This window comes from Prauserella isguenensis (assembly GCF_014191605.1).
Lineage (GTDB): Bacteria > Actinomycetota > Actinomycetes > Mycobacteriales > Pseudonocardiaceae > Prauserella > Prauserella isguenensis.
In genome coordinates, this window is the sequence record NZ_JACHWU010000002.1 from 229,440 (window position 1) to 685,224 (window position 455,785).

Annotated in this window: 431 protein-coding genes, 1 tRNA gene and 3 pseudogenes (2 of these 435 only partly in view); 175 read left to right on the forward strand and 260 right to left on the reverse strand. The window is 71.1% G+C overall.

Going from position 1 to position 455,785, the window contains the following annotated elements:
* Positions 1-75 carry the final stretch of an FAD-dependent oxidoreductase gene (locus FHS23_RS09510; RefSeq protein ID WP_183653704.1) on the forward strand. Its footprint begins 1,512 nt before the window's first position, so 75 of the gene's 1,587 nt are visible here — the last part of the coding sequence; its start codon lies beyond the left edge, outside the window; the stop codon is at positions 73-75.
* 69 nt (positions 76-144) lie between these two features.
* Here FHS23_RS09510 and FHS23_RS09515 read toward each other — a convergent pair whose 3' ends face one another.
* The 3 genes from FHS23_RS09515 to cysC form a co-directional block, all read right to left on the reverse strand.
* Positions 145-1,293: a glutamate--cysteine ligase gene (locus tag FHS23_RS09515; protein ID WP_183651866.1), complete on the reverse strand. Its 1,149-nt coding sequence runs from the start codon at positions 1,291-1,293 to the stop codon at positions 145-147.
* Between the two features lie 20 nt (positions 1,294-1,313).
* A complete protein-coding gene (locus FHS23_RS09520; RefSeq protein WP_183651869.1) occupies positions 1,314-2,102 on the reverse strand; it encodes a crotonase/enoyl-CoA hydratase family protein in 789 nt (262 codons plus the stop codon).
* A 154-nt stretch (positions 2,103-2,256) separates the two neighbouring features.
* Positions 2,257-2,868 carry an adenylyl-sulfate kinase gene (gene cysC, locus FHS23_RS09525; protein WP_183651873.1) on the reverse strand — a complete coding sequence of 204 codons (612 nt, stop codon included), beginning with the start codon at positions 2,866-2,868 and terminating at the stop codon, positions 2,257-2,259.
* 128 nt (positions 2,869-2,996) lie between these two features.
* On the opposite strand from cysC, the gene FHS23_RS09530 reads away from it, so the two are divergent.
* Complete coding sequence (locus FHS23_RS09530) at positions 2,997-4,181, forward strand: hypothetical protein (RefSeq protein WP_183651876.1); 1,185 nt, start codon at positions 2,997-2,999, stop codon at positions 4,179-4,181.
* A gap of 59 nt (positions 4,182-4,240) precedes the next feature.
* Positions 4,241-4,993, forward strand: a complete 753-nt coding sequence (locus FHS23_RS09535; RefSeq protein WP_183651880.1) for an enoyl-CoA hydratase — start codon at positions 4,241-4,243, stop codon at positions 4,991-4,993.
* Positions 4,994-5,059: 66 nt separating this feature from the next.
* Here the strand turns inward: FHS23_RS09535 and FHS23_RS09540 are convergent, their stop codons facing one another.
* From FHS23_RS09540 to FHS23_RS09550, 3 genes are all read right to left on the reverse strand, one after another.
* The gene (locus FHS23_RS09540; RefSeq protein ID WP_183651882.1) at positions 5,060-5,287 is read right to left on the reverse strand and encodes a DUF5703 family protein; all 228 of its coding nucleotides are present in this window, start codon (positions 5,285-5,287) and stop codon (positions 5,060-5,062) included.
* Positions 5,284-6,243 carry an NHL repeat-containing protein gene (locus tag FHS23_RS09545; protein ID WP_343053789.1) on the reverse strand — a complete coding sequence of 320 codons (960 nt, stop codon included), beginning with the start codon at positions 6,241-6,243 and terminating at the stop codon, positions 5,284-5,286. Before FHS23_RS09545 ends, FHS23_RS09540 begins: the two co-directional genes overlap by 4 nt.
* Positions 6,244-6,353: 110 nt before the next feature.
* Positions 6,354-7,349 carry an aldo/keto reductase gene (locus tag FHS23_RS09550; RefSeq protein ID WP_183651886.1) on the reverse strand — a complete coding sequence of 332 codons (996 nt, stop codon included), beginning with the start codon at positions 7,347-7,349 and terminating at the stop codon, positions 6,354-6,356.
* An 86-nt stretch (positions 7,350-7,435) separates the two neighbouring features.
* Here FHS23_RS09550 and FHS23_RS09555 point away from each other — a divergent pair, with 86 nt between their 5' ends.
* Genes FHS23_RS09555 through FHS23_RS09570 form a run of 4 tightly spaced genes read left to right on the forward strand, consistent with a single transcriptional unit; the run spans position 7,436 to position 12,122 of the window.
* Entirely contained in the window at positions 7,436-8,482 is a 1,047-nt protein-coding gene (locus FHS23_RS09555; RefSeq protein ID WP_183651889.1) for an LLM class F420-dependent oxidoreductase, read from the forward strand.
* Positions 8,482-9,321, forward strand: coding sequence for an undecaprenyl-diphosphate phosphatase (locus FHS23_RS09560; RefSeq protein ID WP_183651892.1), 840 nt, complete (start codon positions 8,482-8,484; stop codon positions 9,319-9,321). The genes FHS23_RS09555 and FHS23_RS09560 overlap by 1 nt, the downstream gene beginning before the upstream one ends.
* 33 nt (positions 9,322-9,354) lie before the next feature.
* Complete coding sequence (locus FHS23_RS09565; RefSeq protein WP_183651895.1) at positions 9,355-10,080, forward strand: MSMEG_4193 family putative phosphomutase; 726 nt, start codon at positions 9,355-9,357, stop codon at positions 10,078-10,080.
* Complete coding sequence (locus FHS23_RS09570; protein ID WP_183651897.1) at positions 10,077-12,122, forward strand: M3 family metallopeptidase; 2,046 nt, start codon at positions 10,077-10,079, stop codon at positions 12,120-12,122. Before FHS23_RS09565 ends, FHS23_RS09570 begins: the two co-directional genes overlap by 4 nt.
* 72 nt (positions 12,123-12,194) lie before the next feature.
* Here the strand turns inward: FHS23_RS09570 and FHS23_RS09575 are convergent, their stop codons facing one another.
* From FHS23_RS09575 to FHS23_RS09585, 3 genes are all read right to left on the reverse strand, one after another.
* Positions 12,195-12,863, reverse strand: coding sequence for a hypothetical protein (locus FHS23_RS09575; protein ID WP_183651900.1), 669 nt, complete (start codon positions 12,861-12,863; stop codon positions 12,195-12,197).
* Positions 12,864-13,128: 265 nt separating this feature from the next.
* Positions 13,129-14,118, reverse strand: a complete 990-nt coding sequence (locus FHS23_RS09580; RefSeq protein WP_183651903.1) for a malate dehydrogenase — start codon at positions 14,116-14,118, stop codon at positions 13,129-13,131.
* Positions 14,119-14,164: 46 nt separating this feature from the next.
* Positions 14,165-16,282 (reverse strand): FUSC family protein, encoded by a 2,118-nt coding sequence (locus tag FHS23_RS09585; protein ID WP_183651906.1) that lies wholly within the window; start codon positions 16,280-16,282, stop codon positions 14,165-14,167.
* Between the two features lie 216 nt (positions 16,283-16,498).
* Here FHS23_RS09585 and FHS23_RS09590 point away from each other — a divergent pair, with 216 nt between their 5' ends.
* A complete protein-coding gene (locus FHS23_RS09590; RefSeq protein ID WP_183651909.1) occupies positions 16,499-16,993 on the forward strand; it encodes a DUF6069 family protein in 495 nt (164 codons plus the stop codon).
* Between the two features lie 98 nt (positions 16,994-17,091).
* Here the strand turns inward: FHS23_RS09590 and FHS23_RS09595 are convergent, their stop codons facing one another.
* The gene (locus FHS23_RS09595; RefSeq protein WP_183651912.1) at positions 17,092-17,967 is read right to left on the reverse strand and encodes a M55 family metallopeptidase; all 876 of its coding nucleotides are present in this window, start codon (positions 17,965-17,967) and stop codon (positions 17,092-17,094) included.
* A gap of 49 nt (positions 17,968-18,016) precedes the next feature.
* Between FHS23_RS09595 and FHS23_RS09600 the strand changes: the two genes are divergently transcribed.
* The 6 genes from FHS23_RS09600 to mptB all read left to right on the forward strand — a co-directional run bounded on the left by FHS23_RS09600 (position 18,017) and on the right by mptB (position 25,798).
* A complete protein-coding gene (locus FHS23_RS09600; protein WP_183651915.1) occupies positions 18,017-18,436 on the forward strand; it encodes a hypothetical protein in 420 nt (139 codons plus the stop codon).
* 285 nt (positions 18,437-18,721) lie between these two features.
* A complete protein-coding gene (locus FHS23_RS09605; RefSeq protein WP_343053791.1) occupies positions 18,722-20,539 on the forward strand; it encodes an ABC transporter substrate-binding protein in 1,818 nt (605 codons plus the stop codon).
* Between the two features lie 10 nt (positions 20,540-20,549).
* Positions 20,550-21,569, forward strand: coding sequence for an ABC transporter permease subunit (locus FHS23_RS09610; protein WP_183651918.1), 1,020 nt, complete (start codon positions 20,550-20,552; stop codon positions 21,567-21,569).
* On the forward strand, positions 21,566-22,447 hold the full coding sequence (locus FHS23_RS09615; protein WP_183651921.1) for an ABC transporter permease subunit: 882 nt from the start codon (positions 21,566-21,568) through the stop codon (positions 22,445-22,447). The genes FHS23_RS09610 and FHS23_RS09615 overlap by 4 nt, the downstream gene beginning before the upstream one ends.
* Positions 22,444-24,081, forward strand: a complete 1,638-nt coding sequence (locus FHS23_RS09620; RefSeq protein ID WP_183651924.1) for a dipeptide ABC transporter ATP-binding protein — start codon at positions 22,444-22,446, stop codon at positions 24,079-24,081. The genes FHS23_RS09615 and FHS23_RS09620 overlap by 4 nt, the downstream gene beginning before the upstream one ends.
* Positions 24,082-24,190: 109 nt before the next feature.
* Entirely contained in the window at positions 24,191-25,798 is a 1,608-nt protein-coding gene (gene mptB / locus FHS23_RS09625) for a polyprenol phosphomannose-dependent alpha 1,6 mannosyltransferase MptB (RefSeq protein WP_183651927.1), read from the forward strand.
* On the opposite strand, the gene FHS23_RS09630 is transcribed toward mptB, so the two are convergent.
* Genes FHS23_RS09630 through FHS23_RS09640 form a run of 3 tightly spaced genes read right to left on the reverse strand, consistent with a single transcriptional unit; the run spans position 25,767 to position 29,065 of the window.
* On the reverse strand, positions 25,767-26,183 hold the full coding sequence (locus FHS23_RS09630) for a TIGR03668 family PPOX class F420-dependent oxidoreductase (protein WP_183651930.1): 417 nt from the start codon (positions 26,181-26,183) through the stop codon (positions 25,767-25,769). The two genes, mptB and FHS23_RS09630, sit on opposite strands and share 32 nt — an antisense overlap.
* A 24-nt stretch (positions 26,184-26,207) precedes the next feature.
* Positions 26,208-27,101 (reverse strand): LD-carboxypeptidase, encoded by an 894-nt coding sequence (locus tag FHS23_RS09635; protein WP_183651933.1) that lies wholly within the window; start codon positions 27,099-27,101, stop codon positions 26,208-26,210.
* Complete coding sequence (locus tag FHS23_RS09640; RefSeq protein WP_183651936.1) at positions 27,098-29,065, reverse strand: S9 family peptidase; 1,968 nt, start codon at positions 29,063-29,065, stop codon at positions 27,098-27,100. Before FHS23_RS09640 ends, FHS23_RS09635 begins: the two co-directional genes overlap by 4 nt.
* A 106-nt stretch (positions 29,066-29,171) precedes the next feature.
* On the opposite strand from FHS23_RS09640, the gene FHS23_RS09645 reads away from it, so the two are divergent.
* The 6 genes from FHS23_RS09645 to FHS23_RS09670 all read left to right on the forward strand — a co-directional run bounded on the left by FHS23_RS09645 (position 29,172) and on the right by FHS23_RS09670 (position 34,336).
* On the forward strand, positions 29,172-29,750 hold the full coding sequence (locus tag FHS23_RS09645) for a DUF3090 domain-containing protein (protein WP_183651939.1): 579 nt from the start codon (positions 29,172-29,174) through the stop codon (positions 29,748-29,750).
* A gap of 6 nt (positions 29,751-29,756) precedes the next feature.
* The gene (locus tag FHS23_RS09650) at positions 29,757-30,581 is read left to right on the forward strand and encodes an SCO1664 family protein (RefSeq protein WP_183651942.1); all 825 of its coding nucleotides are present in this window, start codon (positions 29,757-29,759) and stop codon (positions 30,579-30,581) included.
* Between the two features lie 162 nt (positions 30,582-30,743).
* Complete coding sequence (locus tag FHS23_RS09655; RefSeq protein WP_183651946.1) at positions 30,744-31,556, forward strand: DUF3097 family protein; 813 nt, start codon at positions 30,744-30,746, stop codon at positions 31,554-31,556.
* Positions 31,557-31,707: 151 nt separating this feature from the next.
* A complete protein-coding gene (locus tag FHS23_RS09660; protein ID WP_183651949.1) occupies positions 31,708-32,139 on the forward strand; it encodes an NfeD family protein in 432 nt (143 codons plus the stop codon).
* Positions 32,140-32,192: 53 nt separating this feature from the next.
* A complete protein-coding gene (locus FHS23_RS09665) occupies positions 32,193-32,795 on the forward strand; it encodes an SPFH domain-containing protein (RefSeq protein ID WP_183651952.1) in 603 nt (200 codons plus the stop codon).
* A gap of 140 nt (positions 32,796-32,935) precedes the next feature.
* Positions 32,936-34,336, forward strand: coding sequence for an SPFH domain-containing protein (locus FHS23_RS09670; protein ID WP_246382025.1), 1,401 nt, complete (start codon positions 32,936-32,938; stop codon positions 34,334-34,336).
* A gap of 186 nt (positions 34,337-34,522) precedes the next feature.
* Here FHS23_RS09670 and FHS23_RS09675 read toward each other — a convergent pair whose 3' ends face one another.
* A complete protein-coding gene (locus tag FHS23_RS09675; RefSeq protein ID WP_183651958.1) occupies positions 34,523-34,981 on the reverse strand; it encodes a nuclear transport factor 2 family protein in 459 nt (152 codons plus the stop codon).
* A gap of 88 nt (positions 34,982-35,069) precedes the next feature.
* On the opposite strand from FHS23_RS09675, the gene FHS23_RS09680 reads away from it, so the two are divergent.
* Positions 35,070-35,672 carry a TetR family transcriptional regulator gene (locus FHS23_RS09680; protein WP_183651961.1) on the forward strand — a complete coding sequence of 201 codons (603 nt, stop codon included), beginning with the start codon at positions 35,070-35,072 and terminating at the stop codon, positions 35,670-35,672.
* Positions 35,673-35,826: 154 nt separating this feature from the next.
* Here FHS23_RS09680 and FHS23_RS09685 read toward each other — a convergent pair whose 3' ends face one another.
* Complete coding sequence (locus FHS23_RS09685) at positions 35,827-36,672, reverse strand: MBL fold metallo-hydrolase (protein ID WP_183651964.1); 846 nt, start codon at positions 36,670-36,672, stop codon at positions 35,827-35,829.
* Positions 36,673-36,838: 166 nt separating this feature from the next.
* On the opposite strand from FHS23_RS09685, the gene FHS23_RS09690 reads away from it, so the two are divergent.
* Complete coding sequence (locus FHS23_RS09690; RefSeq protein WP_183651967.1) at positions 36,839-38,179, forward strand: tyrosine-type recombinase/integrase; 1,341 nt, start codon at positions 36,839-36,841, stop codon at positions 38,177-38,179.
* Between the two features lie 168 nt (positions 38,180-38,347).
* Here FHS23_RS09690 and FHS23_RS09695 read toward each other — a convergent pair whose 3' ends face one another.
* The gene (locus FHS23_RS09695) at positions 38,348-39,058 is read right to left on the reverse strand and encodes a helix-turn-helix transcriptional regulator (RefSeq protein ID WP_343053792.1); all 711 of its coding nucleotides are present in this window, start codon (positions 39,056-39,058) and stop codon (positions 38,348-38,350) included.
* A 127-nt stretch (positions 39,059-39,185) separates the two neighbouring features.
* Here FHS23_RS09695 and FHS23_RS09700 point away from each other — a divergent pair, with 127 nt between their 5' ends.
* The 3 genes from FHS23_RS09700 to folE are packed head-to-tail and all read left to right on the forward strand — an operon-like array spanning position 39,186 to position 40,836.
* Positions 39,186-39,719, forward strand: coding sequence for a DUF2231 domain-containing protein (locus FHS23_RS09700; protein ID WP_183651970.1), 534 nt, complete (start codon positions 39,186-39,188; stop codon positions 39,717-39,719).
* A 47-nt stretch (positions 39,720-39,766) separates the two neighbouring features.
* Complete coding sequence (locus FHS23_RS09705) at positions 39,767-40,177, forward strand: hypothetical protein (protein ID WP_183651973.1); 411 nt, start codon at positions 39,767-39,769, stop codon at positions 40,175-40,177.
* Positions 40,178-40,233: 56 nt separating this feature from the next.
* Positions 40,234-40,836: a GTP cyclohydrolase I FolE gene (gene folE, locus FHS23_RS09710; protein WP_183653713.1), complete on the forward strand. Its 603-nt coding sequence runs from the start codon at positions 40,234-40,236 to the stop codon at positions 40,834-40,836.
* Positions 40,837-40,896: 60 nt separating this feature from the next.
* On the opposite strand, the gene FHS23_RS09715 is transcribed toward folE, so the two are convergent.
* The 4 genes from FHS23_RS09715 to FHS23_RS09730 form a co-directional block, all read right to left on the reverse strand.
* Positions 40,897-42,183 (reverse strand): MFS transporter, encoded by a 1,287-nt coding sequence (locus FHS23_RS09715; protein ID WP_183651976.1) that lies wholly within the window; start codon positions 42,181-42,183, stop codon positions 40,897-40,899.
* A 74-nt stretch (positions 42,184-42,257) separates the two neighbouring features.
* Complete coding sequence (locus FHS23_RS09720; protein WP_183651978.1) at positions 42,258-43,403, reverse strand: coiled-coil domain-containing protein; 1,146 nt, start codon at positions 43,401-43,403, stop codon at positions 42,258-42,260.
* A gap of 486 nt (positions 43,404-43,889) precedes the next feature.
* Complete coding sequence (locus FHS23_RS09725) at positions 43,890-44,261, reverse strand: STAS domain-containing protein (RefSeq protein WP_183651981.1); 372 nt, start codon at positions 44,259-44,261, stop codon at positions 43,890-43,892.
* Positions 44,262-44,601: 340 nt separating this feature from the next.
* On the reverse strand, positions 44,602-44,805 hold the full coding sequence (locus FHS23_RS09730; protein ID WP_183651984.1) for a cold-shock protein: 204 nt from the start codon (positions 44,803-44,805) through the stop codon (positions 44,602-44,604).
* Positions 44,806-45,275: 470 nt separating this feature from the next.
* Here FHS23_RS09730 and FHS23_RS09735 point away from each other — a divergent pair, with 470 nt between their 5' ends.
* Positions 45,276-45,509, forward strand: a complete 234-nt coding sequence (locus FHS23_RS09735; RefSeq protein ID WP_183651987.1) for a hypothetical protein — start codon at positions 45,276-45,278, stop codon at positions 45,507-45,509.
* Positions 45,510-45,682: 173 nt separating this feature from the next.
* Here FHS23_RS09735 and FHS23_RS09740 read toward each other — a convergent pair whose 3' ends face one another.
* Positions 45,683-46,444, reverse strand: a complete 762-nt coding sequence (locus FHS23_RS09740; RefSeq protein WP_183651990.1) for an SGNH/GDSL hydrolase family protein — start codon at positions 46,442-46,444, stop codon at positions 45,683-45,685.
* A gap of 241 nt (positions 46,445-46,685) precedes the next feature.
* Here FHS23_RS09740 and FHS23_RS09745 point away from each other — a divergent pair, with 241 nt between their 5' ends.
* Complete coding sequence (locus tag FHS23_RS09745) at positions 46,686-47,237, forward strand: endonuclease/exonuclease/phosphatase family protein (protein ID WP_183651994.1); 552 nt, start codon at positions 46,686-46,688, stop codon at positions 47,235-47,237.
* Positions 47,238-47,284: 47 nt separating this feature from the next.
* Here the strand turns inward: FHS23_RS09745 and FHS23_RS09750 are convergent, their stop codons facing one another.
* Both FHS23_RS09750 and FHS23_RS09755 read right to left on the reverse strand, forming a co-directional pair.
* Complete coding sequence (locus FHS23_RS09750; protein WP_183651997.1) at positions 47,285-47,731, reverse strand: cupin domain-containing protein; 447 nt, start codon at positions 47,729-47,731, stop codon at positions 47,285-47,287.
* A gap of 81 nt (positions 47,732-47,812) precedes the next feature.
* Complete coding sequence (locus tag FHS23_RS09755) at positions 47,813-50,365, reverse strand: MFS transporter (protein ID WP_183651999.1); 2,553 nt, start codon at positions 50,363-50,365, stop codon at positions 47,813-47,815.
* A gap of 300 nt (positions 50,366-50,665) precedes the next feature.
* Here FHS23_RS09755 and FHS23_RS09760 point away from each other — a divergent pair, with 300 nt between their 5' ends.
* Entirely contained in the window at positions 50,666-51,556 is an 891-nt protein-coding gene (locus FHS23_RS09760) for an arylamine N-acetyltransferase family protein (protein WP_183652002.1), read from the forward strand.
* A gap of 15 nt (positions 51,557-51,571) precedes the next feature.
* On the opposite strand, the gene FHS23_RS09765 is transcribed toward FHS23_RS09760, so the two are convergent.
* The 8 genes from FHS23_RS09765 to FHS23_RS09800 all read right to left on the reverse strand — a co-directional run bounded on the left by FHS23_RS09765 (position 51,572) and on the right by FHS23_RS09800 (position 60,643).
* On the reverse strand, positions 51,572-53,032 hold the full coding sequence (locus FHS23_RS09765) for a VWA domain-containing protein (protein WP_183652005.1): 1,461 nt from the start codon (positions 53,030-53,032) through the stop codon (positions 51,572-51,574).
* The gene (locus FHS23_RS09770; protein ID WP_221219397.1) at positions 53,029-53,931 is read right to left on the reverse strand and encodes an AAA family ATPase; all 903 of its coding nucleotides are present in this window, start codon (positions 53,929-53,931) and stop codon (positions 53,029-53,031) included. Before FHS23_RS09770 ends, FHS23_RS09765 begins: the two co-directional genes overlap by 4 nt.
* Positions 53,932-54,352: 421 nt before the next feature.
* On the reverse strand, positions 54,353-55,138 hold the full coding sequence (locus FHS23_RS09775) for a putative protein N(5)-glutamine methyltransferase (protein ID WP_183652011.1): 786 nt from the start codon (positions 55,136-55,138) through the stop codon (positions 54,353-54,355).
* A 9-nt stretch (positions 55,139-55,147) separates the two neighbouring features.
* Positions 55,148-56,110 (reverse strand): adenosine deaminase, encoded by a 963-nt coding sequence (add, locus tag FHS23_RS09780; RefSeq protein ID WP_183652015.1) that lies wholly within the window; start codon positions 56,108-56,110, stop codon positions 55,148-55,150.
* A 219-nt stretch (positions 56,111-56,329) separates the two neighbouring features.
* Positions 56,330-57,766, reverse strand: a complete 1,437-nt coding sequence (locus FHS23_RS09785; protein WP_183652018.1) for an FGGY family carbohydrate kinase — start codon at positions 57,764-57,766, stop codon at positions 56,330-56,332.
* Positions 57,763-59,127: an MFS transporter gene (locus FHS23_RS09790; protein WP_183652021.1), complete on the reverse strand. Its 1,365-nt coding sequence runs from the start codon at positions 59,125-59,127 to the stop codon at positions 57,763-57,765. Before FHS23_RS09790 ends, FHS23_RS09785 begins: the two co-directional genes overlap by 4 nt.
* A 102-nt stretch (positions 59,128-59,229) precedes the next feature.
* Positions 59,230-60,030, reverse strand: coding sequence for a DeoR/GlpR family DNA-binding transcription regulator (locus FHS23_RS09795; RefSeq protein ID WP_183652024.1), 801 nt, complete (start codon positions 60,028-60,030; stop codon positions 59,230-59,232).
* 1 nt (position 60,031) lies between these two features.
* On the reverse strand, positions 60,032-60,643 hold the full coding sequence (locus FHS23_RS09800) for a histidine phosphatase family protein (RefSeq protein WP_183652027.1): 612 nt from the start codon (positions 60,641-60,643) through the stop codon (positions 60,032-60,034).
* A 69-nt stretch (positions 60,644-60,712) separates the two neighbouring features.
* Between FHS23_RS09800 and FHS23_RS09805 the strand changes: the two genes are divergently transcribed.
* The 6 genes from FHS23_RS09805 (at position 60,713) to FHS23_RS09830 (ending at position 66,916) form a co-directional block, all read left to right on the forward strand.
* On the forward strand, positions 60,713-61,390 hold the full coding sequence (locus tag FHS23_RS09805) for an HAD family hydrolase (protein ID WP_183652030.1): 678 nt from the start codon (positions 60,713-60,715) through the stop codon (positions 61,388-61,390).
* Positions 61,387-63,057, forward strand: coding sequence for a dihydroxyacetone kinase family protein (locus tag FHS23_RS09810; RefSeq protein WP_183652033.1), 1,671 nt, complete (start codon positions 61,387-61,389; stop codon positions 63,055-63,057). Before FHS23_RS09805 ends, FHS23_RS09810 begins: the two co-directional genes overlap by 4 nt.
* Entirely contained in the window at positions 63,057-63,521 is a 465-nt protein-coding gene (locus FHS23_RS09815; RefSeq protein WP_183652036.1) for a ribose-5-phosphate isomerase, read from the forward strand. Before FHS23_RS09810 ends, FHS23_RS09815 begins: the two co-directional genes overlap by 1 nt.
* Before the next feature lie 44 nt (positions 63,522-63,565).
* On the forward strand, positions 63,566-64,594 hold the full coding sequence (locus FHS23_RS09820; protein WP_183653716.1) for a 2-hydroxyacid dehydrogenase: 1,029 nt from the start codon (positions 63,566-63,568) through the stop codon (positions 64,592-64,594).
* Positions 64,591-66,045 carry an FGGY-family carbohydrate kinase gene (locus FHS23_RS09825; protein ID WP_183652039.1) on the forward strand — a complete coding sequence of 485 codons (1,455 nt, stop codon included), beginning with the start codon at positions 64,591-64,593 and terminating at the stop codon, positions 66,043-66,045. Before FHS23_RS09820 ends, FHS23_RS09825 begins: the two co-directional genes overlap by 4 nt.
* Positions 66,046-66,172: 127 nt before the next feature.
* Positions 66,173-66,916 carry a 1-acyl-sn-glycerol-3-phosphate acyltransferase gene (locus FHS23_RS09830; protein WP_183652042.1) on the forward strand — a complete coding sequence of 248 codons (744 nt, stop codon included), beginning with the start codon at positions 66,173-66,175 and terminating at the stop codon, positions 66,914-66,916.
* Positions 66,917-66,985: 69 nt separating this feature from the next.
* Here the strand turns inward: FHS23_RS09830 and FHS23_RS09835 are convergent, their stop codons facing one another.
* The gene (locus FHS23_RS09835; RefSeq protein ID WP_183652045.1) at positions 66,986-68,005 is read right to left on the reverse strand and encodes an aldo/keto reductase; all 1,020 of its coding nucleotides are present in this window, start codon (positions 68,003-68,005) and stop codon (positions 66,986-66,988) included.
* A gap of 131 nt (positions 68,006-68,136) precedes the next feature.
* Here FHS23_RS09835 and FHS23_RS09840 point away from each other — a divergent pair, with 131 nt between their 5' ends.
* Positions 68,137-68,742: a TetR family transcriptional regulator gene (locus FHS23_RS09840; RefSeq protein WP_183653718.1), complete on the forward strand. Its 606-nt coding sequence runs from the start codon at positions 68,137-68,139 to the stop codon at positions 68,740-68,742.
* Positions 68,743-68,808: 66 nt separating this feature from the next.
* Here FHS23_RS09840 and FHS23_RS09845 read toward each other — a convergent pair whose 3' ends face one another.
* Complete coding sequence (locus tag FHS23_RS09845; RefSeq protein ID WP_343053793.1) at positions 68,809-69,750, reverse strand: hypothetical protein; 942 nt, start codon at positions 69,748-69,750, stop codon at positions 68,809-68,811.
* 219 nt (positions 69,751-69,969) lie between these two features.
* Between FHS23_RS09845 and FHS23_RS09850 the strand changes: the two genes are divergently transcribed.
* A complete protein-coding gene (locus FHS23_RS09850; protein ID WP_183652048.1) occupies positions 69,970-70,980 on the forward strand; it encodes a zinc-binding alcohol dehydrogenase family protein in 1,011 nt (336 codons plus the stop codon).
* 146 nt (positions 70,981-71,126) lie between these two features.
* On the opposite strand, the gene FHS23_RS09855 is transcribed toward FHS23_RS09850, so the two are convergent.
* The gene (locus FHS23_RS09855; protein ID WP_343053794.1) at positions 71,127-71,492 is read right to left on the reverse strand and encodes a hypothetical protein; all 366 of its coding nucleotides are present in this window, start codon (positions 71,490-71,492) and stop codon (positions 71,127-71,129) included.
* A 76-nt stretch (positions 71,493-71,568) separates the two neighbouring features.
* Here FHS23_RS09855 and FHS23_RS09860 point away from each other — a divergent pair, with 76 nt between their 5' ends.
* Positions 71,569-72,408, forward strand: a complete 840-nt coding sequence (locus FHS23_RS09860) for a glycerophosphodiester phosphodiesterase family protein (RefSeq protein WP_183653724.1) — start codon at positions 71,569-71,571, stop codon at positions 72,406-72,408.
* A 26-nt stretch (positions 72,409-72,434) separates the two neighbouring features.
* Here FHS23_RS09860 and FHS23_RS09865 read toward each other — a convergent pair whose 3' ends face one another.
* Complete coding sequence (locus FHS23_RS09865) at positions 72,435-73,124, reverse strand: transglycosylase family protein (RefSeq protein WP_183652054.1); 690 nt, start codon at positions 73,122-73,124, stop codon at positions 72,435-72,437.
* Between the two features lie 239 nt (positions 73,125-73,363).
* Here FHS23_RS09865 and FHS23_RS09870 point away from each other — a divergent pair, with 239 nt between their 5' ends.
* The 3 genes from FHS23_RS09870 (at position 73,364) to FHS23_RS09880 (ending at position 76,295) form a co-directional block, all read left to right on the forward strand.
* Positions 73,364-74,788, forward strand: coding sequence for an MFS transporter (locus FHS23_RS09870; RefSeq protein WP_183653727.1), 1,425 nt, complete (start codon positions 73,364-73,366; stop codon positions 74,786-74,788).
* 27 nt (positions 74,789-74,815) lie between these two features.
* A complete protein-coding gene (locus FHS23_RS09875; RefSeq protein ID WP_183652057.1) occupies positions 74,816-75,691 on the forward strand; it encodes a thymidine kinase in 876 nt (291 codons plus the stop codon).
* Positions 75,692-75,953: 262 nt separating this feature from the next.
* Positions 75,954-76,295, forward strand: a complete 342-nt coding sequence (locus FHS23_RS09880; protein WP_183652060.1) for an RNA polymerase-binding protein RbpA — start codon at positions 75,954-75,956, stop codon at positions 76,293-76,295.
* Positions 76,296-76,400: 105 nt separating this feature from the next.
* Here the strand turns inward: FHS23_RS09880 and FHS23_RS09885 are convergent, their stop codons facing one another.
* The 5 genes from FHS23_RS09885 to FHS23_RS09905 all read right to left on the reverse strand — a co-directional run bounded on the left by FHS23_RS09885 (position 76,401) and on the right by FHS23_RS09905 (position 81,725).
* Positions 76,401-76,577: a hypothetical protein gene (locus FHS23_RS09885; protein ID WP_343053871.1), complete on the reverse strand. Its 177-nt coding sequence runs from the start codon at positions 76,575-76,577 to the stop codon at positions 76,401-76,403.
* Between the two features lie 41 nt (positions 76,578-76,618).
* A complete protein-coding gene (locus FHS23_RS09890; RefSeq protein ID WP_183652066.1) occupies positions 76,619-77,584 on the reverse strand; it encodes a threonine/serine dehydratase in 966 nt (321 codons plus the stop codon).
* A 2-nt stretch (positions 77,585-77,586) separates the two neighbouring features.
* A complete protein-coding gene (locus tag FHS23_RS09895) occupies positions 77,587-78,351 on the reverse strand; it encodes a polyprenol monophosphomannose synthase (protein ID WP_183652069.1) in 765 nt (254 codons plus the stop codon).
* 139 nt (positions 78,352-78,490) lie between these two features.
* Positions 78,491-80,017 carry an apolipoprotein N-acyltransferase gene (lnt, locus tag FHS23_RS09900; protein WP_183653730.1) on the reverse strand — a complete coding sequence of 509 codons (1,527 nt, stop codon included), beginning with the start codon at positions 80,015-80,017 and terminating at the stop codon, positions 78,491-78,493.
* Positions 80,018-80,144: 127 nt separating this feature from the next.
* On the reverse strand, positions 80,145-81,725 hold the full coding sequence (locus FHS23_RS09905; protein ID WP_246382036.1) for an amidohydrolase: 1,581 nt from the start codon (positions 81,723-81,725) through the stop codon (positions 80,145-80,147).
* Between the two features lie 170 nt (positions 81,726-81,895).
* On the opposite strand from FHS23_RS09905, the gene FHS23_RS09910 reads away from it, so the two are divergent.
* Positions 81,896-83,335 (forward strand): KamA family radical SAM protein, encoded by a 1,440-nt coding sequence (locus tag FHS23_RS09910; protein ID WP_343053796.1) that lies wholly within the window; start codon positions 81,896-81,898, stop codon positions 83,333-83,335.
* A gap of 60 nt (positions 83,336-83,395) precedes the next feature.
* Here FHS23_RS09910 and FHS23_RS09915 read toward each other — a convergent pair whose 3' ends face one another.
* Together FHS23_RS09915 and FHS23_RS09920 are read right to left on the reverse strand one after the other, a co-directional pair.
* Positions 83,396-84,280 carry a tagatose-bisphosphate aldolase gene (locus FHS23_RS09915; RefSeq protein ID WP_183652072.1) on the reverse strand — a complete coding sequence of 295 codons (885 nt, stop codon included), beginning with the start codon at positions 84,278-84,280 and terminating at the stop codon, positions 83,396-83,398.
* A 58-nt stretch (positions 84,281-84,338) separates the two neighbouring features.
* Positions 84,339-85,682 carry an FGGY-family carbohydrate kinase gene (locus tag FHS23_RS09920; protein ID WP_183652075.1) on the reverse strand — a complete coding sequence of 448 codons (1,344 nt, stop codon included), beginning with the start codon at positions 85,680-85,682 and terminating at the stop codon, positions 84,339-84,341.
* A 148-nt stretch (positions 85,683-85,830) separates the two neighbouring features.
* Here FHS23_RS09920 and FHS23_RS09925 point away from each other — a divergent pair, with 148 nt between their 5' ends.
* Positions 85,831-87,057, forward strand: coding sequence for an HAD-IA family hydrolase (locus FHS23_RS09925; RefSeq protein ID WP_221219314.1), 1,227 nt, complete (start codon positions 85,831-85,833; stop codon positions 87,055-87,057).
* 24 nt (positions 87,058-87,081) lie between these two features.
* Here FHS23_RS09925 and FHS23_RS09930 read toward each other — a convergent pair whose 3' ends face one another.
* Entirely contained in the window at positions 87,082-88,065 is a 984-nt protein-coding gene (locus tag FHS23_RS09930) for a LacI family DNA-binding transcriptional regulator (RefSeq protein WP_183652080.1), read from the reverse strand.
* A gap of 343 nt (positions 88,066-88,408) precedes the next feature.
* Between FHS23_RS09930 and FHS23_RS09935 the strand changes: the two genes are divergently transcribed.
* From FHS23_RS09935 to FHS23_RS09955, 5 genes are all read left to right on the forward strand, one after another.
* Positions 88,409-89,800: a sugar porter family MFS transporter gene (locus tag FHS23_RS09935; RefSeq protein WP_183652083.1), complete on the forward strand. Its 1,392-nt coding sequence runs from the start codon at positions 88,409-88,411 to the stop codon at positions 89,798-89,800.
* A 234-nt stretch (positions 89,801-90,034) separates the two neighbouring features.
* Positions 90,035-92,632 carry an ABC transporter permease gene (locus FHS23_RS09940; RefSeq protein ID WP_221219315.1) on the forward strand — a complete coding sequence of 866 codons (2,598 nt, stop codon included), beginning with the start codon at positions 90,035-90,037 and terminating at the stop codon, positions 92,630-92,632.
* On the forward strand, positions 92,625-93,359 hold the full coding sequence (locus tag FHS23_RS09945; protein WP_183652086.1) for an ATP-binding cassette domain-containing protein: 735 nt from the start codon (positions 92,625-92,627) through the stop codon (positions 93,357-93,359). Before FHS23_RS09940 ends, FHS23_RS09945 begins: the two co-directional genes overlap by 8 nt.
* A complete protein-coding gene (locus FHS23_RS09950) occupies positions 93,356-94,063 on the forward strand; it encodes an ABC transporter ATP-binding protein (protein ID WP_183652089.1) in 708 nt (235 codons plus the stop codon). The genes FHS23_RS09945 and FHS23_RS09950 overlap by 4 nt, the downstream gene beginning before the upstream one ends.
* Before the next feature lie 73 nt (positions 94,064-94,136).
* Positions 94,137-95,216 (forward strand): GDSL-type esterase/lipase family protein, encoded by a 1,080-nt coding sequence (locus FHS23_RS09955; RefSeq protein ID WP_183652092.1) that lies wholly within the window; start codon positions 94,137-94,139, stop codon positions 95,214-95,216.
* Between the two features lie 13 nt (positions 95,217-95,229).
* Here FHS23_RS09955 and FHS23_RS09960 read toward each other — a convergent pair whose 3' ends face one another.
* Both FHS23_RS09960 and FHS23_RS09965 read right to left on the reverse strand, forming a co-directional pair.
* Positions 95,230-95,706 (reverse strand): Lrp/AsnC family transcriptional regulator, encoded by a 477-nt coding sequence (locus FHS23_RS09960; RefSeq protein WP_183652095.1) that lies wholly within the window; start codon positions 95,704-95,706, stop codon positions 95,230-95,232.
* A complete protein-coding gene (locus FHS23_RS09965) occupies positions 95,703-96,848 on the reverse strand; it encodes a M24 family metallopeptidase (RefSeq protein WP_183652098.1) in 1,146 nt (381 codons plus the stop codon). Before FHS23_RS09965 ends, FHS23_RS09960 begins: the two co-directional genes overlap by 4 nt.
* Before the next feature lie 134 nt (positions 96,849-96,982).
* Here FHS23_RS09965 and FHS23_RS09970 point away from each other — a divergent pair, with 134 nt between their 5' ends.
* The gene (locus tag FHS23_RS09970; protein ID WP_183652101.1) at positions 96,983-97,939 is read left to right on the forward strand and encodes a 5'-3' exonuclease H3TH domain-containing protein; all 957 of its coding nucleotides are present in this window, start codon (positions 96,983-96,985) and stop codon (positions 97,937-97,939) included.
* 113 nt (positions 97,940-98,052) lie between these two features.
* Here FHS23_RS09970 and FHS23_RS23540 read toward each other — a convergent pair whose 3' ends face one another.
* From FHS23_RS23540 to FHS23_RS09990, 4 genes are all read right to left on the reverse strand, one after another.
* Complete coding sequence (locus tag FHS23_RS23540) at positions 98,053-98,454, reverse strand: DUF4333 domain-containing protein (RefSeq protein WP_183652104.1); 402 nt, start codon at positions 98,452-98,454, stop codon at positions 98,053-98,055.
* 33 nt (positions 98,455-98,487) lie between these two features.
* Complete coding sequence (locus FHS23_RS09980) at positions 98,488-99,690, reverse strand: GNAT family N-acetyltransferase (protein ID WP_183652107.1); 1,203 nt, start codon at positions 99,688-99,690, stop codon at positions 98,488-98,490.
* A gap of 182 nt (positions 99,691-99,872) precedes the next feature.
* Positions 99,873-100,679, reverse strand: a complete 807-nt coding sequence (locus tag FHS23_RS09985; RefSeq protein ID WP_183652110.1) for a DUF4333 domain-containing protein — start codon at positions 100,677-100,679, stop codon at positions 99,873-99,875.
* A gap of 157 nt (positions 100,680-100,836) precedes the next feature.
* A complete protein-coding gene (locus FHS23_RS09990) occupies positions 100,837-103,638 on the reverse strand; it encodes a DEAD/DEAH box helicase (protein WP_183652113.1) in 2,802 nt (933 codons plus the stop codon).
* A 129-nt stretch (positions 103,639-103,767) separates the two neighbouring features.
* On the opposite strand from FHS23_RS09990, the gene FHS23_RS09995 reads away from it, so the two are divergent.
* The gene (locus FHS23_RS09995; protein ID WP_183652116.1) at positions 103,768-104,181 is read left to right on the forward strand and encodes an MmcQ/YjbR family DNA-binding protein; all 414 of its coding nucleotides are present in this window, start codon (positions 103,768-103,770) and stop codon (positions 104,179-104,181) included.
* On the opposite strand, the gene FHS23_RS10000 is transcribed toward FHS23_RS09995, so the two are convergent.
* The 6 genes from FHS23_RS10000 to pafA form a co-directional block, all read right to left on the reverse strand.
* A complete protein-coding gene (locus FHS23_RS10000) occupies positions 104,144-105,052 on the reverse strand; it encodes a diacylglycerol kinase family protein (protein WP_183652119.1) in 909 nt (302 codons plus the stop codon). The two genes, FHS23_RS09995 and FHS23_RS10000, sit on opposite strands and share 38 nt — an antisense overlap.
* Positions 105,049-105,993: a twin-arginine translocase subunit TatC gene (tatC, locus tag FHS23_RS10005; protein ID WP_343053799.1), complete on the reverse strand. Its 945-nt coding sequence runs from the start codon at positions 105,991-105,993 to the stop codon at positions 105,049-105,051. The genes FHS23_RS10000 and tatC overlap by 4 nt, the downstream gene beginning before the upstream one ends.
* A 34-nt stretch (positions 105,994-106,027) precedes the next feature.
* Positions 106,028-106,402 carry a Sec-independent protein translocase subunit TatA gene (gene tatA, locus FHS23_RS10010; RefSeq protein ID WP_183652122.1) on the reverse strand — a complete coding sequence of 125 codons (375 nt, stop codon included), beginning with the start codon at positions 106,400-106,402 and terminating at the stop codon, positions 106,028-106,030.
* Positions 106,403-106,684: 282 nt separating this feature from the next.
* A complete protein-coding gene (locus tag FHS23_RS10015; RefSeq protein WP_183652125.1) occupies positions 106,685-107,665 on the reverse strand; it encodes a helix-turn-helix transcriptional regulator in 981 nt (326 codons plus the stop codon).
* The gene (locus FHS23_RS10020; RefSeq protein WP_183652128.1) at positions 107,662-108,645 is read right to left on the reverse strand and encodes a WYL domain-containing protein; all 984 of its coding nucleotides are present in this window, start codon (positions 108,643-108,645) and stop codon (positions 107,662-107,664) included. Before FHS23_RS10020 ends, FHS23_RS10015 begins: the two co-directional genes overlap by 4 nt.
* 167 nt (positions 108,646-108,812) lie before the next feature.
* Positions 108,813-110,171 (reverse strand): Pup--protein ligase, encoded by a 1,359-nt coding sequence (gene pafA, locus FHS23_RS10025; protein ID WP_183652131.1) that lies wholly within the window; start codon positions 110,169-110,171, stop codon positions 108,813-108,815.
* A gap of 100 nt (positions 110,172-110,271) precedes the next feature.
* On the opposite strand from pafA, the gene FHS23_RS10030 reads away from it, so the two are divergent.
* The gene (locus FHS23_RS10030) at positions 110,272-111,774 is read left to right on the forward strand and encodes a bifunctional phosphatase PAP2/diacylglycerol kinase family protein (protein ID WP_183652134.1); all 1,503 of its coding nucleotides are present in this window, start codon (positions 110,272-110,274) and stop codon (positions 111,772-111,774) included.
* 76 nt (positions 111,775-111,850) lie between these two features.
* Here the strand turns inward: FHS23_RS10030 and prcA are convergent, their stop codons facing one another.
* The 4 genes from prcA to dop form a co-directional block, all read right to left on the reverse strand.
* Positions 111,851-112,636: a proteasome subunit alpha gene (gene prcA / locus FHS23_RS10035; RefSeq protein WP_183652138.1), complete on the reverse strand. Its 786-nt coding sequence runs from the start codon at positions 112,634-112,636 to the stop codon at positions 111,851-111,853.
* A gap of 105 nt (positions 112,637-112,741) precedes the next feature.
* Positions 112,742-113,602 (reverse strand): proteasome subunit beta, encoded by an 861-nt coding sequence (gene prcB, locus FHS23_RS10040; RefSeq protein WP_183652141.1) that lies wholly within the window; start codon positions 113,600-113,602, stop codon positions 112,742-112,744.
* A gap of 79 nt (positions 113,603-113,681) precedes the next feature.
* Positions 113,682-113,876, reverse strand: a complete 195-nt coding sequence (locus FHS23_RS10045; RefSeq protein ID WP_030532690.1) for a ubiquitin-like protein Pup — start codon at positions 113,874-113,876, stop codon at positions 113,682-113,684.
* Positions 113,877-113,971: 95 nt separating this feature from the next.
* On the reverse strand, positions 113,972-115,474 hold the full coding sequence (gene dop / locus FHS23_RS10050) for a depupylase/deamidase Dop (protein WP_183652144.1): 1,503 nt from the start codon (positions 115,472-115,474) through the stop codon (positions 113,972-113,974).
* A 38-nt stretch (positions 115,475-115,512) separates the two neighbouring features.
* Here dop and FHS23_RS10055 point away from each other — a divergent pair, with 38 nt between their 5' ends.
* Complete coding sequence (locus FHS23_RS10055) at positions 115,513-116,022, forward strand: NUDIX domain-containing protein (RefSeq protein ID WP_183652147.1); 510 nt, start codon at positions 115,513-115,515, stop codon at positions 116,020-116,022.
* Positions 116,023-116,056: 34 nt separating this feature from the next.
* Here FHS23_RS10055 and FHS23_RS10060 read toward each other — a convergent pair whose 3' ends face one another.
* The 4 genes from FHS23_RS10060 to arc all read right to left on the reverse strand — a co-directional run bounded on the left by FHS23_RS10060 (position 116,057) and on the right by arc (position 120,152).
* A complete protein-coding gene (locus FHS23_RS10060; protein ID WP_183652150.1) occupies positions 116,057-116,728 on the reverse strand; it encodes a hypothetical protein in 672 nt (223 codons plus the stop codon).
* 48 nt (positions 116,729-116,776) lie between these two features.
* Positions 116,777-117,715 (reverse strand): aldo/keto reductase, encoded by a 939-nt coding sequence (locus FHS23_RS10065; RefSeq protein WP_183652154.1) that lies wholly within the window; start codon positions 117,713-117,715, stop codon positions 116,777-116,779.
* A gap of 60 nt (positions 117,716-117,775) precedes the next feature.
* Positions 117,776-118,153 (reverse strand): hypothetical protein, encoded by a 378-nt coding sequence (locus FHS23_RS10070; protein ID WP_183653745.1) that lies wholly within the window; start codon positions 118,151-118,153, stop codon positions 117,776-117,778.
* 184 nt (positions 118,154-118,337) lie between these two features.
* The gene (gene arc, locus FHS23_RS10075) at positions 118,338-120,152 is read right to left on the reverse strand and encodes a proteasome ATPase (RefSeq protein ID WP_183652157.1); all 1,815 of its coding nucleotides are present in this window, start codon (positions 120,150-120,152) and stop codon (positions 118,338-118,340) included.
* A 591-nt stretch (positions 120,153-120,743) separates the two neighbouring features.
* Here arc and FHS23_RS10080 point away from each other — a divergent pair.
* Positions 120,744-121,526, forward strand: coding sequence for a hypothetical protein (locus FHS23_RS10080; protein ID WP_183652160.1), 783 nt, complete (start codon positions 120,744-120,746; stop codon positions 121,524-121,526).
* 142 nt (positions 121,527-121,668) lie between these two features.
* On the opposite strand, the gene FHS23_RS10085 is transcribed toward FHS23_RS10080, so the two are convergent.
* Both FHS23_RS10085 and FHS23_RS10090 read right to left on the reverse strand, forming a co-directional pair.
* Positions 121,669-122,490 carry a tRNA (adenine-N1)-methyltransferase gene (locus FHS23_RS10085; protein ID WP_183652163.1) on the reverse strand — a complete coding sequence of 274 codons (822 nt, stop codon included), beginning with the start codon at positions 122,488-122,490 and terminating at the stop codon, positions 121,669-121,671.
* 75 nt (positions 122,491-122,565) lie between these two features.
* Positions 122,566-123,708 (reverse strand): site-2 protease family protein, encoded by a 1,143-nt coding sequence (locus tag FHS23_RS10090; protein WP_343053800.1) that lies wholly within the window; start codon positions 123,706-123,708, stop codon positions 122,566-122,568.
* A gap of 139 nt (positions 123,709-123,847) precedes the next feature.
* Between FHS23_RS10090 and FHS23_RS10095 the strand changes: the two genes are divergently transcribed.
* Together FHS23_RS10095 and FHS23_RS10100 are read left to right on the forward strand one after the other, a co-directional pair.
* Complete coding sequence (locus FHS23_RS10095; RefSeq protein ID WP_183652166.1) at positions 123,848-124,792, forward strand: RecB family exonuclease; 945 nt, start codon at positions 123,848-123,850, stop codon at positions 124,790-124,792.
* Between the two features lie 113 nt (positions 124,793-124,905).
* Positions 124,906-125,835, forward strand: coding sequence for an AAA family ATPase (locus FHS23_RS10100; protein WP_183652169.1), 930 nt, complete (start codon positions 124,906-124,908; stop codon positions 125,833-125,835).
* Positions 125,836-125,889: 54 nt separating this feature from the next.
* Here FHS23_RS10100 and FHS23_RS10105 read toward each other — a convergent pair whose 3' ends face one another.
* Entirely contained in the window at positions 125,890-126,879 is a 990-nt protein-coding gene (locus tag FHS23_RS10105) for an Lrp/AsnC family transcriptional regulator (protein ID WP_343053801.1), read from the reverse strand.
* A gap of 111 nt (positions 126,880-126,990) precedes the next feature.
* Here FHS23_RS10105 and FHS23_RS10110 point away from each other — a divergent pair, with 111 nt between their 5' ends.
* Genes FHS23_RS10110 through FHS23_RS10125 form a run of 4 tightly spaced genes read left to right on the forward strand, consistent with a single transcriptional unit; the run spans position 126,991 to position 131,183 of the window.
* Positions 126,991-128,406, forward strand: coding sequence for an amidase (locus FHS23_RS10110; RefSeq protein ID WP_183652172.1), 1,416 nt, complete (start codon positions 126,991-126,993; stop codon positions 128,404-128,406).
* Between the two features lie 59 nt (positions 128,407-128,465).
* On the forward strand, positions 128,466-129,164 hold the full coding sequence (locus FHS23_RS10115; protein WP_183652175.1) for a DUF5058 family protein: 699 nt from the start codon (positions 128,466-128,468) through the stop codon (positions 129,162-129,164).
* A gap of 22 nt (positions 129,165-129,186) precedes the next feature.
* Positions 129,187-129,924, forward strand: a complete 738-nt coding sequence (locus tag FHS23_RS10120; protein ID WP_183652178.1) for a hypothetical protein — start codon at positions 129,187-129,189, stop codon at positions 129,922-129,924.
* Complete coding sequence (locus FHS23_RS10125; RefSeq protein ID WP_183652182.1) at positions 129,921-131,183, forward strand: amidohydrolase; 1,263 nt, start codon at positions 129,921-129,923, stop codon at positions 131,181-131,183. Before FHS23_RS10120 ends, FHS23_RS10125 begins: the two co-directional genes overlap by 4 nt.
* Before the next feature lie 98 nt (positions 131,184-131,281).
* On the opposite strand, the gene hisG is transcribed toward FHS23_RS10125, so the two are convergent.
* The 3 genes from hisG to FHS23_RS10140 form a co-directional block, all read right to left on the reverse strand.
* The gene (hisG, locus tag FHS23_RS10130) at positions 131,282-132,127 is read right to left on the reverse strand and encodes an ATP phosphoribosyltransferase (RefSeq protein ID WP_183652186.1); all 846 of its coding nucleotides are present in this window, start codon (positions 132,125-132,127) and stop codon (positions 131,282-131,284) included.
* Positions 132,128-132,144: 17 nt separating this feature from the next.
* Positions 132,145-132,408 carry a phosphoribosyl-ATP diphosphatase gene (locus tag FHS23_RS10135; RefSeq protein ID WP_183652189.1) on the reverse strand — a complete coding sequence of 88 codons (264 nt, stop codon included), beginning with the start codon at positions 132,406-132,408 and terminating at the stop codon, positions 132,145-132,147.
* A gap of 63 nt (positions 132,409-132,471) precedes the next feature.
* A complete protein-coding gene (locus FHS23_RS10140) occupies positions 132,472-133,167 on the reverse strand; it encodes an HAD family hydrolase (RefSeq protein WP_343053802.1) in 696 nt (231 codons plus the stop codon).
* A 172-nt stretch (positions 133,168-133,339) separates the two neighbouring features.
* Between FHS23_RS10140 and FHS23_RS10145 the strand changes: the two genes are divergently transcribed.
* Positions 133,340-134,167 carry a PAC2 family protein gene (locus FHS23_RS10145; RefSeq protein WP_183653757.1) on the forward strand — a complete coding sequence of 276 codons (828 nt, stop codon included), beginning with the start codon at positions 133,340-133,342 and terminating at the stop codon, positions 134,165-134,167.
* Positions 134,164-135,306, forward strand: a complete 1,143-nt coding sequence (locus FHS23_RS10150) for an MFS transporter (protein ID WP_343053803.1) — start codon at positions 134,164-134,166, stop codon at positions 135,304-135,306. Before FHS23_RS10145 ends, FHS23_RS10150 begins: the two co-directional genes overlap by 4 nt.
* A gap of 27 nt (positions 135,307-135,333) precedes the next feature.
* On the opposite strand, the gene FHS23_RS10155 is transcribed toward FHS23_RS10150, so the two are convergent.
* The 3 genes from FHS23_RS10155 to FHS23_RS10165 are packed head-to-tail and all read right to left on the reverse strand — an operon-like array spanning position 135,334 to position 138,095.
* Positions 135,334-136,167, reverse strand: coding sequence for a metallophosphoesterase (locus FHS23_RS10155; protein WP_343053804.1), 834 nt, complete (start codon positions 136,165-136,167; stop codon positions 135,334-135,336).
* Positions 136,168-136,211: 44 nt separating this feature from the next.
* Entirely contained in the window at positions 136,212-137,474 is a 1,263-nt protein-coding gene (gene mshC, locus FHS23_RS10160) for a cysteine--1-D-myo-inosityl 2-amino-2-deoxy-alpha-D-glucopyranoside ligase (protein WP_183652195.1), read from the reverse strand.
* A 9-nt stretch (positions 137,475-137,483) separates the two neighbouring features.
* Complete coding sequence (locus tag FHS23_RS10165) at positions 137,484-138,095, reverse strand: TetR family transcriptional regulator C-terminal domain-containing protein (protein WP_183652198.1); 612 nt, start codon at positions 138,093-138,095, stop codon at positions 137,484-137,486.
* Positions 138,096-138,283: 188 nt separating this feature from the next.
* Here FHS23_RS10165 and FHS23_RS10170 point away from each other — a divergent pair, with 188 nt between their 5' ends.
* Entirely contained in the window at positions 138,284-139,636 is a 1,353-nt protein-coding gene (locus FHS23_RS10170; RefSeq protein WP_183652201.1) for a cytochrome P450, read from the forward strand.
* Between the two features lie 89 nt (positions 139,637-139,725).
* Here FHS23_RS10170 and FHS23_RS10175 read toward each other — a convergent pair whose 3' ends face one another.
* Positions 139,726-141,678 (reverse strand): vWA domain-containing protein, encoded by a 1,953-nt coding sequence (locus FHS23_RS10175; RefSeq protein ID WP_183652205.1) that lies wholly within the window; start codon positions 141,676-141,678, stop codon positions 139,726-139,728.
* The gene (locus FHS23_RS10180; protein ID WP_183652208.1) at positions 141,675-143,102 is read right to left on the reverse strand and encodes an ATP-binding protein; all 1,428 of its coding nucleotides are present in this window, start codon (positions 143,100-143,102) and stop codon (positions 141,675-141,677) included. Before FHS23_RS10180 ends, FHS23_RS10175 begins: the two co-directional genes overlap by 4 nt.
* Before the next feature lie 91 nt (positions 143,103-143,193).
* Between FHS23_RS10180 and FHS23_RS10185 the strand changes: the two genes are divergently transcribed.
* Positions 143,194-144,009: a hypothetical protein gene (locus FHS23_RS10185; RefSeq protein ID WP_183652211.1), complete on the forward strand. Its 816-nt coding sequence runs from the start codon at positions 143,194-143,196 to the stop codon at positions 144,007-144,009.
* A 152-nt stretch (positions 144,010-144,161) separates the two neighbouring features.
* Here FHS23_RS10185 and FHS23_RS10190 read toward each other — a convergent pair whose 3' ends face one another.
* From FHS23_RS10190 to fabG, 3 genes are all read right to left on the reverse strand, one after another.
* Positions 144,162-145,205, reverse strand: a complete 1,044-nt coding sequence (locus tag FHS23_RS10190; RefSeq protein ID WP_183652214.1) for a ferrochelatase — start codon at positions 145,203-145,205, stop codon at positions 144,162-144,164.
* A gap of 137 nt (positions 145,206-145,342) precedes the next feature.
* Positions 145,343-146,110 carry an enoyl-ACP reductase FabI gene (gene fabI, locus FHS23_RS10195; protein WP_183652217.1) on the reverse strand — a complete coding sequence of 256 codons (768 nt, stop codon included), beginning with the start codon at positions 146,108-146,110 and terminating at the stop codon, positions 145,343-145,345.
* Between the two features lie 236 nt (positions 146,111-146,346).
* On the reverse strand, positions 146,347-147,051 hold the full coding sequence (gene fabG, locus FHS23_RS10200; RefSeq protein ID WP_343053805.1) for a 3-oxoacyl-ACP reductase FabG: 705 nt from the start codon (positions 147,049-147,051) through the stop codon (positions 146,347-146,349).
* Between the two features lie 320 nt (positions 147,052-147,371).
* Between fabG and FHS23_RS23170 the strand changes: the two genes are divergently transcribed.
* Complete coding sequence (locus FHS23_RS23170) at positions 147,372-147,848, forward strand: TrmH family RNA methyltransferase (protein WP_183652223.1); 477 nt, start codon at positions 147,372-147,374, stop codon at positions 147,846-147,848.
* Between the two features lie 15 nt (positions 147,849-147,863).
* On the opposite strand, the gene FHS23_RS10210 is transcribed toward FHS23_RS23170, so the two are convergent.
* The 5 genes from FHS23_RS10210 to FHS23_RS10230 all read right to left on the reverse strand — a co-directional run bounded on the left by FHS23_RS10210 (position 147,864) and on the right by FHS23_RS10230 (position 153,057).
* Positions 147,864-148,847, reverse strand: a complete 984-nt coding sequence (locus FHS23_RS10210; RefSeq protein WP_183652226.1) for a VWA domain-containing protein — start codon at positions 148,845-148,847, stop codon at positions 147,864-147,866.
* Positions 148,844-149,833, reverse strand: coding sequence for a DUF58 domain-containing protein (locus FHS23_RS10215; RefSeq protein WP_183652229.1), 990 nt, complete (start codon positions 149,831-149,833; stop codon positions 148,844-148,846). The genes FHS23_RS10210 and FHS23_RS10215 overlap by 4 nt, the downstream gene beginning before the upstream one ends.
* Positions 149,834-149,842: 9 nt before the next feature.
* Entirely contained in the window at positions 149,843-150,916 is a 1,074-nt protein-coding gene (locus FHS23_RS10220) for an AAA family ATPase (RefSeq protein WP_183652232.1), read from the reverse strand.
* A gap of 129 nt (positions 150,917-151,045) precedes the next feature.
* Positions 151,046-151,540 (reverse strand): molybdenum cofactor guanylyltransferase, encoded by a 495-nt coding sequence (gene mobA / locus FHS23_RS10225; protein WP_246382059.1) that lies wholly within the window; start codon positions 151,538-151,540, stop codon positions 151,046-151,048.
* Between the two features lie 125 nt (positions 151,541-151,665).
* The gene (locus FHS23_RS10230) at positions 151,666-153,057 is read right to left on the reverse strand and encodes an NlpC/P60 family protein (protein ID WP_183652237.1); all 1,392 of its coding nucleotides are present in this window, start codon (positions 153,055-153,057) and stop codon (positions 151,666-151,668) included.
* A gap of 155 nt (positions 153,058-153,212) precedes the next feature.
* On the opposite strand from FHS23_RS10230, the gene FHS23_RS10235 reads away from it, so the two are divergent.
* Together FHS23_RS10235 and FHS23_RS10240 are read left to right on the forward strand one after the other, a co-directional pair.
* Positions 153,213-153,725 (forward strand): hypothetical protein, encoded by a 513-nt coding sequence (locus FHS23_RS10235; protein ID WP_183652239.1) that lies wholly within the window; start codon positions 153,213-153,215, stop codon positions 153,723-153,725.
* Between the two features lie 74 nt (positions 153,726-153,799).
* Entirely contained in the window at positions 153,800-155,296 is a 1,497-nt protein-coding gene (locus FHS23_RS10240; protein ID WP_183652242.1) for a flagellar basal body protein FliL, read from the forward strand.
* 68 nt (positions 155,297-155,364) lie between these two features.
* Here the strand turns inward: FHS23_RS10240 and FHS23_RS10245 are convergent, their stop codons facing one another.
* Complete coding sequence (locus FHS23_RS10245) at positions 155,365-156,063, reverse strand: nitroreductase family protein (protein WP_183652244.1); 699 nt, start codon at positions 156,061-156,063, stop codon at positions 155,365-155,367.
* A gap of 377 nt (positions 156,064-156,440) precedes the next feature.
* On the opposite strand from FHS23_RS10245, the gene FHS23_RS10250 reads away from it, so the two are divergent.
* Both FHS23_RS10250 and FHS23_RS10255 read left to right on the forward strand, forming a co-directional pair.
* Positions 156,441-159,221, forward strand: coding sequence for an aconitate hydratase (locus FHS23_RS10250; RefSeq protein WP_221219421.1), 2,781 nt, complete (start codon positions 156,441-156,443; stop codon positions 159,219-159,221).
* A gap of 160 nt (positions 159,222-159,381) precedes the next feature.
* Entirely contained in the window at positions 159,382-159,942 is a 561-nt protein-coding gene (locus tag FHS23_RS10255) for a GNAT family N-acetyltransferase (protein ID WP_183652250.1), read from the forward strand.
* On the opposite strand, the gene FHS23_RS10260 is transcribed toward FHS23_RS10255, so the two are convergent.
* The 5 genes from FHS23_RS10260 to FHS23_RS10280 all read right to left on the reverse strand — a co-directional run bounded on the left by FHS23_RS10260 (position 159,914) and on the right by FHS23_RS10280 (position 165,131).
* Positions 159,914-160,471 carry a nitroreductase/quinone reductase family protein gene (locus FHS23_RS10260; protein WP_183652263.1) on the reverse strand — a complete coding sequence of 186 codons (558 nt, stop codon included), beginning with the start codon at positions 160,469-160,471 and terminating at the stop codon, positions 159,914-159,916. The two genes, FHS23_RS10255 and FHS23_RS10260, sit on opposite strands and share 29 nt — an antisense overlap.
* Before the next feature lie 147 nt (positions 160,472-160,618).
* On the reverse strand, positions 160,619-161,590 hold the full coding sequence (gene egtD / locus FHS23_RS10265; RefSeq protein ID WP_183652266.1) for an L-histidine N(alpha)-methyltransferase: 972 nt from the start codon (positions 161,588-161,590) through the stop codon (positions 160,619-160,621).
* Positions 161,587-162,360 carry an ergothioneine biosynthesis protein EgtC gene (gene egtC / locus FHS23_RS10270; RefSeq protein ID WP_183652269.1) on the reverse strand — a complete coding sequence of 258 codons (774 nt, stop codon included), beginning with the start codon at positions 162,358-162,360 and terminating at the stop codon, positions 161,587-161,589. The genes egtD and egtC overlap by 4 nt, the downstream gene beginning before the upstream one ends.
* 3 nt (positions 162,361-162,363) lie before the next feature.
* Complete coding sequence (egtB, locus tag FHS23_RS10275) at positions 162,364-163,764, reverse strand: ergothioneine biosynthesis protein EgtB (RefSeq protein ID WP_183652272.1); 1,401 nt, start codon at positions 163,762-163,764, stop codon at positions 162,364-162,366.
* 119 nt (positions 163,765-163,883) lie between these two features.
* The gene (locus FHS23_RS10280) at positions 163,884-165,131 is read right to left on the reverse strand and encodes a glutamate-cysteine ligase family protein (protein WP_343053806.1); all 1,248 of its coding nucleotides are present in this window, start codon (positions 165,129-165,131) and stop codon (positions 163,884-163,886) included.
* A gap of 437 nt (positions 165,132-165,568) precedes the next feature.
* On the opposite strand from FHS23_RS10280, the gene FHS23_RS10285 reads away from it, so the two are divergent.
* The 5 genes from FHS23_RS10285 (at position 165,569) to FHS23_RS10305 (ending at position 171,010) form a co-directional block, all read left to right on the forward strand.
* A complete protein-coding gene (locus tag FHS23_RS10285; protein ID WP_183652276.1) occupies positions 165,569-166,147 on the forward strand; it encodes a TetR/AcrR family transcriptional regulator in 579 nt (192 codons plus the stop codon).
* Positions 166,148-166,391: 244 nt separating this feature from the next.
* The gene (locus FHS23_RS10290) at positions 166,392-167,708 is read left to right on the forward strand and encodes a hemolysin family protein (protein WP_183652279.1); all 1,317 of its coding nucleotides are present in this window, start codon (positions 166,392-166,394) and stop codon (positions 167,706-167,708) included.
* On the forward strand, positions 167,705-168,751 hold the full coding sequence (locus FHS23_RS10295) for a CNNM domain-containing protein (protein WP_183652282.1): 1,047 nt from the start codon (positions 167,705-167,707) through the stop codon (positions 168,749-168,751). Before FHS23_RS10290 ends, FHS23_RS10295 begins: the two co-directional genes overlap by 4 nt.
* Complete coding sequence (locus FHS23_RS10300; protein WP_183652285.1) at positions 168,741-169,637, forward strand: 3-methyladenine DNA glycosylase; 897 nt, start codon at positions 168,741-168,743, stop codon at positions 169,635-169,637. The genes FHS23_RS10295 and FHS23_RS10300 overlap by 11 nt, the downstream gene beginning before the upstream one ends.
* An 86-nt stretch (positions 169,638-169,723) precedes the next feature.
* Positions 169,724-171,010 carry a hypothetical protein gene (locus FHS23_RS10305; protein WP_183652288.1) on the forward strand — a complete coding sequence of 429 codons (1,287 nt, stop codon included), beginning with the start codon at positions 169,724-169,726 and terminating at the stop codon, positions 171,008-171,010.
* A gap of 192 nt (positions 171,011-171,202) precedes the next feature.
* On the opposite strand, the gene FHS23_RS10310 is transcribed toward FHS23_RS10305, so the two are convergent.
* Positions 171,203-171,775, reverse strand: coding sequence for a MerR family transcriptional regulator (locus tag FHS23_RS10310; protein ID WP_183652291.1), 573 nt, complete (start codon positions 171,773-171,775; stop codon positions 171,203-171,205).
* 234 nt (positions 171,776-172,009) lie between these two features.
* Here FHS23_RS10310 and FHS23_RS10315 point away from each other — a divergent pair, with 234 nt between their 5' ends.
* Positions 172,010-172,678, forward strand: a complete 669-nt coding sequence (locus tag FHS23_RS10315; RefSeq protein WP_183652294.1) for a TetR/AcrR family transcriptional regulator — start codon at positions 172,010-172,012, stop codon at positions 172,676-172,678.
* Positions 172,679-172,782: 104 nt separating this feature from the next.
* Here the strand turns inward: FHS23_RS10315 and FHS23_RS10320 are convergent, their stop codons facing one another.
* The 19 genes from FHS23_RS10320 to rpmB form a co-directional block, all read right to left on the reverse strand.
* Positions 172,783-173,256, reverse strand: a complete 474-nt coding sequence (locus tag FHS23_RS10320) for a bifunctional nuclease family protein (protein WP_183652297.1) — start codon at positions 173,254-173,256, stop codon at positions 172,783-172,785.
* A gap of 293 nt (positions 173,257-173,549) precedes the next feature.
* The gene (ftsR, locus tag FHS23_RS10325) at positions 173,550-174,326 is read right to left on the reverse strand and encodes a transcriptional regulator FtsR (protein ID WP_183652300.1); all 777 of its coding nucleotides are present in this window, start codon (positions 174,324-174,326) and stop codon (positions 173,550-173,552) included.
* On the reverse strand, positions 174,323-174,775 hold the full coding sequence (gene garA, locus FHS23_RS10330; RefSeq protein WP_183652303.1) for a glycogen accumulation regulator GarA: 453 nt from the start codon (positions 174,773-174,775) through the stop codon (positions 174,323-174,325). The genes ftsR and garA overlap by 4 nt, the downstream gene beginning before the upstream one ends.
* 138 nt (positions 174,776-174,913) lie before the next feature.
* On the reverse strand, positions 174,914-175,306 hold the full coding sequence (gcvH, locus tag FHS23_RS10335) for a glycine cleavage system protein GcvH (RefSeq protein ID WP_246381917.1): 393 nt from the start codon (positions 175,304-175,306) through the stop codon (positions 174,914-174,916).
* A 204-nt stretch (positions 175,307-175,510) separates the two neighbouring features.
* The gene (gene clsA, locus FHS23_RS10340; protein ID WP_183653767.1) at positions 175,511-176,077 is read right to left on the reverse strand and encodes a cardiolipin synthase ClsA; all 567 of its coding nucleotides are present in this window, start codon (positions 176,075-176,077) and stop codon (positions 175,511-175,513) included.
* Between the two features lie 441 nt (positions 176,078-176,518).
* On the reverse strand, positions 176,519-176,719 hold the full coding sequence (locus FHS23_RS23720; protein ID WP_183653769.1) for a hypothetical protein: 201 nt from the start codon (positions 176,717-176,719) through the stop codon (positions 176,519-176,521).
* A 290-nt stretch (positions 176,720-177,009) separates the two neighbouring features.
* Complete coding sequence (locus tag FHS23_RS10350) at positions 177,010-178,734, reverse strand: AMP-binding protein (RefSeq protein ID WP_183652306.1); 1,725 nt, start codon at positions 178,732-178,734, stop codon at positions 177,010-177,012.
* A 43-nt stretch (positions 178,735-178,777) separates the two neighbouring features.
* Entirely contained in the window at positions 178,778-179,626 is an 849-nt protein-coding gene (locus FHS23_RS10355; RefSeq protein ID WP_425501109.1) for a crotonase/enoyl-CoA hydratase family protein, read from the reverse strand.
* Positions 179,627-179,750: 124 nt separating this feature from the next.
* Positions 179,751-180,020, reverse strand: coding sequence for an HPr family phosphocarrier protein (locus FHS23_RS10360; protein WP_183652312.1), 270 nt, complete (start codon positions 180,018-180,020; stop codon positions 179,751-179,753).
* Between the two features lie 21 nt (positions 180,021-180,041).
* Positions 180,042-181,613 (reverse strand): PTS fructose transporter subunit IIC, encoded by a 1,572-nt coding sequence (locus FHS23_RS10365; RefSeq protein ID WP_183652315.1) that lies wholly within the window; start codon positions 181,611-181,613, stop codon positions 180,042-180,044.
* Complete coding sequence (locus FHS23_RS10370) at positions 181,610-182,062, reverse strand: PTS sugar transporter subunit IIA (protein ID WP_183652318.1); 453 nt, start codon at positions 182,060-182,062, stop codon at positions 181,610-181,612. Before FHS23_RS10370 ends, FHS23_RS10365 begins: the two co-directional genes overlap by 4 nt.
* A 1-nt stretch (position 182,063) precedes the next feature.
* Positions 182,064-183,008: a hexose kinase gene (locus FHS23_RS10375; protein WP_183652321.1), complete on the reverse strand. Its 945-nt coding sequence runs from the start codon at positions 183,006-183,008 to the stop codon at positions 182,064-182,066.
* Positions 183,005-183,766, reverse strand: a complete 762-nt coding sequence (locus FHS23_RS10380) for a DeoR/GlpR family DNA-binding transcription regulator (protein ID WP_183652324.1) — start codon at positions 183,764-183,766, stop codon at positions 183,005-183,007. The genes FHS23_RS10375 and FHS23_RS10380 overlap by 4 nt, the downstream gene beginning before the upstream one ends.
* Before the next feature lie 517 nt (positions 183,767-184,283).
* On the reverse strand, positions 184,284-185,531 hold the full coding sequence (gene cobA / locus FHS23_RS10385; protein WP_183653772.1) for a uroporphyrinogen-III C-methyltransferase: 1,248 nt from the start codon (positions 185,529-185,531) through the stop codon (positions 184,284-184,286).
* A 38-nt stretch (positions 185,532-185,569) separates the two neighbouring features.
* Positions 185,570-186,022 (reverse strand): ankyrin repeat domain-containing protein, encoded by a 453-nt coding sequence (locus tag FHS23_RS10390; RefSeq protein ID WP_183652327.1) that lies wholly within the window; start codon positions 186,020-186,022, stop codon positions 185,570-185,572.
* 104 nt (positions 186,023-186,126) lie between these two features.
* A complete protein-coding gene (gene rpsR / locus FHS23_RS10395) occupies positions 186,127-186,357 on the reverse strand; it encodes a 30S ribosomal protein S18 (protein WP_183652330.1) in 231 nt (76 codons plus the stop codon).
* Positions 186,358-186,367: 10 nt separating this feature from the next.
* On the reverse strand, positions 186,368-186,673 hold the full coding sequence (gene rpsN, locus FHS23_RS10400) for a 30S ribosomal protein S14 (protein WP_183652345.1): 306 nt from the start codon (positions 186,671-186,673) through the stop codon (positions 186,368-186,370).
* A 76-nt stretch (positions 186,674-186,749) separates the two neighbouring features.
* Positions 186,750-186,917, reverse strand: a complete 168-nt coding sequence (gene rpmG / locus FHS23_RS10405) for a 50S ribosomal protein L33 (protein ID WP_183652349.1) — start codon at positions 186,915-186,917, stop codon at positions 186,750-186,752.
* Positions 186,917-187,153, reverse strand: a complete 237-nt coding sequence (gene rpmB, locus FHS23_RS10410) for a 50S ribosomal protein L28 (protein ID WP_183652352.1) — start codon at positions 187,151-187,153, stop codon at positions 186,917-186,919. Before rpmB ends, rpmG begins: the two co-directional genes overlap by 1 nt.
* A gap of 103 nt (positions 187,154-187,256) precedes the next feature.
* Between rpmB and FHS23_RS10415 the strand changes: the two genes are divergently transcribed.
* A complete protein-coding gene (locus tag FHS23_RS10415; protein ID WP_183652355.1) occupies positions 187,257-187,520 on the forward strand; it encodes a type B 50S ribosomal protein L31 in 264 nt (87 codons plus the stop codon).
* Here the strand turns inward: FHS23_RS10415 and FHS23_RS10420 are convergent.
* The 4 genes from FHS23_RS10420 to FHS23_RS10435 form a co-directional block, all read right to left on the reverse strand.
* The gene (locus FHS23_RS10420) at positions 187,487-188,995 is read right to left on the reverse strand and encodes a pyridoxal phosphate-dependent decarboxylase family protein (protein WP_183652358.1); all 1,509 of its coding nucleotides are present in this window, start codon (positions 188,993-188,995) and stop codon (positions 187,487-187,489) included. The genes FHS23_RS10415 and FHS23_RS10420 overlap by 34 nt on opposite strands.
* Positions 188,992-190,344, reverse strand: a complete 1,353-nt coding sequence (locus FHS23_RS10425) for an MFS transporter (protein ID WP_183652361.1) — start codon at positions 190,342-190,344, stop codon at positions 188,992-188,994. Before FHS23_RS10425 ends, FHS23_RS10420 begins: the two co-directional genes overlap by 4 nt.
* A gap of 91 nt (positions 190,345-190,435) precedes the next feature.
* The gene (locus tag FHS23_RS10430; protein WP_183652364.1) at positions 190,436-191,455 is read right to left on the reverse strand and encodes an LLM class F420-dependent oxidoreductase; all 1,020 of its coding nucleotides are present in this window, start codon (positions 191,453-191,455) and stop codon (positions 190,436-190,438) included.
* Positions 191,456-191,581: 126 nt separating this feature from the next.
* On the reverse strand, positions 191,582-192,643 hold the full coding sequence (locus FHS23_RS10435) for an oxygenase MpaB family protein (protein ID WP_183652367.1): 1,062 nt from the start codon (positions 192,641-192,643) through the stop codon (positions 191,582-191,584).
* Positions 192,644-192,731: 88 nt separating this feature from the next.
* Here FHS23_RS10435 and FHS23_RS10440 point away from each other — a divergent pair, with 88 nt between their 5' ends.
* Entirely contained in the window at positions 192,732-193,343 is a 612-nt protein-coding gene (locus FHS23_RS10440; RefSeq protein WP_183652369.1) for a TetR/AcrR family transcriptional regulator, read from the forward strand.
* A 54-nt stretch (positions 193,344-193,397) separates the two neighbouring features.
* Here the strand turns inward: FHS23_RS10440 and dmpG are convergent, their stop codons facing one another.
* Positions 193,398-194,426: a 4-hydroxy-2-oxovalerate aldolase gene (dmpG, locus tag FHS23_RS10445; RefSeq protein ID WP_183652372.1), complete on the reverse strand. Its 1,029-nt coding sequence runs from the start codon at positions 194,424-194,426 to the stop codon at positions 193,398-193,400.
* Complete coding sequence (locus FHS23_RS10450; protein WP_183652375.1) at positions 194,423-195,358, reverse strand: acetaldehyde dehydrogenase (acetylating); 936 nt, start codon at positions 195,356-195,358, stop codon at positions 194,423-194,425. Before FHS23_RS10450 ends, dmpG begins: the two co-directional genes overlap by 4 nt.
* Positions 195,359-195,473: 115 nt before the next feature.
* On the opposite strand from FHS23_RS10450, the gene FHS23_RS10455 reads away from it, so the two are divergent.
* Entirely contained in the window at positions 195,474-196,247 is a 774-nt protein-coding gene (locus FHS23_RS10455; protein ID WP_183652378.1) for an IclR family transcriptional regulator, read from the forward strand.
* An 81-nt stretch (positions 196,248-196,328) separates the two neighbouring features.
* Positions 196,329-196,736, forward strand: a complete 408-nt coding sequence (locus FHS23_RS10460) for a TIGR03618 family F420-dependent PPOX class oxidoreductase (protein WP_183652381.1) — start codon at positions 196,329-196,331, stop codon at positions 196,734-196,736.
* Positions 196,737-196,770: 34 nt separating this feature from the next.
* Here the strand turns inward: FHS23_RS10460 and FHS23_RS10465 are convergent, their stop codons facing one another.
* On the reverse strand, positions 196,771-197,478 hold the full coding sequence (locus FHS23_RS10465; RefSeq protein ID WP_183652384.1) for an MBL fold metallo-hydrolase: 708 nt from the start codon (positions 197,476-197,478) through the stop codon (positions 196,771-196,773).
* Between the two features lie 181 nt (positions 197,479-197,659).
* On the opposite strand from FHS23_RS10465, the gene FHS23_RS10470 reads away from it, so the two are divergent.
* The 3 genes from FHS23_RS10470 to FHS23_RS10480 all read left to right on the forward strand — a co-directional run bounded on the left by FHS23_RS10470 (position 197,660) and on the right by FHS23_RS10480 (position 200,026).
* A complete protein-coding gene (locus tag FHS23_RS10470; protein ID WP_183652387.1) occupies positions 197,660-198,163 on the forward strand; it encodes a hypothetical protein in 504 nt (167 codons plus the stop codon).
* Between the two features lie 30 nt (positions 198,164-198,193).
* The gene (gene dprE2, locus FHS23_RS10475; RefSeq protein WP_183652390.1) at positions 198,194-198,937 is read left to right on the forward strand and encodes a decaprenylphospho-beta-D-erythro-pentofuranosid-2-ulose 2-reductase; all 744 of its coding nucleotides are present in this window, start codon (positions 198,194-198,196) and stop codon (positions 198,935-198,937) included.
* Between the two features lie 177 nt (positions 198,938-199,114).
* Positions 199,115-200,026 carry a universal stress protein gene (locus tag FHS23_RS10480; RefSeq protein WP_183652394.1) on the forward strand — a complete coding sequence of 304 codons (912 nt, stop codon included), beginning with the start codon at positions 199,115-199,117 and terminating at the stop codon, positions 200,024-200,026.
* Positions 200,027-200,066: 40 nt separating this feature from the next.
* Here the strand turns inward: FHS23_RS10480 and FHS23_RS10485 are convergent, their stop codons facing one another.
* The 7 genes from FHS23_RS10485 to FHS23_RS10515 form a co-directional block, all read right to left on the reverse strand.
* Positions 200,067-201,032, reverse strand: coding sequence for a DUF3048 domain-containing protein (locus FHS23_RS10485; protein ID WP_183652396.1), 966 nt, complete (start codon positions 201,030-201,032; stop codon positions 200,067-200,069).
* Between the two features lie 135 nt (positions 201,033-201,167).
* On the reverse strand, positions 201,168-201,767 hold the full coding sequence (locus FHS23_RS10490; RefSeq protein WP_183652398.1) for an Rv1733c family protein: 600 nt from the start codon (positions 201,765-201,767) through the stop codon (positions 201,168-201,170).
* A gap of 280 nt (positions 201,768-202,047) precedes the next feature.
* Complete coding sequence (locus tag FHS23_RS10495) at positions 202,048-203,277, reverse strand: styrene monooxygenase/indole monooxygenase family protein (RefSeq protein ID WP_183652401.1); 1,230 nt, start codon at positions 203,275-203,277, stop codon at positions 202,048-202,050.
* Entirely contained in the window at positions 203,270-203,914 is a 645-nt protein-coding gene (locus FHS23_RS10500; RefSeq protein ID WP_183652402.1) for a GTP-binding protein, read from the reverse strand. The genes FHS23_RS10495 and FHS23_RS10500 overlap by 8 nt, the downstream gene beginning before the upstream one ends.
* Positions 203,889-204,230 (reverse strand): DUF742 domain-containing protein, encoded by a 342-nt coding sequence (locus tag FHS23_RS10505; protein WP_183653775.1) that lies wholly within the window; start codon positions 204,228-204,230, stop codon positions 203,889-203,891. The genes FHS23_RS10500 and FHS23_RS10505 overlap by 26 nt, the downstream gene beginning before the upstream one ends.
* Positions 204,231-204,294: 64 nt before the next feature.
* The gene (locus FHS23_RS10510; protein WP_183652404.1) at positions 204,295-204,732 is read right to left on the reverse strand and encodes a roadblock/LC7 domain-containing protein; all 438 of its coding nucleotides are present in this window, start codon (positions 204,730-204,732) and stop codon (positions 204,295-204,297) included.
* Positions 204,729-206,114 carry a sensor histidine kinase gene (locus FHS23_RS10515; protein WP_343053809.1) on the reverse strand — a complete coding sequence of 462 codons (1,386 nt, stop codon included), beginning with the start codon at positions 206,112-206,114 and terminating at the stop codon, positions 204,729-204,731. The genes FHS23_RS10510 and FHS23_RS10515 overlap by 4 nt, the downstream gene beginning before the upstream one ends.
* 490 nt (positions 206,115-206,604) lie before the next feature.
* On the opposite strand from FHS23_RS10515, the gene FHS23_RS10520 reads away from it, so the two are divergent.
* From FHS23_RS10520 to FHS23_RS10530, 3 genes are all read left to right on the forward strand, one after another.
* A complete protein-coding gene (locus FHS23_RS10520) occupies positions 206,605-207,120 on the forward strand; it encodes an ATP-binding protein (protein WP_183652408.1) in 516 nt (171 codons plus the stop codon).
* A 131-nt stretch (positions 207,121-207,251) separates the two neighbouring features.
* The gene (gene bluB / locus FHS23_RS10525; RefSeq protein ID WP_183653790.1) at positions 207,252-207,872 is read left to right on the forward strand and encodes a 5,6-dimethylbenzimidazole synthase; all 621 of its coding nucleotides are present in this window, start codon (positions 207,252-207,254) and stop codon (positions 207,870-207,872) included.
* 127 nt (positions 207,873-207,999) lie between these two features.
* The gene (locus FHS23_RS10530; RefSeq protein ID WP_183652411.1) at positions 208,000-208,635 is read left to right on the forward strand and encodes a phosphoribosyltransferase; all 636 of its coding nucleotides are present in this window, start codon (positions 208,000-208,002) and stop codon (positions 208,633-208,635) included.
* A gap of 58 nt (positions 208,636-208,693) precedes the next feature.
* Here the strand turns inward: FHS23_RS10530 and FHS23_RS10535 are convergent, their stop codons facing one another.
* From FHS23_RS10535 to FHS23_RS10550, 4 genes are all read right to left on the reverse strand, one after another.
* Positions 208,694-209,248, reverse strand: a complete 555-nt coding sequence (locus FHS23_RS10535) for a DinB family protein (protein WP_183652412.1) — start codon at positions 209,246-209,248, stop codon at positions 208,694-208,696.
* Positions 209,249-209,436: 188 nt separating this feature from the next.
* Positions 209,437-211,176 (reverse strand): pyruvate dehydrogenase, encoded by a 1,740-nt coding sequence (locus FHS23_RS10540; RefSeq protein ID WP_183652413.1) that lies wholly within the window; start codon positions 211,174-211,176, stop codon positions 209,437-209,439.
* A gap of 140 nt (positions 211,177-211,316) precedes the next feature.
* Complete coding sequence (locus FHS23_RS10545) at positions 211,317-212,528, reverse strand: TetR/AcrR family transcriptional regulator (protein ID WP_221219317.1); 1,212 nt, start codon at positions 212,526-212,528, stop codon at positions 211,317-211,319.
* A 339-nt stretch (positions 212,529-212,867) separates the two neighbouring features.
* Positions 212,868-214,076, reverse strand: a complete 1,209-nt coding sequence (locus tag FHS23_RS10550; RefSeq protein ID WP_183652414.1) for an ROK family protein — start codon at positions 214,074-214,076, stop codon at positions 212,868-212,870.
* A 418-nt stretch (positions 214,077-214,494) separates the two neighbouring features.
* Here FHS23_RS10550 and FHS23_RS10555 point away from each other — a divergent pair, with 418 nt between their 5' ends.
* Complete coding sequence (locus FHS23_RS10555; RefSeq protein WP_183652415.1) at positions 214,495-215,499, forward strand: sulfite exporter TauE/SafE family protein; 1,005 nt, start codon at positions 214,495-214,497, stop codon at positions 215,497-215,499.
* A 78-nt stretch (positions 215,500-215,577) separates the two neighbouring features.
* Here FHS23_RS10555 and FHS23_RS10560 read toward each other — a convergent pair whose 3' ends face one another.
* From FHS23_RS10560 to FHS23_RS10575, 4 genes are all read right to left on the reverse strand, one after another.
* Positions 215,578-221,094 carry an ATP-binding protein gene (locus tag FHS23_RS10560; RefSeq protein ID WP_183653795.1) on the reverse strand — a complete coding sequence of 1,839 codons (5,517 nt, stop codon included), beginning with the start codon at positions 221,092-221,094 and terminating at the stop codon, positions 215,578-215,580.
* A 356-nt stretch (positions 221,095-221,450) separates the two neighbouring features.
* Positions 221,451-222,164 (reverse strand): GntR family transcriptional regulator, encoded by a 714-nt coding sequence (locus tag FHS23_RS10565; protein ID WP_343053812.1) that lies wholly within the window; start codon positions 222,162-222,164, stop codon positions 221,451-221,453.
* A gap of 25 nt (positions 222,165-222,189) precedes the next feature.
* Positions 222,190-222,711, reverse strand: coding sequence for an FmdB family zinc ribbon protein (locus FHS23_RS10570; protein WP_183652416.1), 522 nt, complete (start codon positions 222,709-222,711; stop codon positions 222,190-222,192).
* Between the two features lie 36 nt (positions 222,712-222,747).
* Entirely contained in the window at positions 222,748-223,569 is an 822-nt protein-coding gene (locus FHS23_RS10575) for an N-acyl homoserine lactonase family protein (RefSeq protein WP_183652417.1), read from the reverse strand.
* A 419-nt stretch (positions 223,570-223,988) separates the two neighbouring features.
* Here FHS23_RS10575 and FHS23_RS10580 point away from each other — a divergent pair, with 419 nt between their 5' ends.
* Both FHS23_RS10580 and FHS23_RS10585 read left to right on the forward strand, forming a co-directional pair.
* Positions 223,989-224,840 carry an HTD2 family dehydratase gene (locus FHS23_RS10580; RefSeq protein WP_343053813.1) on the forward strand — a complete coding sequence of 284 codons (852 nt, stop codon included), beginning with the start codon at positions 223,989-223,991 and terminating at the stop codon, positions 224,838-224,840.
* Positions 224,841-224,895: 55 nt separating this feature from the next.
* Complete coding sequence (locus FHS23_RS10585) at positions 224,896-226,074, forward strand: acyl-CoA dehydrogenase family protein (protein WP_425501110.1); 1,179 nt, start codon at positions 224,896-224,898, stop codon at positions 226,072-226,074.
* Positions 226,075-226,206: 132 nt separating this feature from the next.
* Here FHS23_RS10585 and FHS23_RS10590 read toward each other — a convergent pair whose 3' ends face one another.
* Positions 226,207-226,968: a 3-hydroxyacyl-CoA dehydrogenase gene (locus FHS23_RS10590; RefSeq protein ID WP_183652423.1), complete on the reverse strand. Its 762-nt coding sequence runs from the start codon at positions 226,966-226,968 to the stop codon at positions 226,207-226,209.
* A gap of 72 nt (positions 226,969-227,040) precedes the next feature.
* Complete coding sequence (locus FHS23_RS10595; protein ID WP_183652425.1) at positions 227,041-228,015, reverse strand: NAD(P)H-dependent flavin oxidoreductase; 975 nt, start codon at positions 228,013-228,015, stop codon at positions 227,041-227,043.
* Positions 228,016-228,341: 326 nt separating this feature from the next.
* On the opposite strand from FHS23_RS10595, the gene FHS23_RS10600 reads away from it, so the two are divergent.
* Together FHS23_RS10600 and FHS23_RS10605 are read left to right on the forward strand one after the other, a co-directional pair.
* Positions 228,342-229,436 carry a CoA transferase gene (locus tag FHS23_RS10600; protein ID WP_183652427.1) on the forward strand — a complete coding sequence of 365 codons (1,095 nt, stop codon included), beginning with the start codon at positions 228,342-228,344 and terminating at the stop codon, positions 229,434-229,436.
* Positions 229,437-229,516: 80 nt separating this feature from the next.
* A complete protein-coding gene (locus tag FHS23_RS10605) occupies positions 229,517-229,720 on the forward strand; it encodes a hypothetical protein (RefSeq protein WP_183652429.1) in 204 nt (67 codons plus the stop codon).
* Positions 229,721-229,775: 55 nt separating this feature from the next.
* Here FHS23_RS10605 and FHS23_RS10610 read toward each other — a convergent pair whose 3' ends face one another.
* The 6 genes from FHS23_RS10610 to FHS23_RS10635 form a co-directional block, all read right to left on the reverse strand.
* The gene (locus FHS23_RS10610) at positions 229,776-231,800 is read right to left on the reverse strand and encodes an SGNH hydrolase domain-containing protein (protein WP_183652431.1); all 2,025 of its coding nucleotides are present in this window, start codon (positions 231,798-231,800) and stop codon (positions 229,776-229,778) included.
* Between the two features lie 259 nt (positions 231,801-232,059).
* Positions 232,060-233,238 (reverse strand): fumarylacetoacetase, encoded by a 1,179-nt coding sequence (gene fahA / locus FHS23_RS10615; protein WP_183652435.1) that lies wholly within the window; start codon positions 233,236-233,238, stop codon positions 232,060-232,062.
* Positions 233,239-233,242: 4 nt separating this feature from the next.
* Entirely contained in the window at positions 233,243-234,100 is an 858-nt protein-coding gene (locus FHS23_RS10620) for a hypothetical protein (protein WP_183652437.1), read from the reverse strand.
* On the reverse strand, positions 234,097-235,296 hold the full coding sequence (locus FHS23_RS10625; protein WP_183652440.1) for a homogentisate 1,2-dioxygenase: 1,200 nt from the start codon (positions 235,294-235,296) through the stop codon (positions 234,097-234,099). Before FHS23_RS10625 ends, FHS23_RS10620 begins: the two co-directional genes overlap by 4 nt.
* A gap of 168 nt (positions 235,297-235,464) precedes the next feature.
* Entirely contained in the window at positions 235,465-235,998 is a 534-nt protein-coding gene (locus tag FHS23_RS10630; protein ID WP_183652443.1) for a MarR family winged helix-turn-helix transcriptional regulator, read from the reverse strand.
* A 205-nt stretch (positions 235,999-236,203) separates the two neighbouring features.
* Positions 236,204-237,001 carry an oxygenase MpaB family protein gene (locus FHS23_RS10635; protein WP_221219437.1) on the reverse strand — a complete coding sequence of 266 codons (798 nt, stop codon included), beginning with the start codon at positions 236,999-237,001 and terminating at the stop codon, positions 236,204-236,206.
* Between the two features lie 263 nt (positions 237,002-237,264).
* Here FHS23_RS10635 and FHS23_RS10640 point away from each other — a divergent pair, with 263 nt between their 5' ends.
* Entirely contained in the window at positions 237,265-237,885 is a 621-nt protein-coding gene (locus tag FHS23_RS10640) for a TetR/AcrR family transcriptional regulator (RefSeq protein ID WP_183652449.1), read from the forward strand.
* Positions 237,886-237,939: 54 nt separating this feature from the next.
* Here the strand turns inward: FHS23_RS10640 and FHS23_RS10645 are convergent, their stop codons facing one another.
* Complete coding sequence (locus tag FHS23_RS10645; protein ID WP_183652451.1) at positions 237,940-238,443, reverse strand: DnaJ family domain-containing protein; 504 nt, start codon at positions 238,441-238,443, stop codon at positions 237,940-237,942.
* A gap of 51 nt (positions 238,444-238,494) precedes the next feature.
* On the reverse strand, positions 238,495-239,460 hold the full coding sequence (locus FHS23_RS10650) for a LysR substrate-binding domain-containing protein (protein WP_183652454.1): 966 nt from the start codon (positions 239,458-239,460) through the stop codon (positions 238,495-238,497).
* Positions 239,461-239,569: 109 nt separating this feature from the next.
* Between FHS23_RS10650 and FHS23_RS10655 the strand changes: the two genes are divergently transcribed.
* Complete coding sequence (locus tag FHS23_RS10655; RefSeq protein ID WP_183652457.1) at positions 239,570-239,770, forward strand: PspC domain-containing protein; 201 nt, start codon at positions 239,570-239,572, stop codon at positions 239,768-239,770.
* Between the two features lie 10 nt (positions 239,771-239,780).
* On the opposite strand, the gene FHS23_RS10660 is transcribed toward FHS23_RS10655, so the two are convergent.
* Entirely contained in the window at positions 239,781-240,704 is a 924-nt protein-coding gene (locus FHS23_RS10660; RefSeq protein ID WP_183652460.1) for a LysR family transcriptional regulator, read from the reverse strand.
* A 326-nt stretch (positions 240,705-241,030) separates the two neighbouring features.
* Between FHS23_RS10660 and FHS23_RS10665 the strand changes: the two genes are divergently transcribed.
* Positions 241,031-242,275 (forward strand): Glu/Leu/Phe/Val dehydrogenase dimerization domain-containing protein, encoded by a 1,245-nt coding sequence (locus FHS23_RS10665; protein ID WP_425501112.1) that lies wholly within the window; start codon positions 241,031-241,033, stop codon positions 242,273-242,275.
* Between the two features lie 154 nt (positions 242,276-242,429).
* On the opposite strand, the gene FHS23_RS10670 is transcribed toward FHS23_RS10665, so the two are convergent.
* Positions 242,430-243,287, reverse strand: coding sequence for an acyl-CoA thioesterase (locus FHS23_RS10670; protein WP_183652463.1), 858 nt, complete (start codon positions 243,285-243,287; stop codon positions 242,430-242,432).
* A 241-nt stretch (positions 243,288-243,528) separates the two neighbouring features.
* Here FHS23_RS10670 and FHS23_RS10675 point away from each other — a divergent pair, with 241 nt between their 5' ends.
* Entirely contained in the window at positions 243,529-244,116 is a 588-nt protein-coding gene (locus FHS23_RS10675; protein ID WP_183652466.1) for a YdcF family protein, read from the forward strand.
* A 282-nt stretch (positions 244,117-244,398) separates the two neighbouring features.
* Here the strand turns inward: FHS23_RS10675 and FHS23_RS10680 are convergent, their stop codons facing one another.
* Positions 244,399-244,863, reverse strand: coding sequence for a hypothetical protein (locus FHS23_RS10680; RefSeq protein WP_183652469.1), 465 nt, complete (start codon positions 244,861-244,863; stop codon positions 244,399-244,401).
* A 340-nt stretch (positions 244,864-245,203) separates the two neighbouring features.
* Here FHS23_RS10680 and FHS23_RS10685 point away from each other — a divergent pair.
* A tRNA-Pro gene (locus tag FHS23_RS10685) sits at positions 245,204-245,277 on the forward strand.
* 106 nt (positions 245,278-245,383) lie between these two features.
* Here FHS23_RS10685 and FHS23_RS10690 read toward each other — a convergent pair.
* From FHS23_RS10690 to FHS23_RS10745, 12 genes are all read right to left on the reverse strand, one after another.
* The gene (locus FHS23_RS10690; protein ID WP_183652472.1) at positions 245,384-246,592 is read right to left on the reverse strand and encodes a tyrosine-type recombinase/integrase; all 1,209 of its coding nucleotides are present in this window, start codon (positions 246,590-246,592) and stop codon (positions 245,384-245,386) included.
* A complete protein-coding gene (locus tag FHS23_RS10695) occupies positions 246,592-246,768 on the reverse strand; it encodes a helix-turn-helix domain-containing protein (protein ID WP_183652475.1) in 177 nt (58 codons plus the stop codon). The genes FHS23_RS10690 and FHS23_RS10695 overlap by 1 nt, the downstream gene beginning before the upstream one ends.
* On the reverse strand, positions 246,740-248,101 hold the full coding sequence (locus FHS23_RS10700; RefSeq protein ID WP_183652478.1) for a replication initiator: 1,362 nt from the start codon (positions 248,099-248,101) through the stop codon (positions 246,740-246,742). Before FHS23_RS10700 ends, FHS23_RS10695 begins: the two co-directional genes overlap by 29 nt.
* A 98-nt stretch (positions 248,102-248,199) precedes the next feature.
* Positions 248,200-248,928, reverse strand: a complete 729-nt coding sequence (locus FHS23_RS10705) for a DUF2637 domain-containing protein (RefSeq protein ID WP_183652481.1) — start codon at positions 248,926-248,928, stop codon at positions 248,200-248,202.
* The gene (locus FHS23_RS10710; RefSeq protein ID WP_183652484.1) at positions 248,925-249,182 is read right to left on the reverse strand and encodes a hypothetical protein; all 258 of its coding nucleotides are present in this window, start codon (positions 249,180-249,182) and stop codon (positions 248,925-248,927) included. Before FHS23_RS10710 ends, FHS23_RS10705 begins: the two co-directional genes overlap by 4 nt.
* On the reverse strand, positions 249,179-249,610 hold the full coding sequence (locus FHS23_RS10715) for a hypothetical protein (protein ID WP_183652487.1): 432 nt from the start codon (positions 249,608-249,610) through the stop codon (positions 249,179-249,181). The genes FHS23_RS10710 and FHS23_RS10715 overlap by 4 nt, the downstream gene beginning before the upstream one ends.
* Positions 249,607-249,828 carry a hypothetical protein gene (locus FHS23_RS10720; protein ID WP_183652490.1) on the reverse strand — a complete coding sequence of 74 codons (222 nt, stop codon included), beginning with the start codon at positions 249,826-249,828 and terminating at the stop codon, positions 249,607-249,609. Before FHS23_RS10720 ends, FHS23_RS10715 begins: the two co-directional genes overlap by 4 nt.
* Before the next feature lie 34 nt (positions 249,829-249,862).
* A complete protein-coding gene (locus FHS23_RS10725) occupies positions 249,863-251,230 on the reverse strand; it encodes an FtsK/SpoIIIE domain-containing protein (protein ID WP_183652494.1) in 1,368 nt (455 codons plus the stop codon).
* Positions 251,231-251,362: 132 nt separating this feature from the next.
* Complete coding sequence (locus FHS23_RS10730; RefSeq protein ID WP_183652497.1) at positions 251,363-251,545, reverse strand: hypothetical protein; 183 nt, start codon at positions 251,543-251,545, stop codon at positions 251,363-251,365.
* Between the two features lie 7 nt (positions 251,546-251,552).
* Positions 251,553-251,801 (reverse strand): hypothetical protein, encoded by a 249-nt coding sequence (locus tag FHS23_RS10735; protein WP_343053815.1) that lies wholly within the window; start codon positions 251,799-251,801, stop codon positions 251,553-251,555.
* A gap of 16 nt (positions 251,802-251,817) precedes the next feature.
* Complete coding sequence (locus FHS23_RS10740; protein WP_183652503.1) at positions 251,818-251,985, reverse strand: hypothetical protein; 168 nt, start codon at positions 251,983-251,985, stop codon at positions 251,818-251,820.
* Between the two features lie 461 nt (positions 251,986-252,446).
* Entirely contained in the window at positions 252,447-252,830 is a 384-nt protein-coding gene (locus FHS23_RS10745; RefSeq protein WP_183652506.1) for a hypothetical protein, read from the reverse strand.
* 156 nt (positions 252,831-252,986) lie between these two features.
* On the opposite strand from FHS23_RS10745, the gene FHS23_RS10750 reads away from it, so the two are divergent.
* The 3 genes from FHS23_RS10750 to FHS23_RS10760 all read left to right on the forward strand — a co-directional run bounded on the left by FHS23_RS10750 (position 252,987) and on the right by FHS23_RS10760 (position 255,476).
* A complete protein-coding gene (locus FHS23_RS10750; protein WP_183652509.1) occupies positions 252,987-253,814 on the forward strand; it encodes a helix-turn-helix domain-containing protein in 828 nt (275 codons plus the stop codon).
* 2 nt (positions 253,815-253,816) lie between these two features.
* A complete protein-coding gene (locus FHS23_RS10755) occupies positions 253,817-254,014 on the forward strand; it encodes a DUF397 domain-containing protein (RefSeq protein ID WP_183652512.1) in 198 nt (65 codons plus the stop codon).
* A 592-nt stretch (positions 254,015-254,606) separates the two neighbouring features.
* A complete protein-coding gene (locus FHS23_RS10760; protein ID WP_183652515.1) occupies positions 254,607-255,476 on the forward strand; it encodes an AbiV family abortive infection protein in 870 nt (289 codons plus the stop codon).
* Between the two features lie 500 nt (positions 255,477-255,976).
* On the opposite strand, the pseudogene FHS23_RS23945 reads toward FHS23_RS10760, so the two are convergent.
* A pseudogene (locus tag FHS23_RS23945) lies at positions 255,977-256,176 on the reverse strand (tyrosine-type recombinase/integrase); the annotation flags it as partial.
* Between the two features lie 490 nt (positions 256,177-256,666).
* Here FHS23_RS23945 and FHS23_RS10765 point away from each other — a divergent pair.
* Positions 256,667-257,560, forward strand: a complete 894-nt coding sequence (locus tag FHS23_RS10765; RefSeq protein ID WP_281372444.1) for an alpha/beta fold hydrolase — start codon at positions 256,667-256,669, stop codon at positions 257,558-257,560.
* Positions 257,561-258,166: 606 nt separating this feature from the next.
* Positions 258,167-258,478: a LapA family protein gene (locus FHS23_RS10770; RefSeq protein ID WP_183652518.1), complete on the forward strand. Its 312-nt coding sequence runs from the start codon at positions 258,167-258,169 to the stop codon at positions 258,476-258,478.
* Between the two features lie 77 nt (positions 258,479-258,555).
* Here the strand turns inward: FHS23_RS10770 and mgtE are convergent, their stop codons facing one another.
* The gene (mgtE, locus tag FHS23_RS10775) at positions 258,556-259,893 is read right to left on the reverse strand and encodes a magnesium transporter (protein WP_183652521.1); all 1,338 of its coding nucleotides are present in this window, start codon (positions 259,891-259,893) and stop codon (positions 258,556-258,558) included.
* A 166-nt stretch (positions 259,894-260,059) separates the two neighbouring features.
* On the opposite strand from mgtE, the gene FHS23_RS23725 reads away from it, so the two are divergent.
* Entirely contained in the window at positions 260,060-261,013 is a 954-nt protein-coding gene (locus tag FHS23_RS23725) for an ElyC/SanA/YdcF family protein (protein ID WP_183652525.1), read from the forward strand.
* A gap of 14 nt (positions 261,014-261,027) precedes the next feature.
* The gene (locus tag FHS23_RS10785) at positions 261,028-262,287 is read left to right on the forward strand and encodes a hypothetical protein (protein WP_183652528.1); all 1,260 of its coding nucleotides are present in this window, start codon (positions 261,028-261,030) and stop codon (positions 262,285-262,287) included.
* A 6-nt stretch (positions 262,288-262,293) separates the two neighbouring features.
* Here the strand turns inward: FHS23_RS10785 and FHS23_RS10790 are convergent, their stop codons facing one another.
* Positions 262,294-263,520, reverse strand: a complete 1,227-nt coding sequence (locus FHS23_RS10790) for a sigma-70 family RNA polymerase sigma factor (RefSeq protein ID WP_183652531.1) — start codon at positions 263,518-263,520, stop codon at positions 262,294-262,296.
* Complete coding sequence (locus FHS23_RS10795; RefSeq protein WP_183652534.1) at positions 263,517-263,885, reverse strand: YciI family protein; 369 nt, start codon at positions 263,883-263,885, stop codon at positions 263,517-263,519. The genes FHS23_RS10790 and FHS23_RS10795 overlap by 4 nt, the downstream gene beginning before the upstream one ends.
* Positions 263,886-264,101: 216 nt before the next feature.
* On the opposite strand from FHS23_RS10795, the gene FHS23_RS10800 reads away from it, so the two are divergent.
* The 3 genes from FHS23_RS10800 to crcB all read left to right on the forward strand — a co-directional run bounded on the left by FHS23_RS10800 (position 264,102) and on the right by crcB (position 265,648).
* Positions 264,102-264,761 carry a dihydrofolate reductase family protein gene (locus tag FHS23_RS10800; protein WP_183652537.1) on the forward strand — a complete coding sequence of 220 codons (660 nt, stop codon included), beginning with the start codon at positions 264,102-264,104 and terminating at the stop codon, positions 264,759-264,761.
* A 108-nt stretch (positions 264,762-264,869) separates the two neighbouring features.
* Positions 264,870-265,274 carry a fluoride efflux transporter FluC gene (locus FHS23_RS10805; RefSeq protein ID WP_183652541.1) on the forward strand — a complete coding sequence of 135 codons (405 nt, stop codon included), beginning with the start codon at positions 264,870-264,872 and terminating at the stop codon, positions 265,272-265,274.
* Positions 265,271-265,648 carry a fluoride efflux transporter CrcB gene (crcB, locus tag FHS23_RS10810; RefSeq protein WP_183652544.1) on the forward strand — a complete coding sequence of 126 codons (378 nt, stop codon included), beginning with the start codon at positions 265,271-265,273 and terminating at the stop codon, positions 265,646-265,648. Before FHS23_RS10805 ends, crcB begins: the two co-directional genes overlap by 4 nt.
* A 28-nt stretch (positions 265,649-265,676) precedes the next feature.
* Here crcB and FHS23_RS10815 read toward each other — a convergent pair whose 3' ends face one another.
* A complete protein-coding gene (locus tag FHS23_RS10815) occupies positions 265,677-266,630 on the reverse strand; it encodes an LLM class F420-dependent oxidoreductase (RefSeq protein WP_183652547.1) in 954 nt (317 codons plus the stop codon).
* Positions 266,627-268,723 (reverse strand): prolyl oligopeptidase family serine peptidase, encoded by a 2,097-nt coding sequence (locus tag FHS23_RS10820; protein ID WP_183652550.1) that lies wholly within the window; start codon positions 268,721-268,723, stop codon positions 266,627-266,629. The genes FHS23_RS10815 and FHS23_RS10820 overlap by 4 nt, the downstream gene beginning before the upstream one ends.
* Before the next feature lie 249 nt (positions 268,724-268,972).
* On the opposite strand from FHS23_RS10820, the gene rocD reads away from it, so the two are divergent.
* Positions 268,973-270,229, forward strand: coding sequence for an ornithine--oxo-acid transaminase (gene rocD, locus FHS23_RS10825; RefSeq protein WP_183652553.1), 1,257 nt, complete (start codon positions 268,973-268,975; stop codon positions 270,227-270,229).
* Between the two features lie 97 nt (positions 270,230-270,326).
* A complete protein-coding gene (locus tag FHS23_RS10830) occupies positions 270,327-271,694 on the forward strand; it encodes a DUF2252 domain-containing protein (protein WP_183652556.1) in 1,368 nt (455 codons plus the stop codon).
* A gap of 58 nt (positions 271,695-271,752) precedes the next feature.
* On the opposite strand, the gene FHS23_RS10835 is transcribed toward FHS23_RS10830, so the two are convergent.
* The 6 genes from FHS23_RS10835 to FHS23_RS10860 all read right to left on the reverse strand — a co-directional run bounded on the left by FHS23_RS10835 (position 271,753) and on the right by FHS23_RS10860 (position 279,201).
* Positions 271,753-273,189: an NAD-dependent succinate-semialdehyde dehydrogenase gene (locus FHS23_RS10835; protein ID WP_183652559.1), complete on the reverse strand. Its 1,437-nt coding sequence runs from the start codon at positions 273,187-273,189 to the stop codon at positions 271,753-271,755.
* Positions 273,190-273,381: 192 nt separating this feature from the next.
* The gene (locus FHS23_RS10840) at positions 273,382-274,797 is read right to left on the reverse strand and encodes an Nramp family divalent metal transporter (RefSeq protein WP_183652562.1); all 1,416 of its coding nucleotides are present in this window, start codon (positions 274,795-274,797) and stop codon (positions 273,382-273,384) included.
* 61 nt (positions 274,798-274,858) lie between these two features.
* Positions 274,859-275,476, reverse strand: a complete 618-nt coding sequence (locus FHS23_RS10845; protein WP_183652567.1) for a bifunctional 4-hydroxy-2-oxoglutarate aldolase/2-dehydro-3-deoxy-phosphogluconate aldolase — start codon at positions 275,474-275,476, stop codon at positions 274,859-274,861.
* Between the two features lie 41 nt (positions 275,477-275,517).
* Complete coding sequence (locus tag FHS23_RS10850; protein WP_221219319.1) at positions 275,518-277,290, reverse strand: IlvD/Edd family dehydratase; 1,773 nt, start codon at positions 277,288-277,290, stop codon at positions 275,518-275,520.
* Positions 277,291-277,399: 109 nt separating this feature from the next.
* Positions 277,400-278,536 (reverse strand): mandelate racemase/muconate lactonizing enzyme family protein, encoded by a 1,137-nt coding sequence (locus FHS23_RS10855; RefSeq protein ID WP_183652570.1) that lies wholly within the window; start codon positions 278,534-278,536, stop codon positions 277,400-277,402.
* On the reverse strand, positions 278,533-279,201 hold the full coding sequence (locus FHS23_RS10860) for a GntR family transcriptional regulator (RefSeq protein WP_183652574.1): 669 nt from the start codon (positions 279,199-279,201) through the stop codon (positions 278,533-278,535). Before FHS23_RS10860 ends, FHS23_RS10855 begins: the two co-directional genes overlap by 4 nt.
* Before the next feature lie 144 nt (positions 279,202-279,345).
* On the opposite strand from FHS23_RS10860, the gene FHS23_RS10865 reads away from it, so the two are divergent.
* A complete protein-coding gene (locus FHS23_RS10865; protein WP_183652578.1) occupies positions 279,346-279,945 on the forward strand; it encodes a phosphatase PAP2 family protein in 600 nt (199 codons plus the stop codon).
* On the opposite strand, the gene zapE is transcribed toward FHS23_RS10865, so the two are convergent.
* Complete coding sequence (zapE, locus tag FHS23_RS10870) at positions 279,893-280,945, reverse strand: cell division protein ZapE (protein ID WP_183652586.1); 1,053 nt, start codon at positions 280,943-280,945, stop codon at positions 279,893-279,895. The genes FHS23_RS10865 and zapE overlap by 53 nt on opposite strands.
* 108 nt (positions 280,946-281,053) lie before the next feature.
* Here zapE and FHS23_RS10875 point away from each other — a divergent pair, with 108 nt between their 5' ends.
* From FHS23_RS10875 to msrB, 7 genes are all read left to right on the forward strand, one after another.
* Positions 281,054-281,827, forward strand: coding sequence for a pyrimidine reductase family protein (locus tag FHS23_RS10875; protein WP_183652588.1), 774 nt, complete (start codon positions 281,054-281,056; stop codon positions 281,825-281,827).
* 223 nt (positions 281,828-282,050) lie between these two features.
* Positions 282,051-283,592, forward strand: a complete 1,542-nt coding sequence (locus FHS23_RS10880) for an alpha/beta hydrolase (RefSeq protein WP_183652590.1) — start codon at positions 282,051-282,053, stop codon at positions 283,590-283,592.
* A gap of 149 nt (positions 283,593-283,741) precedes the next feature.
* Positions 283,742-284,998, forward strand: a complete 1,257-nt coding sequence (locus tag FHS23_RS10885) for an AMP-binding protein (protein WP_183652593.1) — start codon at positions 283,742-283,744, stop codon at positions 284,996-284,998.
* Between the two features lie 29 nt (positions 284,999-285,027).
* On the forward strand, positions 285,028-285,711 hold the full coding sequence (locus tag FHS23_RS10890) for a VTT domain-containing protein (RefSeq protein ID WP_183652596.1): 684 nt from the start codon (positions 285,028-285,030) through the stop codon (positions 285,709-285,711).
* A gap of 171 nt (positions 285,712-285,882) precedes the next feature.
* Complete coding sequence (locus FHS23_RS10895; RefSeq protein WP_183652599.1) at positions 285,883-287,394, forward strand: serine/threonine-protein kinase; 1,512 nt, start codon at positions 285,883-285,885, stop codon at positions 287,392-287,394.
* Between the two features lie 59 nt (positions 287,395-287,453).
* Positions 287,454-287,753, forward strand: a complete 300-nt coding sequence (locus FHS23_RS10900) for a hypothetical protein (protein ID WP_183652602.1) — start codon at positions 287,454-287,456, stop codon at positions 287,751-287,753.
* A gap of 10 nt (positions 287,754-287,763) precedes the next feature.
* Positions 287,764-288,201 (forward strand): peptide-methionine (R)-S-oxide reductase MsrB, encoded by a 438-nt coding sequence (msrB, locus tag FHS23_RS10905; RefSeq protein ID WP_183652605.1) that lies wholly within the window; start codon positions 287,764-287,766, stop codon positions 288,199-288,201.
* A 138-nt stretch (positions 288,202-288,339) separates the two neighbouring features.
* Here msrB and hemQ read toward each other — a convergent pair whose 3' ends face one another.
* Genes hemQ through hemE form a run of 3 tightly spaced genes read right to left on the reverse strand, consistent with a single transcriptional unit; the run spans position 288,340 to position 291,590 of the window.
* A complete protein-coding gene (gene hemQ / locus FHS23_RS10910) occupies positions 288,340-289,035 on the reverse strand; it encodes a hydrogen peroxide-dependent heme synthase (RefSeq protein ID WP_183652608.1) in 696 nt (231 codons plus the stop codon).
* A 4-nt stretch (positions 289,036-289,039) separates the two neighbouring features.
* On the reverse strand, positions 289,040-290,464 hold the full coding sequence (hemG, locus tag FHS23_RS10915; RefSeq protein WP_183652611.1) for a protoporphyrinogen oxidase: 1,425 nt from the start codon (positions 290,462-290,464) through the stop codon (positions 289,040-289,042).
* Between the two features lie 10 nt (positions 290,465-290,474).
* A complete protein-coding gene (hemE, locus tag FHS23_RS10920; protein ID WP_183652614.1) occupies positions 290,475-291,590 on the reverse strand; it encodes a uroporphyrinogen decarboxylase in 1,116 nt (371 codons plus the stop codon).
* An 89-nt stretch (positions 291,591-291,679) separates the two neighbouring features.
* Between hemE and FHS23_RS10925 the strand changes: the two genes are divergently transcribed.
* The 5 genes from FHS23_RS10925 to FHS23_RS10945 all read left to right on the forward strand — a co-directional run bounded on the left by FHS23_RS10925 (position 291,680) and on the right by FHS23_RS10945 (position 298,339).
* On the forward strand, positions 291,680-292,243 hold the full coding sequence (locus FHS23_RS10925) for a DUF3000 family protein (RefSeq protein WP_183652616.1): 564 nt from the start codon (positions 291,680-291,682) through the stop codon (positions 292,241-292,243).
* Between the two features lie 480 nt (positions 292,244-292,723).
* Positions 292,724-293,440: a response regulator gene (locus FHS23_RS10930; RefSeq protein WP_183652619.1), complete on the forward strand. Its 717-nt coding sequence runs from the start codon at positions 292,724-292,726 to the stop codon at positions 293,438-293,440.
* Between the two features lie 145 nt (positions 293,441-293,585).
* Positions 293,586-294,776 (forward strand): ribonuclease D, encoded by a 1,191-nt coding sequence (locus FHS23_RS10935; protein ID WP_246382069.1) that lies wholly within the window; start codon positions 293,586-293,588, stop codon positions 294,774-294,776.
* Positions 294,777-295,031: 255 nt separating this feature from the next.
* Entirely contained in the window at positions 295,032-296,234 is a 1,203-nt protein-coding gene (locus FHS23_RS10940) for a thiolase family protein (protein ID WP_343053819.1), read from the forward strand.
* The gene (locus FHS23_RS10945; RefSeq protein WP_183652621.1) at positions 296,231-298,339 is read left to right on the forward strand and encodes a 3-hydroxyacyl-CoA dehydrogenase NAD-binding domain-containing protein; all 2,109 of its coding nucleotides are present in this window, start codon (positions 296,231-296,233) and stop codon (positions 298,337-298,339) included. The genes FHS23_RS10940 and FHS23_RS10945 overlap by 4 nt, the downstream gene beginning before the upstream one ends.
* A gap of 70 nt (positions 298,340-298,409) precedes the next feature.
* On the opposite strand, the gene FHS23_RS10950 is transcribed toward FHS23_RS10945, so the two are convergent.
* The 5 genes from FHS23_RS10950 to FHS23_RS10970 all read right to left on the reverse strand — a co-directional run bounded on the left by FHS23_RS10950 (position 298,410) and on the right by FHS23_RS10970 (position 305,081).
* Entirely contained in the window at positions 298,410-300,290 is a 1,881-nt protein-coding gene (locus FHS23_RS10950) for a C69 family dipeptidase (protein WP_221219322.1), read from the reverse strand.
* Between the two features lie 119 nt (positions 300,291-300,409).
* Positions 300,410-301,546: a sensor histidine kinase gene (locus FHS23_RS10955; RefSeq protein ID WP_425501113.1), complete on the reverse strand. Its 1,137-nt coding sequence runs from the start codon at positions 301,544-301,546 to the stop codon at positions 300,410-300,412.
* Positions 301,547-302,287 carry a response regulator gene (locus FHS23_RS10960; protein ID WP_183652624.1) on the reverse strand — a complete coding sequence of 247 codons (741 nt, stop codon included), beginning with the start codon at positions 302,285-302,287 and terminating at the stop codon, positions 301,547-301,549.
* Between the two features lie 114 nt (positions 302,288-302,401).
* Positions 302,402-304,318 carry a 1-deoxy-D-xylulose-5-phosphate synthase gene (gene dxs / locus FHS23_RS10965; protein WP_183652627.1) on the reverse strand — a complete coding sequence of 639 codons (1,917 nt, stop codon included), beginning with the start codon at positions 304,316-304,318 and terminating at the stop codon, positions 302,402-302,404.
* A 40-nt stretch (positions 304,319-304,358) separates the two neighbouring features.
* Complete coding sequence (locus tag FHS23_RS10970) at positions 304,359-305,081, reverse strand: FadR/GntR family transcriptional regulator (RefSeq protein ID WP_343053820.1); 723 nt, start codon at positions 305,079-305,081, stop codon at positions 304,359-304,361.
* Positions 305,082-305,291: 210 nt separating this feature from the next.
* Here FHS23_RS10970 and FHS23_RS10975 point away from each other — a divergent pair, with 210 nt between their 5' ends.
* Together FHS23_RS10975 and FHS23_RS10980 are read left to right on the forward strand one after the other, a co-directional pair.
* Positions 305,292-305,843 carry a gluconokinase gene (locus FHS23_RS10975; protein WP_183652630.1) on the forward strand — a complete coding sequence of 184 codons (552 nt, stop codon included), beginning with the start codon at positions 305,292-305,294 and terminating at the stop codon, positions 305,841-305,843.
* Positions 305,844-305,877: 34 nt separating this feature from the next.
* On the forward strand, positions 305,878-307,266 hold the full coding sequence (locus FHS23_RS10980; RefSeq protein WP_183652633.1) for a GntP family permease: 1,389 nt from the start codon (positions 305,878-305,880) through the stop codon (positions 307,264-307,266).
* A gap of 170 nt (positions 307,267-307,436) precedes the next feature.
* Here the strand turns inward: FHS23_RS10980 and FHS23_RS10985 are convergent, their stop codons facing one another.
* Positions 307,437-308,222, reverse strand: coding sequence for a FadR/GntR family transcriptional regulator (locus tag FHS23_RS10985; RefSeq protein WP_246381929.1), 786 nt, complete (start codon positions 308,220-308,222; stop codon positions 307,437-307,439).
* A 109-nt stretch (positions 308,223-308,331) separates the two neighbouring features.
* Here FHS23_RS10985 and FHS23_RS10990 point away from each other — a divergent pair, with 109 nt between their 5' ends.
* Together FHS23_RS10990 and FHS23_RS10995 are read left to right on the forward strand one after the other, a co-directional pair.
* Complete coding sequence (locus FHS23_RS10990; RefSeq protein WP_183652637.1) at positions 308,332-310,020, forward strand: lactate permease LctP family transporter; 1,689 nt, start codon at positions 308,332-308,334, stop codon at positions 310,018-310,020.
* 87 nt (positions 310,021-310,107) lie between these two features.
* Entirely contained in the window at positions 310,108-311,322 is a 1,215-nt protein-coding gene (locus FHS23_RS10995; protein WP_183652640.1) for an alpha-hydroxy acid oxidase, read from the forward strand.
* A gap of 183 nt (positions 311,323-311,505) precedes the next feature.
* On the opposite strand, the gene FHS23_RS11000 is transcribed toward FHS23_RS10995, so the two are convergent.
* The 3 genes from FHS23_RS11000 to FHS23_RS11010 form a co-directional block, all read right to left on the reverse strand.
* Positions 311,506-312,525 carry a hypothetical protein gene (locus FHS23_RS11000; protein ID WP_183652643.1) on the reverse strand — a complete coding sequence of 340 codons (1,020 nt, stop codon included), beginning with the start codon at positions 312,523-312,525 and terminating at the stop codon, positions 311,506-311,508.
* Between the two features lie 86 nt (positions 312,526-312,611).
* The gene (locus FHS23_RS11005; protein ID WP_183652647.1) at positions 312,612-313,841 is read right to left on the reverse strand and encodes a class I SAM-dependent RNA methyltransferase; all 1,230 of its coding nucleotides are present in this window, start codon (positions 313,839-313,841) and stop codon (positions 312,612-312,614) included.
* Positions 313,838-315,898: an amino acid permease gene (locus tag FHS23_RS11010; protein ID WP_183652650.1), complete on the reverse strand. Its 2,061-nt coding sequence runs from the start codon at positions 315,896-315,898 to the stop codon at positions 313,838-313,840. Before FHS23_RS11010 ends, FHS23_RS11005 begins: the two co-directional genes overlap by 4 nt.
* A gap of 96 nt (positions 315,899-315,994) precedes the next feature.
* On the opposite strand from FHS23_RS11010, the gene FHS23_RS11015 reads away from it, so the two are divergent.
* Positions 315,995-316,660, forward strand: a complete 666-nt coding sequence (locus tag FHS23_RS11015) for an NAD-binding protein (RefSeq protein ID WP_183652653.1) — start codon at positions 315,995-315,997, stop codon at positions 316,658-316,660.
* Positions 316,661-317,317 carry a potassium channel family protein gene (locus FHS23_RS11020; protein WP_183652656.1) on the forward strand — a complete coding sequence of 219 codons (657 nt, stop codon included), beginning with the start codon at positions 316,661-316,663 and terminating at the stop codon, positions 317,315-317,317.
* A gap of 81 nt (positions 317,318-317,398) precedes the next feature.
* On the opposite strand, the gene FHS23_RS11025 is transcribed toward FHS23_RS11020, so the two are convergent.
* Together FHS23_RS11025 and FHS23_RS11030 are read right to left on the reverse strand one after the other, a co-directional pair.
* Positions 317,399-318,289 (reverse strand): DUF3159 domain-containing protein, encoded by an 891-nt coding sequence (locus tag FHS23_RS11025; protein ID WP_343053822.1) that lies wholly within the window; start codon positions 318,287-318,289, stop codon positions 317,399-317,401.
* A 41-nt stretch (positions 318,290-318,330) separates the two neighbouring features.
* The gene (locus FHS23_RS11030) at positions 318,331-318,708 is read right to left on the reverse strand and encodes an OB-fold nucleic acid binding domain-containing protein (protein ID WP_183652659.1); all 378 of its coding nucleotides are present in this window, start codon (positions 318,706-318,708) and stop codon (positions 318,331-318,333) included.
* Between the two features lie 190 nt (positions 318,709-318,898).
* Here FHS23_RS11030 and FHS23_RS11035 point away from each other — a divergent pair, with 190 nt between their 5' ends.
* Entirely contained in the window at positions 318,899-319,633 is a 735-nt protein-coding gene (locus FHS23_RS11035; protein ID WP_183652662.1) for an alpha/beta fold hydrolase family protein, read from the forward strand.
* A 51-nt stretch (positions 319,634-319,684) separates the two neighbouring features.
* Here FHS23_RS11035 and FHS23_RS11040 read toward each other — a convergent pair whose 3' ends face one another.
* Positions 319,685-320,380, reverse strand: coding sequence for a DUF3710 domain-containing protein (locus FHS23_RS11040; protein ID WP_183652665.1), 696 nt, complete (start codon positions 320,378-320,380; stop codon positions 319,685-319,687).
* Complete coding sequence (gene dut, locus FHS23_RS11045; RefSeq protein ID WP_183652668.1) at positions 320,380-320,844, reverse strand: dUTP diphosphatase; 465 nt, start codon at positions 320,842-320,844, stop codon at positions 320,380-320,382. The genes FHS23_RS11040 and dut overlap by 1 nt, the downstream gene beginning before the upstream one ends.
* A gap of 24 nt (positions 320,845-320,868) precedes the next feature.
* Here dut and FHS23_RS11050 point away from each other — a divergent pair, with 24 nt between their 5' ends.
* Positions 320,869-321,483, forward strand: a complete 615-nt coding sequence (locus FHS23_RS11050) for a DUF3093 domain-containing protein (RefSeq protein ID WP_343053823.1) — start codon at positions 320,869-320,871, stop codon at positions 321,481-321,483.
* A 187-nt stretch (positions 321,484-321,670) separates the two neighbouring features.
* Here the strand turns inward: FHS23_RS11050 and FHS23_RS11055 are convergent, their stop codons facing one another.
* The gene (locus FHS23_RS11055) at positions 321,671-321,979 is read right to left on the reverse strand and encodes a DUF4193 domain-containing protein (protein WP_183652672.1); all 309 of its coding nucleotides are present in this window, start codon (positions 321,977-321,979) and stop codon (positions 321,671-321,673) included.
* 490 nt (positions 321,980-322,469) lie between these two features.
* Between FHS23_RS11055 and cei the strand changes: the two genes are divergently transcribed.
* Complete coding sequence (gene cei / locus FHS23_RS11060; protein WP_343053824.1) at positions 322,470-323,156, forward strand: envelope integrity protein Cei; 687 nt, start codon at positions 322,470-322,472, stop codon at positions 323,154-323,156.
* Positions 323,157-323,248: 92 nt separating this feature from the next.
* Here cei and FHS23_RS11065 read toward each other — a convergent pair whose 3' ends face one another.
* On the reverse strand, positions 323,249-324,040 hold the full coding sequence (locus FHS23_RS11065; RefSeq protein ID WP_183653827.1) for an inositol monophosphatase family protein: 792 nt from the start codon (positions 324,038-324,040) through the stop codon (positions 323,249-323,251).
* Between the two features lie 180 nt (positions 324,041-324,220).
* Between FHS23_RS11065 and ppgK the strand changes: the two genes are divergently transcribed.
* A complete protein-coding gene (gene ppgK, locus FHS23_RS11070; protein WP_183652679.1) occupies positions 324,221-324,982 on the forward strand; it encodes a polyphosphate--glucose phosphotransferase in 762 nt (253 codons plus the stop codon).
* Positions 324,983-325,187: 205 nt separating this feature from the next.
* Positions 325,188-326,597 carry an RNA polymerase sigma factor gene (locus FHS23_RS11075; RefSeq protein ID WP_183653829.1) on the forward strand — a complete coding sequence of 470 codons (1,410 nt, stop codon included), beginning with the start codon at positions 325,188-325,190 and terminating at the stop codon, positions 326,595-326,597.
* Between the two features lie 303 nt (positions 326,598-326,900).
* On the opposite strand, the gene FHS23_RS11080 is transcribed toward FHS23_RS11075, so the two are convergent.
* Positions 326,901-327,773: an EamA family transporter gene (locus FHS23_RS11080; RefSeq protein WP_183652682.1), complete on the reverse strand. Its 873-nt coding sequence runs from the start codon at positions 327,771-327,773 to the stop codon at positions 326,901-326,903.
* 263 nt (positions 327,774-328,036) lie between these two features.
* Here FHS23_RS11080 and FHS23_RS11085 point away from each other — a divergent pair, with 263 nt between their 5' ends.
* Positions 328,037-328,216: a DUF7455 domain-containing protein gene (locus FHS23_RS11085; RefSeq protein WP_183652685.1), complete on the forward strand. Its 180-nt coding sequence runs from the start codon at positions 328,037-328,039 to the stop codon at positions 328,214-328,216.
* A gap of 196 nt (positions 328,217-328,412) precedes the next feature.
* On the opposite strand, the gene FHS23_RS11090 is transcribed toward FHS23_RS11085, so the two are convergent.
* Positions 328,413-330,140 (reverse strand): DEAD/DEAH box helicase family protein, encoded by a 1,728-nt coding sequence (locus FHS23_RS11090; RefSeq protein WP_183652689.1) that lies wholly within the window; start codon positions 330,138-330,140, stop codon positions 328,413-328,415.
* 352 nt (positions 330,141-330,492) lie between these two features.
* On the opposite strand from FHS23_RS11090, the gene FHS23_RS11095 reads away from it, so the two are divergent.
* On the forward strand, positions 330,493-331,731 hold the full coding sequence (locus FHS23_RS11095; RefSeq protein ID WP_183652692.1) for a YihY/virulence factor BrkB family protein: 1,239 nt from the start codon (positions 330,493-330,495) through the stop codon (positions 331,729-331,731).
* A gap of 104 nt (positions 331,732-331,835) precedes the next feature.
* Here the strand turns inward: FHS23_RS11095 and FHS23_RS11100 are convergent, their stop codons facing one another.
* Positions 331,836-332,087 (reverse strand): DUF3039 domain-containing protein, encoded by a 252-nt coding sequence (locus tag FHS23_RS11100; RefSeq protein ID WP_183652695.1) that lies wholly within the window; start codon positions 332,085-332,087, stop codon positions 331,836-331,838.
* A gap of 61 nt (positions 332,088-332,148) precedes the next feature.
* Here FHS23_RS11100 and FHS23_RS11105 point away from each other — a divergent pair, with 61 nt between their 5' ends.
* On the forward strand, positions 332,149-333,129 hold the full coding sequence (locus tag FHS23_RS11105) for a pseudouridine-5'-phosphate glycosidase (protein ID WP_343053825.1): 981 nt from the start codon (positions 332,149-332,151) through the stop codon (positions 333,127-333,129).
* Entirely contained in the window at positions 333,126-334,022 is an 897-nt protein-coding gene (locus FHS23_RS11110) for a carbohydrate kinase family protein (protein WP_183652701.1), read from the forward strand. Before FHS23_RS11105 ends, FHS23_RS11110 begins: the two co-directional genes overlap by 4 nt.
* A gap of 221 nt (positions 334,023-334,243) precedes the next feature.
* Here the strand turns inward: FHS23_RS11110 and FHS23_RS23180 are convergent.
* A pseudogene (locus FHS23_RS23180) lies at positions 334,244-334,552 on the reverse strand (DUF3099 domain-containing protein); the annotation flags it as partial.
* Positions 334,553-334,695: 143 nt separating this feature from the next.
* Here FHS23_RS23180 and FHS23_RS11120 point away from each other — a divergent pair.
* The 4 genes from FHS23_RS11120 to FHS23_RS11135 all read left to right on the forward strand — a co-directional run bounded on the left by FHS23_RS11120 (position 334,696) and on the right by FHS23_RS11135 (position 340,194).
* Positions 334,696-336,288 carry a DUF7782 domain-containing protein gene (locus FHS23_RS11120; protein WP_183652707.1) on the forward strand — a complete coding sequence of 531 codons (1,593 nt, stop codon included), beginning with the start codon at positions 334,696-334,698 and terminating at the stop codon, positions 336,286-336,288.
* Positions 336,285-336,710 (forward strand): D-aminoacyl-tRNA deacylase, encoded by a 426-nt coding sequence (dtd, locus tag FHS23_RS11125; RefSeq protein WP_183652710.1) that lies wholly within the window; start codon positions 336,285-336,287, stop codon positions 336,708-336,710. The genes FHS23_RS11120 and dtd overlap by 4 nt, the downstream gene beginning before the upstream one ends.
* A 250-nt stretch (positions 336,711-336,960) precedes the next feature.
* On the forward strand, positions 336,961-338,109 hold the full coding sequence (locus FHS23_RS11130) for a sigma-70 family RNA polymerase sigma factor (protein WP_246381932.1): 1,149 nt from the start codon (positions 336,961-336,963) through the stop codon (positions 338,107-338,109).
* Between the two features lie 405 nt (positions 338,110-338,514).
* Positions 338,515-340,194 carry a FumA C-terminus/TtdB family hydratase beta subunit gene (locus tag FHS23_RS11135; RefSeq protein WP_183652713.1) on the forward strand — a complete coding sequence of 560 codons (1,680 nt, stop codon included), beginning with the start codon at positions 338,515-338,517 and terminating at the stop codon, positions 340,192-340,194.
* A 108-nt stretch (positions 340,195-340,302) separates the two neighbouring features.
* On the opposite strand, the gene FHS23_RS11140 is transcribed toward FHS23_RS11135, so the two are convergent.
* Together FHS23_RS11140 and FHS23_RS11145 are read right to left on the reverse strand one after the other, a co-directional pair.
* Positions 340,303-340,740 carry an SRPBCC family protein gene (locus FHS23_RS11140; protein ID WP_183652716.1) on the reverse strand — a complete coding sequence of 146 codons (438 nt, stop codon included), beginning with the start codon at positions 340,738-340,740 and terminating at the stop codon, positions 340,303-340,305.
* 37 nt (positions 340,741-340,777) lie between these two features.
* A complete protein-coding gene (locus FHS23_RS11145) occupies positions 340,778-341,230 on the reverse strand; it encodes a hypothetical protein (RefSeq protein ID WP_183652719.1) in 453 nt (150 codons plus the stop codon).
* Between the two features lie 41 nt (positions 341,231-341,271).
* On the opposite strand from FHS23_RS11145, the gene FHS23_RS11150 reads away from it, so the two are divergent.
* From FHS23_RS11150 to FHS23_RS11165, 4 genes are all read left to right on the forward strand, one after another.
* On the forward strand, positions 341,272-342,504 hold the full coding sequence (locus FHS23_RS11150; protein WP_183652722.1) for an APC family permease: 1,233 nt from the start codon (positions 341,272-341,274) through the stop codon (positions 342,502-342,504).
* Positions 342,505-342,638: 134 nt separating this feature from the next.
* Positions 342,639-343,370 (forward strand): NUDIX hydrolase, encoded by a 732-nt coding sequence (locus FHS23_RS11155; RefSeq protein ID WP_183652724.1) that lies wholly within the window; start codon positions 342,639-342,641, stop codon positions 343,368-343,370.
* Positions 343,367-344,509: a 5'-methylthioadenosine/S-adenosylhomocysteine nucleosidase family protein gene (locus FHS23_RS11160; protein ID WP_183652726.1), complete on the forward strand. Its 1,143-nt coding sequence runs from the start codon at positions 343,367-343,369 to the stop codon at positions 344,507-344,509. Before FHS23_RS11155 ends, FHS23_RS11160 begins: the two co-directional genes overlap by 4 nt.
* Positions 344,506-346,479 carry a hypothetical protein gene (locus tag FHS23_RS11165; protein WP_183652728.1) on the forward strand — a complete coding sequence of 658 codons (1,974 nt, stop codon included), beginning with the start codon at positions 344,506-344,508 and terminating at the stop codon, positions 346,477-346,479. The genes FHS23_RS11160 and FHS23_RS11165 overlap by 4 nt, the downstream gene beginning before the upstream one ends.
* Before the next feature lie 15 nt (positions 346,480-346,494).
* On the opposite strand, the gene FHS23_RS11170 is transcribed toward FHS23_RS11165, so the two are convergent.
* Positions 346,495-347,604 carry an NAD(P)H-dependent flavin oxidoreductase gene (locus tag FHS23_RS11170; protein WP_183652730.1) on the reverse strand — a complete coding sequence of 370 codons (1,110 nt, stop codon included), beginning with the start codon at positions 347,602-347,604 and terminating at the stop codon, positions 346,495-346,497.
* 55 nt (positions 347,605-347,659) lie between these two features.
* Positions 347,660-349,276 (reverse strand): AMP-binding protein, encoded by a 1,617-nt coding sequence (locus FHS23_RS11175; protein WP_183652732.1) that lies wholly within the window; start codon positions 349,274-349,276, stop codon positions 347,660-347,662.
* Positions 349,277-349,430: 154 nt separating this feature from the next.
* Between FHS23_RS11175 and FHS23_RS11180 the strand changes: the two genes are divergently transcribed.
* The 3 genes and pseudogenes from FHS23_RS11180 to FHS23_RS11190 all read left to right on the forward strand — a co-directional run bounded on the left by FHS23_RS11180 (position 349,431) and on the right by FHS23_RS11190 (position 350,907).
* Complete coding sequence (locus tag FHS23_RS11180) at positions 349,431-350,219, forward strand: crotonase/enoyl-CoA hydratase family protein (RefSeq protein ID WP_183652735.1); 789 nt, start codon at positions 349,431-349,433, stop codon at positions 350,217-350,219.
* An 83-nt stretch (positions 350,220-350,302) separates the two neighbouring features.
* A pseudogene (locus tag FHS23_RS23185) lies at positions 350,303-350,383 on the forward strand (transcriptional regulator); the annotation flags it as partial.
* Between the two features lie 23 nt (positions 350,384-350,406).
* On the forward strand, positions 350,407-350,907 hold the full coding sequence (locus tag FHS23_RS11190; RefSeq protein ID WP_183652741.1) for an SRPBCC domain-containing protein: 501 nt from the start codon (positions 350,407-350,409) through the stop codon (positions 350,905-350,907).
* A gap of 88 nt (positions 350,908-350,995) precedes the next feature.
* On the opposite strand, the gene FHS23_RS11195 is transcribed toward FHS23_RS11190, so the two are convergent.
* Complete coding sequence (locus FHS23_RS11195) at positions 350,996-352,588, reverse strand: acyl-CoA synthetase (RefSeq protein WP_183652744.1); 1,593 nt, start codon at positions 352,586-352,588, stop codon at positions 350,996-350,998.
* 130 nt (positions 352,589-352,718) lie between these two features.
* Here FHS23_RS11195 and FHS23_RS11200 point away from each other — a divergent pair, with 130 nt between their 5' ends.
* The 3 genes from FHS23_RS11200 to FHS23_RS11210 are packed head-to-tail and all read left to right on the forward strand — an operon-like array spanning position 352,719 to position 355,951.
* Entirely contained in the window at positions 352,719-353,723 is a 1,005-nt protein-coding gene (locus FHS23_RS11200) for a Zn-ribbon domain-containing OB-fold protein (RefSeq protein ID WP_183653842.1), read from the forward strand.
* A gap of 11 nt (positions 353,724-353,734) precedes the next feature.
* Positions 353,735-354,787, forward strand: coding sequence for a thiolase domain-containing protein (locus FHS23_RS11205; protein ID WP_183652747.1), 1,053 nt, complete (start codon positions 353,735-353,737; stop codon positions 354,785-354,787).
* Positions 354,788-354,790: 3 nt separating this feature from the next.
* Entirely contained in the window at positions 354,791-355,951 is a 1,161-nt protein-coding gene (locus FHS23_RS11210; protein WP_183652751.1) for a thiolase domain-containing protein, read from the forward strand.
* A 233-nt stretch (positions 355,952-356,184) separates the two neighbouring features.
* Here FHS23_RS11210 and FHS23_RS11215 read toward each other — a convergent pair whose 3' ends face one another.
* Positions 356,185-357,411, reverse strand: coding sequence for a cytochrome P450 (locus tag FHS23_RS11215; RefSeq protein WP_183653845.1), 1,227 nt, complete (start codon positions 357,409-357,411; stop codon positions 356,185-356,187).
* A gap of 231 nt (positions 357,412-357,642) precedes the next feature.
* Between FHS23_RS11215 and FHS23_RS11220 the strand changes: the two genes are divergently transcribed.
* Positions 357,643-358,803, forward strand: coding sequence for a steroid 3-ketoacyl-CoA thiolase (locus FHS23_RS11220; protein WP_183652764.1), 1,161 nt, complete (start codon positions 357,643-357,645; stop codon positions 358,801-358,803).
* Positions 358,804-358,925: 122 nt separating this feature from the next.
* On the opposite strand, the gene FHS23_RS11225 is transcribed toward FHS23_RS11220, so the two are convergent.
* The 5 genes from FHS23_RS11225 to hsaA form a co-directional block, all read right to left on the reverse strand.
* The gene (locus FHS23_RS11225) at positions 358,926-359,666 is read right to left on the reverse strand and encodes an SDR family oxidoreductase (RefSeq protein ID WP_183652768.1); all 741 of its coding nucleotides are present in this window, start codon (positions 359,664-359,666) and stop codon (positions 358,926-358,928) included.
* A gap of 75 nt (positions 359,667-359,741) precedes the next feature.
* A complete protein-coding gene (gene hsaB / locus FHS23_RS11230) occupies positions 359,742-360,311 on the reverse strand; it encodes a 3-hydroxy-9,10-secoandrosta-1,3,5(10)-triene-9,17-dione monooxygenase reductase subunit (protein WP_183652771.1) in 570 nt (189 codons plus the stop codon).
* Positions 360,308-361,207: an iron-dependent extradiol dioxygenase HsaC gene (gene hsaC, locus FHS23_RS11235; protein ID WP_183652774.1), complete on the reverse strand. Its 900-nt coding sequence runs from the start codon at positions 361,205-361,207 to the stop codon at positions 360,308-360,310. The genes hsaB and hsaC overlap by 4 nt, the downstream gene beginning before the upstream one ends.
* On the reverse strand, positions 361,207-362,052 hold the full coding sequence (gene hsaD / locus FHS23_RS11240) for a 4,5:9,10-diseco-3-hydroxy-5,9,17-trioxoandrosta-1(10),2-diene-4-oate hydrolase (RefSeq protein WP_183652777.1): 846 nt from the start codon (positions 362,050-362,052) through the stop codon (positions 361,207-361,209). Before hsaD ends, hsaC begins: the two co-directional genes overlap by 1 nt.
* Before the next feature lie 33 nt (positions 362,053-362,085).
* Positions 362,086-363,288, reverse strand: a complete 1,203-nt coding sequence (gene hsaA / locus FHS23_RS11245; RefSeq protein ID WP_183652780.1) for a 3-hydroxy-9,10-secoandrosta-1,3,5(10)-triene-9,17-dione monooxygenase oxygenase subunit — start codon at positions 363,286-363,288, stop codon at positions 362,086-362,088.
* Between the two features lie 350 nt (positions 363,289-363,638).
* On the opposite strand from hsaA, the gene FHS23_RS11250 reads away from it, so the two are divergent.
* Genes FHS23_RS11250 through FHS23_RS11265 form a run of 4 tightly spaced genes read left to right on the forward strand, consistent with a single transcriptional unit; the run spans position 363,639 to position 367,070 of the window.
* Positions 363,639-364,793, forward strand: coding sequence for a 3-ketosteroid-9-alpha-monooxygenase, oxygenase component (locus FHS23_RS11250; RefSeq protein ID WP_183652784.1), 1,155 nt, complete (start codon positions 363,639-363,641; stop codon positions 364,791-364,793).
* Entirely contained in the window at positions 364,794-365,126 is a 333-nt protein-coding gene (locus tag FHS23_RS11255; RefSeq protein WP_343053829.1) for a hypothetical protein, read from the forward strand.
* Entirely contained in the window at positions 365,116-366,201 is a 1,086-nt protein-coding gene (locus FHS23_RS11260; RefSeq protein WP_183652787.1) for a ferredoxin--NADP reductase, read from the forward strand. Before FHS23_RS11255 ends, FHS23_RS11260 begins: the two co-directional genes overlap by 11 nt.
* Before the next feature lie 8 nt (positions 366,202-366,209).
* Complete coding sequence (locus FHS23_RS11265; RefSeq protein ID WP_183652790.1) at positions 366,210-367,070, forward strand: MaoC/PaaZ C-terminal domain-containing protein; 861 nt, start codon at positions 366,210-366,212, stop codon at positions 367,068-367,070.
* Positions 367,071-367,167: 97 nt separating this feature from the next.
* Here FHS23_RS11265 and FHS23_RS11270 read toward each other — a convergent pair whose 3' ends face one another.
* From FHS23_RS11270 to FHS23_RS11290, 5 genes are read right to left on the reverse strand one after another with little or no spacing between them, the layout of a single operon-like run.
* On the reverse strand, positions 367,168-368,364 hold the full coding sequence (locus FHS23_RS11270; RefSeq protein ID WP_183652793.1) for a lipid-transfer protein: 1,197 nt from the start codon (positions 368,362-368,364) through the stop codon (positions 367,168-367,170).
* Positions 368,361-368,750: a MaoC family dehydratase gene (locus tag FHS23_RS11275; RefSeq protein WP_183652796.1), complete on the reverse strand. Its 390-nt coding sequence runs from the start codon at positions 368,748-368,750 to the stop codon at positions 368,361-368,363. Before FHS23_RS11275 ends, FHS23_RS11270 begins: the two co-directional genes overlap by 4 nt.
* Entirely contained in the window at positions 368,747-369,799 is a 1,053-nt protein-coding gene (locus FHS23_RS11280) for a bifunctional MaoC family dehydratase N-terminal/OB-fold nucleic acid binding domain-containing protein (protein WP_183652809.1), read from the reverse strand. Before FHS23_RS11280 ends, FHS23_RS11275 begins: the two co-directional genes overlap by 4 nt.
* Positions 369,796-370,959: an acyl-CoA dehydrogenase family protein gene (locus tag FHS23_RS11285; RefSeq protein WP_183652813.1), complete on the reverse strand. Its 1,164-nt coding sequence runs from the start codon at positions 370,957-370,959 to the stop codon at positions 369,796-369,798. The genes FHS23_RS11280 and FHS23_RS11285 overlap by 4 nt, the downstream gene beginning before the upstream one ends.
* Complete coding sequence (locus FHS23_RS11290) at positions 370,959-372,128, reverse strand: acyl-CoA dehydrogenase family protein (RefSeq protein ID WP_183652816.1); 1,170 nt, start codon at positions 372,126-372,128, stop codon at positions 370,959-370,961. Before FHS23_RS11290 ends, FHS23_RS11285 begins: the two co-directional genes overlap by 1 nt.
* 215 nt (positions 372,129-372,343) lie before the next feature.
* Here FHS23_RS11290 and FHS23_RS11295 point away from each other — a divergent pair, with 215 nt between their 5' ends.
* On the forward strand, positions 372,344-373,618 hold the full coding sequence (locus FHS23_RS11295; RefSeq protein ID WP_183652820.1) for an alpha/beta hydrolase: 1,275 nt from the start codon (positions 372,344-372,346) through the stop codon (positions 373,616-373,618).
* Here FHS23_RS11295 and FHS23_RS11300 read toward each other — a convergent pair.
* Entirely contained in the window at positions 373,575-375,737 is a 2,163-nt protein-coding gene (locus tag FHS23_RS11300; RefSeq protein ID WP_183652823.1) for an acyl-CoA dehydrogenase family protein, read from the reverse strand. The genes FHS23_RS11295 and FHS23_RS11300 overlap by 44 nt on opposite strands.
* A 119-nt stretch (positions 375,738-375,856) precedes the next feature.
* Here FHS23_RS11300 and kstR point away from each other — a divergent pair, with 119 nt between their 5' ends.
* Complete coding sequence (gene kstR, locus FHS23_RS11305; protein ID WP_183652840.1) at positions 375,857-376,501, forward strand: cholesterol catabolism transcriptional regulator KstR; 645 nt, start codon at positions 375,857-375,859, stop codon at positions 376,499-376,501.
* Positions 376,502-376,584: 83 nt separating this feature from the next.
* Here the strand turns inward: kstR and FHS23_RS11310 are convergent, their stop codons facing one another.
* The 6 genes from FHS23_RS11310 to FHS23_RS11335 all read right to left on the reverse strand — a co-directional run bounded on the left by FHS23_RS11310 (position 376,585) and on the right by FHS23_RS11335 (position 386,684).
* A complete protein-coding gene (locus tag FHS23_RS11310) occupies positions 376,585-377,418 on the reverse strand; it encodes an LLM class F420-dependent oxidoreductase (protein ID WP_183652843.1) in 834 nt (277 codons plus the stop codon).
* A gap of 136 nt (positions 377,419-377,554) precedes the next feature.
* The gene (icmF, locus tag FHS23_RS11315) at positions 377,555-380,791 is read right to left on the reverse strand and encodes a fused isobutyryl-CoA mutase/GTPase IcmF (protein ID WP_183652845.1); all 3,237 of its coding nucleotides are present in this window, start codon (positions 380,789-380,791) and stop codon (positions 377,555-377,557) included.
* A gap of 107 nt (positions 380,792-380,898) precedes the next feature.
* A complete protein-coding gene (locus FHS23_RS11320) occupies positions 380,899-381,522 on the reverse strand; it encodes an ATP/GTP-binding protein (protein ID WP_183652849.1) in 624 nt (207 codons plus the stop codon).
* A complete protein-coding gene (locus FHS23_RS11325) occupies positions 381,503-382,168 on the reverse strand; it encodes a DUF742 domain-containing protein (protein WP_246381936.1) in 666 nt (221 codons plus the stop codon). Before FHS23_RS11325 ends, FHS23_RS11320 begins: the two co-directional genes overlap by 20 nt.
* Complete coding sequence (locus tag FHS23_RS11330; protein ID WP_030533451.1) at positions 382,165-382,617, reverse strand: roadblock/LC7 domain-containing protein; 453 nt, start codon at positions 382,615-382,617, stop codon at positions 382,165-382,167. Before FHS23_RS11330 ends, FHS23_RS11325 begins: the two co-directional genes overlap by 4 nt.
* Positions 382,614-386,684, reverse strand: coding sequence for a nitrate- and nitrite sensing domain-containing protein (locus tag FHS23_RS11335; protein ID WP_343053832.1), 4,071 nt, complete (start codon positions 386,682-386,684; stop codon positions 382,614-382,616). The genes FHS23_RS11330 and FHS23_RS11335 overlap by 4 nt, the downstream gene beginning before the upstream one ends.
* 1,162 nt (positions 386,685-387,846) lie before the next feature.
* On the opposite strand from FHS23_RS11335, the gene FHS23_RS11340 reads away from it, so the two are divergent.
* Genes FHS23_RS11340 through FHS23_RS11350 form a run of 3 tightly spaced genes read left to right on the forward strand, consistent with a single transcriptional unit; the run spans position 387,847 to position 390,328 of the window.
* Positions 387,847-389,034, forward strand: coding sequence for a type III PLP-dependent enzyme (locus tag FHS23_RS11340; protein ID WP_343053833.1), 1,188 nt, complete (start codon positions 387,847-387,849; stop codon positions 389,032-389,034).
* The gene (speD, locus tag FHS23_RS11345; protein WP_183652852.1) at positions 389,024-389,422 is read left to right on the forward strand and encodes an adenosylmethionine decarboxylase; all 399 of its coding nucleotides are present in this window, start codon (positions 389,024-389,026) and stop codon (positions 389,420-389,422) included. Before FHS23_RS11340 ends, speD begins: the two co-directional genes overlap by 11 nt.
* Positions 389,423-389,482: 60 nt before the next feature.
* Positions 389,483-390,328, forward strand: a complete 846-nt coding sequence (locus FHS23_RS11350) for a spermidine synthase (protein ID WP_183653858.1) — start codon at positions 389,483-389,485, stop codon at positions 390,326-390,328.
* Here the strand turns inward: FHS23_RS11350 and FHS23_RS11355 are convergent.
* The 7 genes from FHS23_RS11355 to FHS23_RS11385 all read right to left on the reverse strand — a co-directional run bounded on the left by FHS23_RS11355 (position 390,306) and on the right by FHS23_RS11385 (position 396,058).
* The gene (locus FHS23_RS11355; protein ID WP_183652855.1) at positions 390,306-390,686 is read right to left on the reverse strand and encodes a DUF3817 domain-containing protein; all 381 of its coding nucleotides are present in this window, start codon (positions 390,684-390,686) and stop codon (positions 390,306-390,308) included. The genes FHS23_RS11350 and FHS23_RS11355 overlap by 23 nt on opposite strands.
* A 4-nt stretch (positions 390,687-390,690) precedes the next feature.
* Positions 390,691-391,155, reverse strand: coding sequence for a transcriptional regulator (locus FHS23_RS11360; RefSeq protein ID WP_183652858.1), 465 nt, complete (start codon positions 391,153-391,155; stop codon positions 390,691-390,693).
* Between the two features lie 85 nt (positions 391,156-391,240).
* On the reverse strand, positions 391,241-392,161 hold the full coding sequence (locus tag FHS23_RS11365) for a lytic transglycosylase domain-containing protein (protein WP_183652861.1): 921 nt from the start codon (positions 392,159-392,161) through the stop codon (positions 391,241-391,243).
* A gap of 157 nt (positions 392,162-392,318) precedes the next feature.
* On the reverse strand, positions 392,319-392,822 hold the full coding sequence (locus tag FHS23_RS11370; protein ID WP_183652864.1) for a helix-turn-helix transcriptional regulator: 504 nt from the start codon (positions 392,820-392,822) through the stop codon (positions 392,319-392,321).
* 366 nt (positions 392,823-393,188) lie between these two features.
* Positions 393,189-393,494 carry a hypothetical protein gene (locus tag FHS23_RS11375; RefSeq protein ID WP_183653967.1) on the reverse strand — a complete coding sequence of 102 codons (306 nt, stop codon included), beginning with the start codon at positions 393,492-393,494 and terminating at the stop codon, positions 393,189-393,191.
* 236 nt (positions 393,495-393,730) lie between these two features.
* The gene (locus FHS23_RS11380) at positions 393,731-394,873 is read right to left on the reverse strand and encodes a CaiB/BaiF CoA transferase family protein (protein ID WP_183652867.1); all 1,143 of its coding nucleotides are present in this window, start codon (positions 394,871-394,873) and stop codon (positions 393,731-393,733) included.
* Positions 394,874-394,900: 27 nt separating this feature from the next.
* A complete protein-coding gene (locus tag FHS23_RS11385) occupies positions 394,901-396,058 on the reverse strand; it encodes an acyl-CoA dehydrogenase family protein (RefSeq protein ID WP_183652870.1) in 1,158 nt (385 codons plus the stop codon).
* Between the two features lie 119 nt (positions 396,059-396,177).
* Between FHS23_RS11385 and FHS23_RS11390 the strand changes: the two genes are divergently transcribed.
* Both FHS23_RS11390 and FHS23_RS11395 read left to right on the forward strand, forming a co-directional pair.
* Positions 396,178-396,831: a TetR/AcrR family transcriptional regulator gene (locus tag FHS23_RS11390; RefSeq protein ID WP_183652873.1), complete on the forward strand. Its 654-nt coding sequence runs from the start codon at positions 396,178-396,180 to the stop codon at positions 396,829-396,831.
* Positions 396,832-397,014: 183 nt separating this feature from the next.
* Entirely contained in the window at positions 397,015-398,637 is a 1,623-nt protein-coding gene (locus FHS23_RS11395) for a succinic semialdehyde dehydrogenase (RefSeq protein WP_183652876.1), read from the forward strand.
* A 178-nt stretch (positions 398,638-398,815) separates the two neighbouring features.
* Here the strand turns inward: FHS23_RS11395 and FHS23_RS11400 are convergent, their stop codons facing one another.
* The 6 genes from FHS23_RS11400 to FHS23_RS11425 all read right to left on the reverse strand — a co-directional run bounded on the left by FHS23_RS11400 (position 398,816) and on the right by FHS23_RS11425 (position 404,422).
* Positions 398,816-399,061, reverse strand: a complete 246-nt coding sequence (locus tag FHS23_RS11400; protein ID WP_183652879.1) for a DUF397 domain-containing protein — start codon at positions 399,059-399,061, stop codon at positions 398,816-398,818.
* A 22-nt stretch (positions 399,062-399,083) separates the two neighbouring features.
* A complete protein-coding gene (locus FHS23_RS11405; RefSeq protein ID WP_183652881.1) occupies positions 399,084-399,944 on the reverse strand; it encodes a helix-turn-helix domain-containing protein in 861 nt (286 codons plus the stop codon).
* 296 nt (positions 399,945-400,240) lie between these two features.
* Positions 400,241-401,143, reverse strand: a complete 903-nt coding sequence (gene tesB, locus FHS23_RS11410; RefSeq protein ID WP_183652884.1) for an acyl-CoA thioesterase II — start codon at positions 401,141-401,143, stop codon at positions 400,241-400,243.
* A gap of 46 nt (positions 401,144-401,189) precedes the next feature.
* Entirely contained in the window at positions 401,190-402,614 is a 1,425-nt protein-coding gene (gene pyk, locus FHS23_RS11415) for a pyruvate kinase (RefSeq protein ID WP_183652888.1), read from the reverse strand.
* 91 nt (positions 402,615-402,705) lie between these two features.
* A complete protein-coding gene (locus FHS23_RS11420) occupies positions 402,706-403,368 on the reverse strand; it encodes a TIGR02453 family protein (protein ID WP_183652891.1) in 663 nt (220 codons plus the stop codon).
* A gap of 28 nt (positions 403,369-403,396) precedes the next feature.
* A complete protein-coding gene (locus FHS23_RS11425) occupies positions 403,397-404,422 on the reverse strand; it encodes a 6-phosphofructokinase (protein ID WP_183652894.1) in 1,026 nt (341 codons plus the stop codon).
* A 303-nt stretch (positions 404,423-404,725) separates the two neighbouring features.
* Here FHS23_RS11425 and FHS23_RS11430 point away from each other — a divergent pair, with 303 nt between their 5' ends.
* A complete protein-coding gene (locus FHS23_RS11430; protein ID WP_183652897.1) occupies positions 404,726-405,853 on the forward strand; it encodes a 3-deoxy-7-phosphoheptulonate synthase in 1,128 nt (375 codons plus the stop codon).
* A 141-nt stretch (positions 405,854-405,994) separates the two neighbouring features.
* Here the strand turns inward: FHS23_RS11430 and FHS23_RS11435 are convergent, their stop codons facing one another.
* Both FHS23_RS11435 and FHS23_RS11440 read right to left on the reverse strand, forming a co-directional pair.
* Positions 405,995-406,495, reverse strand: coding sequence for a polyadenylate-specific 3'-exoribonuclease AS (locus tag FHS23_RS11435; protein ID WP_183652911.1), 501 nt, complete (start codon positions 406,493-406,495; stop codon positions 405,995-405,997).
* Between the two features lie 114 nt (positions 406,496-406,609).
* Entirely contained in the window at positions 406,610-407,377 is a 768-nt protein-coding gene (locus FHS23_RS11440; protein WP_183652915.1) for a 1-acyl-sn-glycerol-3-phosphate acyltransferase, read from the reverse strand.
* Between the two features lie 188 nt (positions 407,378-407,565).
* Here FHS23_RS11440 and FHS23_RS11445 point away from each other — a divergent pair, with 188 nt between their 5' ends.
* Together FHS23_RS11445 and FHS23_RS11450 are read left to right on the forward strand one after the other, a co-directional pair.
* Positions 407,566-407,994 carry an alpha/beta hydrolase gene (locus FHS23_RS11445; protein ID WP_425501114.1) on the forward strand — a complete coding sequence of 143 codons (429 nt, stop codon included), beginning with the start codon at positions 407,566-407,568 and terminating at the stop codon, positions 407,992-407,994.
* Positions 407,991-408,599: a hypothetical protein gene (locus tag FHS23_RS11450; protein ID WP_183652918.1), complete on the forward strand. Its 609-nt coding sequence runs from the start codon at positions 407,991-407,993 to the stop codon at positions 408,597-408,599. The genes FHS23_RS11445 and FHS23_RS11450 overlap by 4 nt, the downstream gene beginning before the upstream one ends.
* Positions 408,600-408,617: 18 nt before the next feature.
* On the opposite strand, the gene FHS23_RS11455 is transcribed toward FHS23_RS11450, so the two are convergent.
* The 7 genes from FHS23_RS11455 to FHS23_RS11485 are packed head-to-tail and all read right to left on the reverse strand — an operon-like array spanning position 408,618 to position 414,252.
* Positions 408,618-409,568, reverse strand: a complete 951-nt coding sequence (locus FHS23_RS11455) for an NUDIX hydrolase (protein WP_183652921.1) — start codon at positions 409,566-409,568, stop codon at positions 408,618-408,620.
* A gap of 50 nt (positions 409,569-409,618) precedes the next feature.
* On the reverse strand, positions 409,619-410,557 hold the full coding sequence (locus tag FHS23_RS11460; RefSeq protein WP_183653863.1) for an ROK family protein: 939 nt from the start codon (positions 410,555-410,557) through the stop codon (positions 409,619-409,621).
* A gap of 18 nt (positions 410,558-410,575) precedes the next feature.
* Positions 410,576-411,313 carry a hypothetical protein gene (locus FHS23_RS23915; RefSeq protein ID WP_425501115.1) on the reverse strand — a complete coding sequence of 246 codons (738 nt, stop codon included), beginning with the start codon at positions 411,311-411,313 and terminating at the stop codon, positions 410,576-410,578.
* On the reverse strand, positions 411,310-412,566 hold the full coding sequence (locus FHS23_RS11470; RefSeq protein WP_183652925.1) for a TRC40/GET3/ArsA family transport-energizing ATPase: 1,257 nt from the start codon (positions 412,564-412,566) through the stop codon (positions 411,310-411,312). The genes FHS23_RS23915 and FHS23_RS11470 overlap by 4 nt, the downstream gene beginning before the upstream one ends.
* Positions 412,567-412,571: 5 nt before the next feature.
* Positions 412,572-413,015 (reverse strand): SRPBCC family protein, encoded by a 444-nt coding sequence (locus FHS23_RS11475; protein WP_183652928.1) that lies wholly within the window; start codon positions 413,013-413,015, stop codon positions 412,572-412,574.
* A gap of 27 nt (positions 413,016-413,042) precedes the next feature.
* On the reverse strand, positions 413,043-413,831 hold the full coding sequence (locus tag FHS23_RS11480; RefSeq protein ID WP_183652931.1) for a metallophosphoesterase: 789 nt from the start codon (positions 413,829-413,831) through the stop codon (positions 413,043-413,045).
* 4 nt (positions 413,832-413,835) lie between these two features.
* Positions 413,836-414,252: a polyketide cyclase / dehydrase and lipid transport gene (locus FHS23_RS11485; protein WP_183652935.1), complete on the reverse strand. Its 417-nt coding sequence runs from the start codon at positions 414,250-414,252 to the stop codon at positions 413,836-413,838.
* Positions 414,253-414,373: 121 nt separating this feature from the next.
* On the opposite strand from FHS23_RS11485, the gene FHS23_RS11490 reads away from it, so the two are divergent.
* Positions 414,374-416,167 (forward strand): AMP-binding protein, encoded by a 1,794-nt coding sequence (locus FHS23_RS11490; RefSeq protein ID WP_183652938.1) that lies wholly within the window; start codon positions 414,374-414,376, stop codon positions 416,165-416,167.
* Between the two features lie 92 nt (positions 416,168-416,259).
* Here FHS23_RS11490 and FHS23_RS11495 read toward each other — a convergent pair whose 3' ends face one another.
* The 8 genes from FHS23_RS11495 to FHS23_RS11530 all read right to left on the reverse strand — a co-directional run bounded on the left by FHS23_RS11495 (position 416,260) and on the right by FHS23_RS11530 (position 423,695).
* Complete coding sequence (locus FHS23_RS11495; protein WP_183652941.1) at positions 416,260-418,197, reverse strand: peptidoglycan D,D-transpeptidase FtsI family protein; 1,938 nt, start codon at positions 418,195-418,197, stop codon at positions 416,260-416,262.
* Between the two features lie 61 nt (positions 418,198-418,258).
* The gene (gene ftsL / locus FHS23_RS23920) at positions 418,259-419,107 is read right to left on the reverse strand and encodes a cell division protein FtsL (RefSeq protein ID WP_183652944.1); all 849 of its coding nucleotides are present in this window, start codon (positions 419,105-419,107) and stop codon (positions 418,259-418,261) included.
* Positions 419,104-420,063: a 16S rRNA (cytosine(1402)-N(4))-methyltransferase RsmH gene (rsmH, locus tag FHS23_RS11505; RefSeq protein ID WP_183652947.1), complete on the reverse strand. Its 960-nt coding sequence runs from the start codon at positions 420,061-420,063 to the stop codon at positions 419,104-419,106. Before rsmH ends, ftsL begins: the two co-directional genes overlap by 4 nt.
* 198 nt (positions 420,064-420,261) lie before the next feature.
* Positions 420,262-420,693: a division/cell wall cluster transcriptional repressor MraZ gene (gene mraZ, locus FHS23_RS11510; RefSeq protein ID WP_183652950.1), complete on the reverse strand. Its 432-nt coding sequence runs from the start codon at positions 420,691-420,693 to the stop codon at positions 420,262-420,264.
* Positions 420,694-421,169: 476 nt separating this feature from the next.
* Positions 421,170-421,952, reverse strand: coding sequence for an ESX secretion-associated protein EspG (locus FHS23_RS11515; protein WP_183652953.1), 783 nt, complete (start codon positions 421,950-421,952; stop codon positions 421,170-421,172).
* A complete protein-coding gene (locus FHS23_RS11520; RefSeq protein ID WP_246381938.1) occupies positions 421,949-422,590 on the reverse strand; it encodes a PE-PGRS family protein in 642 nt (213 codons plus the stop codon). The genes FHS23_RS11515 and FHS23_RS11520 overlap by 4 nt, the downstream gene beginning before the upstream one ends.
* Positions 422,587-423,144, reverse strand: a complete 558-nt coding sequence (locus FHS23_RS11525) for a DUF3558 family protein (RefSeq protein ID WP_343053837.1) — start codon at positions 423,142-423,144, stop codon at positions 422,587-422,589. Before FHS23_RS11525 ends, FHS23_RS11520 begins: the two co-directional genes overlap by 4 nt.
* A 155-nt stretch (positions 423,145-423,299) precedes the next feature.
* Positions 423,300-423,695 carry a hypothetical protein gene (locus FHS23_RS11530; protein WP_183652957.1) on the reverse strand — a complete coding sequence of 132 codons (396 nt, stop codon included), beginning with the start codon at positions 423,693-423,695 and terminating at the stop codon, positions 423,300-423,302.
* A gap of 212 nt (positions 423,696-423,907) precedes the next feature.
* On the opposite strand from FHS23_RS11530, the gene FHS23_RS11535 reads away from it, so the two are divergent.
* The 3 genes from FHS23_RS11535 to FHS23_RS11545 are packed head-to-tail and all read left to right on the forward strand — an operon-like array spanning position 423,908 to position 429,001.
* Positions 423,908-425,101 (forward strand): AAA family ATPase, encoded by a 1,194-nt coding sequence (locus tag FHS23_RS11535; protein WP_183652960.1) that lies wholly within the window; start codon positions 423,908-423,910, stop codon positions 425,099-425,101.
* Between the two features lie 13 nt (positions 425,102-425,114).
* On the forward strand, positions 425,115-426,476 hold the full coding sequence (locus FHS23_RS11540; RefSeq protein ID WP_183652963.1) for a DUF58 domain-containing protein: 1,362 nt from the start codon (positions 425,115-425,117) through the stop codon (positions 426,474-426,476).
* A complete protein-coding gene (locus tag FHS23_RS11545) occupies positions 426,473-429,001 on the forward strand; it encodes a transglutaminase TgpA family protein (RefSeq protein WP_343053838.1) in 2,529 nt (842 codons plus the stop codon). The genes FHS23_RS11540 and FHS23_RS11545 overlap by 4 nt, the downstream gene beginning before the upstream one ends.
* A 276-nt stretch (positions 429,002-429,277) precedes the next feature.
* Here FHS23_RS11545 and FHS23_RS11550 read toward each other — a convergent pair whose 3' ends face one another.
* The 3 genes from FHS23_RS11550 to FHS23_RS11560 form a co-directional block, all read right to left on the reverse strand.
* Positions 429,278-429,697, reverse strand: a complete 420-nt coding sequence (locus tag FHS23_RS11550) for a DUF3040 domain-containing protein (protein WP_183652966.1) — start codon at positions 429,695-429,697, stop codon at positions 429,278-429,280.
* A gap of 206 nt (positions 429,698-429,903) precedes the next feature.
* Positions 429,904-431,157: a DNA polymerase IV gene (locus FHS23_RS11555; protein ID WP_183652969.1), complete on the reverse strand. Its 1,254-nt coding sequence runs from the start codon at positions 431,155-431,157 to the stop codon at positions 429,904-429,906.
* A 59-nt stretch (positions 431,158-431,216) separates the two neighbouring features.
* Entirely contained in the window at positions 431,217-431,978 is a 762-nt protein-coding gene (locus FHS23_RS11560; protein ID WP_183652972.1) for a class I SAM-dependent methyltransferase, read from the reverse strand.
* A 157-nt stretch (positions 431,979-432,135) separates the two neighbouring features.
* Here FHS23_RS11560 and FHS23_RS11565 point away from each other — a divergent pair, with 157 nt between their 5' ends.
* From FHS23_RS11565 to FHS23_RS11575, 3 genes are all read left to right on the forward strand, one after another.
* Entirely contained in the window at positions 432,136-432,996 is an 861-nt protein-coding gene (locus tag FHS23_RS11565) for an AAA family ATPase (protein WP_183652975.1), read from the forward strand.
* A gap of 3 nt (positions 432,997-432,999) precedes the next feature.
* Positions 433,000-433,851 carry a DNA-formamidopyrimidine glycosylase family protein gene (locus FHS23_RS11570; RefSeq protein WP_183652978.1) on the forward strand — a complete coding sequence of 284 codons (852 nt, stop codon included), beginning with the start codon at positions 433,000-433,002 and terminating at the stop codon, positions 433,849-433,851.
* Between the two features lie 447 nt (positions 433,852-434,298).
* Positions 434,299-435,348 carry a quinone-dependent dihydroorotate dehydrogenase gene (locus tag FHS23_RS11575; protein ID WP_183652981.1) on the forward strand — a complete coding sequence of 350 codons (1,050 nt, stop codon included), beginning with the start codon at positions 434,299-434,301 and terminating at the stop codon, positions 435,346-435,348.
* 74 nt (positions 435,349-435,422) lie between these two features.
* Here the strand turns inward: FHS23_RS11575 and pspM are convergent, their stop codons facing one another.
* From pspM to rimO, 6 genes are all read right to left on the reverse strand, one after another.
* Positions 435,423-436,400 (reverse strand): phage shock envelope stress response protein PspM, encoded by a 978-nt coding sequence (gene pspM, locus FHS23_RS11580; protein ID WP_183652984.1) that lies wholly within the window; start codon positions 436,398-436,400, stop codon positions 435,423-435,425.
* 43 nt (positions 436,401-436,443) lie between these two features.
* Positions 436,444-437,307, reverse strand: a complete 864-nt coding sequence (locus FHS23_RS11585) for a PspA/IM30 family protein (protein ID WP_183652988.1) — start codon at positions 437,305-437,307, stop codon at positions 436,444-436,446.
* 201 nt (positions 437,308-437,508) lie between these two features.
* Complete coding sequence (locus FHS23_RS11590) at positions 437,509-437,991, reverse strand: helix-turn-helix domain-containing protein (RefSeq protein WP_183652991.1); 483 nt, start codon at positions 437,989-437,991, stop codon at positions 437,509-437,511.
* Positions 437,992-438,169: 178 nt separating this feature from the next.
* Positions 438,170-438,646 (reverse strand): CinA family protein, encoded by a 477-nt coding sequence (locus tag FHS23_RS11595; protein ID WP_343053839.1) that lies wholly within the window; start codon positions 438,644-438,646, stop codon positions 438,170-438,172.
* Between the two features lie 16 nt (positions 438,647-438,662).
* Positions 438,663-439,331 (reverse strand): CDP-diacylglycerol--glycerol-3-phosphate 3-phosphatidyltransferase, encoded by a 669-nt coding sequence (gene pgsA, locus FHS23_RS11600; protein ID WP_183652995.1) that lies wholly within the window; start codon positions 439,329-439,331, stop codon positions 438,663-438,665.
* A complete protein-coding gene (rimO, locus tag FHS23_RS11605) occupies positions 439,328-440,821 on the reverse strand; it encodes a 30S ribosomal protein S12 methylthiotransferase RimO (protein ID WP_183652998.1) in 1,494 nt (497 codons plus the stop codon). Before rimO ends, pgsA begins: the two co-directional genes overlap by 4 nt.
* Before the next feature lie 64 nt (positions 440,822-440,885).
* Here rimO and FHS23_RS11610 point away from each other — a divergent pair, with 64 nt between their 5' ends.
* Positions 440,886-441,383, forward strand: coding sequence for an amino-acid N-acetyltransferase (locus FHS23_RS11610; protein WP_183653000.1), 498 nt, complete (start codon positions 440,886-440,888; stop codon positions 441,381-441,383).
* 69 nt (positions 441,384-441,452) lie between these two features.
* Here the strand turns inward: FHS23_RS11610 and FHS23_RS11615 are convergent, their stop codons facing one another.
* Complete coding sequence (locus tag FHS23_RS11615; protein ID WP_183653015.1) at positions 441,453-444,182, reverse strand: FtsK/SpoIIIE family DNA translocase; 2,730 nt, start codon at positions 444,180-444,182, stop codon at positions 441,453-441,455.
* 222 nt (positions 444,183-444,404) lie between these two features.
* On the opposite strand from FHS23_RS11615, the gene FHS23_RS11620 reads away from it, so the two are divergent.
* Positions 444,405-445,148 (forward strand): lysophospholipid acyltransferase family protein, encoded by a 744-nt coding sequence (locus FHS23_RS11620; RefSeq protein ID WP_183653878.1) that lies wholly within the window; start codon positions 444,405-444,407, stop codon positions 445,146-445,148.
* On the opposite strand, the gene FHS23_RS11625 is transcribed toward FHS23_RS11620, so the two are convergent.
* Positions 445,129-445,638, reverse strand: coding sequence for an Lrp/AsnC family transcriptional regulator (locus FHS23_RS11625; RefSeq protein ID WP_343053840.1), 510 nt, complete (start codon positions 445,636-445,638; stop codon positions 445,129-445,131). The genes FHS23_RS11620 and FHS23_RS11625 overlap by 20 nt on opposite strands.
* A gap of 107 nt (positions 445,639-445,745) precedes the next feature.
* Between FHS23_RS11625 and FHS23_RS11630 the strand changes: the two genes are divergently transcribed.
* Positions 445,746-446,750, forward strand: coding sequence for an EamA family transporter (locus FHS23_RS11630; protein WP_183653018.1), 1,005 nt, complete (start codon positions 445,746-445,748; stop codon positions 446,748-446,750).
* Positions 446,751-446,911: 161 nt separating this feature from the next.
* On the opposite strand, the gene FHS23_RS11635 is transcribed toward FHS23_RS11630, so the two are convergent.
* The 5 genes from FHS23_RS11635 to thyX all read right to left on the reverse strand — a co-directional run bounded on the left by FHS23_RS11635 (position 446,912) and on the right by thyX (position 452,583).
* Positions 446,912-448,609: an RNase J family beta-CASP ribonuclease gene (locus FHS23_RS11635; protein ID WP_183653021.1), complete on the reverse strand. Its 1,698-nt coding sequence runs from the start codon at positions 448,607-448,609 to the stop codon at positions 446,912-446,914.
* Positions 448,606-449,631: a 4-hydroxy-tetrahydrodipicolinate synthase gene (gene dapA, locus FHS23_RS11640; RefSeq protein WP_183653024.1), complete on the reverse strand. Its 1,026-nt coding sequence runs from the start codon at positions 449,629-449,631 to the stop codon at positions 448,606-448,608. Before dapA ends, FHS23_RS11635 begins: the two co-directional genes overlap by 4 nt.
* A 207-nt stretch (positions 449,632-449,838) precedes the next feature.
* Entirely contained in the window at positions 449,839-451,365 is a 1,527-nt protein-coding gene (locus tag FHS23_RS11645) for a protein kinase domain-containing protein (RefSeq protein ID WP_183653027.1), read from the reverse strand.
* A 55-nt stretch (positions 451,366-451,420) separates the two neighbouring features.
* Positions 451,421-451,822: an ACT domain-containing protein gene (locus FHS23_RS11650; protein WP_183653030.1), complete on the reverse strand. Its 402-nt coding sequence runs from the start codon at positions 451,820-451,822 to the stop codon at positions 451,421-451,423.
* A gap of 8 nt (positions 451,823-451,830) precedes the next feature.
* Entirely contained in the window at positions 451,831-452,583 is a 753-nt protein-coding gene (thyX, locus tag FHS23_RS11655) for an FAD-dependent thymidylate synthase (protein ID WP_183653034.1), read from the reverse strand.
* Between the two features lie 191 nt (positions 452,584-452,774).
* On the opposite strand from thyX, the gene FHS23_RS11660 reads away from it, so the two are divergent.
* Together FHS23_RS11660 and FHS23_RS11665 are read left to right on the forward strand one after the other, a co-directional pair.
* Complete coding sequence (locus tag FHS23_RS11660) at positions 452,775-453,485, forward strand: toxin-antitoxin system HicB family antitoxin (protein WP_183653037.1); 711 nt, start codon at positions 452,775-452,777, stop codon at positions 453,483-453,485.
* A 2-nt stretch (positions 453,486-453,487) separates the two neighbouring features.
* Positions 453,488-454,387, forward strand: a complete 900-nt coding sequence (locus tag FHS23_RS11665) for a DUF4097 family beta strand repeat-containing protein (RefSeq protein ID WP_183653040.1) — start codon at positions 453,488-453,490, stop codon at positions 454,385-454,387.
* Positions 454,388-454,423: 36 nt separating this feature from the next.
* Here FHS23_RS11665 and FHS23_RS11670 read toward each other — a convergent pair whose 3' ends face one another.
* Positions 454,424-455,635: a winged helix-turn-helix domain-containing protein gene (locus tag FHS23_RS11670; RefSeq protein WP_246381943.1), complete on the reverse strand. Its 1,212-nt coding sequence runs from the start codon at positions 455,633-455,635 to the stop codon at positions 454,424-454,426.
* 70 nt (positions 455,636-455,705) lie between these two features.
* Here FHS23_RS11670 and FHS23_RS11675 point away from each other — a divergent pair, with 70 nt between their 5' ends.
* Positions 455,706-455,785 carry the 5' portion of a GNAT family N-acetyltransferase gene (locus FHS23_RS11675; RefSeq protein WP_183653046.1) on the forward strand. 481 nt of this gene lie beyond the right edge of the window, so the window shows 80 of its 561 coding nt (coding positions 1-80); the start codon lies at positions 455,706-455,708; the stop codon falls past the right edge of the window.

Below are 455,785 nucleotides of genomic sequence, written 5' to 3' on the forward strand. Positions count from 1 at the left end.
CTCGCGCGCGCCGGTGTGGGCGGAGTTGCCTACGCCGCCGCGATCGGCGGTCTGCACCGGCTGTTGTACTCCTGAGGCCTCGCTGAGCCTGTACTCCCTGGGGCAGTACTCCTGGGGCCGCGCTGCGGCAGTACTTCTGAGGCCTCACTCGGGCAGGTCGCGGATCGTCTCCTCGGCGACCGTGCGCACGGCGTGGCGGATGCCGTGGGCGGCGGCGCGGCGCTGCCGTTGGGCTCCCGAACCGTCGGCGACCACGTGCCGGGCCAGCGAGTCGACGAGGTCGGCGTCGCCGGAACGCTCCAGCGCGGGCCGCACGTGGTCGAGCAGTTCGTCGACGAGCTCCGCGGCGGGACGCGCGTGCCCTGTCCACGGGTCGACGCCGCGACCGCCGAGGCCGTACCGGGCCGCCGACCACACGGCCGCGGGAAGCACGTCGTCGAGCGGCTCCGCTACGGGTGCCGCGTCCTCGTCCGCGGGGCCGGCGAGCGCCGTGTCGACGAGGGCCCTGCACAACAGTGCCTGCAGCAGCGCCTCGTCGGGAGTGGTTGCCGTGTCGGCGACGCGCACCTCGACGGTCGGCAGCACGGGGGAGGGGCGGGCGAGCCAGAACGTCGTGTACTGGGCTCCCAGTGCCCCCGCTGTGACGAGCCGGTCGACGAGCGCGTCGTGCTCGGCGACATCGGCGAAGCGGGGCGGGATGCCCGCGGTGGGGAACCGGGAGTGCTGGATCGTCCGCCAGCTGGCGTAGCCGGTGTCGTGCCCGCGCTCGTACGGCGAGTTGGCCGACAACGCCAGCAGCGTCGGCAGCCACGGGCGCAGGCCGTTGACGGCGACGACCGCCGCCTCGCGGTCGGGCACGCCGACGTGTACGTGACACCCGCAGCCCTCGTAGTCGCCGATCAGACCGCGGTAGAGGCCGTCGAGTTCGGTGTACTGCGGGTCGGCACCGAGCGGGACGGCCGGGCTCGGAACCGCAGGCGTACCGGACGCGACGAGGGCGAGGCCCTCGGATCGCGCCGCCTCGGCGAGTCCGCGCCTGCCGGTGATCAGTTGCCGGTGCAGCGCGGCGGCCGTGGTGCAGACCCCGGTCGCCGCCTCGACCTGGCTGGCGCGGAGCTCGCCGTGCCACGCCGGGTCGCGGACCTGGTCGTCGGTCAGCCCCGGGCCGTCGGCGTTGCTCGGCGACTCCGGGAGGTGCGTGAGGACGTCGTCGGCAGCGGCGACGGTGTGCCAGGTCTCGGGGTCGACGAGCAGGAATTCCTCTTCGACCCCGACGGTGCGTGCGGCGGACACTCGATGGGGCCTTTCTCCGATCAGCGGCCGGTGAACCGGGCCGGGCGGCGCTCGACGAAGCTTTGCAGGCCTTCGGCGGCATCCTCGCTGGCGAGGACGCCGGGCAGCAGTTCGCGCAGGTGGTCGGCGGCGGCGCGTTCGTTCTCGAGCCGTTGTGCGACGCGGGCGTTGGCCAACGTGCCCTGCACCCCGAGCGGGGCCTGCTCACCGATGAGCCGCGCGATCTCCGTGGCCCGTTCCACCTGGGCACCGGGCGTGACGACCTCCTGAACGAGGCCGATCCGGTGGGCCTCCTCGGCGCCGAACTCCTCCCCGGTGAGCAGGAACCGCATCGCGTTGCCCCAGCCGAGCTGGGTGGTCGCGCGCACCGTAGCGCCGCCGAACGGGATGATGCCCCGGCCGATCTCGAGCTGGCGGAAGCGCACGTCGTCAGCGCCGACGACGATGTCGCAGGCGAGCGCCAGCTCGATCGACAAGGTGAACGAGATGCCCTGGACGGCGAGGACGACCGGCTTGGGGACGGGTGGCTTCCACAGGGCGAACGGGTCGTAGGCTCCGCCGCCGGACAGCGCGCCCGGGCCCTCGTCCTGCACGGACGGCCAGACGTCGGCGAGGTCGAGCCCCGCGCTGAAGTGGTCACCGTGGCCGTACAGCACGCCGACGCGCGCCTCGGGGTCCTCGGCGAGCCGGTCGTAGGCGAGGCCGACCTCCTCGATGGTGCGGCGGTCCCACGCGTTGCGCTTCTCGGGACGATTCACGCCGATGAGCAGTACGTGGCCGTCGCGGTCGACGGTGACGCGGGCAGACATGGAAGTGCTGGTCCTCCTCGGCTCGGGGAAGGCGCTCGATGAGCACCGAGCAGCGTGCCACACCCCTACAGGGTGTATAACGACCTATACGGCGAGGCTTTCGGTGACGGCGGTCGCCGCCGTCACCCCCATCGGCCAAGCCCACCGAAAACGCTCAGGACACGACGGGGTTCTCCGAGTTCGCGGTGTCGTCGACGTACTCGACGACACCCGCCTCGTGCAACATCTCGAGGATCCGGTCGGCGGCGGTTTCCGGCGAGCCGGCGGTCGTGTCGATCCGAAGGTCGGGCGTCTCCGGGTCCTCGTAGACGTCGTCGACGCCGGTGAGTCCCTTGACCTCACCCGCGGCCGCCCGGGCGTACAGCCCCTTGGGATCCCGGCGGGCGCATTCCTGCAGCGGAGTGCTGACGTAGACCTCGAAGAACGCCGAACCGCGTTCGGCGTGGTGCGCGCGCACGGCCGCCCGCGTCTCGGAGTAGGGGGCGATGACCGGCACGAGAGTGAGTACGCGGTGACGCGACAGCAGCTCGGCGATGAATCCCACGCGCTGGCCCTGCTTGTCCCGGTCCTCGCGGCTGAAGCCGAGGTCGCTCGAGATCGTGCGGCGGATCTCGTCGCCGTCGAGCACCTCCACCTCCGCGCCGGTGCTCTCGCCCGCGACGAGCGTGGCGACGGCGCCGGCCACCGTCGACTTGCCCGCGCCGGACAACCCGGTCAACCAGACGGTCGCGCCGCGGGTGAGGCGAAGGGACCGGTCCGCAGTCATATAAAGCTCCTCCAGGAAACCGTTACCGACCTGTGGCGTGCACGAGACATCATCATCCGTGCGGAAGGAAAACTCACCGTGAAGGCCACAGCAAACCATTCGATGTGAGCGAGTACGCTTCCGGGGCCATGACCTCCGCAACACAGCGTGTGTACCTGCACATCGGGTTACCCAAGACCGGAACGACGTCGCTGCAGGAGTTGCTGTGGCACAACCAGGACGCCCTCACCTCGGACGGCGTGTCGTTCCCCGGTTACGACCTCGGCGCGCATCACCGCGCCGTCGCCGACGTGCATCCCGGCCGGTACGGCGGCTGGAAGGAGAAGCGCACGCCCGGGTCGTGGAACTGGCTGGTCGAGCAGGCCAGGGCGTTCGACGGTGCGACGCTGATCTCCTCGGAGCTGCTGGCGCCCGCGAGTCCTGAGGAGGCCGAGCAGGTCGTCTCCTCGCTGTCGTTCGCCGAGGTGCACGTCGTGTGCACCGTGCGCGACCTGGCGCGGCAGATCCCGTCGGTGTGGCAGGAGAACGTGAAGACCCGGCAGAGCACGTCGTACCCCGACCTGCTCGCCTCGCTGCGCAACGGCGAGCTCGACGACACCGCGAGGCTGTTCTGGGACTACCAGGATCTGCCGCGGGTGCTCGAGACGTGGGGCGCCGGGATTCCCGCCGACCGCGTGCACGTGGTGACCGTGCCGCCCCGTGGTGGCCGTCCCGACGTGCTGTGGGAGCGGTTCGCCGGGCTGCTCGGGCTGGACCCCGCGAAGTACGAGACGGACATTCCGCACTACGGCAACTTCTCCCTCGGTTACCCGGAGACGGAGTTCCTCAGGCGGATCAACGCGTCGCTGCCGGATCGGTTCCCGTGGCTCCAGTACGCCCGCAGGGTCAAGGACGACTTCGCTGCGCACACGCTGAGTGCGCGCAGCGGCCGCAGCAGCATCCCGCTGCCGAAGCAGGACCAGGACTGGGTTCGGGAAACCGCGGAACGCTACATCGAGCGGGTCCGCGACACCGGATACCACGTCGTCGGTGAACTGGAGGATCTGCGGCCGGCCGCGCCCCGCGGTGACGAGCCCGCCACGGCCGACGACCTGACGCCCAGCGAGGCGGAGATCGGCGAGATCGCGATGGAATCGGTCACGGACCTGCTCCGCCATCCCGCCGGGTCGCGTCGCATGATGAAGCGCAAGCCGCCGCAGCAGGCCAAGGCGTTGCGGTTGCGGCAGTTCGTGATGCGCATGTCGGATCAGTACCCCCAGGTCATGGCGGCACGTCGGGCGTACTGGCGGGCGCGCGCCAAGCTCGGTCGCTGACCGGGTTCGAATACCCCGACGGTCCGCGGCAGGTGCCGGCGGGCGGGATGGAGCACGTGATGAGCCGAGTGGAACTCACCGGGGCCGACGGCCGGTGGACCCTCACCCTGACCGATCCGGACCGGCGCAACTGTCTGGACGACGTGACGTGCCGCGAACTCGGCGAGGCGATCGACACGGTCGCGGCGGCCGACGACGTGCGCACGCTCGTCGTTGCGGGGGAGGGAAAGGCCTTCTGTGCGGGTGCGGATCTGCCCGCGCTGTTCGGGGACGCCTCCGAACGGGCGGTCGGCGAACTGCGCAGGCATCTGCATTCGGTGTACGACAGCTTCCTGCGGCTGCGGCGGTTGGAGATCCCGACGGTCGCGGCCGTGCAGGGCGCCGCCGTGGGCGCCGGTCTGAACCTGGCGATGGCGTGCGACATCCGCGTCGCGGGCCCGCACGCGTCGTTCGCGGCGACGTTCTCACGGATCGGGCTCCACCCGGGCGGCGGATGCACGTGGTTCCTGGTCGACGCCCTCGGGCCGCAGCGGGCGATGGCGTTGCTGCTGGACGGCGGGTCCTTGGACGGCCGCGCGGCCGTCGAGCAGGGCCTGGCGTTGGAGCTGGCCGAGGATCCGCTCGGAAGGGCCCACGAACTGGCGGACCGTTGGGCCGGGCACGATCAGTCGCTGACGCGGGACATCAAAACGGCGGTGGGCCTCGCCGCGAGCGGCGACTTCGACGCCACGCTGGAGTTCGAGGCGTGGGCCCAGGCCTCGAGTGCGACGGGGCCGAAGATCCGCGAGGTCGTGGAGCGCTTCCGGAAGTGACGCGCCCGGCCTGCGTCGGAATGGTGGCCGGGCGGTGATCCGGTCCGTGGTGGCCCTGTGCCGCGATCAGGCCACGACGCCCTGCGCGGTAAGCAGGTCCCGGGCGCGGCGGCGACGGCGCAGCCACACCTTGCGGGTGCCGTCGGAATAGAGCCGTACGTTGGACAGTTCCCAGCCGGTGAACTCGGCCTGGATGGCCAGCTGCACGGACGCGGTCACGCGGGAGACACCGGGCGGGAGCTGGACCCGGTGATACTCCCAATCGTCGTCGACCACCGCTTCCGCACTCGTCATGGCGTGATCACCTGGATACCTTCCTCGGCTGCCGAACCGATGATGACCTGCGACGTCCGCTCATCGACGGTAACGGAATCGGGCTGGCGAACGGTGGGTAGCCGGAACTTTTCCTCCGGTTGTCCGCCGCGTACGTCGTATCCGACGACCTCGTTGCGTTCGGTGAGCGTGACCCAGGCGACGTGTCGCTTCGCGTCGTAGGCGACGCCGTAGGCCCCGCCGGGCACGGGCTGCCGCTGGCGCAGCAGCAGCGGGTCGGTGTCGAAGGCGAGCAGGGCACCGTTGCGGGCGTCGGTGACGAGCACGCGGCCGTACTCGTCCGTCGTGGCGTCGGCCGCACCCTGGCCGGCGCGCAGCCCCTCGCCGATCGTGTCGTCGGCGAGGTCCAGCGAGAAGACGGCGGTCCGAAGTCGGTCGAGCACGACGGCGCCGCCCCCGGCGACGAGGACGTCGTCAGCGCTGTACAGGTCGTCGCGGACGGTGCCGACGGGGGAGTCGTGAGCGTCGAGGACCTGGACGGCCTTGGCGTCGCGGAGCGCCACGAGGGTCCGTTCGCCGTCGGCGGCCACGCCGGTGGGAGCCCCGTCGACGTCGACGACCTCGGCCTTGCCGGTGGCGACGTCGATCCGAGCGAAGGCCCCCGCGTCCGGCATGGTGGCCACGATCGTGCCGTCGATCGTGCGCAGGCTGTCGGCTTCGCCTGGCAACGGCACCGTGCGGGGGTCGGCTTCGGGCTCGTCGAGGTCGTGGAGTTGCACGGCGTCCTCGCCCGCCAGCGCGGCCGCGAGTGTGCCGTCCGCGGCGGCCAGGTCGGTGACGTCGCTGTCGGCCGGGACGACCCGGCCTGCGGGCTCCTCGGCCGTCGCCGGTGACGGCGCGGCGCTCGCCCGTTCGGGATCCTCGACGACCTGCAGTTGGTCGCCGCCTGCGCCCGTGTCCGAGCACCCGGTCAGCACCAGGGCGGATGTGATCGCGAGGGCGGCCAGTCTGCGGGTCCGCGCCGGTCCGGGGCGCCGGGACGCGCGGGGCGACGACGGGGGGACAGCGGACGGCGCTGACGGCGCGGTCACGGGGATGCCTCGTTCCGGTCGGTGGCGTCGGTCGCTCGTGTCGGAGCGGCGTCGCCGTCGGGCTTGCTGACGTCGTCGAGCGCGGCGCGGATGGCGTCCGGCAGGGTCAGTTCCTCGGCGGCGAGAGAACCGGCGAGCTGGGTGGCGTCGCGGGCGCCGACGACGGGGGCGACGACGCCGGGCCGGTCGCGGACCCAGGCGAGCGCGACCGCCAGCGGCGAGGTGCCGAGGCCTTCGGCCGCCGTGGCGACGGCCTCGACGATGCGGCCCGCCCGGTCGGTGCGGTGGTGGTCGACGTACCCGCCGTAGGCCGGGTCGGCGCCGCGGGAATCGGCGGGGGTGCCCGAGCGGTACTTGCCGGTCAGCACGCCACGTCCGAGCGGTGCCCACGGCAGCAGGCCGACGCCGTGATGGCGGGCGGCGGGCACGATCTCCCGTTCCGGGGTGCGCTCGAGCAGCGAGTACTCGCTCTGGGTGGAGACGATGCGCGTGGTGCGCATCCCGCAGGCCGCCGTGGCCAGGTGCCATCCGGCGTAGTTGGAGACGCCGACGTAGCGAACCTTGCCGCTGGTGACGGCGTGGTCGAGGGCGGAGAGCGTCTCCTCGATCGGCACGGCCGGGTCCCAGGCGTGCACCTGCCACAGGTCGAGGTGGTCGACTCCGAGGCGCCGCAGCGACCCGTCGAGCGCGGCCAGCAGCGAGCCACGGGACGCGCCTCCGCCGAAGGGACCGGACTCACGGCGGGCCGCGGCCTTCGTGGCGAGCACGATGTCTTCCCGGGGCACGAGTTCGGCCAGCAGCGATCCGAGGATCCGTTCGCTCTCGCCGTCGCCGTAGACGTCGGCCGTGTCGACGAGGGTGCCTCCCGCGTCGACGAAGGCCACGAGCTGGTTGGCGGCTTCTTCGGCGTCGGTGCCGGTGCCCCACGACAACGTGCCGAGGCCCATGCGGGACACCTGCGCGCCCGAAGCGCCGAGCGGGCGACATTCCATGACTGCCCAGCGTAGTCATCACCCGTCCGGGAGATTGACCAAGGCACTATCGGCGGCATGTCCCGCCACCGATAGTGTCGCTGCCCGTGCGACTGGGATTGAACCTCGGCTACTGGGGCGCCGGGAACGACGCGAGCAATTTGACCTTGGCCAAACATGCCGACGAGCTCGGCTTCTCCGTCGTGTGGGCGGCGGAGGCGTACGGCTCGGACGCGCCGACCGTGCTGTCGTGGATCGCCGCGCAGACGTCGAACATCGACGTCGGCAGTGCGGTGCTGCAGATCCCCGCGCGGACGCCCGCGACGACGGCGATGACGGCGGCGACGCTCGATTCCCTGTCCGGCGGCCGGTTCCGGCTGGGCCTCGGGGTGTCGGGCCCGCAGGTGTCGGAGGGCTGGCACGGCGTCCGGTTCACGTCGCCGCTGGGCCGCACGCGCGAGTACATGGACATCGTCAGGGCCGCGCTGCGCCGCGAGAAGGTCTCGTACGAGGGTGAGCACTTCCGGCTGCCGCTACCGGACGGTCCCGGTAAGGCGCTGCGGTTGACCGTGCACCCGGTGCGCGAGCACATCCCGATGTATCTCGCCGCGATCGGCCCGAGGAACGTCGAGCTGACCGGTGAGCTCGCCGACGGCTGGCTTCCGGTGTTCTTCTCGCCCGAACACGCCGGTGACCAGCTGGCGCAGCTGCGCACCGGTGCGGCCAAGTCCGGTCGTGACCTGGCGTCGTTCGACGTCGCGCCGACCGTGCCGCTCGTGCCGGGTGACGACTGGCGGGTGTGTGCCGACTCGGTGCGCGCGTACGCGGCGCTGTACCTGGGCGGCATGGGCAGCAAGGACAAGAACTTCTACAACCGGCTCGCGGTGCGAATGGGCTTCGAGGCCGAAGCCGCCGAGGTGCAGGAGAAGTTCCTCGCGAAGGATCACGCGGGGGCGATGGCCGCGGTGCCGGCCGAGTTCCTCGACGCGACGTCGCTGCTGGGACCGAAGGAGCGGATCGCCGAGCGGATGGCCGCGTTCGCCGAGGCCGGTGCGACGACGCTGAGCCTGTCGCCGTTCGTGGCGCCGGAGCAGGGCTTCGACGCGCTGCGCACGGCCGTCGACGCGCTCGAGCTGGCGGGGGTGGCCGGCTGATGGGGTGGTTCGAGGCCCTCGTCCTGGGCATCGTCCAGGGGCTGACGGAGTTCCTGCCGATCTCCTCGAGTGCGCACCTGCGGGTGACGGCGGCGTTCGCGGGCTGGGGCGACCCGGGGGCGGCGTTCACGGCCGTCACGCAGATCGGCACCGAGCTGGCGGTCCTGCTGTTCTTCGGGAAGAAGATCATCAGCATCCTGAGCAACTGGTTCTTCTCGATCTACAAGCCCGAGTACCGGCGTGATCCGGACGCCCGGATGGGTTGGCTGATCATCGTCGGTTCGATCCCGATCGGTGTGCTGGGGTTGCTGTTCGAGGAACAGATCAACCACGTGTTCCGCGACCTGCGGCTCATCGCCACGACGCTGATCGTGTTCGGCATCTTCCTGCTGCTGGCCGACCGGATGGGCAGGCAGGACCGCGATCTGGACCAGCTGACCGTCAAGCACGGTCTGACGTACGGCTTCTTCCAGGCCCTCGCGCTCGTGCCCGGCGTGTCCCGGTCGGGCGGCACGATCACCGGTGGCCGGCTGATGGGGTACAACCGGTCGGCGGCCGCGGAGTACTCGTTCCTGCTCGCGGTGCCCGCGGTGCTCGCGTCCGGTTTCTACAAGCTCACCGACATCGGGGCCGGCGAGGGACCGGCGTGGGGTCCGACGATCCTGGCGACGGTCGTGGCGTTCGCGGTCGGTTACGCGGTCGTCGCGTGGCTGATGTCGTACATCAAGCGGCACTCGTTCCTGCCGTTCGTGATCTACCGGGTTGCGCTGGGCCTGCTGCTGTACGTGCTGGTGTTCACCGGTGTCCTCGACCCGAACGCCGGACCGGTGGAGAGCTGATCGACACACGGGTGTCGGCGTAGGGTGACGGGCGTGGGAACCGTCATTCTGCTGCGGCACGGCCGGTCGACGGCGAACGGCTCGGGCGTGCTCGCCGGACGCATGCCGAAGGTCGGGCTGGACGACACGGGTCGTGGTCAGGCGCAACAACTGGTGGATCGCCTCGCCGACGTGCCGGTGGCGGCACTCGTGTCGTCGCCGTTGCTGCGGTGCAAGCAGACGCTCGAACCGCTCGCCAAGGCACGCGGGCTCACGCGGGTGACCGAGTCGCGGTTATCCGAAGTGGACTACGGCGACTGGACCGGCCGGGAACTGAAGACCCTCGCGAAGGAGCCGCTGTGGCGGGTCGTGCAGGCCCACCCGTCGGCGGCGGTGTTCCCCGGCGGCGAGGGACTCGCGGGGGTGCAGGCGCGCGCCGTGGCGGCCGTGCGGGAGCACGACGCGCGGCTCACCGCCGAGCACGGTGAGCACGTCGTGTGGGCGCTGTGCAGCCACGGCGACGTGATCAAGGCGGTCCTCGCCGACGCGCTCGGCCAGCACCTCGACGGTTTCCAGCGCATCGTCGTCGACCCGGGTTCGCTGTCGGTCGTGCGCTACAGCGAGACGCGGCCGTTCGTGCTGCGCATCAACGACAACGCGGGGGACCTGTCCGGGATCGTGCCCCCGAAACCCGCCAAGCGCGGTCGCAGGCGCCGGAAGGGCGCCGACTCGTCCGACGCCGTGCCCGGCGGGAGCACTGGACGAAAGGACAACGCGTGACCGACAACCCGCTGCTGGCGCCGAGTGACCTGCCGTACGGGCTGCCGCCGTTCGACCGCATCGCCGACGAGCATTTCCTGCCCGCGTTCGAGACGGCGTTCGCCGAGCATCGGGCGGAGATCGCGGCGATCGTGGCCGATCCGGAACCGCCGACGTTCGAGAACACGATCGTCGCACTCGAGTGTTCGGGGCAGCTGCTGCACCGGGTGTCGCAGGTCCTGTTCACCCTGACCGCGGCGGATGCCACCGACGAGCGCAGGACGGTGCAGACCGAGGTCGCTCCGCGGCTGGCGGCGCACTCGGATGCGGTCCATCTCGACGGCGCGCTGTTCGCCCGTGTCGACGCGGTGCACGCGCAGCGGGACGAGCTCGACCTCACGCCCGAACAGGACTGGCTGCTGCACCGCACCCACGTCGCTTTCACGCGCGCCGGTGCGGACCTTCCGGAGGACAAGCAGGTCCGGCTGCGTGAACTCAACGAGGAGCTGTCGCGGCTGGAGACCCGGTTCCAGGACAACCTGCTGGCCGACACCAACGAGCTGGCCGTGCTGGTGTCCACACGCGACGAGCTGGCGGGGCTGTCCGACGACGCGATCACCGCGGCCGCCGACGCGGCCACCGCGCGCGGTGAGGACGGCAAGTATCTGCTCACGCTCGGGCTGCCGTCCGCCCAGCCGGTGCTGGCGTCGTTGGAGAACCGCGAACTGCGCAAACGGGTCTTCACCGCGTCGGTCTCGCGGGCGGCACGCGGCAACGACCACGACAACAAGGCGGTCCTGGCCACGGTCGCCCGGCTGCGGGCCGAGCGTGCCGCGGTGCTCGGATATCCGAACCACGCGGCGTACGCCATCGAGGACCAGACCGCCGGGTCGGCCGAGGCCGCGGTGTCCATGTTGGAGCGGCTGGTTCCGGCCGCCGTCGCCAACGCGAACGCCGAGGCCGCCGAACTGCAGGAGGAGCTGGCCGCCGACGGCGTCGAGGGCGAGCTGCAGCCCTGGGACTGGGCCTACTACGCCGAGCGGGTCCGCAAGCGCAGGTTCGACATCGACGACGCCGCGTTGCGGCCCTACTTCGAGCTGGAGCGGGTGCTCGTCGACGGCGTGTTCCACGCGGCGGGCAAGTTGTACGGGCTCACCTTCACCGAACGGCGGGACCTGGCCGGTTACCACCCGGATGTGCGGGTGTGGGAGGTGTTCGACGCCGACGGCGGGCCGCTGGGGCTGTATCTGGGTGACTTCTTCACGCGCGACTCCAAGCGGGGCGGGGCGTGGATGAACAACCTCGTCGAGCAGTCTCGGCTGCTGGGGCAGCGTCCGGTCGTGGTGAACAACCTGAACATCACCAAGCCCGCCGACGGCGAGTCCGCGCTACTCACCTACGACGAGGTGACGACGCTCTTCCACGAGTTCGGTCACGCCCTGCACGGGTTGGTGTCCGATGTGGAGTATCAGTCGCTGGAGGGCACGAACGTGCCGCGCGACTTCGTCGAGTTCCCGTCGCAGGTCAACGAGATGTGGGCGCTGTGGCCGGAGGTGCTGGCGGGCTACGCCCGGCACCATCGCACCGGTGAGCCGTTGCCGCAGGAGACGGCGGCGAAACTGGAGGAGGCGAGCCGCTACGGCGAGGGTTTCCGCACCACGGAGTACCTTGCGGCGTCGTTGCTGGATCTCGCGTGGCACACCATCGGGCCGGAGGCCGAGGTGGACGACGTCGACCGGTTCGAGGCCGAGGCGCTGCAGCAGGCGGGCGTCGCGCTCGCGACGATCCCGCCGCGGTACCGCAGCACCTACTTCGCGCACGTCTTCAGCAACGCGTACTCGGCCGGGTACTACTCGTACATCTGGTCCGAGGTCCTCGACGCCGAGTCGGTGGAGTGGTTTCGTGAGAACGGTGGACTGGCGCGGGAGAACGGCGACCGGTTCCGCAGGGAGCTGCTCGCCAAGGGCGGCAGCGTCGACGTGATGGAGGCGTTCCGCGCCTTCCGCGGCCGTGATCCGCAGCTGCAGCCGTTGCTCGAACGCCGAGGCCTCACCGCCGCGTGACGCGGCGCGCGAACGACCGACCGGCCCGGACGGGTGCGTGTCCGGGCCGGGGCCGCGTCACCCGATCCGGACTCACTCGGTCCAGACGACCGGGCTCTCCTCGTAGTCGGGCGACTCGGTGAAGTGGACCTCGGTCACGTCGCCGCGTGCCGAACCCTGGATGGTGCAACTCTCGTACGACGCGCCCTGCTCGTTGAACTCCGACGGTGCCGACTCGCTCTCGCACTGGTCCACACCGCCGATCACGGTGAGCACGGCGCCGGTCGACTCGCCGCCCGGAAGCCGGCCGTCGAGGTCGACACGCGAGTACTCGAGTTCCTCACCGCCGACGTTCTCGACGGTGAAGGTGATGTAGTACGGCGTGATCCGCGAGTCGACCGACGATCCGTCGCTCTTCTTCGGCAGGTCGGAGGCCGAGCCCTTCTCGATGCTGGTCACCGTGATGGCGACGGTGCCCTTCTTCTCGTCGGTGTACTCGAACGGCACGACGGCACGGTCGCCGATCTTCAGTTCGGTCCCGGGGGCTGTGACCTCGTCGTCGACCGGCAGGGCGCTCACCTCGCCGCCGTCGCTGTCCGCGGGCTCGGCGGCTGCGGAGGCGTCCGGCTCTGCGCTGCTGGCCGGCGCGGAGGTCTGCTCCTGGGTCTCGGGGGCAGCCTCCTCCTCGCCGCCGCAGGCCGACAGGGCCAGACCTATGGTCGCGACAACTGCCGCCGATGCGGCGATACGTCCGTTGCGCACGGTTACCTCACTCTGCGTCGTCAGTGCTGCCGCCGTGGCAGCCGTTGAAGCAACGACGCACCCGGCATCTCCGGCGTTCCCGACATACCGAAACGTGATGGCCGGCACGTTGCGTGGTCACCGGGCTGTGGCCGGGCCGCGTGAGCGACCGGCCGCGACCGGCCGCGCCGGGACACGGCCCGGTGGCGGGTCGCCCGACAACGACGAGGGGCCGCCGGAACCCGTCACGTCGACGGCTCCGGCGGCCCCTGGGTTACGCGAAGAATCAGATCAGGCCGAGCTGCTTGACCGTGTCGCGCTCGTCGGTGAGCTCCTGGACCGACGCGTCGATCTTGCCGCGGGAGAACTCGTTGATCTCCAGGCCCTCGACGATCTCGTACTTACCGTTCTTCGTGGTGACCGGGAACGACGAGATGATGCCCTCCGGCACGCCGTAGGAGCCGTCGGACGGGATGCCCATCGAGACCCAGTCGCCCTCGGCGGTGCCGTTGACCCAGTCGTAGACGTGGTCGATCGCGGCGTTGGCCGCCGACGCCGCGGAGGAGGCACCGCGCGCCTCGATGATCTCCGCGCCGCGCTTGGCCACACGCGGGATGAACTCGTCCTCGAGCCACTTCTGGTCGCCCACGGCCTCGGCTGCGTTCTTGCCGCCGACCTCGGCGTGGAAGATGTCCGGGTACTGGGTGGCGGAGTGGTTGCCCCAGATCGTCAGCTTCCTGATGTCGGCGACGCCGACGCCGAGCTTCGCGGCCAGCTGCGCCGCCGCACGGTTGTGGTCGAGTCGCGTCATCGCGGTGAACCGCTCCTTCGGTACGTCCGGAGCGTGTGCCTGGGCGATCAGCGCGTTGGTGTTGGCCGGGTTGCCCACCACGAGGACCTTCACGTCGTCGGCCGCACCGGCGTTGATGGCCTCACCCTGCGGCTTGAAGATGCCGCCGTTGGCCTCGAGCAGGTCACCGCGCTCCATGCCCTTGGAGCGGGGACGGGCACCGACGAGCAGGCCGACGTTGACGCCGTCGAAGGCCTTCTTCGCGTCGTCGAAGATGTCGATGCCGGACAGCAGCGGGAACGCGCAGTCCTCGAGCTCCAGCGCGGTGCCCTCGGCCGCCTTCACCGCCTGCGGAATCTCCAGCAGCCGCAGCCTGACCGGCGTGTCCTGGCCGAGCAGCTGACCGGACGCGATGCGGAAGAGCAGCGCGTAACCGATCTGGCCGGCCGCGCCGGTGACGGTGACGTTGACAGGGGCCTGGGTCATAACGTTCTCCTGCTGATGGGTTCATTCAGTGCTTGTACTCGGGATGCTATCCGCCGGTTTCGGCTCTCGGTGGGTGCGTCGCCTCACCTGTACCGATTGAGCCGGGCCCGGGTGCGACGCCGAACGCTTTGCCGAGTGCGCCGACGGCCTCGTCGAGCTTCGCGAAGCTCGCCAGCACGACCCGCGTCGCCGGTTCGTCGTCCGGCCGGACGCCGTCGTCGCCGGGCGGCGGTTCGAGGTGGCCGGCCGAGCCGGGGGAGCGGACCGCCGCCAGCACGGTGTCGATGTTTGCGCCGATCCTGGTCGTGACGGCGTCGAGCCGGTCGTCCAGCGCGAGCAGTCCCGGCTGGGCGCGGGCGGCGATGTGCCGTGCCCGGAACGCGACCGCGTCGAGAGTGTCGACGACGTACCAGCCGTAGTCGCGGCGCGCCGCCCGCAGGCTGATCGGGTGCGTGAGCGGTTCCACGACGGTGCGGACCTGTTCGACGTCCCGGTCGAGCGTGCGCGAGAGCTCGATGACGTTCACGTTGTCCACACCGGCCAGCAGGCCGTGAGTCTGTGTCACGTACTCCCGCAGATCCTCCAGTGCGGTGCCGACGTCGTCGAGCATGACGGCCCTGGTCCGGACCGGCAGGATCACGACCGCCGCCAGCACACCGGCGGCCGCGCCGACGGCCGTCTCCGCGAGGCGGACGCCGAGCACGTCGATGCTGAAGGTCCCGAGCAGGCTGTAGAGCAGGCCGAGCATCGTCGTGATGAAGAACGTCATCGCGATCTGCGAGGTCCTGGCGAAGAACACCATGCCGAACACGCACAGGAGGATCAGCACGATCGTGGCGGGCACGTTCTCGGCCACGACGAGGGCGCACAGCGCTCCGGCGAAGATGCCGACGACCGTGCCGACGACGCGGCGGGCGCTCTTGACCAGCGTCGCGCCCGCGCTCGATGCGCCCAGGAAGACGACGAACACGGTCAGCACGGCCCAGTACCACCGCTCGTGCGAAACCAGGTCGCCACCGACGACGGCCAGGCCGCCGCCGAGTACCGCCTGGATCGCGCTGCGGGTGCGATTGTCGTAGGCCAGCACCGGTGTGCGTTCGGGCTCCTCGTCCTCCGGCGGTTCGGGTTCGGCCGAGAAGTCGCGCTCGGCGATGCGCTGGGCGTTCAGGTCGGCGAGCGCGAGTTCGGCGATGGCGCGGCGCACCTCGTCGCCCGGTTCGGCCCGATCGCCGAGCCTGCTGCCACTGACGAGCAGCTCGCTGAACTCGGCGGTGTCGCTGATGACGGGCAGATCACGCGGATCGCGTTCGATGAGGGAGCGGAAGCGGTGCAGCCGCGCGACCAGGTCACCGCGCACCGCGTCGTCGAGCTGGTCCGCGCACGCCTTGCGGGTGGTGATGGCGAGCCACTGCGCCGCCAGTTCGACTTCCAGCGCCCGCCGCCGCAGCAGTGCCGCGGCCTTCGGATCGTCGAAGACGTCGCCGATCGTGTCCTCGATCAGCAGGACGGCCTCGTGCAACCGGTCGCCCGCGCGGCGGAGAGGTTTGTCGGTGCGCTGCGTGCCGCCCGCGGCGAGGTGGTTGGCGGCGGCCGCCACGCTGGCGCTCAACCGGGTGCGGAACGACCGCCGCACCGCCAGCAGCTCGCGGCCCGCCCTCCGGGGCAGCAGAACGAAGCGCACGACCGCGTTCGCGGCCAGTCCGACGGCGAGCGCCAGCAGCAACATCGGCACCTGTTCGATGTGGGTCTGCAGGAACATCGCGAAGAAGAACAGGAAGAACGGTGCCGACCCGAGCGCGATACCGCGGGGGCCGAATCGCTGCGCGTAGACCGCGACGAAGATCAGCAACACGAACACGACACCGTCGAGCGGCGGCACGGCCTGCCCGAGGCTCGCGGATGTCACTGCGAGCGAACCGACGACGAACACGAGTCCGAGCGACACCGCCTGCCCGGCGGGCTCGGGATCGCTGATCGTGAACGCGGCCATGAGCGCACCGACCGCACCGATGAGCACGACGGGCAACGGCGGTCCGAGTGCGGCGAGGACGGGCACCGCGATGCCGATGCCGAGCACCGCCGACAGTGCGCGGCGGCTACGGCTCCATCCGGGGTCCGAGGCGCGGAGCCGGTCGACGGCGGTCTCCAGGGCGCGGCCGATCATCGCGGCGGTCCCGGTTCCGACCCCGCACCGGGTCCACATCGCCGGCGCGCGCCGCTGCCTCGCGTCCGGCGGGAACGGGTGTGGGCCACGTTCCATACCGTAGTCCGCGGGTCGATCACCTCCCCGCGGACATCGCCGTCACCGGACGGGAACGTCCCCTGATGGAGTACGTCGCCGAGTCGCGGGAACGCCGGGCCGGCCTTACCGTCAGGCATGGTGAGCAGCTACTACGGATCCGACGGGTACGAGTCCCACGGCGGGTACGGCGACCACCGCCACGCCGCGTCGGCGAAACCGCACGTGAACGCCGGCACGCTGTGGGCGGGCGGCGCGGCGACCGCGCTCGTTGCCGCACTGGTCGGAGTGGTCGCGACACTGGTCGTCACCGGCGTGTTCGACATCCCCGTGATCGCCCCGGCGAACGCCGAGGGTGCGGTCGACTACATCGGTGCCGTCTGGCTGGCGGGTTTCGGTGTCGTCGGCTCGGTGCTGGCGACCGCGCTGGCCCACCTGCTGTTGCTGGTCGCGCCGCGGCCGATGGCGTTCCTCGGCTGGATCGTCGGCCTGGTGACGGTCGTGTTCGCCGTCTGGCCGTTCACGATCGCCGTGGAGATCGAGGTGCAGGTCGCCAGCGCGCTGGTGTACGTCGTGATGGGCATCGCCATCGGTTCGCTCGTCACCGGCATGGCGACCAAGGCCCTCGACGACTGACGCCCGCGCGGCGAGGACCGCAATCGGATTCCCGGGATCGGGGCCTCGGCTCCGGCCGTCAGGCCCCGATCCGGCAGTGACTCGGTTGGCGTGGCCGGTCAGCCGTACCTGCCCTGCACCGCGCTGTCGGCGATCGAGGTGACGACCTTGAACGCCTTCATCGCCTCGGTCATCGTCGCCGCCTCGAACGCGATCCGGCGCAGCCCGGTCTCCGCCACGGTCGGCACGACCGCGGCGGCCTGCGCGAGGTGGCTGGCGTCGAACTCGATCTCGATCCGGTGCGGAGCGACCACCGGGTCGACCCTCCCGGCGCGGGCCATCGACCGTTCGGCGGCGTCGGCGATCCGCGCGGCGGTGACCGACGGCGGATCACACACCGCCGCGTACCGGCTCACGCATTCCTTGACCACGACGTGCTCGGCGTCGGGGGCGTACTCGGCCGCGTCGGCGCACGCCTGATCGTCGCCGGTGACCACCAGGACGGGCACGCCGTGCTCGGCCGCCAGCGTGGCGTTGAGCCTGCCTTCGCTCGCGGACGCCTCGTCGAGCCACACGCCCGTGATGTGCGCAGGCAGGTACGTGTGCGACAGCACGCCCTCACACCCGGAGCCGGCGTGATAGCCGAGCAGTACCGCTCCGTCCACTCCGGAGTCGATTCCCTCCATCATGGACAGCGGCTTGTGTCTGCCGGTCAACAGTCGCGCACGGCTGTCGAGATCCTCCAGCAGGAGGTTGCGCTGGGACAGGTGCGCCTCGTTGACGAGGACGCCCGCGGCTGCGCCCGAGCACAGGCCCGCGACGGCCGCGTTCACGTCACCGGTGAAGAGCCTGCGGAACCGCTGCCACTGTTCGGTTCCGGGCACGACGTCGTCGGTCCAGGTGACGCCGGTGACGCCCTCCATGTCGGCGGAGATCAGGATTCTCGGCCCCGAGTCGGGCCGACCGGCTTCGCCGTCTGGCGCAGGGTGTGTCATGGGCCCAGGCTACGACGCCGGGACGCGCGAAAGGATCATGCCGCCGGCGGTGTCGGATTCGACCGGATTCGTCGTACGATGGGATATGGCCGCAGGCGCGCTGGTGCATGCCGCGATCTTCGTGGCTCCGACGATCGCGGTGCTGCTCATCGTGCTGACACCGGATGCCGCACGCCGCGCCGCACTGCGCCGTCGAGCAGCCGAAGGGCCCGTCCCGCGCCACCGCGCCGTCGAAGTGGTGGCCGCCGAGCTGCGCCGCGCGCACCGCGCACTGGAGAACCTGCCCGGTGACGCCTCCAGATTCCACCGGGACGAAGCCTGCGCCCGTTACGACGCGCTACTGGCCGAGGCCTGCGCGATCGCGGACATCCCGTGCGACCGGCTCCACGACGCGATCGGTCTCGACCGTGACATCGCCCGTCTCGAGCTGGAGGAAGCGCTGATCCGGCGCGGTCTCGCGCCGCATTAGACGCCCGGCTCCCCGGTTCGACGCCGCGTCGGCCCCTCCCTCGGCCTCCCGTCGTACGGCTTCCACACCTCCCGACCCGTTCCTACTTCCGTCTGTTTCCGGTGGGCAACCCGTGTGGAAATCGTTGACAGCGCGTTCGCGCGGGTGGTTACTTTTTGCGCTTCGGGTCATCCGTTCACTCGGGAACGCCCGCGACACAGAGCCCGACACCGAGCCCGACGACGACACCGAGACGACGACGCCGAACCCCCGACGAGACCGGCCCCACGACATCGAGGTGCAACCGTGCGAATCGTTCGACCCCGGCGCGGCCGAGCCGTACTCGCCACTGTCCTGACGCCACTGCTGGCTGCGGGGCCACTGGCGCCCGCGGCCGCCGCGCAGGAGTCCGACGACGGCGACAAGTCGGTGCTGCGCGTCGCGTTGGTACAGGAGATCGACCACCTCAACCCGTTCACCGCGAGCTTCTCGTCCAGCGCGATGATCGGTCGGATGACGTGGGAGTTCATGACTCCGCCGTCGGCCGACGACGCCACGCCGACGCAGGGCGTGGCATCCGAGTGGGAGTCGTCCGAGGACGGCCTGACGTGGACCTACACGATCAACCCCGACATGACGTGGTCGGACGGTGAGGACGTCACCTCCGAGGACGTGAAGTTCACTTTCGAGAAGATCATGAACGACCCGGTCGCCGCGGAGGCCAACGGCAGCTACGTCGAGAACTTCGAGAAGGTCACCGCGCCGGACGAGGACACCGTCAAGGTCCGGACCTCCGAGCCGCAGGCCAGCATGACGGCCCTCGACATCCCGATCGTGCCCGAGCACGTCTGGTCCGACGTGGAGGACTTCTCCGACCCGAAGACCGACACGCTCGACTACGTCGGCGTGGGCAGTGGCCCGTTCGTCATCACCGGCCACCAGCCGAACCGGTTCGTCAAGCTCGAGGCGAACGAGCAGTTCTGGCGTGGCGACGTCGCGGTCGACGAACTCCAGTTCATCCGGTTCGAGAACGCCGACGCCGCGGTCTCGGCGTTGCAGAGCGGGGAGGTCGACTTCGTCAACCGGCTCACGCCCGCACAGTTCGAGACGCTGAAAGGCTCCGACGGCATCACCACGAACTCCGCCAACGGACGCCGGTTCAGCGAACTGATGATCAACCCGGGCGCGAGGACCCAGGACGGTGAGCGCATCGGCACCGGCCATCCGGCGTTGCGCGACGACCAGGTCCGCCGTGCCATCGCCTACGCCATCGACCCGAAGACGCTCGTCGACCGCGTGCTCGGCGGGTACGGCCAGCTGCCGGGCGGGCTCGTCCCGCCCATCTACGACACGTTCCACTACGAGCCGTCCGGAAAGGACAAGTACACCCACGACCCCGACCGCGCGAACCGGATGCTCGACGAGGCGGGCTACGAGAAGGGCCCGGACGGCGTCCGCCGCGACGAGAACGGCGACCCTCTCGAACTTCGGCTGACCGGACGGTCGAGCGAGGACTTCGACGTCCGCGCCGCCGACTTCATCGCGGGCTGGCTCGGCGACGTCGGCATCCGCGTCACCAGGAACCTGGTCTCCGACAACCAGGTGGACGAGCAGACCACCGCGGCCGACTACGACCTGGCGCTGTCCGGCTGGGGCACGAACCCCGATCCGGACTACATCCTCGCCAAGCAGACGTGCGACGCCCTGCCCACCTCCGACGGCAACAGCACCAGCAGCGCGTTCTTCTGCGACCCGGCCTACGACAAGCTGTACCGGCAGCAGCTCGCCGAGATGGACATCGATAAGCGGGCGGAGTTCGTCAAGCAGGCCCAGGAGTTGTACTACAAAGCCGCGCCGAGTGTGGTCATCGGCTACGAGCAGGCCCTCGAGGCCTACCGCTCGGACCGGTGGGACGGCTTCCCCCGCCAGCCGAAGGGCGAGGGGGTCATCATGGAGCAGACCGGTTACTGGGGCTTCGCAGGCGCCGAACCGGTCGAGGGCGGCGCAGGCGACGGCATGCCGACCGGCGCGTGGGTGGCCATCGGCGCCGTCGCACTGGTCGTCGTCGCAGGCGGCGGGACGATGCTGGCGCGCCGCAAGGGCTCCGCGGAAGACCGGGAATAGGTAGCGCCCGGTGACCACCAGTCCCACCGATCAGCACGCCACCGACCCCGACGAGCGGCGCGACGGCACCTCCACGGTGCGGTACGTCGCGGGAAAGGTCGGTGGCGCGCTGGTCAGCCTCGTATTCGTCGTCGCGCTGGGGTTCTTCCTGTTCCGGATGATCCCCGGCGATCCGCTCGTCACGATGACGCGGGAGCGCCCCACCGACCCCGAGCAGCTAGCCCACCTGCGCGAGCGGCTGGGACTGGACCGGCCCGTCTGGCAGCAGTTCCTCGACTACACGAACGGCCTGTTGCAAGGCGATTTCGGCACGTCCTACATGTACCGGCGCCCGGTGGGCGACATGATCGCCGAACGAGTCTGGCCCACGCTGCTGCTGGTCGGCACCGCGACGGTGCTGGCGGTGCTGTTGGGCCTGTGGCTCGGGGTTCGCGCGGCCTGGCGCCGCGGCGGGACGTTCGACCGCACCCAGACCGGCATCGCGCTGGCGTTGTGGTCGATGCCCCAGTTCTGGCTGGGTCTACTGTTGCTCATCGCCACGCAGGGAGTGTTCCCCAGCCGGGGCATGACCTCGGTAGACCCGCCCGACGGGTTCGTGCCGCAGGCTCTCGACGTGGCCTGGCACCTGACGCTGCCGTGCCTGACGCTGCTGTTGGTGATCTACGCCCAATACATGCTGGTCATGCGGTCGTCGCTGCTCGAGGAGATGGGTGCCGACTACCTGCGCACGGCGCGCGCCAAGGGCCTGCGGGACGACCTGGTGCGCAGGCGGCACGCCGTTCCCAACGCGCTGCTGCCGACGATGACGCTGATCTTCCTGCAGTTCGGCATGGTCGTGTCCGGCACGGTGACCGTCGAGGCGGTGTTCTCGTGGCCGGGTCTCGGCCTGCTCACCTACGAGTCGTTGCGCGGGCCCGACCTGCCCGTGCTGCAAGGAGTGTTCGTGATCCTGGCCGGTTCGGTGATCGTGATGAACCTGCTCGCCGATCTGCTGTACCGCGTGGTCGACCCGCGGGTGCGTGCCTCGTGAGCGCGCCGGTCTGGCAGCGCAGGCGCGCGGCCGCGGCCGACGTGTGGCGACAGTTCCGTACCAACCGCGGCGCGCTGTTCGGGGCCGCGTTCATCGCGCTGCTCGTACTGTTCTCGCTGATCGCCCCGTTGCTGATCGACCGGGACGGCCTCGAGGTCGTCACCGCCGCGGGCGGGTCGCTGGAGCCGCCGAGCGGGGAGTACTGGCTCGGCACGGACGAGTCCGGCCGCTCGGTGATGCTGCTGACGCTGTGGGGCGCGCGGGTGTCACTGCTGGTCGGGTTCGCCGCGACCCTGCTGTCGGTCGTCGTGGGCACCCTCGTCGGCGTGGTCTCGGCCCACTTCGGGGGGTGGATCTCGGCGGTGCTGATGCGCATCACCGACTTCTTCCTGGTGTTGCCCGCGCTGGTGCTGGCGGCGGTCCTGATGGCCGTGCTGCCCAAGTCGATGTGGACCGTGATCATGGCCATCGGCGTCACGTCGTGGCCGACCACCGCCAGGCTCGTGCGCGCACAGACGTTGTCGGTCGAGAGCAGGCCGTACATCGAACGGTCGAAGGCGCTCGGCGGCGGGCACACGCACGTCATCGGCAAACACGTGCTGCCGTCGGTGCTGCCGCTGGTGTTCGCGAACACCACGCTCGTCGTCGGCGGTTCGATCATCGCCGAGTCGACCCTGGCGTTCCTCGGCATGTCCGGGCCCGAGATCTCGTGGGGGTCCATGCTGGACCGCGCGAACCAGTCGGGCGCGGTCACCGCGGGTGCGTGGTGGTACCTGCTGCCTCCCGGCATCGCGATCGTCCTCGTCGTGCTGTCGTTCACGCTCGTCGGGCGCGGTCTGGAGACCGTGCTCAACCCGCGCCTGAAGGGGGAACGGTGACACCGCTACTCGAACTGCAGGACCTCGGTGTCACCTACCGGACCGCCGACGGCGACCTCGAGGCGGTGCGCGGCGTCGACCTCACCCTGCAACCGGGCGAGACGCTCGGTGTCGCGGGGGAGTCCGGTTCCGGCAAGTCCACCGTTGCGGCGAGCGTGTTGCGACTGCTGCCGAAGTCGGCGAAGGTCACCGGCAACGTACTGCTCGACGGCCAGGACGTCGGAGCGATGCGGTGGGGCACGCTTCGCGCCGCACGCTGGTCCGAGGCGTCGGTCGTGTTCCAGGGCGCGATGCACGCTCTCAACCCGGTGCAGCGCGTAGGGAAGCAGATCGCCGAACCGATCCGGCTGCACACCGCCGCGAGCGAGGCCGAGATCGACTCCCGGGTCCGCGAACTCCTCGACCAGGTCGACCTGCCCGCGGCGAAGGCGCGGGCCTACCCGCACGAGCTGTCCGGCGGGCAGAAGCAGCGCGTCATGATCGCGATGGCGCTGGCCTGCGACCCGCGGCTGGTCATCGCCGACGAGCCGACCACCGCGCTGGACGTCATCGTGCAGGCACAGGTGCTCGACCTCCTGGGCAGGCTGGTCGAGCAGCGCGGCATCGGCCTGGTGTTCATCACCCACGACCTGTCGGTGCTCGCCTCGACCTGCAGCCGCATCGCGGTGATGTACCGGGGACGGATCGTCGAGAGCGGCGACGCGAAGGAGGTCATCACCGCGCCCCGGCACGAGCACACCGCCGCGCTGGCCGCCGCCTTCCCCGAGGTCGGCGACGCGGGGTCGCGCTACGCCCCGGCCACGGCCCGGCCGCTGCCCGACGAAGGGGAGCGGGACCCACAGCAACCCGTCCTGCTGTCGGCGCGCGATCTGCGGGTGCACTTCCGCGACCGCACCGGATCCACCGTCGCCGCGGTGAACGGGGTCGAGCTCGACGTGCGGCGCGACGAGATCGTCGCACTCGTGGGCCAGTCCGGATCGGGCAAGACCACCCTCGCCAGGACCCTGCTGGGCCTGCAGCGGCCGACGTCGGGCGCCGTGTACTACGACGGCGAACCCCTGCCGGTCTCCACCTCCGGACTGCGTGACTACCGGCGCCGCGTCCAGCTCGTGCTGCAGGACCCGAGCAGCGCGCTCAACCCGCGGCACACGGTGTACGAATCGGTGGCGGAAGGCCCGCGCATCCACCGGCTCGACGGCGACGAACGCGACCTCGTCGTGAGCGCGCTCGAGGCCGCCGAACTCAGGCCGGCCGAGCAGTATCTGACACGGTTGCCGCACGAACTCTCCGGCGGCCAACGACAACGTGTCGTGATCGCGGGCGCCCTGGCGCTGAACCCGAGCGTGCTGGTGGCCGACGAGCCGGTCGCGTCACTGGACGCCTCGGTGCGCGGCGAGATCCTCGGCCTGCTGCTGCGGCTGCGCAGGCAGCTCGGCGTGGCCGGACTGGTGATCACCCACGACCTCGGCCTCGCGTGGAACATCGCCGACCGGGTCGCCGTGATGTACCGGGGAGAACTCGTCGAGGTCGGGGCGGTGGAACAGGTATTGCTCGAACCGCGGCACGACTACACCAAGGCCTTGCTCGCGGCGCTGCCGTCGGCCGGCCGGGACGATGCCCGGTACGCGGGTTGAGCAGGCTCGCGGCCTCGTACGATCGAAATCCGCCGATACGCCTAGTGACGTCGGATACGTCGGGTGATATCAGGGCGGCCGACCGTGGTGTGTAACCTCAAAACCTAGTATGGCGACCACCACAGACCCCGTGCCCGGCGCCGGAACCCGGACCGCTGAGGGCCTCGCGGACACGTTCATCCCGGCCGACGCAGAGCGCGGCGCGGGAAGATTTCCGCTGCGCACCACGCTGATGGGCGTGGTCGGCAGCGTGCTCGTGCTCATCGCGTCGTTCGGTGCGGCCGGGGTGCTCGTGCACGACCCGGTGCTCAGCCAGGGACCGTTGTCGTGGATCCGGTACGGGCACGGCAAGGTCCTCATGACCGGGTTGTTGTACGCCGGGTTCGGGCTCGTGGTGTGGGCCTGGATCCGCCTCGGCCGGTATGTGCTGGCAGGCCTGATCGGTGCCCGCCCGGTCGTGATCGCCGCCCTGTCCTGGATGGCGCCGCTGCTCGTCGCACCACCGCTGTTCACGCGGGACGTCTACTCGTACCTCGGCCAGGGCGCACAGCTCCTGCACGGGCTCGACCCGTACGCCTACGGCCCGGCCGCGCTCGACACGCTGCCCGCGGTCGTGGAGAACGTGCACCCGCTGTGGCAGACGACGCCCGCACCGTACGGCCCGCTGTTCCTGTGGATCTCGCAGCACATCGTCGGCGCCACGGGCGAGAACATGATCGCCGGCGTGATCGCCACGCGCCTGGTCCTGCTGGCCGGCCTGGCGGCGGTGCTGTGGGCACTGCCGAAGTTGGTCCGCAAGCTCGGCGGCAACCTCGCCGTGACGATGTGGCTCGCGGTGGCCAGCCCGATGATGGTCATCCACCTCGTCGGCGGCCCTCACAACGACCTGCTGATGCTCGGCTTCCTCGCCATCGGTGTGCTACTGGCGCTGGAACGGAAACACGCGCTCGCCATCGGGCTGGTCACGGTCGGCATGCTGATCAAGCCGACGGCCGCGGTCGCGCTGCCGTTCCTGGTGTGGATCTGGGCGAACCACCTGCCGCACGAGCACAGTCTGTTCCGCCGCTTCGTCACCGCCGTCACGCCGTCGCTGGGTATCTTCGGCGCCGTGTTCGTCGCCGGTACCTGGGCTTCCCTCGGCTCGTTCAACCTCGGCTGGTTCGCGGGCCTTTCCGCACCACAGATCATCGTCAACTGGCTCAACTTCCCGAGCGGCGTCGGCGAAGCGGTGCACACTCTGGTCAAGACGATCGTCGACGTTCCGCCGGGCCCGTTCATCGACGCCGCCCGCGGTCTCGGCTGGCTGGCGCTCGCCGCCATCGCGGTGCGGCAGTGGTGGCTCGCCCGGAACGGCGACGCCAACACGACGATCTTCCGCATGGGCGTCGCCCTGCTGACGGTGGCCATCTTCGCGCCGCCGACGCTGCCGTGGTACCTCACCTGGGGCTTCCTCGTCCTGGCGCTGTTCCGCTGGCAGCGCACCCACCTGGCCGCCGTCGTCGGGATCAGCGTCTTCCTGGTGCTCGTCTACTACCCGACGGGCGAGCAGAGCCTGTACCACTGGTGGTTCGTCGTGGGTGTCGTCGCGGCGAGCCTGTACGCTGCCGCGTCGCTGCTCAAGCCCGACCCGCTCGGGTTGGTGGCCGCCTGGCGGCGGCCCGATGTGCGTCACCCCGAACTGCCGCTCAACTCGCCGACCAGCCGCTCCACGCGCTGACGGCGATCACCACGACCGGTCCGCGTGGCGGCATCTCCTCGTACTGCGGGTAGCGCGCCGTGAGCGAGCGGATCGCCGGCATCCTGTCGGTCCCGTCGTCGTGCACGGTGGCCGTGCCGTCCGCGCGCGCCCACCACAGCCTGCGCCAGTCGTCCTCGTAGTGATCGACCAGCAGCGACACCTGTGGGTTGGCCGCGATGTTGCGCAGGCGCCGCAGGTTGGACGTCGACTTGGGCTTGTCGTCGATCGCGAACACCACGGTGTCGCCCTCGACCGCGAACGTCAGCGGCACGAGGTGGGGCATGCCGTCGGCGTCGGCCGTGGCGAGGGTCGCCACTCGGGCGTCGACGAACCGGGAACGGGCTTCGGCCGGATCGAGCTTCATGCCCCGAGCGTAGGGCGTCGCCGCTCAGGGATTGATCACGAGATGGGCGGCGTCGGCGTCCAGCGTCGCCGGCGTCCCGAGCGGAAGAGTCAGGGCACCCTTGTGGTGGCCGAACCCCAGTTCCCACACCATCGGCACGTCGAGCGGGCCCAGCCGTTCCTTCAGTAGCGCCTCGAGCTCTGCCTGGTCGCCGCAGTCGCTCCACGATCCGAGCGCGATGCCCACGACGTCGTCGAACCAGCCGGACCGCAACAACTGCGTCAGCATCCGGTCGATTCGGTAGAGGTCCTCGCCGACGTCCTCGAGCAGGGCGATCGCACCGGCGGCGTGTTGCTGCTCCGAGGTGCCCGCACTCGCCGCCAGCAGGCTGAGGTTGCCGCCCACCGTGGGACCGGTGGCTGTGCCGCCGACGAGCGGGCGCGCCCGGGGGCCGCGGATCGTGCGCGTGGCCTCGGGGTGGAACAGCGCCTCCCGCAGGCTCTCTGCCGCGACGGCGTCGAAGTGGGTCGAGGCCGGCATCGTGGCGAACACCGTCGGGGCGCCCAGGTGACGGGCGAGTGCGGCGTGCAGGGCCGTGATGTCGCTCGACCCCGCGAACGGCTTCGGTCCCGCCACCCGGACGGCGGCCCAGTCGACCAAGTCGATCATGCGCTGAGCGCCGTACCCGCCGCGCGCCGCCACGACCGCGGCGATGTCCTCACACGTCCACGCGCGGGTGAAGTCGGCCGCACGCTGCTCGTCGGTTCCGGCCAGGTACGGATACCGCGGGTGCCGCGCGCGGACGCTGTCGAACACCTCGACCCGCAGTCCCCACGCGGTGAGCGCGCCGATCGCCTGGTCCACCAGGTCGCCGGAGACGGGCCCGGACGGGGCGACCAGCGCCACCGCGTCGCCCGGTCGCAGAGCGCGCGGGCTCACCGGCGCAGCTCCAGCGCGGGCACCCCCGGGGTGTCGAAGCCGAACACCTGCCCGTAGAAGGCCAGCTCCGCCTCGAGTGCGGTGACGATCGTCGCGGCCTTGCGGAAGCCGTGCTGTTCGCCCTCGAACGGCAGGTAGGCGTGTGGGATGCCGCTGCCCTCCAGCGCCTCGATGAACCGCTCGGCCTGGTCGGGCGGGCAGATCTCGTCGTCGAGTCCCTGCAGCAGCAACACCGGACCGCTGAGGCCGTCGAGGTTGTGCATGGGGGAGCGGGCCCGGAACCGCTCGGCCTTCTCCGGCAGCGGCCCGACGAGCCCGTAGACGTACTGCGACTCGAAATCGTGCACCTCGCCGCCGTCTCCCGTCCACTGCGCCAGGTCGAGGATCGGGAACTTGATCGTCGCGGCCCGGTAGGTGTCGGTCGCCGTCATCGACGCCGCCGCTGTGAACCCGCCCGCGCTGCCGCCCCGGATCGCGATCCGCTCGGGGTCTGCCGTGCCCTCCTCGGCCAGGATGCGGGCGACGGCGGCACAGTCGTCGACGTCGACCACGCCCCACTGCTCGCGCAGCCGTTCCCGGTACCGCCGGCCGTAGCCCACGGACCCGCCGTAGTCGACGGCCACCACGCCGATGCCCCGGCTGGTGAAGTAGGAGAAGTCCAGGTCCAGCGTCGCGTGGTTGCGGCCGGTCGGACCGCCGTGCGCGTGCACCAGGTACGGCGGTCGCTCGCCGTCCGGGCCCACGTGATCCGGGTGCTGGGGCGGGTGGACGTAGGCGGGTATCTCCTGGCCGTCGGCGGTGCGGAACGTGCGCTCCTGGGGCACCGAGAGGTACCCGGCGGGCGGGAGGGCGGGTTGCGGGGTGAGGTGGGTGACCGTCCCGTCTCCGGCCCGGACGCGGACGACCGCGTTCTCCGTACGCGGTCCCGCCGCGATGCCCACGACGTCGTCGCCGTCGACCGCGAGCGTCGGCGACCAGGCCGTCAGCTCCGGGGCGAGCGGGGTGAGCGTTCCCGTCGCCGCATCGAGGACTGCCAGCCTGCCCGCGGCCAGCACCGCGCACCGGCCGCCCCCGAGCGGAGCCAGCCATCGCGCACCGGTCTTCCACGCCGGTCCGCCCAGTTCGGCCGCGACCGGGGCGAGGGGAATCGTGCCTGTGTCGGTTCCGTCGAGCGGCACCCGGTGCACGTTCCACCAGCCCGAAGGGTCGGCCAGCGCGAGCAGGCCGCCGTCGGTGTCCCAGGCGAGCTGGCACACCGACACCCCGTCGCCGCCCGCCACGACGCGAGGCGGCCCCAGCGCGCCGTCGTCGTCGACGTCGGCCACGCACACGGCCGTCTCGTCCCACGGCATCGACGGGTGGTCCCAGCCCAGCCATGCGGCATGAGCGCCGTCGGGCGACAGCTGCGGGCCGGTGAGGAAGTGATGAGTGGCGGCCAGGGACCGGACCTCACCGGCCGGGCCCACGGCGACCAGGTCACGCGCGATGTCGGTGCGGCGGGCGCCGGTGACGGTCTCGCGCACCGCCCACACGGCGCCGCCGGGACCGGGGCGCAGGTCGCCGTACCGGACGCCGTGGGGGACGGCGGGCTCCGGCGTCAGTGGTCGCACGGCGCCGGGCCCGCCGTCGGCACCGCCCGACAGCGGCCGGGCATGGAGTCGCTGGTCGGCCCAGTGGGTGAACACGAGCGTGCCGTCGACGACCGTCCACGGCCGGCCGCCGTACTCGTGGAGCCGGTTGCGGACGTTCCACGGCGACGGCAGGACGTCCTCGACGCGGCCGTCGCCGACGGCGCGCACCAGCGCGACCCGGCCGCCCTCGGCGGGCCGCGCCTCGGCCCACCACACGCCGGGTGCGTGCTCGTCGTGGACCACGTCCAGCCACTGCGGGGTCACACCCGCGGCGGCGACTTCGGACGCGGAGATCGGGGACGGCCAGGTACCGAACGGAGCGATCGCAGGCATGCGCGCCACCTTAGGGGAGTAGGCGGGGCCGGTGGGGTGAAGATCATGCGACGAGTCGCACCCGGACGCGACCCCGCGCGGAAGTTGGCTTAGGGTCGGAGGTGCCATGGCTCGTGTCATCCACGTCTTCCGCCAGCCCGACCGGTTCGTCGCGGGAACCGTCGGGGAACCCGGCGATCGCACCTTCTACCTGCAGGCCGCCGAGGACACGCGCACGATCAGCGTGACCATCGAAAAGCAGCAGGTGTCCGTGCTCGCCGAACGTCTGAGCTCGCTGCTCGAGGAGATCGCCAGCAGATTCGACGCCGAGGTGCCCGACGAGGCCCCGGACGAGCTGGTCGACAACGAGCCGCTGAGCGTGCCCGTCGAGGAGGAGTTCCGCGTCGGCACCATGGGCCTGGGCTGGGACGCCGAGAGTCAGGCCGTGGTCGTCGAGCTGCTCGCCGTGACCGAGGGCGAGGTGGACGAGACCGTCGTCCTCGACGACACCGAGGAGGGGCCCGACGCCGTGCGGGTGTTCCTGACCCCGCCCGCCGCCCGGGCCTTCGCCGCGCGCGCCGACCGCGTCGTCAGCGCGGGACGGAAACCGTGTCCGCTGTGCGGTGAGCCGCTCGACCCCGCAGGCCACATCTGTCCACGGCAGAACGGGTACCGGCGCGACTCGGAACTCACCGACGAGAGCTGAGCCGCGGTGGCAGAGGCGCACAACGAGCCCGGCCGGCCCGTCGACCCGGCGGACCCGGCCGTCGCCGAGCTGATCACCCGCGGCCGGCTCGAGGTGCAGGGCCGGGTCGTCGACGCGTCCAATCTGACGCTGTTCGGCACCGTGGAGCTCGACGGGATCGCCGCCGACGTCGTGTACAAGCCCGTGACCGGCGAGCGGCCGCTCTGGGACTTTCCCGACGGCACCCTGGCGGGCCGCGAGGTCGCCACCGCGCTGATCGCCGAAGCCGCCGAGATCGGCAGGGTGCCGCCGACCGTGCTGCGCGACGGCCCGTTCGGCGAAGGCATGGTGCAGCTCTGGATCGACGTGACCGAACGCGAGCTGGTCGACGTCCTCGCACCCGAGGAGCTGCCCGAGGGATGGCGCGTCGTCCTGCGCGCCGAGGACGAGGAGGGGCAGCCGCTCGTGGTCGCCCACGCCGACGACGAGGAGCTGCGTGAGCTGGCGATCCTCGACGTCGTCGTCAACAACACCGACCGCAAGGGCGGGCACATCCTGCCGGGGCCGGGCGACCGGAGCTACGGCATCGACCACGGCATCTGCCTGCACGCCGATCCGAAGCTGCGCACGGTGCTGTGGGGCTGGGCGGGCGAACCGCTGGGCGACGACGTGCTCGACAAGCTGCGCAAACTCCGCTGGGCGCTGGACCGTGAACTCGGCACCACGCTCGCGCAGCACCTGACCCGCGACGAGGTGGCCGCGCTCGGCACACGGGTGGACAGGCTGGTCGAGGCCGGTTCCTTCCCGGTGCCGAGCGGCCAGTGGCGCGCGATTCCCTGGCCGCTGTTCTGACAACGGCCGCTGCTGCGACCACCTGTGCGCCCGCCGCGGACGCCGCGCCTTCGGCGGCGGGCGTCTCCGGAGACGCGGCGTGTCCGGTGGCACTCGGGTCGTGAGGTGCCGGGGCGTGGCGCTCCCCGGATACCGGAGCCGGGGCCGCTAGGTTTCCGCTTCGTGCGTTCCCATTCCTACGGCGACATCATGTCCGGCGCTCGCAAGCGCAAGATCCCCGAAGTGCCCGCCGAACCGGGACTGGTCGTGGAAGACCCGGCCAGCGGATTCTGCGGTGCGCTCGTCCGGCTCGAACACGGCAACGCGGTCCTCGAGGACCGCAGCGGCAAGCACCGCGTGTTCCCCCTCGGCCCCGCGGCGTTCCTGCTCGAGGGCAAGCCCGTGACGCTCGTGCCCGCGCGCGCCCCGCAGCCCGCCACGCCGCAGCCCGCGCAGTCGGCGTCGGGTTCGGTACACGTCGACGGGCTGCGTGCCCGCGTGGCACGGGACTCGCGGATCTGGGTCGAAGGCAAGCACGACGCCGAGCTCGTCGAACGCATCTGGGGCCACGACCTCCGCGTCGAAGGCGTGGTCGTCGAACCGCTCGACGGCGTCGACGTGCTCTCCGACGCGATCGCCGAGTTCGGCACGGGTCCCGGGCGGCGACTCGGGGTACTCGTCGACCACCTGGTTGCCGGCAGCAAGGAGTCGAGGATCGTCGAGGGCATCACCGACCCGAACGTGATGATCACCGGCCATCCGTACGTCGACATCTGGGAGGCAGTGAAACCCGACGTGCTCGGGATCGAGGCGTGGCCGCGGATCCCGAAGGGCGTCGAGTGGAAGCGTGGCGTGTGCGACGCCCTCGGCTGGGGCGAGACCTACGAGGGATGGCAGCGGGTGCTCGCCGCGGTCGGCAGCTTCCGCGACGTCGAAACGCCCCTCATCGGCGCGGTCGAACGGCTCATCGACTTCGTCACCGAGCCGGCCGACTGAGGCGTGGCGACGCGGGCGCACTACTCGCGAACCGACCGCGATAGACCGAACGGGTGAGCGCTCGGCCGTCGCGAACCTGAGCGAGGTCACACCTCGGTCACGTACTGTGATCCGGTTCATCTCGCCCGAACGGATCTGGGAGCATGTGCGCATGACAGCGGCACTCATCTGGCTCATCATCGGCGTCGTCCTGATCGTGGCCGAAGTGCTGTCGGGCGACTTCGTGCTGCTTATGCTCGGTGCCGGAGCGCTCGCCGCGGCAGGCGCGGAAGCGATCACCGGCAACATCTACATCGACGTCGCGGTGTTCGCGATCGTCTCGACCGGCATGCTGGGCCTCGTCCGGCCCGCCCTGAAACGCCGTTTCCTGGCCGGTCCCGGCATCAAGACCAATGCCGAGGCGCTGGTGGGAAGTCAGGCCGTTGCGATGTCCGACGTGGACTCGCACGGCGGTCAGGTGAAGCTGGCAGGAGAACCCTGGTCCGCGCGCACCCTGACCGAAGGAGACGTCATCGAGGCGGGAGCACACGTGACGGTCGTCGAGATCAAAGGGGCGACCGCCATCGTGTCCGCCGCGATCTGACCAGCGGCCACAGGCCGGCAACGGGCGGGTGAGCCGAGAGCGAGGGACAGCCAGTGAGCGCGAGTGTGGTGACGATCGTCGTGGTGGCGGTCGCGGCACTGTTCGCGGTCCTGGCCGTGCTCCCGGTACGTCCCATGCAGGCGGCCGTCATCGAACGCGGTGGCCGCTTCCACGCCGTGGCCGGGCCCGGGCTCACCCTCCGCGTTCCTTTCCTCGACAAGGTCCGGACCACCGTCGACCTGCGCGAGCAGGTGCTGCACATCCCCGCACAGCCGGTGGTCACCTCGGACAGGACGTCGGTGTCGATCGGCATCACGGCCTACTTCGCGGTGGTCGATGTCCGGGCGTCGGTCTACGACCGGCCCGGCGACCTGTACCGCGAGTCGGAGTCCGGGCGCGAGCGCAGCGTCGGTGAGAGCGTGGAGCGCGTCGTCACGCTCGCCCTGCGCGAGTTCGCGGGCACGGACGGGTCCAACGGGCCTGCACCCGACATCGTCGGAAACCGAGTGCGGGACGAGGCCGACCGGACCGCCATGCGCTGGGGTGTGCGCGTCCGCCGGGTGGAGGTGAGGCCGATGGAACCGTCGCCGTCCTCGCACGGTCCACACCACGGGCAACACCACACGAACATCCACAGAGGATCGAACAAGCCCTGACCGGGAATCCACGCGAGAACACGTGGCCACGCACGGCCCGGTCGCACAGTGAAGGGGAGAGAAATCAGGTGGAGACAACAGGACTGATTGTTGTCGCCGTCATCGCGCTGCTCGTGATCGTCGTGGTCGCGAAGGCGCTGATGGTGGTGCCGCAATCGCAATCGGCCGTGATCGAGCGGCTCGGACGGTTCCGGATGGTGGCCGGTCCCGGCCTGAACTTCCTCGTGCCGTTCCTGGACAAGGTGCGCGCGAAGGTCGACCTGCGTGAACAGGTCGTCTCGTTCCCGCCGCAGCCGGTGATCACGCAGGACAACCTGACGGTCTCGATCGACACGGTCGTGTACTTCCAGGTCACCGATTCCCGCGCCGCCGTGTACGAGATCTCCAACTACATCGTCGGTGTCGAGCAGCTGACCACGACGACGCTGCGCAACCTCGTCGGCGGCATGAGCCTTGAGGACGCGCTGACCTCGCGTGACCAGATCAACCAGCAGCTGCGCGGCGTCCTCGACGAGGCGACCGGCCGCTGGGGCATCCGCGTCGCGCGGGTCGAGTTGAAGGCCATCGACCCGCCACCGTCGATTCAGGACTCGATGGAGAAGCAGATGCGCGCCGACCGCGAGAAGCGCGCCATGGTGCTGACCGCCGAGGGTGAACGCGAATCGGCCATCAAGACGGCCGAGGGGCAGAAGCAGAGCCAGATCCTCGCCGCCGAGGGCTCCAAGCAGGCCTCGATCCTGTCCGCGGAAGCCGAGCGGCAGTCCCGGATCCTGCGGGCCCAGGGTGAACGTGCCGCCCGGTACCTCCAGGCACAGGGGCAGGCCAAGGCCATCGAGAAGGTCTTCGCGGCCATCAAGGCCGGCAAGCCGACTCCGGAGGTGCTGGCCTACCAGTACCTGCAGACCCTGCCGCAGATGGCGCAGGGTGACGCGAACAAGGTCTGGATGATTCCGAGCGAGTACGGCCAGGCCCTCGAAGGCTTCGCCCGCAAGCTCGGCGCTCCGGGCGAGGACGGCGTGTTCCGGTACGAACCGCCGAAGGACGACGACACGGAGATGCCGCCGCTGGAGGACGAGGAGGTCGCGTCCTGGTTCGACACCAAGTCGGACCCGAGCGTGGCCGAAGCGGTGCGGGAGGCCGAGAAGGTCGCGCGCCAGGAGGTCGGCCCGCTGCACGGTACGCCGCAGGCCCCGACGCCGCCGCCCGCGGCGCTGCAGGCGCTCGGCGGAGGTGCTCCCGGGCCGACGCAGCCGGAGACCGCTGCGGAGGAGGAAGAGCAGGGCGAGGCCCCGGAGCTTCCTCCGGGCCCGCCTGCGCAGCCGACGCCTCCGCCCACCCCGCCGCAGCAGGCTCCGCAGCAGCAGCAACCGCCCGCGGGACCGTACGGGGGCAACCAGGGGCAGCAGCCCCCTCAGGGCGGTCCGACCCCGCCGCCGCAGCCCCCTCAGGGCGGTCCGACCCCGCCGCCGCAGCCGCCGCAGGGTGGGCAGTACCCGCCGCAGCAGGGTCCGCCGTTCGGCGGCCCGCCGCGTCAGCAGTAGGCGCAGGCGAGAACGACGAAGGCCGGTTTCCACGTCACCTGTGGGAACCGGCCTTCGTCGTGTTCCGGCCCGGCACCGACGCTCCACGGCACCTGCCACGTGCCGTGTCCGACATCGCCCTCGAGGACGCGCACACGGCCTCGCCGAGGACCATCGCGGACGGCAACGCCCGCCTGTCTCTACTCCTCAGTGCAACGGAAGCAGTGCACCCCGCTCATGTGCTGGCCGGGAACCGAAGATGCGTCGGTCGCCCTCGTTGATGGGCACATCGTTGATGCTGGATTCCCGCCGGTTCATCAGGCCGTCGTCGGTGAACTCCCACAACTCGTTGCCGTAGCTTCGCCACCACTGGCCATGGGTGTCACGGCACTCGTACTGATACCGCACCGCGATGCGGTTGCCGCGGAATCCCCACAGTTCCTTGCGCAGTGCGTAGTCGAGCTCGCGGTCCCACTTGCGCCGCAACAGGTCGATGATCTCGGCGCGGCCGGTGACGAACTCGTCGCGATTGCGCCACACCGAGTCCTCGGTGTAAGCGAGTGCCACGCGTTCGGGATCCCGGGTGTTCCACGCGTCCTCGGCCGCCTGCACCTTCTCCACGGCGGTCTGCTCCGTGAACGGCGGGAACGGGGGTCGTGCCGTCATGGCTCCTCACTCAGGTCGAGAATGATCGTTCTCCGGATGGCTGCTAGCCTAGAGAACGTTCATTCTCCTGTCGAGGGCGAGGTGTCGCGTGGATCGGCAGGAGGCTCACGACCGGATCCTGGACGCGGCCGAGCAGCTGTTCTACGGGCGGGGCATCCAGGCGGTGGGTATGGCCGAGATCCGGCAGGCTTCGGGCGTCTCACTCAAGCGGCTCTACCAGTGCTTCGCGTCCAAAGAGGACCTGGTGGACGCGTATCTGCGCAGGCGGGACCAGCGTTGGCATCAGGCACTGGCCGAGCACATCGATCGCCACCGCAGTCCGGAGCGTCGCCTGCTTGCGGTGTTCGACTTCCTCGCGGCATGGTTCGATACATCGGATTTCCGCGGGTGTGCGTTCATCAACGCCTTCGGTGAACTCGGGGCCGTGTCAACACCTGTGGCCGGCTTGGCCCGGGCGCACAAGTGCGCCTTGCGTGCGCAGCTTCGCGCGCTTGCTGTCGAGGCCGACGCCGAGGACGCCGAGGCGCTGGCCGACCAGCTCCTGCTCCTGGTCGAGGGCGCAATCGTCGCTGCCGCCATGCGGCAAACCCACCACTGTCCCGCCGAACAGGGCAAAGCCGCCGCACGCGGGCTGCTCAACGCGCATCTCAGCACGACGACGCCGGACCTGTCCGCGCCGCCCGGCGAATAGGTCGGGCAGACACGACAGCGCTCGGCCACGGCCGGGACGCGCCACCGCTGCTCGCCCGGCCATGGACATCCCTTCGACCGCCCGGGCTCGCCTCCCTGAGGATCACCGAGGGATCACTGAGGAATCTTTTGACGGAACCGCTGCCCCGGACGGTCTACCCGCCGTCACTGGGGTGGAAGTGATAGGTCTCGCCGTGGTCGAGGTAGTGGAACTCCGCTGCGGTCGACGATGAGGCCGCGGCCTGCTTGATGTCGTCCAGTCCGGATTGAAAGACCGAGTAGTCGTTGTAGTGGATGGGCACCGCAGTGCGCGGATCGACGATTTCCACAGCCCGTACGGCCTGTTCGCCGGTCATGGTGACCACGGTGCCGAGCAGGGTGGTGCCACCGGCGTGCACCAACGCCAGATCGATGTCGGGGTAGCGCTGCGGGATGTCGTACAGCCGGTCGTGCAACAGTGTGTCGCCGCTGATGTAGAGCCGGAAGGACCGGTTCTCGCCGCGGCTGAAGTCCAGAACACTGCCCATGGTCGGCGGCAGCATGCCCGCCACCGGATCGGGGTCGTGCTTGGCCGGCATCGCGGTGACCCGCACTTCGTCCTCGCCCTTGGCCACGGTGTGGGACTGCCAGGTGTCCAGCGCGTGCCCCTGGGTGAAGCCCTGCTCGGACAGCAGCCCCACGGCGTGTTCGGTGGTGATGATGGGTACGTCCTTGTTCAGCTGCTCGGCGGCGACATCGTCGAAATGGTCGCCGTGGTGGTGCGAGAGCACGATGAAGTCCAGCGGTGGCAGGTCGTCAATCTGGCAGGCGGGCTCGACTTCGCGCCGCGCGTACATGCCGTGGCCGAGGTGCACGTGGTCGCCGGCGTGCAGGAACGTGGGGTCAGTCAGGATCGTGAATCCGCCGTAGCGAATGAGCGTTGTGGCATTGCCGATGAAGTAGACACTGCCTGCGGTGAAGTCGCCGGGCTCGGTTGCCGACAATGTCAACGGTGCGCTCATGTCATAACCCCTGTGTGCGGCGCTCGGTCCATGAATGCGGGAACTACCCGGTTCATGTCGCCCGTCAAACACCTCGCCGTGGGCCTGCTGTCCACGGGTGGGCAGCGCGTGACCACGGCTGATGCCGGTCCGGTAACGGGCCCGCGATGCGCTACGGTCGGTCGCGATGAGCGAGCATCCGGTTCCCCTCACGCGGTCGGTGTGGGCCGGGACGGATCCGTGGCCCGGGGCGTCCGACCCGGCCGCGTTGCTGTCGGGGATCGCGGACTGGCTCACCGGGTACGGCAACGTCCAGACCCGCCGGACCTACGCCGAGGGGTTGGGACTGCCCGGCACGAGCGCCGACGTCGAGGAATGGGTCCGGACCATCACCGCCTCCGCGGCCTCACACGTGTCCACACCGGACGGCGAGCCGCAGACCGGGTTCGTCCACGGCGGCCGGTTGCCCGGCACGGACTGGCGCGACGCGGTCGCGGCCTACGCGTCGGCGCTCCAGCTGAGCCCACCGGGCGCGAGTGCCGACGGAGCGGCTCGACGTCCGCCACCGGCACCGCGTGGCCGGTTACGGGCGGTCCACTGGTTCCGCTGGTGCGCCGCACGGGGACTCGACCCGCTGCGGGTCACCAGCCGCGACGTGAAGGCGTGGCTCGAGGCCGTGGCCACCGCAGGTGCCGCACCGTCCACACGCGATCGCCTCCTCGCGACAGTCAAGACCCTGTACGCCTACCTCGCCGAGGAGGGCCTCGTCACGGGGAATCCGGCGGCGCTGAGCAGACGGCGACTCGGCCTCACGACGGCGACGACGAGCACCTCGGCCACGATCACGCTGACCGGGCGGCAGGTACGTGCGCTCCACACCGCGGCCGCGGCGCCGCGCAGGGGAGCGGGTCCGGTGGATACCGCCCGTGCCGCCGCGGTCGTCGCGCTGTTCACCCTCGGCCTGCGCGTGAGCGAGCTGTGCGGGCTCGATGAGTCCGACCTCCACGTCACGCGGGGGCGACGGGCACTGCGGGTGCACGGCAAGGGCGGCAAGGCGCGCATCGTGTACCTCAGCGAGCCCGCCGAGGCCGCGCTGACCGAGTACCGGCTCCGTGTCCGGGATGCCGCGACCTCGCAGAACACGGCCTCGAAAGACCGGACGTCGAAGGGGGCGGCGCTGCAACGCGACCGCACCGGAACCGTCGACGAACGGCCGTTGCTGCGTACCCGCACGGGACGGCGTTTCCAGCGGCAGGCGATCTGGCAACTGCTGCGCCGCGTCGCCGCGTCGGCCGGGCCGGAACTCGCCGAGGTGGCCGACGCGATGCACCCGCACGCGCTGCGGCACTTCTACGTCACCACCGCCGTCGAGGCGGGCGCGGACCTCGCCCACGTGCAAGGCGACGTCGGGCACAGCAGTATCGACACCACCCGCAAGGTCTACGACCACGCCGCGCCGGATCCCGAGCGCAGCGCAGTCGATCTCGTGGCGGGGACGTGGTACGCCGCCGACGAGGAGCCCGAGTAGTGCGCGTCAAGGCCACCGCAGGCACCTCGTAGCCACGCTTGACACTCCCGCGTTCCCGCCTGAGTTGCTCTGCGCGGTGTGAACTGCGGCCACGTCGTGGTCAAACGCGGTGGGACCACCTCGAGGCGGTGAGCCGCCGGTTTCCCGCCGGTGCGGCTGCGGGCAGAGCTACTGGGTGGCGTGGTGCAGCTGTACGCAGCATTCGCCGGTGCGGGGGGCGAGGGTCGCCTCGACGGCGGAGGCGTGCAGCCCGGTGAGGAACCCCTCGAGGAAGGCATGGTTGATGCCGCAAACCAGGTCCGGGGATTGCGCGACCAGTGGGTGGAAGGGGCAGTTGAGCAGCCGCACGCACTCCGGTGACTGACGGGAGGGTTCGAATCCGTACCGGGCCAGCACGGTCTCGGCGTGGGTGAGTGCACGTTCGACGCCGAGTTTGCCGGGACGAAGCCGCTCCCGTTCGGTGGTGCCGAGTCGGTGGCCGCGTTCGCGGGCCGTGCGCAGGGCGGCGTGGTGGGCGGTTTCTCCTTCACCCTCGGTGAGCACAGCCTGAAGCAGGATGTCGGCGAGCAGGTCGTGCTGGCGGGGCGGGATGGTGACGCGGATGTCGACGTCGGCCGGTTCGTAGACCTTCGGGGTCCTCCCGACCTTGCGGATGCCGCCGACCGCTTCGAACCGGGCGGTCAGCAGGCCGGCGTCGACCAGCTTGTCGAGGTGGAAGGCGGCGAGCTTGCGAGAGATTCCGACCGCGGCCGCCGCGTCGTCGCGGGTGACCGGCCGCTGGGCATGGCGGATGAACTCGTACATCCCGCGCCGGAGCTCGTCGTCCAGGGCGGCCACGGTCGCGATGGGAAGTCCGGGGTTGTCGCAGCGTGCGTCCACCCCGCCACCGTAGCGCGGGTTCCGCTAATGCGAGTGCACCGAAACGACTTCGACCGTGCTGTCACCACCGCGTGCTTGCTTCTCGGCTCGAATAAAACTAACGTCCATTGGTGAAAAGGGAGGCGCTGTGGACGGTCCGCGACAACAGGCCAAGCACCCGGTGAGCGCGGCGCTGGCCGGCCCGTACGGGCATCCGTTTCATCCGATCCTGGTCACCGTGCCGATCGGAGCGTGGGTGGCCAGCCTGGTGTTCGACGTGGCCTCGTGGCTCGTGGTCGACCCCGGCTTCCTGGCACAGGGATCGGTCTGGCTGATCGGACTCGGCGTGCTCGGTGCCGTCGCCGCGGCCCTGGTCGGGGTGCTCGATCTGTTCGCCATCCCCACCGGCACCCCGGCGTTTCGACTCGGGTTGCTGCACATGGCGCTGAACCTCACGGTCACCGCCGCCTACGCCGTCAACTTCGTGTGGCGCCAGGCCGACTACGGCCGGCCCGGCCCGGTCCCGGCCGCGATGCTCACGCTCTCGGTGGCGGGCGTGATCGTGCTGGCGGTGGCGGGCTACCTCGGCGGCAAGCTGGCCTACCGCTACGGCGTCCGGGTCGCCGACGAGAAGACCCAGGCCACCGGATACACCACCCGCGACGATCCGTCCGGCCGCTGACCCCGGTGCGACCACCATCGTCACCATCACGACAGGAGACACCTCCCATGGCACTCGCAGCCTTGATCACGTGGTTGATCACCGCCATCGGCGGATTCGTCATGCTCGGCACCTGGGTGGCCAAAGGCGGCCCGAAGAAGAACAGCCACCTGCCCCCTGCGGTGATCGTCGGGCACTTCGCGCTGGCCGCGATCGGCCTGATCGTGTGGATCATCTACGTGTTCACCGACAACCACGCGATCGCCTGGACCGGTTTCGTCCTGCTGCTACCGGTGGCGCTGCTGGGATTCCTGATGCTGTTCCGGTGGATCCCCGTCTACCGCGCCAGGGCGGCCGCCGGCGCCACGGGCGGGCAGGACGTGGCCGAGAAACACTTCCCGGTCGGTGTGGTCGCCGGCCACGGGATCTTCGCCGTGGCGACGGTCGTACTGGCGTTGTTGGCCGCCCTCGGGTTCTGATGCCCACCACCAAGCCACCCACCCCTGCCGCACTGTCGATGGACGAGGACCTGCCCATGACCCCTGGCGCCGCACTGCGCGTCGTGCACGAGCCCGACACCGGCATCGACCTCGAGGCGGCCGAGCGCGCCGCAGGCGAATTGTTACGAGCCTTGGGGATATCCACCGACTCCGAGAGCCTGTCCGGAACCCCCGGCAGGATGGCCCGCGCCTACGCCGAGCTGTTCACCCCACGCCCGTTCGACCTGACGACCTTCCCCAACGAGGAGGGCTACGACGAGCTCGTGTTGGCCAGGGCAATTCCGGTGCGCTCGGTCTGCGAACACCACCTGCTGCCGTTCACGGGAGTGGCCCACGTCGGCTACCTGCCCGGTCAGCGCATCCTGGGGCTTTCCAAACTGGCCCGGATCGTCGAGCACTTCGCCTGCCGGCCCCAGGTTCAGGAACGCCTGACCAAGCAGGTCGCCGACTGGCTGGGAGAACACCTGCAGCCCAAGGGCGTCGGAGTGGTCATCGAAGCCGAACACACCTGCATGACCCTGCGCGGAGTCCAGGCCACCGGTGCCCACACCGTGACCTCCACGCTGCTCGGCACGCTGCGCGCCGACGCCCGTGCGCGCCACGAGTTCTTCGCGCTGACCGGCGTCAACGGCGCCTGAGTGCACGCCGCGTCAGCAACCTCCGTCCCGGGCCAGTGGGGTAGCGGCGGCGCGTGCCGGTCAGTGCTCGGGAGGCGCCGACGTGGTCGGATCCGCGGCTCGCGGGGCGCTGCGGACGCGCGAGGTCAGCATGATCATCGGAAGGAGCATCACGGCGAGCACACCCCCGGCCAGGGACAGCAGGGTGTAGCTGCCGGTGGCCACGATCATTCCGGAGGCCAGTCCGCCGCCGGCTCCTGAGACGGCGATGGCGACGTCGACCAGCCCCTGTGTTCTGGCGCGGGTGGCAGGCGGCGTGTTGTCGATGATGATCGCGGTGCCGCTGACGAGTCCGAAGCTCCATCCCAACCCCAACAGGCCGAGTGCAACGGCCAGTAGTGCGACCGACTGCGGCGGCGCGAAGGCGGCCAGTGTCCCCGCCGCCAGCAGGGTCAGCCCTGATGCGCCCGCGACCGGAATCCGGCCGTAGCGGTCGACGAGGAAACCGCTCAACGGCGACGGCAGATACATCGCGGCGACGTGGACGGCGATGACGACGCCGGCCGCGCCGACCGAGTGACCGTGGTGCTGCATGTGGATCGGGGTCATGGTCATGATCGCGACCATGACGAGTTGAGCCAGGACCATCACCGCGGCGCCGAGCAGAACGCGGCGCCGGTCACCGCGGTGGTCGGTGGCCGCGACGTCCGGTCCCGGGAGGCCGTCGGGGACGGAGTCCGCCAGAGCACGCGCCGTGAGTAGTGGGTCTGGACGCAGCAACGACCACAGCACCGCGCCGGCGGCGCCGTAGGCGATCGCAGCCAGTAGAAAGGGCCCGGCCAACGGTGGGATGTTCCAGGTCTGCGCCAGTGTGCCCAGGGGCGTGACCAGGTTGGGACCGACGACGGCCCCGAGTGTCGTGGCCACCAGCACGGTGCTGAGGGCGCGAGCACGGTGCGCAGGTGTCGCCAGGTCGGCGCCGGAGTAGCGGGCTTGCAGATTGGCGGCGGTGCCCGATCCGTAGAGGAGTAGTGCGACGAAGAGCAGGGCGACACTGTCGACGGTGGCGGCGACCACGACGCCGACGGCTCCGAGTGCCCCGACTACGTAGCCTGCGGCAAGGCCCGTGCGGCGTCCCCGACGTTGGGAAGTCCGTCCGATCAGGGCTGCAGCCAGCGCCGACCCCGCGGTGAACAGGGCAATGGGTAGTCCGGACAGGCCGGTGGTGTCGAGCATGTCTTCGGCCAGCAGCGCCCCGACCGTGATGCCCGCAGCCAGCCCCGCACCGCTGAGGATCTGCGCAGCTACGAGTACGGCGAGGATGCGCCGTTGGGCAGGGTGCAGCGCAGCCGCGGTCGCAGGGGTCATCCCGCTCCCTTCGGAAGAAGTGGTGGATCAGGCGGCGGTGAAGCATGCCGTCCGACCTTGCTGTCCGGCGCGGGTCAGGATTCGGCTCCGTCCGGTGGTGCGTCGTCAGGATGCGTGTTGCGGGAGAGAAGCTCCAGCAACACGCGTTCGCGGAGGCCGGCCGGGTCGTCGGGGGATTCCAGCACCGCGGTGTGCACGCGTCGGAGCACGCCGTCGAGGGCCACGCGGTGCCGGTCGGCTTCGGTCGCCCGGTTCTGCTGGCGTTCCGCGTCGCCGCGGACGTCCCCCAACTCCGCCTGCACGCCGGCCAGTTCGGCTCGCACGGCGGCGAGGCTCTGCTCGGCCTGCTGCCGTGCGGCTACGGCGTCGTCGAATCGCTGCGCGAGGTCCTGTTCTCGCTGCGTGGTCTCACGCAGCGAGGCGCGGGTGTCGTCGAGCTGGGCGGTGGCGGTCGTCAGCCGTTCGGTGAGGCTCTGTTCCAGGTCACGGCTCCGTGCGCGGTGTTCGTCGAGCGTGGCCTGCGCGGTGTCGCGTTCCCCGGTGCGTTCGGCCAGCTGCCGTCGCAACTCATCGAGGCGTTCGGTGAGTTCGTCGACCCGAGCACGGGCGACCTTGTTCTGGTCCTCGGCCGTGCGGGCCCGCTCGGCGGTCGCTTCCGCCGTGGCCTCGGCGCGCGCCTGCGCGAGCGCGGCGGCTTCGGCGGTCGCCGTGGCCTGCTGTGCGGTGTCCTGGGCCGCGTCCGCGTCGGCCGTTGCCCGGTCGGCCTCGGCGATGGCCGCCTCCCGGAGTCGGTCGGATTCGGCCGCCCGTTCCTCCGCGTCGACCTGTGCGCTTCGGGCCCGCTCGGCGGCGGCCTCCGCCTCGTCGGCCCGGGCCGCTGCGGCTGTCAGTTCGTCCTGCATGCGTGCCGTGACGTCGTCGAGTGCGCCGCCGAGTGCTTGCAGTGGTTCGAGGATCCGTCCGGCGGCTTCGGCGAACATGTCGGTCGCGTCGCGCAAGGCCGTCGGGGGATCGGTGTCGCCGAGCGCGGTGCGGAGCGCGTGTTCGGCGGCCGCGAGTTGCTTGCACGTCTTGTCGCCCGGCCACCGGCGGTCCGGGCAGAACTCGTAAGGCCGCCCCCCACGCGGGCCCGGCGGCGGGAGGGGCCGTCTGCAATGCCGGAAGCCGCACTGCGCCGCCTGTGGGTCCGTCACGTGCACCGTCACACTTTCCGCGCTCATGCAGCCACCCTAGTTCAGAGTTATCTATGCCTTAACACGGGTTCTGGTTGCACTAACTATAATCATGGACCGCTACAGAAGATATATTTTGTAGCCGAGGTATCGGAGGGTTCGCGGCGGCTCGATGGAGGGCCTTGCAGGCGGTGATGAGTCGCGTTTATCCCCACGCAGGAGGGCTTCCCGCGGGGCGGGAGAGCGACATCCGCGGACCGAGGCCGTCTGAAGCCGTGCGACACGGGGGCACAGAGCCCGAGTCCTACGGGCGGTCGCCGGAGGTGTCCCGAACGGAGGTGGAGCGGTCCTTCGGCCTCGACATCGCGGGACGCGTGCGGCGTGGTGCCCCGATGTCGGTGGCCGCGCACACGGAGCGCCCGCGGGTCTGGCCGGTGCCCGCGGAGCGTCAGCCGGCGCCGATGAGGTGCGCGCCGGTATCGGGCCGCCACGTGCTCGTGATGTGGCGACCGGACCTGTGGCGACCGGACCGCATCAGGCCATCGCCATCGCAGTGTCCGACTGCGGTGGCGGGCTCGTGGTGAGGGCGAACTCGGAGCGGGAGTGGGCCGCCGGGAGTGCGCTGACGCCGGTCGCTTGCAGCATGGCGTGCAGGTGGGGCGCCGCGTTGACGACGTCGAAGGGAATGTGCCGGTGGGTCGCGTACGTGTGTACGGCGATCAGGAGATCGAGCCCGGCGGTATCGATGGTCGTGGCCGGGGCCAGGTCCACCACGGTTTCCGGTGGCCCGCTCAACACATGCGGCCAGAGCCGCTCGGCCAGCAGGGCGGTGCTCGAACCGGCGAGGTCCCCCTCCACTGTGAACACAGCGGAGGGGGTCGTGATCAGGTTGTAGTCGGCCCGCATCGGGGCTCCTATACGCGTCGAAGGATCCCGTGGCCCGGCGCAACGTCGAGAGTTGCGGCTGCAGGCCACAGGAAAGGAAGTGGCGAGGTTCCGGGAGCCGGCCCGTGGGGGATGCGCTCGGCTCAACCGGAAGAAGGACTGGACGACAGCAGGCTACGGGCGGCCGCTTCTGCGCGCCCGGTGGTGGGCAGCGTGGTCACGGCGGCCGGGGTGCTGTGGGATCGGATCGGTTGGGCCCGTCTCAACCGCACCGCATGGTGGCGAGCGCGGGAGGTGGGCCGGGTGACCGCGGTTCCCGGCCCGCACACGAGGTGCGGGCCGGGAGAAACTCAGCGGAGTCTCAGGCCACGCGCACGACGTCGGCCTGCGGACCCTTAGGGCCCTGGCTGACGTCGTAGGTCACCTGCTGGTTCTCCTCGAGGGTCCGGAACCCGGCCGCGTCGATGGCCGAGTAGTGCACGAACACGTCCGGCCCGCCCTCGTCCGGGGCGATGAAGCCGAAGCCCTTTTCCGAGTTGAACCACTTCACGGTTCCGTTGATCATGACTGTCTCCTTCGGGAGCTGGGATATACGGACGCACCACACCGTGTGGAGGCCCGGGCCGGCGATCTCAGACGGCGGCTTACTCCAGCTACAACCAAAGAAAGAAGCTCGCCCGCATCAACATCCTGCGAGCATGCACAAAACACGAACCCAGAAAACTACGACCACCGCCCACACTACACGCTTCGGATGCCGCCGGCACCCGATGTGCCCCGGCGAACACCCTCGGCCAACGCCGCGGCGTCCGAACCGTCGAGTTGCTCGCGCCGATGCGGCTGGTCAGGCGGCTGCGAACCTGTCGGTGGCGTTGAGCAGAACGTCGAGCATGCCCGGCTCGTCGAAGGCGTGGCCTGCGTCGTGCAACAGCGCGGGGCGCCGGCGCCGAACCGAGCCTGGCGTCAACCTACGTTGACCCGAGGGCAGGGTCAACCTGGGTTGACCCTGCCCTCGGGTCAACGTAGGTTGACTCCATGGATGAGACGTTGACCGCACTCGCCGCAGGCGCCGATGGCCCCGATCCGTTGGCCGCGCTGCGAGCAGCGGCCGAGCTGCGCCGCGAGCTCGATCGGAGGGAAGCGGTGGCTGTTCGGCGAGCCCGCGTTCAGGGCGTGCTCTGGACGGATATCGCAGGGGCCCTCGGGGTGTCCAAACAGGCCGTCCACAAGAAATACGGTGGCAACCGGCTACTGCCCGGGAACCGCTGACACCGAGGTCGTGCTACCGGCGGTATTCGTCGGCTGGTCCTACGGCGGACGACTCGTCCTGCAACACATTGCGGACACGGTCGCAAGCCCGGAGTACGAATAAGAACGAAAGCCTGGGAAGCGTCTACGCGCGGGCGCGCTGACACACCGTCGCCCCACGAACGGACCGGACCTCAGCGGGGCGTCACGCGCTCCGGGATCGGGCGTTTCGGGGTGACGCCGTCGCCGGACGAGGTTCCGGTCAGGCGCCGGTGAATCCAAGGCACGACGTGGGTGCGCAGCCATCGGAGGTTCTCGCTGCGCCGCTGTGCCGGAGCGTCGGCAGGGATGGGCAGGTCGACCGGCCGCAGGGTGTGGCCGGCTCCGAGGGTGTCGAGCACGGCCGTGGCGACCGTCCGATGGCCGTCGGGGCCGAGGTGGATGCGGTCGTCGGACCACATGCGACGGTCCCGCAGGACGCGCATCGCCCACATGTCCACGACGAGAGCACGGTGGCGTGCCGCGATGAGCCGGACGTGCTCGTTGTAGACCGCCGTGCGGCCCCGCATCTTCCGGAACACCGGATCGGCCACGCCGTCGACGCCGGTGAACAGCACGACCGTCGCACCGGTGGCGGCGAGCTTGCCGATCGCCTCGTCGTAGATCTCGGCCAGACCGTCGATGTCGGGCCGGGGCCGCATCAGGTCGTTGCCTCCAGCGTAGAGCGTCACCAGGTCCGGGTGCAGCGCCAGTGCGGGATCGAGCTGTTCGGCGACGACCTGGTGGAGCAACCGGCCGCGCACCGCCAGGTTCGCGTAACCGAGGGCCGGGTTCGCCGCGGCGAGCGACTCGGCGACGAGATCGGCCCACCCGCGGACGCCGTTCGGATAATCGGGGTCGTCGTCACCGACCCCTTCGGTGAACGAATCTCCCAGTGCGACGAACCGCTCGAACATGATCCCGACTCTAGTCAGCGGGCACCTGTGACCGGGCACGCACCGGACGAGAAGCGGCCTACCGCCGCAGGTTCCCGGTGCCCGATGCAACCGTAGTGTCCGCCTCCGCGTCGTAGCCGCGGACGGGTGGGGCCGTCTCGCGCGACGCCCCCACCGCCACAACCGAACAGTGACACGAAGGCCGCGAGACAACCGACGGTCACCTCGTGGCCGAGTAGGAAACCTGGGGGGTTTCGTCATCATGAGACGACGAGTGAAACTCGGCGTCGTGGCGCTGAGTGCGATCTTCGGAGCGACTCTCGCTCCGCCGGCTGCGGCCGCGGTGCCCATCTCGTGGCGCAGCCACCGGTTCACGAAGCTCGCCTCGGGCTACACGCGGACGCACCCGGGCGAAGCGGGTGTCACACCCGCCCGGTTCGTGACGTGGGTCAAGCTGAAACTGCGCGGCACGAACAAGAAGGTCATCGTGGTGACCACGCACCTGATCTCCGGTGCGTGGTCCACACACCCGGAGCGGTGGGAGCGCTGGTACACGCACATGCGCACGCTGCGCGGCAAGGTGCGGGCGCTGCACTCGAACCACCCGAACGCTCGGCTCTTCGTGGTGGGTGATTTCAACCGGCGGAGGGCGCTGCCGATGCCCTCGCCGCTGAAGTACACGCCGATCAAGGGCGTGCCGGGCGTGCGGCTCGACCATATGTACGCGCCGACGAACGTGCAGCACTCCAAGGCGTTGCAGCGCCCGAGGTGGGGTTCGGACCACCACGCCTACACGATGCGGGCCCGGCTGTAACCGCGGTCGAAACACCGCTGTCGCACCGGTGACGCGGCGCAGGGGCCTCAGTGGGGCAGCAGTTCGAAGTCCTCGAAGTCGAAGCCGGGGGAGACGATGCACGACACGAGCACCTCGGTGTCGTCGGCGGGCCGCGCGGTCTGCCACACGCCCGCGGGCACGAGTACCTGGAGGTGCTGGCCGTCCTCGACCGCGGGGCCGAGCGTGGAGGTCTGCGGCGCGGTGTCGGGCTCGCCACCGGAGCCGCCGAGTTGCAGGGTCAGCGGACCGCCGCGGTGCCAGAGCCACAGCTCGTCACTGCGGACGCGGTGCCACGCCGATTCCTCCCCCGGAGCGAGCAGGTAGTGGATGCCGGTCGCCGCGGAGCGGTCGCCGGGATAGCCCTCCGGCCGGAACGTGTGGCCGGCGACCCAGGTCTGCCGGAACCACCCGCCTTCGGGATGTGGTTCGAGGTCGAGGGCCGCGGCGAGCGGCGGCCGTTGCGGGGTCGACATGGCCGCGGAGTCTAGCCCGCACACACGTCGGGGCGGGACGGCCGCGAAAGCCTCCCGCCCCGACGTTCCCCGTCCCGGGCCTCAGCCCTGCGGGGTGTCCGAGTCCTCGGCGGCGCCGTCACCGCGGACCACGGCGCGCCGCGGCCGGAAGCCGCTCGGCGCGGGCGACGGGCCGCCGCTCTCGGTGGAGTAGCCGAGGTCGAAATCCTGCCTGCCCTCTTCGACGCCCACCTGAACGGTCGCCGTGGCGGGTCCGTAGCCGCTGGCGATGACCGTGTAATGACCGTGCTCGACGTCGTCGAACCGGTAGGTGCCGTCGGAGGCGGTCATGGTCACCCCGGCGACGCCGCCGACCTCGTCGAGCAGCACCACGCGGGCCTCGGCGACGGCCGTGCCGCTGAGTTCCGAACGCACGGTGCCTTCGAGGTGCCCGGCCGCGCTGAGCTCGACGTCCTGCGTGACCCGCTCGCCGGTGGCCAGCCGGACAGGCGTGGCCTGCGGCCGGTAGCCCTGCGCCGTGACGGCCAGCGTGTAGGTGCCGCCCGCCACGTCGGGGAACCGGTACCAGCCGTCACCGCCGGTCATACTCGCGTCGAGCACGTCGCCGCCGGTGTCGGTCAGTACGACCGTCGCCCCGCCCACGGGCCGCGACTGCGGTGTCCGGACGCGCCCGCTGATCTGGCCGGAGCCGGTCAGCGCGATGTCGCGGTGCAGCGGACTCGTCCCGAGCTCGACCGACTGTGCCGAGGGCTGCAGGTGTTCGGCGGCGGCGATGAGGATGTACCGGCCCGGTTCCCGCGCGCCGACGCGGAACGTGCCGTCCTCGGCGCTGCGCGTCAGATCGACCTGCGCACCCGACGCGTCGGTCAGTGTGAGCGTGACGCCGGACGCGGGTTCGCCCGCGGCCGTGACGACGCCGTACACCGTGGCGGACCGATCGGCGGTGGCACCGTTGCGTGCAGCGAACGCGGCGGCCGCGAGTCGTGAGGAGGGCACCTCGTACGCCGACCGCGCGGCGGGGACAGGTGCCGTGTCCGCACCGGCCGGACCCGCCGTCGCGGCGGCCGGCAGTTCGGCGTCGGCGGGGGTTTCCGCCTCACCGGCCCCGGCCGTGTCCTCGGCCTCCTCGTCCGCCAGGTCGAGCGTGCTGCGGAGCGGCGTCTCCTTGATGAACACCACCGCGAGGAACGTGACCACGGCGACGGCGGCGCCGATGAGGAACACGTCGCCGATGGCGTCGCCGTAGGCCGACCGCACGATCGCCTGCACGGGTGCGGGCATCGCCTCGACGTCGAGGGTGCTGCCGCCGGACGCGCCGGTGGCGCCGCCACTCATCGGCATGCCCCGTGCGGCGGCCGCTTCGGCGATGTACTCGGAGACGTTGTGCGCGAGCACCGCACCCAGCGCGGACACGCCCGCGGAGCCGCCGAGCGTGCGGAAGAACGTGACCACGGCGGTGCTGGACCCGACGTCCCGCATGCCGACCGTGTTCTGTGCGACCAGCACCAGGTTCTGCATGAGGCAGCCGGTGCCGATGCCCATCAGCGCCAGGTAGACGCCCATCTGGACCAGGTTGATCTCGCTGTCGATCGTGCCGAGCAGGCTCAGGGCGACGACGAGGATGAACGCGCCCGCCACCAGGAACGGCTTCGTCCTGCCGATGCGGGACACGACCTGGCCCGCGATGGTCGAGGACAGGAAGAGGCCGAGCACCATCGGCATGGTCATCAGGCCGGCTTCGGTGGGCGAGTAGCCGCGCGCGATCTGGTAGTACTGCGCCAGGAAGACCGCGCCGCCGAACATGGCCGTGCCGACCGCGAGCGTCCCGATCACGGTGAGCGAGAAGGAGCGGTTGCGGAACAACTTGAGTGGCACGACCGGTTCGGAGACCTTCGACTCGACGAACACGGCCAGCGCCAGTGCGACGGCTGCTCCGCCGAGGAACGCGGCCGTCGTGGGCGACCACCAGTCGAATTCCTTGCCCGCGAGCGACACCCAGATCAGCACCAGGGCCACGCCGCCGACGATGAGTGTCGCGCCCAGCCAGTCGATTTTCACGTGTCGCTTGATCACGGGCAGCTTGAGCGTCTTGCCGAGCACGATCAGCGCGAGCACCGCGACGGGCACGGTGACCCAGAAGCACCAGCGCCACCCGAGCGGGGAGTCGACGATGATGCCACCCAGCAACGGGCCGGACACCGTGGCGACGGCGAAGGTCGCGCCGATGTAGCCCGAGTAGCGGCCGCGGTCACGCGGGGAGATCATCGCGGCGATGACGGCCTGGACCAGTGCCTGCAGGCCGCCCATGCCGATGCCCTGGATGGCGCGGTAGGTGATCAGTTCCGGCATCGACTCGGCGAAGCCGCCGAGGACCGAGCCGACGGTGAAGATCACGATGGCGAGCTGGTACAGCAGCTTCTTGCTGAACAGGTCGGCGAGCTTCCCCCAGATCGGCGTGGTGGCCGTCGAGGTGAGCAGCATCGCGGTGATCACCCAGGTGTACTGGCTCTGGGTGCCGTCGAGGTCGGCGATGATGCGGGGCAGGGCGTTGGAAACGATCGTCGACGAGAGGATCGCGACGAGCAGCGCGAGCAGCAGGCCGATGAAGGCCTGCATGATCTCGCGCTTGGACATCGTGGCGTCGGGATCCTCGACGGTCTGGGCGTGCGCGGACGTGGTGAACCCCCTGAGTAAGGACAGAGTCGTGACGACGACAGTCGTGAGTCGGTTGACTCAACATAACAAATAACTTGATTGCTGCAACTACATATTCCGGCCGAGGTCGCCGCCTAGTCCGATCGAGTGGCCCGGTTTGCGAGGTTCGTGCGCGATTTCCCGGCGCGACGTGGGGCAACTCACCCCTCCGCACCCGGCGACATCGCCACCGGCGCGCCGTGTTGACCTCCACTGTGGTCGAGGTGTGAGGCTGCAGCCATGACAGCGCAACCCACGTCCGCTTCCACCGCGACCGCTTCCACCTCGTCGCCGCCCGCCCAGGCCGCGCCCGCGTCGCCGCCCGCCGATGACTGGGGGATCGGGGCCCTCGACCTCGACGCCTACCTCGCGCGCATCGGCCGCCGCCCGGTATCGCCGTCGCCCGAAGCGCTCACCGCGCTGCACGAGGCACACGTACGGACCATCCCGTTCGAGAACGTCGACCCGTTCTCCGGCAGACCGCCATCGCTCGACCTCGCCGACATCCAGGCGAAACTCGTCGACCGTCACCGCGGCGGCTACTGCTACGAACACGGCCTGCTGTTCGCCGCCGCGCTGGAACGCCTCGGCTACGACGTCACGCGCCTCACGGCCCGGGTGCAACCGCACCGCAACGGCCCGAAGTCCCACATGAACCTCGTCGTCAGCCTCAACGGAGCCCGGTATCTCGCCGATGTCGGTTTCGGAGCGAGCGTGCTACGTCCCATGCCGCTCGAGGACGGAGTCGTCGTGGACCAGGCGGGGTGGCCCACCCGGATCGTGCGCGGCGACGACGGGTGGACGCTCGAGAAGTCGACGGCCGGGGAGTGGGAACCGCAGTACGCCTTCGACGAACGGCCGCAGCGGCCGATCGACTACGAGGTCTTCAACCACTACGTCGCCACGCACCCGAAGTCCCCGTTCACGCGGGGCCTGATCGCGATGCGCCTCGAACCCGGGGCGGTCACCGAGATCCTCGGCGGCAAGCTGGTCGTCGAACGCCCTGACGGCAGTAAAGACGCGACGGACCTGCACCACGACGACGTGCCGGCCCGGTTGCGCGGCCTCGGCATCGAGCTCACGGACGGCGAGACGGCCACCTTGCTGGAGACGATGAAGGCGGCAGGCTGACCGGCCACGCCGGGGTCATTCGGGCAGCAACCGGGTCACGAGCCGGGACAACTGCCGGATCGTGCGGCATTCGAACATCGGCACCTCCCGGGCGTACCGGTGCGCCTCGGAGTCACCGGTGCCCCACGACGACTCGCGTTCCGGGTTGAGCCAGTAGACGTGCCGGGCGCGCCCTGCGATCCCGCGCAGCGCGGCGAGGTTCGGGGGAGCGCCGTTGGTGCGGCCGTCGCCGAGGACGAGCACGCTGGTGCGGGGACCGAGCACATCGCCCCAGCCGTCGGTGAACGTCTGCAGCGCCCCGTCGTAGTCGCTGCTCATGCCGATCGTCGTCAGGTTCGCCTCGGCGACGATGCGCTCGGCCAGGTTCTCGGGCTCGTCCCGGCCCGCCCGCACCAGGTCGGTGATCTCGTCGGTCCGCGAGACGAACGCGAAGCTGCGGACCTTCGAGAACTGATCACTCAGCGCCTGCGTCAGCAGGAGCGTGAACTGGGCGAACCCGGCGACCGAGCCGGACATGTCGCACAGCAGCACCAGCTCGGGTCTACCGGGACGTCTGCGGCGCATGACCGGTCGCATCGGTACACCGCCGGTCGCCAGCGACCGGCGCACGGTACGGCGCAGATCGATCCGTCCCCGTGCCGCGCGCCTGCGTCGGGCCGCCAGCCGCGTGGCCAGTTTGCGGGACAGCGGCTGCACCGCGCGGCGCATCTCGGCGAACTGCTCCGCGGTCGCGCTCGTGAACGACACGAGCTCGGTCTGCGGAGCCACGGCGTGCCGTGCGATGCGGTCGCGCCCGCGGAGCTCGGCCGTGCGCCTGCGCGCCTCGGCCCGCACGTGCTCGGTGAACGACGCGATCCCCGCGGCGGCCTCCCTGTCCGCGAGTGCCTCCGCGGCCTCGCCGTCGAGCCCGTCGGTTCTGGCGTCGCGAATCGCGGTCCGCAACCGCGCCCGTAACGCCTGGGGGCGCACCTCGGACAACGCCTGATACGCCGACCAGCCGCTCAGCCGCGCCGCCGGACTCCCGTTCCCACCGGCCTGTCCCGTACCGCCCTGCGCACCCTCACCACCGTGACCTCCCTGGCCTTGCCCACCGCCCGCGACGGCGCCGTAGCCGCCGAACAGGTCGATCCCCGTGGCGGCCAGCGCACGCACCCGGGCGTCGTCGCCCGCCACGAGCGCGTCGAGGAGCCGATCGCGCAGCTGCGCGGGTGTCTCCGGATCGTCGGAAGCGGTCTCCGAGGTGCCGTGCGCGGCGGGAAAGTAGAGGTCGAAGACGCCGTCGAACACCGGCCGCTGCGCCGAACCCCGCAGCACGCTCGCGGCGAGGGCCTCCCGGAGCCGCTCCCGATCGGCGAACCCGACGGCCTCGGCGGCCGCGGCGGCGTCGACCGTCTCCCCGGTGCCGACCGCGACGCCGTGCTCGCGCAGCGCGTGCGCGAATTCCACGAGCCTGCTGGCCACCGCGTGCGGCGTCATGACACGGAGCTGCCGGACGGTGCCGGGTTCGCGGATCGTGCCGCGGCGGAGCTGCCGGCGGTGTCCGTGGAGGAGAGCATGTGATCGAGTCGCAGCTCGGACAGTGCCTTCCGCTGGTCGGTCTCGTACTTGAGGATCACCCCGAGGGTCGCGCGCACGGTCTCCTCGTCGAGAGTCTCCGCGCCGAGAGCGAGCAGCGTGCGTGCCCAGTCCACCGATTCGGCGATCGACGGCGACTTGCGCAGTTCCAGCTCCCGCAGCGCGCCGACGACCCGCACCAGCGAGGCGGCCAGCTCGTCGTCCAGTTGCGGCACGCGCAGCGTGACGATGTCGCGTTCCAGGTCGGCGGGCGGGAAATCCAGGTGCAGGAACAGGCAGCGGCGTTTCAGCGCCTCCGACAACTCCCGCGTGGCGTTCGAGGTCAGCACGACCAGGGGCCGCCGCGTCGCCGTGATCGTGCCCAGCTCGGGGACCGTGACCTGGAAGTCGCCCAGTACCTCCAACAGCAGGCCTTCGACCTCGACGTCCGCCTTGTCGACCTCGTCGATCAGCAGCACCGTCGGGTCCTCGTTGCGGATCGCCGTCAGCAGCGGGCGCGAGAGCAGGAACTCCTCGCTGAACACGTGCTCGCGGGTGGCATCCCAGCTCTCGTCCTTGGCCGCGGTGATCCGCAGCAGCTGGCTGGCGTGGTTCCACTCGTAGAGCGCGCGGGACTCGTCGATGCCCTCGTAGCACTGCAGCCGGATCAGTTCACTGTCGGTTCCGGCCGCCATGGCCCGGGCGAGTTCGGTCTTTCCGACACCGGCCGGACCTTCGACCAGCAGTGGCTTGCCGAGCCGGTCGGCGAGGAACACCGTGGTCGCCACGGCGTTCGACGCGAGGTAGCCGGCTCCTGCCAGCCGTTCGACGACCTCGTCGACCGATGCGAACTGCGGCGCCTGCTCGGCCGACCCCGACGGGGACGCCTGCGCCGCCTGCGACGTCGATGGCTCTGTCACAACGGACTCCTTGCGGTAAGCGTCCGCTCATTCTCGCGCCCGAACGAGCACTGACGCGAGGCCGGTGGCTCACCTCACGCGAATTGTCAGGGGTAGGTCGGACAACGGTTCCACAGCCGCGGTCGTGTGGGTCGCTTCCCGGAGTTCCCGCGCGAGGTCGAGCTGGGCAGCCGAACAGGACTCGACGGCCAGTCCGTGTACCTCGAACCAGCGGCAGATACCCCCGAGCACTGGACAACGTCACGCTCTACTCGCGGCGGTCCTGGCGACGACGAGGCGGTGAAGGCCGGCCGAGCGCGCGGCCGGATGAGCTGACCGACCGCTACGAGCGCCCGGCGTCCTGCCGGTCGTGCGCGGCCCGGCCGACGACCACGGTGGCGCCGAGCTCCTCGCACCGCTCCACGCGCGGTGCGAGGCCCGCGTCGGCCAGCGCTGCGGATGCGGCCTCGGCCTGCTGCTTACTCGTCTCGCTGAGCAGGTGGCCGCCCGCGGCGAGCCACGACGGCGCCTCACGGGCCAACGTGCGGAGCGTGTCCAGCCCGTCGACGCCGCCGTCCAAGGCGATCGCCGGTTCGTGGTCCCTCGCCTCGGGCGGCATCGACGCGATGGCCCCCGACGGTACGTACGGCACGTTGGCGACGACGACGTCCACGCCGCCGCGCAGCTCCGGCGGCAGTGCGGCGAACAGGTCGCCCTCGTACACCCGCCCTGTCAGGTTGCGACAGGCGCACCGCACCGCGACGGGATCGAGGTCGGCGGCGTGGACCGTCGCATCGGGACGTTCCGCCCCGATCGCCGCACCGAGCGCGCCCGACCCGCAGCACAGGTCGACGACCACGCCACCGTCGGGCAGCACCGCGAGCGCCTGCTGCACGAGGAACCCGGTCCGTTGCCGGGGCACGAACACACCCGGCTCGACCACCACGCGCAGACCACGGAACTCGGCCCAGCCCAGCACGTACTCAAGAGGCTCACCGCCTACCCGGCGTGCGACGAGCCGGTCCAGGTCGGCCCCGTCCGCGGCCGTCTCGATCAGCAGTGCGGCCTCGTCCTCGGCGAACACGCACCCGGCGTTACGGAGGGACGACACGATCGGCGACGGCGGCACCACCCCAGGCTAGCCCCGGGCCGACCGGCCGAAGCGGGCGGTGAACCCGTGACGGCGGATGCGCTCGACGGCCTCGGCACCGACCAGCTCCCGTGCGATGTCGAACTCGCGGCTCAGGCGGGTGTTGCTGACCGACGGGTTGTCCGTGCACAGCGCGACCGGCACGTCCGCGGCGACGAGAGAGGCCAGCTGGTGACGCCTGCGGTCCTGCGCGGCACCGGTCTGGACGTTGCTCGTGACGGCGACCTCGAGGGTGATGCCCCGGGCGACGAGGTGGTCGAGCAGGCGCGGATCCTCGGCAGCCCGCACCCCGTGACCGATCCGTGCCGGGCCCAGGTGCCGGACGGCGTTCCACACGCTGTCCGGACCGGCCGCTTCGCCCGCGTGGACCGTGACGGGCAGGCCTGCGTCGTGAGCCGGCCGGAACGCCGGGGCGAACTGCGCCACGGGGAATCCTGCCTCGTCACCGGCCAGGTCGACGCCCACGAGCCGGTCGGCGCGACGCAGGATCCTGCGCATCTGGCGTTCGGCCGATTCCGGACCCTCGTCGCGCACGACGATGCCGATGAGCCCCACGTCGATGGGCAGGCCGTGGCCTGCGGCCGCGCCGGTCACGGTGTCGATCACGGCGCCGGCGTCGAGACCGGTCCGGGCCGCGATGAACTGGGGACTGAAGCGCAACTCGACGGCGGTGAGCCCGTCGTCGCAGGCGTCGGCGAGGGCTTCGCGGGTGATCCACCACCAGTCGTCGAGGGTGGTGGCCAGCGTCGCGGCATTGTCGATCTTCGCCAGGTAAGGGAGCAGGTCGCCTTCGCACCCGGCCACGAACTCGCTACGCGACGGCCGGGCACCCGCGCGTGCGGCGAGGCGGTACGCCGTGGACGGACGGATCGAGCCCTCGAGGTGCCGGTGCAGGTCGACCATCGGACCGGCGGACAGGGAACGGGAGGAGGACAGGGGAGCGGCGGGCATGTCGAACCTTTCGCGGCGACGGCCACCGGCCGAGCCGGTGGGGAGCTGACAGCTGACGTGCGGGGGTTGCGCGCCGGGCAGCGGGCACACTGCGGACGCGGCACGTGCGTCAGCCGCGAAGGTCCATGCGATAGCTGTGGTCGCCGAAGATCGCGAACACGCGATCGGCGTCGGCGATCCGGTCAACACGCATGATCGGCATGCTAGGTCGACGGACGATCACTGTTCAACGGCCGTCCCGCCGGAGGCGCCTCCTCCGGGAAGCCAGCCGCGGCGGCGGAGTTCGCCGGTGAACCGCCGGTAGGACTCCTCCAGCCGGTCGTGCTGTGCGGGGTCGGGGTCGACCACGGTGCCGCGCACGCCGACCCGGGCGCACACCTCGGACAGCCCTCCCGGCGCCGTCGCCGCGGCGGCCAGCAGTGCCGCACCGTATGCCGTCTCGGCATGCTCGGTCACCTGCACGCTCCTGCCCGTGACGGTCGCGCGGATCGTGGTCCACAGCCTGCTCGCGCTTCCCCCTCCCGCGGCGAGCAGCGGCCCGCGGACGTCCATCCCGAGATCGTGCACGCGTTCGAGCGCGAGACGTTCGAGGAACGCGACGCCTTCGAGGCGTGCCCGGTGGAGCTCGACGTCGTCGGCGGGGTCGCCGACGAGGAACCCCCTGGCCTCCGGTGCTGGGAACGGGAAGCGTTCGCCCGCCCGGGCCAACGGGTAGGCCAACGCGCGGGCCGGGCCCCGTGCCTCGGCCTCGTCGTCCAGGCACGCAAGGTCGCCGGTCACTCCCTCGCCACCTGTGTTGGACGCGCCGCCCACGAGCCACCAGCCGTCCGGATGCCGGTGGCCGTACAGCGCACCCCAGGGGTCGGCGACGAGCCGTTCGGAGACGCCTTTGAGCACGTACGTCGTGCCGAGAATGCCGACGAAGCGCCCCGGTTCCACCGCGCCCGTGGCCAGTTGTGCCGCGCATCCGTCCGTCATGCCGGCCACGACAGGGCAGTGGGCGGGCAGCCCGGCGATGGGCTGCCGGGTCTCGCCGAGTACACACGTCGGCGCCACCACACCGGGAAGCCATGAATCCGGCACGCCGAGTGCCTCGAACACCTCCGAGGCCCATTCGCGCCGCACCGGGTCGTAGCCGCTCTTCAGAGCGTGCGACCAGTCCGTGGGCACCGGGTGTCCCGTCAGTGCCGCGGCGATGATCTCCGGAGTGTGGACGACGCCCGCCGCATCGGGGTACGCCGCGCGCAGCCAGGCGATACGACCGAGCGCCGCGGTCGGCGCGACCGTCGTCCCGAGCGCACCCCAGCGTGGTGCGCCGGCCTCGGCGGCCGTTGCGTTCTCGCCTGCGCCACGTCGGTCGTCGTACATGAGGGCCGGCGACACGGGCTCGCCGCGGTGGTCGACCGCGACGACCGTGCCAGACGTGGCCGACACCGCGACCGCGTCGGCCGGACCGACCTCGGGACGTGCGCACACCTGCCGCAGGACCGACTCCACGGCGGGCCACCAGGTGCGGGCGTCCTGTTCGCTACTCCCGTCGGCCGAGCGCACCGGGCGGGGCAGCGGCGCTGCGGCGCTGGCGAGCACGACGCCGTCGGGCGCGACCGCGAAGGCCCGGACCCCCGCGGTCGCCACGTCGATGCCGACGACCGTCACCGATGCACCACGGGTCCCTGCGTCGCGTCCTGCGTCACTTCTTCGGTGACCTCTTGCAGGTTGGCGTCCTTCGCGAGCGCTTCCTCGGTGGCCTCGGGCAGCTCCAGGAAGCGCACGATCACCGCGGCGACCACGTACAGCGCCGAGAAGATGATCACCACGCCCGCGGCGCCGGTCGGCCCGAGGAACAGGCTCACGATCGCCGGCCCGACGAAGGTCGCGGCGCCCGCGCCGAGGTTCAACAGCGCCATCGCCCCACCCTTGTTCTCGGGGGCCAGTGACGGCAGCAGCGCCGAGATCGGTACGAACCCGGCCAGCGTGGCGCCGTACAACGCACCCACGAGCAGCGCCACCCAGTAGTAGTCGGCGCCGAGTGCGAGCGGAACGAAGTACAACAGCAGGATCGAGACGGCACAGCCGACGGCGCCGAACCAGAAGATCGTGGTGCGCCAGCCGATCCTGTCGGAGACCACGCCGAAGATCAGGTTGAACACGATGTTGGTGCCGTAGATGACGGACACGAGCAGCAGCCAGCGTCCCTCGCCGAATCCGATCTGGTGGGCGAAGATCGTCGGGAAGAACACGAGCATGCCGAACTCGGGTGCGGTGTTGATGACCCGTGCGATCATGCCGAGCCCGACCTGCGGCTTCTGCCAGGCGATCGACACACTCGACACGAGACTCTGGACGGGTTTCACATCGGGCGGTGCGAGCCGCTGGTAGCCCGTGCGTTCCCGCACCCCGAGCAGGCAGACCAGGCCGCCGAGTCCGAGGATGCCGATCGAGAGCCACAGGGTCCCGTAGTGGCCGAAGATCGGGTTGGTCACGCTCGCCACGAGCGAACCCAGGGTCGGCAGTCCTCCGGTGAAGGCGAAGTAGAACCACCCCACGGCGGCTCCGAGGCGTGCTATCGGCGCAACGGCCGTGATCCAGACCAGGAACCCGAACGCGAACATCGGATAGCCGAAGCCACGGATGCCGTAGAACACCATCATGAGTGTGTAGTTCTCATCCGAAACTGCGATCGCGAGGAAAAGTACGTCGAACACCAGCCAGATGGCGAGACCGAGCATCATGACCCGGCGCGGCCCCCACAGTTCCGACAGTGCGCCGGACAACCACGACGCGAGCATGACGGCGACGCCGTACACGGTGATCACGTAGGAGGCGCGGATGTCGGTTCCGGCACCGTGATCGGCCATGAATGGCGCGATGAAGCCGGACTCGACGCCGTCGCCGATCATGAACAGGAGCAGGCCGACGTAGCCCAACACCAACGGCGCGGGCAGGCCCCATTTCTCGAGCAACCCGCGGAAACCTCCGCCGGCTCCGGACAACGTCGGTGTTGTCTGCGCAGTCATCTTCCCTCCATGGGTGCGGCTCGAAGCATCATCACCCATGTGAAGTTCACAGACAAGATGTTATTTAAGGTTCTCCTGGTCGCCGGGGCGGCGCCACCTCCGTCACAGCGGTGCGACGTCCACCTGCGTGCGGTTGCGCAGCTCCTCGACGGTCGCCTCAGGCGTCCCCGAATCCACGATCACCCTGTGGTAGTCGGTGACCGGCGCCAAGCGGTGCAGGGCGGTCCGCGGCATCTTGCTGGAGTCCATCAGCAGCACGCGATTCTGTGCGCTCTGCAGCATGGCCCGCTTGACCATGACGACCTCGGGCTCCTGGTGAAAGGTCAGTTCCGCGGTCATCGCCGACGTGGAGACGAACGTCGTGTCCACGGTGAGCCGTTCGACCGCCTCGAGGCACGGCATGCCGAGGAAAGCGTCGTGCGTGGGGGAGTAGTCGCCGCCGATCGCGATGAGACGCACGTCGTCGATGTCCTTGAGTACGTCGATCGCGCGCAGGTAGTTGGTCGCGACGGTCAGCGGGGTGACCTCGCCGAGCAGCGTGGCCAGTGCCAGCGCGCTCGTGGAGTCGTCGAGCAGGATCGACATCCCCGGTTCCACATGGGCCAGCGCCTGCCGGGCGATGGCGGCCTTGGCTTCGACGTGGGCATTGAGCCGGTACTCGGAGTTGCTCTCGAACACGGTCGAGGGCTGCGCGGACACGCCGCCGCGGAACTTGCGCAGCAGGCCCCGGCGAGCCAGCTCGTCGAGATCCCGGTGGACCGTCATCACGCTGACACCGGTCAGCTCCGCCAGCTCCGCCGCCGAGGCCGAACCGTTGTTCACCACGTAGTCCGTGATGCGCTGTTGCCTGCTCGCGCGCTGCCCTGCACTCTTGTCGGTCTTCTCCGTCACGCGGCACAGCATCTCATTCCACGGGTGCGTTCAACCGGTACAGGCTGGCGTGTCCTGCGTCGATGCCGATCTCGGTGATCGCGACGTTCTCGAGTCTCGGCAGTGCGCGCCGGTAGGCCGGTAGCGGGATGTCGAGCAGGTGACACAGTGCGAGCCGCAGCAGCGTGTTATGCGCGACCACCAGTGCCGGCCCGCCCGCATGTTCGGCGTGTTCGGCGATCCTTCCGATGGCCGCCACGGCGCGCTCGGCGACGGCCACGGGCTTCTCCGCGTCGGGGAACGCACCCGTCACCGGGTCGGCACGGAAGCGTGCGACCACGTCCTCGGGCAGTTCACAGAGTGTCCGCCCTTCGGCGACGCCGAAGTGGGCCTCCCGAAACTCCGGCTCGACGTCGACGGCCAGGCCGAGGGCGGTGGCGACGGGTTCGGCTGTCGCCACCGCCCTGCTGAGCGGGGAGGAGTGGACCGCCACGGGAGGTTCCGCAGCCAGTGTCACGTGCCGTGCGAGTGCCGCGGCCTGGGCGGTGCCGCGGTCGGTGAGCGCGACGTCGCTGCTGCCGGCGTACCGATTCTCGGCGTGCCACGTCGTCTCCCCGTGCCGCACCAGTAGAACTCGACCGCCCATGCACAACCTCCGATGACAAATCTCGACTACGGTGTTAATTTAACACCTGGGACGTGAAAGGGGCTGTGAATGACGTTCGCCGCGGTCGTGTTCGACCTCGACGGAGTACTGGTCGAGAGTGAACACCTCTGGGAAGAGAACTGGATCGCCTACGCCGGCCGACACGGCGTGGAATGGACGGCCGAGGACACCGCCACGGTGCAGGGGATGAGTGCTCCCGAATGGGCTGCCTACCTCGCCGACCGGAGCGGCACGAACGAGACCGTGCAGCAGGTCGAGGACGCGGTCGTCGACGGCATGATCGCCTCGATCGAAAGCGGCGAGGCACCACTGCTGGCCGGCGCGGACGCCATGGTGCGCGGTGTGGGTGCGCAGGCTCCCATCGCGCTCGCCTCCTCGGCGGCGCGCCGCGTGATCGACGCCGTGCTGACGACCCACGGCCTGACCGACGAGTTCAGCGTCACCGTGTCGAGCGCCGAGGTGCCCAGGGGCAAACCGAGCCCCGACGTCTACACCGAGGCCGCCGCACGACTCGGTGTCCCGGGGAGCCGTTGCCTCGGCGTGGAGGACTCGAGCAACGGAATCCGCGCCGCCGTGGCCGCGGGCCTCACCGTCGTCGCGCTACCCAACCCGACCTACCCACCGAAGCCCGACGCACTCGAACTGGCCGCCGACGTCGCGGCCGACAACGACGACGTCCGCCGAACCCTGCTCGCCTACCTCACCGGAGAGTTGGTGCGATCATGACCGTGCTGGGAACCGCCGAGACCTTCAAACGCGACTGGGTCGACGGCTTCGTCACCGCCTACGGGCGCGAGGTCCGCAAAGTCCCGGACGCCTACGGCGTGGTCGGCGCCGAGGTTCCGAGACCCGGCAAGGTCGCCGTGGTGATCGGCGGCGGCTGCGGGCACTACCCGGCGTTCGCGGGCCTGGTCGGTCATGGACTCGCCGACGGCGCCGTCGTCGGCGACGTGTTCACCAGCCCCAGTGCCGAGCAGGTCTACCGCACGGCGCGGGAAGCCTCCGGCGGTGCCGGCGTCCTGTTCGGCTACGGCAACTACCAGGGCGACGTGCTCCACTTCGGACTCGCGGCACGCAGGCTGGCCGCCGAGGGCATCGACAGCCGCACGATCCTCGTCACCGACGACGTGGCCAGCGGCCCCTCCGACGATCCCGCGAGCAGGCGCGGCGTGGCGGGTGACTTCTTCGTCTTCAAGGTTGCGGGCGCCGCGGCCGAGCGCGGCGACGACCTCGACGGCGTGTACGCCGCGGCTGTGAAGGCCAACGACCACACCCGCACATTCGGAGCCGCCTTCGGTGGATGCACGCTCCCCGGGGCCGCCGAGCCGCTGTTCACGGTCGCCGACACCGACATGGAACTCGGCCTCGGCATCCACGGCGAACCGGGCGTACGCACCGTCGGCAGGCTGGCCGCCACCGAGCTGGCCGACGAGCTCGTCGACGGCCTCCTGCCCGAACTGCCGAGCAGTGACGGACGCGTCGCCGTGCTGCTCAACGGGCTCGGCCGCACCAAGTACGAAGAGATGTTCGTGACGTACAAACGTGTCCACGAACGCCTCGTCGACGCAGGTCTGGACCCCGTGCACATCGAGGTCGGCGAGTTCGTCACCTCGCTCGACATGGCGGGCGTGTCCCTGTCGGCGATGGTCCTCGACGACGAGCTGGCCGAGCTGTACGCGGCACCGTGTTCGTCCCCGGGGTACCGCAGCGACGGCCGTCCCGTCGCGCCGGTGCGACCCTCGGTCACGGTCGACGACGCCCTCGCCACCGCCGGTGGCGAGGGGGAGAGCACCGTGGACAGGGCACTCACCGCGGCACTTCGGCGGATCGAGGAGAACGAGGACGAACTCGGCAGGCTCGACGCCGTCGCCGCCGACGGCGACCACGGGCTCGGAATGACTCGCGGCATGCGCGCGGCGGTCGCAGCGGCACGCGACCGCGACGGCCCAGCCGAGCAGCTGCTCGCCGCGGGCACGGCGTTCGCCGACGCGGCAGGTGGTGCCTCCGGCGCGCTGTACGGCGTGCTGCTGGCCGAAACGGGCGCGGGTCTGCGCGGCGAGATCACGGCCGCGACCCTGGCCGATGCCGTCGACGGCGCAGTCCGGGCGTTCACGGCGCTGGGCAAGGCCGAGCCGGGCGACAAGACCATGCTCGACGCGATCGAACCGTTCCGCGCCACACTGCGCACCCACACCGGCTCCGACATCGCCGACGCCTGGCGCAAAGCCGCCCAAGCCGCCACCGTGGCAGCGCAGGAGACCGCGGACCTGGTTCCCGGCAAAGGACGTGCGGCGCGGCTGGCGGAACGCAGCAAAGGCCACGCCGACCCGGGGGCGACGTCGTTCGCGCTCCTCGTCACCGCGGTCGGCGACGTACTGGGAGGGCAGAACTGATGCGACTCGTCGTCGCCGCGGATGACGCGGGCGTGGGACTGAAGAACGAGGTGCGGGACCTGCTGGCCACCGACGAGCGGGTCACCGACGTGATCGACGTCGGCGTGGCCGGGCCGGACGACACCCGCGCCTATCCCGTCCTCGGACTGGCCGCGGCCGAGAAGATCGCCGCGGGCGAGGCCGACCGCGGGGTGCTCGTCTGCGGCACCGGCATCGGCGTGGCCATCGCGGCGAACAAGGTCCCCGGTGTCCGTGCCACCGTGGCCCACGATTCCTACTCCGCCGAACGATCGGTCAAGTCGAACGACTGCCAAGTGATCACGTTCGGAGCACGGGTGATCGGTCCCGAGCTCGCCAAGCGGATCGTCACCGAATGGCTCGGCTACACCTTCGACCCGGCCTCGGCCAGCGCCGCCAAGGTCGCCCACATCACCGACTACGAACAAGCAGGCGCCGGGACCTGACCTCGCCGGCACCCGGAACCGGAGCATCGAGAGGAACAATGACGTTGCGGATACTCGCTGCAGGAGATGAGTTCGTCAGGACCGAGCTGCTCACCGACGCGGTGCGCGCCCGGGTGCCCGACGCCGAGCTGTCGCCGTTGTCGCTGCCTTGGCCGGTCGAACCGTTCGGCCCCGTGGGCGGGGTACAGGAGGCCAGCGGCACCGAGGAGCAGGTGATCGAGGCACTCGGCGACGCCGAGGTGGCGGTCACGCAGATGGCCCCGTTCACCAAGCAGGTGTTCGCCGCCGCCCCGAGCCTGAAACTGGTGTCGGTCTCCCGCGGAGGACCGGTGAACGTCGACCTGGAGGCGGCCACCGAAGCCGGGGTCGCGGTCACGTTCGCGCCCGGCCGCAACGCGGCCGCCGCGGCCGAGTTCGCACTCGGGCTCATCCTCGCCGCCATGCGCCGGATCCCGACGGCGTCCGCGGAGCTGCTCGGTGGACAGTGGCGCGGCGACTACTACGCCTATCCCAACGCGGGCCTCGAACTGGACGGCACGACGGTGGGCCTGGTCGGTTACGGCGCGATCGGCTCGCGAGTCGCGAAGGTCCTCGTGGCGTTCGGCTCCCGCGTGCTCGTCGCGGATCCCTTCGCCCAACCCGCGCAGGTCACGGCCGACGGCGCGGAACTCGTCGACCTCGACGACCTGCTCCGCCGGAGCCCGGTAGTGAGCCTGCACGCACGGCTCACCGACGAGACCACCCACCTGATCGACGCCGAGAAGCTCGCACTCCTGCCCGACGGTGCGGTACTGGTCAACTCCGCGCGCGGCGGCCTACTGGACTACGCACCCCTGTCCGGCCTGTTGCGCAGCGGCAAGCTCGGCGCGCTCGCACTCGACGTGTACGACGAGGAACCACCACCCGCGGACTGGGAGCTGCGGAACCTGCCGAACGTGATCGCCACGCCGCACCTGGCCGGATGCAGCAAGCAGACCGCCGAACGGGCCGCCGAGATCGTCGCGGCGGAGGTGGGCCGTTACGTGCGCGGCGAGGACCTGCTCAACGTCGCCAACCCGGCAGTGCTGCGATGACCCGCATCATCGGCGTCGACATCGGAACGTCGCTCACCAAGGCCGTCGTGTTCGACGACGACGGGTCGGCCGTCGCCGAGGCGTGCACCGCATCCGAACTGCACCAACTGCCCGGTGGCCGCGTCGAACAGGACCTCGACCAGGTCGTCGACACCGTGGCGACGGTGGTCCGCAAGGTCATGGCCGCCCTCGAGGGCCCCGTCGACGCCGTCGCGCTCACCGGGCAGGGCGACGGCGTCTGGCTCCGCGACGAGGACGGCCGGGCGGTGCGACCCGCCGTGTCCTGGTTGGACGGCCGGGCGAACACGTTGCTGGCGGAGTGGCAGGCCGGTGGTGTGTCCACGGAGGTGTTCCGCCGCACCGCCTCCGGCCTGTTCCCCGGCTGCGCAGCACCCGTCCTGTCGTACCTGGACGCTCACGAGCCCGAGACACTCGACCGCGCGGCCGTCGCCGGGTACTGCGTGGACGCGGTGCTGCAGCGGCTCACGGGCGAGATCACCGTCGACGTCTCCGACGCGTCGTTGCCGTTCCTCGACCCCGTGACCCGGCGTTACGACGACAGAGCCGTCGCCGCGTGCGGACTCGCGCACCGGCGGGACCTGCTGGCCGAACCCGCGAAGCCGAGGACCGTCTTCGCGCTCGACGCCCGCGGCGCCGAGTTGCTCGGCCTGCCGACGGGACTGCCGGTGACGGCCGGGCCGTTCGACCTGCCCGCCAGCGCCATCGGCGCGGGTGTGCGCGACCCGGGCGACGGCATCCTCACCGCAGGAACGACACTCGCGTGCCAGGTCCTCACCGGCGACGCCTATTTCGATCCGGACGGCGAACCGGCGGGCATGTTCCTGTCCACGCCGAACGAGGGGGAGTACCTGCGGGCGATGCCGGCAATGGTCGGCACCGCGAGCATCGACTGGGCGTGCCGGATGTTCGGGATCGAGGTCGATCACGTCGGCCGGCTGCTCACGGAGAGCGGCCCCGGAGCGCGAGGAGTCCGCGCGCTGCCGTTCCTGTCGGCGTCGGGGGAGCGGGCCCCGTTCGTCGACGCGGCCGCACGCGCGCAGTTCTCCGGGCTGAGCCTCGAACACGGGCCGGCGGACGTCATGCGTGCGCTGTGCGAGTCGATCGCCTACGCCGCGCGGCACTGCTTCGACGCGGCAGGGCTGTCCGGCACGCTCTACGCCTGCGGAGGCGGCGTCCGCTCCGAGGAGTGGACGCAGCTCTTCGCCGACGTGCTGGGCAGGCCGATCGTCATTCCGAGCGACCCCGGCGTGGGCGCGCGCGGAGCGGTGCTGGTGGCGGCCGAGGCCTTGGGGGAGCCGTACGACGCGGAACGCTGGGCCGCCAGTTCGCGCACGGTGGCGTTCGAGCCCTCTGCGGCCGAGTTCTATCGGGACGGCTACGCCGACTACCAGGCGTCGCTGGCCTCGGCGCGGCAGCTGTGGCGGCTGTGAACGTGCCGACCGTTTGCGCTCCGACCAGGCGCTTTGCGCCAGCCGATCGTCATCGGGTGGCCGCGGCGTTGTGTGACAGCCGACCTACGGGCGAGCACCGGAACCTACGGGTGCGTAGCCTGGAGGCGTGGCAGAGATCGTGTACCCGCCCGTCGTACTGGCGGCCAAGACCATGTTCCGCGTGCTCGACAACCGGCTGCGGGTGACGGGCACCGAACACGTCCCGCGCACCGGCGGGGCGGTGATCGCCTGCAATCACATCGGCTACCTGGACTTCATCTTCTGCGGCCTCGGGGCGCAGCCCGCGAAGCGGCTGGTGCGGTTCATGGCCAAGAAGGAGATCTTCGACAACCGGATCGCGGGCCCGCTGATGCGCGGCATGCACCACATCTCGGTCGACCGCGCAGCGGGCAAGGCCTCCTACGACGAGGCCGTGGACCGGCTGCGTTCGGGCGAGGTCGTCGGGGTGTTCCCGGAGGCGACGATCAGCCGGTCGTTCACGATCAAGCCGATCAAGTCCGGGGCGATCCGCATGGCCGCCGACGCGGGTGTGCCGGTCGTCCCGATGGCGCTGTGGGGCACGCAGCGCCTCTGGACCAAGGGACGTCCGAAGGAACTCACCAAGCGGCACGTCCCGATCCACATTCACGCGGGGGAACCGCTGCGCCCGACGCCGGACGACGACCCGGACGCGCTCAGCGGCGATCTGCGTGCGCGACTGCAGTCGACCCTGGACAAGCTGCAGGCCGACTACCCGGACCACCCTGCCGGCGAGGACGACCGCTGGTGGTTGCCCGCGCACCTCGGCGGAACCGCGCCGACTCCCGAGGAAGCCGCCGAACTCGACGCGAAAGGTTCGAACCGGGACTGACGAATCCGGCGAGTCCGGTCGTGGTGTCGTCAGCGCGAAGTTCGGCCCGCCTGACACTCGCCGGCGCGTTCATCGGCGGCGCAGGGACGCGTCGAGCAGGGCGGGCGGGGTGTCGTTCTTCTCGTGTGCGGCCAGGTCCACGCCCGGGACGGCGATCTCGTCGATCGCGTCCAGCACGTCGGCAGGCAGCACGGTCTCGGCGGCCGCCAACTGCGACGCGAGATGTTCCGGAGTCCGGGGCCCGATCAGAGCGGTGGTCACGCCGGGGTGCGCGGTGACGAACCCCAGTGCGAGCTGGATGAGCGTCAGGCCCGACTCGTCAGCCAGAGCCGCGAGTTTCTCGACAGTGGCCATACGCACCTGGTTGACCGGGTCGGACAGGTCGAAGCGTTGCGGCATGAAGCCGGCACGGTGGGTCGACACCTCGCGGTCGCGCCGGACCGCACCGGACAGCCACCCCGAGGCGAGCGGGCTCCACACCATCACCCCGAGCCCGTACTCCTGCGCGACCGGCAACACGTCGCGCTCGATGCCGCGCTGCAGGATCGAGTAGCTGGGCTGTTCGGTCACGAACCGGCCGGCGCCGGTACGCGCCGCAGCCCACTGGGCCTGCACCATCCGGTAGGCGGGGTAGGTCGAGGTGCCGAAATGGTGGATCTTGCCCGCGCGCTGCAGGTCCGTCAGCGCGGTGAGTGTCTCCTCGTCGCCGGTGGCCGGGTCCCACCGGTGGATCTGGAACAGGTCCACGTGGTCGACTCCGAGCCGGCGCAGGCTGTCGTCCAGAGCCGTGGTCAGCCAACGTCGCGACGCGCCTCTCTTGCCGATGTCCTCTCCCATCGGCAGGCCGGCCTTGGTGGCCAGCACGACCTCGTCCCGACGTCCCGTCAGCGCCTTGCCGACCAGTTCCTCGGACTGGCCCGCGCTGTACGCGTCAGCGGTGTCGACCAGGTTGACCCCGGCATCGAGCGCCGCGCCGACCAACGCGTCGACCTCGGGCTGGCCGGTGTCGCCGATCTTGCCGAAGTTCATGGTGCCCAATGCCAGCGAGCTGACCTGGATCCCTGTGGTTCCGAGCGTGCGGTACTGCATGAGCGTTCTCCCTGTACCTGCGATGCGGCGTGTGTCTGTGGGCTGCGGCGATCGGCCTGCCATGATTGAATCGGAACGTCGTTCCGGAACCGACAATACGGAACGTGGTTCCGCTTCGCAAGGAGGAGCCCGTGCCCGCAGGCGATACCCCGTCGCGCGACACGCAGTCGCGCACCCGCCGCGTCGACGCGCGTCGCAACGAGAAGACGCTGCTGGACGCGGCCGCGCGGGTGTTCGCGAACCAAGGGGTCGACGCGCCCGTGCGGCAGATCGCCGCCGAGGCCGGGGTAGGGGTGGGGACCGTGTACCGCCACTTCCCGCAGCGTTCCGACCTCGTCATCGCGGTCTACCGACACCAGGTCGACGCCTGTGTCGACCTCGGCGAACGCCTCCTCGGCCGTGGATCCTCGCCCTTGGCCGCACTGGAGGAGTGGGTCGACGCGTTCGTCGATTTCCTGGTCACCAAGCACGGCTTGGCCTCCGTGAACGGAGGCCAAGCCGACGAGGGCGGACTTCACGCCTACTTCCTCGACCACCTCGTGCCCGTGTGTGAACGACTCCTCGAAGCGGCACGCGAGGCCGGCGAGACCTCCACCGATATCGGCGCCTACGAGCTCATGCGCGGCATCGGCAACCTCTGCCTGTTCGGCGGCGACGACACGCGCTACGACGCGCGCAAGCTCTCCCACGTCCTGCTCGCGGGCGTGGCATTGCGCCGTGAACCCCGTGCGGACTAGCGCAGGGGATCGGCGAAGGATCTCGGTGCAGAGGAGCGAGAGGTGTGGATGTTCCGGAAGCAGCGCTCAGGCGTGGCCACGTCGGAGGCGTTCGGGTGCCTGCTCCCGCAGTGCAGTCACGGCCGCGGCCGTGGGAGATCCGTGCAATGCTTCCCAGCGCAGATCGTTTGTCGCGACCCAGAGGCCGGCCGCCCATGCGACCTGCTGCTCCTCGGCGGTGAAATCTCGGCCGCGCGCGGCTTGGTAGCCGTTCAGGAATGCCTCGGTGCTACCGACCGGAGGCAGCGTGGCCGCTCCCGTCTTCGGGAAGACCACACTCGCGGCACCGGCCAGAGCCGCTTTCGGCTGCCACGCCAGGCTGTCCCAGTCGTGCACCGTCCACACGCGCCGGCCGTGCCATCGGACGTTCTGCGCCTCGAAGTCCGCATGCCCCAGCACGCAGGGGAGTTCGGCTGCCAGTAGCCGTCGGCGAGCCCTGGCGGCGATGGTGGTAACCCGGGGCGGGACGAGGTTCTGATCCTTCCCGTCGAGAGCGTCGATCGGGGGCCACAGCTGCGCACCCTCGTGGTCCCAACGCACCCAGCGTGGATTCGGCAGCGGCGGTGGAACAGGGACCGAGGCCAACCCGGCCATCAGTTGCGCGAACACGTGGGCGCAACGGGCGGCGACGTCCGCCGAAGCGCAGTGCAGGACGTCGCCGCCCGGCCGGAATTTCTCCGCATGCACAGCGAGTGCGCCAACAGCGCCGACCTCGATGAGCGGCCGGGGACAGGGGAGCGCCATCTCGACCAACCGGTCCTGCGCCGCTACACGCGACACTGCGCGGCCGTCCTGGGCGCGGGCTTCGACGACGAGTTCCGTGCCGTCGGCCAGACGGAGGCCGATGACGTCCGAGAGCGACCGATGACGGAACAGGACAGCGTCAGGTTGGCTGCCGAAGTGCTCGAGACACCACGTCGGCAGCCAACCCGGCAGAGCGTCCGACGACACGGGTAGATCGGACGTCACAGGGAAACTGTGGCACGAGTGAGCGATGGCAGCGTCAGAAGTCGTGTGCCATGAGGGGTCCGCCGAGAGTGCCGGGGAACCGGTTCCACCGGCCCCTCCGGAACACTACTTAACATAATGTGCATTATCGGCACTTGATTTGTCTCCGGTAGGAGTGCTGCGCGACCCGCCGCGACCCCTCCCACAGCGTCTCCACGCGCCGTGAGGAATCGTGGAAGTATGAGCACCACGCACACCGCTGTCGGTTACACCGCCAACCTTCCCGCGACCGACCCTGAATCCCTGGTCACCAGGGACATCGAGACACCACAGCCCGGTCCGCACGATCTGCTCGTGGACGTTCAGGCCGTCTCGGTCAACCCGGTCGACAGGAAGCTCCGTGCCGGCGCTCCCGCCGACGGCTTCCGCGTGTTGGGATTCGACGCCGCCGGCATCGTCCGTGCCGTCGGCGACGAAGTGAGCCTTTTCGCGCCCGGTGACGACGTGTTCTACGCCGGCACCATCGACCGCCCCGGGACGAATCAACGTTTCCACCTGGTCGACGAGCGGATCGTGGGCCCCAAGCCGGCGTCGACGTCGTACGCCGACGCCGCGTCGTTGCCGCTGACGGCGATCACCGCGTGGGAAACGCTGTTCGACCGGTTCCGCCTCACCGAGGCCAGCACGGGGACGTTGCTGGTCGTCGGCGCGACCGGAGGCGTCGGGTCGATTCTGCTCCAGCTCGCCGAGACACTTCTTCCCGGTGTCCGCGTGATCGCCACCGCGTCCGACGCCGAACGGCAGGCCTGGGTCCGCGACCTCGGCGCCGAGGACACGGTCGACCACCACGGCGACCTGTCCGCCGAGGTACTCGAACTGGCCCCCGGTGGCGTCGATTGGCTCTTCACCGCCCATTCCTACGGACAGGTCGAGACCTACGCGAACATCGTGCGACCCTTCGGCGAGATCGTGGCCATCGACGACGGCCCTCGGGACGTCGAACCGCTGAAGCCCCGGAGCATCACGTGGCACTGGGAGCTCATGTTCACCCGCCCCGTGCAGCAGACGGCCGACATGGCCGAGCAGCACCGACTGCTCGCCGAGGTCAGCAGGCTCACGGATGCCGGTAAGCTGCGGCCGACCACGAACGAGACCTTGAGTCCGATCAGTCGCGAAACCTTGCGTCAGGCTCACGAGCGGATCGAGAACAATCGCACCGTCGGCAAGATCGTTCTCCACGACTGGGCATAGCCGCACCCTCCTCGCGGAGGCCTACCGGACGAAGCCGTACCACGGCCTGACATCGGCCTCTCCCCTTGCGATCCGACGTCCCCACACCCCTCCGAGTTTCGTCACGGTGACGAAACTCGGAGGGGTGTGGGCCTGACTCGTGCCGATCAGCGGAGCGCTTCGATGTCGCTGGCGATCCTGCTGACCTCACCCGCGAGTTTCTGGAGTTCGTCACTGCCGGCTCCGTCCACGGCAGCCGTTGCCACGTCCTCGGCGGCGCAGCGCAGTTGGAACAGCCGATCCTGCAACGCCGCGACCTCGTCGCCGGACAGTACGACGGCGTCGTCGGGCAATCCGGTGCGCTGCACGGCCGTGCGGCGTTCGTAGGCACGTTGCCGGCACGAGCGGCCACAGTAGCGACGCCGGCGTCCCGCCGCGGCCGGCTGTTCGACGGCGCGACCGCACCAGCCGCAATGCTGCGGCACGGGCGTACGTAGAGCCTGCAGTTCCTCACGGGACGGCGTCGCACTCACCACACCGACCTTAGACGGCTACGCGTTGTCCATGCCGCGGCCACGCCGGTCCGGCAGACTGGACGGCGTGACGCACATGTGGCATCGCCATTCACACCCCTATCTCGACGGCACCGCCCCCCGTGCGTTCGCACACCGGGGCTGGCACGTCGGCGAGCTCGACGGGCTCGAGAACTCGCTGCCCGCGTTCCGGCGCGCCGCCGAGGAGGGCTACCGGTACGTCGAGACGGACGTGCATGCGACGTCGGACGGCGTCGTCGTGGTGCACCACGACGCGTTGCTCGACCGCACCACCGACGGCCACGGCCCCATCGCCGAACAGTCGTGGGACACGGTGCGACGGGCGAAGGTCGACGGACGCGCGGCGGTGTCACGGCTGGAAGACGTCCTGGAGGAACTCCCGGACGTGCGCTTCAACGTCGACGTCAAGGCCGACGGCGCTGTCGATCCGTTCGTGCGGGTGCTCGAACGGACGGAGGGGTTCGACCGCGTCGCAGCGGCGGCGTTCTCCGACTCCCGGCTGGCACGCCTCCGCGCACTCGGCGGCGATCGTCTGCTCACCGCATGTGGCCCGCGCTCCGCGGCTGTGCTGTGGGCCAACGGCTGGGTGCCGTTCCTGCGGCTGGGCGGGTTGTCGCGCGGCTCCATGGCACAGGTTCCGCGGCGGCAGGGCCGGATGACGATCGTGGACCGCGCGTTCGTGCGGGCGGCGCGCAACGCGGGCGTGGAAGTGCACGTCTGGACCATCGACGACGCCGACGAGATGCGTGCACTTCTGGACCTGGGTGTACACGGGATCGTCACCGATCGCCCCGACATCCTCCGCGGGGTGCTGACCGAGCGCGGCACGTGGCACGCCGAACAGCCGGACGCCGCCCCGGACTCGGCCGGGGCGGGCGACCTCGCCGACGGGTGAGGTCTCACCGCCGACACGGCCGATCGTCAGCGCGGGGCGGTTCCCTCCCACGCGGCCGTCCACGTCTTCGGGCCGAGGCGTCCCGAGTCGCGGATGTCGTTGGCCCGCTGCAGGTCCAGTACGGCTTCCTTCGTCTCGTCGTAGTAGCAGCCGGTGCCCTGGAAGTCGTAGCCGAAATCGTTCATGCGCAGCTGGAACGTGCGCAGCTCTTGCGCGCAATCGCCGTAGGCGTAGACCACGCCCGGCCAATCGGGCATCGCCGGTCGCTGCGGCGCGGGCGCCGGTGCGGGTGCCGCTGGCTGCCTACCCCCGATGTAGGCCGCTTCGGCGCGGCTCGGTACGACCTTGCTGCGGGCGTCGGCGTCGTCGACCAGTCCGACCATCGCCGCACATTCCCACGGCTGCCAGCCGCGCATGCGGTACAGGCGCAGCGCCCGGTAGTCCTGTTCGGCAGGCGTGGCGAGGTCCGGTCGTCCGGCGCCGCCGACACTGCGCCAGGTCGGAAGATCGAATTGGTAGGCACCGTAGTATCCGGTGCCCGTGTTCACGTGGTAGCGCTCGGTCGATTCGCACATCCGCAGCTTGGCCCAGTCGGCGCGACCGGGATCCGCCGCTGTGGATGCAGCGAGCGCGAACTGCACGCCGAGCGCGGCGAGGACGACGAGGAGCAGCTTCGTGAATCCCCGTGTCAAGCCACGGAGCCGGCGTCTGTTCATAACGGCACGGTAAGTAAACCGGACAACCGCCACAACAGTCACACTGGAAACTGCAGCATCTCATACCACATGCGGGGGATACTGCTACGACACCCGGTATCACCCACGACGTCCGTCGCCACCGGATGCGCACGCGGTGGCACCGGAACCGCGCCCCGAACGTCACACGGGCGCGACAGGTGCGGCCGATCATGGGCAGTACCGACGACCACGACAGCACCGAAGGACACCGACGCCGCATGACGAGCACGTTGCCCGGGCCGCAGCCACCCGCCGATCCCGCACAGCGAAAGCGGGAACAACGGGGCTGGTACTTCTACGACTGGGCGAACTCGGCGTTCTACACGTCGGTGATCACCGTCTTCGGTGCGCTGTACATGAGTGCCGTGGCCGCCGACGCCGCGCGCGACGACGTGGCGCGCAACGGTCCCGGGGCGTGCACCGGCCCCGACGGCGGCGAGAACCGGCTCGTCGACTGCGACATCTCCGTGTTCGGGCTCGCCTTCCCCGCCGGGTCGCTGTGGGGCTACCTGCTGGCAGTGGCCACGATCGTGCAGGTCCTGGTCCTGCCGATCGCGGGCGCGATCGCCGACCGGAGTCAGCGCAAGAAGGCGATCCTCGCGGGCTTCGCATTCCTCGGGGCTGCGGCGTCGGCGTTGCTGTTCTTCGTCGACGACGGCCGATGGGAACTGGGCGCGGTCCTCTACATCGTGGCCAACATCGGCTACGGCGCCTCGATCGTCACCTACTACGCGTTCCTGCCCGGCATCGCGACACCCGACGAGCGCGACGACGTCTCGGCGAAGGGATGGGCGTTCGGGTACCTGGGCGGCGGTGTCGCGCTGGCGTTGCAGCTGGCGTTCTATCTCGGTCACGAGACGGTGGGCGTGAGCGAGTCGATGGCCGTGCGGATCTGCTATCTGAGCTCCGGGCTGTGGTGGGCGCTGTTCACGTTGATCCCGCTGCGCAGGCTGCGCGAACACCAGAGCCCGCACGGCGGCGAGAAAGGCCTGCGGGTGCTCACTGCCGGGTTCGTCGAGTTGAAGGACACGGTCAAGGCTGCGAAGGCGCTGCCGCTGACGCTCGGGTTCCTCGGTGCTTATCTGATCTACACCGACGGCATCAACACGGTGGTCAGCGTGTCGGCGCAGTACGGCACGGAGGAGCTCGGGTTCAGCGACCAGGTGCTGATCGCGACGGTGCTGGTGATCCAGTTCGTGGCTTACATCGGCGGCATGGTGCACGGCCTGGCGGCGCGCAGGTTCGGCGCCAAGAAGGTGATCCTGGTGAGCCTGGCCGTCTGGGTGCTGGTGCTGGTGTACGCCTACTTCGTCGAAGAGCGCCAGGCGATGCAGTTCTACGTCCTGGCGGTCGGGATCGGCCTGGTACTCGGCGGCACCAATGCGTTGTCGCGGTCGCTGTACAGCCAGCTGATCCCGGCGGGCAAGGAGGCGCAATTCTACTCGCTGTACGAGGTCGGCGAGCGGGGCACGTCGTGGCTGGGTCCGCTCGTGTTCGCGGCCGTGGGGCAGGCGACGGGCTCGTTCCGGTACGCCATCATCGCGCTGGTGGTCTTCTTCGTCGTCGGTTTCGTGCTCGTGGCGCTGGTGCCTGTGAGAAGGGCCATCGCGGCGGCGGGCAACGAGGAGCCTGCGGTGCTGTAGCGGCGGCGACCGTTAGGGTTCTCCGGCGTGACAGCGCTGGAGAACCCCGGAGTCGACCCGACCGACGCTCTATCCCCGGTCCCCGCCTGGGGTTCGCGGCGCGAGGTGCCGAACGTCGGGAAGATCAAGTTTTCCTACGGTCCGATGGACTGCGGGAAGTCGACGCTGGCGCTGCAGATCGATCACAACCTGGCGCGCCAGGGCAGGCAGGGTCTGCTGTTGGTGAGCAACGACCGTTCCGGTCCCGGGCAGATCACGAGCCGCATCGGGATCACGCGGGAGGCGTTGGAGCTCGATCTCGACACGGACCTGCGCGGCGTGGTGCGGCGGGCGTGGGAACAGGGCACGCACGTCGATTACCTGATCGTGGACGAGGCGCAGTTCCTCTCCCCTGTCCAGGTCGAGCAGCTCGGCGAACTCGCCGACGAGGCGACGATCGACGTGTACTGCTTCGGCATCGCGACCGACTTCCGCAGCATGCTGTTCCCCGGCGCGCGGCGGCTGTTCGAGCTGGCCGACGAGCTGCAGCCGGTGCAGGTCGAAGTGCTGTGCTGGTGCGGACTGCCGGGTCGGTTCAACGCCCGCGTGTGCGGCGACGAGGTGCAGCGCACCGGCGACACCGTGGTCGTGGCGGACACGGCTGACGGCGGGGACGGCGGGGACGGATCCGCGGGTGCCGGCGACGGTGAGTACGCGCCGGATGCTCCCCCGGCCGTGTTACCCGCTGCGGCCCACACCTCGGCCGACGACGGCGACGTGTCCGTCGCGGAGGTGAATCGCGCGACACCACCGACGCAGACGGACAGCACTACGGTGCGTTACCAAGTACTGTGTCGGCGGCATTACCGCCTCGGAGATCTCGGGCCTGCCGGTTCCGGTCACGGTCAGCTGCGGTTGACCTGACGACCTCACCGGAGACGCCGCGCCGCCGACTCCCCTTCATGGGGGATGCGGCCGAGAAACGCACCCCTCGGAGCGTCATACGAGCGCGGCTGCCGTCTCCCATCCGGGAGAAGACCGTTGTCCCGGCGCGATTCGTCGCGGCGGGTGTACCGGGTGCCGTGGGTAACGATCCGGCGTACGGGGAATGAACCCGGCGACGGCGTTCGTTGCACTCGGTGAGCACGACCCGGGCTCCACCGGGAGCCGACTGAAAGGACTCATCATGGCCGACCGTGTTCTCCGTGGCAGCAGGTTGGGAGCGGTTAGCTACGAGACCGACCGCAATCACGACCTCGCTCCGCGGCGTAGCGTGCGCTACGCCTGCCCCAAGGGCCACGAGTTCGAGGTTCCGTTCTCCGACGACGCCGAGATCCCCGCGACGTGGGAATGCCGACTGCACGGCAGTGAGTCGGACATCATCGAGGGTGGCCAGACGGAGCAGAAGGAGGTCAAGCCTCCGCGTACGCACTGGGACATGCTCCTGGAGCGTCGGTCGGTACCGGAACTCGAGGAACTGCTCAACGAGCGCCTCGAAGAGCTGAAGGCCCGCCGCGGCCGCGCGTGACGTCTCGGCGTCGCGCGACAGCGCGGCATCGCCGACGGAACGCCCGTGTCCACGCGGGTCGTCGGCCGGAGGTTTCGCTCCCACCACATGGACGGCGCCCGCACCTCACTCCGAGGTGCGGGCGCCGTCGTCTGTCTGTTCCACCTCGCCCGCCTCGTGCAGCTGCCGCAAGGCTCGATGGATGCTGCCGTAGCTCGCCGCATAGATGTGGGCGAGCCCTGCTTCGAACCGGCCGTGCAGGTCGTGGTGCGACAGAGCCTGTCGCAGCATCAAGCCCAGCATCAGGAACGTCACATGGCTGCGACCCGCCAAACCCGGGCGAGTCAGGCCAGGTCCGACGGGTCGGTGTTGGCACCGCACAGTACGACGGCGACGCGTTCGCCGTCGGCGGGCCGGTAGGCGCGCGAGAGCAAGGCCGCCGGTGCCGCCGCGGTGCCGTGTTCGACGACGAGGCGGAACTTGCGCCACAGCAGCGCCCGGGCGGCGACGATGTCGGCGTCGTCGACCAGCACCGAGGACACGCCGGTGCGCGTGGCGACGCTGTGCGCGATCTCGCCGATGCGAGTGGCACCGAGCGAGTCGGCCGCGACGCCCGAGACATCGACGTCCACGGGGGCGCCCGCCGCGAGCGCCGTGTGCAGTGTCGGGATCGTCGCGGGTTCGACCCCGACGACGCGGGCGTGTCCTTCGGTCGCCGCCGCGATGCCGGCCAGCAACCCGCCGCCGCCCACGGCGACGAGGATCGTGTCGACGCCACCGGTCTGGTCCAGCAACTCCGCGCCGAGCGTGCCCTGTCCGGCGCAGATCTCGGGCTGGTCGTAGGCGTGGCACAGCAGCGCGCCGGTCTCGGCGACGTCGGCCGCCGCGGCGTCGTAGGCGTCGGTGTACTTCGTCCCGGTGGCCACGACGGTGGCGCCGAGTTCGGCGAGCTTGGCCTGTTTCACCGCCGGTGCCGTCTCCGGCACGTACACCCGCGCGGACGCGCCCTGCCGGGCGGCGGCGTGCGCCACGGCCAGGCCCGCGTTACCGCCCGACGCGGCGACGACACCGGCCTCGGTGAGCTGCCCGGCGGCGGCCGCGGTGAGGATGCGGTTGAACGCGCCCCGAGCCTTGAACGAACCGGTGTGTTGCAGCTGCTCGAGTTTGAACCAGACGGACGAGGCGGCGTCGGCGCCGCCCTCCGCCGAATCCCCGGTCAACGAAGCGGGATCGGCCTGGACCAGCGGCGTCGTGCGGATGTGGTCGCGGATACGCTCCCGCGCGGCCGCCACGTCTGCTGCGGTGAGCATGCTCAGCGCCGCGTGACGAGCCGGCGCAGCTGTCCGAACCGGCGTTGCAGGCCCCACTGCGCGACCCGCAGCATCGCCTCGCCGACGATCGAGCCGTTCATCTTCGACGTCCCGATCTCGCGCTCGGTGAACGTGATCGGAACCTCGACGATGTCGAACCCGCCCTCGGCCGTACGCAACGTCAGGTCGATCTGGAAGCAGTAGCCCGCGGAGACGACCTCGCCCAGCGGCATCGCCGCCAGCACGTGGGCGCGGTAGGCGCGGAACCCGGCGGTCATGTCGTTGACCGGCACGCCGAGCGCGATCCGCGAGTAGATGTTGGCGCCGCGGGACAGGGCCTCGCGGTGTTTCGGCCAGTTCACCAACGCGCCGCCCGCGACGTAGCGCGAGCCGATGACGAGGTCCGACTCCTCGAGCGCGGCGAGCAGCCGGGGCAGGTCCTCCGGCGCGTGGGAGCCGTCGGCGTCCATCTCGACGAGCGTGGCGTAGTCGCGTGCGAGTCCCCAGTGGAAGCCCGCGATGTAGGCGGCGCCGAGGCCGGCCTTCTCCGTGCGGTGCAGCACGTGGACGCGGTCGTCGGACGCGGCGATCTTGTCGGCGAGTTCGCCGGTGCCGTCCGGGCTGCCGTCGTCGACGACGAGTGCGTGCACGTCGGGCAGTGCGTCGTGGAGGCGTTGCAGGAGCGGCGTGAGGTTCTCCCGCTCGTTGTAGGTCGGGACGATCACCAGCACGGGTTCGATCGAGCCGGTGTGCGAGCCCTCCGCCATGTCGCTCCCCTGTCTCCCCTGTCGATTGCGGCGTCGCCGGCCTGCGGCGCGCCGTGGTTCACCGGCCACCGCGTCGTGGCCGTTCCGGGCTGCGCCCGGTGCTGCCTCCGTGACGTGTGTACGGTCCGGCCTGCCGCCGTCAGGCGTCGTCGCCGGTGGTTCCGGCCGGACGGCGCCGCAGGGCGACTCCGGCGATCACCGCGCAGACCGCCGCGCCGAGCATGACGCGTTCGGTCCACGGGCCGAACCGGTCCGCCAGCGTAGTCGTCTCCCGCAGCGGCACGTCGGCGACCAGCGAGCCGGCCGTGTACATCTCCGTCTGCCGCGTGACGGTACCGTCCGGCTCGACGACGGCACTCACGCCACTGGTAGCCGCGACGACGACGGCACGGCCGTGCTCGACCGCGCGCAGGCGCGCCATCGCCAGCTGCTGGTAGGTCATCTCCCCGTCGCCGAACCATGCGTTGTTCGTCGGCAGCACGATCATGCGGGCGCCGGCGTCGACCGCATCGCGGGACGGGTAGTCGTAGGCGGCCTCGTAACAGATCGCGGTGCCCACGCGCGTGCCCGCGATGTCGAACACGCCGGGTTCGTCGCCCCAGCGCATGTCCCGCGTGTTGCCGACGAACGGGGTGAACCACGCGGCGATCGCCCGCATCGGCACGTATTCGGAGAACGGCACCAGCTCCTGTTTCGTGTACCGCTCGCCCGGGCCGTCGCCGGGACGCCACGCGACGACGGCGTTGTCGGTCCTGCCGGAGTCGGTCCGGTACAGCGAGCCGACGAGCGTGGGCACTCCCAGGCGGTCGACCGCGGCGCTCACCTCGGCGTCCCTGCCGCCGACGACGTCCACCGTGGTCTCCGGCCATACGACCAGGTCGGGCCTGGGCACGTCGCCGCGGTCGATGCGCGCGGCGAGCCGCTCGCTCTCGGCGAGGGCGCCGTCGCGGATGGTCGCGCGTTGTCCGAGCAGGCCGATGCCCGCGTTGGGCGCGTTGCCCTGGACAACGGCCACGGTGCGGCGGCCCGTCTCGGCGCCGGTGCCGACGGTGGGCCAGAGCGCCAGCCCCGCCAGCAGCGGGACGAGTGCGTACGCCGCGGTGCGGGTGAGGCCCGCCCCATCCCGACGACCGTTGCGCACGTGCACGACGAGCCAGGCGAGGCCGAAGCCCGACGTGAGGACCGCGAAGCCGACCAGCGGTGCACCGCCGATCGACGCGAGCGGGGTGAAGGCACCGTCGGGCTGGCTGAACCCGATGCGGCCCCACGGGAAGCCGTTGGCGGGCCAGCGGGACCGGGCGTACTCCTGCAGCAGGAACACGAGCGCGAGCCACACCGGCGCTCCCGGGATGCACCCCACGAACGACATCAGCCCGGCGGCGACGGCGACGTACAGCGCCATCACCCCGGACAGCGCCAGCCACGGGCCGGGGCCGAACTCCACGCCGAGGAAGTCCTGGATCCACACCAGGTGCAGCAGGTTGAACGCCAGGCCGAACACGAGCCCGTAGCCGGCGGAGGCCCACAACCGCCTGCCGTGCAGCGTGAGGCCGAACCCGGCGAACGCCACGGGCGCCAGCCACCACAGCTCTCGCGGGGCGAAGGCCAGGAACAACATCACGCCGGACACGGCGGCGAGGGCGAGCCTTCCCAGTACCGGCCGCATCCGCTCCCACCGGGTGCGGCCCGCGTCCGACGCGCCGTCGGTGCCGGTTCCGGTGTCGGGACGCGGTGTCTCCTCGGCCACCGGCTCGGCGGCCGCCGCGGTCGCGGGCGCGGCCCGTTGGCTCGACTCAGTCACGGGAGTGGATGACCTCACCGGCGCGGACGGTGCGCAGGCACGTCGGCAGCGGCGCCTCGGGGTCGAGCGGCGGCAGTCCGGGGACCTGGGCTCGTGGATCGGTGGACCACCGCTGCACCCGGCTGTCCGGTGCCGCGACGACGAGCTCCACCGGTTCCCAGATCGCGTAGTGGGCGGGCGCGCCGGGTACGAGCGACCCGGTGACCCCGTCCTGGATGCCCGCGGCGCGGTGGCCGCCCCGCGTGTGGGCGTTGAACGCGGCGCGCGGGGAGATCCCGGATCCCGGGGTGCGGTGGTGCACGGCGGCACGCACGCTCTCCCACGGCGCCAGCGGCGTGACCGGTGCGTCCGAGCCGAACGCGAGCGCCACCCCGGCGGCCGCCAGTGTGGCGAACGGGTTCAGCCCGGCGGCACGGTCGGCGCCGAGCCGGGTCGCGTACATGCCGTCGGTTCCGCCCCAGTTGCCGTCGAACAGTGGCTGCATCGACGCGGCGACGTTGACACCGGCGAGGACGTCGGCCTGCTGCGCGTCGATCATCTCGACGTGTTCGAGCCGGTGCTTGGCTCCGGCGAGGGCCCGCCGGCCGACCTGCTTCTCCGCGAGGCGGAAGCCTTCCACGACCTCGCCGACGCCCGCCTCTCCGATGACGTGGAAGCCGGCCTGGAGTCCCGCATCGGTGCACAGGGCGATGTGGTCGGCGATCTCGTCGGCGTCGAGGTAACGGTTGCCGGTGGTGTCGGCGTCGGCGTAGGGCGTGTGCAGGGCCGCGGTGCGGGACCCCAGCGAGCCGTCGACGAGCAGATCGCCCGCCAGGCCGCGGGCGCCGAGCCTGCGAGCCGTGTCGACGGCGTCCTGTCCGCGTGCGCCCCAGTAGCCGACGACCTCGGGCAGCCCGGGCGTCGACGCCAGGTCCAGCAGCCCGCGCAGATCCTCCTCGCTCGAGATGCCGGGGGCGGCGTTCTCGTGGACGGAGACGATGCCGTGGGCTGCGGCGGCGCGCAGGAAGGTCTCCTGCACGCGACGGCGGTGCTCCGGTCCGAGGGCCGTGCGGGAGGCGGTGATCGCGGCGCTGTGCGCCTCGCGGGTCACCGGGCCGTCGTCGGACCAGCCGGGCAGCTGCCGGATCCCCGGGGCGCGGTCGACCAGCGCACTGGACACGAGCGCCGAGTGGACGTCCACCCTGCTCAGGTACACGGGCGCGCCGCCTGCCGCCTCGTCCAGCTCTGCCCGACTCGGCAGTCGCGGGTCCGCCCAGGCCGTCTCGTCCCAGCCGTGCGCGATCAGCACCTCGCCGGGCGTGGCGGCGCGGCGGACGGCGGCGAGGAGTTCACCCGCGTCGCGGACGCGGGCCAGGTCGACGCCCGCCAGGTGCAGTCCCGCGTTGGTGGCGTGCACGTGGGCGTCGACGAAGCCCGGGGTGACGAACGCGCCGTCGAGTTCGACCACCTCGGCGTCCGGGTGGAGTGCGCGCCCCGGGCCGTCCTGCCCCACCCACACGACCGTGCCGTCGGTGACCGCCATCGCCGTGGCGTCGCTGGATGCCGGCGTGTGGATGTGCCCGCCGAGCAGCAGGGTCGTGCGAGGGCCTGCCGTCGTGCGGCCTGCGGCGGGGGGACCTGCGGATTCAGCGGAAGAACTCGTCACGTCCGGCAGTGTGCCACGACCAACGCGGCGAGAATCTTTGCATCCATTCCGCGATATGACAGGATAATTTCAACGTAACCGCGAGTTGAGGAGCAGATGTGACTGCGACCCAGGAGCCTGCTGCCGGCACACACCCGTCCGCGCACGCCACCGACCAGGCAGGGCAGCGCAGCGTCGAACAGGGACACGGCGTCGAACAGCCCTACGAGTACCGGCGCGCCGAACTGACCGAACCGGACTGGCGCCGCTTCCCCGGCTGGCGCGACGTGACCGAGGCCGAATGGCGCGACGCCCAGTGGCAGCGGGTCCACTGCGTCCGCAACCTCAAACAGCTCCGCACCGTGCTGGGTGACCTGGTCGAGGACCGGTTCTTCGAGGACCTGGCCGCCGACCAGCGCGACATGGCCACCATGTCGATGCTGCTCCCGCCGCAGATGCTCAACACGATGGCGCCGCTCGCGGGCACCGACCCGGAGAAGGTCACCGAGGAGTTCTACGCCGACCCGATCCGGCGCTACATGCTGCCGGTGCGCAGCGACCGCGATCCGCGGTGGCCGAGCCACCCGCACTCGGAACGGGACTCGCTGCACGAGGCCGAGATGTGGGTCGTCGAGGGGCTGACCCACCGCTACCCCACCAAGGTGCTCGCCGAACTGCTCTCGACCTGCCCGCAGTACTGCGGCCACTGCACCCGCATGGACCTCGTCGGCAACTCGACCGAGCAGATCGACAAGCACAAGCTCGAACTCAAACCGGTCGACCGGCAGGACCAGATCGTCGACTACCTCAAGCGCACCCCCGGCGTGCGGGACGTCGTGGTCTCCGGCGGCGACGTGGCGAACGTGCCCTGGCACCAGCTCGAGGCGTTCCTCATGCGGCTGCTGGACATCGAGACGGTGCGGGACATCCGCCTCGCCACCAAAGCCCTCGCCGGCCTTCCCCAGCACTGGTTGCAGCCCAAGGTCGTCGAAGGACTCGAGCGGGTCGCAGGCACGGCACGGCGCCAGGGGGTCAACCTCGCGATCCACACGCACGTCAACCACGCCCAGTCGGTGACCCCGCTCGTCGCCGAGGCGGCACGGACGGCGCTCGAGGTCGGCGTGCGCGACGTGCGCAACCAGGGCGTGCTCATGCGCGGGGTGAACGACACACCGGCGTCGCTGCTCGACCTGTGCTTCGCGCTGCAGGGCGAGGCGAACATCCTGCCGTACTACTTCTACATGTGCGACATGATCCCCAACGCCGAACACTGGCGGCTCTCGGTCGCCGAGGCGCAGCACCTGCAGCACGCGATCATGGGCTACCTGCCGGGTTACGCCACGCCGCGGATCGTGTGCGACGTGCCCTACGTCGGCAAACGGTGGGTGCACCAGCTCGCCGAGTACGACCGTGAACGCGGCATCTCGTACTGGACGAAGAACTACCGCACCGGCATCGAACTGGACGACCCGGAGGCCCTCGAACGGCGCTATCCGTACTACGACCCCATCTCGACCCTGCCCGAGGCGGGCCGGGCCTGGTGGACCGAGCGCGGCTGAGGCGCCCGAGAGGGGCGGGCGGCCCCGCGCTCCGCGCCACCGCCCGCCCCTCGACTCACCTCACGCGTCGACGACGGCTTCCAACTCACGCAGCCGTGGCAGGGCGCGGCCGGTCAGCCGCTCCCGGCGAACGTCACCGGAGATCGACAGGCTGTCCTTCCACAGCGAACGGCCCGCCATGGCGCCGCTCGCACCGCCGTCGACCGCGACCTTCACCTGCCCGATGAACGTCTCGTGGTCCACGCCGGCCGACAACACGGCCCACGGCACGCCCGCAGCCGCGGAGGTCACCTCGGCGCATGCCTCGGCCGAACCGGGATACTGCAGCTTGAGCACCTTCGCGCCGCATGCGACGGCGAGTCGGGCGCCGTCGGCCACCAGCCCCGGGAACTTCGCGGCGTAGTCCTCTTCGGACTCGTTCTCGAGGCGGTAGGTCAGCAACTCGACGATCAGCAGCACGCCCTCGTCGGCACACGCCTGCACCAGCTCGCGGATCTGACCCGCCACGGCCGAGTCCGGCCCCTGCCGGTCCGGCCGGGTGTAGAACAGCATCTTCGCCACGTCCCCACCGAGGTCGCGCACCCGACGTGCCGTCACCCCCGGCACGTACTGCGTGTACCGCAACCCGTCGACCGTCTCGTAGCCCGACGCGTCCATCCCCACGACCAGACCGGTGTCCCTCGCGAGTGTCCCGTCGTCGACCACCCCCGGCAGTGCGACCTCGGCGTCCAACAGGATCGCGGGCGCCTGGTTCGCCAGATGCCGCACGAGATCGCTCTTGGCCGCGGCCAGTTCGCCGGTGTCGATCCCGGACGGCCCGTCGGGGGCGTCGTCCATGGCCTTCTTCATGCCGTTGCGCTGGTCGGCGGCGACGATGAGCATTCGCCCGGCCGGCGTGGAGATCGCGGCGAGACCGCGGCGTTCGGACGTCGTCAGGGTGTTCATTCTTTCCTCCTGTGTTCTGGTGCGGTCTCGGGGTGGAGTTCGGTCTCCGAGGCAGACCTCAGGGCACCGGGGCGGGCAGCAGGCCCGCGGCGACACGCGCGGCGCCGAACGCGGTCTCCTGCGCTCGGTCGGACACCGTCAGCTGCGGCAGCACTTCCGCGCGGGCACGTTGCACGCTGCGCATGCCCGCCCAGCCGCCGGTGAGCGTCGCCGACGTGGCGGGCGGCACTTCCCGGTCGAGCGCTGCGATGAGCGCGCGGATCTCGTCGTTGCTGTGGCGCAGCACGGCGCCGAACACCTCGGCGGGGCCGGCACCGTCGGTCCGCACCGTGACGGCGAGGTCGCCGTCGTCGTTGCGGGCACCGGAGACCTCGAGTCCACCCGCGGGCAGTTCGCCCTCGTAGGGAAGCGCCATCACAGCGTCGTCGAGCCGGTCGCGGCCGTCGCGGTCGGTGATGCCGAACGTCTGCATCGCCCGCCGGAGCAGCAGACCGGTCTTCACCCCGGCGACGAGCACGTGTTTGCCACCCGCGACGTGCCGCACCTCGTTGATCAGGTGCCCGGCGAGCCGGGTGCGCGCCGCGTACCCGAGCGGCTCGTCGATCACCCGCAGCAACACCTCGGCCGTGCCCATCGACACGTGGTAGTGCCCCGGCCCGATCGCGCCGTCCGCCTCGGCGGCGACGAGGTGGTCGTGGCCCGCGACCGCGATCCGCGCACCCGCCACCGACGCAGGGAACTCTCCCGACACGGCACCCAGGTCGGTGCCCGCGGGCTCGATCGGCGCGAGCAGCCCGTCGTCCGCGCCCAGCTCGGCGAGCATGGCGTCCCACGGCTCGCCGGTGTCCTGATCGAGCAGTCCCGTGCGCGAGGTCAGTGACGCCTCCAGCGAGGGGCGACCACCCAGCACGATCGCGGCGAACTCGGGAAGGTTGACCCAGCGGAGCCCGGCCAGGCGCACGCCGCCGTCGCGCAGGTACGCCAGCTTCGCCGCCGACGTCTGCGAGCCCAGCGGCAACCCGGTGCGCCCGGCGAACTCGGTGCGAATCTCGTCGGGGAAAGCCCGAATCTGGTCGGCACCGCGCGGGTCGAACCACGCGAACGCCGGAGCCACGGCCCGCCCCGACGGGTCGAGCAGCACCCCGCTCTCCCCCATGCCCGACACCGCGACGGCGTCGATCCTCCGGTCGGTGCGGGCGGCCAGCCGCTCGGCCGCCCCGTCGACGAGCCGGTGCAGCGCCGCCTCGAGACTGTCGACGGGCAGGTCGGTCGTGCCGCCGGACCCGTGCCGCCACGGCGTCGGGATCTGCTCGAGCGCCAGCTCCGTTCCGTCGTCGTCGACGACCAACATCTTGATGCCGGTGCTCCCGAGGTCGATCCCCGCCACAAGGCCGCCGCTCATCGACCCGCCCCTTCCCGCATTCGCCGTTGACTCCGATGACGTCCGTGCACCCGACGACGCCTCGCTCGGGTGCCGCGCCACCGGTTTATGACTCCGGTGACATAGCGAGTCATGACACCGGTGACGTACCGCGGCTATCATCGGGAGCATGGCGTCGCATTGTCAAACCACCCGGCCGCTCGTGATCGGCGTCTCGGGCCCCGCCGGCAGCGGGAAGACGACCCTCGCTCGCAACCTGGCCACCGAACTCCGGGTTCCCCTACTGGACCTGGACGCGCTCACGACACCGCTGCTGGACCGGCTGCACGGACCCGTGTTCACCGAGCACTGGCTGTGCCCGCCACACGGCGACGCCGTCCGAGCGGCCCGGTACGCGGCCCTGCGCAGCACCGCCGCCGACGTGGTCGCGTCGGCGGGCGCGGCCGTGCTCGTCGCACCGTTCACCGCCGAACTCACGGGCGGACCCGCGTGGCAGGAGCTCACCGCGGCACTCGCCCCCGCCGAACTGCGCATGGTGCATCTGCGCGGAGACCCCGAACTGTTCGCACGCAGGCGCGCCGGCCGCGGCGCGTCCCGCGACACACACCGGGCCGCCGACCCCGCACCCGTGCGGCCCGCCGTCCCCCATATCGGCATCGACGCGGAGTTGACGCCGCCGCAGCAGCACTTCCGGGTGCGGCGCGCCCTCGGGCATCGCACCGCCCTCGACCCCGGCGCACCGGTGTTCGACGGGCCTTTCGACGCGGTCCTGTTCGATGTGGACGGTGTGCTGGCGGACTCGACCGGATCGGTCCTGCGGTGCTGGGAACGGCTGGCCCGAGACTTCGGCATCCCTCCGGCCACGGTGGCGCGGAACCACGGCCGCCCGGCGCGCGCCCTCATCGAGCAGGTGCTGCCCGGGGACCAGGCGGCCGCCGGGATGCGCCACATCGAACGCCTCGAAGTGGACGACGCCCCCGCGGTGAGCGAGATTCCGGGCGCCCGCACGCTCCTCGACTCGCTGCCCGCGGCACGGCACGCCCTGGTGACCTCAGGCACGCCCGCGATCGCCCGCGCCCGGCTCGACGCCGTCGGCATCACACCACCGCCGGTCTTCGTCACGGCCGACGACGTGCACACCGGCAAACCGGATCCGGAGCCCTACCTCCTCGCGGCACGCCGGTTGGGTGTGCCGCCCGAACGGTGTCTGGTCGTGGAGGACGCACCCGCCGGGGTCGCCGCAGCGCGCGCGGCGGGCTGTGCGGTGATCGGTGTACTCGGCACGGTCGCCCCGGGGGAGCTTGCCGCGGCGGACCTGCTCGTGGACGGTCTCGACCGGCTCACCGCCTCCGTCGATGACGCCGGTGTCCACCTGGCGGCGCCGGAGGCCGGCTGACGGCGTGTCACCGAGCCGGCGCGGTCACCTCGCCGCGGCGCACGACTCACGTTCGATCAGGCGCACCCCGAGCACCGTGCGCCTGCGAAATCGGCGCTTGGGGTGCTCCAGGCGTTCGAACACCCGCCTGGCGGCGTGGTCGCCGAGCAACGCGGGGTCCTGGTCGATCACCGTCATCGCGGGCGTGACCATGTCCGCCATCGGGAAATCGCCGAAACCGACGACCGCGAACGCGTGGTCTCGCAGCTCCGGTACGAGAGCCATGCTGCTGCGGGCGTTGGACGAGAAGATCGCCGTCGGCGGCTCCGGCAGAGCGGTCAACCTCGCGACGGCGTCGGCCGCGCTCGCCCTGTCGACGACACCAAAGATCTCGTAGGCCTCGTCGTGGTCGAGGCCGTGGTCGGCCAGCGCCGCGCGGTAGCCGCGGAGTCTGCTCCTGCCGGTGGGGACGTCGGAGATGTCGGCGACGAACGCGATCCGTTCGTGCCCGTGCTCGAGCAGGTGCGCCACGCCCATACGGGCGCCGCCCTCGTCGTCCTCGAGGAACGCGTCGGCGGACACGCCGCCGGGGGCGCGGTCGACGAACACGATGGGAAGCCGGTCGGACCACCGTGAGAGGTACGAGTTGTCCGTCGCGACGGGCGCGATCACCAGGCCGCTCAGCGACTGCGACAGCAGCCGCCCGACGAGCTTGCCCTCCTGCTCGCCGTCCTCGCCGATCGTGGTGACCATGGTGGACATGCCGTGCTCCACGGCGACCAGGTTCACCGCTTCGGCCACGGCCGCGAAGAACGGGTCGAGCAGGTCGGGCACGACGACACCGACGACCGGAGCCCGGCCGTTGCGGAACGTCGTGGCCACCGCGTTGGGGACGTAGCTCAGCTCCCGCATCGCCAGCTCGACACGCGCCCTGGTCTCGGGCAACACGTGCTCGTCGTTGTTGAACACACGCGACACGGTCTTCGCGCTCACTCCGGCGAGCGCAGCGACATCTCGCATCGTGGTCATGAGTTTCGGGCCGGACCTTTCGACGAGGGGACGCGCTGGGCACATCGGCTTCCGGCGCAGTGTATCGATTCCGGGCGCCGGTGTTCGGACCTCCGATCCCCGGGACACGTCCCGCCCGGACCTGGCGACCGCTGCGACGCGGTGACCGCCGCGACGGAACCCGTGTCGTCACCGGCTATGTCACCGGTGACGTTCTGAATCTTGACATCGGTGACATGACGCCGTCTACTGTGCCGGTGCGGCCACCGCGTGGCAGCCGCACCCATCCGGGCGGGTGTATGCGCCCGGCCTCCAGACGTCGCGGATCATCGCGATGCGGGAACGAGACAACGGGAGTCGACAGATGAACGACAGCGCTGTCGTCGGCAGCGCCCGCCCGCGCAGAAGCGCGGGTACGGGCGCCACGGTGATCGCGGCATTCGGTGGCCTACTGTTCGGTTACGACACCGGCATCATCTCCGCGGCCCTGCTCTACATCGGGCCGGAGTTCGGGCTCAGCGACCAGGCGAAGGAGTTCGTCGTCGCGTCCCTGCTGGTCGGCGCGATCATCGGTGTCGCAGCGGGCGGTGCGATCATGGACCGGCTCGGCAGGCGCCGGACGTTGTTCGCGGTCGCCGTGCTGTTCCTCGTCGGTGCGATCGCCTCCGGGCTGGCGGCGTCGACGACGATCCTGCTGGCGGCGCGGATAGTGCTCGGCCTCGCGATCGGCGCGGCCTCGGTCGCGGTTCCCGCCTACATCGCCGAGATCGCACCCGCCCACCTGCGCGGCCGGCTGGTGTCGGTGAACCAGCTGATGATCTCGTCGGGCATCCTCATCTCGTACGTCACCGGCTACGTCCTGTCCGATTCGCAGGCCTGGCGCTGGATGCTCGCGGTCGCGGCCGTACCCGCCGTGATCATGCTGGTGGCGCTGCCGATGCTGCCCGAGAGTCCGCGATGGCTGCTCTCCCAGGGCCGCGAGCAGGAGGCACGCAGGCTGCTGCGGCGAACCCGATCCGCGGACGCCGTCGACGACGAGGTCGCCGAGATCACCGCCGCCATGCAGGCCGAGAGCCGCCACACCTTCCGGGACCTGCTCTCGTCCCGCTTCCGCCCCGGCATCATCCTCGGCGTCGGTGTCGCCGCGACGAACCAGCTGGTCGGTGTCAACGCGGTGACGTACTACACCCCGACACTGCTCACCGGCTCCGGGTTCGGCGACTCCGCCGCGATCCTGTCGTCGGTCGGCCTCGGTGTCGCGAACGTCGGCTTCACGCTCGTCGGCTTGCTGCTCGTCGACCGGATCGGGAGGCGCCCCCTGGTGCTCGGCGGCACGGCCCTCGTGGTGCTGTCGCTCGTGGTGATCGGCGCCGTCTACGCCTTCACCGACCTCGGCGGCGTCTGGGCGGGCGTGCTGCTGACGTTCCTGATGATCTACCAGGCCTCGTTCTCGGCGAGCCTCGGATTGGCGATGTGGTTGGTCAACAGTGAGGTCTTCCCGACCGAGGTGCGCGGCAAGGCCGGCAGTGCGGGCCTGGCGACGCACTGGATCCTGAACCTGCTGATCTCGGTCACGGTGCTGACGACGATCAACGCGCTGTCACCGAGCGGGCTGTTCTGGCTGTACGCGGTCCTGGGTGGACTCGGCCTGCTGTTCCTCCACCGGCGACTGCCCGAAACTCGCGGCCGCACGCTCGAAGAGGTCGACGCCCAGCTCAACGGAACGCCCGCGGAGCGCACCACCGTCGCGAGCTGACACGGGCGGGAACGCCGGCGCGTGTGGGGTACTCACCTCGCGCGCCGGCGTTCCCGCCCGCGAGGTCTGTTCCACGGTGCCGCGCCGAGCGGCATAGCCGTCGAGCGAGACGACGAGGTCGACCATCAGATCGGGCACCGGGTCTCGCTCCGCCTCCGCGTCTCGCTCCGCCTCCGGTAACAATCCGGGCGATTGTCCCGTCTCCCGGGCTGCGACGCACTACAGTTCCCCGCCATGCGGCAGAGACGACGGCCGAGGCGCTCGCGGGTGCCTCTCGCGTGGCGGACGGCCCCGCGGGCCGCGCTGTCGAGTCCGCTGGTCGTGCTCATCACGGCGGCGACCGCACTGCTCACCTGCTTTCTCGCCACGGCCACGTCACTGCATACCTCGGCCGCCGCGGGCGCGGCGATCGCCGACCGTGCCGGCAGCGTCTGCGAGGACCAGTACGGCCCGTTCTTCAACGCCCGTTCGCTGACCCCGTCGGAGGCTGCCCTCGTGGCCGACACGGTGCGCACCCGTGCGCCCGAGCACGGGTTCGGACGTCCCGTCGTCGGGCTGTACACACCGGTGGGAGCCGCCGAGTTCGGCGACGAGACGTACCGGTTCCGGCTCGCCTACCGCGACGGCGGCGTCGACGACCTGGAGTTGCTGCGCGGCACGCGCGACTCCGGGCTCTGGGTCGGCTCCGAACTCGCCGACGCCGAGAACATGCCGCTCGGTACTCGCGCGCACGGCGGCGCATTGCCGCCCACCACCGGTGTCTACCGGGATCTGCGCCTGCCCGCACCCGGCCCGTGGTGTTCGGCCCGCGACATGACGATCACCAACCGGCTCGTGGACCACATCGAGACCGGCGCGATCGTCTTCGCCACCGACCGGGACGCCTTCGACCGGGCCGTCACGCACTTCGACCGCCTCGAGCGCACCGTCGTCAGCTTCCGGGCGCCCCCGCCGTCGACCCTCGACGAGGCGGAGGACCGCGCCGCACGAGCCCGCGCCCTGATCGCCGACGTCGACGCCGACCTGCGGGCGCGCGGGCACGCCGACCTGGTGCACGGCTCGGTCCCCTTCCAACGATCGATCGACCTCGCGGGCCGGGCCGAGTCGAACGTGGGCCTGTCGATCCTTCCGCTGGCGATCCTGGCGGTGCTCGTCGGCTGCGCCGGTGCGGGGATGCTGGGCGTGCAGTGGTACCAGCGCCGCTACGCCGTGATCAGGCTGCTCGCCGCCCGCGGCCACGGCCCCGGTGCGGTCGGACTGTTGGCGCTCGCCGAACTGGGGCTGCCCGTGACACTCGGCGGCGCGGCGGGCATCCTGCTCGCCCGCGTGCTGCTGCCCGCCTACGGGCCACCCGGCACGATCGAGTCGGCGGAAACCTGGGCGGCGGCAGCCGGTGGCGGCGCTGCGCTCGCGCTGTCGCTGCTGCTCCTGGTCTCGATCGTGGCGCTCCGCGCGCACCGCGAGTTCCAGCGCGGCCGCGCCGCGAGCCGCCGGCTCCGCAGCCGACTGCCCGCCTACGTGCCGTGGGAACTCGGCACCGCCGCCGTGGCCTGGGCGGGCTGGCTGCGGCTCGCCGAGTACGGCGGCACGTCACGGCTCGGGGACCCGCTGCCCCAGGTCGATCCGCTGGCCCTGACCTATCCCGTGGCGGTGGTGCTCACGGTCGGGATCGTCACGGCCCGGGTGGCGTTCGTGCTGTTGCGGCTGTCGCATCGGGCACGGCTGTGGTCGCGGCCCCCGCTGCAGCTGGCGATCCGCCGCCTCGCCGGCGCCCGCGCCGCCGTGGTCGGCGTCCTGGTGGTCACGATGCTCGCCGTCGGCACCCTGGCTGTGGGCACCGGCGTGTCGGAAGGACAGCGCGGGGCCCTCGAGAACAAGACGGGCATGTACGTCGGGGCCGAGTCGTCGGTGGACGTCGGACGAAGTGTCGGGACCGGTGAGACGCCACTGCCTGCGGGCGCCCGTACGGGCACCTCGCTCGTCGGCCGGTTCAACTACACCGCGGGCGAGCCCACCGTCGCCGTGGTCGACCCCGAAACCTTCACCGGCGTCGCCTGGACGCGCACGTTCGACGACGCCCGGCTCCGCGCGCTCCTGGAACGCATTTCCGCGCCGGACGGCCGACAGCTCCCCGCGCTCCGCGTCGGGGCGCACCCGGCGGCCCCGCCCGAGGTGGCAGGTCTGCCGCCCCTGGACGTCGCGGCAGACCTCGACACGTTCCCGCTGCTGAGCGGAGAACCCGGCTACGTCGTCTCCCGCGACGCGCTCACCGACGCGCAACTCGCAGAGGTTCCGCAGTGGACGGTGCTCTCGTCCGGACCGCTCCGGGACCTCACCCGCGCCTTCAGCGACGCCGGCATGGTGCACCCGAACGCCGAGAGCCGCGCCGACGTCCTCGACGCCCTGCCCTTCCACGTCGTCGACTGGACGTTCTCGTTCGTCACGCTGCTCGGTCTGGTACTGGCCGTGGTCGCGATCCTGGCTCTGGTGGTGGCCGTCGAAACCCGCCGCAGACAGAACGCCCTCGCGGCCACCCTGCTGGTGCGGATGGGGATGCGCCCGGCCACGCTGTTGCGCAGTCACCTGGCCGAGCTCGGCGCGATCGGCGGACTCGCCACGGTCGCGGGCGTGGCGACCGGCGTGACGGTGGCGGCGATCTCGGTGCGCCGGTTCGACCCCGTCCGCTGGCTCGCGCCCGTACCCGAGTTGCCGGACCTCGCAGGACTGATCGTGAGCGTGGTCGCCGTCAGCACCGTCGTAGTGCTGCTGACGGCCCTGCTCGCGGTGCGTTCCGCCCGCACCACCACCCCCGCGGAGCTGCTCCGTGCCTGAATCCCCGACCGCCACTCCCGCCTACCGCCTCCGGTCGGTGTGCGTCGACTACCCGACCCCCGCCGGGCCCGTGTCCGGCGCGCGGGACATCACCCTCGACATCCCCTCCACCGGCATGACCGTCCTCGCCGGCCCGTCCGGCTCCGGGAAGTCGACGTTGCTGCGGGTTCTCGGGTTGTTCGAACGTCCCGACCGCGGCACCGTGGAGCTCGACGGCACCGACCTCGCCCGGCTCTCCCACCGGCGCCGCCGCGCCCTGCGCCGTGGCCGGATCAGCCTCGTGTTCCAGAACCCGGTCGACAACCTGTTGCCCCAGCTGTCGGTGGCGGGCAATCTCCGCGCCGCCGCCGAGTCGGCGGGCCGGCATCGTTACCCCGACGACGAGCTCGGCGACGTCCTCGAGGACCTGGGGCTCGACGGCACCGGCGAATGGAGCGTCACCGCGCTCTCGGGCGGACAGCAGCAACGACTCGCGTTCGGCTGTGCGCTGGCTCGCCGCACCCCGGTGATCCTCGCCGACGAACCGACCTCGCAGTTGGACGACACGTCCGCCACCCGGGTGCTCGACGTGCTCCGGCGGCTCGCCGACCGCGACCTGACCGTCGTGGTCACCTCCCACGACGGCCGGCTCATCGACCTCGCCACCCGCGTCGTCCGGCTCCGCGACGGTGCGCTCCACGCCGTCGCGGACGAGGCGGAAGCGGAGAAAGGACACGACACGGTATGACGGCCACCGACCTCGCCACCGGCAGCACCGGGACCGCGGGCGAGCACGCGCTCGAGGCCGCGGGCCTCCGGCGCCGGTTCCCGCACCCCGGCGGTGACGTCGACGTGCTCCGCGGCGTCGACCTCACGGTCGCCGCGGGCGAGCTGGTGACGGTCGCGGGCCGTTCCGGCTCCGGCAAGAGCACCCTGCTGGCCGTGCTGTCGGGGTTCGACACGGGCGACGCCGGTTCCGTGCGGATCGTGGGCGAACCCGTCACGGCGGACGTGCCGTGGCAGCGGTGCGCACTCCTGCCCCAGGCGCTCGGTCTCGTGCAGGAACTCACCGCGGGCGAGAACGTGGCCCTGCCGTTGCGGTTGACGGACGTACCCGCCGCGGCCGTCCAGGCGAGGACGACGGAACTGCTGGAGGCGTTGTTCGTCGACGGGCTGGCCGACCGGTACCCGCCCGAGCTGTCGTTCGGCCAGCAGCAGCGCGTCGCACTGGCCAGGGCGCTCGCACCACGTCCGGCGGTTCTCATCGCCGACGAGCCGACCGCCCATCTCGACGCGGGCACCGCCCCGGCCGTGCTGTCCCAGCTGCGGGCCCACGCCGACCAGGGCGGCGCGGTGCTCGTCGCCACCCACGACGACGCCGTGCACGCGCTCGCCGACCGCCGACTCGACCTCGCCCACGGTGTCGTCGCCCGAGCTTCCCTTCCGCGGTGACGGCCGACCGCCCCACCTGATTCGACATACCGCCGTATCCGGATGAAACGGCACCGACCGTAGAATCACGGCGATGGCCAGATCACGTTGGTGGCTCGGTGCATTCGCGCTGGCCGGGGTTGCCCTGCTCGTCGCGGTGTTCGTGCTGATGACCGCCGACCAAGCACCCGACGGCCGCACCGGCCCGCCCGGACGCGGTCCGCTCACCGTCGTGTCCATCGGCGACAGCACGGTCTCGGGCGAAGGCGCGGGCGAATACACCGCCGCCACCGACGGCAAGGACGGCAACTGGTGCCACCGGTCGCCGAACGCGATGGTCAACCACATCGAACTGCGCGGCGTCACCGAACACGTCAACCTGGCCTGTTCGGGCGCGGCGTCGAAACACATCCGACTCGGCGACAAAAAGCAGTGGACCGAGCCCTCCCAGGCACTCCAGCTGAAAGAGCTCGTCAAGGATCACCGCGTCGCCGCCGTCGTCGTCGGGATCGGCGCGAACGACGAACCGAAGTTCTCCCGCCTGATCTCGCAGTGCTTCACCGCGTGGTTCTCCGACGAGGCCGCGCCGTGTAACGAGAACATCCGGTCGGATTGGGACCAGCGCGTCGACACGATGGTGCCGAAGGTCGCGGACGCGCTCAACGACGTGCGCACAGTGCTGCGCGAGGCCGGTTACCGCAAGGAGGACTACCAGCTCGTGCTGCAGTCCTACGCCTCCCCCATCGGGCCGGACATGCCGGAGAGTCTCCGGAACCTCGACGGCTGTCCGTTCCGCAGGGCCGACCTCCGTTGGGTCCGCGACACCGGCGCGATCGACCTGGCTGCGGGCCTGCAGCGCGCCGCGGAGAAGGCCGACGCCCGGTTCCTCGACCTGTCCCGCGCAGCCCTGGGGCACGAGGCGTGCAGTGGCGGCGAGGACAAGAACTCGGAATGGTTCACCCGGTTCACCGTCCGCTGGTCCGACCTGGAACACGCGGACCGCGCCAATCACGCCATCCAGGAGTCGTTCCACCCCAACGCCCGCGGCCACCGGCAGTTCGCCCGCTGCATGAGCGAATTCCTGCCGTCCACAGAGGACTCTGCCGCGTGCCTGGTGGGTGACGACGGCAACCTCCACCCCGCCGCCTCGGTGACGGCCGAACACGGCCGATGACCCGGGCGGCGCGTCACAACGTCGGCGAACGCCCTTCGAACGGCGTGGACAGCACGACCGTCGTCCGGGTCGACACCTTCGCGACCTCGCGAATCCGCCGCAGCAGGTCTTCGAGCCCCAACGGCGAGGGCACCCGGACCAGCAGGATGTACGACTCGTCGCCCGCGACCGAATAGCATGACTCGATCTCGGGGATGTGCTCGAGCCGCTGCGGATAGTCGTCGGGCGCCGCCGGGTCGTTGGGTGTGAGCGAGATCAGCGCCGTCAGTGGGAGGCCGATCTGCTCCCCGTCGAGCTTGGCCGTGTAGCCACGGATGACGCCGCGCTGCTCGAGCCTGCGCACCCGCTGGTGGACCGCCGACACCGACAGGCCCACCCGTTCGGCGAGGTCGGTGAAGCTGCGCCGCCCGTCGGCGGACAGCTCCGCGACGATCGCCTTGTCCAACGGCTCCAGTCCGGTGCCCGGTGTACTCGCCCCGGATGCCGTCATGAGTCGAGCACGACCAGCTCGTGGGGACGGGTGTTCAGCGGTTCGGCACCGTCGGCCGTCACGACGACGATGTCCTCGATTCGCGCGCCCCAGTGCCCGGCCGTGTAGATGCCGGGTTCGATACTGAAGGCCATGCCCTCCTCGAGCGGCAGGTCGTTGCCCGCGACGATGTAGGGCTCCTCGTGGACGTCGAGGCCGATGCCGTGGCCGGTGCGGTGGATGAAGCGGTCGCCGAATCCGGCGCCGGCGATGATGTCGCGGGCGGCCGCGTCCACCGACTCGGCACCCACGCCCGGCCGCACCGCGTCGACGGCGGCGTGCTGGGCGCGCTGCAGCACGGCGTAGGTGTCGGCGACGTCCCGGTCCCGCGGTTCACCGACGGCGTAGGTGCGGGTGCAGTCGGAGTTGTAGCCCTCGGGGATCGGCCCGCCGATGTCGACGACCACGACGTCGCCCTGTTCGATGACCCGGTCCGACACGTCGTGGTGCGGGCTCGCCCCGTTCGGCCCGGAGCCGACGATGACGAACTCGGCCGCCGTGTGGCCCTCCTCGACGATGGCCGCGGTGATATCGGCGCCGACCTCGGCCTCCGTGCGACCCGGGCGCAGCCACTCGCCCATCCGGGCGTGCACGCGGTCGATCGCGGCGCCCGCAGCCCGCAGCGAGGCGATCTCGGCGGCGTCCTTGCGCATCCGCAGTTCGCGCAGCACCTGCCCGGCCAGCACCTGTTCGGCATCCGGCACCGCCCTGCGCACGCCCAGCACGTGCAACGCCGCCATCATGTCGCTCACGGCGACCCGGCCCGCGGCGCCGACCCGGTCGGCCACGAGCCGGTACGGATCGTCACCGTCGACCCAGGTGACGACGTCGATGCCGAGTTCGTCGGTCGGCACGTCGGAGTAGCCGGGCAGTTCGAGCTTCGGGACGACCAGTGCGGGCGGAGCGTCGTCCGCGGGGACGACGAGAGTGGTCAGCCGTTCGAACGAACCGCCGGCCTGACCCACGAGGTAACGCAGGTCCGAACCGGGCGCGATGAGCAGCGCGTCGGTGCCGGCGTCGGCGGCGGCCTTGCCGGCACGGTCGATACGGGACCGCAGCGTGGCGGCGTCGGGCGCGGGAGTGTGCAGCGATCGGCGGGACATGGGCCCGACAATACCGAGCGGGCCCGCGCCGGGTCGTGGTCGGGCGAGCGGGCGCCGGACGGGCTTGCCCGTTTCGGGCGACACCCCTAGGTGTGGCCCGCAGCCCCCGGGCCCGGCCGTGGGAAGCTGTTCGGGTGAGCATCGGTTCCGTGGCGCTGCTGGACGCGGCGAGCCTGTATTTCCGTTCGTACTTCGCCCTGCCCGAGTCGATGACCGCTCCGGACGGCACGCCCGTGAACGCGGTCCGGGGCTTCGCCGACACCGTGGCACGCATCCTCACCGACCGCAGGCCGACCCGGCTCGTGGCATGTCTCGACGCGGACTGGCGGCCGCAGTTCCGCGTCGACGCGCTGCCGAGCTACAAGGCCCACCGCGTCGCCGAGGAGGTCGAAGCGGGCTCGGACGTGGAAGAGGTGCCCGACACGCTGAGCCCGCAGGTGCCGATCATTCTCGACCTGCTCGACGCCGCGGGGCTGGCCGTGGCCGAGGCTCCCGGGTTCGAGGCCGACGACGTCATCGGCACGCTGACCGCCCGCGAGAAGACCGACGCCGTCGAGGTCATCACCGGCGACAGGGACCTGTTCCAGCTCGTGCGGATCGCGCCGACCCCCACCTCGGTGATCTACGTCGGCAAGGGCTGGGCCAAGGCCGACGTGCTCGATCCCGCGGGAGTCGCCGCGCGATACGGCGTTCCCACCGAAAGGGCGGGCGCCGCCTACGCGGACATGGCCATGCTCCGCGGTGACCCGTCCGACGGCCTGCCCGGCGTGGCGGGCATCGGGGAGAAGACCGCCGCCAAGCTCATCACCCAGTTCGGCACGTTCGAAGCCCTGGTCGAGGCGGCCCGCGCGGAAAGCCCGGACCTGCCGGTGAAGACGCGCACCCGCCTCAACGAGGCCGCCGACTACCTCGCGGCCGCACCGACCGTGGTGCGAGTGGCCGAGGACGCGCCGGTCACGCTCTCCGGCGGCGGCGACGTCGTCCCGGCCGGGGCCGCGGACGAACCGCGGGTCCGGGAGCTGGCGGAACGCTGGAATCTGGGCGGCTCGGCGACCCGACTGCTCGACGCGCTCGCGACCTACCGCACCTGACACCGGCCCGGCCGGTACGCCGCACGAGCCGGCTCCGCCGCCGTCAGTCCGGCACGGTCACTCCGGCACGGTCACCCGAGCGCGGTGACGTGGGTGCGGTGACGTGGGTGCGGTCACTCGGGTGCGCCGACGCGGTACCGGCCCTGATCGGTCTCCACGGTGATGGTCACCTTGCGCTCGCCCGCGTCCAGCTGGATGTAGCAGACGAACGACGCCCCGACCTGGACCGGTTCGTTGCGCGGACAGGACACCTCACGCACAGGCTGCAGGCCGTAGCCCTCGGTCACCACGTTCCGCACGTCGGCGTTCATCTTCTCGACGTCGAAGAAACGCACGGTCTCGGTCGGGGTGGGCACCGGTGACGTAACCGCGGTGTCCTTCTCAGCACTCTCCGTGGTGGTGACCGCCGACGTCGGCTCGGCCGCCGACTCCTCGTCGCCCGCAGGCTGTTCGCACGCCGTCAACAGGCCGAGGCACGCGATTCCCGCGAGTGCCGCGAGCGGACGTCTCCTCACGAGCCCCTCATCTCGATGTTGATCTGTTGCGGGCTAGAAGAACGTACCGCACCACGGCGGCGCGGGGGTCGTGAACAGCCGGTCCGCCCGCTCGGCCACGCCGGCTGTGGTCGCACGAACACGCCCCGTGTCGACCAGCTGCGACGGCCGCCACGCGCCCAGGTGGAGCATCGCCAGGGCGTCCACGGACAGCTGCAGGCGAGCCGGTTCGTCGGTGCGTGCCACGCCGTCGGGTCCGACGCGGTAGCGGCCACTGTTACCGGGCAGCACCGGATCGGTCACCTCGAGCACGACGTCCTCGCCGGTGTAGGTGCGGGCGGCCAATGCCGCGGGCACGTCGACCAGTCGTAGCCACAGGTCGTCGAACTGCGCGGTGGTCGAGACCGCGCGCGCGTCGGTGAGCAGCAGCTCCACCGGCTCGTCCACGGGACGTCCGTTCGCGGTGACCTCGTGGATCAAATCGACCGACAGCAGGTAGCGCCACAGTCCTGCGAACGCCTCGGGTCCCCCGGCCTGCAGTTCGAGCAGGTTCAACGTCGCCGAGTCGGGACGGGGCCGGTCCACGGAGTACACCGCGAAACCGTCGACGCCGCCCGTGCCCCGATGGGTGACGGCGGTGACCGGGCCGTCCTGCTTCTCGGCGGTGCGGCGCAGCTGTGACCACCACTCGGCCGGGCGGGCCAGCATGCCCGGCCGAGTCGTCATCGCAGGGTAGGCCGCTGCCCACTGGTCGAAAGCCCGGTCGAAGTCCTCGATGTCCACCCGGCCGCCCACCGGCGCGTCCTGCCGCATCCGTGCCCGGCGCACGTCGACGGTGTAGGCACGCGCCCAGGTGGCCACGCCGTAGCCGAACCGGCCGTAGATCGCCGACTCCGAGGCGTGCAGGCCCGCGGCGACGACTCCGCGGTCGGCGAACTCGCGCAGCTGGGCGTGCATCAGTTCGGTCAGCACACCCCGACGGGTGCGGTCGGCCCGCACCCCCACGCTGGTGACCGCACCGAGCGGCACCTCGCCGCCACCGGGCAGCGTGAGCGCGGAGTCGAACGACCGTGCCGTGCCGATCAGCGCACCGGAGTCGACCTCGTGGACGCCGAGGCTGCGCGCCGACTGCAGCCCCGCGCGCACCTGCGGCCACTCGTCGTCGGTGATCGGTTTGGCGTGCAGCGTGGCGCGAAACAGCTCCTGCGACGCGCGCAGTTCGTCGTCGGCCAGGGTCCGGACGTCGTGATCGGTCATGCCACCGATCATTTCCGACGCCACGACCGGATCGCCACCGGATTCCCGGGCGGGACGGCACGCTGTGACGAAGCCCCTCCGACGAGGGGGACGAAGGGGCTCCGACGAAGGGGCTCCGACGAAGGCGCTGTGGAGAAGCGTCGTGCCGACGCTTCTGCGGTGCCGGGCGGCCCCGGGCGGTGTTACTGCAACCGGCCGACCTGGTACCGGGCGTCCTCGCTCTTCACCGTGATCGTGACCTGCCGGGTCTCACCCTGGACGTTGACGTCGCAGGTGAACGTCTCGTCGACGGTCACCGGCTGGTCCTCGGGGCACGTGACGCTCTGCACGCCTTCGACCCCGTAGTTCTCGGTGAGTACGCGCTGCACGTCCTGATTCATGGCCTCGGCGTCGAAGACCTTCGTCGCGAGGAGCCCGACGGGCCACAGCAGGACCGCGACCGCGGCGATCGCCAGGAGGAGCACGGCGCCCAGTCCGATCCACATGCCCGTGCCTGAGCCGCTCTTCGACTTCTGCGGCGCCGGACCCGCGGCGCCCATGCCGGGCGGCGGGCCGTACGGCTGTCCCGGCGGGGCCTGTCCGGGCTGACCGAACTGGCCCTGTTGCCCGGGCTGGGCGCCCGGCTGCGTGTACGAGGCGGTGCCGTGTGCCCCGGGTTGCGGCGGCTGGCCGGGCTGTGTGAACTGCCCCGGCGGGCCGGGCTGTTGCTGCGGCGGCATGGGCTGCCCGGGCGGCGGAGTGGGCGCAGGCTGTCCCGGCTGCGGGCCCTGCCCCGGCGGGTAGCCCTGCGGCTGGCCGTAGCCCTGCGGCTGGCCGTAGCCCGGCTGCTGCGGCGGTTGGCCGGGCGGTTGCGGGTACCCCGGCTGCGGGGGCTGCTGACCCGGGTACTGCCCGTAGGCCGGTTGCCCGGGGAAACCGCCGGACGGCGGGCCCGGAGGCTGCTGTTGGCCCCACTGCTGCGGGTCATTGCCTCCGTACGGCGTGCTCATCGTGCTGCCTCCGCCAATCGCCACCCGGCCGTCACGCCACCTGCGCGGCCGCCTCGGGCATTCTCGTCCATGCGTCGCGTGTGATCCAACCACAACGGCGCACGGCGGGTGCGTGAAGGTGGCCGGGCATCACTCGGTGCCCGCGTCGCGCGGAGCCTCACACCTCGCCCGCGGCGACAACACCGCGGCGCAGCGCCTTGACGGCCTTGGCCGCCGCACCGCCCACGGGGTGCTCCTTGCCGAGCACGACCCGCAGCTGGTCCAGCAGGTCGATCACCTGCCGCGACCAGCGCACGAAGTCGCCGGCCGTGAGCTCCTGACCGTTGGCCTCCGACGTGGTCAGCACCCGTTCCAGCGACTCGCCCCGCGCCCACCGGTACACCGGCCAGGCGAACCCGGCGTCCGGTTCCCGGGTGCGGTCGAGCCGGTGCCTGCGCTCGTCCTCGGTCAACTCGCTCCAGACCGTCACCGTCTCCTGCCACGCCGTCGACACGGCGCCCTGCGGCAGTTTCGGTTCGGCCATCGCGTCCCGCCTCGCCTCGTAGACCAGCGAGGAGACGACCGCGGCCAGTTCCGGAGCCGACAGGCCGTGCCAGACGTGCCTCCGCACGCACTCGGCTGCGAGCAGGTCGGACTCGCTGTAGATCCGGGCCAGCATCATGCCGTCCTCGGTCACCCGGTCCGCGTCCGTTTCGGCGTCGCCGTCGTCGGTGGCGGCGGATCCGTCCCGCTCGAGGTAGGCCCGTTCGGTCAGCAGCGCGCAGATCCGATCGAACGAGCGGGCAAGCGAATGTGTGGTCGCGGCGACCTTGCGTTCGAGTTGCTGCGTCTCGCCCTGCAGCCGCTGATAACGCTCGACCCACCGCAGGCTGGCCTCCCGGTCGGCCATGCCGTGCACGGGGTGGCTGCGCATCCGCTGCCGCAGCTCCGCCAGTTCCGCGTCGTCGTTCGCTCCGGATCGCTTGCGCTGTCCGGACGGCTTCTCGATGCCGGTGTTGCGCAGCGACGAGGCGATGTCACGCCGCACCTTCGGAGACCGCAGTTCGACGTGCCTGGGCAGCTTCACCCGGCCCAGCGCCTCCACGGCGGACGGGAAATCTGCGGCCGAGAGCGTGCCCGACCACCGGTCCTCGGTGACGACCACGGGTCGGGGCTCGTGCAGCGGGTCCACGCCCGGGTCGATCACGACGGCCAGTCCCGATCTGCGGCCGGACGGCACGAGGATGACGTCGCCCTTGCGCAGCTTCTCCAGCGAGCGTGCGGTCTCGGCCCTCCGGTGCTGGCTGTTCTGCTTGGCCAGGTACTTCTCGCGGTCGGAGACCTTCTTGCGCAGCGCGACGTACTCGAGCAGTTCGTCGAAATCACCGGACACGGCCTCCGCGTAGCCGGCGAGGGCATCCTTGTTGCGCTCGATCCGCTTGGCCGTCCCGACGACGGCGCGGTCCGCCTGGAACTGCGCGAACGACTGTTCCAGCAGTTCGCGGGCGGCCTCGGCGCCGAACTGGCCCACGAGGTTGATGGCCATGTTGTAACCGGGGCGGAACGACGATTTGAGCGGGTAGGTCCGGGTGGAGGCGAGGCCGCCCACGTGGCGCGGATCGACACCGGGCTGCCACAGCACCACGGCATGGCCTTCGACATCGATCCCACGGCGTCCGGCGCGGCCGGTGAGCTGGGTGTACTCGCCGGGCGTGAGGTCGACGTGCGCCTCGCCGTTGTACTTGACCAGCCGTTCCAGCACGACCGTCCGCGCCGGCATGTTGATGCCCAGCGCCAGCGTCTCGGTGGCGAACACGACCTTCACCAGGCCGCGGACGAACAGCTCCTCGACGGTCTCCTTGAACGCGGGCAACAGCCCGGCGTGGTGCGCCGCGACGCCGTGTTCGAGCCCGTCACGCCACTCCCAGTAGCCCAGTACCGCCAGGTCCGACTCGGGCAGGTCGGCGGTGCGCTCGTCGACGATCCTGCGGACCTCGGCGATCTCCTCCGGATTGTTGAGCCGCACCCCGGCGTGGACGCACTGGCCGACGGCTGCGTCGCACCCGGCGCGGGAGAAGATGAACGTGATCGCGGGCAGCAGCGCGGCACGGTCGAGCCGGTCGATGACGTCGACACGCGACGGCGGCCGGAACCGCGGCATGCGCGGTTTGCCCCGGTCACGGCCACGCTTGCCCCGTCCGCCGCCGAATGCGGCCGGCGCGTGCATCCGGGCGAGCTCCTCGACCCGGCGCAGCAGCTGCCGGTTGATCTTCGGTTCGTCGCCGTGCTCCTCGCCGACGAACAGGTCCATGAGCCGGTTGCCCACCATCATGTGCTGCCACAGCGGCACCGGCCGGTGCTCGTCCACCACGACCGCCGTGTCACCGCGGACGGCGACGAGCCACTCGCCGAACTCCTCGGCGTTGCTGACGGTCGCCGACAGCCCGACCACGCGCACGTACTCGGGCAGGTGCAGGATGACCTCTTCCCACACCGCGCCGCGGAACCGGTCGGCGAGGTAGTGCACCTCGTCCATGACGACGTAGCCCAGCTCGTCGAGCGCGGCCGAGCCCGCGTACAGCATGTTGCGCAGGACCTCGGTGGTCATGACGACGACCTGCGCGTTGCCGTTGATCGCCGTGTCGCCGGTCAACAGGCCGACCGCGTCCGCGCCGTGCCGTTCGACCAGGTCGGCGTACTTCTGGTTCGACAACGCCTTGATGGGCGTCGTGTAGAAGCACTTCCGGCCCTCGGAGAGTGCGAGGTGCACCGCGAATTCGCCGACCACGGTCTTGCCGGCACCGGTCGGGGCGCACACCAGCACGCCGTGCCCGTCCTCGAGCGCCTCGCACCCCCGCACCTGGAAGTCGTCGAAGTCGAAGGCCAGCTCGGCCGCGAATCGGGCCAGTTGAGGGTGGTCGCTGCGCCGGCGGGCTGCGGCGTACGCCTCGGCCGGGCTGGGAGAGGCGGATGAGTCCACGGGGCCAGGGTTTCACATCGGCGGTCACGCCCGCATGAGGCACTCCGTGATCGATGCGGTTGTCGACGACTCGCGCTCGCCACAGGCGGCCGCCGCGCCGGTGTCGGTGGGCGGCGCTACCGTCCGATCATGACCCCGGAGCGGCTCAGAACGGCGTGCCTGGCGTTCACCGGCGCAGGTGAGGAGTTCCCGTTCGACGAACACCTGAGCGTGTTCAAGGTCGGCGGGAAGATGTTCGCGTTGTCGGCGCTCGGGCGCAGGCCACTGAGCGTGAACCTCAAGTGCGACCCGGAGCTGGCCTTGCAACTGCGGGCCTCGTATCCCGCGGTCACGCCCGGCTGGCACATGAACAAGCGGCACTGGAACACGGTCGTGCTCGACGACGGCTCGCTTCCCGAACAGTTGATCCTCGACCTCGTCGAGGACTCGTACGACCTGGTCGTCGCCAAGCTGCCGCGGGAGACTCGGGAACGGCTCGGGTGGAAGGCGCTGGCCGAGGAGAACGTCAGGCGAGGACCGTCAGGGCCTGGGGGACGCAGCTGATCGACGTCGGCAGCCCGCCGAACGGGTCGCCGTCGGCGAACACCGGCCAGGCGGCGCCGGCCGTCGTGCCGACGTCGGCGATCTCGACGGCGCGGGCCCGCAGCGTGGTGACCGCCGGGTGCTCCACGTGACGGCCGGTGCGCAGCTGCGGCAGCACGCGCACCAGTTCGCGGTAGCCGACCTTGCCGACGACGGTCACGTCGAGCAGTCCGTCGACCGGATCGGCACCGGGGCAGACCGGGATGCCCGCCCCGTACCAGGGTGTGTTGCCGACGGCGACGAGCATTGCGGGCATGGTCAGCTCTCCGGCGTCCTCGGTGGTGACCCGGATGTCGCGCGCCCGGAAGGAGGCCATCTCGGCGGCGATCGCCACGTCGTACCGGCGCGGGCCGCGGGGCCACGGGAGCCGGTTCGCCCTGTCGTTGACCGCGGCGTCGAAACCCGTGCACAGGACGGTGCCGAACCAGGTCTCGCCGGCCCTGCCCAGGTCGAGCCGACGTCGATCACCACTGCGGAGGGCACCGGTGAGCAGGTCCACCGCCGCGGCCGGGTCCACGGGAACGTCGAGGGCGCGGGCGAGGTCGTTGCCGGTGCCGGAGGGGACGATGCCGAGCGCCACGGACGTACCGGCGCAGAACTGCACCGCCTGGTGGACCGAGCCGTCACCACCGACGACGATCAGCGCGTCGAGTCCGCGCTCCCGCGCCGCGTCGAGTCGCCGCCGCGCCCCGTCGACCGTGTCGGCGTCGATCACGTCGAGCCGAGCGATGTGCGGCCGCAGTCGCGTGGCCACGGCCCCGGCCAAACGCGCCGCCGCTCCCCTGCCGGATCCGGGGTGGAACGCCAGGGCTATACGAGGACCGCCGCTCACGTGACGTCGTCGGTGTCGCGCCGGCCGTCGGTGTCGTTCACCGTGCTCGGCGTGTACTCGAACGGGGCGGGCTCGTCGTCGTCGAGCTCGTCCCAGCCCTCGCTGCCACGCCGGCGGTCGAGCTTGCGGTCGTGGAAGCGCGTGATCTGCAAGGAGATCTCGAACAGGATGCACAACGCACCGGCCAGCCCGATCATCGAGAACGGGTCCGCGGGCGTCACGAACGCCGCGAACACGAACATGATCATGATGATGCCGCGGCGCCACTTCTTGAGCATCTGGTACCGGACGACGCCCACGCGGTTGAGCATGATGATCAGCAGCGGCAGCTCGAAGCTCACGCCGAAGATCAGCAACAGCGACAGCACGAACGAGATGTACTTGTCACCGGTGAACCACGTGGCGAACTCGCCCGCACCGAACGTCGTGAGGATCTCCAGCGCGTGCGGGGCCATGAAGTAGGCCAGCAGCGCACCGCCCGCGAACAGCAGCGACGCGATGCCGACGAACGTCATCGCGTGCTTGCGTTCCTTGGAGTACAGCCCGGGAGCGATGAACGCCCACAGCTGGTAGAGCCAGAGCGGCGAGAACAGGACGGCACCGGCACTGAGGCCGACCTTCATCTGGATCATGAACGCTTCGAAGGGCACCGTCTGCAGCAGCTGGCATTCCCCACCCTTGGGGTAGCGCTGCTCCTGCGGGATGGCGCAGTAGGGCTCGGTGACCAGGTCACCGAGCGTCGGGATCGGCCCGATGCTGTTGCCGAACCAGATGAACCCGATGATCCCGCCCGCGATCAGGGCGAGCAGCGCGTAGCCGAGCCTGCGGCGGAACTCGTAGATGTGCTCGACGAGCGACATCGTGCCGTCGGGGTTGTGCCGACGGCTCCGAGCTTTCCGTTTACCGCCCCGACCTTCGCGCTGTGCGGAGGTGTCTCCCACGAAAGCGTTCCGTTCTCGATCCGTGCGGGTGCGATCAGCCGTTCTTCTGCGCCTGCTCGGCGGACTGCTGCTGCTTCAGCTCGTCCAGCTGGCGCTGCAGCTGCTCCACCTGAACGTCGGCGGACTGGACCGACGTCGCGTCGGTGACCTCGGCGTCGGCCTTGACCGTCGGGGTCGAGATCTGCTTGGCGTCGGGCGTCGTCGTGGAAGTCGTCGTGGTGGAGGTCGTCGCGTCGGACTCACCCGAGTCCTGGTCCGACTGCTCCCCCCGCAGGTCCTTCGTCTCGGCCTTGAAGACCTTCATGGACTTGCCGATCGAACGTGCGGCGTCCGGCAGGCGCTTGGCGCCGAACAGCACCACGACGACCAGCACGAGGATGATCAAGTGCCACGGCTGAAGGGCGTTCATATTGGGTGGCCTCCCTATTCGTTCAGGGCCGATCCTACTGGTTCGGGTGCTGATCCCGAACCAGTTCGGACACGTCGGGTACGAAGGTCGCGAACGGCGACGCCGATCGCGGCCGCGCGGGCGCGGAGCAAGCCCAGGCGGGATTCCACGTCCGACCGCATGTCCCCGGCGGCACGGCCGAATCCTTTCGCCGCACCTGCCATTCGGACCAGCGCGAGGACGAGCACGATCAACCCGACCCCTGCCACGGCGGCACTCAGCACGTAGAACACGTCCTCCAGCCTACTGCCGGCCGGTGATCGACAGGTGACGTGCTCGTGCCAACCCGGCGGCGGCGCGGCGTCGCACGGCCACCGCGAGTTCATCCGGCCGTTCCACCGTTGCCCGGCCGCCGAGCCCCAGGACCAGCCTCACCATCCACGATTCGTCGCCGTAACGCATCCGCACGCGCAGCCTGCCGCCCTCGAGCTCGGCCAGCTCCTGGCACGGGTAGTACTCGGCGACCCACCGTGCGTCCGGCTCGAGCACCAGGTCGGCCTCCGGGTAGCTCTCGTGGGCCGAGAACACGCCGTCGGAGACGTCGGCGTGCCGGGCGTGCGGTGGTGGCGACGACGGCTCGTCGAGCACGGTCAGATCGTCGACGCGGTCGAGCCGGAACAGCCGCACGTCCTCGGCGCGGCGGCACCAGCCCTCCAGGTAGCTGTGGGCCTGCACGATGAGCAACCGCATCGGGTCGACGGTGCGCTGCGTGATCCGGTCCCTGGATGCCGCGTAGTAGCGCATCCGCAGCGCACGCCCACGCTGCAGTGCGTCCCTGACCGTCTCCCTGGTCCGCGCGGTCGTCTCGTGCTCGCGGACGCCGTTGCCGACGACGACGCCCGCGGGTTCGGCGGCGCCCGCCGCGGTCTCGATCTTCGCGATCGCGCGGCCGACGGCGTCGGTGTCCACCACGCCCGGGGTTTCGGCGAGCGCCTTCAGCGCGATGACCAGGGCACTCGCCTCGCCACCGGTGAGGCGCAGCGGCCTGCGCATCCCCGCGTCGAACGTCACCGACACGGTGTCGCCGTCGAAGGACAGGTCGATCAGGTCGCCGGGCCCGTAGCCCGGCAGGCCGCACAGCCACAGCAGCTCGAGGTCCCTGCGCAGTTGTTTCGGCGTGACGTCGAAGTCCTGGGCCGCCTGGTCGATCCGGATGCCCGGCCGGGCCAGCAGGTACGGCACGAGAGCCAACAGCCTCGGCATTCGCTCGGTGGCCGCGCTCATCGCCTCTCCTCCGCCCCCGCGGCGACCCGTTCGAGCCGGTCCATCACGGCCTTGGCCAGCACGTCGGGGGTCAGCACGACCGCGTCCGGACCGTGACCCGCGATCCAATCGGCCGCGCCCTCGGGATGCTGGAGCTCGATCTCGACGACGTCGCCGTCCTCCCCGTCGAGGGAACACCGCTCGACGACACGGGCGTGCCTGCGGATGCCCGCGGCCCTGCCCTCGGCGAGCCACAGCCGGGCCGTCGTGGCGGGCGACCCGTCGTCGCTCACCGTCGTGCCCGCCACGAAGTCGAGGAGGTCGACGTCCTCGGGACGTCGCACGGCGGCCCGCTCCCCCGTCTCCGCGACGTCGCCACTGATGCGCGAGAGGCGGAAGCAGCGGGGCGCGTCACGGTCCCGGTCGTGGCCGACGACGTACCAGCGTCCGCGCCACGACACCACGCCCCAGGGTTCGAGGGTGCGGGTGCGCCGTTCCGGCGAATCGGAGCGGCGGTAGTCGAACCGCACCGTCGCTCCGCGCTGCACCGCCGCCAGCAGCGGAGCGAACGCCGGCTCGGTGTGCACCCGCGGTTCGACCATCGCCTGCGCCTGGTCGTCGACCTCGACACCCGCGGCGCGCAGCTTCACCAGCGCCCCGTGCGCCTGCCCGGTCAGCTCCGGCGAGTCCCACAGCCGCGCCGCGAGCGCCACGGCCGTCGCCTCGTCGGGTGCCAGGTCGACGTCGCCGAGCTCGTAATCACGGCGCGCGATCCGGTACCCCTCGGGGTCGAAAGCGGAATTGCTGCCCGTTTCCAGCGGGATGCCCAGCTCACGCAGCTCGGCCTTGTCGCGTTCGAACATGCGGAAGAACGCTTCGGTGCTCGCCGCGTCGGCATAGCCGGGTACGATCCCGCGGATGCGCTCGGCCGGCAGGTACTGCCGAGTGGACAGCAGCGCCAGCACCAGGTTGACCAGGCGTTCTGCACGTGCGGTGGACACCTCTCCCACCCTAGCCTGCCCCGATCCGGCGTTCCGGGAGGTCCCCAGCGCGCGCCTTCGCCGTTGCCGTCGGTGTTCGGCCGGCCGGACGGCGCCGTGCAGGTCCGGGCCCGCGCTGGTGCCCGCGATGGCCGCGGGCGAGCACACCCGGCTCCGGACCTACCGGCCTACAACGAGTTGATCAGCCGGTCCACCCGCTCGTCGACGGCGCGGAACGGATCCTTGCACAGCACCGTCCGTTGCGCCTGGTCGTTGAGCTTCAGGTGCACCCAGTCGACGGTGAAGTCACGACCGGCCTGCTGCGCCGCCGCGATGAAGTCGCCACGCAACTTCGCCCGCGTCGACTGGGGCGGTGTGTCCTTCGCGGCCTCGATCTCGCCGTCGTCGGTCACCCGCTGCACCAGCCCCTTGCGCTGCAGCAGGTCGAACACACCCCGCCCCCGCCGGATGTCGTGGTACGCCAGATCCAGCTGCGCCACCCGCGGGTCCGACAGGTCGAGGTTGTGCTTCGCCCGGTACCGCTCCACGAACCGGTGCTTGATCGCCCAGTCGATCTCCGTGTCGATCAGCGAGTAGTCCTGCTGCTCGACCGCGTCCAGCGCACGGCCCCACAGGTCCACGACCCGCCGCATCAGCGGGCTCGCGTCGGTCGCCTCCACGTGCTGCACCGCCCGCGCGTAGTACTCCCGCTGGATCTCCAACGCCGAGGCCTCCCGGCCGCCCGCGAGCCGCACCTGCCTCCGGCCCGTCATGTCGTGACTGATCTCCCGGATCGCCCGGATCGGGTTGTCCAGGCTGAAGTCCCGGAACTGCACCCCCTGCTCGATCATCTCCAGCACCAGGTGCGCCGTGCCGACCTTCAGCAGCGTCGTCGGCTCGGACATGTTCGAATCGCCCACGATCACGTGCAGCCTGCGGTACCGCTCGGCGTCGGCGTGCGGCTCGTCGCGCGTGTTGATGATCGGGCGCGACCGCGTCGTCGCGCTCGACACGCCCTCCCAGATGTGCTCGGCCCGCTGCGACAAGCAGTACACCGCACCCCGCGGCGTCTGCAGCACCTTGCCCGCGCCGCAGATCAGCTGCCGCGTGACCAGGAACGGCAGCAGCACATCGGCGATCCGCGAGAACTCGCCCGCCCGCGTGACCAGGTAGTTCTCGTGACAGCCGTACGAGTTGCCCGCCGAGTCGGTGTTGTTCTTGAACAGGAAGATGTCGCCGCCGATGCCCTCGTCGGCGAGCCTGCGCTCGGCGTCGACCAGCAGATCCTCGAGGATCCGCTCGCCCGCCTTGTCGTGCGTGACGAGCTGAGTCAGGTCGTCACACTCGGCCGTCGCGTACTCCGGATGGGAACCCACGTCGAGGTAGAGCCGCGACCCGTTGGACAGGAAGACGTTGGACGACCGGCCCCACGACACGACACGCCGAAACAGATACCGCGCCACCTCGTCGGGCGAGAGCCTGCGCTGCCCGTGGAACGTGCAGGTGACTCCGAACTCGGTTTCGATCCCAAAGATCCGCCGCTGCATTCCTCAAGGGTAGGCGGTGAAAGCCCGGAACTGGGGAACGAAATCGCGCGCGGTCGGACGCCGACACCACCTTCGCACGCCGTACGGCAGCATGTCGGCCATGACCGCGCCCCTGCTTCGACGTGTCGCCGCACTTCAGCGCGTCGGCCGTCCCGACCGCCGGCTGATGGCCCGCAGCGCAGCCCTGCCCCGCACCCGCGCCGACGACGCACTGACCGTGATCACCCGGTCGGCGGACAAGGCGCGCCTGTGGTGGGTCGTGGCAGGCGCGCTCGCCACCCGCCGCGGCGCCCCACGCCGGGCCGCCCTCCGCGGCATCGGCAGCATCGCGTTCGCGAGCCTCAGCGCCAGCTTCGTCGCCAAAGAACTGCTGCCCCGGCGCCGTCCCGCGGCGTCGGCGGTCCCCGTGCACCGCAGGCTCGCCCGCCGCCCCGATTCCTCCTCGTTCCCGTCCGGCCACGCAGCCTCCGCCGCCGCGTTCGTCGCCGGAGCCTTCCAGGAATCGCCCGCGGTGGGACTGGCCCTTACGCCGCTCGCCGCCGCCGTCGCCTACTCACGCGTCCACACCGGCGTGCACTGGCCCAGCGACGTCGGCGCGGGCGCCGCGCTCGGCATTGCCGCCTCGTTCGCCACCCGCCACTGGTGGCCCGTGCACGACGACCGCCCCGGCCGCACCGCCCACCGCGCCGACGCTCCCCTCATGGTCGACGGCGAGAACATGCTCGCCGTGGTCAACCCCGCGTCGGGGGACCCCGCCGACGACCCGACCCCTGAGGTCCGCTTCGCCTGGCCCAAGGCAGACCTGCTGCTGCCCGACCCGGAGGGTGATCTGCGCGGCCAGATCACTGCCGAGATCCGGCGTCGGGCGGGCGGCGACGGAGTCGTCCGCGCACTCGGCGTCGCGGGTGGAGACGGCACCGTAGCCGCCGTGGCCTCCGTCGCCGCCGACACCGGCCTGCCACTCGCCCTCATCCCCGCGGGCACCCTCAACCACTTCGCCCGCGACGTCGGGGTCCGCTCCATGCCCGACGCCGACGTCGCGACCGAACGTGGCGCAGCGGTCGGCATCGACCTCGGCGAGGTGACGGTGGACGGGCTGGGCGGTGCCCACCGGCGGTGGTTCGTCAACACCGCCAGCCTGGGCGGCTACCCGGAAATGGTGCGGCTGCGCGAGAAGATCGAGCAGCGGCATCCGAAATGGCCGTCGGCCGTGCTCGCGATGGTGCGCGTGCTCCGCAGGGCGAAACCGTTCCCGGTGCGACTCAACGGAAAGCGCGCGCTGGTGTGGCTCGTGTTCGTCGGCAACGGCACCTACGCGCCCAAGGGATTCTGGCCCAACCGCAGGCCTGCCCTCGACACCGGCCTGCTCGACGTGCGCTATCTGCGTGCCGACGTGCCCTACTCCCGGGCACGATTCGTGCTCTCGGCCGTCACCAAGACCCTCCACGCCAGCCACGTGTACCGGCAACGGGACCTGCCCGCCCTCGACGTCGAACTGCTCGACGGACACCGCCGACTCGCAAGCGACGGCGAGGTCGGCCCGCTCGGCCGCCAGTTCCGGTTCCGATCCCGCCCCAGCGCGCTGACGATCTACCGCCGATGACCGGTGGGCGTGACCCGACATCTCATCGGGTCACGCCCACCGGACACACGATCGCGCCCGCCGTCGGCCGGACGGATCAGTCGGACTTCTCGTCGCCCTCGGAACCCGAGTCGCTGCTGTCGGCCGCCTCCGTACGGGCGGGAAGCAGCGCATCCAGAGCGGCACCGGTGATGCGGCGGAATTTGCGCCCCGGACGCTCCCGTTCCAGCACCGCGACCTCGAGCTTGCTCGGCTCACCCTCCTGCGCCGAACCCGACGAACTGTTCCCGTTGCCGCCGCTGCCGCTGCCCGACGCCGACGGGCGGAACGCCTCCGCAGCGACCCGCACCGCGTCGGCGAGCTCCATGCCGTCGGCGAAGGTCTCCTTCAACTTCGTGTTGATCGCGTCCGTCTGGCCGCCCATCACCACGAACTGCGGCTCGTCGACGATCGAGCCGTCGTAGGTCAGCCGGTACAGCTCGTCCTCGTCGGCGTTCGCGCCCACCTGGGCCACACAGATCTCGACCTCGAACGGCTTGAGCTGCTCGGTGAAGATCGTGCTCAGCGTCTGGGCGTACACGTTCGCCAACGCACGCGCACTCACGTCACGCCGGTCGTACTGGTAACCCTGCAGGTCCACATGCCGGATACCGCCCCGGCGCAGGCTCTCGAACTCGCTGTAGCGGCCGACCGCGGCGAACCCGATGCGGTCGTAGATCTCCGACACCTTGTGCAGCGTCGGCGACGGATTCTCCGCCACGAACAGGACTCCGCCCCGGTATTTGAGCACCACGACGCTCCGACCGCGGGCAATGCCCTTCCGCGCGAGTTCGGAACGCTCCCGCATCAACTGCTCGGGCGAGGCGTACAGCGGCATCGACACTTGCGTTGGCTCCGCTCTGTTCGGGGATGTGAAGCTGACGACTGTGGGGGAACCGGGCTCGAACCGGCCCGGGTCGCGCGGCCCGCACGCGACCCGGCGACCGGATCAGCCGCGCCAGTCCTGCTGGGCCGCGCGGTCGGCGACCACGGCCTCGGCGATGGTCGACGTCTCCTCCGTGGGCAACTGCACGGCACCGTGCTCGGCCGTGATCGTGACGACGCTCGGGTAGATCTTCCGCGCCACGTCCGGTCCGCCGGTCGCCGTGTCGTCGTCCGCGGCGTCGTAGAGCGACTCGATAGCCGCCCGCACCGCGGCGTCCTGGTCGGCATCGGGGTCGTAGAGTTTCTTCATCGCCGACTTGGCGAACACCGAACCGGAACCGATCGCGTGGAAACCCGCGTTCTCCTCGTACCGGCCACCCGTCACGTCGAAGGACACGATGCGCCCCGCCCGTTTGGGATCGGAGGCCTCGATGTCGTACCCGACGAACAACGGGACGACCGCGAGTCCCGCCATCGCCGCGTCCAGGTTTCCTCGCACCATCGTCGCGAGCTTGTTCGACTTACCGTCGAGCGACAGCGACACACCCTCGATCTTCTCGTAGTGCGCCAGCTCCACGGTGTACAGCCGGACGAGTTCGAGAGCGATGCCCGCCGTGCCCGCGATGCCCACGGCCGAGTAGGCGTCGGTCACGTAGACCTTGTCCATGTCACGGGTCGCGATCAGGTTGCCGCTCGTCGCACGCCGGTCGCCCGCGATCAGTACCCCGCCGTTGAACGTCGCGGCCACGATCGTCGTGCCGTGCGGCGCGTCGAGATCACCACCCGACGTGCCCATGCCCGCGGACCGCTTGCTGGGAAGCAGATCCGGCGCCTCGGTACGCAGGAAATCGGCGAAGGACGACGTCGTCGACGACAAGTAGGCGGAGGGCAGCGCGAAGCCCGAGTTGCGCGGAATCTGTTCCATGCGTGCTCGTAGTTCCCATCGACGAAAGGGACAGTACCGAAATGTTGATCAGCGAGCCTAGGTCACGCCGGAGCCTGCGTCACTCCCCGCCCTTCTGCACGTAGGCCCGCACGAAGTCCTCGGCGTTCTCCTCGAGGACGTCGTCGATCTCGTCGAGGATCGTGTCGACGTCCTCGCCCATCTGCTCACGGCGTTCCTGACCGGCCGGGGCTGCACCTTCGGCCTCGTCCTCGGAGTCGCCGCCGCCGTGCTTCTCGATCTTCTCCTGAGCCATTGCCGCCTCCCGGTGTGACCGATGAGCTTCTGCCGCCCAGCCTACCCAGAGGAAGGGCGATTCGGGACGATCGTTGACGGAGTGGTGATCTTCGCCTACTCCGATCCGGTCAGGGCCTCGACCAGTTCCTCCGCCGTCTCCGTCCGGTCCAACAGTGCTCCGACGTGCGCTTTCGTGCCTCGCAGCGGCTCGAGCGTGGGGATCCGCACCAGGGAGTCCCTGCCCACGTCGAAGATGACCGAATCCCACGACGCCGCGGCGATCGAGCTGGCGTACTTCTCCAGCGTGCGACCGCGGAAGTAGGCCCGCGTGTCCTCCGGCGGCGTCGTGACCGCCCGCTGCACCTCGTCCTCGCCGACCATGCGTTTCATCGAACCGCGCGTGACCAGTCGGTTGTAGAGGCCCTTGTCGAGGCGCACGTCCGAATACTGCAGGTCGACCAGGTGCAGCCGCGGCGCCGCCCAGCCGAGCTGATCACGTTCGCGGTAGGCCTCGACCAGCCGCAGCTTCGCGGGCCAGTCCAGCCGGTCGGCGGCGTCCATGGGGTCCTTCGCGAGCGTGTCGAGCACTTCGCCCCAGACGCGCAGCACCTCCTTGGACTGCTCGTCCCCGCCGGTCCGCTCCACGTGCGCCGACGCGCGTTCGTGGTACGCGAACTGCAGGTCCAGGCCCGTGTACTTACGTCCACCCGCGACGTCGACGGTCGTCTTCAGCGACGGGTCGTGGCTGATCTCGTGCACCGCGCGCACCGGCTCGTCGAGCTTCAGGTCGTCGAACCGCACGCCGGCCTCGATCATGTCGAGCACCAGCGCGGTGGTGCCGACCTTCAGGTACGTCGAGTACTCCGCCAGGTTCGCGTCACCGATGATGACGTGCAACCTGCGGTACTTGTCCGCGTCGGCGTGCGGTTCGTCGCGCGTGTTGATGATGCCGCGCTTGAGCGTCGTCTCCAGTCCGACCTCGACCTCGACGTAGTCCGAGCGCTGGGACAGCTGGAAGCCCGGCTCCTCGCCCTGCGGGCCGATGCCCACGCGGCCCGAGCCGGTCATCACCTGGCGCGACACGAAGAACGGCGTCAGCCCCGTGATGACCGACGTGAACGGGGTCGACCTGTCCATCAGGTAGTTCTCGTGGGTGCCGTAGGAGGCGCCCTTGCCGTCCACGTTGTTCTTGTACAGCTGCAACTGTGGCTGGCCGGGCACGGTTGCGGCGCGTATCGCGGCCTGCTCCATGACCCGCTCACCCGCCTTGTCCCACACGACGGCATCCCGCGGATTGGTCACCTCGGGCGCGGAGTACTCCGGGTGCGCGTGGTCGACGTACAACCGCGCCCCGTTGGTGAGGATCACGTTGGCCGCGCCGAGGTCTTCGACGTCGTTGTCCTGCGTGGGCTGACTGGGGCCGGTGAGGTCGAACCCCCGCGCGTCCCGCAACGGTGACTCGACCTCGTAATCCCAGCGTGCGCGCCTGGCGCGCGGAATATCCGCCGCCGCCGCGTAGGCCAGCACGACCTGGGTGGAAGTCAGCACCGGGTTGGCGGTGGCATCGCCCGGGACCGCGATCCCGTATTCCACCTCTGTTCCCATGATCCGCCGCATGCCACCACCCTACGGGCGCCGCGTGCCACGATCACACCATGGCCGGTGACGAGCTCGTTGCGATCTACGACCCGCACGCACGCGCTGTCGGCGCCGCGACCAGGGCCGACGTGCGCAGTCGCGGGTTGTGGCACGCCGCCGCCGTCGTACTGGTGCGTTCGGGTGACGGCGAGTCCGTGTACGTCCATCGGCGCACCGACACCAAGGACGTGTACCCGTCGGCGCTGGACTGTTGGGCGGGCGGGGTCATCGCCGCGGGCGAATCACCGCACGAGTGCGCGGCCCGTGAGCTGGGTGAGGAACTCGGCATCCGCGGCGTGACACCACGGCCGCTGTTCACGTGGACGTTCACCGCGGGCACTGTGCGCTGCCACAATTTCACGTACGAGGTGCGCTGGGACGGGCCGGTCGTGCACCAGCCCGAGGAGGTCGCCGACGGCTGGTGGACACCGCTGCCGGCGCTACGCAGCCGACTCACGGCCGACGACGGCACGTTCGTCCCCGACGGCCGACTCGGCGCCCTCGAATGGTTCCGCCGCTACGCCTGACCACCACTGCCACGGACCCGGCGCCGAACCGGGATCAGGCGTGCTTGCCGACCGCGACCGGCGCCAGACGGTTGATGGCGTCCCGGGCACTGCCCCGGTCGGCGGCCCGCACCTCGACGGTCGACAACGTGTCGTCGGCCGCGATGACGACCGTGCAGGTGGCCACCTGGCACCACGCCTGCGTCTCGACACCCTCGGGAGCGCCGCTCACGGGGATCTCCTCGCCGCCGCACCCGACCTGCCCGGCCGCCACGTCGGCGGCGGACCTGGCCTCGTAGCGCGTCACGAGGTGGTGCAGCGTCGATCCCGTCGGATACCGCCAGGCCCGCTCGCGGAACTCCGCGGCGCCCGACTGGCCGGCGATCGTCGCCAGGCACGTCGGCGCAGCGGGGTCGGCGCCCACGGTCGACGGGGCGATCGGTTCGACACCCTCGTCGCGCACGTCGTCGCCGGTGAGCAGCACGCTCCGGTCCGCGGGCCGGGCGGGAGCACTGTCGGCGCCACCGCCCTCCTGGCCGGTGGCGGCACCGTCCTGCGTGCCGTCGGTGCCGGGAGTCGCGGCGGTGCCGGTGCGCTCACCCGTGGCGGGCCGGTCGTCGTAGTACGTGTCCAGGTCGTTCTCGCGGTCGGCGCAACCGGCCACGACCGTCAGCAACGTGATCGCCACGGGCAGACCGGCCATGGTGGTCGTTCGTGCGCGTCGCACCTGTGTCTCGTCCTCTCCGGCTCGCTCGCTGGGCGCTCGCGACAGTAGTCAACCCCACACGAGCTGCGACCGGCGGGCCCAGTATTCCCGGGGGTTCTCCCGCAGCTCTGCGAGGCGTTCCAAGTCGTCGTCGCTCAGCCGCAGGTCCGTGGCGGCCAGGTTCGCCTCGAGCTGGGCCACGCCCGCCGGGCCGAGCAACACGACATCGGCCCATTCCTCGGCGTAGGCGGCCGCGAGCACCACCGCGTCCGGCGTCGTGCCGCGGGCACGGGCGATGTCGGCGACGACCTCCGGCGGATCCACGACGAGCCGGCCGTTGGCGAGCGTCTCCTTCAGCTGCACCAGCACGCCGGCCCGATGGGCTTCGGCGAGCGCCAGCCCCGCCGACGACTCGAGAACGTTCCACGTCGACTGCACGGCCGTGAACAGCCTCCTGCCGTCCACGGTCAGCTCGAGCGCCCGGCGGATCGTGTCGGCCTGCGCAGGGCCGGACGTCGAGAAGCCCACGCGCACCCCGGCGTCGACGAGCTCGGCGAGAGCCTTCTGCAGCGCGTCGTCGTCGAACAGCGGACTGTCCGACGTCAGCGAATGCACCTGGTACAGCGCCGGCGCCGCAGGCAGCGTTTCCCGCGTCTCCGCCCACTGCGCGCGGAAGCGCGCCGACGAGTGCTCCTTGACCTCGTGCACGGCGGCGTCCATCCGCCACTCGCCCACGTACGCGTAGCCCCATTTGCTCGACACCGTGACGTCGGCGTGGCCGCGGACCGCGAGCCAGTCGGCGAGGAACTCCTCGGCCCTGCCGTACGACCGCGCGACGTCGACCCGCCGGACGCCGGCCTCGTAGGCGCGGTCCAGCACGGCGAAGGTCGCCTCGCGCATCGCCTCGACGGTGCGATCCGCGGGCAGTTCCGAGTCCCGGCCGAGGTTGATGTACGCGGGCCGCCCCAGCGAGGCGAGGCCCACCGCCGTCCGTGCGATGTTGTCCATGGTGCGCACGGTAGCGGGCGTGGCGAGGGGTAGCCGTTCACTGCCCCGCCGTATAGGTTGTTATACAGTCGGTTCGGTGGCTCGCCGCCGCATCAACTCGAGGAACTGATCGGCCGACAACACCTCCCGGTGGAGCTTCTCCAGTCGCGCCGCCGGCGCCCGGACGTACCCCTTACCGAACACCGGCGCGATCTGCCGCAGACTCGCGCCGGCCTCCCGCGCCGCGAGCAGCGTCCAGTCCGACGCGTTCGCACAGGCCGTCGACGCCTGCCGCAACTCCCCGAGCACTGCGATCAACTCCTCGGCCGTCAACTCACCCGCAGCCACGGCCTCCGCGGTCTCCTCGAGCCAAGCGAGCACCGCCGCAGCCGTCACGGGCGCGGACACGCGCCGCTCCCCCGCTTCCGCGAGCGAGTTCGGCGCGTCGACGGAAGGCATGTCATCAGTCATGCGCCGGATCGTATAGGTCGTTATACAAAACGGAGTGTTGCGACATGCCTACGCACGTGCGAACGGCCCGCCCCGACATCGTCGGGACGGGCCGTTCGCACGTGGCCTCACGACGTCCGGCCGGTCACCCTCCCCGGGTCACCGGACCACGTTCGTCCCAGCACCGCGTTCATCACAGGTACTGGCCGGTGTTGGTCGCCGTGTCGATCACCCTGCCGGAGTCCTGGTTCTTGCCGGTGACGAGCGTGCGGATGTAGACGATCCGCTCGCCCTTCTTGCCGGAGATCCGAGCCCAGTCGTCCGGGTTGGTCGTGTTCGGCAGGTCCTCGTTCTCCGCGAACTCGTCCACGATCGCGTCCAGCAGGTGCTGCACCCGCAGGCCCGCCTGGTCGGTTTCCAGCACCGACTTGATCGCGGCCTTCTTCGCCCGGTCCACGATGTTCTGGATCATCGCGCCCGAGTTGAAGTCACGGAAGTAGAGCACCTCCTTGTCCCCGTTGGCGTAGGTCACCTCCAGGAACCGGTTCTCGTCGGACTCCTCGTACATCCGCTCGACCGTGTGCTGGATCATCGCGTCCAACGTCGCCTGCGAATCGCCGGAGAACTCGAGAAGGTCGTCCGCATGGATCGGCAGGTCCGGCGTCAGGTACTTCGAGAAGATGTCCTTCGCACCCTCGGCGTCGGGCCGCTCGATCTTGATCTTCACGTCGAGCCTGCCGGGACGCAGGATCGCCGGGTCGATCATGTCCTCACGGTTCGAGGCGCCGATCACGATGACGTTCTCGAGCCCTTCGACACCGTCGATCTCCGCCAGCAACTGCGGCACGATCGTCGTCTCGACGTCCGACGACACACCGCTGCCACGGGTGCGGAAGATCGACTCCATCTCGTCGAAGAACACGATGACGGGCGTGCCCTCGGACGCCTTCTCCCTGGCCCGCTGGAAGATCATCCGGATGTGCCGCTCGGTCTCGCCGACGAACTTGTTGAGCAGCTCCGGGCCCTTGACGTTGAGGAAGTACGACTTCGCATCCGCGGCGTCACCCGAGACCTTCTTGGCCAGCGAGTTCGCCACCGCCTTGGCGATCAGCGTCTTACCGCATCCCGGCGGGCCGTACAGCAACACACCCTTCGGCGGCTGCAGCTGGTATTGCCGGAACAGATCGGAGTGCAGGAACGGGAGCTCGACGGCGTCCCGGATCTGCTCGATCTGCCCGAAGAGGCCGCCGATGTCCTCGTACGCGACGTCCGGCACCTCCTCCAGCACCAGGTCCTCGACCTCGGCCTTCGGCACGCGCTCGTAGGCGTACCCGGCCTTCGAATCGACGAGGATCGAGTCCCCGGACTTCAGTTCCTCGGCAGCAAGGGGGTCCGAGAGCCACACGACGCGTTCCTCGTCCGCATGGCCGACGATCAGACCGCGGGCGCTGCCGCCCTCGGTCTCCGGGGAAAGCACCTCACGCAACGTGCACACCTCGCCGGTGCGCTCGAAGCCTCCACTCTCGACGACCGTCAGTGCCTCGTTCAACCGCAGGGACTGCCCGCGCTCCAACGATCCGACCTCGACGTTCGGCGACACGGCGACGCGCATCTTCCTGCCGGACGTGAACACGTCCACCGTGTTGTCCTCGTAGGCCTCGACGAAGACGCCGTACCCGCTCGGCGGCTGCGCGAGCCGGTCGACCTCCTCGCGGAGCGTCAGCAGTTGGCTCCGGGCCTCACGCAATGTCTCGACGAGCTTCTCGTTCCGCTCGGTGAGCTGTTCGACACGCTCGGTCGCCTCCGCGAGACGTTGCTCGAGGACACGGTTCTGCCGCGGCGAGTCGGTCAGCTTCCGGCGAAGAAGTGCGACTTCCTCTTCCAACTGCCGGATCTGGCCGGCCTCGTCGCCGGCGGGGGTTTCCGCGGGAGACCCCGCGCTGGTCGCTCCGTTCGGTTCTGAAGAGTCGGCCTCCTCGTGCCGACCACCGGGAAGGTCGTGTTGCATTTCGGCACCTCCTCGGAATGCATTTGCTTCCACGGTACCGGCGATCACCGACAAGAAAAGGCTTCGGCGCGTTACGGAATCGGTGCGTCGCACGGCCCGACCGACTACCCACAGCTCCGCGCAGGGATGCAGAACTCCGCCGCACTGCGCAATTTCCACCGAACGGCCGCACCGTCCGCGCGCGTCGCGGCCGCGCGCCACGGCCGCCCGTGGACCGGACAACCCGGACACCGCACCACGATGCGGTGAATCATGATCGACATCGGGACCACGTCCGGGTCGCCCAAGGATCTTCGCAGCGCACGTCCCACTCGAGCGGTGCGACGGCGTCGCGCTGTACGTGGGCCTCGCGCGTCACCGTCGCGACTGCGCCAGAGCCCGTCTCCCCTTGTATCCGTCCGCGGTCCGCCGGGATTCTCGCCCCTCCCCCGCACCAGCACGGCTACGTGCGGGTCGCGCTGCTCACGCCCGGGTCGCCGGCCACCCGGTGACCGACGGTGGTACACGGGTGGATGAGTGGTGGGAACCGACGCCGATACGATCACATCGCACCGAGGGGGCCACAGCTCGCGCCGACGTAAGGGGACTCGCATGACCTATCCGCCGCAGCAACCCGGACCGGGTCAACCCGACCCCTACGGTCAGCAGCCGGGACCGTACGGCCAGCCCGGTCCGTACGGTCAGCAGCCGCCCCCGCCCGGCCCGTACGGGCACCAGGATCCTTACGGGCAGCAGCAGTTCGGGCAGAACCCGTACGGCCAGGACCCGTACGGTCAGCAGCCCTACGGTCAGAATCCGTACGGTCAGCAGCCCTACGGTGGCCAGCCCGGCGGCCCGGGCGGCGAGCCGCCGAAGAGCAAGACCGGTCTCATCGTCGGCATCGCCGTCGGCGCCGTCGTGCTCCTCGCCGGCGTGTTCGCGTTCCTCGCCTGGGTCGCGCCCGGATTCCTCCTCGAGGACGACGAGAGCTCGGAAGGCGGCGACAACAACGCCGCGCCAGCAACGAGCCAGTCGAACGAGCCGACGACCTCGGCGCCGGAGACCTCACCGCAGACGGAGACCAGCGAGGGCGCGCCGTCGGACGGACGCGCGCCCGGTGCCAAGGCGACGCCCGAGGCGACCGCGCAGGCCATCGTTGCCGGGTTCAACTCCGGCGATCGCCAGACCGTGTCCGAGACGATCTGCCTGAGCAAGCCGCAGGAGGTGCCGCCGATCCCGGACGGCGTCGAGGTCCAAACGGCCGGCTCCCCCCAGGTCAGCGGCGACACGGCGAAGGTCCCCGCCAAGAACGTCACGCAGAACCGGGACTACTTCATCGTGCTCAAGAACGAGGGCGGCGGCTGGTGCTATCTGGGCGACCAGGTCACGTCCTGACGCAGGACGCGGCCTGACGTCGGGCCCCCGCACGGTCGAGGCGGCCGTGCCGGCACGGTCAGCACCGTCCCGGCACGGCCGCCGTCCCCGGTACGACACCCGACCGGAGGCGTGGGTCGGACCCCGAAGGCGGCGGTGGCCCTCAGCCGCGGCTGGGCCTGCGCTGCTGCCGCGGCGGGGTCACACCGTCGGCCAGCCGTCGGGTGGTGAGCAGGAACGCCGTGTGCGCGACCATCCGATGCTCGGGGCGCACCGCGAGACCGACGACGTGCCACGGCCGCAGCACGGTCTCCCACGCCTGGGGCTCGGTCCAGCACTGTTGTTCGCGCAGCGCCTCGGTGACGGCCGACAGCTGCGTGGTCGTGGCCACGTACACCACCAGTACACCGCCGGGGATCAGGTTCCGGTGGACGGTCGGCAGCACGTCCCATGGCGAGAGCATGTCCAGGATGACGCGGTCGACCTCGCCCTCGTGCTCGGCGAGGTCGCCGCGGTGCAGCTCCCAGTTGTCGGGCCGGTGGCCGAAGAACCGTTCGACGTTGCGCTCGGCGTGCTCGGCGTGGTCGTCCCGGACCTCGTAGGAGGTGACGCTGCCGTCGGCGCCGACCGCGCGCAGCAGTGAGCACGTCAGGGCTCCGGAGCCCGCACCGGCCTCGAGGACGCGGGCGCCGGGGAAGATGTCGCCCCACATCACGATCTGGGCGGCGTCCTTCGGGTAGATCACCTGGGCGCCGCGCGGCATCGACAGGACGTAATCGGACAGCAGCGGCCGCAAGGCCAGGTAGTTGGTGCCGCCCGCGGACGTGATCACCGACGCCTCGGGCTTGCCGATGATGTCGTCGTGGGCGAGGGCGCCGCGGTGGGTGTGGTACTGCTCGCCGTCGGCGAGCACGATCGTGTAATGCCGTCCCTTCGGGTCGGTCAGTTGCACGCGATCCCCGACACGGAACGGTCCTGCGCTCACGAAACTCCCACTCTCACGCCGCTGCGGATACCTTTCGGCAGCGCTCGATCGTTCCAGACCGGCCGGGCGCCGCCCTCAGCGGGTGCGGCGGTTCCCGGAGAGCGCGGCACGCAGGTCGTCGCGGTGCAGCACGCCCGCGGGCCTGCCCTCGTCGTCGACGACGAGGAACTGCCACGCTGCCACCTCCGCGACGCGTTCGATCACCGCATCGCCCGTCTCCGACTCCAGCAGCACCGTCTCCGCGCGGATCGGTTCGGCCGCCAGTTCGGCGGGCGCCCGGGGGGATTCCGCGGCCAGCTGTTCGGCCGCGCTCTCGTCGAGCAGTCCCGCCGCGACCCCGTCGGCACGCACGAGCACCACTCCCCTGCCCGCCGACGCCGACAGCGCCGACTCCACGGGGCTCTCGGCGGGCAGTTGCAGCACCGGTCGCGTCAGGTCGCCGAGCGCCAGTCCGGTCGGCCAGCTGCGCCGCTGTTCGGCGGCCATCTCACCGGTGGCGCCGGTGACCACGAACCACGCCGTCACGACACACACCCCGAGCCGCAGCCAGCGGTCGTCGCTGCCCTCCGCCAGGCCCCACAGTGCCCACACCAGCAGGCCGAGCGCGACCAGGCCGCCACCGAACACGGCCGCGCGTGTGCCCGACGCGCGTCTGCCCGTCAGTGACCACACGCCCGCCCGCAGCATCCGGCCGCCGTCGAGCGGGAGTCCGGGCAGCAGGTTGAACACACCGACCGCGAGGTTGGCCACCGCGCACTGGGCGACCAGCAGCCACACCGCACCGCCGGGCGGTACCGCGACCAGCAGCAGCCCGCAGAACACGGCGAGCAGTACGGACACGAGAGGGCCCGCCGCCGCGACCAGGCCCTCGTGTTTCGGCTTCTCCGGGCTGCGCGCGACCTCGGACAACCCCCCGAGCAGGAACAGCCGCAGCCTGCGCACGGGAATGCCCAGCCGGATCGCGACGAGCACGTGGCCCAATTCGTGGGCGAGCACCGAGAGACCCAGCAGGACCGCGAACGCGGCCGCGAGCGCCCACGACACGCCGGGCCCGGCGCCCGGCAGCAGCCTGCCGACGAGCGGGCTGTACAGCACCACGATGAGCAACGAACCGATCCACCAGGACGGCGCGAGCAGCACGGGTACGCCGCCCACCCGGAACAGCAGCAGGCCGCCGTCGGTCACGGTCCCGCGCCGGGACCGGCTCGTCGTGTTCACCAGGTGAGGGTAGAACGCGCCGTGTGCAACGACCGTTATCGCCGCGCCCGCACCCGCCGGTTCGCAGCCCGGCCCGGCGCCCGTGATCGGGTTCTGTCGGAGCCGCTCGTTAGGGTTCCGGGCATGAGCGAGGGCACGCATGACTGACACGCCGGCCGCCACCACCGCCACGAACTCCACGACCGCCACGGATCCGGCAGGACCCGGGGACGGCGCCGCCGAGGCTCCGCAGCCGCGCAGGCGTCCGGCGCTGTCACCGTCCAGGGCGGGCGATTTCAAGCAGTGCCCGCTGCTCTACCGGTTCCGTGCCATCGACCGGATTCCGGAGCCGCCCACGAAGGCTCAGGTTCGGGGCACGCTGGTGCACTCGGTGCTCGAGCGGCTGTTCGCGCTCCCCCGTGGCGATCGCAGTCCCGACCGTGCGCACGAACTGCTCGCACCGACGTGGGACGAGCTGTCTCGGGAGAGCCCCGAGTGGGCCGAACTGTTCGCCGAGGACGAAACGGGGCCGGACGGCAACGCGGTCGGCTGGCTCGACGGGGCGGGCAAGCTGCTCGACGCGTACTTCGACCTGGAGGATCCGAACCGGCTCGATCCGGAGGCCTGCGAGCTGCACGTCGAGACCGAGCTCGGGTCCGGCGTGCGGCTGCGCGGCTACGTCGACCGCCTGGACGTCGCGCCGACCGGTGAGATCCGCGTCGTCGACTACAAGACGGGTGCGGCACCGCGGGCCATCGGCGAGGCCAAGGCGCTGTTCCAGATGAAGTTCTACGCCGTGGTGCTGTGGCGCACCCGCGGCGTGGTGCCCCGGCAGCTGAAACTGATGTACCTGCGCGACGGTCAGGACCTGGCCTACACCCCCGACGAGGACGAGCTGGCCCGGTTCGAACGCACCCTCGAGGCGATCTGGTCGGCCATCCTCACGGCGGGCAGGACCGGCGACTTCCGGCCGAGCCCGAGCAAGCTGTGCGACTGGTGCGCTCATCAGGCGCTGTGCCCGGCGTTCGGCGGCACGCCACCGGAGTATCCGGGCTGGCCCGAACCCACCGGCGGTGAGGAGACGGTGCTCGACCGCGCGGATTGACCTCCTCGCGGGCCGTGGCAGGATCGACCGGCACGCCGGGCGCGATCAGCGCCGCACGCGAGTGCTGATCGACTACTCTGTTCCCGGCAACCGAGATCCAGGAGCGGCGCACAGTGCAGATCACCTCGGTGGTCAATCAGAAGGGCGGGGTCGGCAAGACCGCGCTGAGTGTCGGCGCCGCCGCCGCACTCGCGGAGCGGGGCCGCCGCGTTCTTCTCATCGACCTGGACCCGCAAGGGCACGCCACCACGGAGATGCTCGGCCTGCCGGAGGTCCCGGCCGACCGGCCCAGCCTCGCCAAGGCGCTCACGAAGACGTGGCGCGGCCCCGTCGAGGAACTCGTCGTGCCGCATCCGCGCAGCAACGTCGGCCGCGGCGGAGCGTTCGACGTCATCCCCACGTCCCCCGGCATGTTCGACCTGGTCCGCAGACTGGACCAGTTCCGCGTGCCGGGCTGGCAGTTGGCGCGGGTCATCCAGTTCGCCAATTACGACCACGTGGTCATCGACTGCCCGCCCGCACTCGACGTGCTGACCAACAACGCGCTCGTGGCCACCAGCGGCCTGCTCGTCCCGGTCCAGCCTGACCGCACCAGCATCCGTGCGCTGCGCCTCATGCAGGAGCAGATCCGCCATCTGGAGACGATGGTCGAGCGGCCGCCGATCGACTACTACGGCCTCGTCCCGGGGCTGTACCGGCGTCCCATCTCCGGGTACGCCGTCACCGCGCTGCGCGAGCTGGAACAGTTCGGCATCCCGGTGCTGCCGCACGTGCCGCTCGGCGTGGTCATGAACGAAGCCGCCGCACGCGGCATGCCGGTCACGACGTTCGCCCCGGAGACCACGCAGGCCACGGCGTTCCGCGAGGTCGCCCGCGCCCTGGACGAATCGCCGGGCACGGCCCCGCAGGCGCCCGCGGCTCCGGAGCAGGACTTCGACTTCGAGGACTTCATCACCGACGTCGCGCACACCCGCAACGCCAACGACAACGGCGCCCGCAAGAAGCTTTACGACCTGCTGCCGAAACGCGGCAAGGACAACTAGCTCGGACGCCGCAGCCGTCATCGGCCCGGCGATCCCTCCCCGCGCGGATCGGCCTCACGACGCGGTAGCCGTGGACTCCCGGTGCCGCAGTGCCGGATTGGCGACCCCGGTGCGCTTCGGCGCTGACACGATCATCGAGGTCTCGATGGAGTCGACATCGTCGATCCACCCGCTGCGGGTGGTGAACTCGTGCAACGACGGGATGTCCGTCGTCACGACGTGCACGAGCAGCTGATACTCGCCCGCGAGCGCCACCGCGTACCGCACCGAGGAGAACTCCCGCAGCGCCAACCCCACAGCGTCGACGTTGCGCGGTGGCACCTTGACCCACAACAGTGCCTCGATCGGCAGGCCCAGCAGTGCCGGATCCACCACCGCGCGCACGAGTAGCCTGCCCCGGCCACGCATCGCCTCGATCCGCCTGCGCACGGTCGGCTCCGACAGTCCGGACAAGGTCGCCAGCTCCTCACCCGGCCTGCGACCGTCGTCGGCAAGCAGCCGCAGCAGCAGGGCCTCGTCCTTGTGGAACGGCTGCGCCGACGGGTTCGGCTGGTCCGGCAGGGACGGCGCCAGTGCCGCAGCCTCGTCGGCGGTGAGCAAGCCCGGCTGCCACTCGTGCACGGCTCGGTAGTAACGCAATGCAGGGTTGGTGGAGCACGAGATCAACCCCGGTGTTCCCGGAAGCTCATCGAGGATGAGCGACTCGAACAGGTGTGGCGGGCAGCTGATCTCGGCGGCGCAGTCGGCAGATCCGGTCAGCAGGTAGGTGAAGGTGGTGTCGTCGCGGCGGGCCATGGCGGTAGCGGCGACGCGGAGCATGCCGGGGTTGCAGCGCAGCCGCAGCACGGCCATGTCACCGCGGCGCGCCAGGCCGTGCACGGCGACCCTCCCGCTGGAAAGCAGCCGCGCGCCGCGGCGCGCGACCGTGCGTTCCGGCTCGTCGAGCACGCGGGCGATCCGGTGCCACGAGGCGCGTCCGTCGAGCTGGAGCGCGGCGACGATGCGCCGGTCCAGGGCGTCCAAGTGCGGTGTTTCGGGTTCCACCAGTCAGATTTTTGGCTGATTCCGTCATTATCGCAATAGGTCTTGTCCGAAAACCGATACCCGCTCACGCTTGTCCTTCAATCGTGCGTCGTGGCACACCGGAAGGAGTCAATGGTGACCGAAGAGCTCTGCCGGCTCACCGCCGTCGAGCAGGCCGCCCTGATACGTGGCCGGGAGATCAGCTCGGTCGAGCTGGTGCGTGCCCACCTGGACCGGATCGAGGCACACAACCCCGCGGTCAACGCGATCGTCACCCTGGCGCCCGAGCGTGCGCTGCACGAGGCACACGACGCGGACCGCAGGCTCGCACGCGGGGAGTCGCCGGGTCCGCTGCACGGGCTGCCGGTCGCGCACAAGGACCTGCACCTAACGGCCGGCCTGCGGACGACATTCGGCTCACCGACGCTCGCCGACCATGTGCCGGACTCCGACGACCTCGTGGTCGAACGGCTGCGCGCAGCCGGCGCGATCACGATCGGCAAGACCAACACGCCCGAGTTCGGCGCAGGCTCTCATACGTTCAACCCGGTCTTCGGCACCACCTGCAATCCCTACGACCTCACGCGGAGTGCGGGCGGCAGCAGCGGCGGCGCGGCTGCCGCGCTCGCCGCGGGATTCCAGCCGATCGCGGACGGCAGCGACATGGGAGGGTCCCTGCGCAACCCGGCGTCGTTCTGCAACGTCGTCGGCATGCGCCCGTCGGCGGGCAGAGTGCCGAGCTGGCCGTCGACGTTCGGCTTCAGCGGACTGAGCGTGCAGGGACCGATGGCGCGGACAGTCTCCGACGTCGCGTTGACGCTGTCCGTGATGGCCGGTCCGGACGACCGCAGCCCGATCGCGCTCACCACACCGGGAGAGACCTTTCGTGCGCCGCTGGAACGGGACCTGACGGGACTGCGTGTCGCCTGGACGCCCGATTTCGGTGGACTCGTACCGGTCGACCCCGACGTGCTGGCGGTGCTGGGACGGCAGGTGACAGCGTTCGAACAGCTCGGCTGCCATGTCGACGACGCGTGCCCGGACTTCACCGGCGCCGACGACGTCTTCCGCACAGTGCGAGCGTGGCAGTTCGCGCAGGCCCACGGCGCGCTCGTGGACCGTTCGACCGAGCAGGTCAAGGAATCGTTGCGGCGCAACGTCGAGCAGGGCAGGGCATTGTCCGGAGAGGACATCAGTCGTGCCGAGGCCCTGCGGACCGAACTGTTCCACCGCATGCGAGGGTTCTTCACCCACTACGACGTGCTGCTGGCGCCCGTATGCCAGGTCGTGCCGTTCGACGCGGCACTCGAATACCCGACCACGGTCGCCGGCACCGTCCAGGACGACTACCTCGGCTGGATGCGCTCGTGCTACGTCGTCTCCGCGGTCGGCAACCCAGCCCTCTCGGTTCCCGGCGGCTTCACCGCCGACGGGTTGCCGGTCGGACTGCAGATCATTGGCCCGCACCGAGCGGACCTCACCGTGCTGCAAGTCGCTCACGCCTTCGAACGGCTGACCGGCCACGGACACCACGCCCCCGCGCTCTGAGGTCCCCCACACGTCCCGCCGGCGCCGCGGGGTCGGTTCACACCCAACCGGAGGTCGCCATGAACACTCCATCCGTCACGAACTCACCCGTGCTGTGGATCGCGGCACTGGGCGTCTTCGCCGTCATCGCCGTGCAGTCCATTGTGTACTTCCGGGCGGCGAAACGTGCCGCGCCCGCCGCAGACATGACCGACAGCGAACTGAAGACGGCTTTTCGCGCCGGTGCGGTGTCGGCGATCGGGCCTTCGCTCGCCGTGGTGCTGGTCGCGATCACCCTGCTCACGGTGTTCGGCACGCCCGTCGTCCTGGTGCGGATAGGGCTGATCGGTTCGGCAGGCTTCGAGACCGTGACAGCGCAGACCGCCGCGCAGTCAGCGGGTGTCGAGCTGGGCAGCACCGGATACGACAACGCGACCTTCGCCCTCGTGTTCTTCACCATGAGCGTCGCAGGCGCGGCCTGGATGGTCAGCACGCTGATCTTCGTGCCGTTGCTGAGCCGGGCGGACCGCAGGATCCGCAAGCTCAACCCGGCCGTGATGACGATCGTGCCCGGAGCGGCCATGATCGCCGGATTCTCGTACCTGGGGCTGACGGAGGTGCGGAAATCGGGTGTGCACCTGGCCGCCTTCCTGACCGGAGCGCTGGTGATGATGCTGTTGCAGGTCGCGGCGGTACGCCTGCGCAGGACCTGGCTCAAGGAATGGTCCGTCGGTATCTCCGTCGCCGCCGCGCTCGGAGCCGCGGCGATCGCCCTGTAGGCCAGGAGAAAGAAGCCCAACCATGACCACACAGTCCGCGTCCGCGTCCACATCCGCACCGCCCACGACGTCGCTGCAGGGCTTCGACCGCACGACGTCGCGCTGGGGCAGAGGCACGATGCTGGCCGGGCTCGCCATCTCGCTGGCAGGTCCGCTCTACCTGATGTTCGGGCTCGACTACTGGCCCGGCTGGTCCCCGGTCGTGCAGGCCTGGGTGTCGGTAGCCGTCGTGTTCGGCGTGTTCTGGGTCGCCGAACCCATCACGTACTTCCCGATGCTCGGGTCGGCGGCGAGCTATCAGGCGTTCATGATCGGCAACATCGCCAACAAACTGTTGCCGTCCGCGATCACCGCCCAGCAGGCCATCGGGGCGAAGCAGGGCACGAAGAAGGCCGAGATCGCCGCCGTCACCGCGATCGTCGGTGCCGCCGCCGTGCATCTGGTCTCGTTACTGGTGTTCGTGGGACTGCTCGGGACATGGCTGGCGTCACTGATTCCCGACTCCGTGGCGGAGGTCTTCGGCTACATCGTGCCCGCCGTGCTGGGGCCCGTACTCGTCCAGGCGTTCATGGCGGCGCGGCAGCACCGGACCAGGGTGATCGCGCTGGCGTGCGGCGCGGCCGGGGTGTTCGTCCTCGTCCGGTTCGTGCCGTCGAGCTCCGTGTACGCCATGGCCGTGTGTGTCACCGCCGCGATCGCGCTGTCGCTGGCGCTGCGCGACAGGACCGGAACCACCGACGACGAGGAGGCCACCGCATGACCGAACCGACCGCAGCCGCTGCCGTACTGACCGGGATGGCCGGTGCCGGCGACGAGCTGCAGAGCCTGTATCGGCGGCTGCATGCCCACCCGGAACTGTCCATGCAGGAACACCGCACGGCCGGACTCATCGAACAGCGGCTGGCTGTCCTGGGCATGACCGTCTTCCGGTGCGGCGGCACCGGGGTCGTCGGAGTACTGGACAACGGTCCCGGGCCGACGATCGCGTTCCGGGCCGACACCGATGCCCTTCCGGTGGAGGAACGAACCGGCCTCACCTACGCGTCCACGGCGGACGGAACGCTGGCGGACGGGACCAGTACCAAGGTCATGCACGCGTGCGGACACGACACGCACGTCGCCTCGTTGCTCACCGCCGCGAGCCTGCTGCACGGCGCGCGTGCGGAATGGTCGGGGACGATCGTGTTCATCTTCCAGCCCGGTGAGGAAATCGCCGCCGGCGCACAAGCCATGATCGACGACGGACTGTGGGAGCGCGCACCGAAACCGGCGGTGATCCTCGGTCAACACGTCTCGCCCGGGCCCGCGGGCGTGGTCGGCCACTGCACCGGGACGGCGGCGTCGATGGCGGATTCCTGGGAGGTACTCGTCCGTGGCCGGGGTGCCCACGGGTCGCAGCCGCACCACTCGGTCGACCCGATCGTGCAGGCGGCACACACGATCACGCGCATCCAAACGGTGGTGTCACGGGAGGTGGATCCGGTCGACGCCGCTGTGGTGACCGTCGGCAAGTTCGCGGGCGGCACCAAGGAGAACATCATTCCGGATTCTGCGGTGTTCACCCTCAACGTACGCACCTTCGACGAGCCGCTACGGGAGCACGTGCTGGAATCACTGCGCCGCATCATCCGGGCCGAAGCCATGGCATCGGGAGCGCCCGAACCGGAGATCACGGAGTTGTCCCGGTTTCCCCGGCTCGTCAACGACGCCGAGGTGACCCGACGAGCGGTCGAGGCGCTCGCCGCGCAGTGGGGCCAGGACGGCGTCACCGAGGCGCAACCACTGATGGGCAGCGAGGACTTCGGGGCACTGGGCGACGCGATCGATGCGCCCTCGTGCTTCTGGTTCATCGGCGGGACCGACCCGGAGCGTCATGCGGCGGCCACGGCTGCGGGCACCGTCTCGACGGACATCCCGTCGAATCACTCGCCCTTCTTCGCTCCGGTCCCCGAGCTCACTCTGCCGCGCATGGTGGAGGCTGCCGTAGTGACGTCCCTGGAGTTCCTCGAACGCCCCTGAGGGCAGCTCCGCGCCGGTGGAGCGGATCACCGCCGCTCGTGACACGTCGCCGAGCGGGGCCCCGTTGCGGGGCCCCGCTCGGCCATGACGCCGGTGTCCTACAGGCGGCAGGAACGGATGTCGGAGGCCAGGATCGCCTTCGCTCCGACGGCGGCGAGCTCGTCCATCACCGCGTTGACCTTCTTGCGCGACACCATCGCCCGCACGGCCACCCAGTCCGGGTCGGCCAGGGGCGCGACCGTGGGCGATTCGAGTCCCGGCGTGATCGACGCGGCCTGTTCCAGCAGCGACCGGGGGCAGTCGTAATCGAGCATCATGTAGTGCTGGGCGAACACCACACCCTGCAACCGGGCGGTGAGCTGCTCGACCGCGGGGGTCTTGCCGTTACCGCTGTGTTCGATGAGCACGGCCTCGGACACGCAGATCGGGTCGCCGAACGCCACGAGCTCATGCTGGCGCAGCGTCCGGCCGGAGCCGACCACGTCGGCGATCGCCTCGGCGACGCCGAGCTGTACGGAGATCTCGACCGCCCCGTCCAGCGGGATGACGTCGGCCTCGACGCCCTGCCGGGCCAGGTCGTCCCGCACCAGCCGGGGGTAGGACGTGGCGAGCCGCTTGCCCTGCAGATCCGCCACGGTCCAGTCGCGGTCGGCCGGTCCCGCGTAGCGGAACGTCGAACCGCCGAACCCGAGGCCGAGCTTCTCCTGCACGTCCGCACCCGAGTCCAGCGCGAGGTCGCGGCCGGTGATGCCCAGGTCGAGTTCCCCGGAGCCGACGTAGATCGGGATGTCCTTCGGCCGAAGGAAGAAGAACTCGACGTCGTTGACCGGGTCGAGCACCGTCAGGTCCCGCTGCTCATGTCGCTTGCGGTAGCCCGCTTCACCGAGCATCTCCGACGAGGGTCCGGCGAGCGCACCCTTGTTCGGCACCGCGACACGCAGCATCTGACGTCCTCTCTCGCTCACAGGTACCGGTAGACGTCGTCCATCGAGACGCCCCGGCCGATCAACAGCACCTGAACCCGATACAGCAGCTGGGACACCTCTTCGGCCAGCCGCTCGTCGGATTCGTGTTCGGCGGCGATCCACACCTCGCCCGCCTCTTCCAGCACCTTCTTGCCCTGCGCATGCACGCCGGCGTCCAGCGCCGCGACGGTGCCCGAGTCCGCTGGACGGGTGCGGGCACGCTCGGTCAGCTCGCCATACAGTTCGTCGAAGGTCTTCACGCGGAGAATCCTGTCATCCGCGGCCGCCGGGCCCTCGAGCGGCCTGGCCCGTGATGCCGCAGGTCACCGGCTCGGGATCAGCCGGGCCAGGTCACCGGCGCCGACTCCCACGAGCGACGGCCGGAACGTCCGCCCCGGACCTCGGTCGACGACCACGTCGGCCTCGACGACCAGGACGGCGCAGCCTGCGGCTTCGGCGGACGCGGCGCCGACGGGTGAGTCCTCGACGGCCACGCAGGTGGCGGGATCCACCCCGAGCAGCCGGGCGGCCCGCAGGTACGGCTCGGGATGCGGCTTGTTCTTGCCGTCGACCTCGTCCCCGCACACCGTGGCGGCGAAGAATTCTCGCCCGATCGTGTTGAGTGCGAGTTCGGTCAGACCGCGCTCGGTGGAGGTCACCAACGCGCACGGAACGCCCGTCGCACGGAGCTCTTCCAGGGCTGCCCTGGCGCCGGGCCGCCAGGGCAGCGCGCCGGAGAACAACTCGGCCGTGCGCCCGCGCATCCAGCTCGCGACGTCGTCGGCGGCCTCGTCGGTCACCGCCCGCCCTGCGATCTCCAGCAGCCGCCGGGACGTGGCCGCCATGTTCGACCCGACGAGCGCCGTCCGCTGCTCGAGGGTCAGCTCCCCGCCCAGCCGCTGGGTGGCCTCCGCGAGCACCACGTCCCAGAGCTTCTCGGAGTCGATCAGGGTGCCGTCCATGTCCCACAACACGGCGGCCGGACCGCCTTCAGCGAGGCCGGAGGACGGATGGATCACGGACTTCTCCTCGGTTCGGCGAGCGCACCGCGGGCAGCGGGCGCCCGTCCAGCCTACGGTGGCGAACCGAGTCGCCGTCGGGACGTACGCTGGGCGGGTGAGCACGCCCTTCAACGACTTCACCGACGGCTCCCCCGACGGCGGCGAGGACCGGCAGCGTCGCGGTCCGGTCATGATCGTCTGTTTCGACGGGTGGAACGACGCGGGCGACGCGGCGAGCACCGCCCTCGAGCATCTCGCGCTGAACTGGGATGCGACGCCGCTGGCCGAGCTCGAACCGGACGACTACTACGACTTCCAGGTCGCCCGGCCCACGGTGCGGATGGTCGACGGCGTGACCCGCCGGGTCGAGTGGCCGACGACGCGGTTGTCGGTGTGCCGCCCCGCGGGCTCCGACCAGGACGTCGTCCTGGTGCAGGGGCCCGAGCCGAGCATGCGGTGGCGCGCGTTCTGCGCCGAGCTGCTCGAGCACGTCGAACAGCTCGGGGTGCAGACCGTGATCACGATCGGCGCGCTCGTCGGTGACACCGCACACACCCGCCCGATCCCGGTGACCGGCACGGCCTACGACGCCGACGCCGCCAAGCGGTTCGGTCTCGAACGTGAGCGGTACCAGGGCCCCACGGGCATCCTCGGAGTGTTCCAGGACCTGTGCGTCAAGGAAGGCGTGCCCGCGGTGTCGCTGTGGGCGGTCGTGCCGCACTACGTGTCGCACCCGCCGTCGCCGAAGGCCACGATCGCACTGCTGAACAAGCTGGAGGACATCCTCGACGTCGGCATCCCGCTGGGTGCGCTGCCGGAGCAGGCCGAGGACTGGCAGAAGACCGTCAGCGAGATGGCCGACGAGGACGAGGAGATCTCCGAGTACGTGCGCTCGCTCGAAGAACGGGGTGACGCGGAGATCGACCTCGAAGGAGCGAGCGGCGACATGATCGCCGCCGAGTTCGAGCGCTACCTGCGGCGGCGCAGGAACGACGGGCCCGGCCCCGCCGGCCGGTGACCGACCCGCGCAACGACGATGCCCCTGCCGCCCGGGTGGGGCTGCAGCTGGGCGCCCTGCTCGGCCCGTTCGGCGGCGGGATCGTCGCGGCCGTCCTTCCGGAGATCGGGACGAGCTTCGACGTCTCCGCCCAGGCGGCGGCGTCCTCGCTGACCGTGTACCTGCTGCCGTTCGCCGCGTTGATGCTCGTGTCGGGCACACTCGGCCAGCGCTGGGGTCCCGCCCGCACGATCCGGCTCGCCTACGTCGCGTACGCCGTGGTCACCCTCGTCGCCGCCGTGGCGCCGTGGTTCTGGCTCTTCCAGTTCGGCCGGGGTCTGATGGGATGCGCCAACGCCTTCACGACGCCGTTGCTGATGGCGCGGCTGGCGGCGATGACACCGCCGGACCGGCTCGGAAAGGCGCTCGGCGTGTTCGGCGCGATGCAGGCGGTGGGCCAGACCTCGGCCCCGCTGGTGGGCGGCCTCGCGGCCGCGGCGTCGTGGCGGTGGGCGTTCGTCGGCATCGCCCTGGTCGGCGCCGTGCTGGCAGCCTGGCCGCTGCCCGCCGACGACGAGGACGACCGCGCAGCCACCACCCGGCTCCGCGATCCCTGGCGCGCGGCCGTCCTGTTGCCGGGGCTGGCGGCGCTGACCGCGTGGGGCTGCCTGGCGGGTCTGTCGTTCCTCGTGGCGTTCCGTCTGCAGGACGCGTTCGGCTTCGGTGCGGGAATGCGAGGCCTGCTGCTGACCGGGTTCGGTGTCGCCGGATTCCTGGGAGCCCGGTTCGCAGGCGCCGCCGCGGACCGCTTCGGCGGCCGCCTCACGGCGCTCGGCGGACTGCTCGCCGGTGCGGCGCTGGTCGTCGTCATCGGCGCGACCGGACTCGCGCCGGTCGCCGTGGCGGCGTGGGCCGCGGCCGGAGTGTGCAGTCAGCTGGTGCTCGTCGCCGTCAACACGACCGTGCTCTCGGGCGACGGGCCCGGGCGGAGCGGTGCGATATCGGTGGTCCAGGCCATGCGGTTCCTGGGCATGGCTGCGGCACCGGCCGTGTTCACCGCGCCATACCACGCCGATGCGCTGCTGGGCTTCGCGCTTCCTGCGGCGGTGCTGCTCGCCACCGTGCCCCTCGCGGCGACGCTCACCCGCGCCCGCACCTGAGCGGCCGGTCCGCGAGCTGCCCGCGGGTCAGTCCGAGGTCAGGATCTTCCGGAAGGCGACCGGGCCACGGGCGCGTCGGCGCCATTCACGCGGATAGCCGAGCGAGACCTCTTCGAAGCGCACCCCGTCCGCGTACGTGGTGCGCGGGATGTGCAGGTGCCCGTACACGGCGAGGCGCGCGCGGAACCGGATATGCCAGTCCTCGGTCCTGGTCGTGCCGCACCACATGGCGAACTCCGGGTAGTACAACGGCGCGGTCGGATGCCGGTGCAGCGGCCAGTGCGACAGCAGCACCGTCTCGTGGTCGTCGGGGATCTCGGCGAGGCGCTTCTCGCTCAGCGTCAAGCGATCCTCGCACCACTGGGCCCGGCCCGCGTACGGTTCGTGCCCGAGCAGGTACTCGTCGGTGCAGACCACACCGGCCTCCCTGGCCTGCCGTAGCGCCTCGTCCAGCGACGCACCCTGTGTCGCCCGCGTGCGCCAGCTGTAGTCGTACAGCACGAACAGCGGCGCGATCGTGAGCGGGCGCTCGGCATACGGCCACACGGGGAACTCGTCCTCGGGGGTGAGTACACCGATCTCCCGGCATCGGCGGACCAGCTCGTCGTAGCGCGGACGACCCGACACCTGGTCGGGATCCTTCGCCGTGGTCCACAACTCGTGGTTGCCCGGCACCCACACGACCGTGGCGAACCGCTCCCGCAGCCGTGCCAGCGTGTCGACGACGGTGCCGAGCCGCTCGCCTACGTCACCGGCGACCAACAGCCAGTCGTCGGGGGTGTCCGGCCGGATCACGTCGACGTGCGACTCGTTGCCGGTGTGGGTGACGTGCAGGTCGCTGGTCGCGTGGAGGGTAGGCACGCGGCCCACGGTATCTCCCCTGCCGGGCTACGGGTCCCGTCTTGTCAGGCCGGCTCCTCCAGGGAAACGCCGAGGAGCGCGTCGACCGCAGTGCCGATCGCCGTGGGCGCGTCCTCGTCGCCACCGGAACCGCTCTGCCCGCCACGGAGCGCCTCGTCGACCCACGCGTCCACGGCGGCGAGCGCGCGCGGCGTGTCGAGGTCGTTCGCCAGGTGTTCCCGCAGGCGGGCGATCGTGTCGGCCGCCGGCGGCCCCGCGGGCAGCCGGACGGCCTCGCGCCAGCGGGCGAGCCGCTGCTGCGCCGTCGCCAGCACCTCGTCGGTCCAGGCCCGGTCGTCGCGGTAGTGGCCCGCGAACAGGCCCAGGCGGATCGCGTCCGGTTCGACGTCGGCGGCCCGGAGCCGGGAGACGAACACCAGGTTGCCCTTCGACTTGGACATCTTGGCGCCGTCGAGCCCGATCATCCCGGCGTGCGCGTAGTGCCGGGCGAACGGGTGGTCGCCCGCGAGAGCCTCGGCGTGCGCTGCGCTGTACTCGTGGTGCGGGAACGCCAGGTCCGAACCGCCGCCCTGCACATCGAACCCGAGACCGAGCTGGTCGAGGGCGATGACGCTGCACTCGATGTGCCAGCCGGGCCGGCCCCTGCCGAGTTCGGACTCCCAGTACGGCTCCCCCGCCCGCTCGGCCCGCCACAGCAGCGCGTCGAGCGGGTCGCGTTTGCCGGGCCGGTCGGGGTCGCCGCCCCGCTCGGCGAAGAACGTGGCCATCGTCTCCGCGTCGTAGCCGGACTCGTAGCCGAACCGGCCCGTGTACGACCGGTCGAAATAGATGTCCGGGTACTCGGGGTCGTCGACCCGGTAGGCGGCACCGGAGGCCAGGAGCTTGCCGATGACCTCGACGATGCGGGGGATCGTCTCGACGGCGCCGATGAAGTCACGGGGCGGCAGCACCCGCAGCGCCTCCATGTCCTCCCGGAACAGCGCGGTCTCGCGCATCGCCAGCACGACCCAGTCGTCCTGGTCCCGCTCGGCACGCTCCAGCAGCGGATCGTCGATGTCGGTGACGTTCTGCACGTAATGCACCTCGTGGCCCGCGTCGAGCCACAGCCGGTGCACGAGGTCGAACGCGAGGTACGTCGCGGCGTGCCCGAGGTGCGTGGCGTCGTACGGCGTGATGCCGCAGACGTACATCCGGGCGATCCGGCCGGGCGAGGTGGGACGGATGTCACCGGATGCCGTGTCGTACAGCCGCAGCGGGCGGGACTCTCCGGGGACACGGGGCACGGCGACCGAGGACCAAGTCTGCATATCTCAACCCTATGTGCGCCCCGGCGAATCGTTCCCGTCCGGTGGGAAGGACGCCGACCACAGTGTCGCGAGACCGGCGAGCAGCTCGTCCGGAGTGGGCACGCCGTCCGGGTCGACCAGCCACTGGACGGCGAGGCCGTCGCAGACGGCGACGACGAACGTGGCGACCGCCCGGCAGCGGGGGTCGTCACCGCGGGTGCCGTCCCCCAGCGACTCGGCGACGAGACCCGCCACCCGCAGCCGGCAGGTGCGGTACAGCTCGGCCAGTTGCCGTCGCAGGTCGGGTGCGCGTTCGGCCTGGGCGAGCGCCTCGATGTAGGACACGAGCAGCCTGCGCTTGCCCGCCAGCCCGGCGAGCCAGGCCGCCCAGGTCACGTGGCCGCGTTCGACCGGAGAGGCCGTCGGGTCGGCCATCGCGAGTTCCGCGAGCTGGTCGGTCCACTCTTCGAACACCGTCCCGATCGCCGCGTTCAGCAGTCCGGACTTGGATCCGAAGTGGTAGCCGATGGACGCCAGGTTGGTGCCGGAGGCCGCGACGAGGTCGCGCGCGGTGATGTGCGCGTAGCCCTTGTCCTCGAGCAGCGTTCGTGCCGCCGCGAGCAGGTCGTCCCGGTGGCCCACGACCGGGAGCCTACTGCCCGCGGGTCGCTGTGGATCCGGTGCCGCGCCGCCGAGCCGGCCCGCGGAACTGGACACCCGATCTATACGGGCGTATAAATCGGCGGCGGGGAGCAGGAACAGGACGGGCCCGTCACCTCGCACCGTCACCGCGCCGTCCGCCACCACTTTCCGCGCAAAGGAGCGCGCTCATGACGACGACCGAGTCCGCCGGATCCGGAACCCGGAACCCGGCTGTTCGCACCGAGGACGTCACCGCCACCGCGACGCCGCCGGGTTCGCGCCTGCCTCAGGCCGTCCAGAGCGTGCTGTTCGGGTCGTACCGCGATCGGTGGATGCCCCGGCTGCGTCGCCGTCACGGCGACGTCTTCCGCCTGCGCATCTTCCCCGAGCGGGACGTCGTGCAGTTGGCGAACGTCGAACACATCCGCGCCGTGTTCGCAGGTCCGGCGGAGGTGTTCCACGCCGGCGAGGGCAACGTGGTGCTCAAACCCGCCATGGGCAGGCATTCGGTGCTGCTCACCGACGAGGACGTCCATCTGCGCGCCCGCAAGCTCCTCATGCCCGCCTTCAACGGCGCCGCGCTGCGGGGCTACCGCGACCTGATCACCGAGCTCGCCCGGACCGAGGTCGACGGCTGGCGGCGGGGAGCGTTGCGCTCGCACCGGCGGATGCAGGCCGTCACGCTGGAGATCATCCTGCGCGTGGTGTTCGGCGTGGCCGAGGGACCGCGACTGGACCGGTTGCGCGCACTGCTCCGCCGCATCGTCGACATCGGACCGGTCGACATCCTCGGCTGGCACCAGCCGAAACTGCAGCGGTTCGGCGTGTGGAAGCGGGACGCCGAGGTGCGCAAGGCCGCCGACGAGCTCATCTACGCCGAGATCGCCGACCGCAGGCGGGCGGGCGACCTCGCCGACCGCCGCGATGTGCTGTCCCGACTGCTGACCGTCGGGGAGGGCGCCGACGGGCTCACCGATGCCGAACTGCGCGACCAGCTCATCACCCTGCTGCTCGCGGGCCACGAGACGACCGCGACGGCCCTCGCCTGGGCGCTGCACGAACTCGCCCGTGACCCCCGTGCGCTGGCCGACGCCGTCCGCGCCGCCGACGACGGGGACGAGAAGCACCTCGAAGCGGTCGTCAAGGAGGCGATGCGGCTGCACCCCGTGATCTCCGAGGTCGCCCGCGTGGTGACCCGTGACGTCGAGATCGGCGGCTACCGCATTCCTGCAGGCCACACCGTCATGCCGTCGATCACGATGGTCCAGCACGACCCGGAGCACCACGACGATCCGCACGCGTTCCGCCCGGAGCGGTTCACCGGCTCCGGACCCACCACCGGCACGTGGTTCCCGTTCGGGGGCGGCGTGCGGCGCTGCCTCGGCGCCGGCTTCTCCCTCCTCGAGTCCGCCGTCGTGCTGGGTGAGGTGCTGCGGCGCTTCGACATCGCCCCCGACCGGCCGCGGCCCGAACACGCCAAGGCCCGCAACATCACGATGGTCCCCGCCCGAGGCTCCCGCCTCGTCGTCACGCCACGCTGAACATCCGGTGTGTCCTGCACGCGGACACGCGTGTCCTGCACCAGCGCCGGCTCTCGACTAGCGGCGGTTCTCGGTGAACTACGGTCGGCTCATGCGCGCCGGCCGCGCAGGTAGTCGCCCACCACGGCGGCACCCAGGCCGTCGAGGTCCGGCGCCAGCACACGGCCGCCCGCCCTGCGGGCGAGCAGGTCCACGAACGCCTCCAACCGCGGGTCATCACCCAGGCGGAAGACCGACAGCGCCGCACCAGTCTTCGCCAGTCTGTCCACTTCGGACAGCGTCTTGACGAGTGTCGTCGGGCTGGGCGGGTAGTCGAACAGCGCGTCGCCGTCCGGTTCGAGGTGAGCGGTCGGCTCGCCGTCGGTGACCATCAGCACGACGGGTTGCGCGCTCGGGTGGCGCCGCAGATGCCGTCCGGCGAGCAACAGCGCGTGGTGGGCGTTCGTGCCCTGTTCCCACGTCCCGTCGAGTGCCACCAGCTCCGACAGCTCCACCTGCCGGGCGTAGCGCCCGAACGTGATGATCTGCAGCGCGTCGGTGCGGAACCGTGTCGAGATCAGCTGGTACAGGGCGAGGGCAGTACGTTTCATCGGCAGCCACCGGTCCTCGGCGACCATCGACCACGACGTGTCGACGCACAACGCGACCGCGGCTCGTGACCGGTGTTCGGTCTCGGCGACCTCCACGTCGGACACGTCGAGGCTCACCGCGCCGCGCCCCGTCGACGCCGTGCGGAGCACCGCGTTCTGCACGGTCTTCGACACCGCCCACGGTTGCGTGTCCCCGAAGGTCCACGGCCGAGTCTGGCCGGTCACGTCGCCGGCCGCGCCCGCCGCCGTGGTGTCGCGCTCACCGCGGCCCGCCCGCATCGCCTTGACCACATCGGACAGTGCGGTCTCGCCGAGTCGGCGCAGCGCCTTCGGCGAGAGCCGCAGCGACCCGTCCGGCGCGCGTTCGAACACGCCCTGCCTGCTCAGCTCCCGTTCCAGTTCGGCGAGTCTGCGCGCGTCGACCCCCGCGTCGTCGCCGAGCTGACGTTCGAGCGACTCGAGGTCGATGTCCTCCAGCCGGGCACCGGGATAGCTTTGGGCCAGCTGCTCCGCGAGCGCATCGAGTTCGGACAGATCCGTCATCGCGCGGGCTCCCTCGGCGAGCCCCAGCGGGTCCTCGCCGCGGAACCGGCCGGACGACGACCAGTCCTCCCCCGGCCTCGCGGCACGCAACTGCTCGTCCAGCCGCGACAACTGGTCGGCGATCCGTGGGTCCCCGAACGCCTGCTGCGAGAGTTCCGCCAGCTCCTGGCGCTGCTCGGGTGTCATCGAGTTCAGAGCCCGCTGTGCCGCCGCCGACCGCGCGGCCAGCGCGTCGATCAGCTCGTCCACGTTCTGCGGGTTCTCCGGGAAGAGCTCACCGTGCCTGCGCATGAACTCGTCGAACCGCTCGTCGACGTCCGCGTCACCGCGGGCGTGCGCGGCGAGCAGGTCGTTGAGGTCGGCGAGCATGGCGCCGATCCGGTCGGCGTCCTCGGACGTCGCCTGCTGCAGCGCCTGCTTCATACCTTCGAAGCGCGACCCGAGCAGTTCCTGCCCCAGCAGTTCGCGGATCCGCTCGTAGTTGTCCCGGCCGGTCTCCGACCGCCACTCGTGGTCGGCCAGCTCCGACACCGCGCTCGCCGTGCCCGGGGGAAGCGCGTCGAGCCGCATCTCCTCGAAGCGGGCGTCGTCCGACGGATCGGTCGCCAGGCTCTGCCGCTCGGCCGTGAGCGCCTCGTCGAGCAGCCGCTGCACCTCCTGCAACGTGCCGTCCAGCCGGTGGCGACGCTGGATCTCCGACCGGCGCTGCCACACCCTGCGGGTCAGCTCGTCCAGTCCGGCCGTGGTGGGCGTGCCCCGGCGCAGCAACTCGTCCAGCGCCGACCGCGGCGACGCGCCCTCCATCACGTCCCTGCCGATCTCGTCGACCGCCTCCCGCAGGTCGACCGGGGGCGCGAGCGGGTCGGGACCGTCGTGATACGGCCCGTACCGGTACCCGTCGCCGCTCATGGCCCGTAGACCGTCCTCGCGTCGCCACCGTCGCCGGGCCCGCGGACGTCCTTGGCGACCTTCCTGCCGAGGTACAGCGATTCGAGCGCCAGCTCGACCGCCGCGGCGATCCGCGCGGGCGGGTCCCCGGGACCCGCGCCGCACCGCTCGGCCACCTCGTGCAACACCGGCAGCTCCGGCAAGGCGCCCAACAGCTCCCGACCGCGAACCCGCTCGCCCGTCTCGACCGGGCTCCCCTCGGTCACCGCCTCCGCCAACGGAGTCAGATCCAGGCCCGCGAACCGCCCGCGCGCCGTCTCGGCCACCGCCACGCGCAGCAGGTGCACCAATTGTTCGAGCTCACGGCCCTCTTCGCCCGGTTCGAACTCCAGCTTGCCGCGCAGCACCTCCGGGACCGACTCGAGGTCCACGGGGCGCGCCACCGCGGGCTCCTCCCCGGTCAGCGCGCCACGTCGCAGCGCCGCCGCCGCGACCGTCTCCGCGGCCGCCACCGCGAACCGCGCCGACACACCGGACCGCTGGTCGATGACCGTCGCCTCGCGCAGCGCGCGCACGAACCGTGCCAGCACCTCCACGAGCGGATCGCCGACCTCTGCGACCAGGTCCGCCTCCTGCCGCACCAGGCCGATCTCGGCGTCGAGCTCGTGCGGGTAGTGCGTGCGCACCTCGGCGCCGAACCGGTCCTTGAGCGGGGTGATGATCCGCCCGCGGTTCGTGTAGTCCTCGGGGTTCGCCGTCGCGACGAGCAGCACGTCGAGCGGCAGGCGCAGCGTGTAACCGCGGACCTGGATGTCGCGCTCCTCCATCACGTTCAGCAGCGCCACCTGGATCCGCTCGGCCAGGTCGGGCAGCTCGTTGAGCGCCACGATCCCGCGGTGCGCGCGCGGCACCAGTCCGAAGTGGATCGTCTCCGGGTCACCCAGCGTCCGACCCTCGGCGACCTTGACGGGGTCGACGTCGCCGATCAGGTCTCCCACGGACGTGTCGGGGGTGGCGAGCTTCTCGGCGTACCGCTCGCCGCGGTGCAGCCACCTGACCGGCAGCTCGTCACCGAGCTCGGCCGCGCGGCGCACCGACGCGGGCGTGATCGGGTTCAGCGGGTGCTCGGCGAGTTCGGAGCCCTCGATCGCCGGGGTCCACTCGTCGAGCAGTCCGGCAAGCGTGCGCAGCAGGCGTGTCTTGCCCTGGCCGCGTTCGCCGAGCAGCGCGACGTCGTGTCGGGCCAGCAGCGCGCGTTCCAACTGCGGCACGACCGTGGCGCCGAACCCGACGATGCCCGGCCAGGGATCGCGGCCCTCGCGCAACGCCGCGAGCAGGTTGTCGGCGATCTCGTCCTTCACACCACGGGGCGTGTGACCGGCGGCGCGCAGCTGTCCCACCGTGCGGGGCAGGTCCGCGGGCACGGTCTCCTCTGGGGCCTTCACCTCGACCAGCCTATCCCCGCTGCGACGGTCGCGTCACGATCGGCGATCGCCCGGGATCGCCCTGTGGCTCCGGGCGGTACCCTCGGGCCCTGTGTGTTGTCCCAGTGCGACTCTGGCCGTGTGGTCCTCGGCATGGCTCCACGGCGCGGCCGCGTCCGACAACGTGCTCGACTCCCTGCTGCCGTGGGGCGAAGCGCACGAGGTCGTCGCCGCCGACGATGCCACCGGTTCCACCCTCGACCTGCCCGTGACGGGCGGTTTCCCGGCTCAGCCCGCCCAACTGCTCGGCACGCTCCGCCGGCTCGGCACACCCGACGCACGGCTGGTCCTGCCCGTGCCGGGCGACCTCCGCGGACTCGGCGGTGGCGGGGAGCTGCCCAAGGCGGCGCTGGCCGCGGGTGAGGCCGTCGTCCTGCCCGGCGCCGGCTACGGCATCGTGCCGCACCACATCGCCGAAGGCCTCGTCCGCTGGACCGTCCACCCCCTCGCGACCCCGGGCCCGGTCACGCCCCAGGACGTCGGTCTCGAGCACATCGGCCTCGCCGAGGCCGAACACGGCCTGACCGACGCGATCCGTGACAGCGCGGGCGCCCTGCAGGCGCTCGACGTGGCCAGCGAACGGCCGAGCGTGCGCGCCGAGCTGTCGGCACGGCTCCGCGCGCGGCCCTCACCCGACTGGCCCGACGGCATGCCCGGTCGCGCCCTGCGGGTGCTGCAGCGCGCCGAAGAGATCGGGGCGATCCTCGACGTCGCCTCCGCCGAGGAACCGGGTGGCGCGCTGTCGGCGTCGGCCGCAGAGCGGCGCGCCGATGCGCTGCGGCCCCTGTCCGAAGCGGTGCGCACCGCGAGGTGCGCGGCGGTCAACGAAGCCGTGCGCGTGTTCGCCGATCAGGCGAACCGGCCGTGACGCGTCACGGCCGGTTCGTATAGGACGTTATACACAACGGAGAGGTCGGCGGCCGTGTGCCGTAGAGGCCCACCACGCCGCCGCCCCGCACGTCACCGCCCCGCACGTCACCGCCCCGCACGTCGGACGTCACCACGTCGGCACGTCCGCGGCTAATCCGCCGCGGACCGCTTCACCGGCGCACAGCACCCCTCCGCGCACGGCGCGCCGTTGCGGGTGCAGCCCGCCACCGGAAACACCTCGGACAGCTTGCGCACTCCCCCGCCTGCGAGGTGTTCCTGCGCCAGTTCCACGACCAGTTCGGCGAACCGCGGATCTCCGTTCGGGGTGGCCGCACGGGCGAAACCCATGCCCAGTTCGGCCGCCCGGTCCGCGGCCTCGTTGTCGAGGTCCCACACCACTTCGAGATGGTCGGAGACGAAACCGATAGGGCTCACCACCACGGCCCCGACACCCTCCTCGTGCAGCGCGTCGATGTGGTCGACGACGTCCGGCTCGAGCCACGGGATGTGCGGCGGACCGGAACGGGACTGCCAGACCACGTCGTGCTCGGCGACGCCGGCCTGCGCGGCGACCAGCCGCGCCGCCTCGAAGACCTGCTTCGAGTACCACTCCCCGCCCGTCTCCGGCGGCCCCGCCGCCGCGTCGGCGGCCGTGGGGATCGAGTGGGCGGTGAACACGGTGCGCGCCGGCCGTCCGAGTTCCGCGTGGGCGGCCCTGACGGCGTCGGCGTTCGCGGCGACGAACAGCGGATGGTCGAAGAATTGGCGGAGCTTGACCAACTCCGGCGCTCCCTCGCCCACGGCCGCGCGGGCACGCACGATGTCCTCGTCGTACTGACGGCACGCCGAGTAGCCGCCGTAGGCGCTCGTCGGGAAGACCAGCGCCTGTCGCACGCCGTCGGCCTGCATCCGCGCGAGGGTGTCCTCGACCATCGGATGCCAGTTCCGATTGCCGAAGTACACCGGCAGATCGATGCCGCGGGAGGCCAGTTCCTTCTCCACCGCGGCCATCGCCTCGCGGTTGAGGCGGTTGATGGGCGAGACCCCGCCGAAGTGGCGGTAGTGCTCCGCCACCTCCTCGAGTCGCTCCCGCGGCACTCCCCTGCCCCGCGTCACGTTCTCCAGGAACGGCATCACGTCGTCCGGGCCCTCCGGTCCGCCGAACGACAACCACAGCAGCGCGTCGTAACTCACGGTGTCCATCTTTCCGCTGTGGCCCACGGCACGCAGCACCGGGTACACCGACGCTGTCCGCCCCGCGACCCGAGGCGTGAACCTTCCTGCTCCGGCGAGGCCGGGAGCGGCCGGAACCGACCCGCCGGGGCAGGCGGTTACTGGCCGGTCGCGTGCACGCCGCCGTCGACCATGATCATCGAGCCGGTCGTGGCGGGCATCCAGTCGGACAGCGCGGCGCAGATGGTCTTCGCCACCGGCGTCGGGTCCGTGGTGTCCCAGCCCAGCGGGGCGCGGTCGCCCCAGCCGTCCTCGAGTTCGCCGAACCCGGGGATCGACTTGGCCGCCATGGTCTTGACCGGTCCCGCCGATACGAGGTTGACGCGCACGCCGTGCGGTCCCAGATCGCGGGCGAGGTACCGGTTGACCGATTCCAGTGCCGCCTTCGCAACACCCATCCAGTTGTAGGCGGGCCACGCGACACGGGCGTCGAAGTCCATGCCCACCAGCGCCGAACCGGGGCTCAGCAGCGGCAGCACGGCCTTGGCGAGCGCCTTGTACGAGTAGGCGGACACGTCGACGGCCTTGCCGACGTCCTCCGACGGCGCGTCCATGAACGGGGCACCCAGGCAGCTCTCCGGCGCGAACGCGATCGAGTGCAGCACGCCGTCGAGCCCGTCGACGTGCTCGGCCACCCGGTCGGCGAGCGTGTCGAGATGTTCCGGGTTCTGCACGTCCAGTTCGATCACGGGCGCAGGCTCGGGCAGCCGCTTGGCGATGCGCTCGATGAGCGACATCCTGCCGAAGCCGGTCAGCACCACCTGCGCGCCCTGTTCCTGTGCCGTCCTCGCGGCGTGGAACGCGATCGACGCGTCCGTGATGACGCCGGTGATCAACAGGCGCTTACCTTCGAGCAGTCCGGACACGGAATTCTTCCCTTCGCTGTGTACCGATGGTCGCGGCGGTGATGCCGGGTGAACGGGATGTACGGGATGTGGATGCACGGGTACCGGGCGACCGTGACCCGGCACACGGTCCACGACACCGGCCGCCGGGCGCGGCGCGAACGGCGGCGTCCGGATGCGGCCCGTGCCGCGTGCCGGGTCAGTGTCCCGCGGCGGCCCCGCGTGACTCGCGGCGGCCCGGCGGGGCCTGCGGCGGCTCAGTGCCCCATGCCGAGGCCGCCGTCCACGGGCAGCACCGCACCGTTGACATAGCCCGCCTCGTCGGAGGCCAGGAACCGCACCATGTCGGCGATGTCCTCGGGCCTGCCGTACCGGCCCGCCGGAATCTGCGCCAACGCGGCCTCCCGCTGCTGTTCGGTCAGCTCGTCGGTCATGTCGGTCTCGATGAAACCGGGCGAGACGACGTTGGCCGTGATGTTGCGGGAACCGAGCTCGCGGGTGATGGAGCGCGCCACTCCGACCAGGCCGGCCTTGCTCGCCGCGTAGTTCACCTGACCCGCACCACCCGAGAGGCCGATGACAGACGAGACGAACACGAGCCTGCCCCACTTCGCCCGCAGCATGCCGCGGCTGGCGCGCTTGGCGACCCGGTAGGCACCGGTGAGGTTCGCATCGACCACGCGGGTGAACGACTCCTCGCTCATCCGCATCAGCAGCGTGTCGTCGGTGATGCCGGCGTTGGACACCAGCACCTCCACGGCTCCCTGGTGCTCCTCGACCTCCTTGAACGCGGCGTCGATCTGCTCGGTGTCGGTGACGTCGGCCTGCACGCCGAACAGCCCCTCCGGCGCGCCCGATCCGCGGTGGGTCACCGCCACCCGATGTCCGGCCTCGGCCAGACCGCGCGCGATCGCCAGTCCGATGCCGCGGTTGCCTCCGGTGACCAGAACCGACCGTCCCACGAGAAACCTCTCCTCACGCCGCATGGCAGTTGTCCGCCGTGAGGCTATCCGGCGCGGGCCGCTCCGTTTCCCGGTACCCGGAGGTAACCCGGCCGCGCCCGGCATGGTCTTCACCACACGGCCTGCCGACGTTCGGGAGGGTGGGATCCGCCCCGGCTCCCGGCCACCACCACGCCCGTCCCGAGTGCCCCGCCCACGCACCCTGTGAGCATCGTTCGACAGGCCGCCCGCGGCCGACTCAGCGCGGTCGGCAGAATCGGTGCGTGGCCGCCGCCCGGCCGCTCGCGCCGCGCGCCGTACGAACGAGGAGAACCACCGACGTGTTCCGGGTCGTCTTCTATCACCCCGAGATCCCGCCCAACACCGGCAACGCGATCCGGCTGTCGGCCAACACCGGCTGCCAACTGCATCTGATCGAGCCGCTCGGGTTCGGCTTCGAGGACAAGCAGCTGCGCCGCGCCGGACTCGACTACCACGACCTGGCCGACGTCCACGTGCATCCGTCCCTGGAGGCGGCGTGGGAGACACTGCTTCCCGCCGACGTCTACGCGTTCACCGCCAAAGGCGACCGGCTGTACACGGACGTCTCCTACACGAGTGACGACGTGTTCCTGTTCGGCCCCGAGTCGACCGGCCTGCCCGACGAGGTCCTCGCCGACCCCGCCGTCACCGAACGTGTGCAGCTACCGATGCTGCCGACCTCGCGGTCGCTCAACCTCACCAACACCGCCTCCATCGCCGTGTACGAGGCCTGGCGCCAGCACGGCTTCCCCGGAGCCCGTCCCGCCGGGGCGTGACTGCCGGAGCGGCGCTCAGTCGGGCAGGCGCCGTCCGATGAGCAGCGAACTGGCCGCCGCACCGAACAGCACGAGCGTGCCCAGCACCACCCAGGGCCTGCTGGCGTCGGTGTCCTTGGTCTCGTACCCGATCTGCTCGCCGAGGCTCTCGTAGACCTCCCCGAGCTCCTCGGCCGTGGCCGCCTTGTAGAAGTCGCCACCGGACAGTCGGGCGATCTCACGCATCGACGCGTCGTCGACCTGGACCGGCACGTCCTTGCCCTCGATCTCGACACTGCCGTGCGAGGTGCCGAAGGAGATGGTGCTGACCGGGATGTCCTTCTCCTTGGCCTTCGTCGCCGCGGTGAACGCGCCCCGCGGGGCGTACTCGTCCTGCGGCACTGTCTGCTTGCCGTCGGTCATCAGCACGATGCGCGCGGGCGGCGGCCCCTGTCTACCACCCACGACCGCGGAGAAGCTCTCCACCGACTGCAGCGCGGCGAAGATGCCCTCACCGGTCGCCGTGGACTGGGCCAGCTTCAGATTCCGGATGGCACTGGTGACACCGTCGCGTTCGGTGGTGGGTGCCACCAGCACGGTCGCCGTGCCCGCGAACGAGATCAGCCCCAGGTTCACGCCCGGGGTGAGTCCCTCGGCGAACTGCGACGCGGCGTCCTGGGCCGCCTTCAGCCGCGTCGGCTCGACGTCGGTCGCCTCCATCGACAGCGACACGTCCATCACGAGCATGACCGTCGCCCGGTTCCTCGGAACCTTCTGCTCCGCCGTCGGCCCTGCCAGAGCGAACGTCAACAGCAGCAGCGACACCATCAGCAGCGCCGACGGCACGTGCCGCGTCCACCGCCTGCCGGCGGGTGCGACCCGTTCCAGCAACGCGAGGTTCGAGAACCGCATCGTGCGTTTGCGCCGCGAGCGCACCGCCAGCACGTAGCCGACCGCGACCGCGGCGACGACGATGAGCAGCAGGAACCACCAGGGCGACGCGAAGCCGGTCAGGTTCATGAGGCCGCCCCGGACCAGCCGCGTTTGCGCGCGACCACGAACCGCACCGTGTCGGCGATCCAGTCGGAGTCGGTGCGCAGCACGAGATGCCCGGCGCCGGCCTGGCGCAGCGCCCGGGCCACCTCACCGCGGTGCTGCTGGGCCGCGGCGGCGAACTCCTTGCGCAGCTGCGCCGACGCGTGCACCTCGCGCTGCCTGCCGGTCTCCGGGTCGGCGAGCACGATGTCGCCGACCTCCGGCAGGTCCACGTCCCGCGGATCGAGGACCTCGACACCGATCAGGTCGTGCCGTCCGGACAGACCGCGCAACGGCCGCTGCCAGGCGATGTCGCCGAGGAAGTCGGAGACGACCACGGCGAGCCCGCGCCGTCGCGGCGGGCGGCGCAACTGGTCGACGAGCTCGGCCAGATTCCCGCGCGTGCCCTCCTCGGCCCGGGGCATCTCGGCGATCGTGCGCACCAGGTTGCGTGCGTGTGCGCGTCCCCCTCGCGCGGGCACGCGCACGGTCTCGGCGCCGTTCGAGACGAGCGCGCCCACGCGGTTCCCGCCACCGAGGGTCAGGTGCGTGACCGCAGCGGCGGCGCACACGACGAGGTCGCGTTTCTCGCACGCGGCGGTGCCGAAGTCGAGGCTCGCCGAGACGTCCGCGACGATCCACGTCTCCAGTTCCCGGTCGGCGATCGTCTCGCGGATGTGCGGCGTCGTGGTGCGGGCCGTCACCGCCCAGTCCATGCGGCGCACGTCGTCACCGGGCTGGTACGGCCGCGCCTCCCCCGGTTCGGAGCCCGGGCCGGGCACCAGGCCGAGGTGGTTGCCCTGCAGAAGGCCGTCGAGCCGACCCCGTACCTCGAGTTCCAGGGTTCGCAGGCCGGCCGCCATACGGTCACCCCGCAGCACGGGCGGAGCCCACGACGGCCGCCCCTCGCGACTGCCCGCGCCGGACGCGCCCACACCGAGCGGGTCTCCGGGGTCGTTCGTGCGCGCCATGTCGACGGACTACCTGCCCGGCACGCCGGCGGCGACGGACGGCTGACCACCCTGCGGACCCTGCGGCCGCGCGGTGACCTGCGGCAGCGGTACGGTCTGCAGAATGCGGCTCACGATGTGGTCGAGCGGTACGCCGTCGGCGAGCGCGTCGTAGGACAGCACCAGCCGGTGGCGCAGCACGTCCCCGGCCACGTCGACGATGTCCTGCGGCAGCACGTAGTCGCGGCCACGGACCAGCGCGAGCGCGCGGGCCGCGGAGATGATGCCGAGGCTGGCGCGCGGCGAGGCGCCGTAGGACACCCAGCCCGCGACGTCGGTCAGCCCGTGCTCACCGGGCGTCCGGGTCGCGAGGACGAGGCGGACCACGTAGTCGACGAGCGCGTGGTGGACGAACACCTGCGAGGCCACGCCCTGCAACCGGACGAGTTCGTCCGGGGTGAGGACCGTCTGCGGTTCGGGCGCGGCGACACCCATCCGGTAGACGATCTCGCGCTCCTCCTCGGCCGTCGGGTACTCGACGATGATCTTGAAGAGGAACCGGTCGCGCTGGGCCTCGGGAAGCGGGTACACGCCCTCGTTCTCGATCGGGTTCTGCGTGGCCAGCACGAGGAACGGGTCGGGCATCGGGAAGGTCTCGCCACCGAGGGAGACATGCCGTTCGGCCATCACCTCGAGCATGGCCGACTGGACCTTCGCCGGGGCGCGGTTGATCTCGTCGGCGAGCACGAAGTTGGCGACCACCGGGCCGAGTTCGACGTCGAACTTCTCGCTGCCCTGGCGGTAGATGCGGGTGCCGAGAATGTCGGCGGGCACCAGGTCGGGGGTGAACTGCACACGCGAGAACGATCCGCCGACGACCTTCGCGAACGTCTCGACCGCCAGGGTCTTCGCGACGCCGGGCACGCCCTCGAGCAGCAGGTGGCCCTTCGCGAGCAGCCCCACGAGCATGCGCTCGACCAACCGGTCCTGGCCGACGATGACGCGCTTGACCTCGAACACGGTGCGTTCGAGCAGCTGGGCGTCGCGTGCCGGTGCGCCGGGTTCCGCCCCGTTCGCGTTGTCGGGGGTGCCGGGCTCGGTCACACCTAACCTCCTTGCGGTGATCTTCCCTCTCGCCGGGACCGTACCGCTCGCGGGCGCGCACCCGGCGGGTGAGGTGGAGGGTTCCATGGAACCCGAGTCCCGGTATGACGCCTGTGAACCACTCCGCCCTCACGGCAGGTCGTCGGCGGTGTCGACGTCGGCGGCCTCGTCGCCGCGCGCGGGCACGTCGACGATCACGAGCCCGCCGAGCACCCGGCGCACCGATGCGCCAGCGGGGTCGGCGGGAAGGGCAGCACGGAGCGACGCCGTCCGCCAGGCTCCGAGCAGCCACTGCCTGCGACCGTCCGCGTCGACGAGGACCGCGCCGTCCGGCGTATCGGCGTGGTCGCCGTCGTCGGGCCCGTCGAGCGCCTCCAGCAGGCGGTCGACGACGGCCGCCGTGACGCCGCGCAGATCCCCGGCCAGTACCACCACGCGCGCCTGTTGCACGAACGCCAGCCCGGCGGCGAGTGCCGCGAGCGGGCCGGCCCCCGGCGGCTGCTCCCGGGTCCAGACCACGCCGTCCACCCCTGGTCGCCGCGGCCCGACCACCACCACCGGATCGGCACCGGACAGGGCTGCCAGTGATCGCGCAAGCAGGGTGCGTCCGCCGACCTCGAGCATCGGCTTGTCCACCCCGCCGAGCCGCTCGGCGGCACCACCGGCGACGACGACACCCGCGTACGAGCTCGGCCCGGTCGCCGGCTCTGCGTGTCCCGTCTCGGCCCGCCGGGGCCCGCGCGCCGCGATCACCCGATGAGGCGAGTGGCGTACGGGAGGATGTCGCCGTACCGCACCGGGACCACGCGGACGTGCCCGCCGGAGTACGGCGCCTCGATCATCTGCCCGTTGCCGAGGTACAGCGCGACGTGGTGGATGCCGCCGTTGCCCCAGAACAACATGTCGCCGCGCCGCATCTGCGACAGCGGCACCTTCCGTCCCGCGTCGTACTGGTACCCGCTGTAGTGCGGCAGTGCCTGCACCCCGGCGAAGGCGTAGATCATCAGGCCGGAACAGTCGAAGCCGATCTTGGCGTAGTCGCCGTGGGCGTCGGCGACGCCGCCGTCCCGGATGCCGTACGTCGGGCCGTGCGCGTTGCCGCCGCCCCAGGCGTACTGCACCCCGAGCTGGGACATCGCGCGCTGGACGACGGTTTCGACGCTCGCGCCCGTCGGGACCGACGCGGCCTGGGGCTGCTGGGCCGGAGCCGACGCGCCCCCGCCGGACGTCCCGCCGCCGGACGCCGCGGCGGCCGCCTGCTGCGCCTGGGCCGCCTCTTCGGCCTCCTTCTCGGCGAGCCAAGCCTCGTACCGGTCACGCTGCCCCTCGAGCCCGCCGACGTGGGAGCGCGCCTCCTGCAACTGCTGCTCGACGGCGCTCTTCTCGGCCCGGACTTCCTCGGCACGGGAGGCCTGGCCGTTGCGCGCCTCGACGGCCGCCTGCTGCGCCTGCTCGGCGGCGGTCTTCGCCCGCGCCGCCGCGGCCCTCTTCTGGCGCGCGTTCTCCAACGCCTGCCGGGCGGCCGCCTCCTTGTTCGACTTGCGCACCTGCGCACGCTTCATGCTGCCCAGCGCGTCCAGCTCGCTGCCGCCGACGGCGCCCAGCAACTGCTCACGGGCGAGCAGGTCCTTCGGCGAATCGGCCCCCAGGTAGGCGCTCAGCGACCCGACCGTGGTCCCCTGTCGGTGGCTCGCGGCCACGAAGCGATCCAGGGACTGCCGCGCGTTGCTGATGGCGCCCGAGGCGGTCCGGACCTCGGCGCGCGCCGACTCCGCTTCGGAGTCGGCCGTGTCCGCCTCCGCCCGCGCCCGCTGCAGGTCCACCCGGGCCTTGTTGGCCTGCTCCAGCTTCCGCTCCACCCGGTTGCGGAGGGTGGTCAGTTTGGCCTCGGCGTCGGCGAGACGGCTGGTGAGTCGTCCGACCTCGCCGGCTTTCTCGGACGCTTCCGCGCGGCTCGCGTCGAGTTCGGCGTCGCTCGGGTTCGGCGGCGGCGGTGGCACCGCGACGGCCGCGGGCGGAGCCGCCAGCAGCACCGCGAGCGCGAACACCCCGGCCGCGAGCCCCTTTCCGGACCTCCGTCCACCCGGTCGCGTCGACGACGACGCCGACGTCCGCGCCGTTCGGTCCACGCTCGTCCGCATCCGATCCCACCTCCTGCTACTCCGAGCAGAACTCTGCCATTACGACCCCGGCATCACCATTCGCCACATGGGAAACATCGGTCTCGCTTGTCACATTTCCCCGAGGTGGGGGATCTCGACCCGGAATGTCTGGCGTACCGCGCAGGATGAGACGTATGCCCAGCACCCGTGCGACGGCGGTCGTGGCGCGCCTCGTCGCGAGCGCACTCACCGGCATCGGCGTCGTCCTCACCGTCGTCGGCACGTTCCTGCCGTGGTTCTTCTCCGGTGCGGTGACCCGCAACAGTTACGAGGCCGCGGGCCTCGTCGAGCGTTTCGACCTCGCGGGCGGTGCCGAACAGGCACTGGCCGGGTGGGCGGCCGTGCCGCTGCTGGCCGCGGTCTGCGCCGCCGCACTGGTCACCCGGTTCGTCCGCACCGCCGCGGCGGCGTGCCTGATTCTCTCCCTCGCCGTGGGAACCGTCGGGGTGCTCGTCGCCGTCCAAGCGGGCGACCACGACGGATTGATCGGGATCGACCGAACCGGCCCCGTGGTGACCGCCCTCGGCGCAGGACTGGCGTTCGTCGCGGCCCTCGCCGCCGTGGCGCTCGCCGGCCGCGCGGCCGGGCCCCGGCCCCCGCGGGCGGCGGCCACCGCGGGGGCCGGCACGCCACCCCGACACCGCTGACCGGCCGGCGAGCCGGAGCACCACCGGTGCACGCGCCCGCGCGCACCGGGATCGACACAGAGCAGGTGGGAATCGTGACCACTCCGCAAGGCCCCGGGAATCCCTGGGCGAACCAGCCGGGCGGACATCCGGGGCGGCAGGGTCCGTACGGACAGGCCGGACCACAGCAGCCCGGACCACCGTACGGCCAGCAGCCGGGCGGGTATGCGCCCCACGGGCAGCCGCCGTACGGCGGGCAGCCGCAGCCGCCCCACGGGCAGCCGCAGTCCCGGCAGGGCTACGGCGGGCCCGGGTATCCGCAGCAGCCCTACGGCCCGCCCGGTCCGTACCAGCCCGGCGGAGCCGTGCCCCCGCCTCCAGCGGGCACCGGGCGGAAGCGCGGTCTGATCATCGGGCTCGTCGTCGCGTTGGTCGTCGCCGCGGGCGCGGTGGGCAGCTATTTCGCGTTTCTCCAGCAGAGCTCCGTGGCAGCCGGCGCCTCGTCGCCGACCGAAGCCGTGCGCACACTCGCCACGTCGTTCGAGGGTGGTGACCTCGCCGGGGCGCTGACGAGCCTCGCCCCGTCCGAGTCCGCACTGCTCACCGACCCGCTCGACGAGGCGGTCGCCGAGTACAAACGCCTGGGCGTGTTCACCGAGGACGCCGACCCGGAACAGCTCAGCGGCCTCAGCGTCACCGCGAGGAACCTGCGGTTCGACGAGCAGGCCGAGGAACGGGTCAACGACCGCGTCGCGATCACCAAGCTCACCGGCGGCACCATCACGATCAAGGGCGATGCCGCCGAGTTGCCGCTGACGCCCGAGTTCAAGGAGCGGATGTTCGACGGCGACACCACCGTCACGGACACCGAGACCGTCGACCTCGCCGAGGACGTCGACGAACCGGTCCGCATCGCCGCCGTCAAGGAGAACGGCGAATGGTACCCGAGCCTCTTCTACACGATCGCCGACAACGCCCTGCAGGACGAAGGCCTCGCCTGGCCCTCGCAGTCGATCCCCGCAGAAGGCGCCGGCTCGCCCGACGAGGCGATCAAGGGCGTCGTCAACGCCGCCCTGGGCGGGGACCTGGAACGCGTCATCGAGTTGCTGCCGCCGGACGAGATGGCGGTGCTGCACGACGCGGGCCCGCTGCTGCTCGAGGAGGCGGGCGACCTGGAAGGCGCGCCCGGAGCCGAGGTCACCGACCTGCAGACCGAGAACACCGAGGTCCAGGGCGGCACGCGGGCCACGATCACGTCGGTCACGGTCTCGGTCCAGGGCGACAGCGTCACGGTCACCAAGTCCGGCGATTGCTACGAGATGCAGGCCCGGGGCCGGAGCGAGCGGCTGTGCGCCGACCAACTCGCCCAGCTGGCCGCGGGCGAGGACGCCGCGGACATGCCGCCCGCCGTGGCCGGAATGGTCTCCAACCTCGTCGGCGGGATCATGGAGCAGGGAGTCGGCGTGGTCACCACCGAGGTCGACGGCAAGCACTACGTCAGCCCGGTGCGCACGCTCACCGAGCTGGGCCTGACGGTCATGCGCAGCATGCAGCCGGGCGACCTCAGGGGGATCATGCTCGGCGGCAACTGAGCCGCCGACCCGAACGCGGGCCCGGTGCCGGGGACGTCGGCGGGCCCGCGTTCGTCGTGCCGCGCGCGTCAGCGCCGGGAGTGGACGCCCCACGCTCCCCAGTGCACGACCTCCTCGACCGGGGCCCGTTTCGGCCGCGCCCACCGGCCGCGCTCCGGGTAGCCCATCGGGATGAGCGCCATGGTCAGGGCGTCCTCCGGCAGTCCGAGGAGCGTGCGGAGCTCGTCCTCGTGTCCGGCGTAGAGCGTGGTCAGCGACGTGCCGATGCCGTGTACCCGGGCGGCCAGGCACAGGTTCTGCACGGCGCCGTAGATCGACGCGCCCGTGCGGGGGTCGGTGGCCGCCGCCGCTCCCCGCAGCACGGGGAACACCCACACCGGCGCCTCTTCGAGATGGTGCGCCAGGTGCTCGGCGCCCCGGAACCCGGCGGGGCTCAGCCCCTCGGCCGTGCCCGCGAGGAACTCCGCCCGCCGGTGACCGTAGGCCCGCTCCCAGTTGGCGCGGTACCAGGGCGCGATCCGACGTTTCACCTCCGGGTCGGTGACCACGACCCAGCCCCAGTCCTGCCGGTTGCCGCCGGAGGGGCCCCTGACCGCGGCGTCCAGGATCTCCCACAGCACCTCGTCCGGAATCGGCTCCGGCGACAGATAGCGGCGGGCCGGCGTCGAATACAGGACGTCAAGTGCCCTCGGCTCCTCGCCGGGCCGCTCCTCGTCGGCGGTTCGGGTGTCGCCGGTGCGGGTGGCGGCGGTCGCGCCGTCGGTCATGATCGGGTCCCTCCCGGGTGATCGGTGGCCCGGCACGGGCCGGATGCCCGTGCCGCCGGCCTGTCCAAGCCTTATCACCGCGACGGCCGCCGTGTGTGCCCGACCGCCCGGGACCCGAGCTGCCGGCCGTCGCCGGGCACATGCCCGACCGGGACGGCGGCGGATATCACACACGTTCCGGCGGCATCCGGCCGCACCCTTGGTTGAATACAAAAAAGGACAAGCGTACTGTTTATGGCGCAGGGATTGTCCGAGCCCACCTCTGCGGGCGCGACGGGGGTGCGCAAGACTCGGCCCTGGGTACCCGAACTAACCGCCGCATGGAGTGAGACGTGACTGCACCCGCCAGCAAAAACAGCTTCGGCGCTCGCGACACAATGAAGGTCGGTGACGCCTCGTACGAGGTGTTCCGCCTGAACAAGGTCGAGGGCTCGCAGCGGCTGCCGTACAGCCTGAAGATCCTCCTCGAGAATCTTCTGCGCACCGAGGACGGCGCCAACATCACCGCGGAGCACATCCGCGCTCTGGGCAACTGGAACCCGCAGGCCGACCCGGCTACCGAGATCCAGTTCACGCCCGCCCGCGTGGTGATGCAGGACTTCACCGGTGTGCCGTGTGTGGTCGACCTCGCCACGATGCGCGAGGCCGTCACCGCTCTCGGCGGCGACCCGGACCAGGTCAACCCGCTCGCGCCCGCCGAGATGGTCATCGACCACTCGGTGGTGATCGACATCTTCGGCCGCGCCGACGCGTTCGAGCGCAACGTCGAGATCGAGTACGAGCGCAACAAGGAGCGCTACCAGTTCCTGCGCTGGGGCCAGAACGCCTTCGAGGAGTTCAAGGTCGTCCCGCCGGGCACCGGCATCGTCCACCAGGTCAACATCGAGCACCTGGCGCGCACGATCATGGCCCGGAACGGCCAGGCCTACCCGGACACCTGCGTCGGCACCGACTCGCACACCACGATGGTCAACGGCCTCGGCGTGCTGGGCTGGGGCGTCGGCGGCATCGAAGCCGAGGCCGCGATGCTCGGCCAGCCGGTGTCGATGCTCATCCCGAAGGTCGTCGGCTTCAAGCTGACCGGCCAGATCCCGCCCGGCGCCACCGCGACGGACGTCGTGCTGACCATCACCGAGATGCTGCGCAAGCACGGCGTGGTCGGCAAGTTCGTCGAGTTCTACGGCGACGGTGTCGGCGCCGTGCCGCTGGCCAACCGCGCCACGATCGGCAACATGAGCCCCGAGTTCGGCTCCACCGCCGCGATCTTCCCGATCGACGAGGAGACGATCCGGTACCTCAAGCTCACGGGTCGCTCCGAGGAGCAGCTCGCGCTCGTCGAGGCCTACTCGAAGGAGCAGGGCCTGTGGCACGACCCGGCCCGCGAGCCGGAGTACTCCGAGTACCTGGAGCTGGACCTGTCAACGGTCGTGCCCTCCATCGCCGGGCCGAAGCGCCCGCAGGACCGCATCGAGCTGACCGACGCGAAGACGTCGTTCCGCAAGTCGGTGCGCGACTACGTGCAGGACGACCAGGCCACGCCGCACACGAAGATCGACGAGAAGGTCGAGGAGAGCTTCCCGGCCAGCGACGCGCCCGCGCTGTCGTTCGCCGACGAGGACTCCGTCGCGGTGCAGTCGGCCGCCAACGGCGCCACCGGCCGTCCGTCGAAGCCGGTCACCGTCACGTCCGAGGAGCGCGGCGAGTTCGTGCTCGACCACGGCGCCGTGGTGATCGCCTCGATCACCTCGTGCACCAACACCTCGAACCCCTCGGTCATGCTCGGCGCCGCGCTGCTCGCCCGCAACGCCGTCGAGAAGGGCCTGTCGGCCAAGCCGTGGGTCAAGACGTCGATGGCCCCGGGCTCGCAGGTCGTCACCGACTACTACGAGAAGGCCGGACTCTGGCCGTACCTGGAGAAGCTGGGCTACCACCTGGTCGGCTACGGCTGCACGACCTGCATCGGCAACTCCGGTCCGCTGCCGGAGGAGATCTCCCAGGCGATCCAGGACAACGACCTCACGGCCGTGTCGGTGCTGTCCGGTAACCGCAACTTCGAGGGCCGGATCAACCCCGACGTCAAGATGAACTACCTGGCCTCGCCGCCGCTGGTCATCGCCTACGCGCTCGCGGGCACGATGGACTTCGACTTCGAGAACCAGCCGCTCGGCCAGGACACCGACGGCAAGGACGTCTTCCTGGCCGACATCTGGCCCTCCCCGCAGGAGATCCAGCAGACGATCGACTCGGCGATCACGCAGGAGATGTTCACCAAGGACTACGCCGACGTGTTCGACGGCGGCGAGCGCTGGAAGTCGCTGCCCACGCCCGAGGGCAAGACGTTCGAGTGGGACTCGCAGTCCACCTACGTCCGCAAGCCCCCGTACTTCGAGGGCATGGGCGCCGAGCCGGAGCCCGTCACCGACATCTCCGGTGCCCGCGTGCTGGCGCTGCTGGGTGACTCGGTCACCACCGACCACATCTCCCCCGCCGGCGCCATCAAGGAGGACTCGCCCGCGGGCCGGTATCTCAAGGAGCACGGCCTCGAGCGCAAGGACTTCAACTCGTACGGCTCGCGCCGCGGCAACCACGAGGTGATGATCCGCGGCACGTTCGCCAACATCCGGCTGCGCAACCTGCTGCTGGACGCTGTCGTCGAGGGCGGGGTCCAGGGCGGCTACACCCGCGACTTCACGCAGGAGGGCGGTCCGCAGGCGTTCATCTACGACGCGGCCCAGAACTACGCCGCCGAGGACACGCCGCTGGTCGTGCTGGGCGGCAAGGAGTACGGCTCCGGGTCGTCGCGTGACTGGGCGGCCAAGGGCACGCGCCTGCTGGGCGTGCGCGCGGTGATCGCCGAGTCGTTCGAGCGCATCCACCGGTCGAACCTGATCGGCATGGGCGTCGTGCCGCTGCAGTTCCCGCAGGGCTCCTCGGCGTCCTCGCTGGGCCTCGACGGCACGGAGACCTACGACATCGCCGGCATCACCGAGCTGAACAACGGTGTGACCCCGTCGACGGTCAAGGTCACGGCCACCAAGGCCGACGGCCAGAAGGTCGAGTTCGACGCCGACGTCCGCATCGACACGCCCGGCGAAGCGGACTACTACCGCAACGGCGGCATCCTGCAGTACGTGCTGCGGAACCTGACGAAGTCCTGATTCCGTTCCATGCGACAGACGGCGCCGCGGGCCCTCCGGCTCGCGGCGCCGTTCGCGTCCCGTGCCCCGTGCGATCGTGTGGTCGGGACCTGTCGGTGCGATACGTCCGTCCCGGCGATAATCGGTCGCGCGCACGCCCCGGTGATGGTTCCGTGTCGGGGTGATCCCCTCCGACGTCTTTCGCGACCTACCGGTGCTGACCGACGACCGGGTGCGCCTCGTGCCGCTCGCCGAAAAGCATTTCGACGGAGTGCGGCGGATGCTGGACGACCCGGTGGGTCGCAGGCTGACCGGGACGCACCACACGTTCAGCGACGAGGAGGTGCGGCGGCACCTCGCCACCCGGGCGGACCATCACGACCGGGCGGACTGGGCCATCACCGACGCAGCCACGGGAGCGTTCCTCGGCGAGGCGGTGCTGCACGAGCTGGACGCACCCAACGCCGCGGCGGGTTACCGCATCTCGCTGCTCGGGCCCGAGGTCTTCAGCCGCGGCTACGGCACGGAGTCGACCCGGCTGGTGCGCGACTACGCCTTCGACGTGGCCGGACTGCACCGGGTGGGACTCGAGGTGTTCGACTTCAACGTACGGGCCCAGCGGGTTTACGAGAAGTGCGGGTTCGTCCGCGAAGGGATCCACCGCAGCGCACTGTTCTGGGACGGCATCTGGCACGACGTGATCGTGATGGGCATCATCGCGAGCGATCCGCGTCCGGGGTGAGCACGAAGATCGGGAAGTCGCGGCCCGCCTCGTCGCGTTCCATCGCGTAACCGGGCCAGAACCCGAGCAGGCGCCGCCACATGGCCTCGCGGTCCAGACCGGTGAGTTCACGGGCACGCACCGGGACGTCACTGCCGCGCACGAGCACCCGCGCGTCCGGGCAGGCGCGCAGGTTCAGCGCCCAGGCCGGCTCGTGGGCGCGCCCCCAGTTCGATCCGGTGACGACGAAGACCTCGTCGCCGTCGCCCACCCCCTCCCCTGTGGCGCATCCACTGTTCCGTGTCCGGCCCGCGCGGTTCGGGGTGTCGCGGTCGGGCATGTAGAGCAGGTTGTTCTCCCGCAACCGGCCGGTCCGCCGCCCCGTCGTGATCAGCCGCAGCGACGGCAGCCCGGCGATGCCGACCAGGCTCGCCCGGCCCCGGGAGGCGCGATGCAGGCGGGTGTCGGCCCACACGATGCCCTCGGCGAGCTTCATCAACGACCGCCGACGGCCGAGCACCCGGGCGACGGTGGGCAAAGGGTTCCGCATACCGGACATTCGACCATTCCGGACCACGGCACTGCACACCGATTCTCCCGACTGCTGCACGACACCGCGCGGCAGTCGCGTCTCAGCGGTCCGAACGCAGGCACGCGGGGCGGAGTGCAGGCACGCGGGTGGGGCTCCCGCGGCCGGTCAGACGGCGCGGGCGAGGGAGACGCCGAACCGGTTCGCCTCGTCGGTCCACCAGTGTTCACGCGTGAAGCCCGCGTCGGCGAGTTCGGCCCGCACGCCGTCGGGTCGGAATTTGGCGGAGACCTCGGTCCGCAGGTGCTCACCCTCACGGAACTCGACGTCCAGTCCGGCACCCGGCACGTGCACGACGAGATCGCGGCGGGCGCGCAGGCGCATCTCGATCCACTCGTGCTCGGCGTCCCAGGCGGCCACGTGCTCGAAATCGGCCGGGTCGGCATCGGCGCCGAGGCGACTGTTCAGCACGGTCAGCACGTTGCGGTTGAACTCGGCCGTCACACCGCGCGCATCGTCGTAGGCGGCCACGAGCGTGGCGGGGTCCTTCACCAGGTCCGTTCCGAGCAGCAGCCACTCCCCCGGCTTCAATACCTCTCTCACCGACCGCAGGAACGTGGCGCGCTCGGCGGGCGGGAAGTTGCCGATCGTGCCGCCCAGGAACGCCACCACTCGCGGCGGCGTGCCGGGCAGCTCGCCGAGGTTCACCGTGAAGTCCCCGACGACGCCGTGCACGACGAGGTCCGGATAGTCCGCGGCGATCGCCTCGGCCGCCTCGGTCAGCGCCGAGGCGGACACGTCCTGCGGCACGAAGCCTGTCAACGTCCCGGCCGACCGCAGCGCGTCGAGCAGCGCCCGCGTCTTCTCGCTCGAGCCGGCGCCCAGCTCCACGAGGGTGCGGGCCCCGGTCGCCGCGGCGATCGCCGGGGCCTCGCGCAACAGCACCTCGCGCTCGGCGCGTGTCGGGTAGTACTCGGGCAGCGCGGTGATCTGTTCGAACAGGTCGCTGCCCCGTGCGTCGTAGAACCACGTCGCGGGCAGCCATTTCTGAGGCGCCGACAGTCCTTCCCGGACGTCGCGGCGCAGCGCCGCGGTCAGATCCTCCCCGGTGCGGTGTCGTTCGATGATCACGTCGTTCACGCGGATCTCCGTTCGTCGAGGGTCATGATCCGGTCGATGGCTGCACCGGTGCCGTCCCGGCGGGCCACGACGAGGTGGCGATCGGGCACGGATCGCCACGCCGGATCGTCGTCGTACGGTTCCGAGGCCACGACCACGCCGCCGGAACGGGCCAGGACCGACAGCGAATGGGTCCATGCCGTCGCGACCAGCAGGTCGCGGCCGGTAAGCAGGAGGTTCAGCCGAGACCCCGGAGCCGCGCGCTCCACATCGGACACCAACTGCGCGACCTCGGTCACCGGGTCGCCACCGGAGGCCAGCCGCTGCCGCAGCAGCGCCCACAGCAACGCCGAATCGGTGCGTGCCTCCATGCCCAGCAGATCCACGACGGGCAGCTTCTCCGCGAGGCCCGCCACCGAGGACGGCCAGCCGGTCACCACGCCGTTGTGGCTGAACATCCACCGGTCGTCGACCATCGGCGCGCAGGCACCCTCCTCGACCGGCATCCCCGGGGTGCCCGATCGCACCGCGCCGACGAACGCCGCCGACCGTAACGTCTCGGCCAGCCGCGGCAGCGTCTCATCGGTCCACACGGGACGCGCGCGCCGGTACCGCACCGGTGGTCCGCCGTCGTCGGCCAGCCAGGCGAGGCCGAAGCCGTCGGCGTTGACGGTGCCGCCACCGCGCATGTCCGCGGGGGCGTGGGCCTGCACGAGCAACGCGTGCGGCGCCCCCACGAGCGGACCTGCGGGAGAGGCCGGTGTTCCGAGGTACGCGAGATGGCGGCACACCGCTCACATCACCTCGTCGCGCGTCAGGTCGCGGGCACAGCGGAAACCGGTGAAGATCTGCCTGCGGATCGGGTAGTCCCAGTTGCGGAACGTGCCGCGGATCGCCACCGGATCGGTGCCGAACGAGCCGCCACGGAGCACCTTGTGGTCGCCGCCGAAGAACACCTCGGAGTACTCGCGGTACGGGAACGCGGTGAACCCCGGGTAGCCGCAGAAGTCCGTGGACGTCCATTCCCACACGTCGCCGATCAGGTGGTGCGCCCCCACCGGCGAAGCACCGTCCGGGTAGGCGCCGACCGGTGCGGGACGCAGGTGACGTTGACCGAGGTTGGCGCGATCGGCCGTCGGGTCGTCGTCCCCCCATGGGTAGCGCAGGGACCGGCCGGAGACCGGATCGTGGCGGGCCGCCTTCTCCCATTCCGCCTCGGTCGGCAGCCGCTTACCCGCCCATGCCGCGTAGGCCTCCGCCTCGTGGAACGACACGTGCAGGACCGGCTCGTCGGCAGGCACCGGCTCGTCCACGCCGAACCGACACCTCCGCCAGCGACCGCCGTCGCGGTACCAGAACCGTGGCGCGGTGATGCCGTGGCCGGACACGTACGCCCAGCCCGCCTCGCTCCACCAACGCGGATCGTCGTACCCGCCGGCCTCGAGGAACGCGGCATAGCGCTCGCACGTCACGGGGACCGTGTCGAGGGCGAACCCGTCGACGTGCACCTCGTGGGCGGGCCGTTCGTTGTCGAGCGCCCACGGCTCCACCGACGTGCCCATGACGAACGAGCCCGCGGGGACGACGACCTCCTCCGGCAGCGGGCCGGCGCGCCTGCCGGGCGGTGCCGGCGCGTCGAGCAGCGGATCACCCCGCCGCAGCTGGTGGGTGGCGAGCATCGTTTCGTCGTGCTGCTGCTCGTGCTGGGCGATCATGCCGAAGGCGAAACCCGACTTCGTGAGCCGGTCGCCCTGCAGCGGGACACGGTCGAGCGCGTCGAGCGCCTTCTCCCGCACCTGGCCGACATAGGCGCGTGCCTCGTCCGGGCCGAGCAGCGGCAGTTCGGGCCGGTCGGCGCGCGGGTGCTGGAACGCGTCGTAGAGATCGTCGATGTCGGGCCGCAGCGGTTCGCGGCCGCCGACGTCGCGCACGAGCCAGATCTCCTCCTGGCTGCCGACGTGCGCGAGGTCCCACACCAGCGGCGACATGAGTTTCGAATGCTGCCGGGTGAGCTCGGCGTCGTCGATGTCGGTGAGCGTCGCCGTGCGCCGGCGCGCCCGATCCAGCGCCGCCGCGGCGTGAGCACGCAGCGCGTCGGCGCCCTCCGCACTCGGGCCCGCGCCTGCGGTGCCGGTCGTGTCGGGAGCGGCGACGACGTCCTGGGCGGACGCCGGGGAACGGTCGAACGCGGCCATGTTTCCTCCTCGAACGGGACTGCCTCGAACGGGACTGCGTGGTGGGCGGGACTGCGTGGTGGCGGGACACGGACGGGATACCCGCGCGGCCTTCCGGGCGATGCCGGCCGGCCGGAGGGTCAGCCGGGCTGCGAGCCGAGCCGGACGTCGACGGCGGCCGTGATCTCGTCGATCAGTGCCGGTGGCAGACCGAGGTCTGCCAGCCCGTCGCAACCGAGCTCGGCGACGGCGCGAGCACCGCGGTGCAGCGCCGGGTCGGCGAGCCCGAAGTGGGCGGCGTCGACCCACCGGCCCTCGGTGGGGGCACAGACCTCACGGACGCGGTCGACCACGGCAGGCCCCCGGAGCAGTGCTGCCACCAGCGCCACGGGATCGACCCACCGGCCTGCGGGCTGCGCGTCGACGTAACGCAGCTCGAGGTGCCCGCGCGGCCGAACCGGCGTGAACAGCGTGGTCAGGTGGTAGTCGAGATCTCCGAAGGTCGGCGGCGGCCAGTGCCGGGCGACGCCGCGGCGGGCGATCCAGTCGGCGAACGTCAGCCGGTCGGGCGCGTCCCACGCTCCGCTCGTGCGCCTGCGAACCATGAGCGGCGTGTCCAGCACGCGGGCGGCCCAGCGCGCGGGCGGATCATCGACCGCGCCTCCGGCTGCAGCCGGGTCGGTACGCGCCGGCTCGGTCTCCATCACGGCACGCCAGCGCGCCGAGGCGTGCCCGGTGTCGCGACCGGTGTGCCTGCGCGAGTTGGCGAACAGGGCGAGCAGGACCGGGCCGAGCGCGTGGACGGCCGCCCACCGGGACTCCAGCGTGCCGGGCTCACCGGCGTCGACGCACACCTGCACCGCCGCGGTACTGCACATCATCGTGGCGCCCGCGGGTCCGATGGCGGCGAACCGCCGTTGCATCGCCGCGTAGCGCGCCGTGTCGAGCAGCAGCCGCGGCGGGCGCAGAGGGTCGATGGCCTGCTCGCCGAGGACCAGCCCCTCACCGGCGAGCAGATCGGTGACGTAAGCCAGGTCGGTGCCCGCGTCGGACACCAAGGCCGGGATCGAGGCGTGCGGACGGGTGGAGATCTCCACCTGACCGCCCGGTTCGAGGGTGAGCGCCGATCCGGACGGCAGTGGAGCCGCGCGGCCGCCGGCGGCGAGCGTGGGCGGGGCATGCCGGCCGAGCGCGCGGCACAGCCGGTCGCGGTCCGGGGCTCTGCGCGGGTCGGCGGCGTCGTGGACGAGGAACTCGAGTTCGGCACCGGTCAGTCGCGGCGGTCCGTGCTTGAAACAGACGGAGGCGACGTACGCCTCCCCTTCGGCACGATCGGCGATCGCGCATGCGGCGACCTCGGCGGCCGTCTCCCGCGCTGCGTCCGGCACCGGGGCGTCGGGACCGTCCGGGCCCGGTGTGCCCGGTGCACGTTCGTGCCGGGTCGTGGCGCCCGAGCCGACCCTGCCGGGGGCTGTGCTGTCCGGGATTGGACTGTCGGGCGCTGTGCTGTCGGGGACTGTGCTGTAGGGCGCTGTGCTGTCCGGGGTCGGGCGTTCCCGTTCCGGGGTTGTGGCGCCCGGGGTTGGTGTGACAGAACCGTGCATCGCCGTCATGCGACCACCGCATCCGCTCGAGGACCGTCGGTGTCGGACGCTACCGGCGCCCACCGACAATCGCAGCCTTCCGCTACCCCCTGCCCCGCAGCCTTCCGCTACCCCGGTGTCCCCGGGGCCGGGCGGGCAGGCCGCGGAGCGGGCACGACACGCCACTCCCAGTACGTACGTACGGTTTGCATCCGGTGCACACGCGGTGTCAAGATCGATGAATGCCACGGGTCAGCCAGGACCACCTCGAGGCGCGCCGGCGCCAGATCCTCGACGGGGCACGTCTGTGTTTCGGACGGTTCGGCTACGAAGGTGCCACCGTCCGCAGGCTCGAAGACGCCACCGGCCTGTCACGCGGCGCCATCTTCCACCACTTCCGGGACAAGGAGTCACTCTTCCTCGCCCTCGCCGAGGACGACGCCGCCCGCATGGCCGACGTCGTCGCGCAGCAGGGACTGGTCCAGGTGATGCGCGATCTGCTGGCGGGCGACTCCGAACATCCCGCCGACTGGCTCGGCACCCGGTTGGAGGTCTCCCGCAGGCTGCGCACGGATCCCGAGTTCCGCGGCCGGTGGGCCGAGCACTCGCAACAGCTCACGACGGCCACCCGCAAGCGACTCGAATGGCAGCGCCGGTCCGGCAACCTGCGCGACGACATCGGCGTCGACGTGCTCGCCGAGTACCTTCAGCTCGTCCTGGAAGGCCTTGTCTCGCACCTCGCCATGGGCCTGCCCGCCGACGACCTGGAACCCGTCCTGGACGTCGTCGAGGACAGCGTCCGCCGGCACCGGGGCGACTGACCGTTCCCCGGTGCGGGCAGCCCGGTCACCCACACCCGCCCGGTTCGGGAACGCCGCCACCGTCACCGCCGTTTGTCCTGGTTAAGATACCCGTATCCCCTGTTGGCCCGTGTTCTCGAGGAGTGACGTCGTTCGTGCGCGATGCGCAGTCACCGGGAGACAGTATTCGGCCGGGTGACAGACCCGGCTCGCTGATGTCTCCCCCTGCCCGCCCCGCCCATCCGGCCCCGGGCGGCGCATTCTGATGGACGTCCTGCTCACCATCGGGGGCCTGCTGGTCGTACTGCTGCTGACCGTCGGCACCGGCCTCGCGGTGGCCGCCGAGTTCTCGCTCACCACGCTCGAACGCAGCACCATCGAGGCCAACGTCCGCCAGGTCGGCGACCGGCGGTCCCGAACCGTGCTCAAGGCGCACCGCACCCTCTCGTTCCAACTCTCCGGAGCCCAGGTCGCGATCACGCTGACGACCCTGCTGACCGGTTACGTCGCCGAACCGCTGCTGGGCCAGGTCATCCGCCCGGTGCTGACCGGAATCGGACTGCCCGACGGCGCCGCCCGGGGCACGTCGCTGGTGCTGTCGATGCTGCTGGCCACGGCGCTCTCGATGGTGATCGGCGAGATGGTGCCGAAGAACCTGGCCGTCTCGCTCCCCCTCAAGACGGCGCGGGCCGTCGCCGGGTACCACTCCCGGTTCTCGGCGCTGTTCCGCTGGCTCATCGCGCTCATGAACAACAGCGCCAACGTCGTCGTCCGCAAGCTCGGCATCGAGCCGCAGGAGGAACTGCGCTCGGCGCGCTCACCCCAGGAGCTCGGCTCGATCGTGCGCACGAGCGCCGCGAGCGGCACGCTCGACATCGCGACCGCCCAGCTGCTCGACCGCTCCCTGCGCTTCGGGGAACGCACCGCGGCGGAACTGATGACCCCGCGCGTCCGTGTCGAATCGCTGCACGTCGAGGACACGGTCGCCGACCTCGTCGACCTGTCGCGCAGCACCGGCGTGTCCCGCTTCCCCGTGTACCGCGAGGACCTCGACGACGTACAGGGCGCGGTGCACGTCAAGCAGGCGTTCACGGTCCATGCGGATGAACGCCGCACCGTGTCGATCGGCTCGGTGATGCGGCCCGTCCCGACCGTGCCGGAGTCGCTGCCGGGCGACGCGCTGCTCGACAGGCTCCGCGCGTCCCGGTTCCAGCTCGCGATCGTGGTCGACGAGTACGGCGGCAGCGCCGGGCTCGTCACGCTCGAGGACGTGGTCGAGGAGATCATCGGCGACGTCCGCGACGAGCACGACGACCGCGAGGAACCCTCCTCCCAGCAGATCGGCGTCGACAGCTGGGCCGTGTCCGGCCAACTGCGCGGTGACGAGGTCGCCGACATCACCGGGTTCGCCATGCCCGACGGCGACTACGAGACGATCGCCGGGCTGATCCTCGAACGGCTGGGCCGGATCCCCGACGTCGACGACGCGGTCGACATCGACGGCTGGCGGCTCACCGTCACCGAGATGGACCGGCACCGCATCGCCGAGATCCGCGTCGAACGACGGGAGGTGCCTGCGTGAACGACTGGGTCGCCATCTCCCTCATCGGGGTCCTGCTGGCGTTGAACGCGTTCTTCGTCGGCGCCGAGTTCGCGCTCATCTCGTCCCGGCGCGACCGTCTCGAAGCACTGCTGGAAGCCGGTAAGGGCCGAGCCAGAATCGTCATCAAGGCGGGCCGGAACGTCTCGCTGATGCTCGCCGGGGCGCAACTGGGCATCACCGTGTGTTCGCTGCTGCTGCTCCAGTTCGGCGAACCTGCCGTGGCGCACCGGCTCGAGGCTGCCGTGCACGCGCTCGGTGTGCCACTGCCCGCGTACGTCGTCCACGCCGTCGCCTTCGTCGTCACGCTCGTCGCCATCACGCTGCTGCACGTGCTGGTCGGCGAGATGGTGCCGAAGAACATCGCGATCGCCGAGCCCGAGCGGATGGCGTTGTGGCTCGTGCCCGTGCACGTCGCGTGGGTCCGGCTGGTGAACCCGTTCCTGTGGCTGCTCAACGGCATCGCCAACGGCGTGCTGCGGCTCATGCGGGTCGAGCCGAGGGACGAGGTCGACACCGGCTACACCTCCGACGAGCTGGCCGCGCTGCTCAGCGAGTCGCGGCGGGAAGGTCTCCTCGAGCACGCCGAACACCGGCGGCTGTCGCAGACCCTCTCGTCGGCCGACAAGACCGTCGCCGACATCATCGTGCCGATGTCCGACCTGAGGACGGTGCCGGACCATCCGACGCTCGGCGACGTGGAGGCCGCCGTGTCCGCCACGGGCTTCTCCCGCTACCCACTGCGGACCGGCGACGGCACGCTCGTCGGGTACCTGCACGTCAAGGACGTGCTCGCCCACCTCGGCGACGACTCCGACGCGCGGGTTCCGGCGAACAAGATCCGCAGACTGACCCAGCTGCCGGTGCACGCCCGGCTGGACACGGCGTTGTCCGCGATGCGCAGGGAAGGCAGCCACCTGGCGACCGCCACCGACGACGACGGCGAGGTCGTCGGGGTGGCGGCGTTGGAGGACCTCGTGGAGGAGTACGTCGGCACGGTGCGGGACGGCACACATGTCACCTGACACGGTGCTCGGCGAACCGGAGTGGCGCGCCCGCGAGGAGACCCACGTCGCCCGCATGCGGCCGTGGACGGGCCCGCACCAGGCCCGCCGGTCCCGGGGCGAGAAACATCCGGTGCTGGACTTCCTGTTCACGTACTACTCCCTGCCGCCCGCTCAGTTGGAGCGCTGGCAGCCCGGCGCCGGCGTGCTGCTGACCGGCGAGCGCGCCCGCCGGTTCCTCGACCGCACGGGATACGTGGAGACGCCCGACGGCGTTCACGCCGATCCGGTGCTGCCGCCGAAGCGCGCCCGCATGGCGGGCCGCGCCGTCTCGCTGTTGGAGGCGACGGCGGCGCGCCCACCTCGTCTGAACTGTTTCGGCCTCCACGAATGGGCGATGGTGTATCGCCACCCGCCGGACGAGGTTCGACACGCTCAGTTACCGCTGAGGTTGGGATCCAGCGGCACCGACGACGTCGTCGAGAGCCTCGACATCCGGTGCGGCCATTTCGACGCCTTCCGGTTCTTCACCGAGCAGGCACGACCGCTCAACATGCTGCAGCCGACCAGGGAGACACAGCGCGACCTGGACCAGCCCGGCTGCCTGCACGTCGGTATGGACCTGTACAAATGGGCCTACAAGCTCGGTCCGCTCGTGCCGTCGGAGCTGCTCGGCGACTGTTTCGAGTTGGCCGCCGACATCCGCGTGCTCGACATGCGGGCCAGTCCGTACGACCTGTCGGCGCTCGGCTACTCGCCCGTGCCGATCGAGACCGCGGCCGGCCGGGCCGAGTACGCCCGGCACCAGGCTGCCTTCGCCCGACGCGCGGCTCCGTTACGCGAACGGTTGATCACCCTCTACCGCGGGTTGCTTTCGGGAACGGAAGTCGGATCCGAATCACAGTGATCCGACGGGCTGGGCTGTTAGGGTGGTTACGTTTTTGTCACGTCGACAGAGTGTGATCGGCACTCCGTGCAGGTGAGAGGACGCGAATGGGGCGGCACTACAGAGCCGACGATCCGGCTCCCGGGCAGCCTGATCCGCTGCGCAAGGCGAGACAGGCCATCGGCGGAGCGAACACGGGCGGCGGCACGCCGGACGACTGGTTCCGCGATACGACGACGCCGCCTGCGGCCTACCGCAGCACGCCCGGCTATGCACCGGCCCCGGACGACGTCCTGTCCACGTCACCCGCGATGCACCCCGTCGCGCCGCGCCGCACGGCCGACGAGAGCGCGACCGAACTGACCACTCGCCTCGATCCCGTCCCACCCGCCGGACCGACCTCGGCCCACGACAGCGCAGGCCACGACACGAGCCCGGCGACGCCCGATCGTTCCACGGCCACGGAGCGGCCCCCGCACCCCCGGCCGCGGCCCGACGGCCGCCCCCGCTTCCACGGCGCCGGTCACGCCGCGGGCGAACACCCGCCCGCGGCGGCGCGCCACGACGCCGCGCCCTCCGACCGGGCTCACGACACCGGTACGGACGACCACGATGCGCACGCCGCGCAGGCCGCCGCGAGCTCTCGCGACACGACGCCCGGCCGAACGACCGACACCGACCGTGACCCGGTCACGTCCACCGGCGGGCGCCGCCGCGTCACCTCGACAGGCAGGCACAGCACCGTCAGCGCCACGGGCGGCCACCGTGCCGTCACGTCCACGGGCCGGCACGGCACGGTCACGTCGACGGGCAGCCACCGCGCAGTGGACAAGAAGCCGAAACGCAGGGTCGCGGCATGGCCCGTGGCCTGCGGAGTGCTGGTCGTACTCGTCGTGGCGGGTTTCTTCGGCTGGAACTGGGCCGACGGGGTCCTGTCGAACCGCGCCGAGGCCCAGGCCGCGGCCTGCCAGGAGGGCCGGTCGACGCTGCGGGTGGCGACCGACCCCGCCGTGGCCGAGCCCGTACAGCAGGCCGCCAAGGCCTGGAACGACGACGACACGGTGGTTCACGGGCACTGCATCACCGTGAAGGTGCAGCCGGGCACCTCGCAGGTGGTGTACGGCGACCTGACCGGCAATCGGACCCGCGGCACTCCCGGCGCCTGGATCATGGCCGACACGAAGTGGGCGGACCGGCTCGGCTCGGAGCAGCCCGACCGCATCGGCGCGTCGCCGGAGAAGATCGCCTCCGGCCCCGACGGCACGTTCACCTACGTCAGCCTCGCAGGCGACGGCGTGGACACCGTGCAGCAGCGGGCTGCCCAGTCCTTCCGCTCGCACCTCACCTCGCCGCAGCAGCAGAAGCGGTTCGAGCAGGCCGGCTTCACCGGCTGACCGGTCGCCTCCCGGCCTGTTCGTGACGAGCTCCCCAGGCTGGGCGCCTCGCGCCGAGGCGAGAACCGGAACGGCCCGCCGTATAGGACGTTATACGAAATGCGGATCACAGACGGCGGCGCCCGGACACTCCATGAGCGTTCGGGCGCCGCGTGCGTCGTAGGTCGAGTGGCCTACTCGTGAACGGATCGCTCAGCCGGTACGGCGGGCGTTGCGTCGCTGCGACAACTCGTCTGCCGCCGCGGGCGTGTCGAGCTCGCCACCGTCGGCCCGTTCGGCCGGGAACTCGTGCAGCGAACCACTGATCTCCTGCATCGCCCCGCTGACAGCGATGCCGAACACACCCTGACCGCCCTGAAGCAGATCGACGATCTCCTCCGGCGACGTACATTCGTAGACGGTCGTCCCGTCGGAGAACAGGGTCACCCGGGCCAGGTCGCGCACTCCCCTGCCGCGCAGGTGGTCGACCGCGACGCGGATGTTCTGCAGCGAGATACCCGTGTCGAGCAGCCGCTTGATGATCTTGAGGACCAACAGGTCCTTGAACGAGTAGAGCCGCTGGGAGCCCGAACCGTGCGCAGTGCGGATACTCGGCGCGATCAACTTGGTGCGCGCCCAGTAGTCCAGCTGGCGGTAGGTGATACCGGCGATCTGACAGGCCGCTGGACCACGGTAGCCAACCAGCTCATCCGGCAGCGAGTCGTCAGGGAACAGCGCTCCCTGCTCGCCACCGTCGATGCCCCTGATCGGACTGTCGTCGACCACGCATGCCTCCTCTCGCCCGGCCGCGCGGCCGACGAAACAAGACCGCCGGCCCGGATGGGCCGACCGGTACGACTACGCCCGTGCGGCCCGGTCGCCGGCCACGGCGCGTTTCGTCGCTCTTCGAACGGTATGCCTGCCCCACGGGGCGGTCAACGCGACGCGCGGACGCCGTGGCGACATCTCGACCGGATTACCCGCTTGCGATGTTTTACCCACCCGAGTAATTTGTTACTCATGCAGGTAACTACTCCACCCGATGACACGTCCGGCGCCGACGGCAGCGACCTCAGCACGTTCGGCGCAGGAGCCGGCCTCACCCCCACCGAAGACGTCCGGCGCAGGCAGATCGTCGACGCCACCATCGCCGTACTCGCCGAACTGGGCTACGCCAAGACGTCCTTCGCCCGCATCGTCGAACGGGCGGGGCTGTCGAGCACGCGGATGGTCTCCTACCACTTCGCCGGCAAGAACGACCTCGTCCAGGCGACCCTCGGCACGATCATCGACCGGCAGGACGCGTTCGTCGCCGAGCGTCTCGGCGACGAGAAGGATCTCCGACGGCTCCTACTGGGCCAACTGGCCGCGGAGGTCGCGTTCGTCGCCACCCACCCGCGGGAATCGACCGCGCTCGTCGAGATCGCCTCCCATGCCGGGACGGCCGACGACGCGGACATCTCGCCGCATGTCGTGTACGCGGTCCGAGTGGGCAGGCTCGAGCGCCAACTCGTCCAGGGCAGGCGCCACGGTGTGTTCCGCGACTGCGATCCGAAGGTGATGGCACTCGCCATGCGGCAGGCGGTCGACGGCGTCACCCTCCGGCTCCGACGGGAACCGGATCTCGACCTCGACGCCTACGGCCGCGAACTCGGCGAGCTGTTCGACCGGGCTGTCCGGGCGGACTGAAGCATCGGGCTCGCGCACCACGTCGGCGGGCCGGCGGCATCGGGCGCCGGCAGCGCCGCAGGTGCGGAGCCCGGCGGTGTTCGCGATCTCCGTTGCGGTGCCGACTACGTGTCAGCGCCGCGGAAGTCCTCCGGCGAGACGGAGTCGAGGAACTCGCGGAACTTCTCGACCTCGTCCTCCTGCTCGTCCGGAATGATCAGGCCCGCTTCGTCGAGCACGCCTTCCTCCGCGTGAATCGGCACGCCCATGCGGAGCGCGAGGGCGACGGAGTCGCTGGGCCGTGCGGAGACCCGGACGTCCCCGTCGAACACGAGCTCGGCGAAGAAGGTGCTCTCCTGCAGGTCGGTGATGACGACCTGTTCGAGTTCACGGCCGAGGCCACCGATGACGTCCTTGAGCAGATCGTGAGTCAGCGGACGGGCCGGCCGCACGCCTTGCTGTTCCAAGGCGATCGCGGTCGCCTCCACCGAGCCGATCCAGATCGGCAGGTACCGCTCGCCTTCCGTCTCCCGCAGCAACAAGATCGGCTGGTTCGCGGGCAGCTCGACCCGGACGCCGACGACGCGCATCTCGCTCATCGGGCTTCGCCTCCCTCTCTGCGCGCGGGCTGCAACGCTTCGCAGTGGATCATCCGTTCGGCCGGCCCACGCGAAAACTCCGCGCGGACACCGCCGACGCTACCCGCCATCGCTGCGCTGTGCTCGCTTCTCACTCTCGCCGGCCCGGTCTCTTCGAGCCCGCCTTCAACCGTACGTCATCCCGGGGGCTCCACCGAAGCTTCGCCGCCCGGCTTCTGAATCCGTGGCCGCCGCACTGCTCCGTCCGAACGTGTCCCGGCCGCCGAACGCCGTCCCCACCGCCGCCGACGGCCTCACCCGTGGGTCATCCCCCGGATACCCGCCTTGACGAGGAGCGTGTGCAACGTGACCGACAGTGCCGCCAGCTCCCGGACGAGCTCGTCGCCGCGTTCGCGGGCGCCGTCGTCGCGATGCCGGTACACCGGCGCCGCGACCTGTTCGAGCAACCCGACCTCACGATCGGCCGAGACCCGCAACGCGCGCAGGTGCCGCGGTTCGATGCCGAACGCACCCATCGCGGTGACCGTCCTCGCGATGGCCACGGCGTCGGCGTCGTAGAACCCGCCCGCACCGGGTTTGATCAGCCCGTACTGGTCCAGTTCCGCGAGCAGCTCCTCGTCGATCTCTGCCTCGGCGAGCAGTCGCTCCCGGGACAGTCGGGACGGGGCCGTGACCGCGAAGTCGTCCGCCGTCGGCGCCGGAGCATCGGTGTCGGGGGTGTCGAGCGGAACCAGCCGTGGCGGCCGGGGCTGTGATGCGGGTCCCGCCTCGCCTCTCGGATCACCGTCCGGCTCCAGAGCCGCGCCGCGGTCCGCGGCGTCCAACTGCTCCTTGATCACCTTCAGAGGCAGGTAGCGATCACGTTGCGCCGTCAGAACGAAGCGGAGCCGTTCCACGTCGGCGGTCGTGAACTGACGGTAGCCGGACGGCGTGCGAGCGGGCCGGACCAGGCCTTCGGATTCGAGGAACCTGATCTTCGAGATCGTCACCCCGGGGAAATCCGTGCGCAGTTGCGCCAGCACGGCCCCGATGCTCAGCCCCTCGCGTGGTTGCCGTCCGGCAGCCGTCACTGCGCCCCCTGGCCTCCGGTCAGGAACACCAGACGGAACTTGCCGATCTGCACTTCGTCACCACCGGCGAGGACGGCCTGGTCGACCGGCTCGCGGTTGACGTACGTGCCGTTGAGGCTGCCGACGTCGATGACCACGAAGGAACCACCTTCGCGGCGGAACTCCGCGTGCCTCCGGGACACGGTGACGTCGTCCAGGAAGATGTCGCTGTCGGGGTGCCGGCCCGCGCTCGTCGTGTCGCGGTCGAGCAGGAATCGCGACCCCGCGTTCGGGCCCCGCTTGACCACCAGCAACGCCGAGCCCGCGGGCAGCGCGTCAACGCCGGCCTCCTGCGGCTCCACCGCCGGCGCCTCCTGCCCCTCCCCTTCCGACAGGAAGTCCGCCCGGAACACGGAGGTCTTCTCCGGAGCTCCCTCCGGGGGAATCTCGGGCCCGTCGTTCGTGCTCACCTGAGCTCTCCTTACGCACTGACAGTGTGTCGCTTGGCTTTCTCACCGCCCGTGGTCGCGAAACCGCAGGCGGCCATGAAACCTGGTGCGCCTCAACGTACCGCGCGGGCGACCGCACGCAATGCCCGGGCTCCCCGATCAACTCCCGGTCAGGCGCTGGTATGCCTCGGCGTCGAGCAGCCCCTCGAGAGTGTCCGGATCAGCGACACGGAGCTCGACGAGCCAGCCCTCGCCGTAGGGGTCGCCGTTGATCAGCTCCGGCGTGGCGGTGACGGCGTCGTTGGCCGCGATGATCTCGCCGTCCAGCGGGGCGTAGATCTCGGACACGCTCTTGGTCGACTCGACCTCGCCGAACGTGTCACCCGCGGCCACCTCGGTGCCGGGCTCCGGGAGATCGACGAACACCACGTCGCCCAGCTGGTCCTGGGCGTACTCGGTGATGCCCACCCGCACGACGCCCTCGCTCCGTTCGGCGACCCATTCGTGGTCCTCGGTGTAGCGCAGTTCCTCGGGTGTGGACTGTGCAGCCAAGGTTCGTTCCCCTTTCACTCCCTACGTGGCCACGAACGAGGGGAATCGTCGCACGGAGCCGCGGCCTCGTCAGGCCGACACCGGGCGCCCGGCTCCGCGCACTCGGTCCTACGGGCCCGCCGCACCGCCACCGCTCGTCTCGCGGCACCGGGCCCGCCGACCCGGGTGCGGCACCTCATCCCCACCGTGTCAGTCCCCACCGGGTCATTCCCTCACGGCGCCGGTCCCGTCACGACCTCGCGTGACGGCCAGCACGGTCTGGGCGACGTACAGCGCGCCCGACCACAGGTAGAGCGCGCCGCCCCAGATCGTGAACGCGTACGCCAGCGGTGCGGCGATCGTGGCCGCGGTCGAATCGCCCTGGACCAGCAGGAGCAGCGGGAAGGCGTACATGAGGACGAAGGTGGCGCCCTTGCCGACGTAGGTCACTTCCGGTGGTTCGAACCGGTAGTGCCGCAGGATCAGCAGGCACACTCCACCGGCGGCCTCGCGCAGCAACAGCGCGGCGACGGCCCACCACGGGATGATGTCGCGCAGCAGGAACGCCACGAGCGTGGCGACGATGTAGAGCCGGTCCGCGGCCGGGTCGAGCACCTGCCCGAGCCGGCTCATCTGGTTCAGCCATCGCGCGAGCTTGCCGTCGAGCCAGTCGGTGAGCCCGCTGAACACGAGAATCGCCAGCGCCCAGCCATCGGCGTGCGGCCCGAGCAGCAGCCACAGGAACACCGGAACGCCTGCGAGTCGCAGTACCGACAGCAGGTTCGGTGCCATCACCGCCTGTCGCAGCAGTGAGGGTTCGCCTGCCCCCGGATCGCCGCCGGACGCCGTCGTCACCCCAGCGCCGCCCGACACCGCGGTACCGCCCGGCACCCCACGGCCGCCCGACACAGCGCGACTCGAAACCCCAGCGCCACTCGCGACTCCAGCGCCACTCGACACCCCCGAGTCCCCCGTGCCTGCCGCCCCGTCTTCGACATCGGCGGACCGGCCCGCCACCTCGTCGCGGCCGTTCCGCCCCGCACGCTGCCCCTCCGCGTCGTTCACGCACTCACCGTATCGAGTCGTCGGACCCGGCGGGTGCGGCCGTGGTCAACCCGTCCGCGACCGGCACGCCGGTACCCGCACGCGAGCTCGGACCGGAGAGCGAGGTCGGGACCGACGTCGGAACCGAGGTCGCGGCCGTGGGCCGCGGTGAGTGGTGCCCTCGGCCCGTCACCGGGCGCGGTGGTAACTCCATCCGCGGCGACGGAGCTCGTCGCCCGTGAGCGCCTGGGGCCTGCCGTGGCGATCCATGCCCATCCACCGCGGGCGGCCCGCCGCGCTCTCCAGCACGTACGGCCTGCCCTGGCTCCACACGACGGTGCACGGCGTGGTCGGCGGCGCAGTCGTGTGCCGCCGAGCCGGTGCCTGCAGCGGCGCGGTGCTCTGCTGCGAGGACGGGAGTTGCCGCGGGGCGGTGTTGTACCGCGCCTCGGTGTTGTACCGCGCCTCGGTGTCCTGCCGCGGCGCGGTGCTCTGCCTCGCGGCGGTGGCGTGCCGCTCCGCATCGGCGGCCCGGGCGGTGGGGTGCTCACTGTCGTTCATCACCGTCGTTATCGGCACGTGACCCGCCGGCGTTAACCGCTCGCCGCACGGTTCACCCGTCCGCGACGCGCCCGCCTTCTGTCCACTGTGGACATCGAGGCGGGCCGGTCGGCGTCCGATCAGCCCTTCAACCCCGGGAAGTCGTCGTCGCGGAACTCCCCCGCCGGACGGTCGGTGGCGTCGTTCTCCCTGCCGCGCAGTTCGACCCGGCGGATCTTGCCGGAGATCGTCTTCGGCAGCTCGGCGAACTCGAGCCTGCGCACCCGCTTGTACGGCGCGAGGTGCTCACGGGTGAACGTGAAGATGCGCTCCGCCGTCGCCTCGTCGGCGGCGTGCCCGGAGGCCAACACCACGTACGCCTTCGGCACCGCCAGGCGGATCGGGTCCGGAGCGGGCACGACGGCCGCCTCGGCGACCGCCTCGTGCTCCAGCAGCACGCTCTCCAGCTCGAACGGCGAGATGCGGTAGTCCGAGGCCTTGAACACGTCGTCGGTGCGGCCGACGTAGGTGATGTAGCCGTCCTCGTCGATCGAGCCGACATCGCCCGTGTGGTAGTAGCCGTTCGCGAACGCCGTGGCCGTGCGATCCTCGTCGCCCGCATACCCGACCATCAACCCGGTCGGCCTGCGCGACAGGTCCAGGCACAACTCGCCCTCGGTGGCCGGCTCGCCGCTCGCCGGGTCGACCAGCACGACGTCGAAGCCCGGCACGGCCCGTCCCATCGACCCCGGCTTGACCTCCTGGCCCGGGGTGTTGGCGATCTGCACCGTGGTCTCGGTCTGGCCGAACCCGTCACGGATCGTCACGCCCCAGGCGTCCCGCACCTGCTCGATGACCTCCGGGTTCAACGGTTCACCCGCGCCGACGACCTTGGTGGGCGGCGTCGGCAGCGTGCTCAGGTCGGCCTGGATGAGCATCCGCCACACCGTCGGCGGGGCGCAGAAACTCGTGACGCCGCACCGCTCCAGCTGGGCCAGCAGGGCGTCGGCGTCGAACCGCGAGTAGTTGTAGAGGAAGACCGTGGCCTCGGCGTTCCACGGTGCGAACACGTTGCTCCAGGCGTGTTTCGCCCAGCCCGGCGAGGCGACGTTCAGGTGCACGTCGCCGGGCTCGAGGCCGATCCAGTACATCGTCGACAGGTGCCCCGCCGGGTACGACACGTGCGTGTGCTGCACCAGCTTCGGCTTCGCCGTCGTGCCGGACGTGAAGTAGAGCAGCAGCGGATCGGCCGCCTGTGTCGGCCCGTCCGGGGTGAACGCGTCGTCGGCGGAATAGGCGTCGCCGTACGACAGCCAGCCACCGGGGCGCTCTCCGACGGCGATGCGCGTGTAGTCGCCCGGCACGTCGGTGAACTTCTCCGCGTCGGCCGACCGCGCCACCACGTGCCGCGCCTCTCCGCGGTCGACACGGTCCCGCAGATCGGCGGGGCCGAGCAGGGTAGTCGCCGGGATGAGCACGGCGCCGAGCTTGATGGCGGCGAGGATCGTCTCCCACAGCTCGACCTGGTTGCCGAGCATGAGGATCATCCGGTCGCCGCGCCGCACGCCCTGGGCGCGCAGCCAGTTCGCCACCTGGTTCGACCGCCGCGACAGCTCGGGGTAGGTCCAGCGGCCCTCGGTGCCGTCCTCCTCGACGATCCACAGCGCGTAGCGCTCGGCGTTGGCCGGGTCCGCCGCCACGCGGTCGAACCAGTCGAGCGCCCAGTTGAACTCGGTCAGCTCGGGCCAACGGAACTCCGCGCGGGCCGTGTCGTAGTCCTCCCGGTGGGCGACCAGGAAGTCCCGGGCCCGACGGAACTCGTCGTGACCCGCGTTCGGGTGGGCGGTGTGGGCCTCGTTGCTCACGTTCGTGCTTCTCCTCGTTCGTGCCGGTTCCGCTGCCGCGCCGCTATTCGCCGGTGAAGTGGGGCGGGCGCTTCTCGAGGAATGCCTGCACCGCCTCACCGAGGTCCTTGCTGGGCAGGAACGCCGCGTTCCACGCGGACACGTACCGCAGCCCGGCGTCGACCTGCTGCTCGGTGCCCATGGACAGTACGTCCTTGATCCCCCGCACCACCAGCGGAGGATTGGCCGCGAGCTCGGCGCCCAGCGCACGGGCGGCGGCGAGCAGCGCGTCGCGGTCGGCGTAGGTGTCGTTGACCAGTCCGATCCTCTCGGCCCGCGCGGCGTCGATGTCCTTGCCCGTGAGGGCGAGCTCCCGCAGGTGGCCCTCCCCGATGACGGCGCCGAGCCGCTGCAGACTGCCGATGTCGGCGACGATGGCGACCTTGACCTCGCGCACGCTGAACCGCGCGTCGGCGCTGGCCAACCGGATGTCGGCGCCGGCGATGAGGTCGACGCCGCCGCCGATGCACCAGCCGGCGACCGCGGCGACGACGGGCGTCCGGCACTTGGCGACGGAGCTGACGGCCTCCTGCATCGTCCGGACCTCGTCGAGGAACCGCGTACGCGGACCCGCCTGTGCGTCACCGGCGAGGAACTCGGACCAACCCGGCAGCATCGCGTTCAGGTCCAGGCCGTACGAGAAGTGCTGGCCGCTTCCGGTCAGCACGATCGCCCGCACGTCGGGGTCGGCGTCCAGGGCACGGAAGACCAGCGGCAGTTCGCGCCAGAAGTCCGGGCCCATCGCGTTGCCCTTGGCGGGACCGAGGAGCGTGACCTCGGCGACGTGACCGTCCCTGCGGACGTCGAAGGCGACCAGGTCGTCGGGCAGTTCTGCGGTGTGCGCGGCGTTCATGGCCGTCATCCTCGCTCACTCCCCCGCCACCACCGACAGGGCCCACCCGGACCGGCCTGCCGCCGTGTCGGCCGGCGTCGGGACGGCGCGGGCCGACGCGGCGGATCGCCACCCGGCCCGCGCTTCACGCCCCGTCGTGATCGGTGGCGACGACCTCGGCGAGTTCGTCCAGGACACGCTCGGCGTCGGGCCCGTCGGCGCGCAGGACGACCTCGTCGCCGTTGCGGGCACCGAGCCCGATCACCGAGAGCACGCTGCGCGCGTCGACCGGATCGGCATCGGCTTTGCCGATCGTCACCGGCACCGGCTGGCTCGCCGCCGCCTTGGCGAACACGGCAGCGGGCCTGGCGTGCAGGCCCACCGCCGAGCCCACGGTCACGTGACGTTCCACCATCAGGTGCTCCTTCCGTTGCGGCTACCCCTGCCGGGCGCCGACGAGTCCGTGTACCGGTGCCCCGGCCGGGTCGTCCCGCCGGGCGGGCCGCTCGCGGCGGCCGAGGAAACTCTTGGCCGCGACGAGGCAGCCGCAGGTGACGACCATGCCGGCGGCGACGGCGACGAGATACAGCAGCGGCGAGCCGACCAGTCCGAGCACCCAGATCCCGCCGTGCGGTGCGGGCGAGGTGGCGCCGAACGCCACGACGAGCGCACCGGTCGTCGCACTGCCCGCCATCAACGACGGGATCACGCGCAGCGGATCGGCCGCGGCGAACGGGATGGCGCCCTCGGTGATGAACGACAGCCCGAGCAGCCAGGCGGCCTTGCCCGCGTCGCGCTCCGCACGCGTGAACAACCGTCCACGAACGACGGTCGCGAGCGCCAGCCCCAGCGGGGGCGTCATCCCGGCCGCCATGACCGCCGCCATGATGACGGTGTCCCCACTGGCCAGTGCCGCGATGCCGAACGTGTAGGCGACCTTGTTCACCGGGCCGCCCGTGTCGAAGGCCATCATGAGGCCGAGCAGACCCCCGAGCAGCCACGCCGTACCGCCGGAGAGCCCGGCGAGCCAGTCCGTCATCCCGCTCTGTGCAGCGGCGATCGGTTCGCCGACGACCACGAGCATCAACAGGCCCACCACGAAGCACGCCACGAGCGGGATGACCACGACCGGCATCACCCCGGCCACACCCCGCGGCACCCTGATCCGCTTCAACCCCATGACGACGAAACCCGCCAGCAGACCGGACACGAGGCCGCCGAGGAACCCGGCGCCGATCGCGCTCGCCAGCAGCCCGCCGACGATGCCCGGCGCGATACCGGGCCGGTCGGCCATGCCGAACGCGATGAACCCGGACAGCACCGGAACGAGCATGTCGAACGCCGTGGAGCCGACCTTGAACAGCACACCCGCGATCCCCGCCTCGCCGAGGAGGTCGGACGGGTCGGAGATGCCGTCGTAGTGCACGCCGCGGAAGTCTCCGCCGTCGACCACGGCCGCGATCTCGGCACCGCCGATCAGGAACGCGATCGCGATGAGAATGCCGCCGGCCGCGACGAACGGGATCATGTAGCTCACGCCGGTCATCAGCCACTGGCGCACCCGCGTGCCCGCCCCGGTGTGCGCTTCGACCGCGCGCTCCGGTTCGGCTGCCGACGGGGCCGATTCCGGCACGCCTGCCGACTCGGCCTCGGTCCCGGCGTGGGTCCCGGCCTCCCTCCCGGCCTCGGCGGGCGCCACACCGGACCGGACGGCGGTCGTGGCCTGCTCGATGAGCGCGGCGGCATCGTTGATCGCGGCCTTCACACCCGCCGTGACCTGTGGCTTGTCCGCGAACCGCTCACGGTCGCGCACGTCGACGTCGGCGGCGAACACGACCGCGTCGGCGGCCGCGATGTCGTCGGCACCCAGCGGGGCCGAGCCGGCCGAGCCCTGCGTCTCGACGGCGATCTCGTGCCCGGCGGCCGTCGCGGCCTGTTCGAGGGCTTCGGCGGCCATGTAGGTGTGCGCGATGCCGGTGGGGCACGCCGTGACGGCGACGAACTTCATTGTCCGAACACCTCCTCGCGGACGAGCCGCACGACGGACTCCGCGTCGGAGGCGTCGAGCAGCGACTGGCGGAACGACTGGTGCATCAGGCGCCGCGCGAGCGCGCCGAGCACGGTGAGGTGCTCATCGCCGCCGCCCTCGGGCGCGGCGATGAGGAAGATCAGGTGTGCCGGGCCGTCCGAGGCGCCGAAGTCCACACCGGACTCGCTACGTCCGAAACCCAGTGTGGGTTCGGTGACGTGCGCCGACCGTGCGTGCGGGATGCCGATGCCACCTTCGATGCCGGTGGGCATCTGCGCCTCACGTTCGCGCAGGTCGGCGAGGAATCCGTCGAGATCGCCGACGCGGCCCGCGCCGGCCAGCCGCTTCGCGAGGTCGGCGGTGACCTCCTCGCGGTCGCTGCCGTGGAGATCGAGGTCGACGAGTTCGGCGGTGATGAGTTCGGCCATGTCAGCGCTCCTGTTCGAGTACGCGGTCGCCGTCGACCGCGGGGTGGATCGTGACGCCGACACGGTCGACGTCGGGCGGCGCCGGCATCCGGCTGCCGGCGAGCCCGGTGGCGGCGGCGCCCCAGGCGAGCGCCGGGCCGAGCGCGTCCCTCCCGCCGCCGGCGGCGAGGAACCCGGCGAGCAACGCGTCCCCTGCGCCCACGCTGCTGCGGGCGGCGTGGACGGGCGCCTCGCCGTGGAGGACGCCGCGGGCGTCGGCGAGCACGGCGCCGTCGGGACCGAGGCTCGCGAGCACGGTCCGCGCCCCGCGGGCCCGCAGCACCTCGGCGGCCCGGGCGGCGTCGCCGAGGGTGCGGACGGGAACGCCCGCGCACGCCGCGAGCTCCTCCCGGTTCGGTTTGACCAGGTCGGGCTCGGCGCCGAGGCACCGCGCGAGTGCGAGACCCGACGAGTCGACGGCCACGCGGGCACCTGCCGCATGCGCCGAGACGACCAGCCGCGCATAACAGTCGTCGGCGGCCTCAGGCGGCAGGCTGCCGCACCCTGCGATCCAGGTCGTGTCGTGACCGCACGCGGCGAGCGTGGCGTCGAGCAGGGCGTTGAGTTCCGTGTCCGTGCACGCCGGCCCCGGCAGGTTGAGCTTGGTGACCGTGCCGTCCGGCTCCGCGAGCGTGATGTTGGTACGGGTCCCCTCGGCAACCGGCACCGCGTGCACTGCAACGCCCTGCTCGTCGAGCAGCTCGGTGAGCCGCGCGCCCTCGGCACCACCCGCGAGCAGCACGGCGGCGGTCTTGCGGCCGTGTGCGGCGAGCGCGCGGGAGACGTTGACTCCCTTGCCGCCGGGGTCCACATGCGACCGCTGCGCCCGTAGCACCTCGCCGCGGCGCAGGGACCCCACTTCGACGGTGTGGTCGATGCTCGGGTTGGGGGTCATGGTGACGATCACGACCGCACCACCTCGGGCCCTGCTGCGGCGAGCTGTTCCTCCAGTTCGGGAGCCAGTCCGCTGTCGGTGACGATCACGTCCGCATCGGAAAGGTCGCCGAAGCGCGCGAGACAGTCGTTGCCTGCCTTCGTGTGATCGGCGAGCACGACCACCCGGCGGGCGGCGTGGATCATCGCCCGTTTCACCGCGGCCTCGCCGGTGTCAGGGGTGGTCAGGCCACGTTCGGCCGACATGCCGTTGGTGCCGAGAAAGGCGACGTCGACGTAGGTGTCGGCGAGTGCGCGCAGCGTCCAGTCCTCGACCGCCGCCATCGTGCGGCCCCGGACCTTCCCTCCCAGCAGCAGGACCGTCAGCTGCGGCCGTACCGCCAGCGACGCGACGAGCGGCACCGCGTTGGTCACGACGGTCAGCTCACGATCGCTGGGCAGGATCTCGGCGAACCGCGCGGTGGTGGTGCCCGCGTCGAGCAGGATCGAGCCCTCGTCGGGCAGTTCGGCGAGGGCGGCCTTCGCGATGCGCTCCTTCTCGGCGGTCAGGACCGCGTCGCGGTCGGCGAGGCCGGGCTCGAACCCGAGCCGTTCGACCGGGATCGCGCCCCCGTGCACGCGGCGGAGCAGGCCCTGCCGTTCGAGGACGGTGAGGTCCCGCCGGACCGTCTCCGTGGTGACGTCGAAGTCGGCGGCGAGCTCGGCCACGTCGGCGCGCCCCTCGGCGCGGGCCCGCTCGGCGATCTTCCGCTGACGCTCCTGTGCGTACATGTGGCTTTCCTTGCCGGTTTGCTTTGGTTTAGTTGGTTATATGTGGGTTACGGGCGCATGTCAACCGTCAACGCAGTACGAACTCCAACACCGGACGCCGTGTTGCTGGTTCGAGAGCGCGCGTGGCAGACACGCGGGCGGGTGATGCGGGTCCGTCGAGAGCACGCGTTGTGGATCCGGGGGCTCGTGATGCGGATCCGGGCGTCATGGACCGGCCACCGACCACAACGACGCGACCACAACGACGCGGGGAGAACGGGGCCGTACAAGGACGGGGCCGTGAAGTGACAAGACGGGCACGGCGAAGAAGTAGGCGCGGCACAGTCGGCCCGGCGCTGGACGGGGGCGGGCGAGCCCGTCCACGGCGACGGGCACCGCGCTCAGGCGGGGATCACGGTGGCGGCGCGTGCATCGACGGGCGTCGCCCGTGAGCCTCCTGCGGGTACGTGCCGGACGCACCGTCGTACCGGCAGGAGACCTCCGGGGTCAGCCTGTCACGCCGTCGACTGCGCCGCGGTCAGGACTCCTGGCCGAACAGGTCGACGACCGGACCGATCACCGTCACCGCAGGCGGGCGCATGCCCTCGCGGGCGGCGTCGGCACCGATCTCCTTCAGCGTCGAGCGGAGCACCTTCTGCCCTGCCATCGTGCCGTCCTGGATCATCGCGACCGGGGTGTCGGCGGGCCTGCCCGCGGTCATCAGCGCATCGGCGAACCGGTCGATCCGCTCGACGCCCATCATCAGCACGATCGTGCCCCGCATGCGGCCGAGCGCGTCCCAGTCGGTCAGCGACGTCTCGTGGTCCGGCGGCACGTGCCCGGAGACGACGACCACCTCGTGGGTCACGCCGCGGTGCGTCACCGGCACGTCGGCCAGCGCCGGGACGGCGAACGCACTGGTGATGCCGGGCACGACCGACACCTTCACGCCGGCCTCCGCGCAGGCGAGTAGTTCTTCGAAACCGCGGCCGAACACGTACGGATCGCCGCCTTTGAGGCGGACCACGAACCGGCCGGCCTTGGCGTTGTCGATCAGCGCGCTGTTGATGACGTCCTGACTGGCCGCGCGGCCGTACGGGATCTTCGCCGCGTCGATCACCTCGACGTGCGGCGGCAGTTCGTCGAGCAGATCACGTGGTGCGAGCCGGTCGGTGACCACCACGTCGGCGCGCGCGAGCAGCCTGCGACCGCGCACGGTGATCAGCTCCGGGTCGCCGGGGCCGCCGCCGACCAGCGCGACCCCGGGTTCCGGTCTGCGGTCGTCCTCCCCCTCGCCCTGGCCGTAGCCGCGCCCCGGGTCCGCGGCGGCTCCGGAGCGGAGCGCGTCCAGGAGACCGTCGCGCACGACGGCGGAACGCTGGGGCTCACCACCGGACAGCACGCCCACGAGCACGCCGTCGTTCTCGCCCGCCGCGGGCGTCACCGCACTGCCGTCGGGCCCGGAATCCGCGCGGACGCAGAACATGCGCCTGCGGTCGGCCTCCGCGCACACGGCGGCGTTGACGTCCGCGTCGTCCGTGCACGCCAGGGCGTACCAGGCGTCGGCGAGATCGCCGTCGGCGTACTCCCGCCGGGTCCAGGTGATCTCGCCCTCGTCCGCCATCGCTCCGACCGACGGGGTGGTGTCCGGGGACACGAGTTCGATGACGGCCCCGGCCTTGACCAGCCGTGGCAACCGTCGCTGAGCGACGGTGCCGCCGCCCACGACGACCACACGCCGCCCGGTGAGGTCGAGTCCGACCAGGTAGTGCTCCTCCTGCGCCATGCCAGTCAGCATGACGGCACCCTTTCAGGTCCGTGCGCTCAGGGCCTACGCAACGTGAGCAGTTCCTCTGCGCCGAACATCCGCGCGGTCTCCACCGCGGTCGGCTGTCCCGCTTCCGGATCGGCACCGCCGCCGAGCAGGGCACGCGCGACCTCCGCCTCGCCCTTGAACACGGCGCCTGCCAGAGGGCTCTGGCCGCGGTCGTTGAGCCGGTTCGGGTCGGCACCGCGGCGCAGCAGTGCGGCGACCGTCCCGGCGTGGCCGTGGTAGGCGGCGAGCATCACGAGGGTGTCGCCACTGTCGTTGGACAGGTTCACCGGAACGCCGGCGTCCACGTATGCGGCCAGTGTGTCGGTGTCGCCGTGACGGGCGAAGTCGAAGACGCGTCCCGCGAGTTCGAGCAGTTCGGGGTCGATCTCGGTACCGGCGGCGTGCGGCCGCTCGGTCGCCTCGGTCCGGCCGGGCGCGGGATCCGGATGCCGCTCCGTCATGGGGCCAGGGTGGCACGTTCCGGGCCGGAACGCTCGGCGCCGGAACGTGCCCGCCTGGCCCGCGGCCACGCCGCGGTCTTCACCGCCTCGACCTGCGCGGGTTCTCAGCCCTTCTTCACCGGATACGGCAGCAGCGCCATCTCACGCGCGTTCTTGATCGCCCTGGCGACGTCCTTCTGCTCCGCCGGGGTCAGGCCCGTGATGCGGCGGGCTCGGATCTTGCCGCGGTCGGACAAGAACTCGCGCAGCAGCGCCGTGTCCTTCCAGTCGACGTGCTCGACGCCTTCGGCGCGCAGCAGGTTCCGCTTGCGGCGCTTCTGTGGTGCCGGCTTCACCGATCTCCTCCTACCAGCTCGACTTGCTCACGCCGGGCAGCTCGCCCCGGTGTGCCATCTCGCGCAACCGGATCCGGGACAGCCCGAAGGCGCCGTAGTAGGCCCGCGGGCGGCCGTCGACGGCGTCGCGGTTGCGGATACGGGTCGGGCTCGCGTCGCGCGGCATCCTCTGCAGCTCCGCGACGGCCACGGCCTTCTCCTCCGGGGTGGACCGGGGCGAACGGATCGCCTCCTTGAGCTGTGCGCGGCGTTCGGCGTGACGCGCGGCGACGACCTTGCGCTGTTCGTTCTTCGCGATCTTCGACTTCTTGGCCATCACGGCTCCTCGGTGCTCTGCGGGACACCCACACCCGGCCGCGCCGACGGGCCGGAGGCTTCGCGAGGGTGGCTCATCAGCGCTCCTCCCTGAACTCGACGTGCCTGCGCGCGACCGGGTCGTACTTGCGCAGCACCATGCGGTCCGGGTCGTTGCGCCGGTTCTTGCGCGTCACGTACGTGTAGCCGGTTCCGGCGGTGGAACGAAGCTTGACGATCGGGCGCACATCGGTGGTGCTCGCCATCAGAGCTTCACCCCTCGCGCGCGCAGGTCGGCCACGACGGCGTCGATCCCGCGCTTGTCGATCGTCTTCATGCCCTTGACCGACACCCGCAGGCGCACCCAACGGCTCTCGGACGGAACCCAGTACCGGCGCGCCTGGATGTTCGGTTCCCAGCGGCGCGAGGTACGCCGGTGTGAATGCGACACCTGCTTGCCGTAGCCCGGCGCGCGACCGGTGACCTGACAGATCGCCGACATCGACCCTCCCTAGTTGGTGTTGATAATCGTTTTCATTTACAGTACACGGCATGGCCGCTCCGCAACGAACGCCCCCTGGGCCGGCCATTCGACAGGAGGAACGATGAAGCCCGACATCCATCCCGACTACCACCCGGTGGTCTTCCAGGACGCCAACACCGGTGACCGGTTCCTGACCCGGTCGACGGCCACCTCGGAACGCACCACCGAATGGGAGGACGGCAACACTTACCCGCTGGTGACCGTGGACATCAGTTCCGCGTCGCACCCCTTCTGGACGGGCACGCAACGGATCATGGACACCGCGGGCCAGGTCGAGAAGTTCCGCCGTCGCTACGGCGACGCATCGGCCGTGCGGGGCCGGTAGAGCGTCCCGAGGAACTCGGCGAGCAGCCGCTCGCGCAGCCGCGGCGACGCGGCCGCCAGCATGGCGTTGATCCCGGCCATCCGGTCCGGCAACCGCATCGGTCGGCCGGGATCCCCGCTCTGTCCGTCACCGTCCTCATCGCGGCCCGCGCCGAGACCCGCCGCGGCGAGCAGACCCGCGAACTGCTCCGGCGTGAGCGCCTCGGGGTCGAGGGCTCCGATCAGTGCCCGCAGGTCGTCGTCGATCGTCACCGGCCCCGCGGCCACGGCCGACATCACGGCCTCGCGCATCGCCGTCAGCAACGCGTCCTCGTGGCCGCGGTTGGCGGCGGTCACCGTCAGGTGCAGGTTCGCGGGCGATGACTCGTACGGGAACTGGGGTTGCACGTACCAGCCGCGGGCGGCCAGCTCGTCGGCCACCGTGAACACGTCGAACCCCGGTTCCCCGTCGAGCGCGACCGCGAGCAGCGTCGAGTCGGGTTCGCCGAGCACACGCAGTCCGTCGATCGCCGTGATCCCGGCCCGGATCGCCTCGGTCGCCGCGCGCGCCGTGCGGGCGAGGGCGGCGTAGCCCTCGTCGCCGACGTGCCGGACGACCGCCCACGCCGCCGCGAGCGGGCCACCCGACCTGGTCGACTGCAGCGTGGGGTTGAGCATCGTGTACCCGGGCCAGTCGGCGCTGGCGAAGTAGTGGCCGCGGCGCAGCTGCGCGTCGGCGTGGAGCAGCACGGACACGCCTTTCGTGCAGTAGGCGTACTTGTGCAGGTCCACCGACAGGCTCGTGACTCCGGGGACGGACAGGTCGAACGCGGGCGCACGGGTGCCTGCCACGTCCCGGTGCAGGTACGGCAACACCCAGCCGCCGATGCACGCGTCGACGTGCAGGCGGACACCCCGTTCGCGGGTCACCGCGGCGATCTCGGGAATCGGATCGACGACCCCGTGGGCGTACGACGGCGCGCTCGCGACGACGAGCACCGTCGTGTCGTCGATCGCCGCGGCCGTCGCGTCCGCGTCCGCCCGGAAGGTCACGGGGTCCACCGGCACGCTCACCACACGGACACCGAACAGGTGGCCCGCCTTGCGGAACGCGGCGTGCACCGTCGACGGGACGACCATCGACGGGTCGGCGACGTCCGGCCGACCCTCGCGCGCCGCCAGCACGGCCAGCAGACACGACTCCGTGCCGCCCGACGTGACCGTGCCGACCGCGGCCTGCCCTCCGCCCAGCAGGTCGATCGCGGCACCGACGAGGTCGTTCTCCATGCGCAGCAGACTGGGAAACGCCGTCGGGTCCAAGCCGTTGGCCGAGGCGGCCGCGGCGTGCGCCCGCGCCGCCAGCGCGTCGAGATCGCCGAGACCGCTGTCGTAGACGTAGGCCAGCGTGCGGCCGCCGTGCGTCGGTGCGTCACCGGCCCGCAGCCGGGTCAGCTCCGCGAGAACCTCGTCGCCGCCGGGGCCCACGCCGGGAATCATGCACCGCCCCCTCCTGCCGTGGCCGCGGCATCGGCGTCACCGCCGGGACGGCGGTCCCCCAGCACGCTGCGCCGCAGCAACGGCAACGCCAGCGCGACGAACACCGCGGGCAGTGCGGAGAAGCCGACGGTGATGGCCGTGATCGCGCTCTCGGGCTGGGTCGCCACCGACTGCCCGCTCGAGACGTACCCGCCGATCGAGAGCACGAGTCCGAACAGGCCGGGGCCGACGGCGAGCCCGAGCGTCTCGGCCGCCGTCCAGACGCCCGCGGTGATCCCGGCGCGGGTGGCACCGGTGCGTTCCTCCTCTGCGGAGATCAGGTCCGGCAGGATCGCCAGCGGGAACACCTGGATCCCCGCGTATCCCACACCCGCGAGCGCGACGAACACGAACACCAACGGCGTCGCCATCGCCGGCGAGAACGCCAGGGCGCCGAGCGCGGCCGCCAGCAGTGCCGACGAGACGCGGAAGCCCGTGAGTTTGCCGCCGCTGCGGCCGATGCGGTCCCACACCGGCATGACGAGCAACGCCGGGCCGACGAACCCCGCGAAGAGCGCCGACTGCAGATCGGGATCACCGAGGACGTACCGCGCGACGTAGTTGACACCGGCCAGCAGCGTGGCGACGCCGAGTGCCTGCAGGAAGTAGACCGCCAGCAGCCACCGGAACGCGCGCCAGGACCGCATGGTGGCGAGCAGTTCGCGCCACCCCGGCGTGGGCTCACGCAGCCTGCCGACGGGCGCCCCGCGTGTACCGGCGTAGACGGCGACCGCGCCGAGCGCGATGAGCACGCCGACGAACACGCCCATGACGCGATAGCCCGCGGCGCCGCCGAGCCCGCTCGCGATGGCCGGTGCGACCGCGCCCGACACCAGGATGGCGAGTGCCAGCACAGCGATCCGCCAGGTCGTCAGCCGCGTCCGCTCGTGGTAGTCCTCGGTCAGTTCCGCGGGCAGCGCGTTGAACGGCACCTGGAAGAAGGCGAACGCTGTGGCGCACACGAAGAACACGACGACGACGTAGGCGGCGTCCGCGGCCGTCGAACCGAGTCCGGGCCCCGCGAACAGCGCGGCGAAACACGCGGCCAGCACCAGGCCGCCGACCACCAGGAACGGCCTGCGGCTGCCGTGTCTGCGCAGCGCGCTGTCCGAGATCCGCCCGGCGACCGGGTTGAACAGCACGTCCCACGCCTTCGGCAGCAGCACGATCGCACCCGCCACGGCGGCGGGCACGGCCATCGTGTCGGTCAGGTACGGCAGGAGCAGCAGCCCCGGCACCGTTCCGAACGCGCCCGTCGCGAACGACCCGAGCGAGTACCCGAGACGAGTCCTGGTCCCCAGCGCCGACATGCTCCTCCTCGGACGGTGCGCGTGGAGGAATCGTGCCACCCCCGCACCGTCACCCGGATGCGACCCCGGCCCACACCGAGGCCACACCGCGTCACCCGAGCACGTCGGCCACCCGGCGCAGCATCGCGGCGTCACCGCGCACGAGCAGCGTGGTCACGACCGTCTCCTCCCACGCCTGCAGTTCGTCCCGGATCTTCGCGGGCGGCCCGATGAGCGAGGTGTCCTCGACCAGCGACGTCGGGATCGCCGCCGTGGCCTCCTCCTTGCGGCCCGCCAGGTACAGGTCCTGCACCGTGTCGGCCACGTCGGCGTAGCCCATGCGCGCGAACACGTCGTGGTGGAAGTTCACGTCCTTCGCACCCATGCCGCCGATGTAGAGCGCCAGCGACGGCTTGATCATCGACGCGGCCCGCTCGACATCGTCGTGCACGATCACCGGCACCGACGCGGCGACCTCGAAGCCCTCCGGCCGCCGCCCGCGCGCGGCGAACCCCTCGTCGAGGGCCGCTCGGTAGAACGCGTCGCTCCTCGGGGAGAAGAACAGCGGCAGCCAGCCGTCGCAGATCTCCGCCGACAACGCCACGTTCTTCGGCCCCTCGGCGGCCAGGTGGATGGGGATGTGGGGCCGCAGCGGGTGCACGGTGGACTTGAGCGGTTTACCCAGGCCGGTGCCGCCCTGCAGCGGCAGTTGGTACTGCCTGCCGTCGTGCACGACCGGCGCCTCGCGCGCCACCACCTGACGCACGATGTCGACGTACTCGCGGGTCCTGGCGAGCGGCCTCGGGTACGGCCGGCCGTACCAGCCTTCGACGACCTGGGGCCCGGACGCGCCGAGTCCGAGGACGAACCGGCCGCCCGATAGATGGTCGAGCGTCATCGCCGCCATCGCCGTGGCCGTCGGCGTACGGGCCGACATCTGGATGATGTTGGTACCGAGCGTGACGCGGGAGGTCGCCGATCCCCACCAGGCGAGCGGGGTCAGGGCGTCGGAGCCGTAACCCTCGGCGGTCCAGACCGAGTCGAACCCGAGTTGTTCGGCCGTCGTGACCGCCTCGAGCGCACCCTCCGGTGGGCCCGACGACCAGTATCCGAGGTGGTAACCCAGCTTCACGTCGCATTCTCCTTCAGCCGCACTGTCGTCGGATGCCGCCTGTCTCCGGTGGTCCTGTCTCCGGTGGTCCTGTCTCCGGTGGTCCTGTCTCCGGTGGCGCTGTTGCCCTTCCGGGCCGGGTCGTCGTCAGCTCGCGGGCCGGTGTTCGGCGGGCACGTAGTGGATGGGCCGCGACCGCTCGGCCACGGGCGGCAGGTTCCGCGGCGGGGTCTCGGCGGTGGGGGTGCCTGCCGGGTCCATGCCGAGCGCGCGCCGCCAGCCCGCCCGGGCCCGCGGATGGTATCGACGCTGCCACGGGACGAACCGGAACGCGACCCCGATCGCTTGTCCCACCAGCCGGTGCAGTCGCTCGTCGCGCGGCGACCACGAGTAGCCGAGACGTGCGCGTACCGGTTCGTCGTACATGCCGACCGTCAGCCACACGAAGCTGCGATGCACGAGCGGCCGGACGAGTGTCCACACGGGACGCGGCAGCCACGTCAGCAGTGGTGGCCTGCCGATCCGGGAGATGTCGAGGACGTCGCGGGTGGCCTTGTTGTCCTCGAGCACCTGGCGGCACATGTGGTCCCAGTACTCCTGGAAGTCCTCCCACGTGTCCGGCACCGGGCGCATCGACATGCCGTACATCCGGTACCAGCGCTTGTGCTCGTCGAACAGTTGCCGGCGCTGCGGTTCGGTGAGCCCGCCCATGAAGTTCTCGGCGATGATGATCGTGCTGACGAAGAACGTCGCGTGCGCCCAGTAGAACGTGCCGGGGTTCAGGGCGTGGTAGCGGCGGCCGAACCGGTCGGTGCCCTTGATCGTGTCGTGGTAACCGCGCACCTCGAGAGCCGTGGCGTGGGCACGCGGCCCGTCGTAGATCACCCCGCCGATCGGGTACAGCGAGCGGAACAGCCGTTCCCAGCGTTCGTCGAAGAATCGGGAGTGCTGCTCGACCCCGGCACCGAGTTCGGGGTGCATGTTCTGCATGCTGCCCGCCCACAGCGCGATGAGCAGTCCCCGCCAGTCGCCGAAGATCCGCCAGGTCAGCGAGTCCGGTCCGAGCGGCTCGGGACCGTGTCCACCGGCGGCGTGCGAGGCGGCCGCGTCCGCTTCGCACGCCGGCGCCGCCGGCTGTACCCCCGCGGAGTCCTGTGCGGACGGTTCTTGCGGGGACGGCACGCCGTCGCGCGACCCGCTCTGCGTCATCGTCGACTCCAAGGTGACTACGACCGTTGTCAGCTTCACCGGTCACGGTACGGTTGACAACGTTCGTGGTCAATCGAGGGAAGCTGACATGACTGCCGAAAGCCGCACCTGGGCGGGCACCACCCTGGCCGACCGCAAGGCCGGCCGGCGACGCCGACTGCTGGACTCCGGGCTGACCTTGCTCGGCGCCGAGGACGGCACCGCCCTCAGCGTGCGCGCCGTCTGCCGTCACAGCAGGCTCACCGAACGCTACTTCTACGAGAACTTCGCCGACCGCGACGAGCTCATCGTCGCGGTCTACGACGAGCTGGTCTCCGAGGCCCACCGCGTGCTCGTCGACGCAGTGGCAGCCGCACCCGCCGACGACCGGCCCGCCCGGGCACGGGCAGCCGTCACCACCTTCGTCGAGCTGATCATCGACGACCCCCGCAAGGGCCGGGTGCTGCTGCTCGCACCGCTCACCCACCCGGCGCTGAGCCGCAGTGGCGTGCAGCGTATCCCGATGTTCGCCGGATTGGTCCGCGACGAGCTCTCCGCCAACGTCGACGAGGAGGACCGCGCGATGACCGCCACCGCGCTGGTCGGCGGGCTCGCGAACCTGTTCACCGCCTACCTCGACGGCACGCTCGACGTCGGCCGCGAGCGGCTCGTCGGCCACTGCGTCAAACTGGTCCTCGGCATCGACGCATTGCACAGCTGAGCGTTGCACAGCTGAGTCCTGCACAGTCGAGCGCTCCACGGCCGAGTCCACCGCTCACGCGCCCGCGACGTTCTTCTTCTCCTCGACCAGTTCGAGCGCGATGTCGATGATCATGTCCTCCTGGCCGCCGACGTAGCGGCGCTCGCCGACACGGTAGAGGATCTCGTGCGCGGGCACGCCGTAGCGCTCGGCCGCGCGCTCGGCGTGGAGCAGGAAGCTCGAGTACACCCCGGCGAAGCCCTGCACGATCGAGGAGCGATCCATCACCGGAAGCCGCGTGATGAACGGCTTGACGACGTTGTCCGCCGCGTCCATCAGCGCATCCTTGTCGACGCCCGTCTCGACGCCGAGTCGTTCGAACGTCGCGGCCAGCACCTCGGTCGGCGAGTTGCCCGCGCCGGCGCCCAGTGCGACGAGCGAGCCGTCGATCTGGCGGGCACCCGCCCGGTGGGCCAGCACCGAGTTGGCCACACCGAAGCTGAGGTTCTGGTGCCCGTGGTAGCCGACCTGCGCGTCGTCGCCGAGTTCGGCCACCAGAGCGGCGACCCGGTCCGAGGCGTCCTCGAGGATCAGCGCACCCGCGGAGTCGACGACGTACACGCACTGGCAACCGGCGTCGGCCATGATCCGGGCCTGCTTCGCCAGCATCTCCGGTTCGGCCATGTGCGAGAGCATGAGGAACCCGACGGTCTCGAGTCCGAGTTCCCGGGCTGCGGTGAAGTGCTGCACCGACACGTCGGCCTCGGTGCAGTGGGTCGCGATGCGCACCGCGCCCGCGCCGAGATCCGCCGCGGCGCGCAGGTCGGTCACCGTGCCGAGCCCGGGCAGGAGCAGCACCGCGATGCGTGCCTGCAGCGCCTCCTCGACGGCCGCGGCGATCAGCGTGCGTTCGTCGACGAGGGAGAAGCCGTAGTTGAACGTCGACCCGCCGAGGCCGTCGCCGTGGGTGACCTCGACGAGCGACACCCCGGCCTCGTCGAGCGCCCGCACGGTGTCGCGCACGTGTTGTTCGGTGAACCGGTGCGCCATGGCGTGGCTGCCGTCGCGCAGGGTCGTGTCGACGATCCGGACCGGGGCCGTCATGCGTGCACCGCCTTCTTCTCGGGGCCGCTGTTCGGGTCGAGGAGCCGCTCCGCCATGAGCTCGCCGACGCGCGCCGCCGCGGCCGTCATGATGTCCAGGTTGCCGGCGTAGGCCGGCAGGTAGTCGCCGCCACCCGCCACTTCGAGGAACACGCCCACCCGGGCGCGGCCGTTCCAGTCGGGCCGCGGGTCGTCGAACTGCGGCTCGGCCTTCAGCGTGTAGCCGGGCACGTACTCCTGCACGCGCCGAACCGTGTCGTGAATGGACTGTGCGACGGCCGCACGGTCGGCGTCCGGGTCGATCGCGCAGAACACCGTGTCCCGCATGATCATCGGAGGTTCCATCGGGTTGATGATGATGACCGCCTTGCCGCGCCTTGCCCCGCCGACGACTTCGATTCCGCGCGCCGTCGTCTCGGTGAACTCGTCGATGTTGGCACGCGTACCGGGGCCGGCCGACCGCGACGACACGGACGCCACGATCTCCGCGTACGGCACGTCGGTGACGCTGCTGACGGCGTGCACGATGGGGATGGTCGCCTGCCCGCCGCAGGTGATCATGTTCACGTTGGGCACCTCGAGGCGTTCCGGCGGGTGCACGACGGGGCATGTGAACGGGCCGGTCGCTGCCGGCGTCAGGTCGATCGCCCGGATGCCGGCCTCGGCGTAGCGCGGAGCGGCGGCCAGGTGCGCCTTCGCCGACGTCGCGTCGAACACCAGGTCCGGCATCTCGTCCCTCTCCAGCAGCCAGTCGACACCGCCCGCCGAGGCCTCCACGCCGAGCGCCTCCGCGCGGGCGAGGCCCTCCGAGGCCGGATCGACGCCCACCATGTACCGCACGTCGACCAGGTCGCTGCGCTGCAGTTTCGCGAGCAGGTCGGTGCCGATGTTGCCGGGGCCGACGATCGCGGCCACCGCTCGAGGTGTGGTCATGGGGATGACGCTGCGGCACCGCATACGCCAGGATCAACGTATGTGTCCCGCTCATCGGAACAACGCGTCACCTTCGGACTCGGGCGGTGCCGGCGCGTCGCCCGCTCCGGAAGGCATGACACCGTCCGGCGCCCCGCCCGCGACCGCCGGCAGCGACGGCGTCGCGTCCACGGCCGCCCGGGTGGCGGCGTTGCTCTCGGCGTTCCGGCCCGGCGACGAGGCGCTGGGCGTGTCCGAACTGGCCCGGCGCACGGGCGTACCGAAGTCGACCACGCACCGGCTCGCCGCGCACCTGACCGACCAGGGACTGCTCGAGCCGGCGGGCAGGGGCAGGCTGCGGCTCGCACTGAAACTGTTCGAGATCGGCCAGCTGGCCGCGGCCCAGCGGGGCCTCGTCGACGCGGCCCGGCCGTACCTCGCCGATCTCCGCGAAGCGACCCGCAACACCGCGCACCTGGCCGTGCTGGAGGGGACCGAGGTCGTCTACCTCGACATCCTCCGCGGACCCGACGCGCCGACGCTGCCCTCCCGCGTGGGCGGCCGGTTTCCCGCGCACGCCACGTCGGTCGGCAAGGCCATCCTGGCGTTCTCCTCGCAGTCCGTTGTGGACGGTGTGGTGACCGCGGGACTGCCGCGGATCAGCCCGCGGACCGTGACCGCGCCCGGGATCTTCCGCACACAGCTGGCGACGATCGCGCGCGACGGAATCGCTTACGACCGCGAGGAATCCGGGGTCGGAGTGGTCTGCGCCGGCGCGCCGCTGCTGGGCTCGGACGGGACCGCCGTCGGCGCGCTGTCGCTGTCCGGCTGGACCAACCGGATGCGACTCGACCGTGTCGCCCCCGCCGTCCGCACGGCTGCGCTGGCCCTCTCCCGCCTACTGCCCTGAGCACGAGTGCCGAGGTACCCGCAACCGCACCGACCGACGCCGCCTCACCGACCGAAGCCCCGCCCCACTTAGGGTGTGCGTATGGCCTCCGACACCGCACCCGACTCCCCCACCGGGGCACTGACCGAGTTCTGGCGCGAGCGTCACATCGCGACGTTGACGACGCCGCGCGCCGACGGCACACCACACGTGGTCCCGGTGGGTGTGACCGTCGACGAGGAGTTCGCCGTCGCCCGGGTGATCTGCTCCGGCGACAGCGTCAAGGCGCGCAACATCCGCCGCGCCGGACCCGAGGGTGCGCCCGTGGCGGTCAGCCAGGTCGACGGCCGCCGGTGGTCGACACTCGAAGGACGCGCCGTCGTCCGTGACGACGCCGATGCGGTGGCCGAGGCCGAGCACCGCTACGCCGAGCGGTACCGCACGCCCCGCGTCAACCCGAAACGCGTCGTCCTCGAGATCACGCTCACTCGCAGGCTGGGCATGCGCTGAGCCCGACCGGACGCCGCGTACCGACGGTCCGGGCTCAGCCGCCGAACATCGCCCGGAACTGCTCCGACGACGAGGCGCGGTAGACGAAGTTGTTCTCGGTGACCTCGGACAGCGGCGCCGACGGCTCGGCCGAGTACAGATGTCCGGGATGCACCACAGGGTCGCCGGAGAGGCGCGCGAGTGCCTGCAGGCTGTGGTACATCGCGTCGACGTCCCCTCCGGGAAAGTCGGTGCGCCCACAACCTTCGAGGAACAGCGTGTCACCCGCGACGAGCTTGTCGCCGACGAGGAAACACTGGCTGCCGGGCGTGTGCCCCGGCGTGTGCAGCAACCGGATGCCGACGGCGCCCACCTCGAGCCGGTCGTCGTGCTCGTGCGCGACGAGATCGCCGGACACGCCCGTCGTGCGGCGCACCCATTCGGCCTCGGCGTCACTGACGTGCACCGGCACCTGCTCGCGTTCCAGCAACTCGGCCAATCCCGGCAGCGAGAACCCCATGAAATCGCCGCCCACGTGGTCCGGGTGGTGGTGCGTGACGAGCACGCCGGTCAGCCGCATGTCGTCGGCGGCGAGCGTGTCGAGCAGGTCGCCCGCCGCGTACGCCGGGTCGACGACCACGGCCTCCCGCGTCTCGGCGTCGCCGATGAGGTAGGCGAAGTTACGCATCTGCGTCGCGACGGGATCGCCCACGGCGAAGTCCCGGCCCGCGAGCAACTGGCGGAAGTAGAGCCGATCGGACATGGCGCGCAGGGTACCGGCCGTCGCTGCCGGATAGGTCGCCGCAGTCCCGGGTACCCGTCCTCCGGGCTCCGAACGGCCACCGCGCGGCGGCCGTTCGGGCGGTATCGGCGGACGCGGTGCGTGGCCGGCCTGTCACGGGTGCGACAATTCCCGGACCTGAATCCGCCGGCGAGGAGGGCCCATGCATCTCGGACGTGCCGCCGCCGGCGTGGTACTCGGCATCGCCATTCTGTTCACCGGGGCGGCCAGCGCGGCGCTCGAACCCACAGCGCTCGAACCCACGGCGCCCGACGCCACGCGGGCGGCCCCGCACACACCGTCGTCGCGCACGCCGTCGCCCTCCGATCCGCACCACTCCCCCGACCCCGCCCCGGACACGGCGGGCCCGCACACCGTGCGCATCCACGTGTCCGGTCCGGACGACACGCTCATGCGCGTTCTCCGCGGCGACCAGGGCACCCAGGTGGCGCTGGGCGGCGAACCCTTCGACCACTCCTTCACCGAACCGGCGGGCAGCGACGGGCACCTCGGTATCCGGGTGGCCGCGGCGAGCAAGCAGGCCGGCCACCCGGCCGTGCGGTGCCGCATCACCGTCGACGGCGACGTCGTGGCGCAGGAGCGGGCGACCGAGCGGGACGAGACCGGGCTGGCGCAGGTCCAGTGCGCGGTGCCCCGCGGGGTCTGACGCGGGTACCACCGGGCAGACTCGACGGCCATGAACGGAACCGTCGTCGTCCTCGGCGGGCGCAGCGAGATCGGCGTCGCCGTCGCCCTGCGTCTGGTCCGCGCGGGCGCCACCGAAGTCGTCCTCGCCGCCCGCCGCAGCCACGATCTCGACGAGCAGGAACAGGTCCTCCGCGACGCAGGCGCCACGTCCGTGGCCCGCGTCGAGTTCGACGCCGACGACACGGCGCGGCACGCCGATGTCCTCGGCGAGATCATGACCGCCCATGGCCCGGTCGGCGTCGTCGTCACCTCGTTCGGGATCCTCGGCGACCAGGCTCGGGCCGAACGCGACGCCGGCCACGCGTTGCAGATCGTCCACACCGACTACACCGCGCACGTCAGCGCGCTGACCCATCTGGCGAACCTGCTGCGGGCCCAGGGCGGTGGCAGCCTCGTCGTGTTCTCCTCGGTCGCGGGCGTGCGCGTGCGACGAGCCAACTACGTCTACGGGTCGGCGAAGGCCGGCCTCGACGGCTTCGCGAGCGGCCTGGGTGACGCCCTCGCGGGCAGTGGCGTGCACCTGCTGCTGGTGCGGCCCGGGTTCGTCGTCGGCCGCATGACGGAGGGCATGTCGCCGGCCCCCTTCTCCAGCACCCCGGACCAGGTCGCCGACGCCACCGTCGCCGCGCTGCGCGCGGGCAGGCACACCGCGTGGGTGCCGCGCGTCCTGCGGCCGGTGTTCTTCGGCATGCGCCTGCTGCCGCGCGTCCTCTGGCGGCGGCTGCCGCGCTGAGACTCGCCGGCCGCTCGGCCGCCGCTGCCGCGGTGATCCGCGCCGCCGAGCCGCCCCGCGATGTCCCCGGCGCACGGGCGTATCGGGAAGCCCCGTGCGGAGTTTCGCCACGCCGTCGCCACCGGTCGTCGCGTACCGTCCCCGTAGGACGGACGTGATCACGAACGGGAGGCGCCGATGACCGAAGCCGGCCGAGGCCAGGGACCCGTCGTCGTCGGAACCGACGGTTCCGAGACCGCACTGCGCGGCGTGCAGTGGGCGGCGCGGGCGGCCGCGATCCGGCGCGCGCCCCTGCAGATCCTGCACGCCTCCGGCTACCCGGAGCGCTACACGGGCGAGTCGATGCTGCCGCCCGAGTCGTTCAAGGCCGAGCTGCGCCGCCAGCGGTGGGACTTCCTGCACGCGGCGCGGCAGTCGGCGATCGACACCGTCGCGGCCGCCGGACTGCCCCGGCTCGACGTGGCGACCGTGCTCGATCCGGAACAGCCCATCCCGGCGCTCGTCCACGCCTCCGACGCCGCACGCCTGCTCGTCCTCGGCACGTCGGCGCACCGCAGCATCACCGGACTCATCGTCGGCTCCACGACCATCGCGCTGGTGGGCCACGCCCACAGTCCCGTCGTGTCCGTCCGCGGCGACGTCGCCGAGAGCGGCGAACCCGACCGCAGGCCGGTCGTGGTCGGCGTCGACGGCAGTCCGCTGAGCGAACGCGCCCTCGGGTGCGCGTTCGACGAGGCCTCGTTCCGGGGCGTCGCGCTCGTCGCGGTGCACACGTGGAGCGATTCGGACACCTCCGCGTTCCGCGACACATACGTCGACTGGGAACCGCTGCGCGACACCGAGGAACGGCGGCTCGCCGAGCGCCTCGCGGGCTGGCGGGAACGCTACCCCGACGTGCCCGTGGAACGCGTCCTGGTCAAGGACAAGCCGCGGCACGAATTGCTCGAATGGAGCAACCGGGCGCAGCTGGTCGTCGTGGGAAGCCGTGGCCGCGGTGGATTCCGTGGACTGCTCCTCGGCTCGACCAGTCACGCCCTGATCCACAACGCCGGCTGTCCCGTGCTGGTCGCCCGCCCCGAGGAAGCGTGACCCCGTGCTGACCCGCTCTCGCGGCTGCCGCGAGAGCGGGTCAGCGTGGAGTGAGCAGCACCCACACCGGGCCTTCGGCGACCGGCACACGCTGTCCGCCGCGAGTGCGGTACGTCGTCGGTTCCTCCGGCGACGGACGTGACCACGTGCCGTCGAACGCCTTCCCGTCGCGCAGGATCGTCGCCTCACCGCGCCCGACCGTCCCCGCGACGGGCGAGAGCTGTCCGCCGGAATCGCGCACCTGCCGGCCCTCGCGAACGGCCACTCGCTGTACGACGACCGTGCCCGCGGTGACCCGGCCCGCCTCGCGGGTCGTCAGCGGCGACCCGTCGAGCGAGATCCGCCAGCGGCCGTCGGCGCCCGACCACGTGAACCGGTAGCGCGCGTCGCGGAAGTCCACCGCGCGGGCGTCGACCGGTGTGCCACCCTCCGGCGCCGCACCCGGTCGGGTCACCGGCTCCGGCTCGCGCTCCCGCTGTTGCCCCGGTAGCCGCTGCGGGCGCACGTACAGGTTGTGCGGGATCGGCCGGTCATCCCCGCGGAAATAGGCCTCGGGCCGCGTCTTGTCCGTGACGAGGGTGATCGGCGCGCGCTTCAACAACGGCTCGATCTCCGGCGCACCACCCGAGTAGGCCAGCACCGGTGTGCCGAACTGCCGGACGAGCGCGATGTCCGTCTCCCGCGCGCTGCGCACCGGCCCGACCGCCTCGGGCAACCTGCTCGCATACACCGCGGCGAGCCGCGTCAGTCCACCTTCGACCGGTTCGACGTACACCACGTCCGCCGCCGACAGCCCGGCCTGCGGACGCGCCTGCTCGACGTTGTCGACCTTCACAACCACGACCGGTCTGCGTGGGGAATCACTCGGCGCGGCACCAGGATCCGAGGGCGCCTCGTCCTCCCCGTCGCCGCCTCCCGGCAGCACCAGCAGTGTCACCGCCAGGGCGGCGATGAGGAACACGACCACCGCGGCGATCAACCGGAACGCGGAACGCGACACCACCATCGCCGTTACCCCGGAGGAGGCGCCACGGCGCGCCCCGTCATGGCACGCCCCGGCAGCACCGCACCGTACGTCGCAGACGCCCGCGTGGGGCCGGGCATCGCGGAACGGGTGGGAGCGGGCGCCGGGGTCATGACATCACTGCCGTGCCCAGTCCTGGGCCGCGCGCTGCCATTCGCGGTCCCACCACGCCTGCCGCGATCGTGCGAGCAGGGCGCGGAAGGCGCCGTACCCGAGCCCGCCCGCGGCGGCGACCAGCAGCCACAGGGCGAGGCCCGCACTCGCACCGTCGACGACGGCGCCCGTCCGCGTCACGGGAGGCGATGCAACGGCCCCGCCGCGGTCGACCCAGATGGTGACCTCCGTGCCACGGGTGGCGCCGCGGTAGGCGGGCACCGAGCCGGTGCGCTCACCGCCTTCCGGCGCCGTCCACCGCGCCGGGGCCCGCACGCCTCGCGCGTAACCCGCCGTCGCCGAGACCGGCGCCTTCGCGGTCAGTACGGCCGTAACCTGGTGTTTCGTCGCCGCATCACGGGCGACGTCGTCCAGTCTGCTCCCGTACACGTCGCCGCCCCAGCCGACCGCAGCGGGCACGGCCGCGATCACGAGCACCACGAGCATCACGAGCAGACGGCCGTCCCAGCGGTCGCCGCTGCGGGCCAACGGATTCTTGCCCGGACGGACCCGCCGCCATGCGCGCGTGAGCCGTCCGTCCGATCCCACGCCTCTCGCCGTCACCGTTCTCCCCTCATCGGCCGCTAGGGGTGTGCGTCCTCGGACCACCGTCCTCGAACCGCCGCCCTCGGACCACGACACGCGGTCGGTACGCATGTCATGTTCCCGCCACGGCGGCGGGCTATTCAACACATCGCCCGTCCGCCCACCGGAAAGTGGTGGCGGACGGGCGACGGCGGGCCGGCACATCGTCGATGTGCCGGCCCGCCGTGACAGCTGCCGAGAGGTGCCCCGCCGGCTCACCGCCGGAGCCGGGATGCCCCTCACCCCGAGAGGACTCCCGTCAGGAGACGCTGGCCAGGTAGTCCGCCGCCTTCTGCGGGTCCATGAACCAGTGCTGGTAGTCCGACGGGTCGGAGAAGCCGTTGGCGAACCGCTTCGCCACGACCGGGTTCTCCTGCGCCGCGCCCAGGATGTCCATGACATGCGGGGGCGGCGGGGTGAGCAGCGCGTTCGTCCAGTTCGTCACGTGCTGGGCGTAACCCCAGTACTTCTCGAACGTCTCGGTCATCCACGCGTCGTCGAACGGCTGGTCGCCGCGCTCGATGATCGAGTGCAGGTACGAGTCCGCGCACTTGGCCGCGTTGTTCGACCCCTGGCCGGTGATCGGGTCGTTGGCGACGACGACGTCGGCCATGCCCAGCACCTTGCCGCCCGACGGCAGCGTGCCGACCGGCTTGCGGATGACCGGGGTGTAGCCGCCGGCCAGCGTGGCGCGGTCGTCGGTCAGCTCGGCGTTCCGGGCACGGTCGTACTCCCACGGCAGGTACTTCTTCATCAGCGCCAGCGTGCGGTCGAGGTGCTCCTGCGGCGACGGACGGTCGGTGAAGCAGTCCAGCGGCCCACCCGGGATGCCCTCGAAGAACAGGATCTCGCAGTTCCCGCTCAACGTGAGTCCCGGGATCATGAACAGCTCGCCCACACCCGGGATCAGGTTGAACCGCACCGCCCGGTTGTTCGGGTGCTCCGGCCGCGGCTCGACTCCGTGCGCGTAGACGACCGACAGCGCACGCTGCGGCTTCGTCCACACCGACCGCTCGTTGTCGCGGTCGAACAACTGCACCAGCTCACCCTTGCCCGCGGCGACGACCGTCAGGTCGTACATCGTGGACAGCGAGTTCAGGTCGGCCGTCGTCACCCCGTGGATGACGAGCTTGCCGCCACGCTGTTCGAACAGCTCCAGCCAGCCGGCCATCTTCACGCGCTGGTCGACCGACTGGCCGTAATTGTCGAGCCAGCCGATCCAGTTCAGGGCGCGGCTGGAGTCCTCACCGGCGATCGACACGCCGAGGCCGTCGACCGTCACGCACTCGGCCTCCCAGAGGTTGAGGCCTTCGTCGCGTTCGGTCTGCAGCGCGTCGTTGAACATGCACTGGGTCGACATCACGCGGCCGCCGCGGATCTCGTCCGGCGTCCGCGCCGACATCACGGTGACGTCGTACCCGTGCTGCTGCAGCGACAGCGCCAGCTGCAGTCCGGACTGGCCGGCTCCGACGACCAGAATCTTACGCATGCGTTCGTGCCCTCCCGGGGTCAGACAGTTCGGCCAGCGCCAGCGTGTAGCTCACGAGCTCACGCAACGTCTCGGCCGTGGATTTCGGCTCCCGCGCGTCGACGGTGACCAGCGGAATCGACTCATCGAGGGCCAGCGCGTCCCTGACGTCCTCGATGTCGTGGTACATCTCGCCGTCGAACCGGTTGACCGCGACGATGAACGGCAGGTCCGAGTCGTTCTCGAAGTAGTTGATGGCCGCGAAGGACTGGTCGATCCGGCGCGTGTCGACGAGCACCACGGCGCCGAGCGCACCACGGGACAGGTCGTCCCACAGGAACCAGAACCGCGCCTGGCCGGGTGTGCCGAACAGGTACAGCAGCAGGTCGTCGTGCAGCGTGATCTTGCCGAAGTCCATCGCCACGGTCGTGGTCGACTTCTGGGCGGTGTCGGGCGCCTCGTCGATGCCCGTGCCCGCCTCGGTCATCCAGGCTTCACTGTTGATCGGCGGCACTTCCGACACGGATCCGACGAACGTGGTCTTCCCGACGCCGAAGCCGCCGGCCACGACGATCTTCGCCGAGACCGCCAGCTGTTCCGGGTCGCCGCCGCCGGCCGCCGCCTGCGCGCCGTCAGACCGGTAGCCGCTTGAGTCCATCGAGGATCCTCTCGAGTACGTTCCGATCGTGCGCGTACGCGTACGCCGTGGGGTGGATGTAGATCGCACCCTGGGCTGCCAGGTCGCTGACCAGCACGCGGATCACGCCCAACGGCAGTCCCAGCGACACCGACAGCTCGGCGATCGACACACGCGTGCGCGCACGCTCGTACAGCCGACGCGACTCCGGCATCAGGGAGTCCGCCAGGCTCGGGTCATAACGCGGCACCGAAATCAGCGTCTCGACGAGCAGGTCGTAACGCGGTTTGGTGCGGCCGCCGGTGAGCGCGTAAGGACGGATCCGCTTGCTGCGCATCCGGTTCGGCTGACCGGCCCCATTTTCTGTGGACACGGTGGTCACTTCCTCACCAGTGGGGTCGTCACGCCTGCGCCCTGCGGGCGGTCAGCACGCGTCGCATGTCGGCACGGATTTCCGGGGTCAGGGCGTGGCCGGCGTTACGGACGAACTGGGTCATCTCGTACGCCACCACCTTCATGTCGCAGTCGGGCCCGGTCAGCACGGCGAGGCCGGCGCCGTTCCCGATGCCCATGAACAGGAAGTAGCCGTGGGTGAGCCGGATGATGATCTGCTCACACCCGCCCTTGTCGAACAGCGTCGCACTGTTGCGCGCGAGGCTGAGCATCCCGCTCGCGATCGCCGCGAGCTGCTCCGATTCCTCCGTCGAGACCTCGTCGGACGCGGTGAGCGGAAACCCGTCGGAGGACATGATCAGCGCGTGCGTGACCCCGTGGACCTTGCGGACGAAGTCGTTGATCAACCACGCGAAGCTCTGTTTGCCTGAGGCCTGCGGGTTCACTCGGCCTCCTCACCGACGTCGTCGAGCCTGCGGTGCTTGGCCCGTGGAGCGTCCTCGCCGTCCTGACCCGCCTCGGCGTTCTCGGCGTTCTCGGCGGCGAGTTGCTCACCGTCGGAGAAGGCGTCCAGGTCGGCCAGCAGCCGATCGTGGCCGTCCTCCATCGACACCGGATCCTCGAGCACGTCCTCCGGAGCCGACGTCGGCTCCTGCGACCCGCCCGTACCCGCGCCGGAACCCGCACCCGCAGCGCTGGTGTCCTTCAGGCTCTGCGACACGCGGCGGGGCAGCCCGCTCGCGGTCGTACCGCCGGTCGCGTTCGACGACGGGCGCGGCCGCGGCGACGGGGGCTCCTCGGCCGGAGCCGTCGTGTCCACCGGGGCCGGAGCGGCCTCGGCCGGGGCGGCCTCGGCCGGAGGCGGCGGGGTCGCCGCCGCGCCGGTCTGCTGCGGCACGCGCTGCGGCAGCTGGCCCGAGATGGCCCCCGTCGAACGTTCCGACGGTTCGGGAGCAGGCTCGACCAGGCCCGGCCCCTGTGAGTAGAAGACCGTCTCGTTGCCCGACCACATCGCGTCGGGCACCTCGGTCACCAGCGCCAACGGCAGCAGGACGGTCGCGGTGGTACCGCTCGGCAGCCGGTTGGCCAGCGACACGGTGAGCTTGTGCCGGTCGGCCAGTCGCCGCACGACGGTCAGGCCCATGCTGCGGACCGCCTCGTCGTCGATGACCTCGTCGATGTCGGTCTCGGACGGCGACAGCCGCCGGTTGAGATCGTCCATCCGGTCCGGCGGCAGGCCGATGCCCTCGTCCTCGATCCGCAGCAGCACACTGCCGCTGTCGGTCAGGTGGGCACTGACCCGCACCGGAGCGTTGGGCGGCGACTGGTTCGCCGCGTTGTCCAGCAGCTCCGCCAGCAGTCGGCTGATGTCCTCCGCCGCGAACCCGGCGACGCCCAGCGACGCGACGCGCCCGATGGTGACGCGGGAGTACTGGTCGATCGACGACATGGCGCCACGCACGACGTCCACGAGCGACAACGCGTCCGTCGAGGGTCCACCGGCGTCCTTGCCCGCGAGCACCCGGAGGTTCTCCGCGTTCCGCCGTAGCCGCGCCGCGAGGTGGTCGAGGCGGTACAGCTGCCCCAGCCGTTCCTCGTCCTCCTCGTCGACCTCCATCTTCTCGAGTTCCTGCAGCAGGGTGTCGACCAGGTTCAGGTCGCGGAGCGCGAGGTTCGCGCACATGTCGACCAGTGCCTGCTGCTCACCGCCCCGTGTCGGCAGGGGTTGCGCCAGGGCGGCGACCGCCGTCCCGTCGGATCCTTCCCCGTCCTGCCGCGGAGGATCCAGCAGCTGAGCCGCCGCCACCCGGGAGCGGTCAAGTAACACACGCGAGCGCTCCAGAATTTCCCGCGCTCTCGCCCGCCTCGCCATTCGGTGTCCACACTTTCTTGAGTCTCGCGTACGGGCCTCGGAATTCGGCCTATGTCCCCCGACCAACGGTGGCATATGCAAGCAGACGCCCTCCCCGATGTCCACTAGCAGTCCCTGCGTTGTCGCGCGCCGTGATGCCTTACTCTCACCACCGCAAAGAAGCGTGGCGTACACCCGTTCGCGGGACAGGAATCACCGTCCGTGTCCCGTGTACTGCCACACAGATCACACCTAGAGTGACCGGATCCTTGCCGGACGGGCGTCCGGACGTGCGATCCTCGCGGGGGCCACCCACCCGACCGTCGGGTAGGCCTGCGCCGTACCCGGACCACCCGGCGAGCCGGACCTGGACACGACAACCGAGCACCGACGACCGCATCGACAGCACCCTGGGGCCGCCGCGCGGCCGGCGGCCCCGCCGACACGCGCCGTGGAAGGATCACGAGTGAGCAGCCACACCGCACAGGTCGACGACATCCGGCTCGTGGCCATGCGCAGCGCACTGAACTGCGCGAGCATGTTCGTCGAGTTCTCGCTGACCGAGTGGCAGCTGCCCATGCTCCGCGACACCACGTCCGAGGCGGCGCGTGCGCTGGTGCAGAACGTGCTCGACCACGCCGACGACAAGAACCCCGGGTTCGTCAACGTGCGGCTCCGACTGAAGGGCGACTGCCTGGTGATCGAGGTCGAGGACGACCAGCTCGCCCGTGCCCACGACGACGCCCCCGTGATCGAGGGCCGCCGCACCGGCGCCGTTCCGGTGCAGGGACGTGGCAAGCTCGTCTGGTGCGAGGTTCCGCTGCCCCCGGGCATCTCCGCCACACAGGTGCGGTTGCCGCACCGCGGGGAGCGCCGCAATCTGCCGCCCGAGGCCGCCCCCGCGCCCGCCGAACAACCGCAGTCCGTCGACCCGGCACTCGCCGACCGGGTGCTCGTCGGCCTCAAAAACCGCGAGTGGTGAGCGCGCCGCGGCACCGGAGCGGCCCGCAGGCCGACGGCTCCGGCGACGACCCCTCCACCCACGACCCCTCCACCCACGACCCCTCCGGCCACGACACACCCGGCCACGACACACCCGGCGAGGTCGCGGACCTGTTCTACGCCCTCTGCGGACGGCGACGGGACGTGCGCGGGCAGTTCACCGGCGCACCGATCGACGACGCGGTGCTGCGCCGCATTCTCGGCGCCGCGCACGCCGCGCCCAGCGTCGGCCTGAGCCAGCCCTGGGACTTCATCCTCGTGCGTGACAGCGGCACCCGCGAGGCGTTCCGCGAACACGTCGCCGCCGAGCGGGACACGTTCGCGCGCGAACTCTCCGGCGAGGAGGCGGCGACGTTCTCGAAGATCAAGATCGAGGGCATCCTCGAATCGACGCTGTCGGTCGTCGTCACCTACGACCCGGACCGCGGCTCCCCCGCCGTACTGGGCAGGCACGCGATCGCCGACGCGGGGCTCTACTCGGTCTGCCTGGCCATCCAGAACCTGTGGCTCGCCGCGACAGCCGAAGGACTCGGCGTCGGCTGGGTCAGCTTCTACCGCGAACCCGTGCTGCGCGAACTGCTGAGCATCCCCGAGCGGGTCCGCCCGGTCGCGTGGCTGTGCCTGGGTCCGGTGACGCACCTGGAGCAGACGCCGGACCTGGAACGGCACGGGTGGCGCTCGCGCCTTCCCCTCGACGCCGTCGTGCACGCGGAGCGCTATCCCAGTTCGTGACGCGAGGCCCGCGACCACTCCCCGGCGGAACCGCCCAGCCGGACGCTGGACACCCACGGCGACTGCGCGCACCCTGGACCGGCGGGGACCTTCCCCGGGAACAGTCCCGCGTACGGAGCATGCGCGCATGGAGTTCATCGACCGTCGCGACGCAGGACGTGAGCTGGCTGCCCGGCTGCACTACCTGGCCGGGCAGCGGCCGCTCGTGCTCGGCCTGCCGCGCGGCGGGGTCGTCGTCGCCGGGCCGGTGGCCGAGGCGCTCGGCGGCGAGCTCGACATCATCGGTGTCCGCAAACTCGGCGTGCCCGGCGATCCGGAGCTGGCGCTGGGGGCCATCGCCGAAGGGGGCACGATCGTCGCCAACCCGGACGTGCTGCGGCACCGCCGGCTCGGCCGGGACGATCTCGACCGGGCCGCGGCCGAGGCGTTCCCCGAACTGGACAGGATCGTCGCGCGGCTGCGCCGCGGCAGGCCGCCCGTACCGCTGGAGGGACGCTGCGTGATCGTCGTCGACGACGGCATCGCCACCGGCGCGACCACCCGCGCGGCGCTGCACTCGGTGGCCGCCCGCGGTGCGCGACTGCTCACCCTCGCCGTCCCCGTGGCGCCCGCCGACGTGCTCGAGGAGCTGTCCTCGGCGGCCGACCGCACCGTGTGCCCCAACCCACGGGTCTGGATGCGCGCGGTCGGCAACTGGTACCGCGACTTCCGGCCGGTCTCCGACGACGAGGTCATGGCGTTGCTGCACCCGCAGCACGCGTGAAGCACGGGCCACGCCTCAGGCGTGCTGCGGAGTCGGTGGCGTGGGCGCGCCGGCGGAGTCACCCCATGGTGCGGGCGCCGTCGAGGGCCTCCCTGATGATGTCCGCGTGCCCCGCGTGCTGCGCGGTCTCGGCGGCCACGTGCTGGAGGACCTGCCGCACCGACCAGCTCTCGCCCGGCGGGAACCATGGCGCCTCGGGTAGCGGGAACCGCGCGTCGAGGTCCGCGGTGGCGAGGAACTCGGCGGTGCGGCGCGCGGTCTCGGCGTAGTCGTCCAACAGTCCCTGCAGCGTCTCGCCGGGCAGCATGCGGAACTCGTCGCCGCGGTCCGCGGCGTGGTCGCCGGAGACGGCGCGACCGTCGCCGCCTGCGAACGCGACCCACGCGCGTTCGGTGGCCGCGACGTGCTTGACGAGCCCGGCGAGTGTCAGCTCGCTGACCGTGGTGCGCCGGCAGGCCTGTTCGTCGTCGAGGTCGCGGGCGGTGAACCGCAGGAACCAACGCTGCCGTTCGAGTAACCAGGCGAGATCGGCGCGTTCGCGTTCCGCGGTCGTGTCGTCGCCCGGCGTGGTGGATTCCCGCGTAGCGCTCGTGGAGGTGGATGTCGTCGTCATGCTGGTTCCTTTCGTTTCCTGATGACGCCGACATTACGGCGGATAGCGGACAGCTTCGGTCCGCTATCCGCTCCCCGATGTCCACGGCCTGCGGCACCGCAGAACGGGCGACCCCGTCCGCGGCGGCCATCACCCTTACCCACGTCCATTTCGAACGTCCGCTGTGGACGGTTCCGTCCGGTGCCCGGTCACGGGCGTGGAATGTTGCGCAGGTTGGAACGGGCCAGTTCCACCATCTTGCCGACGCCACCTCCCAGGACGACCTTGCTCGCTGCCAGCGCGAAGCCCTTCATCTGCTGGGCGGTGATATGCGGCGGCATCGACATGGCGTTGGGATCGGTGACCACGTCGACGAGTGCCGGGCCCGGCCGCGCGAGCGCATCGGCGAGTGCGGTGCGCACCTGCCCCGGTTCGGTGACCCTGGTGGCCGGGATCCCCGCCCCCTGAGCGATCGCCGCGTAGTCCACGCCGGCGTGGTCGGTCTGGTAGTCCGGCAGCCCGTCGACGAGCATCTCGAGCTTGACCATGCCGAGCGACGAGTTGTTGAACAGCACGATCTTCACCGGCAGATCGTGCAGCCGCACCGTGAGCAGTTCGCCGAGCAGCATCGCCAGGCCGCCGTCACCGGACATCGACACGACCTGCCGCTCCGGATACGCCAGCTGCGCTCCGACGGCGTGCGGCAGCGCGTTGGCCATCGTTCCGTGCAGGAAGGACCCGATCACGCGCCTGCGCCCGTTCGGCGTGATGTAGCGCGCCGCCCACACGTTGCACATGCCGGTGTCGACGGTGAACACGGCGTCCTCGGCGGCCAGGTCGTCCAGCACGTCGGCGACGTACTCGGGATGGATCGGTGTGCGGTCGCCCACGTCCTTGGTGTACGCGTCGACCACCGTCTCCAGGGACCGGCAGTGCTCCCGCAGCATGTCGTCCAGGAACCGGCGGTCGGTCTTCTGTTCCACCAGTGGCAGCACCGCCCGCAGGGTCTCTCCCACGTCGCCGTGCACGCCGACCTCGAGCGGGGTACGCCTGCCGAGTCTGCTCGCGTCGTGATCGACCTGCACGGTGTGGTCCAGCGGCAGGAAGCCGTCGTAGGGAAAGTCGGTGCCGAGCAGCACCAGCAGGTCGGCGTCCTGAGTGGCCCGGTAGCACGCCCCGTAGCCGAGCAGTCCGCTCATGCCGACGTCGTAGGGGTTGTCGTACTGCACCCACTCCTTGCCCCGCAGCGAATGCCCCACCGGCGCGTGCACGCGGCCCGCCAGTTCCATGACCTCGGCGTGGGCGTCGACGACCCCGGCACCGCAGAACAGCGTGACCGTTCTGGCCCGGTTGAGCGCGTCGGCCAGCGCGCGGACCTGTGTCTCCGGCGGCACGGCCACGGCGCGTTCGGTGATGAACGTGCTCGTCCCGGTCGCTTCGGTGGCGTCGCGGTGGGCGAGGTCGCCGGGCATCACCAACACCGACACGCCGCCACCGGCGAGCGCGCGCTGCATCGCGATCCGCGGCACGCGCGGGACCTGCTCGGGGGTGCTGATCGTCTCGCAGTAGCCGCTGCAGTCGACGAAGAGCCGCTCCGGGTGCGTCTCCTGGAAGAAGCCCGTGCCGATCTGTCCGGCGGGGATGTGCGAGGCCAACGCGAGGACCGGTGCGCCCGTGCGGTGGGCGTCGTAGAGGCCCTGGACGAGGTGGGTGTTGCCGGGTCCGCAACTGCCCGCGCACACCGCGAGCCTGCCGGTCAACTGTGCCTCCGCGGCCGCGGCGAACGCGCCCGCCTCCTCGTTGCGCACGTGCACCCATTCGATACCGGAGGTGCGCCGGATCGCGTCGACGATCGGGTTGAGGCTGTCACCGACGACGCCGTAGATGCGTGACACGCCGGCCTGTACCAGCACCTCGATGAACTGATCGGCGACCGAGGCTCGGGCCATCTCGTACTCCTTCACGGATCACGGGCGGTGGTTCGGGTGACGCGCTCGATTGTCGATGCGTGAGCGCCACCGCGCGATCCGAGACGCCGCGGCCCGTGCACCCGGAGGGTGTGTGATCGCCGGCGCGACCGGGAGCGCGGTCAGCCGGTCAGTGCGGCGAACACGAGGTGCTTGATCTGGTCGGCGTCGGCGATGCGCCTGCGGCGGATGCACAGATCCCCCGCGATGTTCAGCGCCGCATGCACGGCGAGCCGCGCGTGCGTGGCGCGGGTGTCCCCACGGACGGCCATCACCAGCCGCACCCACTGTTCGACGTGCTCGCGCTGCACCTTCCGCAGGTGCCGCCGGTCGTCGGGCGGCAGGTTGCCGTACTCGGACCGGTACACCGCCGCCAGGTCACTGTCCGAATAGTTGTAGCCGACGTAGGCGTCGACGAGCGCCCGCAGTGCCTCGCCCGGTTCGGTCGCCGATTCGATGGCCGTACTGGTGGCCACGGTCAATCGGTCGGCTGCACGGTAGTAGACGGCGGCGAGTAGCTCGGCCTTGCTCGAGAAGTGCCGGTAGACGCTCGAGCCGCCGATGCCGGCGGCCGCGCCGAGTTCCTCCATCGTGACCGCGTGAAAGCCGCGTTCGCGGATGGGCCGCAGAGCCGCCACGACGAGCCGTTCCCGGCGGGAGACGAACCGGCTCACCGCAGGGGGCTCGGGCCGCTGCTCGGCGAGTTCCCCGGTGGGCCGGGGCGGCAGTCCGGTGGCGAGCACGCCGAGTGCGATGCTCCGCAGCACGCTTTCCGCCGCCCGCGCCGACACGGTGGTGCGGTGGGTCGAGAGGCTGGCGATCGCACTGAGCCCCGCGGTCGCGAGGGTCGCGCGGTCCACTTCGGGAAGCCGCGGGCGCCCCTCGCCGACGAGCCCGGCGACGGTCTCGACCAGTTTCTCCAGGGTCGCGGTGAACCGGACGTGGTCGTCGGGGTCGAGGTGCCGCCGCTCCCACTGGTACAGCTGCGCGCTCGCCCTGCGTTCGATCACCAGCTTCGTCAGTGAACGCACGATCGCGTCGATGCGGTCCCACGGATCGCCGTCGGCCTGCGGGAGCGCGGTCTCCACGGCACCGCTGGTCGCACTCGCCAGATCCTCGGCGGCGTAGGCGAGGATCGCCTGCTTGTTCTTGAAGTGCCGGTAGATCGCGGGCCCGGTGATGCCGGCCTCGGTGGCGATGTCACCGAGGCCCACCGCGTGGTATCCCCGCTGGCAGAACAGCTCGGCGGCGATGCGGGCGAGCTGCGCCCGGCGATCACCGCGGCGTCGCGGCGTGCCCGTCACGGCGGCCGAGCCGGCGTCCGGTTGCTGCAACGGCGTTACCTCCGACTCGCTCCCGCGTCGTCCCGAACAACGGATTCGACCCTATCGCGCGGTCCATGATGACCGCCGAGGTCGAGTTAATCTGCGTTCGCACCGGCGCTGAACTCGCCGAGAACACCCGTTCGACGACATGGCGCGGGACCGTCGCGAAGCGAACCGGAGCATGACAGCCGTCCTGCGGGCCCCGATCCACCCGCAACGCCCCATCCCGGTTCCCGGTTCCTGCCCGCTCCCCTGTGGAACGTCGGCATGGTGTCGACCGTGTACGGCGGAACCAGCGAGATCCAGCGCGACATCATCGGCAGGTCCTACGGCGCCCGTCCGGCCTGTTCACACGTCCCGATCCCGCGGCGCACCGGCGCCGAGCAGCGACAACGGGTGGTCGTAGAGTTGGGTGAGCAGTCCCGTGCACGCCGCCATCGCCTGCACGTTCCGCCCGAACCGCGTCACGGTGATCAGATCGGTGCCCGGCAGCGTCGTCGCGGAGGCGAACTCCTCCCGCACCGTCTCGAGATACGCGGGAGCCTCCGTGATCGCCTGCCCGCCGAGGACGACGAGTTCCGGGTTGACCAGGTCCCGGGTCATGGCGATCGCCCGGCCGAGCGCCCGCGCGCGTTCGGTGAGGATCTCCCGCGCCCGCGGATCGGTGTCCGAGGCGGCGACGAGGTCGCTCAGCTCCGAACCGGTGATGATGCCCGCGGTGCGGGCGCGTTCGACCACGGCCCGTTCCGCGACCGTCGCCTCGAGACAGCCCGTGCGCCCGCACTTGCACCGGACGTCGCTGCCGACGGGAAGGTGGGCGATACTGCCGGACTGGCCCGGACCGCGATGCAGCACACCGTCGACCGCGATCGCCACACCCGCCATCTCCCGCGCGTAGAAGTACAGCGAGCTGGCGGCGCGACGGGACACGCCGAACAGCAGTTCCGCTGTCGCCATCGCGGGTACGTGCCCGTCCAGGTGCACCGGCAGCCCGGTCACCTGCTCGAGGACCGCGCGCGCGGGCACACCCCGCCAGCCCAACGGGCCGTGGTCCAGCAGTCCGCGCTCGGCGTCCACCTGTCCACCGATGGCCAGTCCGGCGCCGATGATGCGCCGCTGCGGCCATTCGGCCAGGAAGGTGCTCACCTCGTCGCCGACGGCCCGCAGCACGTCGGTCGCCGAGCCCTGCGGGGTCGGGATGCGCTCGCTGCCCAGCAGCGTGCCCGACAGGTTGGTCAGGCCGTAGGTCGTGGTCACGATGCCGATGTGAACACCGCAGGCGGCGATCACGTCGTCGTCGAGCCGCACCGGCACGGTCGGCCTGCCGATACCGCCACCGGTCGCCATCTCGGGTGCTTCCCGCAGCAACGCCAGATCGGTCAGCGCGGTCACCTGCCGGCTGACTGTGGGCATGCTCAGCCCCGTCAGCCGCGCGATCTCCGCGCGTGACAACGGCCCGTCGGTACGCGCCGCGGCCAGCACCGCTGCCGCGTTCGACTCCCTCACCCCGCCCGCGCCGGGGATGTCCCGGACCGACTCCGGTAGTCGCCTGCCCACTCGCGTGCCCTCACTTTCGTCTCGCTCGAAACCCTACGTGCCGTCCGCCCATCTCACCGGATTTCCCACACCCCGGAACCACCCGGGTATTTATTTCGCGATGTTCCGAAATTTCTTTTCACCAAGTTAGAAAAACCGTGTTCCCCACCACATTCCCGCGTGACGGGAAACGGTGGACCGGGCGGCGAATTCTGTGCCAGCATCGAATCCGACGACGGACGGGACTGTCCGGCACCGGGTACGCGGCGGAGACACCAGTGGCCGACACCACCGGCGAAGGAAGCCCGGGACCGTCGCACCCGCCAGCTGTTTTCCGAAGGTTCGAAAACCGGGGAAACGGCAACACAGAAGACGTTCGACGCCGACAATTCCGACACCCCTCGGAATTGTCGGCCACTTTCGATACACCGAGGGCGGCATGCACACACTTCTCCTGTTCGGACTGGCCGGATTCCTCGCCCAGTTGGTCGACGGCTCGCTCGGCATGGCGTTCGGCGTCACCGCGACGACCACGCTGCTGGTCGCGGGCACCACACCCGCCGTCGCCTCCGCGGCGGTGCATCTGGCCGAGGTCGGCACCACGCTCGCGTCCGGTCTGTCGCACTGGAAGATGCGCAACGTCGACTGGCGGGTGGTCGGCACGCTCGCCCTGCCGGGGGCCGTCGGCGCCGTGCTGGGTGCCTACGTGCTCACGTCGCTGGCCACGTCGTCGGCCGAGCTGTGGATCACGACGATCCTGTTGCTGCTCGGCCTCTACGTGCTGATCCGGTTCGCGTTCCTGAAGCTGGGTTCGCTGATCACCGCGAAGCGGCCCGGCGCACGCTTCCTCGCCCCACTCGGCGTCGTCGCCGGTTTCGTCGACGCCAGCGGCGGAGGCGGCTGGGGTCCCGTCGCGACCACGACCCTGCTCTCGTCCGGCAGGCTCGAACCGCGCAAGGTCGTCGGGTCGGTCGACACGTCCGAGTTCATCGTGGCGATCGCCGCGAGCGTGGGCTTCCTGTTCGCGCTGTCGCACACCGACGGCATGAACTACACGGTCGTCGCCGGGCTGATGATCGGCGGCATGATCGCCGCACCCTTCGCCGCCTGGCTCGTGCGCAAACTGCCACCGCGGATCCTCGGCGCGGCGGCCGGCGGCCTCATCGTGTTCACCAACAGCCGCTCACTGCTCGCCTCGCTCGACGCCTCGACACCGGTGACCGTGGCGGTGCTGGCGGGCATCGGGATGCTGTGGGCTGCGGGCCTCACCGCCGCGATCCGCTCGATCCGCGCAGAACGCCGCATGAACGTCCGGATCGGCGAGACCGACCCGGACGGCGACGCCGCGTCCGGCGGGCCCGCCGCCGACGTCAGGGCCGACGGCCCGGTGGCGACCGACGCCACGGGGCCCGGCGGTCAGGCTCGGTCGGCCGACCACGCCTGACCGGCGACCGTCACGCGGGCGTGTCCGGGGAATCGCTCCCCGGCCCCGCCCGCGTGCGCACCCGACCGTGTCCGGCCGTCAGGACCGTTCGATCGCGTCGATGATGGCCGGACGCAGCTGCTCGGGCCGGATGACCGCGTCGACCGAGCCCACCTCGACGGCACGGCGGATGCTGTGGATGCCGTCGAATTCCGACGCCACCTCGCCGAGCTTGTCCGCCCGCACCTCGGCGCGCACCTCGGACAGCGAGGCGGCCGCCGCCGCGCGATCGCCGCCCTCGGCCCCCGCGGCCGCCCGCTGCGCCTCCTGCACGCGCGGATCCGCGGCCGTGCGCGCGTCGACCTCCCCGGAGAACACCACCGCCGCGGCGGGCGCCCCGCCGAGCACCGACGCGTACGAGCCTTCGACCGCCAGCACGGTCATGTTCGGGTTGAGCGCCTTGGAGAACACCACGAACGCCCCACCGTGATAACGGGAGATCACACAGAACACGATCGGCCCGTCGAAGTTCACGATCGCCCTACCGATCTCGGCACCGTACTCCAACTGGAGCTTGCGCATCGATTCAGGACTGCCGTCGAACCCGGACAGGTTCGCCAGCACCACGAGCGGCCGGTTGCCGCTGGTCGCGTTGATCGCGCGCGCAGCCTTCTTCGACGACCGAGGGAACAGCGTGCCCGCGGTGTAGGTGTCCGGCCCGTCCGTCGGCGGGAACCCCCGGCGCAGCACCGGCCTGGACTCGATGCCCAGCAGGCACACCGGCCGCCCGCCGAGGTGCACGTCCTGCACGACGGCGGTGTCCGCGTCGGCCATGCCCGCCCAGCGCTCCAGCACCGGATGGTCCTGATCGGACAGCGCCCGCATCACGGTGCGGATGTCGAACGGCTTCTTCCGGTCCGGATTCGACTCGGTGGAGAATATCTCCCCGACGGTGCTGAAGTCGCTTCCCGCGACGTGGTGCGGGAAGCCGGACACGTCACGGTCGGCCGGGTCGGTCGTGCCCGCCGCCCGCGGCGCGGTCTCACCGGACGCGACGTAGGTGTGGTCGTAGTGCCGCATCAGCACGTCGCGCGCGCCCGCGAGATCGGCGGCCCAGTACTGAGCCTGCCCGTTCGGCCCCATCACCCGGTCGTAACCGCCGATACCGAAGTTGTCCTCGGCCGAGACGCCGCCCGAGAAGTCCAGGGACTGCTTGCCTGTGAGCACCATGGCCGAATCCGGCGTCATCACCAGAATGCCCTTGGTGTGCATCAGCATCGTGGCCTCGGCGTTCCAGTACGGCTGGGCGCCGACGTTGATGCCGGCGACGACAATGTTGATCTCACCGCCCGCCTGGGTGAACTCGACGATGCGCTTGAGCGCGGCCGCGACCCAGTCCATGTTCTCGGTGCCCGAGTCCATGGCGATCCGCGCACCCGCCGAGAGGGCGAACCACTCGACCGGCACGCCCATCCGGTCGGCCAGGTCCAGCGCGGCGATCACGCGCGCACACTCCGGTTCGGACAGCGATCCCAGCGACTTCGTCGGATCACCCAGCAGCACCACGCGGGTCATCCCGTCGGGGTGCAGCGCCGTCGGGGTGGTCACGACCCCCGCGACGATGCCGGCCGTGTTGCCGCCCTTCGGCCGGTCGACGGGCGTGAACGCGCCCACCTCGTCGAAGTCGTGTTCGGTGAACACCCCGTCCGCACCGGCGAGCATCGCGGTGAGCTCGTACGGATACACCGCGCCGCGCCGCCGCGCCCGCAGCACCTTCTGGCCGTAGTCGTCGAGCGGCTGGATGTCCTCCGACGGCGGTTCGACGACCTCCACCTTCACGCCGGATCCGACGTCGTAGCCGATGCGAACGGCGGTGTCCCGGAGCTCGCCCTGCTGGTCGTCCGACCGGCGGCCGATGAGCAGCACCTCCTCGAGTCCCGCACCCGTGGTGGTCGGCAGCACGCGGCGCGCGATGGCGTCGACCTCGTCGAGTGTGAGCCTGTTGGGCGGCCAGACGTACAGCAGTACCCGGTTCGTGTCGAGCCGCTTCCTGGCCGGGCGGCCCGCCTGCTCCTGGCGGATCGCCGCCACACACGCGTCGAGCGTGTCCTCGACGTCCGGCAACGCCAGGATCCGGCCGGTGTCCTCGTCCTTCAGCGGTGTCAGGTCGCGGACCTGGGCCATCGCCACGAGCCGCTCATCGGTCTCGTTGCCCTTCGCCACGGCGCGATAGAGGTAGACCTCCTCGTCGGCCGACGGCAGCCGCGTGAGGTCGAAGTTGCGCCACCGCGGCAGCTGCAGCCGCTGCGCGATCATCGGGTGCAGCCCCCGGATCGCCCGGTCCTCGGCCGGTCCGTCGGCACCGGCCGTGAACGTGAAGTGGTGGTGCATGGCCGATCCGGTGCGGCCCGCGACGCTGGCCGTGACCCGCAGGGTCCGGTCCGGCAACGGGGCCGCCGCGAGCTCACCGCGCAACCGCTCGGCCATCGCGTCGGCGTCGTCGGGCTGGTCGGGCCAGGTCACGTAGACGTCCGCCACCAGGTCGGCCGCCTGTCCGCCGTCGGCGATCGACCCCACCGCGCCGAGCGCATCCCCGAGGCTCGTCATGTCGGTCGCGGTGCTGACCAGCCGGTACGCCGCCGGGTCGGTACCACCGGGCCGGTACTCGCCGGTGACGCAGTCGAAGCCGGCGGTGCGCACGGTGTCGAGGCCGTGCAGCCGCCGGGAACCGTAGTAGCGCCGGGCGAGGACCTCGAGCATCGGTCGCTGGTCGGTACCCGGGCGCACCATGCGCTGCGCGAGCACCCTCACGAGCGGTTCCGGCGTGGCGACCATGGCCGCGATCCGTTCCTCGCGGTCGGCCGCGTCCGGGTGGGCGTCGAGATACCGCAGGTGTTTGCGCACCGCCGTGTAGCTCTCGGCCCGGTTGCGGCGGTACATCGGCTGACCGAACCACCGGAACACCAGACTCCGCGCCAGGTCCGTCACGGCGGGGAACCGCAGCTGGGTGGCCACGACGAGGTGTTCCAGCGCCTCCCCGACCGTCAACTGCACGGCCTCGGGCGGAGCGGGCTCGGTCAGCCACTGCTGCAGCACGGTCGTCACGACGGCTGCGTCGGCCGCACCCCGCTGCTGGGCCAGGAAGATACGGAAGACCGCCTCCTCCAGTTCCGGAGTGCGGTCGAGTTCCGTGACGCCGTAGTGCCCGAGCACGCGCGTGAGCTTCGCCAGGAAGCCGTCGGACAACCCGGCACGTTCGGTGTCGAGGCTCTGCAGATACGTGTGGAAGTACTCGCGTTCACTGTGGACACTCGCGCCCGCCTCCTCGTCGGCCTGCCCGCCCGCGACCGGGCGGTTCCGTGTCAGCTCACACAGGTCCGCGAACACGCGCAGCAGTCCGGCCTCCTCGGCCAGCGGACGCGCACCGTCGTCGGCCAACCGGGTACGTGCCTTGGAGTACTCGGTGGGCGCGCCGGGGTCCTCGTCCGGCCCGGTGTCGAAGCCGAGCAACCGCCAGTGCAGCCGGTCCAGACCACGATGCACCTGCTCGGCCGCCGACATCTCCGGCGGCGCGGCGGGCAGTTCCAGATCCACCCGCTCCGCCGTGCCGTCGGCGGCCGCGGTCTCACCGGCGTCGTCGTCGGCGACCGGCTCGAGGCGTAGCAGCGGCGCGCCAGCCTCGACCTGGCTGCCGATCGACACGGGGCGCTGCACCAGCCTGCCGCGGAACGGCGCCCGCAGCACGGTCTCCATCTTCATGCTCTCCAGCACCAGGACCGGAGCGCCGGACTCGACCTCGTCGCCCGGTTCCACGGGAGTGGCGACGACGAGCGCCGGGGCCGGCGACCGGAGCACGCCGCCCTCGTCCCTGCTCACCCGGTGGGTCACGCCGTCGACCTCGACCAGGTGCACCGGCCCGTGGGTGCCGGTCACGAGGCGGTACCGGTGGCCGTGCACCGTGAGCTGGCCGCTGCTGTCGTCGAACCGTTCGAGCGTGACGTCGAACGCCGGCACCGCACCGGCCCCGTCGATCTCGACCCGGAACCGCCGGGGGCCGGTGCGGGCGACGGTCACGCGGTAGCCGGCGCCGCGCAGTTTCAGGTCGATGGCCGTGGCACCGTCGTGCCGGACCTGCGGGCGTCCGCCGTAGGCGGTGGTCAGCAGCCGCTGCCGCTCCGCCTGCTCGCCCTCCTCGTAAGCCTCGATCGCCGCCGCGGCCAGAGCGATCCCCGAGTGACGGTGGGACGCGAGCCTGCCCTCGGCGCGCACACGGTCGATCCAGCCGGTGTCCGCGGTGCCGTCGATCACCTCGGGCGCGTCGAGCAGGTCCAGCAGGAAACTCTTGTTGGTGGCGCCGCCGTCGATCAGCACCGTCGTGTCCCGCACGGCGCGCCGCAGCCGGGCGAGCGCCTCGTCCCGGGTACGGCCATAGGTGATGATCTTGGCGATCATCGAGTCGAAGTCTGCGGGAATGTCGTCGCCCGCGCCCACGCCGGTGTCGACGCGGACCCCGGGGCCGCTCGGCAGCGTCAGCAGGGAGATGTGCCCGGGGGCCGGCGCGAAGTCCCGGTCCGGGTCCTCGGCGTTGAGCCGGGCCTCGACGGCGTGCCCGGACTCCTGCGGTTGCGGTCCGGTCAGAGCGCCGCCCTCGGCCACGTGCAGCTGCGCCTTGACCAGGTCGAACGACGTCGTCGCCTCGGTGATGGGGTGTTCGACCTGCAGGCGGGTGTTCACCTCGAGGAACGCCAGCAGCCGCTCACCGGGGTGGTACAGGAACTCGACGGTCGCCGCGCCGCGGTAGCCCACCGCCACGGCGAGACGTTCGGCGGAGGCCTTCAGCTCGGCCACCTGATCGGCCTCGAGCCGCACCGACGCCGACTCCTCGATCACCTTCTGGTTGCGGCGTTGCACCGAGCAGTCGCGCACCCCGAGGGCCCACGCCGTTCCCCGGCCGTCGGCGATCACCTGCACCTCGACGTGCCGCGCACCGGTGACGAGCCGTTCCAGGAACACCACGCCGCTGCCGAACGCTCGCTCGGCCTCGGCGCTGGTCCGTTCGTAGGCTTCCGCCAGATCATCGGCGGTCTCGACCACTCGGATGCCCCGTCCGCCGCCGCCCGCGGTCGCCTTCAGCATCAGCGGATAGCCGATGCCGCCCGCGGCCTCGAGCGCGCCCTCGAGCCCGTCCACCGGACCGCGGCTCCACGGCGCGACGGGAACGCCGACCTCCTCGGCGAGCAGCTTCGCGCCGATCTTGTCGCCGAGCCTGCGCATGGCCTCCGCGGACGGGCCGACGAACGCCACGCCCAGCTGCTCGCAGAGCTCCGCGAACGCCGGGTCCTCGGCCACGAATCCCCAGCCGACCCAGGCGGCGTCCGCCGCCGACCCGGTCAGCGCACGCTCCAGCGCGGCCATGTCCAGGTAGGGCCGGTCGACGGCGTTGCCCAGTTCCCAGGCGTGATCCGCTTCCCGCACGAACGTGGCGCCGCGATCGACGTCGGTGTGAAAGGCGATCGTCTCCCGACGTCCGCCGTCCTCCGCGTTGAGTTCGCGCACGGCACGGATGAGCCGCATCGCGGCCTCACCTCTGTTGACGATGGCGATGCGGGTGAACAAACTCGGCAAACCTCACAACCTGCTGTCACGCCCGGGCGGTGGCACCGGGTTCTCGCGTTCGGGTGTTTCGCATTCGGACGTGCCGCGTCCGCGGCACGCTGCCGGACCGGACGTCCCGGTTCCCGGCACACGTCCGTCCGTGCTCCCCCAGCCTCCCCGGACGGGCTCCGACTCCGGAATGATCGCAGCCGCCACGTCCCACCGGGGCGGTTTGTAGAAATCCACCAAAAATCGACGCGGTGGGACGCGGCCGGGTCACCGGCCGTTCACCGGGGCAGCGCTTCGGGGCACCGGGGATTCGTCAGCACGGGACGGGTCGGGGCAGGCACGGACGGGCACGACTCCGGGGACGCGGTTCAGGCGAGGATGTCGTGCTTCGTGAGGTGGGCCACGAGCAACTCGCCGATGTGCTCGATGTGCGCGGTCATCGCGGTGCGGGCGGCCTGCGGGTCCCGGGCCCGCAACGCCGTCAGGATCTCGGCGTGGTCGTGGGCCGACGCCGACGGCCAGCCTTCGATCGTGCCGAAGAACCGCAACGGCACGTAGTTGACGGTCAGGTTCAGCAGCGACGCCATCCGCGCGGATCCGGACGCCTTGTTCACCGTCCGGTGGATCTCGTGGTTCAGACTGTCGACCAGGTCCGTCTCGCCCGTCCTCTCGGCCTCGGTCAGCTCGTCCTGGAGCGAGCCGAGGCGGTCGATCTCGGCCTCGGTGAGATGTTCGGCCGCGCGGGCCGCCAGCTCGCCCGCGATGTAGGCCTGCACCTGGAACAGGTCCCGCACGTCACGGCCGGTGAGGGCCACGACGCGATAACCGCGCCGCGGCTCCCACCGCACCGACCCTTCGCTGTGCAGGATCATGAGGGCTTCGCGGACCGGCGTCTGACTCACGCCGAGCTGCGCCGCGAGGTGTTCGGTGCGGACGAACTCCCCCGGAGGGAACTCGCCGACCATGATGCCCTCGCGCACGTACGCGGCGACGCGCTCGCTCAGCTGTTGCTTGTCACCGAAGGGGCCGCGTCGCGCCGCTATCGCCCGGCCGCGGAGCGCGTCGGCTGCGTTCTCGGTCACCGTTCGATTCTAGACTCCGCGTCGCTCAGCGCCCGCCCGCGCCGGAGGAGCCGCCGGAACTCGAGCCACCGGTGCCACCCGTCGGTGCGGCACCACCGTCGCCGGAGCCCGAGCCGGAGCCGAAGCCCGAGCCGGTGCGGGATCTCGCCGCCTCGGCAGCCGCCGCGGTCGCATCCCCGGACGCCGCAGCCCGCTGGGCCAGTTCCCGGTACGTCAGCGGCGCCCGTTCGAAACGACCCTCGTGGGCGGCCACCGCGTCGCGTCGGGTCGACAGCTCCGGGTACTTCTCGGCCAGCCGCTCCCGGTGCTCCAACGTCCGCCGCCACTGGGCCACGTACTCCCTGTCGCCGCGGCCGGTGGCCTCCCAGGACGTCGGCGCCTGGTCCGGACCCGCGGGCGGCCGCGCACCGCCCGCGAGGGAGACCGCAGGCGGCATGCGCGATGTGGATGCCCCGCACGCGGGACAATCCGGATCGGGGCTGCGCCAGCTCGGCTGGAGTTTCTCGAACCGTGCCCCGCAGGAGCAGCGGTAGTCGAACAACGGCATCTCGTCACGCCTCCTTCACAGGCTCCTCGGACCGGATCACGTGTAGTAGTTGCCCGGCCCGGTCCTGAGCTCGGCCATCTGGTCGGCGGCGTGCCCGAACACGATCGTCGCGCCGGTCTTCTCCTCGATCCCGCGGATCTTCTCGACCGACTCGAACCAGGCGACGGTGTCGTAGACGATGCCTGCCGCGATCGGCGGCGGTCCGTAACTCTCACGTAGATACAGCGAGTCCGATGTGAACAGCATCGTTCCGGAGTCGGCGAGATCGACCTGCAGCGACAGCGTGCCCCACGTGTGCCCCGGGGTGCGCACCAGCGTCACACCCGGGAGCAGTTCGGTGTCCTCGTTGATCGTGTCGAGCTCGAGGCCGTCGTAGTCGGACTTGATGTGGGCGCCCTTGTTGTAGCCGTCGAAGCCGAAGGCGCCCTGTTTCTCGGCCTCGTCGACGACGATCTTCGTGCCGGTGTCCTGCCACATCTTCGCGTTGGCCGCGTGGTCCATGTGCAGGTGCGACAGCAACAGGTAGTCGATGTCTCCGGGTTCGAGGTTCAACTGCCCGAGCCGGGCGTCGAGCCACATGTCGTCGGTGACCTCGTCGACGGGGAAGAACTGGTCCAGTCCGGTCGGCCCCCAACGCTGTTCCCAGTCCCGCGGGACGCCCGCGTCCCACAGGAGTTTCGTGCCGTCGGGGTGTTCGATGTAGACCACGTGAGTCGGCACCGGCACCCAGTCCCGCTGTTTGCCCGGATTGCTGCGCGTCGCCATCCGTTGCGGGTCGATGAGCAGCCACGTCAGGTCGGCGTGCATCGTGCCGGTCGGCAGGATGGTCACCTTGATCTTGTCGGCGTCCGTCGCCATCGCTTCCTCCACTGGTATGCGGCTTTCCCGCACCCGGACGACTCGGGGTCGCACGGGAGCAGACACGTCGTCGGGTCGTGCTCGGGTCAGGGAGTTCGGAACCCGTACGGCTCACGCCGCGGGTCGCGCGCACCGCGGGACGGCCCGCGGAGACGTCGGGGCCTCGCCACCACCTCACTTCCGTCGTCGCCGCTCGCACGGATGCGGCGGGTGCCGTACGAGCCGAAGCCCGTCCGTCCTCGGTACCCGGTCGACGGGCCGGAGGGAATCGGGAATCCACCATTTGCCCGCTCCGCCGTCGACCGGTTCCACCCTTCGAGTGACGTGCAACACAACCGCGGAGTGGTGTCGCGAGATTCTATAGAATGCACGAGCGAGGACGGCGGTGCCGGAACGACGGGAACAGCGAGGACGTGGACGTGGGATTGCAGGAACACCTCGACGGCTGGAACCCCGACCCCGCCCGCGACGAGGGGTTCGTCGCGGGCGAACCGGTGACGGCGCTCTCGGCGGTCCTCGACCAGCCGGTCGTGGCACGCACCGGAGACCGGCTCCCCCCGCTCTGGCACTGGTTGCAGCTGCTCGAATGGCCTCCGAACGAGGCCCTCGGCCCGGACGGCCACCCCCGTCACGGCCGGTTCCTGCCACCCGTCCCCGACCGCAGGCGCATGTTCGCGGGCGGCCACGTCCGGTTCGACGGCGCGCTGGAGGTCGGCGCGCCGGTGCACCGCACGTCCGAGGTCACCACGTGCACGGTCAAACACGGCGGCAACGGCGAACTGGCGTTCGTGACCGTCCGCAGCACGTGGAGCCAGCACGGCCACGACCGGATCGTCGAGGACATCGACTACGTCTACCGCTCCGGCGACGAGAGCCCGCGGACGTTCGCCGTTCCGACCGAAGCCCCCACCCCGGACGGACATCCGTGGCTGCTGTCCCCGGACACCTCCCCGGTGACGCTGTTCCGGTTCAGCGCGCTGACGGCCAACTCGCACCGCATCCACTACGACCTGCCCTACGCACGCGACGTCGAGGGCTATCCGGGACTCGTGGTGCACGGACCGCTGCTGGTGCTGCTCATGCTCGAGGCCGTGCGCCGCGACGCCCCGCGGCCGGTGGCCGAGGTGCGGTTCCGGCTGCGGCGGCCCGTGTTCAGTGGCATGCCGGTCCTCGTCCGCGGCGGCCCGGACGACGACGGAGGCGCCGCCCTGGCCGTCGCGAGCGCCGCCGACGACCGCCACGCGACGGCCGACGTGCGATTCCACGACTGACCGGTGCCCGGACGGGCGCCCACACCGAACGGATTCTTCGGACAGGGAGTGAATGGTGACGACGGAAGCCGGCCTGGACGCCGACGAACAGGCCATCGTGGAGACCGTGCGTGAGTTCGTCGACAGGGACGTGCGTCCCGTGGTGCGCGATCTCGAACACGACAACGTCTATCCCGAGGCGCTCATCGAGCAGATGAAGCGGCTCGGGATCTTCGGCCTGGCGGTACCGGAGCCCTACGGCGAGGTACGGGTCTCGGCACCGTGCTACGCGCTGGTGACCGAGGAGCTCGCCCGCGGCTGGATGAGCCTCGCCGGCGCGATGGGCGGGCACACGGTCGTCGCGAAACTGCTGTCCGACTACGGCACCGAGGAGCAGAAACAGAAGTACCTGCCCCGGATGGCGACCGGCGAACTCCGCGCGACGATGGCGCTGACCGAACCCGGCGGCGGCTCGGACCTGCAGGCCATGCGGACCGTCGCCGCACCCGCGGGCGGGGACGGCGACACCTCCGCCGGCTACGTGCTCAACGGTACGAAGACGTGGATCAGCAACGCCCGCCGAGCCGGGCTGGTCGCCGTGCTGTGCAAGACCGATCCCGACGCCGATCCGCCGCACCGCGGCATCAGCGTGCTGCTCGTGGAGAAGGGGCCGGGGTTCACCGTCTCCCGCGACCTTCCGAAGCTCGGCTACAAGGGTGTCGAGAGCTGTGAGCTGTCGTTCGACGACTGCCGCGTGCCCGAGAGCGCCCTGCTCGGCGGTGTCGAAGGACAAGGATTCGCGCAGATGATGCGCGGTCTCGAGATCGGGCGGATCCAGGTGGCCGCGCGGGCCACGGGCGTCGCGCGCGCGGCGTTCGACGACGCGCTGCGTTACGCCCAGGAGCGCGAGTCGTTCGGCGTCCCGATCTGGAAGCACCAGTCGGTGGGCAATCACCTCGCCGAGATGGGCACGAAACTCACCGCCGCGCGGCAACTGTTGTTGCACGCCGCCCGCACCTACGACTCCGGGCAGCGCTCCGACATGGAGGCGGGCATGGCCAAGCTGTTCTGTTCCGAGACGGCGATGGAAGTCGCGCTGACCGCGGTGCGCGTGCACGGCGGTTACGGCTACTCCACCGAGTTCGACGTCGAACGCTACTTCCGTGACGCGCCGTTGATGATCGTCGGCGAGGGCACCAACGAGATCCAGAGGGACGTGGTGGCCCGCCAGCTGATCGCCCGCGGTGGGCTCTGACCGGCCGTCTCCCACCCCGCCGAGGACCCCCGCCGCGCGGTTGTCCCCGACGGCGCGGATTCCCCGGCAGCCGACCGCCGGTGGGGCCACGAGCGGACGGTCGCCGACCGCGCGGCCCCACCGGGTCGGCCGTCAGCGCGGGGCCATGCGGATCGCGCCGTCGAGGCGGATCGTCTCGCCGTTGAGCATCGGGTTCTCCACGATGTGCCGCGCCAGCGAGCCGTACTCGACCGGGTCGCCCAGCCGCGACGGGTGCGGCACCTGCTCCCCGAGGGATTTGACGGCGTCCTCGGGCAGGCCCGCGAACAACGGGGTCTGGAACAGGCCCGGTGCGATTGTGACCACACGGATCTTCAGGCTCGCCAGGTCGCGGGCGATCGGCAGCGTCATGCCGACGATGCCACCCTTCGACGCCGAGTAGGCGGCCTGCCCGATCTGGCCGTCGTAGGCAGCCACCGACGCGGTGTTGACGATGACGCCCCGCTCCTCGCCGACCTCCTCGGTCTGCGACATCCGCTCCGCGGCGAGCCGGATGACGTTGAACGTGCCGATGAGGTTGATGCCCACGACCTTGGTGAAGTCGGCGAGCGGGAAGGCGCCCTTCTTCGACACGGTCTTGACCGCGTTGCCGATCCCCGCGCAGTTGACCGTGATACGCAGCGGACCGAGCTTCGCCGCGGCGTCGACAGCGGCCGTGACGTCGTCCTCACTGGTCACGTCCCCGGCGACGAACACGGCGTTCTCGCCCAACTGCTGGGCCACCGCGTCACCGTCCGACGACGGCAGGTCGAGGATCACGATCTTCGCGCCCTGCCCGTGCAGCTCCCGCACCGTGGCGAGACCGAGCCCCGACGCTCCCCCGGTCACCAGTGCGACCGACCCTGCGATGTCCATGTGTTCTTCTCCTCCGATGTACGGCGTTGTACTGCGTTGCACGACGGTGTAGCGGAACGGCCCCGGGCGAATTCAGCCAGCCAGGCCGGCGAGCCGTCGGTTGATCAGTTCGTCCGCGCCGCCCGCGATCCGCGAGACCAGCTCGGCGACCGTCGGGACGTCCTGGATGAGGCCCTGAACCAGGCCTGCGGACCAGATGCCGCCGTCGGTGTCGCCCTCTTCGAGCACCCGGGTGCGGCCCCGGTTGCCTGCGACGAGCTCGCGCACGTCCTCGAACTCGCCGCCGCCGTCCAGGATCGACACGACCTCGCGGCTGACCGTGTTGCTCGCGACCCGTGCGGTGTTGCGCAGCGGCCGGAAGATCAACTCGGTGTCGCGTTCACTGGCCTCGACCATGGCCAGCTTGACGTTCTCGTGCACGGGCGCCTCCTGCGTGGCGACGAACCGGGTGCCCATGTTGATGCCGTCGGCGCCGAGTGCCAGGGCCGCGACGAGGCCGCGCGCGTCGCCGAAGCCTCCGGAGGCGACCATCGGGATCGAGATCCTGTCGGCGGCCGCGGGGATCAGCACCAGACCCGGGATGTCGTCCTCACCGGGGTGGCCCGCGCATTCGAAGCCGTCGATGGAGATGCCGTCGACACCGAGGTCCTGGGCCTTCACGGCGTGCCGCACGCTGGTGCACTTGTGCAGCACCTTCACACCGCCGCCCTGGAACGTCGGCAGGTGCTCGGCGGGGTTGAACCCGGCGGTCTCGACCACGGGAACGCCGGATTCGACGATCACGTCGCGGTACTCGGCGTACGGCGGCGGGTTGATCGACGGCAGGATCGTCAGGTTGACGCCGAACGGCTTGTCCGTCATCTCACGGCACCGCGCGATCTCCTTGGCCAGGTCCTCCGGCGTGGGCTGCGTCAGCGCCGTCAGGAAGCCGAGCGCGCCGGCGTTGGCCACGGCCGAGACCAGTTCGGCCTTGCCGACCCATTGCATCCCGCCCTGCACGATCGGATGGTCGACGCCGAACACGTCGCAGAACCGGGTGCGAACCATTGCGTTTCCTTTCGCAGGACGTCGGGAGCCGTCGGCTCCGCCGATCACCGTCACGGCACCGCGGATGCCGTCGACGACTAGGAAAGCGTGCGCTTACCGCGCAGCGTAACCGTGGGCGCGACACGTCACCCGTGACCTACGTCTCCCCCGGACGCTTCGGCGGATGCGGAAAGGTGATCCGTGCCTTGTCCGGCTACCGTGACGGAGCCGGGCCCCGGGCAGGATCGCGGGCGGGGCGGAATCCGACGCACCGGCCGAGTACTCCCGGCTTCCCCACGACCCACTCCCCCACGACCCGACTCACGAGCAACGAGGTGAACGACAACGTGCCTGGCCCTCTCAGCGGTCTGAAAGTCGTCGAACTGCCCGCCATCGGCCCGGTGCCGCACGCCGGCATGATCCTGGCCGACCTCGGCGCCGATGTCGTCCGGGTGGAACGGCCGTCCGGCGCGCTCGACATCCACGGCGGCAAGTCGGACCACCTGATGCGCGGGAAGCGCTCCGTGACCGCCGACCTGAAGTCCGCCGCCGGCACACGGTTCGTGCTCGACCTCGCGGGCAAGGCGGACGTGCTGCTCGAAGGGTTCCGGCCCGGCGTGGCCGAGCGACTCGGCGTCGGACCCGACGAGTGCGGCGGCGTCAATCCGCGACTCGTGTACGGCCGCATGACCGGCTGGGGCCAGGACGGGCCGATGGCCACGCAGGCGGGCCACGACATCAACTACATCAGCCTGACCGGATCGCTCCACGCGATCGGCCGGGCCGAGGAGCCGCCCGCGCCGCCGCTCAACCTCGTCGGCGACTACGGCGGCGGATCGATGTTCCTGCTCGCAGGTGTGCTCTCGGCGCTGTGGGAGCGAGAGCGTTCCGGCAGCGGCCAGGTCGTCGACGCGGCGATGGTCGACGGTGCGAGCGTGCTCGCCCAGATGCTCTGGTCCCTGCGCGGCATCGGCGCGTGGTCCTCGGAGCGTGCGGGCAACCTGCTCGACTCGGGCGCGCCGTTCTACGACACCTACGTCTGCTCGGACGGCCGGTACGTCGCGGTGGGCGCGCTCGAGGCGCAGTTCTACGCACAGCTGATCGACGGCCTCGGCCTGGCCGACGAGGAGCTGCCCGATCAGAACGACCGGTCGGGCTGGCCCACGTTGCGGGCACGGTTCACGCAGGTCTTCGCGAGCCGCACCCGGGACGAGTGGGCCGCCGTGTTCGACGGCACCGACGCGTGCGTCACCCCCGTACTGACGTGGGACGAAGTCGCCGACCATCCCCACGTCGCGGCGCGGGGAACGTTCGTCGAGATCGACGGCGTCGTCCAGCCCGCACCCGCGCCGCGGTTCTCGCGCACCGAGCCGGCGGTGCCCGCATCCCCGCACGCGCCGGGGTCCGACAACGACGCCGTCACCGCCGACTGGGGGCTGTGACCCGTCGCGGCCGCGTGCCCACGGACGAGGGCGCGGACCGGCGGCAACCTGGGCCGGCGCGTGTTGGCAGGATGACCCACATGGCCGAAATCGAGATCCCGCGCCGCGTCGTGCACGGCATGATCGCGCTGTCCGTGCTGGCCGTGGCGGCGGTCGCGTTCATGCTGACCGAGACCGAGACGAACCTCGGCATGTGGGTGTTCGCCGTCGTGATGGTGCTGGCGGCCGTCGGCTTCTGGGCCGCGTACTTCTACCAGCGCGCGAAGACCCGCCGGCGCGAGTGATCCGGTTCGGCCGGGGCGAGGGGGTCCCGTCGCCCCGGCCGAACCGGCGTCTCACTCAGCCGACGCGGTCGAGGATCCCGGCCATCCGCTCCCGCACCACCGGCGCCAACGTTTTCATGTACGCCTTCGTGATGTGGTTGTTGTCCAGGTAGACCAGGACGTTCCCGATCATCGGCGGGCATTCGGTCGGCGTGCAGAAGTAGTCGCTGAAGTCGACGAAGCTCACGTTCTGCGGCAGGTTCTCGACCGCTGTCCAGGACGGCTGCGGGTCGTAGACCTTGTCGCGCTCGACCGAGCACGACGGGTGGTCCACACCGCGCTTCTCGGCACACTCGGCCAGGGACCGGTTGAAGCGCGGGTTGTCACGGGCGGCGATGACCGGGATGCCCGCCTCCTCGAGCGTCCGCCACTGCTCGACGTAGCCGGCCGGGGTGACCTCGTCCCGTAGCGGGTGCGCGTCCCGGCTGGCCATCGTGAACACGGCATCCGGCTCGAGCTCCAGGATCTCCTGCATGACCGTCTCGTTCCAGGCAGTGCATTCGGGATTGTTGGGTGCCTCGGTGGTGAGCGGGCACCCGCCGCGGCCCATGGAGATGATCTCCCACCCGGCCTTCTTCGCCGCAGGCCGCAGCGCCGCGTTGAACTGCTGCGAATGCGAGTCGCCCGCCACGACGACGCGCCGCGTCGGATTCGGGTGAAGGCTCTCGTTGCAGATGACGACGATCTCGTTCTTGTCCGAGTGGCGGCACTGCTCCGCGGTGAAGTTGTCGTACTGCTTGGGCAGCGCAGCGAACGGCGGGATCGGATCGGCGTCGCCGTCCGCATGCGGGCCGCCGGGCGACAGGACCTGCGCACCGGGGTGGGCCGGGTCGTCCTCCTTCTGCACGAAGGTGGCCCGCTCCACCGCCGCCAGCTGCCACGTGCCCGCCACGGCGAGCACGACGGCGAGCATCGCCGCGCCGACCCGGTAGGACCCCCACACGGTCCGCGTGTCCACCTTGGCCCGCAGGACCGGCTTCTCGACCAGGTGGTAGGTGAGCATGGCCAGTGCCAGGGACACGGCGATGACGACGGCGCCGCCGCGCAGGCCGACCTCCGGCCGGTCCCGCAACAGCACGTAGAACAGCAGCACCGGCCAGTGCCACAGGTACAGCGAGAAGCTGACGTTGCCCAGGTAGTTCAACGGCCGTGAGGACAGCATGCGGTCGGCGCCGAGCACCGTGCCCGTCTGGCCCGCCACGAGCACCAGCGCGGCCGCCACGACCGGCCACAGCGCGACGTAGCCGGGAAACATGGTGCCGACCTGCAGCACCAGGCCGCACAACACGAGCCCGGCGACACCGAGCCAGCCGAGCAGGATCCGGATCGCGCGCGGCAGGGCGAGCCGGTCGATCGCCAGCGCGACCAGCCCGCCCAGTGCGAACTCCCAGACCCGCGTCGCCGACATGAAGTACGCGAACTGCTGGTCGGCGGCCGTCAGGTACACCGAGTAGGCCAGCGACCCGGCCGTCAGCACGGTCAGCAGGCCGAACAGCCACCGGTGCAGGTTTCCGCCGAAGCGCTTCACGACGAACGCGAACGCGGCGATCAGCAGCGGCCACACGAGGTAGAACTGCCCCTGGATGGACAGCGACCAGAAGTGCTGCACGACGCTGGCCTGGTCGTGCTGGGCGAAGTAGTCGGCGGACTGGGCCGCCAGCTGCCAGTTCTCGAAGAACAGCGCCGAGGCCACGATCTCGCCCGCGGTCTGTTCCCAGCGTGTCTCCGGCAGCAGGAAGTACGCCGCGACGACGGTGCCGACGAGCACGGTCGCCATCGACGGCACGAGCCGCTTGACGAACCGTCCCCAGGTGGCGCGGAACCGGACCCGGTCACGCAGGCTCGCCCGGAAGAGCTGCCCGGTGATCAGGAAGCCGGTGACGAAGAAGAACACGTCCACGCCGCCGGACACGCGGTCCAGCCACACGTGGTAGATGACCACGAGCGCACACGCGAGCGCGCGAAGGCCTTGCAGCTCGGGCCGGTACCGGGTCTTGGCCGGCACCGGGGTGACCGGTGGCGCGGGCGGCGACTGCGTCACGGCGTACCTCACTCTCGTCTGTACCGGCGCTCCATGATGCCAACCACCGTTCGGGTGGTTTCCACCACTTCCGTGCACTGTGACGCAAAAGGCGCCGAGGAGGTTGGCCCGGCCCGGCGATCGATCGAGCTCGGTGGCCGTTCTCGCTGGTCAGGGCAGTGCGGGAGACAGTACGAGGGTGTGGGGCCTTCCGGAACGGCTGACGACTCCGTAGCTGAGACCCGAGTACGGGCCTCGGCCACGGAACGGAGTCAGCCGCTCACGCGGGCGGGTCCGGCGTGGGCAGGATGCGACCGGTGACGTCGCCGAATCCGATCCGGCCACCGCCCGCACCGGGCGCGGTGGCACTGATCGTCACCTCGTCGCCGTCCTCGAGGAACGTGCTCTTCCTCCCCGCCACGTCGACCGGTTCCTGTCCGCCCCAGGTGATCTCGATGAACGCTCCCCGCTCGTGTTTTCCGGGCCCGGAGATCGTGCCGGACGCGTACAGGTCGCCCGTACTCGCGACGGCGCCGTTCACGGTCAGGTGGGCGAGCATCTGGGCGGGCGACCAGTACATCTCCCGGTACACCGGACGGGAGACGACCTGCCCGTTCCAGCTGACGGCCACGTCGATGTCGAGCCCCCAGTCCTGCTCCTCGGCCAGGTAGGGCAACACCTCCGGCTCCTGCACCGGCCCCGGCACACGGGCGGCCTCGAGCGCCTGCAGCGGCACCACCCACGCGGAGATCGACGTGGCGAAACTCTTGCCGAGGTGCGGGCCGAGCGGCTGGTACTCCCACGCCTGGATGTCGCGTGCCGACCAGTCGTTGACCAGCACCGCACCGAACACGTGCTCGGCGAACTCCGCGGTGCTCACCCGCGATCCCAGCGACGAGCCGGTGCCGACGACGAAGCCGAGCTCCGCCTCGATGTCGAGGCGCTGCGACGGGCCGAACACCGGGCCGTCGTCGTTCTTGCGCTGCCCGGACGGGCGGACGACCTCGGTGCCGGTGACCACGACCGTGCTGGAACGGCCGTGGTAGCCGACCGGCAGGTGCTTCCAGTTCGGCAGCAGCGGCTCCGAGTCCGGACGCAGGATGCGGCCGAGGTTCGAGGCATGGTTCTCCGAGGCGTAGAAGTCGACGTAGTCGGCGACGTCGAACGGCCGGTGCATCGTGACCGCCTGCACGGGGTGCACGGCCTCGTCGGGGACCTCCCCCGCCGCCAGGTCGGCGACTTCCCGCCGCACCTCGTCCCACCGGGCGCGGCCCTGCGCCATGAAGTCGTTCAGCGACGGGCGTGCGAACACCGCGTCACCGAGCGTCGCGGCGAGGTCGACGACCGAGTCGGCGACGCGCACGCCGACCCGCGGGTCGGTACCCGGCGTGGAGAACACGCCGTAGGGCAGGTTGTCGAGCCCGAACAGCGAGCCCTCGGGGATGGCGATGGTGGTCATGCGTTCACTCCTTGCCCGCCACGGAGTCGGCGGGGATCAGGTCGAGTTCCACGAGCTCGGCGAGCGGCTCGATGATGCTGCAGGTGCCGAACGAGACGAACGAACGCCGCACGGTGGTGGCCCGCTCGGCGCCCAGTTCGCGGACCGCCGCCGCGATCGCCGCACCGTCCCGCCGGGCCAGCAGTCCCGCGACCACGCTCTCGTCCGAGCCCTGCAGCGCAGCGTCGGTGGCCAGCAGCAGGTTGAGGAAGCCGTGCTGCTCGAAGCCCGTGTCCGGATCGGTGTTGCGGATCGCGTGGTGCAGACCGGCGGTGGCCTTGAACGCGATGTCGGCGCGCGCGACGGCCACGACCGCCGTCGCGAGCTCGGCCTCGTCGGGATGCAGGTCCGCACGGACCCCGCCGGTACGGAACTTCGCGCGCACGCCGCGTTCGGCGAGCCCGGCGAGCACCGCAAACCTGCGTTCGTCGCGTGGTACCTCGACGTGAACGGTCACGCCCGGCAACTCGAGCGCGTCCAGTTCGGCGAAGAACTCGGCCACCTCGCCCGGCACCGCGATCTCGGCGGCGAGCACCCGCACCGGCAGGTCCGCCGCGCCGCCGATCGCGCCGGCCAGCTGGGCCGGACCCTCCGGCGCGGTCACCGCGAGCGCCAGGTCGTCGTCGTGCCGCAGCAGCGGTGCAAGTTCCCCGACTGCGGGCGCGGCCAGGACGAGCGGGCCGACGAGGTCTCGATACGGAGCCGAGACGTGCTCGCGATGCCGGGACACCGCGTCGGGCAGCGGGGCGAGTCCCGGTGGGAACACCGCCGCGTCGTCGCAGAGTCCGTGGGCGAACGCGGGCAGACCGGGCGCCGCGCTCACTGTCCGGGCCCGCGCCCGGACCAGGTCCAGGCGTAGTTCGTGTCCTCGGACGCGAGGGCGCCTTCACCGAGCTCGAGCGGCCGGAACGTGTCGACCATGACGGCCAGTTCGTCGAAGAACTCCGCGCCGAGGCTCTTCTCCACCGCTCCGGGCTGCGGCCCGTGCGAATGACCGCCGGGGTGCCAGGAGATCGAACCCTGTCCGATACCCGATCCCTTCCGAGCTTCGTAGTCGCCGCCGCAGTAGAACATGATCTCATCGGAGTCCACATTGGAGTGGTAGTACGGCACGGGCACCGACAGCGGGTGGTAGTCCACCTTGCGGGGAACGAAGTTGCAGATGACGAAGTTGGTTCCCTCGAAGGCCTGGTGCACGGGCGGCGGCTGGTGCACGCGCCCGGTGATGGGTTCGAAGTCGTGCACGCTGAACGTGAACGGGTACAGGCAGCCGTCCCAGCCGACGACATCGAACGGGTGCTCCGGATAGACGAGGACGCTGCCGCCGATGCCGCCACCGACGCGGTGTTTGACGTGCACCTCCACGTCGGTTCCCTCCCGCAGCAGTGGTTCGGCGGGCCCGTGCAGGTCCCGCTCGCAGTAGGGCGAGTTCTCCAGGAACTGGCCGTAGCGCGACAGGTACCGCTTCGGGGGTGCGATGTGACTGTTCGCCTCGATGGCGTAGGCCCGCAGCGGAGAGTCGCCGTGTGGCAGCCACCGGTGGGTGGTGGACATCGGCAGGAACACGTAGTCGCCGGACGCGGCCTCGAGGCTGCCGAACACCGTCTCCACCGTCGCCTGCCCGGATTCGACGTAGACGATCTCGTCGCCGGTCGCGTTGCGGTACAGCGGCGAGTCCTTCGTGGACACCACGTAGGACAGTCGCACATCGCCGTTGCCGAGGACCAGCCTGCGCCCGGTGACCACGTCCGTCTCGGCCCAGGTCTCCTTGGGGAACAGATCATGAAGCTTCAGGTGCCGCGGCTTGAGCGGATGGTTCGGCGTGGTGGACAGGTCCCCCGGATCCCAGACCCGCGAGTCGACGATCGCCGACGGAATGCCGCGGTGATAGAGCAGCGACGAGTCGGAGGTGAATCCCTCCTCGCCCATGAGCTCCTCGTAGTACAGCCCGCCGTCCGGGGTGCGGTGCTGGGTGTGACGTTTCGGTGGCACGCTGCCGACCCGACGGTAGTACGCCATGACTGCCTCCTTGCTGTCATCTCGGCTGCACACCACGGGGGCGCGCCCGTTCCACGCTAGTTAACGCATGTACTAGTTTCAACACATGCGCAGGTACGACACCGGCTGAATGGAGTCAGTGGCACCGGCGGCGGCGCCTTCACCGGAGCCGGCGCCGGTGCGTGCGGCTCAGTTCCGGCCGCGGACGTCGAACTGGTCGCGGTTGGTGACGAGCTTGTCGAGCAGCATGATCAGGATGCGCTGCTCCTCGGGGGACAGCACACCTGCCCACTCGTCCTCGCGTTCGTTGTGCGCACGGAAGACCTCGACCATCTCCTGATGGCCCGTGTCGGTGAGCGACAGCAGCACCGACCGGCCGTCGCGCGCTCCGGGTTCCCTGCTGAGCAGCCCGTCCGACACCAGCGTCTTGGCCAGATTGGACACCGCCGCGCGGCTCATGCCCGTCAACTCGGCCGCCTTCTTCGCCTCGAGCGGTCCGGCCAGCCACGTCACGAACAACAGGCGGAACCCGGACCACGACAGGCCACGCGGCCGGTGCACCGACGCCTCGAGGTCGTAGGTGACGATGTTGGAGGCGCGGTTGAGGGTCAGCAGCAACTCGGTGGCGAGCTGGTGCCGGAAGCCGTACTCCCGGGAGAGCCTGCGGTTGGCGAGCTCGACGAACGACCAGAAGTCCAGCTCGCCGGAATCACTCGCCGTCATGGGACCAACTCTCACACTCGACCGATTTAGTAAATCTCTAAACTACTACCGGCTCGACGTCCCGTCCACCCCGCCTGCACTCGGCACCGCGTGCCCTGCACTCGGCACCGCGTGCTCTGCGTTCGGCGACGGACGATCCCGCACACGGCGACGCGCGGCGTCGTGTGCGGGACTCGCCGCACGAGACCCGCCGCCGGGCCGTGCCTCACACCAACGGTTTGCCGGTGCGGAGCCGTCGCCGCACGTCCCACAGGCAGGCGTTGTAGGGGAACGCGCGCAGCGGGAGCGGCGACGCACGGATCACCCGGCCGAGCACCCGGTTCATGGCGTCGAACCGCCGCTGCTGCCTCGCCGTCCAGGTCAGTCGCATCTGTTCCCGGAACACCTGCGGCAGGAATCCGGTGGTGACGAACAGGTTGAACCGGCGCAGCAGCAGGTGGAGCGGCTTCGGGAGGAAGGACGCGGTGGCGATGCCGTGGAGGTACTCGCGCACCGTGTCGTCGATGTGGATCTTCGCCAGGTTCCGCTGCCAGTACTCCTCGAACGCCGCCCGACTCTCGGGCCACATGTCCTCACGCACCTGCAGCGTCGTGCCGAGTGGGGCGGCCGAGCGATAGATCTCGTCGAGTTCGTCGGCGGACAACTCCCCCAGGTACGCGAGGTAGATGTCCTCGAATCCCTTGTACAGGCACGCCGCGACCCACAGCTGCAGCTCGGGGTCGAACGCGTTGTACTCGACCGGACTCGACTCGTCGGAGCGCACCTGCATGTGCTGCTTGTTCACGGCCCGGCGGTAAGCCTTGCGCTCCTCGTCGGTGCCGAGCATGGCGACCGCCAGGTACGTCAGTGTCGTGCGTCCGCGTTTGAACGGTCGTTCGTAGACATTGCCGTCGTCGACGGTGCTCTCCACCACGCCGTGACCGACGCCTGGGCGCCCCAGCTGCATGATGATGTTCGCCGCCGCCGCGAGCAGCCCCGCTCCGACGACCACGTCCCGGCGCATGGTGGCCGCGGCCGCCGTGCCGTCGGCTACTGCCGGCTCCCCCGTCTCGGACGTGGACCGTGCGGGCCGGGCCTGCTGTTCGGTACTCATCGGGCCTCCTTGCTGGACGGGATCCGAGAGGATCTCCGCTGCCCCGTGTCGAACGGCCTTCCCCCGTCGATCCGCCTTCGCGGGCGGCCGTGGCGCCGCCGACCGGCATATCTGCGAACGACCGTTGTCAGTTATGAGACCGCGGTCGCGACGGGAATGTCAAGATGGGAGCCATGAGCAGCGCACCGCTCCGCACCTACGGCGGCGTCAGCGGCACCGACCGGCAGGCCGAGCGCCGTGCCCAACTGCTCGAGGCGGGCCTCGACCTGCTCGGGTCCGGCGACGGCCCGCGTGCACTCACGGTCCGCGGCGCGTGCCGCCACGCGGGCCTGGCAGCCCGATATTTCTACGAGAACTTCGCCGACCGCGACGCCCTCGCGGTGGCCGTCTACGACCGCGTCGTCGAGGGCATCGCCGCCGCGACGCTGGACGCCGTGGAGCAGGCGGCGGCCGACGCGGAGGCGAAGGTCCGGGCGGGGCTGTCCAGGTTGGTGCGCGCCGCCGCCGAGGATCCGCGCCGCGGGAGGTTGCTGTTCTCCCCGTCGATGGCCGACACCGCGCTCGCGGAACGCCGGGTGGCTTCGACGCGCATGTTCGTCGAACTGCTCGGCGTGCAAGCCCGCGAGTTCTACGGTGTCGACGGCGGCACGCGACTCGACATTCTGGCGGAGATGCTGGTGGGAGGCCTGGCGCAGACGCTCACGTCGTGGCTCGACGGCAGCTTGGAGGCCACCGAGGACGAGATCGTGGACCACTGCGCGGAGCTGTTCCTCGCCGCGTCCGCCACGTCCTGAATTCCACCACGCGGCCACCGGGTCCGGACTCTCCCCGGCCAACGGTGGCAACGGTCAGTCGCGGCGCCGGCGCCACCAACGACGCCGACGGGCCCCGGCCCGCGGCTCCTCCGAAGGCGGACCCTCCCCCGGTGTCCCCGGTGACGCGTCGACGTCGGCACGCTGCGCCCTGCCGCGGGCTCGGCGCCACTCGTCGAGCACGTCGTCGACGGCGACCGGTTTCAGGCGGATCCGCGGCCCTTCGCCGGAGCGGATCCACGCGGCGATGCGCAGGTTCAGTTCACGGACGAGGTCGCGCACCTCCTCCTCGCTGCGCAGCGCGGCGGCCGCCGACGGCAGGTTCTCGATCTCCTTGCGCAGCCGCAACGGTTCCGGGAGCGCGGCGTCGATCGACAGGCCCTCCCGTTCGATGTAGGTGCTCAGCCAGTCGCGATCCAGCCCCGTCAGCGGTTTGCCCGCGCCCGGCAGCGCGTCGAACTCACCGCGTTCCTGGGCTTCCCGGATCTGCTTCTCGACCCACGATTCGAAGTCGACGCCCGGCGGTTTGCGTTCGGTCATGACCCACCTCACCCGCGATGATCGCGCCGGGCGGAGGGAGCCCGCAACCGACTACCCGGCGCCGTGCCCCGGGGATTCCCGGGACGCGCCGTCTCCGCCGACGGCACACTGCAGGAACAGCCGCGCCGCCGTGCTCAGCAGCGAACCGCGGTTCCACGCGACGACGACGTCGACCGAGTCGGGACGCGGTTCCAGGTCGGCACGCACGACGACGTCCGCCTCGTCGTGGTTCCGGTCGTGGGTCCGCTCGCGACGCGACGGCTGCACGAGCAGGGTCCACCCCAGACCGCGGGCCGCGAACGCCCGTGCGGTGTCGACGTTCTGCGTCCGATACGCCACGTGCGGGGCGAATCCGGCCCGCCGGCAGACCTCGACGGCGTGCTCGGCACTCGGCGACACGTCGACCAGCACCATCGGTTCGGCCGCGAGATCCGCGGGCCGGAGCGGCCCGGCCACCCGGGCCAGTGGGTGGTCCGGCGCCAGTAGTACCGCGGTCTCGCGGGACTCCAGCGCGGCGGCCCGCCAGTCCGGGGACAGGCCGAGGTCGTAGCCGATCGCCAGGTCGAGCTCGCCGTCGTCGAGGCTGCTGCGCAGGCTGTTCCGCGTCGCCTCGTGCAGTTCGACCCGCACGTCGGGGTAACGCCGGGTGAAGCCGCGGAGCAGCTCCGGCAGGACGGTCGACCCGAGCGACGGGTCGCAGCCCAGTGCCAGCGGGCCGGCCACGACGCCGTCCTCGCCCGACGGATCGGCCTGCAGTTCACCCGCCTGTCGCAACAGTGTGCGCGCCCGGCTGAGCACGGCCTCGCCGGTTGGCGTCAGCTGCACGCCGCGGGCGCGTTTGCGCACGGTGAGCCGGACGTTCAGCGCCTTCTCGAGGTCGGTGACGGCCGCTGCGAGCGCGGACTGCGACAGGTGCAGGCGCTCAGCCGCGCCGCTGATCGTTCCCGTGTCCGCCACCGCCACGAACGCGCCCAGCTGGCGGATCGTGTACGTGGGCAGCTTGTCCGCACGCGACATGCACCGACCGTAGCGCCGGGCGGGAGGGTTCGTCGGCCGACGCGATCTCGGGGCCCGTATCGGGGACGTCCCCGATGCCGCACGCGCGCCGCAGGAGCATGGTGGAGGTATGACGACATCGACCACCACGAAACTCACCCGTTCGCGCCACGACCGTATGCTCGGCGGAGTGTGCGCGGGCCTGGCCCACCGGTTCGGCTGGAAGCCACGGACGATGCGCCTCGCGTTCGTCGCGTCGTGCCTGCTGCCCGGACCGCAGTTCGTGCTCTACCTCGCGCTCTGGATCGTCATCCCGGCGGACGACCGCTGAGCCGGTCCGCTCACGGCAGTGTGGCGCTGGCCCCGAGACCCTTCTCGGCCGCGGCGGCGCGCACCGCCTCGATGACCAACCGGAGCGAGGGCCTGGGCGTGCCTTTGGCCCGGTAGGCGATCGACACCCGCCGCATGACGGGTTCGGTCAGCGCGACGATGTCCACGCCGGGCGGCAGAAGTGACAGCCCGAGGTCGGACACGAGCGTGACGCCCAGTCCCGAACCGACCATCGCCAGCGCGGTGGCCTGCTCCTCCACCTCGTGGGCGATCTTCGGTTCGAATCCCCGCTGTTGACACGCGATCCGGACGGCACGGCCGAAATGCGACCGCGGCCCGGCCAGCACCCACGGGTGTTCCGCCAGATCGGTGAGCGACACCGCCGGCTCGGGTACGACCCCTGTCGGCGCCGCCGCGTGCAGCCTCTCCACGGCGACGACCTCGCGCGCCAACGCCGGATCCCACGGCATCGGGTAGTCCGAGTAGTCGATCACGAACGAGAAGTCGAGCGTGCCGTCCCGCACCGCGCCGGCCGTCTCCTCGGGCGCCAGTTCACGCGTGCGCACCTCGATACCGGGGTGGTCGGAGGCCAGCGCGGTGAGCGCGGCCGGCAACAGGCCCGACGCCACCGACGCCCACACGCCCGCCGTCAACCGCGCCGACAGGCCGTCCTGGGCGTTCTCGAGGGCGTGCGTCGCCCTGCCCACCGAGTCGAGGATCTCCTCGGCGTGTTCGGCCAGCAGTGTGCCGAGTTCGGTCAGCTGTACCCGCCGTCCCAGTCGTTCGAACAGCTGCACGCCCACGTCGCGTTCCAGTTGGGCCAGTTGCTGCGAGACGGCCGACGCCGAGTAGTGCAGCGCACCGGCGGCCGCGGTCACGGTCCCCCTCCGGTGCAGTTCGCGCAGCATGCGCAGGCGGTGCAACGACAGTTCCATGGCCGTCAGCGTAGACACCCGCGCCTGTGCAGGAAGCATGAACGTTTCCGTGCGTGATCTTTAACTGGACGCAGAGCTACCCCCGGCCCCAGGCTGGACACAGCGGGCAGGAAGCGGCGATGCGGCACCTCCGCAACCGAGCACCGATCCCTCACCGACGACACGGCGGACCGCCGGGTGGCGGTCGACGCTGCCCTTTTCCCGGCGGCTCAGCGCTCGGTGGCGGAGTTCGGCTCGGTGGCGGCCGGCCCGGTGGGAACGGTCCGGCGGGGACGGCCCGACGGCAGGCGACAACAGGCGACACGATTGGTGGAGGTGGGTTTCAGGTGACCACGATGGAAAACCGTCCGGCGGCCGGCGGCACCGCGGCCGGCACTCGGGCCGCGGGCGCGACCGACATCCGCACCAGCGAGCCCCTGCTGCGGCTGACCTGGACCGACCCGGTCACGGGTGCACAGGGTTTCCTCGTGGTGCACACGCTCGCCTCCGGCCTTGCGACCGGCGGCACACGGATGCGCGCGGGCTGCACGATGAAGGAGGTCGAGGACCTCGCCCGTGGCATGGCGGCCAAGACCGCGACGTTCGACCTGCCCGTGGGCGGGGCCAAGGGCGGCATCGACTTCGACCCGAAGGACGCCCGGGCGGCCGAGGTCCTGGGGCGGTTCTGCCAGGCGATGCGCCCGTGGCTGGACGCCCACTGGGTGACGGCCGAGGATCTCGGCGTGCCCCAGCACCTCATCGACGAGGTCTTCGACCGGCTGGGGTTGGAGCAGAGCTACCACGCGGCGATCCGCCGGGCCCCGCACCCGGAGCGCACGCTGCGGCGCGTGCAGGCCGGGCTGAACGCGCCGGTCCCCGGCGGGCTGTTGCTCGGTGACGTGATCGGCGGCTACGGCGTGGCGCAGGCCTGCCTCGGCGCGGCGGGCGCCTGGGGCTGGGAGCACGAGACGACCACCGTCGCGATCCAGGGCATCGGCACGATGGGCGGCGGCGCCGCGTTCTACCTGCACGAGGCGGGAATGCCGATCGTGGCCGTGGCAGACGCCGCGGGCACGCTGTACCGGCCGGAGGGCCTCGACGTGCCCGCGCTGCTCGAACTGCGGGACGCCTACGGGGAGATCGATCGGAGCCGGCTGCCGGAGGACGTGCAGCAGCTGCCGCGCGACGCCGTGATCGCGACCGACGCCGACATTCTCGTGCCCGCGGCGATCTCGTACGCGGTCACGCCGGACAACGTGCCGGACGTCGCGGCCAGGATGGTCGTCGAGGCCGCCAACTCGGCGACCACGCCGGAGGCCGAGGCGATGCTGGCGGCTCGCGAGATCCCGGTCATCCCGGACTTCGTCGCCAACGCGGGCGCCGCCGCGTGGGCGTGGTGGCTGCTGCTGGGCTACGTCGACGCCGACCCGGCGACGTCGTTCCACCGGCTGCGCACCGAGATGCAGTCGAAGGTCGCGATGCTGCTGGGCTCGTGGGACGTGGACGGAACGCCGCTGCGGGAGACCGCATGGCAGCTCGCGTCGGCCAACCGGGAGGTGCTCGCCGAATCGCCGGACGTGTCGATCCCGTAGTCGGTCGTCCCACGGCCCGTTCCACAGTCGCCTGTCCGGTCGTGGTCGGCCGGGAAGCGGGCTCCGCACACGCGTCACGACGCGATGCGGAGCCCGCTTCGCCGCGGTCGGGCCCGGGAACGGCGGGTGTCCGGGCCGGTCCCGCGGGTGCGGGTCAGCCCTTGAAGTAGACCAGCTGGTGCGTGGTGGCGAGCAGGTCGCCGTCGGCGCCCCACAGGCAGGCGGACTGGTCGAAGTAGCCGTGTCCGAAGCGGTTCGAACGGGCGCGTGCCAACACGGGCCGCGAACCCTGCGCGGCGAGGGCGTCGTCGTCGGCGTGGAAGTAGATCGTGAGCGACACCGTGCCCGCGGGCATCGCCTGGCCGCGGCGCAGGAACACGCGCGGATAGAACACGTCGCACAACGACGTCAGCGCCGGGAAGTCGAGCGGGCGTGTCGGGTTGTCGCGGACCCACAGTGTCGTCGTCGAATCGGGCGACTCCCCGGGTCCCGATTCGGCGGCCCCTTCGAGCTCGGGCACCGCGCCCTCGACGAAGCGCATCTCGTAGTTCTTGGCCCACTCCACGTAGTCCGGCATGGGGGTGACGGGCGCGGCCTCCGGCGCGGGCACGTCCGGCATGGCCGTCTCGGTGTCGGCCCACGTGTCACGCCGGACCGCGTACACGGCGGTGGCGGTGGTGACGACGCGACCGTCCTGGGTCAGGTCGAGTGACCAGTGCTGGGTGGATCGGTTGGTGCGCGCGGGCCGGGCGGAGACGGTGAACTCGCCGTCGGCGACGGGGCCTGCGTAGTTGACGGTCAGCGACACCGGCACGCCGAGTCGTTCGGGGTGGCGCTGCACCGCCTCGAGCAGTGTCGCCGCCGTGATGCCGCCGTACGGGCCCACCATGTTGGCGTAGGCGGGGTGCGTCCGTCCCGTGTACGTCTCGTCCCCCGTATCCGCCGGCTTCAGTGCGATCGCGGCGTCGAACGGGTGGTCGTCCACCTGCTCCGGATTCTCGGCCTCGCCCATTCGTGCCTCCTCGATCACCGGACTGGGAACGTCGACATGCATAGCACGGCGTAGCGACGCCTTCGTTCCGTGGGAGTGGCCGCGAGCGACGGTCCTCACAGTCCCCGGGCGGGCGTGGTGGTCGGTGTCTCCGCGTGGTGGTCGGTGTCTCCGCGTGGCGGTCGGTGTCTCCGTGTGGTCGTGAGGGCACGGTGCGTGGGAGTACGAGCGCGGCGCGCCGGTCCGCGCCTACGGTCGGGGTATGCGTGCGACGACGGTGGCCGCCGCCGCGGTGCTCGCCGTTCTGGGCTGGGGCGAGATCGAGCATTGGCGGTCGTCACGGCGGTGGCTCGGCACGGTCCGCGGCGGCGGCGGTGCCGGGCCGGATGCGGTCGTCGTGCTCGGGTACCGCAACCCTGGCGTGCGGGCGAACGTCGTCAACCGCTGGCGGGTACGCGCGGGCCTGCGGTCGCGCACGCCGGGGGCACGGCTGATCCTGACGGGCGGTGCGGTCGCCGGACCGGTGCCGGAGGCGACCGTGATGGCCACGTACGCACGGCAGGTGTGCGGCTACGCCGGGCCGCTGGCTACCGAGACGACCAGCCGCACCACGTGGGAGAACGTCGTGAACGTCGCCCCGTTGCTGGAGGACGCCGGCCGGATCGCGGTCGTGTCGCACGCGCTGCACGCGGAGAAGGCGAGACTCTGTTTGTGGCGCACGCGTCCCGATCTGGCGGCCCGGTTGGCACGCGGGCGGGAGTACCGCTTCGGCGAGTGGATGTTCGCCAAGCCTGCCCTTGCCGTTCTCGGACGGCGCAGACTGCGAGCACTGTCGACCGGAACGGGGTGACACGCTGTGGTGGCGGCACGGTCGGACGGCACCCGTGCGCGGCCGTCCGCCCCGTCCGTCCTGTGTGCTGTGTCCCGTCAGGACCGTTCCACGGGTCGTCACCCACGGCATCTGCGCAAGCCCTGGCGGGGTCCCGGCGAAGGCCGGCGGGCGCCGATGCACCGTGTAGGCCCGACGAGAACCGATGAGGGCCTATGGCTCCGTATGGCTCCGGGTGTCACGCCACGTGTCACGTCTCGGGCCGCGGCCCGAGACTGCGGGGCCGCGGCCGAGACGTGACGGTCATTCGGCGTGGTTCTCGATCGAGGGGCTCATCTGCGGGTCGCGCCCTCGCTGTCCGGGCACCGGTGCGACGACCGGACCGGCCTGCCGGCCGGAGCGCCGCTCCCCCGCGGCTCGGCCCGGGGAGTCGAGGTGCTCTTCGACGAGGACGGTTTCGTGCATGTTCGCCAGCACGCTCATCGTCACCGCGTGGGCCGCGGCCAGCAGCAGGAGGAACACGCCCAGGTTGCCGACGGTCGCGCGGAGTACGCCGCCGCCGAAGCCGAGGTCGAGCACCGCCAACAGCGCGAGCACGCCGAGCATGAGCAGGTGGAACAGCACGCTGGCGAGGCGCGCCTGCGACCCCGCCCTCGTGTCGTCCACATCGGACAGGTACCGCTTCCCACTGCGGTGCAGGATCTGACCGTCCACCGCGATCATCAGCCCACCCAGTACGAGGAAGGCCACAAAGGCGTCGTCAGGCATGTCGGTCTCCCTTCAGCCTGAGAGAAATGCCCTCACCGGGTAACCGGAAGCACTCCGTACGGAAACGAAGCGGCCGCCGGGTGTGGTCGAGCGCACCGCCGAGGCCGCGCGCGGCCGACCGCGCACCACCTGTTCGGCGTCATCGTCGCCGCTGGCCTCGTGCGACGGGGCGACCACGGGCGACGGCTACGAACACGGAGGACGTCCGCGCTGGTCACGGCGGCGCCAGTACCACGAATCGGCGGTGCGACCGGCGACGTCCCGATCTTGGCGACCCGCTGTGAGGCCGCCGTCGCGGACGCGGTACAGTACCGTCATCGCTTCGACGCGAGGCGATGGCCGGGCTGTGGCGCAGTTTGGTAGCGCACTTGACTGGGGGTCAAGGGGTCGCAGGTTCAAATCCTGTCAGCCCGACCGGCAAGGGGCCGTTTACGCAGGTAGACGGCCCCTTTTTCATTGCTCTGAACGCAGCCGACCCCGGGGCATGTCACATTCATGACACACGCCCCGGGGTCGCCCCTCATGCCGCATCCAGCTCGTCCAACAGCTTCGTCCGGCGCAGGTCGAGCACGTCGGCGACCTCGTCCAGGCGGTCCGGGAACAGGTGCCCGTAGACGTTGAGAGTCATCGCGGCGTCGGTGTGTCCAAGCATCTGCTGCACCACCTTCACGTCGGCCCCGGCCGAGATGGCGAAGGACGCCGCAGTGTGCCGCAGCTTGTGCGGGGTCAGGCCGTCGACGTCGAGCTTGGCGCCCGTCACTGCACGGTTGAACTCGCGAACTCGCCAGTTGTTGCTCCGAAGTGACTCACGCCGTGCCGTCGTGAACACCAGGTCGTCCGCTCCCCTGCCGCTGACCAGTGGCCGCAGCACCGGAACGAGCGAGGCCGGGAACGACACCGTGCGCCGCTTCCCTGTCTTGGGCAAGCCCTCATGCTGAACGCCGTTCAGCTCGTAGAACGTCGAGACCACCCGGATACGGCGCTTGTCCAGGTCCACCTTGCCGACGCGGAGCGCAGCCGCCTCGCCCCACCGGATGCCCGTGTACGCAAGAAGCAGGATCAACGCCTTATTGACCGCCGCACAGGCGGTCGGCCGGTCGTATTTCGTCCTCAGCTCCCCCGCGGCCTGCGCCAGGCGTTCCACCTGCTCATAGGTCAGGTAGACGTGTTCCGCCTCCGGGCGCACCGGCAGCTTCACGCCCCGTGCCGGGTTGACGGTGATCCGGGACGGGGTGCACCACTCGAGCACCATCGCGAGGACCCGGTACGCGTGGCGAACCTGTGACGGCCCGAGGCTGCTTCCGCCGTCGTTCGTCGACCGGAGCAGCTGCGCAACCCAGAGGTCGATGTCCTCGCGGGTGATCTTGTTCAGGGGAAGATCACCCCACCGCACGTTCACGTGATTGTCGAGAAGCCCCCGGTACTTCCACCAAGTCGACTTCTTGAGGTCGTGCCGGGTTTCGAGCCATTTCTCCGCAGTATCCGCGAACGTGACCTTCGCCAGGGACGGATCCACATAGGAACCCGACGCTAACGAGTCCTCCAGACGTGCCCGGCGGTCGTCCGCCTTCACCTTGGTCGGTGCCGCCTCCGAGCGCAGCTTTCCGGCCGGGTCGTAGTAGCGCACCAGCCAACGCGCCGGCGGCTGGCGGCCGTTCTCCTTCGCCCGGCGTACGGCCGCCTTGTACTCGCTCGTCTTCTGCCGGTCGTACACCCACGCGCGTGCCATCAGATTGCCTCCTGGTTGTCGAACCAGGCGTCGACGTCGTCGGCGCGGTAGCGGACGTATTTGCCGACGCGGCGCCCTGTGGGGCCGTAGCCCTTGCTGCGCCATTGGTAGAGGGTGTTTTTGGGGATGCCGAGGTAGTCGGCGACGTCATTGATGCTGAGCAGCTTGTTGTTCACGGTGGTACTCCTCGCTGTACTTGGTTTTGCGGTCTTGGCGGATGCGTTCGGCGATGCCGGCGGCGAGTTCGCGTTCGGCGTCGTCGCGGTAGCCGGTGCCGTCGAAGCGCCAGTCGTTGACCACGGCGACGGTGTCGGCCCGCTCGGTGAGGCCGAGGCGTTCGAGGGTTTGGGCGTGGCGGTAGGCGCGCCGATCGCCACGGATGACGCGGAAGGTGGTCGAGTAGCGCTGTGACTTGGTGAGGAAGTGGCCGCGGAAGCCGAGCATGTGTGCCCAGCGCCGCAGGTTCAGGTCCTCGTAGTCGGCCAGCCCGCCGAGGTCCCAGCAGGTTTGCACCATCCGCCGGTGATGCTCGGAGATCCGCAGATGGTCGATGTCGCGTTGCGAGCGGATGGGCCGGTCGGCGGCCTCGCTCTTACCGGTGCCCTTGGTGGCGTACTTGGCGATATATCCGGCGATGCCCTCATCGGTGACACGGCCACGGTCGGTATCGCCGGAGCCGGATTCGATGTGGCGCACGTCGACCTGATCGCCCCACTCGAGCACCAGCGGCGCCCCATCCGGCCGGGCGATGCTCACCGACACCGCCGCGACCGCGGCCAGCAGGGCGTCTTCCAGCAGGTCCGGGGTGGCCCAGGCCGGCGGAGGGTCGATCGCGCCCTCGGGGCCGTCGATGCGGACGACGGCGTGAAAGTGGATCAGGCCGCGCCGCTGGTACTCGGCGACCTTGCCGTAGGACAGGCGGGCGTGATCGCGCAGGTCACGGACCCGAATCCCGGCCCGTTTCGCGATCTCGCGGCGCAGGCGCATGGTGAAGCGCTGCCACAGCACCCCCGCGTTGGCCTGCCAGAGCACCGCGCCGACGTAGTCGTACTCGTCGGGGTCGATCGCGGTTCCGGCCCGCGGGTCGGCGTCGGGGTGGACCTCGCCGCAGCCGCACGGGATGCGCTTGCCGGAGGCTGTGGTGCGGGCTTGATGCACCCGGCCGAACGACGGAGCGGTCAAGGTGGCGAACACGCGGGCGCGGTCGGCGACGGTCTCGGGCACGCCCTTGGTGCCGCCGCAGAGTCCGGCGCGGACGAGGTGGAAGGCGTCGGCGGCGTAGCGGTCCGAGCAGGACGGGCACACCGAGGAACGCCGATTGCCGCACGGGGCGAAGATGTGCCCGCTGTGGTCGTGCAGCACGTACCCGGTGCGGGTGTCCTGGAGTTGGTGTGCTCCGTAGAGGCGGACCGGTTGGGCGCAGCCGTTGACCGCGCGCACCTTGGCCCGCCATTTCTCATAACCGGTCGAGCGCAGGCGGTGCGCCAGCCGGTCGTCCAGTGTCTCCATCGAGCAGAGGCCCCCTTTTCCGTTGTGCACACGAAAAAGGCGGGGTCACAGCCACCGTGTGGCCATGCCCCGCCCCCGTGTGCGGTGTTGCGTGTCGGTCAGCTCAGGACCGGGTGTCCGTTGCGGGCGGTGAGTTGGTCGGCGATACGCGCGGCCATCTCGCCCGGCACCCGCATGTGCGTCTGGATCTCCTCGGTGGTGAGCTCGCGGCCCTCAGCGCGGGCGGTGTCGACCAGCCCGTCCAGGCGGCTCGCCAGTTCCGGCGGCAGCTTCACCCGCGGCACCGACGACGGCCGGCCCGGCTGCGGAGCAGGTGCGGGATCAGCGGCACCTGTCGGTTCCGAGTCGGCCGAGGCTGGCGCCGGGTCCGGAGGCACGGGTGCCGCGGGCGCCGGTTCGAGTTCCGGACTTGTCTCCGGTTCCGAGGCGGGTGCGGCCCGCATGAGCAGTTTCACCACCACGAGGAACCCGAGGGCGGGCATGGCGGCCACGATCCACCCGGCCACGCTCGGTTCGGCCAGGGCGACCTGTGCGGCCATCTGGATGCCGAAGGCGGCCACCAGCACCACCATCGGGAAGGTGACCTTGCGGGTCTGTCCACGGGCGTGATCGCGCTGGATCTCGAACCCGGCGACCACGGCCATGCCCTCGATCACCACCGCCGTCGCCCAGGCCAACCATCCGGTTTGCCCGTGGTGGACGGCCCACTCGTGGGTATGGGTGAACCCGGCCGCCGCACCGATGCCGCCGAGGACGCTGGCCACGGTGATGCGGACGAGGTTCACCAGCCGCCGATGTTCCGCGGCTCCGGGACCTGGCGGGCTCATGTGTTCCGCCAGTTCGGATCGGTGGCCTGGTCCTCCCACATCTGGACCGCGCGGCGTTTGTGTTCGGCCTCGGCTTCGAGCACGGCCGCCGTACGGCGGTTCCACTCAGCCATGTCGATGCATGCCCTGCGGTGCGTGAAATCGTCGCTGCGTCCGTAGTAGTAGGCGTGCAGTATGTCCGGGTACTCGTTGATCACGCCGTCGAGCTGGTCTCCGTGCTCGAACGGCCACGCGGGGTGCAGTCCTACTATCATCGGCCATCACCCACCGGGCCGAGGGCGGACCATTTCTGCAGCATCCGCCGCCCGCTGATGGTCAGCCGCAGTGGCAGTACCGGGCGGTTCCCGCGGCCCGTGCGGCCGGTGAAGGTGTCCCGGGCGGGGCAGCGCTGGACGTACTTCTGCGTGATCAGGTGGTGCACCAGATCCCCATCGAGGGCGGTCTTCATGTGCCCTTCCGGGTCGATGACCACGACCGTGTCGGTGTCGTCGAGCAGTCCGAACTGGCCGAGTTGCACTTCCGCCAGCACGTCCTTGGCCACCGATGCGGCAGCGGAGGGCGTCTTACGCGTCCGGCCCCGCGTGGGCGGGCACTGGCGCGAGGACTGTGTCACCGGCGCCAGGCCACCACCGGTGGAGTTGCCGAACAGGTCGAGTTGGTCGCGTGCCGATTTGTGTGTCATCGGACCTTGTCCTTTCCGATCTTGCCGAACTCGCGCTCGCGCAGCTCTGCCACGCCGAGCCACAGGCCGAGTCCGACGCAGCCGAAGACCACGGCCGCGCTCCAGAACAGTGGTGAAAATCCCTGCGCGGTGTGAATCATCCAGAGCAGCAGCAGGGCGGGGACGGCGTACTTGCCCACCAGCCACGCCCGCCACACGAAAAATCCCCAACGCCACATGGCGCGTTCCTCCGTTCGTTGTTGGTGAGCTGTGTCAGGCGACAGCGGTGAGGTGCTGGCCGGTGCCCCATCCGGCGCGGACGAACGAGACCAGTTCGTCGATCTCGTGATCGGCCACATAGGCGGCCCGCACCCGCATGGGCACCCGTGTGCGTTGGCGGATGACGTAGCCGATGCCCGCGGTCTCTGGGGCGTTCGGGATCTCGTCGGCCAGCGCCCCGCGCAGGCGGGCGTTCTCGCCGAGGACCATGTCCACCTGCGCGGCCGCGGTGACCCGCAGGCAGATGCGGATGGTGAACAGCTCGCGGACCGGGACGGTGTCCTTGGTCGGTTCCTGCACCAGCGCGGTCACGCTGTGCCCGGTCGCCCGGCCCTGCGAAGTGACGATCGCGAGCTTCTTGCGCAGATTCCGCGCAACGGTGCCGTCGCCGTAGGCGAGCAGCGAGCCGATCTCGTCGATGATCAGCACGTTCAACGGCGTGACCCGCGACAGCTCCAGCTTGCGGGTCCCCTGTTCGGAGAACTCGCGCTGCACCCGCTGCAGGTCGTCCACGAACTCGTCCACCAGCTCGGAGCACTCGCCTTCGTCGGTGGCGTAACGGTGCGCGATCCCTTCGAGCTTGGCGAACTCCATCTGCTTCGGATCGCAGATCCACAGCCGCACCAGCCCGTCCCGGATCAACGGAGCCAGGGCGCGCAGCTCCGACATGGGGATCGAGTTCTTACCCGCGCCGGTGGCACCGGCGATGAAGGTGTGCTGGCCCAGCACCGGGAGGCGCCAGTCCGCGCCGAACTCGGTCTCGCCCACGTACACGTTCTTCAGGTCGACCGCGTCGGGCTCGTCGGGCATGTCCGGGGCGTCGATGGTCTCGGTGAACGGCTCGTCCCGTTCGATCACCAACCCGAGCACACCGGGCTTGACCTTTTCCACCGCCACCCGCCGGGCTCGGAGCGCTTCGGTGAGTTCGTCGAGGTTGGCCTCGAACTTGCGGGCCGACATCCCCTGCGGGATGCGCACCCACACCGTGTCCACCGTGGGCGAGTAGGAGCGGGTCTTGATGATCCGCGGGAACTGCTCCTCGCCCGACTTGCGATGCACCACATACAGATCACAAGCCCGCAGGGCGTTGTGCCAGCGCGGCCCGAGATAGGCCGACCAGCGGCGCCGCCAGGCCCGCATCCGCGGTGCAGCCCAGTGGTCGAACGTGGCCGGATGCGCCCGATACCAGCCACACAGCCCCGCCGCGGTGCCGCCAGCGATCATGCCGGTGGTGGTCCATCCCAGTTGCGTGCCCGCGGCCACCGTGCTCGCCGGGGCGAGGACCGAGCCGGGGTGCCGGGCGGTCCAGAGCGCGGCCTTCATCTCGCGGCCGGTGCGACGCTTCGAATCCGGGGTCTTCATGGTGTTGTTCCGTCCCTTCCGAGCGGAAGGACCGGCCCCACCCCGGGTGCCGCCATGTTCGGCCGGACCCAGAGGGAGCCGGTCCAGCCAAACTGTCGATGTCGTTGTGTCTTGTCGTGGTCGTTGCCGGGATTACTTGTCGATCGCTGACCGGGCGTCGATCAGCTCCGTGGTCAGCTCAGCCATCGCGCGGGCGGCCTTGTTGTGGTGATTGCGGAACCCGTGCTCGTTGATCGGCATCCCCCGAGTGGCCCGCCGCAACTGCCGCAGGGCGGTGTCCACGTCGTCGATGACCCGGTCCAGTTGATGAGACATGTGCTGCTCACACCTTCCACGGCCGAGACATCAACTCGGCCTCGAACTTCTTGGCCGTCATCCGCATCTGGTCCAACTCGCCGAACGCCTTGGCCCGCAGCCCCTTCAACTCGCCCTGCGTCGGCACGGTGAACCCGGACTCGGTCGTGCCCTTGCCCACCCGGGCGATCAACTTGTCCAGCTCGTCGAACTGCTCGGCCACCAAGTCCATCGCCGACACGAACTGCGCATACCGCTGCACAGCCAGCTTGTTCACACCAGGAATCTCCACCTCAGGTCCCCTTCCGGATCACGTCCTGGGCGTGCCGCAGGCCCTCGCAGAACCCGGCCTGCCACGCCCAGTCACTCGCCGGTTCGGCCAACGCGCTCTGCCGGTCGCGCTCCAACCGTGACGCCCACCGGCGCACCATCCGCGCCATCTGAATCGGCCTCGAACTCATCACCCATACCGCCCTTTCTTCTCTTTCTTGCCGGACTTTTCACCAGGTCACATCGGCCACTGCGCGCCGCACACCGTGCACGTCGCCACACCCGCCGGAGACAGCCAGAAATGTGCACTGCACACGTGCTTACCCATGTGCTTTCACCTCCCCGGCCCGTTCGGGTCGAAGGTGCACACACCGTTTCCACCCGCCATGTCCCATCACACCCTTCACATTGTTTCCGCGTGGTAGAACCCCAAGACCCCCGGAGAAAAACGCCGGGAGTCAAGGCGCGCCACCACGAATCAGGCGCGTTTTTTGGCATGGATCGGCCCACTCTGGAATTCTCAAGGAACAATTAAGCGCGCTGGCCCGACTCGAAAACGGGCCGCCAGCCGCAATTCTGGGCAGCGCTCCAAGGTGGTGATTCGCGAGCCGGGGGAACTCGCGGCCGGACACCTACCGGCCGGTGTGCCGGACTACGCGGCGGACGACAGGCCACCCTGCCCGGCAGGCTTCATCCCAGCCGCCTTGAACGACAGACCCGAGTTCACATTCCCCTGCTGGTCCTTCATCGCCCACGGCGAGCCGGTCGCGTCGATCAGCTCCACATACATGCCCTCGTCGAACTCGTCCCCCGGGTCCGTCGCCAGCGTGACCTTGATTTCCTCACCCTTACCCACGCGGCCCCCGTCCGGCCGAGGCTTGCGCTTCGCGAACAGCGACACCACGAACTGCTGCGAGCCGTCCTCGTAGTTCGTCACCGGAACGACGTTGCCGTTCTCGTCCTCGCGCGTCTTCATGACCGGCGCCTCCGACACCATCAGCTTGAACCCGCCCAGGTCCACCGGGATGTTCCTCATGTCGTCCTCCAAGTGCAAATTTGCATGTTCTACAGACAACGTTAGGCAAGGTAGGCAGCCGATGGCAAGTCTGTTCGTGCAAATTTGCACTCATCACCCGTTCGGCCCAATGACGGCCAGTGCAAATTTGCAGGTCACGGGTTTACCCTGGTTCGCATGACTGCCGTACGCGAGGAGCGCATCGCGCGGGAACTCCGCAGGCTGCGCGGGAAGTACACGAGCGCCGACGTCCAACGAGCGCTCGGCATCACCCCGTCGAAGCTCTCCCGCATCGAGAGCTGCAAGGTTCGGCCCAGTTCTCAGGACGTGAGGCGGCTTGCCACCTTCTACGGGGCCGACGCCGACGCCGTCGAACGTCTCGCCGAAGCCGCCGAGGACCTCAAGCGCCCCGTCTGGTGGACGGAGTTCATCGGCCCAGACTGGAGCGAAGCGCTCGCGTATCACTTGGACCTCGAAAGCGAGGCCACGCGGATCGACTCTTGGACCATCGATCTTGTGCCTGGCTTGCTGCAGACCCGGGACTACTCCGCTGCCCTCATGACCTCGCGCGTGGACGTGCCATCTGAACAGCTGGAGCGTCGACTAGCGCTGCGGGAGCGTCGCCAAGAACGCGTGCGGAACGGGACCCTGGAGCTGTGGGCGATCCTCAGTGAGGCTGTCCTCTGCGGGCAGATCGGCGGCCCCGACGTCCTCCGAGGTCAGCTTGAGTACCTAGCCGAGCCACCGGCAAATGTCACGGTACAGATTCTGCCGTTCACAGCGGGTGCACATAGCGGCTTGGGGACCAGCTTTCACCTGCTCGCATTCGCTGACTGGCCCACCGTTGGATATCAAGACACCATCCAGCAGGGCCTTTACTATGACGACCCGGACGTCGTGAACGGCCTCACAAGGACGATTGACGACGTCCGCGCCACGGCATTGAGCCCGAGTGCATCACGCGAGATGCTCGCTCGGCGAGCGACAGAACTGAAAGGTGAGTGACCATGCTCGATCACCAATGGAAGAAGAGTTCGTACTCCGACGGCGGCGGCAACTGCCTCGAAGCACGGCTCACCGAGACCGACGGCGTCGAAGTCCGCAACAGCAAGGCCCCGGAGCTGGGCTCGGTCAAGTTCACAGCAAGTGAGTGGGATGCCTTCATTGCCGGAGCCAAGGATGGCCAGTTCGAGATCCCGAGGTAGACCCGACCCGCTTCGTTCAAAGAGCCCCGAGCCGCGAGGATCGGGGCTCTTTTTCGTCCCGTTCGCGCCCCTTCATCGGCACCGCATCAGACGCACTCTGCACAGGCCCGGACCACTCCCCCCGAGGGAGCGCCACAGCCCACCGTAGAGGCTGTGTTCAGACTTTCTCTTCTTGTTCAAGGCGGCGCCTGACGGCGCCGCGCGGCCTCGCCGCCCCTGCTCCGACCGAGCCTGCGCGCGGGGCATGCGGCCTGGCGGCCGGTCCCCGCGCGCATCGGCCGGAGCCGAGGCAGGCCGCACACACCATCAGCGCACGTTGAAGAAGAAAGAACATGTCCTCGCCGGACGGGCAGGCTCCGGGATGACCGGGGAAACGTAGCCGCGGTGCGGTTGGCAGGGTGGGCGCTTGGTGGTCATCCCGTCGCCTGACCAGATGGCTATCACGCCGCGCAGCGGCCGCAAGCTTGGCAAGCTCAGCCGGCGGATGGCGAGCGAAGGTTGCGGCCCCAACACGGCGTGATCGAGACGCCATCAGGCGACGGGATGACCACCAAGCGTTCTCATACCGACGGGTATCGGCCAGTATGTAGTGATGCCCAAGACCAAACTCCCCGACCACCTATCCCCAGCTCAGGTAATCGATCTCCAAGACGAACTGTTGTCAAACGCCGACCGTCTCATGAATTCTTCCCTGCTACTCCTCAACAAAGGAGACTTCGGACTGGCAAGATCTGTCGCAATACTAGGAATGGAGGAATCCGGTAAAGCGATCGCCATCCACCAACGAAGAGTTTCAATTGCATTTAGCCCCGAGGGTGACCCATTCGTAAACAAACGCCTCCAAGACATCTGGTCTAGCCACCCTGAAAAACTTCGTCTTGTTCATGACTTCCTAGCCGAAGAGCCGTACTGGTACGGGGTTACACCTCCAGACCATGAGCTGAACGAAGAGTACCTGGGCGAGATCGACCAATGGTCCACGAAGTGCAACATGCTAAAACAACGCGGCTTCTACGTAGACTTCAACGAACAGCAGGGACTCCTCAGTCCACGTGACGTCGACCAGGAAATGCTTCGCGATGTAATATCGCATGTCCATCAGATCGGCTGGCAACTCCGTTTAGGTGAGGACATAGAAGCAAGGAAACAAGAGCGGAAGTCCCGCGATGTACCGCCGGCCTCCGAATCCCAGATAAAGCACGTGGAGAAATTTCTCAAAACCAACGGCCGAGAGTCCCAGGTCGAGAAAATAATCGGACAACTGAGGTCCGGACGGCCGGGTATAAAGCTGAATAACGATGCTTACCGTCCCCATGTTCGAACGCCAGAAACACACCCCTTAAAGCACCTTGGGAAGCCTGGCTACGAGGCTTACACGCGAGAGCTTTTGATGCTTGCGGAGGACGCAGGAATGGACGAAGAAGATCTGGTCGACCTCGTTAGGCCACAACACGAGGGGTAATCGGGATAAGCGTGGCGCCAACTAGTGCACTTCCTTCCAAGCTTTACCCTCCACGAACAGCAGCAAATGGCAATATAGAGCCACCCGCGATGCGCGTTCACTTTCGTAATCGACGCAGGTCACACCCCGTTTTTTGACAGAATCACCACAGACGTCGGCAACCGTTTTCGAATAGGACGGGTATCAGGTCGACCCTCCGGCCTCCCGGTGCGGTCGCATGCCACATTCATGTCACATGCGGTCAGCAGACGGCCGCAATCGACGACATACGACCGCAGCGAAACCCCTGGTCAGTTGACGCATACTCGCAGCAGGCGCAGGCCAGCTCAGCCACGAACAAGGTCAAGGGGTCGCAGGTTCAAATCCTGTCAGCCCGACCGGCAAAGGGCCGTTCACCAGCGTGAACGGCCCTTTTTCGTGCCTCCGGACATCCGTCAGCCCCGGAGCGGACAACATTTGCACAACACGCTCCAGGGCTGACCCCCTGCGCCGCATCCTCCTCAGCCAACGCCTGCATCGCCTTCCCGCGATGGATGTCGAGCCACCTCGTCGAGGCGGTCCGGGAAGAGGTGCCCGTAGACGTTCAGCGTCATGGACGCACCAGCATGGCCGAGCATCTGCTGAACGACCTTCACGTCCGCCCCGCATTGATCGCCAGCGAGGCCGCAGTGTGACGGAGCTTGTGCGGCGTCACGCCATCGACTTTCAGCACGCCACGTGCCGGATTCGCCGGAATACGCGACGGGGTGCACCACTCCAGCACGATCGCGAGCACACGGGCAGAACGGCGCAGGCCCGAGCCCGGAAGAATCGACCGGACGCTCGGCCTGTGCCGTTCTGCTGCCAGCCGAAGGACAACCGGCACGCTTTCGACGCATCCGCCCGACCGTCTTCCAGCAGCACCTGCGCCGCCGCCGGTAGCGTGTCGTGTCTCAGGTGATGGTTGACGTCTTGCTCTCACCTGATGCTTGACGTAGAGGGCTAGAAGATGAGACGAGCAGCAAACCGAACACACAGGTGTAGTCGCTGGCCAGCTCGCCTCCTCTCAGGATCGTTAAGCGGGTACAGTTCGCCTGCGATCTGTACCCGGCCGATGAGTTTCGCATGCTCGGCGGGCCTACATGGGTACGGACGCGATCTTTTGCGGGTCGGTGCCGATGCGATTGCTTCGGATGAGAGGCCGCTCCGTTATGACTGTTTCCTACGAAAAGCCTCGTTTAGTGCCAGTCGGGGATGTCGAGCTATGTGTGCAGGAATGTGGCGACCCCGCAGATCCACTGGTCCTGCTGCTGTCCGGAGCGGCAACTCCGATGGACTGGTGGGACGCGGAGCTCTGCCAGGCGATCGCGGCACACGGGCGCCGGGTGGTGCGTTACGACCACCGAGACACGGGCCAGTCAACGACGGGTGAACCGGGCTCCCCGTCATACGACGGCGGAGTACTCGACCGCGACGGCGCGCACTTGATCGAGGCCCTAGGTCAGGGCCCGATGCATCTGGTCGGGGTCTCTATGGGTGGGGCCATCGCTCAGAGCATCGCGTTACACAGGCCCGATCTCGTTCGCAGCTTGACCCTCATCGCGACCACCGCCGTTGGGGGTGTCGATTACGACACACTCCCCGGCCCGACGGCGGCGCTTGCCGAGAGCTTCGAGAACCCGCCGCCGGATCCCGACTGGTCCGATCGGGCGCAGGTCGTGGAGTGGATGGTCGACGGGCAGCGCGGCTTCGCCGGGGCCATTCCGATCGACGAGCAACGCACCCGCACCATCGCGACTGAGATCTTCGACCGCAGCATCGACGTTGCCGCAGCAGGCAACCACTGGCTCGTCGTGGGCGGTGACGACGAGGACCTCGATATCCGCCGGATCACCACGCCGACGCTCGTGGTGCACGGCAGTCACGACCCGCTCTTCCCCCTTCCGCATGGCGAGGCGCTGGCCGCAGCGATACCCGACGCTCGGCTCCTCGTGGTCGACGGGATGGGGCACCAGTTCCCGCCGCCGTCGACGTGGAAGCAGTTTGTCTCGACCCTGCTCGAGCACACCGAAGGCGCCCAGGCTAGGTCCGACAGCCTCACATAGGTGCATGGCTCGAACTGCCGGCAGCTGCCAGCTTCCATCTGCACACCGTCGCCGGTAGAACGCCGCCAATACGCTGCCAGTGCTCCACCAGCTCATCCTTCGGCCGAGCGTCAAGGACACCCCGCAGCGGCGCTTCGGCCTTGTCGAGATGCGAGGCGATCTCGCCGTGGGTATCCGTAGGAAGCTTGCTCCGAAGCTGATCTGGCCAACGCGGGACATCAAGTTGATGACCAGCAAGGACGAGGCCTCGGCTGCACCTGAACCTACGACTTAGGCCGGCTCGACTGGGAAGAGTCGGGGCGCAGCGCGGGCTTGTCGACCTCGCTGATGATCTACGGCGGGCTTCCTGACGTGGGTTTTCCCGGACCGCGCCATCGGTGACACAGCGCCATGTCGAGGTCAGCTGCAGATCACGCAGGTTGCTCGTCCGAGAACACGGGCCATCGCACGCCACATTCATGACACATGCTGCGACGGGCGATGTCCGCAACCGACGACCTACGACGACCGCGAACCGCCCGTAGCGGCCCGACACGTCCGAGTAACGAACGGTTTTCCGGGGAAGACGGTGGTGGAGCGTTCGGATCGGTCAGACGGGAGGGGACGATGACACACTCACGATCGTCGACGGATGACGACTCCGGCGACGCCACCACCGTCAGCCGCACCCGCTCCGGCGGGCTCTGGGTCGGCCTGATCGTCGCCGCGATCGTCCTGGTGCTGCTGCTGGTCTTCATCCTCCAGAACCTGCAACGCGTGCAGATCAACCTCCTCGGATTCAACGGCCACATGCCGTTGGCCGTCGCGATCCTGCTGGGAGTCGCAGCGGGCGCGGTACTCATCGCCGTCCCCGGAACGGTGCGGATCATGCAGCTGCGCCGCAACGTGCGCCGAGGCCCCGGCACGCCCACGACCTGACGACGGCGAGCGTCCCGTAGGGAACGCTGCCGTGCGCGCACAGGCCTCGCTGCGGCGCCGGACCGCGCTCCACACGCTCATACGCCGAGCACGGCGTGGGCGATGAGGAAGTAGATCAGCAGCCCCGTGGCATCGACCAGCGTCGTGACGAGCGGCGCGGAGATCACCGCGGGGTCGATCCCGAGCCGCTTGGCCACCAACGGCATCGTGGCACCGACCGTGGCGGCCCAGCCGCAGATCACCACCAGCGACAGGGCGACCGTCGTGGCCACCGGCACGTCGACCAGCACACTGCCGATCACCAACCCGACCGCGCCGAGCGCCGCGCCGAGCAGCAGGCCCACCCTGCTCTCCCGCCACGCCACCCGCAACAGGTCCCGTGACCGGACCTCGCCGACGGCGAGTGCGCGCACGGTCGCCGTCGCCGCCTGCGAGCCCGCGTTCCCGCCCGCACCCGTCAGCAGTGGGATGAACAGCGCCAGCGCGGTGACCGCGGTGAGGGAGTCCTCGAAGAACTGCAACACGTTGACGGTGAACGTCGCCGCCACGATGAGCAGCAACAGCCACACCACCCGCGACCGGGCCAGCTGCACGACACTCGCCGACATGTAGTGACCGCTCCACGGCGCCGCGGCGGCCTGCCTGGCGATGTCCTCGGTGTCGGCCGCCTCGATGACCTCGAACGCGTCGTCGATCGTGAGCAGTCCCAGAACCCGGTTCTCACTGTCGACCACGGGCAGCGCCAGAACGTTCGCCTCCTGCATGAGGCGGGCGGCGTCCTCGGCCTGGCCGGTGGCCTCGACCACCGGATAGTCCTCTTTGAGCAGTTCGGTCACCGGCCGGCCCGGGTCGCTCAACACCACGTCGCGCAACGACACCACACCCACGAAGCGCCGCTGGTCGTCGGTCACCGGCAGGGTGTAGACGGTCTCGGCGTCGGCACCACGTTCGCGGACCACCTCGAGCGCTTCCCCCGCCGTCCGCCGCTGCCGCAACGCCACGGTCTCCGGGCTCATGTACCGCCCGACCGAACCGTCCGGGTAGCCGAGCAGGGCGGCCGTCATCGACCGTTTCCGCGGGCTGAGCCCGGCGAGTACCTGCCTGGCGAACTTGGCCGGCGCCTCACCGAGCAGTCGCGCGCGGTCGTCGGGGTCCATCTCCTCGACGACGTCCTGGAACGCCTCGCCACGCAGTTCGGCGAGCACCTTGTGCTGGTCCGGCGGGTCGAGCTCCTCGAACACCGTCAACGCACGGTCCTTGTCGAGCAGCCGGAACAGCAGGGCCGCGCGGACCCCGTCGGCGCGGGCGAGTTCGTCGGCGACCTCGTGCGGCGGGTGGTCGGCGACCCACCGTTCCAGCCCCGGCAAGTCGTGTGCTTCGAACAGGTCGTCCAGCGTGTCCGTGTCCGCGGTCATCCCGCTGCTCCTCCGCTGCCTGCAGCCCGAGGCCTCTCGGCGCCTGTCGGGTCCCATCATTCGCGATCTCGTCGCACATGCACGCTCGCGACCGGTGCAAGGTGTGGTGAGCCACAGCCGATCGGGTCACCACGGCCGCTCCGACCCCATCGGCGAGGATGAACCCGTGACCGACCCGCACCGCCGCGACGCGCTCGCCGCCGATTCCGGCGCCGGGTGGCCGGCCGCGGTGCGTGCCGACGTCGGCACGCTCTGGCACTTCCACCGCATCGACGATCCGTTGCAGCCCGTCGACGTCGCGGTGGGACTCGGCAGTCACGACGCGGACGTCGCCGTCCACACCGCTGCGCTGTACCACCGTGGCCTGTTCCCGCTCATCGTGTTCACCGGCGCCACCACGCCCACCACCGCCGGACGGTTCCCGCGCGGCGAAGCCGTCCACTTCCGCGAGATCGCCCTACGCCACGGGGTTCCCACCGACGCGGTGCGCATCGAAACCGAAGCCACCAGCACCGTCGGGAACATCGACAACACCCGCGTCCTGCTCGCGGCCGAGGGCCGCACGCCCCGCAGCGTCCTGCTCGTCTCACGCCCGTACCAACAACGCCGCGCACAGGCCGTCGCGGCCGCCCGCTGGCCGGACGTCCACGTCCGCTGCACCGGTGCCGAGCAGGACCTCGACACCTACCTCGCGTCGGTCGGCGACCCCGACCGCGTGGCGGCCATGCTCGTCGGCGACACCCAGCGACTCGCCCTGCAAGGCCGCTCCGGCGAAATCGCACCCCAGGACATCCCCGGCGACGTCCGCCGCGCCTACGAACGCCTCGTCGCCGCCGGCTACACCGGCCGCCTCATCACACCCGCGACCACGACGGCCCGTCCCGGTGCGACGCGGGGCAGGAGCCCGGAGACCGGCCGTGACCCACCCGCTCCCCTCGCCCGCTGCGAACCGCGTGCCGATGCCGGCCACCGCGTGCGTCCCGCACCCGCACCGGCTTACGGATCCGATTCGTCCGGATCACGAGCGCGAAACGACACAGCAAGCACACTCTCCGTGAGAAGGCGCACCCTAACCGGTGAGTCCTACCTCACCTCGCATGTTCATCAAAACGGTATGTGAGAGCCTCAGCACCCATGCGGACAGCGGAGGTGGCCCTCTGGGTCGCGGTGGGCCTGGCAGCAGTGGCGATCGTTGCCGTGTCGTTCGCCGGCTGGCAGCTCGTCGTGGCCCGCCGGCAGGCGCAGCAGATCCGACGACTGGCCGTCAAGGTCCGCGACCTGTCCAGCGAGACGCAGAGTCATGCCGGGCAGGCGGCCGAGGCCGACGAGAGCGCTCGCGATCAGGCGCGCTGGGCGTGGGAACAGGTCAAACTCGCCAGCACGCAGCTCGAACAAGCCCAACAGGAGAACCAGGCCAGCGCACAGGCGGAACAGTGGGAGTGGGCCTACGCCCTGACCATGGCGGCCCGCGAACTCGTCGACACCAGTACCGAACTCGTCCGCATCGGCCTCGACACCCAGGTCGCGCCGCACTACCGCCAGTCCGCGAACCGGCACTACCGCCAGTCCTGCCAGCGCTGGCAGGACACGATGATCAAGGCGCTGTCCCGGACGTCGCCGAGCCTGGAGGTACAGCACCAGCTCATCGCGTTCGGCTACGTGCACCAACGCCTCCACGGCCACATCGACGTGCTGCTGCGCGCCACCGAAACCGGCACCGTGTCCGACAAGGACCCCGTGGCCCAGAGCGTCCACGCACTGCGCCACGAGCTCGCCACCGTGCACCGGCAGTTCCAGCGCACGGTCAGCGCCAGCCTCGCCACGGTCGGCGAGACCGAGATCCACGAGGGCGGCGTTCCCGACACAGAGACCCGCAGCATCCAGACACACAGCATCCAGGCCGCTCCCGCCGCCGACCCCGCACGCGACGCGACTCCGCAGAACGCCACACCACACAACGCCGCGCCCCAAACGGGGTCTTCGCAGGCCGGTGCCCGGCAGAACGGAAGCCACCGGACCACGGCGTCACCGCACGCGACGTCACAGCCACCGGCACAGGGGACGGCCGCCCCGCGGAACGGCTCCGCCCGGTCCGTGTCCGACCAGACGGCGGCCCACCGGACCGCGGGCGGCCGACCGGTGCCGGGCCAACCGGTGACAGGCGGGGCCGCGTCCGACGGACCCGGAGGCAACGGGACCCCGGGCAGCGGGACCGCGGGCAGCGGGACAAAGGGTGCCGGGGCCGCGGGCAACGGCACAACGGGTGCCGGCACGGCGACCCGCCAGATCACCGCGGGCGAGCCGCAACGAACCCCGGAGGCGGTCCCCGACGCGGGACCGGCGCCCCAGGGTCCGCCCGCGAAGGCACGGACACCGCAGGCACGGACCGCCTAACACCGCTCAGTCGTCGCCGGGCGAGAGCCGCCGCATCCGGTCCCGCAAGTGCCGTTGTTCCGCGAGACCGACCGCACCGGCGACCGCCCGGCGGTAGGCGGCCACCGCCTCCTCGCAACGTCCCGACCGTTCCAGCAGGTGCGCCCGCACCGCCTCGAGCCGCGGCAACCCGGGCCTGCGCTCCTCGAGCTCGTCGAGTGCCGCCAGCCCGACCGTGTCGCCGTGGACCATGGCCTGCGCCACGACACGGTTCAGCGTGATCGTCGGATTCGCATGCCCGGTCACCTCCTCCAGCAGCAGGTACAGCACGAGGATCTCCTCCCAGTCCGTCCGCTCGGTGTCGGGCGCCTCGGCGTGCAGCGCCGCGATACACGCCTGCAGCAGGTACGGGCCTGGCTCGACCCCGGGCACGACACCCTCCACCAACGCCGTGCCCTCGGCGATCAACGCGCGATCCCACAGTGAGCGGTCCTGCTCGTCGAGAGGTCGCAGCATCCCGCCCGGACCGATCCGCGCGGGTTGGCGTGCCTCGGTCAGCAGCATCAACGCCAGCAGCCCGGCCGCCTCGGCCGAATCCGGGACGCTCTCGCGCAACGATCGTGCGAGGCGGATGGCCTCGGCAGCCAGGTCGGCGTCGCGTGGCGGCGCGCCGTCGGTGGTGTGGTGCGCTTCGGTGAACATCACGTACAGCACGTGCAGGACCGACGTGAGGCGCTCCCCCGCGTGCTCGGGCCGCGGCAGTGCCCTGCCCGTCGCGGCCAGCGCGCGTTTGGCGCGCGTGATCCGCTGCGCGATCGTCCGCTCGGGCAGCTGGTACACCCCCGCGATCTGCGCAGTGGTCAGTCCCGCCACGGCACGCAGCGTCAACGCGACCCGGCCCGCCCGCGGCAGATCCGGATGGCAGCACAACTGCAACACCAGCAGCGAATCGTCCTGCTCGGCCGCCTCCGGATGCACCGGTGGATGCAACCGTGCCGCCCGCTCCTCACGGTCCCTGCGGCGGGCGTCGCTGCGGACCCGGTCGACGAACCGCCTGCGCGCGGTCGCCGTCAACCAGCCCAGCGGGTCGTCCGGCGGGCCGGAGGGCCACTGACGGTGCGCGTCGAGCAGTGCCTCCTGCACCGCGTCCTCGCACAGGTCGAACCGCGCACTGCCATAGCCTCGCACCAGGCGGGCGAGGACCCGCGGCGCCGCCTCGCGCCACAGATCCCCCGCCCGGTCCTCGTCGGTCACCCGTCTCCCAGATCCGCGAACAGCACCGGACGCACCTCCAGCGCCAGCCCCGGAATGTTCGCGTCGGGGATCCGCTTCGCCAGCTCCAGTGCACGCGCCTCGTTCTCGACGTCGACCAGGTAGAACCCGCCCAGGTACTCCTTGCTCTCGGCGAAGGGCCCGTCGGTCACCTCCGGGCCGTCCGAACCGCTGCGGACGACGCTGCTGCGGCTCGGATCGGCGAGCGCCTGCGTCGCCACGAACTCGCCGCTCTCCTTGATCTCGGACATGAACGCGCCGTGCCCCTCCCCGATCCGCTGTTGCTGCTCCTCGGTGAGGTTCTCCAGCACCGCCGGGTCGACCTGCATCAGGATCACGTACTTCACTGTTTCCTCCTCGGTCCGTGTGCCGCCACCGCGGCGGCACACCAGGGGGGTCGTCACCGGATCGGCAGACGCGACACCGTGCGGCGAGCGAATTCTCGGAGGATTCTCGTCGAGAACGCGCGTCGGGGTGTCGCGAACCGCCGTCCGGTGACGACCACCCGTGGGCGCGCCGAAGCCGCGCGCTCACCCACGACGACCGACACCCCAGGAGACGACATGGCACGACGAGTCCGAGCACAGCGAGTTCGGGTCCACTGCATCACCGTGACCGCCGACGGCATCGGCGCGGGCGACGACCCGAGTTTCGACCGGCCTTTCGGCGACGTCGACCCCGGCGACCTGTTCGCCTGGGCGGGCGCGACGGCCAGCTGGGTCAATCGCACCGAACCCGGCGGCCACCGCGGGCTCGACGACTGGATCACCCGCGACTTCACCCGCGGCATCGGGGCCGAGATCATGGGCCGCGGCAAGTTCGGCCCGCAGACCGGCCCGTGGCCGGATCACGAGTGGCAGGGCTGGTGGGGCGACGAACCGCCGTTCCACACGCCGGTGTTCGTGCTCACCCACCATCCACGCCCGGCGCTGACGCTCGGCGACACGACGTTCCACTTCGTCGACGCCTCGCCGGAGCAGGCCGTGGAACAGGCGAAGGCGGCCGCAGGGGGCGGCGACGTGCGCATCGGCGGCGGCGTCACCACACTGCGCTCCTTCCTCGACGCCGACCTGATCGACGACATGCACATCGCCGTCACACCGGACGAACTCGGCACGGGCAAACGGCTCTGGGAATCTCCCGACGAGCTGACCGACCGGTTCCACCTGGAACGCGTGCCGAGCGGCAGCGGCGTCGTACACCACTTCTTCTGGCGACGCTGAACCGTCCGCCGCCCGCGCGTCCGCGAACGGGGGCCGCAGTCGCCGGGGCCCGGAGGCCCGCCGCGGGGTTGCCGGGGTGCGCCGTGGGCGATCGGTGATGATGGGCCCATGACCGGGACCCACCGCTGGGACGTGCTGCTCGCCGTGGCCGCGGGCGGCGCGCTCGGCAGCCTCGCACGCTACGGCCTCGGCACGGCCCTGCCGTCCCCCGCGGGTGTCGCGACGCTGCTCGGCAACGTCGTGGGCTGCCTCGCCCTCGGCGCGCTCATGGCCGTCCTGGCACGGCAGGCGCCGCAGCCCCGGCTCCTGCGCCCGTTCCTGGGTGTCGGCGTGCTCGGCGGGTTCACGACGTTCTCGACATACGTGCTCGACGGGCTCTCGGCCGCCTACGACGGACATCTCGTCGCCGCGTTCGCATACGCCGCGGGGTCGGTACTGGCCTCGCTGCTGGCGGTCGTCGCGGGTGTCGCCGGTGCCCGCAGGATGCTCGACCGGCCGGGGCGCACCGCATGACGCCCGCGATGGTGATGCTCGGCGGAGCGGGCGGCGCGGTCCTGCGCTACCTCATCGACCTGCGGGTGCAGCGCGGCCGCACCACCGCGTTCCCATGGGGCACGCTCTCGGTCAACGTGCTCGGCTCGGCGTTGCTCGGGCTGCTCACCTCCTGGGTGCTGGCCGCGGGCACCACAGGTGGCGCGGTGTTCGCGCTGGCGGGCGTCGGGTTGTGCGGCTCGCTGACGACGTTCTCGACGTTCGGCTACGACACCGTGCAACTGATCACCCAGCGGCGGCACCGGCACGCGGCCGCCAACGTCGTGGTGACCGTCCTCGCCGGATTCGCCGCCGCACTCACAGGCCTGCTCGCCGGCGGCGCCCTGTGGAGCTGACCGCAGGCGAACGACGCCGGCACCGCGGTCACGCGGGCGCGAGCGCGCGCACCAGCGCCGCAGGATCGCCGCCCGTGGTCAGCGGCATCAGCACCGGCGTCGTCACCCCGGCCTCGACGTAGGCGCGCACACCGTCGCGGCAGGCCTCGGGCCCACCGTGGACGACCAGCTCGTCGACCACGTCGTCCGGCACCAGTTCGACGGCGCGTTTCCGATCACCCGCCGCCCACGCCTCCTGCATCGGAGTGAGCCGTTCGCCGCGTCCGAGCCAGTCGTGGAACGCGCGGTAGACCGGCACCGTCAGGTAGGCGCAGATGTGCCTGCGCGCCAACGCGCGCGCCTCGTCGGCGTCCTCGGTGGGGCACACGAAGATGCGCGCCACCAGTTCGGGGCCGGCACCGAGTTCGGCACGCACCGCCGGCACGTCGGAGGCCGCGAGCCAGTTGGTGATCGCCCCGTCGGATTCGCGGCCCGCCATCCGCAGCATGCCCGGCCGCAGCGCCGCGACCATCACCGGCGGCGGCGTCTCGGGCGGCCGGCCGAGGCGGAACCCGCGGACCGTGAACGTCGGATACTCCGCGGTGACCTTCTCTCCCGCCAACGCCGCCCGCAGGAACCGCACCGTGTCGCGGGTACGCGCGTACGGCTCGGCGAACTCGGCCGCGTTCCAGTTCTCCACGATCACCTGCGACGACGTGCCCACGCCGAGCACGAACCGGCCCGGCGCGCAGTCGGCGGCACTCGCCGCGCTCATCGCCAGCAGACCGGGTCCACGGGTGTAGACCGGTGCGATCGCGGTGCCGAACCGCAACTCGGGAGCCCACTGCGAGGCCAGAACCAACGGGGTGAACGCGTCCGCGCCGCTGGCTTCCGCCGACCACAGGTCCGTGTAGCCGAGGTCCGGCAGCTGCGCGACGATCTCGCGGTGTTCCGGCAGCGACAGCCCGTCGAGCGGAACCGTCAGCCCCCACCGGCCGGTCATGCGCCCACCTCCACGCCGAGTTGCTCCTTGAGCCACCGCACCTGCGTGAGCATCAGGTTCTCCGCGACCTCCTCGGCCTGCGGTGTCATGTGCGTCGCCCCGGCCAGAGGCAGGAACGTGTGACCGCGGCCCGCGGCGAGCAGCTCCGACGACAGGCGCAGCGCGTGGGCGACGAACACGTTGTCGTCGGCGAGCCCGTGCACGATCAACAGCGAGCGCTCCAGTTTCGGCGCGTCGGTGATCAGCGAGTTGCGCTCGTACACCTCGGGCCGCTCGTCGGGGTGGCCGAGGTAGCGCTCGGTGTAGTGGGTGTCGTACAGGCTCCAGTCGGTCACCGGGGCGCCCGCGACACCCGCGGTGAACACGTCCGGCCTGCGCAGGACCGCCGCGGCCGCCAGGTAGCCCCCGAAGGACCATCCGCGGATGGCGACCCGGTCGAGGTCCAGGTCGGCGAACCGCTCCGCCGCGGCCTGCAGCGCGTCGACCTGATCGGCCAGCGCGACGTCACCGAGGTCGCCCGCCATCGCCCGTTCCCACGCGGGCCCACGGCCGGGAGAACCGCGGCCGTCGACGACGAGCACCGCGAATCCCTGGTCGGCCAGCCACTGCGGGGTGAGCATCGCATTCCGGCTGCGCAGCACGCGCTGTGCGTGCGGCCCGCCGTAGGGGTCGAGCAGGACGGGCAGCGTCCCCTCGCCCGGTGTGTGTCCGGTCGGCAGCACCAGCGCGGCGCGCAGCGCTCGCTGCCCCAGTTCGAGCCAGTACACGTTCGGCTCGACACCCGGATCGGCCGCGACGGAGGCGATGCCTGCCACGCGCTCGCCGCCGCGCAGCACGGACACGCGAATGCCCGCGTAGTCCGGGCTCCACGACGCCAGTACCGCCGCCTCGGCCGTGCCGGCTCCGTTGTGGACACCCACACCCTCCGACAACCGCCGCACCGCACCGCCTTCGGTGCGATAGACGTGGATCTGCGTCGGGTCGTCGTCGGAGGCGCTGAACAGCACCTCGTCACCCACGTCGATGACGGAGCGCACCTGCAGGTCGGTGCCGGTGACCGCGCTGCCGCCGACGAACAGCCGGTACGCCCCGTCGGCGACGCCGACGTGGACGAGCCGCCCGTCGGGGGTCCACGCGGGGACGCCGGTGACGATCTCGACCCAGTCGGGGTCCTGTTCGGTGTGCAGCACCCTCGTCGTGCCGTCGGCGACGTCGAGTGCCCGCACCTCGAGGGTCTTCTGGTCGCGCGACTGCACGGTCAGCAGCGGCGGACCGCCCGTCGACCAGTGCACCGCGACGAGGTACTCCCACTCGCCCGCCGGAACGTCCACCCGCTCCCCGTCGAGCGTGACCACCGCGAGCGACACGGCGACGTTCGTGGTGCCCGCCGCGGGATAGGCGACCGTGTTCACCGGCGACGCCGGGTTGGCGGGATCGGCGATGTGCCAGCGCGGCACGTCCGCACGGTCGGTGCGGGCCGCGAGCAGGCTGCGCCCGTCCGGCGACCACCAGTAGCCGCGCACGCGGCGCATCTCCTCGGCGGCGATGAACTCGGCCAGTCCCCAGCCGACGTCCTCGCCCTCGGTGGGCTCCGGCCCGGCCACGACCCGATCGTCGCCGGTGGCCAGCTCCACGACGTGCAGCCGCCGGTCCGCCACGTAGGCCACGTGCGTGCCCTGCGGGTTCGGCCGCGGATCGATCACCGCGGCGTCCACCAGCATCCGCACCGCGCCGGTCGCCAGGTCGGCGGTGTAGAGCCTGCCGGACAGCGAGAATGCGGCGACCGTGCCGGCGGCGTCGGTCGCGTAGCCGACCACTCCCCCGGACGTCTCCCGGGTGCGTTCGCGCCGGGCACGTTCCTCGGCGGGCAGGTCCTCCTCACCGGGCAACAGCTCGGCCGCGTCGACGACTACCGACTCCGCACCGGTCGCCACGTCCAGCTGCCAGAGACTGTTGCGCCGATCGTGACCGGATTCGGAGCGCAGGAACAGCACGCGCGCACCGTCGTGAGTGATCTGGAACTGCCGGGGCGTGCCGAGCGTGAACCGTTGCGTGCGCGCCTGGGCGCGGAGAAAGGAGAGATCGTCTGTCACGGAACGACACTCTGGCAGACCTCGCCGCCGTCCGGCCACGCCCGCGCCCGGTGCGCGTGGCGCGCACGGCGGGCCGGCCGCAGACCGTCGGGAGCGCTCCCAGCTCCGGCGTGCCCACCGTCCGGCTCGCGTCCGACGATGCGGTTTGCAACGAAACGCCGTTCATACGGCGTCATCACGCAATGATCCTCGCTTCTACGCAATGCATTCCGGCTGATCTCGGCACCTCATCGGCCCTAATCTGAACGCATGACGACGTTCGCCGACCGCACCGCCGCCACGTCCACACCGCCGCCCGCCGCACCGGTGGCCACGGCCGACTTCATCGCGCTAGACGAGCAGTGGAGCACGCACAACTACCACCCGCTGCCGGTCGTGATCGCAGGCGGCGAGGGCGCCACCGTCACCGACGTCGAGGGCGCGACGTACCTGGACTTCCTGTCCGGCTACTCCGCGCTGAACTTCGGTCACCGGCACCCCGAGCTGGTCGCGGCGGCGACCGAGCAGCTGGAGCGGGTCACCTTGACGTCCCGGGCGTTCCACCACGACCGGTTCGGGCCGTTCTGCCGCGAGCTGGCGGAGCTGACCGGCACCGAGATGGTGCTGCCGATGAACTCGGGCGCCGAGGCCGTCGAGTCCGCGATCAAGGTCGCACGCAAGTGGGCCCACCGCGTGAAGGGTGTGCCCGACGGGCAGGCACGCATCGTCGTCGCCTCCGACAACTTCCACGGCCGAACCACGACGATCGTGTCGTTCTCCACCGACGAGGACGCCCGTGCCGACTTCGGGCCGTTCACCCCGGGATTCGACGTCGTGCCCTACGGCGACGCCGACGCGCTCGCCGCCGCGATCACCGACCACACCGCGGCGGTGCTGGTCGAACCCGTGCAGGGCGAGGCAGGCGTCGTCGTCCCGCCGTCCGGGTACCTGGCCGAGGTGCGCAGGCTGTGCGACGAGGCGGGCGCGCTGCTGATCGCCGACGAGATCCAGTCGGGCCTCTGCCGCACGGGCACGATCTTCGCGCTGGAGCACGAGGGAGTACGGGCGGATCTGTACACGCTCGGCAAAGCACTCGGCGGTGGCATCGTGCCGGTCTCGGCCGTCGTCGGCCGCCGTGACGTGCTCGGCGTGCTGCGGCCCGGGGAACACGGCTCGACGTTCGGCGGCAACCCGCTCGCCTGCGCCGTCGGCAGCGCCGTGGTGCGGCTGCTGTCGACCGGCGAATTCGCCGAGCGTGCCACCGCGCTGGGCGAGCACCTGCACACGCGCCTGGCCGGGCTCGTCGGTCACGGTGTGGGCGCGGTCCGCGGTCGTGGCCTGTGGGCGGGCGTCGACATCTCCCCCGGTGGGCCGACGGGACGCCGGGCGTCCGAGGCGCTGCGCGAACGCGGCGTGCTCTGCAAGGAGACCCACGGCTCGACCCTGCGGATCGCACCGCCGTTGGTGATCACCGAAGCCGAACTCGACCGCGGGATCGACGCGATCGAAGCGGTCGCCGGAGGGTAGGACCCTCCGCGAGCGGCCGCGGGGGTGGTGGCGCGTGCCCGTGCGGATTCCCGGGAACGCCGCACGGGCGAGACGGGCCGCCGGGCAGAATGGGCACATGATCGATTTGCGCACGCCGGTGAGCACCGAGGACGTCGTCGCCCGCGGAAAGGCGATGCGGGACGCGACCCCACCCACGTCCCACGACCACGACGCGACGGGCCGGCAGCGCCCCGACGTGCTCGCCTACCTCGAGGCGAGCAACGCCGGACGCCTGCCGCACCTGCTGCCGTTGCGGCACGGCCGGATGGCCGCGTCCCCGTTCGCCTTCTACCGCGGGGCCGCCGGACTGATGGCCACCGACCTCGCGGGGACACCGTCCAGCGGTGTGCACGCCCAGTTGTGCGGGGACGCCCACGCCGCGAACTTCGGGCTCTTCGGCACGCCCGAGGGCGAGATCGTGATGGACATCAACGATTTCGACGAGACCGTGCCGGGCCCGTGGGAATGGGACCTGAAGCGGCTCGCGACGAGCCTCGTGCTCGCGGGCCGCGAAGGGGACGTGTCGGAGAAGAAGTGCCGCAAGGCCGCCGAGGACGTCGTCAAGTCCTACCGCCGCACGGTGCGCGAACTCGCCGAGGTGCCGTTCCTGCGGTCGTGGAACGCGCTGCCGGACTCGTCGGTGGTGGAGAAGGCGAAGGCCGACGAACTGATCGACGATTTCGAGAAGGCCGCGGCGAAGGCGCGGAAGAACACGAGCGCCAAGATCGCGGCGAAGCGCACCGAGGAGTACTCGCACGCCTCCGGCGACAGCGCGTGGCGGTTCACCGAGGAACCGCCCAAGCGCACCCGTGTCGACGACGCCACGGCCGACGCCGTGATCGCGGGCCTGGAGTCCTACGTGGACACACTCAGGGAGTCCCGGCGCAACCTCATCGCGCGTTACTCCGTGTCCGACGTGGCCTTCCGCGTCGTCGGAACCGGCAGCGTCGGCCGCCGCGGCTACATCGCACTGCTGCGCGGAAACGGTGACGAAGCCCTCGTGCTGCAGCTCAAGGAGGCGTGCCCGTCCGCGTTGGCCGACGTCCTCGACCCCGAACCGTGGGACCACGAAGGACACCGCATCGTCCACGGCGCGCGACTGGTGCAGGCCGAGAGCGACATCCTGCTCGGCTGGACGACGATCGAGGGCAGGCCGTTCATCGTCCGCCAGTTCCGCAACATGAAGGGCGACATCGACCCGACCGGCCTCGACGGCGGGCACCTCGACGACTACGGCAGGCTCGCAGGCGCCCTGCTCGCCCGCGCCCACACGCGCTCACTCGACCCGCGGCTGCTGGCGGGTTACTTCTCCGAGGACAGCGACATGGACGAGGCCGTCGGACGCTACGCCGTGCGCTACGCCGACCGGACCGAGGCCGACCACGCCGAACTGGTCGCCGCGATCAAGGCGGGCACGCTCGAGGCCGAGTTCGACGACGACTGATCCGGCCGGGTCCGGGCGCGACGACGGGTGTCGCCGCGCCCGCACCGTGTCTGGCCGCTCAGTGCGCGATGCTGACCGAGCGCGTGTTGAGGTAGGCCTCCATCGCCTCGGGCCCGCCCTCGGAGCCGTAGCCGGAGTCCTTCACACCGCCGAACGGCAGTTCCGCGGACGGCATGGCCGGCATGTTGACCCACAGCATGCCCACCTCCACCTTCCGTGTGAGCGTGTCGGCGGCGGCCAGCGACCGGGTGAAGGCGTAGCCGGCGAGGCCGTACGACAACCGGTTGGCCTCGGTGATCGCCTCGTCGAGGTCGGTGAACCCGCGGATGGCCGCGATCGGCCCGAACGGCTCCTCGTTGAACAGGCGCGCATCGGACGGGACCTCGTCGAGCACGGTCGGCGCCCAGAAGTTGCCCGCGTCGCCGATCCGCTCACCGCCGGCGAGCGCGGCCGCGCCCCGTCCCACGGCGTCGTCATGGAGCGAGGCCATGGCGTCGAGCCGCCGGCTGTTGGCCAGCGGGCCCATCTCGGTGCCCTCGGCCAACCCGTCGCCCACCGTCACGCCGGTGGCCGATTCCGCCAGCGCCTTGGCGAAGTCGGGGCGCACGGACTCGTGCACCAGGAAGCGTGTCGGCGAGATGCACACCTGGCCCGCGTTGCGGAACTTCGCCTTGGCCATGGTCTTGACCGCGAGCTCCACGTCGGCGTCCTCGCACACGATGACCGGCGCGTGCCCGCCCAGTTCCATCGACACGCGCTTCATCTGCCGTCCTGCGAGCTCGGCCAGCTGTTTGCCGACCGCGGTCGAGCCCGTGAAGGTGATCTTGCGGATCGCCGGGTGCGCGATCAGGTACTCGGAGATCTCCGCGGGGTCGCCGTACACGAGCGCGAGCACGCCCGCGGGCAGACCTGCGTCCTGGAACGCGCGTACCAGCGCCGCCGGGCTGGCGGGCGTCTCCTCGGGGGCCTTCACGACCATCGAACAGCCCGTGGCCAGGCAGGCGCCGAGCTTGCGCACCACCTGGTTGATCGGGAAATTCCACGGTGTGAAGGCCGCCACCGGGCCGACCGGGTCCTTCACGACGAGCTGGCGGATCGACGGGTCCGCGCGATGCGGCACCGTGCGGCCGTAGACGCGCAGTCCCTCGTCGGCGAACCAGTCGATGATGTCCATGCCCGCCAGGATCTCGCCCTTGGCCTCGACCAGCGGCTTTCCCTGCTCACGCGTCATCAGGCCCGCGATCTCGTCGACGCGCTCACGCACCAGCGCGGCGGCCCGGTGCATGATCGCGGCGCGCTGCGCGGGCGTGTAGTCGCGCCACACCTCGAAGCCGCGGCGCACCGAGTCGGCGGCGGCGTCGAGGTCACGGCGCGAGGCGTGCGCGACGCCGCCGATCACCTCGCCGGTCGCGGGGTTGTGGACGTCGATCCGGCGACCGTCCTCCGCATCCCTCCAGTCGTCGTCGATGAAGAGCCGGGTGTCCGGATAGGTCATCTCGGGAGCCTCCTTGATCGCGTGCGCTCGGTGTCGGGCGAACGGTCCGTTCTTCGAACGGCACTGCGGCAACGGGTGTCGTTCCCGGCCGCCGGGGCGGCGGCCGGCGGGTCGGCGCGACGGAACGGTTCTGCCGTGGCCGCCGCGGACCGGCCACTGTCGACGGTATCGCGCGGCGGCGGAATCCGGCCCCTATGCACCCGAGAGATCGAGCCCCACCACCTCCATCACGGTGTAGACCGCGAGCAGCGTGATGGCGATGCTGCTGATGACGAACGCGACGGTCAGCCACCCGTTGCGTTTGAACCGCGCGTCGACCTCCGTGCTCCGCAACCGCCAGACCGCGATGAGCACGGCCAGCAGGAAGATCCCGGTGGCGATCGCGCCGATCTGCATCAGCACCAGCGGAGAGCGGACGAACAGGTACATCACCAGCCACAGCGCGGGCAGGCACACCGTCAGGATCCTCAGCACCCGCGCGCGGACCCGGACGTCGTGCCAGTCGATCACGCCCATCAGCCCGAGGGTGTTGGTCCAGAGCCGGGGCACCGCGGCCGCGGAGGCGATGTTGGTGGAGAACAGCACGCAGATCGCGCCCACGAGGAACAGTGCCTCGGCCCACGGGCCCAGCGTGTCGGTGTACATCCGCGAGACGGTGGTGATCACCTGATTGCCCTCGGGCACGAGGCTCTGCGCGTGGAGCACGCTCGCGCCGACGACGTAGAACGAGAGCGTGGTGACCGTGCAGATCAGCCACGAGACGAACACGTCCAGCTGCATCACCCTGATCCAGCCCTCGGCGCGCCGGGCCCGTTCCTCGGTGCCGTCATCGGCACCGGTCCAGCGGGCGTATCCCTTCTCGAGGCACCAGTAGGTGTAGTTCGTCATGTCGTCGGCGCCGACGCCGGTCGAGCCGAACATCGCGACGGCCAGCCCCACCGTCCCCGCAGGGATCGCGAGACTCAGCCCGTCGCCGAAGTCGCCCGCACTGTAGGCGAACGGGGTGAACGGCAGGGCGAGCACGAGCGCCACGGTGATGAGCGTGAACAGTGCCACCGACCACGTCGTGATCGTCTCGACCACGCTGTAGCGGTTGCTGCGCAGCAGCCCGACGGTGAGCGCGGTGACGATGACCGCCCACGTGGTGAGAGAGCTCCCGCTGAGCGGCTCGCCGACGATGGGCCACAGGATCGAGAACGCGGCCGCCGCACCACCGATCACGCCACCGCGTTGGAAGTTCTTCGCGATGTCGAGTCCGATCCACAGCCAGTTGATCCAGCCCATCCGGCCGATCTTCGGCGGAATGGTGGAGTACCCGGCCAGTGCGGTCTTGCCGTTGAGGATGGCCCAGCGGGCCAGCTCCATCTGCACCCACACCTTGACCGCGGCACCGACGATCACCAGCCACAGCAGGACGAAACCCGCGCGGGCGCCCAGCGACGTGGTGACGAGCAGTTCGCCGGAGCCCACCACCGACGCCGTGAGAACGATGCCGGGACCGAGGTGCCGCAGCCTGCCGCGCAGCGTCGTCGGCGGCTCCCTGACGTCCTCGGCACGGAGCAGGTAGGCGTCCTCGAGGGGCGTGTCGGGCACGTCCTTTGTAGACATGACAAGGCTTCCTTTCGGGTCGGCGTCGTTGCCGGGAGGCCTGTGGAACCGTGCGGAGCCGCTACCCCACCGCGTCGACGAGCCGGCGCGCCCCCGCACGCACCGCGTCCGGGTCGCCCGGCGCACCGAGCAGCTGCACCCCGACACCCACGCCCGTGCAGCCCTCGGCCAGGCACGCGCGGGCCAGGTCGGGGCCGACGCCACCGGTGGCCAGCATCGGCACGTCCGGCAGCGGCCCCTTCAGCTGACGGACGTGGTCCGCTCCCACCGGGGAGATCGGGAACACCTTCACCACGTCGGCACCGAGTCTGATCGCGCGCACCACCTCGGTCGGGGTGAACGCCCCGGGCACGGTGCCGATCCCCAGGTCCTGCGCTTTGGCGATCACCGCCTCGTCCACGTGCGGCGAGACGACGAAACGCGCGCCCGCATCGGCGGCCCGTGACACGTCGTCGGCGGTCATCACGGTGCCCGCGCCGAGCGCCAGCTCGTCGCCGTACTCCTCCCGCAGGGCGCGGATCGCCGCGAACGGCTCGTCGGAGTTCAACGTCACCTCGAACAGCCCGAGCCCCTCTTCGCGCAGCAACGCGGTGAGGTCGAGGCACTCGCGCGCGGACTGCCCGCGGTAGATCACCATCGCGCGGTACTGCCGGAGCTGTGCCAGGACGTCGTCGGCCATGGTCTCCTCACCCTCCTCGCGGGTCCGGTGGTTCGTGTGCACTACAGGTGCCTCCGGGGCACGCCGTGTCCCCGCCTGCCCACGAGGAAGTCGAAGTCGGCGCCGGTGTCGGCCTGGCGCACGTGGGTGCGGTACAGCCACTCGTACCCGGAGGCGGTCTCCGACGGTGCCGGAGACTCCGTGGAGGCCGAGGGCTTGGTGGGCGCCGGGGCGCTCCCGGAAACCCTGCGTTGCAGTTCGTCGTCGGGCACGTCCATGTCGATCCGGCGGCCCGGCACGTCGAGCGTCACGCGGTCGCCCGTGCGCAACAGCGACAGCGGCCCGCCGCGTGCGGACTCGGGCGCGACGTGCAGCACCACCGTTCCGTACGAGGTGCCGCTCATCCGGCCGTCGGTGATGCGCACCATGTCCCGTACCCCGGCGTCGAGCAGTTTCTTCGGAATCGCCAGGTTGCCGATCTCGGGCATGCCCGGGTACCCGGCGGGTCCCGCGCCGCGCACGACGAGCACGGTCGAGGCGTCCACCGGCAGATCCGGCGAGTCGGCCTGCTCGTGGTACTCCTCGATCGTGTCGAACACGAGGGCGGGGCCGGTGTGCCGCAACAGGTCCTCGGAGGCCGCCGACACCTTGATCACAGCTCCGTCGGGCGCCAGGCTGCCGCGGAGCACCGCCGTGTGGGCACCGGCCTCGTGCACCGGTTCGGCGCGTGGACGGACGACGTCGGTCCGCCAGTTCGGCGCGTCTGCGCAGTTCTCGCCGAGGCAGCGGCCGGTAACGGTGGCGGCGTCGGTGTGCAGCAACTCGCCGAGTTCGCGGATCACGGCCGGCAGTCCGCCCGCGTAGAAGAACTCCTCCATCAGGAATCGGCCGGACGGCAACAGGTCCACCAACAACGGGACGTCGGCGGCGAGCTTGTCGAAGTCGTCCAGTGACAGATCCACCTCGGCACGCCCTGCGATCGCGAGCAGGTGGACGACGGCGTTGGTCGACCCGCCGATGGCCGCGTTGACACGGACCGCGTTCTCGAACGACCGCCGGTCCACAACGGACGACGGGACGAGGCCCTCCTCCACCATCTCGACGATCCGCCCGCCCGCCTGTTCCGCGACGCGGTTCCGCTGCGCGTCGACGGCGGGGATCGCGGCGCTGCCCGGTAAGGAAAGCCCGAGTGCCTCGGTCAGGCACGCCATCGTCGAGGCGGTGCCCATCGTCGTGCAGTGCCCGGCACTGCGGGACAGACAGGCTTCGGCGGCCGCGAAGTCCTCCCGGCTCATCCGACCCGCACGCACCTCTTCGCTGAACTGCCACACGTGCGTACCGGACCCGGCGTCGCAGCCCTGGAACTTGCCGTTCAGCATCGGGCCGCCGGTGACCATGACCATCGGGAGGTCGGCGCTCAGCGCACCCATCAGCTGCGCGGGTACCGTCTTGTCGCAGCCACCGAGCAGCACGACGCCGTCGAGCGGATTGGCGCGCAGCGTCTCCTCGACGTCCATCGCCATGAGGTTGCGGAACTGCATGGCCGAGGGCCGCATCAACGTCTCGCCGAGAGAGATCGTCGGGAACTCGAACGGCACGCCGCCCGCCATGAGCACGCCGCGTTTCACGGCCTCGGCCACCTGCCGCAGGTGCGCGTTGCACGGCGCGAGGTCCGACGCACTGTTCGCGATGCCGATCACCGGACGCCCGTCGAACATCGAGGCCGAGTAGCCCTGGTTGTACAGCTTCGACCGGTGGACGAACCCGAGTTTGCCGTCGAGTCCGAACCACGCCTGACTGCGGCGAACGGACCCGGGGTCTTCTGGCGCCATCATCACTCCACGGTGAGCGCATCAGTACATGCAACGGATCGTTGCAGCATACGATCTCACCAGATTACATGCAATGTGTGAGGGCGTTCGATGTCGTCGTCACGACGTTCGCTCAGGCTGCGACGTCCACCTCGGACTCCGTGACCGCGGTGAGGGCTGCCTCGTCCATCCGGACTCCGAGACCGGGCAGCGCGGGCACGCCCACCGACCCGTCCCGCGGCGTCGGCGGATCGGCCAGCAGCGGGTCGCGCAGCGGGTTGTCCCTGATGTCGTACTCGACACCGTCCACCGGCTCGGCCATCGCGGCGAGCTGCAGCGTCGCGGCGAACGCGACCGCGCCGCCGTACAGGTGCGGCAGCACCCGCGTGCCGTACGCGTCGGCGAGGTGGCAGATCGCGATCGTCTCCGTGAGACCGCCGGTCTTGGCGAGATCGGGCTGCAGGATCCCGACCGCCGGCGACGCGGCGAACGCGCGGAACTCCTCGACGCCGTACTGGTTCTCTCCCGTCGCAAGGAGCAGTCCGGTGCGCCGGTGGAGTTCCTCCAGTCCGTCGAGGAGGTTTCCGCGCAGCGGCTCCTCGAGCCACGCCACCCCGGCGTCCCGCAGCACCGGCGCCATGGCGACCGCCTCGGGCACGTCCCACGCCTGGTTGGCGTCGGCGTAGAGCTCCACGTCCGGTCCGACCGCCTCCCGCGCGGCGGCCAGGTTGCGTTCGTCGGTCGCCCGGCCGAAGCCGAGCTTGACCTTCACGGCGGTATGCCCGGCCGCCACACACGCACGGGCCGTCTCGCCGACGTCGCCGGGACCGAGACTGCTCGCGTACACGGGAGTCCGGTCGCGAACGCGACCCGCACCCAGCTCGGAGACCGCGCACCCGGCCCGTTGCCCCGCCAGATCCCACAGCGCGAGGTCGGCGCCGCTGATGGCCTGGCGGATCGGCCCCGGCGCACCCCACTGCCTGCCCAAGGGGTCCAGGCGCGTGCACAACGTCCGGTGGAGCGCGGCGATCCGGGTGGCGTCCTCACCCCGCAGCAGCGGGAACACGCCTTCCCTCAGGGTGGCGACGCGTTCCCGCACGGCCCACGGCGGATAGTTGGTCCAGCTCTCGCCCCGCCCGGTCAGCCCGTCGTCGGTGGTCAGTTCCACCAGCACCGCGGAGCGGTGGCGCAACGGCGAGAACGACATCGCGATCCCGTCGCCGACCGGAGCGCGCAGCACCCGCAGCCGCGCGTCGACGATGCGGGTCATGCGCCCGCCTCGGCCTGCTGCTGCAACAGGGTGCGCAACCGGAAGATGTGTGCGCGCGCGGCCTGCTCGGCGGCCGTGGCGTCACCGGCCTCGATCGCGGTCAGGATCGCGCGGTGGTCGTCGAGCGCCTGCCGCGGCCCCGAGGTCACCGTGGTCGTGCGCATGGCGAGCCGGACCCGGGTCTGCACGTCGTCCAGCAGGCGGACCACCTCGGCGTTGCCGCAGGCCTCCCGGATGAGTCGGTGGAAGCGCATGTCGGCCTCGGTGCTCGCCGCGAGGTCCGCCGTCCGCATCGCGGCCTCGTGATCGTCGAGCGCCCCCTGCAGGGCCCGCACCAGCCTGCGGCCCGCGTTCTCGACGGCGAGCCGGGCGGCGAGTCCTTCCAGGACCTCGCGAACCTCGTAGATCGCGGCCAGTTCGGCCGCCCCCACGTGCGCGACGACCGCTCCGCGGCGCGGCTCCTCCCTGGCCAACCGTTCCTGAACGAGCCGCAGCACCGCGTCCCGCACCGGACTGCGGCTGACCTCCAGTTGCTCCGCGAGAGCGGGCACGCTCAGCCGCGCACCGGCGGGAAGCTCGCCCGTGAAGATCATCTCGCGCAGTCGTTCGCAGACCGCGTCGGCGACCCTCGTCCGCGCCGCGGTCGTCTCGTTCACTCCGGCCATACCGCGATATTACATGCAGATCCGAATACCTACATTCCCCGAAGCCATGCGAGCGGCACAGCGGGAGGTGGTGAGCCCGCTTGTCCGGCGGCGTCACCCCGCCGCGTGCGCGGTCTCCACCCGCATCGCGCCTACGATGCCGCCATGCCGGTCGCCCTCGCCTGCACCCTCGTCCTGCTCGGGACGACGTTCGTCGTGACGGGCGCCGTGGTGGCGGGCGGCCACGGCCCGGTCGGCCCCGACCCGGCCGTGGCCGCGTTCGCAGGCCGGTTCGACGAGGACGCGCTCACCGTCTTCGTACTGCCGACCGAACCTCCGGTGTGGCTCACGGCGCTGGCGCTGCTCACCGCCGCATCACTGTGGCGGCGCCGGTGGGACGTCGCCGCGACCGCGGTCGGCGCCCCCACGGCCGCGATCGCGCTGGCCACCTGGGTGGCGAAACCCCTGTTCGACCGTTGGTACGACGACCACCTCGCCTACCCGAGCGGACACACCACGGCACTGGTCTCGACCCTGACCGTGCTGGTGCTGACCTCGCCACCGGCATGGCGCCGCGGACTGACGGTGGCAGCGGCGGCCGTCTCCGTCCTCGCAGGTCTCGGCCTGGTCGGACTCGACTACCACTACGCGACCGACGTCGTGGGCGGCGCAGCCCTCGCCGTCGCCGTGACGCTCGTCGTCGCGCGGCTCGCTAGCCGCGCGAGACCGGCGCCGACGCCTCGGCGTCCCGCGCCAGAGCGGTGAGCCGGCTGACGGCCCGCAGGTACTTCTTGCGGTACCCGCCCGCCAGCATCTCCGAGGTGAACAACGCGTCGAGCGAACCGCCCGACACCAGGACCGGGATGGCACGGTCGTAGAGCCGGTCGGCCAGCGCCACCAGCCGCAGCGCGATGGCCTGGTCGTCGGCCGCCCGGACGCCGCGGACGTGTACCGCTGACACCCCGTCGACGAGCCGGCCGTAGGCCGAGGGATGGAGGTTCGCCAGATGGCCGCACAACGCGTCGAAGTCGTCGAGGGTGGCACCCGGGCGCTGCTCGGCGGAGGTGAGCAGCGCCTCGTCGCTCAGCGCGGCGGGCGGCTCGGGCAACCCGCGGTGCCGGTAGTCCGGGCCGTCGACCCGCACGACCTCGAACTTCGCCGACAACGCCTGAATCTCCCGCAGGAAGTCCTCGGCCGCGAACCGGCCCTCGCCGAGCTTGTCGGGCAGCGTGTTCGACGTGGCGGTGACGAACACGCCCGCGGCCGTCAGCTCCTTGAGTAGCCGGCTGACCAGCATCGTGTCGCCCGGGTCGTCGAGTTCGAACTCGTCGATCGCCAGCAACCGGTGTTCCGACAGTCGCCGCACGGCCTCGCCGAACCCGAGCGCGCCCACCACGTGGGTGAGCTCGACGAACGTGCCGTACGACTTCGGACCCGGAACCGCGTGCCAGATCGACGCCAGCAGGTGCGTCTTGCCGACGCCGAACCCGCCGTCCAGGTACAGGCCCTGCTTGCCGTCGTCGTCGGCCCGGCCGCCTTTGCGGCCGAACAGCCCGCGCAGCCCGGACCGTTTGCCGCCCGCAGCGCCGACGCGCTCGGCGAACGCGCCGCAGGCGGTGACCGCGGCGGCCTGGCTGGGCTCGTCCGGGTTGGGGATGTAGGTCGAGAGCCGCACGTCGTCGAACCGCGGCGGGGGCACGAGCGTCGTGATCAGCTCGTCCGCGCCGATCTCGGGACGACGCTCGGTCAGCTTCTCGACAGACATGCGCCTCAGGTTAGTCGCCGCCCCTTCCGCTCCCGGTCCCGATGTGACCTGGGCCGCCACGGGCGCAGCGGGACTGCGTGAACGGTGGGTGCATGCTGGGATGGCGGGGTGCATCAGCTGTGGCCCGTACCGACCGCCTCCGCGTCCGCCACCCCGGACACCGCCTCGCCGGAACTGTCCGACGACGACCTCGAGGCGATCTACGACTACCCCGCCGACCTCGACCGGCCCTGGGTCCAGGCCAACTTCGTCGCCTCCGCCGACGGCGCCGTCAGCGTCGACGAGCGGTCCGAGGGCCTGTCCAACCCCGCCGACAAGCGCGTGTTCCTGCTGGGCCGCGACCTCGCCGACGTCGTGCTCGTGGGTGCGGGCACCGCGCTGGCGGAGACCTACCGCGGCGCCCGCACCACCGAGGCCCGCATCGAGCGCCGCCGGCGGCACGGCCTGTCGGACGTCCCACCGGTCGCCGTGGTGACGCGCCGCTGTTCGATCCCGCCGGACGCGCCGGTCGTCACCGACACGTCGGTGCCGACGCTGATCATCACCGCCGCCGACGCCCCCGCCGACCGCAGGGCCGCACTCACAGAAGCGGGAGCCGAGGTGCTGGTCGCGGGCGAGGACACCGTGGATCCCGCGGCGGCGATCCGGCTGCTCGGCGAGCGCGGCCTCCGCCGCATCGACTGCGAGGGCGGGCCGCACCTGTTCGCCTCGCTCGTGGCCGCCGACCTGGTCGACCAGCTGTGTCTGACCTACGCGCCGCTGCTGGCCGGCCCGGGGCCGGGCCGCATCGCCGCGGGCCTGCCGTCGACGCCCCGCGACATGACGCTGCGGTCGCTGCTGCACGAGGACGGGTTCCTGCTCGCCCGCTACCGACGGGTCTGACACCGGCCCGCGGAACACCCGCGTCGTGCGGTCCCGCAACCCGGGCGACGCCCCGCCCCGCGCGGCCCTCACGGCGCGCTCACCGCGGCCGTGCGACAGTAACGCCGCGTACCGCCGAGGAGCCCGCCGCAGCCACGACGGGCCCGCCCGCGTGAGGACAGCACCGGCCCACCGGTACCGCCGACCCACGAGTACCGCCGACCGACGAGTGAGGACCTGACCGTTGCCGCGCCGCCATCCGCCCCGTCGCCGCGCCCGGCGGGCCGTGCTGGCCGCCCTGCTGCCCGTCCTGGTCGTGGCCGGGTGCACGGTCGGCCCGTCGACGCGGCCCGCCGTGGTCCAGAACGACGCCCCGGCGCCGGCCGAGCGCGAGCAGGACGAGTCGGGACAGCCGCTGCCGCCACTCGGCGAGCCCGGCCCGTCGACGCTCGACTGGTCCGACTGCGCGAGCGAGACCCGCGACCGGCTCGGCGGCGCCGCGGGCCGCAACCCGAGCTACGAGTGCGCGGACCTCACGACCACGCTCGACCCGCCGGGCATGCCCGGGCAGGGACTCACCCGCATGTCGGTGCTCAAGGCCGGCAACGGCCCCATCCCGCTGGTCGTCGTCAACGACGTCGACGGCGAGCCCGGCACCCTGTACGCCGCGCGACTGGCGGCGACCCTGCCCGACGCGCTGCTGGAACGGTTCTCGCTCATCGGCGTGGACCGCCGCGGCACGGGCAATTCCGACGCCGTGCGCTGCATCCCGTCGAGCGAGCGCGCGACGCTGCTCGACAGCGACCCGTCGGCGGGCATCGACCGGCCGCTGGACGCCGCGCGCACCGCCGGGCAGCAGTGCGCCATCGCGCTCGAGGACGAGCAGGGCGCCATCGACAGCAGGCGCACCACGAGCGACCTCGACACGCTCCGCAAGAGCCTCGGCATGGACCGCCTCCACGCTCTCGGCCACGGTGAGGGCTCCCGAGTCCTGGCGATGTACAGCGCCCGCTTCCCCGGCAAGACGGGACGGATGGTTCTGGACGGCATGCCGGACCCGTCCGACGACCACGCCCGCGTGTTGGGCGGCGTCGCCGGTGGCGCCGAGGCGACTCTCGACGCGGCGGGCAGGGAACTCGGCCGCGACCTGCGGGCCCACGTCACCGCGTTGACCGAACGGCTCGGCCGTGGAGCCCCGCTGACCTCCGACGGCTACCGGCTCACCCCGCAGCTCGCGCTCCGCGCCGTGCTGTCGGGTCTCGCCGAGCGTGAGCGCTGGTCCGAACTCGCCGACGCCGTCGCCACGGCACGGTCCGGCGACCCCGACCCGCTGTTCCGGTTCGTTCGCCCGCACGTCGTCGAGGACCAGGTCTCGGCGGCCCGGCTCGACGGCACGATCGCGACCCGCTGCAACGACACCGCGACGCGGCTGCCCGCCGACCGCCTCGCCTCCACCACCCGTGACCTCGCGCGCGAACACCCCCTCTTCGGCGCCACGGTGGCCCAGGAGCTCGTGTGGTGCAGCCCGTGGCCCACCCGCTCCGGCGAACGCGGTGCGATCGGCTCCGACCAGGCCCCGCCCATGGTGGTCGTCAGCACCGAGACCGACCCGGTCACACCCGGTAAGGGCACGATCCGGGCCGCCGATCAGATGCCGTCGGCCGTGCACGTGGCGTGGAAGGGCGCCGGGCACGGCGCGCTGAGTTCGTCGTGCGTCACCGACGCGGCACAGGGCTTCCTCGTCGACGGGGACGTGCCGCGGGACGGCACCCTGTGCCCGGCGTGACCCGTTCCGTCGTGACGGGCCTGCGACACCGGCGCTGCGCCGGCCCGCTCGCCCGGCGCCGGGCCGGTGCAGGGCCGGTGTCGATCATGCCGCACGCCCGGCCACCCGTCACTTGACGGAGGGCATGGGGAATGTTTCGCTGACGCGCGGTGAATCTTCTGTCGTTGCTCTCCGGTCTGACCAAGCACGACCCACACGCCATCATCGCGATCGACGCCGATCCCGTGCAGCCCGCTCACGTGAGCCGCTCCGAACTGTGGCGGCGCACGTTGCAACTGCGCGCGGACCTGGCGACGGCGGGCGTGGGGCGTGGTGACGTCGTCGCCGTGTGTCTGCCGAACTGGTCCGACCTGCTCGGCTGGCAGCTCGCGACGGCGTCCCTCGGCGCGTGCGCTCTCGGACTGGACCCGGCGGCCCCGGTCGGCGACCTCGCGGACGCCGTGACCGAAGCGCGCCCGCGCGTGCTCGCGCTGGACCGGAACGTGCCCGCGGCACTCACCGACCGGCTCCGCGCCGGCGGCGCCGCGTCGCCGGGCGACCCGCCCCCCGCCGTCTCGGTCGTATCGGGCCCGTGGTCGGAACCGCCCGTCGACCCGTCGCCGTGGGACCTGGGTGGCGGCGCGTGGCAGCCGAGCGCAGCCACGGCAGGCATGCCCATGCCCGCGACCAGCGGCGACGAACCCGCCGTGGCGTTCGCCCCCGGGCTCGCCCGCTACCGCGAGTCGGTCGTCGTGCGCCACGCGACCTCGACGGCCGCCGCACTCGGACTCGGCGACGGCGACCTGGTCGTCTGCACCCGGCCCGCGACCCGGCCGATCGCGTGGTCGTTCGTGCTCGCCGCGCTCGCGGGCGGGGCGACGTACCTGTTCGATCCGCACCTCGACGAGGCCACCCTTCCCGGCGAGCTCGCCCGGTTCGGCGCAACCCACCTCGCCGCCGATGAGGGGACGGCACTGCGGCTCGCCAAGTCCTGTCATGCCCAGGGCCGCGACGCCGCCGCCTCGCTGCCCGCGCTGCGGTGGGTGGGCATCGCGAACGCGACGACCGCCGACGCCGCGCAGAGCCTCGACGAACTCGGTGTGCCCGCCCGGGGCTTCTACGCACCGGCGGGCGTGCTCGCCCCCTTCGCGGTGTGGGAGACCGACCGGTCCACCGCGGACCGCTGGCTCGGCGGCGGACACCCGGTGTGCGCCGACGTCGACATTCGCGTGACCGACCCCGGCACGGGCGAGATCGTCACGACGGGCGAGACCGGCCTGATCGAGCTGCGGGGCGCCTGCGTACCCGAGGCCCGTTCCGACGCGGGCGACACCTCGCATTCCGAGTGGTACGCCACCGGCGACCGGGGTGCCCTCACCTCCGACGGCGACGTGCGCTTCGACGGCCCCGACCACCACGAGACGTGAGCTCGGCACGGGTCCTCTACGGTTGACCCGTGCCGCGCCGGACCAAGCTCGTTGTCGGGATCCTGCTTCTCGCGGCGTTCGTCCCGGTGGCCCTGTGGCTGCCGATCCCGTCCCCGGCGGAGATGCGCGCCTGGGCCGACGAGGCCGGCGCCGCGGGCGCCGCGGTGTTCCTGGTCGCCTACGCCGTGTGCACGGTCGCGCCCATCCCCCGCACCGTCTTCAACCTCGCCGCAGGCCTGCTGCTCGGACACGTCGCGGGCGTACTCGTCGCCATCACCGCCACGCTCCTCTCCGGCCTCTGCGGCTTCCTCCTCGCCCGCCTGCTGGGCAGGGAGTTCGTCACCCGCAATCTGCACCGCATCCCGGTGCACGCGGTCAACGCCCGTCTGACCGGCGGCGGTATGCTTGCCGTCGCCTCGCTGCGGCTGATCCCGGTCGTACCGTTCGCACCGCTGAGCTATTGCTGCGGTGTGTCGTCGATCGCACTTCGGCCGTACCTCGTCGGCACCGCGCTCGGCAGTGTTCCGGGCACGGTGGCCGTCGTCGTGCTCGGTGACGCCCTGACCGGCAGTACGCCGCCTGCGCTGCTGGTCTGTTACGCCCTGTTCGCCGCGCTCGGCGCGGCGGGCCTGGTGCGGGTCGTCCGAACGGCGGCGCCGGCCGACGGCCGGGTGGCCGATGCGGAGTCCCGTCCGGACGGCGCAGCCGACTAGCCGACGGACGGTTCGGTCAGGCGGGCCGGGCCGGGCAGCTACACTCGACACGGGCGCTAGCGGGGTGGCGCACCGGTCCTTCCGAGAACTCGAGCCGTCCCACTCGTAGGCGACGAGCTCGAGCAACAGCCGAGCAGTACCCGAGGAGAAGGCGTCATCGACACCGGTCAGTTGGTCGCAGGCCACTATCGCCTCGTAGAGCACGTCGGCAGCGGCGCCATGGGTATCGTGTGGCGCGCCGTCGATGAACGCCTCGAACGGTCGGTCGCCGTCAAGCAGATCCTGACGCAGCCCGGCCTGTCCGAGACCGAGCGCACGACCGTGCGCCAGCGCGCCATGCGCGAGGCGAAGAACGCCGCCCGGTTCCAGCACCCCAACGCCATCGTCGTGTTCGACATCGCCGAGCACGACGGCGACCCGGTGCTCGTCATGGAGTACCTGCCGTCGCAGAGCCTGTCGGCGATCCTGGGCGAACGAGGCCCACTGCCGGTTCCCGAGGTGGCGCGCATCGGTGAACAGGTCGCGGCCGCGCTGGTCACCGCCCACCGTGCGGGCATCGTGCACCGCGACATCAAGCCGGGCAACCTGCTGATCGACTCCGCGGGCGTCTGCAAGATCACCGACTTCGGCATCTCGCGGGCCAGCGGCGACCTCACCCTCACCCAGACCGGGCTCATCGGCGGAACGCCGGCGTACCTCGCCCCCGAGCTCGCCCGCGGGGCCGACCCGACGCCCGCATCCGACGTGTTCGCCCTCGGCGCGACGCTGTACCACGCGATCGAGGGCCTCCCGCCGTACGGCGACAACACCAACCAGCTCGCGCTGCTCTACTCCGCCGCGAACGGCCAGATCAACCCGCCGCAGCACGCCGGACAGGCGACCGCGTTGTTGATGAGCCTGCTGCGCACCGAACCCACCGAACGCCCGACGATGAGCGAGGCCCAGGAGCAGCTGGGCAGGCTGGCCGGCGGCAGCCCGACGACCGCCGCTCCGCTCGCGGCGACCGCGGTCTCCCCCGCAGTGTCGGATCACGGGGGCCGCAAGCCCGCCGCCGCGCCGTGGCAGCGCGACAGCTCGCCGTCCGCCCCGCACGCGACCGCCGCCGGCGCCCCGGTGGCGACCGCGTCCGCCGGAGCCTCACCCTCGAACGGTCGCGGCGGCCGTCGTAAGCCACTGCTGCTCGCCACGATCGGCGTCGCCGTGCTGGCCCTCGCCGCCGTCCTGGTGTTCGCGCTCAACGGTGACGACGAACCCGCCGCGGGCGGGAGCCCGTCGCAGACACCCCAGCCGACGTCGTCGTCGGCGCCCCCGTCGTCGACCACGCGGTCCGACGCGGGCAAGCCCGTATCCTGGGGCGAGGCGGGCACGCTGGTCGGCGAGTTCTACAACGATCCCGACTGGGACCAGCTCACCCCGACGGCCCAGGCCGCGTACGGGTCGGAGGACAAGTTCGACGACTACTGGGACCAGCACAGCCTGTCGGGCTGGTCCGACGCGTCGGCCCCCAACGGCCAGAACGCCGACGGCTCGGTCGACATCCAGGTCCAGCTCGACTTCGGCAACGGCAAGCAGCCGCACACGGTACGGGTCGTCAACTCCGGCGGCGAGCTCAAGCTCGACGGCGAGACCCGGCCGTCGAACCTCGACAGCCGGAATCAGCCGTCCGCGGGCTCGTCAGGGTGACGACCGGATGACCGTCGACGCGTTGGGCAGGCCACTCAGCATGTCCTACCGTGGGCACCATGCCGGATGACGACACGGCCCGCCGTCGGCGGCTGTTCGACGACGAGCTCGTCGGGCTCGACCCGGACGATCCGGAAGCCCAGGAGTTCGCCGACCACCTGAACCGGATGCAGCGCGCCGAGCCGGCGTTCACCGTCGAAGGGTCGCTGCGCGGCGTCGGCGACTTCGCCGAAGGCAGTACGCGCGCGAGCGGCTTGCGCTGGTGGACCGCAGTGGTGATCGTTCTGCTGCTGCTCCTGGGCGTCGTCGTCGGGGCCTGGGACCAGCTGAGCGCGTTCATCGCGCACCTGGCCGGGTAATCTGGACGATATGGATCCCGCCGCGAACACCACCCCTGCCGAGAACGCTCCCCGCGTCACGAAGTCCGACGACGAGTGGCGCGCCGAACTGGGACCCGAGGCGTACGCGGTACTGCGCAAGTCCGGGACCGAGCGTCCGTTCACCGGCGAGTACACCGACGCCACCGCCGAGGGCGTCTACGAATGCCGGGGCTGCGGCGCCGAGTTGTTCCGGTCGACGACGAAGTTCGAGAGCCACTGCGGCTGGCCCTCGTTCTACGACCCGGCCGACTCGGACGCGGTCATCCTGCGCAGGGACACGTCGCTCGGCATGGTGCGCGTCGAGGTGCTGTGCGCCTCGTGTCACGGCCACCTCGGGCACGTCTTCGAAGGCGAGGGCTACGCAACGCCCACCGACCAGCGCTACTGCATCAACTCGGTCGCCCTGCGCCTCGTTCCCGCGGAGTGAGCGCCGCCGGGTGAGGACGCGCGGGCACTCCGGCATGCCGCCGTGTGGTCCCGCCGTAGAAGCGCACGCGGTCCCGCAGGTCCGCCACAGCGCGGCTTCGCAGCGCTATGGCGGACGTACTCGGGCCGTCTCGCCGGCTCAGGGCAGCGCGCGGACCAGTTCGGCGGGCTCGACGCGCGGGCCCGTGTAGAACGGGATCTCCTCGCGCACGTGACGGCGCGCCTCGGTGCCGCGCAGGTGCCGCATGAGGTCGACGATCCGGTGCAGTTCGTCGGCCTCGAACGCGAGGATCCACTCGTAGTCGCCGAGCGCGAAGGCCGGCACGGTGTTGGCGCGCACGTCCGGATAGTCGCGAGCCTCCTTGCCGTGGTCGGCGAGCATCTTCCGGCGCTCGTCGTCGGGCAGCAGGTACCACTCGTAGGACCGCACGAACGGGTACACACAGACGTACTTCTTCGGGTCCTCACCCGCGAGGAACGCCGGGACGTGGCTCTTGTTGAACTCCGCGGGCCGGTGCAGCGCGACCTGGCTCCACACCGGCGTCGACACTCGGCCGAGCGGCGTCGTGCGCCGGAATCCGGTGTAGGCCGCCTGCAGCTGCTCGAGCTCCTCGGCGTGCCACCAGATCATGAAGTCGGCGTCCGCGCGCACGCCCGCGACGTCGTACACGCCCCGGACCACGACACCCTTGCCGTCGAGGGCGTCCAGATACTCGGCGGTCGCCTGCGCCGCGGCGTCACGATCGTCACCGAGCTTGCCGGGCTCGACCCGGAAGACCGACCACATCGTGTAGCGGATCGTGCTGTTCAGTTCGTCGTAGTTCAACCGAGCCATGGCCCTATGATCCCACCGCCACGCGGGCGGCCACGCGCCGGGCCGCGGCATCGCCCGTGCCGATGCAGGCGGGAATACCCACGCCGTGGAGCGCCGCGCCGGCCACCGCGAGGCCGGGCAGGGCCGACACCGCCTCCTCGATCCGTGCGACCCGGTCGCCGTGCCCGACGCCGTACTGCGGCAGACCGCCGCCCCACCGCTGCACGCGGGCCTCGACCGGTTCGGCGGTGATGCCGGTCAGCTCCGCGAGATCCTCACGGACCCGGCGGACGAGTTCGTCGTCGGTGGCACGCAGCGCGGAGAGATCACCGAACCGGCCCACCGAGCCGCGCAGCAGCACGGGACCGTCCTGATCGGACTGGTGCGGCCACTTGCGGGCGGAGAACGTGAAGGCCTTGGCGGTGAACCGGCCACCGTCACGGGTCCGCTCCCCCGCCCCGATCAGTACCCCGGACGAGTCGGGAAGCGCCGTCCCGGCGGGCAACGCCAGGGCGACCACGGCCATCGACGCGAGCTCGACCTCGCCGTAGGCGGCCGCGGCGGCGGGCGCGACGTCGGCCAGCAGGCGAGCCGCGGCCGGTGCCGGCACGGCGAGCACGACGGCGTCGACGTCGAGGTCCGGTGCGGCGGGAGCGTGCGCGGCCGGGACCGCACCGAAGGTGAGCCGCCAGCCACCGTCCCGGGGGGTCAGCGCGCGGACCGGAACCCCGAGCCGCACGTCCGCCTCCGCACGGGCGGCGAGTTCGGTGGTCAGTGTGGCGAGTCCACCGGACAGCGTGCCGAACACCGGCGCGGGGTTCGGCGGGGCCGCGGGATCCGGCAACTGGGCGGAGATCGCCGAGGTGATCGATGTCGCTCCGCCTTCCAGCGCGTTCGCGAGGACGGGTAGCACGGCACGCAAGCCGAGACCGTCCGCGCCGCCCGCGTACACCCCGCCGAGCAGCGGATCGACGAGCCGGTCCACCACCTCGTCCCCGAGCCGGCTGCGCAGCAACCCCCCGAGCGACACGTCGGTACCGACCGGTTCGACCCGCGGGAGGTACGGCTCCGCGGCGACCGCGCGGACACCCGCCTCGGACAGCACGTCCGCGACCGCGTCGCCGTCGGCGGGTACGCCCATGACGGTGCGCTTCGGCAGGCCCACGGTCGCGCCGCCCGCACGCAGCGTCGACGAGGCACCGGAGGGGTGCCGCAGCCGGCCGGTGAGCCCCAGTTCGTGGACCAGGTCGAGCGCCTCCGGCCTGCGCGCCAGGAACGCCTCCGCCCCGACGTCGCACGCCGCGCCGCCCACCTCCACGGTGCGCAGCTTCCCTCCGAGCTCGCCGGACGCCTCGCACACGGTGATCACGGCGTCCGGACCGAGCAGCGTGCGCAGGCGATAGGCGGCGGTCAGTCCGGAGACGCCTCCCCCGACGACCGCGACCTTCACAGCGCGCTCCTCACAGACTGTGCACCAGCTCGACCACGCGGGTCAGCACCTCCGGATCGGTCTCCGGCAGCACCCCGTGGCCCAGGTTGAAGACGTGCCCGGCGGCCTCGCGGCCCTCGGCGGCGATGCGCCGCACCTCGGCCTCGATCACCGGCCACGACGCCATCAACAGCGCCGGGTCGAGGTTGCCCTGGACCACCGGCTCGGACTCACCCGAGGCCCGCAACCTACGGGCGGCCTCGTCCAGCGGCACCCGCCAGTCGACGCCGACGACGTCCGCGCCGGCCTCGCGCATCGCCGGCAACAGCTCGCCCGTGCCGACACCGAAGTGGATCCGCGGCACGTCGTACTCGGCGACGGCCGACAGCACCCTCGTCGAATGCGGCAGCACGAACTCGCGGTAGTCGCGCTCGGAGAGCGCACCGGCCCACGAGTCGAACAGCTGCACCGCGTCGACGCCCGCCTCGAGCTGGGCCGTCAGGAACGTGGCCGTCACGTCTGCCAGGCGGGACGCCAGCCGGTGCCACAACTCGGGCTCGGCGTGCATCAGCGCCTTGGTGTGTTCGTGGTTGCGGCTCGGCCCGCCTTCGATGAGGTACGAGGCGAGCGTGAACGGTGCTCCCGCGAACCCGATCAGCGGCGTCTGGCCCAGTTCGCGCAGCAACAGCCCGATGCCGTCGGTGATGGGACGGACCTGCTCGGCCTCGAGCTCCGGCACCGCGTCCACGTCGGCCGCGCTCCGTACCGGATGCGCGACGACGGGTCCCGTGCCGGGCACGATGTCAATGGCCAGCCCCGCCGCGTACAGCGGGACGACGATGTCGCTGAACAGAATCGCGGCGTCGACGCCGTGGCGCCGTACCGGCTGCATCGTGATCTCTGCAAGCAGCGCCGGGTCGAAGCAGGACTGCAGCATCGGCACGCCCTCGCGCACCGAGCGGTACTCGGGCAGCGACCGGCCGGCCTGGCGCATGAACCACACGGGCGTCCGGGAGGGCGTCCCGCCGCGAGCGGCGACCAGCAGCGGGGCGTCGGGCAGCGCGCGGCGCGCGGCGACCGGGGATCCGGCCTGCGGAACGGAGGCCGGCGACGCGGGAACCGACGACGCGGAGAACGAGGCTGTCATCACTGTTCATGGTGCCACGCCCCGATAACCGGGCCGTCGTCGGCGCGTCGGACAGCGACCCGCGCCACGCGACGGCTTACAGTCTCGGGGTGACCGTGTTGACCCAGGCGCCGGAGGAATTCCGCCAGGCCGTCGCGGCGCTGCAGGCACTGCAGCCGCGACCCGAGGTGAGTCTCGAACCGATCAAGGCTCCGCAACGACTCGCGCCCTGGGCCTACGCACTCAGCTGCGAGACGACAGGGCCCGCCGAGGTCGAGGCGTCCGGCAGGCTGGTACTGCTGCACGATCCGGACGGCCACGAGACGTGGGACGGCGTGTTCCGCCTCGTGGCCTACGTGCGGGCCGGCATCGACAAGGAACTGGCGACCGACCCGTTCCTGCCGTCGGTCGGCTGGTCCTGGCTCACCGACGCGCTCGAGGCCACCGAGGCCGAGTTCACCGCGCTCGGCGGCACCGTCACCGAGACGTCATCGGCACGGTTCGGCGAGATCTCGGGCCCGTCGCGCACCGACGACCTCGAGCTACGCGCTTCGTGGACCCCGCTGACGCCCGAGCTCGGCCCCCACGGGGACGCCTTCTGCCAGTTGATGGCGAGTTACGCGGGCCTGCCACCCGTCGGCGTCACGATGTTCGGCCAGCGCCGCACGTCCTGACCGCTCCGCACCCGGCACCACCCTTCCCGTCCGGCACCACCCTTCCCGTCCGGTGGCACCCTGCGTCCGGCGGCGCCCTCCGAACGTCGGGCCTTCCGCGCCGGGCGCGGACGCGCCACGGAACCGCTCACCGACCGGCCCCGGCCGCCCGAACGCGCCCCCGTAATCGCTCCGGCATACTGGTCACGGGCAGCTGCACACGGCACATGCACGCCCAGTGTGTGCAGCACAACCCCGTGTTATCGCACACGAATCGGGCCCCGTTACACCTTTCGCAGGGATTAATCCCATCGCGCTACAACGGAGACCCCCAAGTGCAATCCGATCGGGATAGATACCCGTTTGATGCCCCCACTACCCCACTCAGGCGGCTACAGTACCTGTCGACGACACCACTTTCGGTCTAAAGCTGGCGCGGCTGAACGGCCGAAAGTCCCGGTGCCGGTCGGGGGGCACGACCGACTCCAGGGAGGTAGTGACGTGGCTGCCGTCGGCTTTTCTCAGGCCGTTCGATCCACGCCAGCCGGCGCCTTGCCGGCGAGCATGGTTCCGCATCCGCGGGAAGAGTTGTTTTCCGTGATGGTGGTCGATGACCACCCGTTGTTGAGGGAGGCGATCGCCGGACGACTTGCCCAGATGGGCGCAGGCACGGTGCACGAGGCCGCCACGGTGGCCGAGGCCAGGGCGCGCGCGACGGCCACGGGGCCGTGCGATCTCGCCATCCTGGATCTCGGTCTGCCGGACGGCAGCGGCATCGAGCTGGTCACCGAGCTGCGCAGCAACGCCTGGCCACGTGTCGTGGTCCTGGCATCGTCGGACGACCCGTACGCGGTCCGTTCGGCGTTCCAGGCCGGGGCGCAGGCCTACCTGCTCAAGTCCGCGTCGCCGGTGGTCGTCACCGACGGCGTGCGCCGGGTGCTCGACGGCGGCGTGTACGCCGACCCGAGCGTGGCACCGGTGCTGGCCACCGGCACCCGGGTTCCCGGCACGGACAACACCCCGCGCGAGCTCTCGGCACGCGAGGTGGAGGTTCTGCAGCTCGTGGCGGACGGCCAGTCCAACAAGGAGATCGGTGAAGAGCTCAGCCTCTCCGCGCTCACGGTGAAGTCCCACCTGTCGCGGATCGGCCGCAAGCTCGGCACCGGTGACCGGGCCCAGATGGTGGCGCTGGCCATGCGTGCCGGCGTCATCCGCTAGCGCCGACCTCATCCCTACGGGGCGGGCTCGCCGGGGGCAGGCGACCCGTCCCGTAGGGTTAACACCCGTGCACAACGCAGAACACGCTTCCCCCGCGACGGCCGCGACCGATGCGGCGGACGACGGGGAGGCTGCTGCGCCGGAGCTGCTGACCCGGCCCGTCGACGGCACCCCTCCGGTCATCGAGGACGCCGAGGCGCTCCGCGAGGCGTGCGACCGGCTCGCGGCCGGCAGCGGCCCCATCGCCATCGACACCGAGCGCGCATCGGGCTACCGCTACTGGCCCAAGGCCTATCTCGTGCAGATCCGCCGTCAGGGCGCAGGCACCGTGCTCGTCGACCCGATCCCGCTCGCCGACGAGCTGGCGCCGCTGGCGGCCGCGCTCGGCGACGCCGAGTGGGTGCTGCACGCCGCGTCACAAGACCTTCCGTGCCTGGCGGAGCTGGGCCTGCACCCGGCCGCGCTGTTCGACACCGAACTCGCGGGCAGGCTCGCCGGCCACGAACGCGTCGCGCTCGGCACCCTCGTCGAGAAGCTGCTCGGCTTCACCCTGGAGAAGGGCCACAGCGCGGCCGACTGGTCGCGGCGCCCGCTGCCCGACGATTGGCTCGACTACGCCGCACTCGACGTCGAACTCCTCGTGCCGCTCCGCGACACCCTCGAGGCCGAACTGGCCGCCCAGGGCAAGCTCGAGTGGGCCGGGCAGGAGTTCGAGGCCGTGCGCACGGCCCCCGCGGCGCCGCCGCGCGCCGAGCCGTGGCGGCGCACCTCGGGCGTGCACAAGGTCCGGACCCCACGCGGACTCGCCGCGGTCCGGGCGCTCTGGGAGGCGCGTGACGAGATGGCGCGCAAACGCGACCGCGCACCGTCTCGGGTACTGCCCGACAGCGCGATCATCAACGCCGTGCTCGCGGATCCGTCCACGCCGCAGCAGCTGCAGGCGCTGCCGGTCTTCGGTGGCCGTGTGCAGCGCCGCTACAGCGCCCACTGGCTTCGCCAGCTGGAGGCGGCCAGGGAGCTGCCGGCCGAGGAACTTCCCAGCACGTCGACGGGTGGCGACGGACCGCCGCCCGCCAACCGCTGGGGCGACAAGGACCCGGACGCCGCCGCCCGGCTGACCGCCGCCCGCACAGCGCTGACGAAGATCGCCGAGTCGCACACGCTGCCGGTGGAGAACGTTCTCCTGCCCGACCTACTGCGCCGCACCTGCTGGAGCCCGCCCGAGGACCGTTCCCCCGCGGGGGTCGCCGCGGCGCTCGCCGACGGCGGAGCGCGGCCATGGCAGGTCGAACTCGTTGCCGACGCGCTGAGCACCGCGCTGCACGCCACGGCCTGAGCACGGGCCGACCGTGTCGGCGTGTCCACCGACCGGCGGCCACCGGCCCCTCCGCCGCGGAGCCGCACCGGTCCCGAGCCGTACCCGACGTGGCGGCGTTCTCCCGCGCCCCGTGGAGTGACACACGGTGGGCGAGGCCACCCTGCGAAGCCACCGGAACCGCGACTACCATCGCGGTTACCGGCTGGTAACAACGCTGTACGGGCCGGCTTCCGAGTTTCCGACACCGCGAACATCACCTCCGAAGGAGCACCCGTGTCCGCACCCGCGCGCACCGTGGCCTTCGTCGACGGGGTACGCACCCCGTTCGGCAAGGCAGGCGACAAGGGCATCTACGCCAACACACGGGCCGACGATCTCGTCGTCAAGGTCATCCGCGAACTGCTTCGCCGTCATCCGGAGCTGCCGCCCGAGCGGATCGACGACGTCGCCGTCGCCGCTACGACCCAAACCGGTGACCAGGGCCTGACCATCGGCCGGACCGCCGCGCTGCTGGCAGGCCTGCCGAAGTCCGTTCCCGGTTTCGCCATCGACCGCATGTGCGCGGGCGCCATGACGGCCGTGACCTCGGTCGCGGGCGGCATCGCGTTCGGCGCCTACGACGTGGCCTTCGCGGGCGGCGTCGAGCACATGGGCAGGCACCCGATGGGCGAAGGCGTGGACCCGAACCCGCGATTCCTGTCCGACAAGCTGGTCGACCCGTCCGCTTTGGTCATGGGCCAGACGGCGGAGAACGTCCACGACCGCTACCCGGCGATCACCAAGCAGCGCTGCGACGCCTTCGCCGTCCGCAGCCAGGAGCGCTTCGCCGACGCCGTGAAGGCGGGCAAGATCGGCCCGGAGCTGGTACCGGTCGCCACCCGGCACCCGGAGCTGGGCTGGGACCTCGTCACCGAGGACGAACCGCCCCGTCCCGGAACCACGATGGAGAACCTCGCGGGCCTGAAGACGCCGTTCCGCCCGCACGGCCGGGTCACCGCGGGCAACGCGGCGGGCCTCAACGACGGCGCGACCGGCGCACTGCTCGCCGGTGAGGACACCGCGCACGAGCTGGGCCTGCCGGTGGGCATGCGCCTGGTCGGCTACTCGTTCGCCGGTGTCGAGCCGGAGGTCATGGGTGTCGGCCCCGTGCCTGCGACCGAGAAGGCACTCGCCCGCGCCGGACTGTCGATCTCCGACATCGACCTGTTCGAGATCAACGAGGCGTTCGCCGTCCAGGTTCTGGCGTTCCTCGACCACTTCGGCATCGCCGAGGACGACACCCGCGTCAACGCCTGGGGCGGTGCGATCGCCTGCGGCCACCCGCTCGCCTCGTCCGGCGTGCGGCTGATGACCCAGCTCTCGCGCCGGTTCGCCGAGCGTCCCGACGTGCGCTACGGCATGACGACGATGTGCATCGGTATCGGCATGGGCGGCACCGTCATCTGGGAGAACCCCCACTGGGAGGGCAACAAGTGATCACCGCAGAACAGGCGCAGAGCGCATTCCCCGACGAGGTCGTCACCCGTGCGGTGACCCGAGTCGTGAACGTACCCGGCCTCGACAAGCCGGTCGCCCTCATCACGATCGACAACGGCCACGACCACACCCGTCCGTCGACGTTCGGCCCGCAGAGCCTGGTGAGCCTGAACGCGGCGTTCGACGAGGCCGTCGCCGCCGACCCGGCCGCCATCGCCGTCACGGGCAAGCCGTTCGTGTTCGCCGTCGGCGCCGACCTGTCCGGCGTGGAGCAGATCTCGGACCCGGAGTTGGCGCGGCAGATCGCGCAGACCGGGCACGACGTGTTCCGCAGGTTCACCGAGTCGGAGATCCCGACGTTCGCGTTCGTCAACGGCGCCGTGATGGGCGGCGGGCTCGAACTCGCGCTGTCGTGCCACTACCGCACGCTGGCGGACAACGTCGCCGCGATCGCGCTGCCCGAGGTGTTCCTCGGGCTGTTCCCTGGCTGGGGCGGCACGCAGTTGCTGCCGAACCTGATCGGCCCGGACGCCGCGGTGACGGTGATCGTCGAGAACGCGCTGAACCAGAACAAGATGCTCAAGCCGAAGCAGGCCGCGGAGCTGGGCATCACCGACGAGCTGCTTCCGTCGGCGGACTACCTGGAGCAGTCGCTGCTGTGGCTGGCGAAGGTGGTCCGCGGTGAGGTCACACCCGCCCGCAGGGAGATCGACCGCGGCGGCGAGTGGGACGCCGCCATGGGCCGGGCGAAGGCCGTGGTGGCCGGCAAGACCAAGGGCGCCTCGCCGGGTGCGGAGAAGGTGCTCGAGCTTCTGGAACTGGCCCGCACCGCCGACCGGGACGCCGGCTACGCCGCCGAGACCGAGGCGCTGGCCGAGCTGCTGATGTCCGATTCGCTGCGGTCCGGGCTGTACTCGTTCGACCTGGTCAACAAGCGGGCCAAGAAGCCTGCGGGTGCGCCGGACAAGTCGCTCGCCCGGCAGGTCGGCAAGGTCGGCATCGTCGGCGCGGGCCTGATGGCCAGCCAGCTGGCGCTGCTGTTCGTGCGCAGGCTCAAGGTGCCGGTCGTGCTCACCGACGTCGACCAGGAGCGGGTCGACAAGGGTGTGTCCTACGTGCACGGCGAGATCGACAAGCTGCTCGAGAAGAAACGCATCGGTCCCGACGAGGCGAACCGGCTGCGTGCGCTCGTGTCCGGTTCGCTGGACAAGGCGGCGTTCGCCGACGCGGGCTTCGTCATCGAGGCGGTGTTCGAGGACCTGGGCGTCAAGCGGAAGGTCTTCGCCGAGGTCGAGGAGCACGTCGGCCCGGAGTGCGTGCTGGCGACCAACACCTCGTCGCTGTCGATCACCGCGATGGCCGCCGAGCTGCGACACCCGGAGCGGGTCGTGGGATTCCACTTCTTCAACCCGGTCGCCGTGCTGCCGCTGCTGGAGATCGTCCGTGGCGAGCGGACCGACGACGAGACGCTGGCGACGGCGTTCTCGGTGGGCAAGCAGTTGAAGAAATCGAGCGTGCTCGTCAAGGACGCCCCGGCGTTCGTGGTGAACCGGGTGCTGACACGATTCCTCGGCGAGGTGCTGGCCACGGTGGACGAGGGCACGCCGTTCGACGTCGCCGATTCGGCGCTCGACCCACTGGGTCTGCCGATGTCGCCGATGACGCTGCTGCAGCTGGTCGGCCCGCCGGTGGCGCTGCACGTGGCCGAGACGATGCACGAGGCGTTCCCCGAGCGCTACGGCGTGAGCGAGAACCTGAAGCGGTTCGTCGAGGCCGGCAAGTCGGCGGTCTGGCAGTGGGACTCGGCCGGCAACCAGACGGTCGATTCCGAGGTCGCGGAGCTGTGGCAGCAGGGTGATGCGCCGTCGACGGCCGAGCAGGTGCGCGAGCGGGCGCTGGCTGCCCTGGCCGAGGAGATCCGCATCATGCTCGACGAGGGCGTCGTGGCCGAGGCGCAGGACATCGACCTGTGCATGATCCTCGGCGCGGGCTGGCCGTTCTGGCTGGGCGGCATCACGCCGTACCTCGACCGTGCGGGCGTGTCGGAGAAGGTCGCGGGCAAGCCCTTCCTGGCTCCGGGCGTGGCGTCGGTTCCCCCGGCGTGAGGTGACGGCCGTGGTGGGGCCCGGGAGCGGCACGCTCCCGGGCCCCACCGTATAGGTCGTTATACGTCGATCATCCGCCTGAGTTCTGCAGCTGCGCCCATGCACGCTCGGCCTGCTTGCGCCAGCCGTTCCCGTCGCCGGGCGCCGCCTGCTCCATCGCGCGGAAGAACCGTTCCTTCGACAGCTGCGGCACGGGGAGCCCCAGCTTCCCGTGCCGGCCGGCGTACGCACCGTGTTCACGGGGGAAGTCGTCGAGCCCCTCGCGGTAGCAGAAGGCGATGCCGTCGGCGTCGCCTTCGAGGCCGCCGCCGCGGTTCATGCTCTGACTCTCCGGCCGCGCGGTCTCCCCCGGCAGATCGCGCCCCGCGGGCATGCGGATGCCGAACCGCTCACGCGTCTCGTTCTCGACGGCGCCGACCAGCCGGTCGCCCAGTTCCAGACTCGCACCGAGCCGGTCCCCGACGTACCGGGTCAGGTACTGCGCGGCCTCGTCCTCGCGGCCCGCGTCGTAGTGCCGGGCCGCCTTCGCCACGACACCGTCCTGTTCGGACAGCAGACCACGTTCGAATTTCTCGATCTCCGCGGTCACCGGCTTGTAGAACGCCTCGGGGTGTTCACACGTGTGGTACATCAACCGCTTGAACGTCCTGGTGGCGTACTCGGTCGCCTCGAGCGGCGCGTAATCGGCCGCGACGTGCGTCGACGCCGTCCCGCTGGTCAGGTACCGGTGCTGCTTGAACTCCGGCGGCACGTCCTCGGCTCCGATGTAGACGGGCACGTAGGGCGTCGTGACCGCGCCGGTGACGGCGGTCCACAGCGCGTTGAGGTTCTTGTTGTCCACGTCGGACAACTGCGCCACCTGCCCGTAGCCGGAACGATCGTGGGACCACCGCGGATCGCGTACGTAGGCGAGCATGTCCTCCAGCGACACCGGCGCGAGTTCGTCGGCCAGTTCACCTTCCAACTCCCCCTGCACGTTGGCACCCCATGGATGGGTCGGGCTCACTTCGCGCTCGTCGGGCTGCCAACCGCCGTAGACCGCCTGCGGGTCGAAGGTGTCGTGCTCGGCCGGATCGAACCAGCCCTGCTCCACCGCGTAGTCGATGAAGTGGTCGGAGGCGAGGAACTCGTCGGGCCGGTCCTGATAGTCCAGGGGCAGCGGATCGAGGTAGCCGGGGAAGGACACGCGGGTCTCGTCCGGACCGAGCCGCTCGGCGGCCCACAGTCCCTGGCTGCCGCCGTAGTTGACGAGCACCCAACCCTCGTTCTCGTCGGCGAACAGGTGCGAGTTGCCGCCGTAGGTCGAGTAGCCGTACCGGTCGATGAGAGCGCCGACGATCTCCACGGCCTCGCGTGCGCTCGTGGCCCGTTCCATGGCGATACGGGACAGGTCGCTGTAGTTCGGGCCGGTCTGCACCGCGTCGGTCTTCTCCAGCAACCGGTCGCTCGTCGGCGACCAGACATCGCGGGCCGCGACGCCGTGCTCGTTGAGACCGCCGTTGGTCAGCGGGGCCGGGAACCCTTCGAACTCGGAGTAGTTCGACGAGATGTACTTGGCCGTCCGGCGCGCCTGTGGGATCTCGGTCAGCTGCCCCGGGTACCCGGCGCGGTCGGTCACGCCGACCGTCGTGGTCGCACCGTCGGGGAACTCCCGGCTCGGCACGATCTCGAGCCAGTGGCTGGACGGCTCGTGACCGAACCCGCCGAGCAGGGTCGTACCGTCCTCGGTGAGGTTCTTGCCGACGTAGAACGCGATACTCTTCGTCGGCGCGTTCGGGCGCAGCACGCTGTCGCCACTCCCGGCCGCGGCGGCGTCGCCGGCCCGCGCGGGGTCACCGGGGTCGGCGGCGGCGCCGGGGACGACGAGCAGACCTGCGGCGACGAGCAGGCTCAGCGCCGCACCGGAGCCGCGCCGCCACGCCCGGCGATGCCTCGTTCTGGGGATACGCACGGCGTTCCTTCCTCTCGGGATCAACAGAGAGGAAGGTTAGCGACGATAAGGATTAAGACGGAAGTAATGGTACGGACGTGTGATTCTTCGCTGACCGGACACGGAAAGCGGACCGGTCGTCACGTCGCCGCGGGCAGGCGGACGGTGACCGACAGGCCGCCGCCCACGACTGGTTCGGCCGAGACCACGCCCTCGTGCGCCTCCGCGGCCGCACGCACGATCGACAGGCCGAGGCCCGCACCGTGCCGCGCCGTCCTGGCCACGCCCGCGCGGCGGAACGGTTCGAACAGTCCCGCCACCGTCTCCGGATCCAGCAGCTGCCCGGACGAGCGCACCGTCAACGTCGTCCACCGGTCGCCAGCCATCGTGGTGACCTCGATCCACCCGGCGTCGACGTTGTGGCGCACCGCGTTCTCCAACAGGTTTCCCGCCACGCGTTCCAGCAGCGCCGCGTCCCCGATCGTCAGCGCCGGAGCCAGCCGCAGGTCGACGTTCAGCTCACGTCGCCGCGCGTCGGGTTCGACGACGTGCCATGCCCGCCCCGCGACCTCGGCGACGTTGACCCGCTCGGTCAGCGCGATCCCGGCGCCGTCGGTGCGGGCGAGCAGCAGCAGCGACGTCACGAGCCGTTCGGCACGTTCGGTGGCGTCGCGCACGACACCCGCCATGCGGCGCAGTTCGGCCTCGTCGGCGTGCTCGTCGGACAGCGTGACGTCGAGTTCCGTCCGGATGACGGCCAGCGGCGTGCGCAGCTCGTGGCTCGCGTTGGCCACGAACTGCCGCTGCGTGTCGAACGCCGACTGAAGCCGGTCCAGCATCGCGTCGATGGTGCGCGCCAACTCGGCGAGTTCGTCCCGCGTGGACACCTCGCCGATGCGCTCCCCCATCGACTCGCCGGAGAGCCGCTGCGCCGTCCCCGTGATGTCGCGCAGCGGCTGCAGCACGCGCGAGGTGAACGTCCACGCGAGAATGCCCGCCGCGGCGACCACGAAGCAGAACGCGATACCCCCGGCGACGACGACCCGTTCACGCGCCTCGTCACGCAGGTGCTCGGCCAGGTCCTCGGCTTTGACGTGCACGCCGTCGACCTCGACGACCGTTCCCGGGGGCAGCTGCGGCACCCCGCCCACCGCGTCGCCGACGAGCGTCCAGGCCAACCACAGCAGCAGCGCGCTGACGGCCGCGACGAGCGCCGTCGCGAGGACGGTGATGCGGGCGCGCAGACTGCGCGCCGGAATACCCGTGCGCCGGATCACTTACGTCAGGGAACCGGACTCCGAGGATCCGCGCGCACCCGGGGTACCGCCGGCCTCCCCCGCGGCGTCCTCCGTGGACCCCGCGCCGGGCACGCGGTAGCCCGAGCCGACGACGGTCTCGATCACGCCGGGTTCGCCGAGCTTCTTCCGCAGCGTCATCACGGTGACGCGCACCGTCGTGGTGAACGGGTCGGCGTTCTCGTCCCACACGCGTTCGAGCAGGTCCTCGCTGCTGACGACGGCGCCTCCCGCGGACAGCAGCACTTCGAGGACGCCGAACTCCTTGCGGGTCAGGTCCACGGGCTCGCCGCCGCGGTGCACCGTCCGCCGAGACGGGTCCAGCTCGATGTCGCCCGCGGTCAGGACCGGCGGTGCGGCGGGCGTCGCACGCCTGCCCAGCGCCCGGACGCGCGCCACCAGCTCGGGGAACGCGAACGGCTTCGCCACGTAGTCGTCGGCGCCGAGTGAGAGCCCTTCGACCCGCTCGGAGACCGCGGTGCTGGCCGTCAGCATCAGCACCCTGGTCAGCTCGCCGGAACGCACGATCTCGCGACACAGCTCGTCACCCGGCATCCCGGGCAGATCGCGGTCGAGCACCACGACGTCGTACCGCGTCACCGACGCCTTCTCGTGTCCGTCGTCGCCGTCCAGCGCGACGTCCACGGCCATACCTTCGCGACGCAGGCCCCGTGCGATCGCCTCCGCGAGCGGGGCCTCGTCCTCAACTACCAACACGCGCACGTCAACTACCGTGCCACAGTTTTCTGAGAGATTCCTGATGCGCTCCTGAGCCCCGGCCGTGCCCACCGGCCGCACCCGCCCGGTCCACTTGGGACCGGACGAGCACTCGCCCGGTCAGGCACGGGGTGTCGGGTCCGCCTCGGCGTCGTCGCGGGAATCGCCGATGCGACCGGCGGCCCATTCGGTGACGGTGCGGGCCACGTCCTGCGCTGTCAGCCCGACGTCGGCGAGCACCTCGTCGCGCGATCCGTGCGCGTGGAAGGCCTGCGGCACGGCCAGATCGCGCAGCGGCACGTCGCAGTCGGCGTCCCGCAGCGCGGCCGCGAGCGCCGAGCCGACACCGCCGTGCCGCCCGCTGTCCTCGACGGTGACGACCAACCGGTGCCTGCGCGCCAGCGCGGCGAGCTCGCCGGGCACCGGCACGACCCACCGCGGGTCCACGACGGTGACACCGATGCCCTGGTCGGCCAGGCGGTTCGCAGCCTCGAGCCCCAGGCCCGCGAACGCGCCCACCGACACTAGGAGCACATCCTCGCGTTCGCTGTGGCGCAGCACGTCGACGGTGCCGAACCGCTCGGCCGCGGGCACCGACTCGACCACACCGCCCTTGGAGAACCGCAGCGCCGTCGGCCCGTCGGACACGGCGACCGCCTCACGCAGCTCCTCACGCAGCGTTTCCGCGTCGCGCGGCGCGGCGACCCGCATGCCCGGCACCATGCCCAGCAGTGACAGGTCCCACATGCCGTGGTGGCTGGGCCCGTCCGGGCCGGTCACGCCGGCACGATCGAGCACCAGCGTCACGGGCAGCCGGTGCAGCGCGACGTCCATCAAGGTCTGGTCGAACGCCCGGTTCAGGAACGTCGAGTACACCGCCACGACCGGATGCCGTCCGTCCATCGCCAGCCCGGCCGCCGAGGTGACCGCGTGCTGCTCGGCGATACCGACGTCGAACCACCGGTCCGGGTAGGCCTCCGCGAACGTGTGCAGCCCCGTCGAGCGCAGCATCGCCGCCGTGACCGCCACGACGTCCTCACGCTCGCCGCCGAGCCGGGTCAGTTCCTCCCCGAACACCGACGTCCAGCTCGGCCCTTTCGCAGGCGGCAACCCGGTCTCCGGGTCGATCGGGTCGGTCTGGTGCATCTGGTCGGCCTCGTGGTTGACGGCCGGTTCGTAGCCGTGGCCCTTCTCCGTGGCGACGTGCACGATCACGGGGCCGCCGAACGTCTTCGCGCTCTGCAGGGCCTTCTCCAGTGCGACGACGTCGTGGCCGTCCACCGGGCCGAGATACTTGAGCCCGAGGTCGGAGAACATGACCTGCGGGGTGAAGGCGTCCTTGATGCCGGCCTTCGCGGCGTGCAGCGCGGTGTAGATCGGCTTGCCGACCACCGGGGTGTGCTGCAGCAGTTCGCGACCCCCGTCGAGTATCCGCTCGTACGCGGGGCGCAGCCGCAGGGCTGAGAGGTGTTCGGCGATCCCGCCGATGGTGGGCGAGTACGACCGGCCGTTGTCGTTGACGACGATCACCACCGGCAGGTCCGGCTGCGCGGCGATGTTGTTGAGCGCCTCCCAGCACATGCCTCCGGTGAGCGCACCGTCGCCGACGACCGCGACCGCGTGCCGGTCGGTGTCACCGGCCAGCCGGAAGGACTTGGCCAGCCCGTCGGCGTACGACAGCGCCGTGGAGGCGTGGCTGTTCTCGATGTGGTCGTGCTCGCTCTCGTCCCGCGCCGGGTAGCCCGAGATGCCGCCACGCCGCCGCAGGCCCTCGAACTCGCCCGCGCGCCCGGTGACGATCTTGTGCACGTACGACTGGTGACCGACGTCGAACAGCAGCGGGTCGCGCGGCGAGTCGAACACGCGGTGCAACGCGAGCGTCAGCTCGACGACGCCGAGGTTGGGACCCAGGTGCCCGCCGGTGCGGCGAACGTTGTCGACGAGGAACGTCCTGATCTCCTCCGCCAGGGCTCCGACCTGCTCGGGGTCCATCGCCTTGAGATCCGCCGGCCCGTGCACGGACTCCAGCAACGTCACTCTCCACCTCATTCGCCGTCGGTTCCCGGTGCCTGACCGCTCAGTCTAGAGAGGGATCGTCGACCCCGAGCGGTGCCATGGCGTCACGCACCTCGCCGAGCAGGTCGCGCATCGCCTCCTCGGCCTTGCGGTACTGCCCGGAGGAGACCGCCGCAGCGACGTTCTCGTGAGCGTCCAGCGCCTCGGGCACCGGCTGCTGCGGCATCAACCCGAGGCGGGTCCTGCCCCGCAGCACGACGGCGACGACATCGGCCAGCGCGGCGAACATCTCGTTACCGCTGGCCTCGAGCAGCAGCGTGTGGAAGGCGATGTCGGCGTCCAGGAAGTCCGCCAGCAGACCGCGTTCGCCGAGCCCGCGCAGCCGCGCGCCGAGCTCGACGATGCGCGTGCGCTGTTCGGCCGAGGCGTAGTAGGCCGCCGCCCCCGCGGCGAGGGGTTCGACGGCGATGCGGAGTTCGGTGAGCGAGCGCAGTTGGGCGTCGCGTCCGCTGCCGGCGAGCCTCCACCAGATCACCCTGGGATCGAAGACGTTCCACGACGCGGCGTCCTGGACGGTGATGCCGACCCTGCGGCGCGAGGTGACGAGCCCCATGGATTCGAGGATGCGCATCGTCTCCCTGGCAACGGTCCGCGAGACGCCGAACCGCCCCTGCATCCCCTCGAGGGTCAGCGTGTCCCCCGGCGCGAGCTCGCCCTCGGTGATCTCGCGCCCGATGGCCTCCAGTACCGCGCCGTGCCTGCTCTCGAACCCCGCCCTGCTCACGACCGTCCAGGCTAGCCGCGGCCGGCGGGCCGTGGGGGCGACCCGCCGCGACGGCGGTCACCGTCACACCCGCGGCGGCCCGGTTCGGAGGGGGCCACGACACCGGTCCCGCAATGGTGTTACCTTTCGACCCCAAACGTAGTATCTTTCAGCGCGACACGGCGCCTCGTCCGCGGGGCCCACGCCGCGCACGTTCACCGAGGAGCGCCCATGCCAGCCACTTGTCTCGTGGTGATGGGAGTGTCCGGCGCGGGCAAGAGCACGATCGCCGCTCGCCTCGCCGACGAGCTCGGCTGGCCCATGGCCGAAGCCGACGAGTTCCATCCCGAGGCCAACATCGCCAAGATGTCGGCCGGTACTCCCCTTACCGACGCGGACCGCATGCCGTGGCTCGAGGCACTGCGAGCGTGGATCGACCGCCGTGACGAGGCGGGCGAGAGCGTCGTCGTGACGTGCTCGGCGCTCAAACGGACCTACCGCGACGTCCTCCGCGGTTCCGTTGCCCGGGTGCGATTCGTCCACCTGCGCGGCTCGGTCGACACGGTGGGCGGGCGGCTCTCCGGCCGCTCCGGCCACTTCATGCCGCCCGCACTGCTGGAATCCCAGTTCGCCGATCTGGAACCCCTCGACGAGGACGAGGACGGCGTGGCGCTCGACGTGTCCGCCGATCCGGACGCGATCACGAGCGCCGCGCTCGACCGTCTCGGGCTCCGGCCCGACGGTTCCGCCGCCCCGGAGCCGGACCCGCACACGCCACGCTGAACAACGACGACAACGAAGTCGGAACGGAGCCGGTATGAACACCGACGAGTGGACCCAGACCCTGGGAGCAGGGCCGCTACTGGGCATCGCCGGGGCCGCGGTCGCGGTCCTGCTTGTACTGATCATCGGACTGCGCGTGCACGCCTTCCTCGCGCTGGTCGCGGTCAGCATCGCCACGGCTTTCGCGGCGGGCATCCCCGCGGGGTCGGTCATGGACACGCTGACCGACGGGTTCGGCTCCACGCTCGCGAGCGTGGCGCTGCTGGTCGGTCTCGGCGCGATGCTCGGCAGGCTGCTCGAGATCAGCGGCGGTGCCCAGTCGCTGACCGACGCGATGATCCGGCGGTTCGGCGAGAAACGCGCCCCCTTGGCTCTCGGCGTCGCCTCCCTGATCTTCGGGTTCCCGATCTTCTTCGACGCGGGGCTCGTCGTCATGCTGCCGATCGTGTTCTCCGTGGCACGGCGGCTCGGCGGTGGCGTGCTGCGCTACGGCCTGCCCGTGGCCGGTGCGTTCTCGGTCATGCACATCTACGTGCCGCCGCACCCCGGACCGGTCGCCGCGAGCGGACTGCTCGGCGCCGACGTCGGACTCGTGCTCCTGTTCGGCCTGATCATCGCCGTGCCGACCTGGTACATCACCAGCTACCTGTACGGCGTCATGGTCGGCAAGCGGATCGCCCTGCCCGTGCCGGAGATCCTGCGCGGCGGAGCCGACACCGCAGAGCAGGACGAGAACCCGCCCGCGGCCTCCACGGTCATCGGGCTGCTGCTCATCCCACTGGTGATGATCTTCGCCAACACCGGACTCGACACCGCGGGCGAAGCGGGCTGGGTCGACGGCGACGCGAGCTGGGTGCAGGTGGCGTCGGTGCTCGGCTCGACGCCGGTGGCGCTGCTGGTGACCGTGTTCGTCGCGAGCTATGTGCTCGGCACCCGCCGTGGCCGGAGCCGCAGCGTCATCGAACGGCTGCTGGACTCCTCGCTCGGCCCGGTGTGCGCCATCATCCTCATCACCGGCGCGGGCGGCATGTTCGGCGCGGTGCTGCAGGCCAGCGGCATCGGCGACGCACTCGCCGACGCACTGTCGGGCATCGGCATGCCGGTGTTCGTGGCCGCCTACGTCATCGCCGCGGTGCTGCGCATCGCGCAGGGTTCGGCCACGGTCGCCCTCACGACGGCGGCGGGCCTGGTGCAGCCGCTGGTGATGACGGGCTCGTTCTCGAGTGTCGAGGTCGTGGCGATCGTGCTGGCGCTCGCCGCCGGTTCGGTGACGGCGAGCCACGTCAACGACTCGGGCTTCTGGCTGGTCGGCCGGTTCTTCGAGATGGACACCAAGACGACGCTGAAGACGTGGACGGTCATGGAGACCACGATCGGCCTCGTCGGTTTCGGTCTCGCGGGCGTCCTCTTCCTCCTCGGCTAGCGGCGTCGAAGGCTCTGGAAGGGGCTGCTCAAGTTCCCCGGCACAGCGATTCCCGCGCTGTGCCGGGGATGTCCCGTCGGGGCCGGTTGGCTACGCCGGCACAAGCGCGTCGCGCTCGCCGAGCACCTCGACGGCCCGGTGGATCGACGTCGACGGTCACAGCTCCTGCGTCACCCCGTGATGTCGGTGACACGGGGCATCTTCGCGTGGAAGCCTCGGATGTGCATCTCGACCCGTTCGGCGGCCAGGGAGCAGTCCCGGGCACGCAGGGCTTCGTGGATGCCGTGATGGTCGCTGCGCAGGCCGCGGGCGATGCCGTGCCAGTCGGACCCGAGTTCCTGGAAGGCCGCCAGCAGCGGCCGTTTCATCGAGTCGCGAATGGCCGTGGTCATGTCGGCGATCAGCCGATTGCCGCCCGCCTCGGCGATGCCGACGTGGAACTCGGTGTCGAGCTCGTTGAACCGTTCCCGGCTCAGCTGCGGGTCGTCCATCTCGTCGAGCAGGCGCTTGAGCTCGTCCAACTCGTCCGGCCCGGCATGGGTCGCCGCGTTCCAGGCGCTTTCGCGCTCGAGCATGATGCGGGCCTCGACGACGTGCCCGACGGGGAAGTTCGCCAGCGCCACGTGCAGCTTCAGCAGCCGGGTCAGCGCCTCGCTGGGCATGGCCGCGACCGTGGTCCCCGAATCCGGTCCGGTCCCCACGGACATCCGTAGCACGCCCTGCGCCTCCAACGCACGGAATGCCTCCCGGACCGCCGCGCGGCTCACGCTGAGCATGTTCGCCAGATCGCGCTCGGCAGGAAGGCGGTCTCCCACCCGGAGCTGACCCGCCAAGATCTGTTCCTCGACACGCTCGATCACGAGCTCATAGGTGCGGGAGCGGGCGACCGGCCGCCACCCGACGGGGCCGTCCGACTTCTCCTCCACCCCGGGCGTCTCGGACTGGGCCATGTGCATCCCCCAACGGTACTGACAGCGGTCTTTACAGCGGTGTGCGTCACATCTAGGGTACTACAAATCTTTGGTCAGACCATACAAAGGTCATCCGGAAAGGAGGTGGTCGCGGGTGTACCAACCCGACACGGCCCCGGTAGGAGGAAGTCTCGCGCTGTCCGCCCTCGTGGCAGCATTACCACTGGTCACCGTGTTCGTACTGCTGGGCGTCTTCCGCGTGAAAGCACACTGGGCCGGGCTCAGCGCACTGGGGACGGCGCTGGTCGTAGCCGTCGTGGCCTACGGGATGCCCGTGGACCTGGCGGCGCTGGCGGCGACGGAGGGGGCGGCATTCGGCCTGTTCCCGATCCTGTGGATCGTGCTGGCGGCGATCTGGCTCTACCAGTTGACGGTGGTCAGCGGCCGGTTCGAGGATCTGCGGGCCGCTTTCGGGAGGCTGTCCCCCGACCCCAGGGTGCAGGCCATCATCATCGCGTTCTGCTTCGGCGGGCTCCTGGAGGCACTGGCCGGATTCGGGGCACCGGTGGCGATCACGGGAATGATGCTCGTGACGCTCGGGTTCCCGCCACTGCGGGCCGCGATCACCGTCCTGCTGGCCAACACCGCACCGGTCGCCTTCGGCGCAATGGCCATCCCGATCGTCACCGCGGGCGAGCTGACCGGGATCCCGTACGAACAGATCGGGGCCGTCGTGGGGCGGCAGACACCGATACTCGCCCTGGTCGTTCCGCTCCTGCTGGTCGCCGTAGTCGACGGTCGCCGGGGCATTCGCCAGACGTGGCCCGCCGCGGTCGTGACCGGCGCGGTGTTCGCCTTCGCGCAGTTCGTGTGCTCCAACTACGTCTCGGTGGAGCTCACCGACATCGTCTCCTCGCTGGCAGGGGCGGCCGCGCTGGTCGTGCTGCTGCGGTTCTGGCAGCCGAAGGGCAGTGACGACGTACGCGACGCGCTGCAGAACGGAACGCTGCCGAACCCCGGCAGCGGGGACGGTGTCGAGCCGACCGGGAACGCGGACACGGCCACCCGGACCCTCGCAGCACCACGAGACCAGCTCACCCGGTCCAGGACGCTCTGGGCGCTGTTCCCCTACCTGCTCGTGATCGGCGTGTTCTCCGTGGTCAAGCTCTGGAAGCCGCTCGGCGAACTGCTGGCGAGTACGACCGTGGAGATCCCGTGGCCGGGGTTGCACGGAGCGATCCTGACGGCGTCGGGCGAGCCGACGTCGACCACGATCTACAGCCTCGAATGGCTGTCCTCTCCCGGCACTCTGTTGGCGGTGTGCGGAATCGTCGTGGCGGCGGCGTATCGGCTGCCGATGTCGACCGCAACCCGCGAGTTCGTCAGCGCCGCGACGTCGTTGCGGTGGCCCGCTCTCACCGTGGCCGGCGTGCTGGCTCTGGCGTACGTGATGAACCAGTCCGGCCAGACACTGACCATCGCCATGTGGATCGGCGGTGCCGGAGCCGCGTTCTCCTTCCTGTCGCCGGTGCTCGGCTGGCTGGGAGTCGCGGTGACCGGTTCGGACACCAGCGCCAACGCCCTGTTCGCGACCCTGCAGCAGGGGGTGGCGTCGAAGGTAGGCATCGACCCCACGCTGTTGGTCGCGGCGAACTCCTCCGGTGGCGTCATGGGGAAGATGATCAGCCCGCAGAACCTGACGATCGCCACGAGCGCCGTCGGGCTCGTCGGTCGCGAGTCGGACCTCTTCCGCTGCGTGGTCAAGTGGAGCCTCGGGCTGCTGCTCGTGCTGTGCGCACTGACCGCCCTGCAAGCCAGCGTGTTGAGCTGGATGTTGCCGTGACGGCTCGTCGCCGCATTCGTCCACAGTGGTCAACCCGCTCACGCTGATCACCCACGCAAACCGTTCCGAGAACCAGAAAGGTCAACCATGACGCGCCGACAACTCCCCCGATGGTCCGAGCTTCGGCCGCTGTTGCGAGTGAAGTCGCCCACGCTTGACCCGGTCGAGCGGCGACTGTCGCAGGCCCACACCATCGGCGATCTGCGCACCATCGCGCGACGCAGAACACCGCGTGCCGTTTTCGACTACACCGACGGCGCCGCCGAGCAGGAGACCAGCCTGCGAAGGGCGTACCAGAGCTTCAGCAAGGTCGAGTTCCACCCGAACGTCCTGCGTGACGTGTCCGCAGTGGACACATCGCGAAACATGCTGGGCAGCCGCCGCGCGCTGCCGTTCGCCTTCGCGCCGACCGGCTTCACCCGCATGATGCAGCACGAAGGCGAACGCGCCGTCGCCCGCGTTGCGGAACGCTCCGGCATCCCGTTCGGACTCTCCACCATGGGTACGACCTCGATCGAGGACGTCGCCTCGGCCGCACCGAACGCCCGCAAGTGGTTCCAGCTCTATGTCTGGAAGGACCGCGCAGCCGGCAAAGAGCTGGTCCGCCGCGCCCAGGACAGCGGCTACGAGGCACTCGTGCTCACGGTCGACACACCGGTCGCCGGTGCGCGCATGCGCGACGTCCGCAACGGCCTGAGCATCCCGCCGTCGCTGACGCTGCGCACGATCCTCGACGGTGCGACCCATCCCGCGTGGTGGTTCAACCTCCTCACCACCGAGCCCCTCCAGTTCGCCTCGCTGAGTAGCTGGGAAGGCACGGTCGCCGACCTGATCAACAAGATGTTCGACCCGACCGTCACGGTCGAGGACCTGGAATGGCTGCGCGGGCTCTGGAAGGGCCCGTTGATCGTCAAAGGGATTCAGAACGCGGCCGACGCGCGCATGGTCGTGGACCACGGCGCGGACGCGGTGATCCTGTCCAACCACGGTGGTCGGCAGCTCGACCGCGCACCGACCATGCTGGAACTGCTCCCCTCCGTGCTGGACCGAGTGGGCGACGACGCCGAGGTCTACCTCGACACCGGAATTCTCAGCGGCGCCGACATCGTGGCCGCACTGGCTCGCGGCGCACGCGGGTGCCTGGTGGGCCGCGCCTTCCTGTACGGCCTCATGGCCGGTGGGGAACGCGGGGTGCAGCGCACCGTCGAGATCCTCGGCTCCGAGATCACGCGCACGCTTCAGCTGCTCGGTGTGACCGCTGTCGACGATCTGACCGAGGAGCACGCCACGTTGCGGCAGTGACCGATCGGCAGGTGCCGGCGGCCTGCGGCTCGCTCGCCGCGGGCCGCCGGCACCTCGCAGTGCAGATACCGGATCGGATGCACCGGTAAGCACCGTGGACCCGAACTCCCCCGAACTGGCACAACTCCGCCGACACCTCGTCGCCCGACGGCAACAGACACCAGCCTCGCTCCGTTCAGGGCTTCATTCACATCGGTTGTCGGTGCGCGTGTCGCCCTCGCCACCGACGCAGATGACGGAGCCGGAGTCGCCGGCGTGCCCGAAACCCGGTACGGCGAAGCAGTCGACGAACTCCGCCGTGAGACCCCCGAACCCCACCATCACGACCACCTCGTCGTCCTCGATGACCGACGAGGTGTACTCGGTGGTCCGGCCCACCTTCTCCACGACCATGTCCTCCTCCGGCTCGGCCACGGCGGCGTCGCCGGCCACGAGTGCGACGTCGAGCTCCTCGAGGACCGTGAGCATGCGGCAACCGATGATCCGGCCCGAACAGTCGCCCGCGAAGAGCAGGCCGACCGCCGGGTGCTCCGCCGACACCGGGGGCATCTGCTCGTCCATCACCTCTTCGGACACGAGGGCGTCGTCGGTCGGAGCCGCGATCGCGCAATCGACACGGTTGCCGTCCTCGACGACCTCCACCCAGCGCGTGAGCGTCGCAACCCGGTCAGCGGGGTCGGCCCCTCCGTCCGCCGGACCCGGCTGCACCACGGCGTCACCCACCTGAGCGTCGTTCATGTTCGCGAGCACATGGTTGTTCGACAGCACCTGCTGCGCACCGTCGGCGTTGTCACGCACCAGGCAGCCCACGGTGCCGGCGGAGATGTCGACATGACCGATGCTCGCTCCGGTGCGCACCGGACGAACCCGTTCGGTGTGCTCGAGGACGTCGGGCCCCGACTCGTCGGCCCCGACGCCCGGGAAACCCAGCGCGTAGAAGGGGCCCGCCTCGACGACGTCGACGGGCACCTCGATGCCGTCGACCGTGACGCTCGCCGGGAGTAACCGTTCCCTGGCCACGAGCTCGGGCGGTTCTTTGCGGGAGACGTACACGACGACGACCGCCTCGTCGATGCGCTGTCCACCCCGTCGACGATGTCCCAGCGCGAACCCGTTGACGTTGGAGTCGGCACCGTGGGATTGCTTGAGGAGATCGCGTGCGGACCGTCGCCGTTCGCGTTCGGCCGAGTTGTCAGGCGACATGGCGGTCCCCTAAGCACATCGTGTCACGTAGCATCACGGAGTGTAACTCCGGCCGCTCGACCCGTCCAGAGCCTGCGATGGCCGCCTCACCCGGCTCGGGCCGGCCCGCCCCTCTCGCCGACGCCCGCCTCCCGGCGCAGCAGTGCGACGCATTCGACGTGGTGGGTCATGGGGAACGCGTCGAAGGCGCGCAATGCCGTCATCCGGTAGCCGTGACCCGCGAAGGTGGCGACGTCGCGCGCCAGTGCCGCCGGGTCGCACGCGACGTACACCACCCGGTCCGGCGAGGCACCCGCGATCGCGGCGACGACCCCGCCGCCCGCACCTTTGCGCGGCGGGTCGAGAACCACGACGTCGGCCTGTTGTTCCACTGTGGACGCGATCCGTTCGACCGTGCCGCAGTGCCACTCCACCTGGGGTAGATCGGCCAGATTGGACTGTCCGTCACGGACGGCCCGCCTGCCCGACTCGATGGCAAGCACCGTCCCGTCCCGCCCGACCTGGTCGGCCAGCACCGAGGCGAACAGGCCCGCACCCGCGTACAGGTCCCACACCCGGCCCGCCTCGGGCGCCGCGGCCCACTCCCCCACGACCCCGGCCAGTGTCGATGCCGCGTGCGGATGGACCTGCCAGAAGCCGTGGGCCGCCACGCGCCACGTGCGCCCGGCCGCGTGCTCGACGGCGATCCCACCCGACAGCTGCTTCGGCCTGCCGCCTCGGCGGATCTCCGCCAGGTGCACGGTGCCGCGCACGTCCTCGGCGACCTCGAACTCGGTGCCCGGCCGGGCCCGGCGGGCCAGGCCCTCACCGGCGGCGCCCTCGAGCGTGATCGGGCAGTCGTCCAGCGCCACGACGTCATGGCTCCGGTGGGCGCGTAGCCCCGGCCTGCCGTCCCGGCCGGTGACGAACCGCACGCGACTGCGCCAGCGCAGCGGTCCGTCGGCCAGCTCCTCCACCTCGACGGGCCACGTGAGGCCCGCGAGCCGTTCCAGCTGCTCGGCGACCACCCTCGCCTTCAGCGCACGCTGCGGTCCGGGCGCCGCGTGTTGCCAGTCGCAGCCGCCGCACAGGCCGGGCCCCGCGACCGGGCACGGCGGTTCGACGCGGTCCGGCGAGGCCTCGAGCACGGCGATCGCATCGGCCCTGCAGAACGACTTGCCACGGTCCTCCGTCACCCGCACCCGCACGCGCTCGCCCGGGAGCGCGTGGCGGACGAACACCACCCGGCCCTCGGCGCGGGCCACGCAGTGACCGCCGTGGGCCACGTCCCCGACGTCGACGTCGAACTCCCGGCCGGTCCAGTCTGTATCGCTCATCGGGTGTCCTTCCCGTCCGCCGAGGACCCGGTCCGGCCGCTGTCGCCACCGCCGGTCTTGCCGTTGGTGAGTCCGCGCCGCACGTCCCCGGCGACCGGGCGGGGTCCGTCGGAATCGGAGCCGTGCGCCCGTTTCGACGACTCCAGCTGCCAGGGCACGCTGGTCACCATCACGCGCGACTGGAACAACAACCGCGTCTTGAGCCGCAGTGCACTCTGGTTGTGCAGCACCTGCTCCCACCAGCGGCCGACCACGTACTCGGGGATGAAGATCGTCACGACGTTGCGCGGGTTGTCGCCGCGGACCCGTTTGACGTAGTCGAGCACCGGCCGGGTGATCTCCCGATACGGCGACTCGACGACCTTCAGCGGGACCGTGAACTTCCGGCGGTTCCAGTCGTCGGTGAGCCTGCGCGTGTCGCCGTCGTCGACGTTGACCGTCACCGCTTCCAGCACGTCCGGTTTGGTGGCCTTCGCGTACGCCAGGGCACGCAGGGTGGGCCGGTGGATCTGGGAGACCAACACGATGGCGTGGTTGCGCGCCGGCAACGTCACCTCTTCACCCTCGACCTCCTTGATCTCCTCGGCCACGTGGTCGTAGTGCCTGCGGATGCCGCGCATGAGGACGTAGATCAGCGCCATCGCGACGATCGAGATCCACGCGCCCTCCAGGAACTTCGTCACGAGGACGATCACCAGCACGGCCGCGGTCATCGCCAGGCCGAAGGAGTTGATGAGCTGGGCGCGCCGCATCTGCTGCCGCGCACGCTCGTCGGTCTCGACGGCGAGCCTGCGGTTCCAGTGCCGGATCATCGCGCTCTGGCTGAGCACGAACGAGACGAACACTCCCACGATGTAGAGCTGGATCAGATCGGTCACCTGGGCGTCGAACACGGCGACCAGCACGATCGCCAGCAGCGCCAGGAACAGGATGCCGTTGCTGAAGGCGAGCCGGTCGCCGCGCGTGTGGAGCTGGCGGGGCAGGAACCGGTCCTGCGCCAGGATCGAGGCGAGTACCGGAAAACCGTTGAACGCCGTGTTGGCCGCCAGCACGAGGATCAGACCGGTGAAGAAGATGATGTACCAGACGGCGGGCGAGAAACCCCCGAACACGGCTCCGGCCAGCTGCGCGACGAGGGTCTTCTGCTCGTAGCCCTCCGGTGCGCCGATGAGCTGGTTCGCCGGGTCCTCGGCCATGATCACGCCGGTGACGTTCGCCAGGAACAGCAGCCCGAGGAACATCGTCACCGCGAGCACGCCCATCAGCAGCAGCGTCGTGGCCGCGTTCTTGCCCTTGGGTTTGCGGAACGCGGGCACCCCGTTGGCGATCGACTCGACGCCCGTCAGCGCGGCACTGCCGGTCGAGAACGCCCGCAGCACGACGAACACGAAGGCGAGTCCCGCGAGGTGGTGCCCCTCGGTGGACAGCTCGAATCCGGCGCTCTCGGCGCGCACGTCCTCGTCCATGACGACCGTGCGGGCGAAGCCCCACCCGATCATGGCGAGGATGCCCACCACGAAGGCGTACGTCGGGATCGCGAACGCCGTGCCGGACTCGCGCACGCCGCGGAGGTTCCCCGCCGCCAGCACCACGATGGCCCCCACCGCGAACAGCACCTGGTGGTCGGCCACGAACGGGACCACCGAACCGATGTTCGCCGCCGCCGCGGAGATCGACACCGCGACGGTGAGCACGTAGTCGACGAGCAGCGCGCACGCCACCCCGAGGCCCCAGTTCGGCCCGTGGTTGACGGTCGCCACCTCGTAGTCGCCCCCACCCGAGGTGTAGGCGCGGACGTTCTGCCGGTAGGAGGCGACGACCGCCGCCATCACGAGCGCGATGACGAGGCCGACCCACGGGCTGTAGACGTACGCCGAGGCGCCGGCTATCGAGAGGACGAGGAGGATCTCCTCGGGCGCGTAGGCCACACTCGATATCGGGTCGGAGGCGAAGACCGGCAACGCGATGCGTTTCGGGAGCCGGGTGTGCGCCAGGCGGTCGCTCCGGAAGGGGCGGCCCAGCAGCAACCGTTTCGTCGCGGTGGCGAACTTGGACACCCGTGCAGGGTAATCACCGCCCGGGGACCGCCCGTCGCCGCGGCGCGGTAGGTTGCTTCGCAGTCGCCGGTAACGCACAAGGAGGCATCAGGCACCGTGCACGTGGTGATCATGGGATGCGGCCGGGTGGGCGCTTCCCTGGCCGCCGCCCTCGAACGACTCGATCACGAGGTCGCCGTCATCGACCGCGATCAGGAGGCGTTCCGCAGGCTCGGCAGCGACTTCCACGGCCAGCAGGTCGTGGGGATGGGCTTCGACCGCGACGTGCTGCTCGAGGCCGGGATCGAACGTGCGGGCGCGTTCGCGGCGGTCTCCAGCGGCGACAACTCCAACATCATCTCCGCGCGCGTGGCGCGCGAGCTCTTCGGCGTCGAGCACGTCGTGGCGCGCATCTACGACCACAAGCGCGCCGCCGTCTACGAGCGCCTGGGCATCCCGACGATCGCCACCGTGCCGTGGACGACCGACCGGTTCCTGCGCACGCTGCTGCCCGACGGCGTGGCCACGTCGTGGCGCGATCCGACGGGGTCGGTGGCGCTGCTGCAACTGCCGCTGCACGAGGGCTGGATCGGCCGCAACGTGCGCGACATCGAGCGCGCCGCGGGGGTCCGGGTGGCGTTCGTGATGCGTTTCGGCACCGGCGTGCTGCCGACGACCACGACCGTGATCCAGGCCGACGACGAGGTCTACGTCGCCGCACAGTCCGGCACCGTCGGCGACGTCACCGCAGTGGCCGCCCGCGCTCCCGAGGAGGACGACTAGATGCGTGTCGCGATCGCCGGTGCCGGCGCGGTGGGCCGGTCCATCGCCTCCGAGCTCATCGAGGCCGGGCACACCGTGCTGCTCATCGAACGGCTCTCACGCCAGTTCACCCCCGAGGTCGTCGAAGCGGCGGAGTGGGTGCTCGGCGACGCCTGCGAGATGTCGACCCTCGAGGCGTCGGGTATCGAACGCTGCGACGTCGTCATCGCCGCCACGGGCGACGACAAGGTGAACCTCGTGCTGGCGCTGCTGGCCAAGACCGAGTTCGCCGTCCGGCGCGTGGTGGCGCGCGTGAACAACCCGGCCAACGAGTGGCTGTTCAACGAGAGCTGGGGTGTCGACGTCGCGGTGTCCACGCCGCGGATGCTCGCCGCGATGGTCGAAGAGGCGGTCAGCGTCGGCGACCTGGTGCGGCTCATGACCTTCCGCAAGAGCCAGGCCAACCTCGTCGAACTGACCCTGCCCGAGGAGACACCGCTGGCGGGCACGCCCGTGGAACGGCTCAACCTGCCCCGGGACGCCGCACTGGTGGCGATCCTGCGCGGGGAGCGCGTGATCGTGCCGCAGCCGGACGACCCGGTCGAAGGCGGTGACGAGGTGCTGTTCGTGGCGCCGGAGGCGGTCGAACCGGACCTTCGCGCCGCACTCGGCCGCTGAGAAACCTCAGCGGCCGGATCCCCGGGCCGGTGAGACCTCGCAGGACCCGCATCGGCCGGAGGCCTGCCGCGGGGCGACGCGTCAGCGAGTCGAGGCGTCGCCGGGGTCGTCGTCCGTCGGTGCGCCACTCGCCGTCGTGCCGGTGCCGGTCGGCACGGTTCCGGACCGTACGGCGGTTGACGGGACCGTGCCGGCGTCCTGCGGCGGACGATCGTACTTCGCGCGCAGCTCGGCCTCGATCTCGGCGTCGGTGCGCTGCGCACCCTCACGCAGGTGCTTGAGCCTGCGGTCGGAACGGCGCACCGCCCACACGACGACCAGCAGCGCCAGGCCGTACAGCGGGTAACCCATCGCGATCTTCGCGAACGCCAGCCAGCCCGTGTGATCCTCGTCGTAGAGCCACTGCTGGACGACGAACCGCGCGGCGAACACGGCGGCCAGCGCGAGCGTGGCGACGTCGTAACCGCGCCGCGACGGCTTGTCCTGGCGCCAGTCCATGCCGGTGCCGTTGAGCGCGTTCCACACGACCCCGGCGAGCGGCCAGCGGACGAGCACCGACAGCGCCAGCACACCGAAGTACACCGCCGACGTCCAGATGCCGAACAGGAAGAAGCCCTTGGCCTCACCCGTGCGGTAGGCGATGAACGCCGCGATCGCGACGCCCAGGAAGCCGGAGATCGCGGGCTGCACCGGCTCCTTGCGCACGATGCGGAGCACCGTGATGGCCACGGCGCCGCCCAGCGCGATCCAGATGGCTGGCATCAGCCCGAACACCGCGTTCGCCAGCACGAACACCACGACGGGAATGCCCGAGTAGATCAGGCCGGAGACGCCGCCCATCTGTTCGAGCATCGTCGGCGCCCGTTCGGCGCCGGTGTCCTGCTCGCCCGGGCCGCCGCGGCGCCCCGGCCCGGAGCCGTGTGTCTCGTCCGGCGCGGCGGTGCGGTCGGGCTCACGGTCGGGTGCAGTCACGCGGGAATACTCCGGATCCTCTCGTCGAGCCGGCTGCGGCGTCAGGTGGGCTGCAACAGCTCGTAGTACGGGTTGTACAGCACTTTACGGCCTTCACGGTCCGCCATGCGGCCACGGGCCTTGATGGACCGGCCCGGCTCGATCCCGGGAATCCGCCTACGGCCGAGCCACACGAGCGTGACCTCGTCGGTGCCGTCGAACAGCTCGGCCTCCAACGTGGCCGCCTCGCTCGCGGGACACAACTCGACACTCCGCAACCGTCCGAGAACGGTCACTTCGTCGCCGCAGCGGCAGTCGCACGCGCGCTGCGCGCCGCCCGCTTCGGATTTCTCGGAGAGATCGTCGGCGTCGAGGGTCTCGACGTCACTGGTGAGTTTCTTGACCAACCGGCTGAAGTAGCCGCCGTCCTTGGCGGGCATGTGCCTGCTCCTGTACTTCGAGGGCCCCCGACTCGGCATTCCACGGCCCGTACCTGTTCAGCGTAGCTTCCGTACCGGCACAGGGAAGCCGACGGAGGCCGACTCTCGCAAGACACCACGACGTGAGCTGCGTTATGCCCGTTCGTGGGTCGTCACCGGCCCGGGGAGACGGGTCCAGCACGATGTGGGGGTGCCCGCCACACCGCCACCCCGTTCGGCCCAGCCCGCGCACTCCGCCGTCCTGCCCGGGACGGGTTCGGACGAGGTGTTCGCCGGTGCCGTGTTCGCCCCGGCGCTGACCGGGGCCGGCATCGCCGTGACCGCGCCGCGGCCCCGCGCGGGCGCCACGCTCGTCCAGGATTCCCTCGCGGCACTCGATGCCGCCGCCGAGGCCGCCGACGAGCCGATCCTCGTCGGCGGCGTGTCTCTGGGGGCCCAGCTGGCCGTCGAATGGGCGCTGCGCAACGGGACGCGCTGCGCGGGCGTGCTCGCGGTACTGCCGGCATGGACCGGCGCGCCCGGCGAGGCCCCCGGCGCCGTCGCCGCCCAGGCCTCCGCGGAACTGCTCGACCGCGAAGGCCTGGAGCGCGCCCTCGCCCTCTCGACCCGCGGCGCGCCACCGTGGCTGGCCGCCGAGCTGACCCGTTCCTGGCGCCGTCACGGCGACGGCCTCGCCGCGGGACTGCGCGCCGCGGCCGCCCACCCCGCGCCGAGTCTCGCCGCACTCGGCCGGTGCCCCGTGCCGGTCGGGATCAGCGCCTGCACCGACGACCCGGTGCATCCGATCGCCCTCGCGCGCGCGTGGGCGGAGACACTGCCCCGGGCGGGGCTGCGGCAGATGCCGCTCGACGCGTTCGGCGCGGACCCCGCCTCGGCGGGCCACGCCGCGTTGACCGCCTGGCGAGAGGCCGCCGGACACTGCTGAGCCACCCGAACCCACCTCACGGGAAGCGAGCCCCGCGCCGTCGGGGCCGGGTCAGCCTTCGCCGGACTGCTGGGCCGCGATGTGCTGGGCCACCTGGTCGGGCAGCCGCACCGGCAGCGGTGTGCGCACCGGCATCGGGGCGTCCCCGCGCACCACGACCGTGCCGCGCACGATGTCACGGAGCACCTCGGGCGCCTCCGCGGCCTGCGTCTGCGGCCCGGCGATCACCCCGCGCAGCATCCAACGCGGGCCGTCGACGCCGATGAACCGCAGCGCCATCTCACCGATGACGGCCGACAACTCCATCCCCCACTCACCGCGGCCGAGCGACACCTTCGCGCCGTCACCGCGCAGCTGCTCGGCGAGCTCGTCGCTCACCGACCGCCACTGCCCGCCCGAGCGGGGCGCGGCGTAGGCGCTCACCGTCACCTGGCCCTGCGGAACGACGATGTGCACGGCCCGCACGTTGCCGCCCTGCTGGTCCATCTCGACCTGCACCTGCGAGCCGTCCGGCACGGGCACGCGCACCGAGCCGAGGTCCATCCGCGGCAAGCCGTCGTCGGGCGCGTCGTCCTCGTCGTACGGGCCCGACGCGCCGTCGACCCGGTCCGCGGGCGATGCGCCCGCACCGTCGTCGGCGTCACCGGCGCCGTCCGCGGTGGCGGCCCGCTCGTCGCCGGAGCCGGCCTCCGCGCCGGCTTCCTCCGAGTCCTGCGCCTGTCGTCGTTTCCGTCCGAAAATCCCCACTAGTTCTCCGTTCCGAGGGTCGCGTGCCCACCCGTCGAACCGTAGCCGCCCGTCCCCCGCTCGGTCGGCTCGAGTTCGCCGGTCTCGACGAACTCCGCGCGGCTGACGCGCTGCACGATCAGCTGCGCGATCCGGTCACCTCGCGTGAGCTCGACGGTCTCGGCCGGGTCGAGGTTCACGAGGCAGACCTTGATCTCACCGCGATAACCGGCGTCGATGGTGCCCGGCGTGTTCACGATCGAGAGCCCGACGCGCGCGGCCAGTCCCGATCTCGGGTGCACGAAACCCGCATAGCCGGACGGAAGGGCGATCGCCACCCCGGTTCCCACCACGGCGCGCTCCCCCGGGGCGAGCACGAGGTCGCGGGTGGTCACGAGGTCGGCTCCGGCATCGTCGGGCCGGGCGTACGACGGGACGGGGACGTCGGGATCGACGCGGGAGAACAGGACCTGCACGCTGGACACGGCTGGCGAGACTACCCTGAACCCGTGAGCACGAGTGCACGCGCGCGGCCCGACGGCGACGATCCGGCGCCCGACCCCGACAACGCCCAGGGCAACCACGGGAGCGACCGGGACACGAACCCCGCGGCCGACGCCGAGGTCCGATTCAGCGAACGGCTGTACATGGCGTGGTGGTGCTGGCCGCTACCGCTCGTCGGCGCCGCACTGCTCGCCGCCGAGGTCCACATGGGCTATCCCGGCGTGCGTGCCTGGCTGCCGTACGTCGTCCTCCTGCCGCTGGCCGCCCTGCTGCTGCTCGGCTTCGGTCGGCTGAAGATCCTCGTCACCGGCGGCTCCCGGCCCGAGCTGTGGGTCGGCGACGCCCACCTGCCCCTCCGGCACATCGGCGCGGTCGACGTCGTCGGCAAGGACGCGCGGCGCCGGACGCTCGGGCCCGAGCTCGACCCCGCGGCGTTCGTCGTCAACCGCGGGTGGATCGCCACGCTCGTGCGCGTCGAGGTGACCGACCCGGAGGATCCGACCCCGTACTGGCTGTTCAGCACCCGCCACCCCGAGCGCCTCGCCGCGCTGCTGCGGGAGGCCCGACCACCGCTGCAGGCCGACCCGACGGCACCGGACGTCCCGACCGCTGACGACTGACGGAACGTCCCCATCTCCTCCCGCCGGCGGCGGCACCCTCGATACGGCGGGTCCTGATACGAGGCCCGCAATACACGAGGGCCCGCAATACGACAAGAGCGGCCGGGTGATGTTGCCCATCACCCGGCCGCTCTCGCGTCGCCGTGTCGCCCCCTCCGCCGCCGGCCCCGCCGTGGGCGGGCCCGGATCACGCGCAGTCGCGGCAGATCAGCTCGGAACCCGATTCGTCCGCGAGCCTGCTGCGGTGGTGCACCAGGAAGCACACCGAGCAAGTGAACTCGTCGGCCTGCTTCGGCACGACCTTCACGGTCAGATCCTCACCGGACAGCCCCGACAGGTCGGCGCCCGGAAGCTCGAAATTCTCGGCGCTCACGTCCTCGTCGACGTCGACGACGCCGGACTGGTTCTCGTTGCGCCGCGCCTTCAGTTCCTCCAGCGAGTCTTCGGCGAGCTCGTCCGCTTCACTGCGGCGCGGAGCGTCGTAGTCGGTCGCCATTGTCCTTCACCCCTGCGATCAGCAATTCTCTCGATACGCGACCGTCGGAGGCGATCTCCGGCGGTCCTGTCGCTTCCGCTGGTCAACGTTCCAGCGCCTGTGTTTGTGCCCCGGGATAAGGTGAGTGTCGTCTCATCGGTGTTGCCACCTGCGTCACACACCGCCACAGCCCGGGAGCCCGGAGAGGGTAGCCCACCGCGTACCCGACTCCACAGCAGGTCACCCCGACCTTGCGGCATGTCACTCGAGCGGGTCATTTGATTTCGCCAACGGCGGGCTACCCGGGATGTGGTGCCGCGACCCACGAACCCCGGAACACGCCCTCGCCACCGGCCCGACAGCCCCGTCGACACTCCTTCGACGAAGCCGTGACCGGGTCCGACGGGGTGCCCCCGGCGGGTCCCGGCCTACGCCGCCGCTGTAACGCCTAAGCTGATCAGCGGCGACATGGACGGTAGTTGGGCGGGTATCGGCGAAGGGACGCGCAGTGGTGTCGGGGACCGGGGGCTTCCGGAGAAGCCGTGTCAAGCCGTACCGGAAGCGCAAGCCGCTGCCCGCACTGATCGTGGTGGCGGTATTGGGCCTGGCGGCGTCGGCGATCTGGATCAACGTGGTCACCTCCACGGAGGATCTGGACGAGGCGATCCGCTGCAGCCCCGCGGCACGTCCGCCCGAAGGAGTGACCTTCAACCCCCAGCCGTACGACGCGCTCTCCAGCACCCAGCCCGCGCCGCCGCACCGGGTGAACGTGCAGGTGCTCAACGCCAGCGGGTTGCGCGGTGAAGCCGCGATGACCACCACGGCCCTCGAACAGCTCGGGTTCACCCAGCTCGGCGAGCCCGCCAACGACGACGCCTTCCCGAAGGGGGAGGCCTCGTGCCACGGCCAGCTCCGCTACGGCCCCAACGGCGAGGCGGCCGCCCGCACCCTCCGTCTCATCGACCCGTGCCTGCAGCTCGTCGAGGACGGCAGGAAGGACGCCACCGTCGACCTCGCCATCGGCTCGGGGTTCAACGACGTGCGACCCACGAGCGAGGCCCTCGACGTCCTGGATCAGCTGAAGAGCTCGAGCAAGGGCAAGACGTCGGGGAGCGAGCAGTCCGCGGGCGGCGCGTCCGGCACGAGCTCACTCATCGACCGCGAACAGCTCGACAAGACCGAACCCGAGCACTGCTGAAGCCGGTCGCTGCCGACGGCCGCCGCCTGCGGGTGCGGGGCGCCTGAGCGGGGCGACCCCGTGCGCCCGTCCGCCGGGTGTGAGCGGACGGCTCAGATGCCACCCATGCCGCAGTCGATCAGCGCCTCGCGCAGCGGCCCGGCGATCGCGGGCGAGGCCGCCAGCGTGCCGTCGGTTCCGAGGTCGGCGTCCTGACCCGGCAGCGACACGACGGCGCCTGCCTCCTCCGCCAGCAGCGCCGCCGCCGCCCAGTCCCAGCGCGAGAGGCCGTGCTCGGCGTAGCCGTCCAGCCAGCCCGCCGCGACGTGACACAGGTCCAGCGCGGCCGAACCGCCCCTGCGGATGTCCCGCACCCGGCCGAGCAGTTCGGCGATCATGACGGCCTGCCTCTTCCGGCGCTCGGTCACGTAGTTGAAGCCCGTGCCGACCAGCGCCATGTCCAACCCCTCCGGCCGGGACACCGCCAGCCTGCGCCCGTCCAGCCACGCGCCGCCACCGCGCGAGGCCGTCCATCGGCGGCCGCTCACCGGTTCCACGACCGCGCCCGCGACGGACACGCCGTCGACCTGAGCCCCGACGGACACGGCGAACTCGGGCAGGCCGTAGAGAAAGTTCACGGTGCCGTCGATCGGGTCTGCCACCCACGTGACGCCGCCGTCGGCCGCGTCACCGCCGGCCTCCTCCCCGACGACGGGCTCACCCGGCCGCAGCTCGGCGAGCCGGGCGCGGATCAGTTTCTCCGAGGCCACGTCCACGGCCGTGACCACGTCGGTGCGGCTGCTCTTCGTCTGCACGTCCACACCCGCCCCGTCGAGCATCAACTCGCGTTCGGCCACGACGAACGCGGCCGCCTCGACGGCGACCTGCTCGGCGACCGCGAGCAGGTCGGCATACGGCACGGCATCGGCACCTGCGGAGTCGCCCGCGGAGGCGGAGCGGTGCTGTTCGGGAGTTCCGGATTCGGGTTCGATCGCGTTCACGGGACCTATAGGACCACACCCGGGCCCCGGTCCCGCTACAGTCTCCCACCAGGAATCTGAATCGAGCAGGAAGGGGCGACGCCGATGGCGGCGACGCGGGGGTTCGGCATCGACGTCGGCGGGAGCGGGATCAAGGGTGCCCTCGTCGACCTCGACACTGGCGAGTTCATCGGCGACCGATTGCGCATCGAGACGCCGCATCCGGCCACGCCCGACGCCGTGGCGGACGTCGTGGGCGAGATCGTCCGGCACTTCGACTGGGACGGCCCGGTCGGCGTGACGCTGCCCGCTGTGGTCAAGCAGGGGGTGGCCCACACCGCGGCCAACATCGACCCCAGCTGGATCGGCACGGACGCCGACACCCTGTTCGCCGAACGGCTCGGCCGCGTGCGCGAGGACGTCGCCATGCTCAACGACGCCGACGCGGCGGGCCTGGCCGAGATGCGCTTCGGCGACCCGGCGGTGCGCAGCGGTGTCGTGGCCCTGCTGACGTTCGGCACCGGCATCGGCAGCGCCCTGTTCGACGACGGCAAGCTCATGCCCAACACCGAGTTCGGCCACATCGAGGTCGACGGCCACGACGGCGAGACCCGGGCGGCCGCGTCGGTGAAGGACCGCGAGGGTCTCTCGTACCCGGAATGGGCGGCGCGCGTGGATCGTTACCTGACCGTGCTCGAAAACCTGATCTGGCCGGATCGGTTCGTCGTCGGCGGCGGGGTGAGCAAGAAGTCCGACAAATGGGTACCCCTGCTCACGAACCGCACGCCCGTCGTGGCGGCATCGCTGCAGAACAACGCAGGGATCGTCGGCGCGGCGGCGGCGGCCGCGGAGGGCATCGAACCCTGATCACCGGCCAGGCGGCACCACCGTCGGACACCCGGCGGCCGTACGGCACAGGGTTTGCGACGGCGAAAAACATGATCGCGCCCCGACTCCGTGGGGCGACGTCGTTACAATGGAACACGGCCCTCGACTGCGGGATGCGAAACCGCAGGCCGGGGGCATGTCCCCCGAATCCAAGGCAGCCGGGACGCATGCGTACCGGTTCGTCATGATCGACCGCTGCGAAAGGGCGTACGTGGCAGCCGCAAAGACCGCAACCCGAAGCGGGCCGAAGACAACGAGCGCCGCCGAGCAAGCGACAGCCGAGGAGACGGCGGCCGCCGACGGTGCCGAGGCGCCGGAAGCGACAGCGACCAAGCCTGCGCGCAAGACGGCCGCGAAGAAGTCTTCCGCCAAGTCCACCAAGACGGCCAAGTCGGCGGGTTCCGCCAAGACGAAGCCCAAGGCCGACGGCGAGGAACCCGACCTCGACGGCGCCGATGTCGAGGACGTCGACCTGTCCGACCTCGACGTCGACGCGGTCGAGGTGGATGTCGTCGACGCCACGGTGACCGAGGAGGACGCCGAGGAGGCCGAATCCGAGGAGGCGGAGGCTCCGAGCGGCAAGAAGAAGCAGCAGACCGCCGACGGCGACTTCGTCTGGGACGAGGAGGAGTCGGAGGCCCTGCGGCAGGCCCGCAAGGACGCCGAACTCACCGCGTCGGCCGACTCGGTCCGCGCCTACCTGAAGCAGATCGGCAAGGTCGCCCTCCTCAACGCGGAGGAAGAGGTCGAGCTCGCCAAGCGCATCGAGGCCGGCCTGTACGCCTCCGAGCGCATGCGCGTCATCGAGGAAAAGGGCGAGAAGCTCACCACTCAGATGCGCCGCGACCTGAAGTGGATCATCCGCGACGGCGAGCGCGCCAAGAGCCACCTGCTCGAGGCGAACTTGCGACTCGTCGTGTCGCTGGCCAAGCGCTACACCGGCCGTGGCATGGCGTTCCTGGACCTGATCCAGGAGGGCAACCTGGGCCTGATCCGTGCGGTCGAGAAGTTCGACTACACCAAGGGCTTCAAGTTCTCCACCTACGCCACGTGGTGGATCCGCCAGGCGATCACCCGCGCGATGGCCGACCAGGCGCGCACCATCCGTATTCCGGTGCACATGGTCGAGGTCATCAACAAGCTCGGCCGCATCCAGCGTGAGCTGCTGCAGGACCTCGGCCGCGAGCCCACCCCCGAGGAGCTCGCCAAGGAGATGGACATCTCCCCGGAGAAGGTCCTGGAGATCCAGCAGTACGCCCGCGAGCCGATCTCGCTCGACCAGACCATCGGCGACGAGGGCGACTCGCAGCTCGGCGACTTCATCGAGGACTCCGAGGCGGTCGTCGCCGTCGACGCGGTGTCGTTCACGCTGCTGCAGGACCAGCTCCAGTCGGTGCTGCAGACGCTGTCCGAGCGCGAGGCCGGCGTCGTCCGGTTGCGCTTCGGCCTCACCGACGGCCAGCCGAGGACTTTAGACGAGATCGGTCAGGTCTACGGAGTCACGCGCGAGCGGATCCGGCAGATCGAGTCGAAGACGATGTCGAAACTGCGCCACCCGTCGCGCTCGCAGGTCCTGCGGGATTACCTCGACTGACGGCTGAACCGGCGTCACGGCCCGACCATGGCCGCCGATCCGCACAGCGCGGGTCGGCGGCCATGGTCATGTCGGCCCCCCGTGTCATGTGTCCGACATGGACGGCTGAACGCTCCCGTGTGGACGGCCCGATACGGCGACGGCGCGGTTTCTTCCCCACTCCGGGGAGAACCGCGCCGTCCACTGTGTCCTGAATCGTGACCCGGGGCCGGCCGGGCCTCGTCGGTGCCCGATTCGGCAACCGCGCCGGACGCGGCAACCGCGTCCGATTCAGCAGCCGCGTCCGATTCGGCGCCACCCGGATCAGGGAGGCTCGCGCACCGACTCGTCGGAGCCGCGCGACCGCAGCAGCACGCCGCAGACGACGGCGAGAATGCCGACCGCCTCGGTGATCGCGGGCACCTGCCCCAGCACGACCAGGCCGACGACCGTTGCGGTCACGGGCAGCAGCGCCAGCAGCACGGCGAAGCGCGCCTGTCCTACCCGTCGCAGCACCACCTGATCCAGCCCGTACGGCACGACGGTCGACAGCAGGCCGACGCCGATGCCGAGCAGGAGCAGGTCCGGCTCGCCCCACACACCGCCGGTACCGAGCGCGAGCGGGCTCAGCACCACCGTGGCCACCGTGAAGCCGACCGCGAGACTGTCGATGCCGTTGCCGCCGAGGGCCACCTTCTTGCCGAGCACGATGTAGCCGGCCCAGGCCGCTGCGGCGGCCAGCGCGAACGCCACGCCCGCCGGGCTGCCGCTCCACTGCACGTCGGCGATCGCCAGCACGCCCGCCACGACGAGGGTCAGCGCGGCGAAGTCCCGCTTCGTGCGCGAGCCGAGCGCGGCCACCAGGACGGGGCCGACGAACTCGATGGCGGTGGCCGTGCCGAGGGGCAATCGGGCGATCGCCTCGTAGTAAACGACGTTCATCAACGCCGTGACCACGCCGAACGTCCCCGCCAGCAGCAGCGGCCTGCCTCGCCACGCCTCCCGTCCAGGCCTGCGCCATGCGAGAAGGATCACAGCGGCACCGAGACAGCGCAGCCACGCCACCCCTGCCGGGCTCGACGCCTCGAAAAGCCATACGGCGACGGCCGCGCCCACATAGATCGAAATTCCGCTGAGAACGAACAGGGCCGGTGCGGGAACCGTGTCGATTCGCCGTTTCGCAGCCGAGATATCCACCCCACGATGGTGCCCGACCACCGAAAATGCCCTGTTGAGGGGCCTACGTGTGCCGTGTCGGTGACCACGCACGAAACGGCCGTCGACACAAGGCCTGCCGCGACGTGACACACCTCCCACCGACACGGGAACACTTGCGAGCGCCAAAACGTCTGTAAGAGTGGACGGCAGCGAACAACGAAAGCGGCAACCAGAGCCGACTTCGTTCTCGCGGCTGAATTGATGGCATCGGCGCGCCGATGCCGGGACGGAGGGAGACTCCCATGACTTCACCGACGCTCACCCGCCCCGAACTGACCCGCGCGGACCGTTGCGACCGGTGCGGAGCCGCAGCCCAGTTGCGAGCGGTACTCCCCAGCGGCGGCGAACTGCTCTTCTGCGGACACCACGGCCGTGAGTACGAGGCCAAGCTGAAGGAACAGGACGCCGACATTCAGCGCTGAGAAGCCATCACCAGCCGTCGACGCGGCTCGTCCGGCGGCCGGGTCGGGGCGCAACGGAGCGGGACTGAGAGCGCCGTTGTGAGACTCGCACCGACATGACACCAGCAGCCGACACGCAGAAGGGGCGGAACCCGACTCGGGTTCCGCCCCTTCTCGGTTCCACACCCTGTCACCGTTCCACGCCCTTGTTCGGCGGTCACCAGGAGCGCAGGGTCGCGATCCGCTCCTCGAGCTGCTCCACGGTCGCCATCGCCGTCGGCGGGCCGCCGCAGATCCGGCGCAGCTCGTTGTGGATCGCGCCGTGCGGCTTCTTCGTCCGGTGGTGGTAGACGCCCACCAGCGTGTTCAGCTCCTTGCGCAGCGCATGGATCCGCTCCCCGACCGCCTGCGGGCGCGCCGCGGGCTCGGGTGCGGGCTCGGGCTGTTTCGGTTTCCGCCGCTGTTCGTCGGCGAGCTGCTCCTCCTGCCGTTTACGCAGCAGTGCCCGCACCTGGTCGGGTTCGAGCAGGCCCGGCAGCCCCAGATACTCCTGCTCCTCCTCGCTGCCCGAGAACACGGCGGTGCCGAACGAGTCGCCGTCGTAGATCACCTGGTCGAGCTCGGCAGAGGCGCCCAGCGAGGTGAACGCCTTCTCCTCCTCACCGGGCTCGTCCTCGGTCCGGTTGGCCGCGAGCAGCAGCTCGTCGTCCCAGCCGTCGGACTCCCGGTGCGGTGTGCCCAGCACGTGATCGCGTTCGGCCTCCAGCTGGCTCGCCAGCTCGAGCAGCACCGGCACGCTCGGCAGGAAGATGCTCGCCGTCTCCCCCGGCTTGCGCGCACGTACGAAACGGCCGATGGCCTGCGCGAAGAACAGCGGCGTGGACGCGCTCGTGGCGTACACGCCGACCGCCAACCGCGGCACGTCGACGCCTTCGGAGACCATCCGCACCGCCACCAGCCACCGCTCCGTCGAGTCGGCGAACTCACCGATGCGCTGCGTGGCCTTCGGGTCGTCGGAGAGCACGACGACGGGCTGCTCGCCCGCGATGCGCTGGAGGATCTTCGCGTAGGCGCGCGCGGAGTCCTGGTCGCTCGCGATCACCAGACCACCCGCGTCCGGTATGCCGTTCGCCCGCAGTTGGGACAGCCGCGTGTCGGCGGCCTGCAGCACCGACGGCACCCACTCCCCACCCGGGTCGAGCGCGGTGCGCCAGGCCCGTGCGGTCTGTTCGGCCGTCAGCGGTTCGCCCAGGCGGGCGGTGAACTCGTCCCCCGCGCTGGTGCGCCAGGACGCCTCCCCGGAGTAGGCCAGGAACACCACGGGCCGTACGACACCGTCGGCGAGCGCGTCCGAGTAGTTGTAACTGCTGTCGGCCTTGCTGCGGAGGGCCCCGTCGGCGTCCGGCTCGTAGGTGACGAACGGGATCGGCGAGTCGTCGCTGCGGAACGGCGTACCGGTCAGGGCCAGCCTGCGGACCGCAGGGGTGCACGCCTCCTCGATGGCCTCGCCCCACGACTTGGCGTCGCCGGCGTGGTGGATCTCGTCGAGGATGACCAGCGTCTTGCGGTTCTCGGTGCGCACCCGGTGCAGGTTCGGATGCGCGGCGATCTGCGCGTAGGTGACGGCGACGCCCTGGTAGTCCGACGAGGTGACACCGATGGTGTTGCGGAAGTTCGAGTCGATCGCGATGCCCGCAGCCGCGGCGGAGGACGCCCACTGGTGTTTGAGGTGCTCGGTCGGCGTGACGATCGTGATCGCGTCGATCGTGCGGTCCGACAACAGCTCGGCGGCCACCCGCAGGCCGAACACCGTCTTACCGGCACCCGGCGTCGCGACCGCGAGGAAGTCCTTCGGCCGCTGCGTGAGGTACTTGGTCAACGCCCGTCGCTGCCACGCACGCAGCGGCCGGGCCGTCGCGTCGCTGTCGGGCTCCGGTGCGGCCACGGCGCGCTCCTCGCGGCGCGTCCGAGCCGCCTCCTGGTCCGACGTCGCCGACACAGCCGATGCACTCCCCTTTCCCACCAGAACCGACAACGGCCACCGGACGCCCCGGTGACCCGCTCGCGGGCGCCCGCCACACGGCGCGCTCGCACAGCAAAACCCTCCCGCGCCGGCCGGCTCCGGTGGCGGCCGCGTGGTGAGGGCGCGTCGGAAAGAGTACCCGGACCGTCCGACGGGATCGGGCCACGGCGGGCCCCCGAGATCGCCCGGCACGGCCTTTTCGTGCGACACGCCGGGGCCGATCTTCCGGGCGGACGCGCCAACGCCGCGCCGATAGAGCATGCTGGGACCCGTCATGAACGACCAGAACACCGGCCGGCCCACCGGCGAGGACCCGCCCGCTCGGCCGGGCGGGGGCGACACCGGTGGCGACGAGCGTCACCCGGGCCCGCCCCCGAGCGCCGCGGAACGCTCGCCGTCGAAGGGCGGGCACGCGCCGCGCCGCCGCAAGGGCCCGTTTCGCCTGCTCGGCCGCACGATGAACAAGGCCTGGGAAGGCAACATCTTCTCCGAGGCCGCCGAGGCAGCGTTCTGGCAGACGCTGTCGCTGCCACCGCTCCTGTTGGGCCTGCTGGGCAGCATCGGCTACATCGGCGACTGGTTCGGCCAGCAGGTCGTGACGCGCGTCCACGACAACATCATCGGTTTCGCCGAGACCGTCTTCAGCGACAGCGTGGTCCGGCGGATCATCGAGCCGACCGTCAACGACATCCTGACCACCGGCAAGGGCGAGATCGTCTCCGTCGGTTTCCTGATCTCGCTGTGGGCCGGGTCGTCGGCCATGTCCTCGTTCGTGGACGCGATCACGGTCGCCCACGACCAGTACGGCGTCCGCAACGAGGTGTGGCAGCGGATCTTCGCGCTGCTGCTGTACATGGCGAGCCTGGCGTTGTTGATCGTCGGTCTGCCGATCATCGCGATCGGGCCGGACCTGCTGCCCGGCTTCTTCCCCACGGACTGGAGACCGACCGTGTCGGCGTGGGTCGGCACGCTGTACTACCCGACGGCCGGACTGGCCCTCGTGCTCGCTCTCGCGACGCTGTACAAACTGTCGCTGCCGCGCAAGCTGCCGTGGCACCGCGGCCTGCCCGGTGCCGTGCTGGCCATGGTGATCTTCCTGCTGTCCAGTGTCGGCCTGCGGCTCTACATCGGCTGGATCACCACGACCGGCTACACCTACGGCGCACTCGCCACACCGATCGCGTTCCTGTTGTTCGCGTTCTTCATCGGGCTGGCCATCGTCGCGGGCGCCTACTTCAACAGCGCGATCCAGGAACTCTGGCCCGCCAAGCCGACCCGGAGACAGCGCCGCGCCTGGCAGCGGCTCGAACGCGAACGGGCGGCGGAACGGATCGAGGCCGACGAAAGGTCACCCGTGGAGGACCGCACGACGTTGCCGCTCCGCAGGCCACGGCGGGACCGGACACCACCGGACGACACGGCACCGGAGGCCGTGGCAGGGCACGATTCGGCGCCCCACGACCCGGCACAGGACGACCCGCGCACGACCGGCGACCGGGCGACCGACGCCTGAGGCTCCGCACGGCCGGCGGGCTTCCGGCCGGAGCCCGTGTTCGACCCCGGCCGGAAGCCCGCTAGGACCGCGCGGCCGGACGTGTCACCCGGCGGCCGCGCGTGTCACTCGTCGTCGCCGCCGGGGGGCAGGCCCTCGAAGACCTTCTTGCAGTCGGGGCACACCGGCGAGCCCGGCTTCGCGGACTTCGTGACGGGGAAGACCTGGCCGCAGAGCGCCACCACGTGCGTGCCCGTGACCGCGCTCTCCGCGATCTTGTTCTTCTGCACGTAGTGGAACACCTCGGGGGCGTCGTCGTCGGTGCTCTCGGTGCCCTCGGGGCGGGTGTCGACATCAGGCAGCGTTGCAGTGCTCATGTTCACCAGTTTGCCACCCACGGCCACGAGAGTGGATGCCTATGGGCCAGGATTGCGCGCTGTGACCAGTACGCCCCGCCACGCCGCCGCCCGCCATGTTGCCGCCCGCCACGTTGCGGATCCCGCCGCCGCTCCCGTCACGCCGTCGACCGAGGTCGCCGAGGCGCTCGACGCCGGCACAGCGGTCGTCGCGCTCGAGAGCACGATCCTCTCGCACGGTCTGCCGTCCGGCCGGAACCTGGAGGTCGCGGCCCGGCTCGAGGACACGGTCCGCCGCGCGGGCGCGGTTCCCGCCACGATCGCGGTGCTGGACGGCACGCCGCTGGTGGGCCTGACGGCCGCCCAACTCGAACGGGTGTGCGCGCCGGATGCGGAGCTCGACAAGCTCTCCGCGCGGGACCTCGGCCCGGCGCTCGCTTCGGGCGGTTCGGGGGCGACCACGGTCGCGAGCACCTCGGTGCTGGCCCATGCCGCGGGCATCGACGTGTTCGCCACCGGCGGCCTCGGCGGCGTCCACCTGCCCCTGCCGGGCGAGTCGGCGACGTGGGACGTCTCTGCCGACCTCGCGGTGCTCGGCCGCACCCCGATCCTCGTCGTGTGCTCCGGCATGAAGTCGATCCTCGACATCCCCGCCACGCTGGAAGTGCTCGAGACCGGTTCCGTCCCGGTACTCGGCTACGGCGTCGACGAATTCCCCGCTTTCTACCTGCGTTCCTCGGGCCTGCCGGTGCCGCACCGGGTCGACAGCCCGGACCGGGTCGCCCGGGCGATGACCGCGCACAGCGCGTTCTCGTCGGCGGGCATGCTGCTGGCCAACCCGATCCCGGCGGAGGCCGAGATGGATCGGGACCTGCACGACCGGCTGCTCGCGGAGGGCCTGGCGAAGATCGGCGACGCGGCGGTGAGCGGCGCCGACGTCACTCCGGTGCTGCTGGAACATTTCCACACCGCCTCCGGGGGCGCGAGCCTCGACGCCAACGAGGAACTCGTCGTCGCCAACGCCGAGTTGGCCTCGCGAGTCGCCGTGGAGCTCGCCCGATGAGGGTCGTCGTGGTCGGCGACGCCGGCCTGGACGTGGTGGCCCGGCACGAGGGACCGCTGGTCCACGGGGGCGACACCCGCGCGACCGTCGGGCTGACCGGTGGCGGGGCGGGCGCCAACACGGCCCTGTGGCTGCGCGCGGCGGGCGCGGACCCGGTGCTGCTGGCCCGCGTCGGCGACGACCCGGGCGGCAGGCTGCTGCGGACCGAACTGGAAGCAGCGGGCGTGACGTGCGCGTTCGCCGTGGACGCCGACGCTGCGACGTGCTGTGTCGTCGTCCTCGTCGATCCCGACGGTCAGCGCACGATGCTGCCCGACCGGGGCGCCAACAAGCTCTTCTGCCCCGCGGACGTGCACGCGGTGGGCCCCGCGGCACTGGCGGGGGCCGAGCACCTGCACCTGTCCGGGTACGTCCTGCTGGACCCGTCGTCGCGGCCGGCGGGCCTGGCGGCGCTGAAGGCCGCACGCGCGGCGGGAGTGCCGACCTCGGTGGATCCGCAGGCGGCCGCGCTCATCACCGATCCCGAACGGTTCCTGGCCGACGTCCGCGGCGTCGACCTGCTGCTGCCGAACGCCGCGGAGCTGGCCGCGCTCACCGGGTCGGGCGATCCGGGCGCCGCACGCGACCTACTCGGGCACGTGGGTGCCGTCGCCGTGACCACCGGGCTCGACGGCGCGGCCTGGGTCGACCGGGACGGACTGTGGACCGTGCCCGCTCAGCCTGCGTCGTGCGTCGACAGCACGGGTGCCGGCGACGCCTTCAACGCGGGCCTGCTCACGGCACACCTCCGCGGCGAGCCGGTCCGAGACCGCCTGGCGGCGGGGGTGCGGTTCGGCGCGCAGGTCGTGAGCCGGGTGGGCGCACAGCCCGCACCCGGTCCGCAGCCCGCCTGAGCACCAGTCTCCGTCGCCACACCCGCGGGCCCGCGACGCGACCGCGGCCCCCTTGCTCGGCGAGCCGGCTAATCCCCCGGAGCCGCGCCGTCGGCGGTCCGCGGCTGCGGGCCGCCCTGCGGTGTCGTTCCCTGCGGTGTCGTTCCCTGCGGTGTCGTTTCCTGCGGTGTCGTTTCCTGCGCTGCCGTTTCCTCGGCGGGCGCGCCCTGCGGTCCGGCGACGTCGATCACCTGGTGCGGCGTCGCCTCCAGCCGGCGGTGCTGCCGCTGATAGCGGTTGACCTCTTCGGTCTTGCGGGGTGGCCGGTCGTTCGCGACCAGCACGGCGATCCACGGGAGCGGAATCGACAGCACGAGCAGCGCCACCGCGAGCCACCACGTCTGGTAGAAGACGCCCGCCAACACCAGGCAGGGGAAGCGCATCCCCATCGTGAGGACGTATTTGCGTTTGCGGGCAGCGAGCTCGTCGTCGTGGGAGGGCGCCGCCTCGGTGATCAGGACCGGGTCGCCGGACCTGTCGCGTTCCTCCACCGGCCTCACCTCCACCGGTCCATGCTCCCACCGCGGCCCGGGCTACGACAGGCGGGGCGCGAGCGGCGGCGGTGGGATCCCAAGCCCGCCGGTGGCGACCACACGCGGGCTCACGCACGCGAGCCGTGCGACGATGACGCACCGTGAACAGTGGCGAATCCTCCGAGACCGTTCCCGCACTCACGCCCGACGTCTGCGCCCGGCTGCGCGAGGCGCTGCTCCGCTGCCGGTACGACGCCGACGGCGTCACCGGGGCCCTGGGCGCGGCGGCGCACTCCGCACTGGGCCGCGGTGAACCGCTGCCCGCATTGCGGGCGAGCGCCGACGCCGGCCAGCTCGGCACACTGATCCGGCTGTTCCTGCTCGGTCGCAGCGAGCCCGGCGAGGCGGTCTCCGCGGCCTTCGCTCCCCTGCCGGTCGCCGACGCCGTCGCCGCGGGCCTCCTGCGGCCGGACGGCGACGGCTTCCGAGCCGGCCTGGACATCCGGCCCCACAGCGACGGCGAGACCTCGTGGTGGGTGGTCGCGGACCTGGACTCCGACCAGCTGGGCCGCCCGGTCGACAGGGAACACGTGCTCGGCGTCGGGCACGCGTCGCTGAGCCTGGTACGGGCGACGAGCCGCAGGCCGGTCCGGTCGCTGCTCGACCTCGGCACCGGCAACGGGGTGCAGGCGCTGCACGCCAGCACGCACGCCGAGCACGTGACCGCCACGGACGTCTCCGTGCGGGCGCTCGCGCTCGCCCGCGCGACGTTCCTGCTCAACGAGCTCGACGTGGAACTCGTGCAGGGCGAGTGGTTCAGCCCGGTGGCACGCCGCCGGTTCGACCAGATCGTGTGCAACCCACCGTTCGTCGTCGGCCCGCCGCGGGTCGACTACACCTACCGTGACTCCGGCCTGGGCGGCGACGACGCGAGCGCCCTGGTCGTCCGGCAGCTGCCGTCGCTGCTGACCGACGGCGGGGTGGGGCAGCTGCTCGCGTCCTGGCTGCACGTCGGTGACGAGGACTGGTCGGACCGGGTGACCCGGTGGCTGCCGCACGGCACCGACGCATGGTTCGTGCAACGCGACGTGGCCGATCCGGCACTGTACGTCGGCACGTGGCTGCGCGACGAGGGCATCGACCCGAGGTCGCCCGAGGGCCTGGCGAAGGCCGAGGCGTGGCTCGACTGGTTCGCCGCCCACGACGTGCGGGGCATCGGATTCGGGTTCGTCACGCTCCGCAAGACCGCAGGCGAGCCGACGATCGTGTGCGAAGACCTGCGGCAGGCCTACGACGATCCGCTGGGCGCCGAGGCGGCCGTCTGGCTGGACCGCGTGGAATGGCTGCGGTCCCGCGACGACACTGCGTTGCTGGCCACGCCGTTCCGGGTGCCGGACAGCGTCGTGCTCGAACGGATCGACGCGCCGTCGGACGAAGGCTGGGAGCCGTCGGTCCGGCGGCTGCACCGGCTCGACGGTCCCGGCTGGCAGCACGAGGTCGACGAGCTCGTCACGGCGCTGCTCGGCGGCTGCCGGGGGCTGCTGCCGCTGGAGGACCTGCTCGACCTGCTGGCCGCGGCGCACGGGGAGGACGTGACGCAGCTGCGCGAGGCCGCGACCCCGCTGGTCCGCGAACTCGTCCGGCACGGCATGCTCGAACCGGCGGGTGGCGTTCCCGAGACGGCTCCCGCGGGTGTGCAGCCGGCCGGCGCGGCCGGACGCGATAAAGGCGGCGCGATGAAGGCGGCGCGATGAAGGCGGTCGTGACGAGGGTCACCGAGGCGACGGTGACCGTGGGCGACGAGGTCGTCGGAACGCTCGACAAACCGGGTTTGTTGGTATTGCTCGGAATTCACGCCGACGATACGTCCGACAAAGCAGACACGATGGCGCGAAAACTGCACGAAATGCGACTGCTCCGCGACGAGGAGTCGTGTGCGACCGCCGATGCTCCCCTTCTCGTCGTCAGCCAATTCACCCTCTACGGCGACACCCGCAAAGGTCGGCGTCCATCGTGGACGGCCGCGGCCCGCCCGGAACAGGCCGAGCCGCTCGTGGGCGCGGTCGTCGCAGCGCTGCGGGATCGGGGCGCACGCGTGGAAACCGGCCGATTCGGCGCGATGATGCAGGTCCACAGCGTCAACGACGGTCCGTTCACGGTGCTCGTCGAGGTCTGACACCCGCCGCTCCCCACCTCCCTTCGGCAGCGCCCAAACCCGAACGTGAGGCGTTGCACAGCACCGGAAAACCCCGGGAACGATTTCGCGTGGGTTGACGTTGTTCGAGGTAACCGGCCACGAAGCCGGCCGGTGCGTAACGGATCCCCGGGCCTGATCGACTTTTCCGGGGAACACCGCGCGGCAACACACAGGCGGCGGGCGCCCGCCGCATCGCACCGCACGTGAGCCCGCCATCCGGGGAGGCAGAATGACCGTCCAGACTCTCGAACGCGAGGCCCGGGACATCCGCGACCGCGACACTGCGGCCGACGTCCCGACGCCCACGGTCGGTGCGGTCGAACCGGCCACCGTCGGCTCAGGGACCGTCGGCGACGAGACCGCCGACACCGACACCACGGGCGCGGGGAGCGCACTGGCGTCGATACCGGAGCCCGCCGAGCCGACGGCACGCGCCGCGCTGCAACTCGAGGATCTCGACGCCCAGGGCCCCGCGGCCGACCTCGTCCGCGTGTACCTCAACGGCATCGGCAAGACGGCGCTGCTCAGCGCCTCCGAAGAGGTCGCCCTGGCCAAGCGCATCGAGGCGGGCGTGTACGCCCAGCACCTGCTGGACTCCGCCGAGGACCTCGCCGACGAACGCGCATGGGAGCTGCGGCTGGTCGCCCGCGACGGCCGCCGCGCGAAGAACCACCTGCTGCAGGCGAACCTGCGGCTGGTCGTGTCGCTGGCCAAGCGCTACACGGGCCGCGGCATGCCGCTGCTCGACCTCATCCAGGAGGGCAACCTCGGGCTCATCCGTGCGGTCGAGAAGTTCGACTACGCGAAGGGCTTCAAGTTCTCCACCTACGCCACCTGGTGGATCCGCCAGGCCATCACGCGTGGCATGGCCGACCAGGGCCGCACCATCCGGCTGCCCGTCCACCTGGTCGAGCAGGTCAACAAGCTCGCCCGCATCAAGCGGGACCTGCACCAGAAGCACGGCAGGGAGGCCACCAACGAGGAGCTCGCCGAGGAATCGGGCATCCCGGTGGAGAAGGTCTCCACCCTGCTCGACCACGCGCGCGACCCGGTGAGCCTCGACATGCCGGTGGGCAACGAGGAGGACGCCCCGCTGGGCGACTTCGTCGAGGACGCGGAGGCGGCCGACGCCGAGACGAGCGTCATCTCGGGACTGCTGCACGACGACATGCGGCGGGTCCTGGGCACGCTCGACGACCGGGAGCAGAACGTCATCCGCATGCGCTACGGCCTCGACGACGGCCAGCCCCGCACGCTCGACCAGATCGGCCGCCACTTCGGCCTCTCCCGGGAGCGGGTCCGGCAGATCGAGCGCGAGGTCATGACCAAGCTGCGGCAGGGCGAGCGGGCCGACAAACTCCGCGCCTACGCCAGCTGAGGCCTTCCCGTAGGTGCCGCCGGCGCTGTGCGCACCGGGAACGCGTACCTGGAACGCCGCGCTGCCCCGATGTAACCCAGATCACGGCTGGTACGAACAAATTCGGTGGGCGAAAACGCGCAACCTTTCGGCCAACCGGACGTCTACCTAGTGGGGTTAGGGCAACGCGGCACGCGTTCCACGGAGCGTGCCGGCTGTCCGTCGAAGGCCGGGTCCCTCGGGGTGGGGCCCGGCCTTCATCGTGTCCACCCCCGGTACGTGCCCCGTGACCGGTGGTCCGCTCGGCGTGCCGTGATCTGCATCGCCTGCCGCGCCCGGCCGATCCACCCGGACCCGCCGCCGTTGTACTGTCGGCTCGTTTCGTGAACCGTCCCTTACCGACCGCGTGCGAGGCGAGCAGCTACCGTGACCTCTTCCACTCCCCAGTTCGAGTACACCGACGTTCTCCCCAAGGGTAAGGACACCGAGACCGAGTACCGCCTCGTCACGTCCGACGGCGTCGAGGTCGTCGAGGCGGCCGGGCGCAGGTTCCTCGAGGTGTCGCAGGAGGCGCTGACGACACTGGCGCGGACGGCGATCACCGACATCCAGCACCTGCTCCGTACGTCGCACCTGCAGCAGCTGCGGTCCATCGTCGACGACCCGGAGGCCAGCGGCAACGACCGGTTCGTCGCCATGGACCTGCTCCGCAACGCCGCGATCTCCGCCGGCGGTGTCCTGCCGATGTGCCAGGACACGGGCACCGCGATCACGATCGGCAAGCGCACCGAGGGCGTCCTCACCGGCGGCTCCGACGAGGAGGCCATCGCGCGCGGCATCTTCGAGGCCTACCGCGACCTCAACCTGCGGTACTCGCAGATGGCGCCGGTGAACTTCTGGGAGGAGCGCAACACCGGCACGAACCTGCCGGCCCAGATCGAGCTGTACCACAAGGACGGCACCGATCCCGCCGAGGGAACCGACCCGTCGTACGAGTTCCTGTTCATGGCCAAGGGCGGCGGCAGCGCCAACAAGACGTTCCTCTACCAGGAGACGAAGGCCGTCCTGAACCCGAAGCGACTGGCCAAGTTCCTGGACGAGAAGCTGCGCGGGCTCGGCACCGCGGCCTGCCCGCCGTACCACCTCGCGATCGTCGTGGGCGGCATGTCGGCCGAGTACAACCTCAAGGTGGCCAAGCTGGCCTCGGCCCGCGACCTCGACACGCTGCCGACCGAGGGATCGCCGCTCGGCCACGGCTTCCGCGACACCGACCTCGAGGAGCAGGTCCTGGAGATGACGCGGCAGTTCGGCATCGGCGCGCAGTTCGGCGGCAAGTACTTCTGCCACGACGTGCGCGTCATCCGCCTGCCCCGGCACGGCGCGTCGTGCCCGGTGGGCATCGCGGTGTCCTGCTCGGCCGACCGCCAGGCCAAAGCCAAGATCACCGCCGACGGCGTGTTCATCGAACAGCTGGAACGCGATCCGGCACGGTTCCTGCCCGACGTCACCGACGAGGACTTGTCCGACGAGGTCGTGCCGGTGGACCTGAACCGGCCCATGGACGAGATCCGCGAGCAGCTTTCGCAGCTGCCGGTCAAAACGCGGCTGAGCCTGACCGGGCCGCTGGTCGTGGCACGCGACATCGCGCACTCCAAGATCGCCGAACGGCTCGACGCCGGCGAGGAGATGCCGCAGTACCTGCGCGACCACCCGGTGTACTACGCGGGCCCGGCCAAGACGCCGGACGGCTACGCCTCCGGCTCGTTCGGGCCGACCACCGCCGGGCGCATGGACTCGTACGTCAGCCAGTTCCAGGCCGCGGGCGGCTCGATGGTGATGCTGGCGAAGGGCAATCGGTCGAAGCAGGTCGCCGAGTCGTGCCAGCAGCACGGCGGCTTCTACTTGGGCTCGATCGGCGGCCCCGCGGCACGGCTCGCCCAGGACTGCATCACCAGCGTCGAGGTGCTGGAATACCCGGAGCTCGGCATGGAGGCGGTCTGGAAGATCGAGGTCGAGGACTTCCCGGCGTTCATCGTCATGGACGACAAGGGCGGGGACTTCTTCGCCGAGACCTCCGAACCGGTGCTGCAGATCTCGTTTCACTGAGCACGCGCGCGGGGCCACGCCCGAGGCGGGGACGTCCCGTGGCTCCGGTGGTCTCCCGGCCGCGCCCCGATGCGGCCGGGAGACCACCGGAGACTCACCGCTCGAACGTCACCGTTCGCCGAAGTGCGCCGCCAGTCGTTCGAGACTCTTGCGGATGGCGGCCTCGTTCTTACGCGGGACGGGAGACCGGTCGAACACGAACGGGATCCGTGCCGGTGCCCAGTCGAACGTCTCGGTGACGTCGGTGGTGCCGTTGTCACCGGGGACGAGTTCCCACCGCCAGCGGTGTCCGTAGAAGTGTCGCCAGGCGATGAGGCGGTCCTGCTCGAACTCGACGACCTTGTTCGTGATGCGGTACTTCGCGCCCAGTTTCATGTCCATCGCGAACCGGGAGCCGAGTTCGAGCCGTTCCGGGTTGCCGCCGCGCGCGCCGCGCACGGTGCCGGAGCCGTCCAGGATCGTATGCTTGTCCGGGTCCGTGAGCAGCGCGAAGATCTCCGGAGCACTCGCGGGGATCCTGCGGGTGACGCTGACCTGTCGTGTCATGCGGTCACCCTAGCCTGAACCTACTCGCCGGTAGCCTTCACTCCTTGCGTTTCGTGTGCTCGAGCACCAGCGTGCGCTCCCCCAGCGGCTGGTCGAGTTCCACGCTCACCGGCGGGTACCGCATGTCCATCGTGCACATCATCTTGCCCGCCGGTTCGGTTTCGACGAGCAGGACGGCCACGGTGTCGGCGCTCTGGTCGGTCACTTCGGCACTTGCCTCGCCGCAGCCGCCCTCCTGTGCGGTGATGGTCAGTTCGGTGTCACGGGCCGACGCCTCCCGCGGGAAGCCTTCCGGCAGGCCGCGCGCGTTGAGCTGTGGGTCGGGCACCGGGCCGTTCTTCGCCTCGTGCTCGGCGGGCTGTTTCTTGAACTGCTCCGACGCCGATTCCGACGGGCCTCCGCCCGCGTCCTGTTCGGCGGGCGCCTGGCCGCAGGCCGACAACACCAGCACGCCGGCCACCGCGCCGAGGATCGTCTGTTTCCATCTCATGTTCGTCTGGACGTAACCGGGCCCCCGGTAGGTTGCACCCGATGACGGATCGACTCGCGCGCAGACTGGGCACTCCGCAAGCCGTGGTCGTGGGCCTGAGCGCCATGGTCGGCGCGGGCGTGTACACGGCGTTCGCCCCGGCCGCGGCGGCCGCGGGCGGGGCGTTGCCCGTCGCGCTGTTGCTGGCGGCGTTCGTGGCCTACTGCAACGCCACGGCGTCGGCCCGCCTCGCCGCGCGGTACCCGGAGTCCGGCGGAACGTACGTCTACGGCCGGGAGCGCCTCGGCCCGTTCTGGGGGTATCTCGCCGGGTGGGGGTTCGTCGTCGGCAAGACGGCCAGTTGCGCGGCGATGGCGCTGACGGTGGTCGCGTACGCGGCACCCGGGCTCGGCCAGCCGTGGCGCGGGGTGCTGGCCGTGGCGGTGGTCGCGGCGATCACGACGCTCGACTACCGCGGGGTGCACCGGTCCACCCGTGCCGCCGCGGTGCTGGTGACGATCAGTCTGCTGGCCCTCGCCACTGCGGTCGTCGCCGCACTCGCCGCGGGGAATCCGCAGGCGAGCGGACTCGATCCGAGCGTGGGCACCGGGCCGCGGGGCGTGCTGGAGGCGGCCGGGCTGCTGTTCTTCGCCTTCGCCGGGTACGCACGGGTGGCCACGCTCGGCGAGGAGGTCCGGGACCCGTCACGGACGATCCCGCGCGCCGTCGCGTGGGCGCTCGGACTCGTACTCGTGGTGTACGCGGTCGTCGCGTTCGCCCTGCTCGCCACGCTCGGCCCCGACGGGATCGCGGCCGCCGAGGACCCGGTGGCCGAGGCGGTCGCCGCGACCGGGTTGACCGGCCTCGTCCCCGTCGTGCGTATCGGTGCCGTGCTCGCAGCACTGGGCGCGCTGCTCGCGCTGCTGCTCGGCGTGTCGAGGACGGTTCTCGCCATGGCCCGCGACCGGCACCTGCCCCACGGTCTCACCGCGGTGCATCCGCGTTTCGGCGTGCCACACCGGGCCGAGGTCGCCGTCGGCGTCGTCGTGGCGGCCCTGGCGGCGACCGTCGACCTGCGGGAGGCCATCGGGTTCTCGTCGCTGGCCGTGCTCGTCTACTACGCCGTCGCCAACGCGAGTGCGTTCACACTCGGCCGCAGGTTCGTCCCCGTCGCCGGGCTCGCGGGATGCCTGTTGTTGGCCGCGAACCTGCCGACGGCGTCCGTCCTGAGTGGACTCGCCGTGCTGGCGGTGGGAGCGCTCGCCTACGCGGTCAGGCGTCGTCGATCGCGGTGAGCAGCTACCCCTGATCAACCGGCGCCAGGAGCACCGGCGCCGTACCACCCCCACCGACGGGCGCACGCCGGAGCCGGATGTCGTCACCCGGTCGGACCTTTCTGTCAGGTAGACAAAAAGATATGGTTCGAGCCATGTCCGACGAGAACTGGTCTCCTCCACCCGTCCTGCTCGCCGTGGACCTGGTGATCTTCACCTTGCGGCACTCGCAGCTACAGGTCCTGCTCGTCGAACGTGGCATCGACCCGTACCGGGGTCGTGCGGCGTTACCGGGAGGATTCCTCAACAACGACAGTGAGGACCTGCTGGCGGCTGCTCATCGTGAGCTCGACGAGGAAGCAGACCTCGATGCCGCACGACTGCACCTCGAACAGCTGGGCACCTACGGTGCAGCGGACCGGGATCCCCGTGGCCGCGTTGTCTCCGTGGCATATTTGGCGATCGCCCCTCACCTGCCAGAGCCCACGGCCGGTACCGACGCCGCAGGCGCCGCGTGGCGGCCAGTCGACGCGATCACCTCGGGCGAACTCCCCCTCGCCTTCGACCACGACGTCATCATCGCCGACGGAATCGAACGGGCTCGCTCGAAGCTGGAGCACACCCCGCTCGCGACGGCGTTCTGTGAACCGACCTTCACGATCTCCGACCTTCAGCAGGTGTACGAGGCCGTATGGGGAGTCGACCTCGACCCACGCAACTTCTACCGGAAAGTACAGAAGGTTCCGGATTTCATACGGCCCGTCGACGCTGAACGTCGCGTCACGAAGGGACGTCCGGCTCGACTCTTCACCGCCGGACCGGCGACCTCGCTTCATCCACCCATCCCGCGACCTGGCGGTACCGCCGAACCCGAGGGGCAGCGATGACCACTCACACGATCGTCGTACTCACCGCGCTCAATTCCGAATACCGCGCGGTCCGACGCCACCTTTCCCATTTGCGCAAGCACCGTCACGAGAAGGGAACCCGGTTCGAACTGGGGACCATTCCGGACACCCCTCACCAGGTCGCTCTCGGATTGGCCGACAAGGGGAACCATCGGGCGGCCGTCATGGCGGAACGAGCACTCACCGAGTTCGACCCTCTCGCCGTCCTGTTCGTCGGCGTGGCGGGCGGGCTGTTGAACACGCCGCTCGGCGATGTCGTGGTTGCGTCGAAGGTCTACGGCTACCACGGCGGTACCAGCGAGGACGACGGTCTCAAGGCACGCCCGGAGGCATGGCAGCTCGACCACGGGCTCAGTCAGCTGGCTCAGGAGCTGGGCCGCAGCGGCGGTTGGGCGACCGGAATCCAGGAGACGGACCGGACGCCGGCCGTGCACTTCGCGCCGATCGCAGCCGGTGAGGTCGTGCAGAACTCCGGCACATCACGCGAGGCGGTCTGGCTCCGCGAACACTTCAATGATGCGCGTGCCGTCGAGATGGAGGGAGCCGGTGTCGCTCAGGCCGGGCAACTCAACGGCGCACCGGTCGCGGTCATCCGCGGCATCAGCGACCACGCCGACGGCACCAAGACAACAGCAGCCGACGCCGTGTGGCAGCCCCGAGCGGCAGACCACGCTGCGGCGTTCGCCATCCGACTCGCCCGCGAACGGGCCGCAGAAGAGGAGCATTCACCCATGTCCCGACAGCACGATCCCGGGCCCCGGTACGTCCAGAAGGTCGACGGCGGATCGGTCGCCATCCAAGGCAGCACCGTGACGAACTCCGTCGTCGCGGCACAGAACACGGACCGCGACGTCGACGCGCCCACCGACCTTCGCCGCGAGCTGATGGACCTTCGCACCGAGCTCGAGCAACTCAGAGCCCGCAACGAACTCGACGCCGAAACGGCGCATGCCGCCCAGACCGAACTCGACACGGCGAGCGCGACGCTGACCGATCCGGACTCGACGAAGAAGTCCTTCGTGCTTGCCCTCAGGCGACTCTACGGGGTGGTCATGGGTGTCACGGATTTCGCGGCAAAGGTCGCCACACTGATCACCGCCGCGGAGGCGCTGCCATGACCAGCGAGGAGAACGAGGAACCCACGGGTGAACACGTCGCCGAGGTCCGAGAGGGAAGCGCCTCCGTCAACAACAGCGTTCTCATCGACAGCGTCGTCCATACTTCCACTCACTATCACCTCGACGGAGGGGCCTCTTACGAAGACCTACTCCGCGAAGCAATCACCATGCTCGACACGCGGGCACGAACGAAAGCCATCGAGTATCTACACGACGCGAGGGCCAAGCGTGACACGACCGAAGCCAGATTCTACCTGGCAATCGCCCTCCTCAGTAACCGTTCTTTCCGGGACCTCAAAGAGCACGAAGAACAGGAACTCCTCGGCCTTACCAGGTTTCTAAATTGGTACGACGATCAACGATGGAAGCCAGCACTGAGCCTGGTGTGCGAGCTGGCCAGACGACACCGCAACGGCGAAACCGGAGGAGAACACCTCGTTGGACAAATCAACGAGCTGGGCCCTATCCAGAAGAGGCTCATCGACGACCACCTTCGACACGTCTTGGACGGTGAGTCACGAGAACGCCTGTGGGCAGCTCGCCACCAGGACGCCCGCAACCGCCGGATCGAGAACGACCGCCGCAGTCGCGTCTGGGCGTACTTCTGCGCAAAGCCGGCAAACGCCCGAGCTCGAACGCCACGGCCGGACGCCACGACCCTAGATGATCTCGTTCGCGCCCGGGTCTGGCTCGCCGTCTTCACCGTCTCCGCGACCTACATCGGCTGGTTGACTGTATCGACAACCAACCTGCTGATGGCGGCGATCTTTCTCCTCGCCGTCGGCAGCACGTTTGTGGGTGTTCGCTGCGGGGTCGACTGGCACTATCGAAGTCGACGCGTCGCCGGCAAGGATCGGCAGTACACATTCGACCCGTTCAAGCGGCGTTCGGACAGCGGATTCGCCGGAGACGTGACGTTCTACTTCGACAGGTACTTCCGCAGGTATGCACCCGAGGGTGTCGATGAACACGTCTACCTCAAGGAGGTCGCCGGCTTCAAGGCGTTTCTTCGCGACGAGATCGTAGAGATATACAGAGAACAAAAGGTGGGTTGCAGCAATGTGCGCTGGCTCATCCGCGATCTCGCAAAGGAGGTCCAGAGCCGCTACGAAGACCGGAAATTGCATGCTTACCACGAGCGTTACCGAACACCGACAGCCATCAAACGGTGGTGCGTACTCGGCGTTCTCTCGGCGGCAGCAGGATGGATCACGACCGTCGTGCAGCTGTCCTCGCTATCTCCTCTCCGCACAACAATAGCCGTGCTGATCGCCGCGACAGCGGGAGCAGTCAGCATGCTCCGGTGGGACCACATCGTTCTCGAGCGTCGCCGGGCGTTCGATGACCGCGTCGAGTACGACGAGGAGATCGCACAGCGTGAACGATGGCTGGAAGAATGGAAGCAGAAGATCGACGATGCACTTCCAAGCGAAACGGAGATGCAAAGCTGGCTGGAATACGACCTCACCCTATTGCTCGACCAAATCCTCAAGACCTATCGACTGTCGTGGAAAGACGTGATCCGGGACGCCACTCTCCTGTCACCACCCGACAAGCGACACCGAGCTCGTATCAGGAACGGGCCGTGGCGATACACACGCTACGAAGTCCACATCTTTCTGCTGACCAAGGACGGCGTTCGCGAGGTCACCACCGAGCTCGACTTCAAAGGGATCCGATTCGGAGCCCAGTCGAGGCACAATTTCCGCTTCGACGCCGTCTCTTCCATCTATGTCGAACGCGCGACGAATGGGAGCCATCAACTCCAACTGTCACTCATGAACGGTGATCCGAGGCCGATCCGTGTCGCCGATACCGTGGTGGACGACGACCTCCGGGAGGGCGAGGACCCGGACCGGATCGCCGAAATGAACCTCGATGCCTCCGGTTTCGTCCACACCTTGCGACTCCTGGAAGGCATTGCGGCCGAGGGCAAAGAGTGGATCCGGCGCGAACCGGTGCACCGATGATCGGGAGTTACCTCCTCAGGCGTCGTCGATCGCGGTGAGCTTGCCGACGGCGGCGGAGAAGCCGGCCGTCAGCTCCGCGACGATGTCCGCGACCGGGCGCACCTCGTTCATCCGGCCCACGATCTGGCCGACGGGCATCGACACGACCGACGGGTCGGTCGAGGCGTGGATCCGGTTGTGCGCCGGCGCCACGAGCAGGTTCTGCAACGGCATCGGCAGCGGGTGCGGGGCGTCCGGCTGCGACCACGCCTCCGTCCACCGCGTCTTCAGCAGCCGCGCCGGTTTGCCGGTGTAGATCCGCGTCCGCACCGTGTCGGCCGACGTGGCCGCCAGCAGTGCCTGCTGCATCGGCTCCGACGACGGCATCGTCTCGAGATACTCGCGGGTGCCCAGCCAGATCGACCCGGTCCACACCCCGGCCGCACCGAGCGCGAGCGCCGCCGCGGCCTGCCTGCCCGAACCGATACCGCCCGCAGCCAGCACCGGGGCCCGATCGCCCACCGCGTCGACGATCTCCGGCAACAGCACCATCGACGCGATCTCACCGGTGTGCCCACCCGCTTCGTGACCCTGCGCCACGACGAAGTCCACGCCGTTGTCGACGTGGCGCACCGCGTGCTCGGCCTTGCCCGCGAGCGCCGCCACCGGCACACCGCGGGAGTGGGCCTGCGCGATGACGTCCGGCGGCGGCGAACCGAGCGCGTTGGCGATCAGCGCGATCGGATGTTCGAGGGCCACCTCGACGTGCGAACGGGCCACCGAGTGCAGCCAGCCCAGCACGCCGTCGCGGCCCTGGCCCTCGGGCAGTTCCGGCACACCCAGCTGCGCGAGCGTGCGGTCGACGAACTCCCGGTGCTCCTCCGGGATCAGCGTCTCGGGATCGATGCCCTTGACCTCGTCGGGCACCTTCGCCGGCATCACGACGTCGACGCCGTACGGTTTGCCGTCGGTGTTGGCGTCCATCCACCCGAGCACCTTGTCGAGCTCGTCGGCGTCGTTGAATCGCACACAGCCGAGCACTCCGAGCCCGCCCGCACGGCTGATCGCCGCCGCGACGTGCTCGGACGGGGTGAAGCCGATGATCGGCACGTCGATGCCGAGGGTGTCGCACAGGGACGTGCGCATCGATGATCCTCCTACGCTGGGTCCGGCCGGACTTCGGCGCCGACCTGCAGCCGGTTCAGGCGGCCGTCTTCTCGGTGTCGGGCGCGTGGGCGGCGGCGTGTCGCTGGGCCCACGGATAGTCGGGCTTGCCACTCGGGAGCCGCTCGACCTGCGACACGAGCCAGATGCTGCGCGGCACCTTGTACCCCGCGACCGCACCGCGAACGTGCTCCTCGATCGCGGTCAGGTCGAGCTGCGCTCCCGGCCGCGGTTCGACGAGCGCGCCGACACGCTGGCCCATGCGCTCGTCCGGCACGCCGATGACGAGCGCGTCGAACACGTCGGGGTGCGATTTGAGCGCACCCTCGACCTCCTCGGGAAACACCTTCTCCCCGCCGGTGTTGACGCACTGCGACCCGCGGCCGAGCAGCGTGACAGTGCCGTCCTCCTCGTAACGGGCATAGTCGCCGGGCACGACGTAGCGCGCTCCCCCGGCCTCGACGAAGATCGTGTCGCTCTTGGCCCGGTCCTTGTAGTAGCCGAGTGGGACGTGCCCGCGCCTGCCGATCCGGCCGACCGCACCCGGTTCGGCCGCCACGATCCCGCCGTCGTCGTCGAGCAGCACGGCGTCCTTGCCGAAGTTCACCCGAGGGCCCGCCGAGTGGTCGTCGTCGCGGCCCATCATGCCGATGCCGGTGAAGCCGCTCTCCGACGAACCGATCGCGTCGGTCAGCACGAGGTTCGGGAACTCGGCGAGGTACTCCTGCTTGACCGACTGGGAGAACAGCGCCGCGTGACTCGAGACGGCGACGATCGACGAGGCGTCGTACGAGCCGGCCCGGTAGGCGTCGAGCAGCGGCCGTCCCATGGCGTCGCCGACGATCGTGAGCACGTTGACCCGGTGCCGTTCGATGGCGCGCCAGACCTCGTCGGCGTCGAACTGCGGCACGAACACGACCGTGCCGCACTCGAAAAGCGCACCGAAGGCAGCCCACTGCGCCGCGCCGTGGATCAACGGTGCCGCGGGCAGGCGCACCATCGCGCCGTCGCGACCCTGTTCGGCCAGTGCCCACTCGTCGGGTACGTACTCCCCGGTGAGGAAGTCGATCCCGCCGCCCAGCGCGCGGAAGACGTCCTCGTGGCGCCACATGACGCCCTTCGGATACCCGGTGGTGCCGCCGGTGTAGAGGATGTAGAGGTCGTCGCCACTGCGCTCCGGGAAGTCGCGCTCCGGCGAACCGCCCGCCATCGCGTCCTCGTACCGGACGGCGCCGGGCACCGCCTCGGCGTCGCTACCGTCGTCGACGACGAAAACGTGTTTCAGGTCCGGTAGCGACGGCAGCACCGCCGCGACACGGTCGGAATACTGCCGCTCGTACATCAGCGCGACGACGTCGCCGTTGTCGAGCAGGTAGCTCAGCTCGGCCTCGACGTAGCGGTAGTTGACGTTGATCGCGATGGCGCGGAGCTTGTACGCCGCGAACATCGTCTCGATCATTTCCAGGGAGTTTCGGGAGTACACGCCGATGTGATCACCCTTGCCGACCCCGACGGACGCCAGGTGGTGCGCGAGCCGGTTGGCCCGCTCGTCCAGTTCGGTGTAGGTCAGGCTCCGGTCACCACAGACGACCGCGGTGCGATCGCCCGCGACGTCGACGGCGTGCTCCAGCAGGTCTGCGATGTTGAAGGCCACGACGAACAAACTAGAACATGTTATCGTTCACGGCAATGGTGGAGTTCCGCGGAACCGATCCCGGAACCCCGGACGGCCGACGAGTCGGACCGCCGGCGATGCCCGCGACGACCGCGCACCACCGGCAGCACATCCGACGGGCGAAAGGACCCACATGACCGACGCGCACGCTCTGGTGGAACAACGCGGCCACACCCTCGTGGTGACGATGAACCGGCCGGAGGCGCGCAACGCGCTCACGGCCGACATGCTCGCGATCATGACCGAGGCCTGGGACCGGGTCGACGAGGACACCGAGATCCGCAGCTGCGTGCTGACCGGTGCGGGCGAGACGTTCTGCGCGGGCGCGGATCTGAAGGCGATGAACAGCAACCGCCCCTCGGACGCGTTCGACAAGGGCACATTCGACCCGAGCCGCATGGACGGCCTACTCAAAGGCCGCCGGTTGACCAAACCGCTCATCGCCGCAGTCGAAGGTCCCGCGATCGCGGGCGGTACCGAGATCCTTCAGGGAACCGACATCCGGGTCGCGGGCGAGAGCGCGACGTTCGGCGTCTCCGAGGCGCGCTGGGGACTGTTCCCCCTCGGCGGCTCGGCGGTGCGCCTGCCGCGGCAGATCCCCTACACGGTCGCCGCGGAGATCCTGCTGACCGGCAGGCACATCACCGCGGCCGAGGCGCGCGACATCGGCCTGGTGGGCCGCCTCGTCCCCGACGGCAACGCCCTGGACACGGCTCTGGAGATCGCCGAGGTGATCGCCGCGAACGGCCCGCTCGCCGTGCAGGCCATCCTCCGCACGATGCGCGACACTGAGGGGATGCACGAGGAGGAGGCCTTCAAGCTGGAGTCCCAGTACGGCGTCGGCGTGTTCGCCAGCGAGGACGCCAAGGAAGGCCCGCGCGCCTTCGCCGAGAAACGCACCCCGAACTTCCGCGCCCGCTGAGGCCGAAAGGCACGGCACCCCTCGCCTGCGGCGAGGGGTGCCGACGCGGCACGCCGACGTGCCCTTGACGACGACGGCGGTTCTCACAGCCGGGTGTGTCGCAGCATCTCAAGGTGCTGCGTGACAACGGGTTCACCCGCGTCCGCACAGCGGGCACCCGCCGCGGCCACCGAGACAGGAGGACGACATGACCGCCACCACCCCGCTCGGCCGGGTGCTGCGCGACGAACACGGGATACGACTGGAGTTCGTACGTACCTACGACACCGACCCTGCCGACGTGTGGTCGGCGCTCACCGACTCCGAGCGACTGGGCCGCTGGTTCGGCACCTGGAGCGGCGATCCCGCGGCCGGGACGGTGGAGCTGCGCACGGGATTCGAGAACGATGCCGGCCCGCAGACCGTCATCATCGTGGAGTGCGAGGAACCAACACAGCTGGTCGTCGACCTGCCCAGCCCCGAGGACACCTGGCGCCTACAGCTCTCGCTGACCGCGAACACCGACGGATCCACCACCCTGGTCTTCGTCCAACGCCTCGCCGAGCCCTACGACGCCACCGGCGTCGGCCCGGGCTGGCACTACTACCTCGACCGACTCGGCGCCGTCATCGCCCACACCCCCGTCGACCAGGATTGGGGCACCGACTACTACCCCGCCCTCAGCGACGCGTACACGCTGCCCGACTAGAACCACGGTCGGCCGGAAGGCCCAGCGGTCACGCTCACGGCAGCGGACTCCTGCGCGCGGGAGCAACCAGGTGCCCATGACGCACCACTCAGATGGCGCGGTCGCGGCCTTCCCAGTAGGGGTCCCGCAGGCGGCGCTTGTACAGCTTGCCGTTGGGGTCGCGCGGCAGGCTGTCGCGGTAGTCGATGCTCCTGGGCAGCTTGAACTTCGCCAGCCGGCCGCGGGCGTAGTCGAGCAGTTCCTCGGTCAGCTCGGCCGAGCCGTCGACGCCCTCGGCGGGCTGTACGACGGCCTTGATCTCCTCACCCCAGTCGTCGTGCGGCACGCCGAACACGGCGACGTCGGCGACCTTGGGATGCACGGCCAGCTCGCCTTCGATCTCGGCGGGATAGATGTTCACCCCACCGGAAATGATCATGTCGCTCTTGCGGTCGTGCAGGTACAGGTAGCCGTCCTCGTCGAGGTGGCCGATGTCGCCGAGCGTGAACAGTTCGCCCACTTTCGCGCGCTCGGTCTTCTCCCTGTCGTTGTGGTACTCGAACCGCGAACCGCCCATCTGCAGGTACACCGAACCGGTCTCTCCCGCGGGCAGTTCGTTGCCGTCGTCGTCGAGGATCCTCACCGTGGAGTTCGGCCACGGCCTGCCCACCGAGCCGGGTTTGCGCAACCATTCGCCGCCGCTGATGACGGTGCCGCCGCCCTCGGTCGCGGCGTAGTACTCGGTCACGACCGGTCCCCACCAGTCGAGCATCCGCCGTTTGATCTCGTCCGGACACGGGGCGGCGCCGTGGATCATCACGCGCAGCGACGACACGTCGTAGCGCAGCCGGGTCTCGTCCGGCAGGGCCAGCAGCCTGCGGAACTGCGTGGGCACCATGTGGCTGTGCGTCACGCGATGACGCTCGATGAGCCGCAACATCTCCTCCGGATCCCAGCGGTCCATCAGCACCGCCGGATGCCCGAGCTGGATGGAGATCGCGACGAAGTTGAGGACCGCGGTGTGATACAGCGGCGACCCGCACAGGTGGACGTGCCCGTCGAACGGTGCGATGCCGAAGATCGCGAAGAAGCCGCGGTTGGCCGGTGACACCTCGTCCGGGTCGGCGCCGGTCAACGGCCGCCGCACGCCCTTCGGCTTGCCGGTCGTGCCGGAGGTGTAGAGCATCGGCGACCCGGCCGTGCGCCGCGGCGGCCTGCCGTCCCCCTCGCCCGCGCCGAGCTCCTCGATGCGGCGGAATCCGTCGACCGAACCGACGGCGAACCTGCCGCGCGCGTCGAGACCCGCCTCGTCGGCGGCGGCGACCGCGGTGCCGGCGAACCGCTCGTGCACCAGCAACGCCTTCGCCCCGGAGTCGGTGATCAGGTAGGCCACCTCGGGTCCGGTCAGGTGCCAGTTCGCCATCACGACGTACAGCCCGGACTGGATCGCCGCGAAGTAGGCGGCGACGAGCTCGACGCCGTTCGGCTGCAGCACGACGAGGGCGTCCCCGGTCTCCAGGCCGAGCGCCTGCAGTCCCCGCGCGTACGTGTTCGCCTTCGCCGCGAGCTGACCGTAGCTGACCTCGGTGCCGTCGGGGTCGACGGCGGCGGTCAGCTCGGGCCGTTCGGCGGCAATGTTCCACAGTCCGACGGTCTCGGCAGGGCGATCGGTCGCGGGGGGCGCAGCATTCGTCGACGTCATATCCGGGAATCTAGAACTCGTTCCACATTTGGGCAACCCTGTCGGATCCAACTCGGGGCCGGGTTGCCGGATATATCGAGAACATGTTTCACTTTCGTGCGTGACTGCTGTCGAATCCGAACCAGCCGAGATGCCAGAGCAGCCGTTGTCCGCACCGCTCGACATCGGCTTCGACTACACCCGTTCGGTCGGCCCCGTACTGGGACGGTTCATGACCGCGCTCGCGCAGCGCCGCGTGCTCGGCGTCCGCGGCTCAGACGGCCGGGTCCACGTGCCCCCGGTCGAGTACGACCCGGGAACCGCCGAACCGCTCGACGAGCTGGTCGACGTCGCCGCCGAGGGCACGGTCGTGTCCTGGTCGTGGACGGCCGACCCGCTGCCCGGACAGCCGGTGCAACGGCCGTTCGCCTGGGCGCTCATCCGGCTCGACGGCGCCGACACCGCCCTGCTGCACGCCGTCGACACCGGCGGCGAACCCACGTCCGTCCGCTCGGGACAGCGCGTGCGGATCCGCTGGGCCGACGAGCCGGTCGGGCACATCCGCGACATCGCCTACTTCGTCCCGGTGACCGATCCGCCCGCCGACGCGGCACCGACCGCGCCCGCTCCCCCTGCGGCCACGTCCCCGGAGCCCGGAACCGGCGACGACACGGCATCGGTCGACACCGTCATCACCCCGGTGCACCTGAACTACACGCATTCGGCCTCGCTCGAGGAGAGCCGCTACCTCAGGGCCCTCGCCGACGGCCGTCTGCTGGGCCAGCGCTGCCCCGCATGCGGCAAGGTCTACATCCCACCGCGCGGCGCCTGCCCCACCTGCGGGGTGCCGACGACCGACGAGGTCGAGCTGCCCGACACCGGGATCGTGACGACGTTCTGCATCGTCAACGTGCCGTTCCTCGGACAGCGCATCAAGCCCCCGTACGTCGGCGCCTACATCCTGCTCGACGGCGCCGACATCCCGTTTCTGCACCTCGTGCTCGGCTGCGAGGTCTCCGAGGTGCGCATGGGCATGCGCGTGCGCGCCGCCTGGAAACCGCGCGACGAGTGGTCGACGACGCTCGAGAACATCGCGCACTTCGAACCCACGGGCGAGGCCGACGCGCCGTACGCGTCGTACGCCCACCACCTGTAGAGAGGCCGACGATGACGGAAGTCGCGGTGGTCGCGTTCGCGCAGGCACCCAACGTGCGACGGACCCACGGCACCACCAACGGCGTCGAGATGCTCGTGCCGATCTTCGACGAGGTCTACACCCGCACCGGACTGTCCAAGGCCGACATCGGATTCTGGTGTTCCGGCTCCTCGGACTACCTCGCCGGGCGGGCGTTCTCGTTCATCTCGGCGGTCGACGCGATCGGGGCGTTCCCCCCGATCCACGAGTCGCACGTGGAGATGGACGCCGCCTGGGCGCTCTACGAGGCGTGGCTGAAGATCCGCATGGGCGAGGTCGACACCGCGCTCGTGTACGGCTTCGGCAAGTCCTCGGCGGGTGACCTGCGGCGGGTGCTGTCGTTGCAGCTCGACCCCTACACGGTCGCACCGCTGTGGCCGGACTCGGTGAGCATCGCCGCGTTGCAGGCGCGGCTCGGCCTCGAATCCGGGCGGTGGACGGAGAAGGACCTGGCCGAAGTGGCCGCCCGTAGCAGGCGGGACGCCACCGGCAACCCCCGCGCACAGTTCGGCGGCGAGACCGACGTGGCGGCCCTGCTCGACGCCGATCCCGTGGCGGATCCGCTGCGCCGCCACGACATCGCCCCGGTCACCGACGGCGCCGCGGTCATCGTGCTCGCCTCGGCCGAGCGGGCCCGTGACCTTGCCGACCGGCCGGCCGTGATCGGCGGCATCGAGCACCGCATCGACACGCCCTCCCTCGGGGCCCGCGATCTGACCACCTCACCGTCGACGCGACTCGCGGGTGAGGCCGTCGGCACCGACGGCGTCGAGGTGGCCGAGCTCCATGCGCCGTTCACCCACCAGGAGCTCATCGTGCGTGACGAGCTCGGGCTCGGCGACGCGGTGCGGATCAACCCGTCCGGCGGCACCCTCACCGGCAATCCGATGTTCTCGGCCGGCCTCGCCCGGATCGGCGAGGCCGCGCAGCGCATCCTCGACGGCGAGGCCACCCGCACGCTCGGCCACGCCACCAGCGGCCCCGCACTGCAACAGAACCTGGTCACCGTCCTGGAGAGGGGCTGACACATGGCCAAGCAACGCGCCGCGGTCCTGGGCACCGGGCAGACGCACCACCGCAGCAAGCGCACCGACGTGTCGATGCCCGGCCTGCTGCGCGAAGCCGTGGACCGCGCGATGGTGGATGCCGACGTGGGCTGGTCCGACATCGACGCCGTCGTGGTCGGCAAGGCGCCGGACCTGTTCGAAGGCGTCATGATGCCGGAGCTGTTCCTCGCCGACGCTCTCGGCGCCAACGGCAAACCGCTGTTGCGCGTCCACACCGCGGGGTCGGTCGGCGGGTCGACCGCGCTCGTGGCGGCGAGTCTCGTGCAGTCCGGTGTGCACCGCCGCGTGCTGACGGTGGCGTTCGAGAAGCAGTCCGAGTCCAACGCGATGTGGGCACTGTCCATCCGGGTGCCGTTCACGATGCCCGTGGGCGCAGGCGCGGGCGGCTACTTCGCCCCGCACGTGCGGTCCTACCTGCGCCGGTCGGGGGCCCCGGAGCACGTCGGCGCCGTCGTCGCGGCGAAGGACCGGCGCAACGGCGCGCTCAACCCGCACGCCCACTTGCGCCAGTCCGACATCACCGTCGACTCCGTACGCGCCTCGCAGATGCTGTGGGATCCGATCCGCTACGACGAGACGTGCCCGTCGTCGGACGGGGCGTGCGCGATGGTCATCGGCGACGAACGCGCCGGTGACGACTCCCCCGCCCCGGCGTGGATCCACGCGACGGCGATGCGCACCGAACCGACCACGTTCGCAGGCCGGGACCAGGTGAACCCGCAGGCGGGCAAGGACGCCGCCACCGAGCTGTGGCGGCAGGCCGGTATCACCGACCCACTGTCCCAGGTGGACACCGCGGAGATCTACGTGCCGTTCTCCTGGTTCGAGCCCATGTGGCTGGAGAACCTCGGCTTCGCCGCCGACGGAGAGGGCTGGAAGCTCACGGAGGCGGGCGAGACGGCGCTCACCGGACGTCTCCCCGTCAACCCCTCCGGCGGGGTGCTGTCGTCCAACCCGATCGGCGCATCCGGCATGCTCCGCTTCTCCGAGGCGGCCAAACAGGTCATGGGCCGCGCGGGCGACTACCAGGTCGACGGCGCCCGCACAGCGCTCGGTCACGCCTACGGCGGCGGTTCCCAGTACTTCTCCATGTGGCTGGTCGGCGCGGTCAAACCCACCTGATACCACCGGCGTGTGACTCCCGGCCAGGTGTGACGGCCGGGAGCCACACGCACGACGTGGTGGGCCCCTGACCCACACCGGAATCCGCAACACGGTCCCTCGGAGGCGCAACACGGACCCCCGGAGCCGCAACACGGTCCCCGGAATCCGCAACACGACTCGCGCCCCGGGCCCACGCGCACATCGGTGGTTCAGCGCGGGGTCCGGGGCGCGGTTGCGGTCGACTTCCGTGGCTACTCGTAGGCGACCTCGTAGTGCTTGATGCCGTTGAGCCAGCCGGAGCGCAGGCGTTCCGGTGTCGACACCTCGCGGATGTCGGGCATGGCGTCGGCGATCGCGTTGAAGATCAGGTTCATCTCGAGGCGGGCCAGGTTCGCGCCGATGCAGTAGTGCGCCCCGGTACCGCCGAAGCCGACGTGCGGGTTCGGGTCGCGCATGATGTCGAACGTCTCCGGCTCGTCGAACACCTCGGGGTCGAAGTTGGCGGAGCTGTAGAACATCGCCACGCGGTCGCCCTTGCGGATGTGCTGACCACCCAGTTCGGTGTCGGCCGTCGCCGTGCGCTGGAACGCCACGACAGGTGTCGCCCAACGCACGATCTCGTCGGCGGTCGTGTCCGGGCGCTTGCTCTTGTAGAGCTCCCACTGGTCCGGGTGGTCGAGGAACGCCTTCATGCCGTGCGTGATGGCGTTGCGTGTGGTCTCGTTGCCCGCCACGGCCAACAGGATGACGAAGAAGCCGAACTCGTCGGAGGCGAGCGACTCACCGTCCACGTCGGCCTGGACGAGCTTGGTGACGATGTCGTCGGTGGGGTTCTGCCGCCGCTCCTCGGCCATCGCGAAGGCGTAGCTGACCAGTTCGGCCGAAGCGGTCAGCGGATCCACGTCGTACTCGGGGTCGTCGTAACCGATCATCTGGTTGGACCAGTCGAAGATCTTCAGCCGGTCCTCCTGGGGAATGCCGATCAGATCGGCGATCGCCTGCAACGGCAGCTCGCAGGCCACGTCCTGCACGAAGTCGCCGGAGCCCTTCTCCTTCGCGTCGGCGACGATCTGACGTGCACGTTCGCGCAGTCCGGCCTCGAGCTTGTTGATCGCGCGCGGCGTGAAGCCCTTGGACACGATGCGGCGCAGCTTGGTGTGCTGCGGGGCGTCCATGTTGAGCAGCACGAGACGATTGGCGTTGAGCCCGTCCTCGTCCATGTTCTCGTCGAACCGGACGATCGCGGTCTTCTCGCTGGAGGAGAACAGCTCGCTGTCCTTCGACACGGTTTTCACGTCTTCCAGGCGGGTCACCACCCAGAAACCGTCGTCGCCGAAGCCCGCAACGTTGTGCGGCTGGTCGTTCCACCACACGGGGGCGGTGCGGCGCAGCAGCGCCAGTTCGTCGAGCGGCAGCCGCCGCGCGAGCAGATCGGGATCGGTGAAGTCGAAACCTTCGGGCAACAGTGACGTCGTCATGCGCCGGACCTCCGCGAGCAGCGTCATGGAACTCGTTCTACCCGCCGAGTGAAGCATACGGTGTTAACTCGGTGAAGAGTTTGAGTGAACCCCGTTAACTGAATCGATTAGGATCGGGCTGATCACCACCGTCGCCGCCCGACTGCTCCGGGCGAGGCTTTCGTGGTCGCATTGATCTAAACAGGAACATGTTCTATTTTTGAGCGGTACCGACACACGAAGGAGTGCGACGTGGGCGATCCGGTCATCGTGGAAGCCGTCCGAACGCCGATCGGCAAGCGCGGCGGCGCCCTCGCCGGGGTGCATGCCGCCGAACTACTGGGCGCCGCCCAGACCGCGGTCCTCGACCGCGCCGGCATCGACCCGGCCGAGGTCGAACAGGTCATCAGCGGCACGGTCACCCAGGCTGGCGAGCAGGCGGGCAACGTCGCGCGCACCGCCTGGCTGCACGCAGGCCTGCCCGAGACGTGCGGCGCCACGTCGATCGACGCCCAGTGCGGCTCCGCCCAGCAAGCGGCGCACCTCGTTGCGGGGCTCGTCGCCACCGGGGCTATCGACGTGGGCATGGCATGCGGGGTCGAGGCCATGAGTCGCGTCCCCCTCGGAGCGAACGTCGCGGGCACGACACACCGCAGGCCCGAATCGTGGTCGGTCGATCTGCCCGACCAGTACGGCGCCGCCGAGCGCATCGCACGCCGCCGTGGCCTCTCCCGTGACGACGTCGACGGCTTCGGCGTCGCCTCCCAGCGAAAGGCCGCCGCCGCCTGGGCCGAGGGCCGGTTCGACCGCGAGGTCGTCGGTGTCAAGGCACCGGTGCTCGGCGAGGACGGAGCGCCGACGGGCGAGCACCGGCTCGTCACCCGGGACCAGGGTCTGCGTGAGACCAGCAGGGAGGCGCTCGGCCGCCTCAAGCCGGTGCTGGACGACGGACTGCACACCGCGGGGACCTCGTCGCAGATCTCCGACGGCTCCTCGGCCGTACTGATCATGGACTCGGCGCGGGCCCGCGCGCTCGGCCTGCGCCCGCGCGCCCGCATCCGCGCCCAGGCACTCGTCGGCGCCGAGCCGTACTACCACCTCGACGGTCCGATCCAGGCGACCCGACGTGTCCTCGGCCGCGCGGGGATGACGATCGACGATCCGGACCTGTTCGAGGTCAACGAGGCGTTCGCGTCGGTGGTGCTGTCCTGGCAGCAGGTGCACGAGCCGGACCCGGACCGGGTCAACGTCAACGGGGGCGCGATCGCCCTCGGCCACCCGGTCGGCAACACCGGATCGCGCCTGCTCACCACCGCGTTGCACGAACTCGAACGGCGCGACGCCGGAACCGCCCTGGTGACCATGTGCGCGGGCGGCGCGATGTCGACGGCCACGATCCTCGAGCGGCTCTGAGCTCGCCGTCCGGGCGGAGCGCCGTCCCTCCGCCCGGACGGCCGTCACTCCTCGTGCAGCTCACGGCGGAGCGGCTCGGCTGCGGCGTCCGGTCGCAGCCGAGCCGGCCGGACGCCCCGGGCTCAGCCGCGGCCGATGAACGGCATGCCGTTGGCCATGATCGTCAGGAACGGCACGTTCGCCGACAGTGGCAGGTTGACCATCGTCAGCACCGCGTCGGCCACGTGGGCGGCGTCGAACGTCGGCTCCGACTTGAGACTGCCGTCGGCCTGCGGCATCCCGACGTCGGAGAACCCGCTGGTCAGCTCGGTGGCGGCGTTACCGATGTCGATCTGGCCGCACGCGATGTCGTGAGGCCTGCCGTCGAGCGCGATCGACTTGGTCAGTCCCGTCAGCGCGTGCTTCGTGGCGGCGTAGGCGACGGTCTCCGGCCGCGGCGTGTGCGCCGAGATCGAACCGTTGTTGACGATGCGCCCGCCGCGCGGGTCCTGCTCCTTCATCATGCGCACGGCCTGCTGGGCGCACAGGAACATGCCGGTCAGGTTGACGTCGACGATCGCCTTCCAGTCCTCGACCGGCAGCGTGTCCACCGAACCGCGCGTGCCGGTGGTGCCCGCGTTGTTGAACAGCACGTCCAGCCTGCCCCACCGCTCGCGGACCGCGTCGAACAACGCCGCGACCGACTCCGCGTCGGTGACGTCGGTGGGCACGACCAGCGCCCCGGCGGACTCGCCGGCCGCCTCCAGCAGCGGGTCCCGCCTGCGCCCCGCCAGCGCGACGCCGTACCCGTCGTCGAGCAGCGCCCGCGCGACCTGCCTGCCGATCCCTGTTCCTGCACCCGTCACCACGGCAACCTTCGTCATGGCTGCAGGCTATCCCCGGCGATCGGGCCCGGTGCCGGCGTGGTCACGACCGTGGACCGGATGTGGCCGACCTGGTCAGAACCAGTCGTCCGGACGGGGCCCTCCCGGCATCGCGTCCGGTCCGGTCTCGGTGACGGTGTAGCCCCCGCGGTAGAACAGCAGGGGCCGCCTGCCGGAGGTCTCGCCGAGCGCGGTGACCCTGCCGATCACGACGTAGTGGTCGCCGGCCTCGTGGACGGTCTCGACCGCGCAGTCCACCCAGGTGAGCGCTCCGTCCAGCAGCGGGGACCCGCTCGGCGCGCGTGTCCAGGACACCGACGCGAACTTGTCCTCGCCGCGGGAGCCGAACACGGCGCTGACGTCCTGTTGCTCGCCTGCCAGGACGTTGACCGCGAACCGTCCGACACGCTCGATCACCGGCCACGTCCCGGACGTGCGGGCCGGGCAGAACAGCACCAGCGGCGGCTCGAGCGAGAGTGCGGTGAACGACTGGCACGCGAAGCCCACCGGCTCTCCGTTCTCGCACGTGGTCACGATCGCCACCCCGGTGCAGAAGTGGCCGAGCACCGACCGGAACCGTGCCGGCACGTCCGCGTCGGCCACCACCGCACCCGCCTGCCCCACCGCGTCCGCGGCGGAGGTCATGACATGCCCACCGAGAAGTCGTGTCCCCACAGGCTCACCGCGGTGCTCTCGCGGGCGATCCAGGTGTCGTCGTCGACCTGCCTGCCCTCGCACCCGAACTCGACATCGAACCCGCCCGGTGTCTTCATGTAGAACGACAGCATCAGGTCGTTGACGTGGCGGCCGAGCGTGGCCGACATCGGCACCTTCCTGCGCAGCGCCCGGTCGAGACACAGCCCGACGTCGTCGGTGCTCTCGACCTCCACCATGAGGTGGACGATCCCGCTGGGTGTCGGCATCGGCAGGAACGCCAGGCTGTGGTGCCGCGGGTTGCAGCCGAAGAACCGCAGCCACGCCGGGTCACCGTCGGCAGGCCTGCCCACGGCCTCCGGCGGCAGCCGCATCGAATCCCGTAGCCGGAACCCGAGGACGTCGCGGTAGAACTCCAGCGCCGCCGCGTCGTCGTGGGTCGACAGCACCACGTGCCCGAGCCCCTGTTCGCCGGTGACGAACCGGTGCCCGTACGGGCTGACGACCCGGCGGTGCCGCAGCGCGATGCCGTGGAACACCTCGAGTGTGTTGCCCGACGGATCGGTGAACTCGATCAGCTCGTCGACCCCGCGGTCGGCCGTCTGCTCGGCGGTGCCCTCCTTGAACGGCACGCCGTGGGCCGACAGCCGCTGCCGCACCTCCTCCAGACCGGCCGCGTTGGCCGTCTCCCAGCCCGCGGTGGCGAGCCGGTCGGTCTCGCCGGGCACGATCACCAGCCGTGCCGGGAAGTCGTCCATGCGCAGGTACAGCGCATCCGGGTTCCGGCCCTCACCCTCGACCATGCCGAGGACCTTGAGTCCGTACTCGCGCCACGCCGCCATGTCGGTGGCCTCGATGCGCAGATATGCCAGCGAACGAATGCTCATCACGTGTCCTCGAGGAAGTCGGTCGCGATCCGGTTGAACTCGTCGAAACACTCCAGCTGCGCCCAGTGGCCGCACCTGCCGAACACGTGCAGCTGCGCGCGCGGAATCGTCTTCAGTGCCACCAGCGCCCCGTCGAGCGGGTTGACGCGGTCCTCCCTGCCCCAGATCAGCAGGACGCGCTGCCGGAGCCGGTGCGCCTCGCGCCACAGCATGCCGAGCTCGTAGTCGGGCCCGGCGAACGAGGCACCCATCGCCCCCATGGCCGCGAGCGACTCCGGCGTGCTCGCGGCGGCGAACCGCTCCTCGACCAGCTCGTCGGTGATCAGCGACTGGTCGTAGACCATCACCCGGAGGAACTCTTCAAGCTTCTCCTTGCTCGGCCCCGGCGGCGCGGCGAACCGGGCGAGGTTCTTCACGCCCTCGGTCGGGTCGGGCGCGAACAGGTTCACGCTCAACCCGCCCGGCCCCATCAGCACGAGCCTGCCTGCACGGTCGGGGTGGTCCAGTGCCAGCCGTACGGCCGCGCCGCCGCCGAGCGAGTTGCCGATCAGATGGGCCTTCTCGATGCCGAGCGCGTCCATCAGGCCCACGACGGCGCTGGAGCTGTGCACGAAGTACTGGGGATGGCCGGTCGGCTTGTCGGAACGGCCGAACCCCGGCTGGTCGACGGCGATCGTGCGGAACGTCTTGGCCAGTTCCGGGATGTTGCGGGAGAAGTTGCTCCACGCCGACGCGCCCGGCCCACCTCCGTGCAGCAGGATCACCGTGTCGGCGTGCTCGGTGCCGGCCTCGTGGTAGTGCAGCCGCAAGCCGTCGGCCGTCGTGACGTACGAACCCTCGCTCATGTCGCCTCCTCGGCGGTGTCGGACATACGGCCTCTAGACCATCGCGTTCTCGACCGGCAGGCCGAACTCACCGGTGCCGAACATGGTGTACGCGCGCTCGGGGTCGTTGGCGGCGTGCACCCGGCCCGCGTGGGCGTCCCGCCAGAACCGCTGGATCGGCGTACCCGCCCGCAGCGCGCGGCCGCCGGAGTTCTCGAAGAGCCGGTCGATCGCGGCGATGGCGCGCTCGCTGCCGCGCACCTGGTCCCTGCGCACCCGCAGCCGGGTGTCGAACGGCAGCTTCTCACCCCGGCAGGCCAGCTGGTAGAGCTCGTCGATGTTGCGGGTCAGCTGCAGCCAGGCCGCGTCGATCTCGCTGGCGGCCTCGGCGATCCGCACCTTGGCGAACGGGTCCTCCTGCGACTTCTCCCCCGCGTACGCGGCGCGGACCCGCTGTCGCTGGTGCTCGACGTGCGCGTCGTAGGCGCCCTGTGCCATGCCGATGATCGGCGCCGTGATCGTGCTCGGATGCACCGAGCCGTACGGCAGGCGGTAGAGCGGCCCCGGGTTCACCTTCTGACCCGGCGTGTCCAGTTTGGACGTGAGCAGGAAGCTCAGCGTGCGGTGCTTCGGCACGAACACGTCGTCGACGACGATGTCGTTGCTGCCGGTCCCGCGCAGGCCCACGGTGTCCCACACGTCGTCGATCGCGTAGTCGGCGGCGGGCAGCAGGTAGGTGCAGAAGTCGACCGGGTTGCCCTCGGCGTCGAAGGCGGGTGCGCCCAGCAGGACCCACGTCGCGTGCCCGCAACCCGACGAGAAGCTCCACTGGCCGCTGAGCCGGTACCCTCCCTCGACGACGGTCGCCTTCCCCATCGGCGCGTACGACGAGGAGATCAGCGTGTCGGGGCCGGCACTGCCGTCGCTGCCCTCACCGCCACCCCAGACGTCCTCCTGGGCCTGCGCCTCGAACAGACCCAGGTGCCAGGGGTGCACGCCGAGGATCGAGGCGACCCAGCCGGTCGAGCCGCACGCGCTCGCGATGAGTTTCACGGCCGTGTAGAAGGTGACCGGGTCGGCCTCGAACCCGCCGTAGGGCTTCGGCTGCAGCAGCCTGAAGAACCCGGTCTCCTGCAGGGCCTTGATCGACTCGTCCGGAATCCTCCGCGCGTCCTCGGCCTCCTGCGCGCGCTCCCGCAGCACGGGCAGCAACTCCTCGATCCCGGCGATCACCGCGTGCGCGCCCTGCTCGCTCATACCTGCCTCGTTCCTTCTCCGCCGAACCACTGGGGTCCGCCTGCTCGGTGTACCTGCCCAGATTAGAACACGTTCTTGTTTTTGTCACTGGATCCCGGCCTGACCAGGCGAGAAAGCCCGTGGACCCGGCGTCGCCAGGACGAAATCACTCCTCCGCACCCCGGGTGACGCACTGCCCCCTCGGCGAAACCTGTTCCCGATCCCCGGTAGAACTGGAACACGTTCTCATCTATGGTAGGCGTCGTCGACCGTCATTCACTACGACAGGCATGCACCGCGTGCCACCGCCGCGGGCGGGAACGCGGGGCATGAGCCACGGGCAGAGCAGCCCGGAGAGCTGGAGGTTCGTCATGACGCAGGCAGGCTCCGTTCGCACGATCGACGTCGGCGCACCGCCGGAACGGTTCGCCCGCGGGTGGCACTGTCTCGGCCTCGTGGAGCACTTCGCCGACGGCAAGCCGCACGCCGTCCACGCGTTCGGCACCAAACTGGTCGTGTTCCAGGGTTCGGACGGGGAGATCAACGTCCTCGACGGCTACTGCCGCCACATGGGCGGCGATCTGACCCAGGGCGAGGTCAAGGGCAACGAGGTCGCCTGCCCCTTCCACGACTGGCGCTGGGGCGGCGACGGCAAATGCAAGTCGATCCCCTACGCCAAGCGGGTTCCACTGCGGGCCCGGACCCGCGCGTGGCGGACGTTGCAGGAGAACAACCAGCTGTTCGTGTGGCACGACCCCGAAGGCAACCCGCCGCCCGAGGACGTGACGATCCCGCGGATCGACGGCATCTTCACCGACGAGTGGAGCAACTGGACGTGGGACTCGGTCACCATCGAGGGCGCCAACTGCCGCGAGATCGTCGACAACGTCGTCGACATGGCCCACTTCTTCTACATCCACTACGGCATCCCGACGTACTTCAAGAACGTCTTCGAAGGCCACATCGCGTCGCAGTACCTGAACTCCAAGGGCCGCGCCGACATGGGCATGTCGTCCAACTACGGCGGCGAGGACAATCTCCTCGAATCCGAGGCGTCGTACTACGGCCCGGCGTACATGATCAACACACTGCACAACGACTACAAGGGCATCAAGATCGACACGGTGCTGATCAACTGCCACTATCCGGTCAGCCCGACCTCGTTCGTGCTGCAGTGGGGTGTCGCCGTGCGCAAACCGCCGGGTGTCGACGACGCGCAGGCCGACAAGATCGCGCAGAAGTTCGCCGAGGGTGTCGGTGTCGGGTTCCTCCAGGACGTCGAGATCTGGAGGAACAAGACCCGCATCGACAACCCGCTGCTGTGCGAGGAGGACGGGCCGGTCTACCAGCTTCGGCGCTGGTACGAACAGTTCTACGTGGACGTCGACGACATCGACGAGGACATGACGCAGCGGTTCGAGTTCGAAGTGGACGTCACCCGCGCCAACGAGGTGTGGGAACGGGAGGTCGCCGACAACCTCGCCCGGCAGCAGCAGGAGGCGGCCGACCGGGCGGGAGTGTCCTGAGTGGCCGCCGACGTGGCCGCCGCGGGCACCGGCGGCGGCGAGCCCGCGGGAACCGACGCCGTCCGTGCGCAGACGCGGGCCGACCGGGAGGAGTTCCTCACCGCGGGGCTCGTCCCGGTCGCCTGCCACTCCTGCGCGACAACGGTGCTGGTCAAGAAGAACAGCCCCGAGCACACGAGCATCCAGTGGGTGACCGACTCCGCGACGAGTTGCCCCGTGCTGGCCGAGCGCGTCGCGGCGGGCACGCCCGCGGCGCGCGCGGGCACCTGCGAGCGCCTGCGTGAGAGCATCACGACCGCCGAACGGGACGGAGCATTCGGGTATGAGCGGTGACGGCGCCGTGCGGGCGCAGCGGCTGCGGGTGGCCGAGGTGGTGGACGAGACCGCGGCGGCCCGGTCGATCGTGTTCGACGCCGACCTGGCCTACCGTCCCGGCCAGTTCCTCACCGTGCGGGTGCCCGGGGACGACCGCGGGCCGGTCGCGCGGTGCTACTCGCTGTCGAGCTCGCCCTTCACCGGCGAGCGCCCTCAGGTGACGGTCAAGCGCGACGGGTACGCCTCGAATTGGCTGTGCGACCACGTCGCGGCGGGCGACGAGCTCGACGTCCTGCCCGCGAGCGGCGTGTTCACCCCCGCCGATCTCCACGCCGACCTCGCGCTGTTCGCGGGCGGCAGCGGCATCACCCCGGTGCTGTCGATCGTCCGGTCCGTGCTCGCCCACGGGACGGGGTCGATGACGCTGGTGTACGCCAACGCCGACGAGCCGTCGGTGATCTTCGCGGGCGCGCTGCGCGACCTCGAGGAGACGTATCCGGGCAGGCTCACCGTGGTGCACTGGCTGGAAACGTTGCAGGGACTGCCCACGGCCGAGCGGCTCGCACCCTTCGCCCGCATGCTGCAGGGCCGGGAGACGTTCGTCTGCGGTCCGGCGCCGTACATGCGCGCCGTCGTCGAGGCCGCCAAGGCGGCAGGCACGCCGCGGGCACGGATCCACCGGGAAACGTTCGTCTCCCTCGGCGGCGACCCGTTCGCCACCGCCGAACCGGCCACGGGCTCGCCCACCGACGTCGCGGCGGACGCTCCGGAGCAGGCCACCGCTGCTGACGACGACGCCGGCGCCGCCGAGGGCGACGCGCCCGCGCGGGTGACCGTCGACCTCGACGGCACCACGACCGAACACGCCTGGCCACGCGGCGCCAAACTCCTGGACGTCCTGCTGGAGGCGGGCCGCGACGCTCCGTACTCGTGCCGGGAGGGACAGTGCAGCGCCTGCGCGTGCCGGGTCGTCTCCGGCGAGGTGAAGATGCTCGACAACGAGGTGCTCGACTCCGACGACATCGCCGACGGGATCGTGCTGGCCTGTCAGTCCCTGCCGCTCACCGACGACGTGTCGATCAGCTACGAGTAGGAGCCGCCATGCCCATCGACCCGGACCGCGCGATCGGTGCCGACCTCGGCGAGACCGCGTTCACCTGGAGCGCCTCCGACGTCCTGCTGTACCACCTCGCGCTCGGCGCGGGCGCGGCGCCGACCGATTCCCGGGAACTCCGCTACGCCACCGAAGGCGACCTGCGGGTGCTGCCCACGTTCGCCACCGTCGCCGCCACGGTCCGCGCCACCGAGCCGCCCGAGGTGCGTTTCCCCGGCATCGACATCGACCTCGCGAAGGTCGTCCACGGGTCGCAGCAGGTCGTCGCGCACCGCCCGTTGCCCACGTCCGGCAAGGCGACGGCGCGCAGCCGCATCGCCGACGTGCTCGACAAGGGCAAGGCCGCGGTGATCGTCCAGGAGACCGAGGTCACCGACGACACGGGCGAACCGCTGTGGACCGCGCGATCCAGCATCTTCGCCCGCGGCGAGGGCGGATTCGGCGGCCACCGCGGCACATCCGACCGGTCGCCGGCTCCGGACCGCGAGCCGGACCTCGTCGTCGACGTGCCGACGCTGCCCCAGCAGGCGCTGCTCTACCGCTTGTGCGGTGACCGCAACCCGCTCCACTCGGACCCCGAGTTCGCCCGCGCGGCCGGATTCGACGCGCCCATCCTGCATGGCCTGTGCACCTACGGGGTCGTGGCCAAGGCCGTCACGGACGCGGCTCTGGGCGGCGACGCGACCGCGGTCGGCTCGTGGTCGGCCACGTTCGCAGGCATCGTCCTGCCGGGCGAGACGCTGCGGGTGCGGATCTGGCGCGAAGCCGGCCGGCTGCTCGTCACCGCGACGTCGCTCGACCGTGACGAGGCCCCGGTGCTCTCCGACGCCGTCCTCGACCCGGCCTGATCGCCGCCCGCGCCCGATCCCTCGGCCCACCGCCCGAGGGACGCACGGGTGCAGGGGCGCAGGACACGCGTGCCCGGGTGCAGGACACGCGACGGGGTCAGGGCGCCGTGAGGACGAGACCGCTGGTCGGCACGCCGGTTCCAGCGGTGACCAGCACCGTCTCCGCACCCGCCACCTGGTTGGCCGCGGTGCCTCGCAGCTGCCGCACCGCCTCGGCGATGCCGTTCATCCCGTGGATGTACGCCTCACCCAGCTGCCCGCCGTGCGGGTTGAGCGGCAGCTGCCCGTCCAGTTCGAGCCTGCCGTCGGCGACGAAGTCCTTCGCCTCCCCGCGGCCGCAGAAGCCGAGCTCCTCCAGCTGCATCAGCACGTACGGGGTGAAGTGGTCGTACAGCACCGCCACGTCCACATCGGACGTCGTGCGGCCCGACTGCCGCCACAGCTGCCCGCCGACGACGCCCATCTCCGGCAGCGCGGCGAGGTCGTCGCGGTAGTAGCTGGTCATGATGTACTGGTCGGGTCCGCTCCCCTGCGCCGCCCCGGCGATGACGGCGGGCGGCCTGCGCAGGTCGCGGGCCCGCTCGGCGCTCGTGACGACCAGCGCGACCCCGCCGTCGCTCTCCTGACAGCAGTCGAGCAGGTGCAGCGGTTCGGCGACCCACGTGGACGCTTGGTGATCGGCGAGCGTGATGGGCTTGCCGTGGAACCACGCGTGCGGGTTGGTCGCGGCGTGTTTGCGGACCGTGACGGCGATCCTGCCGAAGTCCTCACTGCTCGCGCCGTACTCGTGCAGGTACCGCCGGGCGACCATCGCAACCGTGGCCGCGGGCGTCGCCAGGCCCGCCGGGTAGTGGTACCCGTTGTCCACGCCCGAGGTGTTGACCTGCTGCGCGACCGCCGAGGACACCTGGCCGAACCGGTTTCCGGAACGTTCGTTGAAGGCGCGGTAGGCGACGACGACGTCGGCCGCTCCGGTCGCGACGGCCATCGCGGCCTGCTGCACCGTCGCGGCGGCGGCACCGCCGCCGTAGTGGACCCGGCTGAAGAACGTCAGTTCGGGAATGCCCAGTTCCCGCGCGAGCGCGATCTCCGCGTTGCCGTCCATCGTGAAGGTCACCAGGCCGTCCACATCGGAGGCGGACAGGCCCGCATCGGCCAGGGCCGCCGAGACGCATTCGCTCGCGAGTCGCAGCTCCGTCCGGCCGGAGTCCTTGGAGAACTCGGTCGCACCGATCCCCGCGATCGCCGCCGCTCCCCCGATGCCCGCCCCGTCCCGTCGGGTCCCGCCGGTCATGCCGTCACCTCGATCCGCACCGTCGCCGACACGTGTTCACCCAGACCGTCGGTGCCGGACACCGACACGGTCACCTCGTCACCGTCGACCTCCGCGACGCGGCCGGTGAAGGTCAACGTGTCGCCCGCGTAGCACGGCACGCCCAGGCGCAGGGAGATCGACCGGACGAGTGCGTCGGGGCCCGCCCAGTCGGTGACGAACCGCTGCACCAGGCCCGTGTCGGTCAGGATGTTCAGGAAGACGTCCTGCGATCCGCGGGCGACGGCCGCGTCACGATCGTGGTGGACGTCCTGGAAGTCGCGCGTCGCCAGGGCCGTTGCCACCACGAACGTCGGGGTGGCCTCGACGGTCAGCGGCGGCAGCTCCGCCCCCACGGGGATGGTCATGACCGCACCTTCCAAGCCGGCAGCGTCAGGTCGTCGTCGATCCGGTCGAAGCTCGCCTCCACCGGAAGTCCGATGTGGACCCCGCCGGGGTCCGCGCCGTGCAGTTCGCCGAGCACCCGTACCCCCTCGTCCAGTTCGACGAGCGCGAGGACGAACGGCAGGCGTTTTCCCGGTACGGGCGGGTGATGGTGGACGACGAAGCTGTACACCGTGCCGGTTCCCGCCGCGACGATGTAGTCCGGTTCGGCATCCAGGTCGCCGTCCGGGGCCATCGGACCCGGCGGGTGCCGCAGCGTCCCTCCCCACCGCTGGATCCGCAGTTCGCCTACGCGCAGCCCCTCCCAGAAGAACGCGTTGTCCCGCGTCACGACCGGGCGCAGCACCGTCGCGGCGGCCGCCTCGCCGCGCCCCGCGCCGTCGTCGCCCTTCCCGCCGGTCGTCGCCCGGCCCTCGCTCGCGGCGTTCCCGTCGGGACCGCCCGGGGCGGTCTCCGCCTCGGGCGGGCGGAACTTGAGGATCCGGAACGTCATCTCCGCCACCGGTTCGTCGCCGACGTACCAGGTCGTGCGGGTGGTGACGAACCAACCTTCGCCGAGGGCGGTCCGCTTCGGCCCGACGACGTCGTCCAGCACCGCCGAGGCGGCGACGTGTTCGCCGGGCCGCAGATAGCGGTGGTAGGTCTGCGCCGAGTCGGTCGCGACGACCGACGTGTAGCCGGCCTCGTCGAGCAGGTCGGTCATGCGACGGAGCGGGTCGTCGGCCGGGCGCACCCCGTGCAGACCGCGCATGGTCCACACCTGGGCCATCGCCGGCGGCGCGACGAGCTCGCCGTGCACGGAGGCGGCCGCGGCGTCCGGATCGGTGTACACCGGGTTCGTGTCGCCGATGGCCTCGACCCAGTTGTTGATCATGGCCTGGTTGACCGGATCGCGCGCCGGATCGGCAGCCGACGGACCGGCGGCCGCGATCTCGCGCGCGGCCGCCTCGATGCGCCCACCCTCATCGGTCGCCGCGGCGGGGCCGGTCGCGGTCCGCTCCGTGGCCGTCATCGCGGCACCCTCGGCAGTCCCAGCCCGAACTGGGCGATCAGTTCCCGTTGGATCTCGTTCACTCCGCCTCCGAACGTCAGGACGGTGTTGCGTTTCGTGAGCGTGTCCAGCCGTGCGGCGAGCTCGGCCGTGTCGGGATCGGACGGATCGCCGTGCCTGCCGACCACTTCCTCCAGCAACCTGCTCACCCGCTGATGCCGGTCGGACGAAAGCACCTTCGTGGCCGAGGCATCCGCCACGGACCCGGTCTCGGACACGGCGACCTGCCAGTTCAGCAGCTCGTTGACCCGCACGAGCGCGTACACCTCGCCGAGCGCCCGCCGCACGTCGGGCAGCTCCAGCAGCGGCGTTCCGTCGGGGCTCTTCCGCGCGGCGGCCCAGGTGCGCACGCGGTCGTAGAGGCCGCCGATCCGGCCCGCAGGGCCGAGCATGATCCGCTCGTGGTTGAGCTGGGTCGTGATGAGTTTCCACCCCGCGTTCTCCTCGCCCACCAGCATCGACTGCGGAACGCGCACGTCGGAGTAGTACGTCGCGTTCACGTGGTGCGCGCCGTCGCAGGTGATGATCGGCGTCCACGAGTAGCCGGGGTCGGCGGTGTCGACCACGAGGATCGAGATGCCCCGATGCCGGGCGGCGTCGGGATCGGTGCGGGCGGCGAGCCAGATGTAGTCCGCGTCGTGGCCGCCCGTGGTGAAGATCTTCTGCCCGTTGACGACATAGGACTCGCCGTCGCGGACGGCGGTGGTGCGCAGCGCCGCGAGGTCGGTGCCGGCCTCCGGTTCGCTGTAGCCGATGGCGAAGTGCACCTCGCCCGCCAGGATCGCAGGCAGGAAGCGGCGTTTCTGCTCCTCGGTGCCGAACCGCTGCAGGGTCGGCCCGACGGTCTGCAGCGTCACCGCGGGCAGCTGCACGTCGGCGCGCGCGGCCTCGTCGGCGAAGATGTGTTGTTCGACCGGCCCGAACCCGAGTCCGCCGTGCTCCTGGGGCCAGCCCACACCGAGCCACCCGTCCCGGCCCATCCGGCGCACCACCTCGCGGTACGTCGGCCCGTGCCGCTCGGTCAGCAGCAACGTGCGTTCCTCCGGTGTGACGAGTCGGGCGAAGTAGCGGCGCAGTTCGTCGCGCAACCGTTCCTGCTCCGCGGTCAGTGCGATGTGCATCAGGCGGCACCTCCCGCGAGCGCGCCGACCCGGTCGAGCCGCAGTGACGACCCGCCGATGCCACGGACCAGGTCTTTCAACAGCGACGAGTACCGGTGCAGCGGGTACGTCTCGTCGAGGCCGATCCCGCCGTGCAGGTGGTGGCACGTGGCCAGCGCGAGCGGTGCCTGTTCGGCGAGCCAGTACGCCGCGACCTCCAGATCGGCGTCGGGCTCGTGCTCCTCGGCCAGCCGCCAGGCCGCCGACTCCGCGGCCAGATGCACCGTGCGGGCGGCTACGTAGACGTCCGCGATCTGCTGGGCGACAGCCTGGAACGTGGCCAGTGGGCGGCCGAACTGTTCCCGGGTCGCCAGGTGGGTCGTGGTGAGCGCGAGCGCTCCGGCCAGCAGGCCGTCACCGAACGCCGCGGCACCGGCCAGCGCGTGCCGGTGCAGCACGCGCAGCGCCCGTCCCGGTTCGGCGGGAGCGGCGGGATCGGCCAGCGGGGGTCCGGTGTCGGCGCCGTCGAGCCGCAGGACCGCCTCGGGCACACCCGACGATGTGGGAGCCGGAGTCAGGTGCACCCCGGGCGCCGACGGCTCGAGCAGGAACACACCCGTGCCACCACCGGTGAGCGTGGCCGGCACGAGGATCCCGTCGGCCTCGGCGGCCATCGGCACCGCGGTCTTCACTCCGTCGAGCCGCCACGTCCCGTCGGCCGCGTCTCTCGTCGCCACCCCTGTAGTCGCCGCCCCTGTCACCACTGTGCCGTCGCTCGCCGTCGCGGCGGTCGCGGCGGTCGCGGGCCGGTCGGTCATCGGGGACGACGGTTCGTGCAGTGCGGCGGTCAGCAGTGCGTCCCCGGCCGCCACGGCGCGCAACAGCTCCGGACACCGCTCGGCCCCGCCGAGATGTACGAGCGGGGCCAGGCCGAGCGACAGCGTCGCCCACGCCGGAACCCGCGAACCGGCCCGGCCCGCCTCGCGTACGACGGCGGCCGTCTCCGCGGCGCCGAGCCCGTCCCCGCCGAGCGATTCGGGCAGGGTGAGCGCCAGCAGTCCGGCGTCGGCCAGCGCGCGCCACGGTGCCGTCGCGCTCGGGTCGCCGTCCTCGCCGCCCGCGGGTCTGGCCAGCGCGCCCGCCGCGAGCTCGGCCGCGGCGCGCTGCGTGTCCTCCGGGGTGAAATCCACGCGACTCCTTCGTCCAGCGTCGTCCGGCCCGTCGCCCGCGCGGCTGCGCACCCGCCGCGCCCGTGGCTCCGCCGGATGACGAATACCGGAACAATATTTGTAACATGTTCTAGTTTGCGCGACGAAAGTGCTGTGTGGCAAGAACCGTGCACGGATCCATGGGCGGAACCGGTTCTCGACCGGCCCGACAGCCGGCCCCCGGATACGCTTGCGGCATGCACGCGTTGTTCCGCACACGCCGAGCGCTGCAACTGGCCTTGACGACCAACGCGATCCGGCCGTGGTCCGGACACCGGGTGTCGGTCCCCGCCTTCGCCGCAGGCTGGCTGACCTCCGAGCTCGCGCCGCACCTGCTCGCACTCACCGCCGCCGACGCCGCCGCGCACGTCACCCGACACCGCCGGGCGAGCGACCCCGCGGGCCTGGCCATGGCGGCCGCATCGACGGGTGGCCTCGTGGCCCTGATCGCATCCGCACGGCGCGCCCGCGGTGTCGTCGACGCCGCACTCACCGCCGCGATCGGACCCGACGACCGCGGCGGAACCGAGGGACGCACCCCCGACGACGTGGCTACCCCGTGGGGCAGGCTGGCCTTCCCGTTCCGCATGGACACCGACGGCGTGCGCCGCGACCGCGACATCGCCTACGCGCAGGGCGGCCGCCGATTCCTGCTCGACGTCTACCGACCCGACGAACCCGGCAGCGGCAGGCCCGTACTGCTGCAGGTCCACGGCGGCGCGTGGATGACCGGCAGCAAGAACGAACAGGGCGTACCGCTGATGCTGCACATGGCCCGGCGCGGCTGGGTCTGCGTGGCGATCAACTACCCGCTGTCGCCCACATCGCGCTGGCCCGAGCACATCGTGGCCGCCAAACGGGCCCTCGCGTGGATCCGCGAGCACATCGCCGACTACGGCGGCGACCCGTCGTTCGTCGCCACCACGGGCGGCTCGGCGGGCGGACACCTCGCGTCGCTGCTGGCACTCACACCGAACGATCCCGCGTTCCAGCCGGGATTCACCGGCAGCGACACGAGCGTGCAGGCCTGCGTACCGCACTACGGCGTCTACGACTTCGCCGCGACGAGCGGCTCCCGCGCGAGCGCGGCGCGGATGCGCGGCCTGCTGGCACGGCACGTCATGGGCCCGGACCCGACCCACGAGGACTACGTCGCCGCCTCCCCGCTCGACCGCGTCACCGACGGGGCGCCGCCGTTCTTCGTGATCCACGGCGACCAGGACAGCCTCGTACCCGTCCGCGAGGCACGCCGGTTCGTCGATGCCCTGCGCGCGACCTCGCGCGAGCCGGTGGCCTACGCCGAGATCCCGGGCGCGCAGCACGCCTTCGACATCTTCCCGTCGATCCGCAGCGCCCACGTCGTCGGTGGCGTCGAGCGGTTCCTGGAATGGGCGCACGACCACCACACGCGCCGAGTGGACCGGCCCGCTAGCGGCGAGGCAGGCCCAGCAACCGCTGCGCGACCACGTTGAGCAGCACCTGCGTCGTCCCGCCCGCGATGCTCAGACACCGGGACAGCAAGAACTCGTGCTGCGCGGACCGCGTCGCGTCGTCGGCCACGACACCCCGTGATCCGAGGACGTCGAGCGCCGTCTCGGCGACCTCCTGCCGGTGCCGGACGCCGAGCAGCTTCTGCACGCTCGACTCGGCGCCCGGCTGACCACCGCCGAGCCTGCGCACCGTGTCCCGGACACCGAGCACCGACACCGCCGACCCGCCGACGACGAGACCACCGAGCCGCTCCGCGTCGATGTCCGGTTCCGCGGCCAGGAGCTGCTCCACCGCCTCACCGACCGCCGAACCGCCGCCGAGGGCGACGCGCTCGTTGGCCAACGTCGTGCGCGCGAGCGCCCACCCGCCGTTCACCTCGCCCACGACGTCGGCGTCCGGCACGAACACGCCGTCGAGGAACACCTCGTTGAACCGGACCTCCCCGGTGATCTCACGCAACGGCCGTACCTCGATGCCGGGCGCACGCATGTCGACGAGAAAGTACGTGATGCCTCGGTGCTTCGGGGCGTCCGGCTCCGTGCGAGCCAGGCAGATGGCCCGGTCCGCCTCGTGCGCCAGGGAGGTCCAGACCTTCTGCCCGGTCAGCCGCCATCCGGGGACACCCTCGTGCTCGGCGCGTTCCGCCGAGGTGCGCAGGGACGCGAGATCCGATCCGGCACCGGGCTCGCTGAACAGCTGGCACCACGTCACGTCACCGCGCAACGTCGGCAGCACGAAGCGTTCACGCTGCTCCTCCGAGCCGTGTTCCAGGATCGTCGGCAGCGCCCACGCGCCCACCACCAGATCGGGCCGCGTCACGCCGACGCGGTCGAACTCGCCGTCGATCGCCAACTGCTCGGCGGGCGTGGCGTCGAGACCGTACGGCCGCGGCCAGTGCGGCGCGAGGTGACCGCTCTCGGCCAGCCGCACCCGGGCGGCGCGCTCGTCCAGGCCGGCCACCTCGGCCGCGACCGCAGCCGCCGCGTGGCGCGTCGCCGCCAGGTCTCCACCGGCGTGGGCGTCGACGTCGACCTCGACGCCACGCCGCACGCCGACCCGGGTCAGCTCGCCCGCCCTGCGGCGCCACGGCTCGCTGCCGCCGAGCAGCTGACGCAGCGACACGGCGCGGCGCAGATACCGGTGCGCGTCGTGTTCCCACGTGAAGCCGATTCCGCCGAGCACCTGGATGCAGTCCTTCGCGGTGTCGACCGCGGCGTCGAGCGCACCCGCCGCCGCGACGGCCGCGGCCACGGCGAACTGGTCACCGTCGGCCGTGTCGGCGGCACGCGCGGCGTCCCATGCGAGCGCAGCCGCCGTCTCGGACCGGCACAGCATCTCCGCACACAGGTGCTGCACCGCCTGGAACGCGCCGATCGGCCCGCCGAACTGTTCGCGCACCCGTGCGTACTCGCTCGCGGTCCGCACGCACCACTCCGCGACCCCGGCGGCCTCCGCGGCGGCCAGGGTCGCCGCCAGTTCCGGTACCGCGACGCGGCCCAGCACGTCCGTGGCCGGCACGGCCACCCCGTCGAGCCGCGCCGTCGCGACCCGGCGACTCGGGTCGAAGGCCTCGTGCTCGGTCCGCCGCGTCCGTCCGGCGTCGACCGCGAACCACACCGTGTCCGTGGCGCACGTGCTCGCCGCGGCCCCGTCCACCGGACCGGCGGAGGTCCGTGCCGCGAGCAGCAGCACGTCGGCCTCCGGCCCGTCCGGCAACGCGGACGTGATCCCGTCCACGACGAGTCCGCCGCCGACGTCCGGACGGGCGACCAGCCGGCCGGGTTCGACGGCCACGGCGGCACGCACCGAGCCCGCCGCCACGGCCGGCGCGTACTGCGTGGCCACGACGGTGTCCGGCCGTCGCGCCCACGCCAGCCCGGCCAGGATCGTGCCGAAGCCGACGTCCGCCAGCGCACCCGCTCCGGCCGCGACCCCGGTGACCAGGTCCGTGACGCTGCCGCCCGCACCGCCGAGCACCTCCGGCAGTGCGATCGCAGGCAGCCCGATCCCGGCGATCGCCGGTGCCGGGTCGGCGGAGCGCGCCGCGGCGCTCACGGCGTCGGCCAGTGCTCGTTGCTCGTCCGTCATCGCGATACCCACGACGCCGATTGTAGAACATGTTTCACTTAACCGGGTGTAACCCGAGGATCGCTTTCAGCAAAAGTTGGGTAGACTGCACCTCAGGACTGGAACAGGTTCTTCAACCAGGAGAGATGCCGATGGCAAGCAAGCCCAAGGCGCCGGCCTCGTCGAAGACGGCGTCCCGGAGCTCCACCGCTCTCGGCCCGATGGGCGGGGACGAACCCGGGACGGCGGCCCAGCGCGACCGGCGCAAGCGCATCCTCGACGCGACCCTCGCCCTCGCGGCGAAGGGCGGCTACGACGCCGTGCAGATGCGCACCGTCGCCGAACGCGCCGACGTCGCCCTCGGCACCCTCTACCGCTACTTCCCTTCCAAGATCCATCTGCTCGTGTCCGGCCTCGCGCGTGAGTTCGAACGCGCGCAGGAGAAGCTCGACCGGGGCAGCATCCCGGGCGAGACGTCCACCGAGCGACTGCTCGTGGTCCTGGGCCGCAACACCCGGATGATGCAGCGCGATCCGCACCTCACCGAGGCGATGGTGCGGGCGTTCATGTTCGCCGACACCACCGCCGCGGCCGAGGTCGAACAGGTCGGCGCCATGATGGAGAACATGTTCGCCAAGGCGATGGGCATCGACGAGCCCACCGACCACGACCGCGACGTCTTCCACGTGATCGCCGACGTCTGGATGGCCAACCTCGTCGCCTGGGTCACCCGCCGCGCCTCCGCCGCCGACGTCGCCAAACGGCTCGAGCTCTCCGTCCACCTGCTCCTCGACTGAGCATCCCGGCGACACACCCGCCCGCGCGTGCCCCGGACCCTTCGCAGGGCCCGGGGCACGCGCGTGTCGTGTGCGCGGTGGCGTCAGCCCGCGTAGCGCTCGGCGAACGCGGCGAACTCGTCGAGTTCCCGCAAGGTGTCGGATTCCGGCGCGGTCTCGAGCATGAACGTCACGTGGTCGACCCCGGCCTCGGCCCAGCCCGCGATGGTCTTCTCGTCGGCGGGAGCCCCGAAGATCGCCATCGGCACGTTCGGCTTGCCGTGGTCGGCGAACCACGCCTGCGCCTGCCGGATCTCGTCCGGCGTGGTGTGCGGCCGCGGCAACCAGCCGTCACCGAAGGCGACGGTCCGGCGCAGTGCGGCCGGGCTCTCCCCGCCCACGTAGATCGGCGGGTGCGGCGTCGCGGCGGCCTTCGGCCACGCGTACACGGGGTCGAAGTCCACGAACCTGCCGTGGAACTCGGCCTGCTCCTCCGTCCACAGTCGCCGCAACGCCTCCAGCTGCTCGTTCATCAGCGCGCCGCGCGTCGCCGGGTCCACCCCGTGGTTCCGCATCTCCTCACGGTTCCAGCCGACCCCGACGCCGAGGACGAACCGACCGCCGGACACCAGGTCCAGACTCGCCGACTCGTTCGCGGTGTGGATCAGGTCACGCTGCGGCAGCAACGCGATCCCGGTGCCCACGGTCAACTCCCGCGTCGCCGCGGCGGCAGCGGTCAGCGCCACGAACGGGTCGAGCGTGCGGTAGTACTTGCGTGGCAGGTCACCGCCGTCGGGATACGGCGTCTCCCTGCTGGCCGGGATGTGGGAGTGCTCGGCGAGGAACAACGAGCTCAGGCCCCGCTGCTCCAGCGCCGCACCCAACGGCCCCGGACGGATTCCCTCATCGGTCACGAACGTCGAAACACCGAACTTCATATCCACGACCAACCCGCCGGCACCGGCGTGCATTCCCGGACCGGACAGCCCGTGCCGATCGCGCCTGCCCGATCGCGCCCGCCCGACCGCGGGCGCCCGCCCACGACGATCGCCCTGCGGCCGTCGCGGGCGGGCCTCAGACGTTACGGCGGTACTGGCCGCCCACCTCGAAGAACGCCTCAGTGATCTGGCCGAGCGAGCACACGCGCGCCGCGTCCATGAGCACGGCGAACACGTTCTCACCCCGCGCCGCCGCGTCCCGCAGCCGCGTCAGCTGCACCTGCGCCTCCGCGTGGTTCCTCGCCTGGAACTCCTCGAGCCGCTGCAGTTGCGAACGCTTCTCGTCCTCCGTGGCGCGGGCCAGTTCGACCTCGCCCTCCGCTTCGTCGTCGTCCGGGTTGCGGAACGTGTTCACCCCGACGATCGGCAACTCGCCGTTGTGCTTGAGCCGCTCGTAGGTGATCGACTCGTCCTGGATCTTGCCGCGCTGGTAGCCGGTCTCCATCGCCCCGAGCACGCCCCCGCGTTCCGAGATGCGCTCGAACTCGGTGAGCACGGCCTCCTCCACGAGGTCGGTCAGCTCGTCGATGATGAACGAGCCCTGCAACGGGTTCTCGTTCTTCGACAGGCCCCATTCCTTGTTGATGATCATCTGGATCGCCATCGCGCGGCGCACCGAACTCTCGGACGGCGTCGTGATCGCCTCGTCGTAGGCGTTGGTGTGCAGCGAGTTCGCGTTGTCGTACAGCGCACACAGCGCCTGCAGCGTCGTGCGGATGTCGTTGAAGTTCATCTCCTGCGCGTGCAGCGACCGCCCTGAGGTCTGCACGTGGTACTTGAGCTTCTGCGACCGTTCCCCCGCGCCGTAGCGCTCGCGCATCGCCACCGCCCAGATCCGCCGCGCCACCCGGCCCAGCACCGAGTACTCGGCGTCCATGCCGTTGGAGAAGAAGAACGACAGGCTCGGCGCGAACTCGTCGATGTCCATGCCACGGGCCAGGTAGGACTCGACGTAGGTGAACCCGTTGGCGAGGGTGAAAGCCAGCTGCGAGATCGGATTCGCTCCGGCCTCGGCGATGTGGTAGCCCGAAATGGACACCGAGTAGAAGTTCCGGACTCCGTGCTCGATGAACCACTCCTGGATGTCCGACATCATCCGGAGACTGAACTCCGTGGAGAAGATGCAGGTGTTCTGGCCCTGGTCCTCCTTGAGGATGTCGGCCTGCACCGTGCCGCGTACCTGCCGCAGTGTCCACTCGCGAATCTCGGCGGCCTCGTCGGCGTTCGGCGCACGCCCGTGCTCGGCGCGGAACGCGTCCGTGCGCTGGTCGATCGCCGTGTTGAGGAAGAACGCCAGGATCGTCGGGGCGGGGCCGTTGATGGTCATCGACACCGACGTCGACGGTGCGGTGAGGTCGAAGCCGTCGTAGAGCGCCTTCATGTCGTCCAACGTCGCGATCGAGACGCCCGACGTGCCCACCTTGCCGTAGATGTCCGGCCGCGTGTCCGGGTCGAAGCCGTACAGTGTCACCGAGTCGAACGCCGTCGACAGGCGCTTGGCCTCCGAGTCGGCCGACAGGTATTTGAACCGCCGATTGGTGCGGAACGCGTCACCCTCCCCGGCGAACATGCGGGCCGGATCCTCACCGTCGCGTTTGAACGGGAAGACACCCGCGGTGTACGGGAAGTAGCCGGGCAGGTTCTCGCGTCGCAGGAACGACACGAGCTCGCCCTTGTCCTTGTACCGGGGCAGGGCCACTCGCGGAATCCTGCTGCCGGACAACGTGTCGCGCCACAGCTCGGTGCGGATCTCCTTGTCCCGCACCGTGAACGAGAGCGCCTCGCCGCGGTACGACTCGGACAGTTCCTCCCACCGGCCGAGCAGCTCGACCGTCCTTCCGTCCACGTCGGACTCAGCGCGTTCGAGGAGCCGGTCGAGCGCCGCAGCGTCCCCGCCGTCGGCGGCGAGCGCATCCCTGGCGACGGCGAGGTGCTCGCGGGTACGCACGGCATCGGCCTGCCGTTCGGTCTCGGCGTGATAGCCGCGCACGGTCTCGGCGATCTCCGCCAAGTACCGCACGCGGTGCTGCGGAATGATCGTCGCCGTCTGCGTCGAGACCTTGCCCTCGACCGGCGCGAGCGTCCCCGCCGACACCGACAGCCCGGCGTCGGCCAGCATGTCGCGCAGCCGCTGGTACAGCGCGGTCACGCCGTCGTCGTTGAACGTCGCAGCACTCGTTCCGTAGACCGGCATGTCCTCGGGAACGGAACCGAAGGCCTCACGGTTGCGCACCAGCTGCCGCGCGACGTCACGCCGAGCGTCCTCGGCACCACGACGTTCGAACTTGTTGATCGCCACGACATCGGCGAAGTCGAGCATGTCGATCTTCTCGAGTTGCGAGGCCGCACCGAACTCGGGCGTCATCACGTACAGCGAGTGGTCGACGTGGTCGACGATGCCCGCGTCGCCCTGGCCGATGCCCGGCGTCTCGACGACGACCAGGTCGAACCCGGCAGCCTTGCAGGCGAGCACGGCCTCGTCGAGCCCCTGCGGAATCTCCCCGCTGGTCGTGCGGGTGGCCATCGACCGGAAGAACACGCGGTCGCCGTCGAGGCAGTTCATCCGGATCCGGTCACCGAGCAGGGCACCGCCGCCGCGACGACGTGTCGGGTCGACCGCCACCACCGCGATCCGGAGTTTGTCCTCCTGGTCGTTGCGGAAGCGGCGCACGAGCTCGTCGGTGAGCGACGACTTGCCGGAACCGCCGGTACCGGTGATGCCGAGCACGGGCACCGTCCGAGTGCGAGCGGACTCGCGAACGGCGGTGAGCCACTCATCGGACAGGACTCCCTGCTGCAGTTGCGAGATCGTCCGCGACAGCGTCCGCGTGTCCCCCGCCAGCAGCTGATCCAGATCGCCGGCCTGATCGCGGGCCAGGTCGACGTCACATTCCCGGATCATGTGGTTGATCATGCCGGGCAGCCCGAGCTCCAGCCCGTCCTCCGGGGAGAAGATCCGCGCCACACCCCGTGAGTGCAACAGGTCGATCTCGTCCTGGACGATGACGCCGCCACCGCCGCCGAAGACCTTCACGTGGCCCGCCCCGCGGTCCCGGAGCAGTTCGACCAGGTACGAGAAGTACTCGACGTGCCCGCCCTGGTAGGCACTGATGGCCACGCCCTGCGCGTCCTCGGCGATGGCCGCGGTCACGACCTCGTCGACGGACCGGTTGTGCCCGAGATGGATCACCTCGGCACCCTGCGCCTGCAGGATGCGCCGCATGATGTTGATCGAGGCGTCGTGTCCGTCGAACAGGCTCGCCGCCGTGACGAACCGGACGGGGTGCACAGGCTGGTGCAGCTCGGTGGTCATGCCACCAAAATACTTGGACTTCCTACTAATTCAAAGACGGCCTCCACCGTGACGACGGTCTCTCCCGACAACGCCGGCGAGAAGCTACCGCCGGAGCGGCGACTCGGTCACCCGACGGGCTTCGCGTCCGCGGCGCCGCGGACCGCCAACCACTGCTGCATGGCGTACTCGACCATCGTGATGAGGGTCTGCTTCGTCGACTCCCGTTGACGGGCGTCGCAGCGCACCAGCGGGATGCTCTCGTCGATCGAGAGGGCCTCGCGCACGTCGTTCAGATCGTGCTGCAGCACGCCGTCGAACGTGTTCACGCCGACGATGTAGGGCAGGCCCCTGTCCTCGAAGAAGTCGATGGGGGCGAACGAGTCGGCGAGGCGCCGGGTGTCCGCCAGTACGACCGCGCCGATCGCGCCGCGCACCAGGTCATCCCACATGAACCAGAAACGCTCCTGGCCGGGCGTGCCGAACAGGTACAGGATCAGGTCCTCGTCCAGGGAGACACGGCCGAAGTCCATCGCCACCGTGGTGGTGGACTTGTGAGGTGTCGCCGCGGTGTCGTCGATGCCGGTGCTCGCGTCCGTCATCATCGCTTCGGTCGTCAACGGCACGATCTCGGACACCGAACCGACGAACGTTGTCTTGCCCGCGCCGAAACCGCCTGCCACGACGATCTTCGCCGAGGTCATCGTCTTCGGCGCGGCCTGGCGCGGTGCCTTAAAGCCGACGGAGTCCACTCAACACCCTTTCCATCAACATAAAATGCGCTTCGGCGTTCTCGCTGCCCGCCACGGTGCGGTGCACGGTCACCAACCCCGTGTCCGCCGCGTCGCTGATCAGCACTCGCGCCACCCCGAGCGGCACCTGGAGAACCGCTGCGATCTCGGCCACCGAACGCGGAGTCCGGCATTCTTCCATGATGACCTGATGCTCGACCTGGTCGGGGACCGGGAGGACCGCCGCATCGCGGGTCGAGATCAACGTCTCGAGTTCCAGCGGGTAGTTCGCTTTCGTCCGGCCGCCGGTGATGGCGTAAGGACGGACGAAACCGGTTTCCTCAGCCGCCAGCGGCGGTGCCACCGGCTCGACGGGGATGGGTTCGGCCGACACAAACTGCTCCTCTCCGGTCCATGACCGGTCGTGGTCCTCCTCACCGGGCCACACCACGTCGGTGGGTTCGGCCGGTGAGGACGGCGCTGCTTCCCGGCTCTCCTGCTCGCCGGTTGCTTCCCGACTGTCGCCGTCGTCGGGGTCGTTCCTGCGCTTGCCGCGTTTGCGGCGGCGCAGCCCGGACGTGAGCGCGAAGCCGTTGAGCACGTCAGCGATCGCGCCCTCCTCGTTCCCGCTCCCGAATCCGGAGTTCGTGTTCATCGCTACGGTCATCCCACCGATCCGCCGACCAGCGGGCCGCCCGCACCCTGCAGCTGCGCACGCAGCTCGGGCGTCAGGATCTGCCCGACCCGGTCGACGAGCAGCGTCATCTCGTACGCCACCTGACCGATGTCGCAGTTCGGCGCAGCCAGCACGGCCAGGCACGAACCGTCACTGATGGACATCAGCACCATGATGCCGAGCTCCATCTCGACGACCGTCTCGTTGACGGCTCCCGCCTCGAAGCAGCGGGCGGCACCCTGGGTCAGGCTGATCAACCCGGAGGCGACGGCGGCGAGCTGGTCGGCGCGGTCGAGCGGCAGCCGGTTCGACGCGGTGAGCAGCAGCCCATCCGCCGACACGACGACGGCATGCGCGACGCCCGGCACTCGCTCGGCGAAGTCGTTCACCAGCCATCCGAACTGGTTCTGTTGGGGCTGAGCCCGATCCGGCGCGGTCATTCACCCTCCACTTTCTGTTCACTGCTGTCGCTCGCCTGAGCGGTCCGATGCCGGCCTCGGCGAATTCCCTGCTGGAAACTGCTGAGCCTGCCCTGCACGTCGGCAGGGTCACGCTCGCGCCGCGGCCGGCCGTTCGCCGGTCCCGTCGACGTCGCGCTGCCCGGCATGAGCTGCTCACCGCGCTGGCGGCGCGGCAGCCCGGCCGGGGTGTAACCGGTCGGCGGCGCATCCGACGCCGCTTCCACGGCCTGCCGGCGACCGTCGGTGGCGAACATCCACTCGGACGTGTCGCCCCCCGACTCCTCCGCAGTTGCCGCCTCCGCAGTTGCCGCCTCCGCGACTCCGGACTGCGCGGCTCCGGACTCCGCCGGGCCGGCCGACGCCTGACTGGTCGCGTCGCCGGTCGTCTCCGGCTCCGCGAGCGCGGTGTCGGTGGCGCCGAGCTCGGGGGCGGTGTCGGTGGTCCCTGTGTCGGTGGTGCCGCTGTCGGTGGTCCCGGTGTCGGTGGCGACCGGCTCGGGGGTGGGTGCCTCCGCACCGCTGCGTTCGCCGCTCGGCGACGAGTCGTGTGCGGTCGTCCCGTTCACCCGCGGCTGTGGGCTCGACGCCGGCGCCGGCCGCGGCTTCCGCTGCCGTTGCGGCAGGCCCGCCGCGGTCGTCGGCGTGTCGGCACCGGAACGCCGAGGCTGCGGGCCGCTCCCGCCGGACGTCGTCCGGTCCGTGTCCTGTGCCGACGCTCCCTGGGCCGGGCTGTCCTGTGTCGAAGTTCCCTGGGCCGGGCTGTCCTCCGAGGTCGGCGCCGCCTCTGGCTCCGAGGCACCGGCGGCGGTCGTGGCGTCGGCCTCGTCCTCCGGGTTCTTGCGGCGCCTGCCTCGGCTCACACCGTGCTGGAAGCTACTCAGCCGGCTGCGCACGTCGGAGGCGTCCCGCTGCGGCGGCTTCGCCTGTGCAGCCTTCTCGTGCGACACGCCGTTCACGGCCCCGTTCACGGCGCGGCCCGCGGCACCGTCCGACGCGTTGCCCGGCATCAGCTTCCGGCCGCGCTCCCGCCGCGGCAGGCCCGCCGACGTGTAGTCCGCCGGTTCGTCGCCGCTCGCCGTCCCGGCCGCCGGGCGACGCGGGCTCGCCGACGAACCCCAGCCCTGTTCCTCCTCCGAGTCGGAGGCGCGGAACCAGGCCGACAGCATGTCGTTGAAGATCGGCGTGCCCTCGGAGCCGTCCTGTCGCTGCGGTTTCGGCTCGGGCGCCGGCGGCTCCTTCGCAGACGTCGCCGCGTTCCACCAGTCGGTGACCTCGGTGTCCGGCACGGCGAACAGCGCGGATCCGCCGAGGTCCGAGCTCCGCGAGGGCGCGGCGGCCGAGCCGCCGTCACCGTTCGGTTCTCCGCCGGTGTCCGAAGCGCCAGCCTCGGCGGCACCGTCCGATCGCGAGGCACCGTCCGATCGCGAGGCACCGTCGCGGGACGTGCGGCTCGCGCCCGGCTTGCGCCGCGGGAGTTCCGGCTTCGCGCTCCGGGCATCGGAGCCGGTGTCGCCGTCCTCGGATACGGCGCCGGTGTCGCCGTTCGATGTGCCTGCACCGGGTTCGTCCGCCGGTCCGCCCTGCGGCGGGATCGGCAGTCCGCCGTCGACTCCTGCCGGGCCACCGTTGCGGGCACCACCGGCGCTCGTGGCACCGGTCGTGTCGTCACCGCCGGAGCCCGCCCGGCCGGTGCCGTTCGTGCCGCCGCTCCCCTGGTCGCCCCCGGTGACCGGACTGAACAGCGCCGTACCCGACACCTCGGTCTCCGACGGAGCGTCGCCGCCACGGGTCAGCGGAGCGAACGACCCCGGCGTCGCGGCCCCGGAGGGCCGCCGCTGCGGCAGCCCACTGCTCGTCGTGGCGGATCCACCGCCCGCGCCTTGTGCTCTCCCGGCGGCGCTCCCGTTCGTGGCGGACGTACCGTTCGCGGCCGCCGTACCGTTCACGGCGGTGCCGGAATCGGCGGTGCCGGTCGGGGTGGCGCCCGCCGTTCCCGGTCCTCCCGCAGGCCGCGCGGCGCTCCCCGGCAGGGTTGCCGGGCCGGCCTGCGCGAGCACCTCGGTCGGTGCGTGTTGCTCGGCGATGACGACCTCGGACGGCACCGTGACGACCGCCGTGACGCCGGTCGAGTCCGACCCGGACTGCAGCGCGACGCCGAAGGCGTGCCGCTCGGCGAGCCTGCCCACGACGAACAGGCCCATCCGCCGGGACGTGGCGATGTCCACCGGGCCGACGTCGCGCAGCCGGCCGTTGGCCTCCTCCAGTTCGGCCTCGTTCATCCCGATGCCGCGGTCGGAGATGTCGACCTGCAGCGATCCGTTCTCGAGCAGCCTGCTCGAGAGCGTCACGCGGGTCTCCGGAGCGGAGAACGCGGTCGCGTTGTCGAGCAGCTCTGCCACGAGCCGGACGAGGTCACCCGCGGCGTAGCCGACGACCCGCGCCGACGGCGGGGCGTTCACCACGACCCGCTGGTACTGCTCGATCTCAGACACCGCGGCACGGAGCACGTCCGTCGCCGACACCGGACGGCCCGACCGCCTGCCCGGCTCGTCACCGGAGAGCACCATCAGGTTCTCGTTGTTGCGCCGCATCCGCGTGGCGAGGTGATCGAGCTGGAACAGGGTCGCCAGCTGGTCGGCGTCCTCCTCATCACGCTCGAGCCGCTCGATGAGCTGCAACTGCCGCTGCACGAGGCTCTGGCTCCGGCGGGACAGGTTGACGAACACACCGGCGAACCCGGCCCGCATGCCCGCCTGTTCCACCGCGAGCCGGAGTGCCTGGTTGTGCACGGCGTCGAACGCACGCGCGACCTGGCCGATCTCGTCGTCGGTGGACACGGGGACCGGCCGCACGACCGGGTTCTGCGACTGACCGTCCTGGATCGACTGGACGGCCTCGGGCAGCGCCCGGTCCGCCACGTCGAGCGCCGCGGTGCGCAGCACGTTCAGCGACCGCAACAACTGCCTGGTGATGACGAACACGACCACCGCGGCCAACGCCAGTGCCAGCACGAACAGCACCGCCAGCCACACCACGGCGGCATGGACACCGCCCGCGGCGTCGTCGGCGTCGGTCGTCACCTCGGTGCCGAGCCGGTCCGCGAACTGGCCCATCGAGGTGAACACGCCGCCGGAGGCGTCGCGCCACTGCGCCGGAGGGATGTCGCCGAAGGCGGCGTCACCGTCCTGGCCCGCGAGCAGTCCGCGCATGGTCTGTTCGCGGTTGTCGAACGCCTCGCCGCGCACGGTCTCGTTGAAGGCCGCGCGCTGGTCGACGGTCGCGGTGCTCCGGAACTCGGTCAGCCGGTCGTCCAGCCGCACCGCCGAGGTGCGGAGCTGGTCGAACTCACTCGGCGCGAGTCCGCCTCGGTCGATGCCGTGGGCGACGAGCGCCTGCTGGATCGACGCCTCCTCGCGGGCGACGAGGATGTCGTGCAGCGCGGTGGGGGTGCCGCCGACGGCACGGTCGCCCATGCCGGACACCGCGGCGACGTCCACGGTCAGCAGCGACGAGGTGATCACCGAGTAGGACTGGGTCGCCTGGATCGAGCCCAGCTGCCCGGTGGTCACTCGTTCCCGCAGCGCGGAGAGACGGTCGAGTTGTTCGTTCAGTCCCGCGCGGGGCTCGGCGAGCGCTTCGAGATCGGCGCCTTCGGTGGCGAGCGCGGCCCGCACCGGGCCCACCGCGCGGTCGACCTCCTCGCGCAGCGCGTCCAGCTGGTCCGAATCGACCCCGTTGCCGCGGGTCAGCGCCGCCGCGGTCGCGGTCCGCTCCCGCTGCAGGGCGTCGAGCAGCGTGCGAGAGGCGGAGTTGAGCTGCGCCAGCTCCGCCACCCGGTCGTACCGGTCCGCACGGTCGAGCTGTGTGGCGAGCGTCAGCCCGCCCAGCACCAACGCGATGACGATGGGAATCAGCGTGACGGCTCCGAGCTTGGCGGGCAGTTTCCAGTCCCGCCAGCGCGCCAGAGCCTTCCACGGGGACGGCTTAGGGGCGTCCTCGCCGAGCAGCTGCCCCACAGGCACTCGGCCTTCTCCTGCAACGGTCACGTACGTGACTCCCTCTCCGGCTCACTCTCGGCCACGACGATCTCCGGCCCGGTACCGCGCGGCGCTCCGGCCCGGACCTCGTGGCCGGACGGGACCGCAAGGGCCCGGCCCGTGCACCGCGCGCTGTACCGCATGTCTGGTCGTTCCTCCGTATCCGGCGTCTCCGGGACGGGCGCCGGCACCGTCCGACGTGTGCCGGACACCACCACCGCGGCGCCGCGGTCCGGCCAGTGCGGCCCGGGTACGACAGGCGCCACCGACGCTGTCACCACCCGCCCGACGGGCGGGGTGGCCGCTGTCGCTTCCGTCCGCCCCGGTCATGCCGTCCTCCCCCAGGACACCGGCCGGCGAGTTGCGATCTGCAGGCCGAAACCGCAGATCCGTGCCGTGGCACTCAATTCGCTTGACCGGGGCGCCAGAAATCGTACAGCCAATCGGGTTGTCACCAAATGATCTCGCCTGCCGCAGCATGACCAGCGGAAATCGCCATTCACCCGATTCGGCGGCGCACCACTTCCGCACCACGGGAAACACCCCACCGGAATGCGGTTACCGAAATGGCAAGGGAATCGTGGTCAAGCTTCACCCACATGGCCCAGACACCTCGTCGTGACCGCCCGAATAGACCACCTCGCTGCGACGTTCGACTACGCAACGAGTTCGAAGAGTCCACGATCTTGTGGTACCTCGTCGATGCACCTGACCGCTCGCTGTCCCTCGACCCGGTGGTCCAGTCCCCCTCACCCGCCCAGGGGAGGCGGCCTTCCTCACCCATCCGCCGGACCTCGCCGTCGGCCCGTCCCACACAGCGGCGGGCCCTGTCACCTCGACCCAGGCACTACGGAGCGCGACCAAAATGGGGAAGGCAACCCTCAGATGTGTCACCCGATCCAGTGTGGTTCCGCGTTTGAAATACGACTGAGCGCACAATTCCGCGGCGTTCCATCTCCGGCCCCGTAATGCGGACAGAAATCACCAATCGGCCGCCGGTTTCGTTCGCGGAAATTCACCGACCGCCGCCATTCGGCGCGCTGTACCCACCCCCGCTGCGCCGTACCCACCCGCTGCGAGTGAACAGCACCCGGACGGTGCTCAAGTTGCACGTCGCACACCGGCCCGGCCCGCGGCACGCGTCGAGGTCCGGACCTGCGAACCTCCCCTCGTGAACCACCGTGACCGCACCCCGACACCGCCCCCGGCGCTGCGCCGGTTCCTGGGCGAGCACGACCCGCCGACCCCATGTCTGGTCGTCGACGTGGACACCGCCGTCGCTCGCTACCGGGCTCTCACGGCCGCGTTTCCACAGGCCCGGATCCAGTACGCGGTGAAAGCCAACCCGGCCCCCGCCGTCGTGCGCGCACTGGCCGACTCGGGCGCCTGGTTCGACGTCGCGAGCCCGGCCGAGATCGACCTGTGCCTGGCGGCGGGTGCCGACGGCGAGAAACTGTCCTACGGCAACACGATCAAGAAACCCGCCGACATCGCCCACGCCCATGCCGCCGGTGTCGCCGAGTACGCGTGCGAGGCGGCCGGCGATCTCCAGGCCATCGCCGCGCACGCCCCCGGGGCCCAGGTCTCGGTGCGCCTCCTCGTCGACCCGCCCGACTCGGCCACACCGTTCGGCCGCAAGTTCGGCTGCAGCCCCGCGGTAGCGACCGAGCTTGTCGCCGAGGCCGCCGCTGCGGGTCTGGACCCGGTCGGCGTCAGCCTGCACGTCGGTTCGCAACAGTGCGACCCGGGAGCGTGGGACGGCGCGGTGGCGACGGCGGCGTCGGTGTTCACGGCGGCCGCCGAACGCGGAGTGCACCTGCGCAGGCTCAACGTCGGGGGCGGCCTGGCGACGAGCTACCGGGAGACCGCTCCGGCGACGGCCGACTACGCCACCGGGATCACCGCCGCCCTGCGCGCCCACTTTCCCTCCGCCGAGCCGGAACTGGTCGTCGAACCGGGGCGCGCGGTCGTCGCCGACGCCGGTCTGATCCGCGCCGAGGTGGTGCTGGTCAGCCGCAAGAGCCCCGGCGACGACCACCGCTGGGTCTACCTCGACGTCGGCCGGTACAACGGGCTCGCCGAAACGGAGAACGAGGCGATCGCCTACCCCGTGGAACCCGTCGACGACCGCGGCGGGCCGGACGGCCCGGTGATCCTGGCGGGCCCCACGTGCGACGGCGACGACGTCCTGTATCAGCGCACGCCGTACCGGCTACCCGAGTCCTTGCGCGCCGGGGACCGGGTCGACATCCTTGCCGCCGGCGCGTACACGGCGAGTTACTCGTCGGTGGCGTTCAACGGCATTCCACCGCTCCGTACCTACTGCATTCGCGAAGGGAGGCCAACCGGTGCCGACTGACCGCAGCTACGTCGGTGTGTTCTCGGGAACGCACGTGCTCGCCGAGCTCGACGGTGTCGATCCACGGTTGCTCGACGACGAGACGTTCCTGCGCGCCGCGCTGGCGCACACGCTCACCGAGGCCGGGGCGACCGTCTGCGACGTCATCGCCCACCGGTTCGAGCCGCAGGGCGTGACCGTGCTGGCGATGCTCGCCGAGTCGCACGCCTCAGTGCACACCTATCCGGAGGTCGGGGCCGCGTTCGTGGACGTGTTCACGTGCGGTGACCGCGCCGACCCCGCTCATGCCGTCCGGCTGCTCGGCGACGCCCTGGGCAGCAGGCCGGTGACCATGTCCACCGTCCGGCGCGGCGACCCCGCCCGGCAGACGACCATGACAGGAGGGTGACGCGTGTCCCCCGTCAGCACCGATTCCGCCATCGAGATCGCCGAACCGCTCGCCGACGGCATGACCCGCACCTGGCGGGTCGACGACGTGGTGGTCGACGCGACGACCGCCTTCCAGCACGTCCTGATCGGCCGCACCGCTCACGGCCTCACCCTGTTCTGCGACGACGAACGGCAGAGCGCCGACGCCACCCAGCTTGTCTACCACGAGGCACTCACCGTGCCGCCGCTGCTGCTGGCCGACAGGGTGCGTTCGGTGTTGATCATCGGTTCGAGCGAGGGCGTCGCGAGCGCGATGGCCGTGGCCCACGGCGCGACCCGGGTCGACCACGTCGACATCGACGCCGAGACCGTGCGGCTGTGCGCGCAGCACCTGCCGTACGGCTACACGCCCGACGAACTGGCCGCGGCCGAGGCCCACGAGGGTCCGGTGCGGATGCACTTTCGCGACGGCTTCGACTTCCTCGACACCGCCGAGGCCGACGGCACCCGCTACGACGTCGTGCTGATCGATCTGCCCGACGAGAGCGAGGACACCGAGGCACAGCACAACCGCCTCTACGAGGCCGACTTCCTGCGCCGGTGCAGCAGCCTGCTCGCACCCGGCGGCGTGGTGACCTGCCAGGGCGGTTGCCCCACGATGTGGCGCAACCGCACGCTCGTCACCGCGTGGCGGCGGTTCACCGAGGTGTTCGGCACCGCCGTCTACTACGGCTCCGACGAGCACGAGTGGGCGTTCCTGTCGGGCAGGCTCGACCACCTGGACGATCCGGTGACGACGATGCAGCAGCGGCTCGCGGGCGGCGAGGGCTACCGGCCCGAGTCGATCGACACCGAGGCGCTGCGGGCGGGCACCGTGCCTCCGCACGCGGTGCGGGCGTCGGTCAGAGCTTCTTCCCGGCCGTGACGCGCTGGTGGACCTTGCGCTCGACCCAGAACGACAGCAGCGGTACGCACCCGGCGAGCAGCACGCCGACGGTGCCCTTCACCGACCAGCGGGCCTTGAGCGCAAGGTCGACCGCCAGCACCAGGTAGATCATGTAGATGACGCCGTGGATGGGCGAGTACACCGCCGACGGCGCCGCGTTGTCGAAGCCGTAGCGGATCACCATCACCACCACCAGTCCCAGCAGGCCGATACCGGTGGCGAAGGCGGCGACGCGGAATCGGGCCAGCGGGCCGCGCAACGATGCCGGAGCCCGGTCACCCGCCGCGGTCGTGGCCGCGGTGTTCCCGCCGTCGGCGTCGTGGTCGGTCGTCACCATGTCGTCACTTCACCTCTTGATCACGTGCGTTGAGCTCGGCCAGATACCGGTTGTACGCGGCCAGCTCGGCATCGGCGGGGTCTTCGGAATCGGCGGCGTCCTCGGGTGCACCGCCGGCGGGCCTGATCGGTCGGGGCGAACGCGATCGTGCGGACTCGCGCGCCCTCGTGCCCGGTGCCGCGGCCTGCCCGCCGGTCTCGGCCGCGGCCGTCCCTCCGGACTCGGCACCGGATTCACCGGCGGCCTCCTCGGCCCGGCGGCGGCTGAGTACCCGCCACCGCCACACCATGAACGCCGGGAACAGCCCGAACAGCGGCCATTGCAGGACGTACCCGAGATTCTGGAACGTCCCGCCCGCGGACGAGAACCGATCCCACTGCCACCAGGCCAGGCCGAAGCACACCACCATGGCCGCGACACAGAGCACCGCGATGCCCACGGCGCGACCGGTGATGGAGCGGGGATTCACGTCTTCGACGCTAGCACCCGGGCGGCCGAGGCCGTGGTCACACACCCTGACGTGCGCAGCCTCGGCTCCGTACCCACAGGGCGCGTCAGTCCCGGGCGCCCGCGGCCTGTGCGGCGTAACCGTCGGCGAGGCCGAACACCTTCTGCGCGTACTCCACCGAGTTGTTGTAGGACATGATCCCGGCCCACCAGCCGTCGGCGCCGGCCATGTCGCGTCCGCCCGCACAGAGGTACCGCGCCGCGGTGACGGCGGCGTCGTCGATCTGTTGCGGGTCGGCCTGTCCGTCGCCGTTGCCGTCGCTGGCGTAGCGCATCCAGGTACTGGGAATGAACTGCATCGGGCCGACGGCGCGGTCGTGCCGGGGGTCGCCGTCGAGACGCCCGCCGTCGGTGTCGGTGATGCTGCGCACGCCGGGTGAGCCGTTCAGCGGTACGCCGATGATCGGGGACGAGGGTCTGCCGTCCTGTTGGAGGGTCACGCCGCCGTATCGGCCGTGGTCGGATTCGACCCGGCCGATACCGGCCAGGGTCGCCCAGGAGACACGGCATTCCGGCCGGTGTTCCCGCATCGCGAGTTCGGCGTGGCCGTAGGCCCGCAGCGCACGGGCGGGCACGCCGGTGGCCGTCGCGGTGCGCTCGGCCCAGGCGTCGAGCGAGCCCGGGGGCCGCTGCGCACCGCCGCCGGTGCTCGCGCCCGGATCGGGCGGGGTGTCGCCGCCCGGGTCGGGTGCCGCCGACGGGTCCTCGCCGGGGGCTTCGGAACCGGGCGTCACGTGTGCCGGTTCGATGTCCCGCGCGGGCACGTCCGTCGTCGTGGGGCTCGCCTGCGGAGTGGCGGCGCCCGCCACGAGCCAGATGCCGCCCGCACCGACGGCGAGTACGAGAACGACGATTGCCAGCCTGGCCGCCACGGGCCGGAACGTCGTCAGGAGCCCCGCCACGGCTCTCGGTGCCGAATCCGTGCCACCACGGCTCTGCCCATCGTCCCCGGTTCCCGCTGTGCGCAACGCCTGGCCTTTCCGTGCACCGATCCACCCGTGGGGCTAACGAACGGAGGCACCGTAACGTTACGCCCGTCCGGTGACGGAGCGGCACGCCGCACCGGGCCGTGCCGGTGGTCCGCGCCGGGCCGGAAGGCCGGTGACGCGGAACGCCCGGCGGACCTCAGCTCGCGGCGTCGCGGCGCTGCCGCGTCAGGCGTGCCACGCACCAGGCGGGGGCGCTGCCCCTGCGAAGGTGCTCGAGGACCGTGAGCGGTCCGAGCCACTTGGCGAGGTCGTCGGGAGTCAACCCGGCGGCACGGTAGTCGAGCGCACGCTGGTCCAGCGGACTGATGCCCGCATCCCACCAGGCCTCGGCCTCGCGCACGTTACCGATCATCTGCCACCACCCCGCGGCGGCGACGAGCAACTCGTCGGGGGCGTCCGGGAGCCGCTGCCGCATGGCATCCAGGTAGGTGGTGTCGGCGCTGTCGAGCGCGGCCCACGCGCCGGCGCCCGCCGCTCCCCGCTGCCCCGGGATCCCGGGCGGCTGCGGGGAGGCCTGTGGAGTCTGCGGGGCCTCTGCGAGCCAGGACGTGGCGATGCGGTGCGCCTCGGCCTCCTCGGCGCTCTGCTCACGCTCAGAGGTCCACTGCTGGATGACCGCGTCAACGCCGGGATCGTGCATCCCTGCCTCCTTCTGCAACGCACATCGGAGTCGCTTGCGGAAAGACTGTCGAGAGCAACGTTGTCGTCAGGGCAACGCTGTTCGCTGTCGGACACTGCCGCCGGGCGATGTCGCATCAGCCCGATCACGCAATGTGAGCACCGTAGGAGAGCAACTCGGCTCCACGCCAGACCCTCTCGACGACGGATCCGTTGACCTGCGCTTTAGGCTCCGGAATCCACCCGGATGGTCCAGTCCGCAACCGGAAAACACCACGAATACACGCTGTGTAATCGCATTCTTTCCACGGACACGACGTTTCGCCGGTACCGGGTTTCCGGCACCGGACGACGCGCTGTCCATATGGTCGATACTGCGGTGTAACCGTCAGGAAAAGAGCCGCTCCACGAAGGTCACGAGCGCCTGGGCACCGTCTCCGAGCCAGCTCAGAGCCGTCTGCACGGCTTCGGCCGACTCGGTGGGCTTGCTGATCAACAGAAACAGGACGAGAGCGACGACGCCGAAGATGAGGAATTTCTTGAGTCCCGGTGACATCGCTCCACTCAATTCTTCACATCGGCGGCCGGTCCGGTCCTGTACCGGTTCCGCCGCGCCGGAGACCGTACGCGGTGACGGCCCGATGAACGCCGATGATCCCGCCTGCTCACGCGGGTCATTCAACAGCATCGTCACCGGGCCATGGGCCGCCCGACCGAGTCCCACACGAACGGCGGAATCCGATCACGGAACGTATCCCTGGGCGACACGTCCGGGTGCACCCTAGAAGGGTGAGACGGGGAGTCGCCAGAACGACACGCCGCGCGTCCCGGGCTGTTCCTCCACGCTCCCCATCGCCGACCGTCCCGCGACCCCGCCTCCTGGCAGGCCCGTCTCAGGCGGCGACCCGCCGTCAGGCGAGTGCCGCACCGTCAGGCGATGGCCCCGCTGTCCCGCAATGCGGCGATGGCCGCACCGTCGTATCCGCACGCGGCGAGCACCTCGGCGGTGTCGGCGCCCTGCGGATGCGGAGCCTGCGGCTCGGGCGCGGGCGTGCGGTCGAACTTCGGCCCCGGCGCGGGCTGCACGGTCCCTCCGACGTCGGTGAACGTCCCGCGAGCGACGTTGTGGGGATGCTCGGCGGCCTCCTCCGGCGTGAGCACCGGTGTCAGGCACGCGTCCGTGCCCTCGGCCTTGGCGACCAGCTCGTCGCGCGAGTATTTCCCGATCGCCTCGGTGAGGATCTCGCGGAGCTCGGGCCACCGGGACTGGTCCAGATGCACGGGCAGTGCCTCGGCGTCCAGTTCGAGGACCTCCACCAGTGCGGCCCAGAACCGCATCTCGATCGCGCCGACGGCCACGTACCGCCCGTCGGCGCATGCGTAGGTGTCGTAGAACGGCGCGCCCCCGTCGAGGAGGTTCTCACCACGCTCCCCGCCCCAGGCTCCGGCGGCCTTCATGCCGTGGAGCTGCGTGGTCAGCAGCGCGGACCCGTCCACCATCGACGCGTCGACGACCTGCCCCTTGCCGGAGGACATGCGTTCGTAGAGCGCCGCGAGCACGCCCATCGCCAGGTACTGCCCGCCGCCGCCGAAATCGCCGAGGTAGTTCACCGGCACCACCGGCTTCTCCCCCGCCCTGCCGATCGTCGCCAGGGCCCCGGAGAGTCCGATGTAGTTGATGTCGTGCCCGGCCACCGGCGCGAGCGGGCCGTCCTGACCCCAGCCGGTGACGCGCCCGTACACCAGCCGCGGATTCCGCGCGTGTACCTGCTCCGGGCCCAGGCCCATGCGCTCGGCGACGCCGGGACGGAAACCCTCGATGAGGACGTCGGCCCGTTCCGCCAGTGACAGCACCACCTCGACGCCCTCGGGCGTCTTGGTGTCGACGCCGATGGTCCGCCTGCTGCGCGTGAGCGGGTCGTTCGGAATGCCCAGCACGTCCGCTCCCGGCCGTGCCCGATCGACGCGCACGACGTCGGCACCGAGGTCGGCGAGCACCGTGCCCGCGAACGGGGCCGGCGCCAGGCCCGCCAGTTCGATCACCGTGAGACCGCCGAGAGGTCCGGCGTTCATGGTTGCCACCTTTCCACCCGCTCAGGATCACAGGGTCCGGGAGATGATGTCCTTCATGATCTCGCTGGTACCACCGAAGATCCGCGAGATCCGCATGTCCGCCCAGGCCCGCGCGACGGGGTACTCCATCATGTAGCCGTAGCCGCCGAACAACTGCACGCAGTCGTCGATGACACGGTTGGCCCGCTCGGTGGTCCACAGCTTGGCCATCGCCGCGCCCTGGACGTCGAGTTCGCCCTTCAAGTGCCGCTCGATGCACTGGTCGAGGAACGCGCGGGAGACGGCCACCTCGGTGGCGGCCTCGGCGAGCGTGAACTTGGTGTTCTGGAACTTCGACAGCGGCCTGCCGAACGCCTCGCGCTCGTGGGTGTAGGCAATGGTCTGGTCCACCGCCGCCGCCATGCCCGCGACCGAGGTGACGGCGATCAGCAGCCGCTCCTGCGGCAGCTGCTGCATCAGCTGGAAGAAGCCCAGCCCCTCCTGGTCTCCCAACAGGTTGGCCGCGGGCACCCGGACGTCGTCGAAGAACAGCTCCGCCGTGTCCTGACCCTTCATGCCGATCTTGTCGAGTACACGGCCGCGGCGGAAGCCGGGGGTCGACGTCGGGACGGCGATCAGCGACATCCCCTTGGCGCCCGCATCCGGGTCGGGGTCGGTCTTGCACGCCACGACGACGAAGTCGGCCATGGCACCGTTGGTGATGAACGTCTTGGCGCCGTTGATGACGTACTCGTCGCCGTCGCGTACCGCGCGGGTCTTGATGCCCTGCAGGTCCGATCCGGTGCCCGGTTCGGTCATGGCGATCGCGCCGATCCACTCGCCGCTCGCGAGCTTGGGCAGCCACTCCCGCTTCCTCTCCTCGCTCGCGTACGCGAGCAGGTAGTGGGCCACGATCCCGTTGTGCACCGACACGCCCCACGCGCTGTCGCCGCTGCGGGCCTGCTCCTCGTACAGCACGGCCTCGTGCGCGAACGTGCCGCCACCGCCGCCGTACTCCTCCGGAACGGACAGACACAGCAGACCGACCTCGCCCGCCTTGGTCCAGACCTCGCGGTCGATCTGCTTGTTCTCGATCCACCGGTCCTGGTGCGGCGTGAGTTCCTTCTGGCAGAACGACCGCGCCATCTCGCGAAAGTCGTCGAGCTCCTCGGTCAGCCACGAACTCCTGGGCAGTTGCAGCGGCACGGTGGGCCTCCTCGATCACCTGACACATGGGGGTGGAAAACATTCCGCCCGGAATGTAAGTTCCGATCGGAATGTACAACCGTCGTCCCAACAGGTAAAGGGGTGCAGGTGATGCGCTCATGACCACGACGCCGCCGACACCGCCCACGCCGCCCGCGTCCGGACGCACGCACCGCACCCAGGCCGAGCGCCGGGCGCAGACGCGCACGGCGCTGCTCGACGCGACCGTCGAGTGCCTGGTGGAGCTGGGTTACCCGCGCACGTCGATGCAGGAGATCTGCGCCCGCGCCGGCGTGTCGAAAGGGGCGTTCCAGCACCATTTCTCGTCGAAGTCGGAGCTCATGGCCTCCGCGGTGGAGCACCTGACGACCCGGCTGCAACGCCGACGCGCACCCGAGGCACGGGAACTGCCCGACGGGCCCGACCGCATCGCCGCGGCGATCGACCTGCTGTGGAACTCCTACTCCGGCACGCTCGCCACCGCCGCGATGGAGCTCTGGATCGCCGCTCGCACGGACGCGGAGCTGCGCCGCGCGATCCGCCCGGTCGACCGCGCACTCGGCCGGTCGACCCTGGAGCTGCTGACCGGCCTGTCCGGCGACCTGTCCGAAGAACGTATGCAGACGTTGTTCTGGCTGACGGTGAACCTGACCCGGGGTCTGGCCCTGGACGCCGAACTCGGCGGCGATCCGCGTCGCCGCGAACAGCTCCTCGCCGAGTGGAAACGCATCGCGACGCTGTACTTCGGCGAGGGACGACAGTGCGGCGAGTGAGGACCCTGCGGCCACGCGGCGCTCGGCGGCCGGCGACGTTACGGGCGACCGGCGGCGTTCCGGCCAACGCAGGCACCCGCGGAGAGTGAGCCTGCCGACGATTCCGGCCGGAGGGATGCGGGGGTTGCGACCATCGGTAAGGTATTACTCACGAGTAACAGTTTTGGCTCCCCGGAGGCTCCCGTGACCAGCACCGTGCCGCCCGCGCCCAGCCAGCCCGGCTCCACGGCCGGCCCCGCCGACCCCGTCGGCGGCGTTCCCGGCGCGCCCGCGACAAGGCGCGCCGAGCAGCTCACCCGCCGCGTCGCCACCGGCCTGGACGCGGCTCCGGTGACGATGCCCGCGCCGTTCACCGGACTGCCGATCACCGCGCTGCCGCAGGCGGCCGACGCCGAGGTGCGCCGCGTGTTCACGCGGGCACGCGAGGTGCAGCTGTCGTGGGCGGAATGGCCCGCACGCGAGCGCCAGCGCGTGCTGCTGCGTCTGGCCGACCTCGTGCTCGCCCAGCAGGACGAGGTCCTCGACCTGGTGCAGGTCGAGGCGGGCAAGGCGCGGATCGACGCCTTCGACGAGGTGAGCGCGACCGCACTGGTGGCCTCCTACTACGGCAAGCACAGCGCGCGGCTGCTGGCCGAACGCCGGGCCGCGGGTGCCCTCCCGGTGTTGACGAAGGCCTCCGAGGTTCGGCACCCCAAGGGCGTCGTCGGTGTCGTCTCACCGTGGAACTATCCGCTCGCGCTGACGGCCATGGACGTGCTGCCCGCCCTCGCCGCGGGCAACGCGGTCGTGCAGAAGCCGGACAACCAGACGGCGTTGTCGGCGCTGTGGCTGCACGAACTCGCCGAGCAGGCGGGACTGCCCGCCGACGCGTGGCAGGTCGTGCTGGGCCGCGGCTCGGCCATCGGCGACGCGATCGTCGAGGAGTCCGACTACGTGTGCTTCACCGGCTCCACGCCGACGGGCAAGCGGCTGGCCGGGCAGATCGCGGAGCGGCTCACCGGCTATTCGCTCGAGCTCGGCGGCAAGAACCCGATGGTCGTGCTGCCGGACGCCGACGTGCAGCAGGCGGCCGCCGGAGCCGTCACGGCCTGTTTCTCGTCGGCCGGCCAGTTGTGCGTGTCGGTCGAGCGGATCTACGTGCACGAGAGCATCCACGACGAGTTCGTCCGGGCACTGGCCGAACGCACCGGGGCGCTCACGCTCGGATCGGGGCTCGACTACCACGCCGGCATGGGCTCGTTGACCTCGCAGGACCAGCTGGCCGCGGTGTCGGCCCACGTGGACGACGCACGTGCGGCCGGTGCGACCGTCGTCGCAGGCGGCAGGCCGAGGCCGGACCTGGGCCCACTGTTCTACGAGCCGACCGTGCTCACCGGCGTGACGGAACGGGCGAAGCTGTTCCGGGAGGAGACGTTCGGCCCGGTCGTGGCCGTGTACCGCTACTCGGACGTCGACGAGGCGGTAGCGCGCGCCAACGACACCGAGTTCGGCCTCAACGCGAGTGTGTGGACCCGCGACGCCCGCCGCGGCGAGGAGGTCGCCCGTCGGATCAAGGCGGGCACCGTGAACGTCAACGAGGGCTACGCCGCCACCTTCGGCACGGTCGGCGTGCCGATGGGCGGGATGAAGGAGTCCGGCGTCGGCAGGCGCAACAGCGCCGAGGGGCTGCTCAAGTACACCGAGGCCCAGGCGGTCGCCGTGCAGCGCGGACTGCGGCTGCGCCCGTTCCGTGGCATGCCGCCCCGCCTCTGGGCGAAGGCCATGTCGGCCGGCATCGCGGCACTGCGACGGCTCCCCCGCCGCTGACCCTCACCCGCGGTCCCGCAGCGGTCCTCGGCCGTGCGCGGCGGCCCCGGCCTCGGCGCGGCGGCTCACTCCGAGCTTGGACCGCGGGCATGGGGCGACCACGTCGCAACGCACACGCCGCAGGCCCCTTACCCGCCTCCTCACCCGGACCACAGCGGGCGAGGAGGCGGGTAAGGGGTCAGGGACGGTCGAGTGCGCCGCTGCGCGCGGCCGTCAACAGCACGTCCCACTCGGACGCCGTCATGCGCAGCATGCCGCCGCCGGGGTTCTTCGAATCCCGTACGGCCGTGCCGCCCGGCAGGAACGCCACCTCGACGCAGTCGTTGCCGCCACCGCTGTAGCTGCTCTTGCGCCACGCGAGCTCGCCGGGGCGGACCCGGTTGGAACCACCCGGCACGGAACGGTGGGACGGGGCGTTGGCCATGTGTTCTCCTTGTCGATCCGTTTCAGTTGTCGTGCTTCTCGAACCGCCGCGCGGCGGCCTCGATCATGTCGAGCGAATCATCGGGCTTGGCGGCCGCGGCGCGCAAATGGTCGAACATGAGCGCGTAGCGATGAACCTCGGCGGCGTCCTCGAGATACAGTCCACCATTCGTACTGTCGACGTACACCACGTCCTGATCCGCCTGTTCCGGAAATCCGAGAATGAGAAACGGGCCCTCCATTCCCGGGTGGGCACCGCCGCCGAACGGGACGACCTGAATCGTCGCGTGCGGCAGCGCCGCGACGTCGAGCATGCGCCACAGCTGTTCCGCCATCACCTCCACACCGCCGACGGCGCGATGCAGCACGGCCTCGTCCATCACGGCCCAGTACTCGGGCGGGTGCGCGTCCTGCAGCAACGCCTGCCGTTCCATCCGCGCCTCGACCCGGCGGTCGATCTCGTTCTCGGTGGCGTCGGGCCGCATCGCCCTGATGACCGCACGGGCGTACCGGCGTGTCTGCAGCAGGCCGGGAACGAGCAGCGCCTGGTACGCCCGCAGCGACGAGGCGTCAGCCTCGAGGCCGACGAACGTGCCGGTGAAGACCTCGTTGTAGGCATGCCACCAGCCCCGTTTCCGCGCCTCCCGCGCCAGCTGGACGAGCGCGTCGGCCTCCTCCCCCGTGACGCCGTACACGCCCAGCATGTCCCGCGCGTCCCGCGGCGTCACGCCGACGTTGCCGGTCTCGACCCGGCTCACCTTCGACGCCGAGCATTCCAGCCGCTCGGCCACGTCATCGATCGTCAGGTCCGCGGCCTCCCGCAGTCGGCGCAATTCCCCGGCCAGCCTGCGGCGGCGCACGGTCGGTCCCTGACCACGCGTCATCACTCACCTCCACCTCGTCGCCGCGCCCCATCTAACCACCGAGCGCGCGAAAAAGTAGGGGCCGGGGAATCACATCGGCGACGAAGGATCACGGGATTCGCAGAACTGCAAATTGCATTTCTGCGAATGGCGCCGGGAACGGCGTGCGGCCGTCCCACCGCGCGAACATCGGCCGCGGCCGCCGGGCGCGCAGACACCCGAGCCTGCGCCGCGGACGCCGCAGCGCGACACGGGCCAGGCGCGGGCAAGGCGCGGGCAAGGCGCCACGCGGTGCGGTGCGGTGCGGGAAAGGCGTTCTAGAGGACGCGGACCAGGCCCTCCTGGACGACGGTCGCGATGTGGCTGCCGTCGTGGGCGAAGAAACGGCCCGTCGCCAGCCCGCGCGCGCCGGAGGCGGTGGGCGAGGTGCTGTCGTAGAGGAACCACTCGTCGGCCCGGAACGGCCGGTGGAACCACAGCGCGTGGTCGAGGCTGGCCCCGAGCACCCGGTCGAACTCCCAGTACACGCCGTGTTCGGCGAGCACGGAGTCCAGCAACGTCAGATCCGAGGCGTAGGTCAGCACGCACACGTGCAGCAGCGGATCGTCCGGGAGTCGGCCGTCGGCCTTCATCCACACCCGGTTCCGGCTCTCCCAGCCGCCGGTCTCGCGGGTCACCCACGGCGGCTCGTTGACGTAGCGCATGTCCAGCGGCCGCGGCACCGCACGCGTGGCGAGCGTGTCGGCGTACGGCGCGAGCCGGTCGGCCAAGGTCGGCAACGTCTCCGGATCGGGCACGTCCGGCATCTCGCCCGCGTGCTCCACGCCGTCCTCGGCCAGCTGGAACGACGCCGACAGCGCGAAGATCGCCTTGCCGTGCTGCACCGCCGTGACCCGCCGCGTCGTGAACGACCGGCCGTCCCGGACACGGTCGACCTGGTACACGATCGGCACGGTCGGGTCACCGCCCCGGATGAAGTAGGCGTGCAGCGAATGCACGTGACGATCCGGCGGCACCGTGCGGCCCGCGGCGACGAGCGCCTGGCCGGCGACCTGACCGCCGAAGACGCGTGTCGGCGAGTTCGGCGGACTGACCCCGCGGAAGATGTTCTCCTCGATCTTCTCGAGGTCGAGGAGATTCACCAGCCGATCCAGCACCGGCTGACCACCGTCCGAGTCGTCGCCGGGTTCCGATGCGGCCGCACGCGCCAGTTCCGTCATGGCTCGATTCTGGCAGCGGCGGCCCGCTCCGGCCGGTCAGGCACCGTCAGGCGTGGTCGTCCTCACCGAGCCGGTGGACCCGGATCAGGTTGGTCGACCCGACGGTGCCCGGCGGCGAGCCGGCGACGATGACCACCAGGTCGCCCTGCTGGTACCGGCCCGTCTCGATCATGGCGCGGTCGCACTGCTGGATCATCCGGTCGGTCGAATCGGCCTTCGGCACGAGCTGGGTGTGGGTGCCCCACGTCAGCGCGAGCTGGCTGCGCACGCTCTCCAACGGCGTGAACGCCAGCAGCGGCAACCGGGTGTGCAACCGGGCCAGCCTCCGCATCGTGTCGCCGGACTGGGTGAACGCCACCAGTGCCTTCGCGTTGAGCCGCTCGCCGATGTCGCGCGCCGCGTACGAGATCACGCCCCGCTTGGTGCGCGGCACGTGCGACAGCGGCGGTACCGCGGGCAGATCGGATTCGACGGCCTCGACGATCCGCGACATCGTCTGCACCGTCTCGATCGGGTAGCGGCCCACGCTCGTCTCCCCCGAGAGCATCACCGCGTCCGCGCCGTCAAGCACCGCGTTCGCGACGTCGGACGCCTCGGCGCGGGTCGGCCGGGAGTTGCCGATCATGGAGTCGAGCATCTGCGTGGCGACGATGACCGGCTTGGCGTTCTCCCGCGCGATCTGGATCGCCCGCTTCTGCACCAGCGGAACCTGCTCGAGCGGCAGCTCGACGCCGAGGTCGCCGCGGGCGACCATCAGGCCGTCGAAGGCCAGCACGACGGCTTCGAGGTTGTAGACGGCCTCGGGCTTCTCCAGCTTGGCGATCACCGGCACGCGACCCTTGCCGACACGGTCCATCACCTGGTGGACGACGTCGATGTCGGCGGGCGAACGCACGAACGACAGCGCGACGAAGTCGACGCCGAGTTCCAGCGCGAACTCGAGGTCCTCGACGTCCTTGTCGGACAGCGCGGGCACCGACACGTCCATACCCGGCAGCGACACGCCCTTGTTGTTACTGACCGTGCCGCCTTCGGTGACGGTGCAGACCACGTCCGCCCCGTCGACCTCCTCGACCGTCAGCCCGACCTTGCCGTCGTCGACCAGTAGCCGGTCGCCCTGCTTGGCGTCCTCGGCCAGGCCCTTGTACGTGGTGGACACGCGGTCGTGGGTGCCGACCACGTCCTCCACGGTGATGCGCACCGTGTCCCCGGTGCGCCACTCGACGGGACCGCTGGCGAACGTGCCGAGCCGGATCTTGGGGCCCTGCAGGTCGGCGAGGATGCCGACGGCCCGGCCCGTCTCGGCCGCGGCGGCACGGACGAGGTCGTACACCTGCCTGTGGTCGTCATGGTCGCCGTGACTGAAGTTCATCCGGGCGACGTCCATGCCCGATTCGACGAGGTCGTGGACCTTCTCCTTCGTCGCCGTCGCGGGGCCCATGGTGCATACGATCTTCGCTCGTCGGCTCACACCTGCACAGCGTAGACCGTCGGCGCCGTCTCGTCTTGACCGATCCGGTCTCCGCGTGCCGCGTGGCGTGGTGTACCCGCACCGGCGCCGGTCAGCGCCGTGGCCGTTCGCTCACACCGACGTGGTCGCGGGCCCACTCGTTCAACGGCCGCACCTGCCGCCAGGCGCGGCGCACCCGATCGAGGCACTCCGGCTCGTGCAGCGTGTCGTCGGGCTCCCACGTGTGGATCGCGTACAGCCTGCGGTGACGCAGCAGCTCCACACGGGGATGGTCGGCGGGCACGCCACGCGGCCGGGTCTTGAGCGTCTCCCCCGCGATCTCCCAGCCCGTGCCGCGCAGGTCGTCGAGGATGCGTTCGAGCGCGCGGCCGTGAACGTCGGTGTCGACGGCCTGCCGGAACCGGGCCAGCTGGTCGGTGGCGAGGTGGAAACACCCTCCGCCCGCGCGCAGCCCGGCGGGTCCGACCTCCACGTAGCACGCGCCGCCGCCGCGGCCGGCTTCGATCACCCCGCCGCAGTGGGTCTTGTATGGCGTCTTGTCCTTGGCGAACCGCACGTCACGGTACGGACGGAACACCTTCGGCTCGCCCAGGTCGGAGAACTCGTCGGCCAGCTCGGCCAACAGCGCCTCCATCGGGCCGCGCACGTCGCGACGGTAGGTCTCGACGTTGGCGTTCCAGTACGGTTTCGAGTTGTCCGCCACCAGGCCGTCGTAGAAGTCGATCGCGTACTCGCCGAATCCCGTGAACCCCACGGCCGGAAACGCTAACCGGCCCTGCGGATCAGCCGAAGAGGACCTCCGCCTCGGCGTACCGCTCGGGCGGCACCGTCTTCAGCTCGGCGGTCGCCTCGGCCAGGGGAACGCGGACGATGTCGGTGCCGCGCAGCGCCGTCATCGTCCCGAAGTCGCCGTCGGCGACCGCGGCCACGGCGTGCAGACCGAACCGGGTGGCCAGCACGCGGTCGTAGGCGGTCGGCGTGCCGCCGCGCTGGGTGTGACCGAGGACGACCGCGCGGGACTCGTTGCCGGTGCGCCGGGCGAGCTCGTCGGCCAACCAGTGACCCACACCGCCCAGCCGCACGTGGCCGAACGCGTCCTTCTCGCCGGTCTGCAGTACCTCGTCGCCGTCGTCGGGCTGCGCCCCCTCGGCCACGACGACGATCGGTGCGCGGTCGCGTTCGAACCCTGCCCGCACCCAGCCGACGACCTGCTCGACCGCGAACGGCCGCTCCGGCACGAGAATGACACTCGCCCCGCCCGCCAGGCCGGAGTGGAGCGCGAGCCAGCCGGCGTGCCTGCCCATCACCTCGACGACGAGTGCTCGGTGGTGCGACTCGGCCGTGGTGCGGAGCCGGTCGATCGCCTCGGTGGCGATGTGCACGGCGGTGTCGAAGCCGAAGGTGTAGTCGGTGGCGCCGAGGTCGTTGTCGATCGTCTTCGGGACGCCGACGACGTTCACTCCGTCCCGCCACAGTCGCTCCGCGACGCCGAGCGTGTCCTCGCCGCCGATGGCGACCAGCGCGTCGATCCCTTCCGCCGCCAGGACCTTCGCGACCTGTTCGGCGCCTCCCTCCTCGGCGTACGGGTTGGTGCGTGAGCTGCCGAGGATCGTGCCGCCACGGGTGAGGATCGGCTCGACGTCGCCGGGGCCGAGCCGGCGCAGCGATCCGGTGAGCAGGCCGCGCCAGCCGTCGCGGAACCCGACGACCTCCCAGCCGTACTCCCCGGCGCCCTTCATCGTCACCGCGCGGATCACCGCGTTGAGCCCGGGACAGTCGCCGCCTCCGGTCAGGACCCCCACCCGCATTCGGCTCCACCCTCCGTGGTCATCCATCGCCCTGAGCACCGAGGATAACCGCGCGTCACCGGGTCGGCGCAGCGCGAGACCGTGACCTCCGGCAACCGGTTCGACGTAGACATAGGTCACTGCACCGGTGGAGCGAGGTGAGCCTCTGCTACGGTCCAGGGCATGCAGCGCTATTACTGGTTTACCTGGCCGGCCCGTAGTGGGCCGGTCGGCGTGAACCTGCGCTGACCACATCCACTTCGAGCCGGACGTCAAGCCGGCTCGGTGGTGCCCGGGGCGGCTTGCGGAAAGGAAGTCACCCCGATGACCACTCTGCCGACCACGGCATCCCCCGATCCCGCGGCGACGGGCACTGCCGCGGCCTCGCACACCGGGATCCCGCTGGACGACCACCGCATCACCCACGTCAGCCCGTTGATGTCGCCCGCCCTGCTCCGCCAGGAACATCCCGTCGACGACACCGTCGCCCGCACGGTCACCGCGGGCCGGGACGCCGCCGTCGACATTCTGGCAGGCCGTGACGACCGCCTGCTGGTCGTCGCCGGCCCCTGCTCGGTCCACGACGCCGAGGCCGCGCTCGACTACGCCCGGAAACTGGCCGCCCACGCCGAGAAGGTCCGCGGCGAGCTGCACATCGTGATGCGCGTGTACTTCGAGAAGCCCCGCACCACGCTCGGGTGGAAGGGCCTGATCAACGACCCCGATCTCGACGGCGGCTTCGCGGTCAACAAGGGCCTGCGTCTCGCGCGCCAGTTGCTGCTCGACGTCTCTGCGCTCGGCCTGCCGGTCGGCTGCGAGTTCCTCGACCCGATCATTCCGCAGTACATCGCCGACGTCGTGACGTGGGGCTCCATCGGTGCGCGCACCGCGGCCAGTCAGGTGCACCGCCAGCTGTGCAGCGGCCTGTCGATGCCGGTGGGCATCAAGAACTCCACCGACGGCGACGTGCAGGTCGCCGTCGACGCCACACGCGCGGCTGCGGCGAGCCACGTCTTCCCCGGTATCACCACCGACGGCGTGTCCGCTCTCCTGACCACCGCCGGAAACGAGGACTGCCACGTCATCCTCCGCGGCGGCAGCGCGGGCCCGAACCACGACGCCGACACGGTTGCGGACACGCTCGCACGACTGCGCAAGGCGGGGCTGCCCGAACGTCTCGTCGTCGACGCCAGCCACGGCAACAGCGGTAAGGACCACGTGCGCCAGGCCGGTGTCGTGGCCGAGCTGGCCGAGCGCATCGGCGCGGGCGAGCCCGGCATCTCCGGGCTGATGGTGGAGAGCTTCCTGGCCGACGGCAGGCAGGACCTCACCCTCGGGCGCGCGGCCGACCTCGACTACGGACGCAGCATCACCGACGCGTGCCTGGACTGGACCACGACGGCGTCGCTGCTCGACGACCTCGCCGCGGCCGTCCGCGCCCGCCGGGGCTGAGCGGCCCGCGCTCGCACACCTTTCCGTGGTCCGGCGGGGCGCGGCCGATTCCACCGCGTCCTGCCGGACCGCGGACCCATGCCGTCCACACAGCGGGGCCCGTCCGCGACGCTCGCGTACCGGTCCGAGAGGGCCCGCCCGTCAGCGCGCGAAGCCCTCACGCAGACGTACCTGTTCGATGATCTTCCACCGCTCCAGGTTGTGCCGTGCGTCGGCGAGCGCGTCGTGCGCGTCGGGCGGCTGTTTGGGCAGCACCGGCTTGCCGACGTCCTCCCAACGCTGCCGCAGATCCCGGGTGAACCGGGGAAGTTGGCGCGGCAGTTTCGGCATCGAGCCCCACAGCTGGGCCAGGGCGACATGGTCGTAGGCGGCGTACCAGGCCCACAGCTCGATGCCCTCGGAGGGCTTGCCGAAGAACTCGAGCAGGCCCTCCCGGATGCTCTCGCGGCTGCGCCACGCCTTGTCCGCGGGCGACGGCAGCTTGTCGAGCACGTTCTCCCGCACCCACTTGCCCGCCTTGTCCGGGTTGAACTCGGTGGAGACCGCGTAGAAACTGCGTCCGGATTCGTCCACCACACCGATCGACACCAGGTCGATGGTCACGCCGTCCTCGATGAACTCGGTGTCGTAGAAGAATCGCACCGCAGCACCGTAACGGGCGCCCCGCGGCGCCGGACGAGCCGGTCCGTACCGCCGCGGGCCGCTCGCCGAAGCCCTCATCCCGGCAGGCCGGCAGGGCCGGTGACCTCCGCCGACTCAGCCCGCCCGGCTCTCCGGCACCCGTGACGGCGCGGTGCCCGCCCGGGCCGCGCCGACCTCGCCGGCCCGGCCGTGCAACGGCACCGCCTCGCCGAGCTCCTCCTTGGCCTTCGCGGCGTAGACGTCGACGTACTCCTGGCCGGACAGCTCCATGAGGGCGTACATGATCTCGTCGGCGATCGACCGCTCGACGAACCGATCACCCGCGAGACCTGCGTAACGGGAGAAGTCGAGCGGCTCACCGAACCGGATCTCCAGTCTCCGCGGCCACCACATCTTCGAACCGATGGGGTTGACCCGGTCGGTGCCGATCATCGCGACCGGAATCACCGGCACCTGCGCCTCGAGCGCGATGCGGGCGACGCCGGTCTTGCCCTTGTAGAGCCGCCCGTCGGGCGAGCGGGTCCCCTCCGGATAGATCCCCAGCAGACGCCCCTCCGCCAGCAGCCGGACACCGGTGTCGAGCGCGGCCTGGGCCGCCGAGGCACCAGACCTGTCGATCGGGAACTGGCCGGAAGCGGTGAAGAACCACTTCTGGAGCCGACCCTTGAGGCCGGGCGTGGTGAAGTACTCCTGCTTGGCAGGGAACGTCACGCGCCGCGGCACGTACACCGGCATGAAGAAGGAGTCGGCCACGGCGAGGTGATTGCTCGCGATGATCGCACCGCCCTCGGCGGGGATGTTCTCCGTGCCGGTGACCTTCGTCGGCCACAGCAGCCGCAGCAGCGGCCCCAGCACCACGTATTTGAGCAGCCGATACACCACCGGGCCGCGCCTCCTCGTCTCGTCACCCAACCGAGGCGATCACACTACGAACGTCGTGTTCACCGCCACAACCGCGGGGTCGTAACCACCGTCTATCTCACACCGGCCGCCTCTCCGGAACGGCGCAGGTCCCCACCGGCGGGGAGAGCGGACGCTTCCCGCCCGCGGGTGGGGGCCGCCGTGCGACCATGGCCCCGATCACCCGTGGAGAGGAAGGGACCGACGGCATGCCCGTGCTCGCCGGCGCCGAGCCGTTCCAGCACACCGGGACCAGCGGAACCGGCGTGGTGTTGTGTCACGGGTTCACGGAAACCCCGCCGAGTATGCGTCCGTGGGGACGGCATCTGGCGGCCGAAGGGCACACGGTGTGCCGTCCGCACCTGCCCGGGCACGACACCGCGTGGCGCGAGTGCAACCGCACGACGTGGCAGGAGGACATCGTCGAGCCGGTCGACTCCCGGGCGGTGCTCGACGGCATCGGTACCGATCCGGCATGCGTCACCGAGGTCGTCTTGCACGACAGCGGTCACGTCGCCACCCTCGACAACGACGCGCCGCTTCTTTTCGAACGCAGCAGCGAGTTCGCAGCAGCCGGCAGGCAGGTGGGGACCAAGTGAGCAGACCAGGCTCCGACGGGCCGGAGAACGTCGACGCCGCGTTCGAGGAGATCGTCGCCGACCTGCGCGCGCAGGGATTCGGCGAGCAGGAGTTCGACGAACACGCGCTCGATCAGCAGGCCGCCGACGAACCCGGTGCCGACGATCACGGTGGCGACCGGGGTGGTTCCGGTGGCGACCGGGGCGACGGCGCGTTGCTGGAGCGGCCCGGCCCCGACCCGTCCGACGACCGCGAAGCCGACGCGGGCAGGACCACCGGCGCGCCGGGTTCCCGCGGCGACGGCTGGCGGGACAACCCGATCGCGTGGGACGAGACGATGTTCGGCCCGGCACCCGGCGACGACGACCCCGATGATCCCGACAACCACTTCGTCCCGCCCGAACCGCCCCCGCTGCCGAGACCGCGCAAGGGCGCCGTACTCGTTCTCGCCCTGGTGGTCCTCGGCCTGGTGCTGTTGATGGCGCCGTCGCTCGTCGGACTGTCCGGCGCGGTCGCCACCCCGCTCGGCATGCTCTCGCTCGCGGCGGGGATCGCCCTGCTGCTGTTGCGGGTCAGGCAGGGTCCGCCGGACGGTGCCGATCCGACCAACGGCGCCCAGGTCTGACCCGCCGCGGGTGGCCGCTCACGCGGGTGTGCAGGCGTCGAGCAGCCGCCACAGCACGGCCGGGTCGACAACGGCCGTCGCCTCAGCCTCGACCGCCTCGGCCTCGGCGGGTTGGCTGCGCCGGTCGGCGGCCGTGACCACGACGAGGTGATCGCCGGGCCGTGCCGCGCGCGCCGCACGAACGGCCGCTCCGATCCCGCGGTCTCCCTCCGTCACGGTCTCGATGCCCGCCACGGTCTCGATGGCCGCCGCTGCCTCGGTGCCCGCCACCGGCCCGATCCGCGCTCCGGCCCCCGCGGCCGGGCCGCCCGCGACCAGCACGACGTGCGGCCACCACGTCCAGTGCGCGGCGCCGGCCACACCGTCGAGACCCAGGTCGCCCGCGGAGACTCCCACGCCCGCCAGCACCGCCAGCCGGTCTTGCAGCCACACCACAGCGCCACCCGGTTCGTTCGGCCCGCCACCGGGGCGCGGGCCGAGCACGGACGCGGCGTCGACCAGCAGTACGAGCCTCCGGTCGAGCTGACCACGCAGCTCCGGCCAGGCCGCGGCGAAGCCGCTGTGCAACGGATAGTCAGCGACGTCGGTGGGCGGCACCCAGCGCAGCGCCGTGCTCTCGGCGTTGGTCACGCGGGGCCGTGCCGCGTCGCCGAGCACGGTCGCCAGGACCGTCGTGTATCGCCAGGTCCCGTGCTCGTCGGCGCGCTGGGCCAGCACCCGGAACGCCTCGCCGGGCACCGCCGTCTCCTCCTCGGTCTCCCGGGCGGCCGCCTGGGCCGAGGTCTCGTCGGGCTGCACCGCACCGCCCGGCAACGCCCACGAACCGCCCTCGTGCGTCCAACCCGCGCGGTGCTGCAACAGCACGCCGCGCCGCGGATCACTCAACAGCAGTCCGGCGGCACCGAACAATCCCCAGTGCCGCCGTCCGCAGACGCAGCTGACGAACCCGTCCCCGTTGCCGACCAGCATCGTTCGAATCTAGCGTGTCCGGCCCGCGACACGCCCGTGTTCGCCGGGGATCAGACCACTCGGCGGCCACTCTCGGCCGCGAGCGTGGCGGACCCGACGATCGCGGCCTCGTCACCCAGCTGTGCCGTCCGGATCCGCGCGTGCGGGCGGTGCTTGCCGCCCGTCACAGCGCGCAGATACGTCTCCCGCGCGTCGTCGAGGAACAGCGGGGCCGACGACGACACGCCCCCACCGATGACGACGACCTCGGGGTCGTACACGTCGGCGACGAGCGCCAGCCCCTCGCCGAGCCACCGGGCCAGCTCCGCCATCGCCTTGCGCGCGAGCGGGTCGCCGTCCCGTGCCGCCCCGGCGACGCGGCGGCCGGTGACCGCTCCCGGGTCGCCCGCCGCCTCCCTGGCCAGCACCGTGGAGTGCTGAGGCCGCGTGGCCAGCAGTTCGATCGCCGTCGCGGCCAGTGCCGTACCGCTGCAGTAACGCTCCCAGCAGCCCGACTTTCCACACGGGCACTGCCGCCCTCCCGGCACGAGACACAGGTGTCCCAGCTCCGGCGCCACGCCGTGCGCGCCACGGAACAACTCGCCGCCGAGCAGGAGACCGGCCCCGATGCCGGTGCCGAGGGCGACGAACACGCCGACCGACGTGCCCCGCGCGGCTCCGAACCGGTACTCGGCGAACGTGGCCGCGTTGGCGTCGTGTTCGAGGGTCACGGGCAACCCGAGGCGCTCGCTCATCCGGTCGGCCACCGTCGCGGTCCGCCACGGCAGGTGCGGGGCGAACATCACCGATGTGCGGTCACGTCCGACGAACCCGGCGACCGCGAGCCCGACGGCGGCCACCTCGTGCCTGCTCCGCAGGTCGGCGACCACGCCCGCGATGGCGTCCTCGAGGGCCGCCTCGTCGTGCGGGGTGCCCGTGCGCGCGGTGTCGAGCACGTCGCCGGTCGCGTCGACGACGCCTGCGCGAATGCTCGTGCCGCCGACGTCGATTCCGATCGCGGCCACCGGCTACTCCCCTGGTTCCCAGCGTTCGCGCGGACGCACCGGCACCCGCTGCACCCGTCGCGCCGCGCCGGCCGGTCCGCCTGCCCCGGATCCCCTGCCGGGCCACTCGGCGAACACCGACGCCCCCGACGGGGCCGGACCTGCCGGGGGCGGCCCCGGCCGCGACGACGGGCGATACCCGGGCATGTGCACGCCCTCGTCCGGCTGCCACCGGTCCGCGAGCACGGCCCGCAGCAGCGCGATCAGCGCGGCGGCCTGGTCCAGCACCCGCGCCGCCATCTCCGGCGTGTCACCCCGTACGACTGCGACGACCGCGCACAACGGGCACCACGAGCACGCCGAGGCGCGGCCACCCTGGCCACCCGTGGGACCGTCGCCCGCGGGACCGGACTCCGCGGGCCCGGACTCCATGGGACCGGACGCAGTGGCACCGGACGAAGAGGCACCCGAGCCGTCCGCGGGCGGCGTGTCGTCCTGCGTGCTCCCCTGCCCGGCTCCCGTTCCTCCTCCTTGGCCGGTTCCTCCCGGCCAGGACCCGCCGGGACCGGGCGCGTCGCACGACTCCGGGTCGCCGCGGCCGTGCCCTGCGGCGAACACGCTGCGCAGCCACGGCTCGGCCCGCTCGGTGACGAGGTCGACCAGCAGCCGGATCTCCTCGGCCAGCCGCGCGCTGTCGGCCGCGGGGCCGTCCCCCGCCGCGGGCCCGTCCGCGTGGCCCGCGGAGCCGTCGGTGCCGCTCATACGGTTCCCTCCAGGTACACGAGCACGCCACGGGGATCGGACTCGGCGTCCGTGATCCGACAGGCGCGCAGTGGCTCCGGCAACGCGATCAGCCTCCGAACCCCGTCGACGGTGATCGCGAGGTCGTCGTCGACCCTCGCGAGGTCGACGACGCTGTCCCGGGCGAGCGGCACTGCCACCCGGAGCCGATAGCCGTCGTCGGCCTCGAACATCTGCAACAACGGTTCGCGTCCGCCCGTTCCGGCCCGCTCGGACCGGTCACCCGCCTGCCCGCCGGTGACCTCCGACGTGCCGGCGTCGTCCCGCGCAGCGCCGCCGTCCGCCCGGGCACCGTCGTCCCCCCGGGCACCGTCGTCCAACGGGTGGGTGGTGCCGTACAGCTCCGCGGCGACCTCGCGGAGCGCAGCCACCCCGACCGGTTCGTCGGCCCGGTACTCGACCGAGCGCAGGCGATCGGCCGCATCGCCGACCCCGGAGCGTGCCAGCTCCGCCAGGACCTCCTCCTGCTGCCGGCGCCGCTGCCGCACCCAGGCGGCGGCCGCACCGCGCCACCAGCCCGGCGACGGCATCACGCGGTTCGCGATCATGCCGTCGACCCGGATGCCGCGCAACGCGAGGGAGGTCAGCGTCCGCCGGGTCTCGGCCACGACGACGCGTTCCGGCGTGAACACCAGCCGCACGCTCGTGCGGGCGGGATCGGTCAGCAGGTCCCGCAACGACCGGGTGTACTCGGCCAGCCGCGCCATGGACCGAGCCAGCGCGGACCGTTTCGTGACGGGGCCGGCCATGCGCGTGAGGTACCCCGACACGGCGTCCGGCAACGCCAGCAGCCGCAGCGTCTCCGCCGTCGGACCGCAGTCGACGACGACGGCGTCCCAGCGCCCGGTTCCGGCGAGCCGCTGCACCTCCCCGAGTGCCAGCAGTTCGTCGACGCCGGGAACGACGCTCAGCTCCTCGGCCGCGAGCCCGTCCAGTCCGCCGCCGCGCACCAGCGCGGCCCGCAGCTGCTCGCGCACGCCGTCCCACGCGTCGTCGGCCAGCGCGCGGATGTCGAGCTGTGCGCCGTACAGCCGGTCGGCCACCAGGACGGGGTCGTGTCCGACCGGCATCGCGAGGGCGTCGGCCAGGGAATGCGCCGGGTCGGTCGACACGATCAGCGTCGTGCTGCCCCGGTCCGCCAGCGCGGCACCGGTCGCGGCGGCCAGCGTCGTCTTGCCGACGCCGCCCTTCCCGGTCAGCAGCAGCAGTCGCACGCGCCTTAGCCCTCGGCCTCGACGCGCTTCTTCAGTTCCTTCAGTGCGGTGTCCATGATCATCTTCTCGGCCTTGCGGCGCAGCATCCCGATCATGGGCAGCGCCAGCTCGACGGCCAGCGTGTAGGTCACCTGCGTCCGGCCGCCGCCGAGCGGTTGCAGTTCGTACCGGCCGTTCTGGGCCTTCTGCATCTGACCCTTCACGAGGTGCCAGCTCACCGACAACCCGTCGTCGGACCAGTCGTACTCGAGCGTGTAGACGTCCTTGACCGGGCCCGAGTCGAGCGTGAACCGCACCTGCGTGGCCCGACCCCGTTCGTCGGTACCCAGCACTTCCGTATGCTGCACCGCCTGGGCCCACTCCGGATAGGCGGGCAGATCGGCGATGACGGCCATGATCTGCTCCGGAGGGGCATCGACCTCGATGGACTGCGTGGACTGGTCGGCCATGGCGCTAGAGCGTAGCGGTCCGGTGTCTCACCATCGCAGCACGTAGGGCCGCGGGTCGCGCTGGAAATGCCCGACGTTGCGGCACTCGGTCACACCGACCCGCTTCGCGTGGGACAACGGCTGGTGCACGTGGCCGAACAACGACCACCGGGGCCGTTCCCGCACGATCAGGTCGGCGAGGGCTTCCGAGCCGAGCTCACCCCGACGCGCGACGACGTCGTAGGTCAGCTCCGGCAGCGCGGGCGGGATGTGACTGCCCAGCACGTCGACGCCGGTCAGCCCGGCGACGGCCTTGTCGAACTCCTCCCGCGTGCGCAGGTACGGCCGCCACGCCTGGTCACGCCGCGGTGTCGCACCCTCCGGCAGGACCGCTCCCCCGACGAACCCGAACCGCAGGCCGCCGATGTCGCGGACCTCGCCGTCGACGAAGTGCAGGCCGGGCGCGTCGAACTCGGGCCAGAGCGCGGGCGCGTCGACGTTGCCGGGGATCACGTAGGTCGGCGCGGGCAGTGCGGTGAACAGGCGCGTGTACTGCTCACGTACGGCCTCGTCCACCGCGGCCCGCGGGTCGTCCAAACTGCCCCACAGCCGTTTCGACAGCTCCACCATCTCCGGACGGCGGCCCGCGCGGCGCAGCCGGGCGAACGTCGCGACGTTCTCGGCACCGAACAGCGCGCCGAGGATGCCACCCTCGTGTTCGTGGTAGTCGACGAAGTCGATCAGGTCGCCGAGCACGACCAGCGCGTCCGCGCCGTCACCGGCGCGCGCCAGTGCCTCGGCGTTGCCGTGCACGTCGGAGACCACATGAACCCGCACGTGATCACCCTACCGCCGAGCGGGGCGGCAACCCGGCGGCGCGGCCGTCCTCCAGCGTGACCTTCAGGTTCAGCGCGATCGCCTTGGCCGCGCGTGCCCGGCGGTCGAACTCCCGCCGCAACCGCGCGCCCGACGGCCGGGTGCCGTCGGCCACCACCGGGGTGGCACGGAGGAAGTAGTGCAGCAGGGTGCCGTCGAGCACGGGCTCGAGCCACACCTCCATCGTGCCGACCAGCGCACCGCGCACGGTCCAGCGCAGGCCCCGCTCACCGCGGTCGGTATAGACTTCGAGTACCAGGTCGGGCCAGTACCGCCGCCACGCCGCCGGGTCCGCGAAGACCGCGGCGAGTGTGCTCGGGGGCACGGTCAGAAAGGTCTCGTCGACGATGTCGAGCGCAGGCTGGGATTCGGATCCGCTCACGGTTGCGAGATGGTATGCGCCTCACAACATGCCCGCACCCACCCATGGTGAACGGCACCGACACCGGCTAAGTTGACCGGCGAGTAACAACGTTGTTTGGAATCCCACCGCGGAGGTTGACGTGCGCGAGTACAGCGCCCCAGCACTACGGCCCATCGCCGACGACGAGAACGCCTCCGACGTCGTCTGGGCCAACGCCGAGCGGTTCGGCGACACCGTGAGCTTCCGTCGGCTGATCGACGGTTCGTGGCGCGACGTCACCGCGCGCACCTTCGCCGCCGAGGTGCTCTCCGCCGCCAAGGGCCTCATCGCCGCGGGCATCGAACACGGCGACCGCGTCGGGCTGATGTCGAAGACCCGCTACGAGTGGACCCTGTTCGACTTCGCGATCTGGGCCGCGGGCGGCGTCACCGTGCCGATCTACGAGACGTCGTCGGCCGAGCAGGTCCACTGGATCCTGTCCGACTCGGGGGCCAAGGCCGTCGTCGTCGAGACGGCCGAGCACACCGCCGCCCTGAACGAGGTGCGCGACCGGCTGCCTGAGCTGGCCCACGCCTGGCAGATCGACGGCGACGCCGGCGCCGTCGAGACGCTGACCGCGCTCGGTGCCGACCGCGCCGACGACGACGTCCACACCCGCCGCCGCTCGGTGCGGGCCGACGACGTCGCGACGATCTGCTACACGTCCGGCACGACGGGCAGGCCGAAGGGCGTAACGCTCACCCATCGGAACCTGCTCTCCGAGGTGCGTGCCGACATCGACGCCTTCCCGGACCTGATGGAGTCCGGGAACTCGCTGCTGCTGTTCCTGCCGCTGGCCCACATCCTCGCGCGCGCCATCGCCATCACGGCGTTCTCCTCCCGCGTGACGCTCGGCCACACCGACACCACGGACCTGGTCGCCGACCTGGGCGCCTTCCGGCCGACGTTCGTCGTCGCCGTGCCGCGCGTGTTCGAGAAGGTCTACAACTCGGCCAAGCTCAAGGCCCACGCCGCCGGCAAGGGCAAGATCTTCGACGCGGCCGAGGCCACCGCGATCGCCTACAGCCAAGCCACCGACGCGGGCAAGGTGGGCCTCGGCCTCAAGCTCAAGCACGCCGTGTTCGCCAAGCTCGTCTACAGCAAGCTCCACGCCGCCCTCGGCGGCCGGTGCATCGCCGCCGTCTCCGGTGGAGCGCCGCTCGGCACCCGGCTCGCCCACTTCTTCCGCGGCATCGGCGTTCCGGTGTTCGAGGGCTACGGCCTGACCGAGACCACCGCGGCCGCCTGCGTGAACACGCGTGACGCCTTCAAGGTCGGCACCGTCGGCAGGCCCGTCGCGGGCACGTCGGTGAAGGTCGCCGAGGACGGCGAGCTGATGCTTTCCGGCGGCGTGGTGTTCGGCGAGTACTGGCGCAACGAGCAGGCCACGGCCGAATCGCTCGAGGACGGCTGGTTCCACACCGGCGACCTGGGTGAGGTCGACGACGAAGGTTTCGTCAAGATCACCGGCCGCAAGAAGGAGATCATCGTGACGGCGGGCGGCAAGAACGTCGCCCCGTCGACGCTCGAGGACGCACTCAAGGCGCACCCGCTGATCAGCCAGGCGATGGTCGTCGGCGACCAGCGGCCGTTCATCGGCGCGCTGGTGACGATCGACGAGGAGTTCTTCCCCACCTGGAAGGAACAGAACGGTTTCTCCTCCGACGCCACCGTCGCCGACCTGGCCTCGGAGGAGAAGCTGCGTGCCGACGTGCAGTCCGCCGTGGACGACGCGAACAAGCTCGTCTCGCACGCCGAGGCCATCAAGAAGTTCAGCATCCTGCCGCAGGACTTCACCGAGGCGGGCGGCGAGGTCACACCGAGCATGAAGCTCAAGCGGGGCGTCGTGAGCAAGAACTACGCGGGCGACATCGACTCGCTGTACGCCAAGTAGGCCAGCGACGCGGAGGACCCGAGACGCCGAGAGGGGTGCTCACCCGATGGTGAGCACCCCTCTCGCATGTCCGGGCGGTCGTGGGTGTGCCGTCACTGCCGCCGGATCAGCGGCACGACCGGTGCCTCCTTGTCCGAGAGTGGGATCTCGTAGCGCTGCGCGAGGTACGACGAGATCTGCTTGAACAGCGGCGCCGCCGAACTGCCCTCGGGCAATGTGGTGTCCGGGGCGTCGAGCCGGATGCCGACGACGAACCGCGGATCGTCGGCGGGCAGCATCCCGGCGAAGGTGATGTTGTAGAGCTCGTTGCTGTACGCACCGGTCTCGGGGTCCACCTGCTGACCCGTGCCGGTCTTGCCCGCGATCTGGTAGCCCTCGATCGCCGCCTGCGGAGCGGTGCCGCTCTCGTACATGTCCCCGTCCTGCGTCGTCGCCCGCAGCATGTTGCGCACGGCCTCGGCCGCCTTCGGGCTCACGACCCGCGTGCGATCCGGCTTCGGCTCGGGCACCCGCCTGCCGTCGGGGGTGCGGGTCGCGGCGACGACACGTGGCTCGACGCGCACGCCGTCGTTGGCGATCGCCTGGTACATGCCCGCCATCTGCAGCACCGTCATCGACAGGCCCTGCCCGATCGGCAGGTTGCCGAATGTCGTGCCCGACCACTGGTTGCGCGGCGGGACGAACCCGGGGCTCTCGCCCGGCAGGCCCGCACCGGTCCGCTGCCCGAGTCCGAACTTCTTCAGCAGGTCCATGTACCGGTCGGGGCCGAGCTCCTGGGCGAGCATCAGCGTGCCGACGTTCGACGACTTGGCGAAGATGCCCGTCGTGGTGAACGGCTGCGTGCCGTGCTCCCACGCGTCACGCACGGTGTGGTCCGCGACCTTCATCGAGCCGGGAACCCGGTGGACGTCCTTCGGGTCGGTGATCCCCTCCTCGATCGCGCCCGCGGCGGTGATGACCTTGTTCACCGACCCCGGTTCGAACGGCTGCGTCACGGCCTTCTCCGTCATCAGAGCCGGGTCGAGGTTCTTCGGGTCGAGGGTCTTCTCACTGGTCAGCCCGTAGATCTCGCCCGTTTCCGAATCCAGGACGACCGCGCTGCCACCCTCCGCGCGAGACTTCTCGACGTAGTCGGACAGCATCCGCTGCACGTTGTACTGCACGTCGGAATCGATGGTCAGTTCCAGGTCGGAGCCGGGGACCGCCGGTTGCACCTCCCGCTCCGTACCGGGGATCACGACGTCGGTGCCCTGTGCCGTGTCCACGACCTGCCGTCCCGGCTCACCCGTCAGCACCCCGTTACGGGCGCTCTCCAACCCGGCCAGGCCCTCGATGTTGTGCTTGGACTGGTCCGGCTCCTCCATGCGCCAGTTGGCGAAGCCCACGATGTTCGAACCGACCTTCCCGGCCGGGTACTCCCGGCGGGCACGCTTCTCGTAGCCGATCTCGGGGAACTTCTCCTGGATCTCGTCGGCCACCGACGGCTGCACGTCGTCGACGAGGTAGGTGAAACTCGAATCCTCGTCGTGGAAGGCGTCGAGCAGCTCGGATTCGGACGTCTTCCCCGACACCTTCTGCGCGATGAACTTCGCGATCTCGGCGACCCGCGTGTCGAAGTTCTCGCCGGACTTCGGGTGCTTCTTCTCGTGCTCGTCCCAGTTCTTACGCATCAGCCGCAGATTCGCCCACAGCGTCCGCGTCTCCACACTGAAGGCGAGTTTCGCACCCTTGCGGTCCACAATGGAGCCACGTTGGGCCGGGATGTCGATCGTGGTCGTGCGCTGCTGTTCCGCCCGGGCCGACAGCGCCTCCGCCTGAAAACCCTGCACGTAGCCGAGTTTGAGACCGGTGGCGACGAGCACCACGACGAGCACGATCCGGCCGATGACGAACCGGCTCCGCGTGCCGCGGTCGGCCGGGGTGCCGGAGCGACGAGCCTTGGCCGAGTACGTCCGGCCCACCGGGCCGCGCCCCCGCGACGGCTCCGACCTGTTCGCGCCGCCCGGCCTGCCCGGTCGTTTCGGTCGCATCGGTCCCCTCCGGTTCGTTCACGTTCTCCCTTCCCGCACCGGCGGCAGGCGGGACCGGGAGTCAGTCGGCGGTCTCCCCAGCGCCTGAGTCCGCGGGCCGGTCACCGTCGCCGGTGGTTCCAGTGTCGCCGCCCCGGCCGCCGACGCCGCCGTCCCCGCGGTCACCGCGCGTGTCGTCCCCGGCCTGCCGGTCACGCTGCTGCGCCCGGTCGCCCTGCGCATCGCCCGCCTGTCCGTCACCGGCCTGCCGGTCACGGCTCTGCGTGCCGGCACCGTCACCCTGTGCACCGCCGGAGCGCCCGTCACGGTCGCCCGCGTCGTTCGCGTCCCCGCCGGGACGCCCGGTCGACGGCTGCTGCGGTGCGGGCGGGCTCGCCCGCTCCGACTCACCGACCACGCGCACCGTGCCGTCGTCGCGCACGACGAGCCGGGCCGGATTGCCGCCCGGCACCATGCCCAGGTCCCTCGCACGCTCCGCGAGCCGTGCCGGCGCCTCGGCCGAGGCGACCGCGCGCTGCAGTTCCTCCGACCGCTCGGCCAGCGAGGCGTTGTTCTGCCGGAGCTGTTCGAGGCGGTACGAGTCGGAGATCGCCTGGGTCGAGAGCCACAACGTCGTCGCCACCCCCACGGCCATCAGGGCCATGAGCATCAACACGAACGACGCGCGCGATTTCGGCCAGCTCAGTCGAATGCGCAGCCTGCGTGGCTCCGGCGTCTCCCGGCGTTCGGTCTGCCGCTGCAGCGTCTCGGCGCGCTGGGCCCGCCGGGCGTACGCGCGCTCCGCCGCGGAACTGCGTCGCCGCGGCGATCCGGTTTCGGGAGCGGAGGTCGGCGCCTGCCTCGCGGTGCGGCGCGGGGTCTGCCGCGGCCGCTCGACCGGCTGAGTACGAGGACGTGCGGGTGCAGTCATGAGGCAGCCGCTCCAATCCGCTCGGCCGCGCGCAGCCGTACCGACGCCGCACGCGGGTTGTGCTCGATCTCCTGCTCGCCCGCCTTCTCGGCACCGCGGGTGAGCAGGCGGAACTCGGGTCCGTGCCCGGGAAGCTCGACGGGCAGCCCCTCCGGGGTCCGCGAGGTGGCACGGTCGGCCAGGGCACGTTTGACGATGCGGTCCTCGAGCGAGTGGTAGGCCTCGACGACGATCCGGCCGCCCTCACGCAGTGCGTCGAGCGCGGCCGGCACCGCGGCCCGCAGCACGTCCAGCTCCCGGTTGACCTCGATGCGCAACGCCTGGAACGTCCGCTTCGCAGGATGTCCACCTGTGCGCCTGCTCGCTGCGGGCACGACGTCGTAGAGCAATCGCACGAGACGGTCGCTCCGGTCGAAGGGCTCGGATTCCCGTTCCGCGACGACGGCCTTCGCGATCCTCTGCGCGAACCGCTCCTCGCCGTACTCGCGCAGGATCCGCGTCAGCTCCGCGACCGAGTACGTGTTGAGGACGTCGGCGGCCCGCGGGCCGGTGGTCTGGTCCATCCGCATGTCCAGCGGAGCGTCCTGCGCGTAGGCGAACCCGCGGTCGGCGACGTCGAGCTGCATCGACGAGACACCCAGGTCCATCAGTACGCCGTCCACATGCGACAGCTCGAGCTCGTCCAGGACGTCGGGCAGCTCGTCGTAGACCGCGTGGACGTAGTCGACCCGATCGCCGTGACGAGACAATCGCTGCCGGGCACGGTCGAGGGCGTTCGGATCCCGGTCCAGACCGACCAGCCGCAACCGCGGGTGGTCGGCCAGCAGCGCGTCGGCGTGGCCGCCGAGGCCGAGCGTGGTGTCGACGAGCACCGCGTCCCGGTCCCTCAGCGCGGGAGCCAGCAATGCGGTGACGCGGTCGAGCAGCACGGGCAGGTGCGCGGAATCACTGGTCACTGCGCCCCCTTCCGCCCCGCCCCACCGGGACTTCTCTCCCCGACGCGGGGCGGATGCCTACAGGTTGCGGGCCTGATACCGGGGAAGGTGCATCAGGGCCGCAGCCTGAGGGCATCCGCGCCCACGTCGCCTGTCGTTGCTTCCCGTGTCCCCGACGACCCGGGAAGCACGCCGCGACCGGACGTCGGAGATTCCGTGTCAGAAGACACCGGGCAGGATCTCCTCCTGCGCCTTGGCGTAGTTGTCCTCGTTCTCGTCCAGATAGGACTGCCACGCCTCGGAATCCCAGATCTCCAGCCTGGTGATCGCCCCGATCACCACGCATTCCTTGTTGAGCCCGGCATAGCGCCGCAGCTCGGGTGCGATCGGAATCCGGCCCTGGCTGTCCGGCCGCTGCTCATCGGTGCCCGCGAACAGGTACCGCTGATAGGCCCGCACCGATTCGTTCGTGAACGGGGCCTCCGCGACCTTCCTGGCCATCTGCTCGAACTCCGCTCGCGGGAAGACGTAGAGGCAGTGGTCCTGACCTTTGGTGATCATCAGGCCCCCGGCCAGCGCTTCCCGGAACTTCGAGGGCAACGTGAGCCGCCCTTTGTCGTCCAGCTTCGGGGTGTGAGTGCCGAGGAACATCGGCCTCCACCTCCCCTGCCGAGCCCGCAGTCCTTCCCGTCGGACCTGCCGGCATCGACCACGGAGCTCCCTTCCGCCCCACTGGTCACCACCGTACCCCACTTCTCCCCACAGTCAACGAGAAAACCGCGAGAGCAGCCGGGTTTGCGACGAGTTCACGCAGGTCACAGCAGTGGTTCAACCGTGGGGAGAAGTGGGGGAAGATCGCCGCCCCGGGGGATGTCACCGCCGCGGAGACGAATATCCGGCGCCGGTTTGGTCCGATTCACTGGGCGAATCCGGGGACCGGGACGCCCGGTGGGCGGCGGTGGGCAGCGCCGTGGGGAAGGGTGGCCGGGCCCGTGGGGCACGGTGAGTGGGGCCGTGTGGGGTGAGGGGCAGAGGTGGGGGATGGAGGTGGGGATGGAGGTGGGGTGGAGCCGTCCGAGAAGAGGCTCGACGAGCGAGCCGGTGGGGTGCGCGGCCGGCCCGGGCCGTCAGCGGATGCCGGCGGCCGCCGCGGACCCGGCTCGGGTGGTCTGTTCCGCGACGAGGTCGGCGAGCCGGGTCGCCACCCGTTCGCGGTCGGCAGGCGCGAACGTCAGCCAGGAGTCGTCGTCGGAACGCGGCGCCACGGTGGCGGTGTAGGCGCCGACGTCGGTGAGGAACCAGCTCAGGCCGCCCTGCCGGACGAGCCGGGTGGCCTCGCGCCGGTACACGGAGAACTGCCCCGCGGCGAGTACCGGCCGCGCCTGAACGGCCAGCACCTCCCGCACCTGGTCGTCGCGTGACCGCGAGCCGCTGCCGCCGTCGTACACGGGGTCGGCCGCCGCGTCGAGCGCTGTCGAGGGCAGACTCACGCCCCGTCCGGGACCTGCGTCGACCTCGGGCAGGATGGCGGCCGCCTCGGCGCAGGCCCGGCCGTCGCCCACGGTGTCGAGGCCGATGGTCCGGTTCGGCTGCACGGCCAGCACTCCCCTGCCGCCCGCCGACTCGGCGACAAGGCCGCGCAACGGGTCGGTGTCGGCGGCGTCGAACAGCACTTCGCAGTCGATCAGCACGGAGGCGCGGGCGATCCCGGTCAGCCGGGCCCGCAGGGCCTCGTCCAGCTCGCCGGGATACAGGCCGCGGTCGGCGAGATTGGCGTAGACCTCCTGCCGGATCCGCGCGCGTTCCTCGGCGGTGCTGCCCACGCTCGGCACGGCCAGCACCGCGGGCGGTGGGCCGAGGTCGAGGTCCGACCAGAGGACGTCGAACGCCGACGCCGAGAGGCGGATCATGCCGGCCCGCCCAGCCGCGGCGGCACGGTGAACGACCGCACCCCCGCGGCGTCGCGCAGCGCGAGGTCGCGCGCGTGGAGCACGTCGACGGCCCGGCGCCGGGCCTCCTCCGCCTCGGCGCGGCGCTGCGCCATCGCGTCGGTCAGACCTGCGAGGGCTGTGAGATCGCCGGCGCCCATGGCGTCACGGATCATCCCGCCCGGGTCGTACGACACCGGATCCGGCATGGCCGACCGCGCGTGCGCCGCCGCGCCCGCCTGCGCCGAGACGGCGCCGCCCAGCGCGTCGGCGGTCGCGGCCGCCTGGCCCGCCCACGCCGTGGCCCGGTCCAGCGCGGCCCGCAACGCCCGGCCCGCCTCGCCCTGCCACGCCTCCTCGGAGGCCGCCGACGAGGCCGCCAGCTGCTCGCTCGCCTGCTGCAACGTCCGGCCGAGACTCCGCCAACCCTCTCCGATCTCGCCCGCGGACTCGGGGTCGTTGCCGGCATCGACCAGGGTCTTGAGCCGGTCGTGGCTGTACCACTCGTACCGCACGTCCGGCTGGGGAACCCGGGACTCGCCGGCGTCGCCGCCTCCGCCCGCCGCGGTCCCGTGCGATGGTTCACCGTGTCGGGATTCGTCGTGTCGGGATTCGCTCATCCGGTTCTCCCCGGCAGATCGGGTGCGATCAGCTCCGCCACGGTGGACGCGCGCTCGCAGGACTCACGGGTGCCGCGGAAGTCCGCCGTGGACACATCGATGTGGACCGACGAGGTGGACCCGGCGGCGAGCAGCACCGTGCAGGTGCCGTCGTCGGCGACCGGGTCGGCCACCCGCTGTGCCTCGCGGCCCGCGATCCGCAGCGGCGTAGCCTCCCCGTCCGGCCGGAGGTCGGCCAGTGCGGAGGTCGTGTCGAACGTGACGGTGACCCCGCCGGCGCCCTGTTCGGTGTAGTCGCACGCCGGGACCGAACCGACGGTCCGCCGCTCGCCCGGCACGGCCAACCCTGCGGTCGACCGTTCGGCGGGAGTCAGCCATGCGCACGGATCGGTCTCGGCCGGGGACGCACTCGACGGCTCCGCACTCTCCGACGGCGTGTTCTCCGACGACGCGGCCGGGGACGCACCACCTGGGCCCGCCGCCTCCCCGCCCGCCGCGCCACACGCGGAGGCGCCGAGCAGGCCCGCCGCCGACAGCACCGTCACGAGCGCCACGCGCAGCGGTGATTCGACCCCATGCGATCCGAGCCCGCGCGATCCGAGTCGATGTGCTCCGACCCCATGTGCTCCGACTCGATGTGCGCCGGAACCGCGCGCTCCGGGGCCGGTACCCGCGGAGCCCGTGCCGCGCGACCCCGGGAACCGCCCGTTCACCCGCCCTGACAATCGACGCCCTTCAGTTCGCCCTCGGCCTGTTCGTCCTGCTGTCGGTACTGCTCGAGCGCGCCGTTGATCCGGCTTCGCAGCTCCGCGAGCTCCCTGCCGAACGCCACGAGCGCATCCGACACGGCACCCGAGGACGGTTCACCGCCGCCGGCCGGGTCGATGCCGTAGCGGGCCATGAACTCGCCGATCTCCCCGGCGTAGCCGTCGCCCAGCGGCACCGACCGGCCGAGGACCTTCGCCTCCCTGACGAGCCTGCCGACCACGTCCTGCAGCTCACCGATCCGCTGCAGCGCGTCCTCGGCCAGGTCGGGCGCGACGGCGAAGGCGCCCGCAGGCAGGTCGACCGGGCCCGTCACGGGCGCGGGCGCACCACTCGTCATCGCGTCATGCCTCTCCGTGACCGGACGATTCCAGGCCGCAATCCTAGGCGACCACGCGCCACTGTCCAGCCCTCGTTCGTGCCGTACGGCCCGTGCCCCGTGTGCTCGTTGTCACCGTCTCACCACGCGGGGTGAATCTCCACGTTTCGCCCGTGTTTGACACACTCCGTGGGACCCTGGAGCAGGGCGCATGCACGGAATGTGGAGGTCGCGTGACGTCGAGAGGGCACTCTGCCGCAACCACCGAGGACTTCGGTGAACGCCCCGCGTACCCGACCCCCGCCGGTCCGGGCGTACAGCTCGGGCTCGGAGACCTGCACGACACGGCGCAGCGCATCGCGGCCAACGTGGAACGGGTGCTGGTCGGCAAGCCCGAGGTCGTCCGCATCGCGCTCGTCACGCTGCTGTCCGAGGGACATCTGCTCGTCGAGGACGTTCCCGGCGTCGGCAAGACCTCGCTCGCCAAGGCGTTGGGCCGGTCGATCGACTGCACCGTGAGCCGCATCCAGTTCACACCCGACCTCATGCCCAGCGACGTCACGGGCGTGTCGATCTACAACCGCCAGCAGGCCTCGTTCGAGTTCCGGCCCGGCCCGGTGTTCGCGAACATCGTCGTCGGCGACGAGATCAACCGCGCCTCCCCCAAGACGCAGTCCGCGCTGCTGGAGTGCATGGAGGAACGGCAGGTCACCGTCGACACCACGACGTATCCCCTCGACTCGCCGTTCATGGTGATCGCCACCCAGAATCCGGTGGAGATGGAGGGCACGTACGCCCTGCCGGAGGCCCAGCGCGACCGCTTCACCGCGCGGGTCTCGATCGGCTACCCGGACCCGCAGGCCGAACTCGCGATGGTGGACGAGCACGCGGGAGACAACCCGCTCGACGGCCTCATGCCGGTGTCGGACGGCGAGACCGTGCACCGGCTCGCCCGCGCCGTCCAGCAGCTGCACGTGGCGCACGAGGTACGGCAGTACGCGGTCGACCTGGTGTCGGCCACGCGCCAACTGCCGGAACTGCGACTCGGCGCCTCTCCCCGCGCGACGTTGCAGCTGATCCGCGCCGCCCGCGCCCAGGCCGCACTCTCCGGACGCGAGTTCGTCGTACCCGACGATCTGCACGCGGTCGCCGTGCCGGTGCTCGCGCACCGGCTCGTCCTCACCACCGAGGCACTCGCCGCCCGCCGCTCTGCCTCGGACGTCGTCCACGCCGTCCTGCAGCGGGTTCCGGTTCCGCAGCGCGCCGCTCCCACAGGCAGTGCCGGCGCAGGAGCACCGGCACCCGCGGCAGGCGGCCATCCCGCGCCCCCGCACACGAGCAACGGTCACGGCGGTCACCGGGGGCAGCCCGGCGGCGCAGGCCGTCCCGGCGCCCCGGACGGCCACGGCGGCCCGTACGGCTACTGAGCACGGATCGACCATGACCAGCTACGCGGCCGGTGTCCCGGCACCGCACGCGGCCCCCGAGCAGACCCGCCCTCCGGCGGAGTCACGCCGCCGACCGGCCCTCCTGCGGGCCCTGTCGGGTCTGACCACCCGTGGCCGTTGCCTGCTCGCAGCGGGCGTCGCAGCCGCGGCCTGTGCCGTCGTTCTCGACGAACGCGGCCTGCTGCGGGTCGCGGCCTTCGTCGTGGCACTGCCTCTGCTGGCCGCGGCACTCGCCGCGGTGTCGAAGGTCCGCATCGGCGCTCGCCGCATCATCACACCCGAACGCGTGCCCGCGGGCGGTGACGGCGACGTACGCCTGGACCTGTGGCGCACCGGCCGGCTCCCCGCGGGGGAGATCCTGCTCGAGGACCGGCTGCCGCACCCGCTCGGCCCGCGGCCGCGCTTCGTGGTGGAGCGGCTTCCCCACCACCCCGTCACACTGCGCTACCCGATCCGGCCCGGCATGCGCGGCGTCCACCGCATCGGCACGTTGCGCGCGACCATCACCGACCCGTTCGGGCTCTGCGAGGTCGACCGAGACCTCGTCCCGCCGTCAGGCGTAGTGGTCGTGCCGCGCGTAACCCCGCTGCGCGGCCGTCCCGGCGGCGCGGGCACCGGCGGGGTCGACAGCGGCGACGTCCGTCACCACGCGGGTCAGGGCGATCCGGACGTGATGGTGCGTCAGTACCGAACCGGCGACGACATGCGGAAGGTCCACTGGCGTTCGACGGCGCGACGCGACGAGATCATGGTCCGGGTCGAGGAACGGCCCTGGCGAGGCGGGACGACGGTGCTGCTCGACCGGCGCGCCGCCGCGCACCACGGCGTCGGCCGTCCCGACGGCAGCCTCGAGTGGGCGGTCGAGTTCGCCGCCAGCGCGTGCGTGCACCTGAGCGGTTCCGGCAGCCCGGTGCGACTGGCCGACGAACGCGGCCACGTCCTGGCCGACATCCCCGACGGAGCCGGCCACGCGGGCGGCGGGGTCGTCCTCGACGCGCTCGCCGCTCTGCAGCCCGCGCACGAACGGGATCTGACCGTGTCGTCGGGACCGGCGCACGCCCAGGGCCACGAGCTGATCGCCGTCCTGGGCACGGTCGGCGCCCAGGGGGTTGCGGAGCTGACCCACACCCGCCCCCGCGGCGCACCCAGCCTCGCGGTGCTGCTGGACACCGCGTCGTGGCAGGACGCGTCGTGGCAGGAACCGGCCGCAACGGTCGCCGACACGGCGGCACTGCTCCGGGCCGCGGGCTGGCGGGTCGTCGTCGCGGGCAGGGACGCAGGCGTCGCCGACATCTGGGCGGAGCTGTGCCGCGCCACCACGACCAGCCCGCTGCAGACGGGTGATTTCCGGTGAACGCGCCCGCACCCCCGGCCGCACCGCCGGCCGCCCCCTCGCCGCCGCGACGGCGGCCACGGCTCACGCTGCACGGGATCATCGGCCCGCTCATGGCCGCGCTCGCGACGATCGCCGTCTCCACCGCGCTCACCGGCGTCGTGCAGGGATGGTCCTGGTTCGGTGACGTCGCGGCGGCCGCCCTGCTCATCGCGGGCACCGGCATCGCCGCGCGCGCCGTGCGGCTGCACCCGTTCCTCGTCGGCGCCGCGCAGCTGCTGGCGCTGCTCGTACTCGTCACCGGATCGTTCACCACCGGCGGGGTACTCGGGCTGCTGCCGGGGCCCCAAGCGTTCGGCGAGCTGCATCAGGTGCTCACCGCCGGGTTCTCCGACATCCGCACCGGACTTCCCCCGGTGGGCGCCAGTGACGGCATCCGCTGCCTGATCATGATCAGTGTCGGTCTCGTGGCGCTCGTGGTCGACCTGCTGGCCGTGACCGCCGCCGCGCCGGCCGCGACAGGCCTGCTCCTGCTGTGTGTCCACGCCGTACCGTCCGCGCTCACCTCGGAGCTGCTGCCGTGGTGGACGTTCGCGCTCGGGGTCGTCGCCTACGCCGCGCTGCTCGCCGTGGACGGCAGCCACCGGCACCGCGACCGCGTGTGGCGTACCCGGGCGCCGGCACGCGGATCGGGCGCCGGCGTGAGCGCGATGACCGCCCCGTCGGCACTCGTCGTCACCGCCGTCGTCGCAGGCCTGGTCGCGGGCGCGACGCTGACTGTCGTCGGCACCGAGGGCAGCCTTCCCGGATCGGACTCCGAGGAGCAGGCGGCGCCCGGCGGACTCGGCGTGGAACCGTTCACGTCGCTGCGCGGCATGCTCGGCGACCGCTCCCCCACCCGGATGTTCGAGGTCGACGGCCTCGGCGACAACGCACCCCTGATGCGCGCCTTCACCCTGTCCCGCTACATCCCCGGGCAGGGCTGGGGACTGCCGGACGGCCGCAGGATGCCCGCGGGCCGACCCGCCGACGGCCCCCTGCCGACCGCACCGGGCGACACGGTCGCCGGTGAGTCCCGCACCGTCCGCGTGACACCCGTCAACTGGACCGACGTCTGGCTGCCGACCTACGGCAAGATCCGCAGCATCGACCCGCCCCCGGGCGACTGGTATTACGACCGCACCAGTGGGTCGGTCTACAGCGAGGACCGGCGCAGGCCACGCACCTACACGATGACGACGTCGCTGGCCGAACCGACCCGTGACCGGCTCCGTGCGGCGGGCACCGTCACCGGCCCCGACCCCCGGTACCAGGAGGTCCCTCAGGTCGATCCGCGCGTACGTGCCCTCGCGCGCGACCTCACCGCCGACGAGCCGACGACGTTCGGCAAGGCCAGGGCCATCTGGCGGTACTTCACCGACCCGTCCAACGGATTCGTCTACGACACCGAGACCGCACCGGCCTCGGACCCCGACGCGCTCGCCGACTTCGTCCTACGCGGCAAGCGCGGATTCTGCGAGCAGTACGCCTCCGCCATGGCGGTCATGCTCCGCTCCCTCGACGTGCCGTCCCGAGTGGCCGTCGGCTTCACGCGGGGCACCACCGACGGCCGGGGCACCCGGGTCCTGACGTCGGAGGACGCACACGCATGGGTCGAGGTGTACTTCGGCGACGACCTCGGCTGGGTCACGTTCGACCCGACCCCACTCACCAACGGCCGCGGGTACACACCCGACTACCTGGACACCGGGGAGAACTCGGCACCCGACGAGCCGACCGGGTCGTCGCAGGCCCCGGAGAGCTCGTCGCCCGCGTCCCCGGAGCCGTCGCAGCCCGCCGCCGGGCCCGATCAGCAGGCGCAGAACGACGAGCAGGCCGGGCCACCACCGCAATGGCCCGGCTGGCTGGCAGGCGCCCTGCTGGCGGTGACGACCGCAGGCGTCCTGGCACTCGGCCGACGCCTCACCACCGGCCGCGCCGCTCCCGGCGCGGCGATCGCGGCCGTCGTCGGCAGCTGGCTCGTCGCGGTGGCACTGGCAGCATGGCTCGTGCACTGGGCCGTCGCACTCTGCGTGTTCCTGCTCGTCGCCTGCCTCGTGGGGCCCGCGTGTACCCGCGAGCTGATCCGCGAGCGCAGAATCGCCGAGGTGTCCCGCCTCACCGACGGGTCGCCGGACGCCGCCTGGCGCGAAGTGCTCGCCGAATGCGCCGACCGGGGCCTCGACCTGCCGGCGACGGCGACACTCAGGCAGTCGGCGGAGACCGTCGGCGACCGCCTCGGCCTCGACGACGCGGGCCGCCGCGACCTGCACACGATCGTCACCGTCGTGGAACGGGCGTGGTACAGCCCGGCAGGTGCGGCCGGCGCGTCACTGAGCCGCCCCGAGTCTCCCCAGCCCTCCCAGTCTGGCCAGCCCTCCGAGTCAGCCCAGTCGGAACTGCAACGCGCCCTCGCGGGACTGCGCGAGAGCTTCGCACGCTGCGCACCGTTGTCCTGGCGGCGACGCATCCTGCCGCGGTCACTGCTGCGCCGTCGCGAGCACTGAACCCGCGTCGCGGGCACGCCGAGCGCCCCGCGCACGACCCCGGCACCGCCGCTCGGCGGCATCCACCCCGGCGGCGTCCACCCCAGTGGCGGCCACCCCGTCAACGGGGACCGGACACGGCCGGACACGACTCGAGCAGGGCTCCGCGTACGGGAGCCCTGCTCGAGCAGAATCGTGCGATGACCACTGACGCCGGATCACGCCGCTGCGGAACACCGTGCCGCGGGATCCGGGGTCACGGGGCCCGGTGCCGCGGCGCGGACCGGCCGGGCGTCGTCATCTGTCGTCGAACCTCTGGCGGAGCCGGTCCTCCATCCGCTGGGAGAACGGACTGCGCCGGCGCTGTCCGGCGCCGCCGGACGAGCCGCCGCCGGAATCCCCGGAACCGCTACCGGATTCCTCCTCCGGCTCCCCACCTGCTCGCATGGCAGTGACGACGAGCACCACCCCCAAGAACATCGCCAGGAAGCCGAACACGCTGATCAGCGGGATCTCGGCGACCCGCACCGGCACGACGACGCCGAGCACGAGCAGGCCGATGCCCAGCACGAACAGCGCGGCACCCTGCAGGCGCCTGCCACGCTTCGGGCGACGTACCTTCGCGCCGCGTACCGACGATGCGAACTTGGGGTCCTCGGCATAGAGCTCGCGCTCGATCTGGTCGAGCAGCCGCTGCTCATGCTCGGAGAGTGGCATCTTTCCTCCTCCGGCACAGCGCTTCCCGGCGCCACCTGGCGGCACCGGACCGCATTTCATCGTGGACCCTGACAGCCCCGGTCGGGGTGTCGGACTCCAGGATACGAGCACCGCGCGTCGGCGACTACCCGATCTCCCCTTCCGGCGGCAGTGTTTCCAGCGGCGACGTCCGGCGGTGCGCGAGCGGGCACGGAACGCGACGGACGTCACCTCTCATCGGGTGACAACAACGACGCCGGCCGCACGGCCGCGGCACCGAATCGGGAACGCGCGTCGTCGGCGGCGACCTCCGCGTCCCGCCACCGGGGCTCCGGTGCATCGAAGGTGAGCTGTTCTGCGGCGTCACCGGCCGTCAGACCTTCCACGCGCACGCCCACGAGGCGCACGGCCGCACCGGAGGCGGCCTCGCGGAACAGTTCGGTCGCGGTGGCGTGGACCTCGTGGGCGACGTCGGTGGCGGCGGACAGCGTGCGTGCGCGGGTGATCGTTCGGAAGTCGGAGAACCGCACCTTGATCGACACGGTCCTGCCTTTCAGGGCTTTCCGGCGCAGGGTCGCTGCGACCCGCTGGGCCAGTCGCAGCAGCTCGCGTTCGCACGCGCCGCGGTCCTGGACGTCGGCGTCGAAGGTGTGCTCGGCACCCACCGACTTCTCCTCCGACTCCGGCACGACGTGGCGGTCGTCGTGGCCGTGGGCCAATGCGTGCAGGTGTTCCCCCGCCGCGGCGCCGACACTGCGGCGGAGACGGTCGACCGGGGCCGCGGCGACGTCCGCGATCGTGGCGTAGCCGTGACTGCGGAGCGCGTCCTCGGTGCGCTTGCCCACGCCCCACAGCGCCGACACCGGCAACGGGTGCAGGAACGACAGCGTCTGGGCGGCCGGGACGACGACCATACCGTCCGGCTTGGCCATCCCGGAGGCGAGCTTGGCGACGAACTTCGCCCTGCCGACGCCGACCGAGCAGGTGATGCCGTGATCGGCGGCCACCCGTTCGCGGATCCGCACGCCGATGTCGGCGGGCGTCGCGGACAACCTGCGCAACGCCCCGCTGACGTCCAGGAACGCCTCGTCGAGGCTCAGCGGCTCCACCAGCGGCGTGATGTCGCGGAACAGGGCCATGACCCCGTCGGAGACCTCCCGGTAGGCGTCACGGCTGGGCGGCAGCCACACCGCGTCGGGGCACAGCTTCCGTGCGGTCGCCGCGGGCATCGCCGACCGCACGCCGTAGCGCCGCGCCTCGTACGTCGCCGACAACACCACGGACCGCGGTCCCGCACCCGCCACGACCACCGGCCTGCCGACGAGCTCCGGGCGGGTGCGCAACTCGACGGCCGCGTAGAAGGCGTCCATGTCGACGTGCAGCACACCGCATCCCGAGTCGTCGGGCACCTCCGCCCGCGGGGCACCGGTACGCACCAGGAACCGCTCGTGCCCGCCGGGCAGCTGCGCATTACGTCCCACGGCGCCAGAGTAGCGGCCACCACCGACGATCACGGGGCACCGGCCGGGCGCCCGAGGCCTCAGGCGGGGCGGCGCGCCAGCACGTGCAGCCTGCTCGCGATGTCCCGCAGCGGCGGCGTCACGGCAGCCCGGTCCTCGAACTCGGTGACCTCGCGTTCCCATTCGGCGTCCGCGCCGTCGGCTCCCGCGTCGAGCTGGTGGGCCACGTCCGCGACCACGCCGTCGCCCTGCATCAGCGACACCGCCAGTCCCGCACCACCGAGCAGCAGTTCGAGACCGGAGGTGTCGAACCGGCGCAGCACCGTCTCCGAATCCCCCGACAGCACGCCCTCCGGCGCCGTGAGCAGCGCCGTGGCCTCGGACAACTTGCCCGCCAACGCGCGCTGCAGCACGGCGGCGTGCCGGTTCGCGACGAGCACCGACACCGCGCCGCCGGGCGCGGTCACCGCGGCGAACGCACGCACTGCGGCGGCCGGGTCGTCCACGACCTCGAGCAGTCCGTGGGCGAGCACCAGGTCCGCCGAGCCCTCCGGAACGTGGCGGGCGAGCGCGTCGACGTCGTCGGCCACCACCGTGATCCGCTCGTCCGCACCCACCTCGTGGGCGCGGCGACGGAGCGTGGCGACGGCGTCCGGACTGGGCTCGACGACCGTCACGTCGCACCCCTGTCCCGCCAGCGGGACCGCCCAGCCGCCGGTACCGCCACCGACGTCGATCACCCGTGGCCTGCCGGACCTGCGCTCGCGGGCCTGTGCCAGCTCGTCCGACAGCACTCGCCGTACGGCCGGGGACCCGTGGCCGGCCGCGTACTCCGTTCGCATGGGCGCCCAGCGTAGTCACGCCTCCCCGCGCCCGCGCGCCCGGCGCCCGGACACGCCGACGGCGACGTCGCGGATCACGCCACCACCCGAGTGAGCGATCTCCCCCGTGAACGCGGCACCACCCCGTGACACTCCGCGAGCCGATACGCTGTGCGGCGTGCATACGGTCGCGGTACTGAGTCTCAAGGGAGGCGTGGGCAAGACGACGGTCGCCCTCGGGCTGGCCTCCGCCGCGCTGCGCCGGGGCGCCCGCACGCTGGTCGCCGACCTGGACCCGCAGGGCAACGCCACGGCCACACTCAATCCGCCGATGACGACGTCCTCACTCACCGCCGTACTGGACACCCCTCGCGAGGCGGTCATCGCCGACGCACTCGCCCCCAGCGGCTGGAGCCCCGAACTGGACGTCCTCGTCAGTTCCGAGGACCTGGAACTGCTCAACGAGCCCGGCCCGGACGGCAGACGGCTCGACAACCTCGCACGCGCGCTCGAGGCACTGCGCGCACGCGGACACGGCGCACGAGGACAGGGCGACCGGCCGTACGAGGTGGCGATCCTGGACTGCCCACCGTCACTGGGCAGGCTGACCCGGTCGGCGCTGCTCGCCGCCGACACCGCGTTACTGGTCACCGAACCGACGATGTACGCCGTGTCGGGGGCCGAGCGCGCGTTCGAGGCGATCGAGGCGGTGCGGCAGGGGCCCAATCCGCGGCTGCAGTCGGCCGGCGTGCTGGTCAACCGGATGCGCCCGCGCTCGTACGAGCACCACTACCGGGTCGAGGAGCTGCGCCAGACGTTCGGCAGGGCGGTCATGCCCACGGCCATCCCCGACCGGCTCGCCGTCCAGCAGGCACAGGGCGCGTGCCTGCCCATCCACGAGTGGAAGTCGCCCGGGGCCCACGAGATCGGGTTGACGTTCAACATGGTGCTCGCGAAGATCCTGCGCTCCAGCCGTGCCGGGCGGCATCGGCTGCCGGGTGAGCCCGACGACCCGTCCGCACAGCCCGACTCGGCGTGATCCGTGCCCGAGGGCGACACCGTCTTCCTCACCGGCAGGCTCGTCGACCGGGCGCTGAGCGGGCGGACGCTGACGGCGACGGACTTCCGCGTGCCGTCACTGGCGACCGTCGACCTCACCGGAGCCGAGTTCGCCGGCGTGCGCACGGTGGGCAAGCATCTGTTCTTCCGTTTCCGCGGCGGCCGTGACCGATCGCCTCCCCGCGGCGGGAGCGGCGACCCGGAGCGCGAGCTGAGCCTGCACAGCCACCTGCGGATGGACGGCGCCTGGCGCACGCTGCGGACCGGCGGTCGCCGGGGAGCGCCCGCCCATCAGATACGGGTCGTGCTGACCGCCGGAGACGCCACGGCCGTCGGTGTCCGCGTGCACGACCTGGCACTTCTGTCCACATCGGATGAACACCGGCGAATCGGCCACCTGGGCCCGGATCTGCTCGATCCGGAGTGGACCGATGCACACGCGGCACGCGCCGCCGCCGCACTGGCGGCCGATCCGGGCCGCGAGCTCGGCACCGCGCTGCTCGATCAGACCGCGCTGGCGGGCATCGGGAACCTGTACAAGGTGGAGATCTGTTTCCTCACCGGCGTCACGCCCTGGACCGCGGTGTCCGACGTGGACACAGCGAGTGTGGTCGACCTCGCACGGAGGCTACTGCGCGCCAATGCGCAGCGCTGGGAGCAGAGCACCACGGGCGAACTCGCCCGTGACAGGAGAACCTGGGTGTACGACCGCACCCGGCTCGGCTGCTTCCGCTGCGGCGGGCCGGTGCGCGTGGCCGCGCAAGGACCGGGCGCCGAGAGCAGGCCGACGTGGTTCTGCCCACGATGCCAGCACGGCCCGGCACCGGAACGCTGACCGCGGGCCTCCGGCGGCCCCGCCGCGGCGGCCCGGCATCCACGCATGCTGCGCACGTGCGAGCCGGGACACACCGCGCGGAAAAACACGTTGCCGGGGGCGGCCGGACGCGCCTAGCGTGGCGGGTACACGAGAAAGGAGGTGGTCCAGCAGTGAACAGCTACAGGACTCGTGAGGTGGCCGTCCGCTAGGACGGTATGCGGACCACCGCGTGCCGCCCGGCGAATACCAGGCGGTCACCGACCCCCGATGCTCCCGAGGACCGGTCCACCACGGGCCCGGACGGCTGACGACGTCCGGGAGTCGCATCGGGGGTTTCCCTCATCCAGGCTCCGCTCCGGTCACATCGCTCGAGCGGTTCCCTGCGCTCCCTCGGCTCCGTCGCTCCGGTATGGCCCCGGGGCCGGTACCGGCGGCCGGAGCGCACATACGGCACCATAAGCAGCCGTGCTCTTCGACAGTCTGCTCCGCCCCGCGTTGTACCGACTGCACGGCGGTGACGCCGAGCGGGTCCACGAACGCACCGTCCGCGCGCTCGGATCGCTGAGCGCCGCGCCCGCACCGGCCCGGGCGGCGCTGCGGCGCACCTACGCCGCCGCGGACCCCGTCACCGCGTTCGGAGTCCGGTTCCCCGGCCGGGTGGGCCTGGCCGCAGGCATGGACAAGGACGGCCGCGCCCTGCACGCATGGCCCAGCCTCGGATTCTCGTTCATCGAGGTCGGCACCGTCACCGCCCGTGAACAGCCCGGCAATCCACGTCCCCGGCTGTTCGCCCTGCCCGACAGTGACGCAGTGATCAACCGCATGGGCTTCAACAACGCCGGCGCCGACGCCCTCGCGGCCCGACTCACCCGCGACGGCACGCCGGACGTTCCGCTGGGCATCAGCATCGGCAAGTCGAAGGCCACGCCGATCGACGAGGCCGTCGCCGACTACGAGACGTCCCTGCGCGCCCTGCACCCGTTCGCCGACTACGTCGCGATCAACGTCAGCTCCCCCAACACTCCGGGACTGCGCACCCTGCAGGATCGCGACTCCCTCAGCGAGATCCTCACCGCGCTGCGCGACCTCGCACCCACGACACCGTTGCTGGTGAAGGTCGCGCCCGACCTGACCGACGACGCATTGGGCGAGCTGCTGCAGGTGTGCACCGACCACGACGTCGCCGGGGTCATCGCCACCAACACCACGCTCGCCCGTGACGGCCTGGCGACGTCCGACGCCGCCGCGGCGTCCGAAGCCGGCGGGCTCTCGGGCAGGCCGCTCACCCGCCGCGCCCGGGACGTGGTGCGCTTCGTGCACACCCGCACCGCGGGCGCGCTGCCGATCATCGGCGTCGGTGGGATCGGCGGGCCCGCCGACGCCGAGGCGATGCTCGACGCCGGCGCAGCGCTGGTACAGCTGTACACCGCGTTCGCGCTGCACGGCCCGTCGGTCGTGCGGGACATCAACCGCAGCCTCGCCGCCGAACGGGCACGGTGGCCCGCCGCGTACTGAACGAGCTCAAGACAGCGCCCCACAACAACGACAGCGCCCTCACGACGGTCAGCGCCCTCACGAGGACGCCCGTCTCAGGACAGTTCGCGCAGCGCGACGGCCAGTCCGGCGAGCCGGTCGGTGGCGTCGGTGAGCGCCTCCTTCGCCGGGGTCGCGCCGTCGCTGCTCGCGGCGACCGCGCGGCCCGCCGCAGCGACGAGCGTGCCGTAGCCTTCGAGTCCCTCCTCGAGCTGCTCCCGCAGTGCGGTGACGGCCGAGTCCAGCCCGGCACGCTCGCGCGCGGGCGCAGCGTCCCGGGCCCGCTCGATCGACTCGAGCCGCGCCGCGAGCCCACGCAGGGCCGCCGAGGCGTCCATCGCCGTTGCCCTGGCGTCTTCGACGTCGAACCCGGTCGCCCCCGACGGCGCACCGTGCTGCGGGGTGGCCAGCTGGTCGAGCAGGTCGGTCAGGGTGCGTTCACTGTCGACGAGCTTCTCCATCGGCGCCCGGGCGGCCGAGTTCGCGGGCGGCAACGTCGACGAGGGATCGGGCTTCGGCGGCTCGGCCCGCCCCAGCCGTCGCAGCTTCGTACCGGACGACACGGCCAGCGCACCGAACACGACGGTGCCCGCAGCGCCGGTCAGCGCGCCTTCGACGCCCTCGTACACCCCGATCACACCGAAGTACCCGGCGACGGCCCACAGCACCGCCAGGAGCGTCAGAACTGCCCACAGAGTGAAAGCACGCCGCGTCCAGCGCACCCGGCGCGCGTGTTTCGCCTCGGGCGAGTTCCACGCGGCGAGTTTGTCGCGGACGTCGGTCACGACCGTGAGGTCCACCTTGGGCCGCGGCGCCGGCCGATGACCGGTGCGGGGGCCGTCGGACCCGGCGGTCGTCTCGCCGCCGGGCTCCGACGTCCGGTCCCGGCCGTCGGCCGACCGCTGGTCCTCGGGCGGCAGGTACTTCTGGACCTTCTCCTGGGCCTTCTGCGCGTAGTCGGGCAGACGTTCGACGTGCTTACCGAGTTTCGCCGTCAGCTCGCTGAAATCCCGCCTGCCCGGCTTCCCCGCCATGACCGCCTCCCGGACGTTCGTGAACCGGCCCGACCCGGCCGTGTCAGGCCTGGTTCTTCTGCTGTTCGGCCTGCACGCGCTGCTGGATCTCCTGCTGAATGTCCGGCGAGGCGGCGGGCTGCGTCGCACCCGCCGACGAGGTACCGGACCCGGTCGAACCGTCGGTCACCTCTCCTGCCACGGACCCGCCAGACATCGAGGCGCGGATCTGCTCGAGCCGGTTGTGCCCGGCGAGCTGCGTGGTCGAGTGCTGGACCTCCATCATGCGGCCCTGCACCGAGTTCTGCGCCAGTTCCGCGGACCCCACGGCCGTGGTGTAGCGCTTCTCGATCTTGTCGCGGACCTCTTCCAGCGACGGGGTGTTGCCCGGGGCGGCCAGTTCGGTCATCTGATTCAGGGACGCGGAGACCTGCTCCTGCATCTTGGCCTGCTCCAGCTGCGACATCAGCTTGGTCCGCTCGGCGAGCTTCTGCTGCAGCATGCTCGCGTTGCGCTCCACAGCCTGCTTGGCCTGGTCGGCGGCCTGCAGCGCCTGGTCGTGCAGCGTCTTGAGGTCCTCGATGCTCTGCTCGGCGGTGACGAGCTGGGCGGCGAAACCCTCCGCGGCCGTCTCGTACTCCTGGGCCTTCTGCTCGTCGCCGCGGGCGCGGGCCTCCTCGGCCAGCGTCAGTGCCTGCCGCGTCGACGACTGCAGCTTCTCCACCTCGCCCAGCTGGCGGTTCAGCTTCATCTCCAGCTGCCGCTGATTACCGATCACCGAGGCCGCCTGCTGCGACAGCTGCTGGTGGTTGCGCTGCGCCTCCTCGATGGCCTGCTGGATCTGCACCTTCGGATCGGCGTTCTCGTCGACCTTCGCCGAGAACGCCGCCATCAGGTACTTCCATGCCTTCACGAAAGGGTTGGCCATCTTTCCGCCTGCCTTCTCCACGTCCCACGGGCTTACTGTCCGGTGTTGTCACCGCTGGCCGTCGACCTGGCAACGTGCAACCCCCGGTGTCGGGTTCCATCGTGTCAGGTCGGCAGCGGTCGTTCCACAAGACCCCGAAGGATTTCGGGGGATTTCACCGGGTTTCCCGGACAAGCGGATGATCTCGGCTCGTGGCCGTACTCAGGCCACGAGCGCGGCCTTCGCCTCCGGCTGATGAATCGTCGTGCGCAGCACCGGCGACAGCTGCAGGTCGGTCAGTTCGTCGCCGACCGGGCCCGCCACGAGCGACCCGCCTTCGAAGCCCTCGCGATCGGTCGCGGCGCTCGCGTGTGCCTCGCCGACCTCGACCGCGCGCTCCGCGGTCGTGTCGGCCCCGTCGACGGCGGGCTCGACCGGCCCGTCCACGGCCCCGACGGCGTCCACGCTGTCCAGCGCGGAGACGTCACCGGCGACGCTGACCAGCAGGTCCGACAGGGGAAGATCCAGGGCCTCGCAGATCGAGGCCAGCAGTTCGCTGGAAGCCTCCTTCTGTCCGCGTTCGACTTCGGACAGGTATCCCAGGCTCACCCTCGCGACGCGCGAGATGTCGCGCAGCGTCCGCTGCCTCGTGGTCCGGGCATGGCGGAGCCGGTCACCGATCGCCTCACGTAGCAGCACGGTCATCACGCGCCTCCCTTCAACCACCGCCCACGGTACCGACCGGGACCGACACCGCACAGTGATGAGCGCGGTTCGTCCGCCATCGGCGAACGAACCGGGTCCACCACGGGGCCCGACCGCGATCACCGGCGGTACCCACCCGGAAGGTCCGGGCGGGCTGTATCCCGGTACAACGCCCAGGTCACCCGAGTTGTTCCGCGAGCAGCACGAGCGCGCCCCGGACCGCCCCGGTGCGCACCGCGTCCCGGTCCCCGGAAATCTTCAGTGTCCGGGCGTGGCGGCCGTCCGGACCGCACGCGGCGACGTGCACCGTCCCCGGCGCCACCCCGTCCTGCGGCGCAGGGCCGGCGACGCCGGTCAGGCCGAGTCCCCAGTCGGACCGGCACCGCTCGCGGGCCCCGGCCGCCAGCTGCGCCGCCACCTCCGGGTGCACCGCACCCTCGGCCTCCAGCAGTGCCGGGGAGACGCCCGCCAGTTCGTGCTTCAACTCCGTGGCGTACACGACCAGGCCGCCCCGCAGCACCACGCTCGACCCCGGCACCTCGGCCAGGGTCGCGCACACCAGCCCCGCGGTCAGCGATTCCGCCGCAGCCACCGTCTGCCCGGCGGCGGTCAGCAGTTCGACGACCCGCCGTGGCAACGTGCCCTGCTCGCTCACGCCAGCATTCTGCCGATCACGACGCCGTCGTGCCCGCCGAGGTCGCCCGCAGCCGCAGCGCGCGGACGACGTAGTCGAGCCCGGTCGCCACCGTGAGCACCAGCGCCACCACCATCACGGTCCAGCTCACTATGTCCAGCGCGGCGGGCAGCGGCAACAGGAACAGCCCGATCGCGACGACCTGGGCGAGCGTCTTGGCCTTGCCGCCCCGGCTCGCCGGGATCACACCGTGGCGGATCACCCAGAACCGCAGCAGCGTGATCCCCAGTTCGCGCACGGCGATCACGATCGTCACCCACCACGGCAGTTCGCCGAGCACGCTCAGCCCGACCAGTGCGGCCCCGATGAGGGCCTTGTCGGCGATCGGATCGGCGATCTTGCCGAAGTCGGTGATCAGGTCGTACTTGCGGGCCACCCAGCCGTCGACGTTGTCGGTCAGCGCCGCGATGGCGAACAGCGCCGCCGCGACGTACCGCCACAGGCCGGCCTCACCGCCGCCGTCCACCTCGCCGGTACCGCTCACGAACAGGGCGATCACGAACAGCGGCACCAGCACCAGCCGCGAGATCGTCAGCAGATTCGCGATGTTCAGCGTCGGCACCGACACCACGCTCGGCCGGCCGGCCCCGTCCGCGGAACCGCCTGCACCCCCCGCGGCGCCGTCGCCTCCGGGTGCGCCGGTCACCGCGCGGCGTCCTCACCGGCAGGGTCCTCACCCGTGACGGGCCCCGCCGGGCGCACGATCAGGTCGACGCCCTCGCTGTCGACCACCTCGCAGCGAATCACCGCACCCCGCTCGACCTCTCCCGCGTCGAGCACGACGCATTCGCCGTCGACCTCCGGCGCCTGGTGCGCCGCACGGCCCCTGACCTCGGCGTCCTCGGAATCCTCGGCGTCGGAGTCCTCGGAGTGGGAGCCCGCCTGCTCGACGAGCACGTCGACGACGGTCCCGACGCGCTCCTCCGCCCGCTGCGCCGTCAGCTCCTCGACCAGCGTGGAGATGCGCGCGACCCGCTCGGCGATCACGTCCTCGTCGAGCTTGCCCTCGTACCCCTCGGCCTCGGTGCCGTCCTCGTCGGAGTACCCGAACACGCCGACGGCGTCGAGCCGCGCGCCCGTCAGGAACCGCTCCAGCTCCGCCACGTCGTCCTCGGTCTCCCCGGGGAACCCGACGATCACGTTGGTGCGGATACCCGCCTCGGGCGCGTACTCCCGGATCTGGTCGACGAGGGCGAGGAACGAATCGGTCGACCCGAACCGCCGCATCCGCCGGAGCACCGATTCGCTGGAGTGCTGGAACGACAGGTCGAAGTAGTCGGCCACGCCCGGGGTCGTGGCGATCGCCTTCACCAGGTCGGGACGCGTCTCGGCGGGCTGCAGGTACGACACACGCACCCGTTCGACGCCGTCGACCTCCGCCAGCCGCGGCAGCAGCGCCTCCAGCGCCCGCGTGCCGCCCAGCTCCCGGCCGAGGTCCTTGCCGTAGGACGTCGAGTTCTCGCTGACCAGGAACAGCTCCCGCGCCCCCTGCGTGGCCAGCCACTCCGCCTCGGCCACGATCTCGTCCGGGTGCCGGGAGACGAACGACCCGCGGAACGACGGGATGGCGCAGAACGAGCAGCGGCGGTCGCAGCCGGAGGCGATCTTCAGCGACGCGACCGGCGCGTCGTCGAGTCGCGTGCGCAGCACGCGCGGCCCCCACCCCGCGTGTCCGGGCACCGCGACGTCCTCGGCGGCGTCCTGTCGTTCGACGGGGCTGATCGGCAGCAGCTTCCTGCGGTCCGCGGGCGTGTGCGAGCTGATCCGCCTGCCCGCGGCGACGTCGTCGAGTCGTTCGGCGAGCTGCGCATAGTGATCGAAGCCCAGCACGGCGTCGGCCTCGGGCAGGTTCTCGGCGAGCTGCTCGCCGTAGCGCTCGGCCATGCAGCCGACGGCGACGACCTTCGCACCCGTGTCGGACGCGGCCAGCAGCGTGTCCACCGAGTCCTTCTTCGCCGACTCGACGAACCCGCACGTGTTGACCACCACGACGTCGCTGCCTGCGGGGTCGCTCTCCAGCTCCCAGCCCCCCGCGGCGAGTCGCCCCGCGAGTTCCTCGGAGTCGACCTCGTTACGGGAACAGCCCAGGGTCAGCAGGGACACCCTGCGGCCGGGCGAGGAATCTGCGGAAGACATCCCGACAAGAGTAACGACCAGGCCATCGGTGTGTCCGCGCAACCCGGCCGCTAGCGTTTGAGCGGTGGAGTCACCGATCATTCGCCGCGCCCGCATCGCCGACGTCCGCACCATCAAACGACTCGTCGACGCCAACGCAGGCAGGGTGCTCCTCGAGAAGGACCTGGTCACGCTCTACGAGGCCGTGCAGGAATTCTGGGTCGCCGAACTCGACGGCGAGCTCGTCGGCTGCGGGGCACTGCACGTGTTGTGGGAGGACCTCGCCGAGATCCGCACCGTGGCGGTCGACCGCGCGGCCCGCGGCCACGGCATCGGGCACGCCCTGGTGTCGGCGCTGATCGACCTCGCACGCAGGCTCGGGCTGCCCCGGCTGTTCGTGCTGACGTTCGAGACCGACTTCTTCAGCAGGCACGGCTTCCGCGCCATCGACGGCGCGCCCGTCCCGCAGGAGGTCTACGACGAGATGCGCCGCTCCCCCGACACGGGCGTCGCCGAGTTCCTCGACCTGCCGTTCGTCAAGCCCAACACCCTCGGCAACACACGCATGCTCCTCGAGCTCTGACCCCGCCGGTACGCCGGCTGACGCCTGCCTGGGGGTCTCAGCGCGCTCGGGGGTGCGAGCCGTGGGGCGTCACTGCTCCTCGGGCTGGTCGTCACCGGACGGTGGCGGATCGTCGCCGCGGATGAACGCCAGCGTCGCAGGCAGGTCGTCCGGTTTGACCAGCACGTCGCGGGCCTTCGACCCCTCGGAGGGGCCGACGACTCCCCTGCTCTCGAGCAGGTCCATCAGCCGTCCCGCCTTGGCGAAGCCGACGCGGAGCTTGCGCTGCAGCATCGACGTCGAGCCGAACTGCGAGGTCACCACGAGCTCGGTGGCCTGCAGCAGCACGTCGAGATCGTCGCCGATGTCCTCGTCGATCTGCTTCTTCTCGTCGGCCTTCGCCTGGGTGACGCCCTCGGTGTAATCGGGCTCGGCCTGCTGTTTGGTGAAGTCGACGACCGACTGGATCTCGTCGTCGCCGATGAACGAACCCTGGATTCGGATGGTCTTGCCCGCGCCCATCGGCAGGTACAGCCCGTCACCCATGCCGATCAGCTTCTCGGCACCCGGCTGGTCGAGGATGACCCGTGAGTCGGTCAGCGACGACGTGGCGAAGGCCAGCCGCGAGGGCACGTTCGTCTTGATCAGGCCGGTGACGACGTCGACCGACGGCCGCTGCGTCGCCAGCACCAGGTGGATGCCGGCCGCACGCGCCTTCTGGGTGATGCGGACGATCGCGTCCTCGACGTCGCGCGGCGCGGTCATCATCAGGTCGGCGAGCTCGTCGACGATGGCGAGGATGTACGGGTAGGGCCGGTACTCGCGCTCGCTGCCGGGCGGGGCCGTGATCTCGCCGGAGCGCACCTTCTCGTTGAAGTCGTCGATGTGGCGCACCCGGTTGGCCTGCATGTCCTGGTACCGCTGCTCCATCTCCTCCACCAGCCACGCCAGCGCCGCGGCGGCCTTCTTCGGCTGGGTGATGATGGGGGTGATCAGGTGCGGGATGCCCTCGTACGGCGTCAGCTCGACCATCTTCGGGTCGATGAGGATCATGCGGCACTCGTCGGGCGTCGACCGGGACAGCAGCGAGACGAGCATCGAGTTGACGAAGCTCGACTTACCGGAACCGGTCGAACCGGCCACCAGCAGGTGCGGCATCTTCGTGAGGTTCGCCGTCACGAAGTCGCCCTCGATGTCCTTACCGAGGCCGATCACCATCGGATGCGAGTCCTTGGCGGCCTTCGCCGACCGCAGGACGTCGCCGAGCCGCACCATCTCGCGGTCGGAGTTGGGCACCTCGATGCCGACGGCCGACTTGCCGGGGATCGGCGCCAGCAGCCGGACGTTGTCCGTGGCCACGGCGTAAGCGATGTTCTTCGTCAGTGCGGTGATCTTCTCGACCTTCACGCCGGGGCCGAGTTCGACCTCGTAGCGCGTCACCGTCGGACCACGGACGAACCCGGTGACCTGGGCATCGATGTTGAACTGTTCCAGCACGCCGGTGATCGACTCGATCATGGCGTCGTTGACCTTGCTGCGGGCCTTCGGCGGGTCGCCGAGCGTGAGCAGGTCTGGCGGCGGCAGGGTGTAGTCGCCGTCGACGGTGCGCGTGATCGCCAACGCGGGCTCGGCCTGCGCTGTCTCGGACTTCGCCTCCGCCTTCTCCGCGGCCTTCGCGGCGGGCTTCGCGACGGCCTTCTCGGCGGCTCCTCCGGCGGCCTTGTCGGCGGTCTTCGGCCGAGCCGCGGCCTGCTCCGTCGCACTCGCCGCGGCGTCCTCGCCATCGAGCATCTCGTCCAGCGTCGAGGATCCCGACGCGGATTGCCGCCGCCGCGACGGCTTCCGCAACCGCACCGCGGACGGATCACCCTCGGCCACGCGACCGGCACCGCGGGCCCCGCGCGGCGAATCGTCGTCGGCCTCGACGTCACCGGCGTCGTCGGCGGGCTCGGTGCCCCATTCGCTGAGCCGCCGCGGAATGTCGCGCACCGGCGTTCCGGTGAATACGAGCACCCCGAACCCGAGCGCCAGCACCAGCAGCGGCGCGGCCACCCACACGGTGACCCCGCGGGCGAGCAGGTCACCCGAGAACCAGCCGAGCCCTCCGCCCGCGTACATCAGGCCCTCGTGCCCCTGCGGCCGCGCGTTGATCAGGTGCAGCAGGCCGAGCACAGCCAGGCCCATCAGCAACAGCCCGATGACCCGGCGCGGACGCGTGTCCGAATTCGGCTCCGAGCGCATCAACGCGACGGCAAGTACGAGCAGCACGAGCGGGATCGCCACCGAGCCTGCACCGAACACCGTGCGCATGCCGATCGTGACGATCTCCCCGATCGGTCCGGCGCTCTCCCACAGCACGCCGACGGCCGTGACGAGCGCCAGCGCGATCAGGCCGAGCGCAAGACCGTCCCTGCGATGCTCGGGCTCGAGCTCACGGGTGCGGCCGACCGTACGGGCCAGCCCGCCGACGGCTTTCGCCGCGAGGTTCCAGCCGCCGCGTACGGCCGATCCCGAGCCGCGCGTGGCCCCCGGCTTCGCACCGCCGCCCTTGCCGCCCGTGGCGGGCTTCCTGGCCGGTGTACGCGAGGACGACGCCGTCCGCGTGCGCGCCGACGAGGCCCCCTTGGCCCCGCCGCTGCCCTTCGCCGCGCTGCCCTTCGCCGCGCCGCCCTTCGCCGCGCCGCCCTTCGTGGCGGCGGAGGTGCGCGCACCCGATCCCCGGGCACCGCCCGAGCCACGAGACCCGCCGGACTTGGCGCCGGAACCGCCCGATCCCCGCGCCGCGCCGCCCCGGCCTTTCGTCACCGACCCACTCGCCATGTCCCCACGGTAACCGGATCACCACCTGCGTCCCAGCCGCCACACGCGGCCCGCGCGTCACGAACGACGAGGTCACACCGCGACCCCCGCTTCGCCGCCCGGGAGGCTGCGCTCGTCCGTGCGCGTGACATCCTTCTGGGCATGCTGAGCGGTACCACCGGCAGTTCCACCGACGATCACGCTCCGTCACGAGGTGGCGGGACCCCGGCGATCTGGCGCGCGATGCTCGCCGCGGACCACAATCTCGTCCGCGTCGCGGGCAGGTTGCGGGTCACCGGATCCGTCCCGCGGCGACTGCGCGGAAGGCCGCTGCTCATCGCGGCGAACCACATCGGCAACTTCGACCCGTTCGTGCTGATGGCCGCGTGCCGGTCGATCGGACTGGCTCCGCGGTTCATGCTCGCGGGCGGCCTGCTGGACGCCCCGGTGCTCGGCTCCGCCCTGAAGGCCAGCGGCCACCTGCGGGTCGACCGCGGTTCGGCCTCGGCCGTGCAGCAGTTCGCCGACGCCGTCGACGAACTCAGGTCGACGCGGGTGCCGATCATCGTCTACCCCGAGGGCCGGATCAGCCACGACCGTGGTCTGTGGCCCGAACGCGGCAAGACGGGCCTCGCCCGGCTCGCGCTCGGATCCGGCGTGCCGGTCGTGCCGGTCAGCCAGTGGGGAGCCCACGAGGCCGTCTACTGGGGCACCCCGACCGTCAGCGGGCTCGGCGACCTCGTTCCCCTGGCACGTTCCGGTTTCACCTCGCCGCTGCGCAGGCCGACCTTCCGGGTCCACTTCGGCGAACCGGTCGACCTCGCCGAGTTCGACGCGGGCACACCCGGCCATGCGGTGAAGGCACACGCCAAGATCATGCGGACCATCACCGAAGGGCTCGTCCCGCTGCGCCGCGACGAACCCGACGTCCCGAGGTTCCGGGATCCGACAAGGCCGACGGACACGGTCAGTCCGTGGCACCCGTGACCCCGCCGACCCCGTCCGGTCCACGCGTCGGGAGCGCCGACCCGGTGCGCACCGGGTCGAGGACGAACAGCGTCGTGTAGCGCTTGACGTTGGGGTCCTGCTGGAACAGCCGTTTGGCGACCTCGTTCTCCCGGCGCATCCCCACGCAGGCGAGCACCACGACGTAGTCGTAGTCGCCGGAGACCTCGTAGGCCTGCTGCACCTCCGGCACCTCCAGCAGCCGCTCCCGGTAACGACGTCCCTCCTCGGGGGTGTCGTCCTCGATGGTCACGAGACAGACGGCGAGGATCACCTCGGGCACGTGCCGGGGATCGAGCACCGCGACGTTGTGGCTCAGCAGACCCGCACAGCGGTAGCGCTGCACGCGGCGCAGCACCGCGCTCGGGGACAACCCCACCTCGTCGCCCAGGTCCCGCAGCGTGCGGGAGGCGTCGCGCTGCAGCAGGGCGAGCAGGTCGTGGTCGAGGTCGTCCAGCCGCAGATCGCTCACGCAACAATTTTGCGTCTCACCGGGACGATTTTCAATCGGCCCCACCCCGGTTCCCGCTACCGTCATCGGCGTCCCCCTCCGTTCGACCCTGCGAGGAACACGCCCGCATGACCACGACGCGGCCCGCACAGCAGGCCGGCGGCGACGCCGCCCCCGTTCCACCCACCCCGCTTCGCCCGCACGCCGGCCGTGGCGTGCTGTTGCTGGTGGTGGCGTCGCTCTGCTTCGGCAGTTCCGGCGTGATCGGCAAACCCGCGATGACCGCGGGGCTCGGCCCGGAGCAGGTCGCGGCCGCGCGGATCGGGATCGCCGCGCTGGTCATGCTCACGTGCGTCGCGCTGCTGCGCCCTTCGCTGCTGCGGGTGCGGCGCGCGCAATGGCGGCTGCTGGTCGCCTACGGCCTGCTCGGCGTCGCGGGCGTGCAGCTGCTGTACTTCGTGGCCGCGTCCCGCATCCCCGTCGGCGTGGCGATCCTGCTGGAGTTCACCTCGCCGGTGCTCGTGGCGCTGTGGGTCCGGTTCGTCCGGCGCGTGCGACTGCCGTGGCCGATGTGGCTGGGCATCGCCTGCGCCCTCACCGGGCTGGCCATGGTGGCGCGGATCGGCGGCGGAATCACGCTCGACGCGATCGGCCTGCTCGCCGGCGCCGGCGCGGCCGTGTGCTCGGCGGCGTACTTCCTGCTCGGGGAACGCGGCGTCGCCGAGCAGCACCCGCTCGGCATGGTCACGTGGGGAATGACGGTCGGCGGCGTCGCCATGTGCGTCGTCGCACCGCCGTGGACGTGGCCCGGCGACGTGGTGACGGCGCCGGCCGAACTCGGACCGTGGCAGCCGCCGGTATGGGTGCTGCTGATCGCGGTGGCCCTGCTGTCGACGGTGCTGGCCTACAGCTCGGGCACCGCATCCCTGCGCCATCTTCCCGCGGCCGCGGCGAGCGTGCTCGCGCTCATGGAGCCACTGATCGCCACGGGACTCGCCTGGCTGCTGCTCGGCGAGGCGCTCACCTGGACACAGGTGCTCGGCGCGGCGATCCTGCTGGGCGGCGCCGCGCTGGTCCAGCTGACGTCACCGAAGAAGCAGCCCGTCGGCGAACCCCTCCCGGTGGCCGACTGACTCCGCCACGCTCCACCACGCGTGTCCTGCACCCGTGCGCGTACTCCGCGTTCCCGCCCGTCCCGTTCGGCAGTGCTCGTCGGCGGCGCCCGCGCCCCGGCAGCGCCGCCAGTACCGGCGACCCTGCGGGCCGCGGGCGTCCCGATTCCGGGCGCCCGCGCCTACACCGAGATGACCGTCGGGATGATCATCGGTCGCCGCCGGTAGGTCTCGGCGACCCAACGGCCCACCGCGCGGCGGATCGCCTGCGCGATGCGGTGGGTCTCGGTGATTCCCTCGGCCTCGGTCCGCGAGAGTTCCATCTCGACCAGCGACGCCGCCTCGTCGAGCGCCTTCGGGTCGTCGGAGAAGCCGCGGCCCGACACCGTGGGTTCGCTCATGGCCCGTCCGGTCGCGGAGTCCACGGCGACGGTGATCGCGATGAAACCGCCCTCGCCGAGGATCAAGCGGTCCGACAGCGTCGACTCGCCGACGTCGCCGACCGAGAGCCCGTCGACGTAGACCTCGCCGATCTCGACCCGGCCCGTGGCCTGCGCCTTGCCGTCGACCAGGTCGACGACCACGCCGTTCTCGGCCAGGACCACGTTGTCCGCCGCCACTCCGGTCTGAACCGCCAGTTCGCCGCAGGCCCGCAGATGTCGCCACTCACCGTGCACCGGCATGACGTTGCTCGGGCGGATCGCGTTGTAGAGGAACAACAGTTCCCCCGCCGAGGCGTGCCCGGACACGTGCACCTTGGCGTTGCTCTGGTGCACCACGTCGGCGCCCAGCCGGACGAGCCCGTTGATGACCCCGAACACCGCGTTCTCGTTGCCGGGGATCAGCGAGCTCGCCAGCACCACCGTGTCGCCGGCGCGGATGGAGATCTGGCGGTGCTCACCACGTGCCATGCGCGACAGCGCCGACAGCGGTTCGCCCTGCGACCCGGTCGAGACGAACAGCACGTGCGACTCCGGCAGGTTGACCGCCTCGTCGAGGTCGATCAGCAGGCCCTCGGGCACGTTCAGCAGTCCGAGTTCGGCCGCGATGTTCATGTTCCGCACCATCGACCGGCCCACGAGCGCCACGCGCCTGCCGTGCCGGACGGCCGCGTCCAGCACCTGCTGCACGCGGTGCACGTGGCTGGCGAAGCACGCCACGATGACCCGCTGGCGCACCTTCGCGATCACGTCGTCGAGCACGGGGCCGATCTCGCGTTCCGGCGTCACGAAGCCGGGCACCTCGGCGTTGGTGGAGTCCACGCACAGCAGGTCCACGCCCTCGTCGCCGAGGCGGGAGAATCCGGCCAGGTCCGTGAGCCTGCCGTCGAGCGGCAGCTGGTCGAGCTTGATGTCGCCGGTGTGCAGGACGACCCCGGCAGGCGTGCGGATCGCCACGGCCAGCGCGTCCGGGATCGAGTGGTTGACGGCGAAGAACTCGAGGTCGAACGCACCCACGTTGCGGCGCTCACCCTCGGACACCTCGACCAGCACCGGCTTCTGTTTGTGCTCGCGGCACTTCGCCGCGAGCAGCGCCAGGGTGAAGGTCGAGCCGTACACCGGCAGGTCCGGCCGCAGCCGCAGCAGGAACGGCACCGCCCCGATGTGGTCCTCGTGTCCGTGTGTGAGCACGAGGCCGTCGACCTCGTCGAGCCTGCCCTCGATGGCACGGAAGTCCGGCAGGATCAGGTCGACGCCCGGGTGCGGATCCTCGGGAAACAGCACCCCGCAGTCGACGATCAGCAGCCTGCCGCCGTACTCGAAGACGGTCATGTTCCGGCCGACTTCGCTGATGCCGCCCAGGGCGACCGTGCGCAGCGCGCCGTCCGGCAGTGCGGGTGGTGCGGAGGTCGGTCCGGGCCCGACCGCGAGTTCACTCACTGATGCAGTGTCCCAACGCTGGTGTGGGTTGTGGGCGTGACGTAGGCGGCGGCCTCGTCCGCGCGGCGCGCACGAGAACCGGCCCAGTCCTCCGCTCGGTAGGCGTCGAGCGGCACGCCGGCCTGGGTCAGGTCCGCGGCGATCGCCTCCACCTGATCGTCGGTGGCAGGGACGATCGGCAGCCGAGGGCCACCGACGTCGAAGCCACGCAGGCGCAGAGCGGTCTTCGAGAACACGACACCGCCGACGCGGGAGAACGCACGATACACCGCGAGCATGCCGCGGTGGTTGGTGCGTGCAGTGGACGTGTCGCCGTCCTCGTAGGCCTCGATCATCGCGCGGATCCGGCCCGCGACGACGTGACCGATCACGCTGACCACACCGGCCGCGCCGACCGACAGCCACGGCAGGTTCAGCGCATCGTCACCGGAGTAGTAAGCCAGGTGTGTGTTGGCGATGACCTCGCTACCCGCCAGCAGGTCGCCCTTGGCGTCCTTGACGGCGACGATGCGCGGGTGCTCGGCCAGCCGGCGCAGCGTGTCGACCTCGATGGGCACGATCGACCGCGGTGGGATGTCGTAGAGCATCACCGGCAGTTCGGTCGCGTCGGCGACGGCGGTGAAGTGCGCCTGCACGCCCGCCTGCGTGGGCCGCGAGTAGTACGGCGTCACGACGAGCAGACCGTGGGCGCCCGCCTTCTCGGCCTGCTGAGCCAGCTCGACGCTGTGCCGCGTGTCGTAGGTGCCCGCGCCTGCGACGACGGCGGCCCGGTCCCCCACCGCCTCGACGACGGCGCGCACCAGGCGGGCCTTCTCGTCGTCGGTCGTCGTGGGGCTCTCGCCGGTGGTGCCGTTGACGACGAGGCCGTCGTTGCCCAGGTCCACCAGGTGTTCGGCGATCTCCTGCGCCCGCGTCACGTCCAGTTCGCCCTGGTCGTCGAACGGGGTGATCATGGCGGTCAGCACGCGGCCGAAGGGACGGCCCGGCGCGGCGGTGGGCGCGGTAGGCAAAGCGGTCGACATGCCGCTGACGGTACCTGCCGCGGGGCCGGGTTGGCGCGTCGACCATGCCCCGCGGGCGGGACTCCACACCGGTCCCGCCGCGCGCCGGAGGATCACCGCCGACGCCGCCTCACCACCGGAAGTTCTTGCGCTCTCACTACGGAACCCGCTCTGACTACGGAACCCGCTCTGACGGAACCTCGGTCGGCACCCGGCGCCGAACCGGTGTCAGGCGATGCCCCGCGTGGCCGTCCCCTCGAGCCTGCCGCTGTCGGCGGGAACCAGGAAACACAGCACGCCGCGGACCGGCGAGTCGAAGTCGTCGGCGGGCTCCTGGTTCCACTCGTCCTCGGTCGGCACCAGTGCCAGGAACCGCAGGCCCGGCCGCTCGTCGTCCCGGACCCGGTTGGTGTGGAACGTCGCCGTGCACTTGGCCTCGGCGAAGGCACGCAGCCGGTCCTCGCCCGGGTACGTCGCCGCCGCGACGTCGGAATCGCTCGACTCCGGCACCGCGAGGGCGATCTCGAACAGCTGCGCGTCGTGGGCCTCGTCCTCGCAGTCGACCCAATTGCTCGACGCGAGCGCCCGGCCGCTCGCGAGCGGCGTGTTGACGCAGTAGTTCGACCTGCCGTCGATGTCGTAGGTGGCGATGTCGCCACCGCGGCCGTAGGTCAGGGTCTCGTCCATCGCGTCGTCGACCGCGGGGCCCCACAACGGCTTGCCCGCGAAGAATCCGCCGACCAGCAGCGCCACCGCCGCCACGGCGCCGCCCGCGGTCAGCAGCTTGCGCCGCGTCCGGTTCGCGGGCGCGGGACCCGGGCCCGGCGTCGCGGCGAGTGTCGGCGGACCGCCGTGGTGCATGGCCGTGGCCTGGGCGTCACCACCGGGCGGGGTGTGCGGCCCGGGCTGCGCCGCGGCGGTCAGCAGCCCCCGCGCGTGACCCGCCGGGATCCGCGCCTCGGGCGCCGTGGTCAGCATGCCCATGATCGCCGAAGCCAGCGGACCGTGGGCCCGCGCCAGCGGCGGCATCTCGTGCATGATCGCGTGCAACGTCGCCGCGGTGGTCGACCGTTGGAACGGCAGCGCGCCCTCCGCCGCGAAGTACAGCGCCGCACCGAGCGACCACAGGTCGGAGGCGGCGAGCGCCTCCTGTCCCGCGACGCGCTCGGGAGCCATGAACGCCGGTGAGCCGACGAGCATGCCGCTCGTGGTGATCCGCGGATCGTCGACGGCCTGCGCGATGCCGAAATCGGTCAGCTTCACCCGCCCGTTCGGTGCGACCATGATGTTGCCGGGCTTGACGTCGCGATGGACGATCCCGGCCCGGTGCGCGGCCTCGAGCGCCGACAGGACCTGCTCACCGATCCGCGCCACCTCGTGTGCGGGCAGCGGGCCACGCCGGTCGACCAGCTCGGACAGGGTCGGTGCCTCGACCAGTTCCATGACGATGAACGTCGCGTCGCCGTCGGCGACGACGTCGAACACCGTCACCACGGCCGGATCGTTGAGCCGTCCGCCGGTGCGAACCTCGCGCAGGATGCGCTCGGAGAACACACCCGCGTCCTCGGCGCCGTCCGGCAACCGCAGTTCCTTCACCGCGACGTGCCTGCCGATCACGGTGTCCTCGCCGCGCCAGACGACGCCCATGCCGCCGCGGCCCAATTCCTCCAGCAGGGCGTACCGCCCGGCCACCGTGCGCAACGGCGCGTGCGCCCGGGTACTCGAATCGGTGTGCTGCTCGGGGTTCTCGGTCACACGCCCTCACTTCGTCCTCGCGGTGCGCGCCGCATCCTAGCGGCGCATCACCCGGTCAGACGTCGGCGCGGTGCACCTCGTGCCCTCCGGATCGCAACGCGTCGATCGCCCGGTCCAGATCGCCGCCCGCGACCAGGAAGTGGTCGGTGTCGAAGGTCGAGACCGCGAACAGTGCCACCCCGGCGGCCGCGAGCTCGCTCGACAGCGCGGCGACGATGCCGGTGAGGCTGAACGCGAGCGGGCCGCGCACGGTCAGCAACCGCCACCCCGGCTCCTCACGGTCGGCGGCGATCACCCGCTCGGACGGCCCGACCACCGACAGCTCCTCGGCCGTGCGGACCACGGAGACCAATTCCCCGCCCGGTGGATCGAGCAGCCCCGCAGGCACGGGTGCGGCCGCGTCGTACCGGGCGACCGTGTACTCCCCGGGCTGGACGTCGATGGCGAGCCGGCGCATGGATCCCCTCACCCTTCCGCAACGCGGGGACTGGTCGCGACCTCGGTGCCGTCCGGCAGCTCGGAGATCGTGAAATCGTCGAACACGTTCGGTGCGGCCTTCTGCAGCTCCCGCAGACAGGCCACGGCCAGCTTGCGGATCTCGACGTCCGCGTGCTCGGTGGCGCGGACACCGACGAAGTGCCGCCATGCGCGGTAGTTGCCGGTGACGACGATCCGCGTCTCGGTGGCGTTCGGCAGCACCGCGCGCGCGGCCTGGCGGGCCTGCTTCCGGCGCAGCGTGGCGTTCGGCGCGTCGGCGAATTTCGCCTCGAGGCCGTCCAACAGCTCTCGGTACGCGTCCACACCGGCCTGCGCCGCGACGAGGAACTTCTCGTGGAGCTCCGGATCGTCGGCGATGACGTCCGGCTCGACGACCGCCGCGTCCTTCTCGGGCACGTACCGCTGCGAGAGCTGCGAGTAGGAGAAGTGGCGGTGCCGGATCAGTTCGTGGGTCAGTGAGCGGGAGATGCCCGTGATGTAGAAGGTCACCGAGCCGTGTTCGAGGACCGACAGGTGGCCGACCTCGATGATGTGGTCGAGATAGCCGGCGTTCGTCGCGGTCTTCGGGTTGGGCTTCTGCCACGACTGGTAGCAGGCGCGGCCCGCGAACTCGGCGAGAGCCTGCCCGCCGTCGGCGTCGGTGCTCCACGCCACGTCCTCGGGCGGGAAGAACTCCGTCTTCGCGATCACGCGTACCTGCGGTGAGACCGTTTCGGCCACGTCCGACTCCCTCTGCCGACGACTCCGCAGGCAGCGTACTGCCCGGCCCCGGTGGCGCCCGAGGCCAGCCCGACACCACCGGGCCACGCCACCGCCCGCCGCCACCGGGCACGACCATGGGCGACACCCCCAGAACCGCATGACGCCATACCTGAATTGCGTGACATCACTTGTGGTGTCACAGTGATGTCATGGATCTCACGCCCTACCTCGACCGTCTCCGCGAGGACCTCGCCACGAGCGCCTCGGCCGGCGATCAGGACATGAAACGCACCGCCGCGGTGCTGTCGGCGGCACTCGAGCCGGCCGCGCGCCTGACCCTCATGAACGCGCTCGCCGACATGGCCGCGGAGGTGACCGCCCACCTGCATGACCAGGTGGTGGACGTCCGCCTCGACGGACGGGACGTGCGCGTCGTCGTGACCGGACCGGAGCCACGGTCGGACGCCACGGCATCGGCGTCGGCATCGGCATCCGGCGCGGACGACGCCACACACGGGAGCGACGACATCACCGGCGACACCATCCGCGGTTCAGGACAGGGCCGCGACGGGACCGACGACCGGGGAACCGGCGCGGGCGGGCCGGGCGCGGGCGGCTTCGGCGACATGGCCGGCGCGGGCGGTGACATCAGCCGCATCACGTTGCGCATCGTCGAGCAGATCAAGGCCCAGGCCGAACAGGCGGCGGCCGCCCAGGGTCAGTCGCTGAACGCGTTCGTCGCCCAGGCCGTGCAGCAGGCCGTCCGCGGCGGACTGCAGGGCCACGGGCACAAGGGCGGTCAGCGTGACGCGTCCGAGACGTCCGGCCGCGGCCGCGCAGGCGAGCGGGGTGACTGCGGCCCGGGTGCCCGGTCCGAGGGCACGACCCGGTCGCACCTGCACGGCTGGGTGGAAGGGTGACCATGAGCGAGCAGCAGTCCGAACCGGCCCGCACCGAGGCGTTCGACGCGCCCGGCCCCGTGGACGTCGACGTCGACATCCCGTTCGGGCGCGTGGCCGTGCATCTCGGCGGCGACACGTGCTCGGTGGAGATCCGCCACGACCCCGGTGCACACCTGCCGTGGACCGAGAGCGTCGCGGGCATCCTCAGCTGGGTCGGTGACCGGTTCGGCACCGGTGACCTGGCCGGCTCTCCCGAGGAGGCGATCGCGCAGTGCCGCATCGAACACGAGGTCCGGACGCTGGTCGTCCGCGGTCCGCAGGCACTGCCACTGCACGGCGTGCCACTCGCGGTGACGGTGCGAGCACCCGAAGGATCCGCGGTGCGGGTTCGCGCGGCGGCAGGCGCGGTGACGGTGACCGGCACGGCCCAGCGGTTGGAGGTGACCACCGGTTCCGGCGAGGTGCGGGTGGGTGACGCCGACGGCCCGGCGACGATCCGCGCAGGTGGCGGCGACGTCACCACGGGAGCCCTGCGCGGTGGTGTGCAGCTGCGCGCGAGCCGCGGCGACGTGTCGATCGCCGCCCTTCCCGCGACAGGCAGCGTCACGACGGCCGCGGGCGCCGTGCGGCTCGGCGAGATCGGCGGCGACGTGCTGATCCGCACGAGCAGCGGCGACGTGACGGTCGCCGACGCGGCGGCCGGCTCTCTCGAGGTGACCACCGGCTCCGGCACGATCCGCATCGGCGTCCGTTCCGGCGTGGCCGCGGAGATCGACCTCTCGTCCGGTTCCGGACGAGTCGGCAGTGAGCTCGACGTGGCCGACATGGCGCCGGACCGGGACGTCCCCCTCGCGGTGCGGGCGCGCACGGGCGCAGGCGACGTCGTCGTCGGCAGAGCGCTCGTCGGCTCCACCGGCTGAACGCGGCCGGCCGAGTGCCGCGGCGCGCGTGCCGGGTCAGCCGTGCGCGGCGATCTCACGGCGCAGGGCGTCCGCGAGATCGCCGCGATCGCCGACGTCGACGCCGTCGAGTTCGAGCCAGTCGGCCGTCTCCCGCAACCGGTGGGCGAGTTCGGCAGCGACGCGGACTCGGTCGACGTCCGGTTCGGCGAACGCGCCGGGGACACGCAGCACCGACGTGCGGCGGTCGGCCTTCAGATCGACCCGGCCGACCAGCTCGCCGTCGCAGAGGAACGGGAAGACGTAGTAGCCGTACTCCCGCCGCCGGGCCGGTACGTAGATCTCGATGCGGTAGCGGAACCCGAACAACCGCTCGGTGCGGTCGCGCTCCCAGATGAGCGGGTCGAAGGGGCACAGCAGCGCACTGCCGGTCACCCGCCGCGGGGCCGTGGCCGCGGTGTGGCGGTACGCCTGCTGCCGCCACTCCTCGACCCGCACCGGCTCGAGCGTGCCCGCCTCCACCAGGTCGGCCACGGCCGCGCGCGTCTCCGGCGGGCCGAGGCGGTAGTAGTCGCGCAGGTCCGACTCGGTCGCCACCCCGAGCGCCTCGGCCGAGGAGGCGACGAGTTCGCGCGCCGCCTCCTCGGGATCGACCCGCCGCTGCCGGACGTCGGCGGGCAGTACCCGTTCGGTCAGGTCATAACACCGCTCGAAACCGCGGCGCGTGCCCGTGGTCAGCTCCCCCGTCCCGAACAGCCACTCGCAGATCTTCTTCACGTCCGAGCGCTCCCACCACGCACCAGGAGTGCGGCGCTCGCCGCCGGTCAGTTCCTTCTCGACGGTGCCCGCACCCACCGGTCCGAGCTCCTTGACCACCGCCAGCACGTCGTCGACCAGCCCGGGTGACTCTTCGGCGAGCCGCGCGTAGCCACGCCACCAGCCGGGTCGTTTCGCGCCGGACATCAACAGCGGCCAGTCCGCCACGGGGATGAGGCTCGCCTCGTGCGCCCACGCCTCGACGAGCAGCCTCGGCCGCCGCACCGTGTCACGCCACGCGGCGTCGTCGACGAGCGCGGGGTCGTACGGCCCGAGCCGGGCCAGCAGTGGCGCGTAGTGCGCGCGCATCGCGACGTTGACCGAGTCGAGCTGCAGCAACTTCGTCCGCGACAGCACGCGGCGCAGGTGGCGGCGCGTCGGCGCGGACGAGGGGCGCGGATCGGTGAACCCCTGTGCTGCGAGAGCGGTGCGGCGCGCGACGGGCAGGCTCATGGTCCTCACCCGTCGCATGCTGCCAGCCGCCCCCGACGTTTCCGCCACGACCGGCCAGTAGGGTGCCCGTATGACGGACGCCACGGTTCGCGTCGCCGGACCCGACGACGCCGCCGACATCGCCGCCATCCAGGTACGCACGTGGCGTGT

Excerpts from the sequence above, each read along its gene's own strand:
- FHS23_RS10850 (WP_221219319.1), bottom strand. The coding sequence starts at position 277,290 with ATGATGGCGCCAGAAGACCCCGGGTCCGTTCGCCGCAGTCAGGCGTGG.
- FHS23_RS11670 (WP_246381943.1), bottom strand. The coding sequence starts at position 455,635 with ATGAGCCTGCCCGTCGCGCGCCGCACCGCTCTCGCAGCACAGGGGTTC.
- FHS23_RS11285 (WP_183652813.1), bottom strand. The coding sequence starts at position 370,959 with ATGCACATCGCACTGACCGCGGAGCAGGAACGGTTGCGCGACGAACTG.
- FHS23_RS11085 (WP_183652685.1), top strand. The coding sequence starts at position 328,037 with ATGACTTCACCGACGCTCACCCGCCCCGAACTGACCCGCGCGGACCGT.
- FHS23_RS10095 (WP_183652166.1), top strand. The coding sequence starts at position 123,848 with ATGACTGACACGCCGGCCGCCACCACCGCCACGAACTCCACGACCGCC.
- egtB (WP_183652272.1), bottom strand. The coding sequence starts at position 163,764 with ATGGCCGCGTTCGACCGTTCCCCGGCGTCCGCCCAGGACGTCGTCGCC.
- ftsL (WP_183652944.1), bottom strand. The coding sequence starts at position 419,107 with ATGACTGCACCCGCACGTCCTCGTACTCAGCCGGTCGAGCGGCCGCGG.
- FHS23_RS09755 (WP_183651999.1), bottom strand. The coding sequence starts at position 50,365 with ATGTCCAAGCGCGAGATCATGCAGGCCTTCATCGGCCTGCTGCTCGCG.
- FHS23_RS11250 (WP_183652784.1), top strand. The coding sequence starts at position 363,639 with ATGACGCAGGCAGGCTCCGTTCGCACGATCGACGTCGGCGCACCGCCG.
- FHS23_RS09540 (WP_183651882.1), bottom strand. The coding sequence starts at position 5,287 with ATGACGAGTGCGGAAGCGGTGGTCGACGACGATTGGGAGTATCACCGG.
- FHS23_RS10680 (WP_183652469.1), bottom strand. The coding sequence starts at position 244,863 with ATGCCTGACGACGCCTTTGTGGCCTTCCTCGTACTGGGTGGGCTGATG.
- FHS23_RS09740 (WP_183651990.1), bottom strand. The coding sequence starts at position 46,444 with ATGTTCGAGCGGTTCGTCGCACTGGGAGATTCGTTCACCGAAGGGGTC.
- FHS23_RS10625 (WP_183652440.1), bottom strand. The coding sequence starts at position 235,296 with ATGGCGTACTACCGTCGGGTCGGCAGCGTGCCACCGAAACGTCACACC.
- FHS23_RS09870 (WP_183653727.1), top strand. The coding sequence starts at position 73,364 with ATGACGAGCACGTTGCCCGGGCCGCAGCCACCCGCCGATCCCGCACAG.
- FHS23_RS11095 (WP_183652692.1), top strand. The coding sequence starts at position 330,493 with ATGAACGACCAGAACACCGGCCGGCCCACCGGCGAGGACCCGCCCGCT.
- crcB (WP_183652544.1), top strand. The coding sequence starts at position 265,271 with ATGACGCCCGCGATGGTGATGCTCGGCGGAGCGGGCGGCGCGGTCCTG.
- FHS23_RS09705 (WP_183651973.1), top strand. The coding sequence starts at position 39,767 with ATGGCACTCGCAGCCTTGATCACGTGGTTGATCACCGCCATCGGCGGA.
- FHS23_RS09920 (WP_183652075.1), bottom strand. The coding sequence starts at position 85,682 with ATGAGCGGCGGCCTTGTGGCGGGGATCGACCTCGGGAGCACCGGCATC.
- FHS23_RS09645 (WP_183651939.1), top strand. The coding sequence starts at position 29,172 with ATGGCTCGTGTCATCCACGTCTTCCGCCAGCCCGACCGGTTCGTCGCG.
- FHS23_RS11260 (WP_183652787.1), top strand. The coding sequence starts at position 365,116 with ATGAGCGGTGACGGCGCCGTGCGGGCGCAGCGGCTGCGGGTGGCCGAG.
- FHS23_RS10675 (WP_183652466.1), top strand. The coding sequence starts at position 243,529 with ATGCGTGCGACGACGGTGGCCGCCGCCGCGGTGCTCGCCGTTCTGGGC.
- FHS23_RS10495 (WP_183652401.1), bottom strand. The coding sequence starts at position 203,277 with ATGCGTAAGATTCTGGTCGTCGGAGCCGGCCAGTCCGGACTGCAGCTG.
- FHS23_RS10840 (WP_183652562.1), bottom strand. The coding sequence starts at position 274,797 with ATGTCTACAAAGGACGTGCCCGACACGCCCCTCGAGGACGCCTACCTG.
- FHS23_RS11630 (WP_183653018.1), top strand. The coding sequence starts at position 445,746 with ATGACCACGACGCGGCCCGCACAGCAGGCCGGCGGCGACGCCGCCCCC.
- cysC (WP_183651873.1), bottom strand. The coding sequence starts at position 2,868 with ATGACTGCGGACCGGTCCCTTCGCCTCACCCGCGGCGCGACCGTCTGG.
- msrB (WP_183652605.1), top strand. The coding sequence starts at position 287,764 with ATGGATCCCGCCGCGAACACCACCCCTGCCGAGAACGCTCCCCGCGTC.
- FHS23_RS09520 (WP_183651869.1), bottom strand. The coding sequence starts at position 2,102 with ATGTCTGCCCGCGTCACCGTCGACCGCGACGGCCACGTACTGCTCATC.
- FHS23_RS10215 (WP_183652229.1), bottom strand. The coding sequence starts at position 149,833 with ATGGCGCGCACGAACGACCCCGGAGACCCGCTCGGTGTGGGCGCGTCC.
- FHS23_RS09930 (WP_183652080.1), bottom strand. The coding sequence starts at position 88,065 with ATGACCACGATGCGAGATGTCGCTGCGCTCGCCGGAGTGAGCGCGAAG.
- FHS23_RS11380 (WP_183652867.1), bottom strand. The coding sequence starts at position 394,873 with ATGAACGCCGGACCTCTCGGCGGTCTCACGGTGATCGAACTGGCGGGC.
- FHS23_RS10485 (WP_183652396.1), bottom strand. The coding sequence starts at position 201,032 with ATGGTGGTGTCGCGTTCCGCGTTCCGGTTGATCGCCGCGGTGGTCGTG.
- FHS23_RS11145 (WP_183652719.1), bottom strand. The coding sequence starts at position 341,230 with ATGAGATGGAAACAGACGATCCTCGGCGCGGTGGCCGGCGTGCTGGTG.
- FHS23_RS10120 (WP_183652178.1), top strand. The coding sequence starts at position 129,187 with ATGACCACACAGTCCGCGTCCGCGTCCACATCCGCACCGCCCACGACG.
- FHS23_RS10605 (WP_183652429.1), top strand. The coding sequence starts at position 229,517 with ATGGCCGAAATCGAGATCCCGCGCCGCGTCGTGCACGGCATGATCGCG.
- fahA (WP_183652435.1), bottom strand. The coding sequence starts at position 233,238 with ATGACCACCATCGCCATCCCCGAGGGCTCGCTGTTCGGGCTCGACAAC.
- hsaC (WP_183652774.1), bottom strand. The coding sequence starts at position 361,207 with ATGAGCATTCGTTCGCTGGCATATCTGCGCATCGAGGCCACCGACATG.
- FHS23_RS10290 (WP_183652279.1), top strand. The coding sequence starts at position 166,392 with ATGGACGTCCTGCTCACCATCGGGGGCCTGCTGGTCGTACTGCTGCTG.
- FHS23_RS11020 (WP_183652656.1), top strand. The coding sequence starts at position 316,661 with ATGCGTGTCGCGATCGCCGGTGCCGGCGCGGTGGGCCGGTCCATCGCC.
- FHS23_RS09670 (WP_246382025.1), top strand. The coding sequence starts at position 32,936 with ATGGTGGTGCCGCAATCGCAATCGGCCGTGATCGAGCGGCTCGGACGG.
- arc (WP_183652157.1), bottom strand. The coding sequence starts at position 120,152 with ATGCAACACGACCTTCCCGGTGGTCGGCACGAGGAGGCCGACTCTTCA.
- FHS23_RS09560 (WP_183651892.1), top strand. The coding sequence starts at position 8,482 with ATGGGGTGGTTCGAGGCCCTCGTCCTGGGCATCGTCCAGGGGCTGACG.
- FHS23_RS11330 (WP_030533451.1), bottom strand. The coding sequence starts at position 382,617 with ATGACCGCGCCGGATCGGGCTCAGCCCCAACAGAACCAGTTCGGATGG.
- FHS23_RS10210 (WP_183652226.1), bottom strand. The coding sequence starts at position 148,847 with ATGAACCTGACCGGCTTCGCGTCGCCCTGGTGGTTCCTGCTGCTCATC.
- zapE (WP_183652586.1), bottom strand. The coding sequence starts at position 280,945 with ATGTCTGTCGAGAAGCTGACCGAGCGTCGTCCCGAGATCGGCGCGGAC.
- FHS23_RS11030 (WP_183652659.1), bottom strand. The coding sequence starts at position 318,708 with ATGCCCGCCAAGGACGGCGGCTACTTCAGCCGGTTGGTCAAGAAACTC.
- FHS23_RS09915 (WP_183652072.1), bottom strand. The coding sequence starts at position 84,280 with ATGAACACCCTGACGACGTCCGAACGCCGCGGTCTCGCCGCGATCTCC.
- FHS23_RS10715 (WP_183652487.1), bottom strand. The coding sequence starts at position 249,610 with ATGACACACAAATCGGCACGCGACCAACTCGACCTGTTCGGCAACTCC.
- lnt (WP_183653730.1), bottom strand. The coding sequence starts at position 80,017 with ATGCGGCCGGTACTGGGAAGGCTCGCCCTCGCCGCCGTGTCCGGCGTG.
- FHS23_RS10380 (WP_183652324.1), bottom strand. The coding sequence starts at position 183,766 with ATGTACGCACAGGAGCGTCAGCGGAAGATCGCCGAGCGGGCCCGCGCC.
- FHS23_RS11295 (WP_183652820.1), top strand. The coding sequence starts at position 372,344 with ATGCACGCGTTGTTCCGCACACGCCGAGCGCTGCAACTGGCCTTGACG.
- FHS23_RS10750 (WP_183652509.1), top strand. The coding sequence starts at position 252,987 with ATGACTGCCGTACGCGAGGAGCGCATCGCGCGGGAACTCCGCAGGCTG.
- FHS23_RS10755 (WP_183652512.1), top strand. The coding sequence starts at position 253,817 with ATGCTCGATCACCAATGGAAGAAGAGTTCGTACTCCGACGGCGGCGGC.
- FHS23_RS10650 (WP_183652454.1), bottom strand. The coding sequence starts at position 239,460 with ATGTCGCGTGCGGACAAGCTGCCCACGTACACGATCCGCCAGCTGGGC.
- FHS23_RS10595 (WP_183652425.1), bottom strand. The coding sequence starts at position 228,015 with ATGGTTCGCACCCGGTTCTGCGACGTGTTCGGCGTCGACCATCCGATC.
- FHS23_RS11205 (WP_183652747.1), top strand. The coding sequence starts at position 353,735 with ATGACGGAAGTCGCGGTGGTCGCGTTCGCGCAGGCACCCAACGTGCGA.
- FHS23_RS10450 (WP_183652375.1), bottom strand. The coding sequence starts at position 195,358 with ATGACCACACCTCGAGCGGTGGCCGCGATCGTCGGCCCCGGCAACATC.
- FHS23_RS09715 (WP_183651976.1), bottom strand. The coding sequence starts at position 42,183 with ATGACCCCTGCGACCGCGGCTGCGCTGCACCCTGCCCAACGGCGCATC.
- FHS23_RS10690 (WP_183652472.1), bottom strand. The coding sequence starts at position 246,592 with ATGGCACGCGCGTGGGTGTACGACCGGCAGAAGACGAGCGAGTACAAG.
- FHS23_RS10985 (WP_246381929.1), bottom strand. The coding sequence starts at position 308,222 with ATGCACATGGCCCAGTCCGAGACGCCCGGGGTGGAGGAGAAGTCGGAC.
- FHS23_RS09850 (WP_183652048.1), top strand. The coding sequence starts at position 69,970 with ATGAGCACCACGCACACCGCTGTCGGTTACACCGCCAACCTTCCCGCG.
- FHS23_RS10390 (WP_183652327.1), bottom strand. The coding sequence starts at position 186,022 with ATGACGGAGCGGCATCCGGATCCCGCGCCCGGCCGGACCGAGGCGACC.
- hsaB (WP_183652771.1), bottom strand. The coding sequence starts at position 360,311 with ATGACCTCCGCCGCGGACGCGGTGGGGCAGGCGGGTGCGGTGGTGGCC.
- FHS23_RS10080 (WP_183652160.1), top strand. The coding sequence starts at position 120,744 with ATGACCTATCCGCCGCAGCAACCCGGACCGGGTCAACCCGACCCCTAC.
- FHS23_RS10835 (WP_183652559.1), bottom strand. The coding sequence starts at position 273,189 with ATGACCTATCCGGACACCCGGCTCTTCATCGACGACGACTGGAGGGAT.
- FHS23_RS10110 (WP_183652172.1), top strand. The coding sequence starts at position 126,991 with ATGGTGACCGAAGAGCTCTGCCGGCTCACCGCCGTCGAGCAGGCCGCC.
- FHS23_RS10285 (WP_183652276.1), top strand. The coding sequence starts at position 165,569 with ATGCCACGGGTCAGCCAGGACCACCTCGAGGCGCGCCGGCGCCAGATC.
- cobA (WP_183653772.1), bottom strand. The coding sequence starts at position 185,531 with ATGGCGCAGGAGGAGCACTACCTGGTCGGACTCGACCTCACCGGGCGG.
- FHS23_RS10785 (WP_183652528.1), top strand. The coding sequence starts at position 261,028 with ATGCGGACAGCGGAGGTGGCCCTCTGGGTCGCGGTGGGCCTGGCAGCA.
- mgtE (WP_183652521.1), bottom strand. The coding sequence starts at position 259,893 with ATGACCGCGGACACGGACACGCTGGACGACCTGTTCGAAGCACACGAC.
- FHS23_RS09675 (WP_183651958.1), bottom strand. The coding sequence starts at position 34,981 with ATGACGGCACGACCCCCGTTCCCGCCGTTCACGGAGCAGACCGCCGTG.
- FHS23_RS10660 (WP_183652460.1), bottom strand. The coding sequence starts at position 240,704 with ATGGAACTGTCGTTGCACCGCCTGCGCATGCTGCGCGAACTGCACCGG.
- FHS23_RS10720 (WP_183652490.1), bottom strand. The coding sequence starts at position 249,828 with ATGTGGCGTTGGGGATTTTTCGTGTGGCGGGCGTGGCTGGTGGGCAAG.
- FHS23_RS10765 (WP_281372444.1), top strand. The coding sequence starts at position 256,667 with ATGACTGTTTCCTACGAAAAGCCTCGTTTAGTGCCAGTCGGGGATGTC.
- FHS23_RS11150 (WP_183652722.1), top strand. The coding sequence starts at position 341,272 with ATGACGGATCGACTCGCGCGCAGACTGGGCACTCCGCAAGCCGTGGTC.
- mptB (WP_183651927.1), top strand. The coding sequence starts at position 24,191 with ATGGCGACCACCACAGACCCCGTGCCCGGCGCCGGAACCCGGACCGCT.
- FHS23_RS10535 (WP_183652412.1), bottom strand. The coding sequence starts at position 209,248 with ATGACGACGACATCCACCTCCACGAGCGCTACGCGGGAATCCACCACG.
- FHS23_RS10250 (WP_221219421.1), top strand. The coding sequence starts at position 156,441 with ATGAAGGTCGGTGACGCCTCGTACGAGGTGTTCCGCCTGAACAAGGTC.
- FHS23_RS11225 (WP_183652768.1), bottom strand. The coding sequence starts at position 359,666 with ATGACGAAGGTTGCCGTGGTGACGGGTGCAGGAACAGGGATCGGCAGG.
- FHS23_RS11650 (WP_183653030.1), bottom strand. The coding sequence starts at position 451,822 with ATGCGCCGGCTCGCCATCGACGTCCAGCCCGGGGAGTACACGGTCGCC.
- FHS23_RS09940 (WP_221219315.1), top strand. The coding sequence starts at position 90,035 with ATGCGGCAGAGACGACGGCCGAGGCGCTCGCGGGTGCCTCTCGCGTGG.
- FHS23_RS11000 (WP_183652643.1), bottom strand. The coding sequence starts at position 312,525 with ATGTCGCCTGACAACTCGGCCGAACGCGAACGGCGACGGTCCGCACGC.
- prcB (WP_183652141.1), bottom strand. The coding sequence starts at position 113,602 with ATGGAACAGATTCCGCGCAACTCGGGCTTCGCGCTGCCCTCCGCCTAC.
- FHS23_RS11215 (WP_183653845.1), bottom strand. The coding sequence starts at position 357,411 with ATGACGACGTCACTGTTGCCCGAAGGTTTCGACTTCACCGATCCCGAT.
- FHS23_RS11430 (WP_183652897.1), top strand. The coding sequence starts at position 404,726 with ATGACCACTCTGCCGACCACGGCATCCCCCGATCCCGCGGCGACGGGC.
- FHS23_RS09725 (WP_183651981.1), bottom strand. The coding sequence starts at position 44,261 with ATGCGGGCCGACTACAACCTGATCACGACCCCCTCCGCTGTGTTCACA.
- FHS23_RS11445 (WP_425501114.1), top strand. The coding sequence starts at position 407,566 with ATGGCCCCGATCACCCGTGGAGAGGAAGGGACCGACGGCATGCCCGTG.
- FHS23_RS11660 (WP_183653037.1), top strand. The coding sequence starts at position 452,775 with ATGGATCTCACGCCCTACCTCGACCGTCTCCGCGAGGACCTCGCCACG.
- folE (WP_183653713.1), top strand. The coding sequence starts at position 40,234 with ATGACCCCTGGCGCCGCACTGCGCGTCGTGCACGAGCCCGACACCGGC.
- hemQ (WP_183652608.1), bottom strand. The coding sequence starts at position 289,035 with ATGGCTCGGTTGAACTACGACGAACTGAACAGCACGATCCGCTACACG.
- FHS23_RS10115 (WP_183652175.1), top strand. The coding sequence starts at position 128,466 with ATGAACACTCCATCCGTCACGAACTCACCCGTGCTGTGGATCGCGGCA.
- FHS23_RS10260 (WP_183652263.1), bottom strand. The coding sequence starts at position 160,471 with ATGCGGAACCCTTTGCCCACCGTCGCCCGGGTGCTCGGCCGTCGGCGG.
- FHS23_RS11165 (WP_183652728.1), top strand. The coding sequence starts at position 344,506 with ATGACCAGCGAGGAGAACGAGGAACCCACGGGTGAACACGTCGCCGAG.
- FHS23_RS11550 (WP_183652966.1), bottom strand. The coding sequence starts at position 429,697 with ATGCCACTCTCCGAGCATGAGCAGCGGCTGCTCGACCAGATCGAGCGC.
- FHS23_RS09750 (WP_183651997.1), bottom strand. The coding sequence starts at position 47,731 with ATGTCGACCCCGCAACGGCCGCCGCTCGCCGCGGCCCTCGACCTCGAA.
- FHS23_RS10975 (WP_183652630.1), top strand. The coding sequence starts at position 305,292 with ATGCCAGCCACTTGTCTCGTGGTGATGGGAGTGTCCGGCGCGGGCAAG.
- FHS23_RS11530 (WP_183652957.1), bottom strand. The coding sequence starts at position 423,695 with ATGACGAGTGGTGCGCCCGCGCCCGTGACGGGCCCGGTCGACCTGCCT.
- FHS23_RS10995 (WP_183652640.1), top strand. The coding sequence starts at position 310,108 with ATGACGCGCCGACAACTCCCCCGATGGTCCGAGCTTCGGCCGCTGTTG.
- FHS23_RS09550 (WP_183651886.1), bottom strand. The coding sequence starts at position 7,349 with ATGGAATGTCGCCCGCTCGGCGCTTCGGGCGCGCAGGTGTCCCGCATG.
- FHS23_RS10470 (WP_183652387.1), top strand. The coding sequence starts at position 197,660 with ATGCATCTCGGACGTGCCGCCGCCGGCGTGGTACTCGGCATCGCCATT.
- FHS23_RS11515 (WP_183652953.1), bottom strand. The coding sequence starts at position 421,952 with ATGATCCGCCTCTCGGCGTCGGCGTTCGACGTCCTCTGGTCGGACCTC.
- FHS23_RS10640 (WP_183652449.1), top strand. The coding sequence starts at position 237,265 with ATGAGCAGCGCACCGCTCCGCACCTACGGCGGCGTCAGCGGCACCGAC.
- FHS23_RS11560 (WP_183652972.1), bottom strand. The coding sequence starts at position 431,978 with ATGCGAACGGAGTACGCGGCCGGCCACGGGTCCCCGGCCGTACGGCGA.
- FHS23_RS09530 (WP_183651876.1), top strand. The coding sequence starts at position 2,997 with ATGACCTCCGCAACACAGCGTGTGTACCTGCACATCGGGTTACCCAAG.
- FHS23_RS11130 (WP_246381932.1), top strand. The coding sequence starts at position 336,961 with ATGACCGTCCAGACTCTCGAACGCGAGGCCCGGGACATCCGCGACCGC.
- hisG (WP_183652186.1), bottom strand. The coding sequence starts at position 132,127 with ATGCTGCGTGTCGCGGTGCCGAACAAGGGTGCGCTCGCCGGACCCTCG.
- FHS23_RS09745 (WP_183651994.1), top strand. The coding sequence starts at position 46,686 with ATGAGACGACGAGTGAAACTCGGCGTCGTGGCGCTGAGTGCGATCTTC.
- FHS23_RS11405 (WP_183652881.1), bottom strand. The coding sequence starts at position 399,944 with ATGACGCGTGGTCAGGGACCGACCGTGCGCCGCCGCAGGCTGGCCGGG.
- mshC (WP_183652195.1), bottom strand. The coding sequence starts at position 137,474 with ATGCAGACTTGGTCCTCGGTCGCCGTGCCCCGTGTCCCCGGAGAGTCC.
- FHS23_RS09765 (WP_183652005.1), bottom strand. The coding sequence starts at position 53,032 with ATGACGCCGCACGCGGTGGCCAGCAGGCTCGTGGAATTCGCGCACGCG.
- FHS23_RS09630 (WP_183651930.1), bottom strand. The coding sequence starts at position 26,183 with ATGAAGCTCGATCCGGCCGAAGCCCGTTCCCGGTTCGTCGACGCCCGA.
- tatA (WP_183652122.1), bottom strand. The coding sequence starts at position 106,402 with ATGAACGCCCTTCAGCCGTGGCACTTGATCATCCTCGTGCTGGTCGTC.
- FHS23_RS11100 (WP_183652695.1), bottom strand. The coding sequence starts at position 332,087 with ATGAGCACTGCAACGCTGCCTGATGTCGACACCCGCCCCGAGGGCACC.
- FHS23_RS10245 (WP_183652244.1), bottom strand. The coding sequence starts at position 156,063 with ATGACCGACGGCGCGACCGCCGCCACCCGCACCGGCGACACCCGAACC.
- FHS23_RS11270 (WP_183652793.1), bottom strand. The coding sequence starts at position 368,364 with ATGACCGGCGGGACCCGACGGGACGGGGCGGGCATCGGGGGAGCGGCG.
- FHS23_RS09595 (WP_183651912.1), bottom strand. The coding sequence starts at position 17,967 with ATGACACACCCTGCGCCAGACGGCGAAGCCGGTCGGCCCGACTCGGGG.
- FHS23_RS10760 (WP_183652515.1), top strand. The coding sequence starts at position 254,607 with ATGCCCAAGACCAAACTCCCCGACCACCTATCCCCAGCTCAGGTAATC.
- FHS23_RS10480 (WP_183652394.1), top strand. The coding sequence starts at position 199,115 with ATGACCGAAGCCGGCCGAGGCCAGGGACCCGTCGTCGTCGGAACCGAC.
- FHS23_RS11370 (WP_183652864.1), bottom strand. The coding sequence starts at position 392,822 with ATGCACGATCCCGGCGTTGACGCGGTCATCCAGCAGTGGACCTCTGAG.
- FHS23_RS10770 (WP_183652518.1), top strand. The coding sequence starts at position 258,167 with ATGACACACTCACGATCGTCGACGGATGACGACTCCGGCGACGCCACC.
- FHS23_RS09795 (WP_183652024.1), bottom strand. The coding sequence starts at position 60,030 with ATGCTGTGCCGCGTGACGGAGAAGACCGACAAGAGTGCAGGGCAGCGC.
- dop (WP_183652144.1), bottom strand. The coding sequence starts at position 115,474 with ATGCGGCGGATCATGGGAACAGAGGTGGAATACGGGATCGCGGTCCCG.
- FHS23_RS09935 (WP_183652083.1), top strand. The coding sequence starts at position 88,409 with ATGAACGACAGCGCTGTCGTCGGCAGCGCCCGCCCGCGCAGAAGCGCG.
- dtd (WP_183652710.1), top strand. The coding sequence starts at position 336,285 with ATGAAGGCGGTCGTGACGAGGGTCACCGAGGCGACGGTGACCGTGGGC.
- FHS23_RS10125 (WP_183652182.1), top strand. The coding sequence starts at position 129,921 with ATGACCGAACCGACCGCAGCCGCTGCCGTACTGACCGGGATGGCCGGT.
- FHS23_RS11400 (WP_183652879.1), bottom strand. The coding sequence starts at position 399,061 with ATGGCCAACGCCCCGTCCCACCGTTCCGTGCCGGGTGGTTCCAACCGG.
- FHS23_RS10655 (WP_183652457.1), top strand. The coding sequence starts at position 239,570 with ATGACGACATCGACCACCACGAAACTCACCCGTTCGCGCCACGACCGT.
- FHS23_RS11615 (WP_183653015.1), bottom strand. The coding sequence starts at position 444,182 with ATGGCGAGTGGGTCGGTGACGAAAGGCCGGGGCGGCGCGGCGCGGGGA.
- hsaD (WP_183652777.1), bottom strand. The coding sequence starts at position 362,052 with ATGAGCGAGGGTTCGTACGTCACGACGGCCGACGGCTTGCGGCTGCAC.
- FHS23_RS10070 (WP_183653745.1), bottom strand. The coding sequence starts at position 118,153 with ATGCCTTCCGTCGACGCGCCGAACTCGCTCGCGGAAGCGGGGGAGCGG.
- FHS23_RS10235 (WP_183652239.1), top strand. The coding sequence starts at position 153,213 with ATGCCCAGCACCCGTGCGACGGCGGTCGTGGCGCGCCTCGTCGCGAGC.
- FHS23_RS11495 (WP_183652941.1), bottom strand. The coding sequence starts at position 418,197 with ATGCGACCGAAACGACCGGGCAGGCCGGGCGGCGCGAACAGGTCGGAG.
- add (WP_183652015.1), bottom strand. The coding sequence starts at position 56,110 with ATGCCCGCCGCTCCCCTGTCCTCCTCCCGTTCCCTGTCCGCCGGTCCG.
- FHS23_RS10360 (WP_183652312.1), bottom strand. The coding sequence starts at position 180,020 with ATGGTGGAACGTCACGTGACCGTGGGCTCGGCGGTGGGCCTGCACGCC.
- hsaA (WP_183652780.1), bottom strand. The coding sequence starts at position 363,288 with ATGAGCGAGCAGGGCGCGCACGCGGTGATCGCCGGGATCGAGGAGTTG.
- FHS23_RS11265 (WP_183652790.1), top strand. The coding sequence starts at position 366,210 with ATGCCCATCGACCCGGACCGCGCGATCGGTGCCGACCTCGGCGAGACC.
- FHS23_RS09995 (WP_183652116.1), top strand. The coding sequence starts at position 103,768 with ATGACCCCGGAGCGGCTCAGAACGGCGTGCCTGGCGTTCACCGGCGCA.
- FHS23_RS10455 (WP_183652378.1), top strand. The coding sequence starts at position 195,474 with ATGACACCGTCCGGCGCCCCGCCCGCGACCGCCGGCAGCGACGGCGTC.
- FHS23_RS10705 (WP_183652481.1), bottom strand. The coding sequence starts at position 248,928 with ATGAGCCCGCCAGGTCCCGGAGCCGCGGAACATCGGCGGCTGGTGAAC.
- FHS23_RS10670 (WP_183652463.1), bottom strand. The coding sequence starts at position 243,287 with ATGGGCGAGGCCGAGAATCCGGAGCAGGTGGACGACCACCCGTTCGAC.
- FHS23_RS09950 (WP_183652089.1), top strand. The coding sequence starts at position 93,356 with ATGACGGCCACCGACCTCGCCACCGGCAGCACCGGGACCGCGGGCGAG.
- FHS23_RS09660 (WP_183651949.1), top strand. The coding sequence starts at position 31,708 with ATGACAGCGGCACTCATCTGGCTCATCATCGGCGTCGTCCTGATCGTG.
- FHS23_RS10830 (WP_183652556.1), top strand. The coding sequence starts at position 270,327 with ATGATCGATTTGCGCACGCCGGTGAGCACCGAGGACGTCGTCGCCCGC.
- FHS23_RS10860 (WP_183652574.1), bottom strand. The coding sequence starts at position 279,201 with ATGGCCGGAGTGAACGAGACGACCGCGGCGCGGACGAGGGTCGCCGAC.
- FHS23_RS09805 (WP_183652030.1), top strand. The coding sequence starts at position 60,713 with ATGACGTTCGCCGCGGTCGTGTTCGACCTCGACGGAGTACTGGTCGAG.
- FHS23_RS09800 (WP_183652027.1), bottom strand. The coding sequence starts at position 60,643 with ATGGGCGGTCGAGTTCTACTGGTGCGGCACGGGGAGACGACGTGGCAC.
- FHS23_RS11200 (WP_183653842.1), top strand. The coding sequence starts at position 352,719 with ATGCCAGAGCAGCCGTTGTCCGCACCGCTCGACATCGGCTTCGACTAC.
- FHS23_RS10055 (WP_183652147.1), top strand. The coding sequence starts at position 115,513 with ATGGCCGGTGACGAGCTCGTTGCGATCTACGACCCGCACGCACGCGCT.
- FHS23_RS09980 (WP_183652107.1), bottom strand. The coding sequence starts at position 99,690 with ATGACCGATCACGACGTCCGGACCCTGGCCGACGACGAACTGCGCGCG.
- dapA (WP_183653024.1), bottom strand. The coding sequence starts at position 449,631 with ATGTCGACCGCTTTGCCTACCGCGCCCACCGCCGCGCCGGGCCGTCCC.
- FHS23_RS09955 (WP_183652092.1), top strand. The coding sequence starts at position 94,137 with ATGGCCAGATCACGTTGGTGGCTCGGTGCATTCGCGCTGGCCGGGGTT.
- FHS23_RS10425 (WP_183652361.1), bottom strand. The coding sequence starts at position 190,344 with ATGTCGGCGCTGGGGACCAGGACTCGTCTCGGGTACTCGCTCGGGTCG.
- FHS23_RS10980 (WP_183652633.1), top strand. The coding sequence starts at position 305,878 with ATGAACACCGACGAGTGGACCCAGACCCTGGGAGCAGGGCCGCTACTG.
- FHS23_RS11155 (WP_183652724.1), top strand. The coding sequence starts at position 342,639 with ATGTCCGACGAGAACTGGTCTCCTCCACCCGTCCTGCTCGCCGTGGAC.
- FHS23_RS10725 (WP_183652494.1), bottom strand. The coding sequence starts at position 251,230 with ATGAAGACCCCGGATTCGAAGCGTCGCACCGGCCGCGAGATGAAGGCC.
- FHS23_RS09960 (WP_183652095.1), bottom strand. The coding sequence starts at position 95,706 with ATGACGGCATCCGGGGCGAGTACACCGGGCACCGGACTGGAGCCGTTG.
- FHS23_RS10315 (WP_183652294.1), top strand. The coding sequence starts at position 172,010 with ATGCAGGTAACTACTCCACCCGATGACACGTCCGGCGCCGACGGCAGC.
- FHS23_RS11280 (WP_183652809.1), bottom strand. The coding sequence starts at position 369,799 with ATGACGGCCACGGAGCGGACCGCGACCGGCCCCGCCGCGGCGACCGAT.
- clsA (WP_183653767.1), bottom strand. The coding sequence starts at position 176,077 with ATGGCACCGAACCTGCTGTCGGTACTGCGACTCGCAGGCGTTCCGGTG.
- FHS23_RS09865 (WP_183652054.1), bottom strand. The coding sequence starts at position 73,124 with ATGAACAGACGCCGGCTCCGTGGCTTGACACGGGGATTCACGAAGCTG.
- FHS23_RS09885 (WP_343053871.1), bottom strand. The coding sequence starts at position 76,577 with ATGCTGGGCTTGATGCTGCGACAGGCTCTGTCGCACCACGACCTGCAC.
- FHS23_RS11195 (WP_183652744.1), bottom strand. The coding sequence starts at position 352,588 with ATGACGTCGACGAATGCTGCGCCCCCCGCGACCGATCGCCCTGCCGAG.
- FHS23_RS10645 (WP_183652451.1), bottom strand. The coding sequence starts at position 238,443 with ATGACCGAACGCAAACCGCCGGGCGTCGACTTCGAATCGTGGGTCGAG.
- FHS23_RS10805 (WP_183652541.1), top strand. The coding sequence starts at position 264,870 with ATGACCGGGACCCACCGCTGGGACGTGCTGCTCGCCGTGGCCGCGGGC.
- FHS23_RS10710 (WP_183652484.1), bottom strand. The coding sequence starts at position 249,182 with ATGATAGTAGGACTGCACCCCGCGTGGCCGTTCGAGCACGGAGACCAG.
- FHS23_RS11590 (WP_183652991.1), bottom strand. The coding sequence starts at position 437,991 with ATGACCGTGCTGCTACGTGAGGCGATCGGTGACCGGCTCCGCCATGCC.
- pspM (WP_183652984.1), bottom strand. The coding sequence starts at position 436,400 with ATGGCGGGGAAGCCGGGCAGGCGGGATTTCAGCGAGCTGACGGCGAAA.
- mraZ (WP_183652950.1), bottom strand. The coding sequence starts at position 420,693 with ATGTTCCTCGGCACTCACACCCCGAAGCTGGACGACAAAGGGCGGCTC.
- FHS23_RS10555 (WP_183652415.1), top strand. The coding sequence starts at position 214,495 with ATGCACACACTTCTCCTGTTCGGACTGGCCGGATTCCTCGCCCAGTTG.
- FHS23_RS09790 (WP_183652021.1), bottom strand. The coding sequence starts at position 59,127 with ATGACTGCGCAGACAACACCGACGTTGTCCGGAGCCGGCGGAGGTTTC.
- FHS23_RS11310 (WP_183652843.1), bottom strand. The coding sequence starts at position 377,418 with ATGAAGTTCGGTGTTTCGACGTTCGTGACCGATGAGGGAATCCGTCCG.
- FHS23_RS10570 (WP_183652416.1), bottom strand. The coding sequence starts at position 222,711 with ATGCCGTTGTTCGACTACCGCTGCTCCTGCGGGGCACGGTTCGAGAAA.
- FHS23_RS10465 (WP_183652384.1), bottom strand. The coding sequence starts at position 197,478 with ATGTCCGATCGGCTCTACTTCCGCCAGTTGCTCGCGGGCCGGGACTTC.
- FHS23_RS11075 (WP_183653829.1), top strand. The coding sequence starts at position 325,188 with ATGATCGACCGCTGCGAAAGGGCGTACGTGGCAGCCGCAAAGACCGCA.
- FHS23_RS10800 (WP_183652537.1), top strand. The coding sequence starts at position 264,102 with ATGGCACGACGAGTCCGAGCACAGCGAGTTCGGGTCCACTGCATCACC.
- FHS23_RS10540 (WP_183652413.1), bottom strand. The coding sequence starts at position 211,176 with ATGGCCCGAGCCTCGGTCGCCGATCAGTTCATCGAGGTGCTGGTACAG.
- FHS23_RS09760 (WP_183652002.1), top strand. The coding sequence starts at position 50,666 with ATGACAGCGCAACCCACGTCCGCTTCCACCGCGACCGCTTCCACCTCG.
- FHS23_RS11475 (WP_183652928.1), bottom strand. The coding sequence starts at position 413,015 with ATGGCCGACCAGTCCACGCAGTCCATCGAGGTCGATGCCCCTCCGGAG.
- FHS23_RS10845 (WP_183652567.1), bottom strand. The coding sequence starts at position 275,476 with ATGGCCGACGACGTCCTGGCACAGCTCCGGCAGTACCGCGCGATGGTG.
- FHS23_RS10505 (WP_183653775.1), bottom strand. The coding sequence starts at position 204,230 with ATGCGCAGCAAGCGGATCCGTCCTTACGCGCTCACCGGCGGCCGCACC.
- FHS23_RS10865 (WP_183652578.1), top strand. The coding sequence starts at position 279,346 with ATGCCGGTCGCCCTCGCCTGCACCCTCGTCCTGCTCGGGACGACGTTC.
- FHS23_RS10460 (WP_183652381.1), top strand. The coding sequence starts at position 196,329 with ATGGCCTCCGACACCGCACCCGACTCCCCCACCGGGGCACTGACCGAG.
- FHS23_RS09965 (WP_183652098.1), bottom strand. The coding sequence starts at position 96,848 with ATGTCCCGCCGATCGCTGCACACTCCCGCGCCCGACGCCGCCACGCTG.
- FHS23_RS10700 (WP_183652478.1), bottom strand. The coding sequence starts at position 248,101 with ATGGAGACACTGGACGACCGGCTGGCGCACCGCCTGCGCTCGACCGGT.
- FHS23_RS10630 (WP_183652443.1), bottom strand. The coding sequence starts at position 235,998 with ATGACGGCGAGTGATTCCGGCGAGCTGGACTTCTGGTCGTTCGTCGAG.
- FHS23_RS11425 (WP_183652894.1), bottom strand. The coding sequence starts at position 404,422 with ATGCGGGTGGGGGTCCTGACCGGAGGCGGCGACTGTCCCGGGCTCAAC.
- FHS23_RS11190 (WP_183652741.1), top strand. The coding sequence starts at position 350,407 with ATGACCGCCACCACCCCGCTCGGCCGGGTGCTGCGCGACGAACACGGG.
- FHS23_RS10355 (WP_425501109.1), bottom strand. The coding sequence starts at position 179,626 with ATGAACGCCGCGCACACCGCAGAACTGCCCGACGACCTGGTCGCCTTC.
- FHS23_RS10175 (WP_183652205.1), bottom strand. The coding sequence starts at position 141,678 with ATGAGCGGCGACGGGTACCGGTACGGGCCGTATCACGACGGTCCCGAC.
- FHS23_RS10590 (WP_183652423.1), bottom strand. The coding sequence starts at position 226,968 with ATGGACATCGCAGGGTCGGTCGCACTGGTGACCGGGGGAGCGTCGGGG.
- FHS23_RS10030 (WP_183652134.1), top strand. The coding sequence starts at position 110,272 with ATGACCGCGCCCCTGCTTCGACGTGTCGCCGCACTTCAGCGCGTCGGC.
- FHS23_RS11325 (WP_246381936.1), bottom strand. The coding sequence starts at position 382,168 with ATGACCGTAGCGATGAACACGAACTCCGGATTCGGGAGCGGGAACGAG.
- FHS23_RS10500 (WP_183652402.1), bottom strand. The coding sequence starts at position 203,914 with ATGGACTCAAGCGGCTACCGGTCTGACGGCGCGCAGGCGGCGGCCGGC.
- FHS23_RS09925 (WP_221219314.1), top strand. The coding sequence starts at position 85,831 with ATGGCGTCGCATTGTCAAACCACCCGGCCGCTCGTGATCGGCGTCTCG.
- FHS23_RS10065 (WP_183652154.1), bottom strand. The coding sequence starts at position 117,715 with ATGGACAACATCGCACGGACGGCGGTGGGCCTCGCCTCGCTGGGGCGG.
- FHS23_RS11390 (WP_183652873.1), top strand. The coding sequence starts at position 396,178 with ATGACCACGACGCCGCCGACACCGCCCACGCCGCCCGCGTCCGGACGC.
- FHS23_RS09895 (WP_183652069.1), bottom strand. The coding sequence starts at position 78,351 with ATGGCGGAGGGCTCGCACACCGGCTCGATCGAACCCGTGCTGGTGATC.
- FHS23_RS10575 (WP_183652417.1), bottom strand. The coding sequence starts at position 223,569 with ATGGCGACGGACGCCGACAAGATCAAGGTGACCATCCTGCCGACCGGC.
- tesB (WP_183652884.1), bottom strand. The coding sequence starts at position 401,143 with ATGACGGAACTGGCGCGTGCGGCCGCATCGGAACCCGGCGACGACTCG.
- FHS23_RS23915 (WP_425501115.1), bottom strand. The coding sequence starts at position 411,313 with ATGAGCGGCACCGACGGCTCCGCGGGCCACGCGGACGGGCCCGCGGCG.
- FHS23_RS09880 (WP_183652060.1), top strand. The coding sequence starts at position 75,954 with ATGGCCGACCGTGTTCTCCGTGGCAGCAGGTTGGGAGCGGTTAGCTAC.
- rpmG (WP_183652349.1), bottom strand. The coding sequence starts at position 186,917 with ATGGCGAGCACCACCGATGTGCGCCCGATCGTCAAGCTTCGTTCCACC.
- mobA (WP_246382059.1), bottom strand. The coding sequence starts at position 151,540 with ATGCTCGAGGTCGGCGGACGCACCCTGCTTGCGCGATCACTGGCAGCC.
- FHS23_RS10420 (WP_183652358.1), bottom strand. The coding sequence starts at position 188,995 with ATGATTCCCGGCGTGGGCCCCGGCGGCGACGAGGTTCTCGCGGAGCTG.
- FHS23_RS11160 (WP_183652726.1), top strand. The coding sequence starts at position 343,367 with ATGACCACTCACACGATCGTCGTACTCACCGCGCTCAATTCCGAATAC.
- FHS23_RS11275 (WP_183652796.1), bottom strand. The coding sequence starts at position 368,750 with ATGACCATCCCCGTGGGGGCGGAGCTGCCGCCGCTGACCGTCGAGGCC.
- FHS23_RS11455 (WP_183652921.1), bottom strand. The coding sequence starts at position 409,568 with ATGCTGGTCGGCAACGGGGACGGGTTCGTCAGCTGCGTCTGCGGACGG.
- FHS23_RS09720 (WP_183651978.1), bottom strand. The coding sequence starts at position 43,403 with ATGAGCGCGGAAAGTGTGACGGTGCACGTGACGGACCCACAGGCGGCG.
- FHS23_RS10370 (WP_183652318.1), bottom strand. The coding sequence starts at position 182,062 with ATGGCCGAACTCATCACCGCCGAACTCGTCGACCTCGATCTCCACGGC.
- FHS23_RS09815 (WP_183652036.1), top strand. The coding sequence starts at position 63,057 with ATGCGACTCGTCGTCGCCGCGGATGACGCGGGCGTGGGACTGAAGAAC.
- FHS23_RS10745 (WP_183652506.1), bottom strand. The coding sequence starts at position 252,830 with ATGAGGAACATCCCGGTGGACCTGGGCGGGTTCAAGCTGATGGTGTCG.
- FHS23_RS10300 (WP_183652285.1), top strand. The coding sequence starts at position 168,741 with ATGTCACCTGACACGGTGCTCGGCGAACCGGAGTGGCGCGCCCGCGAG.
- FHS23_RS10900 (WP_183652602.1), top strand. The coding sequence starts at position 287,454 with ATGCCGGATGACGACACGGCCCGCCGTCGGCGGCTGTTCGACGACGAG.
- FHS23_RS10170 (WP_183652201.1), top strand. The coding sequence starts at position 138,284 with ATGACGACGACCGAGTCCGCCGGATCCGGAACCCGGAACCCGGCTGTT.
- FHS23_RS11665 (WP_183653040.1), top strand. The coding sequence starts at position 453,488 with ATGAGCGAGCAGCAGTCCGAACCGGCCCGCACCGAGGCGTTCGACGCG.
- FHS23_RS09535 (WP_183651880.1), top strand. The coding sequence starts at position 4,241 with ATGAGCCGAGTGGAACTCACCGGGGCCGACGGCCGGTGGACCCTCACC.
- FHS23_RS09580 (WP_183651903.1), bottom strand. The coding sequence starts at position 14,118 with ATGACCCAGGCCCCTGTCAACGTCACCGTCACCGGCGCGGCCGGCCAG.
- FHS23_RS10855 (WP_183652570.1), bottom strand. The coding sequence starts at position 278,536 with ATGACCCGCATCGTCGACGCGCGGCTGCGGGTGCTGCGCGCTCCGGTC.
- FHS23_RS11350 (WP_183653858.1), top strand. The coding sequence starts at position 389,483 with ATGACCCGCACCTGGCGGGTCGACGACGTGGTGGTCGACGCGACGACC.
- FHS23_RS11355 (WP_183652855.1), bottom strand. The coding sequence starts at position 390,686 with ATGGTGACGACCGACCACGACGCCGACGGCGGGAACACCGCGGCCACG.
- kstR (WP_183652840.1), top strand. The coding sequence starts at position 375,857 with ATGGCAAGCAAGCCCAAGGCGCCGGCCTCGTCGAAGACGGCGTCCCGG.
- ppgK (WP_183652679.1), top strand. The coding sequence starts at position 324,221 with ATGGCGGCGACGCGGGGGTTCGGCATCGACGTCGGCGGGAGCGGGATC.
- FHS23_RS10415 (WP_183652355.1), top strand. The coding sequence starts at position 187,257 with ATGAAGCCCGACATCCATCCCGACTACCACCCGGTGGTCTTCCAGGAC.
- FHS23_RS11110 (WP_183652701.1), top strand. The coding sequence starts at position 333,126 with ATGAGGGTCGTCGTGGTCGGCGACGCCGGCCTGGACGTGGTGGCCCGG.
- FHS23_RS11180 (WP_183652735.1), top strand. The coding sequence starts at position 349,431 with ATGACCGACGCGCACGCTCTGGTGGAACAACGCGGCCACACCCTCGTG.
- FHS23_RS09825 (WP_183652039.1), top strand. The coding sequence starts at position 64,591 with ATGACCCGCATCATCGGCGTCGACATCGGAACGTCGCTCACCAAGGCC.
- FHS23_RS10365 (WP_183652315.1), bottom strand. The coding sequence starts at position 181,613 with ATGAAGTTCGTCGCCGTCACGGCGTGCCCCACCGGCATCGCGCACACC.
- FHS23_RS10015 (WP_183652125.1), bottom strand. The coding sequence starts at position 107,665 with ATGAGCGCGGCCACCGAGCGAATGCCGAGGCTGTTGGCTCTCGTGCCG.
- FHS23_RS09860 (WP_183653724.1), top strand. The coding sequence starts at position 71,569 with ATGTGGCATCGCCATTCACACCCCTATCTCGACGGCACCGCCCCCCGT.
- FHS23_RS09985 (WP_183652110.1), bottom strand. The coding sequence starts at position 100,679 with ATGAGCACGCCGTACGGAGGCAATGACCCGCAGCAGTGGGGCCAACAG.
- FHS23_RS11520 (WP_246381938.1), bottom strand. The coding sequence starts at position 422,590 with ATGAGCGAATCCCGACACGACGAATCCCGACACGGTGAACCATCGCAC.
- rpmB (WP_183652352.1), bottom strand. The coding sequence starts at position 187,153 with ATGTCGGCGATCTGTCAGGTCACCGGTCGCGCGCCGGGCTACGGCAAG.
- FHS23_RS11620 (WP_183653878.1), top strand. The coding sequence starts at position 444,405 with ATGCTCGCCGCGGACCACAATCTCGTCCGCGTCGCGGGCAGGTTGCGG.
- FHS23_RS11540 (WP_183652963.1), top strand. The coding sequence starts at position 425,115 with ATGACCAGCTACGCGGCCGGTGTCCCGGCACCGCACGCGGCCCCCGAG.
- rocD (WP_183652553.1), top strand. The coding sequence starts at position 268,973 with ATGACGACGTTCGCCGACCGCACCGCCGCCACGTCCACACCGCCGCCC.
- FHS23_RS09810 (WP_183652033.1), top strand. The coding sequence starts at position 61,387 with ATGACCGTGCTGGGAACCGCCGAGACCTTCAAACGCGACTGGGTCGAC.
- FHS23_RS10730 (WP_183652497.1), bottom strand. The coding sequence starts at position 251,545 with ATGTCTCATCAACTGGACCGGGTCATCGACGACGTGGACACCGCCCTG.
- FHS23_RS11005 (WP_183652647.1), bottom strand. The coding sequence starts at position 313,841 with ATGAGCGATACAGACTGGACCGGCCGGGAGTTCGACGTCGACGTCGGG.
- FHS23_RS09690 (WP_183651967.1), top strand. The coding sequence starts at position 36,839 with ATGAGCGAGCATCCGGTTCCCCTCACGCGGTCGGTGTGGGCCGGGACG.
- rpsN (WP_183652345.1), bottom strand. The coding sequence starts at position 186,673 with ATGGCCAAGAAGTCGAAGATCGCGAAGAACGAACAGCGCAAGGTCGTC.
- FHS23_RS10530 (WP_183652411.1), top strand. The coding sequence starts at position 208,000 with ATGGAGTTCATCGACCGTCGCGACGCAGGACGTGAGCTGGCTGCCCGG.
- FHS23_RS10815 (WP_183652547.1), bottom strand. The coding sequence starts at position 266,630 with ATGACCGGCCGGTGGGGGCTGACGGTTCCGCTCGACGGGCTGTCGCTG.
- FHS23_RS11585 (WP_183652988.1), bottom strand. The coding sequence starts at position 437,307 with ATGGCCAACCCTTTCGTGAAGGCATGGAAGTACCTGATGGCGGCGTTC.
- FHS23_RS11210 (WP_183652751.1), top strand. The coding sequence starts at position 354,791 with ATGGCCAAGCAACGCGCCGCGGTCCTGGGCACCGGGCAGACGCACCAC.
- icmF (WP_183652845.1), bottom strand. The coding sequence starts at position 380,791 with ATGACCACCGAGCTGCACCAGCCTGTGCACCCCGTCCGGTTCGTCACG.
- FHS23_RS11055 (WP_183652672.1), bottom strand. The coding sequence starts at position 321,979 with ATGGCGACCGACTACGACGCTCCGCGCCGCAGTGAAGCGGACGAGCTC.
- FHS23_RS09735 (WP_183651987.1), top strand. The coding sequence starts at position 45,276 with ATGGATGAGACGTTGACCGCACTCGCCGCAGGCGCCGATGGCCCCGAT.
- FHS23_RS09585 (WP_183651906.1), bottom strand. The coding sequence starts at position 16,282 with ATGATCGGCCGCGCCCTGGAGACCGCCGTCGACCGGCTCCGCGCCTCG.
- FHS23_RS10305 (WP_183652288.1), top strand. The coding sequence starts at position 169,724 with ATGGGGCGGCACTACAGAGCCGACGATCCGGCTCCCGGGCAGCCTGAT.
- FHS23_RS10440 (WP_183652369.1), top strand. The coding sequence starts at position 192,732 with ATGACTGCCGAAAGCCGCACCTGGGCGGGCACCACCCTGGCCGACCGC.
- FHS23_RS09640 (WP_183651936.1), bottom strand. The coding sequence starts at position 29,065 with ATGCCTGCGATCGCTCCGTTCGGTACCTGGCCGTCCCCGATCTCCGCG.
- FHS23_RS10045 (WP_030532690.1), bottom strand. The coding sequence starts at position 113,876 with ATGGCTCAGGAGAAGATCGAGAAGCACGGCGGCGGCGACTCCGAGGAC.
- FHS23_RS11170 (WP_183652730.1), bottom strand. The coding sequence starts at position 347,604 with ATGCGCACGTCCCTGTGCGACACCCTCGGCATCGACGTGCCGATCATC.
- FHS23_RS10740 (WP_183652503.1), bottom strand. The coding sequence starts at position 251,985 with ATGAGTTCGAGGCCGATTCAGATGGCGCGGATGGTGCGCCGGTGGGCG.
- FHS23_RS10145 (WP_183653757.1), top strand. The coding sequence starts at position 133,340 with ATGATCGTCTGTTTCGACGGGTGGAACGACGCGGGCGACGCGGCGAGC.
- FHS23_RS09730 (WP_183651984.1), bottom strand. The coding sequence starts at position 44,805 with ATGATCAACGGAACCGTGAAGTGGTTCAACTCGGAAAAGGGCTTCGGC.
- FHS23_RS10435 (WP_183652367.1), bottom strand. The coding sequence starts at position 192,643 with ATGACGCAGAGCGGGTCGCGCGACGGCGTGCCGTCCCCGCAAGAACCG.
- FHS23_RS10230 (WP_183652237.1), bottom strand. The coding sequence starts at position 153,057 with ATGCGGACGAGCGTGGACCGAACGGCGCGGACGTCGGCGTCGTCGTCG.
- FHS23_RS09685 (WP_183651964.1), bottom strand. The coding sequence starts at position 36,672 with ATGAGCGCACCGTTGACATTGTCGGCAACCGAGCCCGGCGACTTCACC.
- FHS23_RS10320 (WP_183652297.1), bottom strand. The coding sequence starts at position 173,256 with ATGAGCGAGATGCGCGTCGTCGGCGTCCGGGTCGAGCTGCCCGCGAAC.
- hemE (WP_183652614.1), bottom strand. The coding sequence starts at position 291,590 with ATGACAGCCTCGTTCTCCGCGTCGTCGGTTCCCGCGTCGCCGGCCTCC.
- FHS23_RS11140 (WP_183652716.1), bottom strand. The coding sequence starts at position 340,740 with ATGACACGACAGGTCAGCGTCACCCGCAGGATCCCCGCGAGTGCTCCG.
- FHS23_RS09890 (WP_183652066.1), bottom strand. The coding sequence starts at position 77,584 with ATGCTCACCGCAGCAGACGTGGCGGCCGCGCGGGAGCGTATCCGCGAC.
- dmpG (WP_183652372.1), bottom strand. The coding sequence starts at position 194,426 with ATGACGGCCCCGGTCCGGATCGTCGACACGACCCTGCGCGACGGCAGC.
- FHS23_RS09835 (WP_183652045.1), bottom strand. The coding sequence starts at position 68,005 with ATGCAGTACCGCACGCTCGGAACCACAGGGATCCAGGTCAGCTCGCTG.
- FHS23_RS10635 (WP_221219437.1), bottom strand. The coding sequence starts at position 237,001 with ATGCGCCGGGACGTGGTCGTCGGAGCGGGGCTGCTCGCGGCGGCGGCG.
- dprE2 (WP_183652390.1), top strand. The coding sequence starts at position 198,194 with ATGAACGGAACCGTCGTCGTCCTCGGCGGGCGCAGCGAGATCGGCGTC.
- pafA (WP_183652131.1), bottom strand. The coding sequence starts at position 110,171 with ATGCAGCGGCGGATCTTTGGGATCGAAACCGAGTTCGGAGTCACCTGC.
- rimO (WP_183652998.1), bottom strand. The coding sequence starts at position 440,821 with ATGTCTTCCGCAGATTCCTCGCCCGGCCGCAGGGTGTCCCTGCTGACC.